General features: G+C 68.5%; 446 protein-coding genes, 1 tRNA gene, 3 rRNA genes, 8 pseudogenes and 2 riboswitches (2 of these 460 cut by a window edge). Of the genes and pseudogenes, 274 read left to right on the top strand and 184 right to left on the bottom strand.

The window, feature by feature from the left end; translation table 11 throughout:
- Positions 1-1,383, top strand: partial view of an ATP-binding protein gene (locus ACSHWB_RS03985; RefSeq protein WP_439660731.1) — the 3' portion only. Its footprint begins 159 nt before the window's first position; only the last 1,383 of its 1,542 coding nucleotides appear in the window; its start codon lies off the left edge, out of view; the stop codon is at positions 1,381-1,383.
- A complete protein-coding gene (locus ACSHWB_RS03980; protein ID WP_439660730.1) occupies positions 1,380-2,051 on the top strand; it encodes a response regulator in 672 nt (223 codons plus the stop codon). The genes ACSHWB_RS03985 and ACSHWB_RS03980 overlap by 4 nt, the downstream gene beginning before the upstream one ends.
- Here the strand turns inward: ACSHWB_RS03980 and ACSHWB_RS03975 are convergent.
- Together ACSHWB_RS03975 and ACSHWB_RS03970 are read right to left on the bottom strand one after the other, a co-directional pair.
- Positions 2,036-3,181 carry an FAD-dependent oxidoreductase gene (locus ACSHWB_RS03975; RefSeq protein ID WP_439660729.1) on the bottom strand — a complete coding sequence of 382 codons (1,146 nt, stop codon included), beginning with the start codon at positions 3,179-3,181 and terminating at the stop codon, positions 2,036-2,038. The two genes, ACSHWB_RS03980 and ACSHWB_RS03975, sit on opposite strands and share 16 nt — an antisense overlap.
- Positions 3,178-3,765 (bottom strand): PadR family transcriptional regulator, encoded by a 588-nt coding sequence (locus ACSHWB_RS03970; protein ID WP_330273438.1) that lies wholly within the window; start codon positions 3,763-3,765, stop codon positions 3,178-3,180. Before ACSHWB_RS03970 ends, ACSHWB_RS03975 begins: the two co-directional genes overlap by 4 nt.
- A gap of 579 nt (positions 3,766-4,344) precedes the next feature.
- Between ACSHWB_RS03970 and ACSHWB_RS03965 the strand changes: the two genes are divergently transcribed.
- The 7 genes and pseudogenes from ACSHWB_RS03965 (at position 4,345) to ACSHWB_RS03935 (ending at position 7,679) form a co-directional block, all read left to right on the top strand.
- Positions 4,345-4,800 (top strand): glycosyl hydrolase family 18 protein, encoded by a 456-nt coding sequence (locus tag ACSHWB_RS03965; protein ID WP_439660728.1) that lies wholly within the window; start codon positions 4,345-4,347, stop codon positions 4,798-4,800.
- 159 nt (positions 4,801-4,959) lie between these two features.
- Positions 4,960-5,058, top strand: a pseudogene (locus tag ACSHWB_RS03960) (hypothetical protein); the annotation flags it as partial.
- A 130-nt stretch (positions 5,059-5,188) separates the two neighbouring features.
- On the top strand, positions 5,189-5,287 hold the full coding sequence (locus ACSHWB_RS03955; RefSeq protein ID WP_439660727.1) for a carbohydrate-binding protein: 99 nt from the start codon (positions 5,189-5,191) through the stop codon (positions 5,285-5,287).
- A 90-nt stretch (positions 5,288-5,377) separates the two neighbouring features.
- Positions 5,378-5,905 carry a DUF4232 domain-containing protein gene (locus ACSHWB_RS03950; protein ID WP_439660726.1) on the top strand — a complete coding sequence of 176 codons (528 nt, stop codon included), beginning with the start codon at positions 5,378-5,380 and terminating at the stop codon, positions 5,903-5,905.
- The gene (locus tag ACSHWB_RS03945) at positions 5,902-6,375 is read left to right on the top strand and encodes a GNAT family N-acetyltransferase (RefSeq protein WP_439664509.1); all 474 of its coding nucleotides are present in this window, start codon (positions 5,902-5,904) and stop codon (positions 6,373-6,375) included. The genes ACSHWB_RS03950 and ACSHWB_RS03945 overlap by 4 nt, the downstream gene beginning before the upstream one ends.
- Positions 6,376-6,433: 58 nt before the next feature.
- Entirely contained in the window at positions 6,434-7,051 is a 618-nt protein-coding gene (locus tag ACSHWB_RS03940; protein ID WP_439660725.1) for a LysE family translocator, read from the top strand.
- A gap of 19 nt (positions 7,052-7,070) precedes the next feature.
- On the top strand, positions 7,071-7,679 hold the full coding sequence (locus ACSHWB_RS03935; RefSeq protein WP_439660724.1) for a LysE family translocator: 609 nt from the start codon (positions 7,071-7,073) through the stop codon (positions 7,677-7,679).
- Here the strand turns inward: ACSHWB_RS03935 and ACSHWB_RS03930 are convergent.
- From ACSHWB_RS03930 to ACSHWB_RS03915, 4 genes are all read right to left on the bottom strand, one after another.
- Entirely contained in the window at positions 7,676-9,841 is a 2,166-nt protein-coding gene (locus tag ACSHWB_RS03930; protein ID WP_439660723.1) for a helix-turn-helix transcriptional regulator, read from the bottom strand. The two genes, ACSHWB_RS03935 and ACSHWB_RS03930, sit on opposite strands and share 4 nt — an antisense overlap.
- Positions 9,842-9,905: 64 nt before the next feature.
- Positions 9,906-12,386, bottom strand: a complete 2,481-nt coding sequence (locus ACSHWB_RS03925; RefSeq protein ID WP_439660722.1) for a phosphatidylglycerol lysyltransferase domain-containing protein — start codon at positions 12,384-12,386, stop codon at positions 9,906-9,908.
- Positions 12,353-13,606 carry an alpha/beta hydrolase gene (locus ACSHWB_RS03920; RefSeq protein ID WP_439660721.1) on the bottom strand — a complete coding sequence of 418 codons (1,254 nt, stop codon included), beginning with the start codon at positions 13,604-13,606 and terminating at the stop codon, positions 12,353-12,355. Before ACSHWB_RS03920 ends, ACSHWB_RS03925 begins: the two co-directional genes overlap by 34 nt.
- 136 nt (positions 13,607-13,742) lie before the next feature.
- Complete coding sequence (locus ACSHWB_RS03915) at positions 13,743-14,681, bottom strand: maleylacetate reductase (protein ID WP_439660720.1); 939 nt, start codon at positions 14,679-14,681, stop codon at positions 13,743-13,745.
- Between the two features lie 101 nt (positions 14,682-14,782).
- Between ACSHWB_RS03915 and ACSHWB_RS03910 the strand changes: the two genes are divergently transcribed.
- The gene (locus ACSHWB_RS03910; protein WP_439660719.1) at positions 14,783-16,633 is read left to right on the top strand and encodes a Xaa-Pro dipeptidyl-peptidase; all 1,851 of its coding nucleotides are present in this window, start codon (positions 14,783-14,785) and stop codon (positions 16,631-16,633) included.
- 39 nt (positions 16,634-16,672) lie between these two features.
- Positions 16,673-18,658 carry a DNA helicase RecQ gene (recQ, locus tag ACSHWB_RS03905; protein ID WP_439660718.1) on the top strand — a complete coding sequence of 662 codons (1,986 nt, stop codon included), beginning with the start codon at positions 16,673-16,675 and terminating at the stop codon, positions 18,656-18,658.
- Between the two features lie 6 nt (positions 18,659-18,664).
- Here the strand turns inward: recQ and ACSHWB_RS03900 are convergent, their stop codons facing one another.
- The 5 genes from ACSHWB_RS03900 to ACSHWB_RS03880 all read right to left on the bottom strand — a co-directional run bounded on the left by ACSHWB_RS03900 (position 18,665) and on the right by ACSHWB_RS03880 (position 22,663).
- Positions 18,665-19,363, bottom strand: coding sequence for a hypothetical protein (locus ACSHWB_RS03900; protein ID WP_439660717.1), 699 nt, complete (start codon positions 19,361-19,363; stop codon positions 18,665-18,667).
- A gap of 52 nt (positions 19,364-19,415) precedes the next feature.
- Positions 19,416-21,467, bottom strand: coding sequence for an NACHT domain-containing protein (locus ACSHWB_RS03895; protein WP_439660716.1), 2,052 nt, complete (start codon positions 21,465-21,467; stop codon positions 19,416-19,418).
- 159 nt (positions 21,468-21,626) lie between these two features.
- Entirely contained in the window at positions 21,627-21,821 is a 195-nt protein-coding gene (locus tag ACSHWB_RS03890) for an antitoxin (RefSeq protein WP_439660715.1), read from the bottom strand.
- Between the two features lie 54 nt (positions 21,822-21,875).
- A complete protein-coding gene (locus tag ACSHWB_RS03885; RefSeq protein WP_439664508.1) occupies positions 21,876-22,088 on the bottom strand; it encodes a hypothetical protein in 213 nt (70 codons plus the stop codon).
- Complete coding sequence (locus ACSHWB_RS03880; protein ID WP_439664808.1) at positions 22,073-22,663, bottom strand: hypothetical protein; 591 nt, start codon at positions 22,661-22,663, stop codon at positions 22,073-22,075. The genes ACSHWB_RS03885 and ACSHWB_RS03880 overlap by 16 nt, the downstream gene beginning before the upstream one ends.
- Positions 22,664-22,834: 171 nt before the next feature.
- Here ACSHWB_RS03880 and ACSHWB_RS03875 point away from each other — a divergent pair.
- Together ACSHWB_RS03875 and ACSHWB_RS03870 are read left to right on the top strand one after the other, a co-directional pair.
- Positions 22,835-23,417, top strand: a pseudogene (locus ACSHWB_RS03875) (response regulator); the annotation flags it as partial.
- 464 nt (positions 23,418-23,881) lie between these two features.
- Complete coding sequence (locus tag ACSHWB_RS03870; protein ID WP_439660714.1) at positions 23,882-24,577, top strand: peptidylprolyl isomerase; 696 nt, start codon at positions 23,882-23,884, stop codon at positions 24,575-24,577.
- A 33-nt stretch (positions 24,578-24,610) separates the two neighbouring features.
- Here the strand turns inward: ACSHWB_RS03870 and ACSHWB_RS03865 are convergent, their stop codons facing one another.
- The 6 genes from ACSHWB_RS03865 to ACSHWB_RS03840 form a co-directional block, all read right to left on the bottom strand.
- Complete coding sequence (locus ACSHWB_RS03865) at positions 24,611-25,153, bottom strand: TetR/AcrR family transcriptional regulator (protein WP_439660713.1); 543 nt, start codon at positions 25,151-25,153, stop codon at positions 24,611-24,613.
- 103 nt (positions 25,154-25,256) lie between these two features.
- Complete coding sequence (locus tag ACSHWB_RS03860) at positions 25,257-26,417, bottom strand: acyl-CoA dehydrogenase family protein (protein WP_439660712.1); 1,161 nt, start codon at positions 26,415-26,417, stop codon at positions 25,257-25,259.
- 1 nt (position 26,418) lies between these two features.
- The gene (locus tag ACSHWB_RS03855) at positions 26,419-27,510 is read right to left on the bottom strand and encodes a CaiB/BaiF CoA transferase family protein (RefSeq protein WP_439660711.1); all 1,092 of its coding nucleotides are present in this window, start codon (positions 27,508-27,510) and stop codon (positions 26,419-26,421) included.
- Between the two features lie 148 nt (positions 27,511-27,658).
- Positions 27,659-28,777: a Glu/Leu/Phe/Val family dehydrogenase gene (locus ACSHWB_RS03850; protein WP_439660710.1), complete on the bottom strand. Its 1,119-nt coding sequence runs from the start codon at positions 28,775-28,777 to the stop codon at positions 27,659-27,661.
- An 8-nt stretch (positions 28,778-28,785) separates the two neighbouring features.
- Positions 28,786-29,883: an NAD(P)/FAD-dependent oxidoreductase gene (locus tag ACSHWB_RS03845; protein WP_439664507.1), complete on the bottom strand. Its 1,098-nt coding sequence runs from the start codon at positions 29,881-29,883 to the stop codon at positions 28,786-28,788.
- A 43-nt stretch (positions 29,884-29,926) separates the two neighbouring features.
- Positions 29,927-31,411 (bottom strand): aldehyde dehydrogenase family protein, encoded by a 1,485-nt coding sequence (locus tag ACSHWB_RS03840; protein WP_439660709.1) that lies wholly within the window; start codon positions 31,409-31,411, stop codon positions 29,927-29,929.
- 81 nt (positions 31,412-31,492) lie between these two features.
- Between ACSHWB_RS03840 and ACSHWB_RS03835 the strand changes: the two genes are divergently transcribed.
- Genes ACSHWB_RS03835 through ACSHWB_RS03825 form a run of 3 tightly spaced genes read left to right on the top strand, consistent with a single transcriptional unit; the run spans position 31,493 to position 33,816 of the window.
- On the top strand, positions 31,493-32,410 hold the full coding sequence (locus ACSHWB_RS03835; RefSeq protein ID WP_439660708.1) for a LysR family transcriptional regulator: 918 nt from the start codon (positions 31,493-31,495) through the stop codon (positions 32,408-32,410).
- A 7-nt stretch (positions 32,411-32,417) separates the two neighbouring features.
- Positions 32,418-33,146: a HEAT repeat domain-containing protein gene (locus tag ACSHWB_RS03830; RefSeq protein ID WP_439660707.1), complete on the top strand. Its 729-nt coding sequence runs from the start codon at positions 32,418-32,420 to the stop codon at positions 33,144-33,146.
- 34 nt (positions 33,147-33,180) lie between these two features.
- Entirely contained in the window at positions 33,181-33,816 is a 636-nt protein-coding gene (locus tag ACSHWB_RS03825) for a hypothetical protein (RefSeq protein WP_439660706.1), read from the top strand.
- A gap of 3 nt (positions 33,817-33,819) precedes the next feature.
- Here the strand turns inward: ACSHWB_RS03825 and ACSHWB_RS03820 are convergent, their stop codons facing one another.
- The 3 genes from ACSHWB_RS03820 to ACSHWB_RS03810 all read right to left on the bottom strand — a co-directional run bounded on the left by ACSHWB_RS03820 (position 33,820) and on the right by ACSHWB_RS03810 (position 37,317).
- Complete coding sequence (locus ACSHWB_RS03820) at positions 33,820-34,305, bottom strand: DinB family protein (protein ID WP_439660705.1); 486 nt, start codon at positions 34,303-34,305, stop codon at positions 33,820-33,822.
- An 82-nt stretch (positions 34,306-34,387) separates the two neighbouring features.
- The gene (locus ACSHWB_RS03815; RefSeq protein WP_439660704.1) at positions 34,388-35,701 is read right to left on the bottom strand and encodes an ArnT family glycosyltransferase; all 1,314 of its coding nucleotides are present in this window, start codon (positions 35,699-35,701) and stop codon (positions 34,388-34,390) included.
- 29 nt (positions 35,702-35,730) lie between these two features.
- Positions 35,731-37,317, bottom strand: coding sequence for a thiamine pyrophosphate-binding protein (locus ACSHWB_RS03810; RefSeq protein ID WP_439660703.1), 1,587 nt, complete (start codon positions 37,315-37,317; stop codon positions 35,731-35,733).
- 483 nt (positions 37,318-37,800) lie between these two features.
- Here ACSHWB_RS03810 and ACSHWB_RS03805 point away from each other — a divergent pair, with 483 nt between their 5' ends.
- The 4 genes from ACSHWB_RS03805 to ACSHWB_RS03790 all read left to right on the top strand — a co-directional run bounded on the left by ACSHWB_RS03805 (position 37,801) and on the right by ACSHWB_RS03790 (position 40,436).
- Positions 37,801-38,157 (top strand): PLDc N-terminal domain-containing protein, encoded by a 357-nt coding sequence (locus ACSHWB_RS03805; RefSeq protein ID WP_439660702.1) that lies wholly within the window; start codon positions 37,801-37,803, stop codon positions 38,155-38,157.
- 56 nt (positions 38,158-38,213) lie between these two features.
- Positions 38,214-38,756, top strand: a complete 543-nt coding sequence (locus ACSHWB_RS03800) for a hypothetical protein (RefSeq protein ID WP_439660701.1) — start codon at positions 38,214-38,216, stop codon at positions 38,754-38,756.
- Between the two features lie 204 nt (positions 38,757-38,960).
- The gene (locus ACSHWB_RS03795) at positions 38,961-39,782 is read left to right on the top strand and encodes a hypothetical protein (protein ID WP_439660700.1); all 822 of its coding nucleotides are present in this window, start codon (positions 38,961-38,963) and stop codon (positions 39,780-39,782) included.
- Positions 39,783-39,824: 42 nt separating this feature from the next.
- Complete coding sequence (locus ACSHWB_RS03790) at positions 39,825-40,436, top strand: ANTAR domain-containing response regulator (protein ID WP_402905211.1); 612 nt, start codon at positions 39,825-39,827, stop codon at positions 40,434-40,436.
- On the opposite strand, the gene ACSHWB_RS03785 is transcribed toward ACSHWB_RS03790, so the two are convergent.
- Positions 40,417-41,829, bottom strand: coding sequence for a hypothetical protein (locus ACSHWB_RS03785; protein ID WP_439660699.1), 1,413 nt, complete (start codon positions 41,827-41,829; stop codon positions 40,417-40,419). The genes ACSHWB_RS03790 and ACSHWB_RS03785 overlap by 20 nt on opposite strands.
- Positions 41,830-42,280: 451 nt before the next feature.
- Here ACSHWB_RS03785 and ACSHWB_RS03780 point away from each other — a divergent pair, with 451 nt between their 5' ends.
- From ACSHWB_RS03780 to ACSHWB_RS03760, 5 genes are all read left to right on the top strand, one after another.
- Positions 42,281-43,510: a branched-chain amino acid ABC transporter substrate-binding protein gene (locus ACSHWB_RS03780; protein WP_439660698.1), complete on the top strand. Its 1,230-nt coding sequence runs from the start codon at positions 42,281-42,283 to the stop codon at positions 43,508-43,510.
- 76 nt (positions 43,511-43,586) lie between these two features.
- Positions 43,587-44,501, top strand: a complete 915-nt coding sequence (locus ACSHWB_RS03775; RefSeq protein ID WP_093596910.1) for a branched-chain amino acid ABC transporter permease — start codon at positions 43,587-43,589, stop codon at positions 44,499-44,501.
- Complete coding sequence (locus ACSHWB_RS03770) at positions 44,498-46,210, top strand: branched-chain amino acid ABC transporter permease (RefSeq protein WP_439660697.1); 1,713 nt, start codon at positions 44,498-44,500, stop codon at positions 46,208-46,210. Before ACSHWB_RS03775 ends, ACSHWB_RS03770 begins: the two co-directional genes overlap by 4 nt.
- Positions 46,207-47,028 carry an ABC transporter ATP-binding protein gene (locus tag ACSHWB_RS03765; RefSeq protein WP_439660696.1) on the top strand — a complete coding sequence of 274 codons (822 nt, stop codon included), beginning with the start codon at positions 46,207-46,209 and terminating at the stop codon, positions 47,026-47,028. Before ACSHWB_RS03770 ends, ACSHWB_RS03765 begins: the two co-directional genes overlap by 4 nt.
- Positions 47,025-47,741 (top strand): ABC transporter ATP-binding protein, encoded by a 717-nt coding sequence (locus tag ACSHWB_RS03760; protein ID WP_439660695.1) that lies wholly within the window; start codon positions 47,025-47,027, stop codon positions 47,739-47,741. Before ACSHWB_RS03765 ends, ACSHWB_RS03760 begins: the two co-directional genes overlap by 4 nt.
- Positions 47,742-48,386: 645 nt before the next feature.
- On the opposite strand, the gene ACSHWB_RS03755 is transcribed toward ACSHWB_RS03760, so the two are convergent.
- A complete protein-coding gene (locus ACSHWB_RS03755) occupies positions 48,387-48,746 on the bottom strand; it encodes a PaaI family thioesterase (RefSeq protein ID WP_439664506.1) in 360 nt (119 codons plus the stop codon).
- A gap of 106 nt (positions 48,747-48,852) precedes the next feature.
- On the opposite strand from ACSHWB_RS03755, the gene polA reads away from it, so the two are divergent.
- From polA to ACSHWB_RS03740, 3 genes are all read left to right on the top strand, one after another.
- Complete coding sequence (gene polA / locus ACSHWB_RS03750) at positions 48,853-51,525, top strand: DNA polymerase I (protein ID WP_439660694.1); 2,673 nt, start codon at positions 48,853-48,855, stop codon at positions 51,523-51,525.
- A gap of 291 nt (positions 51,526-51,816) precedes the next feature.
- On the top strand, positions 51,817-52,710 hold the full coding sequence (locus tag ACSHWB_RS03745) for a glycosyltransferase (protein WP_439660693.1): 894 nt from the start codon (positions 51,817-51,819) through the stop codon (positions 52,708-52,710).
- A 41-nt stretch (positions 52,711-52,751) separates the two neighbouring features.
- Positions 52,752-53,816: an Hsp70 family protein gene (locus tag ACSHWB_RS03740; protein WP_439660692.1), complete on the top strand. Its 1,065-nt coding sequence runs from the start codon at positions 52,752-52,754 to the stop codon at positions 53,814-53,816.
- Here ACSHWB_RS03740 and ACSHWB_RS03735 read toward each other — a convergent pair.
- Positions 53,800-55,014, bottom strand: coding sequence for an aminotransferase class V-fold PLP-dependent enzyme (locus ACSHWB_RS03735; RefSeq protein ID WP_439660691.1), 1,215 nt, complete (start codon positions 55,012-55,014; stop codon positions 53,800-53,802). The genes ACSHWB_RS03740 and ACSHWB_RS03735 overlap by 17 nt on opposite strands.
- Positions 55,001-55,447: a DUF1453 domain-containing protein gene (locus ACSHWB_RS03730; RefSeq protein ID WP_439660690.1), complete on the bottom strand. Its 447-nt coding sequence runs from the start codon at positions 55,445-55,447 to the stop codon at positions 55,001-55,003. Before ACSHWB_RS03730 ends, ACSHWB_RS03735 begins: the two co-directional genes overlap by 14 nt.
- Positions 55,448-55,511: 64 nt before the next feature.
- Between ACSHWB_RS03730 and ACSHWB_RS03725 the strand changes: the two genes are divergently transcribed.
- On the top strand, positions 55,512-56,114 hold the full coding sequence (locus tag ACSHWB_RS03725; RefSeq protein ID WP_439660689.1) for a TetR/AcrR family transcriptional regulator: 603 nt from the start codon (positions 55,512-55,514) through the stop codon (positions 56,112-56,114).
- 3 nt (positions 56,115-56,117) lie between these two features.
- On the opposite strand, the gene ACSHWB_RS03720 is transcribed toward ACSHWB_RS03725, so the two are convergent.
- Together ACSHWB_RS03720 and ACSHWB_RS03715 are read right to left on the bottom strand one after the other, a co-directional pair.
- The gene (locus tag ACSHWB_RS03720) at positions 56,118-57,578 is read right to left on the bottom strand and encodes an alkaline phosphatase family protein (RefSeq protein WP_439660688.1); all 1,461 of its coding nucleotides are present in this window, start codon (positions 57,576-57,578) and stop codon (positions 56,118-56,120) included.
- An 86-nt stretch (positions 57,579-57,664) separates the two neighbouring features.
- Positions 57,665-58,111: a winged helix-turn-helix transcriptional regulator gene (locus ACSHWB_RS03715; protein ID WP_439660687.1), complete on the bottom strand. Its 447-nt coding sequence runs from the start codon at positions 58,109-58,111 to the stop codon at positions 57,665-57,667.
- Between the two features lie 77 nt (positions 58,112-58,188).
- Between ACSHWB_RS03715 and ACSHWB_RS03710 the strand changes: the two genes are divergently transcribed.
- From ACSHWB_RS03710 to ACSHWB_RS03700, 3 genes are read left to right on the top strand one after another with little or no spacing between them, the layout of a single operon-like run.
- Positions 58,189-58,701, top strand: a complete 513-nt coding sequence (locus ACSHWB_RS03710) for a GNAT family N-acetyltransferase (RefSeq protein WP_439660686.1) — start codon at positions 58,189-58,191, stop codon at positions 58,699-58,701.
- Positions 58,702-58,725: 24 nt separating this feature from the next.
- A complete protein-coding gene (locus tag ACSHWB_RS03705; RefSeq protein WP_439660685.1) occupies positions 58,726-59,283 on the top strand; it encodes a hypothetical protein in 558 nt (185 codons plus the stop codon).
- A gap of 5 nt (positions 59,284-59,288) precedes the next feature.
- Positions 59,289-60,758 (top strand): hypothetical protein, encoded by a 1,470-nt coding sequence (locus ACSHWB_RS03700; protein WP_439660684.1) that lies wholly within the window; start codon positions 59,289-59,291, stop codon positions 60,756-60,758.
- Here the strand turns inward: ACSHWB_RS03700 and ACSHWB_RS03695 are convergent.
- On the bottom strand, positions 60,751-61,656 hold the full coding sequence (locus ACSHWB_RS03695; protein WP_439660683.1) for a nucleoside hydrolase: 906 nt from the start codon (positions 61,654-61,656) through the stop codon (positions 60,751-60,753). The two genes, ACSHWB_RS03700 and ACSHWB_RS03695, sit on opposite strands and share 8 nt — an antisense overlap.
- Before the next feature lie 115 nt (positions 61,657-61,771).
- Here ACSHWB_RS03695 and ACSHWB_RS03690 point away from each other — a divergent pair, with 115 nt between their 5' ends.
- The 10 genes from ACSHWB_RS03690 (at position 61,772) to ACSHWB_RS03645 (ending at position 69,556) form a co-directional block, all read left to right on the top strand.
- The gene (locus ACSHWB_RS03690; RefSeq protein WP_439660682.1) at positions 61,772-63,037 is read left to right on the top strand and encodes a Gfo/Idh/MocA family protein; all 1,266 of its coding nucleotides are present in this window, start codon (positions 61,772-61,774) and stop codon (positions 63,035-63,037) included.
- A 9-nt stretch (positions 63,038-63,046) separates the two neighbouring features.
- On the top strand, positions 63,047-64,300 hold the full coding sequence (locus tag ACSHWB_RS03685) for an ABC transporter substrate-binding protein (protein ID WP_439660681.1): 1,254 nt from the start codon (positions 63,047-63,049) through the stop codon (positions 64,298-64,300).
- Complete coding sequence (locus tag ACSHWB_RS03680) at positions 64,300-65,115, top strand: carbohydrate ABC transporter permease (RefSeq protein ID WP_439660680.1); 816 nt, start codon at positions 64,300-64,302, stop codon at positions 65,113-65,115. Before ACSHWB_RS03685 ends, ACSHWB_RS03680 begins: the two co-directional genes overlap by 1 nt.
- Positions 65,112-65,939 (top strand): carbohydrate ABC transporter permease, encoded by an 828-nt coding sequence (locus tag ACSHWB_RS03675; protein ID WP_439660679.1) that lies wholly within the window; start codon positions 65,112-65,114, stop codon positions 65,937-65,939. Before ACSHWB_RS03680 ends, ACSHWB_RS03675 begins: the two co-directional genes overlap by 4 nt.
- Positions 65,936-66,406, top strand: a complete 471-nt coding sequence (locus ACSHWB_RS03670) for a hypothetical protein (protein WP_439660678.1) — start codon at positions 65,936-65,938, stop codon at positions 66,404-66,406. Before ACSHWB_RS03675 ends, ACSHWB_RS03670 begins: the two co-directional genes overlap by 4 nt.
- A gap of 5 nt (positions 66,407-66,411) precedes the next feature.
- Positions 66,412-67,461 (top strand): Gfo/Idh/MocA family protein, encoded by a 1,050-nt coding sequence (locus ACSHWB_RS03665; RefSeq protein WP_439660677.1) that lies wholly within the window; start codon positions 66,412-66,414, stop codon positions 67,459-67,461.
- A 37-nt stretch (positions 67,462-67,498) separates the two neighbouring features.
- A complete protein-coding gene (locus ACSHWB_RS03660) occupies positions 67,499-68,014 on the top strand; it encodes a hypothetical protein (protein ID WP_439660676.1) in 516 nt (171 codons plus the stop codon).
- A 170-nt stretch (positions 68,015-68,184) separates the two neighbouring features.
- Positions 68,185-68,388 (top strand): cold-shock protein, encoded by a 204-nt coding sequence (locus ACSHWB_RS03655; protein ID WP_030476842.1) that lies wholly within the window; start codon positions 68,185-68,187, stop codon positions 68,386-68,388.
- 86 nt (positions 68,389-68,474) lie between these two features.
- Entirely contained in the window at positions 68,475-69,047 is a 573-nt protein-coding gene (locus ACSHWB_RS03650) for an AAA family ATPase (protein WP_439660675.1), read from the top strand.
- Positions 69,044-69,556, top strand: coding sequence for a hypothetical protein (locus tag ACSHWB_RS03645; RefSeq protein ID WP_439660674.1), 513 nt, complete (start codon positions 69,044-69,046; stop codon positions 69,554-69,556). Before ACSHWB_RS03650 ends, ACSHWB_RS03645 begins: the two co-directional genes overlap by 4 nt.
- 4 nt (positions 69,557-69,560) lie before the next feature.
- Here the strand turns inward: ACSHWB_RS03645 and ACSHWB_RS03640 are convergent, their stop codons facing one another.
- Positions 69,561-70,022, bottom strand: a complete 462-nt coding sequence (locus ACSHWB_RS03640) for a hypothetical protein (RefSeq protein ID WP_439660673.1) — start codon at positions 70,020-70,022, stop codon at positions 69,561-69,563.
- Between the two features lie 119 nt (positions 70,023-70,141).
- Here ACSHWB_RS03640 and ACSHWB_RS03635 point away from each other — a divergent pair, with 119 nt between their 5' ends.
- The gene (locus tag ACSHWB_RS03635; RefSeq protein WP_439660672.1) at positions 70,142-70,645 is read left to right on the top strand and encodes a hypothetical protein; all 504 of its coding nucleotides are present in this window, start codon (positions 70,142-70,144) and stop codon (positions 70,643-70,645) included.
- Here ACSHWB_RS03635 and ACSHWB_RS03630 read toward each other — a convergent pair.
- From ACSHWB_RS03630 to ACSHWB_RS03610, 5 genes are all read right to left on the bottom strand, one after another.
- Positions 70,642-71,217 carry a TetR/AcrR family transcriptional regulator gene (locus tag ACSHWB_RS03630; protein ID WP_439660671.1) on the bottom strand — a complete coding sequence of 192 codons (576 nt, stop codon included), beginning with the start codon at positions 71,215-71,217 and terminating at the stop codon, positions 70,642-70,644. The genes ACSHWB_RS03635 and ACSHWB_RS03630 overlap by 4 nt on opposite strands.
- Positions 71,214-73,130, bottom strand: a complete 1,917-nt coding sequence (locus ACSHWB_RS03625; RefSeq protein WP_439660670.1) for a YhgE/Pip family protein — start codon at positions 73,128-73,130, stop codon at positions 71,214-71,216. The genes ACSHWB_RS03630 and ACSHWB_RS03625 overlap by 4 nt, the downstream gene beginning before the upstream one ends.
- Complete coding sequence (locus ACSHWB_RS03620; RefSeq protein WP_439660669.1) at positions 73,127-73,756, bottom strand: ATP-binding cassette domain-containing protein; 630 nt, start codon at positions 73,754-73,756, stop codon at positions 73,127-73,129. The genes ACSHWB_RS03625 and ACSHWB_RS03620 overlap by 4 nt, the downstream gene beginning before the upstream one ends.
- 78 nt (positions 73,757-73,834) lie before the next feature.
- Positions 73,835-74,755 (bottom strand): GNAT family N-acetyltransferase, encoded by a 921-nt coding sequence (locus tag ACSHWB_RS03615; RefSeq protein ID WP_439660668.1) that lies wholly within the window; start codon positions 74,753-74,755, stop codon positions 73,835-73,837.
- Positions 74,756-74,766: 11 nt separating this feature from the next.
- Positions 74,767-75,600, bottom strand: coding sequence for a class I SAM-dependent methyltransferase (locus ACSHWB_RS03610; protein ID WP_439660667.1), 834 nt, complete (start codon positions 75,598-75,600; stop codon positions 74,767-74,769).
- Between the two features lie 179 nt (positions 75,601-75,779).
- Between ACSHWB_RS03610 and rpsA the strand changes: the two genes are divergently transcribed.
- From rpsA to coaE, 4 genes are all read left to right on the top strand, one after another.
- Positions 75,780-77,270, top strand: coding sequence for a 30S ribosomal protein S1 (rpsA, locus tag ACSHWB_RS03605; RefSeq protein ID WP_319977070.1), 1,491 nt, complete (start codon positions 75,780-75,782; stop codon positions 77,268-77,270).
- A gap of 197 nt (positions 77,271-77,467) precedes the next feature.
- Positions 77,468-78,373 (top strand): endonuclease domain-containing protein, encoded by a 906-nt coding sequence (locus ACSHWB_RS03600; RefSeq protein WP_439660666.1) that lies wholly within the window; start codon positions 77,468-77,470, stop codon positions 78,371-78,373.
- Positions 78,374-78,491: 118 nt separating this feature from the next.
- Positions 78,492-79,112, top strand: a complete 621-nt coding sequence (locus ACSHWB_RS03595; protein ID WP_439660665.1) for a hypothetical protein — start codon at positions 78,492-78,494, stop codon at positions 79,110-79,112.
- 10 nt (positions 79,113-79,122) lie between these two features.
- Positions 79,123-80,271 (top strand): dephospho-CoA kinase, encoded by a 1,149-nt coding sequence (gene coaE / locus ACSHWB_RS03590; RefSeq protein WP_439660664.1) that lies wholly within the window; start codon positions 79,123-79,125, stop codon positions 80,269-80,271.
- Here the strand turns inward: coaE and ACSHWB_RS03585 are convergent.
- On the bottom strand, positions 80,247-80,711 hold the full coding sequence (locus tag ACSHWB_RS03585; protein WP_439660663.1) for a DUF402 domain-containing protein: 465 nt from the start codon (positions 80,709-80,711) through the stop codon (positions 80,247-80,249). The two genes, coaE and ACSHWB_RS03585, sit on opposite strands and share 25 nt — an antisense overlap.
- A gap of 142 nt (positions 80,712-80,853) precedes the next feature.
- Positions 80,854-81,363: a DUF402 domain-containing protein gene (locus tag ACSHWB_RS03580; protein WP_439660662.1), complete on the bottom strand. Its 510-nt coding sequence runs from the start codon at positions 81,361-81,363 to the stop codon at positions 80,854-80,856.
- 50 nt (positions 81,364-81,413) lie between these two features.
- On the opposite strand from ACSHWB_RS03580, the gene ACSHWB_RS03575 reads away from it, so the two are divergent.
- The 4 genes from ACSHWB_RS03575 (at position 81,414) to ACSHWB_RS03560 (ending at position 86,057) form a co-directional block, all read left to right on the top strand.
- Positions 81,414-82,529: a DUF5685 family protein gene (locus tag ACSHWB_RS03575; protein WP_439660661.1), complete on the top strand. Its 1,116-nt coding sequence runs from the start codon at positions 81,414-81,416 to the stop codon at positions 82,527-82,529.
- A gap of 55 nt (positions 82,530-82,584) precedes the next feature.
- Positions 82,585-84,747, top strand: coding sequence for an excinuclease ABC subunit UvrB (uvrB, locus tag ACSHWB_RS03570; protein ID WP_439660660.1), 2,163 nt, complete (start codon positions 82,585-82,587; stop codon positions 84,745-84,747).
- A 523-nt stretch (positions 84,748-85,270) separates the two neighbouring features.
- Positions 85,271-85,702 (top strand): MarR family winged helix-turn-helix transcriptional regulator, encoded by a 432-nt coding sequence (locus tag ACSHWB_RS03565; protein ID WP_439660659.1) that lies wholly within the window; start codon positions 85,271-85,273, stop codon positions 85,700-85,702.
- Between the two features lie 7 nt (positions 85,703-85,709).
- The gene (locus ACSHWB_RS03560; RefSeq protein WP_439660658.1) at positions 85,710-86,057 is read left to right on the top strand and encodes an MmcQ/YjbR family DNA-binding protein; all 348 of its coding nucleotides are present in this window, start codon (positions 85,710-85,712) and stop codon (positions 86,055-86,057) included.
- Here ACSHWB_RS03560 and ACSHWB_RS03555 read toward each other — a convergent pair.
- Complete coding sequence (locus ACSHWB_RS03555) at positions 86,054-86,434, bottom strand: VOC family protein (RefSeq protein ID WP_439660657.1); 381 nt, start codon at positions 86,432-86,434, stop codon at positions 86,054-86,056. The two genes, ACSHWB_RS03560 and ACSHWB_RS03555, sit on opposite strands and share 4 nt — an antisense overlap.
- Before the next feature lie 56 nt (positions 86,435-86,490).
- Between ACSHWB_RS03555 and ACSHWB_RS03550 the strand changes: the two genes are divergently transcribed.
- On the top strand, positions 86,491-86,883 hold the full coding sequence (locus ACSHWB_RS03550; RefSeq protein ID WP_439660656.1) for a VOC family protein: 393 nt from the start codon (positions 86,491-86,493) through the stop codon (positions 86,881-86,883).
- On the opposite strand, the gene ACSHWB_RS03545 is transcribed toward ACSHWB_RS03550, so the two are convergent.
- Genes ACSHWB_RS03545 through ACSHWB_RS03535 form a run of 3 tightly spaced genes read right to left on the bottom strand, consistent with a single transcriptional unit; the run spans position 86,880 to position 90,884 of the window.
- Positions 86,880-87,806 (bottom strand): ABC transporter permease, encoded by a 927-nt coding sequence (locus tag ACSHWB_RS03545; protein ID WP_439660655.1) that lies wholly within the window; start codon positions 87,804-87,806, stop codon positions 86,880-86,882. The genes ACSHWB_RS03550 and ACSHWB_RS03545 overlap by 4 nt on opposite strands.
- Positions 87,803-88,051 carry a hypothetical protein gene (locus ACSHWB_RS03540; protein ID WP_439660654.1) on the bottom strand — a complete coding sequence of 83 codons (249 nt, stop codon included), beginning with the start codon at positions 88,049-88,051 and terminating at the stop codon, positions 87,803-87,805. The genes ACSHWB_RS03545 and ACSHWB_RS03540 overlap by 4 nt, the downstream gene beginning before the upstream one ends.
- On the bottom strand, positions 88,044-90,884 hold the full coding sequence (locus ACSHWB_RS03535) for an alpha/beta fold hydrolase (RefSeq protein ID WP_439660653.1): 2,841 nt from the start codon (positions 90,882-90,884) through the stop codon (positions 88,044-88,046). The genes ACSHWB_RS03540 and ACSHWB_RS03535 overlap by 8 nt, the downstream gene beginning before the upstream one ends.
- Positions 90,885-91,242: 358 nt before the next feature.
- Here ACSHWB_RS03535 and ACSHWB_RS03530 point away from each other — a divergent pair, with 358 nt between their 5' ends.
- A complete protein-coding gene (locus tag ACSHWB_RS03530; RefSeq protein WP_439660652.1) occupies positions 91,243-92,247 on the top strand; it encodes a TerC family protein in 1,005 nt (334 codons plus the stop codon).
- A 163-nt stretch (positions 92,248-92,410) separates the two neighbouring features.
- Here the strand turns inward: ACSHWB_RS03530 and ACSHWB_RS03525 are convergent, their stop codons facing one another.
- On the bottom strand, positions 92,411-93,610 hold the full coding sequence (locus tag ACSHWB_RS03525) for an amidohydrolase family protein (RefSeq protein WP_439660651.1): 1,200 nt from the start codon (positions 93,608-93,610) through the stop codon (positions 92,411-92,413).
- A gap of 89 nt (positions 93,611-93,699) precedes the next feature.
- Between ACSHWB_RS03525 and ACSHWB_RS03520 the strand changes: the two genes are divergently transcribed.
- Entirely contained in the window at positions 93,700-95,559 is a 1,860-nt protein-coding gene (locus tag ACSHWB_RS03520) for a S9 family peptidase (protein WP_439660650.1), read from the top strand.
- Between the two features lie 42 nt (positions 95,560-95,601).
- Here ACSHWB_RS03520 and ACSHWB_RS03515 read toward each other — a convergent pair whose 3' ends face one another.
- The 3 genes from ACSHWB_RS03515 to ACSHWB_RS03505 all read right to left on the bottom strand — a co-directional run bounded on the left by ACSHWB_RS03515 (position 95,602) and on the right by ACSHWB_RS03505 (position 97,578).
- Entirely contained in the window at positions 95,602-96,051 is a 450-nt protein-coding gene (locus ACSHWB_RS03515) for a hypothetical protein (RefSeq protein WP_439660649.1), read from the bottom strand.
- A gap of 257 nt (positions 96,052-96,308) precedes the next feature.
- Complete coding sequence (locus ACSHWB_RS03510; RefSeq protein ID WP_030466547.1) at positions 96,309-96,965, bottom strand: RES family NAD+ phosphorylase; 657 nt, start codon at positions 96,963-96,965, stop codon at positions 96,309-96,311.
- Between the two features lie 28 nt (positions 96,966-96,993).
- Complete coding sequence (locus tag ACSHWB_RS03505; RefSeq protein ID WP_439660648.1) at positions 96,994-97,578, bottom strand: DNA-binding protein; 585 nt, start codon at positions 97,576-97,578, stop codon at positions 96,994-96,996.
- Between the two features lie 156 nt (positions 97,579-97,734).
- Here ACSHWB_RS03505 and ACSHWB_RS03500 point away from each other — a divergent pair, with 156 nt between their 5' ends.
- Positions 97,735-98,904, top strand: a complete 1,170-nt coding sequence (locus ACSHWB_RS03500; RefSeq protein ID WP_439660647.1) for a glycosyltransferase 87 family protein — start codon at positions 97,735-97,737, stop codon at positions 98,902-98,904.
- Here ACSHWB_RS03500 and ACSHWB_RS03495 read toward each other — a convergent pair.
- Entirely contained in the window at positions 98,846-99,391 is a 546-nt protein-coding gene (locus ACSHWB_RS03495) for an HdeD family acid-resistance protein (RefSeq protein ID WP_439660646.1), read from the bottom strand. The two genes, ACSHWB_RS03500 and ACSHWB_RS03495, sit on opposite strands and share 59 nt — an antisense overlap.
- A 54-nt stretch (positions 99,392-99,445) precedes the next feature.
- On the opposite strand from ACSHWB_RS03495, the gene ACSHWB_RS03490 reads away from it, so the two are divergent.
- A complete protein-coding gene (locus ACSHWB_RS03490; protein ID WP_439660645.1) occupies positions 99,446-99,976 on the top strand; it encodes a hypothetical protein in 531 nt (176 codons plus the stop codon).
- On the opposite strand, the gene ACSHWB_RS03485 is transcribed toward ACSHWB_RS03490, so the two are convergent.
- From ACSHWB_RS03485 to ACSHWB_RS03455, 7 genes are all read right to left on the bottom strand, one after another.
- Positions 99,960-100,853, bottom strand: coding sequence for a hypothetical protein (locus tag ACSHWB_RS03485; protein WP_439660644.1), 894 nt, complete (start codon positions 100,851-100,853; stop codon positions 99,960-99,962). The two genes, ACSHWB_RS03490 and ACSHWB_RS03485, sit on opposite strands and share 17 nt — an antisense overlap.
- Positions 100,854-100,991: 138 nt before the next feature.
- The gene (locus ACSHWB_RS03480; protein ID WP_439660643.1) at positions 100,992-101,357 is read right to left on the bottom strand and encodes a toxin-antitoxin system YwqK family antitoxin; all 366 of its coding nucleotides are present in this window, start codon (positions 101,355-101,357) and stop codon (positions 100,992-100,994) included.
- Entirely contained in the window at positions 101,341-101,676 is a 336-nt protein-coding gene (locus ACSHWB_RS03475; protein ID WP_439660642.1) for a toxin-antitoxin system YwqK family antitoxin, read from the bottom strand. Before ACSHWB_RS03475 ends, ACSHWB_RS03480 begins: the two co-directional genes overlap by 17 nt.
- A gap of 17 nt (positions 101,677-101,693) precedes the next feature.
- The gene (locus ACSHWB_RS03470) at positions 101,694-102,011 is read right to left on the bottom strand and encodes a toxin-antitoxin system YwqK family antitoxin (RefSeq protein WP_439660641.1); all 318 of its coding nucleotides are present in this window, start codon (positions 102,009-102,011) and stop codon (positions 101,694-101,696) included.
- A complete protein-coding gene (locus ACSHWB_RS03465; RefSeq protein WP_439660640.1) occupies positions 102,011-102,319 on the bottom strand; it encodes a type VII secretion target in 309 nt (102 codons plus the stop codon). The genes ACSHWB_RS03470 and ACSHWB_RS03465 overlap by 1 nt, the downstream gene beginning before the upstream one ends.
- Positions 102,320-102,350: 31 nt before the next feature.
- Positions 102,351-102,881, bottom strand: coding sequence for a YbaB/EbfC family nucleoid-associated protein (locus ACSHWB_RS03460; RefSeq protein ID WP_439660639.1), 531 nt, complete (start codon positions 102,879-102,881; stop codon positions 102,351-102,353).
- Between the two features lie 208 nt (positions 102,882-103,089).
- A complete protein-coding gene (locus ACSHWB_RS03455) occupies positions 103,090-103,464 on the bottom strand; it encodes an FKBP-type peptidyl-prolyl cis-trans isomerase (RefSeq protein ID WP_093596735.1) in 375 nt (124 codons plus the stop codon).
- Positions 103,465-103,634: 170 nt separating this feature from the next.
- On the opposite strand from ACSHWB_RS03455, the gene ACSHWB_RS03450 reads away from it, so the two are divergent.
- Together ACSHWB_RS03450 and ACSHWB_RS03445 are read left to right on the top strand one after the other, a co-directional pair.
- Complete coding sequence (locus ACSHWB_RS03450) at positions 103,635-104,441, top strand: S1 family peptidase (protein WP_439660638.1); 807 nt, start codon at positions 103,635-103,637, stop codon at positions 104,439-104,441.
- Between the two features lie 55 nt (positions 104,442-104,496).
- Positions 104,497-106,458, top strand: coding sequence for a beta-propeller domain-containing protein (locus tag ACSHWB_RS03445; protein ID WP_439660637.1), 1,962 nt, complete (start codon positions 104,497-104,499; stop codon positions 106,456-106,458).
- Here ACSHWB_RS03445 and ACSHWB_RS03440 read toward each other — a convergent pair.
- Positions 106,448-107,203 carry an EI24 domain-containing protein gene (locus ACSHWB_RS03440; protein WP_439660636.1) on the bottom strand — a complete coding sequence of 252 codons (756 nt, stop codon included), beginning with the start codon at positions 107,201-107,203 and terminating at the stop codon, positions 106,448-106,450. The two genes, ACSHWB_RS03445 and ACSHWB_RS03440, sit on opposite strands and share 11 nt — an antisense overlap.
- Positions 107,204-107,267: 64 nt before the next feature.
- On the opposite strand from ACSHWB_RS03440, the gene ACSHWB_RS03435 reads away from it, so the two are divergent.
- The 3 genes from ACSHWB_RS03435 to ACSHWB_RS03425 all read left to right on the top strand — a co-directional run bounded on the left by ACSHWB_RS03435 (position 107,268) and on the right by ACSHWB_RS03425 (position 109,021).
- Positions 107,268-108,560: a helix-turn-helix domain-containing protein gene (locus ACSHWB_RS03435; RefSeq protein ID WP_439660635.1), complete on the top strand. Its 1,293-nt coding sequence runs from the start codon at positions 107,268-107,270 to the stop codon at positions 108,558-108,560.
- 81 nt (positions 108,561-108,641) lie between these two features.
- Positions 108,642-108,800, top strand: coding sequence for a hypothetical protein (locus ACSHWB_RS03430; protein ID WP_439660634.1), 159 nt, complete (start codon positions 108,642-108,644; stop codon positions 108,798-108,800).
- Positions 108,797-109,021 (top strand): hypothetical protein, encoded by a 225-nt coding sequence (locus ACSHWB_RS03425; RefSeq protein WP_439660633.1) that lies wholly within the window; start codon positions 108,797-108,799, stop codon positions 109,019-109,021. The genes ACSHWB_RS03430 and ACSHWB_RS03425 overlap by 4 nt, the downstream gene beginning before the upstream one ends.
- Here the strand turns inward: ACSHWB_RS03425 and ACSHWB_RS03420 are convergent.
- Positions 109,018-109,689 (bottom strand): GNAT family N-acetyltransferase, encoded by a 672-nt coding sequence (locus ACSHWB_RS03420; protein ID WP_439660632.1) that lies wholly within the window; start codon positions 109,687-109,689, stop codon positions 109,018-109,020. The genes ACSHWB_RS03425 and ACSHWB_RS03420 overlap by 4 nt on opposite strands.
- Positions 109,690-109,825: 136 nt before the next feature.
- Here ACSHWB_RS03420 and ACSHWB_RS03415 point away from each other — a divergent pair, with 136 nt between their 5' ends.
- Positions 109,826-110,188 (top strand): hypothetical protein, encoded by a 363-nt coding sequence (locus ACSHWB_RS03415; protein ID WP_439660631.1) that lies wholly within the window; start codon positions 109,826-109,828, stop codon positions 110,186-110,188.
- Here the strand turns inward: ACSHWB_RS03415 and ACSHWB_RS03410 are convergent.
- Positions 110,159-111,079 (bottom strand): YihY/virulence factor BrkB family protein, encoded by a 921-nt coding sequence (locus tag ACSHWB_RS03410; RefSeq protein WP_439660630.1) that lies wholly within the window; start codon positions 111,077-111,079, stop codon positions 110,159-110,161. The two genes, ACSHWB_RS03415 and ACSHWB_RS03410, sit on opposite strands and share 30 nt — an antisense overlap.
- Positions 111,066-111,245 (bottom strand): hypothetical protein, encoded by a 180-nt coding sequence (locus tag ACSHWB_RS03405; protein WP_439660629.1) that lies wholly within the window; start codon positions 111,243-111,245, stop codon positions 111,066-111,068. The genes ACSHWB_RS03410 and ACSHWB_RS03405 overlap by 14 nt, the downstream gene beginning before the upstream one ends.
- Before the next feature lie 78 nt (positions 111,246-111,323).
- Here ACSHWB_RS03405 and ACSHWB_RS03400 point away from each other — a divergent pair, with 78 nt between their 5' ends.
- Positions 111,324-112,937, top strand: a complete 1,614-nt coding sequence (locus tag ACSHWB_RS03400; RefSeq protein WP_439660628.1) for a hypothetical protein — start codon at positions 111,324-111,326, stop codon at positions 112,935-112,937.
- On the opposite strand, the gene ACSHWB_RS03395 is transcribed toward ACSHWB_RS03400, so the two are convergent.
- Genes ACSHWB_RS03395 through ACSHWB_RS03380 form a run of 4 tightly spaced genes read right to left on the bottom strand, consistent with a single transcriptional unit; the run spans position 112,930 to position 116,508 of the window.
- Entirely contained in the window at positions 112,930-114,072 is a 1,143-nt protein-coding gene (locus ACSHWB_RS03395; protein ID WP_439660627.1) for a cysteine desulfurase-like protein, read from the bottom strand. The genes ACSHWB_RS03400 and ACSHWB_RS03395 overlap by 8 nt on opposite strands.
- Positions 114,073-114,076: 4 nt before the next feature.
- Positions 114,077-114,673: a TetR/AcrR family transcriptional regulator gene (locus ACSHWB_RS03390; protein ID WP_439660626.1), complete on the bottom strand. Its 597-nt coding sequence runs from the start codon at positions 114,671-114,673 to the stop codon at positions 114,077-114,079.
- Positions 114,661-115,326, bottom strand: a complete 666-nt coding sequence (locus ACSHWB_RS03385) for a YqeB family protein (RefSeq protein WP_439660625.1) — start codon at positions 115,324-115,326, stop codon at positions 114,661-114,663. The genes ACSHWB_RS03390 and ACSHWB_RS03385 overlap by 13 nt, the downstream gene beginning before the upstream one ends.
- A gap of 39 nt (positions 115,327-115,365) precedes the next feature.
- Positions 115,366-116,508, bottom strand: a complete 1,143-nt coding sequence (locus ACSHWB_RS03380) for a GNAT family N-acetyltransferase (RefSeq protein WP_439660624.1) — start codon at positions 116,506-116,508, stop codon at positions 115,366-115,368.
- Between the two features lie 54 nt (positions 116,509-116,562).
- Between ACSHWB_RS03380 and ACSHWB_RS03375 the strand changes: the two genes are divergently transcribed.
- The 3 genes from ACSHWB_RS03375 to ACSHWB_RS03365 all read left to right on the top strand — a co-directional run bounded on the left by ACSHWB_RS03375 (position 116,563) and on the right by ACSHWB_RS03365 (position 119,292).
- The gene (locus ACSHWB_RS03375; protein WP_439660623.1) at positions 116,563-117,063 is read left to right on the top strand and encodes a DinB family protein; all 501 of its coding nucleotides are present in this window, start codon (positions 116,563-116,565) and stop codon (positions 117,061-117,063) included.
- A gap of 79 nt (positions 117,064-117,142) precedes the next feature.
- Positions 117,143-118,048, top strand: a complete 906-nt coding sequence (locus ACSHWB_RS03370) for an NADP-dependent oxidoreductase (RefSeq protein ID WP_439660622.1) — start codon at positions 117,143-117,145, stop codon at positions 118,046-118,048.
- A gap of 167 nt (positions 118,049-118,215) precedes the next feature.
- A complete protein-coding gene (locus tag ACSHWB_RS03365) occupies positions 118,216-119,292 on the top strand; it encodes an endonuclease (protein WP_439660621.1) in 1,077 nt (358 codons plus the stop codon).
- Here ACSHWB_RS03365 and ACSHWB_RS03360 read toward each other — a convergent pair.
- On the bottom strand, positions 119,279-119,725 hold the full coding sequence (locus tag ACSHWB_RS03360) for an NUDIX domain-containing protein (RefSeq protein WP_439660620.1): 447 nt from the start codon (positions 119,723-119,725) through the stop codon (positions 119,279-119,281). The two genes, ACSHWB_RS03365 and ACSHWB_RS03360, sit on opposite strands and share 14 nt — an antisense overlap.
- Before the next feature lie 10 nt (positions 119,726-119,735).
- Between ACSHWB_RS03360 and ACSHWB_RS03355 the strand changes: the two genes are divergently transcribed.
- The 6 genes from ACSHWB_RS03355 to ACSHWB_RS03330 all read left to right on the top strand — a co-directional run bounded on the left by ACSHWB_RS03355 (position 119,736) and on the right by ACSHWB_RS03330 (position 125,239).
- Positions 119,736-120,797, top strand: coding sequence for a DNA polymerase IV (locus ACSHWB_RS03355; protein ID WP_439660619.1), 1,062 nt, complete (start codon positions 119,736-119,738; stop codon positions 120,795-120,797).
- A 28-nt stretch (positions 120,798-120,825) separates the two neighbouring features.
- The gene (locus ACSHWB_RS03350) at positions 120,826-121,038 is read left to right on the top strand and encodes a hypothetical protein (RefSeq protein ID WP_439660618.1); all 213 of its coding nucleotides are present in this window, start codon (positions 120,826-120,828) and stop codon (positions 121,036-121,038) included.
- Between the two features lie 175 nt (positions 121,039-121,213).
- Positions 121,214-122,041, top strand: a complete 828-nt coding sequence (locus ACSHWB_RS03345; RefSeq protein WP_439660617.1) for a hypothetical protein — start codon at positions 121,214-121,216, stop codon at positions 122,039-122,041.
- Positions 122,042-122,159: 118 nt separating this feature from the next.
- Positions 122,160-122,339 carry a DUF397 domain-containing protein gene (locus ACSHWB_RS03340; protein WP_439660616.1) on the top strand — a complete coding sequence of 60 codons (180 nt, stop codon included), beginning with the start codon at positions 122,160-122,162 and terminating at the stop codon, positions 122,337-122,339.
- A gap of 168 nt (positions 122,340-122,507) precedes the next feature.
- Positions 122,508-123,371, top strand: coding sequence for a helix-turn-helix domain-containing protein (locus tag ACSHWB_RS03335; RefSeq protein WP_439660615.1), 864 nt, complete (start codon positions 122,508-122,510; stop codon positions 123,369-123,371).
- Positions 123,372-123,655: 284 nt separating this feature from the next.
- Positions 123,656-125,239: a TIR domain-containing protein gene (locus tag ACSHWB_RS03330; protein ID WP_439660614.1), complete on the top strand. Its 1,584-nt coding sequence runs from the start codon at positions 123,656-123,658 to the stop codon at positions 125,237-125,239.
- Positions 125,240-125,284: 45 nt separating this feature from the next.
- Here the strand turns inward: ACSHWB_RS03330 and ACSHWB_RS03325 are convergent, their stop codons facing one another.
- The 3 genes from ACSHWB_RS03325 to ACSHWB_RS03315 are packed head-to-tail and all read right to left on the bottom strand — an operon-like array spanning position 125,285 to position 126,973.
- The gene (locus tag ACSHWB_RS03325; RefSeq protein ID WP_439660613.1) at positions 125,285-126,166 is read right to left on the bottom strand and encodes an SRPBCC domain-containing protein; all 882 of its coding nucleotides are present in this window, start codon (positions 126,164-126,166) and stop codon (positions 125,285-125,287) included.
- A 2-nt stretch (positions 126,167-126,168) separates the two neighbouring features.
- Positions 126,169-126,480 carry an ArsR/SmtB family transcription factor gene (locus ACSHWB_RS03320; RefSeq protein WP_439660612.1) on the bottom strand — a complete coding sequence of 104 codons (312 nt, stop codon included), beginning with the start codon at positions 126,478-126,480 and terminating at the stop codon, positions 126,169-126,171.
- 37 nt (positions 126,481-126,517) lie between these two features.
- Positions 126,518-126,973, bottom strand: a complete 456-nt coding sequence (locus ACSHWB_RS03315; RefSeq protein ID WP_439660611.1) for a GyrI-like domain-containing protein — start codon at positions 126,971-126,973, stop codon at positions 126,518-126,520.
- Between the two features lie 75 nt (positions 126,974-127,048).
- Here ACSHWB_RS03315 and ACSHWB_RS03310 point away from each other — a divergent pair, with 75 nt between their 5' ends.
- Positions 127,049-128,185 carry a PLP-dependent aminotransferase family protein gene (locus ACSHWB_RS03310; protein WP_439660610.1) on the top strand — a complete coding sequence of 379 codons (1,137 nt, stop codon included), beginning with the start codon at positions 127,049-127,051 and terminating at the stop codon, positions 128,183-128,185.
- Here ACSHWB_RS03310 and ACSHWB_RS03305 read toward each other — a convergent pair.
- The 4 genes and pseudogenes from ACSHWB_RS03305 to ACSHWB_RS03290 all read right to left on the bottom strand — a co-directional run bounded on the left by ACSHWB_RS03305 (position 128,182) and on the right by ACSHWB_RS03290 (position 130,305).
- Positions 128,182-128,595 (bottom strand): PPOX class F420-dependent oxidoreductase, encoded by a 414-nt coding sequence (locus tag ACSHWB_RS03305; protein WP_439660609.1) that lies wholly within the window; start codon positions 128,593-128,595, stop codon positions 128,182-128,184. The two genes, ACSHWB_RS03310 and ACSHWB_RS03305, sit on opposite strands and share 4 nt — an antisense overlap.
- Before the next feature lie 282 nt (positions 128,596-128,877).
- A pseudogene (rnhA, locus tag ACSHWB_RS03300) lies at positions 128,878-129,321 on the bottom strand (ribonuclease HI); the annotation flags it as partial.
- Between the two features lie 11 nt (positions 129,322-129,332).
- Positions 129,333-129,710: a DUF1801 domain-containing protein gene (locus ACSHWB_RS03295; protein WP_439660608.1), complete on the bottom strand. Its 378-nt coding sequence runs from the start codon at positions 129,708-129,710 to the stop codon at positions 129,333-129,335.
- A 4-nt stretch (positions 129,711-129,714) separates the two neighbouring features.
- Positions 129,715-130,305, bottom strand: coding sequence for a TetR/AcrR family transcriptional regulator (locus ACSHWB_RS03290; protein WP_439660607.1), 591 nt, complete (start codon positions 130,303-130,305; stop codon positions 129,715-129,717).
- Positions 130,306-130,367: 62 nt separating this feature from the next.
- Here ACSHWB_RS03290 and ACSHWB_RS03285 point away from each other — a divergent pair, with 62 nt between their 5' ends.
- Positions 130,368-130,910 carry an NADPH-dependent FMN reductase gene (locus ACSHWB_RS03285; RefSeq protein WP_439660606.1) on the top strand — a complete coding sequence of 181 codons (543 nt, stop codon included), beginning with the start codon at positions 130,368-130,370 and terminating at the stop codon, positions 130,908-130,910.
- On the opposite strand, the gene ACSHWB_RS03280 is transcribed toward ACSHWB_RS03285, so the two are convergent.
- Positions 130,907-131,551 carry a hypothetical protein gene (locus ACSHWB_RS03280; RefSeq protein ID WP_439660605.1) on the bottom strand — a complete coding sequence of 215 codons (645 nt, stop codon included), beginning with the start codon at positions 131,549-131,551 and terminating at the stop codon, positions 130,907-130,909. The two genes, ACSHWB_RS03285 and ACSHWB_RS03280, sit on opposite strands and share 4 nt — an antisense overlap.
- Before the next feature lie 61 nt (positions 131,552-131,612).
- Positions 131,613-132,554, bottom strand: coding sequence for an amidase family protein (locus ACSHWB_RS03275; protein ID WP_439660604.1), 942 nt, complete (start codon positions 132,552-132,554; stop codon positions 131,613-131,615).
- Positions 132,555-132,564: 10 nt separating this feature from the next.
- On the opposite strand from ACSHWB_RS03275, the gene ACSHWB_RS03270 reads away from it, so the two are divergent.
- The gene (locus ACSHWB_RS03270) at positions 132,565-133,146 is read left to right on the top strand and encodes a DUF7711 family protein (RefSeq protein WP_439660603.1); all 582 of its coding nucleotides are present in this window, start codon (positions 132,565-132,567) and stop codon (positions 133,144-133,146) included.
- Between the two features lie 37 nt (positions 133,147-133,183).
- Here the strand turns inward: ACSHWB_RS03270 and ACSHWB_RS03265 are convergent.
- Positions 133,184-133,375, bottom strand: a pseudogene (locus ACSHWB_RS03265) (MBL fold metallo-hydrolase); the annotation flags it as partial.
- 32 nt (positions 133,376-133,407) lie between these two features.
- On the opposite strand from ACSHWB_RS03265, the gene ACSHWB_RS03260 reads away from it, so the two are divergent.
- The gene (locus ACSHWB_RS03260) at positions 133,408-134,913 is read left to right on the top strand and encodes a recombinase family protein (RefSeq protein ID WP_439660602.1); all 1,506 of its coding nucleotides are present in this window, start codon (positions 133,408-133,410) and stop codon (positions 134,911-134,913) included.
- 36 nt (positions 134,914-134,949) lie between these two features.
- Here ACSHWB_RS03260 and ACSHWB_RS03255 read toward each other — a convergent pair whose 3' ends face one another.
- Positions 134,950-135,705 (bottom strand): hypothetical protein, encoded by a 756-nt coding sequence (locus tag ACSHWB_RS03255; protein WP_439660601.1) that lies wholly within the window; start codon positions 135,703-135,705, stop codon positions 134,950-134,952.
- Between ACSHWB_RS03255 and ACSHWB_RS03250 the strand changes: the two genes are divergently transcribed.
- From ACSHWB_RS03250 to ACSHWB_RS03240, 3 genes are all read left to right on the top strand, one after another.
- Positions 135,695-135,901, top strand: coding sequence for a helix-turn-helix domain-containing protein (locus ACSHWB_RS03250; protein ID WP_030476773.1), 207 nt, complete (start codon positions 135,695-135,697; stop codon positions 135,899-135,901). The genes ACSHWB_RS03255 and ACSHWB_RS03250 overlap by 11 nt on opposite strands.
- Before the next feature lie 391 nt (positions 135,902-136,292).
- Positions 136,293-136,649, top strand: coding sequence for a plasmid mobilization relaxosome protein MobC (gene mobC, locus ACSHWB_RS03245; protein ID WP_439660600.1), 357 nt, complete (start codon positions 136,293-136,295; stop codon positions 136,647-136,649).
- A complete protein-coding gene (locus ACSHWB_RS03240) occupies positions 136,646-138,214 on the top strand; it encodes a relaxase/mobilization nuclease domain-containing protein (RefSeq protein ID WP_439660599.1) in 1,569 nt (522 codons plus the stop codon). Before mobC ends, ACSHWB_RS03240 begins: the two co-directional genes overlap by 4 nt.
- A 73-nt stretch (positions 138,215-138,287) precedes the next feature.
- Here the strand turns inward: ACSHWB_RS03240 and ACSHWB_RS03235 are convergent, their stop codons facing one another.
- Positions 138,288-138,806 carry a hypothetical protein gene (locus ACSHWB_RS03235; RefSeq protein WP_439660598.1) on the bottom strand — a complete coding sequence of 173 codons (519 nt, stop codon included), beginning with the start codon at positions 138,804-138,806 and terminating at the stop codon, positions 138,288-138,290.
- A gap of 243 nt (positions 138,807-139,049) precedes the next feature.
- On the opposite strand from ACSHWB_RS03235, the gene ACSHWB_RS03230 reads away from it, so the two are divergent.
- From ACSHWB_RS03230 to ACSHWB_RS03215, 4 genes are all read left to right on the top strand, one after another.
- Entirely contained in the window at positions 139,050-139,226 is a 177-nt protein-coding gene (locus ACSHWB_RS03230) for a hypothetical protein (protein WP_439660597.1), read from the top strand.
- A 382-nt stretch (positions 139,227-139,608) separates the two neighbouring features.
- A complete protein-coding gene (locus tag ACSHWB_RS03225) occupies positions 139,609-140,253 on the top strand; it encodes a hypothetical protein (RefSeq protein WP_439660596.1) in 645 nt (214 codons plus the stop codon).
- Positions 140,254-140,453: 200 nt separating this feature from the next.
- The gene (locus tag ACSHWB_RS03220; protein ID WP_439660595.1) at positions 140,454-141,386 is read left to right on the top strand and encodes a hypothetical protein; all 933 of its coding nucleotides are present in this window, start codon (positions 140,454-140,456) and stop codon (positions 141,384-141,386) included.
- Positions 141,387-141,628: 242 nt separating this feature from the next.
- Positions 141,629-143,059, top strand: a complete 1,431-nt coding sequence (locus ACSHWB_RS03215) for a hypothetical protein (RefSeq protein WP_439660594.1) — start codon at positions 141,629-141,631, stop codon at positions 143,057-143,059.
- 302 nt (positions 143,060-143,361) lie between these two features.
- On the opposite strand, the gene fxlM is transcribed toward ACSHWB_RS03215, so the two are convergent.
- From fxlM to ACSHWB_RS03180, 7 genes are all read right to left on the bottom strand, one after another.
- Positions 143,362-145,785, bottom strand: a complete 2,424-nt coding sequence (gene fxlM, locus ACSHWB_RS03210) for a methyltransferase, FxLD system (RefSeq protein ID WP_439660593.1) — start codon at positions 145,783-145,785, stop codon at positions 143,362-143,364.
- Positions 145,782-148,850, bottom strand: coding sequence for a lantibiotic dehydratase (locus tag ACSHWB_RS03205; RefSeq protein WP_439660592.1), 3,069 nt, complete (start codon positions 148,848-148,850; stop codon positions 145,782-145,784). Before ACSHWB_RS03205 ends, fxlM begins: the two co-directional genes overlap by 4 nt.
- Before the next feature lie 85 nt (positions 148,851-148,935).
- Positions 148,936-149,103, bottom strand: a complete 168-nt coding sequence (locus tag ACSHWB_RS03200) for a hypothetical protein (RefSeq protein ID WP_439660591.1) — start codon at positions 149,101-149,103, stop codon at positions 148,936-148,938.
- 117 nt (positions 149,104-149,220) lie between these two features.
- The gene (locus ACSHWB_RS03195) at positions 149,221-149,529 is read right to left on the bottom strand and encodes a hypothetical protein (protein WP_439660590.1); all 309 of its coding nucleotides are present in this window, start codon (positions 149,527-149,529) and stop codon (positions 149,221-149,223) included.
- A 5-nt stretch (positions 149,530-149,534) separates the two neighbouring features.
- Positions 149,535-149,744 carry a hypothetical protein gene (locus ACSHWB_RS03190; RefSeq protein ID WP_439660589.1) on the bottom strand — a complete coding sequence of 70 codons (210 nt, stop codon included), beginning with the start codon at positions 149,742-149,744 and terminating at the stop codon, positions 149,535-149,537.
- The gene (locus ACSHWB_RS03185; protein WP_439660588.1) at positions 149,741-149,926 is read right to left on the bottom strand and encodes a hypothetical protein; all 186 of its coding nucleotides are present in this window, start codon (positions 149,924-149,926) and stop codon (positions 149,741-149,743) included. The genes ACSHWB_RS03190 and ACSHWB_RS03185 overlap by 4 nt, the downstream gene beginning before the upstream one ends.
- Positions 149,927-150,269: 343 nt before the next feature.
- A complete protein-coding gene (locus tag ACSHWB_RS03180) occupies positions 150,270-151,568 on the bottom strand; it encodes a helix-turn-helix domain-containing protein (RefSeq protein WP_439660587.1) in 1,299 nt (432 codons plus the stop codon).
- Between the two features lie 187 nt (positions 151,569-151,755).
- Between ACSHWB_RS03180 and ACSHWB_RS03175 the strand changes: the two are divergent.
- Positions 151,756-152,078 (top strand): annotated as a pseudogene (locus tag ACSHWB_RS03175) (transposase); the annotation flags it as partial.
- A gap of 697 nt (positions 152,079-152,775) precedes the next feature.
- On the opposite strand, the gene ACSHWB_RS03170 reads toward ACSHWB_RS03175, so the two are convergent.
- Both ACSHWB_RS03170 and ACSHWB_RS03165 read right to left on the bottom strand, forming a co-directional pair.
- Positions 152,776-152,979, bottom strand: a complete 204-nt coding sequence (locus ACSHWB_RS03170) for a hypothetical protein (protein ID WP_439660586.1) — start codon at positions 152,977-152,979, stop codon at positions 152,776-152,778.
- A gap of 67 nt (positions 152,980-153,046) precedes the next feature.
- A complete protein-coding gene (locus ACSHWB_RS03165) occupies positions 153,047-153,895 on the bottom strand; it encodes a GTPase family protein (protein WP_439660585.1) in 849 nt (282 codons plus the stop codon).
- Between the two features lie 293 nt (positions 153,896-154,188).
- On the opposite strand from ACSHWB_RS03165, the gene ACSHWB_RS03160 reads away from it, so the two are divergent.
- Positions 154,189-154,368, top strand: a complete 180-nt coding sequence (locus tag ACSHWB_RS03160; protein ID WP_439660584.1) for a hypothetical protein — start codon at positions 154,189-154,191, stop codon at positions 154,366-154,368.
- A 297-nt stretch (positions 154,369-154,665) separates the two neighbouring features.
- Entirely contained in the window at positions 154,666-155,724 is a 1,059-nt protein-coding gene (locus ACSHWB_RS03155) for a DUF3644 domain-containing protein (RefSeq protein WP_439660583.1), read from the top strand.
- Positions 155,725-156,102: 378 nt separating this feature from the next.
- Here ACSHWB_RS03155 and ACSHWB_RS03150 read toward each other — a convergent pair whose 3' ends face one another.
- The 3 genes from ACSHWB_RS03150 to ACSHWB_RS03140 form a co-directional block, all read right to left on the bottom strand.
- Positions 156,103-156,729: a DUF2637 domain-containing protein gene (locus tag ACSHWB_RS03150; protein ID WP_439660582.1), complete on the bottom strand. Its 627-nt coding sequence runs from the start codon at positions 156,727-156,729 to the stop codon at positions 156,103-156,105.
- 208 nt (positions 156,730-156,937) lie between these two features.
- Positions 156,938-157,525, bottom strand: a complete 588-nt coding sequence (locus ACSHWB_RS03145) for a helix-turn-helix domain-containing protein (RefSeq protein WP_439660581.1) — start codon at positions 157,523-157,525, stop codon at positions 156,938-156,940.
- 140 nt (positions 157,526-157,665) lie between these two features.
- On the bottom strand, positions 157,666-158,343 hold the full coding sequence (locus ACSHWB_RS03140; RefSeq protein WP_439660580.1) for an MBL fold metallo-hydrolase: 678 nt from the start codon (positions 158,341-158,343) through the stop codon (positions 157,666-157,668).
- Positions 158,344-158,482: 139 nt separating this feature from the next.
- Here ACSHWB_RS03140 and ACSHWB_RS03135 point away from each other — a divergent pair.
- Positions 158,483-159,442, top strand: a pseudogene (locus ACSHWB_RS03135) (acyltransferase family protein); the annotation flags it as partial.
- 47 nt (positions 159,443-159,489) lie between these two features.
- Here ACSHWB_RS03135 and ACSHWB_RS03130 read toward each other — a convergent pair.
- Entirely contained in the window at positions 159,490-160,242 is a 753-nt protein-coding gene (locus ACSHWB_RS03130) for a maleylpyruvate isomerase family mycothiol-dependent enzyme (RefSeq protein ID WP_439660579.1), read from the bottom strand.
- 224 nt (positions 160,243-160,466) lie between these two features.
- Here ACSHWB_RS03130 and uvrA point away from each other — a divergent pair, with 224 nt between their 5' ends.
- The 3 genes from uvrA (at position 160,467) to ACSHWB_RS03115 (ending at position 164,122) form a co-directional block, all read left to right on the top strand.
- Positions 160,467-163,346: an excinuclease ABC subunit UvrA gene (gene uvrA, locus ACSHWB_RS03125; protein WP_439660578.1), complete on the top strand. Its 2,880-nt coding sequence runs from the start codon at positions 160,467-160,469 to the stop codon at positions 163,344-163,346.
- On the top strand, positions 163,346-163,528 hold the full coding sequence (locus ACSHWB_RS03120; RefSeq protein WP_439660577.1) for a hypothetical protein: 183 nt from the start codon (positions 163,346-163,348) through the stop codon (positions 163,526-163,528). The genes uvrA and ACSHWB_RS03120 overlap by 1 nt, the downstream gene beginning before the upstream one ends.
- Positions 163,529-163,657: 129 nt before the next feature.
- On the top strand, positions 163,658-164,122 hold the full coding sequence (locus tag ACSHWB_RS03115) for an SRPBCC family protein (protein ID WP_439660576.1): 465 nt from the start codon (positions 163,658-163,660) through the stop codon (positions 164,120-164,122).
- A 3-nt stretch (positions 164,123-164,125) separates the two neighbouring features.
- Here the strand turns inward: ACSHWB_RS03115 and ACSHWB_RS03110 are convergent, their stop codons facing one another.
- Positions 164,126-164,722 (bottom strand): TetR/AcrR family transcriptional regulator, encoded by a 597-nt coding sequence (locus ACSHWB_RS03110; RefSeq protein WP_439660575.1) that lies wholly within the window; start codon positions 164,720-164,722, stop codon positions 164,126-164,128.
- Between the two features lie 75 nt (positions 164,723-164,797).
- Between ACSHWB_RS03110 and ACSHWB_RS03105 the strand changes: the two genes are divergently transcribed.
- On the top strand, positions 164,798-165,958 hold the full coding sequence (locus ACSHWB_RS03105; RefSeq protein WP_439660574.1) for an FAD-dependent oxidoreductase: 1,161 nt from the start codon (positions 164,798-164,800) through the stop codon (positions 165,956-165,958).
- A 71-nt stretch (positions 165,959-166,029) separates the two neighbouring features.
- The gene (locus ACSHWB_RS03100) at positions 166,030-167,193 is read left to right on the top strand and encodes a hypothetical protein (RefSeq protein WP_439660573.1); all 1,164 of its coding nucleotides are present in this window, start codon (positions 166,030-166,032) and stop codon (positions 167,191-167,193) included.
- Between the two features lie 47 nt (positions 167,194-167,240).
- Here ACSHWB_RS03100 and ACSHWB_RS03095 read toward each other — a convergent pair whose 3' ends face one another.
- From ACSHWB_RS03095 to ACSHWB_RS03075, 5 genes are all read right to left on the bottom strand, one after another.
- Positions 167,241-169,331 carry an alpha-galactosidase gene (locus ACSHWB_RS03095; RefSeq protein WP_439660572.1) on the bottom strand — a complete coding sequence of 697 codons (2,091 nt, stop codon included), beginning with the start codon at positions 169,329-169,331 and terminating at the stop codon, positions 167,241-167,243.
- A gap of 102 nt (positions 169,332-169,433) precedes the next feature.
- On the bottom strand, positions 169,434-169,964 hold the full coding sequence (locus ACSHWB_RS03090; protein WP_439660571.1) for a hypothetical protein: 531 nt from the start codon (positions 169,962-169,964) through the stop codon (positions 169,434-169,436).
- A gap of 4 nt (positions 169,965-169,968) precedes the next feature.
- Positions 169,969-171,372: a GntP family permease gene (locus ACSHWB_RS03085; RefSeq protein WP_439660570.1), complete on the bottom strand. Its 1,404-nt coding sequence runs from the start codon at positions 171,370-171,372 to the stop codon at positions 169,969-169,971.
- Positions 171,369-172,952, bottom strand: coding sequence for an N-acyl-D-amino-acid deacylase family protein (locus tag ACSHWB_RS03080; protein WP_439660569.1), 1,584 nt, complete (start codon positions 172,950-172,952; stop codon positions 171,369-171,371). Before ACSHWB_RS03080 ends, ACSHWB_RS03085 begins: the two co-directional genes overlap by 4 nt.
- A gap of 11 nt (positions 172,953-172,963) precedes the next feature.
- Positions 172,964-174,244, bottom strand: coding sequence for an amino acid deaminase (locus ACSHWB_RS03075; protein WP_439660568.1), 1,281 nt, complete (start codon positions 174,242-174,244; stop codon positions 172,964-172,966).
- A 97-nt stretch (positions 174,245-174,341) separates the two neighbouring features.
- On the opposite strand from ACSHWB_RS03075, the gene ACSHWB_RS03070 reads away from it, so the two are divergent.
- Genes ACSHWB_RS03070 through ACSHWB_RS03060 form a run of 3 tightly spaced genes read left to right on the top strand, consistent with a single transcriptional unit; the run spans position 174,342 to position 176,446 of the window.
- Positions 174,342-175,307, top strand: coding sequence for a sugar kinase (locus tag ACSHWB_RS03070; RefSeq protein ID WP_439660567.1), 966 nt, complete (start codon positions 174,342-174,344; stop codon positions 175,305-175,307).
- Positions 175,308-176,054 (top strand): IclR family transcriptional regulator, encoded by a 747-nt coding sequence (locus tag ACSHWB_RS03065; RefSeq protein ID WP_439660566.1) that lies wholly within the window; start codon positions 175,308-175,310, stop codon positions 176,052-176,054.
- Between the two features lie 11 nt (positions 176,055-176,065).
- Positions 176,066-176,446 (top strand): RidA family protein, encoded by a 381-nt coding sequence (locus ACSHWB_RS03060; RefSeq protein ID WP_030481733.1) that lies wholly within the window; start codon positions 176,066-176,068, stop codon positions 176,444-176,446.
- 58 nt (positions 176,447-176,504) lie between these two features.
- Here ACSHWB_RS03060 and ACSHWB_RS03055 read toward each other — a convergent pair whose 3' ends face one another.
- A complete protein-coding gene (locus tag ACSHWB_RS03055) occupies positions 176,505-176,651 on the bottom strand; it encodes a hypothetical protein (RefSeq protein ID WP_439660565.1) in 147 nt (48 codons plus the stop codon).
- 328 nt (positions 176,652-176,979) lie between these two features.
- On the opposite strand from ACSHWB_RS03055, the gene ACSHWB_RS03050 reads away from it, so the two are divergent.
- Positions 176,980-177,570 carry a hypothetical protein gene (locus ACSHWB_RS03050; protein ID WP_439660564.1) on the top strand — a complete coding sequence of 197 codons (591 nt, stop codon included), beginning with the start codon at positions 176,980-176,982 and terminating at the stop codon, positions 177,568-177,570.
- Positions 177,567-178,226 carry a hypothetical protein gene (locus ACSHWB_RS03045; protein ID WP_439660563.1) on the top strand — a complete coding sequence of 220 codons (660 nt, stop codon included), beginning with the start codon at positions 177,567-177,569 and terminating at the stop codon, positions 178,224-178,226. Before ACSHWB_RS03050 ends, ACSHWB_RS03045 begins: the two co-directional genes overlap by 4 nt.
- Here the strand turns inward: ACSHWB_RS03045 and ACSHWB_RS03040 are convergent.
- A complete protein-coding gene (locus ACSHWB_RS03040; protein WP_439660562.1) occupies positions 178,220-178,561 on the bottom strand; it encodes a DUF1844 domain-containing protein in 342 nt (113 codons plus the stop codon). The two genes, ACSHWB_RS03045 and ACSHWB_RS03040, sit on opposite strands and share 7 nt — an antisense overlap.
- 287 nt (positions 178,562-178,848) lie before the next feature.
- On the opposite strand from ACSHWB_RS03040, the gene infC reads away from it, so the two are divergent.
- From infC to ACSHWB_RS03015, 5 genes are all read left to right on the top strand, one after another.
- On the top strand, positions 178,849-179,460 hold the full coding sequence (gene infC / locus ACSHWB_RS03035) for a translation initiation factor IF-3 (protein WP_439660561.1): 612 nt from the start codon (positions 178,849-178,851) through the stop codon (positions 179,458-179,460).
- A 50-nt stretch (positions 179,461-179,510) separates the two neighbouring features.
- The gene (rpmI, locus tag ACSHWB_RS03030) at positions 179,511-179,705 is read left to right on the top strand and encodes a 50S ribosomal protein L35 (protein ID WP_258948200.1); all 195 of its coding nucleotides are present in this window, start codon (positions 179,511-179,513) and stop codon (positions 179,703-179,705) included.
- A 78-nt stretch (positions 179,706-179,783) separates the two neighbouring features.
- Positions 179,784-180,173 carry a 50S ribosomal protein L20 gene (gene rplT, locus ACSHWB_RS03025; protein ID WP_439660560.1) on the top strand — a complete coding sequence of 130 codons (390 nt, stop codon included), beginning with the start codon at positions 179,784-179,786 and terminating at the stop codon, positions 180,171-180,173.
- Positions 180,170-181,012: a TrmH family RNA methyltransferase gene (locus ACSHWB_RS03020; RefSeq protein ID WP_439664505.1), complete on the top strand. Its 843-nt coding sequence runs from the start codon at positions 180,170-180,172 to the stop codon at positions 181,010-181,012. Before rplT ends, ACSHWB_RS03020 begins: the two co-directional genes overlap by 4 nt.
- Positions 181,013-181,048: 36 nt before the next feature.
- On the top strand, positions 181,049-181,936 hold the full coding sequence (locus ACSHWB_RS03015) for a S41 family peptidase (protein ID WP_439660559.1): 888 nt from the start codon (positions 181,049-181,051) through the stop codon (positions 181,934-181,936).
- Here ACSHWB_RS03015 and ACSHWB_RS03010 read toward each other — a convergent pair.
- Together ACSHWB_RS03010 and ACSHWB_RS03005 are read right to left on the bottom strand one after the other, a co-directional pair.
- Positions 181,933-184,635 carry a hypothetical protein gene (locus ACSHWB_RS03010; RefSeq protein ID WP_439660558.1) on the bottom strand — a complete coding sequence of 901 codons (2,703 nt, stop codon included), beginning with the start codon at positions 184,633-184,635 and terminating at the stop codon, positions 181,933-181,935. The two genes, ACSHWB_RS03015 and ACSHWB_RS03010, sit on opposite strands and share 4 nt — an antisense overlap.
- 2 nt (positions 184,636-184,637) lie before the next feature.
- Positions 184,638-186,407 (bottom strand): HSP90 family protein, encoded by a 1,770-nt coding sequence (locus ACSHWB_RS03005; RefSeq protein WP_439660557.1) that lies wholly within the window; start codon positions 186,405-186,407, stop codon positions 184,638-184,640.
- Between the two features lie 148 nt (positions 186,408-186,555).
- On the opposite strand from ACSHWB_RS03005, the gene pheS reads away from it, so the two are divergent.
- The 7 genes from pheS (at position 186,556) to ACSHWB_RS02970 (ending at position 192,758) form a co-directional block, all read left to right on the top strand.
- Positions 186,556-187,623 (top strand): phenylalanine--tRNA ligase subunit alpha, encoded by a 1,068-nt coding sequence (gene pheS, locus ACSHWB_RS03000; protein ID WP_439660556.1) that lies wholly within the window; start codon positions 186,556-186,558, stop codon positions 187,621-187,623.
- Positions 187,624-187,628: 5 nt separating this feature from the next.
- Positions 187,629-190,106, top strand: a complete 2,478-nt coding sequence (pheT, locus tag ACSHWB_RS02995; protein WP_439660555.1) for a phenylalanine--tRNA ligase subunit beta — start codon at positions 187,629-187,631, stop codon at positions 190,104-190,106.
- 223 nt (positions 190,107-190,329) lie between these two features.
- Positions 190,330-190,770 carry a hypothetical protein gene (locus ACSHWB_RS02990; RefSeq protein ID WP_439660554.1) on the top strand — a complete coding sequence of 147 codons (441 nt, stop codon included), beginning with the start codon at positions 190,330-190,332 and terminating at the stop codon, positions 190,768-190,770.
- 3 nt (positions 190,771-190,773) lie between these two features.
- Positions 190,774-191,163: a hypothetical protein gene (locus tag ACSHWB_RS02985; protein ID WP_439660553.1), complete on the top strand. Its 390-nt coding sequence runs from the start codon at positions 190,774-190,776 to the stop codon at positions 191,161-191,163.
- Entirely contained in the window at positions 191,160-191,624 is a 465-nt protein-coding gene (locus ACSHWB_RS02980) for a hypothetical protein (RefSeq protein WP_439660552.1), read from the top strand. The genes ACSHWB_RS02985 and ACSHWB_RS02980 overlap by 4 nt, the downstream gene beginning before the upstream one ends.
- The gene (locus ACSHWB_RS02975; RefSeq protein WP_439660551.1) at positions 191,621-191,977 is read left to right on the top strand and encodes a hypothetical protein; all 357 of its coding nucleotides are present in this window, start codon (positions 191,621-191,623) and stop codon (positions 191,975-191,977) included. Before ACSHWB_RS02980 ends, ACSHWB_RS02975 begins: the two co-directional genes overlap by 4 nt.
- Positions 191,978-192,260: 283 nt before the next feature.
- Positions 192,261-192,758, top strand: a complete 498-nt coding sequence (locus ACSHWB_RS02970) for a hypothetical protein (RefSeq protein ID WP_439660550.1) — start codon at positions 192,261-192,263, stop codon at positions 192,756-192,758.
- Here the strand turns inward: ACSHWB_RS02970 and ACSHWB_RS02965 are convergent.
- Positions 192,727-193,026: a GNAT family N-acetyltransferase gene (locus ACSHWB_RS02965; protein ID WP_439664504.1), complete on the bottom strand. Its 300-nt coding sequence runs from the start codon at positions 193,024-193,026 to the stop codon at positions 192,727-192,729. The two genes, ACSHWB_RS02970 and ACSHWB_RS02965, sit on opposite strands and share 32 nt — an antisense overlap.
- A 25-nt stretch (positions 193,027-193,051) precedes the next feature.
- Positions 193,052-193,720 (bottom strand): DNA alkylation repair protein, encoded by a 669-nt coding sequence (locus ACSHWB_RS02960; RefSeq protein ID WP_439660549.1) that lies wholly within the window; start codon positions 193,718-193,720, stop codon positions 193,052-193,054.
- A gap of 146 nt (positions 193,721-193,866) precedes the next feature.
- On the opposite strand from ACSHWB_RS02960, the gene ACSHWB_RS02955 reads away from it, so the two are divergent.
- Complete coding sequence (locus ACSHWB_RS02955; protein WP_439660548.1) at positions 193,867-194,859, top strand: hypothetical protein; 993 nt, start codon at positions 193,867-193,869, stop codon at positions 194,857-194,859.
- A 93-nt stretch (positions 194,860-194,952) separates the two neighbouring features.
- Entirely contained in the window at positions 194,953-196,368 is a 1,416-nt protein-coding gene (gene sthA / locus ACSHWB_RS02950; protein ID WP_439660547.1) for a Si-specific NAD(P)(+) transhydrogenase, read from the top strand.
- Here the strand turns inward: sthA and ACSHWB_RS02945 are convergent, their stop codons facing one another.
- From ACSHWB_RS02945 to ACSHWB_RS02935, 3 genes are read right to left on the bottom strand one after another with little or no spacing between them, the layout of a single operon-like run.
- Positions 196,369-197,010 (bottom strand): response regulator, encoded by a 642-nt coding sequence (locus ACSHWB_RS02945; protein ID WP_439660546.1) that lies wholly within the window; start codon positions 197,008-197,010, stop codon positions 196,369-196,371.
- A 10-nt stretch (positions 197,011-197,020) separates the two neighbouring features.
- A complete protein-coding gene (locus ACSHWB_RS02940) occupies positions 197,021-198,493 on the bottom strand; it encodes a sensor histidine kinase (RefSeq protein WP_439660545.1) in 1,473 nt (490 codons plus the stop codon).
- The gene (locus ACSHWB_RS02935) at positions 198,490-199,986 is read right to left on the bottom strand and encodes a sensor histidine kinase (RefSeq protein WP_439660544.1); all 1,497 of its coding nucleotides are present in this window, start codon (positions 199,984-199,986) and stop codon (positions 198,490-198,492) included. Before ACSHWB_RS02935 ends, ACSHWB_RS02940 begins: the two co-directional genes overlap by 4 nt.
- A 116-nt stretch (positions 199,987-200,102) precedes the next feature.
- On the opposite strand from ACSHWB_RS02935, the gene argC reads away from it, so the two are divergent.
- Genes argC through ACSHWB_RS02885 form a run of 10 tightly spaced genes read left to right on the top strand, consistent with a single transcriptional unit; the run spans position 200,103 to position 209,264 of the window.
- The gene (gene argC, locus ACSHWB_RS02930) at positions 200,103-201,116 is read left to right on the top strand and encodes an N-acetyl-gamma-glutamyl-phosphate reductase (protein ID WP_439660543.1); all 1,014 of its coding nucleotides are present in this window, start codon (positions 200,103-200,105) and stop codon (positions 201,114-201,116) included.
- Entirely contained in the window at positions 201,113-202,285 is a 1,173-nt protein-coding gene (gene argJ, locus ACSHWB_RS02925) for a bifunctional glutamate N-acetyltransferase/amino-acid acetyltransferase ArgJ (protein WP_439660542.1), read from the top strand. The genes argC and argJ overlap by 4 nt, the downstream gene beginning before the upstream one ends.
- The gene (gene argB / locus ACSHWB_RS02920; RefSeq protein ID WP_439660541.1) at positions 202,282-203,151 is read left to right on the top strand and encodes an acetylglutamate kinase; all 870 of its coding nucleotides are present in this window, start codon (positions 202,282-202,284) and stop codon (positions 203,149-203,151) included. Before argJ ends, argB begins: the two co-directional genes overlap by 4 nt.
- A gap of 20 nt (positions 203,152-203,171) precedes the next feature.
- Complete coding sequence (locus ACSHWB_RS02915) at positions 203,172-204,305, top strand: acetylornithine transaminase (protein WP_439660540.1); 1,134 nt, start codon at positions 203,172-203,174, stop codon at positions 204,303-204,305.
- A complete protein-coding gene (gene argF / locus ACSHWB_RS02910; protein ID WP_439660539.1) occupies positions 204,302-205,234 on the top strand; it encodes an ornithine carbamoyltransferase in 933 nt (310 codons plus the stop codon). Before ACSHWB_RS02915 ends, argF begins: the two co-directional genes overlap by 4 nt.
- Positions 205,231-205,716: an arginine repressor gene (locus ACSHWB_RS02905; protein ID WP_439660538.1), complete on the top strand. Its 486-nt coding sequence runs from the start codon at positions 205,231-205,233 to the stop codon at positions 205,714-205,716. Before argF ends, ACSHWB_RS02905 begins: the two co-directional genes overlap by 4 nt.
- The gene (locus tag ACSHWB_RS02900; protein WP_439660537.1) at positions 205,709-205,975 is read left to right on the top strand and encodes an argininosuccinate synthase; all 267 of its coding nucleotides are present in this window, start codon (positions 205,709-205,711) and stop codon (positions 205,973-205,975) included. The genes ACSHWB_RS02905 and ACSHWB_RS02900 overlap by 8 nt, the downstream gene beginning before the upstream one ends.
- A 12-nt stretch (positions 205,976-205,987) precedes the next feature.
- On the top strand, positions 205,988-207,379 hold the full coding sequence (gene argH, locus ACSHWB_RS02895; protein WP_439660536.1) for an argininosuccinate lyase: 1,392 nt from the start codon (positions 205,988-205,990) through the stop codon (positions 207,377-207,379).
- On the top strand, positions 207,369-207,971 hold the full coding sequence (locus ACSHWB_RS02890; protein WP_439660535.1) for a DNA-3-methyladenine glycosylase: 603 nt from the start codon (positions 207,369-207,371) through the stop codon (positions 207,969-207,971). The genes argH and ACSHWB_RS02890 overlap by 11 nt, the downstream gene beginning before the upstream one ends.
- Positions 207,972-207,989: 18 nt before the next feature.
- Positions 207,990-209,264 (top strand): SMI1/KNR4 family protein, encoded by a 1,275-nt coding sequence (locus ACSHWB_RS02885; RefSeq protein WP_439660534.1) that lies wholly within the window; start codon positions 207,990-207,992, stop codon positions 209,262-209,264.
- On the opposite strand, the gene ACSHWB_RS02880 is transcribed toward ACSHWB_RS02885, so the two are convergent.
- The 3 genes from ACSHWB_RS02880 to ACSHWB_RS02870 are packed head-to-tail and all read right to left on the bottom strand — an operon-like array spanning position 209,256 to position 211,783.
- Entirely contained in the window at positions 209,256-210,338 is a 1,083-nt protein-coding gene (locus tag ACSHWB_RS02880) for a TIR domain-containing protein (RefSeq protein ID WP_439660533.1), read from the bottom strand. The genes ACSHWB_RS02885 and ACSHWB_RS02880 overlap by 9 nt on opposite strands.
- The gene (locus ACSHWB_RS02875; protein ID WP_439660532.1) at positions 210,335-211,375 is read right to left on the bottom strand and encodes a toll/interleukin-1 receptor domain-containing protein; all 1,041 of its coding nucleotides are present in this window, start codon (positions 211,373-211,375) and stop codon (positions 210,335-210,337) included. The genes ACSHWB_RS02880 and ACSHWB_RS02875 overlap by 4 nt, the downstream gene beginning before the upstream one ends.
- Positions 211,376-211,387: 12 nt before the next feature.
- Positions 211,388-211,783 carry a hypothetical protein gene (locus tag ACSHWB_RS02870; protein WP_439664503.1) on the bottom strand — a complete coding sequence of 132 codons (396 nt, stop codon included), beginning with the start codon at positions 211,781-211,783 and terminating at the stop codon, positions 211,388-211,390.
- A 159-nt stretch (positions 211,784-211,942) separates the two neighbouring features.
- Here ACSHWB_RS02870 and ACSHWB_RS02865 point away from each other — a divergent pair, with 159 nt between their 5' ends.
- The 18 genes from ACSHWB_RS02865 (at position 211,943) to ACSHWB_RS02780 (ending at position 234,963) form a co-directional block, all read left to right on the top strand.
- Positions 211,943-213,160 carry a calcium-binding protein gene (locus tag ACSHWB_RS02865; RefSeq protein ID WP_439660531.1) on the top strand — a complete coding sequence of 406 codons (1,218 nt, stop codon included), beginning with the start codon at positions 211,943-211,945 and terminating at the stop codon, positions 213,158-213,160.
- Between the two features lie 62 nt (positions 213,161-213,222).
- Positions 213,223-216,294: a tetratricopeptide repeat protein gene (locus ACSHWB_RS02860; RefSeq protein WP_439660530.1), complete on the top strand. Its 3,072-nt coding sequence runs from the start codon at positions 213,223-213,225 to the stop codon at positions 216,292-216,294.
- 42 nt (positions 216,295-216,336) lie between these two features.
- A complete protein-coding gene (gene tyrS / locus ACSHWB_RS02855; protein ID WP_439660529.1) occupies positions 216,337-217,611 on the top strand; it encodes a tyrosine--tRNA ligase in 1,275 nt (424 codons plus the stop codon).
- Positions 217,612-218,185: 574 nt separating this feature from the next.
- Positions 218,186-219,702: ribosomal RNA gene (locus tag ACSHWB_RS02850) — 16S ribosomal RNA — on the top strand.
- A 342-nt stretch (positions 219,703-220,044) separates the two neighbouring features.
- Positions 220,045-223,127 (top strand): 23S ribosomal RNA (locus ACSHWB_RS02845).
- 113 nt (positions 223,128-223,240) lie between these two features.
- A 5S ribosomal RNA gene (gene rrf, locus ACSHWB_RS02840) occupies positions 223,241-223,357 on the top strand.
- The 16S, 23S and 5S rRNA genes sit together here, the layout of an rRNA operon.
- Before the next feature lie 92 nt (positions 223,358-223,449).
- Positions 223,450-226,035 carry a hypothetical protein gene (locus ACSHWB_RS02835; RefSeq protein ID WP_439660528.1) on the top strand — a complete coding sequence of 862 codons (2,586 nt, stop codon included), beginning with the start codon at positions 223,450-223,452 and terminating at the stop codon, positions 226,033-226,035.
- A complete protein-coding gene (locus ACSHWB_RS02830) occupies positions 226,032-226,826 on the top strand; it encodes an HAD-IIA family hydrolase (RefSeq protein ID WP_439660527.1) in 795 nt (264 codons plus the stop codon). Before ACSHWB_RS02835 ends, ACSHWB_RS02830 begins: the two co-directional genes overlap by 4 nt.
- A gap of 4 nt (positions 226,827-226,830) precedes the next feature.
- On the top strand, positions 226,831-226,998 hold the full coding sequence (locus ACSHWB_RS02825; RefSeq protein WP_189159503.1) for a hypothetical protein: 168 nt from the start codon (positions 226,831-226,833) through the stop codon (positions 226,996-226,998).
- Between the two features lie 6 nt (positions 226,999-227,004).
- Positions 227,005-227,814, top strand: a complete 810-nt coding sequence (locus tag ACSHWB_RS02820; protein WP_439660526.1) for a TlyA family RNA methyltransferase — start codon at positions 227,005-227,007, stop codon at positions 227,812-227,814.
- On the top strand, positions 227,811-228,701 hold the full coding sequence (locus ACSHWB_RS02815; RefSeq protein WP_439660525.1) for an NAD kinase: 891 nt from the start codon (positions 227,811-227,813) through the stop codon (positions 228,699-228,701). Before ACSHWB_RS02820 ends, ACSHWB_RS02815 begins: the two co-directional genes overlap by 4 nt.
- Positions 228,702-228,781: 80 nt before the next feature.
- Positions 228,782-230,563 carry a DNA repair protein RecN gene (recN, locus tag ACSHWB_RS02810; protein WP_439660524.1) on the top strand — a complete coding sequence of 594 codons (1,782 nt, stop codon included), beginning with the start codon at positions 228,782-228,784 and terminating at the stop codon, positions 230,561-230,563.
- A gap of 146 nt (positions 230,564-230,709) precedes the next feature.
- Entirely contained in the window at positions 230,710-231,312 is a 603-nt protein-coding gene (locus ACSHWB_RS02805; RefSeq protein ID WP_439660523.1) for a hypothetical protein, read from the top strand.
- Positions 231,305-231,916, top strand: a complete 612-nt coding sequence (locus tag ACSHWB_RS02800) for a hypothetical protein (RefSeq protein WP_439660522.1) — start codon at positions 231,305-231,307, stop codon at positions 231,914-231,916. The genes ACSHWB_RS02805 and ACSHWB_RS02800 overlap by 8 nt, the downstream gene beginning before the upstream one ends.
- On the top strand, positions 231,913-232,344 hold the full coding sequence (locus tag ACSHWB_RS02795; protein WP_439660521.1) for a hypothetical protein: 432 nt from the start codon (positions 231,913-231,915) through the stop codon (positions 232,342-232,344). Before ACSHWB_RS02800 ends, ACSHWB_RS02795 begins: the two co-directional genes overlap by 4 nt.
- A complete protein-coding gene (locus tag ACSHWB_RS02790; protein WP_439660520.1) occupies positions 232,341-232,781 on the top strand; it encodes a hypothetical protein in 441 nt (146 codons plus the stop codon). Before ACSHWB_RS02795 ends, ACSHWB_RS02790 begins: the two co-directional genes overlap by 4 nt.
- A 62-nt stretch (positions 232,782-232,843) precedes the next feature.
- A complete protein-coding gene (gene steA, locus ACSHWB_RS02785; RefSeq protein WP_439660519.1) occupies positions 232,844-234,028 on the top strand; it encodes a putative cytokinetic ring protein SteA in 1,185 nt (394 codons plus the stop codon).
- On the top strand, positions 234,025-234,963 hold the full coding sequence (locus ACSHWB_RS02780) for a copper transporter (protein ID WP_439660518.1): 939 nt from the start codon (positions 234,025-234,027) through the stop codon (positions 234,961-234,963). Before steA ends, ACSHWB_RS02780 begins: the two co-directional genes overlap by 4 nt.
- Here the strand turns inward: ACSHWB_RS02780 and ACSHWB_RS02775 are convergent.
- Entirely contained in the window at positions 234,960-235,643 is a 684-nt protein-coding gene (locus ACSHWB_RS02775; RefSeq protein WP_439660517.1) for a hypothetical protein, read from the bottom strand. The two genes, ACSHWB_RS02780 and ACSHWB_RS02775, sit on opposite strands and share 4 nt — an antisense overlap.
- A gap of 177 nt (positions 235,644-235,820) precedes the next feature.
- Between ACSHWB_RS02775 and ACSHWB_RS02770 the strand changes: the two genes are divergently transcribed.
- From ACSHWB_RS02770 to ACSHWB_RS02760, 3 genes are read left to right on the top strand one after another with little or no spacing between them, the layout of a single operon-like run.
- A complete protein-coding gene (locus tag ACSHWB_RS02770) occupies positions 235,821-237,503 on the top strand; it encodes a CTP synthase (protein ID WP_439660516.1) in 1,683 nt (560 codons plus the stop codon).
- Positions 237,500-238,114 (top strand): NUDIX domain-containing protein, encoded by a 615-nt coding sequence (locus ACSHWB_RS02765; RefSeq protein ID WP_439660515.1) that lies wholly within the window; start codon positions 237,500-237,502, stop codon positions 238,112-238,114. The genes ACSHWB_RS02770 and ACSHWB_RS02765 overlap by 4 nt, the downstream gene beginning before the upstream one ends.
- 9 nt (positions 238,115-238,123) lie before the next feature.
- Entirely contained in the window at positions 238,124-238,519 is a 396-nt protein-coding gene (locus ACSHWB_RS02760; protein WP_439660514.1) for a DUF2752 domain-containing protein, read from the top strand.
- Here the strand turns inward: ACSHWB_RS02760 and ACSHWB_RS02755 are convergent.
- On the bottom strand, positions 238,516-239,121 hold the full coding sequence (locus tag ACSHWB_RS02755; protein WP_439660513.1) for an NINE protein: 606 nt from the start codon (positions 239,119-239,121) through the stop codon (positions 238,516-238,518). The genes ACSHWB_RS02760 and ACSHWB_RS02755 overlap by 4 nt on opposite strands.
- 53 nt (positions 239,122-239,174) lie before the next feature.
- Between ACSHWB_RS02755 and ald the strand changes: the two genes are divergently transcribed.
- From ald to ACSHWB_RS02685, 14 genes are all read left to right on the top strand, one after another.
- The gene (gene ald, locus ACSHWB_RS02750; RefSeq protein ID WP_439660512.1) at positions 239,175-240,245 is read left to right on the top strand and encodes an alanine dehydrogenase; all 1,071 of its coding nucleotides are present in this window, start codon (positions 239,175-239,177) and stop codon (positions 240,243-240,245) included.
- Positions 240,242-241,129 (top strand): site-specific tyrosine recombinase XerD, encoded by an 888-nt coding sequence (gene xerD / locus ACSHWB_RS02745; protein ID WP_439660511.1) that lies wholly within the window; start codon positions 240,242-240,244, stop codon positions 241,127-241,129. The genes ald and xerD overlap by 4 nt, the downstream gene beginning before the upstream one ends.
- Positions 241,130-241,153: 24 nt before the next feature.
- Complete coding sequence (locus ACSHWB_RS02740; protein ID WP_093604879.1) at positions 241,154-241,483, top strand: ArsR/SmtB family transcription factor; 330 nt, start codon at positions 241,154-241,156, stop codon at positions 241,481-241,483.
- Positions 241,484-241,584: 101 nt separating this feature from the next.
- Positions 241,585-242,508, top strand: coding sequence for a ParA family protein (locus ACSHWB_RS02735; protein ID WP_439660510.1), 924 nt, complete (start codon positions 241,585-241,587; stop codon positions 242,506-242,508).
- Entirely contained in the window at positions 242,505-242,828 is a 324-nt protein-coding gene (locus ACSHWB_RS02730) for a hypothetical protein (protein ID WP_439660509.1), read from the top strand. Before ACSHWB_RS02735 ends, ACSHWB_RS02730 begins: the two co-directional genes overlap by 4 nt.
- Positions 242,825-243,658: a segregation and condensation protein A gene (locus tag ACSHWB_RS02725; RefSeq protein WP_439660508.1), complete on the top strand. Its 834-nt coding sequence runs from the start codon at positions 242,825-242,827 to the stop codon at positions 243,656-243,658. The genes ACSHWB_RS02730 and ACSHWB_RS02725 overlap by 4 nt, the downstream gene beginning before the upstream one ends.
- Positions 243,655-244,563: an SMC-Scp complex subunit ScpB gene (scpB, locus tag ACSHWB_RS02720; RefSeq protein WP_439660507.1), complete on the top strand. Its 909-nt coding sequence runs from the start codon at positions 243,655-243,657 to the stop codon at positions 244,561-244,563. The genes ACSHWB_RS02725 and scpB overlap by 4 nt, the downstream gene beginning before the upstream one ends.
- Positions 244,556-245,290 carry a pseudouridine synthase gene (locus tag ACSHWB_RS02715; RefSeq protein WP_439660506.1) on the top strand — a complete coding sequence of 245 codons (735 nt, stop codon included), beginning with the start codon at positions 244,556-244,558 and terminating at the stop codon, positions 245,288-245,290. The genes scpB and ACSHWB_RS02715 overlap by 8 nt, the downstream gene beginning before the upstream one ends.
- Positions 245,291-245,457: 167 nt before the next feature.
- On the top strand, positions 245,458-248,199 hold the full coding sequence (locus tag ACSHWB_RS02710) for an nSTAND1 domain-containing NTPase (RefSeq protein WP_439660505.1): 2,742 nt from the start codon (positions 245,458-245,460) through the stop codon (positions 248,197-248,199).
- A 138-nt stretch (positions 248,200-248,337) separates the two neighbouring features.
- Entirely contained in the window at positions 248,338-251,085 is a 2,748-nt protein-coding gene (locus ACSHWB_RS02705) for an nSTAND1 domain-containing NTPase (protein WP_439660504.1), read from the top strand.
- Between the two features lie 115 nt (positions 251,086-251,200).
- The gene (locus ACSHWB_RS02700) at positions 251,201-253,933 is read left to right on the top strand and encodes an nSTAND1 domain-containing NTPase (RefSeq protein ID WP_439660503.1); all 2,733 of its coding nucleotides are present in this window, start codon (positions 251,201-251,203) and stop codon (positions 253,931-253,933) included.
- Positions 253,934-254,178: 245 nt separating this feature from the next.
- Positions 254,179-254,757, top strand: a complete 579-nt coding sequence (locus ACSHWB_RS02695; RefSeq protein WP_439660502.1) for an ABC transporter permease — start codon at positions 254,179-254,181, stop codon at positions 254,755-254,757.
- Positions 254,754-255,521, top strand: coding sequence for an ABC transporter permease (locus ACSHWB_RS02690; protein ID WP_439660501.1), 768 nt, complete (start codon positions 254,754-254,756; stop codon positions 255,519-255,521). Before ACSHWB_RS02695 ends, ACSHWB_RS02690 begins: the two co-directional genes overlap by 4 nt.
- Positions 255,505-256,314: an ABC transporter ATP-binding protein gene (locus ACSHWB_RS02685; protein WP_439660500.1), complete on the top strand. Its 810-nt coding sequence runs from the start codon at positions 255,505-255,507 to the stop codon at positions 256,312-256,314. The genes ACSHWB_RS02690 and ACSHWB_RS02685 overlap by 17 nt, the downstream gene beginning before the upstream one ends.
- A gap of 304 nt (positions 256,315-256,618) precedes the next feature.
- On the opposite strand, the gene ACSHWB_RS02680 is transcribed toward ACSHWB_RS02685, so the two are convergent.
- Both ACSHWB_RS02680 and ACSHWB_RS02675 read right to left on the bottom strand, forming a co-directional pair.
- Positions 256,619-257,326 carry an IniB N-terminal domain-containing protein gene (locus ACSHWB_RS02680; RefSeq protein ID WP_439660499.1) on the bottom strand — a complete coding sequence of 236 codons (708 nt, stop codon included), beginning with the start codon at positions 257,324-257,326 and terminating at the stop codon, positions 256,619-256,621.
- Between the two features lie 175 nt (positions 257,327-257,501).
- Entirely contained in the window at positions 257,502-258,671 is a 1,170-nt protein-coding gene (locus ACSHWB_RS02675; protein ID WP_439660498.1) for a 4-hydroxybenzoate 3-monooxygenase, read from the bottom strand.
- A gap of 198 nt (positions 258,672-258,869) precedes the next feature.
- On the opposite strand from ACSHWB_RS02675, the gene ACSHWB_RS02670 reads away from it, so the two are divergent.
- From ACSHWB_RS02670 to ACSHWB_RS02650, 5 genes are all read left to right on the top strand, one after another.
- Positions 258,870-259,865: an ABC transporter substrate-binding protein gene (locus ACSHWB_RS02670; RefSeq protein ID WP_439660497.1), complete on the top strand. Its 996-nt coding sequence runs from the start codon at positions 258,870-258,872 to the stop codon at positions 259,863-259,865.
- A 219-nt stretch (positions 259,866-260,084) separates the two neighbouring features.
- Positions 260,085-262,853 (top strand): sensor histidine kinase, encoded by a 2,769-nt coding sequence (locus ACSHWB_RS02665; protein ID WP_439660496.1) that lies wholly within the window; start codon positions 260,085-260,087, stop codon positions 262,851-262,853.
- Positions 262,850-263,272, top strand: coding sequence for a roadblock/LC7 domain-containing protein (locus ACSHWB_RS02660; protein ID WP_030468876.1), 423 nt, complete (start codon positions 262,850-262,852; stop codon positions 263,270-263,272). The genes ACSHWB_RS02665 and ACSHWB_RS02660 overlap by 4 nt, the downstream gene beginning before the upstream one ends.
- Positions 263,273-263,288: 16 nt before the next feature.
- On the top strand, positions 263,289-263,885 hold the full coding sequence (locus ACSHWB_RS02655) for a GTP-binding protein (protein WP_439660495.1): 597 nt from the start codon (positions 263,289-263,291) through the stop codon (positions 263,883-263,885).
- Positions 263,886-264,340: 455 nt separating this feature from the next.
- A complete protein-coding gene (locus tag ACSHWB_RS02650; RefSeq protein WP_439660494.1) occupies positions 264,341-264,859 on the top strand; it encodes a snapalysin family zinc-dependent metalloprotease in 519 nt (172 codons plus the stop codon).
- Positions 264,860-264,902: 43 nt separating this feature from the next.
- Here the strand turns inward: ACSHWB_RS02650 and ACSHWB_RS02645 are convergent, their stop codons facing one another.
- The 5 genes from ACSHWB_RS02645 to ACSHWB_RS02625 form a co-directional block, all read right to left on the bottom strand.
- Entirely contained in the window at positions 264,903-266,735 is a 1,833-nt protein-coding gene (locus ACSHWB_RS02645) for a diguanylate cyclase domain-containing protein (protein WP_439660493.1), read from the bottom strand.
- Positions 266,735-267,535, bottom strand: coding sequence for an SAM-dependent methyltransferase (locus ACSHWB_RS02640; protein WP_439660492.1), 801 nt, complete (start codon positions 267,533-267,535; stop codon positions 266,735-266,737). The genes ACSHWB_RS02645 and ACSHWB_RS02640 overlap by 1 nt, the downstream gene beginning before the upstream one ends.
- 99 nt (positions 267,536-267,634) lie before the next feature.
- Positions 267,635-268,078, bottom strand: coding sequence for a hypothetical protein (locus ACSHWB_RS02635; protein WP_439660491.1), 444 nt, complete (start codon positions 268,076-268,078; stop codon positions 267,635-267,637).
- Positions 268,056-268,673, bottom strand: coding sequence for an RNA polymerase sigma factor (locus ACSHWB_RS02630; protein ID WP_439660490.1), 618 nt, complete (start codon positions 268,671-268,673; stop codon positions 268,056-268,058). Before ACSHWB_RS02630 ends, ACSHWB_RS02635 begins: the two co-directional genes overlap by 23 nt.
- Positions 268,674-268,727: 54 nt before the next feature.
- Positions 268,728-269,624: a S8 family peptidase gene (locus ACSHWB_RS02625; RefSeq protein WP_439660489.1), complete on the bottom strand. Its 897-nt coding sequence runs from the start codon at positions 269,622-269,624 to the stop codon at positions 268,728-268,730.
- Between ACSHWB_RS02625 and ACSHWB_RS02620 the strand changes: the two genes are divergently transcribed.
- Together ACSHWB_RS02620 and ACSHWB_RS02615 are read left to right on the top strand one after the other, a co-directional pair.
- Positions 269,604-270,008, top strand: coding sequence for a hypothetical protein (locus ACSHWB_RS02620; RefSeq protein WP_439660488.1), 405 nt, complete (start codon positions 269,604-269,606; stop codon positions 270,006-270,008). The genes ACSHWB_RS02625 and ACSHWB_RS02620 overlap by 21 nt on opposite strands.
- Positions 270,005-272,593: a CHAT domain-containing protein gene (locus ACSHWB_RS02615; protein ID WP_439660487.1), complete on the top strand. Its 2,589-nt coding sequence runs from the start codon at positions 270,005-270,007 to the stop codon at positions 272,591-272,593. The genes ACSHWB_RS02620 and ACSHWB_RS02615 overlap by 4 nt, the downstream gene beginning before the upstream one ends.
- On the opposite strand, the gene ACSHWB_RS02610 is transcribed toward ACSHWB_RS02615, so the two are convergent.
- A complete protein-coding gene (locus tag ACSHWB_RS02610; protein WP_439660486.1) occupies positions 272,594-273,370 on the bottom strand; it encodes a hypothetical protein in 777 nt (258 codons plus the stop codon). It lies immediately after the preceding gene.
- A 70-nt stretch (positions 273,371-273,440) separates the two neighbouring features.
- Here ACSHWB_RS02610 and ACSHWB_RS02605 point away from each other — a divergent pair, with 70 nt between their 5' ends.
- Positions 273,441-274,976 (top strand): FAD-binding oxidoreductase, encoded by a 1,536-nt coding sequence (locus ACSHWB_RS02605; protein WP_439660485.1) that lies wholly within the window; start codon positions 273,441-273,443, stop codon positions 274,974-274,976.
- Here ACSHWB_RS02605 and ACSHWB_RS02600 read toward each other — a convergent pair.
- Positions 274,957-275,196 (bottom strand): YggT family protein, encoded by a 240-nt coding sequence (locus tag ACSHWB_RS02600; protein WP_439660484.1) that lies wholly within the window; start codon positions 275,194-275,196, stop codon positions 274,957-274,959. The genes ACSHWB_RS02605 and ACSHWB_RS02600 overlap by 20 nt on opposite strands.
- A gap of 118 nt (positions 275,197-275,314) precedes the next feature.
- Here ACSHWB_RS02600 and ACSHWB_RS02595 point away from each other — a divergent pair, with 118 nt between their 5' ends.
- The 4 genes from ACSHWB_RS02595 (at position 275,315) to ACSHWB_RS02580 (ending at position 278,983) form a co-directional block, all read left to right on the top strand.
- Positions 275,315-275,644: a TfoX/Sxy family protein gene (locus tag ACSHWB_RS02595; protein ID WP_439660483.1), complete on the top strand. Its 330-nt coding sequence runs from the start codon at positions 275,315-275,317 to the stop codon at positions 275,642-275,644.
- Between the two features lie 241 nt (positions 275,645-275,885).
- The gene (locus ACSHWB_RS02590) at positions 275,886-278,216 is read left to right on the top strand and encodes an immune inhibitor A domain-containing protein (RefSeq protein WP_439660482.1); all 2,331 of its coding nucleotides are present in this window, start codon (positions 275,886-275,888) and stop codon (positions 278,214-278,216) included.
- Positions 278,217-278,226: 10 nt separating this feature from the next.
- Entirely contained in the window at positions 278,227-278,673 is a 447-nt protein-coding gene (locus ACSHWB_RS02585; RefSeq protein WP_439660481.1) for a nucleoside deaminase, read from the top strand.
- Positions 278,674-278,683: 10 nt separating this feature from the next.
- Positions 278,684-278,983, top strand: a complete 300-nt coding sequence (locus tag ACSHWB_RS02580; RefSeq protein ID WP_439660480.1) for a hypothetical protein — start codon at positions 278,684-278,686, stop codon at positions 278,981-278,983.
- On the opposite strand, the gene ACSHWB_RS02575 is transcribed toward ACSHWB_RS02580, so the two are convergent.
- From ACSHWB_RS02575 to ACSHWB_RS02565, 3 genes are read right to left on the bottom strand one after another with little or no spacing between them, the layout of a single operon-like run.
- Positions 278,971-279,333 (bottom strand): STAS domain-containing protein, encoded by a 363-nt coding sequence (locus ACSHWB_RS02575; RefSeq protein ID WP_439660479.1) that lies wholly within the window; start codon positions 279,331-279,333, stop codon positions 278,971-278,973. The genes ACSHWB_RS02580 and ACSHWB_RS02575 overlap by 13 nt on opposite strands.
- 21 nt (positions 279,334-279,354) lie before the next feature.
- Positions 279,355-280,122 (bottom strand): iron-containing redox enzyme family protein, encoded by a 768-nt coding sequence (locus tag ACSHWB_RS02570; protein ID WP_439660478.1) that lies wholly within the window; start codon positions 280,120-280,122, stop codon positions 279,355-279,357.
- Positions 280,122-281,189, bottom strand: coding sequence for a carboxylate-amine ligase (locus ACSHWB_RS02565; protein WP_439660477.1), 1,068 nt, complete (start codon positions 281,187-281,189; stop codon positions 280,122-280,124). Before ACSHWB_RS02565 ends, ACSHWB_RS02570 begins: the two co-directional genes overlap by 1 nt.
- Positions 281,190-281,238: 49 nt before the next feature.
- Here ACSHWB_RS02565 and ACSHWB_RS02560 point away from each other — a divergent pair, with 49 nt between their 5' ends.
- A complete protein-coding gene (locus tag ACSHWB_RS02560; protein WP_439660476.1) occupies positions 281,239-282,150 on the top strand; it encodes a DNA topoisomerase IB in 912 nt (303 codons plus the stop codon).
- On the opposite strand, the gene ACSHWB_RS02555 is transcribed toward ACSHWB_RS02560, so the two are convergent.
- From ACSHWB_RS02555 to ACSHWB_RS02545, 3 genes are read right to left on the bottom strand one after another with little or no spacing between them, the layout of a single operon-like run.
- Positions 282,137-282,559: a DUF4383 domain-containing protein gene (locus ACSHWB_RS02555; protein ID WP_439660475.1), complete on the bottom strand. Its 423-nt coding sequence runs from the start codon at positions 282,557-282,559 to the stop codon at positions 282,137-282,139. The two genes, ACSHWB_RS02560 and ACSHWB_RS02555, sit on opposite strands and share 14 nt — an antisense overlap.
- A gap of 42 nt (positions 282,560-282,601) precedes the next feature.
- Positions 282,602-283,321 carry a SigB/SigF/SigG family RNA polymerase sigma factor gene (locus tag ACSHWB_RS02550; protein ID WP_439660474.1) on the bottom strand — a complete coding sequence of 240 codons (720 nt, stop codon included), beginning with the start codon at positions 283,319-283,321 and terminating at the stop codon, positions 282,602-282,604.
- A 12-nt stretch (positions 283,322-283,333) separates the two neighbouring features.
- Entirely contained in the window at positions 283,334-283,798 is a 465-nt protein-coding gene (locus tag ACSHWB_RS02545) for an SRPBCC family protein (RefSeq protein ID WP_439660473.1), read from the bottom strand.
- Between the two features lie 211 nt (positions 283,799-284,009).
- Here ACSHWB_RS02545 and ACSHWB_RS02540 point away from each other — a divergent pair, with 211 nt between their 5' ends.
- The 7 genes from ACSHWB_RS02540 to ACSHWB_RS02510 all read left to right on the top strand — a co-directional run bounded on the left by ACSHWB_RS02540 (position 284,010) and on the right by ACSHWB_RS02510 (position 291,100).
- Positions 284,010-284,786: an ABC transporter ATP-binding protein gene (locus ACSHWB_RS02540; RefSeq protein ID WP_439664502.1), complete on the top strand. Its 777-nt coding sequence runs from the start codon at positions 284,010-284,012 to the stop codon at positions 284,784-284,786.
- The gene (locus ACSHWB_RS02535; protein ID WP_439660472.1) at positions 284,783-285,562 is read left to right on the top strand and encodes an ABC transporter ATP-binding protein; all 780 of its coding nucleotides are present in this window, start codon (positions 284,783-284,785) and stop codon (positions 285,560-285,562) included. Before ACSHWB_RS02540 ends, ACSHWB_RS02535 begins: the two co-directional genes overlap by 4 nt.
- Positions 285,559-287,394: an AMP-dependent synthetase/ligase gene (locus ACSHWB_RS02530; RefSeq protein ID WP_439660471.1), complete on the top strand. Its 1,836-nt coding sequence runs from the start codon at positions 285,559-285,561 to the stop codon at positions 287,392-287,394. The genes ACSHWB_RS02535 and ACSHWB_RS02530 overlap by 4 nt, the downstream gene beginning before the upstream one ends.
- Entirely contained in the window at positions 287,387-288,274 is an 888-nt protein-coding gene (locus ACSHWB_RS02525) for a branched-chain amino acid ABC transporter permease (RefSeq protein WP_439660470.1), read from the top strand. The genes ACSHWB_RS02530 and ACSHWB_RS02525 overlap by 8 nt, the downstream gene beginning before the upstream one ends.
- Positions 288,271-289,389, top strand: coding sequence for a branched-chain amino acid ABC transporter permease (locus ACSHWB_RS02520; RefSeq protein WP_439660469.1), 1,119 nt, complete (start codon positions 288,271-288,273; stop codon positions 289,387-289,389). Before ACSHWB_RS02525 ends, ACSHWB_RS02520 begins: the two co-directional genes overlap by 4 nt.
- Positions 289,390-289,456: 67 nt before the next feature.
- The gene (locus tag ACSHWB_RS02515) at positions 289,457-290,710 is read left to right on the top strand and encodes an ABC transporter substrate-binding protein (protein WP_439660468.1); all 1,254 of its coding nucleotides are present in this window, start codon (positions 289,457-289,459) and stop codon (positions 290,708-290,710) included.
- A 126-nt stretch (positions 290,711-290,836) separates the two neighbouring features.
- On the top strand, positions 290,837-291,100 hold the full coding sequence (locus ACSHWB_RS02510; protein WP_439660467.1) for a hypothetical protein: 264 nt from the start codon (positions 290,837-290,839) through the stop codon (positions 291,098-291,100).
- Here ACSHWB_RS02510 and ACSHWB_RS02505 read toward each other — a convergent pair.
- From ACSHWB_RS02505 to ACSHWB_RS02485, 5 genes are all read right to left on the bottom strand, one after another.
- Entirely contained in the window at positions 291,097-291,996 is a 900-nt protein-coding gene (locus ACSHWB_RS02505) for an alpha/beta hydrolase (RefSeq protein ID WP_439660466.1), read from the bottom strand. The genes ACSHWB_RS02510 and ACSHWB_RS02505 overlap by 4 nt on opposite strands.
- Complete coding sequence (locus tag ACSHWB_RS02500; protein ID WP_439660465.1) at positions 291,996-292,301, bottom strand: putative quinol monooxygenase; 306 nt, start codon at positions 292,299-292,301, stop codon at positions 291,996-291,998. The genes ACSHWB_RS02505 and ACSHWB_RS02500 overlap by 1 nt, the downstream gene beginning before the upstream one ends.
- A 111-nt stretch (positions 292,302-292,412) precedes the next feature.
- On the bottom strand, positions 292,413-293,369 hold the full coding sequence (locus ACSHWB_RS02495; RefSeq protein WP_439660464.1) for a TolB family protein: 957 nt from the start codon (positions 293,367-293,369) through the stop codon (positions 292,413-292,415).
- On the bottom strand, positions 293,366-294,568 hold the full coding sequence (locus tag ACSHWB_RS02490; protein ID WP_439664501.1) for an MFS transporter: 1,203 nt from the start codon (positions 294,566-294,568) through the stop codon (positions 293,366-293,368). Before ACSHWB_RS02490 ends, ACSHWB_RS02495 begins: the two co-directional genes overlap by 4 nt.
- A gap of 20 nt (positions 294,569-294,588) precedes the next feature.
- The gene (locus ACSHWB_RS02485; RefSeq protein ID WP_439660463.1) at positions 294,589-295,947 is read right to left on the bottom strand and encodes a CBM96 family carbohydrate-binding protein; all 1,359 of its coding nucleotides are present in this window, start codon (positions 295,945-295,947) and stop codon (positions 294,589-294,591) included.
- Positions 295,948-296,116: 169 nt separating this feature from the next.
- On the opposite strand from ACSHWB_RS02485, the gene ACSHWB_RS02480 reads away from it, so the two are divergent.
- Complete coding sequence (locus ACSHWB_RS02480) at positions 296,117-296,695, top strand: hypothetical protein (RefSeq protein WP_439660462.1); 579 nt, start codon at positions 296,117-296,119, stop codon at positions 296,693-296,695.
- Here ACSHWB_RS02480 and ACSHWB_RS02475 read toward each other — a convergent pair.
- Positions 296,658-297,644, bottom strand: coding sequence for a PHP domain-containing protein (locus ACSHWB_RS02475; protein WP_439660461.1), 987 nt, complete (start codon positions 297,642-297,644; stop codon positions 296,658-296,660). The genes ACSHWB_RS02480 and ACSHWB_RS02475 overlap by 38 nt on opposite strands.
- A gap of 76 nt (positions 297,645-297,720) precedes the next feature.
- Here ACSHWB_RS02475 and ACSHWB_RS02470 point away from each other — a divergent pair, with 76 nt between their 5' ends.
- The 3 genes from ACSHWB_RS02470 (at position 297,721) to ACSHWB_RS02460 (ending at position 300,550) form a co-directional block, all read left to right on the top strand.
- Positions 297,721-298,374: a TetR/AcrR family transcriptional regulator gene (locus tag ACSHWB_RS02470; protein ID WP_439660460.1), complete on the top strand. Its 654-nt coding sequence runs from the start codon at positions 297,721-297,723 to the stop codon at positions 298,372-298,374.
- 108 nt (positions 298,375-298,482) lie between these two features.
- Positions 298,483-298,899, top strand: coding sequence for a DUF3237 domain-containing protein (locus tag ACSHWB_RS02465; RefSeq protein ID WP_439660459.1), 417 nt, complete (start codon positions 298,483-298,485; stop codon positions 298,897-298,899).
- An 85-nt stretch (positions 298,900-298,984) separates the two neighbouring features.
- Positions 298,985-300,550: an alpha/beta fold hydrolase gene (locus ACSHWB_RS02460; RefSeq protein WP_439660458.1), complete on the top strand. Its 1,566-nt coding sequence runs from the start codon at positions 298,985-298,987 to the stop codon at positions 300,548-300,550.
- Between the two features lie 74 nt (positions 300,551-300,624).
- Here ACSHWB_RS02460 and ACSHWB_RS02455 read toward each other — a convergent pair whose 3' ends face one another.
- The gene (locus ACSHWB_RS02455) at positions 300,625-303,453 is read right to left on the bottom strand and encodes an ATP-binding protein (protein WP_439660457.1); all 2,829 of its coding nucleotides are present in this window, start codon (positions 303,451-303,453) and stop codon (positions 300,625-300,627) included.
- Between the two features lie 104 nt (positions 303,454-303,557).
- Between ACSHWB_RS02455 and ACSHWB_RS02450 the strand changes: the two genes are divergently transcribed.
- On the top strand, positions 303,558-304,772 hold the full coding sequence (locus ACSHWB_RS02450) for a serine hydrolase domain-containing protein (RefSeq protein ID WP_439660456.1): 1,215 nt from the start codon (positions 303,558-303,560) through the stop codon (positions 304,770-304,772).
- Here ACSHWB_RS02450 and ACSHWB_RS02445 read toward each other — a convergent pair.
- Positions 304,769-305,677: an MASE1 domain-containing protein gene (locus ACSHWB_RS02445; protein WP_439660455.1), complete on the bottom strand. Its 909-nt coding sequence runs from the start codon at positions 305,675-305,677 to the stop codon at positions 304,769-304,771. The genes ACSHWB_RS02450 and ACSHWB_RS02445 overlap by 4 nt on opposite strands.
- Before the next feature lie 133 nt (positions 305,678-305,810).
- On the opposite strand from ACSHWB_RS02445, the gene ACSHWB_RS02440 reads away from it, so the two are divergent.
- Genes ACSHWB_RS02440 through ACSHWB_RS02425 form a run of 4 tightly spaced genes read left to right on the top strand, consistent with a single transcriptional unit; the run spans position 305,811 to position 311,463 of the window.
- A complete protein-coding gene (locus ACSHWB_RS02440; RefSeq protein WP_439660454.1) occupies positions 305,811-306,779 on the top strand; it encodes a polyprenyl synthetase family protein in 969 nt (322 codons plus the stop codon).
- Positions 306,780-306,832: 53 nt separating this feature from the next.
- Positions 306,833-307,480, top strand: a complete 648-nt coding sequence (locus ACSHWB_RS02435) for a zinc-binding dehydrogenase (protein WP_439660453.1) — start codon at positions 306,833-306,835, stop codon at positions 307,478-307,480.
- A 30-nt stretch (positions 307,481-307,510) separates the two neighbouring features.
- Positions 307,511-309,649 carry a molybdopterin oxidoreductase family protein gene (locus tag ACSHWB_RS02430; RefSeq protein ID WP_439660452.1) on the top strand — a complete coding sequence of 713 codons (2,139 nt, stop codon included), beginning with the start codon at positions 307,511-307,513 and terminating at the stop codon, positions 309,647-309,649.
- A gap of 32 nt (positions 309,650-309,681) precedes the next feature.
- On the top strand, positions 309,682-311,463 hold the full coding sequence (locus ACSHWB_RS02425; RefSeq protein ID WP_439660451.1) for an AMP-dependent synthetase/ligase: 1,782 nt from the start codon (positions 309,682-309,684) through the stop codon (positions 311,461-311,463).
- A 233-nt stretch (positions 311,464-311,696) separates the two neighbouring features.
- On the opposite strand, the gene ACSHWB_RS02420 is transcribed toward ACSHWB_RS02425, so the two are convergent.
- Genes ACSHWB_RS02420 through ACSHWB_RS02400 form a run of 5 tightly spaced genes read right to left on the bottom strand, consistent with a single transcriptional unit; the run spans position 311,697 to position 316,684 of the window.
- Positions 311,697-312,680, bottom strand: coding sequence for a LacI family DNA-binding transcriptional regulator (locus ACSHWB_RS02420; RefSeq protein ID WP_439660450.1), 984 nt, complete (start codon positions 312,678-312,680; stop codon positions 311,697-311,699).
- A 50-nt stretch (positions 312,681-312,730) separates the two neighbouring features.
- Positions 312,731-313,555 carry an ABC transporter permease gene (locus tag ACSHWB_RS02415; RefSeq protein ID WP_439660449.1) on the bottom strand — a complete coding sequence of 275 codons (825 nt, stop codon included), beginning with the start codon at positions 313,553-313,555 and terminating at the stop codon, positions 312,731-312,733.
- Positions 313,552-314,442, bottom strand: a complete 891-nt coding sequence (locus tag ACSHWB_RS02410) for an ABC transporter permease (protein ID WP_439660448.1) — start codon at positions 314,440-314,442, stop codon at positions 313,552-313,554. Before ACSHWB_RS02410 ends, ACSHWB_RS02415 begins: the two co-directional genes overlap by 4 nt.
- Positions 314,439-315,494, bottom strand: a complete 1,056-nt coding sequence (locus tag ACSHWB_RS02405; protein WP_439660447.1) for an ABC transporter ATP-binding protein — start codon at positions 315,492-315,494, stop codon at positions 314,439-314,441. Before ACSHWB_RS02405 ends, ACSHWB_RS02410 begins: the two co-directional genes overlap by 4 nt.
- A complete protein-coding gene (locus ACSHWB_RS02400; RefSeq protein WP_439660446.1) occupies positions 315,491-316,684 on the bottom strand; it encodes an extracellular solute-binding protein in 1,194 nt (397 codons plus the stop codon). Before ACSHWB_RS02400 ends, ACSHWB_RS02405 begins: the two co-directional genes overlap by 4 nt.
- 138 nt (positions 316,685-316,822) lie before the next feature.
- Here ACSHWB_RS02400 and ACSHWB_RS02395 point away from each other — a divergent pair, with 138 nt between their 5' ends.
- A complete protein-coding gene (locus tag ACSHWB_RS02395; protein WP_439660445.1) occupies positions 316,823-318,889 on the top strand; it encodes a PQQ-dependent sugar dehydrogenase in 2,067 nt (688 codons plus the stop codon).
- 47 nt (positions 318,890-318,936) lie between these two features.
- Here ACSHWB_RS02395 and ACSHWB_RS02390 read toward each other — a convergent pair whose 3' ends face one another.
- A complete protein-coding gene (locus ACSHWB_RS02390) occupies positions 318,937-319,260 on the bottom strand; it encodes a hypothetical protein (RefSeq protein ID WP_439660444.1) in 324 nt (107 codons plus the stop codon).
- A 194-nt stretch (positions 319,261-319,454) separates the two neighbouring features.
- On the opposite strand from ACSHWB_RS02390, the gene ACSHWB_RS02385 reads away from it, so the two are divergent.
- Positions 319,455-319,679, top strand: a complete 225-nt coding sequence (locus ACSHWB_RS02385; RefSeq protein ID WP_439660443.1) for a hypothetical protein — start codon at positions 319,455-319,457, stop codon at positions 319,677-319,679.
- Here the strand turns inward: ACSHWB_RS02385 and ACSHWB_RS02380 are convergent.
- Complete coding sequence (locus tag ACSHWB_RS02380; protein WP_439660442.1) at positions 319,666-320,229, bottom strand: TetR/AcrR family transcriptional regulator; 564 nt, start codon at positions 320,227-320,229, stop codon at positions 319,666-319,668. The two genes, ACSHWB_RS02385 and ACSHWB_RS02380, sit on opposite strands and share 14 nt — an antisense overlap.
- 99 nt (positions 320,230-320,328) lie before the next feature.
- On the opposite strand from ACSHWB_RS02380, the gene ACSHWB_RS02375 reads away from it, so the two are divergent.
- Positions 320,329-321,201, top strand: a complete 873-nt coding sequence (locus tag ACSHWB_RS02375; protein ID WP_439660441.1) for an alpha/beta hydrolase family protein — start codon at positions 320,329-320,331, stop codon at positions 321,199-321,201.
- Between the two features lie 3 nt (positions 321,202-321,204).
- On the opposite strand, the gene araD is transcribed toward ACSHWB_RS02375, so the two are convergent.
- The 3 genes from araD to ACSHWB_RS02360 are packed head-to-tail and all read right to left on the bottom strand — an operon-like array spanning position 321,205 to position 324,462.
- Positions 321,205-322,926 (bottom strand): L-arabinonate dehydratase, encoded by a 1,722-nt coding sequence (araD, locus tag ACSHWB_RS02370; RefSeq protein WP_439660440.1) that lies wholly within the window; start codon positions 322,924-322,926, stop codon positions 321,205-321,207.
- Positions 322,923-323,828 carry a dihydrodipicolinate synthase family protein gene (locus tag ACSHWB_RS02365; protein ID WP_439660439.1) on the bottom strand — a complete coding sequence of 302 codons (906 nt, stop codon included), beginning with the start codon at positions 323,826-323,828 and terminating at the stop codon, positions 322,923-322,925. Before ACSHWB_RS02365 ends, araD begins: the two co-directional genes overlap by 4 nt.
- Complete coding sequence (locus ACSHWB_RS02360; protein ID WP_439660438.1) at positions 323,815-324,462, bottom strand: GntR family transcriptional regulator; 648 nt, start codon at positions 324,460-324,462, stop codon at positions 323,815-323,817. Before ACSHWB_RS02360 ends, ACSHWB_RS02365 begins: the two co-directional genes overlap by 14 nt.
- A gap of 199 nt (positions 324,463-324,661) precedes the next feature.
- Between ACSHWB_RS02360 and ACSHWB_RS02355 the strand changes: the two genes are divergently transcribed.
- The 6 genes from ACSHWB_RS02355 (at position 324,662) to ACSHWB_RS02330 (ending at position 328,740) form a co-directional block, all read left to right on the top strand.
- The gene (locus tag ACSHWB_RS02355; RefSeq protein ID WP_439660437.1) at positions 324,662-325,216 is read left to right on the top strand and encodes an anti-sigma factor; all 555 of its coding nucleotides are present in this window, start codon (positions 324,662-324,664) and stop codon (positions 325,214-325,216) included.
- Positions 325,217-325,340: 124 nt separating this feature from the next.
- Positions 325,341-325,988 carry a GntR family transcriptional regulator gene (locus ACSHWB_RS02350; RefSeq protein ID WP_439660436.1) on the top strand — a complete coding sequence of 216 codons (648 nt, stop codon included), beginning with the start codon at positions 325,341-325,343 and terminating at the stop codon, positions 325,986-325,988.
- Positions 325,989-326,046: 58 nt separating this feature from the next.
- Complete coding sequence (locus ACSHWB_RS02345) at positions 326,047-326,982, top strand: DUF1996 domain-containing protein (RefSeq protein WP_439660435.1); 936 nt, start codon at positions 326,047-326,049, stop codon at positions 326,980-326,982.
- A 121-nt stretch (positions 326,983-327,103) separates the two neighbouring features.
- Positions 327,104-327,655, top strand: coding sequence for a sigma-70 family RNA polymerase sigma factor (locus ACSHWB_RS02340; protein WP_089953784.1), 552 nt, complete (start codon positions 327,104-327,106; stop codon positions 327,653-327,655).
- Positions 327,652-328,356 carry an anti-sigma factor family protein gene (locus tag ACSHWB_RS02335; RefSeq protein WP_439660434.1) on the top strand — a complete coding sequence of 235 codons (705 nt, stop codon included), beginning with the start codon at positions 327,652-327,654 and terminating at the stop codon, positions 328,354-328,356. Before ACSHWB_RS02340 ends, ACSHWB_RS02335 begins: the two co-directional genes overlap by 4 nt.
- Before the next feature lie 51 nt (positions 328,357-328,407).
- Positions 328,408-328,740 carry a hypothetical protein gene (locus ACSHWB_RS02330; RefSeq protein ID WP_439660433.1) on the top strand — a complete coding sequence of 111 codons (333 nt, stop codon included), beginning with the start codon at positions 328,408-328,410 and terminating at the stop codon, positions 328,738-328,740.
- On the opposite strand, the gene ACSHWB_RS02325 is transcribed toward ACSHWB_RS02330, so the two are convergent.
- Positions 328,737-329,681: a zinc-binding dehydrogenase gene (locus tag ACSHWB_RS02325; protein ID WP_439660432.1), complete on the bottom strand. Its 945-nt coding sequence runs from the start codon at positions 329,679-329,681 to the stop codon at positions 328,737-328,739. The two genes, ACSHWB_RS02330 and ACSHWB_RS02325, sit on opposite strands and share 4 nt — an antisense overlap.
- 140 nt (positions 329,682-329,821) lie before the next feature.
- Here ACSHWB_RS02325 and ACSHWB_RS02320 point away from each other — a divergent pair, with 140 nt between their 5' ends.
- Positions 329,822-330,622 carry an oxygenase MpaB family protein gene (locus ACSHWB_RS02320; RefSeq protein ID WP_439660431.1) on the top strand — a complete coding sequence of 267 codons (801 nt, stop codon included), beginning with the start codon at positions 329,822-329,824 and terminating at the stop codon, positions 330,620-330,622.
- Here the strand turns inward: ACSHWB_RS02320 and ACSHWB_RS02315 are convergent.
- From ACSHWB_RS02315 to ACSHWB_RS02300, 4 genes are read right to left on the bottom strand one after another with little or no spacing between them, the layout of a single operon-like run.
- Positions 330,597-331,985 carry an aminobutyraldehyde dehydrogenase gene (locus tag ACSHWB_RS02315; RefSeq protein WP_439660430.1) on the bottom strand — a complete coding sequence of 463 codons (1,389 nt, stop codon included), beginning with the start codon at positions 331,983-331,985 and terminating at the stop codon, positions 330,597-330,599. The genes ACSHWB_RS02320 and ACSHWB_RS02315 overlap by 26 nt on opposite strands.
- Positions 331,982-333,595, bottom strand: a complete 1,614-nt coding sequence (locus tag ACSHWB_RS02310) for a thiamine pyrophosphate-binding protein (protein WP_439660429.1) — start codon at positions 333,593-333,595, stop codon at positions 331,982-331,984. The genes ACSHWB_RS02315 and ACSHWB_RS02310 overlap by 4 nt, the downstream gene beginning before the upstream one ends.
- Positions 333,592-334,530 carry an agmatinase gene (speB, locus tag ACSHWB_RS02305; protein ID WP_439660428.1) on the bottom strand — a complete coding sequence of 313 codons (939 nt, stop codon included), beginning with the start codon at positions 334,528-334,530 and terminating at the stop codon, positions 333,592-333,594. Before speB ends, ACSHWB_RS02310 begins: the two co-directional genes overlap by 4 nt.
- Positions 334,527-335,969, bottom strand: coding sequence for a sodium:solute symporter (locus tag ACSHWB_RS02300; protein WP_439660427.1), 1,443 nt, complete (start codon positions 335,967-335,969; stop codon positions 334,527-334,529). Before ACSHWB_RS02300 ends, speB begins: the two co-directional genes overlap by 4 nt.
- An 88-nt stretch (positions 335,970-336,057) precedes the next feature.
- Between ACSHWB_RS02300 and ACSHWB_RS02295 the strand changes: the two genes are divergently transcribed.
- From ACSHWB_RS02295 to ACSHWB_RS02265, 7 genes are all read left to right on the top strand, one after another.
- Positions 336,058-337,419: a PucR family transcriptional regulator gene (locus tag ACSHWB_RS02295; protein WP_439660426.1), complete on the top strand. Its 1,362-nt coding sequence runs from the start codon at positions 336,058-336,060 to the stop codon at positions 337,417-337,419.
- A gap of 144 nt (positions 337,420-337,563) precedes the next feature.
- Positions 337,564-337,635, top strand: a tRNA-Glu gene (locus ACSHWB_RS02290).
- 119 nt (positions 337,636-337,754) lie between these two features.
- Positions 337,755-338,417 (top strand): SAM-dependent methyltransferase, encoded by a 663-nt coding sequence (locus ACSHWB_RS02285; RefSeq protein WP_439660425.1) that lies wholly within the window; start codon positions 337,755-337,757, stop codon positions 338,415-338,417.
- 71 nt (positions 338,418-338,488) lie between these two features.
- Positions 338,489-339,142 carry a DUF4383 domain-containing protein gene (locus ACSHWB_RS02280; protein ID WP_439660424.1) on the top strand — a complete coding sequence of 218 codons (654 nt, stop codon included), beginning with the start codon at positions 338,489-338,491 and terminating at the stop codon, positions 339,140-339,142.
- A gap of 91 nt (positions 339,143-339,233) precedes the next feature.
- Positions 339,234-339,929, top strand: a complete 696-nt coding sequence (locus tag ACSHWB_RS02275; protein WP_439660423.1) for a M50 family metallopeptidase — start codon at positions 339,234-339,236, stop codon at positions 339,927-339,929.
- 86 nt (positions 339,930-340,015) lie between these two features.
- On the top strand, positions 340,016-341,749 hold the full coding sequence (gene argS / locus ACSHWB_RS02270; protein WP_439660422.1) for an arginine--tRNA ligase: 1,734 nt from the start codon (positions 340,016-340,018) through the stop codon (positions 341,747-341,749).
- 71 nt (positions 341,750-341,820) lie between these two features.
- Positions 341,821-342,141 carry a WhiB family transcriptional regulator gene (locus tag ACSHWB_RS02265; RefSeq protein ID WP_439660421.1) on the top strand — a complete coding sequence of 107 codons (321 nt, stop codon included), beginning with the start codon at positions 341,821-341,823 and terminating at the stop codon, positions 342,139-342,141.
- Here the strand turns inward: ACSHWB_RS02265 and ACSHWB_RS02260 are convergent.
- On the bottom strand, positions 342,111-342,947 hold the full coding sequence (locus tag ACSHWB_RS02260) for a SigB/SigF/SigG family RNA polymerase sigma factor (RefSeq protein ID WP_439660420.1): 837 nt from the start codon (positions 342,945-342,947) through the stop codon (positions 342,111-342,113). The two genes, ACSHWB_RS02265 and ACSHWB_RS02260, sit on opposite strands and share 31 nt — an antisense overlap.
- Positions 342,944-343,312, bottom strand: coding sequence for an ATP-binding protein (locus ACSHWB_RS02255; protein WP_439660419.1), 369 nt, complete (start codon positions 343,310-343,312; stop codon positions 342,944-342,946). Before ACSHWB_RS02255 ends, ACSHWB_RS02260 begins: the two co-directional genes overlap by 4 nt.
- Positions 343,313-343,475: 163 nt before the next feature.
- On the opposite strand from ACSHWB_RS02255, the gene ACSHWB_RS02250 reads away from it, so the two are divergent.
- Positions 343,476-344,144, top strand: coding sequence for an ATP-binding protein (locus tag ACSHWB_RS02250; protein WP_439660418.1), 669 nt, complete (start codon positions 343,476-343,478; stop codon positions 344,142-344,144).
- Here ACSHWB_RS02250 and ACSHWB_RS02245 read toward each other — a convergent pair.
- Together ACSHWB_RS02245 and ACSHWB_RS02240 are read right to left on the bottom strand one after the other, a co-directional pair.
- Positions 344,141-344,500, bottom strand: a complete 360-nt coding sequence (locus tag ACSHWB_RS02245) for an STAS domain-containing protein (protein ID WP_439660417.1) — start codon at positions 344,498-344,500, stop codon at positions 344,141-344,143. The two genes, ACSHWB_RS02250 and ACSHWB_RS02245, sit on opposite strands and share 4 nt — an antisense overlap.
- A gap of 152 nt (positions 344,501-344,652) precedes the next feature.
- The gene (locus ACSHWB_RS02240; RefSeq protein ID WP_439660416.1) at positions 344,653-345,321 is read right to left on the bottom strand and encodes an ANTAR domain-containing protein; all 669 of its coding nucleotides are present in this window, start codon (positions 345,319-345,321) and stop codon (positions 344,653-344,655) included.
- A gap of 253 nt (positions 345,322-345,574) precedes the next feature.
- On the opposite strand from ACSHWB_RS02240, the gene ACSHWB_RS02235 reads away from it, so the two are divergent.
- The 9 genes from ACSHWB_RS02235 to gcvP all read left to right on the top strand — a co-directional run bounded on the left by ACSHWB_RS02235 (position 345,575) and on the right by gcvP (position 353,837).
- The gene (locus tag ACSHWB_RS02235; protein WP_439660415.1) at positions 345,575-345,790 is read left to right on the top strand and encodes a hypothetical protein; all 216 of its coding nucleotides are present in this window, start codon (positions 345,575-345,577) and stop codon (positions 345,788-345,790) included.
- Between the two features lie 121 nt (positions 345,791-345,911).
- The gene (locus ACSHWB_RS02230; protein ID WP_439660414.1) at positions 345,912-346,493 is read left to right on the top strand and encodes a CDP-alcohol phosphatidyltransferase family protein; all 582 of its coding nucleotides are present in this window, start codon (positions 345,912-345,914) and stop codon (positions 346,491-346,493) included.
- Positions 346,494-346,535: 42 nt separating this feature from the next.
- Positions 346,536-346,919 carry a glycine cleavage system protein GcvH gene (gene gcvH / locus ACSHWB_RS02225; RefSeq protein WP_439660413.1) on the top strand — a complete coding sequence of 128 codons (384 nt, stop codon included), beginning with the start codon at positions 346,536-346,538 and terminating at the stop codon, positions 346,917-346,919.
- Positions 346,920-347,032: 113 nt separating this feature from the next.
- The gene (garA, locus tag ACSHWB_RS02220) at positions 347,033-347,491 is read left to right on the top strand and encodes a glycogen accumulation regulator GarA (RefSeq protein ID WP_030476302.1); all 459 of its coding nucleotides are present in this window, start codon (positions 347,033-347,035) and stop codon (positions 347,489-347,491) included.
- A 33-nt stretch (positions 347,492-347,524) separates the two neighbouring features.
- Positions 347,525-348,079 (top strand): MerR family transcriptional regulator, encoded by a 555-nt coding sequence (locus ACSHWB_RS02215; protein WP_439660412.1) that lies wholly within the window; start codon positions 347,525-347,527, stop codon positions 348,077-348,079.
- 162 nt (positions 348,080-348,241) lie between these two features.
- Complete coding sequence (locus ACSHWB_RS02210) at positions 348,242-348,715, top strand: bifunctional nuclease family protein (RefSeq protein WP_439660411.1); 474 nt, start codon at positions 348,242-348,244, stop codon at positions 348,713-348,715.
- A gap of 304 nt (positions 348,716-349,019) precedes the next feature.
- Positions 349,020-349,586 carry a MerR family transcriptional regulator gene (locus ACSHWB_RS02205; RefSeq protein WP_030476305.1) on the top strand — a complete coding sequence of 189 codons (567 nt, stop codon included), beginning with the start codon at positions 349,020-349,022 and terminating at the stop codon, positions 349,584-349,586.
- Between the two features lie 87 nt (positions 349,587-349,673).
- A complete protein-coding gene (locus tag ACSHWB_RS02200) occupies positions 349,674-350,645 on the top strand; it encodes a Clp protease N-terminal domain-containing protein (RefSeq protein WP_439660410.1) in 972 nt (323 codons plus the stop codon).
- Between the two features lie 56 nt (positions 350,646-350,701).
- Positions 350,702-350,797, top strand: a riboswitch (glycine riboswitch).
- Positions 350,798-350,800: 3 nt separating this feature from the next.
- A riboswitch (glycine riboswitch) is annotated at positions 350,801-350,896 on the top strand.
- Positions 350,897-350,945: 49 nt separating this feature from the next.
- Positions 350,946-353,837 (top strand): aminomethyl-transferring glycine dehydrogenase, encoded by a 2,892-nt coding sequence (gcvP, locus tag ACSHWB_RS02195; RefSeq protein ID WP_439660409.1) that lies wholly within the window; start codon positions 350,946-350,948, stop codon positions 353,835-353,837.
- Positions 353,838-353,885: 48 nt separating this feature from the next.
- Here gcvP and ACSHWB_RS02190 read toward each other — a convergent pair whose 3' ends face one another.
- Genes ACSHWB_RS02190 through ACSHWB_RS02175 form a run of 4 tightly spaced genes read right to left on the bottom strand, consistent with a single transcriptional unit; the run spans position 353,886 to position 355,737 of the window.
- Positions 353,886-354,068 carry a hypothetical protein gene (locus ACSHWB_RS02190; RefSeq protein ID WP_439660408.1) on the bottom strand — a complete coding sequence of 61 codons (183 nt, stop codon included), beginning with the start codon at positions 354,066-354,068 and terminating at the stop codon, positions 353,886-353,888.
- 12 nt (positions 354,069-354,080) lie between these two features.
- Positions 354,081-354,686 (bottom strand): class I SAM-dependent methyltransferase, encoded by a 606-nt coding sequence (locus ACSHWB_RS02185; RefSeq protein ID WP_439660407.1) that lies wholly within the window; start codon positions 354,684-354,686, stop codon positions 354,081-354,083.
- 11 nt (positions 354,687-354,697) lie between these two features.
- The gene (locus tag ACSHWB_RS02180; protein WP_439660406.1) at positions 354,698-355,357 is read right to left on the bottom strand and encodes a maleylpyruvate isomerase family mycothiol-dependent enzyme; all 660 of its coding nucleotides are present in this window, start codon (positions 355,355-355,357) and stop codon (positions 354,698-354,700) included.
- A 2-nt stretch (positions 355,358-355,359) separates the two neighbouring features.
- Positions 355,360-355,737 (bottom strand): DUF3224 domain-containing protein, encoded by a 378-nt coding sequence (locus tag ACSHWB_RS02175; protein ID WP_439660405.1) that lies wholly within the window; start codon positions 355,735-355,737, stop codon positions 355,360-355,362.
- Between the two features lie 49 nt (positions 355,738-355,786).
- On the opposite strand from ACSHWB_RS02175, the gene ACSHWB_RS02170 reads away from it, so the two are divergent.
- Both ACSHWB_RS02170 and ACSHWB_RS02165 read left to right on the top strand, forming a co-directional pair.
- The gene (locus ACSHWB_RS02170) at positions 355,787-356,758 is read left to right on the top strand and encodes a helix-turn-helix transcriptional regulator (RefSeq protein WP_439660404.1); all 972 of its coding nucleotides are present in this window, start codon (positions 355,787-355,789) and stop codon (positions 356,756-356,758) included.
- Positions 356,746-357,561, top strand: coding sequence for an aldo/keto reductase (locus ACSHWB_RS02165; protein ID WP_439660403.1), 816 nt, complete (start codon positions 356,746-356,748; stop codon positions 357,559-357,561). Before ACSHWB_RS02170 ends, ACSHWB_RS02165 begins: the two co-directional genes overlap by 13 nt.
- 21 nt (positions 357,562-357,582) lie before the next feature.
- On the opposite strand, the gene ACSHWB_RS02160 is transcribed toward ACSHWB_RS02165, so the two are convergent.
- Together ACSHWB_RS02160 and ACSHWB_RS02155 are read right to left on the bottom strand one after the other, a co-directional pair.
- Positions 357,583-359,289: a substrate-binding domain-containing protein gene (locus ACSHWB_RS02160; protein ID WP_439660402.1), complete on the bottom strand. Its 1,707-nt coding sequence runs from the start codon at positions 359,287-359,289 to the stop codon at positions 357,583-357,585.
- Positions 359,290-359,352: 63 nt separating this feature from the next.
- Complete coding sequence (locus ACSHWB_RS02155; RefSeq protein WP_439660401.1) at positions 359,353-360,225, bottom strand: 3-methyladenine DNA glycosylase; 873 nt, start codon at positions 360,223-360,225, stop codon at positions 359,353-359,355.
- A 19-nt stretch (positions 360,226-360,244) separates the two neighbouring features.
- On the opposite strand from ACSHWB_RS02155, the gene ACSHWB_RS02150 reads away from it, so the two are divergent.
- Positions 360,245-360,703: a DUF1801 domain-containing protein gene (locus ACSHWB_RS02150; protein ID WP_439660400.1), complete on the top strand. Its 459-nt coding sequence runs from the start codon at positions 360,245-360,247 to the stop codon at positions 360,701-360,703.
- Here ACSHWB_RS02150 and ACSHWB_RS02145 read toward each other — a convergent pair.
- Complete coding sequence (locus ACSHWB_RS02145; protein WP_093604692.1) at positions 360,678-360,923, bottom strand: hypothetical protein; 246 nt, start codon at positions 360,921-360,923, stop codon at positions 360,678-360,680. The two genes, ACSHWB_RS02150 and ACSHWB_RS02145, sit on opposite strands and share 26 nt — an antisense overlap.
- Positions 360,924-360,933: 10 nt before the next feature.
- Positions 360,934-361,362 (bottom strand): winged helix-turn-helix transcriptional regulator, encoded by a 429-nt coding sequence (locus ACSHWB_RS02140; protein WP_439660399.1) that lies wholly within the window; start codon positions 361,360-361,362, stop codon positions 360,934-360,936.
- 79 nt (positions 361,363-361,441) lie between these two features.
- Here ACSHWB_RS02140 and ACSHWB_RS02135 point away from each other — a divergent pair, with 79 nt between their 5' ends.
- Positions 361,442-362,098, top strand: coding sequence for an SDR family oxidoreductase (locus ACSHWB_RS02135; RefSeq protein WP_439660398.1), 657 nt, complete (start codon positions 361,442-361,444; stop codon positions 362,096-362,098).
- Between the two features lie 140 nt (positions 362,099-362,238).
- The gene (locus ACSHWB_RS02130) at positions 362,239-363,705 is read left to right on the top strand and encodes a multicopper oxidase family protein (RefSeq protein ID WP_439660397.1); all 1,467 of its coding nucleotides are present in this window, start codon (positions 362,239-362,241) and stop codon (positions 363,703-363,705) included.
- Here the strand turns inward: ACSHWB_RS02130 and ACSHWB_RS02125 are convergent.
- Positions 363,702-364,205 carry a GNAT family N-acetyltransferase gene (locus ACSHWB_RS02125; RefSeq protein ID WP_439660396.1) on the bottom strand — a complete coding sequence of 168 codons (504 nt, stop codon included), beginning with the start codon at positions 364,203-364,205 and terminating at the stop codon, positions 363,702-363,704. The genes ACSHWB_RS02130 and ACSHWB_RS02125 overlap by 4 nt on opposite strands.
- 174 nt (positions 364,206-364,379) lie before the next feature.
- Positions 364,380-365,072: a DUF2848 domain-containing protein gene (locus ACSHWB_RS02120; protein WP_439660395.1), complete on the bottom strand. Its 693-nt coding sequence runs from the start codon at positions 365,070-365,072 to the stop codon at positions 364,380-364,382.
- Positions 365,073-365,118: 46 nt separating this feature from the next.
- Between ACSHWB_RS02120 and ACSHWB_RS02115 the strand changes: the two genes are divergently transcribed.
- A complete protein-coding gene (locus ACSHWB_RS02115) occupies positions 365,119-366,477 on the top strand; it encodes an MFS transporter (protein ID WP_439660394.1) in 1,359 nt (452 codons plus the stop codon).
- On the opposite strand, the gene ACSHWB_RS02110 is transcribed toward ACSHWB_RS02115, so the two are convergent.
- Complete coding sequence (locus ACSHWB_RS02110; protein ID WP_439660393.1) at positions 366,438-367,055, bottom strand: GntR family transcriptional regulator; 618 nt, start codon at positions 367,053-367,055, stop codon at positions 366,438-366,440. The two genes, ACSHWB_RS02115 and ACSHWB_RS02110, sit on opposite strands and share 40 nt — an antisense overlap.
- A 43-nt stretch (positions 367,056-367,098) precedes the next feature.
- On the opposite strand from ACSHWB_RS02110, the gene ACSHWB_RS02105 reads away from it, so the two are divergent.
- Positions 367,099-367,875 (top strand): carbon-nitrogen hydrolase family protein, encoded by a 777-nt coding sequence (locus tag ACSHWB_RS02105; RefSeq protein ID WP_439660392.1) that lies wholly within the window; start codon positions 367,099-367,101, stop codon positions 367,873-367,875.
- Positions 367,875-368,213 (top strand): cupin domain-containing protein, encoded by a 339-nt coding sequence (locus ACSHWB_RS02100; protein WP_439660391.1) that lies wholly within the window; start codon positions 367,875-367,877, stop codon positions 368,211-368,213. Before ACSHWB_RS02105 ends, ACSHWB_RS02100 begins: the two co-directional genes overlap by 1 nt.
- On the opposite strand, the gene ACSHWB_RS02095 is transcribed toward ACSHWB_RS02100, so the two are convergent.
- The 3 genes from ACSHWB_RS02095 to ACSHWB_RS02085 form a co-directional block, all read right to left on the bottom strand.
- Positions 368,210-369,235, bottom strand: coding sequence for a hemolysin family protein (locus tag ACSHWB_RS02095; RefSeq protein ID WP_439660390.1), 1,026 nt, complete (start codon positions 369,233-369,235; stop codon positions 368,210-368,212). The two genes, ACSHWB_RS02100 and ACSHWB_RS02095, sit on opposite strands and share 4 nt — an antisense overlap.
- On the bottom strand, positions 369,232-370,542 hold the full coding sequence (locus ACSHWB_RS02090; RefSeq protein ID WP_439660389.1) for a hemolysin family protein: 1,311 nt from the start codon (positions 370,540-370,542) through the stop codon (positions 369,232-369,234). Before ACSHWB_RS02090 ends, ACSHWB_RS02095 begins: the two co-directional genes overlap by 4 nt.
- A 108-nt stretch (positions 370,543-370,650) precedes the next feature.
- The gene (locus ACSHWB_RS02085) at positions 370,651-371,667 is read right to left on the bottom strand and encodes a LacI family DNA-binding transcriptional regulator (RefSeq protein WP_439660388.1); all 1,017 of its coding nucleotides are present in this window, start codon (positions 371,665-371,667) and stop codon (positions 370,651-370,653) included.
- A 122-nt stretch (positions 371,668-371,789) separates the two neighbouring features.
- Between ACSHWB_RS02085 and ACSHWB_RS02080 the strand changes: the two genes are divergently transcribed.
- From ACSHWB_RS02080 to ACSHWB_RS02070, 3 genes are read left to right on the top strand one after another with little or no spacing between them, the layout of a single operon-like run.
- Positions 371,790-372,932, top strand: a complete 1,143-nt coding sequence (locus ACSHWB_RS02080) for a Gfo/Idh/MocA family protein (RefSeq protein ID WP_439660387.1) — start codon at positions 371,790-371,792, stop codon at positions 372,930-372,932.
- On the top strand, positions 372,925-373,944 hold the full coding sequence (locus tag ACSHWB_RS02075; RefSeq protein ID WP_439660386.1) for a dihydrodipicolinate synthase family protein: 1,020 nt from the start codon (positions 372,925-372,927) through the stop codon (positions 373,942-373,944). The genes ACSHWB_RS02080 and ACSHWB_RS02075 overlap by 8 nt, the downstream gene beginning before the upstream one ends.
- The gene (locus tag ACSHWB_RS02070; RefSeq protein ID WP_439660385.1) at positions 373,926-374,732 is read left to right on the top strand and encodes a sugar phosphate isomerase/epimerase family protein; all 807 of its coding nucleotides are present in this window, start codon (positions 373,926-373,928) and stop codon (positions 374,730-374,732) included. The genes ACSHWB_RS02075 and ACSHWB_RS02070 overlap by 19 nt, the downstream gene beginning before the upstream one ends.
- Positions 374,733-374,846: 114 nt before the next feature.
- On the opposite strand, the gene ACSHWB_RS02065 is transcribed toward ACSHWB_RS02070, so the two are convergent.
- The gene (locus ACSHWB_RS02065) at positions 374,847-375,881 is read right to left on the bottom strand and encodes a serine hydrolase (protein WP_439660384.1); all 1,035 of its coding nucleotides are present in this window, start codon (positions 375,879-375,881) and stop codon (positions 374,847-374,849) included.
- 50 nt (positions 375,882-375,931) lie between these two features.
- Between ACSHWB_RS02065 and ACSHWB_RS02060 the strand changes: the two genes are divergently transcribed.
- The gene (locus ACSHWB_RS02060) at positions 375,932-376,615 is read left to right on the top strand and encodes an SDR family oxidoreductase (RefSeq protein ID WP_439664500.1); all 684 of its coding nucleotides are present in this window, start codon (positions 375,932-375,934) and stop codon (positions 376,613-376,615) included.
- 164 nt (positions 376,616-376,779) lie between these two features.
- Positions 376,780-377,226, top strand: a complete 447-nt coding sequence (locus ACSHWB_RS02055) for a hypothetical protein (protein ID WP_439660383.1) — start codon at positions 376,780-376,782, stop codon at positions 377,224-377,226.
- Here ACSHWB_RS02055 and ACSHWB_RS02050 read toward each other — a convergent pair.
- From ACSHWB_RS02050 to ACSHWB_RS02040, 3 genes are read right to left on the bottom strand one after another with little or no spacing between them, the layout of a single operon-like run.
- Positions 377,223-378,029, bottom strand: coding sequence for an alpha/beta fold hydrolase (locus ACSHWB_RS02050; RefSeq protein ID WP_439660382.1), 807 nt, complete (start codon positions 378,027-378,029; stop codon positions 377,223-377,225). The genes ACSHWB_RS02055 and ACSHWB_RS02050 overlap by 4 nt on opposite strands.
- An 18-nt stretch (positions 378,030-378,047) precedes the next feature.
- A complete protein-coding gene (locus tag ACSHWB_RS02045; RefSeq protein ID WP_439660381.1) occupies positions 378,048-378,479 on the bottom strand; it encodes a cupin domain-containing protein in 432 nt (143 codons plus the stop codon).
- Positions 378,476-379,960 (bottom strand): diguanylate cyclase domain-containing protein, encoded by a 1,485-nt coding sequence (locus ACSHWB_RS02040; RefSeq protein WP_439660380.1) that lies wholly within the window; start codon positions 379,958-379,960, stop codon positions 378,476-378,478. Before ACSHWB_RS02040 ends, ACSHWB_RS02045 begins: the two co-directional genes overlap by 4 nt.
- Before the next feature lie 146 nt (positions 379,961-380,106).
- Between ACSHWB_RS02040 and ruvC the strand changes: the two genes are divergently transcribed.
- The 7 genes from ruvC to ACSHWB_RS02005 all read left to right on the top strand — a co-directional run bounded on the left by ruvC (position 380,107) and on the right by ACSHWB_RS02005 (position 386,327).
- Entirely contained in the window at positions 380,107-380,673 is a 567-nt protein-coding gene (ruvC, locus tag ACSHWB_RS02035) for a crossover junction endodeoxyribonuclease RuvC (RefSeq protein WP_439660379.1), read from the top strand.
- 30 nt (positions 380,674-380,703) lie between these two features.
- On the top strand, positions 380,704-381,285 hold the full coding sequence (gene ruvA, locus ACSHWB_RS02030) for a Holliday junction branch migration protein RuvA (RefSeq protein WP_439660378.1): 582 nt from the start codon (positions 380,704-380,706) through the stop codon (positions 381,283-381,285).
- Entirely contained in the window at positions 381,282-382,295 is a 1,014-nt protein-coding gene (gene ruvB / locus ACSHWB_RS02025; protein ID WP_439660377.1) for a Holliday junction branch migration DNA helicase RuvB, read from the top strand. The genes ruvA and ruvB overlap by 4 nt, the downstream gene beginning before the upstream one ends.
- 93 nt (positions 382,296-382,388) lie before the next feature.
- Positions 382,389-382,742 (top strand): preprotein translocase subunit YajC, encoded by a 354-nt coding sequence (gene yajC, locus ACSHWB_RS02020; protein ID WP_439664499.1) that lies wholly within the window; start codon positions 382,389-382,391, stop codon positions 382,740-382,742.
- Positions 382,743-382,871: 129 nt separating this feature from the next.
- Positions 382,872-384,656 (top strand): protein translocase subunit SecD, encoded by a 1,785-nt coding sequence (gene secD, locus ACSHWB_RS02015; RefSeq protein WP_439660376.1) that lies wholly within the window; start codon positions 382,872-382,874, stop codon positions 384,654-384,656.
- A 1-nt stretch (position 384,657) separates the two neighbouring features.
- On the top strand, positions 384,658-385,812 hold the full coding sequence (gene secF, locus ACSHWB_RS02010; RefSeq protein WP_439660375.1) for a protein translocase subunit SecF: 1,155 nt from the start codon (positions 384,658-384,660) through the stop codon (positions 385,810-385,812).
- Positions 385,813-385,835: 23 nt separating this feature from the next.
- Entirely contained in the window at positions 385,836-386,327 is a 492-nt protein-coding gene (locus ACSHWB_RS02005; RefSeq protein WP_439660374.1) for an adenine phosphoribosyltransferase, read from the top strand.
- Here the strand turns inward: ACSHWB_RS02005 and ACSHWB_RS02000 are convergent.
- The 3 genes from ACSHWB_RS02000 to ACSHWB_RS01990 are packed head-to-tail and all read right to left on the bottom strand — an operon-like array spanning position 386,305 to position 387,578.
- Entirely contained in the window at positions 386,305-386,985 is a 681-nt protein-coding gene (locus ACSHWB_RS02000; protein WP_439660373.1) for a hypothetical protein, read from the bottom strand. The two genes, ACSHWB_RS02005 and ACSHWB_RS02000, sit on opposite strands and share 23 nt — an antisense overlap.
- 9 nt (positions 386,986-386,994) lie before the next feature.
- Complete coding sequence (locus ACSHWB_RS01995; protein WP_439660372.1) at positions 386,995-387,276, bottom strand: hypothetical protein; 282 nt, start codon at positions 387,274-387,276, stop codon at positions 386,995-386,997.
- A 26-nt stretch (positions 387,277-387,302) separates the two neighbouring features.
- Complete coding sequence (locus ACSHWB_RS01990; protein ID WP_439660371.1) at positions 387,303-387,578, bottom strand: hypothetical protein; 276 nt, start codon at positions 387,576-387,578, stop codon at positions 387,303-387,305.
- Between the two features lie 282 nt (positions 387,579-387,860).
- Here ACSHWB_RS01990 and ACSHWB_RS01985 point away from each other — a divergent pair, with 282 nt between their 5' ends.
- The 4 genes from ACSHWB_RS01985 to ACSHWB_RS01970 all read left to right on the top strand — a co-directional run bounded on the left by ACSHWB_RS01985 (position 387,861) and on the right by ACSHWB_RS01970 (position 392,561).
- Entirely contained in the window at positions 387,861-389,072 is a 1,212-nt protein-coding gene (locus tag ACSHWB_RS01985; protein ID WP_439660370.1) for a DUF222 domain-containing protein, read from the top strand.
- Positions 389,073-389,150: 78 nt separating this feature from the next.
- Positions 389,151-390,023, top strand: a complete 873-nt coding sequence (locus ACSHWB_RS01980; RefSeq protein ID WP_439660369.1) for a helix-turn-helix domain-containing protein — start codon at positions 389,151-389,153, stop codon at positions 390,021-390,023.
- The gene (locus ACSHWB_RS01975; RefSeq protein WP_439660368.1) at positions 389,917-390,153 is read left to right on the top strand and encodes a DUF397 domain-containing protein; all 237 of its coding nucleotides are present in this window, start codon (positions 389,917-389,919) and stop codon (positions 390,151-390,153) included. The genes ACSHWB_RS01980 and ACSHWB_RS01975 overlap by 107 nt, the downstream gene beginning before the upstream one ends.
- A 122-nt stretch (positions 390,154-390,275) precedes the next feature.
- Positions 390,276-392,561, top strand: coding sequence for a RelA/SpoT family protein (locus ACSHWB_RS01970; protein WP_439660367.1), 2,286 nt, complete (start codon positions 390,276-390,278; stop codon positions 392,559-392,561).
- 106 nt (positions 392,562-392,667) lie between these two features.
- Here the strand turns inward: ACSHWB_RS01970 and ACSHWB_RS01965 are convergent, their stop codons facing one another.
- Entirely contained in the window at positions 392,668-393,525 is an 858-nt protein-coding gene (locus ACSHWB_RS01965; protein WP_439660366.1) for a peptidylprolyl isomerase, read from the bottom strand.
- Between the two features lie 114 nt (positions 393,526-393,639).
- Between ACSHWB_RS01965 and ACSHWB_RS01960 the strand changes: the two genes are divergently transcribed.
- From ACSHWB_RS01960 to ACSHWB_RS01950, 3 genes are read left to right on the top strand one after another with little or no spacing between them, the layout of a single operon-like run.
- The gene (locus tag ACSHWB_RS01960) at positions 393,640-394,338 is read left to right on the top strand and encodes an MBL fold metallo-hydrolase (RefSeq protein ID WP_439660365.1); all 699 of its coding nucleotides are present in this window, start codon (positions 393,640-393,642) and stop codon (positions 394,336-394,338) included.
- Positions 394,335-395,591: a histidine--tRNA ligase gene (gene hisS / locus ACSHWB_RS01955; RefSeq protein WP_439664498.1), complete on the top strand. Its 1,257-nt coding sequence runs from the start codon at positions 394,335-394,337 to the stop codon at positions 395,589-395,591. Before ACSHWB_RS01960 ends, hisS begins: the two co-directional genes overlap by 4 nt.
- Complete coding sequence (locus ACSHWB_RS01950) at positions 395,588-396,214, top strand: hypothetical protein (protein WP_439660364.1); 627 nt, start codon at positions 395,588-395,590, stop codon at positions 396,212-396,214. The genes hisS and ACSHWB_RS01950 overlap by 4 nt, the downstream gene beginning before the upstream one ends.
- A 3-nt stretch (positions 396,215-396,217) precedes the next feature.
- Here ACSHWB_RS01950 and ACSHWB_RS01945 read toward each other — a convergent pair whose 3' ends face one another.
- Entirely contained in the window at positions 396,218-397,054 is an 837-nt protein-coding gene (locus tag ACSHWB_RS01945; protein ID WP_439660363.1) for a spermidine synthase, read from the bottom strand.
- Between the two features lie 45 nt (positions 397,055-397,099).
- On the opposite strand from ACSHWB_RS01945, the gene ACSHWB_RS01940 reads away from it, so the two are divergent.
- Positions 397,100-397,453, top strand: coding sequence for a DUF1304 domain-containing protein (locus ACSHWB_RS01940; RefSeq protein ID WP_319978865.1), 354 nt, complete (start codon positions 397,100-397,102; stop codon positions 397,451-397,453).
- On the opposite strand, the gene ACSHWB_RS01935 is transcribed toward ACSHWB_RS01940, so the two are convergent.
- Genes ACSHWB_RS01935 through pnuC form a run of 3 tightly spaced genes read right to left on the bottom strand, consistent with a single transcriptional unit; the run spans position 397,374 to position 400,364 of the window.
- Positions 397,374-398,711 carry a YibE/F family protein gene (locus ACSHWB_RS01935; protein ID WP_439660362.1) on the bottom strand — a complete coding sequence of 446 codons (1,338 nt, stop codon included), beginning with the start codon at positions 398,709-398,711 and terminating at the stop codon, positions 397,374-397,376. The genes ACSHWB_RS01940 and ACSHWB_RS01935 overlap by 80 nt on opposite strands.
- Before the next feature lie 34 nt (positions 398,712-398,745).
- Positions 398,746-399,807, bottom strand: coding sequence for an AAA family ATPase (locus ACSHWB_RS01930; protein WP_439660361.1), 1,062 nt, complete (start codon positions 399,805-399,807; stop codon positions 398,746-398,748).
- The gene (pnuC, locus tag ACSHWB_RS01925; protein ID WP_439660360.1) at positions 399,804-400,364 is read right to left on the bottom strand and encodes a nicotinamide riboside transporter PnuC; all 561 of its coding nucleotides are present in this window, start codon (positions 400,362-400,364) and stop codon (positions 399,804-399,806) included. The genes ACSHWB_RS01930 and pnuC overlap by 4 nt, the downstream gene beginning before the upstream one ends.
- Positions 400,365-400,409: 45 nt before the next feature.
- Between pnuC and ACSHWB_RS01920 the strand changes: the two genes are divergently transcribed.
- Positions 400,410-402,386, top strand: coding sequence for an intein-containing Rv2578c family radical SAM protein (locus ACSHWB_RS01920; RefSeq protein ID WP_439660359.1), 1,977 nt, complete (start codon positions 400,410-400,412; stop codon positions 402,384-402,386).
- Between the two features lie 45 nt (positions 402,387-402,431).
- Here ACSHWB_RS01920 and ACSHWB_RS01915 read toward each other — a convergent pair whose 3' ends face one another.
- Together ACSHWB_RS01915 and ACSHWB_RS01910 are read right to left on the bottom strand one after the other, a co-directional pair.
- A complete protein-coding gene (locus ACSHWB_RS01915; RefSeq protein WP_439660358.1) occupies positions 402,432-402,779 on the bottom strand; it encodes a nuclear transport factor 2 family protein in 348 nt (115 codons plus the stop codon).
- A gap of 19 nt (positions 402,780-402,798) precedes the next feature.
- The gene (locus ACSHWB_RS01910) at positions 402,799-403,530 is read right to left on the bottom strand and encodes a putative protein N(5)-glutamine methyltransferase (protein WP_439660357.1); all 732 of its coding nucleotides are present in this window, start codon (positions 403,528-403,530) and stop codon (positions 402,799-402,801) included.
- A 126-nt stretch (positions 403,531-403,656) separates the two neighbouring features.
- Here ACSHWB_RS01910 and ACSHWB_RS01905 point away from each other — a divergent pair, with 126 nt between their 5' ends.
- From ACSHWB_RS01905 to ACSHWB_RS01870, 8 genes and pseudogenes are all read left to right on the top strand, one after another.
- Positions 403,657-404,184, top strand: coding sequence for a TetR/AcrR family transcriptional regulator (locus tag ACSHWB_RS01905; RefSeq protein WP_439664497.1), 528 nt, complete (start codon positions 403,657-403,659; stop codon positions 404,182-404,184).
- The gene (locus ACSHWB_RS01900; protein WP_439660356.1) at positions 404,181-404,915 is read left to right on the top strand and encodes a TIGR03084 family metal-binding protein; all 735 of its coding nucleotides are present in this window, start codon (positions 404,181-404,183) and stop codon (positions 404,913-404,915) included. The genes ACSHWB_RS01905 and ACSHWB_RS01900 overlap by 4 nt, the downstream gene beginning before the upstream one ends.
- A 47-nt stretch (positions 404,916-404,962) precedes the next feature.
- Positions 404,963-406,470: pseudogene (locus ACSHWB_RS01895) on the top strand (acyclic terpene utilization AtuA family protein).
- Positions 406,467-407,579, top strand: a complete 1,113-nt coding sequence (locus ACSHWB_RS01890) for an acyl-CoA dehydrogenase family protein (RefSeq protein WP_439660355.1) — start codon at positions 406,467-406,469, stop codon at positions 407,577-407,579. Before ACSHWB_RS01895 ends, ACSHWB_RS01890 begins: the two are co-directional and overlap by 4 nt.
- Entirely contained in the window at positions 407,579-409,129 is a 1,551-nt protein-coding gene (locus tag ACSHWB_RS01885) for an acyl-CoA carboxylase subunit beta (RefSeq protein ID WP_439660354.1), read from the top strand. The genes ACSHWB_RS01890 and ACSHWB_RS01885 overlap by 1 nt, the downstream gene beginning before the upstream one ends.
- A 4-nt stretch (positions 409,130-409,133) precedes the next feature.
- Positions 409,134-410,966, top strand: a complete 1,833-nt coding sequence (locus ACSHWB_RS01880) for a biotin carboxylase N-terminal domain-containing protein (RefSeq protein ID WP_439660353.1) — start codon at positions 409,134-409,136, stop codon at positions 410,964-410,966.
- Positions 410,963-412,102, top strand: a complete 1,140-nt coding sequence (locus tag ACSHWB_RS01875) for an acyl-CoA dehydrogenase family protein (RefSeq protein WP_439660352.1) — start codon at positions 410,963-410,965, stop codon at positions 412,100-412,102. Before ACSHWB_RS01880 ends, ACSHWB_RS01875 begins: the two co-directional genes overlap by 4 nt.
- A 13-nt stretch (positions 412,103-412,115) precedes the next feature.
- Positions 412,116-412,919 carry an alpha/beta fold hydrolase gene (locus ACSHWB_RS01870; protein ID WP_439660351.1) on the top strand — a complete coding sequence of 268 codons (804 nt, stop codon included), beginning with the start codon at positions 412,116-412,118 and terminating at the stop codon, positions 412,917-412,919.
- On the opposite strand, the gene ACSHWB_RS01865 is transcribed toward ACSHWB_RS01870, so the two are convergent.
- Positions 412,859-413,764, bottom strand: coding sequence for a helix-turn-helix domain-containing protein (locus ACSHWB_RS01865; RefSeq protein WP_439660350.1), 906 nt, complete (start codon positions 413,762-413,764; stop codon positions 412,859-412,861). The genes ACSHWB_RS01870 and ACSHWB_RS01865 overlap by 61 nt on opposite strands.
- A 178-nt stretch (positions 413,765-413,942) precedes the next feature.
- On the opposite strand from ACSHWB_RS01865, the gene ACSHWB_RS01860 reads away from it, so the two are divergent.
- The 8 genes from ACSHWB_RS01860 (at position 413,943) to ACSHWB_RS01825 (ending at position 423,178) form a co-directional block, all read left to right on the top strand.
- The gene (locus ACSHWB_RS01860; protein ID WP_439660349.1) at positions 413,943-415,103 is read left to right on the top strand and encodes a S8 family peptidase; all 1,161 of its coding nucleotides are present in this window, start codon (positions 413,943-413,945) and stop codon (positions 415,101-415,103) included.
- 79 nt (positions 415,104-415,182) lie between these two features.
- Positions 415,183-416,256, top strand: coding sequence for a S8 family peptidase (locus ACSHWB_RS01855; protein ID WP_439660348.1), 1,074 nt, complete (start codon positions 415,183-415,185; stop codon positions 416,254-416,256).
- A gap of 119 nt (positions 416,257-416,375) precedes the next feature.
- Positions 416,376-417,545, top strand: coding sequence for a S8 family peptidase (locus ACSHWB_RS01850; protein WP_439660347.1), 1,170 nt, complete (start codon positions 416,376-416,378; stop codon positions 417,543-417,545).
- Between the two features lie 62 nt (positions 417,546-417,607).
- On the top strand, positions 417,608-418,639 hold the full coding sequence (locus tag ACSHWB_RS01845) for a hypothetical protein (protein WP_439660346.1): 1,032 nt from the start codon (positions 417,608-417,610) through the stop codon (positions 418,637-418,639).
- A complete protein-coding gene (locus ACSHWB_RS01840) occupies positions 418,636-419,013 on the top strand; it encodes a hypothetical protein (protein WP_439660345.1) in 378 nt (125 codons plus the stop codon). The genes ACSHWB_RS01845 and ACSHWB_RS01840 overlap by 4 nt, the downstream gene beginning before the upstream one ends.
- A gap of 66 nt (positions 419,014-419,079) precedes the next feature.
- Positions 419,080-420,891, top strand: a complete 1,812-nt coding sequence (gene aspS / locus ACSHWB_RS01835) for an aspartate--tRNA ligase (protein WP_439660344.1) — start codon at positions 419,080-419,082, stop codon at positions 420,889-420,891.
- A 284-nt stretch (positions 420,892-421,175) separates the two neighbouring features.
- Entirely contained in the window at positions 421,176-422,348 is a 1,173-nt protein-coding gene (locus ACSHWB_RS01830; RefSeq protein ID WP_439660343.1) for a hypothetical protein, read from the top strand.
- 53 nt (positions 422,349-422,401) lie between these two features.
- Positions 422,402-423,178 (top strand): SGNH/GDSL hydrolase family protein, encoded by a 777-nt coding sequence (locus tag ACSHWB_RS01825; RefSeq protein WP_439660342.1) that lies wholly within the window; start codon positions 422,402-422,404, stop codon positions 423,176-423,178.
- A 3-nt stretch (positions 423,179-423,181) separates the two neighbouring features.
- Here ACSHWB_RS01825 and ACSHWB_RS01820 read toward each other — a convergent pair whose 3' ends face one another.
- The 4 genes from ACSHWB_RS01820 to ACSHWB_RS01805 are packed head-to-tail and all read right to left on the bottom strand — an operon-like array spanning position 423,182 to position 428,833.
- Positions 423,182-424,999, bottom strand: coding sequence for an ArnT family glycosyltransferase (locus tag ACSHWB_RS01820; protein WP_439660341.1), 1,818 nt, complete (start codon positions 424,997-424,999; stop codon positions 423,182-423,184).
- A complete protein-coding gene (locus tag ACSHWB_RS01815) occupies positions 424,996-426,717 on the bottom strand; it encodes an ArnT family glycosyltransferase (protein ID WP_439660340.1) in 1,722 nt (573 codons plus the stop codon). Before ACSHWB_RS01815 ends, ACSHWB_RS01820 begins: the two co-directional genes overlap by 4 nt.
- 18 nt (positions 426,718-426,735) lie before the next feature.
- The gene (locus tag ACSHWB_RS01810; RefSeq protein WP_439660339.1) at positions 426,736-428,130 is read right to left on the bottom strand and encodes a sensor histidine kinase; all 1,395 of its coding nucleotides are present in this window, start codon (positions 428,128-428,130) and stop codon (positions 426,736-426,738) included.
- The gene (locus ACSHWB_RS01805; protein WP_439660338.1) at positions 428,108-428,833 is read right to left on the bottom strand and encodes a response regulator transcription factor; all 726 of its coding nucleotides are present in this window, start codon (positions 428,831-428,833) and stop codon (positions 428,108-428,110) included. The genes ACSHWB_RS01810 and ACSHWB_RS01805 overlap by 23 nt, the downstream gene beginning before the upstream one ends.
- 109 nt (positions 428,834-428,942) lie before the next feature.
- On the opposite strand from ACSHWB_RS01805, the gene ACSHWB_RS01800 reads away from it, so the two are divergent.
- The 4 genes from ACSHWB_RS01800 (at position 428,943) to ACSHWB_RS01785 (ending at position 432,040) form a co-directional block, all read left to right on the top strand.
- Positions 428,943-429,446, top strand: coding sequence for a hypothetical protein (locus tag ACSHWB_RS01800; RefSeq protein WP_439660337.1), 504 nt, complete (start codon positions 428,943-428,945; stop codon positions 429,444-429,446).
- Between the two features lie 65 nt (positions 429,447-429,511).
- The gene (locus tag ACSHWB_RS01795; protein ID WP_439660336.1) at positions 429,512-431,188 is read left to right on the top strand and encodes a bifunctional metallophosphatase/5'-nucleotidase; all 1,677 of its coding nucleotides are present in this window, start codon (positions 429,512-429,514) and stop codon (positions 431,186-431,188) included.
- A gap of 74 nt (positions 431,189-431,262) precedes the next feature.
- A complete protein-coding gene (locus ACSHWB_RS01790; RefSeq protein ID WP_439660335.1) occupies positions 431,263-431,718 on the top strand; it encodes a hypothetical protein in 456 nt (151 codons plus the stop codon).
- Between the two features lie 10 nt (positions 431,719-431,728).
- The gene (locus ACSHWB_RS01785; RefSeq protein WP_439660334.1) at positions 431,729-432,040 is read left to right on the top strand and encodes a sunset domain-containing protein; all 312 of its coding nucleotides are present in this window, start codon (positions 431,729-431,731) and stop codon (positions 432,038-432,040) included.
- Here the strand turns inward: ACSHWB_RS01785 and ACSHWB_RS01780 are convergent.
- Complete coding sequence (locus tag ACSHWB_RS01780) at positions 432,037-432,510, bottom strand: HAD domain-containing protein (RefSeq protein ID WP_439660333.1); 474 nt, start codon at positions 432,508-432,510, stop codon at positions 432,037-432,039. The two genes, ACSHWB_RS01785 and ACSHWB_RS01780, sit on opposite strands and share 4 nt — an antisense overlap.
- A 38-nt stretch (positions 432,511-432,548) precedes the next feature.
- On the opposite strand from ACSHWB_RS01780, the gene mug reads away from it, so the two are divergent.
- Positions 432,549-433,043: a G/U mismatch-specific DNA glycosylase gene (gene mug, locus ACSHWB_RS01775; RefSeq protein WP_439660332.1), complete on the top strand. Its 495-nt coding sequence runs from the start codon at positions 432,549-432,551 to the stop codon at positions 433,041-433,043.
- Between the two features lie 194 nt (positions 433,044-433,237).
- The gene (locus ACSHWB_RS01770) at positions 433,238-436,072 is read left to right on the top strand and encodes a BTAD domain-containing putative transcriptional regulator (RefSeq protein WP_439660331.1); all 2,835 of its coding nucleotides are present in this window, start codon (positions 433,238-433,240) and stop codon (positions 436,070-436,072) included.
- Here ACSHWB_RS01770 and ACSHWB_RS01765 read toward each other — a convergent pair.
- Positions 436,062-436,613 carry a hypothetical protein gene (locus tag ACSHWB_RS01765; protein ID WP_439660330.1) on the bottom strand — a complete coding sequence of 184 codons (552 nt, stop codon included), beginning with the start codon at positions 436,611-436,613 and terminating at the stop codon, positions 436,062-436,064. The genes ACSHWB_RS01770 and ACSHWB_RS01765 overlap by 11 nt on opposite strands.
- Positions 436,614-436,754: 141 nt before the next feature.
- Here ACSHWB_RS01765 and ACSHWB_RS01760 point away from each other — a divergent pair, with 141 nt between their 5' ends.
- The 7 genes and pseudogenes from ACSHWB_RS01760 (at position 436,755) to ACSHWB_RS01730 (ending at position 441,837) form a co-directional block, all read left to right on the top strand.
- A complete protein-coding gene (locus ACSHWB_RS01760; RefSeq protein ID WP_439660329.1) occupies positions 436,755-437,225 on the top strand; it encodes a hypothetical protein in 471 nt (156 codons plus the stop codon).
- Between the two features lie 32 nt (positions 437,226-437,257).
- Positions 437,258-438,016 carry an LLM class flavin-dependent oxidoreductase gene (locus tag ACSHWB_RS01755; protein ID WP_439660328.1) on the top strand — a complete coding sequence of 253 codons (759 nt, stop codon included), beginning with the start codon at positions 437,258-437,260 and terminating at the stop codon, positions 438,014-438,016.
- A gap of 42 nt (positions 438,017-438,058) precedes the next feature.
- Positions 438,059-438,727, top strand: coding sequence for a DUF4041 domain-containing protein (locus ACSHWB_RS01750; protein ID WP_439660327.1), 669 nt, complete (start codon positions 438,059-438,061; stop codon positions 438,725-438,727).
- 112 nt (positions 438,728-438,839) lie between these two features.
- A pseudogene (locus ACSHWB_RS01745) lies at positions 438,840-439,346 on the top strand (ATP-binding cassette domain-containing protein); the annotation flags it as partial.
- A 224-nt stretch (positions 439,347-439,570) separates the two neighbouring features.
- On the top strand, positions 439,571-440,539 hold the full coding sequence (locus tag ACSHWB_RS01740; RefSeq protein WP_439660326.1) for an ABC transporter permease: 969 nt from the start codon (positions 439,571-439,573) through the stop codon (positions 440,537-440,539).
- A gap of 31 nt (positions 440,540-440,570) precedes the next feature.
- Positions 440,571-440,948: a GntR family transcriptional regulator gene (locus ACSHWB_RS01735; RefSeq protein WP_439660325.1), complete on the top strand. Its 378-nt coding sequence runs from the start codon at positions 440,571-440,573 to the stop codon at positions 440,946-440,948.
- A 25-nt stretch (positions 440,949-440,973) separates the two neighbouring features.
- Positions 440,974-441,837, top strand: a complete 864-nt coding sequence (locus ACSHWB_RS01730) for an ABC transporter ATP-binding protein (RefSeq protein WP_439660324.1) — start codon at positions 440,974-440,976, stop codon at positions 441,835-441,837.
- Here ACSHWB_RS01730 and ACSHWB_RS01725 read toward each other — a convergent pair.
- Entirely contained in the window at positions 441,831-443,369 is a 1,539-nt protein-coding gene (locus ACSHWB_RS01725) for a phytoene desaturase family protein (protein WP_439660323.1), read from the bottom strand. The two genes, ACSHWB_RS01730 and ACSHWB_RS01725, sit on opposite strands and share 7 nt — an antisense overlap.
- A 266-nt stretch (positions 443,370-443,635) precedes the next feature.
- On the opposite strand from ACSHWB_RS01725, the gene ACSHWB_RS01720 reads away from it, so the two are divergent.
- On the top strand, positions 443,636-444,874 hold the full coding sequence (locus ACSHWB_RS01720) for an ABC transporter substrate-binding protein (protein ID WP_439660322.1): 1,239 nt from the start codon (positions 443,636-443,638) through the stop codon (positions 444,872-444,874).
- A 55-nt stretch (positions 444,875-444,929) separates the two neighbouring features.
- On the opposite strand, the gene ACSHWB_RS01715 is transcribed toward ACSHWB_RS01720, so the two are convergent.
- Positions 444,930-447,257, bottom strand: coding sequence for a Tex family protein (locus ACSHWB_RS01715; RefSeq protein ID WP_439660321.1), 2,328 nt, complete (start codon positions 447,255-447,257; stop codon positions 444,930-444,932).
- A 49-nt stretch (positions 447,258-447,306) separates the two neighbouring features.
- On the opposite strand from ACSHWB_RS01715, the gene ACSHWB_RS01710 reads away from it, so the two are divergent.
- The 3 genes from ACSHWB_RS01710 to ACSHWB_RS01700 form a co-directional block, all read left to right on the top strand.
- Entirely contained in the window at positions 447,307-448,398 is a 1,092-nt protein-coding gene (locus ACSHWB_RS01710; RefSeq protein WP_439660320.1) for an alkaline phosphatase family protein, read from the top strand.
- Positions 448,399-448,409: 11 nt separating this feature from the next.
- Complete coding sequence (locus ACSHWB_RS01705) at positions 448,410-449,270, top strand: patatin-like phospholipase family protein (RefSeq protein ID WP_439660319.1); 861 nt, start codon at positions 448,410-448,412, stop codon at positions 449,268-449,270.
- A 323-nt stretch (positions 449,271-449,593) separates the two neighbouring features.
- Positions 449,594-449,666 carry the start of a discoidin domain-containing protein gene (locus ACSHWB_RS01700; protein ID WP_439660318.1) on the top strand. Its footprint extends 1,622 nt past the window's final position, so only the first 73 of its 1,695 coding nucleotides appear in the window; the start codon lies at positions 449,594-449,596; its stop codon lies beyond the right edge, outside the window.

The raw sequence follows: 449,666 nt of genomic DNA, 5'->3' as shown, positions 1-449,666 counted from the left end.
TTCGACTCCGTTGACCCGTCCGCGACGATCCAGCCGCTGGCCGAGGTGATCCGCAAGGCGTCCAACGTGACGTACGTGGTGGTCACGGACCACAACGGCGTCCGCTACGCCCACCCCGACCCGAGGCGCATCGGCGAGCGCGTGTCGACCGACCCGAGCACGGCCCTGTCCGGTGAGGTCTTCGTCGGCACGGAGACGGGCACGCTCGGCACGTCGTTGCGCGCCAAGGTGCCGGTGCGGGCGGGCGACGGGCGGATCATCGGCATGGCCTCGGTCGGCATCCTGGAGAGCCAGCTGTCCGCCGACCTCGCCGAGGACCTGCCGGAGCTGATCGGCTGGCTCGCCGCGGCCGCACTGGTCGGCGTGCTGGGCGCCGCGTTGATCACGCAGCACGTGCGCCGGCGGACGTTCCGGCTCGAACCCGCCGAGATCGCGCAGCTGCTGGAGACCAGGGACGCGATGCTGCACGGCATCCGCGAGGGCGTGGTCGCCGTGGACGACCAGGAGAGGCTGGCGCTGGTCAACGACGAGGCCATGCGGTTGCTGGGCCTCGAGGAGAACCCGAGCGGGCAGCCCGCGTCGGAGGTCCTCGACGACGGTCTGCTGGACCTGGCGCGAGGGGACGACGACGTCGCGGACCGGTTGGTCCTCGCGGGGGAACGGGTGCTGGTCGCGAACCGCATGACGGCCAAGACCCAGGAACGCGCGGTCGGCGTCGTGCTGACGTTGCGCGACCGGACCGAGCTGCACGACGCGTTGCGCGAGCTCGACGGCCAGCGAACCGTCACCGAGGTGCTGCGCGCGCAGGCCCACGAGTTCTCGAACCACCTGCACGTCATCGGTGGTCTGCTCGATCTCGACCGCGGTCCCGACGCCGTCGCCTACATCGAACGGGTGGGCGGCGCCGGCTCGGTCACGGCCGACATCATCGACGGAGCGAACGCGGATCCTGCGCTGGCGGCGCTTTTGCTGGCAAAATCCTCCACCGCGCACGAACGAGGTGTGGAGCTCCGGCTCGATCCCGGCAGCTCCGTCGACATTCGTGCGGGCGACGACGCGTTGACCGTGCTGGGAAACCTGGTCGACAACGCGGTCGACGCCGTCGAGACCGGTGGAACCGTGCGGGTGCTGGTGCGCTCGTCGGTCAGCGGAGTGCGGGTGGTCGTGGACGACGACGGACCGGGTGTGGCGGAGTCGCAACGCGGCCGCATCTTCGACCTGGGCGTGAGTTCCAAGGACGTCCAGGGCGCGCACGGCAGAGGAATAGGTCTTGCATTGGTGTCGAGGGTGGTGACCCGGCGAAGCGGCCGGGTGGCGATCACCGAATCGGAGCTCGGCGGCGCGTCGTTCGACGTGTGGCTGCCGGAAACGGGGAACCGATGAGCGTGCGAACGCTCGTTGTCGATGACGACTTCGCCGTGGCGGCGATCCACCGCGGTTTCCTGGAGGCGATGCCAGAGTTCGAGGTGGTCGGCGAGGCGCATCGCGGTGGAGAGGCGTTGCGTGCCGTCGAGTCGTTGCGGCCGGACCTGGTGCTGCTCGACATCCACCTGCCGGACATGTCCGGGCTGGAAGTGCTGTCGCGGTTGCGTGCTCGTGGCGGGCCGCCGGTCGACGTGATCGCGGTGACGGCGGCGCGCGAACGCGAGACCGTGCGGCAGGCCATGTCCCGCGGGGTCGACAACTACCTGGTGAAGCCGTTCACGCGCACGGCGTTCCTCGACCGGATGCGGGAGTACCTCGCCCAGCGCATCGAGGTGCAGCGGCTGGGGCAGGTGCTGGACCAGGACGAGGTCGACTCGCTGATGCACCACCGGCCGCGCACCCTGGCCATGCCCAAGGGGTTGTCGGCGGTGACGCTGCGGCTGGTGACCGAGGCGTTGCGGGACAGCCAGAACGACCTCTCGGCCCAGGAGGTCGGGGATCGGGCGGGGCTGTCCCGCGTGAGCGCGCGCCGGTACCTGGAGCACCTGGTGACGATGGGCAAGGCGGAGGTGCAGCCGCGGTACGGCATGGCGAACCGCCCTGCGCACGGTTATCGGCTGACCTGAGCGTCCCAGTCGATGCGGTAGTCCTGGTCCTTCGTGAACGCCTTGGCGCCGAAGGTCTTCATCACGAGCGGCATGAGCAGCCGGGTGATCGGGCCGATGCCGCGCTTGTTGCTGTTGGTACGGGCCGCGCGTGCCGCGATCCGTTCGACCCTGGGACGCCGGAGTCGTTCGTAGGTCGCGAAGGCCTCGGTCAGGTCGGGGATGTCGCGCAGGCAGCGGGCGAGCTGGATCGCGGACTCGGCCGCCAGTGACGCGCCCTGACCGGAACTGGCGCTCGGCGCGTGGGCGGAGTCGCCGACCAGCACCATGCGGTCGCGGTGCCAGCGGGGCACGCTCGGCATGATCTCCAACGGACCCGCGCCGAGCACCTCCCGGCTGCCGGCCAGGAGCTGCTTCGCCGGCATGTCGTCGCCGTAGGCCTCGCGCAACCGGTCCAGCCAGCTGTCAGCGGGGATCGCGTCCATCTCGGCGGTGGTCAGCGGCTCGGGGACCGCGAGGTTGGTGAACCACGCGATGGTGCCGTCCGGCAGTTCCCAGTAGCCGAGGAACGAGCCGCCGAACACGAAGTACATCGTCTCCGGGTCGCCGTGCACGCCGGTGTTCTCCGCGTACGAGCCGAATCCCAGCAGGCCGACGTACTCGGGGTCCGGAGCGCCCGGATCGATGATCCTGCGGACCGCCGAGCGGATGCCGTCGGCGCCGACCAGCAGGTCACCCGACTCGCTGGAGCCGTCCGAGAACGTCGCGGTGACACCGTTCTCGTGGCTTTCGACCTCCACCAAACGCTTGCCGTACTCCACCTTGACCCGCTGGGCGACCGTCAGCTCGCGCAGCCGCTGGTACAGCTCGGCCCGCGGCACGACCCGGCTGGTGCCTCCGGTGATGCGCCCGAGCGTTCTGCCCTGGGCGTCGGCCATCACCATGTGGCGCAGGGGATCGCCGAAGTCCGAACCCAGGCCCGCGATCCTCAGCGCCGCCAGGCCGTTGGGTGCCACGGTCAGCATGCCGCCCACGCCGTCCGCGGTCGTGTCGTACGCCTCGAAGACCACCGCGTCGATACCGGCCTTCTGCAAGGCCAGCGCGGTGACCGGGCCCGCGATGCCGCCCCCGATGACCAAAGCCTTCATCATTCCCTCCCGAAGATTTCCCGCCACAAGTGCTGGTACTCGGCTTTCGCCAGTTCCCCCGTGAGCTTCTCGACCAGCCGCAGTTCGGCCTCCACCAACGACATCCGGTACTCCTCCTCGACGAGGAAGATCCACTGGACGCCGTCGGCCGTCGCCTTGCCGACCATCGCGCGCGTCTCGTCGAGGTCCTTGGTCAGCGCGTCCGCGCGGGCCTTCAGCAGCTCGACGGACTCCACCGGGTCCAGCACCGAGATGAGCGAGAGCGCCACGCCGAACTGCGGGTACTCGTGCGCCGGGTCGCGGACGAGCTCGCGCATCCAGTCGTGCAGCTCGTCGCGGCCGGTGTCGGTCAGCGCGTAGATGGTGCGTTCGGGCCGCTGGGTGTCCTTGACGGTCTCCTGCTCGGCGACGAACCCGGCCTTCCGCAGCTGCTCGACGACCATGTAGAGCGACCCGCGGTTGAACTTGATGTTGCGGTCCTTGCCGGTGTCCTTGAGCTGTTTGCCCAGCTCGTAGGGGTGCATGGGGCCCATCACGAGATGTGCCAGCACCGCCAGCGCCAGCGGGTTCGACACCTTGCGCCGCATGCGTCCTCCTTGGTTGATGTCGACTATCCGACTCTAACTAGTCGATGTCAACTATTTCATTGATTGGTCTGTACCACGTAGTGACCGGTCTGTTTCCCGGTCCCAGACTGGGTGAACAGACCGCCTCTCTGCACGGAGGTCCGGCATGCGCCTCTCCAGAAAGATCCTCCCGCTCGTCACGGTCGTGGTGACCCTCGCGGGTGTCGTCGTGAGCTGATGGGCGACAAGACGCGTCGCGTGATCGGGTACTTCACCAGCTGACGGACCGGGAAGAACGGCGCGCCCGCGTACCTGGCGAGCAACCTCCCGTGGAACAAGATCACTCACATCGACCACGCGTTCGCGGGGATCGGCACGGACAGCCGGATCTCGGTCGGGCCCGAGGGCGCGGCAACGCGTCGACCGGCGTGGAATGGCCTGGCGTTCCCGGCGCCGGGATGGATCCCGCGCTGTCCTGCAGGGGCCACTTCGACCTGCTGACCAAGTACAAGAAGCAGCACCCGAACGTGAAGACGCTTCTACAAGCTCGCCCGGTCACAGACGTCGGTCGACACGTTCGCCGACTCGGTCGTAACCTTCTTGCGCACCTGCGGTTTCAACGGCGCGGGAGCGTCCGACGGCAAGCACTACCTGCTCACCGCAGCGGTTCCGGCGTCCGGCTGGCTGTTGCGCGGCCAGGAGACCTACGGCGTCACGCGGTACCTCGATCACCTCAACATCATGAGCTACGACCTGCACAGCGCGTGGAACCACTTCGTCGGGCCGAACGCCGCGCTGTACGACGGGCAGGGCTATCTCAACACCGACTGGACCTGTCACTACTTCCGCAGCGCGATGCATGCAGACCGCATCAACATCGGCGCCGGGTTCTACGCACGCGGCTGGAGAGGCGTCACCGGTGGCACGAAAGGGATGTGGGGGCCGTGCCGCCTTCGTCCGCTGCGGCATCGACGACCTCTGGCACGACGAGCTCGACGGCATGATGGTGATGCCGTGGTTGTGGAACAGCACCAAGGGCGTCTTCCTGTCCACTGAGGACGACGTCTCATCGCCGCGAAAGCCGACTACGTCACCAGCAGGGCCTCGGCGGCATCATGATCTGGGAACTGGCCGGCGACTACGTCTACGACAGCGCCAAGTCCCGGTACCACATCGGCGACACGCTGATCTCGAAGATCGACGACGGCCTGCGCGGTGCCGCTCTCCCACGGAGCGTCGAAAGCCGGTCGCACCCTGCCTTCCTCCGTGCTGAACGTCAACGTGGGCGTGTCCGGTGTCGCGTTGGGCGACGCCAGCTACCCGATCAACCCGACCATGCGGATCACCAACAACTCCACCTCGACGATCCCCGCCGACGTCGACCACCACGACCACCGGTGGTGCCGCCTGGGCTCCGTACACCGCGTACGCGGCCGGAGCGCAGGTGACTTACAGCGGCGCGACCTACCGCTGCCGTCAGGGCCACACCTCGTTGCCCGGCTGGGAACCGCCGAACGTCCCGGCGCTCTGGGAACGCGTCTGACCCGATGGCGGCCGGAACCTTCACAAGTGGCCGAGTCCCCGCTTGTGAAGGTTCCGGCGGAAGATCCACGGCTGTGGCACGATCGACCACATGGGATCTGGGGGCAGAATTCTCGCCGCGGTTGCCGTGCTCGCCGGTGTGGTCGCGGGCACAACGGTGTCACAGGCGGACGAACCGCAGTGCGACACAGGCTTGCGGTTCACCACGAACAACACGAGCGCGGCGATGGGCCTGCGCCTGATGTCGGTCGAAATGACCAACTGCGGCAGCGAACCGTTGGAGCTCAACGGATATCCACAGGTGAAGCTGTTCGACGCGCAGCACGAGCAGCTGGACGTCGCGATCCTCGACGGTTCGGGCGGCATCGCGGCGCTCGAAGGCTTCGACGACGCGCCGCAGCCGATCACCGTGCCGCCGGGGGAGAGCGCGAAGAGCGCGTTCGTGTGGCGGAACACGCACGCGTCGGTCGACCCGCCGCAGGTCGGCAAGTTCGTGGACATGGCGGCCGCGCCGGGTGGCACGTGGCAGCCGTTGGTCGCGACGACGCCGGAGGGGCGCGTCCTCGTCGACCTGGGCAGCACCGGGCGTCTGGGCGTCCGCGCCTGGTACCGGCCGTGATCGAGCTCCGGCGCGCGACCTCGGACGACGCCGCCGCGGTGGCCCGGATCTGGTATCCGGGCTGGTGCGACGCGCACCTCGGCAACGTGCCGCAGCGGCTGGTCGACGCACGGCCGGAGGAGACCTTCGAGCCACGCGCGCGGGAGCACGCCGAACACACCACGGTCGCGATCATGAACGGCGAGGTCGCCGGGTTCGTGATGGTCATCGGGGACGAGGTCGAGCAGGTCTACGTCTCGGCCGATCATCGTGGATCCGGTGTCGCGCAGGCGCTTCTGGCCGCCGCGGAGAGCGAGGTGGCGGCGAACGGACACGCTCGCGCGTGGCTCGCCGTCGTCGCAGGGAACGCGCGGGCGCGCCGGTTCTACGAGCGGCAGGGCTGGACCGACGAAGGCCTGTTCGACCACCGGGCACCGCACCCGGACGGGCCGATCCCGGTTCCGGCGCACCGCTACACCAAGCCCGTGTGATCGTGTCCGGTGTGTTAAATCTTCTGGTGGCGCTGGTCTTCCGTGTTTTCATGACGTCATGTCGACCACCGCGCTCCTGAGCTTCACGTTCGTCGCGCTGCTGACGGTGATCACGCCCGGCCTGGAGACGCTCCTGGTGCTGCGGACGGCGTTGCTGGTCGGCCGCCGCACCGCGATGGGCGTCGTGGTGGGCAGCACGCTGGGCTGCCTGGCGTGGGCGGCCGCGGGCCTGGTCGGCCTGACGGCGTTGCTGCAGGCGTCCGCGCTGGCGTACGACGTCGTCCGCTGGCTCGGCGCCGCGTACCTGATCTATCTGGGTGGCAAGGCGCTGTGGCAGTCGTTCGCCAAGGCTGGGCGTGCTGAACTGGATGAACCGGAGCCGGTGCCGTCGGTGCGCGCGGCCGTCCGCGTCGGGCTGCTGACGAACCTGCTCAACCCGAAGCCGGGCGTCTTCTACATCTCGTTGCTGCCCCAGTTCCTGCCCGTCGGCCAGCCAGGGTGGGGTGCTGTGCTCGTGGCCATCCACCTCGGCATCGGGCTGGTGTGGTTCCCGATCCTGATCACGGCGGCCGGCCGGGCCCGCGCTTTCCTGCTGCGGCAACGGCTTCTGCTGGACCGGCTGTCCGCTTCAGCGCTGATCGCGTTCGGTTTGAAAACGGCGGCGGACGCGCGCTGACGTGTGATCTGATGGGCCCATGTCGACCGCCGCACTGCTGAGCTTCTCGCTCGTCGCGCTGCTCACCGTCCTCACGCCGGGCCTGGACACGGTGATGGTGTTGCGCACGGCGTTGCTGAGCGGCAAACGCGCGGCGCTGGGCGTTGTCCTCGGCATCACGCTCGGCTGCCTGGTCTGGGCGGTGGCGAGCCTGGCGGGCCTGACGGCGTTGCTGCAGGCGTCCGCGCTGGCGTACGACGTCGTGCGCTGGCTCGGTGCCGCGTACCTGATCTACCTGGGCGCCAAGGCTTTGTGGCACTCGCGCAAGGCGGCGTCGCTGGATGACTCACGTCCGGTGCCGGGCGCCGGGGCCTCGTTGCGCGTGGGGCTGCTGACGAACCTGCTGAACCCGAAGGTCGGCGTCTTCTACCTGTCGCTGCTGCCGCAGTTCATGCCCGCGGGCCAGCCCGCGTGGGGTGCCGTGCTCGTCGCCGTCCACCTCGGACTCGGCCTGGTGTGGCTGCCGATCCTGATCGCCGTGGCCGGTCGCGCCCGTGCTTTCCTGTTGCGCCAGCAGGTTCTGCTGGACCGGCTGACGGCGTCCGTGTTCGTCGCGCTGGGGCTGAAGCTGGCCTTCGAGGCGCGTTAACGCTCGCCGGTGACCGAACGGTGCCAGGTCGCGAGCGCGGTCCGGCTCGGCAGGCCCAGCTTCACCCGGATGTTGACCACGTGCCGGTCCGCGGTGCGCGGCGAGATGTACAGCCGTGACGCGATCTGCTTCGACGTGTACCCCTCGGAGACCAGCCCGGCGATGGTGAACTCCTGCCTGGTCAGGCCGCCCGGCAGCAGTGGTTTCACGGGCCGGCGCTCGGAGTCCGGCACCGGTTCGAGCGCGAACACCATCGCCTGCTCCGGCCGCAGGTCGGCGCCGAGCGTCGTGATCACCTGGTAGTCGTCGCCGAGCGAACGGCGCACGGTCCGCTCGGAGCGTTCCAGCACCCTGCGGAACGGGCTCATGCCGTTGAACGAGATCCGCGAGATCCGTTCCTGCGACCGCAGCGCGCCGAGCAGCCGTGCCGCCCGGTCGAGGGCCCCGAACTCGGCGCACGCGCAGGCGAGCAGCCACAGGCTGAACGGGGCGCCCCAGGTGTCGCCGAGCGTCAGCTGGATCCGCAACGCCTGGATCACCAGCGGATGCACCTGCGCCGGGTCGCCGTGCAGCAGTTCGTAGAGGCCGCGATGCCACAGTCCCCAGGCGTGCGCCCAGTCCACTCCGTTGCTCTCCGCCTGCCTCACCAACGCCGTCGTGGCCTTGTCCGCGGACTCGGCGTCCAGCAGGAAGCACGTGGCCATGGCGTGCATCAGTTCGGTGATGTACGTGTCGCCCGGTGAGGCGTACTGACGGCACAACTCGACGACGTGCGCGTACAGCGGCACGCAGTCCGGTGAGCCCTCCACGAAGAAGAGATGCGTGGCCTCGGCGAGAACCAGGTGCACGTCGGTGACCGGTAATCGCGGCAACGAGCGTGCCTCGTCCATCAACGGGAACGCCACCGCCGAGTCGCCCCGCACCTGGGCCATGTACGCGCTGTGCGCCAGCAGCGAGGTCCGCAGCGGTGCCTCGGTGATCACCTCGCGGGCGGAGGTGAGCAGGTCCCACGCCTGGCCGAGCATGCCCGCGAACGACGTGAAGCGCGCCCGCTGCACGTTCATCGCCACGGCTGCGCCGATCGGGGCCAGGTCGGGCGTGCGCAGCGCGTGGGTGACCGCCGCACGGATGTTCGGCCACTCCTCCCACAGCCTGCCCATCCACAGCGCCTCGCCGGGTGAGAACCACGAGTCGGCGGCCTCGTCCACGAACTTGTTGTAGTGCAACACATGGCGACGCAACGGCTCGTCCGCGTTCGTCAGCAGACGACCGCCGAACTCCGCCACGGTGTCCAGCAGCCGATAGCGGGTCTCACCCGTGACCGTGCTCGTCGTCGCCACCGCGATCGATCTGGACACCAACGCGGACAACGGTTTCAGCACGTCCGCGTCCGCCACTGACTCGGCGGCGGCGAGGTCGAAGTCCGCGGGGAACACCGTCAGCCGCGCCCACAGCCGCCGTTCCTCGTCCGTGCACTGCCGGGCCGACCACTCGAGCACCTGCTCCAGGGCGGCGGGCTCCGGCTGGTGCGGCACCTCGGAGAGCACCACGCCGGCGGGCAGCGCGGCCAGCAGTTCGATCGAGAGCGGCAACCCGTCGACCGCCCGGCACAACGCCGTGGCGTCGTCCAGACCGGGTGACTGCACTGCGCGGTCCAGGAACAGCTGCACCGCGTCGTCCACGCTCAGCGGCGGAACCCGCAGCGGTTGCTCGCCGTAAACACCGAGTGGCTCCCGCGAGGTCGCGAGGATCGTGAGCCCCTCGCAGTCGCGCAACAGGTGGTGCACGAGATGCCGGACCGCTTCCAGCAGGTGCTCGCAGCGGTCCAGGACGAGCAGCAAGTGCTTGTCGTACAACGACTCCACGAGCCGGCCGAGCCCCGCCTCCGGCGAGTTGTCGACGATCCCGAGCTCGGTCGCGACCGTGCGGGTCAGCGCCGCCGGTCCGGTGAGGTCGGCGAGCCGCACCCACCGGACGCCGTGCTGGAACGTCCCCGCCAGCGCCCGTCCGGTCTCCTCGGCGATCCGGCTCTTGCCGGCACCGCCCGCGCCTGCCAGCGTGACCAGCCGCGATCGGCGCAGGAGTGCCTCGGTCTCGGCGAGCACCGCCTGGCGGCCGATGAACCTCGTGGTCTGGGCAGGCAGATCGCCCCGCACGGTCATCGGCGCATCTTCGCCTAGTAGGGCGGGAGCGTGATGACGAGTATCACCTCACCACCCTTTCGGTCTAGCGAGTTCGACCATGCGTGGTCACGCGGTCGCGCGTCCGGATGATCATCTTGCTCGCGAGCCGAAGTCCCTGGCGCGCGTTGAGATGCGGCAGGTACGCGCGGCTCACCGCGTTCGCGATGCGCGGCAGTGCCGCCGAGTCCGGGTACGCCATGAACATCGGCTGGTACTTCGGCTGGAACTTCGCCTTGAACGCGAACAGCGAGCGGAATCCGTACACCGGCTCCAGCACCTGCCCGGTGAAGTCCAGGACGCGCTGCAACGCCCGCGGGCGCTCACCGCGGTCCAGCCGGGCGAGCGGCGCCCCGGACAGGCTCAGGAACCGTGCTCCCTCTGCCTGGAGTTGCAGTGCCGCCGAGGCGATCAGGAACTCCATCGAGCCGCGGAACCCGTGCGAGCGGCGGCGCATGAAGTCGAGCGTCCACCCGACGATCTCGCCGTCGGCGTACACCGGCAGCCAGCTCGTGATGCCGTGCACGGTCCGGTCGCCGTCCACCGCGAGCAGGCAGCGGACTCCGTCACCGGCCAGCTCCTCCAGGCCTCCCAGCGTGAAACCCATCTCCGGCAGGCCCTTGTCCGCCACCCACTCCGCCGAGATCGAGCGGATCTGGTCCGTGATCGCGAACGGCGCGTCGGCGTACGAGCACCACTCGGCGGTGATCCCTTCCTTGGCGGCCTTGTTCAACGCCGTGCGCACGTCCTGCCACTTCTTGCCGGTGAAGGCCAGCTTGTCCAGTTCGATCACCGTGTCCTCGGCGACCTGCACCGCGGACCACCCGAGCCCTTCCACCGCGGCTCGCGTCTCCGCGCCCACGCTGTAGAGACACGGCGTCCACCCGTTGCGCGCGCAGAACTCCGCGAACCCGCGCACGGCGTCCACCCGCGCGGGACCGATCGGATCGCCGACCGTCAGCGCGATGGTCGCCACCACGCGGTACGCGATGGCCGTCTCACCGTCCGGCGTGAACCAGTACTGGTTGCCGCGCCACGTCGTCATGTACGACAACGACGAGCCGCCGTAGCGCCGCATCAGCTCGCGAGCGTGCGCGGCCTCCTCCTCGCACGACGACGGCCACGTCCGCCACGACGCCATCAGCAGACCGGCCAGCACGATCAGCCAGAACACCACGCCCGTGTACTCGAACAGCAGCGTGCCGATGAACCCGTCGGCGGAGAACTGCAACGGCACCAGGTCCAGGTAACCGGGCGGCAGGAACCGCTTCGGCAGGTCCGCGAGCAGCGCGCCGAATCCCGGCTCCGGCGTGAACTGGTCGCGGACCAGGTACCCGCCGAAGACGTACAACGCCGACAACAACGCGACGCTGATGCCCGTGAACCGCCAGAACCTCACGACGGCATGCCGAGGTAGACGCACGTCGAAGTGCTTGCGCGTCAACAACAACACCACGGTGATCACGAGCGGTGCCAGCATCGGCACGCCGAACGAGACCGACATCTCCAGCACGGTGGCGCCTGGGAACTGCGCGACGTACACGACGTACGAACCGATGAACGCCGCGAACGCCACGTTGAACACCAGCGCGGTCCGCCACGCGAACCGCCGTCCGCGCCGCAGCCCTTCCGCCAGCACGAGCAGCAGCAACGCAGGCAGCAACGACATCACGAGCGCGGGGAACCGGCCGTACGACAGCTGGACCATCATCGTCCGGCACAGCTCGACCGCGTCCGAGGAGCACATCGCGTCGACATCGTCCTGCGACGGCTGGGTGACCGCCACGACGTCCGCGAACCACCACAGCGGCCCGTTCGGGTACGGCGACATCATCGACACCACCGGCCCGAGCGCCGACGCCGCGAGCAGCAACGCCACCAGCACTCGCGTCTCCTGCAGCGAACGCGCCTGGGAGACCGGTCCCGCCTTCAGGAACAACGCCCCGATCAGCAGTCCGGCCACGCCACCGGACAGTCGGAGCAGGTCTTCGAGCCAACCTGAGTACAGTGTGAGGACCAGCACCGACAAGATCATCATCAGGCGGACGCGCCGCCTCCACAGCGGTGGCATCCGGAACGTCAGCGCGAGCAGGAGCCCGACCCCGCCGATCGACGGCCCGGCGGCTGCCTCGCCCACGAGCGACTCGAGCCAGCCCCAGTTCAGGTCACGGCCGATCAGCACCAGGCCGAGGCCCAGGAACGAGCCGACCACGTGCGTGGCCACGAAGATCACCGAGGTCCGCGCCGCGCCGAACGTGCGCTCGGCCAGCACCCCGGTGGCGAGCAGCAGCACGGTCGTGGCGACGTAGCCCAGCAGGTCCATCGACCACAGCGCCGAGGTGAACACCGTCCACCAAGGACCCTCGGTGCCGAACCCGGTGCGCGCGAGCAACTCGTCGCTCGCCCCGCCGATGGCACCGGTCAGCGCACCGGCCGTCCAGAAGACGATGAGGAACGCGCTGGTCAGCGGCGCGGCGCGGAACAGCCGGGCGATCATCTGACCAGCCCTGACCGCTGTGCGAGCCACGGCACCGAGTCGAAGAGACCCGGCCGCCACACCGTCCAGTCGTGCCTTCCCGGCAGGTCCTTCCACTGCACGTCCATTCCGGCCTTGCGACAGGCTTCGAACACCTCGATACCCGCTGGTCGGTACAGGGCGTCCTCCGTGCCGGTCACGATGAGTCCCGCGGTGTGCGGGAACTGCTTCTTGGCGAGGATGTCCATGGGGTTCACGCGGGTGAACGCGGCTTCGTCGCCGTCGAACGCGGCCTTCACCGTGTCGGCGCGCGTGCCCAGCGTGGGTTCGCGCTGCCCCGTGAGGTCGACGAAGTTCCCGTACACGTCCGGCGCGCGCACTGCGAGCTGAAAGGAGCATGTACCGCCGTGGGAGAAGCCCGCGATCGCCCAGGCTTCACGGCGTTCGTCGACCGTGAGTCGTTCTTTGATCCACTTCGGCACGTCGCGGGCGAGGAAGGTCTCCGACTGGCCCAGCTTCGTGTCGAGGCACAGCGGGTTCGCCATCGGTTCGCCGATCTGGTCGACGGACACGACGATCGGCGCGAGCCCGTCGTGCCGGCGCGCGTAGTCGTCGAGCGCGTCCATGACCCGTCCGCCGTCGAACCAGTCACGAGGACCACCCGGCTGACCCGCCATCAGCACGATCACGGGCAACTTCGGCCGGGGCGTCGTGTTGTAGGCGGGCGGCAGGTAGACCCACGCCGGTCGTGACTTGAACGCGCTGGGGATCTGGGCCTCGGAGATGGTGCCCTTGTCCGGCAGGTTCGCCGGCCTCGTCCAGACGTCGGCGAGCTTCTTGCCGGCGGGCACGTCGACCACGCCGCTGGGCGGAGGAGCGGCGGCGTTGATGTCGACCCTGTCGTTCCTGAAGACGTCCAGGACGGCGCGCGTGGTGGGGTACTGCCCGAAGTGGGCGTTCGTCGCGACCACCGCGCTCGCGGTCACGCCCAGCGCCAGGAGCACGCCGAACACCCGGCCGTACCATCGGCCGGAGCGCAGCCTGATGGCCGCCAGCGTCAGCGCGACGAGTGCAGCGCCCACCCAGACCGACAGCACGACCGGCAACGGCTCTGGCCACGGTTTCCACACGTGGTCTATGACGAGCGTCAGCCCGGTCACCGCCAGGACGCAGGCAAGCAGGGCTATCGGCAGCACGCGGACCCACCAGGTCCGGTTCTTCCGAATCGCCAGGTACGTGAGGGCGAGCGCGGCCGCGACCGTGGCGGCCATAGGGATCGGTCCGTTTATCAGGGACAGATCCAACGGGCTGAGCATGCCCCCGATGCTTCAGGAAGTCTTCAGGAAGCGCATCGGAGATTCGTCTCGGTTCAGGGCTGTGAACATCAGCCTAAGGAATGACAACCCATCAGCCGGATGATGCGTCGCGCCACGCGTTCGTGAGCACCCTGAGGGCGTCGGGATGCCCGGCGATCTCCGCGGCACTGGACAAATCGGACTCCGCCATTCCCAGCTCCCGCAACGAGGTCGCCGCACCGAACCGCGTGGCCGTGTCGTGGATTCGCCTGGTCAGGTCCGCCGGCGCGGTGTGGGGGAGCAGCGCCGTGTGGGTGGCGGCGTGCGGCAATCCGAACGTACCGCCCAAAACGTGCGCGAGCTTGTGGTGCAGTCCCATGGGGACGGACGCGAGACACGTGCCGGCGAGCCACGCGGAGGACAGCAGCTCGGTCCGCGCATCCACTGTGGACGGGTTTCCGCCCAAAGCGTGCAGAACGCCCTCGATCGCCCTGGTCGCGATGGCGTCGATCAACGGGTTCTCGTCGCCTCGGGCGGCGACGGCGTGCGCGAGGGCGTTGAGCGCGCTCGTCACCGTGACGTCGAGCGGCAGGTCCAGCGTGAGGTCCACGTCGTAGATCACCGTGTTCGGCTGGATCGCCGCGTCGCGCCGTGTCCTCTTCCGCCCCGACGCCGTCTCGCCGAGCACCTGCGTGACCTCGGAGCCCGCGTAGGTCGTCGGGATGATGATCTGCGGCACGCCCGCGCGCACCGAGAGCGCCTTCGACAGCCCCGTGCTCGATCCGCCGCCGACCGACACGATGCAGTCCGCGCCGTGATCGCGCAACGACGCGAGCGCGCGCTCTGTGACCTCCACCGGCGTGTGCATCGCCGCGCCCGTGAACCGCGTGACGAGCAACGAGCCGAGTTCGGCCGCGACCCTGTCACCGCCGTGCCGGGCGATGAGCAGCACTCTCGCCGCCCCGAGCCGTTCGGCCTCGGCGCGCACGGTGGAGGCGGTGCCGCGGCCGAAGACGACGCGGGTGCGGCCGGGTTCGAAGGTGAAGCTCACGGAGGACGAATATTCGTGAGCGGAGTGCCGGGCGCAACAGCAGAGGGTCAAGCCTTTCGGCTCTGACGGGGCGACTTCTTCACTCCTTAGCGTGAATCTTCATGAAGCGTGTTCGTGTTGTAGTGGCGCTAGCAGGGGCCCTGACCCTGGCGCCAATCCCTGCCACAGCGGCGACACCAGCGTTCAGCCTGTCCGGTGGCGTGTCCGCGCCCATCCACTCGATGGCCGACGCGGTCCGCGAGACGGTCTACGTCGATTCCGGGCTCGATCTCGACGGCGACGGCACCCGTGACCGGGTCGCGGCCGACGTCATCAGGCCGGCCACGACCGGGCGCGTGCCCGTGATCATGGACGCCAGTCCCTACTACCAGAGCGCCGGGCGCGGCAACGAGAGCGAGGTCAAGAGCTACGACTCCGCCGGGGTGCCGGTCAAGTTCCCGCTCTTCTACGACAACTACTTCGTGCCACGCGGCTACGCCGTCGTGCTGGTCGACTTCCTCGGCACGAACCGGTCGCGCGGCTGCGTCGACGTCGGCGGCCAGTCGGAGATCGCCTCCGGCACGGCCGTGATCGACTGGCTGAACGGCCGGCGCACCGGCTACTCGTCCCTGACCGGCTCCACCACCAAGACCGCCTCCTGGTCGACCGGTGCCGTCGGCATGATCGGCAAGTCGTGGGACGGCTCGATCGCCAACGGCGTCGCGTCGACCGGCATCGACGGGCTGAAGACCATCGTGCCGATCGCTGCCATCAGCTCCTGGTACGACTGGTTCCGTTCGGACGGCGTCGCGTACCCCAGCTACAGCTCACCGACCGGTCTGGGCTCGCAGTTCGAGAACTCCAACGCGCGCTCACGGTGTGCTGCGGTGCGCTCGCAGATGACGAACGGCTCTCCCGCCAATGGCGACTACACGGCGATGTGGCAGACACGTGACTTCGTGCGCAACGCGTCGAACGTGAAGGCGTCCATCTTCGCGATCCACGGGCTGAACGACCTCAACGTCAAGACGTTGCAGTACGGGCAGTTCTGGGACGCGGTGCCCGCATCGGTGCCGAAGAAGCTCTGGTTCTCGCAGACCGCGCACGTCGACCCGTTCGACTTCCGGCGCAGCGAGTGGGTCCCGACGCTGCACCGGTGGTTCGACCGCTGGCTGCTGAACGTGCAGAACGGCATCGAGAACGAGCCCCAGGTGTCCTCTGAGCGCGCACCGGACCAGTGGGCGGACGACCAGACGTGGCCGCCCGCGGGCACCGTGAGCACCGTGTTGCGTCCTTCTTCTTCGGGACTCGGCACGGCACCGGGCACGGGCACGTCGGCGTTCACCGACAACGGCAGCGGCACGCCGACGAACTGGCTCTCCGGCTCGAACACCGGCAGGGCGATCTACTCCACGGCCCCGCTGACCTCCGACCTGCGCGTCGCCGGCACGTCGTCGATCACGGTGGGGGTGTCGTCGTCGACCCCGACCGCGCACCTCACCGCGTACCTCGTCGACTACGGCCCGGCTCGGGTGCGGACCGGTGAAGGCATCCGGACGCTGACCACGGAGTCGTGCTGGGGCGAGAGCCGTACGGGCGATGACGCCTGTTACCGCGACACGGAGGCCACGGCGGGCAACGTCGACGCGCAGATCATCGCGCGCGGCTGGGCGGATCTCGCGAACTACCAGTCCCTCTCGACCCCGCGCACGATCACGCCGGGAACCAAGTACCGCATGACGTTCCGACTGTCCACAACGGACCATCTGATCCCTGCGGGCCACCGGCTCGGCCTGGTGATCGGCGGCACCGACTCGACCGCGATCGTGCGGCCGTCCCAGCTGCCGAGGCTGACCGTCGACCTGGCGGACACGTCGGTGCGGATCCCGTTGAAGGGCTCGGTGCCGGCCGCGTCGGCGGCTCCGCTGACCGCTGCCAGCGTTTCCGCTGGTACTAAGAGCCAGTTGGGCTAGCTCTCCGGACTGTCGGTGCTGCTCGCTAGCATCGGCGGCATGGGTTCAACCGACCACGGGGACGCGCTGCAGGTTCTGCAGCGCGTCTTCGGGTACCCCGAGTTCCGCGGCGACCAGGCCGCCATCGTCGAGCACGTGGTCGCGGGTGGCGACGCGCTGGTGCTCATGCCGACCGGCGGCGGCAAGTCCCTGTGTTATCAGGTGCCCGCCCTGGTGCGGCCCGGTACGGGCGTGGTGATCTCCCCGCTCATCGCGCTGATGCAGGACCAGGTGGACGCGCTGCGTGCCCTGGGCGTGCGCGCGGGCTTCCTGAACTCCTCGCTGTCCTGGGACGAACGCCGGATGGTCGAGGCCGAGTTCGTGAACGGCGAGCTCGACCTGCTCTACCTGGCGCCGGAGCGCCTGACGTCCGAGGCCACCCTGCGCCTGCTGGAGCAGGGGGAGATCGCGCTGTTCGCGATCGACGAGGCGCACTGCGTCTCGCAGTGGGGCCACGACTTCCGGCCCGACTACCTCTCGCTCACGCACCTGCACGAGCGCTGGCCGAAGGTGCCGCGGATCGCGCTCACCGCCACGGCGACGGAGGCGACCCGCAAGGAGATCCTCACGCGCCTGGAGCTGGGTGAGGGGCGGCAGTTCGTCTCCAGCTTCGACCGGCCGAACATCCAGTACCGCATCGTCGGCAAGAAGGAGCCGAAGAAGCAGCTGCTGGACCTGCTGCGCGGCGAGCACCAGGGTGACGCGGGCATCGTCTACTGCCTGTCCCGCGCGTCGGTCGAGAAGACGGCGGAGTTCCTGGTGGCGAACGGAATTCCCGCGCTGCCCTACCACGCGGGTCTCGACGCGTCGGTCCGCCAGCGCAACCAGGCGCGGTTCCTGCGGGAGGACGGCCTGGTCATGGTCGCCACCATCGCGTTCGGCATGGGCATCGACAAGCCGGACGTCCGCTTCGTGGCCCACCTCGACCTGCCGAAGTCGGTCGAGGGCTACTACCAGGAGACGGGTCGCGCCGGCCGCGACGGTCTCCCGTCCACCGCGTGGCTCGCCTACGGCCTGCAGGACGTGGTGCAGCAGCGCAAGATGATCGAGTCGTCCGAGGGCGATCTGGCGTTCCGCCGCCGCTCGCAGGCGCACCTCGACGCGATGCTCGCCCTCTGCGAGACGGTGACGTGCCGCCGGGTCAGGCTCCTCGAGTACTTCAACGAGCCCGGTGGGTCCCCCTGCGGCAACTGCGACACGTGTCTGACGCCGCCGGAGGCGTGGGACGGCACGGTCGCCGCGCAGAAGGTCCTCTCCACGGTCTTCCGGCTGCGCAAGGAGCGCAACCAGAAGTTCGGTGCCGGTCAGGCCATCGACATCCTGCTGGGCCGCAAGACCGCCAAGGTCATCCAGTTCGACCACGACCAGCTCAGCACGTTCGGCATCGGCGAGGACCTGAACGAGGGCGAGTGGCGCGGCGTGGTCCGCCAGCTCCTCGCCCAGGGGCTGCTGGCGGTCGAGGGCGAGTACTCGACGCTGGTGCTCACCGAGGCGAGCACCGAGGTCCTGGGCCGCAAGCGCGAGGTCAGGATGCGCAAGGACCCGGCGCCCGCCCGCTCGACGACGCGCACGGCGTCCTCGTCCGGCGCGGCCAAGGTGAAGGTGGACCTCCCGGCCGAGGCGGGCCCGCTCTTCGAGGCGCTGCGCGAGTGGCGTGCCGGCCAGGCCCGCGAGCAGGGCGTCCCGGCCTACGTGATCTTCCACGACGCCACGCTGAAGTCCATCGCGGCGTCGCGCCCCGGCTCGATGACCGCGCTGGGCGCGGTGAGCGGTGTCGGCCAGGCGAAGCTCGCGAAGTACGGCGAGCAGATCCTGGAGGTGGTCGCGGGCAGTGGTCTCGCACCGGCCACGTCCGCACCCGCCGCCGCGCCGGCTCCCCGGTCCAAGCCGAAGACCACGAGCAGCGGCGGTGCCGCGTGGGGCTCCGGCGACGCCGTGGACGAGTGGCCGGAGCCGGAGGAGCCGGACGAGCCGATGGACTGGTGACCGGGGTCAGGTCACCGTCTCGATCTGGGTCCGCTTGATCACATTCTTGCCGGACTCACCGACCAGTGCGAAAGCCTCGCTGTTCAGCACGACGCACGACGCCCCGACGCCGATGATGCGGACGGTCGTCTGCTTTCCGTTGTCCAGGTTGGTGACCCGCACCGCGCTGCCGACCGGGAGCTGTGACGAGAATGCGCCAGGCGCCCCGCCGACGGGTGACAGCCCGACGGTCGCGCCGTCGCAGATGACCTGTCCGATGGTTCCGGAAGCCCGCACCCGTGCCGTGGAGGTGCGGGTGGTGGGTGTCGGCGCCGGTGCGTTTCCGACGATCTCCACCCGAATGCGCCGGAGAACGCTTTCCATTCCGCCATCACCGGTTTCGGCGGACCACAGTGAATCGAGTGCCGCGGTGTTCAGCACCGCACAACCGGTCGACGCCCCGATGACCGACACGGTGATCGCGCGGTCGTTGGTGGGATTCGTCAGTCTCAGCAACGTGCCGATCGGGAACTGGTCCGACAACACCCCCGCCGGACCCTTGGCGTTCACCGTCTTCACCTGCTGCCCACTGCACACCTCTTTGCCCGCCACCCCCGGCTGCGTGGAGGAGGCCCCGGAACCGGCAAGGGCGAAGGCCGTACCTCCGATGGCCGCGACGACCGAGAACACCCCGACGCTCGCGATCCAGCCCTTCGACCAGCGCATGCGCAACACCCGACCTTTCTGTCAGGCCGTACGGCCCGCAGATCGGGAAGGTTCAACGGCGCGTGGCGCGAACCAGCGCCGTCGGGTCGCACGAGGCCAGGTGATCGCGCAGGGCGACGTGGGCGAAGCGGTACTCGCCGTCGACCCGGGTGAGCAGCAGCCTGTCCTGTGCGAGGTGGAGCAAAGCCTTGCGGCGGAACGACAACTCGCCCAGTGAGAGGGGACGCGTGACACCCTCGGCGGCGACTTCGGCGAGCGCGTCGAACGGCCAGACGTAGTCGCGGGCGGCGGTCGGTGTGACCAGCAACCCCAGTGCGACTCCCAGTGCGCCACCCCAGGATCCCAGCGCGCCCGTCCCACCCAGCAGGAGCCCGCCCAGCAGACCGACCGTGCCGAGGACCGGGACAGCGGGCTGAACCCACCACGGTCGTCCCAGTCTCATGCGTTGCTGTTGCACCGGGCGCACCGTGCGCCACACACGTCCCACGGCGGCAGCGAAGATCCCGCCCGCCACGCCCGCGGAGAAACCGATTCCCATGCCGGACAACACCGCGTAAGGACCGGTCCAGATCATCGAGATGCCCGGTGCGGCGGCGATCAGCAACGCCCACGGCACGGGTGCGTCACCCGGTACGAAACCCAATGCCAAGAAGAATGACGCCACCACCACGAACACGTACGCCACGAAGTACGGCCACGGCGTACCGATTCCACCGAGCCACAAACCGACGAGCCCGACCAGCAATCCCGCGACCACACCGGCGATGAATCCCAGCGCGGCGGTCACAATGCCGTGCGCGCGTCCGGGCGGATGAAAGACGTGCGGCAGTTTGTTCACGAGCACGAGCAATGAAGAAGCCGCGACCACGAACACCAAAGCGGCCCACGCTCCGAGGCGCAGTCCTGTCATGAACGCCACGGCACACGCACCACCGGCATATGCCGAAGGCACCGCGCGCACGAACAGCAACCACAACGGGCGAGTCGGCAGCAGCGGGAGCCAGGCACGGCGGTGAGGCATGTGCACGGGCGCACCGAGGTCCGGCCGCCCCAACCGCGCGAGGAACTTCAACGCGCGAATGGTGGGGCCCGCGCCGCGTTGGCCGGAAAGCCTTTCCACGACGAAGGAACCCACGAAGTCGATGCCGATCGTGTCGACCTGCTTGTCCAGGTGGGTCAGCGCCAGCAGGTTCAACGCCAGCGGCGAGTCCAGCCGCTCCCAGATCTCCGGGGTGAGGGCTGCCTCCAGGCTGTCGAGCCGGGGGCTGACCGAGGCGATGTACTCCAGGACCTGACCGCGTGACAACGGCTCGACGTACACGGAGGGCAGGTTCTCGATCGGCTCCGTCGAGCTGACGACCGAGGCGAACGGCGCGAGCTCGGACTCGCAGTGCTCGCGGTCGACGCGCGGGACCTCGTCGAGGCCGTCGATCAGCACGGCCACCCGCTCGCGGCGCAGCCAGATCGTGCCGGCCGAGCGGCTGATGCCGTAGCGGCGGTTCATCTCGCGCAGCAGCCACGCGGTGAACTCCGTCGGCTTGCGCGTGCCGTACGCACGCCACGTCGCCAAGTCCACGACGACGGGAATCGGTGCTTCCGGGTCGTTGCGTGCCTTCTCGACCAGCAGCAGGCACAGTTCGCGCAGCAATGTCGACCGTCCGCTGCCCACCGGCCCCACCACGACCATGCTGTGCCCGAGGCGGTCATAGATGGCTTCGAGGTCCGTCGAGGCCATCTCCTCGCCCTCGACCCGCAGAAAGAGCTGGGGCTGCTTGAGCACCCCGAGTTTGATCTGCGTCTGGGCTGCCAATGAGGCGGCGAGCAGGGTTTTCACCCGCGACTCGACTCGCGCGAGGGCAGCGGTGCGATTGCTGGTCTCGTGACCGCGGACGCGTTCCCAGATCGCGAGACCGATCGCCACGAGCACCATCGCGCCGACCGCCGGCCACAACCACTGGCCGAACTCGCCGAACAGCCCCGGCACGGCCCCGCCGGTGCTCACGCTGATGGCCGCCGGCAGCAACACGACGACGGTGACCAGGCACAACGCGGCCAGCGCTGTCAGCCGTGCCGCCCTCGTCACCCCGCTCGGATCCACCTTCACCTCCGCGATCCCGGCGAACGACGGTAACCGTGTCGCCGGGATCGCGGAAGTGAATCCGATCAGGCTTAACTCACACGCGAACCAGTCGCCTGTGCAGCCTCAGGAACCCACCCAGGATGGAATCCACTCCGCGTAGGACCCACTCTGGGTAGGTCCCTGCTATTGCTGCTGCTGGCCGCCGAAGTTCCGGAGGCCTTCCTTGAGCTTGTCCTCGCCCTTGTCGATGTGCTCGCTGTGCTTGCCGCCGGTCTTCTCGTCGGCGAACTGCCCGGCGCGCTCGACCCCGTCGTCGACCTTGTCGCCGTGCTGGCCGATGAGGTCCTTGGCCTTGTTCTTCAACTCGTCGAATCCCATGACTGCATTACCTCCCTATGCAGTTCGGTTACCCCGTCTCGGATCCGGTACACGTCACTGGATCGAGTGAAGTGCCGCGACCGGGCTCACCCGAGCCGCGCGACGGGCGGACAGCAGCCCCGCCCCCGCCGTGAGCGCGGCCAGGACGAGCACCACCACGCCGACCGGGAGCACGGGCACCTGCAGGGGCCACTCGATGCCGAGCGGGATGATCGCGAGCCACGCGTAGGGGATGCCGATGGCGAGCCCGATCAGCGCGCCGACGATCCCGTACAGACCGGCCTCGGTCGTGACCAGGCGGCCGAGCTCCCTGCGGGGCAGGCCGAGGTGATCTCCAGATCGGCCGGGTAGGCGCTCGCCATCTCTGCCTTGCCCAGTCCCTGCAGGGTGTTCGCGCCTGTCAGCGTCGCGATGATGAGACTCACCCCCAGCGCCATCACTGCCGTGACCGATGCTGCCCGGCGAGGTGTGCCGCCGACACCGCTCACCGCCAGCGTCGCGATGGTGCTGCGCCGCAACGGAATGCTGATCAGCCGCAGCGCCGGGGAGATCAACGCGGGACCCAGCGTGATCAACGCACCGCTGATGGTGGTGAGCAGCAACAGTTCTTCGGTCATCCCGCTCGGTCGTTGTTTGGTGGCAGGGCCATCGATCGCGACGGTGACCATCAGCACGACCGCACCCGTGACCATCAGCATCCCGAGAACCCAGCGCGGCCAGCCGATCCGGCTCCTCGCGTTCTGCACGGCCGAGGTGCGCAACGCCTCCAGGGGCGAGACCTTGGCCGCGGACCACGCCGGTGCGAGCACGGCGCGCGTCGTCAGCACGAACGAGCCGGACACCACGATCAGCGGGGGTCTCCAACGACGGCAGGCCCGCGCGGCGGGGCAACGGTTTCGGGCTCGTCGGACTCACCGAACGCGTGCAGCCGCTCGGTGGCAGGATCAAGGCGGGCCGGGCATCGGCGGCGGACGGGTCGTCGACGCCGCGCTTCCGACAGGAAGGGCGACCGCGTGATCAGGGTTCTCGTCGCGGACGACCAGGCGATGGCGCGCACGGGGTTCGGCATGATTCCAGGTGCCGAGTCCGACATCGAGGCCGTGTCCGAGGCACGTCGCTCCAAACCGGACGTCGCGCTGATGGACATCCGCATGCCTCGCATGGACGGACTCGAAGCGCTCAAGCAGATCGCGAACGACGTCAACGTGGTGGTGTGCACGACGTTCGACCACGACGAGTACGTGCACACGGCGTTGAAGAACGGCGCGTGCGGGTTCTTGCTGAAGGACGACGGTCCGCACCTGTTGGTCGAAGCGGTCCGTGCGGCGGTCACGGGTGATGCGCTCATCAGTCCGTCGATCACCGTCAGGCTGTTGCAGCACATGAACTCGCCTGCGCCGCAACAGTCACACCCTGTCCGCGTGTGAGCTCGATGTCGTGAAACTGGCCGCCATCGGCCGTACGAACGCCGAGATCGCACAGGAGCTGTTCATCTCCATCGGCACGGTGAAGACGCATCTGGCGAGCGTTCAGACCAAACTGGACGCCCGCAACCGGGTCGAGATCGCCGCCTGGGCGTGGGAAGCCCGCCTGGTCGGCCAAAAGCAGGACCCACAACCGGTCTGCGGACAGAAGCCCCGCCGCTCTCCCGTCACCAGAATTCGAGCCATGAAGAAACTCCTGCTGCTGATCCCGGTGCTGGCGCTCGCGGCGTGCGGCCAGAAGAGCTACACCTACGAGGCGTTCTACGACATCGAGGGCACCGGCAAGGCCGAGATGACGCTCAGCGTCCCCGGTGGAGCGTCCCAGTCCGAAACCGTGGACCTGCGGGTGAAGAACCGAGCCATGCTCGCCAACGCACTCGGCAAGATCACTCTCACGGTGAAGCCGCGGACCGGCCAGGCGACGTGCAAACTCCGCGTGGAGAAGGAAAAGGAGATCACGAACGCCGGCGCGGAGGCGAAGTGCGAGTACGACATCACCGAGTCCACGGACAACTGAACGCACCGTGTGATCGGTCAAACCTTGCCCGTCACCGTCGGCTCCACTAGGAAACGCGCATGAGGCGAATCGCAACTGGACTGGCAGTGGCGGCGCTGGCCGTTGGTTTCATCACGACGGGCACCGCGTCCGCCGAGGTTCAGACGGCACGGCCCGACTGCGGCTACACCGCGACCCCGGAAGAGCCCGCGGCCCGGCCGGTGTCCATCCCGCACGACCCGTGGTTCACCAAGGGCAAGGTCCTGGTCAAGGTGAAGACCAACCAGGGCGACATCCCGCTGGTGCTCGACCGCGCCAAGGCCGCGTGCACCGCGCACAGCTTCATCCACCTGGCGCACCGCGGTTTCTACAACCAGACCGAGTGCCACCGCCTCACCGCGTACCCGACGCTGAAGGTGCTGCAGTGCGGCGACCCGTCCAACACGGGTGAGGGCGGCCCCGGTTACAAGTACAAGGACGAGCTGCCGACCGACCTGCAGCCCGCGCCGAACGACCCGACCGGCCAGCGCCGCATCTACCCGCGCGGCACGCTCGCGATGGCGAACGCCGGCCCGGACACCAACGGCTCGCAGTTCTTCCTCGTGCAGTCGGACTCGATCCTGCGCCCGAACTACACCGTGTTCGGCCAGATCCTGCCCGAGGGTCTGAAGACCCTGGACAAGATCGCGGCCGGCGGCATCGCGGGGGAGGACCCGCTCGACGGGCGCCCGAACGTCAAGTCCGAGCTGAAGTGGGTGCTCCCGCTCGGGATCTAGTGCTGCGACCCGGCAACGTTCTGGGACGCACCACTAGCTCGAGGCCCAGCCCTGCAGCGCGCCGTAGAACGCGTCGGAGAGCCGCCGGACCACCTGCTCGTCAGGTAGTCCGGCGGTTTTCGTCAGGTCGAGGATCTCCCGCGGGTCGAACAACGCGTTGTGCAGAAACCGTGCCACGTTCAACAAAGCGTCCGGCAGCGCCAGGTCGATCAGCACGCCGCGCAGCGCCTGGTCCCACGCGCTGCACGTGAGCGCCGCCATCTCCTCGGTGTTGCGCAGGCGTTCGAGAATCCCGTGCTGCGACGAGAACCGCACTATCACCGGGCCGTGCACGTTCTGCAGCTTCACCCAGCGCGTGACCTGATGCTCGAACAGTTGTTTACCGGTCTTGCGAGACCGTTCGCCGTGTTCGACCAACGACGCCATTACGTCTTCGTGGTAAGCCACCACGAGCGCTTCCACGGACGGGAAGTGCCGATACGCCGTCGCTTGCGAAAGCGCCGCCTTGCGCGCGATCGACTGCATCGTCGCCGTTGCTGGTTCAGCCCGCAGGACGTGCGTCGCGGCATCCAGCAATCGCTTGCGGTTGCGACGCGCGTCACTGCGGCTGTTTGTCTCCTCCGGCAGAGCGTCCTCCCACCCGCGAACCCCGTTGCGGAGTGCAGGATAGGGCGAACGATCAACGGAATGCGGCGATTCCGGTCAACGCGTGGCCGATGGATAGCAGGTGGATGTCGGAAGTGCCCTCGTAAGTAAGTACGGATTCCAGGTTGTTGGCGTGACGCAAAGGCGAGTACTCGAGCGAGATGCCGTTCGCGCCGAGGATGGTCCGGCTTTCCCGCGCGATCGCGATGGCCGACTCGACGTTGTTGTACTTGCCGACGCTGATCTGTTCGGGCTTCAGCGTGCCCGCCTCCTTGAGCCTCGCGAGGTGCAACGCAAGCAGCATCGAGTTGCTGACCTGCACGGTCATGCTCGCGAGCTTGCGCTGCGTGAGCTGGAACCCGGCGATCGGCTGGTCGAACTGGATGCGCGTGCCGGCGTAGCGCAACGCCGCCTGCAACGAATCCCGCGCGGCACCGACAGCGCCGAACACGATCCCGAACCGCGCCTCGTTCAGACATGTGAGCGGCGCGCGCAAGGAAGTCGCGAGCGGCAGTCGCGCACTTTCCGGCAGCCGAACGCCCTCCAGGACCAACTCGGAAGTGACGGATGCTCGCATTGACAGCTTCTGCTTGATGTCCCGCGTCGAGAATCCCGGCGTGCCGCGAGGAACGAGGAATCCTCGAATTCCTTCCTCGGTCCGCGCCCACACGGTCGCCACGTCCGCGAGACCACCGTTGGTGATCCACATCTTGGTGCCGTCGAGCACCCAGTCCGCCCCGTCGCGCACGGCCCGCGTGCGCATGCCGGACGGGTTCGAGCCGAAGTCGGGCTCGGTCAGCCCGAAGCACCCGATCGCCTCACCCGCGGCCAGGCGCGGCAGCCACTCCTGCTTCTGCTCCTCCGACCCGTACTTCCAGATCGAGTACATCGACAGCGAACCCTGCACGGACACGAAGCTGCGAATACCGCTGTCCACGGCCTCCAGCTCCAGGCACGCGAGCCCGTACGCCAACGCCGACGTCCCCGCACACCCGTACCCCTCCAGGTGCATGCCCAGCACACCGAGCTTGCCGAGCTCCTGCGCGAGCTCGCGCGGCAGGATGCCCTCCTCGAACCACGAGGCGACGTGCGGCCGCACGTGATCGGCCAGGTACGCCGCGACGGTGGCCTGGATGTCGCGTTCCTCGTCGCTCAGCAACGACGGGATGTCCAGCAACTGCAACGGGTCCTGCACGTCACTGCTCCAGCTTCGGCGGGCGCAGCCGGTAGGACACCGGCGTGCGCGACAGGCGGATGGGGTTCGCGACGAGCGTCATGTCGTCGATCGTCGCGGTCGGGTTGAGGTCGAGCGACTCCGCCAGCGCGAACGCCCGCGCGACATCGTTGACGGGTCCACACGGAACACCCAGCGGCGTCAGCGTCTCGAACCAGTGCTGCGCCGGCCGCGTCCGCAACCGAGCCGCGAGCGCCTCGAACAACTCGTCCACGTTCTCCACCCGATCGGAGTTCGTGACGAACCGCGCGTCCGTGGCCAGCTCCGGCACGTCCAGCACCGAACACAACCGGCGGAACTGCCGGTCGTTGCCCACCGCGAGCACGATCGGCTGGTCGACCGTCGGGAACACCTCGTACGGCGCGATCGACGGATGCCGGTTGCCCATCGGCTTCGGCACCGATCCGGCCAGCGTGAAACCCGCGCTCTGGTTGACCATGCTCGACAACAGCACCGTCAACAGGTCCAGCTCCACGAGCTGCCCCAGCCCCGTGGCCTCCCGATGCCGCAACGCCGCCAGGATGCCGACGCACGCGTGCAACCCGGTCAGCACGTCGACCAGCGCCACCCCGGTCTTCACCGGCTCGTACGGCCCGGGCCCGGTCACGCTCATCAACCCGCCCACGGCCTGCACGAGCAGGTCGTAGCCGGGCAGATCCGCGCCCTTGCCGGAACCGAACCCCGAGATCGAGCAGTAGACGAGGTCGTCACGCCCCAGCGACTCGTAGTCCAGCCCGAACTTCTTCATCGTGCCGGGCTTGAAGTTCTCGACCACGACGTCCGCCCGGGCAATCAGCTCGCGCGCCTTCTCCCGGCCCGCCTGAGTGGACAGGTCGATCTGCACCGACGTCTTGTTCCTGTTGACGGACAGGAAGTACGTCGCCTCGTCCTCGTAATGCGGCGGACCCCACGTGCGGGTCTCGTCCCCCCTGCCCGGCTGCTCGACCTTGACGACCTCGGCACCGAGGTCGCCCAGCATCATCGTCGCGTACGGCGCCGCCAGCACCCGGCTGAAGTCCGCGATCACCACGCCTTCGAGCGAGCTCATGCGCATCGCCTCCGCTGCTCGGTCAAGTGCGTTGCCACCAGCGCATGCCTTTGCGCCGGCACGTGTCTGGTGCCGCCGCGCCACATCTCAGTCATCCCGCGCGCCTCCGCAACGACATGGCCGAGCCGCGCGGCCGCCGCACGTTCGAGCGGCCTCATGCGACCCGCCCCCGCAGCTTCATCGCGGCCAGCACCCGTTCCTGCGCCAGCTCCCGTGCCGCCACATGTGTTGTGGTGCCACGGCTTCGCGCCTCGACGATGATGTTCGCCGCGTTCGCCCTCAGCTTCGAGGACACGGCCTCCAGCACCGTCGCGGGATTCACCGGGAACGGCGAGTACCGCGCGTCCATCGCGAACGCCGCCGCGACCACGCCGCCGGCGTTCGCGATGAAGTCCGGCACGACCGTGATCCCACGCCGCGCGAGAACCTCCTGCGCCGCAACGGAGGTCGGCAGGTTCGCACCCTCCACCACCAGCGTGGTGTCGAGCTCGCCTGCGAGGTCCGCGTCGATCACGTCCTGCAGAGCGGCCGGCACCAGCACGTCGCACGGCACCCGGAGTTCGGCACCGAGCGTGCGGACGTCGCCGTACTCCGAGACCGCGCGATCACCGAACTCGCCGCGCAGCTTCAGCAGTCGGGTGACGTCCAGGCCGCCGGCGTCCACCAGCGCACCGTGCACCGAGGACACGGCGACGACGACAGCGCCGAGTTCGGCGAATCGCCGAGCCGCCGCGGCGCCGACCGCGCCGAAACCTTGTACAGCCACGCGTTTGCCGCGCAGGTCCATCAGTTCGTCCGCCACCTCGGCCACGCCGTACCCGGTGACGCCCAGCTCGTCGTACGGAAGACCGCCGAGTTGAGCCGGTGCGCCCATCATAGCGCCGCGGTCCGACAGTTCGTCCTGGACGATCGCGGCGTCCCGTTCGGTGAGACCCATGTCGAGCCCGAGCACGTACTCGCGCGGCACCTCGTTGGAGAGCTTGCGCGCGAACGCCCGCAGCGCCGCTTCCTTGTCAGGGGAAGCGGGATCGAACACGATCCCCGCCTTCGCGCCGCCGAAGAACAGGTCGACCCCGGCCCACTTCCACGTCATCACGCGCGCGAGACGAGCGATCTCCGCGACCGTCACGTGCGGGGTCATCCGCGTGCCGCCCTTGCCCATGCCGCGCGCGGTGTTGTCGATGACCAGCACACCTTTCATGCCGGTGCGCCGGTCGGACACGCAGACGACCTTCTCCGGCCCCCACTCGTCCATGAGCTCGAGAACGTCCATCACATTCCTCACACGCAGTTGAGTTCCGGCCGTGCCTGGTCGGCGGCGAACCTGGAAGCGTCCAAACTGGACACGTCGACGAAGGGCTCGCGGCCGAGCACGAGGTCCCGCACGACCTCGCCGACGGCGGGGCCCTGCAGGAACCCGTGCCCGGAAAAGCCCGTGGCGTAGAAGAAGCGGCCCGCGGAGCCGATCAGCGCGTTGTGGTCGGGCGTCACCTCGTACAGCCCGGCCCACCCGTCGCGCACGCCCACGTCCAGCAGCCTCGGCGCTCGTCTCCCGATCGCCTCGGTGAGCCTGGGCAGCCACGCGTCGGACATGTCCAGCTTGAACCCCGGTGTCTCGTCGGGGTCGGACATGCCGAACAGCAGCCCCTGGCCCTCGCGGTGGAAGTAGAAGGTGCTGCCGAAGTCGATCGTGAACGGTGTCACCCGGTCGTGTAGTTCCGGCATGGCCTCGGTGAACATGATCTGCCGTCGCAACGGGGAAACCGGCAGGTCAACGCCCACCATCGCGCCGATCTCCCGCGACCAGGCCCCGGCCGCGCAGACCAGGTTCGGCGTCGAAACCGCGCCTCGGCCGGTTTCCACGCGAAAAGTGTCAGACCCCGTTCGTACGATCGATCTCACGGTGGTTCTGGTGTGCAGACGGGCACCGAATCGGCGGGCCGCGGTGGCATAACCGAGGACGACGGACTCAGGCGTGCAGTGTCCATCGTCCGGGGAGAAGGTCGCCGCGAGCAGACCGTCCGTCTCGATCAGCGGCGACATTCGCCGGGCTTCCTCGACAGTCAGCATTCGACTGTGCACGCCGAGGGAGTTCTGCAGGTCGACGTTGCGCTCGAACGCCGTCACGTCGTCGTCGGAAGAGAGGAGGAACAGATAGCCGACCTGGTGCAGGTCGATCTCCTGCCCGGGGCGCTGCGGAAAGCGCTGGAACAGTTCGATGGATCGAGCTCCGAGCCTGATGTTCAGTTCGTCGGAGAACTGGGCGCGCACTCCACCCGCTGCCTTGCAGGTGGAGCCGGACCCCAGGTCATCCCGCTCCACGAGCACCACATCACGGACTCCTGCCTCGGCGAGGTGAAAAGCGATGGATGTGCCCATCACCCCGCCGCCGATGACGACGACCTCTGCCTGAGCGGGCAGCTCAGGTGAGACGGAAGTCAAGGTTCGCCTCGATCGCGAGAGTGTCCATCTGCGCCTTCTGCAGCTTCCCTGAGTAGTCCCAGTTCATGGACTGCCAGCGGGTGAACTGATCGAGCACCCACACGCCCGACTGCCGGGAGCCGTTGCCGCTCTTGCCGTTGCCGCCGAAAGGCAGGTGCGCCTCGGCCCCGGACGTCGAGTTGTTGACGCTCACCATTCCGGCGGAGATGCCGGCGCGGAACCGGAAGGCCTTGTTCGGGTCCGTGGTGTAGATCGAGCACGAGAGGCCGTAGCCCGGCTTGTTGCCGAGCTCGATCGCCTCGTCCAGGTCCGAGTACTTCATGACGCCGACGAGCGGCCCGAACGTCTCCTGGAGGAACAGTTCGTCGTCGTCGCGCACACCGGAAACGATTGCGGGGTGGTAGAAGAAGCCGTTCTCGCCAGTGAAACCGTTGCGGGGGCTGGCAGCCGAGATGCGGCCGGTCGGGCCGTGCACCGTGTGGTGCTCGCCGATCCAGCCGAGGTACTTCTCGTACGCCAGTGCGAACTTCTCGTCCAGCAACGGTCCATAGAGGACATCACCGGCCGGGTCGCCCACGGCGGCGCCGGAGACGGCCTCGACGAACCGGGTCAGGAACTCGTCGTACACGGACTCGTGCACGATCGCCGTGCCGAGCGAGGTGCAGCGCTGACCCGCGGAACCGAAGCCGGCGAACAGCGCGCCCTGCACGGCCAGGTCGAGGTCCGCGTCCTCGGTGACGACCATCGGGTTCTTGCCGCCCAGTTCCAGGCACGGTGTCTGGAGGTGGCGTCCGCACAGCTCGCCGATGCGCACACCGACCTCGCTGGACCCGGTGAAACCGACCTTGTCGACGAGTCCCTGCCGCAGCGACTGCTCCAGTCCGTCGAACGTCTCCGAGCCCTCGGCGAAGACGATCTCGAACACGCCGGCCGGAATGCCGGCGGCCTGGAACACGTCGTAGAAGGCCTGGGCCGAGGCGGCGGAGTACTCGGCGGGCTTCCACACGACCGAGTTGCCGCACAGCAGCGCCGGGATGATGTACCAGGACGGCACGGCGACCGGGAAGTTGCCGGCGGTGATGATCGCCGCGACGCCGACCGGGTTGCGGAAGGTGAAGAGCTGCTTGTCTGGCATCTCCGAGGGCACCGTCTGCCCGTAGAGGCGCCTGCCTTCGCCGACGAAGAAGTTGGCGGTGTCGACGATCTCCTGGACCTCGCCGCGGGCCTCCGCGATCGGCTTGCCGATCTCGCGGGTCACGAGCTGGGCGAGGGGCTCGAAGTTCGCCTCGACGAGGCGGCCGATGTTGCCGATGACCTGGCCGCGCACGGGGGCGGGCACGCGCGCCCACGCGCGTTGTGCGGCTTTGGCCCGCTGGGCGGCGCCGACGAAGGTCTGGCTGGTCCCGAGCTCGATCTCGGCGACCACGTCGGAGGTGTTCGACGGGTTCGTGGAGATGTAGGGCATGCATCCACCCTGGTAGGTGCACGGCGGATGCGCCAGGTGTCGCAGAATGAAACCTCGCGAGGTTGAGCATAAGCTCGTCTGGTGCTCAACCCGGTTCATCTCCGCACGCTCGTCGAGGTCGTGAAGACGGGTTCCTTCGCCGAGGCCGCCCGTCGTCTCGGCTACACGTCGTCGGCCGTGTCGCAGCAGATCTCGGCGTTCGAGCGGGCGGTCGGCGTGACGCTCTTCGAACGCGAGGCGCACTCGATCAGGCCGGCCAGCGCCGCTCTGCTGATCGCCGACCGCGGTGGCGAGCTGCTCGCCGCGTTCGACGGGTTCGAGCACGAGGTGAAGGCGATGGTGCAGGGCCTGCGCGGGCGGCTGCGGATCGGCACGTTCCCCACGGCGAGCTCGCGGATCATGCCGAAGGTGCTCGCGCGGCTGCAGGCGGAGCTGCCGGGTGCCGAGTTCCGTCTCGACGAGGCGGAGCCGGACGACGTGCTGCCGCTCGTGCTCACCGGCGAGCTCGACCTCGCGCTGGTCTACGCGTACGACCTCGTGCCGCGCACGTGGCCCGAGGAGCTGACCGTGGTGCCGTTGCTGGACGAGTCGCTGCTGGTGATGGTGTCGAGCGGGCATCCGGCCGCGAAGAACAACGTCAGGCTCGAGGATCTCCGGGACGAGCGCTGGATCGCCTCTCGCGACGGGACCTCCGGCGCGACCTGTCTCACGCGGTTGTGCGCGGCGGCGGGGTTCGCCCCCAAGATCGCTTTCCGAAGCAACGACTACGAGGTCGTGCAGTCGCTCGTGGCGGCCGGCGTCGGTGTCGCACTCGTGCCCGCGCTCGGGTACAAGGAGCTGGCGGGCACGTACGCGATGCCGTTGCGCCACAAGCCTTTGCGCAGGCACGTGCACGTGGTCCACCGCACCGCGAACACCAACCCGCTGTTGCGCGACGCCGTGACCGCCCTTCGGGAGGTCTGCCAAAACACCGTGGGCGGCTACATGAATCAGCCATGATGGAGAAATGGGGGAACTCAGCGGCGATGGGGCGCTGGCTGGGATCCGGGGTTGGAACTCGCCGGATCTGAGTGCGCACGCCCGACATCTGATCGACAGCACGGAGCGGGGCCTCGAGGACGTGATCCTCGGCAACCTGGACGAGGCGGGCCCGGTGCGTCCGCTGCTCTGCCGGGTGCTCGCGGAGCGTGATCCGCACCGCGATCCGCACTATGCGCTGCGGCACTTCTACGCCGAGACCGACGGACCGGTCCGCAAGTGGCTCGGCCACGAGGTCTACCGCAGCCCGTGGGCCTGGCTCTACGGCATCACGAGGCTGCGCAACGCCAAGCCGGTGGAACGCATCACGCCGGACGCGACGAGCTGGTTCGCCACCCGGCGCCAGATCGCGGTCATGGCCCTCGGCGACACCGCCGACCCGGCCGCGCTGCCACCGGTCGTCGGCTGCCTGCGTGACCAGAGGTGGTGGGTCAGGGCCCAGGCGGCGGCCGCGATCCGCCGTCTCGCGAAGTCGGGTGTGCCGATCGGCGGTGCCTCCGACGGTCTGCTCCGCTGCCTGCACCACGAACGCAGGGAGGTGATCGAACAGGCCGCCGCGGCGCTCGCCCACCGGTCCCTGCGCGACCGCCTGGTCTGGTCCCGTGCGACGCTCATGCCGCTCGCCGGCGCCGTCGTCGACAACGCGCTCGACGGTGTGGTGGCACCGCTGGTCCCGTTGTGGCCGGGCGAGGTCTGATGGAGCAGGAAGGGCTGGGTCGTTGCTGCCGAGGATGACGGTGCTGCGGGTGCTCGTTCTCGCGGCCTTCGTGGTCGCCTGCGTGCTGGCCTACGAGGCGTTGCCGGCGCCGGAACGGTCGCTGACCGTGTTCGTCGTGATGTTCGCCGGGCCGCTCCTGTTGCGGTACTGGGCGAGCAAGGATCCGGTGGTGCAGAAGCCTGTTGACGACTCGCGGTCAGAGGTGCCCGGTGTGCAGCGGCAGGTCTGGCGCGTTCGGCTGTGGGTCCGCATCGCCGCCGTGGTGGTGCCGCTGGCGGGGTTGCCGTTCGTGTTCCAGCCGCAACTGCTCAACCCGGAGTGGACCGGCGGTATGCCGGTGGGGGACCTGGTCGTCGCGGTGCTCTTCTACGCGGTCCTCGGGCTCGCGGCGTGGGCGGCGTTCCGTTCTCGCCTCGACGTCGACGAGAGCTGGGTCCGCGTCACCAATCCCTGGGCGAGCCGGATGTTCCCGCGGTCGGCGGTGAGAAGTGCGCGGCAGGGTTCGTACGGCATGGAGTTCGTGCTCGACGACGGCAGCGTGGTCACGGTGTTCGCACTGCAGTGCGTGGGGTCGCCGCACGCTGATCCGCCGCCTCGGTGGGTCGCGGCCGCCAAGGCCGTCACCGGGCGGGACCCGGTGACGGGGTAGGCGTCATTCGCCGGTCTGGCCGTCCGCGAGCTCGCGGAGCAGGTCCAGGTGCCCCACGTGGCGTGCGGTCTCCTGTGCCACGTGGGCGAGGATCCACCGCACGGTGCGCTCGCCGTCCGCGGCCGTCGCGTCGGGGGCCAGCTTCTTCAGCGCCTCTGCGTTGGCCCATTCCTCGCGGTAGGCCTGGATGAGCGCCGCCGGGGTGTCGTCGTCGGCGAGGTTCCAGGACGGGTCGGGGCTGCCCTTCCACAACGACGGCAGGTCGAGGCCCGCGCCCGCGATGCACAGCCAGTACCGCTCCACCGCGACGAGGTGCTTGAGCACGCCCAGTGCCGTCAGCTTCGGGGACGTCGGGATCGGGGCCGCCGCGGCCTGCTCGCGGGTCAGGCCGTCGACCTTCAGCACCGCGGTCTTGCGGAGGAAGTCCAGGAACTCCCAGGCGAGCACACCCTCGTCGGTGGCGAGGTTCTCCGGCCATGTTCGGGTCACCGGGCGAGTCTGTCAGCTCAGTAGTAGTGGCGGAGCTTCGGCCAGAAGGTCTCCCATGACTCCGTCGGTGCCGCGCACAGCTTTATCTCCACACCGTCTTCCTCGTTCTCCACGGGGTTGTGGTGCTGGGCGACGACCTTGCAGTCGTTGAACGGCGGCGCGGCGAACCCGACGAGCAGCACCTTCCTGTTGTCGAGCGGGGAGGTCCCCAGTCGTAGAAGGACATGTGCCCGGACCAGACGTGGATCTCGGTGTACGCCTCGATCGCCCCCGCCTGGCCGTAGTTGCGGGTGATGAGGATCGGGCGGTCGTTCTCGAACCACGCGTCCTGGACGGTGAGGGCCAGTTCGCGCCAGCCGACCTGTTCGCCCTGTTCGGGATTGATGGCGACGACCGGGCCCAGTGCGCTGGGCGGCAGGATCGGCAACGAGCCGACCACGGCCACCACGACGCTCACAGCCACCAGCACGCCGCCGATCACCCTGCGGCGCAACAACCATTCCTGGGCCTGGCGTGCGCCTGCCGCCATCAGCACGAGCAGCAGCGGGACCGCGTAGTAGGGCTTGCCGCCGGTCACGAGGCACAGGACGCAGAGGATCGGGTAGGCGAGCGCGATCGAGCGGAAGGTCCTGTCGCGCCACAGGTTCCGGAACCCGACGAGCCACACCGGCACCAGGAAGGGTGACAGCATCAGGATCTGCATCGGGATGAACATGATGCGGTTCTCGGCGCCGTCGTCCTCGCTGATGCCGCGCGCGACGGTGAGCAACGGGAAGCCGTGCAACGCCTGCCACACCAGGACCGGAGCGGCGATCACCGCGCACACGGCCACACCGGCGGCCAGCCACCAGCTGCGCAGGACGGTGCGCGGGCCCACGGCCAGCAGCGCGATCGCCAGGGATGCCAGCAGCAACAGCAGCAACCACTTGTTGGCCAGGCCCACGCCGGCGGTCGCGCCCAGGGCGAGCCACCAGCGGCCGTCGCCGGTTTTCAGGAGCCTGACGGCGAAGTAGCCGATGAGCACCCAGATCAGCAGGTCGATGGTGGCGGTGGAGAGCATGTGGCTCACGGCCAGGACGAACGTCGACGTCGCCGAGGCGGCGGCCGCGAACGTGGAGCCGCCGCCCAGCTCCTTCGCGATGAGGGCGACCACGACCGTGATGGCCAGTGCCAGCAGGGTGGCGGTCACGCGGAGGCCGACGGGCGTCTCGCCGAACACCTCCGTCGTCAGGCGGGCGAGGATCGGGGTGATCGGGGGCTGGTCCACGTAGCCCCAGTCCGGGCGCTTGCCCGCCGCGATGAAGTAGAGCTCGTCGCGGTGGAAGCCGTAGCGGCCCGACAACGCGGTCAGCACCACCGCCTGCACTGCGAGCACGATCCCCAGCCCACGTCCCATGGGCGGGAAGGTACCCAGGAAGAACCTGATCAGGTGGCGTTTTTCCGGTACCAGCGGGGAGACGTGGTGACGGGCGGCGTCAAGCTCGCGTCGACCACGATCATGGTGGGGCCGGATGCCCGCTCCAGCGCGTCCGAGAGGCCGGTGAAGCCGTCGAGGGTGACCGCGGGGATGCCGAAGCTCTCGGCGAGCTTGGCGAAGTCCGGGCGGGTCAGGTCGACGCCGCTGATGGTGTGGTCCGCGATCTGCTGGTCGTAGCGGAGCATGCCGTAGCCGCCGTCGTCGACGAGCACGACGGTGAGCGGCAGGCCTTCCTGCCTGAGCGTGGCCAGGTCGCCGCACGCGAAGAGGAAGCCGCCGTCGCCGACCACCGCGATCGTGCGGTTCTCCACGGCCGCGCCGATGGCCGCGGGGAAGCCGAAGCCGAGCGTGCCCCAGCCGACCGGGTAGGCGAGGCCGCGGGGTTTCGTGACGTGGTGGAAGCCGCCGATCCAGTAGCCGGGGATGCACATGTCGGCGACGATCGTGGCGTCCGTGCCTTCCAACGCCCGCAACAGTTGCACGGCTTCGGGGGAGTCGGCTTCTGCCAGTGCGCGCACCTCGGCGTTGACCGCGGCCACGTCGACGGAGGCCGGCTTGGCGGTCACCTCGGCCGCGAGTGCGGTGGTGATGGTGGCCGCGTCGCCTTCGAGCGTGACGTCCGCCGGGTAGTTCTTGCTCGCCTCCGCCTTGTCGATGTTGATGGCCAGCAGCGTGCGAGGTCTGGGCTGCAGCCAGTTCTGCGTCATCATGCCGTCGAAGTCGGTGCCGATCGCGATCACGAGGTCGGCGTCGTCCCACAACTTGCCCACGGGCGGTGCGTGCACTGGGCCACGCACGACGTGAGGGCTGTCCGTCAGGCCGCGTGCGCCGTACGTCGTGATGATCGGCGCCTGCAGTTTGGCGGCCAACGCGCTGATCGCGGGGCCTGCGCCGGACCGTGCCGCGCCGCCGCCCGCCCAGATCAGGGGTCGCTCGGAACCGGCGATGAGCTGCTCGGCCTCGGAGAGGTCGGCGACCGTGTGGGTGGGCGCGACCTTCGTGGCGGTGTGGTGCGGGACCTCGTCGGACAGGAAGTCCGTTGGGACGCCCAGATAAACCGGGCCGTGCGGGCCTTGGAGGGCCTGCTGGACAGCCTTGTCCGTGTAGGAGCCCACCTCCACAGCGGACGGCACGTCGAACGTCGCCTTGGTGACCGCGGTGAACATGGACTTCTGGTCACGGGTCTCGTGCAGCACGCCGCGGTAGACACCGGGTTGCCGCAACGTCGACGGGATGTCCGTGGCGATCACGAGCACCGGGCTGCCGGACGCCCACGCCTCGCCGGTGGCGCCCAGGGTGTTCGCCGCGCCGGGGCCGGTGGTCACGATCGCGACGCCGAGCTTGCCCGTGGTGCGTGCGTAGCCGTCTGCCGCGTAGACCGCTGTCTGTTCGTGGCGCACGCCGATCATGCGGATGCCGGGACGCTTCGCCAGCGCCTCCCAGATGGCGAGGTTGTGCACCCCGGGAAGCCCGAACACCACCTCGACGTCGTGCGCGGCCAGTACTTCCAGCAAGCTCTCGGCACCCTTGGGCATGCGCCCGACGCTAAGGCCCGCTTACGGCACGGGCAACGGGTGCGCAGCAGGTCTGGTGCTCAGCGTCAGGCGCCGGACGGCTCGGACTCGGGTTCCGTCACAGCGTCCAGTCCAACTGGGACGGTGTGAACGTTCCGGTCCGCGAAACCGAGTTCGAATCCGGCGAAACGCAATTCGGGCCGGTGTGGCGCCGCGTCGAATTCGACCCGTCCGTTACCTCTTTTCGTCTCGCGGGAGGAATTGGTTGCGCGGGTCGGCCGACAGCGGCGGTGGACCTGACGGCCGAGCGGGAGGTGCTGCGCCCGAGGTTCGGTCTGGTACGGACCCCGCGCCGGGCGGCGGCATTTCCGGTCTCCGTGTGGCTTTGTTTCGGCGGATTCACGGCTTCGTGAATTGGCCCGGAGATGATTGACATGTGAACTGTGTTCAGGGGGTGGCCCTTTGTGCCACCATGTGCGGCGACCGCACGACCTGGGGGTGGAGATGCTGTACTTCGGTGGGCTGTTCGGAGTGCTGATGCTAGGACTGACGATCTTCGCCGTCGTGGACGTGATCACGACCGACGAGGGCTCGGTTCGCAACCTGCCGAAGATGATGTGGCTTCTCCTGGTCCTGCTGTTCCCGTTGGTGGGCTCGATCGCGTGGCTCCTCGCGGGCCGTCCGGTGGTGGGGACCGGACATGCGCGATTCGGGGCGTACGAACGCGGTGCTCCTGCTTATCCCGAGTACGACCGGCCGGGACGGTTCGCGGCCACCGATTCTGACGACGATCAGGAGTTCCTGCGCCGCTGCCGTGAGCGCGCGGAGGAACAACGACGCAAGGGACGCGAGAACCAGTGAGGATTGTCCTGCTGTTCTTGGTTGTTCTGCTCGCCGGTTGCGGCGGAAACGCGCAAATGGCGGCACAACCCCCCACATCTCAATCGTCCACTTCGGACAAGCTGGCGCCGGCTGATTTCCAGGCGCGCTGGTGGACGTGGGCCTCCCAGCCCGCGAACACCAATCCCGTGTCGGACACCTCCGGCCGCTACTGCATGCGCGACCAGCCCGTCGAGGTCTGGCTGCTCGCCGGGTCGCTCGGCGAGGGTCCTGTCGAGCGGCAGTGCCGCGTCCCGGCCTCCAAGCCGTTGCTCGCGCCCGTCGTGAACCTCTCGAGCGACGTCGCCTCCTGCGAGACGTTCATGAAGCGCGCGCAGGGCGAGGTGCTGCTGGACGGCTCCACGCAGACGCTCACGAAGGTGTCCGCCACGCCGTTCACCTACGAAGCGCGCGCGGGCAACCCGTACGGGACCGACGCGGGCCGGGTCAACTCGGTCGGCTGCGGCCTCTACGCCTGGATCCCCGCACCCGCGTCGGGCGAGCACGAGCTCGTGATCCGCGGGTCGGCGGACGGCAAGGAGGTCGACGTGAAGTACAAGCTGATCGTGGGCGCCGACTAACGCGGAAAACAGGGTGCTCTGGTCCGGTAACGTGGTGGATGGCGTCCGAGCAGACGTGAGGCTGGAGCCGCTCCCCGGCAGTGAGCGGCACTCTCCGCCGCAGTGTTCAGCAACTCCTGCTCAGCGAAGCGAACTGACCGCGTAGACGCGTGACACATGCGTCCTTGTCGGCCGAGCCGGGCGGCGGAAACGAGGACTGCTGTCATGGCACGTCTGTCCACCACGGACCAGCTCGCCGATCTGCGGCGCACCTACACGGGCGAGAACCTGTCCCAGGCGGTCCCGGCCGTCCGCGACGGCGATTCAGGTCTGCCCGACGCCACCACCGAGGCCCAGCGTCAGCTCGAGGCCAAGGTCCTGCTCGCGGGCTGTGCCGCCGCGAGCATGCTCCAGCTGATGCCGCCCGCGAGCATCATCAGGCCCGCCCACGCGTTCCGGACCGTGGAACCGGGGGAGACCCTGAGGCTGCACCTGAGCGACAGGGCACTCGGCCCGCTGCTGTTCGAACTGCTGCCGCGCACCGAGGGCGGTTTCGGCATGGGCGTCGCCGGTCTCGGGCACCGGCAGTACCGGCGGTCGGCCGAGCTGACCACCGGAGACGCCGGTGTCGTGCTGGCCGGGGTCGACGACCAGGCGTGGGCGCTCGGCATGCGCTACGTGCGCTGGATGCACGAGCACCGCGGCGTCGAGTACGTCGACGGCGGCGGCAACGACGAGGAAGTCGCGGAAGCGGCCACTGGGAGCGCTCTCCTGCGCCGGGTACACCTGTGGCATGACGCGAGCTGGTTGCGAGCACTCCCCATGGGCGGGGCCTGGTTCGTCGAGTGGGCCGGTGGGCCGGCCGAGGACGAGATCAGGCAGAAGCTCGGTCACCCGGACTTCGGGACCACCCGCGAGATCGCGGTGCGCCGCCTCGACACGCCCGCCCAGGACGTCGAGGAGGGCATGCGGACCTATCCGTGGCCTGAGGAGTTCGTGTCTGCCGTCACGGCTGGTGACCCTGATCAGCGGCCTGACCGCCGGTAGACTGCGCTTTCGCCCGCAGGAACGATCGTCAGGAGGACCCCGGTGACCCAGCAGGCTGCCGAGGCCCAAGCCGAAGCCACGCGCAAGGCCCCTCGCGTACTCGTCGCCGAAGACGAGGCGTTGATCCGTCTCGACCTCGTGGAGATGCTGCGCGAAGAAGGCTACGACGTGGCGGGCGAGGCCGCAGATGGTGAAGAGGCCATCAAGCTCGCGACCGAGCTCAATCCCGATCTGGTGATCCTGGACGTCAAGATGCCCAAGGTCGACGGGATCGAGGCGGCGCAGCACATCGCGGGCAACAGGATCGCGCCGGTCGTGATCCTCACCGCGTTCAGCCAGCGCGACCTGGTCGAGCGCGCCCGCGACGCGGGTGCGATGGCCTACCTGGTCAAGCCGTTCGCCAAGCGGGACCTCGTGCCCGCGATCGAGCTGGCGATGAGCCGGTTCAGCGAACTGGCCGCGCTGGAGCAGGAGGTCGCCGGGCTCACCGAGCGCCTGGAGACCCGCAAGGTCGTGGAGCGGGCCAAGGGCATTCTCATGACCAAGCAGGGTCTGAGCGAGCCGGAGGCGTTCAGGTGGGTGCAGCGCACCGCCATGGACCGCCGCACGACGATGAAGGCCGTCGCAGAGGCCGTCATCGAGAACTTCGGCTGAGTTCGAGCCACACGGAGTCCGTCTGCCGCCCCGGATCCTCGGGGCGCAGGCGGACTTCGACGTTGTGGCTGCCTTTCAGCGAGATCAGCAGCTCGTGCCGGCCACCCACGCCGCCGGGCATCGGCACGGTCGCCGCGTGCGAGCCGTCCACGTACACCTCGAAGCCCGCTATCGGCGCCACTGACCGTGCGTGGGCCGCGTCGAGGGTGATCACCAGCGTGGCGTCGTTCGGGCCCTTAGCGGTGAACTCAGCGGTCATGACGGGCAAAACGGGCGGTGGCTCGCCCGGAGCGTTCTCCAGCTTCACCGTCGACTGCCCCGGCACCTCCAGGTAGCTCTCCACCACCTGGGCCTGCGACGCGCCGGGCATCCGCAGCACGAACGGCGTCAGCGCGTCCGGCCCGTCCGCGCCGAGCAGCTCGGCCGGCACGTCCCCGACCAGCGTCAACTCGCTGTCCTCCGCCGCGGACCAGCCGCTCACCGTCGGCCGCATCGGCACTCTGGCGGTTCCGAGCTGCGCGACCATGCCGTTCGGGTCGCCGCCGTCGCCGAGCCGCACCGTCGTCCGCAACCGCGCTGACGACGCCGCACGCAACGGTGCGCGCGCCGTGCCGATGTTCGGTGCCTCCTCCTCGGGTTCGAGCACGCGCAGCGTCCCCGCCACGATCAGCGTCTCGACCACCTCGTCCACGGACTGAAGGCCGCCGGTGATGCCCACGGCGTCGATCTCGACGCGTCCGGGATAGCTGGGCGGCGGGGTCACGCTGATCAGCACGCTCGCCTCGCGCCACTTCGGCACCACCGGCAACGTGGCGATCTGGGCGCCATCTTGCATAACGCGCACATCGTTATCTGTCAGCACCGCTTCGAATCGATGCAGAACACCCGCGCCGCGCGTTCCGGGGGCCACGGAGTCGTCCACCACCACGCGGATCGCATCAGCCGGAGGTATGGGTCCGAGGCGATCGGGCGTTCCGGGGACCAGGTCGAGCACGAGCTTTCCGCGCGGCCCGGCCGCATCGGTCACCACGGCCACCCTGCCCAGTTCGCTCGACTCGTTGAGCTGCAGCAGCGTCCGTGCGCGCAGCACGGCCGTGTCGTTTCCACACGGCATGTCGATCACCAGACGGCCGCCGGAGCCCGAAAAGGGGTTCACGCACCCGCGCCGGCCGCTCAGGTGGTAGCGGCGGTCCAGGTACGTGTCGTCGAAGTCGTCCAGCCAGCCGTCGACCTTCCGCCGCCAGCTGTCGTCGCTCGGGCGTTCCTCGGCCCTGGCCGGTGAAGATCGCTGGCCGAAGGCGTCCACCGCCCGCACGTCCGGCCGCCCGGAGCCCGTGACCTCCGGCGACGCGACCAGCTTTCCGAAGACCTCGTAGCCGGCCGCGCCGGGCACGGGAGCCCATTGGACTCGGCCGTCGCTGCTCCATACGGAGGACGGCGGCTCCGGCCTGGCCGGTTGAGACGGGAACTTGACGAAATCCGCCGTGTACTTAGTTAGGCGAACGGCCTCTGAACTGGGCTTCTGGGAGGCATCATCGGTGGCACGCAGAACCAGCACCGCCGCGACGAGGACCGCGACGGCACCAACTGTGGTGATCACTCGGCGACGCGGAGTCATACGTCCACGTTATGGCAGCCGTCCAAAGAGTGAACGAAGGTTACGGTCTGTGAAATTGCTTAAGTCAAACATAACGCCGCGTTGCGTTATGGTCACGAGCCCATTGGCTTTGATGACTGCGGTCACAGTCATCGCCTAGGTTCCGGCCATCCCTCAGGAGAGGGTGATGGAGCGGCGCGCGGAGATCTCGCGTGGCCGGGAGCAAGGGATAGAGGAGGGACATCACGTGCGTAAGCACTCAGTGAAGTCCGCAGCGATTGTCGGCGCCTCGCTGCTTGTTCTTGCAGCCTGTGGCTCGAACAAGACCGAGGGCGGCGGCAACACCGGGGGCAGCTGCGACACGTCGAAGGGCACTCTGACCGTCGGTGTTGTCGCCCCGTTGTCCGGGAACCTGTCCGCTCTCGGCGTCGGCATCAAGCAGTCCGCCGAGCTCGCCGTGGACGAGGCGAACAAGAAGTGCACGGTTCCGGGCTTCAAGCTGACCGTGTCCGCCCAGGACGACGAGGCCAACCCCGCCAAGGGTGCCCAGGCCGCCACGAAGCTGTCGACCGACCCGAACGTCGTGGGTGTCGTCGGCACGCTGAACTCGTCGGTCGCCCAGACGGTGCAGCCGATCCTGCGGGACAAGAAGATCCCCCAGGTGTCGCCCGCGAACACGAACCCGTCGCTGACCAGGGGCAATGACTTCCTGACGGCCCCGAAGCGTCAGTTCGACAACTACTTCCGCGTCTGCACCACCGACGACCTGCAGGGCCCGTACGCGGCCAACTACCTCGTCGAGAAGGCCGGCAAGAAGAAGATCGCCATCATCACCGACGGCAAGACCTACGGTGAGGGCCTGGCCGCCGAGCTGTCGAAGCAGGTCACCAAGAAGGGTGGCACGATCGTCGGCTCCGAGAAGGTCGGCGAGAAGGACACCGACTTCTCCGGCGTCATCGCCAAGATCAAGGCCCTCGGCCCGGAGGCCGTCTACTACGGCGGTGAGTACCCGGTCGCCGGCCCGCTGTCCAAGCAGATGAAGGACGCCGGTCTCGACGTTCCGCTGATGGGCGGCGACGGCATCTTCGACGGCAAGTACATCGAGCTCGGCGGCAAGGAGGGCGACCTCGCCACCTCCGTCGGTGCCCCGACCGAGTCCCTGGCCACGGCCAAGGCCTTCGTCGACGCGTACAAGGCGAAGTTCGGCAAGGAGGACTACGCCGCCTACGGTGCGTTCTCCTACGACGCCGCGAACGCGATCATCGGTGGTCTCGCCAAGACCCTCGAGGGCGGCTCCGCGTGGGACGACTCGAAGCGTGACGCCATGCTGACCAACGTCGGTGGCTACACCGGCTCCGGCGCGACCGGTGAGGTCAAGTTCGACCAGTACGGCGACAGCACGAACAAGGTGCTCACGGTCTACTCGGTCACCTCTGGCAAGTGGAAGGACGTTCAGACCGGCACCTTCACCGGCTGACGACTACCGAACAACTGATTGAGCCACGGCGGGGGCGGGCGTTGTTTGCTCGCCCCCGCCGTCTACGGAGGTAGTCGTGTCAGTCCTGCTCCAACAGCTGGCCAACGGGGTCATTCAGGGTGCGTTGATCGCCCTGATCGCCCTGGGGTACACGATGGTGTACGGCATCATCCAGCTGATCAACTTCGCCCACGGCGAGGTTTTCATGGTGGCCTCGTACGGAGGCCTCGCCACGTTCACGCTTCTTCCTGACGACCTCAAGAAGTCGCCTGCCGTGGCCCTGCCGCTCATGTTCGTCGGCGGCATCGTGGTGGCGGTGGTCGTCGCCGTGATCATGGAACGGTTCGCCTACCGGCCGCTGCGCAACGCGCCCCGGCTGGCACCGCTCATCACAGCGCTCGGCGTGTCCGTGTTCCTGCAGGAGGCCGTCCGCGTCTTCTACCCGAACGCGAAGTCCAACCTGCCTTACCCGAAGGTCTTCCCCGAGGGCAACCTGACGATCGGCTCGGTCAACATCTCCTGGACCGGTGTCCTGCTCGTCGTGCTCTCGGTGGGTCTCGCGATCATCCTGCAGACCTACATCAACCGCTCGCGCATGGGCCGCGCGATGCGCGCGACCGCTCAGGACCCCGACACCGCGAAGCTCATGGGTGTCAACCCCGACCGCGTGATCGTGCTGACGTTCATCATCGGCGCGGTGCTCGCCGGTGTCGCCGGCATCATGTTCGGCGGGTACCTGAACAACATCAACATCGACATGGGCTTCCAGAACGGCATCTTCGCCTTCACGGCGGCCGTCCTGGGCGGCGTCGGCAGCATCCGCGGCGCGGTCATCGGCGCGTTCATCATCGGTCTGATCAAGACCGTTGCCGGTCAGTACATGCCGGGCGGCACCCAGTACGACTACGTGTGGATCTTCGTCGTGCTGATCCTCGTGCTCGTCTTCCGCCCGCAGGGTCTGTTCGGTGAGCCGGAAAGGGTGCGCGCATGAGTACGGTCGACACTTCTGCGAAGCGTTCCGCGCTCGCACCCCTCGGCAAGCCGTTCGCGGCCGTCGGCGGCGTCCTCGGCATCGTCGCGGCACTGCTGCCGTGGGTCACGTTCGGTCTCAACGACGGCAACTGGCCGGACAAGTCGACGCTGCAGTTCTTCGACGCGCCGTTCCTGGTCACCGGGTTCCGCTGGCACATGCTGGTCCTCGGCGTCCTCGTCCTGGTCGCGGCGTTCGCGCCGGTCCCGTCCAAGGGCCGCGTCGTCCGCGCGCTCGGCTGGGGCCTCACCCTCGTGTCCTTCATCAACGCCGCGTACATCACGGTCAAGGGCGGTGGCCTCGGTGCCATCACGGCCCTCGACGGTGCCAGCGCGTTCGGTGGTGTCGTGGGCCTGGTCGCCGGTGTGCTGGTGATCCTGGCCGGATACGGCATCGGCATCGGGCCGGTGGGCGAGTGGAAGTTCAAGGTCTCCACCCCGGTCGCGTACCTGGTGCTCGTGGTGTCGTTCGGCGCGGTGCTCTACGCCGTCGCCGCGATGCTGACCACCGGTGGCGTCGGCTCCGCCAACCCGTACGCGGGCGCGATCTTCCTGTCGTTCCTCGGTTTCGCCGGCGGTCTGCTCGGCGCGCTGAGCGGCGTCGGGTTCGTGCGCTGGATCTCGGCACTGTCCGAGCAGCACCGCGTGTTCAGCGTGATCGTGCTGGCGGCGTGCGCGCTGCTGCTGCCGTTCACCGAGGCGGGCAACGAGTACTGGATGACGGTCGCGGCGAACATCGGCATCTACGCCGCCACCGCGATCGGCCTGAACATCGTCGTCGGCCTCGCGGGCCTGCTCGACCTCGGGTACGTGGCGTTCATGGGCATCGGTGCCCTCGTGGCAGCGAACTTCTCCGGTGCCGCCACCGCGTACTTCGGCTTCGAGCTGCCGTTCCCCGTCGCCGCCGTGATCGCGGCGGTCGTGGCCGGCATCTTCGGCGCCATCGTCGGTTCGCCGACGCTGCGCGTCCGCGGTGACTACCTGGCGATCGTGACGCTGGCGTTCGGTGAGATCTTCACCCGCTCCGCGCAGAACGACATCGGTGGCTTCACCAACGGTTCCAACGCCATCCCGGGCATCCCGGCGCTGTCGTTGTTCGGGGCCGAGTTCAACAAGTCGTTCACGATCGGCGCGGTGAAGCTGCCCGCCGGTGTCCTCTACTACGTCCTCATCGTGCTGCTCGTCGCGGCGACGATGGCGGTGTTCGCGAACCTCAAGTTCAGCCGCATCGGCCGTGCGTGGATCGCGATCCGCGAGGACGAGGACGCAGCCCGCGCGATGGGCATCCGCACCGGCAAGATGAAGATCCTCGCGTTCCTCATCGGTGCCATGCTCGCGGGTCTCGCGGGCGCGGTGTTCGCGCACAAGAACGGCACCGTGTCCTACGAGTCGTTCAAGTTCCTCGAGTCGGTCACGCTGCTCGCGGCGGTCATCCTCGGCGGCATGGGCTCGATCCCCGGCGCCGTTCTCGGTGCCGCGCTGCTGTTCGTGCTGCCCGAGAAGCTCCGCGACTTCGAGGACTACCGCCTCATGATCTTCGGCCTCGCGCTGATCCTGATCATGCGGTTCCGGCCGGTCGGCCTGATCCCCGATGCGCACAGGCGCGCTGAGATGATCGAGCGCGCCGATGAGAACGCCGATGAGGCGCACGTGGAGGCGAAGAAGGCATGAGCACGCCTGTGTTGGAAGCGCGTGACGTCTCGATGGTCTTCGGTGGCCTCAAGGCGCTGAAGGGCGTCACACTCACGCTCGAAGAAGGCAAGATCGTCGGCCTGATCGGCCCGAACGGCGCGGGGAAGACCACGTTCTTCAACTGCCTGACGGGCCTGTACACGCCGACCACCGGCGAGGTGTTGCTCAAGGGCAACGTCCTGCCGGGCGACCCGGCGAAGGTGACGGACGCGGGCGTGGCCCGCACGTTCCAGAACATCCGCCTGTTCCCCAGCATGACCGTGCTGGAGAACGTCATGGTCGGCCGCCACGTCCGGATGAAGCAGGGCCCGCTGGCCTCGCTGTTCCACGGCCCCGCCTACCAGCGCGGCGAGAGGGCGGCTCGCGAGCGGTCGCGGGAGCTGCTCGCGTTCGTCGGCCTGAACAACCTGGACGACGAGCTCTCGCGCAACCTCCCGTACGGCGACCAGCGCCGTCTGGAGATCGCGCGCGCGTTGGCCACGGACCCGGCGGTGCTGCTGCTGGACGAGCCCACCGCGGGTATGAACCCGCAGGAGACGGAAGCGACGCAGCAGCTGATCTTCCGCATCCGCGAGACGGGTGTGTCCGTCGTGGTCATCGAGCACGACATCAAGTTCATCTTCGGGCTGTGCGACTCGGTCTCCGTGCTCGTGCAGGGCGAACTGCTCGTCGAGGGCAGCCCCGAGGTCGTGCGGGCGGACCCGCGGGTCGTCGAGGCCTACCTCGGCAAGCCGCCGGAGGAAGTCGAGCACGAGATCGAGGCCGCCGCTGCTTCTGCTGAGGAGGAGCAGGCATGACCGCGCTGCTCGAAGTCCGCAACCTCTCGGTCGCCTACGGCGCCATCGAGGCCGTCCGCGACATCTCGTTCACCGTCGAGGCCGGCCAGATCGTGTCGCTGATCGGCTCCAACGGTGCGGGCAAGACCACGACCCTGCGCACCATCTCGGGTCTGTTGCGGCCGACGTCCGGTTCGATCAAGTTCCAGGGCAAGGAAATCCACAACGACCCGGCGCACGCGATCCTCGGTGAGGGCATCGCGCACTGCCCCGAGGGCCGCCGGCTCTTCCCGCGGATGACCGTGGAGGAGAACCTGCAGCTCGGCGCCTACGTCCGCAAGGACGACGGGGTCGAGGCCGACATCCAGCGCGTGTACGACCTCTTCCCCGTGCTGGGGGAGCGGCGGCACAACAAGGCCGGTCTCTTCTCCGGTGGTGAGCAGCAGATGCTCGCCATCGGCCGCGCGATGATGTCGAAGCCCCGCCTGCTGATGCTCGACGAGCCCTCGATGGGTCTCTCGCCGATCATGACGCAGAAGATCTTCGACACCATCAAGGAGCTGCAGTCGCTGGGCACCACCATCCTTCTGGTGGAGCAGAACGCCCTGGCGGCGCTGGCGTTGTCGGACCACGGGTACGTGATCGACCTCGGCAAGACCACTTTGGACGGTCCGGGGCGTTCGCTCCTGGTCGACCCTCAGGTGCGCGACGCGTACCTGGGCGAGGCTCACTGAGGTTTTGTTCTGCGGGGCGGGGCGGAGGGTTTCCTCCGCCCCGCTTTCGTTTGCCCGCTGGATGTTCGGTGGGTTCGGTGGCTGGGGCTGGGCGTGCCGTGGCAGGGACGGGTCGGGCTGTGTGCAGGCGCTGCGGACCGGCTTTGTGCGGGATGCGCCGAGTCTGCGGCCAGGCTTGAACGGCGGGCCTTGCTGTCCTGCCGTGGTGGGGCTGAGGCAGGCGGGACTGGGCATGGTCGAGCTGTCGGTGGCGATGGCGATGACGTCGTGCTTGAACGGCGCTGCGCTGCCGTCCATCGCTGTCAGCGCAGCGGCTGGTGGGACCAGGGCGCGGCAGAGATGTCGGTGCCTCCGACTGGAGGCGGGGCGCGGTTCGGGCTCGCTTTCGTTCCCGGGGTGGGGAATCGGGCTTGAGCGGGCGGCGCGGTCGAAGTCGGCCAGGATGCGGACACCGGGACGACGTCGAGGAGGCTGCCGCGAGCCGTGCGGGCGGACGCGGTGGCCGGGACCGAGGCCGCGGCCAGCGCACCGCACAGGACTGCTGCTGTCAGTCGAGTCGTGAAGGTCATGCGGTCCACGATGTCGGGCTGATCTTGGTCGCACACTGGGGTTTGCCGCAGAGCTGGGGTGTGGTTCACCCCAGTGTCAGGCGCCCGGCGGCTTCGGGCGGATGAGGCACGTGAGGCGGGCGGTGCAGGTGCGCTTGCCGTCCTCGTCGGTCACGACGATCTCGTACGTCGCCGTGCTGCGGCCGAGGTGGATCGGCCGTGCCACGCCGGTGACGATGCCCTCGCGCGCCGCTCGATGATGGGTGCAGGACAGCTCGAGCCCGACGGTGATGCTGTCGAACTGGGACGCGTGGATCGCGGACCCGAGAGAGCCCAGCTGTTCGGCGAGCACCGCGTTCGCACCGCCGTGGAGCAGTCCGAACGGCTGGCGGTTGCCCTTGACCGGCATCGTGCCGATCATCTCCTGAACATCCCATTGGGTGATTTCGATGCCCATCCGGACGTGCAACTGCTCGTCGGCGAACTCGATAGGCAGGTCGGGGGTCACGCGGGCTCCAAGGGCTCAAGCAGAACTGTCAGACCCCCACCCTAGACTCGGGCCCGTGACTACCTCAGACGTGAAGCGCCTCCTGCTCATCGACGGTCACTCGATGGCCTACCGAGCGTTCTACGCCCTGCCCGCCGACAACTTCGTGACGAAGACGGGCCAGGTCACGAACGCCGTGTACGGCTTCACGTCCATGTTGATCAACATCCTGCGGGACGAGAAGCCCACGCACGTCGCCGTGGCGTTCGACGTCTCGCGCAAGACCTTCCGCTCCGAGCAGTACCCCGAGTACAAGGCCGGCCGCTCCAAGACGCCGGACGAGTTCCGCAGCCAGATCTCCCTCATCAAGGACGTGCTGGCCACGCTGGCCATCCCGACCATGGAGAAGGAGAACTACGAGGCGGACGACATCATCGCGACGCTGACCACGCAGGCCGTGGCGCAGGGCGTCGAGGTGGAGATCGTCACCGGCGACCGCGACGCGTTCCAGCTGGTCAACGACAAGGTCACGGTGCTGTACCCGGTCAAGGGCGTCTCGGAGATGGGCCGCTTCACCCCGGCGTACGTCGAGGAGAAGCACGGCGTGCGTCCCGAGCAGTACGCGGACTACGCGGCGGTGCGCGGCGACTCGTCGGACAACCTGCCGAACACGCCCGGCGTCGGCCCGAAGACGATCATCAAGCTGCTCAACCAGTTCGGCGGGCTCAACGAGCTGGTCGACCGCGTCGACGAGGTGCCGGGCAAGGTCGGCGAGGCGCTGCGCGGCAACCTGGCGAACATCATCATGAACCGCCAGCTCACCGAGCTGATCAAGGACGTAGAGCTGCCGTACACGATCGACGGCCTCGAGGTGCAGCAGTGGGACCGCGACGCGGTGCACCGCCTGTTCGACGAGCTGGAGTTCCGCGTCCTGCGCGACCGTCTCTTCCAGACGCTCACGACGGCGGAGCCCGAGGCCGAGGAGGGCTTCGAGGTCTCCGGCGGCGCGATCGAGGCGGGCACGCTGAAGAAGTGGCTCGCCGAGAACGCGAGCAAGACGCGGGTCGGCGTCGCGCTGCGCATCACCACCGACCTGGAGGGCGTCGCGCTCTGCACCGCCACCGGTGAGGGCGGGTACGTCGACGTCACGCAGCTCGACGAGGCCGACGAGCAGGCGCTCGCCGCGTGGCTGGCCGACGAGAAGATCTCGAAGGCGGGCCACGACCTGAAGCTGCCGCTGCGCCGCGTGCGCGCCCGCGGCTGGAAGCTGCGCGGCCTGTCCTCCGACACGGCGCTGGCCGCCTACCTGGTGCGGCCGGGCCAGCGGTCGTTCGCCCTCGACGACCTGGCGCTGCGCTACCTCAAGCGCGAACTGCGCGCCGAGGAGTCGGGCGACGGCCAGCTGTCGTTGCTCTCCGACGAGTCCGAGGAAGCCCAGAAGGTCGCCACCAGCACGATCCTGCGCGCGCGTGCCGTCGCCGAGCTCGCGGACCGCCTCGACGAGGAACTGGTGACGATCGGCGGCGCCGACCTGCTCGCGAACCTCGAACTGCCGCTGATGAACGTGCTCGACGAGGTCGAGGCCGTCGGCATCGCGATCGACGTCGACCACCTCTCCGAGCTGGAGTCGCACTTCGCCGCAGGCGTGAAGAACGCCGCGCAGGAGGCGTACGCCGTCATCGGCAAGGAGATCAACCTCGGCAGCCCGAAGCAGCTGCAGACGGTCCTCTTCGACGAGCTGAACATGCCGAAGACGAAGAAGACCAAGACCGGCTACACCACGGACGCCGACGCGCTGCAGAACCTGTTCGAGCAGACCGAGCACCCGTTCCTGCAGCACCTGCTCGCGCACCGCGACGTCACGCGCCTGAAGTCCACTGTGGACGGCCTGCTGAAGTCGGTGGCCGACGACGGCCGCATCCACACGACGTTCCACCAGACGATCGCCGCCACCGGCCGGCTGTCCTCGACGGACCCGAACCTGCAGAACATCCCGATCCGCACGGACGAGGGCCGCCGCATCCGCCAGGCGTTCGTCGTGGGCGAGGGTTACGCGGAGCTGATGACTGCGGACTACAGCCAGATCGAGATGCGGATCATGGCCACGCTGTCCGGCGACGAAGGCCTGATCGCGGCGTTCAACAGCGGCGAGGACCTGCACACCTACGTGGCGTCGCAGGCGTTCTCGATCCCCACCGCCGAGGTGACGGGCGAGATGCGCCGCCGCATCAAGGCGATGTCGTACGGCCTCGCGTACGGCCTGTCGGTGTTCGGTCTGTCGCAGCAGCTGCGCATCCCGACCGAAGAGGCCCGCGAGCAGATGGAGGCGTACTTCGCCCGCTTCGGCGGCGTGCGCGACTACCTCAACGAGATCGTGAAGAAGGCCGGCAAGGACGGCTACACCGAGACCGTTCTCGGCCGCCGCCGCTACCTGCCGGACCTCACGTCGGACAACCGCCAGCGCCGCGAGATGGCCGAGCGCATGGCCCTCAACGCGCCGATCCAGGGCAGTGCCGCGGACATCATCAAGGTGGCCATGCTCGGCGTCTACCGCGCGCTGGAGTCGTCAGACCTGCGTTCCCGGATGCTCCTGCAGGTCCACGACGAACTGGTGCTGGAGGTCGCCGAGGGCGAGCGCGAGGCGGTCGAGGCCCTCGTGCGCGACCAGATGGGCAACGCCTACCAGCTGCTCGTGCCGCTGGAGGTCTCGGTCGGCGTGGGTCGTTCCTGGGACGACGCCGCCCACTAGGGCCCAGAACGCGAATCAGCCCGTCCGAGCCGAGTGCTCGGGCGGGCTGTGTGCTGGAAAGCCGAAAATCATTTCCCCCATTGGAACTCACAACGCACCGGGGGACTTGCCGCAAGACCTGGGGCCACTCGCACAATTCGTGGCCTGAACAGGGGATTGAGGGGTTTTCGCCATGCGATTTCTGGTGTCCACCATCGGCTCACGGGGCGAAGCACAACCGGTCACCGCACCGAGGAGTCGGTCAGGGAACAGTTCCGCGTCGTCACGAAGGCAGCAGGCCAGGCCGACGTCATGGTGGCGGGCGGCGCGTTGCAGCACGCGACGCGTTCCGTGGCGGAAAGCATTGGCGCGCACTACGTGTACGCGAGCTTCTGCGCGAACACGCTGCCCTCGCCGCATCACGCGCCGCCCGCGATGCTGGGCCGTGTTCCGGTGAACGGAACACCCGAGGAGAACCTCGCGCAGTGGGACCAGCAACGCCACTACTTCACGAGCTCGCGCGACACCCTCAACGCCGAGCGCGCCAAGCTTGGCCTGGACCCGGTCGAGGACGTCCGCGACCACATCTTCGGCGACGCCCCGTGGCTCGCCGCCGACCCGGTGCTCGGCCCGTGGCCAGGCCCCGGCGAACTCGTCCAGACCGGTGCCTGGCTGACTGACGACCGCCGCCCGCTCAGCCGGGAGCTCGAAGCGTTCCTGGACGACGGCACACCGCCGGTCTACTTCGGGCTGGGCAGCATGCGCGGCGCCCCGGACGCCGCGCGGGAAGCCGTCGAAGCCGCCCGCCGGATCGGCAAACGCGTTGTCCTGCAACGGGGCTGGGCAGGCCTGGAGCTCGCGGACGACGCCCTTGACTGCATCGCGATCGGGGAGGTGAACCAGCAGGCGCTGTTCCGTCGCACGGCGGCGATCGTGCACCGCGGCGGCGCCGGCACCACCACGACGGCCGCGGCGGCGGGCAGGCCGCAGATCGTGTTGCCGCACATGTACGACCAGCACTACTGGGGAAGCCAGGTCGAGCGGCTGGGCATCGGCCGCTCGGCGAAGGCGGTGACGGCGGAGGTTCTCGACGAGGCACTGCACCTCTCCGAACAGGCGGAAGAAGTGGCCGCGAAGGTGCGCACGGACGGTGCGAGGGTCGCGGCGGAACGACTGATGACGCTGGGAGTGAACCGACCCAACTGAGACGACGTGTTGTGGGTGTCCGCAGTGAGGGGTGACCCGCAATGTCGTACCAGGTTGGGCTCGATCTCGGATCCGCAGGCACCACCGTCGCCACCGCCGGTGGCGTCACGACCAACGCCCGGCGCCAGCACTCGGCGGCCAGGGAGATCACGAACGTCCTCGACGACCTCGCGCAACGGCATGGTGAGCCGCCGAGCCGGGTCGCCATGACGCACCCGTTGCTGTGGCCGCACGAACATCTGGAGCAACTGCGCCAGGACCTCATCAACGAAGGCCGCGCGGACGTGTTGTTCGTGCCCGCGCCGCACGCCGCCGCTATCGCGTTCGACGCCGACGTGCAGATGCCCGAGCACAGCACGGTCGCGGTGTTCGACTTCGGCGCCACCGGATGCGACATCACGTTGCTGCGCAAGCAGGGCGTGCTGTTGCTGGCCGGGCAGCCGGAACGCGTCGAGGTCGGCGGTTTCTGGCTGGACGAGCTGGTGGCGGAGCACGTGATCGCGAAGGTCGGCACGCACAGCCGTGAGCTCGTGCGGAGCTGCGTGGAGGCGAAGGAACTGCTCGGCAGCTATCCGGAGGTGCGGATTCCGTACGTCGCGACGAACGGCGAGGTGCGCGAGGTCAGGCTGAGCAGTCTGGAGTTCGAGGCGATCATCCGGCCGTCGGTCGAGCTGGCGGTCGACGCGCTGGAACGAGTGGCCGGCAGCGCGGGGTTGTGCCTGCCCGACGCGGTCCTGCTCGTGGGCGGGTCGTCGCGGATTCCCTTGGTGGCAAGGGAGATCACCGAACGGCTGGGCATCCCGGTGATGCGGGCTCCTGAAGGCGCAGCCGCGACGGGCGCCTACCTCGAAGCCAAGCAGCTGGAACCCGAACCCGCGGAGCAGGCCACCTACGAGATCCCGAAACCGCGCGAGCCGGAAGAGTCGAAGCGGCGGATCCCGACCACACCGTTCATCGCAGCGGGCATGCTCGTGCTCGTTCTAGGTGGTGGGTGGTTCGCGCACGACGCGATGAACCGGCCGGAGACGAAGATGGAGAACACCAGCGTGCAGCTCGAACCACCGGGAACGGCCGAGCTGCCCCGGCTCGTCAAGCCAGTGCGCTGATCTCGCGCAGCGTCCTGTCGATCTCCTCCGGTGTGTTGAGGATCGACGTGCCCACGCGCGCGTACGGGATCCGGTAGGCCGCCGTGGTGATCTGGATCTGCTTGCGCCCCAGCAGTTCCACGACCTCGGGGCCGGTGTGGCCGGCGACGTCGAAGCACACCATGCCCGCGGACGTCGCCGGGTCGCGCGGCGTGTGGACGACGACGCCGGGGATCTCGGCGAGCCCGTCGGAGAACCGGCCGGCCAGCTCGGTGATCCGGGACGCCACGCGGTCGCGGCCGAGGCGCTGGTGGAACCGCACCGCCGCCTGCACCCCGAAGTACTGCTCGAACGCGTGGAAGCCGCCGGGCCCGAGCAACGCCGTCTCGCTCCGGCTGCTCAGGCTCGGCAGCATCGGCACGATCTCGCCGCGCACCTCGGGGTTCACCCACACCATGCCGGTCCCGCGCGGCCCGAACAGCCATTTGTGCGTGCCGGCGACGAACACGTCCGCACCCATGCGTGCCGCGTCGTCGTCCACGGCCGCCAGTCCGTGCACGCCGTCTACGACGAGGAGGCAGCGGTCTTGCTGTGCACGGCCCTTGTTGGCCTCGGCGACGACGGAAGCGCACGCCCGCACCGGCATCCGCAGCCCCGTGCTCGACTGCACCCACGTGATGCCGACGGCACGGGTCTGCGGCGTGATCGAGTTCCGCAGCCGGGTCGCGATCTCGTCCTCGGTGGCCTTCGCCGGGTTCTCGTAGAGCGTGCCGGCCCTGACCTTCGCGCCCACCCTCGATGCCGCGAGCCTGGCCGCCTGCTGGTGCCACGCGTGGTCCTGGTCGCTGAGCAGCACCTCCTGGTCCGCGCGCAGTTTCAGGCCGCCGTAGACGATCGAGAGCCCCATGGTCGTGTTCGGCACGAACGCGATGTCGTCCGCCGCGCCCCCGATGTACTGCCCGAGCGCGACGGCGACCTCCTGCGCCTGCTCGGGCATCAGGTCGTGCGAGTTGGCGTCGAGCCGGACCTTGAACCCCTCGACGGCTTCGCGTACCTCGCGTGGGTTCGACGCGAGGTAGAACAGCCCCAGGTTGGTCAGCGCCGGGTCGAGCCGGAACTCGCGGCGCACGGCGCCCCAGTCCACTCCCTGCGCGGCCGAGGACGCGGTCGGTGCGATGGCGAGCAGCCCGGCCCCCACGAGGAAGTCACGACGATCCATGCCGTCCATTGGACAGCTTCTCCGGTGCGAACGGCAGCCCGGTGTTCAACGCCTTCGCCCCCACGGTGCACAGCTCGCCCAGCATGCTCACCCCGATGGACAGCTGCGTCGGCGCGTGGTGGTCGAACAGCAGCGCGAACCCGAAACTCGCGCCGATCGACGTCACCCACACGAGCAAGGTCCACGGCGTGTACCGCTGCCACAGGTGGCCGTCGCGCTCGAACAGCTTGATCGTCATCCCCCGGAAGGCCCCGAACGCGAACCCGGCGGCGAGTGGGAGCAGATAGCCCAGGTGGAACTCGTCGACCGCCCGGATGCCGAAGAACAGCAGGAACGCTGGCGGCGCCAGCAGGTCCCTCGCGTTGAGCGGTTCCCCCATGAACCGCCTCACGAGCACGTACAGCACACCGGCCGCGATCAGCAGGTATGTCATGACAAACCCCCTAAGTAGCATGACCCTGCTACTTAAACTAGCAGGGTCATGCTACAAAAGGGAGGTGTCACCGAGAGTCGTGGATCCCGCCGCCCGTCGCCAAGCAGTCGCCGAGGCGGTGTTCCGCGTGGTCGTCCGTGACGGCGTCGAGCAGGCCTCGCTGCGCAACGTGGCGGTGGAGGCCGGTCTCGCGATCGGCTCGATCCGCCACTACTTCGACAGTCACGACGACATGATCATCTTCGCCGTCGAGGCCCTCATCCGCTCCATAGACCAGCGCGTGATGGCCCACGTGGGGTCGCTCCAAGATCGCAGCGACCCCCGCAGGCCCGCTGAACGCGTGCTCTCCGAGGTGCTCCCGCTCGACGACCGCCGGCGCGACGAAGCCGTGCTGTGGCTGGCCTTCGTCACCGCCGCGCGCACCCGCCCGTCGCTCGTGCCGCACGCCGAACGGCTCTACGACGGCCTGCGGATGCTCTGCCACCGCGCGCTGACCGTCATGAGCGAGGCCGGCACCGTGGCAGCGACGCTCGACCTCGCCCTGGAGTCGGAGAGGCTGGCGTCGCTGCTCAACGGCCTGACCGTCGACGGGGTGCTGCACCCGGACCGGATGACCGATGAGCTCACCGTGTCCTTGCTGCGCAGGCACCTCGACTCGCTGCGGTAGGGACTACGACAGGCGAGGCGCGTCGACGGCCCAGTACCAGTTGTTGCCCGCGTCGAAGAGCCGCCAGGAGACGCGCGCGGTGCGGGCGCCCGCAGGGACCGTCACGTTCAGCGAGACCTGCTGGGCGAGGCCGTCGGCGCTGTGCGTGCGGACGACCTGCTCCGGACCGCCGTCGAACGACACGCTGACCGTGCCGCGCTGCGTGCCCTCCTGCAGGTAGTGCGAGAAGTAGTCGAGACGGGCACTCGCTTTGCCGGCCACGTCGTAGGCGGGCGAGGTCAGCGTCGAGTCGAACTTGCCGCGCGAGGACGGCGACCCCTTGTCGTCCCACTCGTCCGGGTCGGCGACGGCGAAGACGCCACGGGCGCGCACGTTGGCCTCACGCGACTGCGAGGGCGCGGTGCGGGTCCAGAACTCGTCGGTGGTGAACGACCAGCCCTGCCACTCCGCGACGCCCTGCGGCATCGACGACGCCGTGGTCACCGACCAGCCCGCCGGACCCTGGTGCGTCCAGCCCAGCGTTGAAGCAGGCACACCGGTCTCGTCCTGGCGCGGCTTGAGCGTCGCCGAGTCGAACGCGTCCACCGGCGCGGTGCCGAGCGCGTACCCGTCGAGCGACGCGGACACGTCGAGGTGCTTCAACGCGGACGCAGCCACGTCCACCAGCTTTGGCGCCACGGCAGGGCGCGCCGACCCGGTGGAGATCACGAACGTCATCCGCTCCTCCTGCGAGTCACCGCCGTGACCACCCGACGCCGTGTGGCCGTGGTCGGTGGTGATCATGATCAGCCAGTCCTCCGACGCGTACGACGGCCGCGACTCGATCGCGCGCACCAGCCGGCCGACCTGAGCGTCGTTCGTGCGCATGGCCGCGGCGTACTGGGAGGAGTCGGCGCCGCTGTTGTGGCCCGCGATGTCGATCTGGCCGAGGTAGACGAACGACGCGTCGGCGGCATTGGTCTTCAGGTGCTGCTCGGCGTCGACGGTGATCTTCTCGTCGGACCCGGTGTAGCCCGCCGCGTCACCGTCGAGCACGTACTTGCGGTCCTGGCCAGTGCGCAGGATCTGGTCGCTGATCGGCTTCCAGTCCACGGCCGCGTACGTCGACAGGGCCGGGTTCGCGGTGTTCGCGCGCTCCAGCCAGCTCGGGTACGACGTGAGGGCGTTGCCGGAGAAGGAGTTGTCCTTCACCTTGTGCTTGTCCGGCCACACGCCCGTGAGGATCGTCGACCACCCGGGGCCGCTGGAGGTCTGGGCCATGCCCGACCCGTACAACGCGCTGCGGGCGCCGTACCCGCGGTTCAGCAGCGCCTTGATGTTGGGGGTGTCGGCGCTGAGGAGCTTGTCGTACCGGGCGCCGTCGAGCCCGATCACGAGCACCTTGGGCGTCTTCGCCGGTGCCGCGACGGCAGCCGGGGTCACCAGCAGGAGTGGCAGCAGCAACGCCAGAGCAGATCTTGTCATGACAGGCACACTTGCTGCCTGCAACCGTCTTCAGCAATGGAATGAGTCTTGAATTCACCCGGGCTTCGGCGGTTGTCAGTACAAGTTCACTGCCTGGCCGTCACCTGCACGTCGCGCGCGGTCAGCTCGGCTGCGCACTCGGTGCACTCGACCTTCGCCCGCACGCCGCCGCCGCAGTCGCGGTGGTGCAGGTGGAACGACTCCTCTTCCTCAGGGGCCATCCACTTCTCGCCCCACGTGCGCAGCGCCATCAGCACGGGGTAGAGGTCGCGACCCTTCTCCGTGAGGCGGTACTCGTGCCGTGTACGGCCGTCCTCGTGGTAGGGCACGCGCTTGAGGACGTTCTCCTGCAACAGCACGTTCAGGCGGTCGGTCAGGACGCTTCGCGAGATGTCCATCGTGGCCTGGAAGTCTTCGAAACGACGGGTGCCCAGGAAGATCTGGCGGAGCAGCAACAGCGTCCAGCGCTCGCCCAGCAGCGCCGCGGGGCGGCTCAGCGTGCAGGGCATGCTCGCGAAGTTCGAGTACGGCATGACTCCAGGATATCCCTTGCGTTCGATTTTCGAACTCAGCTACAGTTCGGATTCCGAACTCAGAGGGGTAGATCCTCATGCGCGTCACCGAGCTCAATCGCGACACCGCGCCGGAAGCTGTCGACGCGGTGTTCGAAGGACTGTCCGCGCGAAGCCGCTACCTGCGCTTCCATTCGCCGACGCCCCGGCTGACGGCGTCCGCGCGCCGGGTGCTGGTGGACGTGGACGGCGAACGGCACTCGGCCGTGTGCGCACGGGTCGGCGGTGACCCGATCGGTATCGCCAGGGTGATCAAGACCGGCGAGTGCGGTGCCGAGATCGCGGTCGCCGTGGTGGACCTGTGGCAACGCCGCGGGGTGGGCCGACTCCTGCTGGAGGAGCTGACCTCGATCGCGGCCAGGATGGAGGTCGCCGAACTGCACGGCAACGTCCTGCCCGACAACCACGCGATGCTCGCCCTGGTGCGCAAGGTGCTGCCCGGCGTGCGGCTGACCAGGGAGATCGACACGATCGAGCTGAGCTACCCGCTGGCCTGGGTCAGCGCCGAGATCAGCGACGCCGATCTTGTAGAAAGCTTGCAGGAGTTTTAGAGACAGCGCCCCGACCATGGCCGCGTGTCCACCGCACATGCCGCCGGCCGCCTGATCCACCGCTCCGAGATCGTGGAGCGCGCGTGTTCGTGGCTGCGCGACTCGGTTCTGTACGGCCAGACGAGGTTCCATCAGAACGAACACGGTGTCTACCGCGCCGACTGTTCGGGGTTCGTGTCGATGGCGTGGGGCCTGCCGGGCAGACCGGAGGACCGGCACGGCGGCCTGGACACCCCGGGTCTCGCCGCGGTGAGCGACCTGATCCCCGCGCAGGAGCTGCGGGCGGGCGACGTGATCATCCGCGCGGACGGCACCAACCTGACCCGGCACGTCGTGATCTTCGCGGCGTGGGCGGAGGAGCCGGGACGGTACTGGGCCTACGAACAGGCGGGCGGCCACCGCACGCGGTTGCACGTCCTCGACTACCCCTGCAAGACCGGTCCGGAGCTGTACGTACCGCGCCGGTACCTGAGCGTGCAGGACCACCGGCGAAGATCGTCCGAGTCGCGTCGGAAAACTGTCAACGGGCGGAACATAGGACGTTCGACCGGACCAAAACTTCACATCCCCTTGCTACGGTGACCGGCATGAGATCGTGGGGGATGTTGGCGGTCGCCGCAGCGGCCATCACGTTCGGCTCGACGCTGGCCATGCCGGACGTCGCGGTCGCCGCTGCCGAGGGCGGGGTGGTCTGCGGGACGTACGAGACCAACTCCAAGATCACTCGCAGCGAGGTCCTGGCGCGCTCGCGGACGTGGATCAGCGCCCGTGTGCCCTACAGCCAGAGCGACTGCTTCGGCAACAAGTACGGCGCCTACCGCACCGACTGCTCCGGCTTCGTCTCGATGGCCTGGGGCCTGCGCATCTCCTACACCACGCACATCCTCGAGCAGGTCGCGCACCGCATCGACTGGGAGGACCTCCGTCCCGGCGACGCGCTCAACGACCGCGAGAACCACGTCGCGCTGTTCATCGGCTGGGCGGACGCGGCCAAGACGCGGCCCATCGTGCGCGAGCAGGCGGGCCCGGACGGCAGCAGGCCCGTCCAGCGCGTGTGGAGCGCCGCCACGGCCAGCAGGTACGTGCCGCTGCGCTACAACAACATCCTCGAGGCGGGCAGCGCCGGTTCCGGCAGCCAGACGCCGGTGACGGACAAGCTCGTAGTCAACGCCGGCCCGCAGATCTCGAACACCGGCCAGCAGCAGCTCGAGATCTTCGCGCGCGCGGCCGACGGCACGATCATCACGAACTTCCACAAGACGAGCCGCTGGAACGGCTGGCAGCAGCTCGGCCCCGAGCTCTTCGCCGGTGACCCGGTCGCGCTGATGAACCCGCAGACGAAGATCGTCGAGGTGTTCGCGCGCGGCACGGACGACAAGATCTACCGCCGCGTCGACGGCAAGTGGCTCGCGCTGGGCGAGACGGCCGTCGCGGGCGACCCGACGCTGTTCTGGAACAAGAAGACCAACGCCGTCGAGGTGCTCGCCCGCGGCGCGGACGGCCTGCTGCTCCGCTTCACGGACAAGTGGGCGCCGGTCGGCGACCGCAAGATCGAGGGCAACCCGGCCGTCGCCGACAAGGACCTCTACGCCCGTTCCGCCGACGGCAAGCTCGTCAAGTGGGACGGCACCACCTGGGCCGACCAGGGCGACAAGAAGATCGTCAGCGACCCGAGCGTCGCCGTCGACCAGGTCTTCGCCCGCACCGACACCGGCAGCGTCGAGCAGTACGCGGCGGGCGTCTGGAAGTCGCTGGGCGGCAAGGGCACCGGCGCGCCGTCGGCGGTCTTCAACTCCACGACCGGCTCGATCGACGTCGTGCAGCTCGGTGAGGGCGGCATCGTCGAGCACTCCCGCGCGACCGACAACGGCTGGACCGCGTGGGCGAAGCTCGGCACGACGAAGGTCTCCGAGGCGCCGGCCGCGATGTACCACGCGCAGACGAAGACCGTCGAGGTCTTCGCCCGCACCGACGACGGCAAGCTGGTCCGCCGCTTCTACAAGGAGAAGGCCGGCTGGAGCCAGTGGGCCGTGCTGAGCGACCGCGGCATCAGCTGAGGGTTCGCACCGCGTCGATCACGACCTCGAAGAACCGCTCGACGTCCAGGCCGACGGCCACACGGGCGTTGGGCGGTTCTTTCGTTCGGCCGTGCAGATCCACGACGGTCGCGCCGCGCGTGAACGTCCCCGTGGTCTCGATGCCCACGAACGCCTCGACGCACGTCACCAGCGTCGGGTCGATCACCTGGGCTACCGCCACCGGGTCGTGCAACGGCGGTGCGGCGAACCCGAACACCTCGCGGTACGTCGCCGCGAAGAACGTCATCAGGTCCCCGCAGATCCGCCCGAGCGGGCCCAGTGCGTTCAACTGAGCCACGATCTCCGGCGTCACCAACGCCTGGTGCGTCACGTTCAGCCCGATCATCGTGATCGGCACACCGCTCGTGAACACGACCTGGGCCGCCTCGGGGTCGACGTAGATGTTGAACTCCGCGTACGGCGTGGTGTTGCCGCGCTCGGTCGAGCCGCCCATGAGCACGATCTCGCGCACCGCGGCAGGTCCGTACCGCTGCAGGTAGAGGGCCACGTTCGTCAACGCCCCGGTCGCCACCAGGGTCGCGGGCATGTGCGCGTGCATCAGGTCGATCGCGTGTTCCTCCACCACGCCGACGGTCACCGGACCGAACGCTGGACCGTCCATTCCGGACTCGCCGTGGATGTCCTCCGCGATGTGGAGGGGGCGCACCAACGGCTGTGCGCAGCCGCGGGCGATCGGCACCGAAATTCCGGCGGCCGAGCAGATCCGTTGTGCGTTCGAAGTGACCTTGTCCAGCGTCTGGTTCGCGGCCACAGTGGTGATCGCACGCAGGTCGATCTCGGGTGAGCCGGCCGCGAGCAGGATCGCGATCGCGTCGTCGTGGCCGGGGTCGCAGTCGAGCACCACAGGAGTCGGCATGACCCCATCCTGCCGTTCACGTCCAGGAACTGCTGAAAACGTTTCCGGTAGGCCTTGACGAGGTCAGGGCTGGTGGGGTTAGCGTGGAGAAAACGTTTTCAGGGGGAGGTCGGGGATGGCACGTAGGCGATACGCGGTGGTCGGGACGGGATCGCGGGCGGAGCGGCACATCCACGCCATCGCGGTCGAACACCCCGACACCTGCGAGCTCGTCGCGTTCGCCGACGTGAACCGCACCAGGATGAACGTCCACAACGACCGGCTCGCGGAACTGGGGGTCGAGCCGGTTCCCACGTACGACGCCGCGGACTTCCTGAAGATGCTCGACGAGCAACGGGTCGACGTGGTGGTGGTGACCACCATCGACCGCTTCCACGACACGTACATCGTCGAGGCCTTGGACGCCGGTCGTGACGTCCTGACGGAGAAGCCGATGACGACGGACGTCCCGTCGGCGGGCAAGATCCTGGATGCGGTGCAGCGCAACGACGGCAACGTCACCGTCACGTTCAACTACCGCTACAACCCGATCCACGAGAAGGTGCGCGCGCTGCTGGCCGACGGTGCTGTCGGCGAGATCGGGTCCGTGCACTTCGAGTGGCTGCTCGACACCCGGCACGGCGCCGACTACTTCCGCCGCTGGCACCGCGACAAGGCCAACTCCGGTGGTCTCATGGTGCACAAGGCCACCCACCACTTCGACCTGCTCAACTGGTGGGTCGGTTCGGTGCCCGAGACCGTGTACGCGCAAGGCAGGTTGTTCTTCTACGGCGACGAGAACGGCAAGCGGCACGGCTACGCCCAGGACGAGCGGTTCGACATCGAGCTGGAGCAGAACGACTGGCTCAAGAAGCTCTACCTGGACGCGAGGCACGAGGACGGCTACCGGCGCGACCAGAACCCGTTCGAACCCGGTGTGTCCATTGAGGACGACATGTCCGTGCTCGTCCGCTACGCCAGCGGCGCGAACCTCACCTACCACCTCACGGCCTACTCGCCGTGGGAGGGCTATCGGCTGATGGTCAACGGCAGCAGGGGCCGGCTGGAGCTGGAGGTCGTCGAGAACTCCTGGGTGTCGAGCCAGAACCCGGCCGTGCACGGCGTCAACGCCAACCCGGAGCAGGGCTGGGCGAAGCTGTCCGTGCAGCGGCACTTCGAGGAACGCGAGGACATCCCGCTGGAGTACGACCGGGACGGTCACGGTGGCGCCGACCAGCGCATGGTCGACGCGCTGTACGGGCCGGCCGGGCAGGAAGACCCGTTGGGACGCAAGGCAACGCACTACGACGGCACGCTCTCGCTGCTGACTGGTTTCGCCGCCAACCGCAGCTTCGAGACCGGGGAACCGGTCCACGTCGTCGACGTCATCGACCTTCGATAAGGAGCAAACGTGCGCAAGGCCATGGCCTTGGTGCTCGGCGGCGCGCTGGCGGCGGCCGGGTGTGGCGGCGGTTCCGGTAGCGGCGGGCAGGCCGAGATCCGGTTCACCTGGTGGGGCAACGACGACCGGGCGAAGATCACGAACGAGGCGGTGCGGCTGTTCGAGAGCCGCAACCCGGACGTGAAGGTCTCGACCTCGTTCCAGAACTTCCAGAACTACTTCGAGAAGCTCTCCACCGAGATCGCCGGAGGTAACGCGCCCGACGTGATCCAGATGGACTACCGCTACCTCAACGAGTACGCGGGCAGAGGTGTCCTGCTGGACCTCACCCCGTTCGCGGGCAACGAGATCCGCACCACCGACTGGAACTCCGGGTTCGCGGGCAGCGGCAAGCTGAACGGCAAGCAGGTCGCGATGCCGTTGGCGCAGAACGCCACCACGATCGTCTACGACCCCAAGCTGTTCGCCGCGGCGGGTGTGCCGGAACCGGCGATCGGCTGGACCTGGTCCGACTACAGGCAGGGCGCAGGGAAGATCCAGGCGAGCACCGGGATCGCGGGCTCCACGGACTTCGGCGGCACCGAGGACGTCTTCGAGACCTGGCTGCGGCAACGCGGCAAAGCGCTCTACGTGGACGGCAAACTGGGGTACGGCAAAGAGGACCTGAAAGCGTTCTGGCAGCTTTCCAAGGACTTCCGCGACGGCAACGCGACCACACCCGCCGACCTGGTGACCACGCTGAACGCCGGCGCCGAGCAGACCCCGATGGGCAAGAAGCTGTCCGCGTCCGAACACAGCTACGACAGCCTCTACAGCGGCTACAACACCGTGCGCCCGGACGAGCTCAAACTCGGTCCGTATCCCAGTGACAGCCCGGAAAACCTCGGCTCGTACCGCAAACCGTCGCAGCTCATCAGCGCGTCCGCCCGCACCAAGCACAGGGACGCGGCGGTCAAGCTCATCGACTTCCTGCTGAACGACCCGGACGCGGGCAGGATCCTCGGCGCCAACCGCGGCCTGCCCGTCAACCTCAAGATCCGCGAGGCCGTGGCGCAGAACCTCAGCGGTGCCGACAAGGTCGTGTTCGAGTACGAGAAGTCGGTCGACGCGAGACTCGGTGACGCGCCACCCGCCCCGCCCAAGGGCGACGGCACGATCTACAAGCTGATGCAGCGCAAACACGAAGAGGTCGTGTTCGGCAAGAAGACGATCGACCAGGCGCTGGACGAGTTCTGGCGTGACGCGGAAGACGCGCTGAAGTAGTGCCGTACCTGTTCCTGGCGCCGTGGCTGCTCGGCGCCATCGGTCTCACCGTCGCGCCCATGATCGTGTCGCTGTACCTGTCGTTCACCGACTACGACCTGTTCAACGAACCGCGCTGGGTCGGCCTCGCCAACTACGCCAAGCTCTTCGGCGACGACCCGCGCTACCTGGACTCGGTCGGCGTGACCCTGACGTACGTCGCGTGGTCGGTGCCGGCCAAGCTGCTCCTGGCGCTCGCCGTCGCGTTGCTGCTGAACTCGTTGCGGGGCAAAGGACAGGCGTTCTTCCGCTCCGCCTTCTACGCACCCTCGCTGCTGGGCGCGTCGGTCGGGCTGGCGCTGGCGTGGCGGGCGATCTTCGACACCTGGACCGACACGCCGGACACCGCGCTGCTCACCATCGTGCTGCTGTCCGCGTGGCAGTTCGGCGCCCCGATGGTGATCTTCCTGGCCGGCCTGCAGCAGATCCCGCGCGAGCTGTTCGACGCGGCCGCGGTGGACGGTGCCGGGTGGTGGCGCAGGCTGGCGTCGATCACGCTGCCGATGCTGTCGCCGGTGGTGTTCTTCAACCTGGTGCTGGAGACGATCCACGCGTTCCAGGCGTTCACGCAGGCGTTCGTGGTGAGCGGCGGGCGCGGGGGACCGGCCGACTCGACGCTGTTCTACACGCTCTACCTGTACGAGCGCGGGTTCACGGAGTTCCGCATGGGCTATGCGTCGGCGATGGCGTGGGTGTTGCTGGTGGCGATCGCGCTGATCACCGCGGTGCTGTTCCGGACTTCGCGGTACTGGGTGTTCTACGGGGACGAACGATGAGGCGGGCCGCGATCTTCCTGCTGTGCCTGGCGGCACTGGCGTTGGTGCTCTATCCGGTCGTGTGGCTGGTCTCGGCGTCACTGACCCCGGTCGAGGACCTGATGCCGAACCTGCGCGCGCTGTTCCCCGGCCGCCTGACGACGGACGGCTACGCGGGCGCGCTGGAAGGTGCGGGCGGCGAGTCGTTCTGGACGTTCCTCGGCAACTCCACGATCGTCGCCTCCGGTGCCGTGGCCGGCAACGTCGTGTCGTGCTCGCTCGCGGCCTACGCGTTCGCCCGGCTGCGGTTCCGGCTGTCCGGCCCGCTGTTCGCGTTCGCGCTGGTGACGATCATGCTGCCGGCGCACGTCACGCTGATCCCGCAGTACGTGGTGTTCCAGCGGCTGGAGATGATCGACACGTTCGTGCCGCTGATCCTGCCGAAGCTCCTCGCGACCGACGCGTTCTTCGTGTTCCTGATGGTGCAGTTCATGCGCGGCGTCCCGCGCGAGCTGGAGGACGCCGCGAGGATCGACGGCTGCGGGCCGGTCCGCACCTACCGGTACGTGGTGCTGCCGCTGTCGAGGCCGGCGCTGGTGACGACCGCGATCTTCACGTTCATCTGGACCTGGAACGACTTCTTCTCGCAGCTGATCTACCTGTCGTCCACGGAGAACTACACGATCCCGATGGGCCTGCGGCTGTTCATCGACCAGACGTCGTCGTCCTCGTACGGGCCCATGTTCGCGATGTCGGTGCTGTCGCTGGTGCCGATCGGACTGTTCTTCCTGGCGTTCCAGCGGTTCCTGGTCGCCGGTGTGGCCACGACGGGACTCAAGGGATGAGACGCCTGGAACTGCTGGCGGACACCCTGCTGCTCGGGGTGTTCGTGTTCGCCGCCTCGCTGCCGGTCGTGACGGCCTCCTCCGCGTTCGGCGCGGCCCGCGAGGTGCTGCGGTCGGACCTCCCGGTCGGGCGGTTCTGGTCGCTGCTGCGCGTGCGGTGGGTGCCGGGAGTGATCTTCGGGCTGGTGTGGGCCGTGCTCGTGCTCGACGTCCTCTTAGTGGTCACCGTGCTCCCGGCGCCATTGCCCGTTCGGGTGGCTGTGTTGACGGCTTCGGCGGCCGTTGGTGCCTCGATGCTGTCGCAAACGTGTCTTGGTTGGCGCGGCGCATTGAAATTCGCCCCACCTCGGCTGATGCTGATGGCCGCGTTGGTGGTCGCCGGTGTGCTGGTGTGGGCACTGCCGCCGTTGGTGCTGGTGATCGGCGGACCCCTGGCGCTCGCGGCGGAGTCCGCCCGGGAAGGGTGAGAGTCATGCGTGTTGCGCTGGTCGGCGCTCGGGGGCACGGGGCGCGGCACGTGGCTAACCTGGTCCGGCTCGGCCACGACGGCCTCGCCACGTTCGTAGGTGTGGTCGACGTGGTGGACGTCGAGGACCTCCCGGTGCCGTCCTATCCGGACCTGCCGTCGCTGGCCGCCGAGCTGCACCCGGAGATCGTCGTGATCTCCTCGCCGCCCGCGACGCACCGCGACCTCGTGCTGTCGGCGTTCGAACTGGGCTGCGACGTCCTGGTCGAGAAGCCCGCGGTGCTGTCGCTGACCGACTTCGACGACATCTCCGCCGAGGCGCTCGAACGCGGGCTGGTGGGCCAGGTCGGGTTCCAGACGCAGGGGACGGGCTCGTACCGCCGGCTCTGCTCGCTGATCGGATCCGGCGCGCTGGGCGACATCACCGGCATCGGCGCCGCCGGACGCTGGGTGCGCACGGACTCCTACTACGAACGCTCCGACTGGGCCGGGCGCCAGGGCGACGACGGGACGCTCGTGAACCCGTTCGCGCACGCCCTGCAGAACGCGCTGCTGCTCGCCGATGTCGAGGAACGCGCCGACATCGCTGTCGAACTGGAGCTGTTCCGCTGCCGGGACAACATCACCGCGGACGACACGGCCTGCGTACGGGTCACGGCAGAGGGCGCACCGCCGGTCGTGGTCGCCACCACGCTCTGTGCGACGACATCGTTGCCACCCGTCGTCCTCGTGCACGGAACGCTCGGACAAGCCGTGTGGTGGTACGACGACGACAGGCTGACGGTCAACGACCACCGCATGGCCGTGGCGCCGTCCGTCGACCTCCTGGAGAACCTCATCCGGCACCGGCAGACCGGCGAGCCACTGGTCGCGCCGCTGGCCGCCGCACGGGCGTTCACGGCGATCGCGGAGCAGTGCGGCAAGGCGGACGTGCCGCTGCTGCCCGCCCGCCGCGTGGGGGACCGGGTGGTGCTCGACGGCATCGACGAGGTCGTCGTGCGGGCCGCGGAGAAGATGGCGACGTTCTCGGAACTCGGCAGCGGATTCGGGCGGTAGTCTGCCGCGCAGTTCGCCGCGTTCGGGGAGAGTTGCGTTGGACACCTACATCGACCTGAAGGACGTCCGGGTCACCGGTTACGTCGCCATGGGTCTGATCGCTCTGGTCGCCGCCGAGTCCGTCTGGGGCACCGTCAACGACTGGCAGGGCGGCTCCTCGTCGTGGAGCTTCCTGGCCATCATGATGGTCATACCCGCGGGTGTGGCGTTCATCATCTGGTTCCGCAGCGCCACCCACAACGCCGAGGCGATCGCGCTGCACGGCGTGCGGATGGTGTCGCAGGTGTGGAAGGCGAGCGACCCGGCGCAGCGCGAGGTGCCGTTCGACCAGCGCGTCGCGAGCCCGTTGATCAGGCCCTGGCAGTACGCGTTCCTCGCCATGGTGCTGGGCGACGTGCTGGAGTCGCTGCTGCTCGACACGCCTCTCTACGTGGTGTTCTCCACGCTCTCGACGCTCTGCGCGATCGGGGCGGCGGGCCTCGCGTGCTTCGTGATCCTGCGGATCTCGCTCATGCAGCAGAGGTTCGCGGTACCCCAGCGCAAACGCGGCTGATCTGAGGTAGACTTCTTCGTTGGTTGCAGTTTTGTGTTCGTGTACTACACGCTCGCCAAACTTCAGTTGCGAGTGCTTCTCCTTCTTCACGGTTGGGGCAAGGCTCATGACCAACCACGGAGTGGCCGCACAGTGCGGCTCGCTCTTCAGTAATCAAGGAGAAGCAGTACATGGCAAACGGCACCGTCAAGTGGTTCAACGCTGAAAAGGGCTTCGGCTTCATCGCCCCCGAGGACGGCGGCGCTGACGTCTTCGTCCACTACTCGGCCCTCAACGGCGGCGGCTACCGCAGCCTCGAGGAGAACCAGAAGGTCTCGTTCGACATCACGCAGGGCCAGAAGGGCCCGCAGGCGACGAACGTCACCGCTCTCTGACGTTGTTTCACCCCGAAGGGCCTCCGGACTCGTCCGGAGGCCCTTCGGGCGTTTCGGGGTCCTGCCGGTTCCCCTAGCCTGGCTCGATGCCGTTGCTCGGACCTTCTGATCCGCTGCCGCACATACCCCGCCGCGTCCTCGTCGCCGGCAACGCCGGATCCGGCAAGTCGACGCTCTGCCTGCGCATCGCCGAGCAGCACGAACTGCGGCACGTCGAGCTGGACAGTCTCTACTGGGGTCCGCAGTGGACACCCCGCGAGGAGTTCCTGGCCGAGGTGGCCGCGTTCGTGCGCGAGGACCACTGGGTCACCGAGTACCAGTACAAGGCGGCGCGGCCCGCGTTGCTGGCCCGCGCGGACACCGTGGTGTGGCTCGACCACCAGTTCGCCGTCGTGATGGGACGGCTGGTGCGTCGCACGATCAGACGTCGCGCGGCAGGGGTGGAGTTGTGGAACGGTAACCAGGAGCCGTCGCTGTGGTCGGCGTTCACCGACTCCGGGCACATCCTGCGATGGGGCTGGAAGAGCTACCGGCGCAACCGGGCCAGGGTGCTCGCCCTGGTCGACGACGTCGTGGTCGTGCGGCTGCGCGGGCAGGGGCAGGTGGAGCGGTGGCTCTCGGGGCCGCTCGCCTCGGTCGGGGAGGAGCGTGCTCGGTGAGAACGGCGCTGGTGCTCGGTGGGACCGGAATGCTGGCCGGCTGTGCGGGACAACTCGTGGCACGCGGATGGCGGGTGGTGCTGCCCTCGCGCACGCAGCCGCTGATGGCCGACGACGGACCCGGACGGGCGGCGCGGGCGTCGCTCTCGCGGGGACACCGGCCGACGTGGGTCCGCGCGGACTGGGCCGATCCCTCCAAGCTCGCGGCGGAGGTCGAGTACGAGCTCGGCGGCCACCTGGTGAACCTGCTCGTGGCGTGGGTGCACAGCAGCTACCGCGTGGGCGTGCTCAACGCCGTGCGGCACCTTCTCGCAGAGGACGCGCCGGTGGTGGAGGTGTACACGTGCGCCCCGGTGCCCGACCCGGCACTGCCGAACCCGACCCAGCAGGTGTTGCTCGGCCAGTTCGCGCACGACGCCGTGCTGCGCACGAACCGCGCGGTGCTGGAGGCCGTCGAACGCGGGCTGGAGGGACGGGCGCCCTCGCTGCATCACGAGGACGCCCGCTGAGGCTTTACCTGACCTCGGTCTTCACGACCTTCGCCCGGCCGATCTCCGCCTGCACCTTGATGCCCGCCGCCACGTTCACGAGCTGGCGGACCACCACGTCCTCGTTGCGGATGTCCGCGATCTTCTGCTTGGTCTTCGTGACGAACTCGAACGCCGTGACCTCCGACGCCTCGATCTCGGCGACCTTCTGGAAGTCCTTGCTGAAGTCCAGGACCACCTCCGCGTTGTCGAGGACCACCAGCTGGTAGTCCGACGGCAGGTCGGAGGCGAAGCCCTTCTTGAACTCGCCGGCGACCTTGATGCCTTCGGCTGTCTCCTCGAGGTCGAGCACTCCGGCGACAGGGGTGAACAGCGCCTCCTGGAAGTCGGCGGTGGCCTTCACCGGGTCGGGCGCGGCCAGTGCCGGGGAAGCCGTGAGGGCGATGGTCGCGAGCAGGACGGTGGCGATGCTCAGCAGTTTCGGCATGTCTTCGTTCGTACCTGCGGGCATGTGGCCCTGCTCGGTCAAACGCATCGCTCGATCGGGCGTTGACGTCGTACGCTCGGTACCGACGTCGGGGGACGTGTGCTTTCTGGGGGAACCGAATGAGCGCTCACATCGAACTGAGAGATGTCCGCATCACCGGGTACGTGGCCCAGGGCCTGATCGTGCTGGTCGCCGTGGCGAGCGTGATCGGCACAGCACTCGACCTGAGCACGGGTGACGCGAGGCGGGACGTGCTCGCGTCGCTGCTGTTGCTGCCCGCCGCGGTCGCGTTCGTGATCTGGGTCCGGCACGCCTCGGTCAACGCCACGGCGATCGGGCTGCGTGAGGCGAAGCAGATGGCGGACGTGTGGCGGGCGTCCGACGTGGCGCAGCACGACAGGCCGTTCGAGGAACGGGTGCCGAGCCCGTGGATCAAGCCCTGGCAGTACGCGTTCCTCGCGATGATGCTCGCCAACGTGACCGAGACGTTCGTCGGCGGGCCCGTCTACCGCGCGGTGGCGGTGCTGTCCGCGGTGCTCACCGTCGTGGCCGCCGCACTGGCCGTCGTCGTGATCGCCCAGGTCTCCGCTCTGCAACGGCCGGAGCGGATCGGTCAGCTCTAACGTGCCGAGCGCATGCCCCGCACCAGGAGCATGACGGAGTCGCGCACCTCGGCTCGTGACCGCTCCGGCTGGAACACCTGCCAGTCCAGCGCGATCACGAGCAACGTGCCGAACAACGCTGCCGACGCGGTGCCGACCTCAACCCCGTCTGGCAGGCGGCCCGCGTCGGACAGGCGCTTCATCTGACCGCGCACGATCGACACGATGTCGTCGCGCAGCAACGAGAGAGTGCCGTGCCATTGGCCCGGCGTGCGCCACAGCTCCGAGACGAGCAGCTGACCGAACGCCGGGTACTCGGCCCAGAAGCCGAGCATCTCGTCGACCAGCGCCTCCAGCGAGTCCTCGGACCCCTCCGCGGACCGCAGCCGGCCCGCGAGGATCTCCACGCCGTGGTGCAGCAGCGCTTCGACGAGGGCGTCCTTCGAGGCGAAGTTGTAGTAGATCGTGCCCTTGGCGACACCGGCCTCCGCGGCTATCTCGTCGACGGTGACCGAGGCCGCGCCCCGTTCGCCGACCAGCTTCAACGCCGCGTCGAAGAGCTTCTGCTTGGTCGCTGTCGTTCGCGCGCTCACAGCACGAGCTCCGGCTTCAGCTTGGACGCTGTCCACACCCGCTGCTTGTAGGCCGCCACGGACGACAAGGCTAGGGCTCCGAGCAGCCAGGCGAGAAGGATCAGCGCGTCCTTTCCGACGCTGCCGAGGTCACCGCCGTACATCAGGTGGCGCAGACCGTCGACCGCGTAGCCCATCGGCAGGCCGTAGTGCAGCGGGTACAGCGGAACGGGGATCGTCTGCCACGGGAACGTGCCACCCGCGCTGACCAGCTGGAGGATCAGCAGGATCAGGCCCAGGAACTTGCCGACGGCGCCGAACGCCGCGTTCAGCGCGTGCAGGATCGCCACGAAGGTCAGCGACATCAGCACGAGGAACCCGAACGTGCCGAACGGGTTCGACGGCTCGATGTCCACCACGAACCGCACGACCGTGAACATCACGAGCACCTGCACGATGCCGAGCAACGCACCCGGCAGCCAACCGCCCACGGCGACCCTCAACGCGGACTGACCGGCGGCGAGCGCACGGCGTGAGAGCGGGCGCAGCAGCAGGAACAGCACGAACGCGCCGATCCACGTCGCCAGGCCCAGGAAGAACGGGGCGAGGCCGGCGCCGTACGTGGCGGCCTTCGTCTGGGACAGGCCGCGCACCGCCACCGGGTCGCCGATCGCCTGCGCGATGGCCGCCCTGGTCGGGTCGTCCTGGTTCGGGATCTTGTCCACGCCACCGGCCAGGCCGTCGCGCAGCTGGGCCGACCCGTCGGCGAGCTTCGCGGCACCGTCCCTGAGCTGCGGGGTGCCGGTCGCCGCCTTCTGCAGGCCGTCGCGGAGCTGGGCGTTGCCGTCGGCGAGCTTCGTGGCGCCGTCGTCGAGCTTGACGACCCCCGCGACCAGGCCGGGCATCTTCGACGAGAGCTGCTCGGCGCCGTCGGCCACCTGGTCCGCGCCGGTCGCGAGCTTGCGGAGGTCCCCTGCGGCGCCCTGGACCTTGCCGTTGGCGTCGTCCACCGGCTTGCGGACCTGACCGATCGTGCCCAGGACGTTCTGCACCTGTTCCTCGGTGAAACCCAAGGCTCGCAGGCGGGCCGCGATGTCGCCGTTGGCCTGGTCGAGCACACCGACGAGCGCCTGGGCCTTCTTCGCGTACTCCTCCGCCTGGGTCGCGGCGGTCTCGTTGCCGTTCGCCACCTGGCGCGCGCCGTCGGCGATCTTCTTCGCGCCGTCGGGCAGGGCTGCGGTCTGTGAACGGAGCTCGTGCGTGCCGTCACGCAGCTGCGCGGCGCCGTTGGCCGCCGTCACCGCACCCGTGGAGAGCTGCTGGACGCCGTTGTCGAGCTCGCCGACCTTGTCGCGCAGCGTCGCGCTGCCGTCCGCGAGCTGCTTGGCGCCGTCGACGGCCTTGGTGGTCTCCTGGCGGATCGTGGAGAAGCCGAGCAGCAGCTTGTCGGCGGCCTCGGTGGAGACCTTCGCCGTGACCGCGCGGCGCACCTCGGAGACGACCTGGTTCGCGATCGTGCTGCCCAGGTAGTTGTTGGCGTCGTTGGTCGTCAGGGTCAGCACGCCCTGGCGCGGCTTGTTCTGCTCCGCGGACGTGAGCGCCTCGGAGAAGTCCTCCGGCAGCGTCAGCGCGAAGATGTACGTGCCCTTGCGCACGCCCTCGTCGGCGTCGTCGACGACCTTCCAGTTGAACTTCTTGCCGTTGAGCAGCTCGTCCGCGACGTCCTTGCCGGCGTTGAGGTCCTTGGCACCCTTGTCCTTCACGACCAGCGCGGCCGGGACGTTGTTGAGGTTCGCGTACGGGTCCTTGTTGGCGTACAGGTAGAGCGACGCGTACAGCAGCGGCACGAGCGCCAGAGCCAGGACGGCGAGCTTGGGGAGCTTGCCGGAGGTGATCCGGCGGAGCTCGTTGAAGGCCATGCGAAGGGCGCTCATGCGGTGATCTCCATCTTGGTGTCGTTGTCCTCACCAAGGCGCGCGTGCGGGATGTCGAGGATGTGAGCCGAGGAGTTCGAGCACAGGACGACGACGGACCGTTCGGGGGTCACGTGGCCGTGGGCCAGTGCGAACCACTCGCGCGGGTTCGGGTGGTAGCGGTCAGGGCAGTCGAGGATCAGCGACGTGACGCCAGGGCGTGCGACGGCCAGGTCGAGCATCACGGCACAGCGTGTGTGTGCCGGGACGTGCTCGAAGCGCTTGTCCGCGTGCTCGTCGGCGGCGTGCTCGACCAACCAGTCGTGCACCGCCTTCTTGCCGGAGGGCATGCCGTTCATCGCGAGCTCCTCGCCGACGACGGCGGAGAGGCTGAGCGCCTCCTCCGGTTCGTTCACCTCGGGGGCGTCGACCAGCACGACGCGCTTGCGCAGCGTCTTCGCGTCCGGCGACACCGTGCCCGTTGACGGCTTCATGCGGCCGGACAGCAGGAGCGCGAGGGCCGTGTGACCGGTGCCTGGCTCGCCCGCGACCAGCGTGAGCTCGCCGGGCTTCACGGTCAGCGAAGTCGGGCGGAGCAGGGGACCATGGCCCCCGTTGACGCCGGCGCGACTTGCGTGGATCTCCACGTCTTTACCTTCCGTTTAAACTGACCGGTCAGTACAAATTCTCGCGCAGCCTTCGGCTCTCTGCAACTCGGACATAGGTCACCTAAGGGCGGAGGCGGGGCGTACTTCCCAGACGGTCCACAGCGGCCGGTAGCCCTGACGCGGCCAGAACACGCTGCTCAGCGGGTTCGGCGGGTTGTAGTAGAGGTAGGTGCCGACCGTGCCCATCCGGTGAAGCTCCTGGTGGGCGTGGGCGAGGAGCTGCTGGCCGATGCCGCTGCCGCGGGCGCCGGGCAGCACGGAGACGCAGTTCACGTAACCCCAGCGGCCGCGGGGCAGCCGGGCTGCCGCCATCGTGCCGGGCTCGGACGACACGATCGCGCACTCGGCCAGCGCCACCGCGATGCCGTCGCGTTCGGCGAGCCAGATGGGGCTCGCGTTCTCCAGGCGTTCGACCAGGGCGCGGCGTTTCACCTGGGCGGCCTCCGGGCGCACGATCGTCGAGCCGACGTAGGAGGAGTACTCGAGCTCCGCGAGCGACAGCTCCAGCACGGTCTCCAGGTCGTGCGGGGTCGCACGGCGGATCGTGAGCGTGCGCGAGACGTGGTGGGCCGGCGTCTTCAGGCGCACGGCGAGCACGGACAGCGGCACGAGGCCGTGGTCGAGGAACGCCCGCGCGGCCTTGGTGTCGCGGCTCGGCCAGTGCACCACGCACGCCGTGTCCTCGTGCACGTCCTGCGTGTCGAGGTGGCGGCGGAACCGGGTGAGCAGCGCGTCCATGCCCTGGGAGGTGCCGACGAGCGGCAGCATCTCCCAGACCTCCGCCGTCGACCACAGCCGCGTGGTCGAGTGCGGCGCGAAGCTCTGGTGGCTGATGACCCCGGCCACGCGCGTGCCGTCCGCCAGCGCCGCCGTGATGACGTGGCCGTCCGTCGGCGGTTCGGTGGCGGGCGGGAGCAGCGGGTCCAGCGACGCGAAACGTGCTGACTGGGCCGCCACGAGTCCGCGTGCCGAGGTCATGGCCGATGAGATTACGACGTCAGGCGGGTCCGGAAGATCGCGGTGCCGGGGAAGAGCTTGCCGCGCAGGGGGCTCCACTGGCCCCAGTTGCGGGTGTGGCCGGCCGGCCACTCGGGTTCGAGCAGGTCCTCGACCACGAAACCGGTGTTCGTGAGTGCCCGGACGTAGTCGCCGAGCGTGCGGTGGTGCTCCACGTAGGTGGCCTTGCCGTCGTCGTCCACCTCTACATAGGGCGTGCGGTCGAAGTACGACTGCGTGACCGTGAGGCCGAGCGGGCCGGGGTCGTCCGGGAAGATCCACCGCATCGGGTGGTTCACCGCGAACACCCAGGGCGAGCCGGGGCGGAGCACGCGGGAGAGTTCGCTGAAGACCTCCTGGACGTCCGCGACGAACGGCACCGCACCGAACGCGCTGCAGGCGGCGTCGAAGGAGTCGTCCCTGAAGGGCAGCTGATCAGCGCTGGCCTGCACGAGCGGGACGTCGATGCCGGTCCTGGCGTTGTTCGCGCGGGCGTGCCGGAGCATGCCCTCTGAGATGTCGAAAGCGGTGGCGTAGGCCTTGTTGTCCTGCAGCCAACGGGCGCACGGGGCACTGCCGCAGCCGACCTCCAGGACCCGCTGACCAGCGATTTCACCCAGGAACCGCGCCTCTTCCTCGCGCACGCCCTCCGGGCACCAGACGAAGTCCGCCGCGCCCAGGAAATCACCGTGCGTCTCGTGGTAGTCGTCGGCGTCCGCGTCCCACCAGATTCGGTTCGCCACGCGCGACTCGGCGGCGTCCGCCCCTCGCTTGACGATGCCGGTGGTGCCGAGCGCTTGTTCCGCGCTCGCGTGCTGGTTGGACACACTGCTCCTTCACATGGGGGCTGGTTTGCTTGCGCGTCTCGCGGCCGCGTACGATATCGCGTGCGTAGTGGGTTAGTGCTGCCCATGATCCAGAACCGCGGGATTCCAGGTCGCTGTGTCGCTGCGCGCGCACCACTACCAGCCAATCAATGCCAATCCGTACCGGAGCCACCTACCTAATGTCCACCGACACCACCACCGCCCCCGTTGCCGCTGCTCCCAAGCAGGTCGCGATCAACGACATCGGGACGGAGGAGGACTTCCTCGCAGCTATCGACAAGACGATCAAGTACTTCAACGATGGCGACATCGTTGAGGGCACCATCGTCAAGGTCGATCGGGACGAGGTCCTGCTCGACATCGGCTACAAGACCGAGGGCGTCATCCCCTCGCGCGAACTGTCGATCAAGCACGACGTCGACCCCAACGAGGTCGTCAAGGTCGGTGACGAGGTCGAGGCGCTTGTTCTCCAGAAGGAGGACAAGGAAGGCCGCCTGATCCTCTCCAAGAAGCGCGCCCAGTACGAGCGCGCGTGGGGCACCATCGAGGCCCTCAAGGAGAAGGACGAGCCCGTCAAGGGCACGGTCATCGAGGTCGTCAAGGGTGGTCTCATCCTCGACATCGGTCTCCGCGGCTTCCTCCCCGCCTCGCTCGTCGAGATGCGTCGCGTCCGCGACCTCCAGCCGTACGTCGGCCGTGAGCTCGAGGCGAAGATCATCGAGCTGGACAAGAACCGCAACAACGTGGTCCTGTCCCGTCGCGCGTGGCTCGAGCAGACCCAGTCCGAGGTCCGCAGCGAGTTCCTCAACCAGCTGCAGAAGGGCCAGGTCCGCAAGGGCGTCGTGTCCTCGATCGTCAACTTCGGTGCCTTCGTGGACCTGGGTGGCGTCGACGGTCTCGTCCACGTCTCGGAGCTGTCCTGGAAGCACATCGACCACCCGTCCGAGGTTGTCGAGGTCGGCCAGGAAGTCACCGTCGAGGTCCTCGACGTCGACATGGAGCGCGAGCGCGTGTCGCTGTCGCTCAAGGCGACGCAGGAAGACCCGTGGCGCCAGTTCGCCCGCACCCACGCGATCGGTCAGATCGTGCCGGGCAAGGTCACGAAGCTGGTTCCGTTCGGTGCGTTCGTCCGCGTGGACGAGGGCATCGAGGGCCTGGTCCACATCTCCGAGCTGGCCGAGCGCCACGTCGAGATCCCGGAGCAGGTCGTGCAGGTCGGCGACGACGTCATGGTCAAGGTCATCGACATCGACCTCGACCGTCGCCGCATCTCGCTGTCGCTCAAGCAGGCCAACGAGGGCTTCACGGTCGACACCGAGTTCGACCCGACCCAGTACGGCATGGCCGCCGAGTACGACGACCAGGGCAACTACATCTACCCCGAGGGCTTCGACCCGGAGTCGCAGGAGTGGGGCGAGGGCTTCGACAAGCAGCGTGAGGAGTGGGAGCGCCAGTACGCCGAGGCGCACACTCGTTACGAGGCCCACATGAAGCAGATCCGCAAGGCCGCCGAGGCCGAGGAAGAGGCTTCGGCCGAGGGTGCGGGCAACTACACCTCCGGTGGCGACGCTCCTTCCGCGTCCGTGGGTGCGCCGGCTCAGTCCGGTGGCACGCTCGCTTCGGACGAGCAGCTCGCGGCGCTTCGCGAGAAGCTGTCGGGCGGTATGTGATCGTTCCAGCTACCTCGTAGCTGACTGACGAAGGCCCCTGCACCCTCTGGGAGCAGGGGCCTTCGTTGTTCTGTCGGCGTCTGCAAGTACCACCAACTCAAGATCAAGTAGCTGCTTTCTACAACCATCTGCCCGAGTTATCCACAGGTCGAGAAGTACGCCCCTAGTAGCCGACAGTGTTGGCCCACCCTGAGTGCATGGACGAGTGGATTGACGAAGTCATCGAGTACGACGGATTGATCCTTCGCGATCGTGCGCTGTGTGAGGGAGTGGATCCCGACCAGATCATGAAGGCGCTGCGGACCGGGCGAATCCGCCGTGTGCAGCGCTGCGTGTACGTGCGACGCGGATCGGAACCCGCCCCGCTTGCCCTGGCGAGGGCTGCCGTGCTGAGTTCCGGAGTGGCGGATGCGGTTGCCAGTCATCAGACCGCCGCACTTGTGCATGACGTGGTCGTACCGGGCGGTCTGCGGCCTGAGCACATAACGGTCGCCCGCGACATGCGGCGTATCCGGAGACGCGAGTTGGTCTGCCACGGCCGTGCTCTCGCGCAGGGTGATGTCGAACTTCGTGGCGGAGTGCCCATCACCACGGCAGTGCGTTCGCTGCTCGACATGGTCGCCGAGGTGCCGCGACTCGACGCGGTCTGGGCGATCGACGACGCTGTTCGTCGTGAGATCGTTTCTGCAGCTCAGATCGCAGCGTCGTTGGTGACTCGCCCTGGCGGAAGAGGTGACGGCGTGATCAAGCTGCGCGTAGCCGAGGCAGACGGACGAGCAGAGTCCATTTTGGAGACCGCCGGCAGGCTTGCGCTGAGGGACGCGGGCCTCATGCTGCCGATCGCTCAACATGAGGTCTTCGACGGCGGCGACCTCGTGGCGCGACTCGATGCGGCCTATCCAGAGCGCAGATTGGGCATCGAGTTCGACGGCGCCGTACACAACGCGCCACGTGCGCTGTACCGGGACCGGCAACGTCAGAACCGCTTGCTGCAGCTTGGCTGGTCGTTGCTTCGATTCACGTGGTGGGACGTCGTGCACGATCCGGCCGGGTACGTGGCTGTTGTGCGACGTGAGCTTGAGCGCCAGCAGAGTTGGGTGTAGCTCGAGGTGATTCGATCATGAGTTGGCGGTACTTGCAGACGCCTTGACCGCAGCACCAATGCGACACCCATTCACTCTGTGGTGGAGGCCTGACCTCGTTGTGTAGGTTGGCAAACCTATGCGTGGGAACAAGTTCGTCGTGGCGCTGGGTGCGGGTCTGCTGCTGGTGGTCTGTGCGGCCTGCTCGACCGCCGTGCCGCAGACTCAGGCGCCGCCGCCTCAGATTCCGAAGATCACTCCGCCCACCACGCCTTCTCGGGTGCCGTTGATGGTGGATCGGGCTCTGCCGGACGACTGTGAGCTCGTGGTGCCCGTCGAGGTCATGAACGCGACGCTCGGGCAGGAGTTGCCGGGGGAGCCGCGGATCATCATCGGCATCAAGGAACCCGGGATCGGGCGGACCGGGAAGATCGACTGTTACTACGGGATTCCCGAGAAGAAGAACCTGCCTGAGGCCAAGATCGTCATCGGGCTGTCCACGTACACCGATGACCTGACGGCCCGTACCCGTGTCGCTGAGAGCGTCGAGGCTGAGCGGGGTGAAGGGGCGAAGATCACCGAGGTCGACGTCGGCAAGCAGAAGGGGACGTTGGTCGAGGGCAAGGACGAGCAGCTGTTGATCGGGTCGCTCGGCAAGTCGACTTTCGTCGTGCGCAACCGGAACAACTTCATCCCCAAGGAGAAGTTGGTCGCGGTTCTGCCGGTACTCGCGCAGCAGTCGATGACGCCGCCGGTCTAACCTGAGCCGCATGCTCAGGGTGGGGTTGACCGGGGGAATCGGGTCCGGCAAGTCGACGGTCGCGAGGTTGCTCGCGGCTCGCGGTGCCGTGGTCATCGATGCGGACAAGCTGGCGCGTGAGGTCCTCGAGCCTGGTACTGAAGGGCTTGCCGAGGTCGTCAAGGCGTTCGGCGAGGACGTGCTCAACGCTGACGGCACGCTGGATCGGGCTGCGTTGGCGGCCAAGGCGTTCGCCACCGAGGAGGCTCGGCAGACGCTCAACGGGATCACGCATCCGCGTATCGGGGCGTTGACCGGGCAGCGGATGTCGGAGGCTGCTGAGGACGCCATCGTGGTGCACGACATCCCGTTGTTGGTGGAGCGGGACATGGCGGCCGTGTACCACCTGGTGATCGTTGTGTTCGCGGACTCGGAGACGCGGCTGGAGCGGCTGGTCGGCAGCCGTGGGATGGATCGGCGGGATGCCGAGAACCGGATTGCCGCGCAAGCCAGCGATGAGCAGCGGCGGGCCGTTGCGGACGTGTGGCTGGACAACAGCGGTGAGGTCCCTGACGTCACGGCGTTGTGGGATCGGCTGGTGGGGTTCGAGAAGAACGTTCGCACGCAGTCGTACGCGTCCGGGTCGCCGCTGGTGGTGCCCTACGACGAGACGTGGCCGGCGCAGGCTCGGCGGATCGCCCGGCGGATCAGCTTGGCGGCCGGTGGGCGGCACGTCGAGCACATCGGGTCGACCTCGGTGCCAGGGCTTGCGGCCAAGGACGTGCTCGATTTTCAGCTCGCCGTTGAGGACATGGAGACCGCGGACGGGCTGCGGGAGGCGTTGGCGCAGGCCGGGTTTCCGTACGTGGGAACGTACGAGGACACGCCTCGTGGTGAGGGTGGCTGGGAGAAGCGGCTGCACGCCGGGGCTGACCCCGGGCGGCGGGTGAACCTGCACCTGCGGGTCGAGGGCGCCGCCAACTGGCGGTGGGCCGTCGACTTCCGCGACTGGTTGCGGCACGACGCGCAGGCTCGTGAGGAGTACGCGAACATCAAGATCGAGCTGTCACAGCGGTTCGCGGCCGACGCCAACGGGTTCGCCTACGGTGAGGCGAAGGGGCCCTGGATGGAGGCGGCCGTGCGGCGCGTCGAGGCCTACAGGGGTGGCCAGGAGTCGTAGATGCCGTGCCACGTCAGCCACGACGTCAGGTTGTGGTTGACGTTGCTCAGCTCTTCGAGGGTGCGGTGGACCGTGCGCAGCGCCTGGTCGGCGTCACCCGGTCGCAGCACGCGGCCCGCAACGGCGGCGGCGAACTCCTCGCTGCGCACGATGCGGGCCGTGGTGCCGCCCGGAACGGCCAGGCCCAGCAGCAGGTCCGTCGTCTGCCAGTGGCGGTGGTCGCGCTCGACCCGCACGGCGGACAGCACGCTCGGGGTGCTGCGCGCGTGCCGGGAACGCGGGCGGTGAGTGGTCAGGCGCACGCCCAGTTCGGGCATCAGCCAGGTGACCTCGGAGTCCGAGAACGGGTCTTCCGGAGTGGGATGCTCGATTCGCAGACCCCACCGTTCGACGTTGCACGAACTGAGCGTTCGGGACCCACCGGACGAATATGCGCGCACGCCCGAAATGGTGTCGACGACATCGACCAACTGAGGTGTAGTGACCGCTCCCACGCCGCCGAGCGTAGTCAAATAAGTGCTCGCAGTTACACGCCGGGTCGATTTGTTACGTCACGGTCAGGTGACGAACACGCTCTGTGTACTAACGCCAGGACGTAGGACAACCCGAAGAGGTGAGCCACCTGACCACATCGTGACCGTGCGCTGAAATGCCGGACACCGCCGAGTAGGTGGTTTCCAAGGCCCTTTGCGCGCGTTGCGGAGAGAGCAGGTTGTGCTGAACTGCGGTGATCAACTCGTCGGTGTCCAGAACGGTGACGCTGTGACCCGTTCGGACTATCAGGTCGAGGTACAGATCGGTTGTTTTCCAGACGCTCCCGATCGCGTTGATCTCCACGACGTCGACGTAGAAGTCGAAGTCGAGCTGATGACCGGGATGCCACGACTGGCGGGTCACGCGGAGGCTGAACTTGGGCAGGAACCAGCTCTCGAAGTGGCTGATCTTGGGGTGGCCCGCGAGCGGGCGGAACATGTAGAGGCCGGTCGGCGTGAGCCGGAACTCGTCGACGCTGCGCAGCTGTCCCTTGGGATCTGTGTTGCTCTTGGCGTCCAGGTCGAAGTACTCGATCTTCGGCGGATGGATGTGTGCCACGTCCGCGATACTGCCATCGTTGCGGCCTCCGGCCACTTAGGATGCCGCGCATGTTCGGGATCATCCGCCCCTGCCGCAACAGAATGGGCGCTGAGCTGCGGTCCGCGTGGCTCTCTCACCTCTGTGGAATGTGCCTGTCGTTGCGCGACGAGCACGGTCATCTCTCACGCCTCGTCACGAACTACGACGGGCTGATGATCTCGGCCGCCGTGGAGGCGCAGTCCGGTGTGTCGCGACGGACCGCCGGGCCGTGTGCGTTGCGCGGCATGAAGTCCGCCGACGTGGCCATCGGCGACGGAGCGCGGCTCGCGGCCTCGGTGTCGCTGGTGCTGGCTTCGTTGAAGATCCAGGACCACGTGGACGACGGCGACGGCCTCGCGGGCAAGGTGCCGTGGGCGGGGCGCGTGATGGCGCGGCGCTGGGCCGCCAAGGGCCTGGAAACGGCGTCCGGTCTCGGGTTCGACGCGTCGGTGATGGTGGACGCGGTCCGGCGGCAGCCCGAGGTGGAGGCCGGAGCCGGGCTGGGCAGTTCCGTGCTCGTGGTCACCGAGCCGACGGAGACCGCGACGGGGTTCGCCTTCGCGCAGACCGCCGTGATCGCCGGGAGGCCGCAGAACGCCGAGCCGCTGCGCGAGGTGGGACGGCTGTTCGGGCGGGTCGCGCACCTCATCGACGCCGCAGAGGACCTGGAGGAGGACCAGGCTTCGGGAGCGTGGAACCCGCTGGTCTCCACCGGGACGTCCGTCGCCGAGGCGCACCGGCTGTGCCTGGACGCCGTGGCTGGGATCAGGCTGGCGCTCGGCGACGTGGAGTTCACCGATGCGCGCCTCGTGCACAAACTGATGGTGCACGAGCTGGAGGAGTCGGTCATCCGGGTCTTCGGCAAGCGCAAGCGGCACGAGTACCCGCCGGGCAAACCCCGCTGGTCCGAGCCGGGCAGCGGGCTGTGGGCGTACCCGAGGCTGAACTGGCAGCGGCAGCCGCGCGGGTGCTTCGAGGGATGCGGGGCGTTCCTCTACATGTGCGGCACGTGTCAGTTCTGCTGCCGCGACCCGTTCCCCGGCCCATGGAGCGACAAGCGGCGTGACGGGTGCGACGGTGGCGACTGCGGCCCGAACTGCGACTGCAACTGCAACTGCGACTGTTGCTGCTGCCCCTGCGATTAGGTCTCTGACCAGGTCTAATCGGAAATTGTCAGACCTCCGGCGTAACGTGCTTCCCGTGGCTTTCGCAACCGAGCTCCCGCCAGAGGAAAGCACCGTCAAGGCGCACTCCGAACACCGTCCCGTCGGCGACATCGTCCGCACCGACGGGCAGTTCCGCGTGGTCAGCGAGTACCAGCCGGCTGGCGACCAGCCGGCTGCCATCGCCGACCTCGAACGCCGCGTCCGTGCCGGCGAGCGCGACGTGGTGCTGCTCGGTGCCACGGGTACCGGCAAGTCGGCGACGACGGCGTGGCTGGTGGAGAAGCTGCAACGCCCGACGCTGGTGATGGCGCCGAACAAGACGCTGGCCGCCCAGCTGGCGAACGAGCTGAAGGAGCTCTTCCCGCACAACGCGGTGGAGTACTTCGTCAGCTACTACGACTACTACCAGCCAGAGGCGTACATCCCGCAGACGGACACGTACATCGAGAAGGACTCCTCGATCAACGACGACGTCGAGCGCCTGCGCCACTCGGCCACGATGTCGTTGCTGACCCGGCGCGACGTCATCGTGGTCGCGTCCGTGTCGTGCATCTACGGCCTGGGCACGCCCCAGTCGTACCTCGACCGCTCGATCCCGCTGGAGACCGGTGTGGAGGTCGACCGCGACGCGTTCCTGCGCCTGCTGGTCGACGTCCAGTACACGCGCAACGACATGTCGTTCACCCGCGGCTCGTTCCGCGTGCGCGGCGACACGGTCGAGATCATCCCGTCCTACGAGGAGCTCGCCATCCGCGTCGAGTTCTTCGGCGACGAGATCGACAAGCTGTTCTACCTCCACCCGCTCACCGGTGACGTGGTGAAGGAGGTCTCCGAGCTCCGGATCTTCCCTGCGACGCACTACGTGGCGGGCCCGGAGCGCATGGAGCGCGCGATCCGCGACATCGAGGCCGAGCTGGAGACGACGCTCGCGCAGATGGAGCGCCAGGGCAAGCTGCTGGAGGCCCAGCGCCTGCGCATGCGCACCCAGTACGACCTGGAGATGATGAAGCAGGTCGGCTTCTGCAACGGCATCGAGAACTACTCGCGCCACATCGACGGCCGCGGCGCCGGCACCGCACCGGCGACGCTGATCGACTACTTCCCCGACGACTTCCTGATGGTCATCGACGAGTCGCACGTGACGGTGCCGCAGATCGGCGGCATGTACGAGGGCGACGCCTCCCGCAAGCGCAACCTCGTCGAGCACGGCTTCCGGCTGCCCTCCGCGCTGGACAACCGCCCGCTCACCTGGGAGGAGTTCGCCGACCGCATCGGCCAGGTCGTGTACCTGTCCGCCACCCCCGGCCCGTACGAGATGGGCCAGGCAGGCGGCGAGTTCGTCGAGCAGGTCATCCGTCCCACCGGCCTCATCGACCCCGAGGTCGTCGTGAAGCCGACCGAGGGCCAGATCGACGACCTGGTGCACTCGATCCGCGAACGGGCGGAGCGCGACGAGCGCGTCCTGGTCACGACGCTGACCAAGAAGATGGCCGAGGACCTGACGGACTACCTGCTGGAGCTGGGCATCCGGGTCCGCTACCTGCACTCCGAGGTCGACACCCTGCGCCGCGTCGAACTGCTGCGGCAGCTGCGCCTGGGCGACTTCGACGTGCTGATCGGCATCAACCTCCTGCGGGAGGGCCTCGACCTGCCAGAGGTGTCGCTCGTGGCGATCCTCGACGCGGACAAGGAAGGCTTCCTGCGGTCCGGCACGTCGCTGGTGCAGACGATCGGCCGCGCGGCCCGCAACGTGTCCGGTGAGGTCCACATGTACGCGGACCGGATCACCGACTCGATGCGGCACGCGATCGACGAGACCAACCGCCGCCGCGAGAAGCAGGTCGCCTACAACCTCGAACGCGGCCTCGACCCGCAGCCGCTGCGCAAGAAGATCACCGACATCCTGGAGGCCGTGTACTCCGAGGTGGAGGACGAGGTCCCGGTCGGCGGGTCCGGGCGCAACCAGTCGCGCGGCAAGCGGGCCACCGGCGAGGGCGGCCGCTCCTCCGGCGTCGTCGCGTCGCACGAGCGGGCAGGGATGGCCCGGTCGGAGCTTGCCGACCTGGTGCAGTCGCTGACCGATCAGATGATGAACGCGGCCAGGGATCTGCAGTTCGAGCTGGCGGCCCGGCTGCGGGACGAGATCCAGGACCTGAAGAAGGAACTGCGGGGCATGGACGCGGCCGGGGTGAAGTGAGGCCCGCCGCGCGCCTTTCGTAAGTCCGGCAGGGCGTCGCCACGCCAGGAGGTGGTCGACGCCGGGTCCGGCGGAGGCCGCTGGATCTGCTGTGACCTGGCCGGCGGCGCCACCACACAGGAGCTTGGCCCGCCGGCGCGTCACCGGGCCGTTCGCGCCGGGGCAGTTGTGGATGCCTGTGCTGAACGCAAGGTACTCATGCGCGTTGCGACCGCGCCGGGTCGGACTGCAGCGGGTCGGCGAAGCCGCTCGGGTCGAGGTTCGCGTGCGGCTGGCATCGGCATCCCGGTATGGCGTTCCGTCCAGCCGACATCACTCTCCGGCATGCGCCCGGCCGATCGCCCGTACGTCACCGGACCACTGCTAGTTCGTCCACTATGGACGTCGCTCACGGTGAGATCGGCGAACGCAGCGCGTAATCCTGCTCGCTCATAACGATTCGCGCGGAGCGCGTAAATCGCCCTCTGGGGTGAGATGTGCGCGGACTGCTTTCGTCAGGGCGCTGGGCGGCCATGATCTCGGGGTGGATGTGGACTCCCACCTCGCCGCGGTGGAGCAGGCGCTGATCGCTGTGCGGCGCAGTCAGTCACGTAGGGCGCTGGCCGAGTTGGCTGTTCCGGCCTTTGACGTGCTCGACGTTGTGGAGACGGCGGAACGGACAGGGGCTCAGGCCACGGTTTCCAGTGTTGCCTTGGCTTTGCACGTTGATCAACCTCGGGCGAGCAAGCTCGTGACCAGTGCGGTCGACGCCGGGCTGGTGGCGCGGATCGCGGACAAGGCAGACGGCCGGCGGGTGCTGCTCGTGCGCACGCCGCGGGGGCGCGCCACGTCCGCTGAGCTGCACCGGGCCCGGCAGAGTGCTTGTGCCGGCGCGATGGCGGACTGGAGCGAGGAGGAACGGGTGATGTTCGCTCGGCTGCTCACTCGTTTCGTCGCGGTGTTCGGCGCGCGATAATCCTGTTGTGACACTGGATGAGTTGATCGTCTACTGCGCCGGCAAGCCCGGCGCGGAGGAGACGTATCCGTGGGGCGAGGCCGAACTCGTGTGCAAGGTCGGCGGGAAGGCGTTCGCCTTCATCGGGCTCGACGTGCACACCGTCGGGTTGAAGTGCGGTGCCGACGCCGAGGCCGCCGCGGTGTGGCGAGAGCGCTTTCCCGGTGACGTCACGGTGAGCGGGTACGTCGGGCGGTACGGGTGGAACACCATCGCGCTCAAGGGAGCCGTGCCGGACGACGACCTGCTGGAGCTGGTCGACGGCTCCTACGACGCCGTCGTCGCGCGGCTGCCCAAGGGCAAGCGGCCCGCCTAGCTGTCCTCTGGCTGCAGGATGCCGAAGATGTTGTTCTCGGTGTCCTTGTAGTAGGCGAGCAGGCCCACGCCGGGCATCTTGTCCTTGGGCAGCGCGACTGTGCCGCCGTTGACCTCGATCGCGGCGATGGTGGCGTCGATGTCGATCACGCTGATCGTCATGACGTACCCGTGGACCGGTGCGTCCGGCTCGGGGTCCGGGCCGCGACGGGGGAGCAGGCCGCCGTTCACGCCGGGCTGGTCGTCGTCGCCGGTGGTGATGACCCAGTAGGGGATGTCGCCCCACTGCTCGATCTTCCAGCCGAAGACGGAGGTGTAGAAGGTCCGCGCCCGCTCGGGATCTGCGGCGTGGATCTCGAAGTGCACTGGACGTGACATGAGACGGCAGGCTACTCCGGACAGTGGGTGTCCGCATTGGCTTCTACGGTGGCCGCATGGCTACGGAAATCCAGATCTCGTTCGACGCCGACGACCCGCCCAAGCTCGCCGACTTCTGGGCGCAGGCGCTCGGTTACGTGCAGCAGCCGCCGCCTCCCGGGTTCGCGACGTGGGAGGAGTTCGCCGTCAAGAACAACATCCCGTTCGACTCCGCGGACGACTACGCGGCGATCATCGACCCCGAGGGCAAGGGGCCGCGGTTCCTCTTCCAGCGCGTGCCGGAAGGCAAGACCGCGAAGAACCGCGTCCACCTCGACATCCGTCCCGGTCTCGACGCAGTGGCCCGCCTGGTGTCGCTGGGTGCCACGCGGGTGCGCGAGCACGACGACCAGACGGGCCACTGGGTCGTCATGCTCGACCCGGAGGGCAACGAGTTCTGCGTGAGCTAGCTCGTGATGTCCTTCGTCTTGAACTGACGTGCCGCGAGCAGCGTGAAGATGCCGCCGTAGGCGAGTGCGGAGAACGTGCCGCGGGCCATCTCCGACCAGTCGATGTCGGTCGAGAGCAGGTCGGCCCACGCCATCGCGTAGTGCGTCGGCAGGTAGTTGCGCAGGTCCCCGAGCGGCTCGATCTGGTCGAGGATCTGCGACACGATCGAGACGAGCACCGTGCCGCCGACCGCGCCGAGAGGCGCGTCGGTGGACACGGACAGGAACATCGCGAGGCCCGCGACCCAGAACAGGTTGATCGAGATGTAGACGACGGCGAACGCCATGGCGAGCACGCCGTCGCCGAACGGGGCCGCCTCGCCGGTCGGGCTCACGACCTCGCCCGTGCCGTACCAGGCCACGCCGACGCCCAGTGCCACTGCGGGCAGCAGGGCGAGGGCGAAGACGCTGAGCAGGCCGCTGCTGATGGCCTTCTGGCGCAGCAGGCGGTGCCGCGGGATCGGTGCGGCGAGCAGGTACTTGAGGCTCGACCACGACGCCTCGGACGCGATCGTGTCGCCGAAGAACAGCGCCACGATCATCGGCAGCAGGAAGCTGCTGCTCACGAACAGTGTGAGTACCACGAAGTTGATGCCGCTGGCGGTCGCGAGGTCCACGAAGCCGCCGGAGCGGCGGTTCGGGTCGGACTGACCGATCTCGAAGCTCAGCGCGAGGATGAACGGCAGCAGCACCAGGAAGCCCAGCACGAGCTGGGTCCTGCGGCGGCGGAGCTGCCGTTGCAGCTCCACGTGGATGCGGAGCGTGCGGCGCGCCTTGTACCCGACCGACGAGCCGTCCGGCGCCACCTTGGTGTGCTGCTGGGCAGCCGCGTCGGTGAGGTCGTTGAGCGCGCCGGGATCGGTGTGGACGCCGTTGTCGTTCACTGGTCCACCTCCTGCCGGATCGGTGCCTTGGTGCGGTTCGGGTTCGCGGTGAGAACGGTTTTCACCACGGCCGAAACGGCCTCTGGCGACTGCTCGGCGCCGAAACTGTCGGTGCCGGCTGGGATAATTGAGTCCAGGGGTCCCCCCGGGCCGGCGGGCGACGTGCGCTCGCTCGACGAGGGGACCTCTGCCTCGGCCTGGGCGTCCGACGTGGCGGACGCCGCTGCCATCAGGAAGTCATTCACCGACCAGCTCCAAGAACGCGTCTTCCAGCCTGCGTCGCGGGCCCGCCTGGTCCACCGCCACGCCGGCCGCCACGAGGGCGGTCAGTGCGACGGAGCGCGGGACACCGTTCATCGACGCGTGCACGGCGTCCTCGTCCTCGTGCACGTCGTGCACGCCTTCGAGGCCCCGCAGGACATCGGCTGCCTTCGAGGGGGAGTCGACGCGGAACGTCGCCTCGCCGCCTCCCGCCGCGATGTCGGACACCTCGCCGGCGGCGACGAGCTGGCCCTTGTGCATCACGACCACGTGCGAACAGGTCTGCTCCACCTCGGCCAGCAGGTGCGACGAGACGACGACCGTGCGGCCCGCGGCGGCGTAGCGGCGCAGGACCTCGCGCATCTGGTGGATCTGGGGCGGGTCGAGACCGTTGGCGGGCTCGTCCAGGATCAGCAGGTCCGGGAGGCCGAGCATCGCCTGCGCGATCGCCAGCCGCTGGCGCATGCCCTGGCTGTACGTGCGCACGCGGCGGTGCACCGCCTTGCCGAGGCCCGCGATCTCCAATGCGGCCTCGAAGTGCGCCTCGTCCGCGGGCCTGCCCGTGGCGGCCCAGTACAGGTGCAGGTTCTCGGAACCGGAGAGGTGCGGCAGGAAGCCGGAACCCTCGACGAACGACCCGATGCGCGAGAGCACCGGGGCGCCGGGCGAGACCTTGTGGCCGAAGACCCGGATGTGGCCCTCGGACGGGTGGATCAGGCCCATCACCATGCGCAGCGTCGTGGTCTTGCCGGCGCCGTTGGGGCCGAGCAGGCCGAGCACCATGCCGTGCTCCACGCGGAAGGACAGGTCCTTCACCGCGGTCACGCCGCCGGGGTAGGCCTTCGTGAGGTTCGAGATGACCAGCGGGACCTCGGCGAGCTCCGGGTCCGAGTCGTGCTCCATGCGGCGGCGGAACATCGCGATGACGCCGGCGCCGATCAGCACGAGCAGCGAGATCCCGATGCCCCACAGTGCCACCGTCGGGAAGCCCTCGGTGACGTTGCGACCGGGCACCACCGGCACCGAGATCTCGTCGGAGGCCAGCGAGACGCGGTACGCGGCGGGCTGCTCGGCGTTCGCGAACGCCTGGTCCGTCGTCGACACCACGAGAGCCAGCTTGTGCTCGCTCTCGACCGGACGCACCGCACCGGGCAGCGTCACCGTCACCTCGGCGGCGGAACCGTCCGGCGGCAGCGCCACGCGGAACGGCGCGACGATCGAGCCGGGCAGCGTGCGGGTGCCGTCTGCGGAGACGTCGTAGAGCTTCGCGAACAGGATCGCCTCGCCGGAGGTCTGGTCACCGCGCGCCACGCGCAGCTTGACCGTCGACGACCCGGTCAGCAGCACCTGCGAGGTCAGTTCCTCCGAGGTGAACACCGCGGCCTGACCCGGCATGTCGAGCGACAGCCGTGACGAGATCGCCGACGACCGCGACAGCGCCGAACCGAGGCCCGGCAGGTTGCTGATCGACGCCGGGTTGCCGCCCGCCGGGTTCACCACGACCTGCTCGCGTCCGCTGAGCTTCAGCGTCTTGCGCTCGGTCGAGGAGCCCTGGGCGAGACCGGGGTACGACGGCGCGACGACCGTGCGCAGCGACGGCTGGCCGGACGAGCGGAACGCGCCCTGCACCGTGTACTCGAAGCCGGTGCCGGGGTCGGTTCCCGTGCCGCGCAGGTGGAACTCCATCCAGTCGGCGATCTCGCCGCGCAGCGCGGTGCCGGGGTTGCCGCCGTCGTGGCCGCCCGCGTACCAGACCATCTTGACCTGGCCGCCGGCCGCGGCGATCTGACGCGCGGTGGCGTCGGACTGGTCGAGGCCGAACAGGGTGTCCTGCTCGCCCTGCACCAGCATCGTCGGCTGCTTGATCTGGTCGGTCACGGCGACGGGGGACGACTTGCGCAGCAGTTCGAGCGTCTGCTGGGAGGCGCTGCCCGTCGTGGCGACCTCGGTGTAGGCGGTGCAGACCTCGGGCGTGAAGCGTCCGCACGCGCCGAGGGACGGCGTGGGCGGCTGCATGCCCTGGGCGCCCGAGTTGCCGCCCTGCTGCTGCGGCACGGTCGCCTGCTGGTTCGACTCCCGCTGGCCCTGCTCGGGCGCGTCGCCCGTGGGGGACGAGAGGTCGATCGACGTCATGCCCGCGGAGAAGAAGATGCCCGCCCACGAACGCTTGAAGACGCCGTTCTCACCGAACGCCGTGGCGGACGGGGTGGCGTCCGCGCGCGGTGTCGCCAGCGCCGAGTTCGGCAGCAGCGCCTGCGCGAGGTCGTTGTAGGTGATGACGGGGACGAGCGTGTCGACGCGCTTGTCGACGCCCGCGAGCAGCAGGGACAACGCACCGCCGTACGACGCGCCTGTCACGCCCACGCGGGGGTCGCCGCCGCTGTCCTTCTGCACCTCGTCACGTGTGCCGAGGAAGTCGAGGAGCTTCTGCGCGTCGCGGACCTCGCGGTCGAGGGAGTTCAGCGCGATCTGGCCCGTGCTGCGGCCGAAACCGCGGGCGGACCACGTCAGCACGACGAAACCGCGTCGTGCGAACTCCTCGGCCTGCGTGTGCACGCTGCGCAGACTGCCGCCGAAACCGTGCGCGAGCATGATCGCGGGCGCGGGCGTCTGCTGGGGGAGGTAGAGGCGTGTCTCGATCGTCACCGTCTGAGCGCTGTCAGGGCTCTCAGGTGCGTCGATGTTCGCTTCTTTGAAGGAAACGGCTACGGGGTCGTCTCCGGATCGAGTGAAGTACACGCCACCTGCGACGAGGGCGAGGACCACGATCAATGCGGGGATCGTCCACCTGCCGCGAAGGCGGGATAGGCGGGACACGTCGATGACGATATGCGAGTTTTGCTGAGAACGACCTGTCGGGATCCGCTGGCGGTCTCAGCATCAGTGGATCTTCAGCGCGGCTTCAGGTATCGGGTGGTTCCGGCCCCAACGACACGGACCGTATTCCCGTTGCACCTGGTTACGTGGGTCTGCTCACCCTGTGTGGCGCTAACCGCACTTGGTAGAGCACAATATTGACGCAGCATGGAGGGGAGTACTCCCTAAGCGGCGGTGTCGTCAATACGGAGCTCGGCGTAGAGCTCCCGGTGCCGTCGGTCGTTCGAGGATCGTTCTCGGCGGCGGAGGAGACCTCCGGGTGAATTTGGCGTGCGCTGAGAATCCCGGAGGTTGAGTTGTGAACGTCCCCGCATGGATGTGGATCGCGACGATCGTTGGTCTGCTCGTTCTGCTCGCTGTGGATCTCGTGATCGTCGATCGAAAGCCCCATGAGGTGACGATCGGTGAAGCCGCCCGCTGGGTGATCTTCTACGTGGCGATGGCCGCTCTGTTCGGCGTCGGGATCTGGTACTTCTCCGGTGGGCAGTACGCCACCGAGTTCTTCGCCGGGTACATCACGGAGTACTCGCTCAGCGTTGACAACCTCTTCATCTTCTTGATCATCATGACGACGTTCAAGGTGCCCGCGATCCACCAGCACAAGGTGCTGCTGATCGGCATCCTGATCGCCCTCGTCATGCGTGGCATCTTCATCGCGGCCGGCGCGGCGCTCATCAGCCAGTTCAGCTGGGTGTTCTTCATCTTCGGCGCGTTCCTGATCTACACCGGCTGGCAGCTGGCGCGGGAGAACCACGACGAGGAAGAGGAGTACAAGGAGAACCTGATGCTGCGCATGGTGCGCAAGGTTTTCCCGGTGACCAACGACTTCCACGGCTCGAACTCGTTCATCAAGATCGACGGCAAGCGCTACGTGACCCCGATGTTCATCGTGATGGTCGCGATCGGCTCCACCGACCTGCTCTTCGCGCTCGACTCGATCCCCGCGATCTTCGGCCTCACCAAGGAGCCGTTCCTGGTGTTCACGGCCAACGCGTTCGCGCTGATGGGCCTGCGCCAGCTGTACTTCCTGCTCGGTGGCCTGCTGGAGAAGCTGGTCTACCTCTCGATCGGCCTGGCGGTGATCCTCGGCTTCATCGGCGTGAAGCTGATCCTCGAGGCGTTGCACACCAACAACCTGCCGTTCCTCAACGGCGGCGAGCCGTTCCACGTGCCGACCATCGGCATCGAGGTCTCGCTGTCGGTGATCATCGGCGTGCTGGCGATCACGACGATCGCCAGCCTCCTCAAGGTGCGCCGCGACCCGGATTCCGTGAAGCACATCGGTGCCGACGCCAACCACTAGTGGCGCGTCACGCAACGTCGGCGGCGTAATTCACGCTCAGCAGGGCACCTCGCGGCACCGCCCCCACGCCCCCATACGTCCAGTATGAGGACGTGGGGGCGGCACCACGATGCACCCGTCTGACCGCGAATTCCACCGGCGACGTTGCGAGCCACACCACTAGCTAGACGGAGACGCCGTTCTGGTAGACGGCGCGGACGGCCTGCTTCAGCGTTCCGGCCTTCACGTGCTGCTCGGCGTCACCCTCCACGAGAACGAGATCGGCGAGCTTGCCCTGGGCGAGCTCGCCGAGTTCGTTTCCGAGGCGCATCAGGTTGGCGGCGGACGTGGTCGTTGCGTAGAGCGCTTCCGCCGGGGACATGCCGTACTCGACCATCAGCGTCAGCTCGTTGAGGTTGTCGCCGTGCGGGCCGACACCGGAGTCGGTGCCCATCGCGATCTTCACGCCCGCCTGGTGCGCCTTCTGGAACGCCTGGAAGTGTTGCGAGACAACGGCGTTGGCCTTGTCGAGGATGACGTCCGAGATCGCCATGCCTGCCGCGGCCTGGTCGAGCACCATGCGCGGGGCCATCAGCGTCGGCACCAGCCACGTGCCGTTCTTGATCATCTCTTCGACGCCCTCGTCGGTGAGGAACACGCCGTGCTCGATGGAGCGCACGCCGTTGCGCACGGCCGTGAGGATGCCGTCGCCGCTCATCGCGTGCGACATGACCGCGATGCCGGCGGCGTTGGCCTCCTGCACGATCATCGCGATCTCCTCGTCGCGGAAGTGCGCGTGGCGGGGGTTGCTGCGCGGGGACATCACGCCGCCGCTCGACGCGATCTTGATGATGTCGGCGCCGTGGCGAACCAGCGTGCGGATGACCTTGCGCAGCTCTTCGGGACCGTCGGCGACGGTGTCGGGCAGGCCGGGGTGCAGCGGCGGCGAGATGTGCGCACCGCACTGCATCCAGTCGTCGTTGTGGCCGCCGGTCTGCGAGACCATGTTGACCGCGATCTGCATGCGCGGCCCCTTGATCAGCCCGCGCCGCACCGCCTCCGCGACACCGAGGTCGGCGCCGAGAGCGTCGCGGACCGTGGTGATTCCGCAGCGCAGCGTGGCTTCCATGTTCCCGATCGCCTCGTAGAACGGCAGCGAGAACGGCGTGTTCAGCGACCGCACCAGATCGGCGCCGCTGAACATGAAGTGCACGTGGCAGTCGAACAGTCCCGGAAGGATGGTGTGGCCGGTCGCGTCGACCTTGGTATCACCGTCCAGTCCGATGCCGACGTCGACGATGCGGTCACCCTCGACCACCACGTCGCCCGGCTCGGTTGTCGAGCCGGTGAAGACCCGGCCCCCAGAGAACACGATGCGCGTCATACGCGGGAATCTATGCGCTGAGTCAATTTTTGTGATCGGTCAACAAATAACTCTGAGCTTTGCTAACAAGTTCTGTTAGCGTCCACGCCGTGCGCCCTGAAGACCTGCAGCTGCTCACCACGCCCGGCACCGTCGCCGTGTCCGGAGACCTGGTGCTGGTCAGCATCACCACTCCCGATCTCGACAAGAACACCTACCGGGGCGGTCTGCACCGGGTGTTCCCGGACGGCACGACAACACCGTGGACGCACGGTGATCGTGACAACGCGCAGCGCATTTCTCCCGACGGCAGGCAGGTCGCGTTCCTGCGCGTCAGCGGAAAGTCGAAGCCGCAGCTCTACGTCGCCCCGGTGGACGGCGGCGAGCCCCGCAGGCTGACCGACCTGCCGCTCGGCGCCGGTGCCCCGGTGTGGTCGCCGGACTCGACCCGGCTCGCGTTCGTGGCCCGCGTGCCCGAACCCGGCCGCTACGGCACGACCGACGACGGCCCGGAAGCCGAGGCACCGCGCCGCATCACGCGCCTGGACTACCGCGTCGACGACGTCGGCTTCCTCGCCGACCGCCGCCCGCGCCTGCACGTGGTCTCCCTCGACGGCACGGTTTCCGAGGTCACCGACGGTTCGTTCGACGTCTCCGACCCGGCGTGGCTCGACGACTCGACGCTGGTGTTCGTGGCACCGCGCGACCTCGGCGAGACCGAGACGCTGCACTCCGACCTGTACGAGGTTTCTGTCTCGGGCGGCTCGCCGTCGCTGCTGGTGCGCGCCGCCGGCGAGGCCTCGATGCCGTTCGTGGCCAACGGGTCGTTGTTCTGGCTGGGCACCGAGTTCTCCGGCGTCGAGGTCGTCGCGCGCAACCACGGCCTGTGGAAGTCACCGGTCGACGGGTCTGCTCCTGTCCGGCTCACCGACGCCGAAACCGTTGACATCGAAAGGCTTTCGGGCCCGCCGGTGGCCGACTCCAACGGCGTGTTGCTCGTCGTGCGCAACCGCGGCGCTCTGGAGCTGCGGCGGATCCCGTTCGACGGCGGGTCGGGCGAGGTGCTGGCGGGCACGGCCGCCGCCGTCCGCTCGTTCGCCTCCGACGGGTCCACTGTGGTCGCCGTTGTGTCCACTCCGGACAGCCCGGGTCAGGTCGAGTTCGTCGGAACCGGTGTGCGCACGGCGTTCTCGTCGGTCGAGGCCCGCCGCGTCGTGGAGCTCTCCGGGTCCGCCTCCGACGGCTACCCGGTGCACGGCTGGCTGGTGCTGCCCGAAGGCGAAGGACCGCACCCGGTCGTCATGGCGGTGCACGGCGGCCCGTTCATGTACCACAGCTGGGGTTTCTTCGACGAAGCCCAGGTCTACGCCACCGCAGGCTACGCCGTCGTGCTCCCGAACCCGCGCGGCTCGGCGGGCTACGGCCAGTCCCACGGCCAGGCGGTGATCGGCAAGTTCGGCTCCGTCGACGTGGACGACGTGCTGTCCCTTTTGGACGTTGCGCTCGCCCGTGAGGACTGCGACGCCGACCGCGCGGGCGTGATGGGCGGCTCGTACGGCGGCTTCATGACCTCGTGGCTGTCCGCGCACCACGGCGAACGCTTCAAGGCGGCCTGGAGCGAGCGCGCCGTGAACGCCTGGGACTCGTTCTCCGGCTCGTCCGACATCGGCTACTTCTTCGCCGACGCCTACTGCGGCACCGATCCCGAGGCACAGCGCGCGATGTCGCCGCTGACCTACGCCGAGAAGATCAACCTGCCGTTCGCCGTCGTGCACTCGGAGCAGGACTGGCGTTGCCCGCTGGAGCAGGCGCAGCGCATGTTCGTGGCGCTGAAGCGGCGTGGCGTCGAGGCAGAGATGCTGATCTTCCCCGGCGAGGGGCACGAGCTCACGCGGACCGGCCAGCCGCGGCACCGGCGTCAGCGCTTCGACGCGGTGCTGGAGTGGTGGGGCCGCTACCTCAAGGCCTGATCGCCGGTGAGGCTGCTCCTGTCCGGAGCAGCCTCACCCAGGTCAGCTGATCTCGACGCAGGTGGCGCGGTTCTGCCAGTTGATCGAACCCAGCCGGAGGTCGGCGCTCTCGTCGATCCAGGTCGACCGGACCCCGCCGCTGGGGCAGTCACGGGCGTCGTAGAGCCTCAGGTCGCACTTGTTGTACGTGTCCACCGAGTTCGCGCGGTTGTCCCAGCTCCAGCCTGCGAGGTTCCACGCCCCTTCGATGTCGGACGTGGACGCCGAGCACGCGCCGAACTTCCAGAACGTGATGCACGCGCCGGTCTTGTTGTTGCCGTCGTACAGCGTGAACGCGCTGACCGTGCCGGACACGTGGCCGACCTGCGTGCACGCCACTGCCGGCGCGGCCGGTGCCGCCTGGGCTCCCGCCGTTCCCGTGACCAGGGCCCCCGACACGAACGCCGCCGCGACGGCCAGCCTGGCCACCGATCCCAGCTCTCTCTTGAACATCCTCGGTCCCCTCTCCCGCCGCGCCGTGGTCGGCGGCGGCTGAGCAGGATCGTGCGAGGCGGACCCTGCGGACTCCTTGCAGGTTTTCTGCAATGCGCAGGTCAGGCCAGACCCGTTCGGCCGCTGGATCACCGGGCTGCCCGGGGTGATGGCGGTCGGGTGGACAAGCGCGCAGCAGGCACTCGAGTTGCACCGCCATCTCGCCAACCGGCAGGGAACGGACGAAGCGACGTCGATCCAGGCGGCCTTGAACGGTGTCAGCCCAGCAGCGTGTAGTTGAGCTCCTCGCACACCCGCGCCAACGGCAGATCCAGCCCCGGATGATCCAGCGGCAGCAACACGTCCGGCGCCGCAGGCAATCCGGAAGCCCCAGGCGGGTCCCACAGGCAGATGGCCGGATCCCCGGAGTCCATCGAAGACCGGTACCAAAGCCCGTCCAACTCCGGATAGGCCGCCCGAATGGCCCGCGACCAGGCCTGCGTCACCAGCTTCGGCCCAGTGGAGATCTCCTGCGACGCCCCGACGCGCGTGGGCCACAACCCGCCGAGATCCAGCAGCCGCAACGTGCGGCGGGGCCGCAGCACGACCAGGAACGGCGAGCGGGTGCGGCGGTCCACGATCGACGTCGCCTGGAAGACCTCGGCGATCGACGTGCGGACGGACAGGCCGAAGTACAGGACGCCGTTCTCGTGGTCCTGGACCGGGCTGCCGTCGTCGGCCGGTTGTTGCGCGTCGAAGCGGGCGTGCGGGAGGGGGCCCGTGTAGCGGAACGTGTTCCAGCGCTGGGGGTGGGAGCCCTTCGCCGTGAACACGCGCACGAGGCGGGTGGCCCGGTGCACCGCCACCACGTCCTCGGTGCGGCGCAGGTGCGCTTGGAGCACGGCAGGGGCAGGCGGCTGCGGAAGCCGTGACATTCGGGTCCTGTCGGGTGTTCGGGAACGCTCAGGCAGGTGTGCCGAGCGTGGAGGCCAGGGTCGCGACCCGGCGGGGGTCGCCTCCTGCCAGCAGCCAGTCGCGTGGGGTCGCGGGCTCGCCGTCCACCGGCAGGTCCTCCTGGAGGGTGGTCATGAACGCGGCGACGACCAGTGCCGGCTGGTCCTGCGGGATGTCCGCGAGGACGGTCTCGAGGCCCGGCAGCACGCCGGTGCCCGCGAACTGCCACGCGGGCAGGCGCCAGCTGCCCCTGTCCTTCCAGCCCACGAGCCTGCCGACGCCGAGGCGGTGCCGGATGCGGCTCGTGTCGACCTGGAGCTGGCGTGCGGCCTCGTTCACGGTCAGCGCCGAGTCGCGCAGCACCGCGTGGGCCACGACCGTGCGGGTGCGCGGCTTCGCGTCGGACGGACGCGCCGGCGAGAGGTCCAGGCCCACGTCGGTCAGCGCCGCCTGCTGGTCCGGCGTGAAGTACGTGGCCGGTTCCGGGTGTGGCGGGGCGAGCCTTCGTGCCGCGTCGGTCACGAGGGCCAGGAACTCGTCGGGGCTCACCTGCAGGCCGGCCTTGGCCAGCACCGTCTCCAGGGCAGGACTCATGCGCACAGAATAGCCCGTGCGTGCGCATCTGTGCGCCCTACGAACGGCTCAACCAGGAACGTTCCACGTTGCGCGCTCACGCGACGACGCTACGTGAGATTTCCCGGTCCGCACCGGTGACGTGGGCCTCATCTGGCACATCGATACCATTCGCGGATGCAGCTCGACCGCACCGCCAAGCGGGTCGTGGTGGCGTGGGCCGCCGTCATGGTCGCCACGCTCACCTACGTTCTGCTCCGTCCACAGGGGTGGTCGCTCGACCTGCGCGTTTATCGCAACGGCGGCGCGGCGTTCCTCAAGGACCTCCCGCTCTACGTCGAGGGCTTCGCGAAGCCCCTCGGCGGGCCCGACCTGCCGTTCACCTACCCGCCGATCGCCGCCGTGCTGTTCAGCCTGCTCGCGCTGGTTCCGCTCGGGGTCGCGATCTTCGCGGTGGCGGCGGTGAACCTCGCGATGCTCACGGGGCTGTGCCTGATCGCGGCGCAGCGCGTGCTCGGCTGGGGTCCGGACGCGGTGAAGTGGGGGCTGGGCGCGGCGGCGGTGTCGTCGATCTTCGACCCGCTGCGCGAGACGTTGTGGTTCGGCCAGATCAACCTGCTGCTGGGTCTGCTGGTGATGGCCGACTGCCTGCTGGAACGTACTCGCTGGTGGCCGCGCGGCGCCCTGATCGGGCTGGCGGCGGCGATTAAGCTGACGCCGGCGTTCTTCGCGTTGTACTTCGTGGCGCGGCGGCAGTGGAAGCCCGTGTTCGTGTCCATCGGGTCGTTCTTCTTCTTCGGACTGCTGGGGTTCCTCATCTCGTTCGCCGACGCGAAGGAGTACTGGACGCACGCGCTGCTCGACCCGGGCCGCGTCGGGCGCCTCACCTACGCGTCGAACCAGGCCATCCGCGGCACGCTCGCGCGCTTCGGCCTGGAGAACGGTGCCCAGGTCGGCGTGTGGGTCGCGCTGGCGCTGCTGGTCGTGGCGACGGTGTGGTGGCTGGCGTCGCGGCTCGGTGACGTCGAGGCGTTCTTCGTGGTCGCGATCGGCGGCCTGCTGATCTCACCCGTGTCGTGGGGGCACCACTGGGTGTGGATCGCGCCCGCGCTCGTGCTGCTCTCGCGGCCTGAGCTGCGCCGCCACTGGGCGTCGTGGGCGATCGTGGCGGTGTTCGCGATCGGTCCGCACTGGCTGTTCCCGCGCGACAACGACGTCGAGCGCGACTGGAGCTGGTGGCAGCAGGTGATCGGCAACCTCTACGTGTTCGTCGGGGTCGCCGTGCTGGTCACGCTCGCGGTGCGGGCTGTGCGAGAGCGCCGCCGAGCTGCTTCAACCGCAGGCTGAACAGCACCAGCACCACGCCCCACAGGATCGCGAACACGCCGATGGTGATCACGAACGCCAGCGCGCCCGCGGCCGGGTTCAGGACCAGGACGATGCCCAGCAGCACCGTGAGCGCGCCGGTGACGACGTAGAACCACTCGTTCGTCATCACCTTGCGCAGGCGGATGGCGTCGACGATCTGCAGCACGCCGGTGACGAGCGCCCACACCGCGATGAGGAGCAGCAGCGCCGTCGCCGTGATGCCCGGCCAGAACAACGCGATCAGGCCCGTGACCAGGCCGAGCACGCCGATGAGGCCGAGTGCCCAGCGCGCGGGCCACTCCTTGTGGGTGAGGGTCAGGTACAGCATCATCGCGCCGTCGAAGAGCGCGTAGGCGCCCCAGAGGATGATCAGCGCCAGCAGTGTGAGGCCCGGCCAGACCAGAGCGGCCAGGCCGAACAGGACAGCGAACACCCCGCGCACCGTGAAGAGCCACCAGCGTTGCATGGTCCCAGATCGTCTCGGCTGTCGCGGGGGTCGGCAACCTGAGACCCTCGTTCGGTGCTGATCCGAGTGGCTGACTGGGAACGGATCCGGTCCGGCGAGATCACCCTGCAGTTCCGGCGGTGGAAGCGGCCGACCGTGCGCGCCGGCGGGACGTTGCGGACGTCGCAGGGCGTCCTGGCGATCGACGCCGTCGACGTGGTGAAGCGGGTGACCCGGGCCGAGGCGGTCGCGGCCGGGTTCCCTACCGTCGTCGCCCTGATGTCCTCAGTGGACGGACGTGAGGGCTCGCTTTACCGCATCCGCCTGCGTTTCGCGGGCGAGGATCCGCGCATCGAGCTGCGATCGTCGTCCGATGTGGACGGACTGGTGCTGAAGGATGACGCGCTGGCGTTGCTGCGGCTGATCGCTGCGAACCCCGGTGTGCGCGCCGCGGACCTGGCCGCCTCGGTGGGCCGAGAGAAGCTGCCCTTCAAGGCCGATGTCCGCAAGCTCAAAGCCAAGGGGCTCACCGAGTCCCTGGAGGTCGGGTACCGCCTCTCCCCGAGAGGAGAGGCGTACCTGAGAACCCTCAGCCCTGGCCCGTGATGATCGAGACGGCCTTGTCCTGCGTCTGCGCGTTCACTTCGCCGATCTGGAAGCCGCGCGCCACCGCGTGCGCCACCAGCTCCGGCTCCGGCGGCAGACCGTACTTGCGCAGGTAGTGCGGCACGGCGCCGGCCCAGATCCACGTGCCGTCGGTGCGGAAGTTGAGCGGCACGTCCTGCTCGCCGTTCTGCGAGAACTCGTCGAGGTCGTAGCTGCGCGCGGCCAGCACGACCGGCGCCGACTCGAGGTACGTGAGCAGGCCGTCGAGCAGCTGCGGGTCGACCGGCTGACGGTTCACGATGATGCGGCCGTCGTCGTTCTTGCCGTCGTACACGCGAGCCGTGCGCAGCTCGTCGCTGCCCGGCTGGCTCGGCTGCGCCGCCGGAACCTGGTACTCCTGCTGCGGCTGCTGGGGTTCCGGCTCGGGAGCCGGCAGCGGCGGCAGGCCGACGCGCTGGCGCCACCAGTCCGGGATCATCCGGTCCGGCCGCGGGAACGTCTGCAGCTCGTCGCGGAAACCGATGGGCGGCGGCGCGTTGCGCCAGCGCGGTTCGTCCTCGGCGTTGAAGTCCACCGTGAACGCCGCGGGCGCCTCGATCTCGTACGTCGCGCTCAGCCACGTGCCGCGCTCGGGGTGGTACATGCCCCCGCGCAGGTGCCCGAACATCTGCACGACGTCCATCGGCGGCCGAACCGGTCGCAGCTGGCCATCGGGCCCGGCGAACGCCAGGTCGACCTCGATGTGCCGGCCGGCGGCGCGGTACTCGGCCCGGATGCGCTGCCAGCCCTGCGGTACGGCCGGCAGCATGGCACGGCCGATCTGCCGCACCAACTGCTGCTGGTCCTGCTCGCTCAGCGGTGTAGCCGGCTGGCTCATGTGGTCCTCGCCCCTCTCCCCGTGAAAGCCCGCTGATCTTATCGGGCTACCGCGACGCGCGCGGGCCGGTCATGCACCCCGCGCCGTTCACAACACTCTGAGTGGGTGCCGGGCGCGGTGGTTCCCGTCGAAGTTCCCTCAGGTGAAGGTCTTGTCCTCGGTCAGGTTGCCATGGGCGTCCCACCGTTTGCGGGTGAGTGGCCGGCCCTGCTCGTCGAACGTTCGCCGCTGCGCAAGCCGCCCGCCGGTGTGCCAGCTTCGCCACTCGCCGACGGCCTTGCCCGCGTTGTTCACGCCTTCGTGACGCTTCTGACCGTCCGGGTACCAGCTGAGCTGGGGGCCGTGGGGAATTCCTTGCCAGTAGGTGATCAGGCTGGTGACAGCGCCGTTCGTGTCTCTGGTCTCGACTTCACCGTCGAAGAGCTCGCCGTTGTGGTGAAGGCGTGCGGTCTCGTCGATGTATGACTCCGCGCTGTCGATGCGCATTTCAGGCGACGTGCTCATAGGTCAGCACGCCGTTCGGATCCCATTCCCGGCGGTACAGCTGGCGACCCTTGTCGTCGTACTCGGTCTCCATCGCGAGCTGTCCGTTCGGGTGCCACTTCCGGTTGACGCCGATGAGGAGGCCGAAGTTGATCGTCCCCTGCTTGTAGGGGCGGCCGGGCCCGAACCACTCGGCGTAGGGGCCGTCCGCGACGCCGCCGTCGTAGTTGTAGCTGGAGATGAGATGGCCCTCGCTGCCGTGCTCCACCACTTCGCCGGTGTACGGGACGCCCTCGTACAGGAGGCCGTTGTAGTCCTCGTCTGTGTCAGCGAGGTTCACGCGCATGGCCCTGGAGATCAGAGCCCTCGTGTGACGCCCGAGTGCCTGTCCTCGACGAGGACGCCGTCCTCGTCCCATCGCTGCAACTGGATCAGCTCGCCGAACTTGTTGAACAGGCTGTACTCGGCGAGCTTCCCGTTCCGGTGCCACTCACGCCATTCGCCGACCGCGGAACCCTGCTCGCACTGCCCCTCGACGTACTTCTCGCCGGTCGGGTACCACTCGGCCTGAGGACCGTGCTCGATGCCGCCCGAGTACGAGGTGAGCCCGATGACCCTGCCTTCCGCGTCGGTGTCCTCGAGTTCGCCGGTGAACGGCGGAATCGGTGAGGACATCAGACCCCGCCCTTGAGCGTGCGGGTGATCTGGTCCTCCACCTCCTGGTAGTGCTTGGCGGTCTCGGTGACCTTCTTGGAGGTGGCGTCCATCGCTTCCGCCGCCCCCTTCAGGGCGTCCATGCCCCACTGCTCAACGGGGTCGAGCATCATCCGGAACGGCTGGCAGATGATCCCGTACGCGTCGGTCGGCATCGACACGGTGTTCGCCGCGTCCACCGCACCCTGCAGGCGCCCGTGCAGGCCCTCCAAGGCTTTCGCGTGCGCTTCCAGCACGTCCGAGGTGACGTTGAATCCACCGGCGGTCATCGAACCCCCTCAAGTTCGGGCAACGGAAAGATCAGCTGAGCACGGACTCGCCGCCGAAGTCGTCGTCATCGTCCGACGGCGGGCGGCGGCGCGGGGGAGGCGGCGGTGTCGGGCGGGGCGGCGGCGGTGCGTCGTCCTCCACCCGGAAGTTGATCTCGTTGCGGTCGTACGGCGTGCGCACCGGCTCTTCCGCGGGCGGCGCGGGGAAGTTCTTCTTGGCCTCGTTGAACAACACGTTGGCCGTCTCGTCCTGCGTGCCGATGGTCTCGGCCATGGCTTCCTGCAGCAGCTCGGGAATCCGGGACTGCGCGCGCTGCAGCAGCTTCATGATCTCGCCGCTGATCTCGGCCATGCGCTTGCCGGAGGCGGACTCGTTGATCACGAGGTTCTGCAGGATCCCGTTGGACCCGACCAGGATCTCGATGGAACCGTCCTGCGACCGCTCGGAGATCGTCATCCCCTGCACGCGCGTCGCCATCTCCTGGTAACGCGCGGCGCGTTCCTGGATCTTCTGGTCCCAGTTCGCGAGCATCTGCTCGGATCCGGCGATGTCCTCGGGCACCGGTGGTTCCCTCCCAAAGCGGCGGCAGACTCAAGAATGACGCAGCCGGATCCGATCTCGTTCCAGCATCGGGTCAAATCGGCTGTAAGGACCAGTGGCGTCCCACTGATCGGACCAGTGGGACGCCGCAACGTCAATCACACAAGCTGGGGTCCGGTAGGGCGAGTCGACGAAAAGCGCGTCGACTCGCCCTGCCGAAGTCGACGAACTAGTTCACACCCAGCAGGTCGACGACGAAGATCAGCGTCTCGTTGGGCTTGATCACGCCGCCGGCACCGCGCGCGCCGTAGCCCAGGTGCGGAGGGATGACCAGCTTGCGGCGGCCACCGACCTTCATGCCCTGAACGCCCTGGTCCCAGCCCTGGATGACACGGCCGCCACCGAGCGGGAACTGGAACGCCTCGCCGCGGTCCCAGGACGCGTCGAACTGCTCGCCGGACGAGTGCGAGACACCGACGTAGTGCACGGACACGAACTGTCCTGCCGTGGCCTCCGCACCGTCGCCAACGGTGATGTCCTCGATCAGCAGGTCGGCGGGCGCCGGGCCGTCGTGCGGGTCGACCTCAGGCTTCGTGGGGGCCATCACAACTTCCTCTCGGAACGGGGTTGTTCGCGCTCGATCCAATCACGCGCGGGCGCGCGGGGCCGAATGGCCTACGCGGACCAGCTCTACCCGGGCTCCCCGGACTCATGTCTTTCTTTAGTCACCACCGGCTTCGCGGCCGGGGGACACAACAGAAGAAGGAGATGATCATGGCGGCAACCCTGCACCGCCTCCGGTCTCTGCTCGGTGCGGCACTGGCGGCGGCAACGCTGTCCATGGCCTGCGTCAGCGTGGCCGAAGCAGCTCCGACCCCGACCGCCGACGGCGAGTTCGGCACCCAGATCGTCGGTGGCACGCGCGCGAGCACGTCCACCTACCCCTGGGTCGTCTACCTGGCCACGAGCAGCGGTTTCCAGTACTGCGGCGGCACTCTCGTCGCTCCCAACAAGGTCGTCACCGCCGCGCACTGCACCGAGGGCGACTCGGCGTCCGCGGTCCGGGTCGTGGCAGGCCGCGACGACAAGAACTCCACCGCGGGCACCGTCGCCCGTGTCACCCGCATCTGGATCCACCCGAGCTACCGCGACGTGACCCTCGGCTACGACGTCTCGGTGCTCACGCTCGACCGCAACCTGTCGCAGACCCCGATCCCGTTCGCCACGTCTGCGGACAGCGCGCTGTACAGCGCGGGCACCAGCTCGACGATCCTCGGCTGGGGCACCACGTCCTCCGGCGGCTCGGCCTCGCGCTACCTGTTGCGCGCCACCGTGCCGCTGACCAGCAACTCCAGCTGCACCAGCTCGTACGGCAGCGACTTCAAGTCCACTCACATGGTGTGCGCCGGGTACTCCCAGGGCGGCACCGACACCTGCCAGGGCGACTCCGGTGGCCCGCTCGTGGCCGGTGGCAAGCTGATCGGCATCACGTCCTGGGGCGAGGGGTGCGCGGCCGCGGGCTACCCCGGCGTCTACTCCCGCGTCTCCACCTACGCGGCGCAGATCCAGGCACAGCTGTAAAAAGTGCGGGCCGGGAAGGGGCAACCCTTCCCGGCCTCGTTTACGTCCTCACACCATGAACGGCAAGAAGCTGTTGGCCAGCGCCGCCGTGCTGGCCGTCGCCGGAGTGTGTGTGAGCTCCGCGGTGCGAGACGAGGCTCTCGCGCCACCGATCGTGGACTACGGGCCCGTGCGTCTCGTCGCGTTCGACTCGTGCGACAACGCGCTGACCGAACTGCGCCGCGCCATGGCCCCGTACGTGAGTGCGTACGGCATCGGCGGCGGCCCCATCATGTTCGCCGAAGGCATGGCGACGGACAGCGCCGGTGTCGCGCAGAAGAGCGTGCCCGACGCGAGGAACAGCGCGACCCCGCCCACGCAGCAGCAGGAACACTCGACGACGAACGTCCACGAGCAGGGCGTCGACGAGCCGGACATCGTGAAGACGGACGGAAAACGCGTCGTCTCCATCGCGGACGGCAAGCTGCGCGTCATCGACGTGGCCGGCAAGTCGGTCACGGGCACCGTCGACCTCGGCGAGCGCCACGCGAGCCAGCTGCTGGTCTCCGGCGACCGCGCGCTGGTGGTCACCGACAGCCCAGTGCCGATGATGAAGCCGACGGTGCCGCCGGACCGCCCGGAGTTCGCCCCGCAGTCCGGCACCGAGCTCGTTCTCGTGGACCTCAAGGGCCTCAAGGAGATCAGCAGCCTCAAGACCGACGGCTTCTACCTCGACGCCCGCCAGATCGGCGGCGCCGCCCGCGTCGTCGTCCGCTCGCAGCCGCGCCTGCCGTGGGTGTACCCGGACCAGTCGACCAACGAAGCGGGATCGTTGCGGCGCAACAAGGAGATCCTGCAGAGCGAGCCCATCACGTCGTGGCTGCCGCGCTACGAGCTCAACGAGAACGGCGCCCGGTCGAGCGGGACCCTCGTCGACTGCGCGAACGTCAGCCACCCCGCCTCGCACTCGGGCACGTCGATGCTGACCGTGCTGACGTTCGAGCTCTCCGGTCAGCTCGGCACCGGCCAGCCGGTCTCGATCGTGGCCGACGGCGACACCGTCTACGGCACCGACCGCAGCCTCTACATCGCCGACGACCACCGCCTGCTGCCAGAACTTCCCACCAAGCCACCGGTTCAGCGCCCGATCACCACGGCGATCCACCAGTTCGACATCGGCAGCCCCGGCCCGCCCAAGCACGTCGCGTCCGGTGACGTGAACGGCACGCTGCTCAACCAGTACTCGCTGTCCGAGCACGAAGGCGTTCTCCGCGTCGCCACGACCACGGGCACCGAGACCCGGTGCTGCTGGCGGATGCCGTCGGACGTGAGGACGCAGCCGAACATCGCCCCGGCGCCGTCGGAGAGCTTCGTCACGACGCTGCGCCGCGAGGGCAACGAGCTCGCCAAGGTCGGCCAGGTCGGCGGTCTGGGCAAGGGCGAGCGGATCTACAGCGTCCGGTTCATCGGCAGGATGGGCTACGTCGTCACGTTCCGCCAGACCGACCCGCTCTACACGCTCGACCTCAGCGATCCCAAGCAGCCCAAGGTGATGGGCGAGCTGAAGATCACCGGCTTCTCCGCCTACCTGCACCCGGCGGGCGACGGGAAGCTGATCGGCGTCGGCCAGGAGGCGACCGAGCAGGGCAGGACGACCGGCACGCAGGTGTCGCTGTTCGACGTGGCCAACCCCGCGTCACCGCAACGACTTGCGCAGTACCACCTGCCGGACTCCAACTCAGAGGCCCAGTTCGACCCGCACGCGTTCCTGTTCTGGCCGCAGGACGGCACTCTGGTGATCCCCGTGGCGTCGTACAAGTCGAACTACGAGGTCTCCTCGCTGGTGCTGCGCGTCGACGGCAACCAGCTGCGCGAGGGCGGCAGGATCGTCGAGCCGTCGAGCCAGAACCACTACGGCGGCGGGCAGCGGCGCACGATCGTGATCGGCGACCAGCTGTGGTCGATCTCCGGCGCGGGCGTGCAGGTCAACGCGCGCAACGGCCTGGCACAGCAGGCCTGGCTGCCGTTCACGCGGTAGCGCGGTCCCCGTTGAGCAGGCGGTGCGACAACACCGTGCCGCCTGCCATCGCCGCCGGGATCACGACCAGCGCGGCCAGCGGGATCAGGCACAGCAGGTAGGTCGGCACGGCGAGCCCGAGCACCAGGCCGCGGCGCGTCGCGAGGATCTGCCTGCGCTGCTTGAACGTCCGGCCGCGGCGCGTGAACGGGATGCCGGTCAGCTCGATGCCGAGCAGGTAGCCGTTGATGAGCACGGCCAGCACCGGCACGACCGTCTGCCCGATGACCGGGATGAACCCGCACAGGAACAGCGGGATCGCGAACAGGATCGACGTGCCGACCAGCAGGAGCGTGCCGCGCAGCCCCACCAGGAACCCGCGCCACCAGCCGATCTGCTCCGCGTCCGGCACACCGCCGAGCTCGTCCTCGACCTCTTCCGCGATGTACTCGTAGAACGGGCCGCCGATCATGAGCGTGATCGCGGTGAACAGCAGCACGCTCAGGCCGAGCCCCGCCGCGATCACCGAAATTCCGACGGCGACCTCGACGATGCTCTTCCAGGTGTCGCTCCACGAGTCCGCGAAGCCGGTGAGCCACCCGGCGATCGAGTCGATGTTGGTGAACAGCACCACCCAGCCGACGATCATGAGCACGGCCGTGATGACCGCGGGCAACGCACCCATCAGCACGCGCTTGGGTGAGCTGAACACCAGGCTGAACCCACGCAGCAGCAGACCGACACCGGCACCGAAGTCCTTGATCACGCGCGCAGGATAGTCGGTTCCGGGCCCTGTTGAGACGAGGTAGTGGGAAAACGCGGCGCGCGGCATGATGGGCGACCCGAGTGCGGAGGCGTTGAGGGTGAGCAACCCGGCCAGGAACACCGTCGTCGTCCCGGACGGACCGCTGCCGGCGCTGCCGCCGTCCATCTGGGAGTCGAAGGACGTGCGGGACGCGGTCGCCGCGGAGTCGCCCGGCGCCGTGGTCGCGATCGCGCGCAGAGCCCACGGCCTGCGGCAGGACGAGCTGGGCGCGCTGGCGGGGTTCTCCCAGTCCGCGATCTCCCGGCTGGAGTCCGGCAGCAACATCGCCTACGACATGCGCGTCCTGCGCACGTTGCAACGGCTGCTCGGCATTCCCGCGCACCTGCTCGGGCTGACCGACCGCACGGTGCCGGTGCCGTCGGGCGACCTGGTCGTCGGGATGGAGGGCAAGGCGCTCATGGCGTTGTGCGCCTCCGCGGTCTTCAACGCGAACAGCGACGACGACGCGGTCAGCCAGTTGCTCGTGCTGCGCCGGATCATCAACGACGCGCACAACTGGCGTGCGACCGGTGCCCTCATGCCCGCCGTCCGCAGCATGTACGACGTCATCGACGCCTTGCGCCGCAACGCGCGTGGCGAGGTCCGCCGGCGGTTGCTCGGCACCAGCGCGATGTACGCGGAGTTCCACGGCTGGCTGTACGAGGAGATCGGCGACCTGCGCAACGCCGGCGCGTGGACGTCCAGGGCGCTGGAGCAGGGCCAGGCCGCGGACGACAGGGACGTGGTCGCGTACTGCTACGTGCGGATGAGCCAGCTCGCCGAGGTCGACGGCGACGACGACCGCGTCATCGGCCTGGCGCGTGCCGCTCAGCGCGAGACGGGGGTGAGCCCGGTCGTACGCGCGATGGCGGTGCGGCAGGAGGCACGCGGTCTTGCGCGCGCGGGTCAGAACGCGTGCATGCAGCGGTTCGACCTCGCGCATTCGTTGGTGCTGACCGTGGAACGGCCGATGAGCGACGAGTACTCGATCGGCTACTGCTTCACCGACCTGCACGTCCAGATGCAACGCGCCGCGAGCCTGGTCGCTCTCTCGGACCACCGCCGCGCCATCGACGCGTACACGGAACTCATGCCGCGGTGGGGCACCGTCTGCCAGTGGGAGCAGGGCGTGCACACGGCCACCCTCGCCTACGCGCACGCTGCCAGCGGTGACGTCGACCGGGCCGTCGAGCTGGGGTTCGCGGCGCTGGACCTGGCCCGCGTCACGGGGTCGCAGCTCATCGTGAACGAGCTGGCGAGGCTCGGACCGTGGGCGGCGACACCGGCGATCGCCGAGCTCACGGCCCAGCTGCGCTAGTCGTATGCGAGTTCCGCATACGGCACCCGCAAATCGTATAGAACCCTCCCCAATTCGGCGGGGAGACCGCACGATCCAGGGGTGATCGACCTAGCCGAACGAACGCCGCGCTCGGACGAGGTCACCGAGGGGTTCTGCGCGGCAGTGGCAGAGCAGAACTCGGGCCCTTACCGGCTCAAGTTCTACGCCACCACGCACGCCGTCGTGTGTGTGGTGGACGACGCTGAGGTGAAGGCATGAACATGCCTGTGTTGCTGGTCCGCAAGCGTGCGGGTGTCGTAGGCGAGACACAACGCACGTGCCACCTCGTACCCATGCCCGACGACGACACGCTGCTCGCGTTGACCGCGTACTGCGGTGAGCTCATCCACCAGGGCGAGGCCGAGCTGCTCGCCCAGCCCTCCGGCATGCCGTGCGTCGGCTGTCTGTTCCGCGTGCCCTTGCCGCGCGACGAGACCTAGGCAGGTGAGGCGATGCAGGCCGTGCCGAACCTGCGGAACCCGACGCGTTCGTAGACCCGCGCGATCTCCAGGCTCCCGGCCGACAGGAACACCAGCTCCGCGCCCCGTTCCAGGGCGTCGCGCGCCAGTTCCGCCGTGACCGCACCACCGAGACCACGCCGCCGTGCCGCCGGCAACGTGCCGATGCCCACGATCTCCACGACGTCACCCGCCCGTTGCGCTGTTCCCACCGCCAGCACGCCCTCGCCTGGCAGGTCGGCCACCGCGTGACGGTGCCGGGTGCTCATCGGGACGGCACCGTCCAGGGCCGCGTCCCGTTCCGCCACACCGGCTTCGCCCGCGGCCGTGCCCGGCGACGAGAACGCCAGCTCCGCCACCACGGACACCTCGACGGGCCGCGTGCCGAGCACGCGCACGTGCGGATGCGGTTCCGGTAGCTTCTCGGGATCGAGCACCAGCAACGGCGCCTGGAGCACCTCCAGGCCGGCCTCGACCGCGACGTCGAGCAGGCCCGGCGTCGTCTCGTGCACCCACTCGAACGCCTCGGGCACCCCGAGCTCGCGCTGCCGTTCCCGCACCCTCAGCACGTCGGCGACCGTCGGCTGCCCGCCGGGGAACCGCGGCCGCGCGTAGTACGGGTAGCCGTCGCCCGCCTGGACGAACAGCACCAGTTCGCCGTGTTCCTCAACACGAGATCCCGGTCGGGGCACAGAGTCGTAAAACTCTTCCAGAACACTCCGCATAGAAGATCACGCTAGCTACCTTTGGCGGTATGACGTACGGCAATTCCCGCAACGAGCGGTCATGAGGGTCGTGGCGGCACTGGCCGCCCTCCTGCTCCTGACCGGCTGCGGAGGCGACGCCGAGGACCGGTTCGCCCGCCCCGGCGCACCCAAGCAGTCGCCGAGCGGCAAGTTCGTCGCGCACGCCGAGAGCGCGAGCGAGGTGCGGGTGACCGACCGCAACGGCGGTGACGTGTTCCGCAAGTCCTACGAGTACGCCACGAGCTCGCGGGCGGACGGCATCGGCGTGGTGTGGCTGTCCAAGAAGGACCAGCTGTGGGTGCTCGTTCCCGGTGACACGAGCGAACGCATCGAGGCAGGGCCCGACGGCGTGTGGACGGCGGTCGAGGCGGACCTACCCGGCGAGATCACGCGGCTCGGGTGAGGGGTCCGGCTCGCCCTCGGTGATCCGCCTGCCGCGCTCCAGCTCCGCGTCGAACTCGGCGCCGAGCAGCACGGCGATGTTCGAGATCCACAGCCACACCAGGAAGACGATCACGCCGCCCAGCGAGCCGTAGGTCTTGTTGTAGGACGCGAAGTTCGCCACATAGACGGCGAAGCCGACGGTCGCGAGCGACCACAGCACGATCGCGAGGAGACTGCCGGGGCTGACCCAGCGGAAGCCGTGCTGCCGGGCGTTCGGCGCGGCCCAGTACAGGACCGCGAGCGCCAGGCTCACGAGCAGCAGGATGACCGGCCACTTCGCGATGTCCCACACGGTGACCACGGTGTCGCCGAGCCCGATGGCGTTGCCGACCGTGTCCGCGATCCCGCCGGTCAGCACGAGCGCGCCGAGCGTGAGCGACACCAGCACCACCGCGCCGAGCGTGAGCCCGAGCCGCAACGGCACCGTCTTCCAGAACGGCCGACCTTCCTCGACGTCGTACATGGCGTTGCACGCGCGCATGAACGCACCGAGATAACCGGACGCGGTCCAGAGCGCAGTCAGCAGACCGATGATGCCCAGCAGGCTCGCGGCGTTCTGACTCTTCTGCAGCTCTTCGATGGACGACTTCACCAGGGTGCCGGCCTCACCGGGGGCGACCTGGTCGACGTACTTCAGGAGCTCCTGCGTCGTCGTGTCGCCCATCAGGGCGAGCGCCGACGTCAGCACGATGATCCCGGGGAACAGCGACAGCACCGCGTAATAGGTGAGCGCGGCCGCCCAGTCCGTCAGGTTGTCGTCGCCGAACTCCTTGACCGTCCGTTTGAGAACGCCCCACCAAGCGGCCTTGGGCAGCTCGGTGGGGCGTTCAACGGTCCTACCTGCGGGCACGGCGCCAGTTGACCGAGCGCGAGCCGATACCGGCCATGTGCAATGCGAGCAGCAACAGTCCGAGCACGACCAGCGTGTTGACGGTGATCACGTCACCGAGTGCGGCCTTCGCCAGGTCCAGGATCAGGGCGAGGCCGAACGAGACCGCCGCGATGATGGCCAGCATGTCCACCTCCTACTAGGTGAGCTGCGGATACCCACTTGTTCAACCGGGAATCGCGCCGTTCGGAGCAATGAACGTGTCATGATCGGTCCCGTGGACGTCCAGCGCTGGCAAGCAGCCGCGGTTCCGTGGTGGGTGACCAAGGTCGGGCTCGTCGGTGGGTGGATCGTCGCCTTCTACTTCGCCGTGAGCGCGAACGAGGCGCCGTGCACGGCCGCCCAGCCGTGTCTGCCGGATCCGCTGTTCTCCCTCGCGGTGGTGCCGCTGCTGGCGACGCCGTTGCTGCTGCTGTTCAACCGCGTGCTCACGGGCTGTGCGATGGGCATCCTGTTCGGTGCGATGGACATCGCGCTCGACGGCAGCGCGACGGCCAACGTGGCGTTCGGGCTGCACGCCGCCGCGTGTGCGTTGGTGGGGGCGTGGACGCTCAGGTCGCGTGCGGACCAGCACGAGGCGGCGGGCGCCGGCCTCGTCTCGTTGCCGGACATGCCACCGCAGCGCGGGGTTCTGCGCATCATCGCGGTGCTGCTGGTCGTCTTCGGGTTCCTGACGTTCGTGCAGTACAGCCTCACCAACGACGCGATCGAGCAGCACATCGCGAACGCCAGCCGCGTCCAGGCCGAGGTCGTCGAGATCAAGGACACCTACGAGGTGTGGGTGGAGCTGCCGGACAGGCAGCGCGCCGCGTTCCAGCCGCTCGCGCCCGAGTCCTACCGGGTCGGTGACGACGTGCCGGTGCTCGCGGACGGCACGTGGGTGCAGATGGAGAACGAGCCCGAGGACGTCACGTGGTGGCTGACCATCGGTGGCGCCGCCGTGTTCTTCGCGCTCATGCTGGCCGCGCGGGAACGCCGCCGCCGTGCGTTGTGGACGGGGCCGGTGAAGGCGATCCGGGTGCAGGCGCACATGGTCGGACCGCGGCGGATCCTGTTGCGGTACGGCAAGAAGGACATCGCGACGGTGGCCACGCTCGCCGACCTGGGGCTGGAGGAGCCGCTCTACCACGACACCGAGGAGTTCGGCCGGGTGTGGCGCGGCGAGGAGGACCAGCCGCTGCAGCTCGACCCGGCCGAGGTGCTCGTCGCGGGCGAGTGGCACCACGGCGGGCAGGTGGCGCTGCTGGTCGAGGGTGAGGTCGTGGCGACCGCGACGCTGAGCAGGGTGCGCCCGCGCCACACCGTCCACAGTGCACACCTGCCGGGCGAGCCGGTCACGGCGGGCACGCCCGTCGAGCTTCCGCACGCGATCTGGCCGGGGGACCGCCGCCGGGTCGAGGGCGTGGCGCTGCTGCTCGGCGCCGCCGGTGCGTTGATCGCGCTGAAGTACTACCCGGACCTCATCGTGCTCGGGCTGCTCGGCGTGCAGTGCGTGTTGTCGGCGGTGACGCGGTTCCAGCCGATGCTGCGCCTCGACCACGGCTCGGTCGTGCTCTACACCGGCATCTTCACCTATCGCGTGCCGTGGGCGCAGCTGCACGGCGTGCGCCGGTCCGGGCCGCAGCTCATGCTCGCGTTCGGACCGCACGGCGACGTTCTCACCACACCGCACCTGCCGGACAAGGAGGCGGGCGAGAAGCTGATGTGGGCGCGCGCCCGGTCGTTGATCTCCGAACACCCCGGCGAACGCGTGACGCGCAGGCTCAACATCAGCGTGCTGGTCGGCGCGGTCTACGCCGCGCTGGTCCTGTTCATCTGAGCCTGGCCACGGCCTGGAGCAGACGGTCCACATCGGACTCGTCGGTGTACGGCCCGATGCCCGCCCGCACGGCACCCTTGTCGCCCAGGCCGAGCCACCGCGAGCACTCGAGCGCGTAGAAGTGGCCGGCGGGCGCGTTCACGCCCTCGGCCCCGAGCCGCCGGTACACCTCGGCCGGGTCCAGCCCGTCGACGGAGAACAGCACGGTCGGCGTGCGCGACGAGGCCTTGCTGTAGATGCGCACGCCGAGCTCCTTCAGCCCGGTCTCCAGCTGCTCGCGCAGGCCGAGCTCGTGCTCCTCCAGCCCTTCGAGCCCCCGCATGAACTCGACCGCCGCGGTCGTCCCCGCCAGCAGCTCGTACGGCAGCGTGCCCAGCTCGAACCGCTCCGGCACGGCGTTGGTCGACGGCAGCAGCTTGTCCGGCCGCAACGTCTCCAGCAGCTCCGGCGCCGCCGCCAGCACGCCGAGGTGCGGGCCGAGGAACTTGTACGGCGAGCACACGAAGAAGTCGGCGTCCAACGCCTCGACGTCGACCGGCACGTGCGGTGTGTAGTGCACGCCGTCGACGTAGACGAACGCCGCCATCTCGTGCGCCGCCCGCGCGATCTCCGCGACGTCCGGACGCGTGCCGAGCAGGTTCGACGCCGCCGTGATCGCGACGACGCGGGTGCGGTCGGACAGCAGCTTCGTGACCGACTCGACGGGCAGCTCACCGGTCGTGCGGTCGAACGGCGCCCAGCGCACCGTGGCCCGTGCGGCCTCGGCGGCCTGCACCCACGGCCTGATGTTCGCGTCGTGGTCGATCCTGGTCACGATGATCTCGTCGCCCGGCCGCCAGTTCTTCGACAGCGTGCGGGCGAAGTCGTAGGTCAGCTGGGTCATGCTGCGCCCGAACACGATGCTGCCGGCGTTGAGGAACTCCGCCATCGTGCGCCGTGCGGTCTGGACGATCTCCTCTGACCGGCGTTCGGCGGCCGTGACGCTGCCCCGGTTCGAGATCGCCGAGGTCAGCGTGTTCCTGACCGCCTCGCCCACGACGTCGGGCACCTGCGCGCCGCCGGGCCCGTCGAAGTGCGCGGCGCCCTCGCGCAGAGCGGGGAAGTGAGCGCGGACCGCTGCGACGTCGTAGGCCATGCCCTCATGGTGCTTCAGCACCCACGAATCGGGAAAGGATCAACCGGAGGGTGCTCACCTGTTCGTTCGCGTCGAAGTCAGGGTCGATCAGCCTGCCGAACAGGCCGTCGACCAGTCCCTGCGCCCAGCTCGCGGCCGTCCGCGCGCTCACCGGGAGGGTGATCTGGCCGGCGTCGTGCGCCTGTTGCAGCAGGTCCGCCAGCTCGTCGCGGACGGTCTGCTCGTTGCGGCCGACCAGTTCCCACAGCTCAGGGTCGCGGCTGGCCTGCGCCACGACCTCCAGCACCAGCCCGGCCACGGACCTGTCGAGCGCGGGTACGCACAGATGATCGACCATCAGCCGGACGCCGTCCCACGGGCTGAGCTCGCGCGCTCTGGCGAACATGGCCGCGTTGTCCTCGGCGTCCTGCACGAAGATCTCGCGGAAGATCGCCCGTTTGGTGGGGAAGTAGTGGAAGAGGCTGCCGGTGCTGATGTCCGCGGCCCTGCAGATGTCCGCGACGGTCGTGCGTTCGAAGCCCTTCTGCGCGAACAACCCCGCCGCGGTGTCGGTGATGTGCCGCTTCTTCTCCGCGTGCTTGACCGGGTCTACCGTTCGCACCTGTAGTACTGCCTCTTCTTCTCGTCCCGCACGGAGACGCCGCGTTTGCGGATCTCCCGCGCCAATTCTGCGGCCTCCGCGTTCTCGTACTTCGCGATGGCCTTCCGGCGGGCCGTGAACAGCGCGTTCACGTCCGCCGGCAGTTCGGGCGCGTGCTCGACCCACATCCGGAACTCCTTCGCGAACGGGTCCGCGTCGCGCCACCGGTAGCCCTGTTCGGTGAAGGCCCTGGCGAGCTCGGCCCTGCTCAGGTCGGAGGTCTCGCGGGCCAGCTCGGTGCCGTTCGGCGCCAGCAGCACGAGCTGCTTGCCGTCCGCGAACGCCGACTCGACCTCGCCCCGCCCGAAGTCGAACGTCTTGTCGCCCTTGCACAGCGTGATCCGGCTCTGCGAGACCTCGACCGACATCATCTCGCTCGCCCAGAACAACGCGAACACGAAGCCCGCGACCGCGCCGACGGCCAGCGCGGCGAGCGTCGCCCAGGGCTCCGGGATGTCCGTGACCAGCTCGAACACGCCTTGGAACGGGAACCACTCGAGCGTTGTGATCCATCCGGCCGCCAGTTTGAGACCCCAGCCCGCGGCCGCGCCGACGGCCGGGCACGCGACCCAGATGCCGTACCGGACCGCCGCGGTCTCCTGCACAGTCGTCATGAGCGCCAATACTAGACCGAGCGCTCGGTTTATTCTGGGTTACGGCAGGTAGAAGGTCAGCAGATCGCTCGTGACCGGCGGAAACAGCGCGTACATGAGCTCTGCCTTCGGGCCCGGGTAGACGTCGGCGCACAGCCGTTGCAGGCCGTCCATCCCGTGCGGGCCGAACAGCAGCGACGCGAGATGGTCCGGGGCGATTCCCGCGCCACCTTGCGCACCGGGGGCCAGCAGCGTGCCGCCCCACTCGTACGGACCGATGTCCTTGCCGTCCCAGTGGAAGCGGACGTGCGTGCGGAAGAACCCGAGCAGCACGTCGGCGGGTTCCTGGCCCTGCAGGCGTTGCGCGAAGACCGGCCGCAGGTGTTCCAGCAGTGCCGGCACGTCCGGGAGACGCACCAGGTACTGCTCCAGGTTCGGGGCGCGCGGGGCCAGGAACTCCTCCAGCACGGGCAGCCGTTCCACGACCTCGGCCGGGTCCACCAGCGCCACCACGGCTTTCACGGCGTCGTCGTCGATGCCGGCGATCTCGCCGAGTACGACGTCACCCTCGTCCTCGGGAGTGCTGCGACCGGTGGCGACGGGGGTGCCGTCCCGCTCGACGATCCACGTGCGGGAGCCGGTGCGGTGGAGCAGCCAGCGCCAGCACGGCGTGCCGTGGGCCATGCGCAGTCCGATGCCCTGCTGCGCGTGCTCCTGGAAGCGGTCGAGCGCCGGGATGTCCGCCTCGGTCGCGAGCCGGATGGTGTGTCCCGCAACGGGTTCGGGCTTCGTCGCGAGTGCCCTGGTCTGCTTGAGCGGGATCGCGTAGGTGTAGCCGAACTGACGGTAGAAGTACGGGATGCCCATCATGACCTGGAGCAGGTGGCCCTGACGTGCAGACCTGTCGTGCGCCCAGCCCATCAGCTGCCGCACCAGGCCTCGGCCCTCGTACTCGACGTCGGTGGCGACCTGTTCGATCTGTCCCGCCGGGATGTCGACGCCGGCGAGCGTCACCGTCTCGTCCATCAGCGTGACGGTGGAGACGATCCGGCCGTCGTCGTCGGCCACCCCGACCCAGTCGCACCCCGCGTCCGGGTCGGTCATCAGCAGCCGGGCGTCGACGCCGTCGCTGGGATCCATGCGCGAGACCACGAGATTCTCGACCTGGGGGAGGTCTTCCGGGCGTGAGGTGCGGATTTCCACCGGCCGAGTGTTTCCAGGGCGGTGGTTGTCCGCAAACGGATTTACGGTCGGGGCATGGACTGGAACAAGCAGTTGACGGACCAGCTCGAGTTCCACTGGAACGTGCAGGCGCGGCCGCGGCTCGAGGGCCTGACGGACGCCGAGTACTTCTGGGAGCCAGTGCCGGACGCGTGGACAGTCCGGGAGGGCTCGATCGACTGGGAGTACCCGCCGCCCGAGCCGACGCCGGTCACCACGATCGCGTGGCGGATGACGCACGTCATCGTGGGCGTGTTCGCGCAACGGTCCGCGTCGCACTTCGGCGGCCCGCCGGCCGACTACGCGACCTGGCCGTTCGCGCGCAGTGCCGACGAGGCGCTGAAGCAGCTGGACGACGCCTACGAGACGTGGATGGCCGGCGCGCGCAAGGCCGATCTGTCGAAGGCAGTCGGTCCGGCGGAGGGACCGTTCGCGGCGGAACCGATGGCGACCCTCGTGCTGCACATCAACCGCGAGGTGATCCACCACCTCGCGGAGGTCGCCCTGCTTCGCGATCTTTATCTCCGGGAGAGTTAGTCACCTGTTAGTGCCTACTTTCTAGAAGTTGGCGCTAACTGCAAGATGGTGCCCATCGAGAGCTTCGAAGGGGATCATCATGCGAGTCATCACGCAGAAGACCGTGGGCGACGCGTCCGTGCTGGAGGTCGCGGAGGTGGCGACGCCCGTGCCCGGACCGGGCCAGGTGCTGGTCAAGGTGCGTGCGGCGGCCGTGAACCCGGTCGACACCTACATCCGTTCCGGCGGGTTCCCCGCGCTCGGGCAGCCGCCGTTCACGCTGGGCTGGGACGTCGCGGGCACCGTCGAGCAGGACGGCGAGGGGTTCACGGCCGGTGAGGAGGTCTACGGCCTCCTGACCTTCCCCGGCACCGGCGGTGGTTACGCCGAGTACGCCGTGGTGAACGCCGCCGACCTGGTGCGACGGCCGTCGTGGCTGACCGTCGAGCAGGCGGGCGCGACGCCGATGGTGGCGCTGACCGCCTGGCAGACGCTCATCGGGCGGGCCGGTGTGTCGGCCGGCCAGCGCGTGCTGGTCCACGCCGCCGCCGGTGGGGTCGGGCACGTCGCGGTGCAGATCGCCAAGGCCCAGGGGGCGTACGTGATCGGCACGGCGTCGGCGGCCAAGCACGACTTCCTGCGCTCGCTCGGCGTGGACGAGGTGATCGACTACCGCAACCAGGACTTCACCGAGATCGAGCCGGTCGACGTCGTGCTGGACACCGTCGGCGGCGAGTACGCCGAGCGGTCCGCCCGCGTGCTGAAGCCCGGTGGCGTGCTCGTGTCGATCATCCCGGGCAACCCGGGTTTTGACGTTGACCGAGCTTCGGAGCTCGGCATCCGGTTCGAGTTGTTCATGGGCGTCGTCGCCTCCGGTGCCGATCTGGCCGCGTTGCCGCAGCTCAAGGTGCAGCTCGACCACGTGGTGCCGCTGGCGGACGTCGTGAAGGCGCACGAGCTCGTCGAGTCCGGCCGCACCACCGGCAAGGTGGTCCTGGTGCCGTGACCCCTCGTTAACCATCCGTTGACCATGTACACCGATCGTGTGCAAAACACCCACACGATCGGGGAGTGCTCATGGCGCGGTGGAGTCCACTTGCCTTAGTCGTAGCTTTGCTTGCGGCGGTCGGCCTCTACGGGTCGACCGCCGCTGTCGCAGCAGCTCCGCTCACCGTGGCGCAGGCCATCGCGACCCAGAACGGGTCGTCGGCGACTGTCCGCGGCTATGTCGTAGGCCAACCCACGGCCACGACGACCGTCATCCGTTCGGGTTATCCCAACGACTACGCGCTGGCGCTGGCCGACTCGGCGTCCACGACCAGCACGTCGAACATGGTCTACGTGCAGATCCCCTCGGCGTTCCGCGCCTCGTGGGGCATGAAGACGAACCCGTCGCTGCTGGGCAGGCAGATCGACGTCACGGGCTCGTTGAGCGCGTACTTCTCGCACCCCGGTCTGACCTCGTCGACGGCGTTCGCGTTCGCCGGCACGACGCCGCCGACCAGCACCACGACTCCACCGACCACGACCACGACCACGACCACCAGCGCACCGCCCGCGAACTGCCTCGCGTACTACGCGACGGCCTGCGACAAGACGGGCGCGGCGTTGAAGTCGGCGCTGAACTCGATCATTCGCAACCAGACCAAGCTGGACTACACGCAGGTCTGGGAGGCGCTGAAGGTCACCGACCAGGATCCGAACAACTCGGCGAACGTCGTTCTGCTGTACAGCGGCGTCTCCCGCGCGAAGTCCGCGAACGGCGGTGACCAGGACGACTGGAACCGCGAGCACGTCTGGCCCCAGTCGCACGGCGGTTTCGGCACCGGCGCGGGTGCCGGCACCGACCTGCACCACCTGCGGCCGGAGGACGTCACGGTCAACGGGGCCCGCGGCAACCTGGACTTCGACAACGGCGGCACCCAGACGCACCCCGAAGCGCCCGGCAACCGCTACGACACCGACTCCTGGGAGCCGCGGGCAGCCGTGAAGGGTGACGTCGCGCGGATGCTCTTCTACATGGCCGTGCGTTACGAGAGCGATGACCAGCTGAACCTGGAGCTCAACAACTCGACGTCCAACGGCTCGCAGCCGTTGATGGGCAAGCTGTCCGTGCTGAAGCAGTGGAACCTGCAGGATCCGCCGGACGCGGCCGAGCAGCGCCGCAACCAGGTGATCTACGACAGCTACCAGCGCAACCGGAACCCGTTCATCGACAACTACCGGTGGGCCGACTCTATTTGGCCGTGAGTCGTTCGAGGAAGGGGCGTTGCGCGGAGACGATCTTCGCGCTCGCCTCTTCCACGCTGAACCACTGCACGCGGTCGACCTCGGGGAAGCTCTTCTTCTGACCCGACTTCGGCGGCCACTCCATCTCGAACGTGCCCGGCGTGACGGTCTCCGGATCCAGGTCGCCCTCGAGCGCCCAGACCGTGATGACCTTGCCGGAGCCCTTGGCCTCGCCGAGCTCGATCAGCTCGCCGTCCGGCACCGGCAGCCCGAGCTCCTCCTGGAACTCCCTGCGCGCGGCCTGTTCGGGCGTCTCGTCCTCGGTGTACTCGCCCTTGGGCACGGACCACGCGCCGGCGTCCTTGCGGGCCCAGAACGGGCCGCCCATGTGCCCGAGAAGCACCTCCAGCTGCTCGCGTCGTCTGAAGAGCAGGATTCCGGCCGACCGTTTCATACTGTCCAGCATGGCGGACTGGGTCCTGCACGTGGACCTCGACCAGTTCATCGCGGCGGTCGAGGTGCTGCGCGACCCGTCGTTGCGCGGCAGGCCCGTGGTGGTCGGCGGCAACGGCGACCCGACCGAACGCGCGGTCGTGGCCACCGCGTCCTACGAGGCGCGCGAGTTCGGCGTGCGTTCGGGCCTGCCGTTGCGGACCGCGTTCAAGAAGCTGCCGGACGCCGTCTACCTGCCGGTGGACCACGCGCTGTACGAGGCCGCGTCGGCGGACGTGATGGCCGTGCTGCGCTCGTTCCCCGTGGTCGTCGAGGTGATGGGCTGGGACGAGGCGTTCGTCGGGGTCGACGTGGACGATCCGGTCGAGTTCGCGCGGTCGGTGCAGGCGGCGGTGCTGGCGGCGACGGGCCTGCACTGCTCGGTCGGCATCGGCGACAACAAGCTGCGGGCCAAGATCGCGACCGAGTTCGGCAAGCCCGCCGGCGTCTTCCAGCTGACGCGGGACAACTGGGTCGAGGTGATGGGCCACCGGCCGACGTCCGCGCTGTGGGGGATCGGCGCGAAGACCGAGCGCAAGCTGGCCGAGCTCGGCCTCGTGACCGTGACGGACCTGGCCACGGCGTCCGCCGACGAGCTGGCGGCGCGGTTCGGCCCGAGGATGGGGCCGTACTTCCGCGGGGTCGCCCAGGGCGCCGGTGACACGGTCGTGAGCGCGACGCCGTGGGTCGTGAAGTCCCGGTCGCACGAGAAGACCTTCCAGCAGGACCTCTCCTCGCTGGAGGACATCCGCCGCGAGGTCGTGGCGCTGGCACATCAGGTGGCGCTCGACGTGGTCGCCGAGGGCCGCCCGGCAGTGCGCGTGGGCGTGAAGGTGCGGTTCGTGCCGTTCTTCACGAAGGTGAGGCTGATGAAGCTGCCATCGCCGACCTCCTCCGCCGACGAGCTGGCGGCGGCCGCGCTGGTGGTGCTGGACCGCTTCGAACACGGCCGGGCGGTACGTCTTCTCGGGGTGCGCGCGGAATTCTCTGCCGATGATGTCGAACCGAAAGCTTCTTCTTCGACGTATCAGTAAGTAGAGGTTTAAGCGCTAGGAGAAGAAGATGACCGACTCATCGCTCACCCACCGCGACCGCGCCGTTCTCAGAGCAGTGGCGGACGGCCGTTGCGAGATCGCCGGAAGCTCCCTGCTCGTCGACGGCCTGTGCTGCGCCGACCAGTTCGCCGGACTCCGCCTGAGGACTGCGGGCCTGATCAGCACCGGTCCCGGTCCCGCGGCACTGACCAGCGCGGGCTACCAGGTGCTCGCGGCCTGATCGTCATTTCGCCGCGTTTTCGCGGTTCGAGAACCGATAGGCGCCGTCTGGGGTTCAGAACGGTTCAACGGCAGCCCGGATTTCTTCACGACTTTTTCTCGCACTCGCTCTGCTGTTGCGCTGGATGCTGCCCGCTCGCGGAAATCCGCTGGCTTGGCTGCGGATCATGGTTTGCATGGGTGTCTTGGCGCGGGTGCTGCGTTCGGTGGGTGGCGAGGACGTGCTCGACCGTCTCGCGAGCCTGTCCGGCAGCGACCTGACGAGTTTCCTGCTGGCGTTGACGCGGCGTCGTGCCGGCGCGCTGTCCGGCGCGGACGTGTTGCGGCAGTACCGGTCCGACCGGTTCGTGGCGCCGTCCGAGGTGCCGTTCCCCTTGCTGCGCAAGGCGGAGGACAGACTGCTGGCCGCGCTGCCGCCATCGTTCTCCGTGCTGGGACTGGCTCCCGTGGCGCCTTTGGGGACGTGCTCCGCCGTGGCCGAGATGGACCAGAACAACATCCTGTCGACCGTGCGCGGCACCGAGGTCGCCGCCGACCCGACGAACGCGCTGGCGCTGGAAGCCGCACTGCTGCGCCAGTCCGGCCCGGCCGACGTGCGCCTCGCCGCGGTGCAGCGGGTGGTGCGGGCGCAGTTGTTCAGTGGCGCAGGGAGGTTCGCGCACTTCACGTTGTTCGCCGCGGTGTCGGCCGGCCGCGACCGCGGCTCGCTCGCCTTCGAGCGCGAGCACTTCGCCGAGCACGTCACGTTCCTGCGCGAGGCGTGCGGTGACGTCGAGTTCCGCGTGACGGTGCTGGATCCGCGGTTCGAGGTGGTGCGCGGCGACCTGCCTGCCGACCCGTCGCGGCACACCGGCTACTACAAAGGCCTGTGCTTCAAGGTCTTCCGCGACGGCGTGGAGATCGGCGACGGCGGGTTCGTCGACTGGACCGCCCGGCTCACCGGCAACCGCAAGGAACGCCTGCTCATCAGCGGCGTTGGTGTAGACCGGTTCGCCACGCTCTGATTCCACGTGACGGCAACAAGTTCCACAAGGCGACCTCTGGCGGTAGATCGATCAACTTGGTGGATCTACGCTCAGGTGTGGCCTTGTCGGGTCGGGGACCTTGCCGGGAGGGCGACCAATGGCGGCGGAGCTCACGTGGAAACGCAGTACCTACAGCGCTAGCGGCGACGGCAATTGCGTCGAGTGCGCGGGTGACGGCCATGTGGTGTTGATCAGAGACTCGAAGTGCCGCGACGGTCAGCGGCTCGAGGTCTCGTCGGCGAGTTGGCGCGCGTTCGTCCTCCTCGCTCGTTCGTGAGCACGCCGAACGGGTGACGCCCTCCACTCTGATGGAGTCCGCGATTTGATCTGCGTGGCTGCTTTCTGCGATCTTTCTCTCTGAAAGTGGTCAATTGGTGGCCAACCATTGTGGAGTCCCTCCAATTGAGGGCTACCATTCTGCTACCTAGCAGATTGAGGAGTGGCGTTGCCCCGCAAGGAAAGTCCCGTCGTACTGCAGAAGCGCCTGCTCGGCGAACTGAAGCAGACGCGGGACGAGCTCGGTCTCAGTCAGCAGGCCGTTGCCGACGCGATGGACTGGTCCGTTTCGAAACTGATCAGGATTGAAAAGGGGGAGAACAAGATCTCTGTCACCGACGTGCAGGCGCTCCTCTTCCACTACGGGGTGCGCGACGACGACCGGGTCGCCGAACTGGTGGGCATGACCAGGGCGATCCGGCAGTCGAAGTCGGCGTGGATGGAGAAGTACCGAGGTTCGTTCAGCGAGCAGTTCGCGAAGTACGTCGAGCTGGAGACCGCTGCCGTCCGCATTCGGCAGAGTCAGCTCAACGTGGTGTCCGGGTTGCTGCAGACGCCGGACTACGCGCACGCGTTGGTCAAGAGCTATGGGAACCCGGACGCTGCCGTCGAGCGCGGTGTGGAGATCCGGATGCACCGCCAGTCGGTGCTGGATCCGGACGGTCCCGAGATCTCGATCATCCTCGACGAGTCGGTCCTGCACAGGGTGATCGGCAACGAGGGTGTGCTTCGCCGGCAGTTGGTGCGGATCAGGGAGGTCGCGGCCCTGGACCACGTGACGGTGCAGATCCTGCCCTTCTCCGCCGGCATCCACCCGGCGATGAAGGGCTCGTTCTCGATCCTCGAGTTCTCCGAGGGGGAGGAGGACTTCGCTCTGCTGCTCGAACATCCCGGCCGCGACGAGCTGATGACGGCGGGGCCGGAGCTCAAGGAGTTCCTGAACTACTTCATCCAGCTGGAGGGCTTCGCGCTGCCGGCTGAGGAGACGCCGAAGGTGATCGAACGACGACTGAAAGAGCTAGGAGGGGCCTGAATCGCTGAGGCCGGGCGGGTGGCTGCGCCAACAGCCACCCGTCCGATGGCAGATCACAACCCGAACCCCAGTCCAATGAGGCGAGGCAATGTCGCCGTAGGCAAGCCTATGACGTTCGATCCCAGATGAGTGCCGCCATCCAGGTTCCGCTCGGGTGATTGCTCCTCGCCGCACCGGTCCTCGCTGACCGGCGAGCGACCACGGCCGCAGGAGGCGCACCATGTGCAACGACACCAGATTTCGCACGTACCCCCTCGTAGCTCAGCACGGGAGAGGTCGCTGCGATGGCCATATTCGTTAGCTACAGCAGTAGCGATGGAGGTGCGGCCGCCTCGGCGCTGGTGGGGGCGTTGCGGTCCCGCGGGCTCGACGTGCTCTGGGACGGCGATCTCACGGTCATCCATCCGCTGTCCATTCCGGCCTGGATGGAGACCGCCGTCCGGGACAACACAGTGCTCGTCGTCGTGTCCGACGACTATCTGAAAGCGTTGCAGTCCAACGACTTCATGGAGCGCAGGGGAGTGCGCTACGAAGCGGGGCTGGTGCGGCACAAGATCTACCACCACGGTGGCGCGGACGGATGTGCCGTGGTGCCGGTGGTACCGCCGGACTTCGACGCGAACACGCTGCCGTCCGTGCTGCAGCAGCTGGTGATCCACCGGTTCGATCCCGGCACGCTGCACGGCGTTGAGGAACTGGTGCGCAGTCTCGGCACGCTCGAGGCGGGGAACGGGGGTGAAGTGATGCAGGTGGAACAAGGGGTGGACCGGAGCAGGGTGATGCTGGCCGCGCTGGAGGCGCATCCGCCGTCGTCCGTGCTGGCGTACCGGCTCGCGCGCGACCTGGTGGAGCAGGGCGAAGGCGATCTCGAACTCGCCAGGTCGTTCGACTCGGTCGTCGGTGTCGCCAAGGCGCACGGCGACGTGCAGCTCGTCAGCCGGCTGTCGCAGGTGTGCCTGAAGACGCTCACGTCAACGTTGCCGTTGAAGGGCGAAGGTGCCCTGATGGCGAAGGTGCTCGTCTCGGGGAAGGCGTGGCATCTGTTGCGGGAGCACCGTTTCAGTCAGGCGGCCTCGGTGGCCGAGGAGGGGACGCAGATCGCGAAGAAGTACCGCGACCTGTCCACGGCCGCGCGCGGACAGCGTGCCCATGCGCGGGTCTTCCTGCACATGGCGATGGAGGCGCTGCCGTACGACCGCGAGTTCTACCTGCGCAACTGCGAGCATCTGCTGATCCTCGCGACGACGTCGTTCCGTTCCATCTGCGGGCCGACCAGCGAGGAGGTCGGGGTGTGCGCCTCGCTGCACGCGGAGAAGCAGTTGCTGCGGTACGAGATGACGGGTGAACGAGACCTGCTGGTGGCCGCGGGGGAGAGCGCGGCGGTGGCCGAGGGCCTGCTGACGCCGGGCACCGAGCCGTACCACTGGCTCACCGTCCTGCAGGCACGGCTGTGCTTCGCGGCGCGGAAGTACAACGAGGGCAAGGAACTCGTCTCGAACGTCATCACCACCGCGGAGTATCCCGAGGTGGTCGCCAGGTCGTTGCAGGTGCGTGCCGACCTGCTGCTCGCCACCCGCGAGAAGCCGGAGGCGGTGCGCGACCTCCTCGACGCCGAGGACCAGTTCCGGACGCTGGGCTGCGACTACGCGGCGGCGTCCTGCTGGTGGGCGATCGCGAAGGTCGACTCGACCAAGCTCGTCAGCTTCCGCCTGAGCGCGGACGACGTGCAGCGGCTGGAGGACCTCGCGCCCGACCCGCGCGACCGGCGGCTCGCCGTGATGGCGCACGAACTGCGGACGGCGAAACGGCTCGGGCGGCGGTGTGTGCCGGACTGGGCCTGTCTCGTCGACCGCGTGCAGCACGCTTGACCCGGTGGCGCGGCCGTTGCGCGACGGCCGCGCCCGGGGTCCTGGTCAGCGCTCGGCGTAGCGCCGGGTCAGTTCCTCCTCCCGGTCCGCCGGCCACGGGCAGCGGATCTCGCCCTGCGTGGCCGCGAAGAACAGCTCCAGGTGCACGTGCCAGGCCGCGAGCGCCTCGGGGCCGTGGGCGTTCTCCTGGACGAGCGTGACCGTGGTGCCCTGCAACGGCACGTGCTCGAACTCCCAGCGCACCTTGCCCTTCGGCTCGCCGTCCTGGAGCCACTCGTACTCCAGCAGGTGCGGTGCCTCGGACCTCGTGACCCTGCCCGGTGTGAGGCCGGGGTGGGCGGCGCGGGCCGGCACGGTGTTCTCGGTGCCTTCGGTGAGGACCTGCCAGACGTCGTCGAGCGGTGTCCAGACCAGGTCGCGGGTGAAGCGCACGCCGCCGGGTTCGTCGGTGCCCTCGTCGAGGCCGAAGAGCCGGACGTAGTGCTCGATGCGCGACAGCCACTCCGTCGGCGGTTCGAACGGCGTGCCGTCGGCGTGGGCCACCAGCGCGTCCAGGCAGGTGGTCCAGCCCGGCGCGTCGCGGCCGACCGACAGCCTGTTCGTGACGACCGCGGTGAAGACGAGCAGGCAGCCGTCCTCGCGCGGCAGGATCTCGAAGCGCAGCACGTCGTTCAGCCAGCGGAAGGCGAAGACCTTCGGCGGGTCGGACTCGAGCAGTTCGCCCTCGCCCCCGTCGGCGTCGACCGGTGCCGCCTCGGGGAACGTGAAGCGCATCTTCTCGCCGTCGATGTCGACCTCGGCGGGGAACCAGTGCTTCATCTCGGCGGGATCGGTGACGACCCGCCAGACCTTCTCCGGCGAGTGCCGCAGGACGCGCTCGAAGCGCAGCACGGGTTTGCCCTCGATCATCCGCAGTTCGGCGTCCACGGTCAGTCCCCTTCGATCTCGTCGAGCCGGCGTTCCAGTGCGTCGAGGCTCTTCTCCCACATCCGGCGGTACGGCGCGAGCCAGGCGTCGATCTCCGCCAACGGCTCTGGCGACACGCGGTACCAGCGCTTCTGGGCGTCGGTGCGCACCTCGACCAGACCGGCCTCCCGCAACACCTTGAGGTGCTTCGAGACGGTCGGCTGGGCGAGTGTCAGCCGGTCGACCAGGTCGCCGACCGGCCGCTCGCGTTCACGCAGCAGGTCGAGGATCTCCCGGCGACTCGGATCCGCCAGCACAGCGAATGTAGATGCCATGCCAGCAATATAGCTGTATCGGCATATAGCCGCCACCTCAGCCCGCGATGCGGATGGCCACCTCCGTCTTCCACTTGCTCAGGTCGTGCTCCACGGCCGGGTCGGTGAAGTACGTCTCGAGGCGCGCACCCCACCTGTCACCGTCGCGGTCGAACTGGACGGTGTGGGCGAGCAGCCGATCGGTGACGGCGGCCAGCCCGTCCGGACTGCCTTCGTGCAGCGCGACCACGTACTGACCGGCGGGCAGCGTGGCCGTGAACACCTCGCCGTCAGCGGGCACCTCCGCGACGGTGGGGATCCCGGCCTCGACCTCGAACTCCTCGGCGGTGACGCGTAAGTACCGCAGGAACGGCGCTCCGGTGACCGGTAACTCGCGATCGGCCAGCCACTGCATGACCTCGGGGAAACGGTCCGCGATCTTGCCGAACGTCTCCAGCGTCACCGTGTCCTTCACGGCGGCGTAGGGCTGCTCTCCACGTGTCTCGATGTCCATGTCCACCACGCTAGCGACGAGCACCGACAGAAAATCGGGGTCCGGCGGCGGAGGGTGCCGGTTAACGTGAAGTTCATGCACCGCACCCTCTCCGTGGCCAGTTCCCCGGTGCGCGACCTGCTCGCGCTGACCTCCCGCCCCGAGGTCATCTCGTTCGCCGGCGGGCTTCCCGCCTCCGAACTGTTCGACCTGGACGGTGTACGCGCCGCGTACGACCTCGCCCTGCGAGACCGCGCCGTCCTGCAATACGCGCCCACAGAAGGAAACCCGGCCCTGCGCGAGCTGGTCTCCGCACGCCTGACCGGCCTGGGACTGCCCACTTCGGACGTCCTGATCACCACGGGTTCGCAGCAGGCGCTGGCCCTCGTGGCCACCGCGATGCTGGGACCCGGTGCGGTCGTGGCGGTCGAGGAACCGACGTACTTGGCTGCGTTGCAGTGCTTCCGGATGACCGGCGCCCGAATCGTGCCCGTTGCCAGTGATGAGGACGGCCTGATCCCCTCGTCGTTGCGCTCGGTGGTGGCACAGGAGAAGCCCGGACTGCTCTACCTGGTGCCGACGTTCGCGAACCCGACGGGCCGCACCCTGTCCGCCTCACGCCGTGCGGAGATCGCGGACATCGCCGCGGCCAACGAGCTCTGGATCGTCGAGGACGACCCGTACGGCGAGCTGCGCTACCGGGGTTCGGCCGTGCCGCTGCTCGCCTCCATCAGCGACAGAACCATTTATCTGGGCAGCTTCTCGAAGGTCGGCGCCCCGGGCATGCGCCTGGGCTGGCTGCGCGCCCCCGCCGAACTGCTGCGCACCCTGACGATCGTGAAGCAGGCCGCCGACCTCCACACGTCCACAGTGGACCAAGCTGCTGCCGCGGCCTACCTGGCGCACAACGACCTCGACGCGCACATCGCCCGCCTGTGCGTGGAGTACGGCGCCCGCCGCGACGCGATGATCGCCGCGCTGCCCGCCACCATGCCGCCCGGCACGACGTGGAGCGACCCGGACGGCGGCATGTTCGTGTGGCTGCGGCTGCCCGGCGAGATGGACAGCGCCGAGCTGCTCAAGGAAGTGTTGCGGCACGACGTCGCGTTCGTGCCCGGCTCGGCCTTCTTCGCGACCACGCCGGATCACGCGACGTTGCGGATGTCGTTCACCGCCAACGCGGTGGAGGACATCGGCGAGGGCATGGCGCGTCTGGCGAAGGTGCTGCGCTAGGACGCCCAGGGACCGACGCCCGCGAGGCGGTCGACCTTGATGCGCGTGATGAACCCGGCCGGCGGGTTGTCCATCGGCGGGAACTTCACCTCAGGCCCGAGATAGACGTGCGCGAGGCGCTGGAGCAGTTCCGGCGCCCCGCCCTCGGTGATGCGCGCAGTGCCGTAGACGACGAGGTACTCCTGCAGGCCGTGGTCGTTGACGTTGGGCGTCTCGACGGACAGCACCACCCGCCCGTCGTTGCGGATGTTGCGGACCTTCTGGTGTGACGCCAGGTGGCCGGAAACGATCTCGTCGCCGTCGAGCCCCACCCAGACGATGGTGACCTGCGGGGAGCCGTCCTGGCCGAGCGTCACGAGATGGCCGAGTGCCTTGGACTCCAGCACCTGCCGGGCGGATTCGGGAAGCATGCCGGCGACGCTACGCCGGTTCGCGGGCCGCTACGAGAACAGTTCCAGCGCGTCCTGGTGGTACTCGCACCGGCCGCCACCGGTCGCGACGGCACACGGCGCGCCCTTCTTGGTGAGAGCGCCGCACTGCAACGCCGGGTCGTGCACGTGGCACAGCCCGTTCGCACCCGCCGTGATCGGGCAGGGCGTGCCCTTCTTCGTGGGCGCGCCACACGGTTCGCTGCTCAGTTCGCGCGCCTGCTTGGGTTTCGCGACCTTCTTCTGCTTTGCCTGGGGCTGCTTGACCTCGCGCCCCGTCACCTCTTCGACGCCACGTACGGCGAGGCGGTCGGCGCGCTCGTTCTCCGGGTGACCCGCGTGGCCCTTGACCCAGTGCCACTCCACCTCGTGCCGGTTGGCGGCTTCTTCGAGGCGGCGCCACAGGTCGGAGTTCTTGACCGGCTCGCGGGCCTTCGTGAGCCAGCCGTTCGCCTTCCAGCCGTGCACCCACGAGGTGATGCCGTTGCGGACGTACGTGCTGTCCGTGTACAGGTCCACGGTGGACGGGCGAGTCAAGCTCTCCAACGCCATGATGGGCGCCATCAGTTCCATGCGGTTGTTCGTCGTCGGACCGATGTCACCGCCGTACATGTCCTTCTCGTGCTCGCCGTAGCGCAGCACAGCACCCCAGCCGCCCGGACCGGGATTGGGACTGCACGCACCGTCGGTGTAGATCTCGACCGCCATGCGTCAGGAGGCTACCGACGGGCTCCGGCACCCCTGCGACGGCGGTTGTTGGCGATGATGTGGCGGAACATCTCGACGAGCGCCGGCGCGTTGATCGGCTGATCGCGGTACACGGAGATCATGCGCGCGGTCTTGTTCCCGTGACCGCTCGTGATGATGTTGTGCGGGTCCGGCACCATCGCCTTGTCGTAGAGCATCACGTTCACGTGGTCCTTGGTGCCGAGCAACGCGCACACGTTGCCTTCCAGCACGAAGTACGGCCGGTTCGTGAACTTGATCATCTCCTCGACGCCGGGATCGGCCTCGTGAACGAGCCTGCGCACCTCGCGGCAGATGTCCTGCTGCCACTCCGGCAGCCCGGCGATGTAGTCGTCGACGCGTGTGTCCATGACCCTATGTCGCAGCCCCTTGCCGTTTCTCGACATCGTGCCCGTGCAGAAAGACTCTGACACCGGCCGCGATGTCGTCGTCGTCCGGACGCGTCCCCCTGATGCTGGGATCGCCGGTCATCGTGAGCAGCATCAGGTGCACGGCCGCACGTCCTGGATCCTGGAAACCGAGCTTGCCCAGCTCGTCGGCGAGCGCCCGCACCACCTTGCGCGGTCCCGTCTCCTGCCACGCCTCGATCGCCTCGGCGGGGATGTGCGTGAGCTCGGCGTTGATCTGCCGCACGAGGGCGAAGTGCGTGGCGTTGCCGAGCTCGGCGCACATGGCCTTCCCGAACGCCACCAGGTCTTTCTCGAGGTCCGTGACCTTGTGGAAGTGCCGTTCGATGATCGCGATCTGGTCGCGCGCCGCCGCACCGGCACTCGCCTGGATGACGTTGCGGAAGAGGTCGGCCTTGTCCGCGAAGTGGTTGTAGAGCGTGCGCGTCGACACCTCCGACTCCTTCGCGATGGCGTCGATGCTCGCCCGCGTGTAGCCGTCGCGCGCGAACACGCCCAACGCCCCGTGCAGGATCGCCTGCCGCTTGTCAGGTCGCATGCCCCCGAGCTTAGTACAACGACCGTTGCACTAAGTACCACGGCCGTTGTACTTTGGCGGACATGCGCATCGCAGTGATCTTGGGAAGCACGCGTCCCGGCCGCCGTTCCGAGGGGGTGGCGCGGTGGGTCGTGGACGTGGCCGGCACCCGCACCGACGCGTCGTTCGAGCTCATCGACCTGAAGGAGGTGAACCTGCCGTTGCTGGACGAACCGGTGCCCGCGATCTTCGGCGAATACACACACGCACACACGCGAGAGTGGGCGTCACGCATCGCGTCGTACGACGGCTTCGTGTTCGTCACGCCCGAGTACAACCACTCGTTCCCGGCCGTGCTGAAGAACGCGCTCGACTACCTGTACGCGGAGTGGAACGACAAGGCCGCCGGTTTCGTGTCGCTGGGAGGCCACGGCGGTCTGCGCGCCGTCGAACAGCTCCGGCTGGTGCTGGCCGAGCTGAAGGTGGCGACCGTGCGCACTCAGGTCGCGTTCGGGCGCGGCGACCTGCAGGGGGAGTTGCAGCAGCACGAGGAGCTCAGCGGGATGCTCGACGAACTGGTGGCGTGGGCGTCGGCGTTGAGGTCGGTACGCGCGGTGGCGGCCTAACGCGGCAGCCAGCTCGCGATGTCGGCGAGGGCGTCGAGCGTCTCGCCGCTCACGTTGCCGGACGCGGACTCCGTCTCGGCGATCACCACCGTGCTGCTGTCCGGACGTGACTGGTAGTGCAGCCCGGTGAAGCGGATGTCCGCTAAGTCGAGCAGCGGGGTCGCGAGTGGCGTGATGTCGCCGGTGCCGTGCACGTCGATCAGCTTCTTGAACTCGCCCGCGTCACGACGGTTCCGAAAGCCGACCCACGCCACGGACACGACCGCGACGTTGCCCCGATCGTCGCCGACGGCGAAGAGGGTGCGGTCGAGCGACTTGCACGGGTTGCGCAGGAAGTGGTCCCGAACCTGGCCGAAGGAGTGGGACACGCATTCCAGCGCCGGTTTGGCCGTGCGCTTGAGCGTGCGCATGTTCATCTGACGCCACGCGCCGTCCGCGTCGCCGTTGCGAGCGGACTTCTTGCCCTCGGACCTGGCCTTGCCGAGGTTCACCCCGGCCGAGTCGACGGCGACCGTCGAGGCCCCGCCGCCGGACAGTCCGCCGGCGACCGACATCGCCAGCACCCCTGCGGCCACCACGGCGCCCGCCCTGCCCGCTCCGGGGTCGGACCCGCCTCCAGCACCGCCGATGCGTCTCGCCATGTTTGTCCTCCTTGAGCGAGGAGGACACCGCACGGGACGGGTCCGGCGGTGTTGATTGGGATCAAATCACCCGATCGGCTCCCCCGAAGACCGCGCGGGCGGCGGCGACCAGGTCCGCCTCCCTCCCGTGCCGCGCCACGGCCTGCAACCCCACCGGCAGACCTTCGGAGTCGAACCCGGCGGGGATGCTGATCGCGGGGTGCCCGCTCAAGTTGAACGCCCAGGTCAGCGACGTGTTGACGCGTGCGCCAGGCCCGTCGTGGCCGTGCGGCGGACCGGGCGTGGTCGGGGTGAGCAGCACGTCGGCGGTCTCGAACAGCAAGTCGAGCACCGGGTTGGGGCCGCAGCGACCGGCGAACCAGTCGGCGGCGGGGTCCGCGAGCTTCAGCGGGACGGGGCGCGGGCGTAGTGGGGCGGCCGCCTGCCAGGCGATCGACGCCTGCTCGTCGTCCACCACGGCGAACCCCAGGTCGGTGGACCAGACGGCGTTGGGTGTGCTGACCTCCGTGACGCCGAGGTAGGTGGCGAGCAGGGCGGGGTCGCGGGCGAAGACGCCTACGGCGGCCCGTTCGGAGGAGGTCGTCTTCAGGCCGAGCACGTTGCACCACGCGGCCGGGATGCGGATCGAGCCCGCGCCGTCCACGCCCGTGGCCAGCGGCACGACCCCCACCGCCACCGCGACCGCCGAGCCCGCTGACGAACCGCCTGGTGTGCGGTCCAGGTTCCACGGGTTGCGTGTGAGGCCGCGAGAGTTGCGGCCCCACGTCTGCCACGGGGTACTGCCATCGGGCGTGGTGGTCAGTCCGATCGGTACGCACCCCATGGCCATCAACGCCTCGCGGTGGCTGCGGCGTTCGCCCCGCTTCACCGCGATGGGCATGCCCGCGAACGGCAGCGAGGGGTCCGCCTCGGGCACGGGCGTGCGGAAGACCTCGTGGAACGCACACAGCGCGGGCTCGACGAGATCCAGCCGCGCCAAAGCCTCCGCCACCAGGTCAGGCATGATCCACCTCGTGAAATGGACGCGTGCAGTGCACCACCTGACCGAACTCGCTGAGAAGTGCGGCGACCTGCCGACCTCGTTCTTCCGGTTCCAGGTGATCGAGCTGTGGGTCTTCGGCGACCTGCTCGACGTGCCGCGCGACGTCGACGTCATCGAGGTGGCCCTGGTCACCGACCTGCCGGTGGACGAGGTGCCGTGGCGCAGCGAGCCGGTCGGCGCCGAGCACTGGGCGAACTCGACAAGGCTGTCGCGCAACCCGTTCGAGGCACGGTGGCGGTCGAAGGACGCCCCGGTGTGGAACCACCGCATCGAACGGCCCGCGCTGGTCTGGAGCGCCGCGGACGGCATCAACGAGGAAACGCTCGTGGCGGTCAGCGACGGCACCGGTGAGCTGGTCCGGATCCCTGCCCCATCGCCCGAGGAGCTCAGGAAGCGCATCGAGGACGAGCTCGCGGTGAGCCTGCGGGCGTTGCGGCGCGAGAACCAGGCGTACACCGACCAGCGGTGGAATCCCGGCAAGCTCACCCCGTACTCGGACGCGCTGTGGCGCACGACCACCGGGTACCTGGACTTGCTCGACGAGGTCGGCTGACGCCGGGAGCACGAGTCGTGCGTCCCGGCGTCGCGCGTCACCAGCCTCGGGCGCGCCACTCCGCCAGTGAGGGCCGTTCCTTGCCGAGCGTCGAGTCGTCGCCGTGGCCGGGGTAGAACCACGTGTCGTCCGGCAGCACCGCGAACAGCCGGTCCTCGACGTCGTTGATCAGCGACGCGAAGTTGTCGGCGGACGTGGTCTTCCCCACACCCCCCGGAAAGAGTAAATCACACTAGCGGTGAACATCGGTAGCCTCTTCTCATGACCGAGGTCGTGGGGATCTACGCGCGCATCAGCGAAGACCCGATGTTGCAGGAGAAGGGCGTCACCCGCCAGCTTGAGGACGGTCGCGCACTCGCGCAGTCCCGCGGGTGGACCGTTCTCGACGAGTGGGTCGACAACGACCTGAGCGCACTGCGTGGGGGACCGCGACCTGCATACGAGGCGCTGATGAAAGCGGCTTCGCGGGGCGAGATCACCCGTATCGTCGCCTACGGCATGGCGAGGCTGTGGCGCAATCGCAAGGAACGCGTGGACGCGATCGAGCTGTTGGCAGCAGCCCGCGTGTCCATCTCGCTGGTGAAGGGCTCCGACATCGACCTCACGAGCGCAGCCGGCCGCATGGTCGCGGGCATCCTCGGCGAAGCCGACACGTTGGAGTCCGAGCTCAAGGGTGAGCGCGTTGCCCGTGCCGCACTCCAACGTGCGGAGGAGGGTCGTGCCAACGGTGCCGTGGCATACGGATGGCGGCGGGTCTACGAGCAGGACAAGAACGGCCGTGTCTTGAGCTTCACCGACGAGGTGGACGAGGCCGAGGCGGCCATCGTGCGCGAGATCGTCGATCGGCTGCTCGCACGCGAGTCCTTGAACGTGATCACCGCGGACTTGAACGCCCGCGAGGTGCCCACGCCGTACGGCGGCGACCGATCGTGGGGCACCAGCTCAGTCCGGAAGCTGGCGCTTCGGCTGTCCAACATCGCTCGCCGTAAGCGCGGAGGAGAGGACTTCGGGCCAGCAGCGTGGCCGCCGATCGTGGATCAGGACAAGCACGATCAGGTCGTCGCTCTTCTCACCGACCCCTCGCGAGTGCAGACGCGTGGCGGTGCCCGACAGCACCTCCTGACGTTCGGAATCGGCTGTTGTGGCAAGTGCGGTTCAGCTCTTCGAGTCTCCAACAGGTGGGTGAACCAGCGCCGCAAAGAGCTCGGCAAGACACCGCTCTACGTCTGTGATGCGGCGTCCTCGTGCGTCGGGCGGCGTCAGGAGTGGGTGGACGACCTGGTGGAGCGCGTGGTCGTGCGACGGCTTCAGGAACCCGATGCCCGCGACCTGCTGACTCGGGACGACGTCGCCGCGCAAGCCGCGCGAGAGCATGCCGCTGGCATCCGCGCCCGGCTCCAGGCCGCAGCCGACGACTACGCGGACGACCTGCTTGATCGCGAGCAGTTCCACAGGATCAACGCGAAGCTCCGGCCGGCTCTTGAAGAGGCTGACCGAGAAGCCATGCGTCTGGTCGTCGGTGTTCCCAGCGACATGGTCACCGAGATGGTTGGGCCTCAAGCGCAGGAGCGTTGGAAGCAACTGACCGTGCTTCAGCGCCGGGCACTCCTCACGGCGATGGGTGTCACGGTCACGATCATGCCGTCCCGAGGCGGCCCGGGCTTCAAACCCGAGTCGGTCAGAATCCAGTTCGAACGGGACGACGATCAAGCCACGCCCGAAGCGACTCGCAATCTGCCCACGGATTTCTTGGAAGCTCGTTCCTGAGCTGTCTACTGTGGTCACATGAGTACTCGGGGGAGCTCAGAAGCGCGGCGGGACGCAGTGGTGCGTCATGTGACCGCGCCAGCAGCCCGTGCCGAGTGCTACTCCGCTCGAGAGATCCATCGACGAGTGCATCTCGTTCGCGAGCTGCGTAAGTCCCTTCCACCGGAAGAGATGCAGGTCATCGAGTCGGCATTGCCTCGCGGTCTGCTCGGTGGATTCGAGGCCTTCGCCGACCGCATCGACGCGGCGAACAAGAGGGTTGCCGCGAGTCATCCGAAGCGACTCAGGTTGATCGCGAAGGCGATGGATCTTCCGTTCACGGTCCACCAAGAGCTGATGATCCTCAGCGAACACGACCCGTTCAAGCGGTCCGTCAGCCGCGACTTCGGCCGTGCGTTTGGCCTGGGCGTGAAGCCTGCGGATCGACCAACGATCGCGCTTGAGGTCGACGCGGCAATGCGACTCATCCGGCTCTTGGTGTTGCTGTCCAGGGCTGCCGAACAGAAGTTTCCTGTGTCGGTCCTGCTGTGGCTGCTTGACCTCTTCGCCGGTGAGTTCGTCGCGCCGCCGGCCACCGAGCCGTTGCAGAACGCGCCACCCGCGCGTCGAGCGCGTCCACCAGGTCGACTTGTCGTCACTGGTCCGCGCGTTGCCCGTGCTCCAGGACGCCGCGTCCCTCGCAGCTCGTTGCAGCGAGGGCCGGGATGGGCTGTGCGCGTTCGGGGGAACGCTGTAGGCGCATAGCGCGTCGCTGGCCTTCCTGTTCAGGAAGGGCCACACCGTGGCAGACAAGACTCCACCTGCTTACCTCCCTGTGTCGGAGGCGGCCGCACATCTGTCCGTCTCCGAGGTCACAATCCGCCGGGCGATCAGGGCCGGAAAGCTCCCGCACATCCGTCTTGGACGGCTCGTGCGGGTCGCCGTCGACGACCTCGACGCGTTCGCGGCGGCCCATCGGGTAGCGGGGGTGACCCGTGACCCGCAGTAGAAGGACACGCGAAAAACCCGCTCGTCACATCGACGACTACGTCGAGGAGATCGTGCGTAGCGCGCCGCCGTTCAGCGCGCGGCAGCGGCTGAGGATTGCCGCGATCTTGTCGACCGGCGACGACTCAAGTCCGCGCGGCGGATGTCGTTGACCGGCTTGATTTTCGGGGTGCCGGTGCGCGTTGTGACACCGGCACCCCGCCGCTCCCAGCAGGAGTGGCGACAGGAGCAAGGTAGACAAAAAGCAGCCTTTGGCCTTGCTGGCCGGCGGCCGCCAAGCTTGGCTCATCCGGGGGGATGGCATGGCGCGTAACGGAAGTACCGGGGGATACCGACCGCACGCTCTGCAGAAGCGTGGCATCGCGAAGACAGCACGGTTCAACGAGCCCGAGATGAGTGCAGTCGTTTCGGCCGCAGCGCGAGCACAGCTCCGAGTCGGTGCGTGGATCGCAAAGGCAGCCGTTGAAGCGGCACTCGCTGACAACAACCCGCGGCGAGTAGCCGCGAAGGAGATCGGGCAGCAGCTGATGCAGGTGCAGACGGAGCTTCAGCAGCTGCGTCGCGCGAGCGTCCTGCACGGCAACAACCTGAACCAGTTGGCGGCTGTGGCGAACACGACCGGCGAGGTCGGCCTCGCTTCGTCTCGCGTCATCGCGAACATCGATCGAATCGTCGCTCAACTGGATGAGCGCCTGTCCGCAGTCGATGCACTCCTGGCACGCATCGTCGACCGCTTCGAGTCGACATGATCGGAAAGGTGACGCGCGGCTGGAACGTCTACGGCCTCATCCGCTACTTGATGGGACCAGGAAGCACCGAGCAGTCAGCACACACGGATCAGCACGTCTTCGCGACATGGGACGGTCGTCCCGAGGTGCACCAGCCCGAGCAACTCGGAACCGACCGGTTCGACGTCGGTGCCTTGGTCGCAGCTCTTCGGGCACCTGCAGCGCTCGCCGGGGTGCCCAAGCGCCGTCCGCGTGAGGATGACTGGTCAGGCACTGTGAGCCGGGTCCCGAAAGGCCCCGTGTGGCAGTGCTCGTTGCGCAACCATCCTGACGACCCGCTGCTGACGGACGAGCAGTGGGCAGACGTGGTGGCGGACGTACTGCACCGCACTGGGATCGCCGAGCGCGATGATCCTGGCGGCTGCCGATGGGTCGCGATCCGTCACGCGCCTGACCACGTGCACATCGCCGCAGTGCTGGTTCGACAAGACACCGGCGAGCTCGTGCACCCGCACCGCAACTACGACTTCCGGCGTGTGAAGGAGGCGTGCAACGCGGCCGAGGAGCGGTACGGCCTTACAAGCACAGGTGCCGCGGATCGGACGGCGACACCTCGTCCCACTCGTGCTGAGAACGAGAAGGCTTCCAGGCTCCACGCCACTGGCCAGAGGCAGACGGACGTCGCGGTTCGCAACAAGCTGCGTCGTCAGGTTTCCAGCGCCGCTGCTGCCGCGCGGAACTGGGACGAGTTCGTGGAGTACCTGGAGTTGGCGAATGCGACGGTACGCGTCCGTCAAGGTCATCACGGCCGGATTCTCGGCTACTCGGTCACGGACGCCTCCGACCCGGCGTGCCGCACCGCCTCGGGTGATTCGCTGTACTTCGCCGGAGGAAAGCTCGGTCCGGATCTCACCTACTCGAAGCTCATGAGCCGGTGGGAATCGGTGGAGACGACCGTGCCCGCCTCGGTGCAAGGGATCGTCGATGAGGTTGTTCTGCCTGCATGTGAGCGGATGCGGCACCGCGGACCATTGAACAAGACCGAGTTCGGACAGCAGGCGATGCAGGGCATCGCTCATGCGGCAGGCGACATGCTGTTGGCTCTCGTCGTTGTCGCCGATGCGGATCGAGTGCCACTGCTGATCGACGCATGGGAGACATACGCGCGTGCCGGCCGCGTACCCGAGCAGATCCTGCCGCGGCGGTGGGCAGCGGTGTCGCGCGATCTGCGTACGGCTGCCAACCAACTGATCAGAGCAGGTATGCGTAATCCAGCACGCCAACGGGCCACACCCGGACAGTTCATCGCGCTCTTGATAGCGGTGGCAGCGCTCGTTGCCGAGATCGCGGCGTGGCACGTGGCGCACCAGCGCCACGTCGCGGCTCGGCATGCTCGGGCTACCCGCGCGGTGCTGGATCAGATGGTGGCAGGGCAAACGAACCGCGTGCCACCGCAAGGTCTCACGCCGCCAGTGGCTGCGACCTCGAGATTGCATCGAGAACTTGCCACGAGACCGCCGTTCGGATCGCTCCCAAACCATCGATCGGCTTCTGTGAGGAGCGATCGCACCCACAGGCGAGCTTAAGATCAAGTTTGTTGTCTGCAAACCGGAACGCTGAGACCTTCGTCCGCTTGGTCAAGGTCGGCTGTCCAGGCAGTCAGAATGGTGGTTCGTCGGCGAACCCACCGCTTCCCGCTGAGGGTGCTTGCCCCCATGGGTCATCAGCCATGATCCGTCGCTGGGCGCGTTCCTGTTCTGCTGCTTGCTGCCGGGCTTTCTCGTCCCGCGTCCTGGGGAGATCGTGCACCGCTCCGTATCTGGCCAAGCGGTAGCACTGGCGGAGTCGGTCTCGATGAGTCGGCGACTGATCAAACCGATCGAAGAAGTCGCTGTCGCCATCGTCCTCGTCGTCCGCGTCCACGTTGGCGATCTGACACAGCGCCAGGAAGATCACCTCGACGGTCTGCCACTCCGGGAGGTGCAATGCCTTCAAGGTCCGACGGACCGTCTCGTGGTTGGCCGTACCGTCGCGTTGGTCGTCGTCCTGCGTGGCGATGATGCGCGCGATCTCGCGTGTCGATGGGCCGTTCGCCGCGACGTAGAACCGCCACAGCATGTCGATCAATGGCTGGTGGTCGTTGGGGACATCCGTTGGCTGGGACAGGCGCGCGGGCATAGGGATCTCCTCTCAACGACCAGGTAAAGACTAGCGATGCCACTCGTTGTCTACCGACATCCAGGCTATGACTGGCTTCGTCAACCGGTTGTCTCGATCATGATCGCGCGTCGACTTCCTTTGAACAGCACTCAAAACCGCAGTTCAGCATTGTTGTGTGGCGTCAAAGGACGTCATTCGCGTCCCGTAGACGGCGCGGTCAGGTCCTGCCCGGCCAGAACCGGGGACTGCGGAAGGTTGCCTGTGAACGAGAACATCGATCGGCAGTGGCATGACGTGCTCTCCGAGAGGAACAAGTTGCGTGTTGATCTGGAGGCACTTGCGGATGCGGTGCGTCGATACCACGACGATCACCACGACGGGGCGGCCCGGTGGTGCGATGCCTTGCCGTGCCGGCTGTTGTTCCAACCACGCCTTTGATGGTCCTGAGTCGTACGTGAGGACGGAGTGCGTTCCGCATCCTTGGCAGTGGAACGGCTGACCGGGTGCCGACTGAGGATTACGCGACCTCTGCCGATCGCCTCGCCGCCGACGACATCACTGGCAGGGCGCTAGACCCGCATCACCTGGGCCCAGCGCGATGCCCGCCGCTGCAGGTTGGTCTTTAGACGGGAGACATCCAGCTGCCGGCCACAGACAGAACACGGTCGCCGATCGCACGTCCTGACAGCGAAGCGCTGGCGCAGATCCGTGCTCTCGAAAGCGTGGCAAACGGCTACAAATCGAGACTGTGTTGGGGGTTCGTGGTAGACCGAGTTCTCCGGCAAGAGTCGACACGCCTAGGCAGAAGGACCAAGCCCTCGTGACGAATACCGCTGAAGTCGCCTCGCGCGAGCACCGACCCGAGCCGCAGCCGGCGAAGGTGGTTCGCTGGAGAAACGGGAAGATGCACATCAGCGAAGACGGCCTCACCACCGTATGCGGATCGGCCATCAGGCCGGATCGCGCCCGTGTCCTGCACGAAACCGCGAACTGGGCCGAGCGCGTCAACTGCTACAACTGCGCATACCGGCACACACCACCGGGTTACGTGTCGCCCCGCTCAAGCAAGGACTTCCCTCTCAAGCGAGAGTGCCAGAACCATCCTGGCCGCGGACTTGCCGTCGACTCCTGCTACATGTGCGATCCCTCAACGCTGCGCCCGCAGAACTGGCCATGCCCCATCGGCTGCTCCAACCCGCTCGATCACAACCCCATGCACAGGTACACGAAGTGCACGGTCTTCCCTGATCCCCGCGAACCCGGAAACACCGGCCGGTGCATCGAGGCCTGCGAATCCAAAGAGCTGGCGATGACGCGCGCGAACCCGAAGTTGTGGTTCGACCTTGCTGACAGCGCGGTGACTACCTGTTACCACTGCGGCGAATCGGTCTGCGTCATCTGCCAACGAGCGGCGGTCGAACGCGACCTCACCTGCTGCAGCCGGTGCAGCGACGAGGCGCTCTAGATCGTGGATCACCACATGTGCGCGAGACTGCGGACATCCGTGCAGCCGACTCCGAACATCGTCACCCACCTTGAAGACAAGATTGAATACGCACGGTTGCTGAACCAGCAGGGCAATAGCCTCGGCCAAGTCGTCGCCAAGACCGGAATTTCTACGATATTCTTGCATTGCTACCTGGACACGATGGGACGGACGTCGTCATGACCGACATTCGCCCGGTAGAGTTGCCAGAGATCCGGGCTTCGATCATCGCTTGGCTGGACAGCCCCGCCGCTGCTCAGCTGTGGTACAAAGCGACCGCTACTGGCAGCTATGACTGGCTTCCCGGCAAAGCCAGCACTGAGCCCTCGGAGGCAGGAAGCTTCCTTCGGGGCGCTGAAATCTTGCGTTTGCGGGATTCTGTGCTGTTCTATGTTGCCGCCGACATGGTCGAATTGGTCGACGCAGCAGCGCGATCCGTCCCGGATTTCCAGCTCGCACCGGAAGACCTTCCCGCTGACGCGGGATTGATGGTATTCCAGCGGCCGATCGCGCCGAGTTCGCTGGGCGAGACGCAACTCGGCATCACCGCCGTGTGTTGGGCCCGAGTACCTGGACGCGATGACGTGCTACTGGGTTCCACCTACCTCGATCGAGATGAGGCGGCCCCTGTCTTCGACCGCATCGCGCCGAATCGGCAGATGGCCACCACCGAGCCACGGCTTGTGTACGCGCACGGCGGCGAATTTGCCTGGCCGTTCGGCGATAACGCCGAAACAATGCTGGACTCGACGAACTTCAAGGTCAACCTGCTGCCCAAGCTACGGGCCGCGTGGTTGCTGATGCAGCAGAAGCCTTTGGTAGATATCAGCGACGTACAGCTTCCTCGTCCGGCACGTAGACGCCTTCTTCGAGGTGGATACGAACCGCGACCGGTCCGTCTGCTTGAACTCCGCCGCCCCAAGGTCACCGATAGTGCAGACGAATCTGCAGTCCGTGAGCATCACCACCGATGGATCGTTCGGGGGCATTGGCGGCAGCAGTGGTACCCGTCTCGCCAGGTGCACCGGCCAGTATGGATAGCGCCACACCTCAAAGGGCCTGATGACGCTCCTCTAGTAGGCGGAGAAAAGGTCAATGTGTGGAAGCGTTGAGTCTCCGTCGACCGTGGTGAGGGAAGTGAACGGCTGCCCGACCAGTGCTGAGCACGTCATTCAGTGCCGTAGTCTTCCCACCGTCAAGGCTTGAAGGCGAAACACTGTTGACGCCGTCATCGTTGACGCGGACCTCATGAAAGGGCTCCAGCACGCGCGGGCTTCCCTGCCGACTCGGTTGAATCAGCCAGCTAGCAGCCCGTATCGTTGTACGCCGCCTATGGAATCAAGAGGAACGCAAGATGAGCCGGAAGACCGCACTCAGGCTTAAGTTCGAGCCGGACGACTACCTGGTCGTCTGGCAGCTGCCGTCTACGAAGGGTGGGACTTTTGCGGCTCACGGGGCCCTGACCGTTGAGGCAGGAAAATCACCAACTGGTATGGCCCACGGTGAATTCGGTGACGCGCTCAAGGAGATGACAAAAGGAGTTGTCGGATTTCCGCAGTACGTCGATGTTCCGACGCTTATCGGAAGCCTTTCTAGTGGAGCGAACGTCCTGCTCATTGACGCTCGTGTGACATTTTGGCACCCGAATCAAGCGAGGATAAATGCGGGCGCTGCCGTTATTACGCTCGCGGACGTCAGTGTCGCGGACGAAGTGCTCTTCGAATCTTTCGAGATCCAGATCGGTGGTCTCGACGCCATCGCTGGTGTCTCGCCCATCAAGAGCACTACCTTCCCGGAGAAGGGTGCCTCGGGGGTGTGGTCGGCTGAACTGCATTCAGACTCCACGCAGGAGTGGAGCGGCGCTGGCGCGACCATGAAACTCTCGTACTATGGATCTTTTCGCTCGTTCGATCCCTATGTCTTCAGCATGAGCTTTAGTCCGGTTTTGAATTGCGAGCTAGCAAAGGCGTTGCCGCTCCGTCAGTTGCTCGACGAGTGGATTACTCCGCTCCGTCGCGTCGTCTCGATCGCAACAGGCCGACCTGAAGAGATCACCTATCTGAGTGTCCGTCCGGTTGTCGGTGGTGACGGGAAGAGGAGTGGGCAACTATTCGGGTCGGGTATTACCCAGGACCCGTATAACTCCACAAGTAAAGATATTGATGGCGTTAAGTCACCACTGAGGCTTAAGGCTGACGAAGTATCTCTTCTTGAGTTGCTGCAGATCTGGCAGAAACTTACGGTGGCGCATCACCCTCTGATAGAGACCTACGGGTCAATGTTGCACGCGCGTGACCAGCACCCGCGATCCCGGTTCCTCTTGCTTCTGCAAGCGATCGAAGGTACGCACGGATACGAGACCAGGGAGTCTTTTGCGAAGCGGCAGAAGGTACATACTGACGCCCGCGATACCGTTGTTGGGTTGGTAAAAGATTGCTTGGACGGTAAGCAACTCAAATTTTTGGAGCGGAACCTCGGCAGGCGGCCGCCGGGAGGTCTGGAACCTGCGATCAACTGGTTGGCTAGGAAGCTTCCCGGGGACGTGAAGAAAATTCTGGACGCGACGGAATTGATCGCCGCGATTAAGGCGAATCCTGTAAACGCCAAGAACGCCCCCGATGCTCTGAGGATCGTTCGCAACGACTTGGCGCACGGTACCAAGGGGTACGACGCGTACGAACTGTATGAGGTCGTCAAGGTGCTGGAACAGATGGTGCGTGCCCATGCGCTGGAACTACTCGGATGTCCGGATGGTGTGATTGGCCGTGTATTCGAGGAGACCTGATCCATTACTCGTTCACGTTTCCTGTCGGCCACCGCTCGCGCGGCGACCGACAGGACGCAAGCCGTGAGGGAGCAACGCCAATTGCGCTGATAGGCAGCAGAGAAGTAGGAGCGATTTCGTTGAGCATCGTCGGCTCCGACCTGCTGGTGCGCCGCGCCGCCGTCAAGCAGGAGAAAGCGGCTGAACCTTTGCGGCATCTGCAACGGCATGACGTGCGAGAAGATCGAGCTCGTGGAGCGGCCCGTCTCCTGCGGGGACGTGTCCAGCAGGAGACGGGGCCGTATGGATGCGTCCGAGGGTGATCAGCGTGAGACGACCAGCCGGATGAACTGCTTGTCGATGACCTGGCCGCCGGCGAGCGCGGTGTCCGGTGTCCCTGCGCGGTAGGCGGCGATGGTCGGCTGGGCGGCGCGATCCTCGCCCCAGGAACGGATCGCGGCGCAGAGCCGTTCGGCGAGTTGCTCCCCAGCAAGGCCGTGACCGATCGCACCGAGCTCCCAGCGCTTGTCCTGCATGTCGGGCTCGGGGTTCTTCAACGTCATGTACGCCAACGACGATCCGTCGACGAGAGCGACGCTGCTGTACCGAAAGGCGGGCTTGGCCAGTCCGGCCTCGACAGCATCGTTTCCGGCGCAGAAGCGCACCGTCCCCGACTCAACGGCGGTGACCAGTGGCCAAATGAGGTCGGTGGACTCCATGGTCACGATCGACGTGCCGGACCATGCGGTGCTCGCAGGGGTGTCCAGAACCCCTTGCAGGGCATCGAGATCCACGGACTGGTCAGGGTCCCAGTACAGCAGGACGTCGTCGGCGATCTCGCCCTTCTGCTCGCCGTCCTGGCCGTCGCCGATCATCGGGATGAAACCGCACAGCTGGCTGTCGGTGGCGCGCAGAACCCCGTTGTCGTTGACGAACGCGACGCTGCGGGTTTGACCACGCCAGGTCAACGGGACAACGAGCCGCCCACCGGGGGCGAGCTGGTCGAACCAGGCCGGGGGTAGGTCCCAAGGACCGACTGTGACGATGATGCGGTCGAACGGGCTGTTCTCGGAGTCGCCGAGCGCGCCGTCTCCGGTGATCACGTGCACGCGGCCGTAACCGGTGGCGGAGAGTGCCCGTTGGGCGTGCTCGGTGACGTCGGGGTGGATGTCGATGGTGCTGACGTGGCCGGTCTCGCCGACGAGTTCGGCGAGCAGGGCGGCGTTCCAGCCGGTGCCAGCGCCGATCTCCAGGACGCGCTGGCCGGGGCGGGCGTCGAGCTGGTTGAGCATCATCGCGACGACGGTGGGTACTGAGATGCAGCTGGCGGGCCTGCCCCCGGGAGGGCCGGGCTTGATGGTGATGGCACGGTTGGCGTAGGCGTCCTCGATACTCGCGTCCGGCACGAACGGGTGGCGGGGAACCTTGCGAAGGACCCGCTCGACCTCGGCCGACAGCGCTTGGCTGTTCTCCACGATGTGGTCGACCATCCGGTTGCGCAGGTCTTCGGGCTGGGTTTCCGTGGTGGTCATCCCGTTCCTTTCAAGTTCGGTACTGCGGTCAGGTGTGGCGAGGAGCAGGCACGCATCCCAGTGGAACGCGGGCTCGGTCGCCGAGTACAGGGCCAGCGCGACTCCGGTCGCGCCCTCCAGCAGGCCGTCCCCGGCCGGTGGCCGGTGATCGCGCAGGTGCTGTTGGAAGTCTTTGTGCAGCCGCGGCAGGAGCGTGGCGAGTTCGCTTCCGGGTCCGGCGTCGTCCGCGGCGCGGCGGACAGTCTGGACCAGTCCGGCCCAGCCGTGGCACAGCGACGCGCCGTCGAGCTGATCGAGCTGTTGTGGGTCGGTGATGCACGACGCGAGCGCGTTCTCGGCGGCGCGCTGCCGCTGTTGGTCGCCGAGGGCGATTCCCGCGAGCTGCTGTGCGCGGGTGATGCCGGGCGTGCCGTAGCACCACGACGGCCTCTGCGGACCAACCTGACTGGTGGTGCCTGTGCGCCACTCGTGCAGGCTGATGGTGCCCGGCCACCACGGTGTGGTGCGGGTGCCGAGTTGCCAGCGGTCGAGCACCCCGCAGATGTTCTCGATCGCCTCGGCGTGTGCTGGCACGGCGATGCCGTTGATCTTGGCGGTCGCCAGCAAGGCCAGCGGCCCGGTGACACCGTGGGCGATCGAAAGGTTCGCATGTCCGCCGGGCCACTGCGGGCAAGGACGGTCGGCAGGTTCGTTGCCGGTCCACCAGGCGGGCAACTGCTCACCGTCGAACGTGATCGGCTCGCACACCAGCCGCACGAGGTAGGACAGCACGTCACGCAGCAGCGCATCGTGGCCGGTGTGCATCAGGTAGGTCCCGATACCGGTCAGTCCATTGATCAGATCGAACTCGCGCAGACGGGCGAGGAGTCCGTCGTCGATGCGCTGGTGTGCTGCGTCGAGGCGACGCCGCGTCAGGCGTGAGATGTGCGCGTCGAGGGTGTGCAGCGGGCGGGCATAGACAGGGTTTCCTGTGGTGCGCAGCACGAACGCGACGGCGGGCGCGCCGTTGAACAGGCACGCGTCGGGGTGGGCGACGAGCGGGCTGCGGGTCATCGCCGTGATCCGCTGACGTGCGGCTGGCCAGTCGACGAGGCCGGCGTGGGCCTGGCCGACGTGCAGCAGCGCGATCCCGGCCGCGCCGTAGGACAGTGACTGCCCCCAGGCGGGAGTGGGGTCGTGCTGTGGCGGCGTGGCGGGTGAAATTGTTGGCGTCATTGGGAATCGCCGCCTTGGTGCAGTGCCCGCCAGGCCAACGCGGCGTGTCTGGTGAGGCGCTTGCATAGGCGCTCGTGGTCAGGGTCGATACCGATGGCCCGGTTGTGGTGCATGTGCAGCAACGACTCCAGCACGGAGTTGGCGTCGATGCTGGTGCCTGGGTGCAGGTGTCCACGGTAGGTGGCCAGCGCCTCGGCGCGAACCTGCCAGGCCTGCTCGACCGGTTCTGTCCAGCCGGGCAGCTTCCGCAGCGCCGTGAGGTCGATCGAGAGCCGCATCGCCTCATCGAGGATGTCCCGTGCGATGGTGACGGCGGGCGCGGCGCGGTTGATCAACCAGTCGGCTGAGGAGCCAGGCGCGCCGAGAAGTCCGCGGACGATGCCGACCATGTTCGCAGTGGCCAGAGCTGTGGGGTTGACCGACTTGGCGGGCAGAGCACGGAGCATGACGGCGACCAACCGTGAGTCGGCGGCGAAGACTTCCTCGGCCGCTTCCAGCGCCGCGCCGTGCCCATATCGGCCGATCTCGGGCTGGTAAGAAGCGAACCGCACGTCCGTGATCAAGCCTGCCTGCCGTATCCGCTGCGCCCATTCCCCGACTGCGATCGTGCACGCAGAGTAGTGCTCGGGTGTGGGGCGTAGACGCAGCCGGAGGTGATCGGTCTCGTGCTGGCTGTGGTATCGCACGAACCACCATGCGGTGCCCTCGGGAAGGGCGTTGACCAGCTGCGGCAGGCGTGTAGCGAGGATGCCGTCCAGACGCTCCGGGTGAGTGTGGATCTTCGCGGTGAGCCAGGTGGCACCGGGGTCGCAGGGGAGTTGACCGTGCTGCTTGGTGACCTCGGGTAGCGGACCGCGCAACGGGGCGGGAGCAGCTGGACGGGTGGTGACCAGTGGCAGCGCGATCTCGTGAGCGTGGCCATCAATCCAGCCGTGGGCGGCCACGTCGGCGGCTTCGTAGAGGATGGCCTGGCCGTGCTTGACGAGGTGGTTGTGCAGGAGCGAGGCATGGACGGGCTCGTCGAGACTCAGCCGCAGTGTGCGATCGGCGTCGCGCATTTCCACCACGTCCGGGCAGTTCCAACGTGTCCGCCAGGCGGCGAGCAGCTCGCGCCATCCCTGCGGGCCGGCGCCCTCTGACGGCAAGTCGGTAGTGGACAGACGCCACTGCGCAGGGGACAGCACTGTGCGGCCGTAGCGCACCCGAGGCAGCGCTGGCAGGGTCACATGCGGACCCCAGTCGAACTGGTACCAGGAGGCGCTGAACGCGCGCGGCAGTTCGGCCAGGAACCGCGCCAGCGGATGCGGCTGCTTGTCCAGGGCGAGGGCGTGGAACACCTGCGGTTCGACCACCCGGCGCCGTGACCGGCTGACCAGGTAGAGCCGTTCGCGGGTCGCGCAGACGGCCAGGTCCTCCAGCGGAATCAACGTCGAGGGGTCATCGTGGCCGCGGTGCTCGCCCAGCGGAATCACATGATCGAGGTAGGCGGGCACCCGGCAGACATTCTCGGCGGGCACGAACTTCGGGCCGAAGCTCAGCTGCGCACGCAGCGCGCCCTCAGTCGCGGCTGGAAGCGCCCGGTAGGCCCCGGCGAGACCGGACCCGGTGGCCATCGGTGTGAACCGGCTGGTGAGGGTTCCGGCGGAGCGAGCCGGTGCGACGGTGAGCGTGAACTCGCCCCGGTTCAGCGCATCCACACTGGCGCAGTGCACGCGCGCGGCCAGTTCGACGTGCGGCGGGATGTAGCGCTCGTCAAAGTCCGGGGAGGTGAGCACAGCGAGGTCTTTGTCGGACAAGACAATCTCGCGGCTGCCGTTGGCCATCGCCTGCCATGCCAGTGCCAGAAGTCGTTCGTCGCGTGGCCCGAGCGCGACGGCGGGAGCGGAGCGCAGGCTGCCATTGAAGCGTGCCGGATACCCGAGGCCGGCGTCGGGCGAAACGACCTCGAGTAGCGGCACCAGCGTGCCAACGCCGTAGCGATCGGTGAACTCGGCCTGATACTCGCGCCAGGCTGGGTCACCGGCGGGGTGGCGGGTGGTGCGCAGTAGTGCGCTCGCGGCGGCGGCCATCTCCTGTGCGACCTTGAACGGCAGTTCGATTGTGTTGTCCAGCAAAAGATCCGCGGCGATGGGGGTTCGTCCTGCCGAGGACAGCGTGCGCATCTGGCTGATCAGTGCTGCGCGGGCCTCATGCTGTTCGGTACCCGAGGTCGCGGGGGCGTTGTGGTGGCGGAGTTTGGCGTGCACTGCGTCAAGTTCGCGCAGCAAGTCTGCGATCTCGGGCAGTTCGACGGCGTCCGCGTCGTGCAAGACGGTCAGCACGTAGGTGAACGGGTCGGTGACGGTGAACGGAGCGCGGAGGCTGGTCAGTAGGAACCCCGGCCGCACAAGTAGCGCGGTAATGCTGTCGCGGACCTTGAGGCGGTCGGTGGTGAAGTCGTTGGCCAGCTTGTCGATGAGGTCGCCGAACCGCATTGGAGTCGCGGCGGCCTGCCACGCGGCGAGGATCGCGGAGGTGCACAGCACCCTTGCCCGGTCCGTTCCTTGCGGGAGCTCCAGCCGGTCACCTCGGCGCACCGCGAGGTCGTTGACCGTGACGTGCAGTCGTTCCAGCAGCTGTGGGCAGGACTCGGCCCGCGTGATGATGTCAGCCAGCCACTGCGCGTCGGCCCGCGCTGCGGCCCGGTGCTCCGTTCGCAGTTCGACCCGCCCGGCCGCGGCAAGTGTCACGGGAGCAACGCCGGCGAACAGCCCGAAGGGCGTGGGCCGTCCGATGCTGCGCAGCACGTAGCGCACGGCGGACACGGTGGCGCTGCGAACCTGTTTGTCGGACATGGCGTGCCCGACGCGGATGTCGTCGACGCGGTCGGCCAGCGACGGGCTGGCCTGCCGCACAGCCGCGGCCAAACCGTCGCGTGCCCACATCTGGTCAAGCCATGTCCGGCAGGAAGCGATGTCGGTCAGGTCGGGCCACTGGTCGGGAGCGCTGCTCAGCGGTGCAGCCGAGGCTCGCAGCAGCGCGACTCCAGTGTGCCGATAAAGCGGCTTGCGGTCAGCGTGACGCATCCGTTCCTCCAGACCTGGCAACGAGAATGAGTGCCTCGGGGACCAGAGCCGCCTGATCCCCGAGGTGCATCGGGAACTGCTGGGGTCACACCCCTCCGGTGACGCACGCTGATGCGCAGGTCGGGTCGCAGCCGTCGTCGGTTCCGTTGGTGCACGGGTTCATCGCGGCGTCAGCCGGGACATCTGTGATGAACTCCAAGTGCTCCAAGGCGAACAGATCGTCTGCGGCGATGGGCTCGTCGAGCATGATCAATGACATGGCATCCCCTGTTTGTTCGTCGGTTCAACATCAACCTGGCTGGAAAGCGTTGTGGAGCAACGACATTCGAGTCAGGGCTTACCGGGCGACTCATGGGTGAGCACCCGGAAGTCATCGCGGCCCCGCTGGGCCGGTGAACCACCAGCTCTGGTCGACCTGCAGGACGTCGGTCGCGGTGGCCAGTTCATCGGTGTCGGTGTCCGTGTCGGGCACCGGTTCTGGCGTTGTGGCCGCGAGCATTTCGGGGGTGATGACAGGCATCTCGATGGTGTCGAAGTTGTTGCCAGGCCAGTCCCACGTGGTGCCGTCCTCGCTCCACTCCAGGTGTAGCGGTCGTCCTTCGGCGACGGCGTTCTCCAGTAGCTCGGGAACCGTCATGCCCCATTGGTTGCCCTCGCGGTAGGCGTGCTGAGCTGCCACGGCGCTCACCGCCAGCGGCTGCTGTCGTCCACTTTCGACCCAACCTTCTGCAGGCAGTCGTCGCAGAAACTGCCACTCGGCGACTTGCCCGCCTTCGCGATGTCGAGCACTCGGCCGCACTCGGTATCCACCGTGCCGTCGCCAGGGCCGGCGCTGTCCCCGATCGCGTGGGTCAGGTTGTCCAGCGGCGAGGTCCACCAGACGTGGCCGCTCACCGGTTCTCCTGGCGCGCAGCAACGCGAAGGCGAGCCTGCCCGCCGTAGGTCGGCAGGCTGGTTGCGCGGATCGACGCGGCGAGCCGGTCACGGGCGGCCAGCCAGCTCGGATCGGTGGCGAGCGACTCGAGTGCCCCGCTGCCACCGGGCGATCGAGCGGGATCGGCGTTGGGCAAGGACATGTTCGGCGTCTCCGTTCACGTACGGCGCGACCCGCATACCCGAGGAAGAGAGATGCAGGTCGCTGCTCGTAGGGCCCTGCGCCGCAATGGCCGACCAGATCAGCATGGTGTCGGTATTGAGAAGGGCGCAGGATGCGGTGGACGCGGCGTCACGGCCGGTGCGTCGGGGAGCAGCCAGCCGTGACACCGCAGCATGCGAACGGAAGGTGAGGACCTGCGCGACCTGCTGCCGCAACCTCGTCAACAGCGAAGATCCCACCTGGTGTCACCTCCCGTATCTGGAAAGTGACGCTAGGTGGGACCCTGGATCGCTATTTCACAACTTGTGAACGGGCGGCGTGGATCACCCGGATGGGGCTACACCGACCCTGTAGGCCAGGCCGCGAAGGTCACGGCCGCCGGCCTCGCGCCTGGCCTGGGCGAGCAGGCCAGCCACGGACTCGCGGACGAAGACGTTGTTGCGAACCTTCTGCGGAGCCAGTTTCTCCGCCTCCAGGATTGCTGCGAGTCCCTGATCGCGGTGCTTGCGCTCGGTCAGCAGGCCGCGGCCGACGTCGATCCAGAACTGGGCCTGACGCGACTTGGACACACCGGCCGGCCGCACGGTGGAGGCGATCTCGCGGACCTTTGCGCCCGCGCCGAGCTCCAGGCCGATGGACACCTTCCAAATCCCGACGTTGGTGCGGCCGAAGTTGGTCTGCATCCAAGGGCTGACGTCCGGCTCGATCCGATCCGCGAGCGCGGTGGCCTCGGTCAGGTGGGTCTGGGCGGCGTCGGCGTCTCCCCGCGACGCGCACGCCAGGGCCGCGGTGAGGTGCGCGAGGCCGTGAACTTCCACCCGCGCACCGGGAACCTGCGCGGTCTGCACGGCGAGGTCGTACTGGCGAGATCGGTTGGTGCCACTGATCAGCTGCGCGCGCTGGTAGGCGGCATACGACAGCCAGACCGGGTCGTCGAGCTCCTCGGCGGCCTCACGCATCCGTTCCACCGCCAGTACGGGCAGCCCGGCCACGCCGAGGTCGTGGGCGAAGTAGGCCACCGCCTTGTAGGTCGCGATGAGCCCCACCAGGGCAGCCGTACGCCGCTTCGGGTCGTTCACTGCGACGAGGAGGTCCCGGATCAGCGAAGGCAGCAACGCGCCTTGAGCTGCGTAGTCGGCGTTCGGCCGCAGCGTGAGGTTGAGCAGGTTCAGTTCGGCGCTCACCTGTTGCCACGGCCGCGCCGGTGCGTCGGGCACCTCACCGATCCTCCACGCGGTCATGGCGTCTTCGACCTCGAAGATGTGGCCGTGGGCCTCTTCGGAGGCCGCATCGGTTGGCGCATAGGGCTTGCCAGTCAGCTCGGCCGGCGATACGCGCAGAGCGCTGGCTAGAGCCTCTCGCGCTGGTTCACCGGCGATACGCGTCTTCGACCTCGAAGATGTGGCCGTGGGCCTCTTCGGAGGCCGCATCGCGCATAGGGCTTGCCAGCTCGGCCGGCGATCGAGCGTCGCCCGCTGGTTCACCGGCCGTAGTCCCCGCTCGATCATGCTCAGGTAGCTCGGAGCCATCCCCGCGAGCTGTGCTGTCGCGGTCAGACTCATTCCCCGGAACGAGCGGATCTCACGTACTCGTCGACCGACGTGCGTCTCGTCCACCGCCACCTGCCCCTCGTGGGAGAGTTCTTCTCAGCAGAGGTACCCCTTGCTGGCAGCTAGGAACAGCACCTCCCCGCCACATCAGGCTAGCTGTGCCTCGCTAATTGTCAGTCACAGCCAGTGCTCTGACCGCCCCCGTTTTGATCATCACGTTGTTGTCGCAGGACATCAGGGTAGGCAACACCACTATGCAGTGACCTGGGTCTCTCGCGTAGTGGTGTCGCGGGCGGGTGCGATGTTGCTGGGTCGAGACCGTGCACAAGACCGGCCTGGACCGGGCGCTGTTCGCAGCGCTGGTTCGGTGGCGCAAGCCGGCCGCAGATCATGATTCCGGCAAGGTCGAGTGCGATCTGGCGATCGCGCTGGCCCTGAGCGATGACTGTCTGGCAGACCTCGCGACCCCTGCAGGCCAATCCGGGCTTGGTCGGCCCGGTCGCCTCGGACCCGACGGTGTCACGCCTCATCGACTCCCTGGCCACGAACGAGGACACAGCCTTGGCTGCCCTGGGCAGCGCCGATGCGTAAGTGCTGGTCACGACCTTGTGTGACGCATGTTGTTCTAAGCGGCTCGTTCAAGGACCTTGACCTGGTAATCGATCTTTGTGCTCGCACGGCACCTTGATGTGGTCAGAGAGGGTCAAGTACTTGGGGGTTATCCATGCTTCAACTACCAGACCGTAGACCGTCAAGCATAGCCTTCATCGACCCGGATTTCAGGTCCAGGGCACACTGCATCCGAGTCCCACAGGACCACCTGCGCGACGACATTGGCATTTGTTTGGCATGCTGAAAACTGACTTACTTTGCTGCTAAACGAGTTTTCCGAGGAGTTTTCCGATGACAAATCCGGCTGCCTTGCCGAGGCCATGTAGAACACTGGTCACGAACCCTCTGAAGCTCTCGCTGGTTCGGTCGTTGAAGGCGGAATGCGCGTTAGTGCTTGCCTCAAGAATATCCACTAACCGCTGGCAGGTAAGTACCAGCGTTTCGATCGCCTCAGAGACATCGCGTGCGTGGAAGCAGTGTCCGCACGTGCAATAAAAAGTGGATGCCATAACGTTCCATCCGTCATGGCATCGATCGCATCGGACTGATCGCGAACTCGGATCGACCTCGATCTCTCCGCCGCAGTTCCGATGCTTGCAGGTCTCCCATGACGAGTCGCACGACGGGCAAATCGGAAATGGGAGCGGCAGGTAGAGGCGTCGTTCCATCATGATCGCAGCCGCTTCACCTGGGCGCGCTCGATTCCTTGTTGCCACCCAGATTTCAGGGCCCATCCCATGTCGCGTACGAATTCATCGATGTTCTTGAGTGTGAACCCGAGAAAGTTCGCTATGTGCTGCATGGCATGCGCACAAAAGCGGCGGAACGAAATTTCGTCGGCGGCAATACGACGCTTATCGCTCGCGGTCATGCTTTCCATGAAGTTCGCGAGTCTCGACGCTACCTCGTCCCACTCTGCGTCGCCTGGCGCGATATCTCTAGGCATCTCTGTTTGCTCCCCTGATATCTCCATGCTGCTTCTGCTGGATCCAGGCGAGGAGTCGCGGATCGACCAGTTCCTTAAAATCGGCGACGTCCGCTACTTTGCCGAGCAGCCACGCACGATCGTCCGGCGCATGTGCGCCTACCTGCTCCATGAGAACCTCAAGGTTGTACCGGCGCGTCGCCGAGTAGCACACGATGCTGTCCTTAGGGCGAGAAACCTCCGATCCCAAGGACTCGAAGAGAAAGTTGGAATACAGCTCGGTCGTCTCTTTCTGCTCGAGGCTTGGCATGTTCGCCTGCTTGATCCAGGCTGATTCGCCTGGGTGAATCCGATCGATCTTGTTGGCGGCGAATACGATCTTGTCGACGACTTCGGGTCCGCAGTGCCGGCGAAGGCGGCGCAACGCCACTTCAATGGGTGAGATCGTTCGGCTCGGAGCCTCGATCACCCAGATCGCGACGTCAACGTTCGGCAATGTCTGGCAGTAGGTGGCGTAGTGGCGCTCGTCGGCCGCCAGATTCTCGCCGAGTCCCGGCATGTCGTATACGACAATGGTGCCTCGTCGACTGGTGTACTCGTATAGGTCGCCTTCAATCGCCTGCGCCGTCTGGGTGCAGGGTCGATGGTGGCTGACATTGACGCCGGAGTTGAAGAGTGCGTTGATGGTGCTGGACTTACCGACCCCGGTGAGGCCGATCAGAGCTATCGTCGGCGGCGATGCTTCCTCGGCTTTCTTGGCGAGCATTTCCTCAGTTTTGGCCCATTGCTCCTCTGTGACGTGTGGATTATTGGACCGGAGCCAGCTGATTGCCTTGGTGAGATAGCTTCTCGAATCGTTCACTGGAACCACTTTCGGGAGATGGGCAAGGTGTTTGTGCTCCTAATATCACGGTGGTCGTGCTATCGATGGACTTGGACTTGTTGTTACGCCGGGGTCACCTGTTGCGCCGATTGGGTGATGAAAGCGTGCGGCTGGGATATCTGCAGTAACGGCTCTAGAGCGCCTCGCGATACAAGTCAGCTAAAATCGAGGAGGTAAAATTCTATACGGACTCGAATAGTGAACCTGTTGTCGGATCTGCCTGGTCGGACTTCGTTAAGTGATGCAGACGCTGTGTCGCTGGAAGCTAACTTTTGCTGACCGAAGTCAAGGTGAACGCCTGGCCCGCTGGAAATCGGCACCACGACCTCGTGGTGGAGCTTGATCAGGCTGAGCGCGACCCGCTGATCCCGCGCAGCTTCCGACAGCCCTCCGTCGACAACGGCAGGATGAACATTTCTGGACAGGCCGAAGGACTGCCCCGCTCGACGTGAGGGACGAGCCTGCCGGCAGCGCGGAAGATCGATTGCGAGGTCGACGTTCTGAGGCGAACCGCTGGTAGGCAAGATGCGTCAATCGGAGGTCACGAACGGCGAGGACAGGGACATAACTTCGCGAAGCGGACCCGGTTTGTTACACCCGTTCAGCCGAACGGGTGTTGTCTGACGTTGCGTGAAACGTCGATTAGGACCCGGTCGAAAGGTTCGGTATCGGCGACGATGACCGGCGCGTCGCGAGAAAGCACCGGGTGGATGCAGCCGGTGGACGGCGGCCGGCGTGCGGAGGCGGACATGAAGAAGGAAGCTCGCCTGCTCAAGGAGAAGTCACTCAGCTCGCTCACGCTGAGCGTTGAACACTTCAACCGTCCCTGGGACACCGGGCGCACCGATGCCGTTCTGATGCTGCTTGACCACTCGTTCGAGATGTTGTTGAAGGCGGCGATTCTCCATCGCGGCGGGCGGATCCGGGACCCCGGTGAGAAGAACACCATCGGGTTCGACCAATGTGTACGCCGAGCACTCTCGACTGATGTAATTCAGTTCCTCACCGAGGAACAGGCTCTGACACTACAATCGATCAACGGTTTGCGAGATGCGGCGCAGCATCACCTGGTAGACATTAGTGAGGGACACCTGTATCTGCAGGCGCAGTCAGGGATCACGCTGTATCGCGACCTGCTCAAGCTCGTATTCCAGGAAGAACTGCGTGACGTGCTGCCTGATCGCGTACTTCCTATAGCCACTATTGCGCCGTTAGATCCCATAGCGCTGTTCACGGAGGAAATACAGGAAGTCGCGCGTCTTCTGCAACCAGGAAAACGTCGTCGCGCAGAAGCGGCCGCCAGGTTGAGGGCCTTGTCCATCGTGGACGGTGCAATGCAAGGCGAGAAGCTCCAGCCAAGCGAAGCGGCGCTGCGGAGACTCGGCGTTCAGATTGGTAGTGGCACTACCAGTCTCGATGCACTCTTTCCTGGAATCGCAGCCGTCAGGTTCACAACGGAAGGAGTCGGGCCGCGCATCAATCTTCGGATCGTCAAGAAAGAAGGTATCCCGGTTGCGCTGGTTCCGGAGGGATCGGCCGACTCCAGTGTTGTCGCGGTTAGAAGAGTTGCTGAGCTGGATTACTACAATCTTCGGTTTAACTCTCTCGTCAGCAAGCTCGGGATAACGACAAATCAGGCGACGGCTCTAATAACACTGCTTGGAATCAAAGATGACGAAGACTGTGCCAAGTTGTTCTTCAATACGTGGTGCTACTCGCAGAAGACGCTGGAGCGGATGAAGAAGGCGCTTGAAGAGAAGTCAGTTGAGGCTTGGTGGATCGAATATCGGAGTCGTCAGGCAGGCTGACGGCGGTAGTCACCGAGTTGCTACAGGTGCGGCGGCTGTTCGGAGTGGACGTGCCGACTTCCCGTCGTGTGGGCTGGGAAGCAGATTATCAAACGATAATTCTCTAATTTCCTTGGGCTCTCTCTGTTCTCTTTGTTGTGCGTCGCCCACCTTTTGTCTGGACGGATACGTTTTCTTAGGAATCCGCTGGCGCAAGCCGCAGCACTTGTGACGCGAGGCGGTGAAGTTCGTTGTCGCGGGGGCTGTCGTCCTCCATCGGGCACGCGGACTTCACGGTGACAAGCCCGCTAGCGTTGTTACTCCTCGTTCGTGCCCACCTCGGCGTCTAGGACGTGCTCGGTACGGAGACACGACCACATCGCTGCTCGACCTGGGCCATCACTGCATCCCCGCCTTGAGCGTTGCCGCGATCTTCGGCGACAAACCGCGGGAGCAGTTGGTGACTTCGCGGACCCACGCCGGGGTGACCTTCACGTCCGGACTCAGGTGTTCACGAGCCTCGTTGACGTAGTCCTGCAGCAGCTTCCGTGAGCGCTTAGGCGGAGCCTCAGTGAGGGGAGCGAGGTGTTCATGAACGGTCGGGGCAACCTCGACGACCTGCTGGTCAGCGGGTTCGTGAACGCTTGCCGTCTCGCGGATCAAAGTCAGCAGGAGTTCGTAGGAGAGGCCGAGTGCCACAGGCGGCCAGGCTGCCACGAGGCGGCCGATCAGCGTCGGCTCAGCGGCTGCGACGTTCGCGGCGAGCGACACCAGCAGTCCGAGGACGAGACCGCTCCAAGCGAGAGCGCCGACCGGTTGGCTGGCACGCTTGCGGGTGAGCATCACCAAGGACGCCGAGACAAGCATGCCGTCGACCGAGATCGGCAGGATCCAGGCCTTCCAGCCTTCACCGGCATCCGAAGCGAGCGCCCGCATGTGGTCGAACGAGACGACGGCGGCCACTGCTGCGACCGCAGCGACGGCGACGACGCACGTTCGCTTGATCCAGATCGTGGGTTCGTTCACGACAGCCACCGATCCTGCCGAGGCTCTGAGCAGGTGCACGCGGTGAAGTTCCAGGTGCGGCGTCGAGCTGCGTCCGGGCCGGACAGGAAGTTGGTTGCATCGCGCAGTTTCTCAGCCGCAGCGCGGGACTCGTAGCAGCGCGCCGGTGACGTCCAGCCGCGTGGATGAATCCGTGAGACCGGCTCGGAGTAGGACAGGTGAACGCGGCTCATCGCGACATCACCGCAGGGTGGCAGCGCGGGCACAGGGATGATCGGGTTCGGTCCTCGTCGAGCCAGATGACCCGAGCCGACACCGGATCGGAGTCGCGGGCGTCGCACTCGCCGCAGACCGCTGAGCGCCCGTTGGGCGCGCTCGGCGCGGGACGGTTCCTCGGACGGTTAAGGGAAGGATCGGGTGCAGTGCTTGCACCCCGTCGCGTCGTGGATTGCACCTCGTGGCGCGTGGATTGCACCCCGTCCTGCTCAGCGAGGTGCAAGACGTGCACCTCGTCACACATGACGAGGTCCCAGCCCTGAGGACGGCGGTCGGCGCGCTTGATGTGCGCGGCCAGGATGTCCGGGTCCGACGGCTTGATCAGGCGCAACGCGTGAAGGCGATCAAGGGTCGTGCGCACGGTTCGCTCGGACAGGCGGGTGTAGCGGGTCAGCGTCGCGACCGAGGGGAACGAATTTCGCCCGAACGGGTCAGCGTGGTTGGCGAGGCCGATGAGGACTACTGCGAGTGAGCTTGAGTCCTTGCGGTTGGTCGGGATCCGGGCGCTGTTGAGCGCCCACGCGATCGCTTCGATGCTCACGGCGTCACCGCCGTGATGAGGGTCATGCGGCACGATGTGCGCACGGTCGGACCTCCACGTCCGATCGAGGCCCCGTCCCGCTGCTGGAACAGCGAACGGGGCCGCCTACGTCGTCGGTAGGCGGCCCCGTTCGGCCAAGATCACCAGCCTCGCTCGCGCCATTCGGCGAGCTTCGGACGCTCGACGCCCAGGGTCGAGTCGTCGCCGTGACCTGGGTAGAACCACGTTTCGTCCGGCAGCTTGCCGAAGATGCGCTCTTCCAGGTCGGCCATCAGGCTTGCGAAGTTGTCTGGACTTGTTGTCCGCCCAGGACCACCCGGAAAGAGTGAATCTCCGGTGAAGAGGTGCGGGTGGCCGGTCGGGTCGTCGTAGACGACGGCGATCGAGCCCGGCGTGTGGCCGCGCAGGTGGATGATCGAGAGCGGGACTTCTCCCACGTTGATGGTGTCGCCGTGGTCCACGAGGACGTCCGGCGGGACGGGGAGGACGGCGGCGTCCAGTTCGTGCGCGACGGTGTTCGCGCCGTGGGCTCCGGCCAGGGCTCCGAGTGCCTGCCAGTGATCGGCGTGCTGGTGCGTCGTCACGATCGTGCGCAGGCGCGGGCGGTTCGGAATGTGGCCGAACAGGTCGGACAGGCGCTCGTAGTCGTTGGCCGCGTCGATGAGCAACGCCTCGTTCGTGGACCGGCATACGAGCAGGTAGGCGTTGTTGTCCATCGGTCCGACGGAGATCTTCGTGATGGTCAGCGCGTCCAGGGTGCGGCGGGCAGCGGGGCCCTCTGGATCGACGTGACCGGTGTAGTTCTCTAGTACGTCCACGGTGGCAGACGGTAGTCGCTCGATGCGGCGAGACGCACACCTTCAGGTTGCATACAGGTCTCACTCATAGGGTAAGTAAGGATCAAGCCTCGAAGCCCGGTTACTCCGAAAGCACCAAACGAACAGGTCCCCGCCTCTCGTGATTCCAGAGCAACGACAGAAGCCCCGGACGGCCCGCAGGGTCAGCTGGGACGTCCTCCGCGTCGTCGCCATCGGGTGCGTGTTGCTCCACCACGCCACGCTCACGAGCGTCAGCAGCCACCCTGATCTCGGGCCGTTGCCGTTCACCTTCCCGATGTCGATGGGCGCCAGCACGCTGATGGTCGTCTCGGCTTTCTTCGCCTGTGCCTCGCTCAACAGCGGCAAGCCAGGGCAGTTCCTGTGGAGAAGACTCGCCAGACTGCTGCCCGCGTACATGGCGGCGGTGCTGCTCACCTACGCGGTGCAGAGATGGATCGCGCCGGAGGGGTGGAGTCAGCTCGACGGCAGAGACGTCGTCTACAACCTGCTGCTGATCAACCAGTGGATGCCGGACGTCGACATCGTCGACTTCGCCTACTGGACGGTGCCGGTGCAGATCGCGGCGTTCATCGCCGGCGCGCTGCTGGTCAAGCGCATGAGAGGCACGAAGCTCCGCGTCTTCCTGTGGGCGCTCATCGTCACGCCGCTGCTGCTCCGGCCGTTGCTGGACCACTCGCACACGTTGTTCACCATCTACAACGGCTTCGCGCTGCACAGGGCGCAGTTGTTCGCCGCCGGAATCGCGATCTGGCTGTGGCACAAGGACAGGCTGAAGACGCCGCACCTCGCCGCGCTCCTCGTGGCCACGCTGATCGCGCAGGCGGTTCACACGACCGAGTACGGATCGACGCTCGGCTTCGCCGTGTTGCTGCTGATGGTGTGCGCGGCGGCAGCCGGCCCCGACTGGGTGTTCTTCAACCCGATCGCCAAGCCGGTCACGTGGCTCGCGGGCATCTCGTACGGGGTCTACCTCGTGCACCAGCAGATCGGCACCGTGGTGATGGACCGCATGCACGCCGTTGGGCTGCGGTCCTGGTGGCTCCTCGCCGGGTTCGTCACCTCGGCGCTGGTGCTCGGCTGGGCGATGACGAAGTTCGTCGAACGCCCCGCCTACAAGCTGCTCACTCAGATCCAGTCGGGCAGGTCCGGCAGTTCCCCGCGCAGGTCGGAGCCGTCGGTCCTGCCCGTCAGCCACCCGAGGACCGCGCTGGCCGACCCGCTGACCGAACTGCGGCTCGCCGGTCCGTTGACGTCCCAGCTGCGTTGAGTCCCGTCGGGCAGGGTCACCTCGACGCTGAACGGGTCGACCCTGCCCGCGAACTGCTCGACGGCGTCGTCGAGGAACTCCTCGACGAAGTCGGCGGGCAGGTTCTCGAACCCGACGCCCGCGTCGAGGTCGATCAGGTGGATCCAGATCTCGCGCAGCCGCAGCAACGGCACCGCGGACGCCGGGATCGTCTGTCCCTTGGGCGCGGTCACCTCCGAACGCCACGCGTGCGCGGGGAACTCGCGGCACGCGGTGTCGAACCGCTGGGACGCGGAGTCGAGGTCGGCCTTGATCACCTGCAGCAGCCGGTGCGACCCCTCCTCGATGTCCGCGTCGCGGTCCGTGCGCGACGCGTAGGCCTGGTGCTCGACCCCTGTCTTGGCCCAGGTGAGCAGGTTCACCAGCGCGTCGGCGTTGCGCGCGAGGTGGGTGATGACGTGTCCGCGGGTCCATCCGGGGAGCAGGCTCTGGCCGCGCACCGCGGCCTCGTCCAGCTCCTCGACGACCTCGTACAGCACGTCCGTCGCCTCGCGCACGGCGGTGAGGTGCCGGTCAGGCACCCCTCGCGGCGCGGGTACCGACGTGTGCTGCGTGGACGGCGTGTAGGTCATGTGCTGCCTCTCCCCGACGTTGAGGCTCTGATCGAAGTGACCAGACTATGAGTAAAGCCTGCTCAGGGGAATGCGGTAGCGGCCCGAACCGTTTTTGTCAGGGGTGCGCCCTAGCATGGTCGGCGGGTCGGTCGCAGCCTCCAGAACGATGCTAGTACTCTTCGAACGCTTGTTCGGGAGAGTGTGGCGTGAGTGACCCGCCAATCGCAGCCGAAGGGACCCCAGTGGCAGACCGTCTTGTTGTTCGCGGCGCCCGCGAGCACAACCTGCGCGGCGTGGATATCGACCTGCCGCGGGACAGCCTGATCGTCTTCACGGGGCTGTCCGGCTCCGGCAAGTCGAGCCTGGCTTTCGACACGATCTTCGCCGAGGGCCAGCGCCGCTACGTCGAGTCGCTCTCGGCCTACGCGCGCCAGTTCCTCGGGCAGATGGACAAGCCCGACGTCGACTTCATCGAGGGCCTCTCGCCCGCGGTCTCGATCGACCAGAAGTCCACGAGCCGCAACCCGCGCTCGACCGTCGGCACGATCACCGAGGTCTACGACTACCTGCGCCTGCTCTACGCCCGCGCCGGCAAGCCGCACTGCCCGCAGTGCGGCGAGGCGATCGGCAAGCAGACGCCGCAGGAGATCGTCGACCAGGTGCTCGCGATGGAGCAGGGCACCAAGTTCCAGGTGCTCGCGCCGGTCATCCGCGGCCGCAAGGGCGAGTACGTCGACCTGTTCCAGAACCTGCAGACGCAGGGCTACTCGCGCGCGAAGGTCGACGGTGTCGTCTACGCGCTCGCCGAGGTGCCCAAGCTCAAGAAGCAGGAGAAGCACCACATCGCGGTCGTCATCGACCGCCTGAGCGTCAAGGCCTCGTCCAAGCAGCGCCTCACCGACTCGGTCGAGACGGCGCTGCGGCTCGCGGACGGCCTGGTCGAGCTCGAGTTCGTCGACCTCCCGGAGACCGACCCGAAGCGGATCAGGGGCTTCTCGGAGAACCTGGCGTGCCCCAACGGCCACCCGCTCGCGATCGAGGACCTGGAGCCGCGGTCGTTCTCCTTCAACTCGCCGTACGGCGCGTGCACCGTCTGCACGGGCATCGGCGTGCGCAAGGAGGTCGACCCGGAGCTCGTGGTCCCGGACGACGAGCTGAGCCTCGAGGACGGCGCCATCGCGCCGTGGGCCGGCGGGCAGACCGCCGAGTACTTCATCCGGCTGCTGCAGTCGCTCGGTGAGACCATCGGCTTCCGCATGGACCAGCAGTGGCGGCTGCTGCCCGCCAAGGCGCAGAAGGCGATCCTGCACGGCATCGACGAGCAGGTGCACGTCCGCTACAAGAACCGCTACGGCCGTGAGCGCTCCTACTACGCCAACTACGAGGGCGTGATCCCGTTCCTCGAACGGCGTCAGGAGCAGACCGAGTCCGACTACATGCGGGAGAAGTACGAGGGCTACATGCGCGAGGTCCCGTGCCCCGCGTGTGCGGGTACGCGACTGAAGCCCGAGATCCTCGCCGTCACGCTGCACCACGGCAAGAAGGGCGACAGGTCCATCGCCGAGGTCTGCGCGATGAGCGTCTCGGAGTGCTCCGACTTCCTCGACGGCCTCAAGCTCGGCAAGCGCGAGTCGATGATCGCGGGCGCGGTCCTCAAGGAGATCCAGGCCCGCCTGCACTTCCTGCTCGACGTCGGCCTCGACTACCTCTCGCTCGACCGCGCGTCCGGCACCCTGTCCGGCGGCGAGGCGCAGCGCATCCGGCTCGCCACGCAGATCGGCTCCGGCCTGGTCGGCGTGCTGTACGTGCTGGACGAGCCGTCGATCGGGCTGCACCAGCGCGACAACCACCGGTTGATCGAGACGCTGACGAGGCTGCGCAACCTCGGCAACACGCTGATCGTCGTCGAGCACGACGAGGACACGATCCGAGCCTCGGACTGGGTGGTCGACATCGGCCCCGGCGCCGGCGAGCACGGCGGCAAGGTCGTGCACAGCGGCCCGTACAAGAAGCTGCTCACGAACAAGGAGTCGATCACCGGCGCCTACCTGTCGGGCCGCAAGTCGATCCCGATGCCCGCGAAGCGCCGCAAGATCGACAAGAAGCGCCAGCTCACGGTCGTCGGCGCGCGCGAGCACAACCTGCGCGGCATCGACGTGTCGTTCCCGCTCGGCACGCTCACGTCGGTCACCGGCGTGTCCGGTTCTGGCAAGTCGACGCTGGTCAACGACATCCTGGCCACGGTGCTCGCGAACAAGCTCAACGGCGCGCGCCAGGTGCCGGGCCGCCACACCCGCATCAACGGCCTGAACGAGGTCGACAAGCTGGTGCGGGTCGACCAGTCGCCGATCGGCCGCACCCCGCGGTCGAACCCGGCCACCTACACCGGCGTGTTCGACCACGTCCGCAAGCTGTTCGCGGCGACCACCGAGGCGAAGGTCCGCGGCTACCAGCCGGGCCGCTTCTCGTTCAACGTCAAGGGCGGCCGCTGCGAAGCGTGCGCGGGCGACGGCACGATCAAGATCGAGATGAACTTCCTCCCGGACGTCTACGTCCCCTGCGAGGTCTGCAAGGGCGCGCGGTACAACCGCGAGACGCTGGAAGTGCACTACAAGGGCAAGACGATCTCCGAAGTCCTCGACATGCCGATCGAGGAGGCCGCGACGTTCTTCGAGCCGATCAACGCCATCCACCGCCACCTGAAGACGCTGGTCGAGGTGGGTCTGGGCTACGTGCGGCTGGGCCAGCCGGCGCCGACGCTGTCCGGTGGTGAGGCGCAGCGCGTGAAGCTCGCCTCGGAGCTGCAGAAGCGCTCGACGGGCAAGACGGTCTACATCCTCGACGAGCCCACGACGGGCCTGCACTTCGAGGACATCCGCAAGCTGCTGGGCGTGATCAACGGCCTGGTGGACAAGGGGAACAGCGTCATCGTCATCGAGCACAACCTCGACGTCATCAAGACGTCCGACTGGATCGTCGACATGGGTCCCGAAGGGGGCTCCGGCGGCGGTATGGTCGTAGCAGAGGGCACGCCCGAGCAGGTCTCGCAGGTCGAGAAGAGCTACACGGGGCAGTTCTTGCTGCAGGTGCTCGAAAACGAGGAGGTGTCAGCAACAGGGTGATGATTCCACTCGATGCGCTGGCCCACCGCGAGCGCGCCCTTCAGGCGTCGCGCGGAGAGCCCGTCATGTACCCGTTCAGCCTCATCGAGGCGCTCGACTCGTCGGAGCAGGCACTCCGGCGCGTCGCGGCTGTCAGCTGGTTGCGGACCCTGGAACGGCTTCCTCATCTAGTCGACAAGTGAACTCGGACGGCCTAGTGGGACGCTTGAGTCCCGCTAGAGCCGTAGTACACCCGGTGAGGAATTGCCGGTCCGGTGTGAGTTTGGTCGAGGATCTGTCACTCGGACGAGGTATCCGGGATGATGGCGGCCGTGTCACTCAACCGCTATCGCTTCCGCAGCGTGTGGCACGTCGACGCGTCTCCGGCTGATGTGTACGAGGTGCTGTCCGACATCGCGAACTACCCGCTGTGGTGGACCGAGATCCGCAAGGCCACGAAGATCGACGACGAGACCGGCGAGCTCAGGTGTCGCTCGTTCCTCCCGTTCGACCTGGTCGTGCAGGTCAAGCACAGCATCCGCAACCAGCAGGCAGGGCTGCTCCGTGCGACCTTGTCCGGTGATCTCGAAGGCTATGCGAGCTGGGAGATCACCGGTCGTGACGGCGGCACCGACCTCATGTTCGACCAGGAAGTAGTGGTCAACAAGGCGCTGTTGCGGCGTCTCGTGCTGATCGCCAAGCCGTTCTTCCGCGGCAACCACGACATGATGATGCGCGGCGGCTTCAAGGGTCTGAAGCAGGTTCTCGAAGCGAAGGCCGCCACCCGCGAGTCCTGACGTTCAGGCGCGGCCGGACAGGTGCCGGACCAGCAACCCCAGCTGCTGCGCGTACTTCGCGGCGAACTCGGGCGTCGCCGGGTCCTCGCCGGTGATCTGGCCGGCGCTCTGCCGCAGCGTCAACGGCGCCGAGGCCGCCGCCATCAGGGCCAGCAGCAGGAACGCGGGGTCGATCCCCTCCGGCAGTTCGCCCGCGGCCTGACGGGCGCGCATCTGGTCCACCTGGCCGCGGAAGAACTCCTCGTCGGTCGGCGGGCTGTCGCCTGCGAGGTTCGCCCACGCCCACATGCGGCCGTGGTCGCTGAGCGTGGTCATCACGAACCCCGCCACCACCTCGTCCAGTGACTGGCTCTGGCCCGCGAGCTCGGCGGCGGAGCTGTGCCAGCTCGTCGCGAGCTCCTTGTACAGGCCTTCTTTTCCGCCGAAGTAGTACGAGATCAGCTGCTTGTTCACGCCCGCCCGCGCCGCGATGTCCGTCGTGCGCGTGGCCGCGTAGCCCTTCGCGCCGAACTCCGCCGCGGCCGCCTCGAGGAGCAGGGCCCGCGTGCGTTCCGGGTCGCGCTTGCGTTCCGAGGCGCTGGGAGAGCGGCGTTGATCCACGGCGACACGGTAGCCGACGGCCCGTTTTCAACCAACTGGTTGACTTAATCAACCAATCGGTTGAAACTCGCTGACATGCGAATCGCAGTGATCGGTGGGGGAATCGGCGGGCTGTGCCTGGCGCACGGGTTGCGCAGGGCCGGCGTGGACGTGGCGGTGTACGAGCGCGACCTCTCGCGCACGGACCGCCTGCAGGGGTACCGGGTGCACATCAACCCGGACGGTGCCGCTGCGTTGAGGGAGTGCTTGCCCGCGGCGAACTGGCAGCGGTTCGAGGAGAGCGCGGGGTCCAGCGAGAACGGGTTCGGCTTCCTGACCGAACAGCTCAAGCCGCTGCTCGTGCTCGACCCCGACGAGGAGAAGCACTACTCGGCCAGCCGGATCACGCTCCGGCAGGTGCTGCTCGACGGGCTGGACGTCCAGTTCGGCAAGAGGTTCGAGCGCTACGAGCAGGGTGACGACGTCAAGCTCTACTTCGAGGACGGCAGCACCGCGAGCTGCGACCTGCTGGTCGGCGCGGACGGGATCCGGTCGCGGGTGCGCGAGCAGTACCTCCCGCACGCGGGCACGGAGAAGATCGGCGTCACGGCGATCGCGGGGAAGCTGTTCCTCGACGACAACGACTGGGTGCCGCGGGAGCTCGTCATCAGGGCCAACACGGTCGTCCCGACGAGCCGGGCGGGTATGTTCCTGGCCGCGCACGACGGGCTGGGTGTGTCCGACGGCGAGGACGACCCGTTGTTCGACAACGTGCGTCCCTACCTGATGTGGGCCTACGCGGCCGCCGACCTGACCGTCCACGATGGACAGGACCTGCGCCGGGAGGTGCTCGCCAGGATCGCGCGGTGGAGCCCCGAGCTGACCAGGATCGTCGAGCGGTCGCCGGCGGAGACGGTCAGTGAATGGCGCATCCGGTCGTCCAGGCCGATCGAGCGCTGGCGGCCGACGAACGTCACGTTGCTCGGCGACGCCATCCACGCGATGACGCCGATGAGGGGCGTTGGGGCGAACATCGCGCTCAAGGACGCGCAGCTGCTCGCGCGGTGCATCGCCGAGGGTGGTGACGCCGTCGCCAGGTACGAGAAGGAGATGTACGACTACGGCTTCGCGGCCGTGCGCGACTCGCTCAAGGCAGCCCGCCAGTTCGCCGACGGCGGCCCGGTCGCGCGGACGATCTTCAAGACCGTGCTCAGAACCGCGAGCGCCGTGCCCGCGCTGAAACGCGCGATGTTCTGAAAATCAGTTTGAACCGTTCTGGCCCGCCCTGCGTGTGATGGGCGTTGGTGGCACTAGCCAGGAGGTTCAAGATGATCCGCAAGACCGTTGCGGTCGTCGCGTTGGGGTTGATCTCGCTGACCGCCTGCGCGGGCACGCCGGAGAGCACGCCGGTGGCGCAGCAGCAGCAAGAGGGCGCGGTGGCGCTGAAGGTCGCCGAGATCGTGGACCTGGGGCCGGTCGTCACCGACATCGAGGACTTCACGCTCTACCGGTTCGACGGCGACAAGCCCGGTGAGTCCACTTGCGACGGTGAGTGCGCCGCGACCTGGCCTCCCGCCACGGTCACCGAGGAGAACTTCGCGGTGAACGGTGTCGACAGGAACCTCGTCGGCAGCATCGTCCGCAAGGACGGCAGCCGCCAGATCACCGTCGACGGCATGCCGCAGTACCGGTTCGCCAAGGACACCAAGCCCGGCGAGACCAAGGGCCAGGGCCTGCAGGGCAAGTGGTTCGCCACCGGCAAGGACGGCGCCCGCACCCAGCTCGCGGCACGAACCGGCGTCATCGCAGGACTCGGCGCGGTGCTGACCAACAACGCGGGTCTCACGCTCTACCGGTTCGACGGCGACACAGCTCAGCCGTCAGTGTCCAATTGCGACGGTGGCTGCGCCGAGACCTGGCCGCCGGTCGTGGTGGAGGGCGACACACCACGGGTGAAGGGCGTCGACCCGGCGCTGCTCGGCACGATCACCCGCAAGGACGGCAAGAAGCAGCTCACGGTCGCGAACTGGCCGCAGTACACCTTCAAGAACGACAGCAAGCCCGGTGAGGCCAAGGGTGTCGCGGTGCCGAAGTGGTTCGCCACCGCCACCGACGGCAAGAAGGCCCAGCAGAACCAGGCGATCGCGCTGACCAGCGCGACCGTCGCGGACCTCGGCGTCGTCGCCACCGACAGGGACGGCATGACGCTCTACCGGTTCGACGACGACTCCGCGGACCCGTCGAAGAGCAACTGCTCCGGCGGGTGCGCGGAGCAATGGCCGCCCGCCTTCGTCAGCGAGGGCTTCCAGGTGCAGGGCGTGGACGCCGCACTCGTGGGGACGATCGAGCGGGACGGGAAGAAACAGCTCACCATCGCGGGGTGGCCGCAGTACTTGTTCGCAGGGGACAAGATCTGTGGTGATGCCAACGGGCAGGGCGTTGGCGGAAAGTGGTGGGCGACCAAGGCCGACGGAAGTCGCGCCGGCCGGTAAAGGGGAGAGGAGGAGCCCCGGCGGGATGCATCCCGCCGGGGCTCTTCTCACTGGAGACGCAACAGAAGTGCCTGCTCCGGTTCGAGCACCGGCAGCTGGATCCCGACCTCCGAGAGCACGGAACCGGGCAGCTCCACGGACTTCCAGTCCGCGGGCAGCCGCTGGATCAGCTTGGGCCGTCCCGCCGGGGCGTCGAACGACACCCGGTACGTGCGCGCCGGGTCGAGGCCGGGCAGCCGCACCCGGCGAGGCTTGTTCTGCACCGAGGTCGCGAGCTGCACGTACCCGAACAGGGCCTCGGACTGGTCCGCCGCAACGATTCCGTGCACCCAGGCCGAGGAGTCCGGGTGGTCGGAGTGCACGGTGACACCGCTGTGCACCAACGCCCGCACGTCCTTGTAGTACTCGATCGCGGCCTGCAGCCCTGCCCGTTCCTCGTCGGTGGCCGAGTTGATGTCCCACTCGATCCCGAAGTGCCCGAACATCGCCGTGACCACCCGGAACGACAGGTCGTGCACGCGTCCGGTGGTGTGCGACTTGGTGGGGCCGACGTGCGCGCCCATCAGCTCCGGCGGCAGGAACACGCCGGTCCACCGCTGGATCAGCTGGCGTTCCAGGGCGTCGTTGCAGTCCGATGTCCACACGCGGTCGGTGTGGGCGAGCACGCCGAGGTCGATCCGCCCGCCGCCGGACGAGCAGCTCTCGATCTCCACGTGCGGGTGCCGCAGCCGCAGTTCTTCGAGCAGCCGGTAGAACGCCGCAGTCTGCTCGTGCACGCGCGAGCCGATCAGGTCGCGGTTGTGGTCCCACTTCACGAACGCGATGTCGTTGTCCGCCAGCACGGACGAGACGCGGTCGAGGATGTACGCGTACGCCTCGGGGTGCGCGATGTTCAGCACCTGCTGGTTGCGCGACGGCGGCGGCAGCACGCCGGGACGCGGCCCGAGCACCCAGTCCGGGTGGGCGCGGTAGAGGTCGGAGTCCGTGTTGACCATCTCGGGCTCGAACCACAGCCCGAACTCCATGCCGAGCGCGCGGACGTGCTTGATCAACGGCGTCAGCCCGTCCGGCCACACCGTCTCGTCGACGTACCAGTCACCGAGGCCCGCGGAGTCGTCGCGGCGGTGCCGGAACCAGCCGTCGTCCAGCACGAACCGCTCCACACCGATCGCGGCGGCGGTGTCGGCCAGCGAGGTCAGCCGCGCGAGGTCGTGGTCGAAGTAGACGGCCTCCCACGTGTTGAGCACGACCGGGCGCGGCCGCAGCGAACGCTCGCGCAGCTGCCGGTGGAACGCGGCGCTGATGCCGTCGATGCCCGCGCTCGAATACGCGGCGTAGATCCACGGCGACTCGTACTCCTGGCCCGGCGCCAGCGTGATCTCGCCCGGCAGCAGCAGTTCGCCGCCACCCAGGACGGGCAGGCCGTCGACCAGGTTCTCCGCGTACGTCACGTGGTTGCCGCTCCACGCCACGTGCAGCGCCCACACCTCGCCGTCGCGGAACGAGAACCCCGGCGTGCCGGCCAGCAACCCGATGGTCGCGTCGTGCCCGGTGCGGCCGCGGCGGTTCTCCCGCACCCACGAGCCGTGGTTGAACGCCTGCCGCTGCGGCGCGCGCTCACGTGCCCAGCGCCCGGTGAAGTCGAGCAGTTCGGTGGCGTGCGAGGGGACGGGGAGCGCGGTTTCCAGGCCCTCCAACGAATACGGCGTCGTACCGTCGTTGCGCACGACGTGCCGGAGGCGGAGCATGCCGGACGGCAGCAGCTCCAGCGTGCCGGTCACGGTCAGTCCGGCGGCCCCGTCCGTCGCGACGTAGCGGAAGATCGAGTCGTCCTCGCCGGAGAACGACGTCACCGCCAGCGCGGGCGCGAAGTGCTCGCCGCCGCGGTGGCCGCGCAGTCCGGGACGGCCGACATAGCCGGCACCGGCGTCGGGCAGCAGCGCGAGCGGGACCGGGTCGTCCGGCGCGTTGTTCGGGTTGGTCCACGAGACGGCGTCGACCAGGCCGCGCAACGCGTCCTCGCCGACGTCTCCGAGCGTTCGCCCCCAGTGCGCCACGACCGGCAGGCTCGCGCCCGAGAGGGTGATGACGACGCTGGAGGTGTCGTCGTGCAGGTGCACGACCTCCGTGTTGCTCATGCGGGCCCCGTCCACATCAAACACAAATGAACATTGTGCCGATCCTCAGATGCGGACGGGGGGTTGTCAAGCGTTGGGGAATGTTGAGTTGTGTCTGATCTGCTAGCAGTTGGGGGCCTGGTCGTACACCTCGGCCAGGACGGGCTGCGCCTTGATCAGGTCGGGCAGCTTCGGGCCGCTCGGATTCCAGAACACGACGTCCTTGGTCACGAACTCCGCAGGCCCGGTGAGCTGTTCGGCGGGGAGCCTTCGCGCGTTCTCGAGCGTTTCGTCGATCTTGGCGATGAACGCGCCCAGGTCGCGCCGGTTCGCCGCGACCAGGTCGTCGCCCTGTGCGACAGGGGCCGGGCCGATGGCGTCGAAGACGCTCTTCGACTTGGCGAACATCTCCCGCAACTCGGTCAGGGCGGTCACCACGGCTGCCCGGTCCGCTTCGACCGGCGGCCGGTCCACGGTGAACTTCGGCGCCTTGGAGACCGCTGTGCCGCGGGTGTACACGGCCTTCTCCCCTGAGCACACCTGGTCGAGCCAGGCCGTGGTGGCGGCCTTGTCGGGCGGGGAAGGCGCGGGCGGTGGCGAGGAGCACCCCGCCACCGCCGCGATCACGAGCAGGCCGATCAGGTTCCGGAGCACACGGCTAGACAACCAGACTGAGCAGCGCCGCGACCACGAAACCGACCACCGAGAGGATGGTCTCCAGGACCGTCCACGACTGCAGCGTCTCCTTCACCGACAGCCCGAAGTACCGCGACACGATCCAGAACCCGCCGTCGTTCACGTGCGAGGCGATGATCGAACCGGACGCGATGGCCATGACGACCAGGGCGAGCTGCGGCTGCGAGTAGCCCAGATCCGCCACCACCGGTGCGACGATGCCCGCGGTCGTCACGATCGCGACCGTCGCCGAACCCTGCGCGATGCGGATGACGCAGCTGATCACGTACGCCAGCGCGATCACCGGCAGGCCGATGCCCGACAGCTCGTTCGCCAGCGTCTTGCCGATGCCCGTCGCGGCCAGCACGGCGCCGAAGAAGCCACCGGCACCGACCACGAGCAGGATCATCGCGACCGGCTTGAGGGACGCGGCGGACAGCTCCGCGACCTTCTCCCGGGTCATGCCGCGCCGGAAGCCCAGCAGCCAGAACGCGAGCAACACTGAGATCGTCAACGCCACCGCGGGTGTGCCGAAGAACGTCGCCACCGAGTACAGGCGCGATCCCTTGGTCAGCAGGATCGAGCCGAACGTGCCGGCGAGGATCAGCACCAGTGGCAGGCCGATGATCGACAGCACCAGCCCGAGCGACGGCGGGTCGCGATCGTCCTCGCCGTTCTCCGCCCGCGCCAGCTCGGCCGCGGCCAGCATCTCCTCCGGCACCGGCACGTTGAGGCGCTTGCCGATCCAGTACGAGTACAGGACACCGCCGACGAACCAGGACGGGATCGCCACCGCGAGTCCCATGATGATGATCCAGCCGAGCGACACCTTCAGCAGACCGGCCGCCGCCACCGGTCCGGGGTGAGGTGGCATGAACGCGTGCATGACCGAAAGCCCTGCCAGCAACGGCATGGCGAACAGCACGATCGACTTGCCGCTGCGCTTGGCCGCCACGTAGACGAGCGGCGCGAGCACGAAGATGCCGATGTCGAAGAAGACCGGCACGCCGAAGATCAGGCCCGCGAGACCGATGGCGACGGGCGCCTTCTTCTCGCCGAACGCGTTCATCAGCTTGTCCATCAGCACCTGCGCGCCGCCGGACGCCTCGAGGATCGCGCCGAGCAGCGTGCCGAGACCGATGATCGCCGCGATGTGCCCGAGGATCGAGCCGAAGCCCTTCTCCAGCAACGAGTCGGAGGCCTTCTGCGCTGACCCGACCAGCGCCTCGACCGGCACGCCGGCCAGCAGGGCGACCAGCAGCGCAACGACGATCAGCGCGATGAACGGCTCGACCTTGAACTTGATGATGAGCAGCAGCAACACCGCGATGCTGACCACCGCGAGGGTGAGCAGACCGGGTGTCGAGTGTTGCAGCCAGTTGATCACGGGCGGCTCCTGAGTGAATGGCCTGGCAATGAGCCGGTGGCGGTTCCGTCGTCGATCACCGTCACCCCGTTGCAGAACACGTACGGGATGCCGGCGGCCTGCTGCCGAGGCTCGTCGAACGTCGCCGTGTCGGCGATCGTCGCGGGATCGAACAGCACGAGGTCGGCCGCGTAGCCCTCGCGGACCAGACCCCGGTCGGTGAGCCGCAAACGTTGGGCGGCACGGCCGGTGAGGTGCTCCACGCACTCCTCCAGGCTCAGCACGCCCAGTTCGCGGACATAGCGCGCGAAATAGCGGGGGAAGGTGCCCCACGCGCGCGGGTGCGGCCGGTCGCCCACGAGCAGCCCGTCGCTGCCGCCGGTGTGCGCCGGATGCTTCATGATCGCCTGCACGTTCTCCTCGTGGCCCACGTGCATGAGGCACGACGTACCCATCCGCTCGTCGACCAACACGTCGAAGTACAGGTCGGCGGGCGCACGTCCGAGCCGCAGCGCGGAGGCGTGGACGCTGGCGCCGACGAGGTGCGCGTTGCGGTCGTTGCGGACCCCGTTGATCTCGATGGAGTCCCAGTCGACCGGCACGCCGTGGCAGCCGTCCGAGCCGGTCTCCTCGATCTCCTCGCGGATGCGCTCGCGGGTGTCCACATCGGACAACCTTGCCAGCGCGCTGTCCGGTCCGCCTTCCGTGGCCCACGACGGCAGCAGCGCGGAAAGATAGGTCGCGCCCGGCAGGTACGGGTAGGTGTCGAGCGAGATGTCGGCGCCACCGGCGATCGCGTCGTCCAGCAGTGCCAGCAGTTCGGGCGCTTTGCCCTTGTTCACCGGGAAGTTCATCGTGGCGTGCGCGAGGTGCAACGGGCAGCCGGACCGCTTCGAGACGTCCACCATCTCGGCGTACGCCTCCAGCGCGCCGGCGCCGTAGCTGCGGTGGTGCGGGCTGTAGAAACCGCCGTAGTTCCCGACGACCTCGCACAGCTGCACCAGTTCGGACGTGTCCGCGTACATGCCGGGCGTGTAGGTGAGCCCCGACGACATGCCGAAAGCGCCCTCCACCAACGACTTCGCGAGCTTGTTCTTCATGACGAGCATCTCGGCGTCGGTCGCGGGCCGGTCGTCCCAGCCCACGGCGAGCATCCGCAACGTCCCCTGCGGCACCAGGTACGCGGCGTTCACCGCGATGCCCTGGTCGAGCCGGTCGAGGTACTGGCCGACCGAGCGCCAGTTCCAGTCGAAGCCCGGCGGGTCGTCGTTCCACCCGGCGAGCTGGCCCCGCAGCGTCGCCAGCACCTCGTCGTTGACCGGCGCGTACGACAGCCCGTCCTGGCCGAGCACCTCGGTCGTGACGCCCTGCGAGACCTTCGCCAGGTGGTCCGGCTCGGCGAGGATCCGCAGGTCCGAGTGCGAGTGCATGTCGATGAACCCCGGCGCGAGCACCAGCCCGGCGGCGTCGATCGACCTGGTGGCCGAGACCGGCTCACCGATGGACGTGATGACGCCGTCCTTGATCCCCACATCCGCCTGGTAGGCGGGTGCGCCCGTGCCGTCGGCGATCAGCGGTCCGCGCAGAACGACGTCGTCCATCCCGGCACTCCTCAGAAGTAGGTACGGATCAGGTCGACCACGGTCGTGCCCTGCACGACCGGGATGAGCTGCCACTTGTCGAACACCGTGCAGGGGTGCGAGAGACCGAGCCCGATCCAGTCGCCGACCCTGACCGTGGCCTCGGCGCCGAGCTGGAGGAACGCGTGCTGGTCGTTGAGCGCGGTGATCGTCGCCCCGGCCAGGGGAGCGATCGCACCGTCGGGGCGGCGCACGAGCTGCGGTTCCGGCAGGCCCTCGTCGAACGACGCGTCGCGCTTGCCGATCGTCAGCAACGCCAGGTCGCGCTGCGGCCGTGACGTCACCTGGGCCCACGCCCGCAGCGCCGACCGGAACGGCTCCACGCCGTCGATCCGCGCGAACGGGGAGATCCCGCGGTAGAAGCCGTCGTCGTGCGTGATGTACGCACCGCTGCGCAGCACCGGCGTCACCGGCATCGGCCACGGCTGCGACAACGTCGCCGCCACCTGGTCGAAGTACGCGCTGCCGCCCGCCGTGACGATCACCGAGTCCAGCTCGTCGAGCAGTCCGGCGTCGGCCAGGCGCAGCACGAGCGTGCGCAGGTCGTTCAGATATCCGTCCACAACGGACTGCGACGACTCGGACGCGTCGTGCGCCAGCGCGCCCTCGTAGCCACCCGCGCCGACCAGCCGCAGCACCGGGCTCTGGTCGACCGCCCGTGCGACGGCCAGCGCCGTCTCCAGGTCACGCGCGCCCGTTCGCCCTCCCGGTGCGCCCAGCTCGACGATCACGTCGACCGGCCGTGAGGGTGTGAGCTCCTGCAGCGTCTCGCTCATCAGCGCGACGCCCGCCTCGGAGTCGGCCCAGCAGCTGAACTCGAAGCCGGGATCGCCGTCGAGCTCGCGGACCAGCCAGCGCAGCGCCGCCGGGTCCAGCAGCTGGTTCGCCAGCAGGATCCGGGACACGCCGAACGCCCGGTAGACCCGCAGCTGCGACGCGTTGGCGGCGGTGAGGCCCCAGACGCCGTGCTCGATCTGCCGCTGGAAGAGCTGCGGTGACATCGTCGTCTTGCCGTGCGGTGCCAGCTTGACGCCGTGGTTGTCACACCACTTGGCCATCGTTGTCAGGTTGTGCGTCAACGCGTCCGCGTCCAGCACGACGAGCGGCCCGACGAACTCGTCGGCGAAGAGGTCGAGACGCTGCCCGGCCACCTCGCCGATCGTCGAGCCGAACGTGGTCGACGGCAGGCCCTTGAAGCGCCAGCTGACCCGTTCCGACCTGATGTCCGCGACGGCCGTGAGGTCCATCTCCATCAGATGTTGCATATTTTGCAACTCCCATTGCGCGATGTGATGCTGAGTTGTGTAGCATTCGGTCTCGCCGCCGTCAACGAACACCTCTGGAGCGCGCATGCGGTTCGATCACGTCGGCGGTGTCGTGTGTCTCGGCGAGACCATGGTGATGATGGTTCCGGCTGAACCCGGTCCCGTGCACTTGGTGCGAACCTGGCACAGGGCCGTCGGTGGCGCCGAGTCCAACGTCGCGGCGCATCTGACGCGCCTCGGCGTCCGGACGTCGTGGGTCAGTGCGGTCGGTGACGACTCGTTCGGGCTGGCGGTGCTCGACACGGTGGGCGGTTACGGCGTCGACGTGTCCGGGGTGCGGGTCGACCCGACCCGTCCGACCGGCCTGTACGTCAAGGAGGCCTCGCCGCACGGCAGCCCGGTGCGCTACTACCGGCGTGGTTCGGCGGCGTCGGGCATGGGCCTCGAGATGATCGACCGGCTCGGCCTCGGCGAGGTCAAGCTCGTGCACGTCAGCGGCATCACGCCCGCGCTGTCCGACTCGTGCCTCGCGATGATGCGGGAGCTGCTGCGGCGGTCGCGGCACGGGTTCCGGATCTCGTTCGACCTGAACTGGCGGCCCGCGCTGTGGGCCGACCGCGACCCGCGCGTGCTGCGGGAGCTCGCGGACATGGCGGACATCGTGCTCGCGGGCTCCGACGAGGCCGAACTGGTCTGGGGCACCGGCGATCCGGCACGGTTGCGGCAGCTGCTGCCCGGACCCGCCGCACTGGTGGTGAAGCAGGGAGCCGAGGGCGCGACGCTGCTGGAAGGCGGGTCGTCGTACTTCGAGCCGGCGCTGAAGGTCGAGGTCGTGGAACCGGTCGGCGCCGGTGACGCGTTCGCGGCGGGCTTCCTCGCGGCGACCCTGGCGGGGGAGACTCCGTCGGTGCGGTTGCGCGCGGGGCACCTGCAGGCGGCCTCCGCTTTGCTCACCGCGGAGGACGTCGGAGATCCTTTGCCGGACGACGTGACAGATCCGCTGCTGCACGCCGACCCGCAGACCTGGGCGTCCGCCCGCCTGGAGGTGTGAATGAGCCAGAGTCTCGACAGAGCGCTCACCCTGGTGAGCCAGCTCGCGACGGGCCCGAAGACGCTGGACGAGCTGTCCGGCGTGATCGGCGTCCACAAGTCGACGACGCTGCGACTGCTGCGCACGCTGGAGTCGCACCGCTTCGTGCAGCGCGACGGCGTGCACCACTACCGGCTGGGCACCGCGTTGTTCGACCTCGCCAACCGGGCCCTGGAGGAACGCGACGTCCGCCGCGCCGCCGAGCCCGCGTTGCGCGACCTCAACTCCCGCCTGGGCCACACCGTCCACCTCGCGTCCTACGAGGACGGTGAGGTGATCTACATCGACAAGTACGAGTCACGGCACCAGATGCGCATGTACTCGCGCATCGGCCGCCGCGCCCCGTTGCACTGCACGGCCGTGGCGAAGATCCTGCTGGCCGACCTGCCCGCGCCCGCGTTGCAGAAGGTGTTGTCCGGCATGGAGTTCCCGCGCCTGACCGAGAACACCATCCTCGGCCCGGCCGCATATCTGGCCGAGCTGGACCGCGTGCGCGCCAACGGGTACGCCGTCGACAACTCCGAGCACGAGGACTTCATCCACTGCATCGCCGCCCCGATCAAGGGTGCGCGGGGCGAGGTGCTCGCGGCCGTGTCGATGTCGGTGCCGAAGGTGCTGCTCGACTACGAGGGCCTGCTGTCCCACCTGCCGGACCTGCTCGCCACCGCTGAAGCCGCATCGGTCGAATGTGGTTATGTTCCAAGATAAGGGGAAGTCAGTTGTCCAAGGTTGAGATCAAGACCGCCGACGCGCCGCAGCCGGTGGCCCGTTTCTCGCAGGGTGTGCGCAAGGGCAACATCCTGCAGGTGGCAGGCCAGGTCGCGTTCGACCCGAAGTCGGGCGAGATCGTCGGCACCACCGTCGCCGAGCAGACGCGCCAGACGTTCGCGAACCTGCACGCCGTGCTCGCCGCCGGTGGCGCGTCCATCGACGATGTGGTGATGATCCGCGTCTACCTGACCGACACCGCGCACTTCGCGGAGCTGAACGAGGTCTACGGCGAGTTCGTGACGGACCCGGCGCCCGCCCGCACGACCGTCTACGTCGGACTTCCGGCCGGTCTGCTGGTGGAGATCGACGCGCTCGCCGTCGTCGACTGATCCCAGAGCCGAAACGGGCACCCTCCTGCCGGAGAGTGCCCGTTTATCGTTGGTGCGCTTACCGGGAGACCTTGCCGCCCTCGTACCGCACGCCTGTCTCGGCGTTGCGGGCCAGGGCGACACCGAACGACCCGCGGTACGCGTAGACCTCGCCCATCGGGTCGCGCCACGCCAGCAGGACCCCGCCGTCCCGCAGGGTGATCATCGTGGAGGGGCACACGGCGACATTCGTGAACAACCTCGGTAACCGGGTGGCGGTCGACCTGGACTCCGAGCCGTTCCGCGGGTGACTCGCTCCGCTGACCGGAATTCGGCGAGCAGGCCGCGATCGTCAGGTGCTTCGTTGATGGCGTGCTTCCATGCGGAGGCACGGGGCCGCGCTACACGCGATCAGGCCCGATGACGTGACCTGAGCAATACACCTGGTTGGGCTCCGTGACTCGGTTTTCGGCTGTGACAAGAGGCGCTGACCGGCTGACGCATGGGGTGAGCCGTTGCACCGCGGCGGCTCGCTCCATGGCAGCATCCGCCACATGAAGTGGTACGCGGACAGACCGGCAAGGTTCACGCGCCAACTGATCGCCGACCTCCTGGCCGTGGCCTGGGTGGCCCTCTGGATCTGGGTGGCCACCACCGCCCACGACTGGGTCCTCCAACTGCGAGCCCCGGGAGACGGCCTGGTCAACGCGGGCGGCAACATCCGTGACGTCTTCACCAACGCGGCCGCCAAGGCCAAGGGCGTGCCCTTCGTGGGCGAGGACCTGGCCGGCGCGCTCGGCAACGGCACGCAGGCAGGCCAGACCCTCACCGACGCCGGCAACGCGCAGATCGGCGTGGTCCAGGACTCCGCGTTCTGGCTCGCCGCCGCACTGATCGTCATCCCGGTCCTGTTCCTGCTCATCACCTGGCTGCCGATCCGGCTCAGGTACGCGCGCAAGGCCGCCAACACCGCGCGCCTGAGGGACAAACCCGATCTGCTGGCCCTGAGAGCGCTCACATCGTTGTCGCCGCGGGAGCTCGGCAAGTTCGACGGCGATCCCGCCGTGGCATGGCGGACCGGGGACACCGACGTCATCGACGAGCTGGCACGACGTCAGCTCGCGTCGGTGGGGGTGCGGGCATGATCGTGTTGTCGGTGATCGCCGCGGTGGTGGCCATGTGCGCTGTCGCCATCGCGTTGTGGCAGGCCCGCGAGGCGAAGAACGCCCAGGCGGCCGCGAAGATCGCGCAGGAGGCCGCGGCGAGGGCGCAGGAGGAGGCGCAGGCCGCGCGCAAGGCCGTTGAGCAGGCCACGGCCAGTGCGTTGCAGGCGAAGACCGCTGCGGAGGAAGGCAAGAAGGCGGCGCAGAAGGCCGAGGAGGCCGTGGGGAAGGCGGCTGAGGCTGCCACGGCGTCGCGGATGCTCGCGGACGAGGCTCAGCTCACGGCGCAGCAGGCGACGGTGCAGATCAACGAGATCACGGAGCTGCTCGCCGCCGACCGCAGCAGGAAGGGCATGCCGACGTTCGCGATCACGCCCGGCGCGCCGGACGAGTTCCGGCTCAGCTACTTCGGCGGGCCCGCGGTCATCGAGCAGCTCACCGTGTCGGTGGTGCCGGGGTCACGGGTGCTCGGGCTGTCCCAGTACGACGACGAGCCGCCGGTCGAGCACCTCGCGGTCGGGCCGCTCTACAACGGCTCCGCCATCACCTTCAGGGCCGCCACCGGGCAACGGGCCAGCGCGGTCTTCCAGGTCAGGGCGGAGCCGTGGGAACCGGTCGTGGTCAGAGCCGATCAGTAGACGGGGCCGGTGAACTTCTCGCCGGGGCCCTTGCCCGGCTCGTCGGGCACGGCGGAGGCCTCGCGGAACGCGCGCTGCACCGACTGCAGGCCGTCCTTCAGCGGGGCGGCGTGCGGGCCGAGGTACTCGGAGGTCGCCGTGACCAGGCCGGCCAGGCCGGTGATGAGGCGGCGGGCCTCGTCGAGGTCGCGGCGCGGGGAGTTGTCGGGGTCCGGGTCGGCGAGGCCCAGGCGCTCCGCGGAGGCGGACAGCAGCATCACCGCCGCCCGGCTGATCACCTCGATGCTGGGGACATCGCCCAGGTCACGGATGCTGTCTTCAAGCGGATCGGTCACGCCTACATTCAAGCAAGCCGACGTCACGGGGCCGCGATTCGGGGGTTGACAAGAGCGTCTGCTAGTATTTCGGACGCGACCAGCTCTCGTTAGTGCGAGAGCGGCAAGTGGAGCCCCGCTCCCACCCGCGTTCACCGCTTCTTTGAGGTGGCCGGGTCCGGTCCACCAGACTGCGGACACACGGGTGTCAGCGGATCTGGTGTGAGATCGGTCGGAAGCGGGCCCCTTCACCGGGAGACGGTGACGGGGCTCTTGTTTTTGGCGCAAACGAGTCTCAAAGGACGTGAATGACAAGTCCCTCGAACCGCGGTGCACCCGTCAGCACCGAGCCGCGCATCAACGACCGCATTCGGGTGCCGGAAGTTCGTCTGGTCGGGCCGAATGGTGAGCAGGTCGGGATCGTTCGCATCGAGGACGCGCTCCGACTCGCGCAGGAAGCGGATCTCGACCTCGTCGAGGTCGCCGCTCAGGCTCGCCCGCCGGTCTGCAAGCTCATGGACTACGGCAAGTTCAAGTACGAGACGGCGCAGAAGGCTCGCGAATCTCGTCGGAACCAGCAGCTGACGGTCATCAAGGAGCAGAAGCTCCGCCCGAAGATCGACCCGCACGACTACCAGACGAAGAAGGGCCACGTGGCCCGCTTCCTCTCGCACGGGAACAAGGTCAAGGTGACCATCATGTTCCGCGGTCGCGAGCAGTCGCGCCCCGAACTTGGTTACAGGCTTCTGCAGAAGCTGGCGGAGGACGTCGCGGAGCTGGGCTTCGTGGAGTCGAACCCGAAGCAGGACGGCCGCAACATGATCATGGTGTTGGCGCCGCACAAGAACATCAAGCCGCGTGTGGTCAAGCAGGACGACGACGCGCCCGAGGCGGACGACACCGCTTCGGAAGAGGCGTAGGACGCACGCCCGCCCCCGGACCCGGTGGGTAGCACGAGACGAGGACGGAAATGCCGAAGAACAAGACGCACAGCGGGACCTCGAAGCGCTTCAAGGTCACCGGCAGCGGCAAGATCCTCCGGGAGAAGGCCGGCAAGCGCCACATCCTGGAGAAGAAGTCCAGCAAGGTGACGCGTCGCATGAGCGGCACCGCGGTCGTTTCCGACCACGACGCCCCGCGCATCAAGAAGCTGCTCGGTCTCTGACCCGCTTCGAACCCCCTAGCTAATTCGGGAAACCGGCCCCCGACGCCGGTTTCCCCATGAGATCGACAGGATGGACCCGTGGCACGCGTCAAGCGGGCTGTAAACGCCCAGAAGAAGCGCCGTACCACCCTTGAGCTGGCGAGCGGTTACCGCGGCCAGCGCTCGAGGCTGTACCGCAAGGCCAAGGAGCAGGTGCTCCACTCGCTCAACTACGCGTACCGCGACCGCCGTGCGCGCAAGGGCGACTTCCGCAAGCTGTGGATCCAGCGCATCAACGCTGCGTCCCGTGCGAACGGCATGACCTACAACCGCCTGATCCAGGGTCTTCGCCTGGGCGGCGTCGAGGTCGACCGCAAGATCCTCGCTGACCTGGCCGTGCACGACGCCACCGCCTTCAGCGCACTCGTCGAGATCGCCCGCAAGGCGCTCCCGGCCGACGTGAACGCTCCGGCCGGGGACCAGGCCTGAGCCAGCACGCAAGCGGACACAACCGACCCGAGGCAGATCCGTTCACCGAACGGACGCCTCGGGTCGTTGCTGCTCGCCACCTGACCCGCCGCCAGGGCCGCGACAAGGCAGGCCGCTTCCTCGTCGAGGGCGCCCAGGCCGTGCGGGAAGCGCTCGCCTGGCGCAAGGGCGAGGTGCACGAACTGTTCGTCACGGCGACGGCGGCGGAACGCAACACCGAACTGCTCCACAGCGCCTCCGAGCGAGGCATCCGGATCAGCGAGGTCACCGACAAGGCCGCCGAGTCGCTGTCGGAAACCGTGACGCCCCAAGGCATCGTGGCCGTGTGCGACGCCGTCCCGCAGCCTCTCGACCAGGCGCTGCAGGGCACCCCGCGTCTCGTCGCCGTGCTCTACGGCGTCTCCGACCCCGGCAACGCGGGCACCGTCACGCGCGTGGCGGACGCGGCCGGAGCCGACGCGGTGATCTTCGCGGGCGACACGGTCGACCCGCACAACGGCAAGTGCGTGCGCGCCTCCACCGGCTCGCTGTTCCACCTGCCGATCGCCCGTTCCCGGGACGCGGACGAGGTCTTCGCCGCCTGCCGCCAGGCGGGGCTGCGGCTCGTGGCCGCCGACGGGTACGCGAAGCAGGACCTCGTGGAGGCCTCCGCGAAGGGTGAGCTGGAGCAGCCGACCGCGTGGGTGTTCGGCAGCGAGGCGCACGGCCTGCCCGACGACGTGGTCGCGAAACTGGACACGTCGCTGAAGGTGCCGCTGTACGGCGCCGCCGAGAGCCTGAACCTCGCGACGGCCGCCGCGGTGTGTATCTACGCCTCCGCGCGGGACCAGCGGAATTGAGCTGACTGACGCCGGGCGCGCCGTTACTGTGCGCCCGTGCGCGAACCAGAGATCGAACTCCTGTGCTCCCAGCTCGCTTCCTACTACGTCTTCCCGGACACCGCGAACGAGATCGCGAAGGTCCTCCGCGCTCGCCTCGAAGAGGGCGCTTACTCCGATGTGGACGATGACGAGGCCTTCGCGGCCAAGGTGACCGCGGACCTGCAGTCCGTCAACGGCGACAAGCACCTCCGGCTCCTCTACAGCGCCGAAGAGGTCCCCGAGACCGGCCAGGAGTCGGCGTGGGATCCGGTGGCCTACAAGAAGGAAGCCGAGCTCGACGCGTTCGGCATCCACAAGGTCGAGCGGCTCGAAGGCAACGTCGGCCTGCTCGAGATCCGCCTGCTGCACGACGCCGAGATCGCCACCCCGGCCTACGTCGCCGCGATGAACCTCCTCGCGCACACCGACGCGTTGATCATCGACCTGCGCGAGAACCGCGGCGGCGACCCGCACACGGTCGCGTTGGTCTGCAGCTACCTCTTCGACGAACCCGTGCACCTCAACGACATCTACAACCGCCCGGAAGACACGACCTACCAGTTCCGGACGCTCGCGCACGTGCCCGGCCCGAAGTTCGGCGGCACGAAGCCGGTCTACGTCCTCACCAGCGCCCGCACCTTCTCCGGTGGCGAGGAGCTGAGCTACGACCTCCAGCAGAACGAGCGCGCCACCCTCATCGGCGAGACCACCAGGGGCGGCGCCCACCCCGGCGACCGCTACCGGGTCGGCCCGCACCTCAAGTCGTCCATCCCCAACGGCCGCGCCATCAACCCGATCTCCGGCACCAACTGGGAGGGCGTCGGCGTCGTCCCGCACATCAGCGTGCCCGCGGAAGAGGCGTTCGAGGTCGCCTACAAGAAGGCGACCTCGAAGCCGAGCTAGTCCAACCGAGCCGTCAGCTCGCGCACCAGCGGATCGGTGCCGGAAGGCTTGTTCTGACGACGCAACGCCTCCGACAACATCGAGAGCACGTTCCCGACCTGGCTGTCGTCGGGCAGCAGCGATGCCGCCCGGCGGGCCTCGGCCTCCGCGCCCTCCGCGTCGTCGGCGACCAGCAGCACGTGCGCCGCCTTCAGCACGACGAACACCCGCCAGCCCTCGTCGCCCAGCGACACCACCAGCGCCTCGGCGTCGCGGTACTGCTTCATCGACTGCGCGAACTCGCCGACCTGGCCGTGCACCCACGCGCGGATCGCGGCGATCTCCGCCTGCCGCCGGGTGACCTCGGTCGGGTCGTCCAGCAACGGCAGCAACGCCTCCGCCTCGTCCACCGCCGCACGCGTCTCGGTGATCTCGTCGTCGGGCAGGCTCGACGCCAGTTCGACCAGCGAGCCGATCGCCTCCGTCAGGTTGCCCTCCTGCTGCCACAACGCGGCACCGGCACGCCAGGACGCGATCGCCTCGTCGTGCTTGTCCAGCCGGCCCTGCACCGAGGCGAGCGCGTCGAGCAGGAACGCCCTGCGCCCGTTCTCCTCCGCGGGCAGCAGGTCGGCCGCCTCACGCAGGTGCCGCTCGGCCGCCGGGAGCTCGCCCAGCTTGCGGCACACCTGCCCGAGGCGGAACACCACCTGCAACCGCAGGTCCTCCTGGCCGTCCTGCAGCAGCCGCAACGACTCCTCGAGCACCTCGGCTGCCTCGACGAACCGGTCCGTCTGCACGTAGCCGCCGCTCAGCGCGAAGCAGAAGTGCGCGGTGTGGCCGGGGGAGAGGTGCACGCGCGAGATCGCCACGGCCTCTCGCAGATCACCCAGGCACGCGCCCTCCTGGTCCAGCTCCTGGATCGTCGCGACCTGGTACCAGCGCGCCTCCGCGGACTCCGGCAGCGGGAACGCCGACACGAACGCCCGCGCCGTCGCCACCGCCTCGGAGACCTTCTGCAGCAACGTCTCCAGCCGCAGCCTCAGCCGGTAGCCCTCGAACCGGGCGCTCAGCGGCAGCTCGCCCGCCATGATCGCCAGGATGTCCGCGTACGCGCCTTCGAGGTCCTGCCGCCGCGCCTTGTGCTCCGCGGTCTCGATCGCGACCCTGCCGCGCAGCTCCGGAACGTCCAAAGAGGACGCCAGCGCGAGCATCTCCTCGGACCGCTCGTGCGCGTGCGCGTCGTCGTACAGCTCGGCCAGCGTCAGCGCCGCGACCGTCCGCGTGTAGTCCGTCGTCGCCTCGGCGAGGCACCGTTCGGCGAGCTCCTTGCCGTCCTCCAGGCCCATCGCGAGCCGTGCCTGGTACCGCAGCGCGAGGTCGGTGGGCAGTGCCGTCAGCAGCGCGTCGAACGCCTCGGGGTCGAACGGCACGAGCCCGGTCGTCATCCGCCGGATGCCCGCGTGCGCCGCGAGATCGGGCGGCAGCAACGAGTCCATGTCCGCGGGCAGCGAGTCGAGCATCCGCCGCGCCTTCACGAAGTCGCCCTGCTCGTACAGCGTCACCATCGACTCGGCGATCTCCACCGGGTCGCCGAACACGACGGACTCCTCGGCCGGAGCAGCCACCGGTGCGGCCGGCACCGCGAGCTCGACCACCGGGTAGTCCTTCTGCTCCAGCGACTGCGTGATCCGGTCCAGCCACGCAGGGGTGCCGTTGCGCTCGTCGAACTGCTTGGCGAGCTGGACAGCCCGCTTCGACAACCGGTCGAGCAGCTCGGCGGCCGTCCGCGAACCGACCGCGGGGACCTCGAACACCGTGTCGGCCGGAAGGCGTTGCAGCAGAACGGAAGCGCACTCCGCGAACGACATCTCGTCGGCCGGCAGCTGCACGCCCGTCACCTTGTGCAGCGTCCGCCGCAGGATCTCCTCGCCGCGCGACAGGTTGCCCGTCAGCGCGCAGAAGCGGATGTGCTCGTGCACGTACGAGGTGATCTCGTCGTCCTTGATCAACCGGTACGCCGTCGTGTGCGCGTGCGCGGCCTTCTCGAACTCGCCGATCTCCAGCAACGGCCACAGCAGCGCGGTCAGGATGCCCTGCGGCTGCGTGGCGCAGCCGGAGTTGCCCGACAGGCCCTCCCAGCCGTGCGCGGCGGCCTCCTGGTGGCGGCCGAGGCGCGCCAGCATCCAGACCTGCTCCTCGACCACGCAGGCCTCGCAGTCCGCCATCGGTCCGCGTTCCGTTGCGAGATAACGCCCGAGCTGCTCGGCGAGGCCCGCCATGTCCCCGATGTGGTAGGCGTACTCGGCGCGGGCGCCGTGCACCGGCTGCACCGAGAAGCCGAGCCGCCCGTAGCGGTCCGCGAGCTGCCCAATCACGGCCTGCAGCTGCTCCAGCGAGAACTTCGGGTCCCGGCGCAGTCCCGTCGCGATCCACTTGTGCGCCCAGTTCAGCGAGTGGACCTCGTACTCGTTGAACGCCTCCGGGTCCTTCTCCTCGGCGGCCCGCACCCACGCGAACGGCGCCAGCATCAGGTCGTAGCGCGACAGGTAGTAGGCGGAGTCGATCAGCGCGGTCCGGCACGAGACCCCGAGCGGCAGGTGCCCGAGCGCGTCGGACATCCGCGCGGCCCGTTCCAGCGCCTCGTGCTTCGGCATGCCCGTGGGCATGTTGTAGGCCTCCAGGAACGCCCTCTCCGCGTCCTCAGCGGTGAAGTCGGCCATGTTCACTTACCCCCAACGGCGCGGTCCAGCAGTTCCAGGAACGAGCGGTTCAGCGCCGCCGTGTCCTTCGGTCGCATCGCTCGCCGAGCCTGCAGAACGGCGTGCACGTAAAGAGATTCGAGCGTCAGCTCCACCAGCGCGGGATCCGTCAGCCGCGCCAGCCGCTGCACCAGCGGGTTGCGGCAGTTGAGCACCAGCTGCTCGGGACGCGAGGAACTGGACCCTGCGGTCAGCTGGCCCAGCAGCTCCGCCCACAGCGGGTCCGTCACCTCCTCCGCGGTCTGCTCGGTGTCGAGCTTGCGCTGCTGCTCGGCGTTGCTGATCAGCAACGCGGGCAGCGACACCGGGTCGAAGTCGCGGATCACCGCGTCGCAGTCGTGCCGGTCCAGCGCCGCCGCGCCCTCCGACAACCGCAGCCGCAACGCCGTCTCGATGGCCGGTTCCGGATCGGCCAGCGCCGCCAGCAGCTCGGACGGCGCGACCCTGCGCGCGACGGCGGGACCGTCCAGCGCGCTGAGCCGGTTCAGCAGCTCCATGTCGTAGGCGTAACCGGCGTTGACGAGACCCAGCCCCTGCGCGGCCGCGACCGGCGCCAGCTGGTGGAACTCGTCGACGTCCGGGATGTAGAGGATCGCGCCGTGCTTGCGCTTGAACTGCCGCAACGGGATCGCGCCCTCGGTGGTCTCGAACGGCAGCCAGCGCTCGACCAGCCGCAGCATCTCGTCGTCCGAGCGCGCCAGCGACTTGATGCCCAGGTGGTGCGCGGCCAGCAGCTCGCCCGCCCGGCGCGGTTCGATCGCGTCCAGCCTGATCAGCCAGTCGCGGATCTGCTCGCCGAGCTCCTCGCGCACCGCCAGCAGCATCTCGTCCTGGTACAGCGACTCGCGCGACGCCGTCGGCCGGATCGCGGACGCGTCGACCACGCACCGCACGAAGTACGCCCAGTCCGGCAGTAGGCCCTCGACGTTGTCGCCGACCAGCATCCGCTTCAGGTACACCCGGTGCGTCTGGCGCGTGCCGGGATGCACCCCGGACGGCAGCACGAACGCGACACCGGTGAGCCCCGCCGCCTCGACCTCGATCGGGATCGCCTCGAAGGGCTTGAACCCGAAGACCTGCTCGCAGTACTCGGTGAGGTCCGCGTCCTCTCCGTCATCGATGCTGTCCCACGGGCGCACGCCGCGGGTCACGACAGCGCCGTCCAGCGTCACGACGGCCGGCAGCAGATCGCCGTAGTCGCTCACCAACGGCCGCACGACGTCGGCTTCGAGCCAGTGGTCGTTGCCGCGTGAAGCAGTCAGCGTCACGCTGGTCCCGACCGGCACACCGTCCGCAGTGTCTACTTCGGACACCGTGTAGTTGCCGGACGAGTCCGCCTCCCACCGCACGGCCTTGCCGCCGCGGGCGGATCGCGTGACGACCGTCACGGACGAGGCGACGAGGAAGCACGACAGCATGCCGACGCCGAACTGGCCGAGGAACCCCTCACGGGCGAACCCCAGGTCGTCGCGCTTCGACGTGCGGCCGAGCGTGGACAGCAGCTCGTGGACCTCGTCCTCGGTGAGCCCCACGCCGGTGTCGGTGATCGTCAGCGTCGGTCCGCAGGTGATCGTGACGTCGGCGGGGCAGCCGGGGTCGAGCTCCCGCCGCGCCGTGATCGCGTCGACGGCGTTCTGCAGCAGTTCACGCACGTAGACGCGCGGGCTGCTGTAGAGGTGATGGCTGAGCAGGTCGATGATGCCGCGCAGGTCGACGCGGAAGGTGTGCGACATGATGCCGCCCATCCTAGGGACGCCCACAGGGTGATGCCGCCCTTTAATGGAACGTCCCGGAGAGGTCAACAGCGCACCGACTAGGATCGGCCTGTTGTTTATCGAGTAGTCCCCCGTGTGCGTCAAAACTGGGAGCTGTCCACAAACCATGTCCGGAGCCAACGACCCGTACGACCCGAAGCAGGTCGCGGCGCTGTCGGCCGAGAACCTCGACGCGGCCGTGCAGAAGGCGCGCGAGGCGTTCGCCGGTGCTGCCGACCTCGAGGCGCTGGCCGCGGTCAAGCCCGGCCACCTCGGTGACCGGTCGCCCGTGCTGCTGGCCCGCCGCGAGATCGGTGCCCTGCCCCCCAAGGCCAAGGCCGAGGCCGGCAAGAGGGTGAACGAGGCGCAGTCCGCGATCAAGACCGCGTTCGACGAGCGCTTCGCCGTGCTCCAGGTCGAGCGCGACGAGCGGGTGCTGCGCGAGGAGTCCGTCGACGTCACGCTGCCCTGGGACCGCTTCCCGCGCGGCGCGCGCCACCCGATCACGACGCTCGCAGAGCGCATCGGCGACGTCTTCGTGGCCATGGGCTACGAGATCGCCGAAGGCCCCGAGCTCGAGACCGAGTGGTTCAACTTCGACGCGCTGAACTTCGGCAAGGACCACCCGGCCCGTTCGATGCAGGACACGTTCTACATCGCGCCGGGTGACTCGCAGCTGGTCCTGCGCACGCACACCTCGCCCGTTCAGGCCCGCACGCTGCTGGAGCGCGAACTGCCGGTGTACGTCGTGTGCCCCGGCCGCACGTTCCGCACCGACGAGCTCGACGCGACGCACACCCCGGTGTTCCACCAGGTCGAAGGCCTCGCGATCGACAAGGGCCTGACCATGGGCCACCTCAAGGGCACGCTCGACGCGTTCGCGCGCTCGATGTTCGGCGAGGACTCGAAGACCCGCCTGCGCCCGAGCTTCTTCCCCTTCACCGAGCCGTCGGCCGAGGTCGACGTGTGGTTCCCGGAGAAGAAGGGCGGCGCGGGCTGGGTCGAGTGGGGCGGCTGCGGCATGGTCAACCCCAACGTCCTGCGCGCCACCGGCGTCGACCCGGACGTCTACTCGGGCTTCGCGTTCGGCATGGGCCTGGAGCGCACGCTGCAGTTCCGCAACGGCCTGCCCGACATGCGCGACATGGTCGAGGGCGACGTCCGCTTCACCCAGCCATTCGGAACGGAGGCCTGATCCGGATGCGCATCCCGGTCAGCTGGCTGGTCGAACACCTCGGTTTCGACGAAGTCCCCACGCCCGACGAGCTCGCCGACGCGTTCACCCGCATCGGCATCGAGGTCGAGGAGGTGAGCCCGCTCGGTCCCGTGACCGGCCCGATCGTCGCCGGTCGCGTCGTCGCCATCGAGGAGCTCACCGAGTTCAAGAAGCCGATCCGCTACTGCCAGGTCGAGGTCGGCCCCGAGCAGGTCAACAACATCATCTGCGGCGCCACGAACTTCGTCGAGGGCGACTCGGTCGTCGTCGCGCTGCCCGGCGCCGTGCTGCCGGGCGGGTTCGCGATCGCCGAGCGCAAGACGTACGGCCGCGTGTCGCAGGGCATGATCTGCGCCTCCGACGAGCTCGGCATCGGCGACGACCACTCCGGCATCCTCGTGCTGCCCACCGGCACCGCGCAGCCCGGCGACGACGCGCTGGAGCTGCTCGGCCTGAACGACACGGTCATCGAGCTCGCGCCGACCCCGGACCGCGGCTACGCGTTCTCGGTCCGCGGCCTCGCCCGTGAGATCGCCTGCGCGCTGGACGTGCCGTTCGGCGACCCCGGTGTGGTCGAGATCCCCGAGCCCGAGGGCGAGGCGTGGCCCGTCCACATCGAGGACCGCACCGGCTGTTCGCGGTTCGTCGCGCGCCGGGTCACCGGTGTCGACCCGACCGCGCCGACGCCGTGGTGGATGCGCCGCCGCCTGATGCTCGCGGGCATGCGGTCGATCTCGCTGCCGGTCGACGTCACGAACTACGTGATGCTCGAACTGGGCCAGCCGCTGCACGCGTTCGACGCCGCGTCCCTGTCGGGTGCGCTGACCGTCCGGCGCGCACACGCGGGGGAGAAGCTCACGACGCTGGACGACTCGGTCCGCGCGCTGGACGTCGACGACATCGTGATCTCTGACGACTCGGGCGTGATCTCGCTGGCCGGTGTCATGGGTGGTGCGTCGACCGAGGTCGGTGACAACTCCTCGGACATCCTGCTCGAGGCCGCGAACTGGGACCCGGCGTCCATCGCGCGCACGGTCCGCCGCCACAAGCTGCCGTCCGAGGCCGCGAAGCGCTTCGAGCGCACCGTCGACCCGGCGCTGGCACCCGTGGCGCTGGAGCGGGCCGCGAAGCTGCTCAACCACTACGCCGAGGGCCAGATCAAGCCCGGCCGCACCGACGTGGGCGCGCCCGCGCTGCCCGCGCCGGTGTCGATGCCGATCGACCTGCCGGACCGCATCGCCGGCGTCCGCTACGCGCGTGGCGTGACGGCGCGTCGTCTCGGCCAGATCGGCTGCCAGGTCTCCGTGACCACCTCGGAGGAGGGCCAGACGATCGTCACGGCCGTGCCGCCGACGTGGCGCTCCGACCTCGTGCAGCCCGCCGACCTGGTGGAGGAGGTGCTGCGGCTCGAGGGCTACGACACGATCCCCTCGGTGCTGCCGCCCGCCCCCGCCGGTCGTGGCCTGACCGAGCAGCAGCGCCGCCGCCGCACGGTGTGGCGCACGCTGGCCGAGGACGGTTTCGTCGAGGTCAAGCCGTTCCCGTTCATCGACCCGTCGGTGTTCGACGCGTTCGGCCTCGCCGCGGACGACATCCGCCGCAACGCGGTCGGTGTGCTGAACCCGTTGGAGGCGGACAAGAACGTCCTGGCGACGACACTGCTGCCGGGCCTCCTGGAGACCCTCCAGCGCAACCTCGCCCGCGGTGCGAAGGACGTCTCGCTCTACAACATCGCCCAGGTGACGCTGCCCCGCGCGCAGCAGGTGCCCGTGCCCGCGCTCGGCGTGGACCGCAGGCCGACCGAGGCCGAGGTGGCCTCGCTGCTCGCGTCGCTGCCGCACCAGCCGCTGCACGTCGCCGGTGTGCTCACGGGCCACCGCGAACTGGCCGGCTGGTGGGGCAAGGGCCGCATCGCCGAGTGGTCGGACGCCGTCGAGGCCGCTCGCCGCGCCGGTGCCGCGTACGGCGTCACGCTCCGCGTCGTCGCGTCGGACCTGCTGCCCTGGCACCCCGGCCGCTGCGCCGAGCTGCGCGTCGGCGACTGGCCCGTGGGCCACGCCGGTGAGCTGCACCCGAAGGTGATCGAGGCGCTCGGCCTGCCCAAGCGGACCGTGGCGTTCGAGCTCGACCTGGACGCGCTGCCGCTGGAGGACCACCGCCCGGCCCCGATGGTGTCGGCGTACCCGCCGGTGCTGCTGGACGTCGCGCTGGTCGTCGACGCCTCCGTGCCGGTGCAGTCGGTGTCCGAGGTGCTGGGCGCGTCCGCGGGCGAGCTGCTCGAGGACATCCGCCTGTTCGACGTCTACACGGGTGAGCAGCTGGGCGAGGGCAAGAAGTCGCTCGCGTACTCCTTGCGCTTCCGTGCGCCGGACCGCACGCTGACCGTGGAGGAGGCGACGTCGGCCCGCGATGCCGCCGTTGCCGCCGCCGGCGAGCGTTTGGGTGCGGCTCTGCGCACCTGATCAGTCACACTGCGTGAGGCCCGGGATTCGTCCAGAATCCCGGGCCTTTTCGCGTAAGGAAGCCGCTGACCTCTAGTCCGCGTGCGCGTGTAACCGATCGATGTTCGATGACAACAGTGCCGCCAGGGTCCCAATTCTGGTGTCTTGTGCACGCTGTGTAGTGGTTGAGCGTTCTCCAAACTGGGTGCCGTCCCACCGAGCACCACCCCTTCAGGAGAACGAAATGCGCAAGCGCACCGCGGTCATCGCAGCAGTCGCAGTCCTCGCAGTCGGCGGCGGCGTCGCCTACGCGGCGTGGTCGAGCACCGGTTCCGGCTCCGGCTCGGTCGCCTCCACCACGAGCGTCAACTCGGTCATCAGCCCGGTCAGCGGTGCCGGCGGCCTGTACCCCGGTGCCACCGTCGACTTCCAGGTGACGATCACCAACCCGAACCCGTACAGGGTCGCGGTCACCTCGATCAGCGCGGGCGCCTCGGCGCTGACCGAGGGCGGGTGCGCCGGGGGCACCGTCACCAGCCCGGCCGTGAGCAACCCCGGCCTGATCGAGGCCAACAGCACCGCGACCTACACGCTGCGGGCGACCATGAACGCCGACGCCGCCGACAACTGCAAGTCCCAGACGTTCTCGCTGCCGCTGACCGCGGCGCTCGTCTCGGCCGCCTGAGTCATGCGCCGCGCCCTGATCGTGCTCGCCGTGCTGGTGCTGCTGTCGCCGGTCTCCAGCGCGGCGGACAGCCCCGGCAAGGCGTTCACGATCGCGGACGCAGGCGTGGCGGCGGGGTTGGTCCCCGGTGGGACGGTGATCCGCAAGGTGCGGATCACCAACCCCAACAACCAGGACATCAAGGTCACTCGGCTGGAAGCCACTGCCGGGCGCCCGTCCCCGAACTGCCCGGCGAACGCCGTGGCCGTCGACGCCCTCGCGGCACCGGTCCTCGTCGCCAAGAACAGCCACGCCGACGTGCCGCTGACCGCCCGGATGGCCGCGTCCGCACCCAACGCCTGCAAGAACCTCACCTTCCCCCTCACCTACTCGGGAACGGCCATCAAGCCATGATCAGCTTCAGGGAACTCGTCGGCAGGCGGTACGTCCGCCGGGGCCTCATCGTCTTCGTCGTCATGACGGCCGCACTCGGTTCGGGTGTCGCGTACGCGGCCTGGACGAGCTCCGGTACCGGCAGTGCCACCACGAAGGCGGGCACCGCACTGGCTCCGGTGGTGGCCGGCGGCGCGGTCACCACCGGGTTGCTCTACCCCGGGCTCAGCGGGGATGCGGTCGTGACCGTGTCGAACCCCAACCCGTACCCGGTGACGGTCACCTCGATCGCGTCGACCGGCACGGGCACGTGCGGCGTCACGTTCGCCGAACGTTTCCCCGGCACGCAGCTCGCCGCGCACAGCGCCCCGGTGGCCATCACGTTCAGCGTGACGATGGCGCAGAACGCACCGAACAACTGCCAGGGCGTGGCCATCGACGTGCCGGTGCTCGTGACGATCGCGAGCGGGACCGGGGCATGAAGCGCCCGGTGATCGCGGCGGCGGTGCTGTGCCTGCTCGCGGCGCAGCCCGCCTCGGCAGCCTGGCAGACGTCCTCGGCGGGGACGGCCAAGGCCAAGGCCGGCACCATCAGCGTCCCGACGGGGCTCGCGTGTTCCCCGACCACTAGGGTCATCAGCTGGACCGGGAACATGCCGGGGTACGAGGTGTCGTGGAGCGCCAAGAGCAACGGAAACGGTGCCAAGGACTTCTCCGACTGGGTCGCCGTGGCGGCCTCCCCGTACACCGTGCCCTCCGGGCCTGTGCTCCGAGCCAGGGTCCGCGCGGCCGCCGGAACGTGGATCAGCGAGTACACGCAGACAAATTGCCCATGAAAATTCGCTCGATCGGCTGAATGCCCGTACGCGGGATTTGGGATCAAATCAGCAGGTGGTAGCCCTGCGTAGCTGTCAAGGTGCCAAAAGTCCTTCATTACAAGGGGAAATCGGCGCCCGTCGGACGCTTGCGCAGTACGTGAAGCTTCTCCAAGATTGGCGACGCGGCCCGCCAGGGCCGAGGGGCGAAGCGATGAACCACCGGGCGAGTCTGGTCGCCGGTCCGGTGGGGAGCTAGAGGCGAACCCACCGCCTGGGAGCAACAACTCTGGAGAGTTGCGCCATGCGTAGTCTGGGTCCGCGCCTTGAGATCGCCGTGTCCTTGACGATCCTCATGGTCGGCGCGGCGGTCGTGGCGGCCATGCACCTCACCTGGCCAGAGGCCAAACTGCCCGCGATGGCGTACTCGGTGAGCAGCGGCGAGTCCGGCATGCCACAGCTCAAGCCGTTCGAGATCAACGACATCTCCGGCGCCCCCGTGGAGCTCAAGCCCGGTGCCGTGGGCGAGCGCAAGGTGCGGCTGTCCAACCCCAACCCGGTCGGCATCATCGTCGAGAGCCTGTCGGCGGTGCCCGGTCAGCCGCTCGACGCCACCCAGCAGCGCGTAGCCGGGTGCCCGGCGGGTGTGCTGTCGGTCGTCCCGCTCACCGACATCGTGGACATCCCCGCCGGGGGCGCGGTCGAGGTGGTCATGAAGGTCGAGGTCGCCGCGGACGTCCCGGCGGCGTGCGCCGAGCTCGTCTTCCCGCTCACCTACTCGGGTCGCGCGAAGCACGGCTAGTCAGCCGCTCGCGCGCCGCGGGCCATTCCGCCGGCACCATCGAGTAGACGACCGTGTCCCGCTGCGTCCCGTCCGGCCGCGTCACGTTCGCCCGCAGCACCCCGTGCCGCGCGGCACCGAGCTTCTCGATCGCTCGCTGCGACCGCACGTTCGCCGCGTCGGTGTACCAGCCGACGCGCAACGCGCCGCGCTCCTCGAAGGCCTCGGTCAGCAACAGCAGCTCGGCCTCGGGGTTGATCGCCGTGCCGTGCCACTCGCTGCCGACGATCGTGTTCCCCCCATGTGCACCGACCCTAGAGATGTTTCAGGGCCTCGCGCCGTGACAACGGCGACAGCCCAGGCCGTGCCTCGACGAACGCGCGCACCCAGCCGGGCTCGGTCTTCGCGAACTCCCGCAGCGCCCAGCCGATCCCCTTGCGCAGGAAGAAGTCGGGGTCGTCCGCGTTCGCGTCGACGCACGCCGTCAGCAGGTCCACGTCGGTCGCGCCCTTGAACCCGAGCTGGCAGATGACCGACGTCCGCCGCCGCCACCTGTCCGCGTCGACGGACCACTTGAGCATCAACGGCCGCACGACGTCCGGCGTCGAGCGCAGCAGCGGGCCGACGCGCTTCGACGCGATCTCGTCCACGTAGTCCCACCACGCGCCGGTCACGATCATCTCGTCGAACCACGGCAGCAGGTCGACCGACTGGAACCGGCGGTCCCCGCTCAGCGCCAGCGCGACGTAGCGCTCCTCGCGGTAGGTCGCCTCGCGCCACAACGTCTGGACGGCGCCGAGCCACTCGTCCCGGTCGTGCAACCGAGGCAGCGACCTGAGCAGCGCCACGCGTCCCGGTTTCTGCACTCCGAGGAACGGCATGTCGGACTTCATGTAGGCCTGCATCTCCGGCGCCTTCACCGGATCCGCGAGGTCGTGGAGTCCCGTTCGAACCGCCTCGATCAAGGAAACCTCAAGCGTCACACCCAAACGGTATAGGCATAAGGAGTAGCCCTGTTGAGATTTATGGCCCCATCGGTACCGAAAGTGCTAACGAACTCGCAAAACATCACTTGACCGGGGGCTTCTGTGAACAGAAAGGGTGCTTGATCCCGATACAGTTCGCGTTCATGCGCGTGCTCATGGTCGTGGCGGCGCTCGTGCTCGGCAGCATGGGTGCTACCAAAGCGGACACGGTGGATTACCTGGATCTGCCGCTGGTGAACGGAAACGGCGAACAGCGGGGTGGAGTGCACCCCGATCTGCCGTCGGACCGTGCCGCGCTCGAGCACGCGCTGACCGGGTACCGGGCCAAGGGCATCGCGCCGGCGAGGTTCAAGGCGTTGCTGTGGCACTACTGGATCGTCCGCGCCGCCGAGGACGCGGGCGTGAACCTGTCCGCCTGGGACCCCCAGAACTCCGCCGCCTCCAACCGCGCGGTGATCTTCGCCGTCTACGACTTCTACGCGCGGCTCTACCTGACGCACCCGGACACGTTGCGGTGGATGGGTTTCGCGAACATCGGCGCGCCCGCGTTCGCCGCCGGCATGCTCGACCTCGGCACGGTCCCCGAGCTGCGCTGGTTCTCGTCGATGCTGATGTCCATGCAGAAGCACATTTTCATGGACCTCGGCGCCATGCACGCCGCCTACCTGCACGGTGGGATCAAGGCCGTGGAGGAGCTGCGCGACGCGGGCGTCATCGACCCGGACACCACGGCGGCGTGGGCGGATCCGGCGCAGGCGGTGCTGGAGTTCTCGTCACGCGAGCAGAACCTGGTGATCGCCGACCAGTTCGACCGGATGCGGTCCCGGTTCTTACCGCCGGGCGAGATGGTCACGTACGCGATCACGGTGGCCGGTCCGATGCCGGTGCCGGGCGGGAAGACGCCGGCGCAGTACCGGCCGTTGTTCGGCGGCCCGTTGCCCGCGTTCAACTACGCGGACCGGGTGGCGCGCTGGGACTTCCTGAGCAACGACACGGTTCCCGCCTATGAGCGCCTGAGCAAGGAGGCCGTGCACAGGATCGTGCAACGGCCGTTCGCGGACCGCGTCGCGGAGTACCGCGCGACTGGCCGATTGCTCGACCTGTTGCCGTTCCGGAGCAACTCCGGAGTTCGCTGAGTGCGATCAATCCGTGACTTCCCGTGAATTCGGACGCGGAGTTCATTTTTCGTTCGGGAGTGGAATCGCATTCCTGTCAGTAGGCTGCTGACCATGACGCCGTACGACTACGACCTGATCGTCATCGGCTCCGGCCCTGGTGGGCAGAAGGCGGCGATCGCGGGTGCGAAACTGGGCAAACGCGTGGCCGTCATCGACAAGCAGGAGATGGTCGGCGGCGTCTGCGCGAACACGGGCACGATCCCGTCGAAGACGCTGCGGGAAGCCGTCATGTTCCTGACGGGCATGAGCCAGCGCGAGCTGTACGGCGCCAGCTACCGCGTCAAGCAGGACATCACGATCAACGACCTGATGGCCCGCACGCAGCACGTGATCGGCCGCGAGGTCCAGGTCGTGCGCGCGCAGCTGCACCGCAACGGCATCGACCTGCTCAACGGTTTCGGCCGGTTCGTCGACGAGCACACCGTGACGGTCGACGGGGCCCACCGCGGCGACCACACCACGATCACCGGCGAGTTCATCGTGATCGCGACGGGCACGACCCCGGCGCGTCCGTCGGTCGTGGACTTCGACGAGGAGCGCATCCTCGACTCCGACGAGGTCTTCGCGCTCACCGAGATCCCGTCGTCGCTGGTCGTGGTCGGCGCCGGCGTGATCGGCATCGAGTACGCCTCGATGTTCGCCGCGCTCGGCACCCGCGTGACGGTCGTGGAGCAGCGCGAGAAGATGCTGGACTTCTGCGACCCCGAGATCGTCGAGTCGCTGAAGTTCCACCTGCGCGACCAGGCCGTGACGTTCCGCTTCGGCGAGAAGGTCGTGAACGTCGAGGTGTCGCAGGGCGGCACCATCACGACGCTGGCGTCCGGCAAGCGCATCCCCGCCTCCGCCGTCATGTACTCCGCCGGCCGGCAGGGCACCACGGAGAAGCTGGACCTCGCCGCCGCCGGGCTGGAGGCGGACAACCGCGGCCGGCTGAGCGTCGACGAGCACTACCGCACGCCCGTCGAGCACATCTACGCCGTCGGCGACGTGATCGGCTTCCCTGCGCTGGCCGCGACGTCGATGGACCAGGGCCGCCTGGCCGCGTACCACGCGTTCGGCGAGCCGGTGCACGACCTGACCGCGTTGCAGCCCATCGGCATCTACACGATCCCGGAGATCTCGTACTGCGGTGCGACGGAGACCGAGCTCACGACGTCCGCCGTGCCGTACGAGGTGGGCATCTCCCGGTACCGCGAGCTCGCGCGCGGCCAGATCATCGGCGACGCGTACGGCATGCTGAAGCTGCTGGTGTCCACTGTGGATCGCAAGATCCTCGGTGTGCACGTGTTCGGCACCGGTGCCACGGACCTCGTGCACATCGGCCAGGCCGTGATGGGCTGCGGCGGCACGGTCGACTACCTGGTCGACACGGTCTTCAACTACCCGACGCTGTCCGAGGCCTACAAGATCGCGGCACTGGACGCCACGAACAAGATCCGCGCACTGGACCGCTTCTCGGCCCAGTGATCAGGACCGGGTGAGGCCGGCGTCGTGCGCCACGATGGCGGCCTGCACGCGGTTGGAGCACTCCAGCTTGGGCAGGATCCGGCTGATGTGGGCCTTCACCGTGCCGGTCGCCATGAAGAGCTGCTCGCCGATCTCGGTGTTGGACAGCCCCTCGCCCACGAGCTTGAGCACGCCCCGTTCGGTCTCGGTCAGCGCGTCGATCTTGCGGCGCGCGTCCGACCCGTCGTTCGGCGCGGTGAGGTGCTTCTCGATCAGGCGCCGGGTGATCTGCGGGGCCAGGATCGGTTCGCCCTGCGCGGCCTTGCGGACGGCGTTGATCAGCTCCTGCGGCGGGGTGTCCTTGAGCAGGAACCCGGTCGCGCCGACCTTCAGCGCCTGCGCCACGTAGGCGTCCTCGCCGAACGTCGTGAGCATGACGACGTTGGCCCTCGACGCGATCTGCTCTGCGGCCTTGAGGCCGTCACCACCCGGCATGCGGATGTCGAGCAACGCGACGTCGATCGTGTGCTTGAGGGTCAGCTCGACGGCCTGCCTGCCGTCGCTCGCCTCGGCGACCACGGTGATCTCGGGGTCGTTCTCCAGGATCAGCCGGATGCCGGCCCGCATGAGCGTTTCGTCGTCGGCGATGAGAACTCGGATCACGCCCCAGAGCCTACGGGCGCTCCTGGACCTTCGAGGCCAACTTGCCGTCGCGGAAGCACAGCTTGTACTGCAGGTCCGGGTTGTGCGAGGTCCGGAACCGCGAGCACCCGTCCACCCCGAGCTGCCCGACGCCGAACTGGTCGTACACCTCGCCCTCGTCCGTGACGCCGACCTTCAACGAGTCGAAGTACGGCGCGTTCATCTGCGTCGGGTTGAGCAACGCGAACAGCAGCAACACCAGCAGCGCGCCCGCGATCGGCAGCAGCGCCAGCAGCCCGAGACAACCGCCGCCCAGCACCCGCGGCACGGTCAGGATCTCGGCGGCGAGCAGCGGCGGCACCTCGGTGACCTCGGCGTTGGCCTGGTCGGCCTGGGCCGGCGGGTGCAGTGGAACGTCCGCCGCCACCCGGAAACCGCCCTCGACCGGCGGGCCCGCGCTGAACGAGCCGCCGAGCAGCCCGACCCGTTCCTCCAGGCCGATCAGGCCGCGCCGGGTGCCCTTGCCCTGCACCGCCGCGGTCGGTCCGTTGAGCACCTGGATGCGGGCACGGCCTCCCTGGACCGCGACCTGCACCCGCGTGCGGGCGGCAGGGGCGTGCTTGGCGACGTTGGTCAGGGCCTCGCGGACCACCCTGTGCACCGCGCGGCGGGTGCGGGAGTCGGCGCCGTGCAGGTCCTCGCCGGACCAGTCCAGGGACGCGTCCAGCCCGGAGCCCTCGACCAGCGCGGCGATGTCGGAGCGGGTGCCGGTGTCCTCGTCGAGCGACTCGGGTTCGGGGTTCGTCCGCAGCACGCCGAGGATCTCGCGCAGCTCGGCCATCGCGAGCGACGACGTGGTGCGGATCAGCTCGGCCTGCTCGTGCAGCTGCGGGGCCTTGCGGGCCGTGGTCAGCTCCAGTGCCCCGGCGTGGATCGAGATCAGGCTGAGCCGGTGCCCGAGCATGTCGTGCATCTCGCCGGCGATGTGCGCGCGTTCCTCGGAACGGGCCGACGCGGCGGTCAGTGCACGGGCGCGTTCGAGGTACTCGTTGCGTTCCTGCAGCAACCGGACCATCGGCCTGCGACGGCCGAGCAGCATGCCCGACACCGCGGGGAACAGCGCGAAGAACACCGAACCGACGACCGCTCCTGCCAGTGCCTCCCAGAGAGGCATGGTCCGGTAGCTCTCCTGGAACTGGCTGAAGACGGTCTGCAGCACAGTCATGATCCCGAGCAACGCCCACAACCGGCCGTACCGCGTGATGCGGCGGCACGCGGCGAAGACCACGAACGTCGTGATGGCCTGCGCCCACAGGTTGTTGACCGCGAAGAGCGGTGCGGTGAGCAGCAGCGCCCACTCGGGTTTGCGCGGAGCGAGCCACACGAGTGCCGCGATCCACAGCGCCGTGGCGACGGTGAGCGCCGGGTGGGGGACCGGTGCCAGCGGCGCGATCAGCGGCACCAGGCCGACGAGGAACGCGAGGGACGGCCAGACGAACCTCATCGGGCCAGCTCCTTCTTCGAGGTCAGCAGACCCGACTGCCGGTCGAAGCACAGTTCGAAGTCGCGGTCGGGGGAGTCCTTCACGTGGTAGCGGAAGCAGCCGCCGTGGTCAGAGAGCACACCGAAGCCGTAGGTCTCGGTGATCTCCTGCTCGTGCGTGACCGACGGCTGGAACGCGTCGAACTCCTGCTGGGTGATCTCGCCGCGGCCGAAGATCGCGACGACGAGCAGCACGAACGCCGTGCCGAGCGCCGGGACGAGCGAGAGCGTGGCCAGGCACCCGCTGCCGACCACGCGCGGCACGGTCAGGATCTCGGCGGTGATCGGCGGCGGCGCCTCCGCGACGGCACCGGCCGCACCCGTCTCCTCCTGCACGACCGGGTGCAACGGCAGGTTGGCGGTCACCCGGAACCCGGCGCCCGTGGGCACCTCGGCGAGGAACGACCCGCCGATCAGCCCGACGCGTTCCTCCAGGCCGATGAGCCCGCGGCGCGTGCCGGCACCCCGGGGTTCGCCGCTGGGGCCGTTGACGACCTCGACCCGCACCCGGTCGGCGACGTCCACGGACACGAGCGTGCGGGCTGACGGCGCGTGCTTGTGCACGTTCGTGAGTGCTTCACGCACGACCCGGTGTACCGCTCTGCGCAGCCGTGCGTCGGCATCGGCCAGATCAGCGCCTGACCAGTCGAGGTGAACGGAGAGGCCCGCCGCAGCGGACGCGGCCACGAGCCGTTCGACGTCCGCGCGCGTGCCGGCGTCCTCGGCGTGTTCGGTGGACGTGCCGAGGACGCCGAGGATCTCCCGCAGTTCCTCCATCGCGACCGCGGACGTCTTCCGGATCAGCTCGACCTGTTCGCGCAGTTCCGGGGCTTGTTCGGCGGCGGACTGCTCCAGCGCGCCCGCGTGCGCGGTCAGCTGCCGGAGCCGATGGCTGAGCATGTCGTGCATCTCGCTCGCGATGTGTGCGCGCGTGGCCGACCTGGCGGTGCTCGCGGTCAACGCGCGCGCGTGCTCCAGGTAGTCGTTGCGCTCCATCAGCACCTGCGTCAGCGGCTTGCGCCGCCCGATGAGCGCCCCGGACACCGCCGGGAAGATCAGCAGGAACACCACCGAGAACAGCGTGCCGAGCAGGTACTCGGTGAAGCTGTCCCCTGCCAGCCACGCGTGCAGGCCGCCGAACGCCGCCTGCAGCACCGTGGTGACACCGACCAGCGACCACAGCTGCCCCTGCGAACGGACGGACCGGGCCGCGCGGAAGACCACGAGCGACGTCGGGGCGATGGCGAGCAGGTTGTTGACGCCGTTGAGGGGAGCGGTGAGCACGATCGCCCACCGCGGCCAGCGCGCGCTGATCGGCACCAGCGCCGCCGCCCACAGCGCGGACGCCACGATCAGCCACCAGTGGACGGGCCTGCCGAGCGGCGCGAAGAGCGTCACCAGCGCCAACAGGAAGACACCTGCCGCCCACAGCCCGTCGCGCACCTTCACGTTCACGCGGATCATCATGGTCGACCGCGTTCAACGCCTCACAGCGCCAGGTGGCCCCGAACGGGTGGCCAGGTGGCCATTGTCGGTTGAGTGAGTTTGCATGACCGTGCATAATCATGCGCATGACAGTGAGGATCGCGGTCGCGGGCGCCAGCGGGTACGCGGGTGGCGAGCTGCTCCGCCTGCTACTGGGCCATCCGGACATCGAGATCGGCGCGCTGACGGCCAACAGCAGCGCCGGCGACAGGCTGCTCAAGCACCAGCCGCACCTCCTGCCGCTCGCGGACCGACAGCTACAAGACACCACAGTCGAGACCCTCCAGGGCCACGACGTGGTGTTCCTCGCACTTCCCCACGGTCACTCAGCCGCGCTGGCCGAGCAACTCGGCGACGACACCGTCGTGATCGACTGCGGCGCCGACCACCGGCTGACCAGCGCCGACGACTGGAAGCGGTGGTACGGCGGCGAGCACGCGGGCACCTGGCCGTACGGGCTGCCCGAGCTTCCCAACGGGCGGGACGCGCTTGTCGGCGCCCGCCGCGTGGCCGTTCCCGGCTGCTACCCGACGGTCTCTTCTCTGGCGCTCGCACCGGCCGTGGACCTCATCGAGGACGAGGTCGTCATCGTCGCCGTGTCCGGCACGTCCGGCGCAGGCAAGTCGTTGAAGACGAACCTGCTCGGCTCCGAGGTCATGGGTTCCGCCAGTGCCTACGGCGTCGGTGGCGCCCATCGGCACACGCCCGAGATCACCCAGAACCTCTCCGCGGCGGCGGGCCGGCCGATCAAGGTCAGCTTCACGCCGGTGCTCGCGCCGATGTCGCGCGGCATCCTCGCCACCTGTTCCGCGCAGCTCAAGGACACCGCAAACGTTCGCGAGGTCTACGAGAAGGCCTACGCGGACGAGCCGTTCGTGCACCTGCTGCCCGAAGGTCTCTGGCCGACGACGAACGCGGTTCTCGGTTCGAACGCCGTCCAGCTGCAAGTCACCGTCGACGAGGACCTCGGCAGGCTCGTGGTCGTGGCCGCCGTCGACAACCTGGCCAAGGGCACCGCGGGTGCCGCTGTCCAGTGCATGAACCTCGCTCTCGGACTGCCGGAAACGACCGGCCTCTCGACCGTTGGAGTCGCTCCGTGAACCGCAACAAGGGCGTCACCGGACCCCAGGGCTTCCGTGCCGCCGGGATCGCCGCCGGAATCAAGGAATCCGGTGCTCTCGACCTCACGCTCGTCGTGAACGACGGGCCCTCCGACACCGCCGCCGGCGTCTTCACCACGAACAAGGTGAAGGCCGCACCGGTGTTGTGGTCGCAGCAGGTGATCCAGTCCCGCCGCCTCACCGCGGTCGTGCTCAACTCCGGCGGCGCCAACGCGTGCACCGGCCCCGAGGGCTTCCAGGACACCCACGCCACCGCGGAGAAGGTCGCCGAGGTGCTCGGCACCGGCGCCGTCGACGTCGCGGTCTGCTCGACCGGCCTGATCGGCGAGCGCCTCCCGATGGACAAGGTCCTGGCCGGCGTCGAGAACGTCGCGAAGGAGCTGGACTCCACGGTGGAGGCCGGGCTCAACGCCGCCACCGGCGTCATGACCACGGACAGCCGCCCCAAGCAGTCGTGGAAGGCCTCGGACGCCGGTTGGTCGGTCGGCGGGTTCGTGAAGGGCGCGGGCATGCTCGCCCCGAACATGGCCACGATGCTGTCGGTCATCACCACCGACGCCAAGATCTCCGGTGACTCGCTGGACAGGGCGCTGCGCCTGGCCACCTCGCGGACGTTCGACCGCCTCGACGTCGACGGCGGCACGTCCACCAACGACACCGTGCTGGTGCTGGCCTCCGGCGCCTCGGGTGTCGAGCCGACGTTCGAGGACTTCACCGCGTTGCTGACCGAGGTCGCGGGTGACCTGGTCAAGCAGCTGCAGGGCGACGCCGAGGGCGTGACGAAGGAAATCAGCATCACCGTCAGGCAGGCGGCCACCGAGGCCGACGCCGTCCACATCGGACGGACCGTCGCCGAGGACAACCTGGTGAAGACGGCGCTGTTCGGCAGCGACCCGAACTGGGGCCGCATCGCGATGGCGCTGGGCCGCGCGGACGCCGTGATCGACCCGGACGTGCTGCAGATCCTGATCAACGGCGTGTCGCTGTACCGCAACGGGACCCGCGACCGCGACCGCAGCGAGGCCGACCTGTCCGGCCGCGACATCGAGATCGTCATCGACCTCAACGTCGGTGACGCCGAGGCCACCGTGCTGACCACGGACCTGTCCCACGACTACGTCGAAGAGAACAGCGCCTACTCCTCATGAACGCACACGAAAAAGCGGCAGTCCTCGTTGAAGCGCTGCCGTGGCTGGAGCGTTTCCGCGGCGCGCTCGTCGTCGTCAAGTACGGCGGCAACGCCATGGTCGACGACGAGCTGAAGAAGGCCTTCGCCGAGGACATGGTGTTCCTGCGGCTGTGCGGCCTGCGCCCGGTCGTCGTGCACGGCGGCGGTCCGCAGATCAAGTCGATGCTGGACCGGCTCGGCATCCACAGCGAGTTCCGCGGCGGCCTGCGCGTGACGACGCCGGAGGCCATGGACGTCGTGCGGATGGTCCTGGTCGGCCAGGTCGGGCGTGAGCTCGTCGGCCTGATCAACCAGCACGGTCCCTACGCCGTGGGCATCTCCGGCGAGGACGCGCACCTGTTCACGGCCACGCGTCGTGGCGCGATCGTGGACGGCGAGGAGGTCGACATCGGCCTCGTCGGTGACATCACCGAGGTCAACCCGGACGCGGTGCTCGACATCGTACGCGCGGGCCGCATCCCGGTCGTGTCGTCGGTCGCGCCGGACATCCACGGCGTGCCGCACAACGTGAACGCGGACACGGCAGCAGGCGCTCTCGCGGTGGCGTTGGGCGCGGAGAAGCTCGTCGTGCTGACCGACGTCGAGGGCCTGTACGCGAACTGGCCGGACCGCTCGTCGCTGCTGAACCAGATCCGGGCCTCCGAACTGGAGAAGATCCTGCCGGACCTGGAGAGCGGCATGGTGCCGAAGATGGAGGCCTGCCTGCGCGCGGTGCGCGGCGGTGTCCCGCAGGCGCACGTGATCGACGGCAGGCTGGCCCACAGCGTCCTGCTGGAAGTCTTCACCACAGAAGGTGTCGGAACGATGGTCTTGGGGGACAAGTGACCACGCGGTGGCAACAGTCCATGATGGACAACTACGGCACACCTTCGTTGCAGCTGGAACGCGGTGAGGGTGCGCATGTCTGGGACGCGGACGGAAACCGTTACGTGGACCTGCTGACCGGCCTCGCCGTCAACGCACTGGGCCACGCGCACCCGGCGATCGTCGAAGCCGTGTCCACGCAGATCGCGAAGCTCGGCCACACCGGCAACCTGTACGTCAACGAGCCCGCCTTGAAGCTCGCCGAACGCCTGCTGGACATCGCGGGCGAGCCGGGCAAGGTCTTCTTCTGCAACTCCGGTGCCGAGGCCAACGAGGCCGCGCTCAAGATGGCGCGTCTCACCGGCCGCACCAAGATCGTCTCCACGCTCGGCGGGTTCCACGGCCGCACGATGGGCGCGCTGACGCTCACCGGCCAGGAGCCCAAGCGCGCGCCGTTCGAACCGCTCGTGCCCGGCGTCTCGCACGTCCCGTTCGGCGACGTGGCGGCGTTGGAAGCGGCGATCGACGACGACACGGCGGCGTTCATCGTCGAACCGATCCAGGGTGAGCAGGGCGTGATGGTGCCGCCCGCCGGGTACCTGCAGGAGGTCCGCCGGATCACCGCCGAGCACGGGGCGCTGTTCATCCTCGACGAGGTGCAGACCGGCATCGGCCGCCTCGGCACGTGGTTCGCCTTCCAGCAGGCCGGCATCGTGCCGGACGTCATGACGCTGGCCAAGGGCATCGGCGGCGGCCTGCCGCTGGGCGCCACGATCGGTTTCGGCGCGGCGGCGGAGCTGTTCAAGCCCGGCCACCACGGCACGACCTACGGCGGCAACCCGGTGTGCTGCGCCGCCGGACTCGCGGTGCTCGACACGATCGCCTCGGAGGGCCTGCTGGAGCACGTCTCGTCCGTGGGCAAGGAGATCGCCGCCGGGGTGGAGGCGTTGCACCACCCCGCGATCTCCGGAGTGCGGGGAGCCGGCCTGCTGCTCGGCATCACGCTGCGCGAGGCGGTCTCGGCGAAGGCCGCGGCGGCCGCGCAGAAGGCCGGTTACCTGATCAACCCGATCCAGCCCGACGTGCTGCGCCTCGCACCGCCCCTGGTTCTGGAAGAGTCCGACGCGCAGGCCTTCGTCGCCGCGCTTCCCACCTTCTTCGAGGAGCAGCAGTGACTTTGCGGCACTTCCTTCGCGACGACGACCTGTCCACCTCCGAGCAGGCGGCGGTCCTCGACCTCGCGGACACCTACAAGGCGGACAGGTTCACCGCGAAACCGCTGGCGGGCCCCAAGTCCGTCGCGGTGATCTTCGAGAAGAACTCCACGCGCACCCGGCTCTCGTTCGAGGTCGGCATCGCGCAGCTCGGCGGCAACCCGGTGATCATCGACGGCCGGTCGATGCAGCTGGGCCGCGAGGAGACCATCGAGGACACCTCGCGGATCCTGTCCGGGTACGTCGACGCCGTGGTGTGGCGGACGTTCGCCCAGGCGCGCATGGAGGCCATGGCGTCCGTGTCGCGCATTCCCGTGGTGAACGCGCTGACCGACGAGTTCCACCCGTGCCAGGTGCTCGCGGACCTGCAGACGATCCGCCGCCGGTACGGCAAGCTGGCCGGTCTGACGCTGACGTACCTGGGCGACGGTGCCAACAACATGGCGCACTCGCTGATGCTCGGCGGTGCCACGGCCGGTATGCACGTCCGCATCGGCGCGCCAGCGGGCTTCGTGCCGAACCCGCAGTTCCTGGAGGACGCCAAGAAGCGCGCCGCCGAGACCGGCGGTTCGGTGGCGTTGATCAGCGACCCGCGCGAGTCGGTCGACGGCTCCGACGTGCTGGTCACCGACACCTGGACGTCGATGGGGCAGGAGAACGACGGCAAGGACCGCGTCGGCCCGTTCCGCCCGTACCAGGTGAACGCGGACCTGCTGGCCGCCACCGGGAAACCGGATTCGACGGTGCTGCACTGCCTGCCGGCGCACCGCGGCTGGGAGATCACCGACGAGGTGCTCGACGGCCCGCAGTCGCTGGTGTGGCAGGAGGCCGAGAACCGGCTGCACGCGCAGAAGGCGTTGCTCGTGTGGTTGCTGGAGCAGTCGTCATGACCCGCACCGCCCGTCAGGGCCGCATCGTCGAGATGGTGTCGCAACGAGCCGTGCGCAGCCAGTCCGAGCTCGCGAAACTGCTGGCGTCGGAAGGCATCGACGTCACGCAGGCCACGTTGTCGCGCGACCTCGACGAACTGGGCGCGGTCAAGCTGCGCGGCCCTGACGGCGGTGCGCCGGTCTACGTGATCCCCGAGGACGGCAGCCCCGTGCGCGGCGTCCAGGGCGGGACCACGCGCCTGGTCCGCGTGCTGGGCGAGCTGCTGGTGTCGACGGACTTCTCCGGCAACCTCGCGGTGCTGCGGACCCCTCCCGGTGCCGCGCAGTTCCTGGCGTCCGCGCTGGACCGGGCGGCGTTGCACGAGGTCGTCGGCACGATCGCGGGGGACGACACGATCCTGGTCGTGGCCCGCGAACCGATGACCGGCGCCGAGCTCGCCGACCGGATCACGGCGCTGGCCTCGGGTTCCGTCGATGAATGAGCCAGTGCACGCCGTGCTGACGTTCGATGCGGGTGTCGTGGTGGCGGTGGACGGCGAGACCGTCTCCGTCGCCGAGGCCGTCCGCGAGCTCAACTTCCGCGGCGGCGTCGTGCGGTCCAGTCTGGGATCGGTCGCGGTGCGCGTCGCGCGGATGGCTTTGCCGTCGGGTTTCGGCGAGGTCGACGTCGCGCTGTACGAGGGGCGCGTGGTCGGGCTGGTGGCCCGTTCGGAAGAATCGCTTTACGACTTCGCTAGCTGAAAGTTGCGTGTGATGAGTTCTTTGTGGGGTGGCCGGTTCGAGTCGGGACCGGCCGAGGCGATGGCACGGCTGTCGCTGTCGACGCACTTCGACTGGCGGCTCGCGCCGTACGACATCGCCGGTTCGCGCGCGCACGCCCGTGTGCTGCACGCGGCCGGGCTCTTGTCGGACGACGAACTCGCCGGCATGCAGAAGGCGCTCGACGAGCTGCTCGCCGACGTCGAGTCCGGCGCCTTCACCCCGGTGCTGGAGGACGAGGACGTCCACACGGCGCTCGAGCGAGGCCTGATCGACCGCGCCGGCACCGAGCTGGGCGGCAAGCTGCGCGCCGGCCGTTCCCGCAACGACCAGGTCGCCACGCTGTTCCGCATGTGGCTGCGCGACGCGGCCCGCCGTGTCGCCGCCGGTGTGCTGGACGTGGTGGACGCGCTGGCCGCTCAGTCCGAGACGCACTTCGGTGCCGTCATGCCGGGCCGCACGCACCTGCAGTCCGCCCAGCCCGTGCTGCTCTCGCACCACCTGCTGGCACACGCGCACTCGCTGCTGCGCGACGTCGACCGCCTGCACGACTGGGACAAGCGCGCCGCGTTCTCCCCGTACGGCTCTGGCGCTCTCGCGGGTTCCTCGCTCGGTCTCGACCCCGCCAAGGTCGCCGCCGACCTGGGCTTCTACGCCCCGGTCGAGAACTCCATCGACGGCACCGCCTCCCGCGACTTCGCCGCCGAGATCGCGTTCGTGCTGGCCATGATCAGCGTGAACCTCTCCCGCGTGGCCGAGGAGATCATCATCTGGACCACCGCCGAGTTCCGCTTCGCGGTGCTCGACGACGCGTGGTCCACCGGCAGCTCGATCATGCCGCAGAAGAAGAACCCGGACGTCGCCGAGCTCGCGCGCGGCAAGTCGGGCCGCCTGATCGGCAACCTGGCCGGGCTCCTCGCGACGCTGAAGGCCCAGCCGCTGGCGTACAACCGCGACCTGCAGGAGGACAAGGAGCCGCTGTTCGACTCGGTCGAGCAGCTGGAACTCCTGCTGCCGGCGTTCGCGGGCATGGTGGCGACGTTGAAGTTCGACGTCGAGCGGATGGCCTCGCTCGCCCCGGCCGGCTTCACGCTCGCCACCGACATCGCGGAATGGCTTGTGCGCCAAGGCGTTCCGTTCCGCGTGGCCCACGAGGCCGCCGGTGCGTGCGTCCGCGCGGCCGAGTCCCGCGGCGTCGGCCTGGAGGACCTGACCGACGAGGAGTTCCTCGCCATCTCGCCCGCGCTGACCTCCGAGGTGCGTTCGGTGCTGACCGTCGAGGGCTCGATCGCCTCGCGTGACGCCCACGGCGGCACCGCGCCCGTCCGCGTCCGCGAACAGCTCGACGCACTCGTGGCGAAGGCTGCCTCAGCGCGTGAGTTCTAGGCTGCTGACCAGGGAGGAGCTGGCCATCGACCCGGTCGATGCGTCCCGGCTCCTCCTCGGTTCGTTCCTGGAGGCAGGCGGTGTGCGCGTGCGCATCGTCGAGGTGGAGGCCTATCGGGGCGGCGACGACCCGGCGTCCCACTGCTACCGAGGCATGACCCCGCGCAACGAGGTCATGTTCGGCCCGGCCGGTTTCCTGTACGTCTACTTCGTCTACGGCATGCACTTCTGCGCCAACGTCGTGACGCTGATCGACGGCGTTCCCGGTGCGGTTCTGTTGCGCGCGGGCGAAGTCGTAGATGGTGAGGACATCGCGTTCTCTCGTCGCCCGGCCTCGCGTTCCGCCGCCGAACTGGCCAAGGGACCCGCACGGCTGTGCAAGGTCCTCGGGCTGGACCGCTCGCAGAACGGCGTCGACCTGACGTCCGCTGACTCACCCGTGCGCCTGTACGCGGGCGAACCGGCCACCGAGGTGTTCGCCGGCCCGCGCGTCGGTGTCGCCGTGGCGATGGACGTGCCGTGGCGGTTCTGGATCGACTCTCCGGCCGTGTCGACCTACAAACGCGGCGGAAAGCGGCGAACTAAGATCTGACCACTTTCTGGGCGAGCTTTGGGGGACCACGTGCAGGCCGAGCTCACCGAGGTCGCCCAGGAGATCGTCACCGTCGTCGAGCCGGGGTTCGACCACCTCACGCTCAGGGCGTCCTGCAGCGGGGGCGGCGGCACCTACCGGCTCACGTCCGGACCGTCCGAACAGGACGAGTACCTCTTCGGGCACCTGGAGAAGCTGTTCGCGGTAGGCCTGGACCGTCCCGTCGTGTTCGAGATGCGGGTGCGCGCGGACGGCACCTTCGACGCCCTCGTCACCGAACACATCCTCCAGGCCACGTCCACGCTCCCGCCGACGTACACCGTGGTGAGGAAGCGGCCGAAACGCCCCGACGTGCCCCCGGCGGCGACGTTGGCCGACGTGGAAGCCGTGATCGGCGCACCACTGCCCGCGGAGGTGCACGAGCTGTACGCGCGCGGCGCGGAGATAGACGACGACATCGTGCTGTACCCGCCAGACGAGATCGTCCTGACGTGGAGCCTCTACACGAGGATGGCGGACGAAGACCCGCACGACTGGGCAAAGCCCGTCCTGTACGTAGGGCCTCCTGGCGCCGTGCGGATGGTGAGCTTCCATCCGCTGTGGGTGCCCATCGCGTCCAACAGCTGGGGCGACAACCTGTGCGTGGACCTGGCCCCCGGCCCCAACGGCCGCGTGGGACAGATGATCCAGCTCGCGGGCGAAGCGCCGCTGTCGTACCTGGCGGACTCCGCGACGGCCTGGGCGCAGTCACCGGAAAGCCCCGACTACGAAGGACTGGAACACCACTTCAACGCGGCCGACCTCGGACCCGCCGGAGTGGCCGCGCTGCCGCCGACCAGCCAGAACCTCACCGTCCGCAATCCGGGTGACCTCGACTTCGGCCTGCTCGCCCACCTGACCTCACTGCGCGAGCTCACCGTTCTGGGCGGCGACTCCGTGCACCTCGGCGCCCTGGCGCACCTGCCGCTGGAACGCCTTGAGGTGGCCGCCGACGAGATCGAGCTGCCGGCGTGCGAAACCCTGACCTCTCTCGTGCTCCGCGGTGCGCGCGTCGAACTGCCCTCGCTGCCGAACCTGCGCGTGCTCGACGTGTCCGGCGCAGACGTGGACATCGAGTCGTTGCCCCAGGTCGACTTCCTCGTGCTGAACGCCGAACAGTGGCGGCGCTGCACGCTGGCTCCCGCTGCTGTCTCGCTCACCGGGGAGTCCTCGCTGGCCCGCGCGCTCGTGTGGGCGGCGGAGCGGGGTGTGGAGCTGTCGCGTCAGGTGATCAGCGGGCGCGTGTCAGTGTGAGAGCTTGTCCAGCGCTGCCAGGTACGCCGTGGCGAGCTCCGGAGGGATGTTGAACCCCAGCGGGGACTCCATGCTCGTCTCCATCGCTCTCATGTCGAGGCTGGTGTCGATCTCCTCGCCGGTGGTGACCCGCTCGACCAACGTGTTGGACAAGGCGCGCAGTTCGTGGACGGAGGCGTGCATCGCCTGCAGTTGGGTGTCTGCGAAGCGCGCTTGGAGGCGAGAGGCCTCGCGCGTCGCCTCCTTGGCGTAGCTCGTGCCGTGGATGGCCCGGGCCCACTCCAGGAAGTCGTTGAAGATCCGTACGAACGTCTCCCCGAAGTTGATGATGTTGTTGGGGTCGTCCTGCTCGGTGTTGAAGACGCCTTTGCGCTCGGCGTCGCTGAAGGTCTCTCGCGTGGTCGTGATGAGCTCGGTCAGGATGACGTTGCGGTTGTCGATCGCGTCCCGGCCGTTGCCGTGCTCGACGATGTTGTTGACCGGTGCGTACGGGCGGAAGTGGTCCCGGTACTTGCTTTCCAGCCCGAGCCATCCCTGCCAGACCACGGCGGTGTAGAGCAAGTACTTCCAGCCCTGGGGCTTCTCCCTCAGCAGCGCGGACAAGCTGTCCGAGTTGACCGGCGTCATGTGCGTGAACGCCGAACGGTGCTGGGCCAGCTTCTGCGCGACGGCCTGGCAGATCTTGTCCACCCCGTGCACGTGCAGGTCGAGGTGCTGCACGACCGGCAGGAGCCCGGGCAGCTGCGTGCCGTCGAGCCTGATCGGCAGCAGGAACTCGCCGTCCAGTTCGGTCGCCCGTGACTGCGCCGCCTGGCGCTCCACCTTGGCCAGCAGGTCGTTGAGGTAGTTCTCCGAGATGAACAGGAGTCCGTGCCGCACACGTTTCTGGTAGATCCGCGGAAGGTGTTCGACCAGGTTCCTGCCCCAGTTCTCGACCACCCGGTCCTCGCGGTCGTACACCCGCACGTTGAGTTCGCCGAGCTTGTGCAGGATCGGCAGGACGACGTCCCGATCCGCGCTGGCGTAGGAAGCCGCCACGTCGAAGTCGTACTCCGGCTCCTCCTCGCGGCTCATCGCGACAGCCTGTCCAGCGCCGCCTTGAACTCCAGTTCCAGCGCCGGCTCGATCTCGAACACCAAGGGCACGGTCAGGTTGATCGGCTCACCGGCGGCCAGCCGTTCGACCAGGGTGTCCGCCACGTCGCGCAGCTCCTCGGCAACCGTGTACATCGCCTTCAGCTGCTGGTCGGCGAACTGCGCCTGCACGAACGCGGCGGCGCGGGCGTGCTCGTTGGCATAGCTGGTCCCGCGGATCTCCCGCGCCCACTCCAGGATCTCGTCGAACGTCCGCACGAACAGCCCACCGAGGTGCACGATCCGGTCCGCGTGCCCCGGCGTTCCCGGCCGTCCGAACGCGGCCTCCTGCGTCTCGGCGGTGAACACCGCCTCGACCGCGACCTTGATGATCTCGCTCAGCACCACGTTGCGGTCGCGGATCAACGCGATGCCGCTGCCCTGCTCGACGGTCCCGTTGCGCGGCGCGTACCCGAGGAAGTGCTCCCAGTACTTGGGTTCCAGCTCGGTGAGTCCCTGCGCCACAACGGTCACGTAGAGCAGGTACTCCCACCCCTGCGGTTTCTCCCGTGCGAGCGCGCTCACCGTTTTGGGCGTGAGCGGTGCTTGGACGGTGAACTCCGCACGGTGCTGCGCCAGCTTCTGCACGACGGCGTTCGCGACAGTCTCGGCGTCGTGCACGCGCAGGTCCAGATAGCCGACGTTCTGCGAGAGGCCGGGGATCTCGGTGTCATCGATGCGGATCGGCAGCACGTACTCGGTGTGCTGCTCCAGCGCGCGCCCGAGCGCCGTTCGGTACTGCAGCCGGGCCCACTTGTGGTTGTAGTGCGTCGAACCGAAGAGCAGCACGTACCTTGCGCGCTTGCTGAAGGCCTCGGAGAAGTACTCGACCAGGTCGAGGCCCCACTGCTCGGCCTCGTGGTCCCTGTCGTGGAAGACCTCGACCCCGGCGGCCTTCAGCCGCTCGAAGACGGGGAGGACCAGGTCCTGGTCCTCCCCCGCATAGGACAGGGCGACGTCGAACTCGTACTCGTCCACCCCGCCATTCTTCTAGGAGCGCACGGTCCTGCGATACCAGGCGCGCCGATGTCCTACCGGAAGCGCGACACGGGTGATCAGCGCGGTCAGCAGACCGCCGATGACCAGCCACAAGATAGCGGCCAGGCCCTCGTTGAGCAGGGTGGCCACGGACGCGTTGTCCGGCGTGAACAGACCGTCCAGGCCCAGGGTGATCCCGTCCGCCCAGCCCGCGACGAACTGGAAGAACCCGTTGCTGGCGTTCGCACCCGCGATCACGAGGAAGATGTGCACCAACAGCACGATGGCGAACGTCCAGCACACGACATCGATGACCGCACAGACGGTCCGCACCGTCCGTACCCTGCGGTAGTCGTCGTCCCGCTCGACGACGTGCTCCTCAACAACTGGTTCGTTCACGCGCGGCATGTGCTCGGTAGGCCGGCGTAACTCCGCATCACGTGGGTCCGTCATGCCGATGGCCTACCCGCGCGGGTAGCAGTTCGAAACCCGTTCTCCCAGCGGATGCCCAGAAGTTGCCCATCCCGCTGAGGCAACGTCCGCCCCACGACAAGGGGAGGAACATTGATGCGAAGGACATTCCTGGTCGCCGCGGGGCTCGTCGGCGCGCTGCTGATCCCGGCTGTGCCCGCCCACGCGGCGGTGACCTGCAACGGGCTGCCCGTGACCAGATCCGGCGACGACGGCAACAACTCGATCATCGGCACCGCGGGCAACGACGTCATCTTCGCCGGTGGGGGCAACGACGTCGTCGTGGGGCAGGGTGGCAACGACACCGTGTGCCTCGGCGCTGGGGACGACCTGTTCGTCGGCGGCGACGGCGACGACACGATGGTCTCCGAGGCCACCGCGGACGGCGCGGACACGTTCATCGGGAGCTCCGGCAATCCGTTCAACGGGATCGACACCGTCCTCTACAGCGGCAGGACGACGCCGGTCACGGTCACGCTCGACGACAACGCCAACGACGGCGCGGCGGGAGAGGGCGACAACATCTCCTCCGACACCACGCGGATCGTGGGTGGCTCGGGCGACGACGTGATCGACCTGAGCGCGGGCCCAGGCCAGACGAACGTGGACGGCGGTCCCGGCAACGACACGCTCACCGCGAAGACCAACCTCGCGGGCGGTGCCGGTGACGACTTCCTCAGACTGGTCGTCGGTGGCAGCGGGGCGTTGTTCGGCGGCGACGGCGACGACACGCTCTTCGGTGGCCCGTTCAGCGACCACCTCAGCGGCGACAACGGCAACGACCGGTTGTCCGGTGGCAGCGGTGACGACACGTTGTTCGGCGGTGGTGGCGACGACCTCATCACCGGTGAGGCGGGCGTCGACTTCCTGTTCGGCGAGGCGGGCAACGACGAGCTGATCGGCGGTCTCGGCAACGACGCCGCGATCGGTGGCGACGGCAACGACAGCTCCGGCTCACTGGTGTCGCTGGACGGCGCGGACACCTTCGACGGTGGCGCGGGCATCGACACCGCGAACTACAGCGCCCGCCAGTTCGGCGCCGGCCGGACGTTGACGGTGAGCCTGGACAGCGTCGCCAACGACGGCGAACAAGGCGAGGGCGACAACAACCGGATCGACGTCGAGAACGTCAACGGTGCTGTCGGCGCCAACATCATCATCGGCAACAACAGCGCGAACGTGCTGCGAGGCGGGCAGTCGGCGGACATCATCCGCGCCGTCGACGGGATCTCCGGCAACGACACCGTCATCGGTGGGCTCGGCGGTGACCTCTGCACCGTAGACCCCGGTGACGCCGAGGATTGCGAGTTCTGACGTATCGCGACTGAGCGCGGCGGGTCTACACAGGGTGTTCTCCAACCCCGTGGAGGTCCGCCGTGCCCGTCGAGTTCAGGATCCTCGGACCGCTGGAGGTGCTGGCCGGCGGCCGGCCTGTCGCGCTCGGCGGGCCACAGCAACGGGGACTGCTCGCGTTGCTGCTGGTCGAGGCGAATCAGGTGGTGTCACGGGACCAGCTGGTGACGGACCTGTGGAGAGACGCGCCGGCCAGCGCGAGGAGCCTGTTGCACGGCTGCGTCGCGGGGTTGCGGCGGGTGTTGCCCGCCGACCGGCTGGTGACCCGGCCGCCCGGCTACCTGCTGCGGGTCGGCGCTGGTGAGCTGGACGCCGATCGCTTCGAGGAGCTCACCGCCACCGGCTCGCTGCGGGAGGCACTCGACCTGTGGCGTGGACCCGCCTTGCACGACATCGCACTCGACGCCTGCCGGCCTGCCGCGGCCAGGCTCGACGAACGGCGGCTCGCGGTGCTGGAGCGCCGGATCGACCTCGATCTGCGGCTGGGGAGGTTCGCCGATCTCGCCGCCGAGCTGGCCGTGCTGGTGCGGGAACATCCACTGCGCGAACGGTTGTGGGCCCAGCTGATGCTGTCGCTGTACGGCGCGGGCAGGCAGAGCGACGCGCTCGCCGCGTTCCGGCGGCTGCGGGCCACGCTGGTCGAGGAGCTCGGGATCGAACCGAGCTCGGTGCCGAGGAAGGTGGAACAGGCCGTGCTCGCCGGCGGCGACGCCCTCGGCGCGTACTGGGGTCGCTCCGCCGAGCCCGTGCCGCGGGCCGCAGTTCCCGCGCAGCTGCCCGCGGCGATCTCGGCCTTCACCGGACGTGCCGGCGATCTGGACCGGCTCGACGCACTTCTCAGCGGCACTTCGACGGCCATCGCGGTGATCGCCGGAGCGGCAGGGGTCGGCAAGACCGCGCTCGCCGTGCACTGGGCGCACCGCGTGCGTGACCGGTTCGGAGGCGGCCAACTGTACGTGAACCTGCGTGGACACGCGCCCACCTCACCGATGCCGCCGATCGAGGCGTTGTCCGGGTTCCTGGCGGCGCTGGGAGTCCCGGCCGCGCAGATTCCACCGGACGTCGACCGTGCCGCCGACCTCTACCGGACGTTGCTCGCCGACCGACGGATGCTGGTGCTGCTCGACGACGCGCGCGACGTCGAGCAGGTACGTCCGTTGCTGCCCGGCAGTCCCGCCTCCGCGGTGGTCGTGACCAGCAGACACGGCCTCGGTGGTCTGGTCGCCCGTGACGGAGCGGCCCACTTCGCCCTCGGTGTGCTCACTCCTGCGGAGGCGCACGCGCTGCTCGCCAGGACACTGGACACCGCACGCGTCGAGGCCGGCCCCGAAGCGACGGCGGAACTCGCCCGGCTGTGCGGGTTCCTGCCGCTCGCACTGCGGATCGCGGCCGCCAACCTGACCCTGCGTCCCGAACGGACCGTCCAGGACCACGTCACCGAACTTGCGGCGGACGACCGGCTCGATCGCCTCTCGGTCGTCGGCGACGACGAGACGGCCGTGCGGGTCGCGTTCGGCCACTCCTACGCGGCCCTGCCACCGGCACCCGCCAGGTTGTTCCGGCTGCTCGGCCTCGTCCCGGGACCTGACTGCGGAGTCTCCGCCGCCACCGCGCTGATCGGCGCCGACGCCGGACCGATGCTGGCACTGCTCGCCGACGCGCACCTGCTCCTCCGACCGGCGCCGGGCCGTTACGCCTTCCACGACCTGCTCCGGCTGTACGCGGCCGAGCGGGAGGAGAACGACGCCGAACGGGAGGAGGCCACCGGCCGGCTGCTCGACTGGTACCTCCGCGGTGTCGACGCAGGCGCCCGCACGCTCTTCCCCCAGCAGGTCCGATTGCCGGTTTCCTCTGCGGCACAGGCCTTCGGCACACCGGCAGAGGCACTGGCGTGGCTTGACGCCGAGCTCCCCAACCTCGTCGCCGCCGCACGGCTGGCGGCCGAACAGGGGCCGGCACCGGTCGTCTGGCTGCTCGCCGACTCGCTGCGCGGCTACTGCTGGCTGCGGATGTGCACGGTCGAATGGCTGGCCATCGCCACGGCGGCGCTGACGGCCGCCACCTCGGCCGGTGAGGAGGCCGGCCTGGCCGCCGCGGAGCTCAGCCTCGCCGACCTCCACCGGCTGCACGGCCGCTACCGGGTCGCGATCGAGCACTACACCAGGGCCGCCGCGCTGGCACGGTCCGGCGGATGGCTCGACGGCGCGAACGCCGCGCTCAGCAACCTGGGCACCGCGTACTTCTGGCTTGGCGAGCTGCCCGCGGCCGCCGAGCACTACCGGCAGAGCCTCGAAGTGGCGATCCGGACCGGACGCCTGGCGGGGGAGGCGAACACACTCGGCAACCTCGGCCTCGTCTGCCAGCTGCAGGGCGACCTCGACCGTGCCGCCGAGCACCACACACGCGCGCTCGAACTGCACCGCCGGCTCGGATCCCGCGGCAAGGAGGCGGTGAACCTCGCGAACCTCGGCGAGACCTACCACCTGCTCGGCCGGTTGGACGCCGCGTCCGACCACGTCAGCCGAGCACTGGCCCTGCACCGCGAGATCGGTGACCGCGGCGCCGAGGCGGAGTCGTTGCGCGTTCTTGCCGAGATCCGGCTGGACCAGGGCGAACACGGCCGTGCTCTGGCCGGCGCCATCGAGGCGGTGGAGCTGGCAACCGTCACCGGTCACCTCCCGGTGCAGACCAACGCGCTCAACACCCTCGGCCGGATCCGCCTGCGCCTCGGTCGAGCAGAGGAGGCTCGCGCCGACCACGACCGCGCACTGCGGCTCGCACGCGACGCGAACACCGGTTATGCCGAAGTCGTCGCCCTGTCCGGTCTGGCCGCCTGTCACCTGCGGCTGGGCGAGCACGACCACGCGCGGATCCTGGCCGAACACGCGCTCGCCGAGGCCGACCGGGTCGGGTTCCGCATCGCCGCGGCGGAGGTACTCAGCGTCCTGCTCGACGTCCACCTCACCAATGGCGACCTGTCCCAGGCGCTCGCATGTGGCGAACGCGCGCTCGCGTTGCACCAGGCCACCGGCCACCGCCATGGCGAAGCGCGCACCGCGCTGCTGCTCGGTCACGTCCTCCAAGCGCTCAGGTAGGCACCTCGAATTCGTTTTGGCAGGTAGGGGAGAATCAGCGTCGTGAGCGAGCACATCCTTGACGAACTGTCCTGGCGCGGCCTGATCGCGACGTCCACCGACCTCGACGCACTCCGGAAGGACCTGGACGCCGGCCCGCTCACGCTCTATTGCGGTTTCGACCCGACGGCGCCGTCGCTGCACGCCGGCAACCTGGTCCCGCTGCTCATGCTCAAGCGCTTCCAGATGGCGGGGCACCGGCCGATCGTGCTGGCCGGCGGGGCGACGGGCATGATCGGCGACCCGCGCGACACCGGTGAGCGCACGATGAACTCGCTGGACACGGTCGCCGAGTGGTCCGACCGCATCCGCGGCCAGCTGGAGAGGTTCGTGCACTTCGACGACTCGCCCACGGGCGCGATCGTCGAGAACAACCTCAGCTGGACCGGCCAGGTCAGCGCGCTGGAGTTCCTGCGCGACGTCGGCAAGCACTTCTCGGTCAACGTGATGCTGTCGCGGGAGACCGTGAAGCGGCGCCTTGAGTCCGACGGCATGTCGTACACGGAGTTCAGCTACGTGTTGCTGCAGTCGAACGACTACCTGGAACTGCACCGCAAGCACGGCACCGCGCTGCAGATCGGCGGCTCCGACCAGTGGGGCAACATCGTCAGCGGTGTCGACCTGGTGCGCAGGGTCGAGGGCAAGCAGGTGCACGCGCTGACGGCGCCGCTCGTCACCGACGCCGAGGGCCGCAAGTTCGGGAAGTCCACCGGTGGCGGGCGCGTGTGGCTCGACCCGGAGATGACGTCGCCGTACGCCTGGTACCAGTACTTCGTGAACGTCGACGACGTCACGGTCCTGAACTACCTGCGCCTGTTCACGTTCCTCACGCGTGAGGAGCTGGACGAGCTCGAGAAGCAGACCGCGGAGGCGCCGCACCAGCGCGCCGCGCAGAAGCGTCTCGCGCAGGAGTTCACCGACCTGGTCCACGGCGAGCGCGCGACGCAGCAGGTCATCCTCGCGTCGTCGGCGCTGTTCGGCCGGGGCGAGCTCCGCGACCTCGACGCGTCGGTGCTGGAAGCGGCGCTGTCCGAGGCTCCCAAGGGGCAGGTGCGGCTGGCGGACGAACCCACGATCGTCGACCTGCTGATCGCGTCGGGCTTGGCGGACAGCCGGGGTGCCGCGCGCAGGACGGTCAACGAGGGCGGTGCCTACGTGAACAACGCGAAGGTGACCGACGAGGAGTGGAAGCCGGCGTCGTCGGACCTGCTCCACGGCAAGTGGCTGGTGCTCCGTCGCGGCAAGAGGAACAACGCGAGCGTGCACGTAGAGCTCTGACCTGCACGTTCAGATCGCTGAAGGCCGTCGGTCCCGTCTGGGGCCGGCGGCCTTCGGTGTTTCTGTGTGTGATCGCGGTCACAGTGTGTACGGGATTGGGCTGCGATAGCTTGTTCGTGGGTCCTGTACGGGGCTGTTGACCTGCGGTTTCTAAACCGCGGGTGACCGCGATGCCCCCGATTTGACCCTGCGTTGGCGTGCGTGTAACTTTCTCCATGTCAGCGAGGAACGGGCCGGGAACACCGGAACGGAGCGCGACACGGATCACGAACCAAGCTTCCACGGACTGTGGTAGAGTGGGTGATCTAGAAACGACGAAGACCCAGCCGGTAGCTCTTCTGAGCTCAGAGGCCAAGGGCGTCGGAAGTTTCATACACAAGCTTATGTACGACACAGCCCCGGAAGCGACTCTCCTCGGAGACTAGCTGCGGTGAGCGCGTGTTCTTTGAGAACTCAACAGCGTGCCGAAACACAGCCAGTAATATATGAATTACCTCCTCGTCGAGGTAGTTCCTTTGAGGCAAGACTAGATTGATGCCAGACATATTCCGTCTGGAGCGATCAAACACAATCCTTATTGGAGAGTTTGATCCTGGCTCAGGACGAACGCTGGCGGCGTGCTTAACACATGCAAGTCGAGCGGTAAGGCCCTTCGGGGTACACGAGCGGCGAACGGGTGAGTAACACGTGGGTAACCTGCCCTGTACTCTGGGATAAGCCTTGGAAACGAGGTCTAATACCGGATACGACACTGAACCGCATGGTTTGGTGTGGAAAGTTCCGGCGGTATGGGATGGACCCGCGGCCTATCAGCTTGTTGGTGGGGTAATGGCCTACCAAGGCGACGACGGGTAGCCGGCCTGAGAGGGTGACCGGCCACACTGGGACTGAGACACGGCCCAGACTCCTACGGGAGGCAGCAGTGGGGAATATTGCACAATGGGCGAAAGCCTGATGCAGCGACGCCGCGTGAGGGATGACGGCCTTCGGGTTGTAAACCTCTTTCAGCAGGGACGAAGCGCAAGTGACGGTACCTGCAGAAGAAGCACCGGCTAACTACGTGCCAGCAGCCGCGGTAATACGTAGGGTGCGAGCGTTGTCCGGAATTATTGGGCGTAAAGAGCTCGTAGGCGGTTTGTCGCGTCGGCCGTGAAAACTTGGGGCTTAACTCCAAGCTTGCGGTCGATACGGGCAGACTTGAGTTCGGCAGGGGAGACTGGAATTCCTGGTGTAGCGGTGAAATGCGCAGATATCAGGAGGAACACCGGTGGCGAAGGCGGGTCTCTGGGCCGACACTGACGCTGAGGAGCGAAAGCGTGGGGAGCGAACAGGATTAGATACCCTGGTAGTCCACGCCGTAAACGGTGGGTGCTAGGTGTGGGGGGCTTCCACGCCCTCTGTGCCGCAGCTAACGCATTAAGCACCCCGCCTGGGGAGTACGGCCGCAAGGCTAAAACTCAAAGGAATTGACGGGGGCCCGCACAAGCGGCGGAGCATGTGGATTAATTCGATGCAACGCGAAGAACCTTACCTGGGCTTGACATGGACTAGAAAGCTCTAGAGATAGAGCCTCCCTTGTGGCTGGTTCACAGGTGGTGCATGGCTGTCGTCAGCTCGTGTCGTGAGATGTTGGGTTAAGTCCCGCAACGAGCGCAACCCTCGTTCCATGTTGCCAGCACGTAATGGTGGGGACTCATGGGAGACTGCCGGGGTCAACTCGGAGGAAGGTGGGGATGACGTCAAGTCATCATGCCCCTTATGTCCAGGGCTTCACACATGCTACAATGGCCGGTACAAAGGGCTGCTAAGCCGTGAGGTGGAGCGAATCCCATAAAGCCGGTCTCAGTTCGGATCGGGGTCTGCAACTCGACCCCGTGAAGTCGGAGTCGCTAGTAATCGCAGATCAGCAACGCTGCGGTGAATACGTTCCCGGGCCTTGTACACACCGCCCGTCACGTCACGAAAGTCGGTAACACCCGAAGCCCGTGGCTCAACCCGCAAGGGGGAGAGCGGTCGAAGGTGGGACTGGCGATTGGGACGAAGTCGTAACAAGGTAGCCGTACCGGAAGGTGCGGCTGGATCACCTCCTTTCTAAGGAGCATCTACCAGTGTTCGGAGCAAACGTCTCCGCACTGGTCAGAACCTGCACCCGTTCAGCGGGGTAGGGCTCATTAGTGGATGCTGGCTGGCTAGACGTCCGGTTGCCGGGTGAGTGAGTACTGCAGGTTCGCCTGCGTGGAAAGGTCATCAGGGGGCTGGGTGAACAGATCGGTACGCTGTTGGGTCCTGAGAGAACACGCTTTTGTGTCTTTCAGTGATCGGCTCTCTGCCGCGGATGAACCACCAGGTCATTGTGACTTGGCCGGCGTTCGCAGTAGTGCGGAGGGATCTGATTGTTCTTTGAGAACTGCACAGTGGATGCGAGCATCTTTGTAGCAAGTTAGTAAGGGCATACGGTGGATGTCTTGGCACCAGGAGCCGATGAAGGACGTAGGAGACTGCGAAAAGTCTAGGGGAGCTGTCAACCGAGCTGAGATCCTAGAATTTCCGAATGGGGAAACCCGGACCCAGTCATGTGGGTTCACCCATACCTGAACACATAGGGTATGTGGAGGGAACGCGGGGAAGTGAAACATCTCAGTACCCGCAGGAAGAGAAAACAACCGTGATTCCGTGAGTAGTGGCGAGCGAAAGCGGAAGAGGCTAAACCGCGTCTGTGTGATACCCGGCAGGGGTTGCATTCGCGGGGTCGTGGGACCTCTTGGCTAGTTCTGCCGAGCTAGCGAACAGTCAGAAAACGCATCGTTAGAGGAACGTGTCTGGAAAGCACGAGCGTAGAGGGTGAAACTCCCGTACTCGAAAACGTAGCGTCTGTTTAGAGTGTTCCCAAGTAGCAGCGTACTCGTGAAATTCGCTGTGAATCTGGCGGGACCACCCGCTAAGCCTAAATACTCCCTGGTGACCGATAGCGGACTAGTACCGTGAGGGAAAGATGAAAAGTACCCCGGGAGGGGAGTGAAATAGTACCTGAAACCGTGTGCCTACAATCCGTCGGAGCCTTTAGGGGTGACGGCGTGCCTTTTGAAGAATGAGCCTGCGAGTTAGTGCTACGTGGCGAGGTTAACCCGTGTGGGGTAGCCGTAGCGAAAGCGAGTCTGAATAGGGCGCTTGAGTCGCGTGGTCTAGACCCGAAGCGGTGTGATCTAGCCATGGCCAGGGTGAAGCGCGGGTAAGACCGCGTGGAGGCCCGAACCCACCAGGGTTGAAAACCTGGGGGATGAGCTGTGGTTAGGGGTGAAAGGCCAATCAAACACCGTGATAGCTGGTTCTCCCCGAAATGCATTTAGGTGCAGCGTCGTGTGTTTCACCTCGGGGGTAGAGCACTGGATGGTCTAGGGGGCCCACAAGCTTACCGAAATCAACCAAACTCCGAATACCGAGGTGTGAGAGCGCGGCAGTGAGACTGCGGGGGATAAGCTTCGTAGTCGAGAGGGAAACAGCCCAGAACGCCAGCTAAGGTCCCTAAGTGTGTGCTAAGTGGGAAAGGATGTGGGGTCGCACAGACAGCCAGGAGGTTGGCTTAGAAGCAGCCACCCTTTAAAGAGTGCGTAATAGCTCACTGGTCAAGTGGTCCTGCGCCGACAATGTAGCGGGGCTTAAGCACACCACCGAAGCTGTGTCATTTCGAGTTTACTCGGGATGGGTAGGGGAGCGTCGTGTAGCGGTTGAAGCGGCGGAGTAATCCAGCCGTGGACGCTATGCGAGTGAGAATGCAGGCATGAGTAGCGAAAGACGAGTGAGAAACTCGTCCGCCGGATGACCAAGGGTTCCTGGGCCAGGCTAATCCGCCCAGGGTAAGTCGGGACCTAAGGCGAGGCCGACAGGCGTAGTCGATGGACAACGGGTTGATATTCCCGTACCCGTGTGAACGCGCCCATGATGAACCTTGTGATACTAACCGCCCAAAGCACCTGTCGAAACCCTTCGGGGCTAGATGGATTGTGGAGCGCGGGACCTGAACTTGTAGTAGTCAAGCGATGGGGTGACGCAGGAGGGTAGCTCCGCCAGTGAGTGGTAGTACTGGTGCAAGCGTGTAGGGAGAGGCATAGGCAAATCCGTGCCTCACATATCCTGAGACGTGATGCGTAGCCGATTGAGGCGAAGTAGAGTGATCCCATGCTGCCGAGAAAAGCCTCTAGCGAGCTTTCACGCGGCCCGTACCCCAAACCGACACAGGTGGTCAGGTAGAGAATACCAAGGCGATCGGGCGAACTGTGGTTAAGGAACTCGGCAAAATGCCCCCGTAACTTCGGGAGAAGGGGGGCCGTAGCGCTTGAAGCCTCTTGCAGGCTAGGGCGAGACGGCCGCAGAGACCAGCGAGAAGCGACTGTTTACTAAAAACACAGGTCCATGCGAAGTCGCAAGACGATGTATATGGACTGACGCCTGCCCGGTGCTGGAACGTTAAGGGGACCGGTTAGTCCGCAAGGGCGAAGCTGAGAACTTAAGCGCCAGTAAACGGCGGTGGTAACTATAACCATCCTAAGGTAGCGAAATTCCTTGTCGGGTAAGTTCCGACCTGCACGAATGGCGTAACGACTTCTCGACTGTCTCAACCGCAGGCCCGGCGAAATTGCATTACGAGTAAAGATGCTCGTTACGCGCGGCAGGACGGAAAGACCCCGGGACCTTTACTATAGCTTGGTATTGGTGTTCGATTCGGCTTGTGTAGGATAGGTGGGAGACTGTGAAGCGGCCACGCCAGTGGTTGTGGAGTCATCGTTGAAATACCACTCTGGTCGTATTGGATGTCTAACCTCGGTCCGTGATCCGGATCAGGGACAGTGCCTGGTGGGTAGTTTAACTGGGGCGGTTGCCTCCCAAAGAGTAACGGAGGCGCTCAAAGGTTCCCTCAGCCTGGTTGGCAATCAGGTGTTGAGTGCAAGTGCACAAGGGAGCTTGACTGTGAGACTGACGGGTCGAGCAGGGACGAAAGTCGGAACTAGTGATCCGGCCATGGCTTGTGGAAGCGTGGTCGCTCAACGGATAAAAGGTACCCCGGGGATAACAGGCTGATCTTCCCCAAGAGTCCATATCGACGGGATGGTTTGGCACCTCGATGTCGGCTCGTCGCATCCTGGGGCTGGAGTAGGTCCCAAGGGTTGGGCTGTTCGCCCATTAAAGCGGTACGCGAGCTGGGTTTAGAACGTCGTGAGACAGTTCGGTCCCTATCCGCCGCGCGCGTAGGATACTTGAGGAAGGCTGTCCCTAGTACGAGAGGACCGGGACGGACGGACCGCTGGTGTGCCAGTTGTTCTGCCAAGAGCATTGCTGGTTGGCTACGTTCGGAAGGGATAACCGCTGAAGGCATCTAAGCGGGAAGCTCGTTCCAAGATGAGGTATCCCACTCTTCGTGAGTTAAGGCCCCCAGCTAGACCACTGGGTTGATAGGCCAGAGGTGGAAGACCGGTAACGGTTGGAGCTGACTGGTACTAATAGGCCGAGGACTTGTTACAAAGACGCTACGCATCCACTGTGCGGTTCTGGAAGAACAACCAGAACCGATCGAAACCCCCGGCAGGGTCACATCCTGTTGGTTCGGGGTTTCTGGTTGATATCTCCATAGTGTTTCGGTGGTCATAGCGTTGGGGAAACACCCGGTCCCATTCCGAACCCGGTAGTTAAGCCCTTCTGCGCCGATGGTACTGCACTGGTTACGGTGTGGGAGAGTAGGTCGCCGCCGAACTTTACTTCCCTGAAGGGGCTTGTGATCGCGGGGCACAATTACAGTGCTTCGCTCACAGGCCCCTTTCAGCGTGTCCATAGTAGGAGGATTTGGTGTCCAGGTTCGGGGATCGTCCCGGCGACCGTCAGCGTGGCCAGGGAGACCGACCGCGCCAGTCCGACGGTGGCCGTCCAGCAGGCGATCGCAAGTTCAGCAGCAGCAACAGCAACAAGCCTCCGCGCGGTGAAGGCTCCGGCGACCGCTCCAAGAGCGGCGACCGTCGAGACAACCGCGCCGGCTCCAGTGACCGCGGCGGATACCGCGGCCAGGGTTCCAGCGAGCGCAGCAGCTACCGCAAGGACGACTCCGGCGACCGCGGTGGTTACCGCGGTGACCGTTCGAGCGACCGCGGCAGTTCCAGTGAACGTGGTGGCTACCGCAAGACCGACTCGAGCGATCGGGGTGGTTACCGCGGTCAGGGTTCCGGTGAGCGCAGCGGTTTCCGCAGCGACCGTCCCGGTTTCCGCAAGGACGATTCAGGCGACCGTGGCGGCTACCGGGGCCAGGGCTCCAGTGACCGCGGTGGTTACCGCAAGAGCGAGTCGAGCGACCGTGGTGGTTACCGCGGCGGTCAGAGCTCCAGCGACCGTCCCGGCTACCGCAAGGACGACTCGGGCGATCGTGGTGGTTACCGCGGTCAGGGTTCGAGCGATCGCGGCGGCTACCGCAAGAGCGATTCCGGTGACCGTCCCAGCTTCCGCAGGGACGACTCCGGTGACCGTGGCGGCTATCGCAAGAGTGAGTCGAGTGACCGTGGTGGTTACCGCGGCGGTGAGCGCTCGGGTTCGAGCGACCGTGGTGGCTACAAGGGCTCCAGTGACCGCGGTGGTTACCGCAAGAGCGACTCTGGTGACCGTCCCGGCTTCCGCCGTGACGACTCCGGCGATCGCGGCGGGTACCGCAAGAGCGAGTCGAGCGACCGTCCCGGCTTCCGCAAGAGCGATTCCGGGGACCGTCCCAGCTACCGCAAGACGGACTCGGGCGATCGCGGTGGTTACCGCGGCCAGGGTTCGAGCGACCGCGGCGGCTACCGCAAGGACGACTCCGGTGACCGCGGCGGCTACCGGGGCGAGCGCTCCGGCGACCGTCCTGGTTTCCGCAAGGACGATTCAGGCGACCGTGGCGGCTACCGCGGCCAGGGCTCCAGTGACCGCGGCGGATACCGCAAGAGCGACTCTGGTGACCGTCCCGGCTTCCGCCGTGACGAGTCCGGTGACCGTGGCGGCTTCCGCTCCGGTGAGCGTTCCGGCTCGGGCGATCGTGGCGGGTTCCGCAAGAGCGACTCCGGCGATCGTGGTGGCTACAAGGGTTCCAGCGACCGTGGCGGCTCCCGTTCGGGCGACCGTCCCGGCTACCGCAAGGACGACGCCGGCGATCGCGGTGGTTACCGCAAGAGCGAGTCGAGCGACCGTGGCGCCTCCCGTGGCTCCAGCGACCGTCCCGGCTACCGCAAGAGCGATTCCGGTGACCGTGGCGGTTACAAGGGTTCGAGTGACCGTGGTGGGTACCGCAAGGACGACTCGAAGGACCGCGGCGGCTACCGGAAGAGCGATTCCGGCGCCCCGCGCAACGACGAGCGTTCCGCCCCGCCGCGCGACGATCGTCGTGACGAGCGCAGCCGTGAGCGTGCGGCGCGGTTCCAGGAGCGTCAGGCCGACCAGGACACCACGGCCGAGACCGGCAGCGATGTCGCGGGCTCCGCTGAGGTGACCCCGGCCGCCGAGCGTTCCGGCTACCGCCTGGGCGACGGCGCCGCGGCCACCCGTGCCGCGGCAGGTCGTGAGCCGGCCGCCGACTCCGAGGTCGTCGCCGCAGACGACGCGGACGAGGCTACCGAGACCGAGACCGAGACGAAGGCCGACACCGAGGTCGAGGCCGGCGACGAGCCCCAGGCCGAGGGCGACAAGGTCGCCGACGAGGCGGACGGCGATCGTGACGAGGCGCCCGCGCCGCGTGGCGGACGTCCCCCGCTGCCGGACGAGGCCGACCTGTCGATGCTCGACCCGGAGATCAAGCTCGAGCTCCGCAGCCTGCCCAAGGGCCTCGCGGAGATCATCGGCAAGCACCTGGCCGCGGCCGGGCTGCTGATCGACGAGGACCCCGAGCTGGCTCTGGAGCACGCACGGTACGCGCGGAGCAAGGCTGCCCGTGTCGGTGTCGTGCGCGAGGCGGCCGGTCTGACCGCGTACTTCGCGGACGAGTGGGCAGAGGCGCTCAGCGAGCTGCGGGCCGCCCGCCGGATGATGCCCGGTCCGGGCCACCTGGCGATCATGGCGGACTGCGAGCGGGCACTGGGCCGTCCGGAGCGGGCGATCGACCTCGCCAAGGACCCTGCGGCCAAGGACCTCAGCCAGGAGGACGAGATCGAGCTGCGCATCGTCGCGGCCGGCGCTCGTCGCGACATGGGTCAGCTCGACGCTGCCGTGATCGCACTGCAGGGTCCTGACCTCGATCCGGGGCAGCGCAATCCCTACTCCGCGCGGCTCTTCTACGCTTACGCGGACAACCTGGCCGCGGCCGGTCGCATCGAGGAAGCCGTCAAGTGGTTCCTCAACGCCGCCGAGGCTGACGACGAAGGGGAGACGGACGCCGCCGAGCGCGCGTTCGAGCTGACCCAGGAGGAGACCCCGGAGCAGTGAGCGAGACGTTGGTCGACAGGTACGACGCGTTGCTGATCGATCTCGACGGCACCGTCTACCGGGGGTCCGAGGCCGTGCCCGGCGCCGCGGAGGCGATTGCCGCGGCCAGGAGCAAGGGCGTCGGGATCCGGTACGTCACCAACAACGCCTCCCGCTCACCGCAGATGGTGGCCGATCACCTCGTCGAGATCGGGTTCGAGACGACCGTCGACGAGGTGAGCACCTCCTCGCAGGCGGGCGCGGCCATGCTGGCCGAACGCCTGCCCAAGCGATCCACTGTGCTCGTGCTCGGCACCAAGGCCCTCGAGGCCGAGGTGCTCAAGCGCGGACTCATCCCGACCGACACCGCAGAAGGCGCGGTGGCGGTCCTGCAGGGGCTGTCCATGGACCTCGGCTGGCGCGAGCTGGCCGAGGCCGCGGTGGCCATCCGCAACGGCGCGCTGTGGGTGGCGTGCAACGTCGATGCCACCCTGCCCACCGAACGCGGCCTGCTGCCCGGCAACGGCAGCCTCGTCGCGGCGCTCAAGACCGCGACGGACCAGGAGCCGCTCGTCGCCGGCAAGCCCGCCACCCCGCTGCTGCAGCAGGCGGCGAAAGATCTCGGCGCGCACCGTCCACTGGTGATCGGCGACAGGCTCGACACGGACGTTCTGGGCGCGGTCAACGCCGGAATGGACTCGCTGCTCGTGCTCACGGGTGTATCGACGGAGCAGGAGGCGCAAGCGCTTCCGGAAGAGCTCAGGCCCACGTATGTCGGCGCGGACCTGTCGGTACTGCATCGGCTACCGTAAGACCGTGAGCTACCCCCTGCCCGGACCGCCGCCCAACCCGGCTGACGCCATCGAAGGCGCGCTGGAGAGGCTCGACGGGCTCGAGAACGTCCCCCTCGACGAGCACGTGGCCCGGTTCGACGCCGTGCACGCGACGCTCACCGACGCACTGTCGAGCATCGACAAGGTGTGATGCACAGTGCCTCGCAGGGTGCGGCTCGACGCCGAACTCGTGCGCAGGGGACTCGCCAGGTCTCGTGAGCACGCCAGCCAACTCGTCGCGGACGGTCGCGTGAAGGTCCGCGGCACGGTCGCGACCAAACCGGCGACCGCCGTGGAGACCTCCGACGCGGTCGTCGTCAAGGACATCGACAACGACCCGAACTGGGCGTCCCGGGGCGCGCACAAGCTCATCGGCGCGCTCGACGGCTTCAAGATCGACCCGACCGGCAGGCGTTGCCTCGATGCCGGCGCGTCCACTGGCGGTTTCACCGACGTGCTGCTGCGCAAAGGCGCACGGCAGGTCGTCGCGGCCGACGTCGGCAGGGGTCTGCTCGACTGGAAGCTGCAGACCGACGACCGGGTCGTGGTGAAGGACAAGACCAACGTCCGCACCCTCACGCCCGAGGACATCGGCGGCAAAGTTGAACTCGTGGTGGCCGATCTTTCGTTTATCTCGTTGAGGCTTGTGCTTCCCGCACTGGCCGCGTGCCTCGACGAGGAGGGCGACCTGCTGCCCATGGTCAAGCCGCAGTTCGAGGTGGGCAAAGAACGCCTCGGCTCCGGTGGTGTCGTGCGCGACCCCGAGCTTCGTGCCGAGGCCGTGCTCGCCGTGACCAAGGCGGCCGCAGAACTCGGTCTGGCCGTGCACGGGGTCGTCGCGAGCCCGTTGCCCGGTCCGTCCGGGAACGTCGAGTTCTTCCTCTGGCTTCGCAAGGCGGGATCCGTTCCCCTGGAACAGAACGCCGCGGAGATGGTGCGCACCGCCGTCGAAGAAGGGCCCCAATGAGGGAAGTCCTGCTGGTCGTCCACACGGGCCACCAGAGCAACATCGATCTCGCCCGTCAGGTCGCCGGCCGTCTCGCGGTCGGAGGCGTCACGACGAGGGTGCTCGACGACGAGGCGCGTGACCTCGGCCCGTCGTGCTGCACCAAGGTCGTGCCCGCCGACGACCACGCGGCCGAGGGCACCGAGCTGGTGCTCGTCCTGGGCGGTGACGGCACGCTGCTGCGCGGCGCCGAGCTCGCCCGCCCGGCGCGGGTGCCGGTGCTGGGCGTCAACCTGGGCAGGGTCGGGTTCCTCGCGGAGGCCGACTCGGACGCGTTGCACGAGGCCGTCGGGCACGTGCTGGAACGCGACTACTTCGTGGAAGAGCGCATGACGCTCGACATCATCGCGAAGGTCAACGACGAGATCGTCGTGCGGACCTGGGCGCTCAACGAGGTCAGCGTCGAGAAGCTGATCCGCGAACGCATCCTCGAGGTCGTCGTCGAGGTCGACGGACGGCCGGTGTCGGCGTTCGGCTGCGACGGCGTGCTGTGCGCGACGCCGACGGGTTCGACCGCGTACGCGTTCTCGGCCGGCGGCCCCGTCGTGTGGCCGGACGTGCAGGCGATCCTGGTGGTGCCGAGCAACGCGCACGCGCTGTTCGCGCGGCCATTGGTCGTGTCGCCGAAGTCGCACGTGGCGTTCGAGATCGAGGCGACCGGGCATCCGGCGGCGCTGTCCGCGGACGGGCGGCGCACGTTCGAGCTGCCCGCGGGCGCCAGGATCGAGATCGTGGAGGGCGCGGTGCCGCTCAAGGTCGTGCGGCTGCGCCAGGCACCGTTCACGGATCGGCTGGTCGAGAAGTTCGACCTGCCGGTCAAGGGATGGCGGGGACCATCGGCAGGCTGATCGCACCGCTCGGTGCGTCGGCACTCGCTCGTTATGGTGCCCGCGAGGAAATGTCGGACTCGACAAGTAAGGTTCGCCCTGTGCTGGCCGAGATGCGCATCAATGGCCTTGGCGTGATCGACGAGGCCACCCTTGAACTAGACCCCGGATTCACCGTAGTGACTGGTGAGACGGGCGCGGGCAAGACCATGGTCGTGACCGGGTTGCACCTGCTCGGCGGTGGCCGTGCGGAGGCGTCGCGGGTGCGGACCGGTGCCGACAAAGCGGTGGTAGAAGGCCGCTTCCAGGCTCCGGCGGGCAGCCCTGCCGCGAAGGTGGCGGAGGAGGTCGGCGGTGAGGCGGACGAGGACGGTTCGCTGATCGCCATCCGCACCGTCGGAGCCGACGGCCGTTCGCGGGCCCACGTCGGTGGTCGTTCCGTGCCGGTCGGCGTCCTGTCCGAACTGGCGGAGCAGCTCATCGCCGTCCACGGGCAGAACGACCAGCTGCGGCTCATGCGGCCGACCGAGCAGCGCGCCGTGCTGGACCGCTTCGCCGGCGACGACGTGAGCGAGCCCTTGCGTGCCTATCAGGCCGTTCGCGAGGAGTGGCTGCGCGTCTCCACTGAACTGAAGGAACGCACCGAACGGTCGCGTGAGCTCGCCCGCGAGGCAGATCTGCTGCGGCACGGGCTGGGGGAGATCGACGCCGTCGATCCGAAGCCCGGTGAGGACGTGGAGCTTCACGACGAGGCTCGGCGGCTCGCCGATGCCGATCAGCTCCGTGAGGCCGCGCAGGGTGCGCAGTTCGCCGTGTCGGGGTCGCTGGAAGGTGATCCGGACAATCCTGGTGCTCTCGGGCTGATCTCCGAGGCTGCTCGGCGGTTGTCTGCTTCCGAGGATCCGAAGCTGCGGGAGATGGAGCCTCGGCTTGTCGAAGCGGCCACGTTGCTGGCCGACGTCGGGGCTGAGATCTCCGGGTACCTGGATCATCTCGAGGCTGACCCCGGGCGGCTCGAGTCGGTGTTGCAGCGGCAGGCCGAGTTGAAGGCGTTGACTCGGAAGTACGCGGCCGACATCGACGGTGTGATCGCTTGGGCGGCTGACGCTCGGGCTCGGTTGGGTGGGCTGGACACCTCTGAGGAGGCGTTGAGCTCGCTGGCCACTCGGCGGGATGAGCTGGCTGTTGAACTGGGCGGGCTGGCTGGCCGGGTTACGGCTGCTCGGGTTGAGGCTGCCTTGGAGCTTGGCAAGGCTGTCACCGAAGAGCTTGACGGGCTTGCCATGCCGCATGCCTCTGTGGAGTTGGCTGTTCGGCCTCGGCATGCCGAGACCGGGGATGCTCAGGCGTTGTCCGTTGGGCGGTCGGTTCTGCATGCCGGTGCGTCCGGGGTCGACGATGTCGAGCTTCGGTTGATCTCTCACCCTGGGGCGCCGGCTCTGCCCGTGCACAAGGGGGCGTCCGGTGGTGAGCTGTCGCGGGTGATGTTGGCGCTTGAGGTTGTGCTGTCTCATTCCGATCCGGTGCCGACCCTTGTTTTTGACGAGGTCGATGCCGGGGTTGGTGGGCGGGCCGCTGTCGAGGTCGGGCGGCGGTTGGCTCGGTTGGCTCGGTCTCATCAGGTGATCGTGGTGACCCACCTGCCTCAGGTTGCCGCGTTCGCTGATCGGCATCTTGTGGTCGACAAGTCTGCTGATGGGACTTTCACGCGGTCTGCTGTTCGGAAGTTGGACGAGACTCAGCGGGTTGTCGAGTTGGCTCGGATGTTGGCCGGCATGGACTCGACTGATACCGGTCGGGCCCATGCTGAGGAGTTGCTGGCTGCGGCCAAGGCTGACAAGTCTTCTGCTCCTGTGGTTCGGCGGAGGAAGAAGAAGGGCTGAGGGGCGCACGAGTTTTGTGGTGCGTTCCCCTGTTGTGTCGGCGGCTGCCTGTTGCGAGTTCGTAGGTGGTCGCCTTGCGTGCTGCTGGGCTGCTGCCGCTGGTCGCGGGTCCCACTGAACCTGGTCTTCTTCGGCATGATGAGGGTGTGACCGGATCTGTTACCACTCGCCGGGTCTTTGGGGCGGTGCTGGTGTTCGTCGCGGCTTGGTTGGCTGTGGCGGCTACGTTCTTGTCCTCCTACTCGGTCCGGGTTGTGCTCAACGGTCGTGAGTTTCGGTACGACGCCACCTCGTGGGCGGTTGAGCGGGACGACTTCGGCGAAGCGTTGATGTTGGAGCCCCTTGAGTTCGGGGAGCCTGCTGTGGGGGCCGCGCTCGTCATGGCGTTGGCGGCTGTGGTGGCGTTTCGGGTTCCTGCTTTGCGAGTGGCCTCGTTGCTCGGGGCCGGGCTGTTGGCCGGGGTGGCCTGGTCTGCTGTCGTTCGGATGCAGGGGCTGGTGAAGAGGCTCGGGGAGCTTGAGGCTCGGGTGACCTTCGAGGTCGAGCAGGGGGACGGGGTCACCCTGTTGATCGTGGCCGCTGGGGTGGCTGTGGTCGCTGCCGTGTTGCACCAGGAGTTGCCTCGGCGGGTGGCTGGGGGCGGTGCTGGTGATGATGGGGTCGTGGTTCATGCGATTGAGGACGACGCGGATGACACCGACACGCCGCCTTACGGGTATCCGGTGATCGTGGAGCCCAAGAGTGATTGACCGGCGGAAGGTCTCGTGGGTTCTGCTGGTGCTGGGAGCCTTGCTGGCGGTGATCGGGTCCTTGCAGGCGGTCTTCAGCACCGTTTACAAGGGGTTCGGGACAGATCTGATTTCTACGCACACCTTGTGGGTCACCACGTCCAACCCGCAGGACAAGGCTGTTGACCAGCCCGCGCTGTTCGCCGCCGGGTGGCCTGTGGTGATGACGGCTGTCGCCATGGGGGTTGCCGTGGTGTTGCTGGCCAGGGACGAGACCGCGTTCGTCGGACGGCCGTTGGCCATGGGGGCCGCTGGGGCTCTGCTCGGGGTCGTGTTCCTCTACGTGGGGCAGGTGTGGGGGCTGGAGGAGCTCATCACCTCCCAGCCGCAGACCAGGGGCGGCCAGGACGAGTTGCGGTACCACCAAGGCTTCTACCTGTTGCTGGTTGCTGCTGTGGCCGGGCTTGCCGGGGCTGTGCTCGCGCAGCGGCGTGAGGTGGTGGCTGCGGTGGACGACGATGGTGATGAGGACGGGGTGGTCGTGCATCAGCTCGACGGGGATGACGACACGCCTCCGTTCGGGATTGCCATGCCTGGCGAGGACGAGGAGCGGGAGACTCGGTGATCGGTAGAGCTACGGCTGTCTCGTTGATCGCGGCCGGGGTGGTGCTGACGGCTACGGCGATGGTGTTGCCGTGGTACTCGACGGCTTATGCGGGTGGCGTCGAGGTCGTTGTGCGGGCTTGGGGGACCGAGATCGTCAACAAGCCGGGGGACTGGCCCGCCGGGGAGCTTTCGCCCTGGTACGGGGTGCCTGTTGTGGTCACCTTGCTGTTGCTGGTGGTCGGGGTGTGGGTGGGGCGTGCGGCGCTTGCCGGGGCGGCTGGGCAGGTTGGGGCGGTCGGGGTGATCGCTGCGCTCGTCGTGTCCGAGCGAGGGCATGCGCTGGAGCAGCAAGGGGACTTCGCCGTCGGGTTCGGGCTGGTGTTCCTCGTGTTGGGCACGTTGGCCGGGCTGGTCGGGGCCGTTGCCGTTCAGCGGGAGGCGGCGTGAGGAAGATCGTTGGCCTGGTGCTGGTCGTGGCGGCGGCTGGGGTTGCTGTCTGGGCCACGTTGCTGCCGTTCTCGGAGTTGTTGATCCGGCTTGCTCCCGGGCAGCCGCAGACTGCGTACGTGACCACCGGGTGGAGCACTCGCTTCGGTGGCACTGAGGACGCGCACGGGCCGTTGTTCGGCGTGCCGATCGTGGTGATGGCCGCTGTGCTGCTGGCAGGCGTGCGGTGGCGGAAAGTCGCTTTTGCCGGGGCTGCCGGGCTGGCAGGGGTCACCGGAATGTTGTTCGTGTATTTGCTGAACGCGATCAGCTTTCACAAGGAGGGCAACATCGCCATCGATCCGGCCCTGGAAGCCGGGTTCGGCAACGGTATTTGGGTGCTCATAACTGCGGTGGTTCTCGCGTTTGGAGCCGTAGTAGTTCACCCCGACGACTGACCAGCGAGGAATGCCCGGCGTGCCTCACCTGTCGCGTGCGCACCGTGAGCCACTATCGGCTCATGAAGCTTTCCGGGCTGCTGAGCCGCACCAACCACGAACTTCCCGGTGTCACGGGCGTCGCGCGGGTTGATCGGCGCGCGAGCGACCTGGTTCGGCGCATCAGTGCCGGTGACGTCGCTGTCATGGACCTCGTCGACCTCGATCGGCGTACCGCGGAGGCGCTCGTCTCGGCCGAGGTCGTCGGTGTCGTGAACGCGTCGCCGTCCATTTCCGGGCGGTTTCCCAACCTCGGGCCGGAACTGCTCATCGAGGCCGGCATTCCCCTGATCGACAACGTCGGCGCCGTCGCGCTGCGCGAGATCAAGGAAGGCGTCAAGATCCGGCTGCACGAAGGTGTCGTCTACGCCGGGGAACGCGAGCTCGCCAAGGGGATCGAGCAGAACGCCGAAAGCATCGCCGACGCGATGATCGAGGCGAAGGCCGGCATGTCGGCACAGCTGGAGGCGTTCTCCGCCAACACCATCGAGTTTCTCCGCCGCGAACGCGCGCTGGTGCTCGACGGCGTCGGGGTGCCCGAGGTGTACGTGCCGATGCGCGACAGGCAGGTGCTCGTCGTCGCCGGTGGGCCCTCGCACGCCGAGGAGCTGCGCAAGCTCCGCAAGTACATCCGCGAGTACCGGCCGGTGCTGATCGGCGTCGACACGGGCGCGGACACGCTGATCGACGCCGGGCTCAAGCCGGACATCATCGTCGGCGACCCCGACGGCATCGGCACCGCGTCACTGCGCGCGGCCGCCGAGGTGGTCGTGCCCGCGCAGACCGACGGCCACGCGCCCGGTCTGCAGCGGATCCAGGACCTCGGCATCGGCGCGGTGACGTTCCCCGCGTCGGGCAACGCGGAGGACCTCGCGTTGCTGCTCGCCGAAGCACACGGGGCGTCCCTGGTCGTCACGGTGGGGCTGCGCGCGACGCTGCGCGAGTTCCTCGACCGCGGGCACTCCGGTTCGAACCCCTCCACGTTCCTCACCCGGCTGAAGCTCGGCAGCAAGCTCGTCGACGGGGAGGCCGTCGCGACCCTGCACCGCAGCCGGGTATCGCTGGGCGTGATCGTCCTGCTGGTGACCGCCGCGATCGTCGCCATGGCGGCGGCCCTCGCGGTGTCCGGCGTCGGTCACGTCTACGTCGACATCGTGGTCGACGGCTGGCAATCCGTCGTCAACTGGTTCAAGGGGTTCTTCTCGTGATCACGCTGCGCTACCACATAGTTTCGATCACCGCGGTGTTCCTCGCGCTGGCGGTCGGTGTCGTGCTGGGGTCGACCGCGATCAGCGGAAGGCTGCTCTCCGGGTTGAGCGACGAGAGGAACTCGTTGGCACAGCAGGTGAACGACCTGCAGAACGACCGCAACGCGTTGAACGCCAAGCTGACGGAGGCCGACAAGTTCGCCGCGTCCGTCGGGCCGCTCGCGGTCAAGGACCGGCTCACCGAACGCACGGTCGTCATCGTGACCACGTCGGACGCCCGTCCGTCCGACCGGGACGCCCTCACCGGGCTGCTGAAGTCCGCGAGCGCCACCGTCACCGGCGAGATCCAGCTGACCGACGCGTTCGCCGACCCGTCGCGCGGTGACCAGCTGCGCGATCTCGTGGCACGGCTGCAGCCCGCCGGCTCGCAGCTGCCCACGGCCGCGGACCCCGGCACCCGCGCCGGTGGCCTGTTCGGGGCGTTGCTGCTGCTCAACTCGGCCAACAACGAGCCGCAGGCCACGGCCGACGAGACGGCGGCCGCGCTCTCCGGGCTGACCAACGCGGGGTTCGTGAAGGCGACCTCGGGGGTGAAGCCCGCGCAGCTCGCGATCGTGCTGACCGGGGGTGCCGCGATCGGTGACTCGGCCGCGGACAGGGCGTCGACCATCGCGCGCTTCGCCACCCAGCTCGACCGGGCCGGCGCGGGGGTCGTGCTGGCCGGTGCGAACGGCTCCGCGAACGGCACGGGTGCGATCGGCGTGGTCCGCGCGGACACCGCCGCGACGTCGATCCTGTCCACGGTGGACAACTCCGACACCCCGGCGGGCCAGGTCGTCGTCGTGATGGCGTTGCGCGAGCAGCTGGAGGGCCGCTCCGGGCGTTACGGCGTGGCGGGCAACGCGGAGGCGTCCTCGCCGGGCACGGCCAGCTAGTACTCCGTCGTCCACTCGCCGGGCAGGACCTTCTGCAGCTGGTCCAGCGCGTGCGGAGTGCGGGCGCGGGCCCACAGCCACTGGCGGTCGTCCTCGCGGACGACCAGGTCGTCCGCTACGAACCAGCGGGTGCCGGGACTGTGCAGCGGCAGCAGTGCGAAGTGTTCTTCGAGCAGGGAGACGTCCGCCTCGGACGTCTCCCTGTCCGCTGTCTCGGCCCCGTCGCGGAACAGCGACTCGGACAGCACCATCTCGACGCACGCCAGCGAGAACCGGGGCAGCCACGCGTCCCAGCGCTCCTCGGTCCTGTCCACGAGGTCGAGCTTGATCCGGACCTCGGGGTCGTCGCCGTCCAGCACGGCTCCCCAGGCGGCGACCCACTGGTTCTCGTCGCGGAACACCAGCACGTCGTCGATCACGCGCAGTTCGGACGGCGTCAGCAGGCGGTCCTGGTTGCTGGTCAGGTCGGGGCGTTTGCCGAACAACGACAGCGCCTCCTTCACCGCCTCCGGCAGCCGGACGAGCAGCTGTTCCTCGGCGACGGCGAGGTCCGCGCGGTTCCAGCCGTCCTGCGCCTCCAGCGGTTCGGCCCACGCGGCCGCGAAACCCTCGATGAAACGCCACGCCGCCGAGCGGTCGTGCATGGCTCGTGCGGCGCTCCCTGCCACGTCGAAGGTCACGTGACAACGATTCCTGATCCCGGCCCGTGCCGTGGGAGTTCGGCGAAACACCGCACTGCGCCGATCGGGTGATGTGATCTGCCGGGTCGTGGTGCGCTGAGTGACCGGCGGCGTGTTAGCGTTATGGCCCGTGGATAGGGGGATTCGGCCCCCACGATTTTCACGGGAGCCCCGTTGGTGCAGCAGGCACGTACGACCAAGCACGTCTTCGTCACGGGAGGCGTCGCGTCTTCCCTGGGCAAGGGGCTCACCGCCTCCAGCCTCGGCCAGTTGCTCACCTCGCGCGGCCTGCGGGTAACGATGCAGAAGCTCGACCCGTACCTGAACGTGGACCCCGGCACGATGAACCCGTTCCAGCACGGCGAGGTCTTCGTGACCGACGACGGCGCGGAGACGGACCTCGACATCGGCCACTACGAGCGGTTCCTCGCGCGAGACCTGAGCGGCGAAGCCAACGTGACCACCGGCCAGGTGTACTCCGAGGTGATCGCCAAGGAGCGCCGCGGTGAGTACTTGGGCGACACGGTCCAGGTGATCCCGCACATCACGGACGAGATCAAGCGCCGCATCAGGGCGATGGCCGAGCCGGACGCCGACGGCGTCACCCCGGACGTGGTCATCACCGAGGTCGGCGGCACGGTCGGTGACATCGAGTCGCTGCCGTTCCTCGAGGCGGCCCGCCAGGTCCGCCACGACGTCGGCCGCGACAACGTCTTCTTCCTGCACGTCAGCCTGGTGCCGTACCTGGCGCCCAGCGGCGAGCTGAAGACCAAGCCGACGCAGCACTCCGTCGCGGCGCTGCGGAACATCGGTATCCAGCCCGACGCGATCGTGTGCCGCGCGGACCGGGAGATCCCGGACGCGCTCAAGCGCAAGATCGGCCTGATGTGCGACGTCGACACCGACGCCGTCGTCGCGGCCGTCGACGCGCCGTCGATCTACGACATCCCCAAGGTGCTGCACTCCGAGGGCCTCGACGCCTACGTCGTGCGCCGCCTCGGCCTGCCGTTCCGCGACGTCGACTGGACGGTGTGGGGCGATCTGCTGGACCGTGTGCACAACCCGTCGGAGACGGTGAAGATCGCGCTCGTCGGCAAGTACGTCGACCTGCCGGACGCGTACCTCTCGGTCACCGAGGCGCTGCGCGCGGGCGGGTTCGCGCACCGGGCCAAGGTCGAGATCAAGTGGGTGCCGTCGGACGAGTGCCAGACGCCGGAAGGCGCGGCCCGTGCGTTGTCCGGCATGGACGCGGTGCTGATCCCCGGCGGGTTCGGCGTGCGCGGCATCGAGGGCAAGGTCGGCGCGCTGAAGTACACCCGCACGCGCGGTGTGCCGACGCTGGGCCTGTGCCTCGGCCTGCAGTGCATGGTCATCGAGGCCGCGCGGAACCTCGCGGGCATCGAGGACGCGAACTCCAGCGAGTTCGAGGAGAACGGCACCCCCGTCATCTCCACGATGGCCGACCAGCAGGACGTCGTGGCGGGTCAGCGCGACATGGGCGGCACGATGCGGCTGGGTGCGTACATCGCGAAGCTCACGCCGGGTTCGGTGGTCGCTCAGGCGTACGGCGCGACCGAGGTCTCCGAGCGGCACCGCCACCGTTACGAGGTCAACAACGCGTACCGGGGCAAGCTCACCGAGGCCGGCCTGGTGTTCTCCGGCGTCTCGCCGGACGGCCGCCTGGTCGAGTTCGTCGAGCTGCCTGCGGACGTGCACCCGTTCTACGCGGCCACGCAGGCGCACCCGGAGCTCAAGTCGCGTCCCACGAAGCCGCACCCGCTGTTCGCGGCGTTCGTGAAGGCCGCGATCGACTACCGGGTCGCCGACCGCCTGCCGCTGACGGCCGGGGCGAAGAAGTGAGGCACGACTTCCGGACGGTCTCCAGCGAGGACGTGCACGTCGGACGTGTCGTCGCGCTGCGGATCGACGAGGTCGAGATGCCCGGTGGCGGCACGGCCAAGCGCGAGATCGTCGAGCACATGGGCGCCGTCGCGGTCGTGGCCGTGGACGACGCCGGTGAGGTCGTGCTGATCCACCAGTACCGGCACGCGCTGGGCAGGCACCTCTGGGAGCTGCCGGCCGGGCTGCTCGACCACCACGGCGAGGAGCCGGTCATCGGTGCGCGCCGTGAGCTGGCCGAGGAGGTCGGGCTCGACGCGGCGCGCTGGGAGACGCTGGTCGACGTGGCCGCGTCTCCTGGTTTCACCGACGAGGTCGTGCGCGTGTACCTGGCGCGCGAGCTGTCCGAAGTGGAGCGTGAGGTGCAGGGCGAGGAGGAGGCGGATCTGGAGATCCACCGCTTCCCGCTCGACGAGGCCGTGCGGATGGCGATCGCGGGCGAGATCGTGAACGCCTCCGCCATCTCCGGGCTGATCGCGGCCCGTGAGGTGCTGGCGGGACGGGCGGAACCGCGTCCGGCCGACGCACCTTTCCGCGACAGGCCGACCCGGTTCGCCGCGCGCAGGAAGTAAGTTGGGCTCATGCAGACGGTGAAGGGCGCCTTCGGACGGTTGAAGGCGCCCCTCGGCGTTCTCGCCCTGGGTGGCGCGGGTGTGGTGCTGCTGCAGTTCGTCGATCCGAACAAGCCCGGCAACCTGTTGCCGAAGTGCCCGTTCAACTGGCTGACGGGGCTGAACTGCCCTGCGTGCGGTGCCACGCGCATGGTTCACGCGCTGCTGCACGGGGATGTCGTCAGCGCGTTCCACTTCAACGCCGTGTTGCTCGCGTTGGGTGTGCCTCTGGCCGTGTGGCTGTTCGCGCGGTGGACGCGAGATCGGTGGACTGGCGAACGGCGGTCCGTGCCGAAGTCGGTCGGTGTCGCCGTTCTCGTCGTTGCCGCCGTGTGGGGCGTGGGACGGAATCTCGCGGGGATCTAGTCGCGGAGCTTGCGGCCCTGCGCGTCCGTGCCGCCGTTGACCAGGATGATGATCCCGTCGATCAACGACCAGATGCCGCAGCCACCGCACGTGAGCAGCTGTGCGACGGCGATGCCGACGTGGCCGGTGTAGAAGCGGCCGATGCCCAGGTTGCCCAGGAACAGCTGCAGCACGCCCGCGGCGATCTTCGACTTGTCCGACAGGGGCACACCGGTGATCGGGTCGAAGCCGTACGGGGCGGCCGGGTTGCCGTAGCCGGGCGGGACCATGCCGGGAGGCGGCGGGACCGCGTACTGCGGCTGCGGGCCGGTGGGCGGCGGGTAGTACGGCTGGGTGGGTTGCGGCTGGTAGCCGGGCGGGGGCGCGGGCACGGCGAAGGGCACCGAGGGCGGCGCGAGGAACGGCGGGTGGGGCTGCGGCAGGTCCCGGAACAGCTCCGCGAGCTCGAAGTAGCTCTGCGCGACGGACGCGCGGTTCACGCGTTCCTGGTACTCGCCGATGTCGAGCCGCGCCATGGCGAAGTGGTCGTTGAGCGCGGTGATCGCCTCTTCGCGCTGCTGGTTGCCGATGCGCTGCTGTTCAGGCCCGAATGCTTCTGACACGGCTGGCCACGTTATCCGATGCAGGAGATCGATATCGGGAATACGCTGCGACGATGCTGGTCGGTGTCCCAAAGGAGATCAAGAACCACGAGTACCGCGTCGCGATCACACCCGCCGGAGTGGTCGAGCTGGTGCGCCGCGGGCACTCCGTCGTCGTCGAGCACGACGCCGGTGCCGGCTCGTCGTTCCCCGACCACGAGTACACGGCGGCGGGGGCGCGGATCGCCGCGGACGCGGACGAGGTGTGGGGGCTCGCGGACCTGGTCCTGAAGGTCAAGGAGCCGATCGAGCCCGAGTACCACCGCATGCGCCGTGGCCAGGTGCTGTTCACCTACCTCCACCTCGCGGCGTCGCCGTCGTGCACCCAGGCGATCGCGGCGTCCGGGATCACGGCCATCGCGTACGAGACCGTGCAGCTGGCGGACGGGTCGTTGCCTTTGCTGGCGCCGATGAGCGAGATCGCCGGGCGGATGGCCGCTCAGGTGGGCGCGCATTGCCTGGAACGCGCGCAGGGTGGGCGTGGCGTGCTGCTGGGCGGTGCTCCCGGTGTCGCGGCGGGCAAGGTCGCGGTGATCGGCGCGGGTGTGGCGGGGATGAACGCGGCGACGATGGCTGTGGGCATGCAGGCCGAGGTCGTCGTGCTGGACAACAACGTCAACCGGTTGCGGCAGATCGACTTCACCTACCGCGGGCACCTGCAGACGATCGCGTCGAACGTCTACGAGGTCGAGAAGGCCTGCCAGTGGGCGGATCTGGTGGTCGGCGCGGTGCTGGTGCCCGGTGCGAAGGCGCCGAAGCTCGTCAGCAACGACCTGGTGTCGCGGATGCGGCCCGGCAGCGTCCTGGTGGACATCGCGGTCGACCAGGGCGGCTGTTTCGAGGACACGCGGCCGACCACTCACGACGCGCCGACGTACCGCGTGCACGACTCCGTGTTCTACTGCGTCGCGAACATGCCCGGTGCCGTGCCGAACACGTCGACGTACGCGCTCACGAACGTGACGCTTCCGTACGTCATCGCGTTGGCGGACAAGGGCTTTGAGACTGCGGTGGCGTCCGATCCGGCTTTGGCCAAGGGCGTCAACGCCCGTGACGGGGAGATCGTGTTGGAAGGGCTCGCGTGATAACCGAGTTGGTGGCGACCTATCTCGACCACCTCGCCGTGGAACGCGGCACCGCCCGAAACACGCTCGACTCCTACACCCGCGATCTGCGCCGCTACTCCGAACACCTGGAGTCGCTCGGCGTCACGGATCTGGGTGCTGTGACGGAGTTGCAGGTGAGTGAGTTCCTCGCCGTGCTGCGGGAGAGCGGGCTCGCGGCGTCTTCTGCCGCACGGACTTTGGTCGCCGTGCGCGGATTGCACCGTTTTGCGCACCGTGAAGGCGTTGTGCCGCATGACGCCGCACGGGCCGTGCATCCGCCATCGCCACCGAAGAGGCTGCCAAAAGCATTACCCATCAATGAGGTTCTCACCCTGTTGGAAACTGTGGGAAACCTCAGGGACAAAGCGCTGCTGGAGCTGTTGTACTCGACGGGAGCGCGAATTTCCGAGGTGGTCGGGCTGGACGTGGACGACATCGACGCATCCGAGAGGACGGTGTTGCTGGACGGGAAAGGCGGGAAACAAAGGCTGGTCCCCGTCGGGCGCCCGGCGTTGGCCGCGGTCGACGCCTACCTGGTCCGGGCACGTCCCGCGCTGGCGGCCAAGGGGCGTGGCACGCCCGCGTTGTTCTTGAACTCGCGGGGCGGAAGGCTCTCGCGGCAGAGCGCGTGGACCGTTCTGAAGACCGCGGCGGAGCAGGCTGGAATCACCTCGGTGGTGTCCCCGCACACGTTGCGGCATTCGTTCGCCACCCATCTGCTCGAAGGGGGTGCTGACGTTCGGGTGGTGCAAGAACTCCTCGGGCACGCATCCGTTACGACCACTCAGGTGTACACACTGGTAACCGTTACGACTTTGAGGGAGGTCTACGCAACTGCACACCCTCGAGCCACTGGAACATGAGGCTTCCACGGGTACGGTGGGCAGGTGCCGAACTTGGACGAGCCGTCCCCGCAGGCCATTGATCTAGCCGCTGTGCTGCACGCGCTGAGTGACCCGACAAGACTCGCGGTCGTTCGCCAGATCCAGTTGAGCGGTGAGAGGCTGTGCGGGGCTTTCGAGGTCGACGTTGCGAAGTCGACCCTTTCCCAGCACCTGCGCGTGTTACGCGAAGCGGGTATCACACGGACACGATGCCGCGGCAATCAACGGTGGGTGTCATTGCGCCGCGATGACCTGGACCATCTCTTCCCCGGACTGCTGGACGTGGTGCTCTCCGCCGCCGACAGGCGAACACGAACGGATGTCGCGGTCTAAGTCAGTCTTGACAAACACCGGCGAGGCGCGTTGCCGCTCGCACGGGTGCGGCCTAGGCTGCGCCCCGAGAGACGACTACGACCAGTGAGGGAACGCCAGCCATGTCGACACCGGAGCACGCTTTCGCGCCCCGTGCCGATCTGAGCCTGGCTCCGCACGCCGCGCCGGTGGACGACGTTGCCACGGAGCAGGTCGACGGCATCGGCCCGACAGGCAGACCGCGTCGTCACATCCCGGACCCACCACCGCTGCTGCACCACGGCCCGGCGAAGATCCTGGCCATCTGCAACCAGAAAGGTGGCGTCGGCAAGACGACGACGACCATCAACCTGGGCGCGGCGCTCGCCGAGTACGGCCGCCGCGTGCTGCTCGTCGACTTCGACCCGCAGGGCGCGCTCTCGGTGGGCCTCGGCGTGCACCCGCACCAGCTGGAAACCACGATCTACAACGTCATCATGGAGAACGACACCGCCGTTCCCGACGTGATCCGCAAGACCATGGTCGAGGACATGGACCTGCTGCCGAGCAACATCGACCTGTCGGCGGCCGAGATCCAGCTCGTGTCGGAGGTGGGCCGCGAGCACACGCTCGTGCGCACCCTCCGTCCCGTGATCGACCACTACGACTACGTGCTGGTCGACTGCCAGCCCTCGCTCGGCCTGCTCACGGTGAACGCCCTCGCGGCCGCGGACGGTGTGCTGATCCCGCTGGAGTGCGAGTTCTTCTCGCTGCGCGGGGTGGCGCTGCTCATCGACACCATCGAGAAGGTCAAGGAACGCTTGAACCCGAAGCTCAACATCACCGGCATCCTCGCCACGATGTACGACCCGCGCACGCTGCACTCGCGCGAGGTCATGGCCCGCGTCGTGGAGGCGTTCGGCGAGATCGTGTTCGACGCGGTCATCAACCGCACGGTCCGCTTCCCGGAGACCACCGTGGCCGGCGAGCCGATCACCCGCTGGGCGCCGCGCTCGGCGGGTGCCAACGCGTACCGCACGCTGGCACGCGAGGTGATCGCTCGGTGAACCGTCGCCCAACGCTTCCCGGGGCCGCGGAACTGTTCAGGCTGACCGCTGCCGCGCCCGCACCCGAGGTCTCCTCGGACGAGTCGGCCCCGCAGCAGCGCCGGGGTTCCGGCCGCACCAAGCACACCACGAAGATCACGGTCTACGTGTCGGACGAGGAACTCCTCGCCCTGGAACAGGCACGCCTCGAGCTGCGCGGTTCGCACGGGCTGGGCGTCGACCGCGGCCGCGTGGTGCGCGAGGCGATCGCCATCGTGCTGGACGACCTCGAAACGCACGGTGACGCGTCGTTGCTGGTACGCAGGTTGCGCGAGCAGTGACCGAGGAAGCCCCTGCTGAGGTTGCTGCTCCGGACGATGGCAAGTTCAAGGTCAGGCTCACGAACTTCGAAGGTCCGTTCGACCTGCTGCTGCAGCTGATCTCGCAGCACACGCTCGACGTGACCGAGGTGGCCCTGCACACGGTCACCGACGACTTCATCGCACACCTGCGCGGCATGGGCGAGAAGTGGGACCTCGACGAGACCACGGAGTTCCTGGTCATCGCGGCCACCCTGCTCGACCTGAAGGCCGCCCGCCTGCTGCCCACCGGTGACGTCGAGGACGAGGACGACCTCGCCCTGCTGGAAGCACGCGACCTGCTCTTCGCACGACTGCTGCAGTACCGCGCCTACAAGCAGGTAGCGGCACTGTTCGCCGAGCTCGAACAGGGCGCGTTCCGCCGCTACCCGCGCTCGGTGTCGCTGGAACCGCGCTTCGAGGGCCTGCTGCCCGAGGTGATGCTCGGCGTCACACCCGACAAGTTCGCGTACATCGCAGCCGCGGCCTTCCGCCCGAAGCAGAAGCGCACGCTGTCGGTCGCGCACATCCACCAGCACCGCGTGTCGATCCGCGAGACCGCCGACGTGCTGCGCGCGATGCTGATCGAGAAGGGCACCGCGTCGTTCTCCGAGATCGTCGCCGAGTGCACCGAGACCATGGAGATCGTGGCGAGGTTCCTGGCACTGCTGGAGCTGTACCGCGAGAAGTCGCTGGCCTTCGAGCAGGAGGACCCGCTCGGGCCGCTGCAGGTGACGTGGGTCGGCGGGACGTTGGAGGCCGCGCAGGCGCAGGTGCACGCCGGCGACGAGGATGAGGACTACGGCGGATGAGCGAGCCACTGGTCGGGCCGGACGCGGCGGAGATCGAGAAGCCCGGGGCGGCGTTCGACGGGGGCGGGGCGGAGGCCGCGGAGGCTGAGGTCGCTGCCGAACCCGAGCGTGAGCCCGACGCCGCTCTCGACGACGCCGCTCCCGCCGCCGTCGTCCTGGAGGAGCCCACAGCCGGACCCGAGGCGCCCGAATCCGCCGCCGGCCCCGAACCCGACGCCGCCCTCGACGACGCCGCCCCAGCCGCAGTCGTGCTGGAGGAGCCCGAGCCCGAGCCGGCCGACACCACCGACGCCGCCGACCTGGAGACCCAGCTCCTCGCCGCCACCCCGGAAGAGGCCATCGAGGACAGCGGCCTCCCCGACCTGACCGACGACGCCGTCTTCGAGGCCGCCCTCGAGTCGGTCCTGCTCGTGGTGGACAGCCCGATCGCCGAAGACGCCCTCAGCAGTGCCCTTGAGCAGCCGGTTAAGCGAATCAAGCAGGCACTCCGTAGACTGGCCACCCGGTACACCGAGTCCGGTAGCGGCATCGACCTGCGCAGGGCGGGGGACGGCTGGCGGTTCTACACGCGGGACCGGTACGCCCCGTTCGTGGAGAAGCTGCTGCTCGACGGCCAGCGCGCGAAACTCACCCGCGCGGCCCTGGAGACGCTTGCGGTGATCGCCTATCGGCAGCCCGTGACGAGGGCGCGGATCGCGGCGGTTCGTGGCGTCAACGTGGACGGCGTGATCCGGACCCTGGTCGCGCGGGGGCTCATCGAGGAGACGGGCACCGACAGCGACACGGGTGGGATCCTGTACCGCACGACCGAACTGTTCCTGGAGCGGTTGGGGCTTTCGTCGCTTGCCGACCTGCCCGCAATCGCCCCGCTGCTGCCCGAAGTGGATGCGATCGACGATGTCTGAGAACGAGGGCGTGCGCCTGCAGAAGGTGCTCGCGCAGGCCGGTGTCGCCTCGCGCCGCGCTTCCGAAGAGCTGATCGAGCAGGGGCGGGTGCAGGTCGACGGCCAGGTCGTGCGCGAGCAGGGCCGCAGGATCGACCCCGAGACGGCCGTGGTGCACGTCGACGGACTGCGGGTGCAGATCCGCGAGGACGTCGTCACCATCGCGCTGAACAAGCCGTACGGCATGCTCTCGACGATGGAGGACGACCTGGGTCGTCCGTGCGTCGGTGACCTGGTGCGCAGCCGCAAGGAGCGGTTGTTCCACATCGGTCGTCTCGACGCCGAGACCGAGGGCCTGCTGCTGCTCACGAACGACGGCGAGCTCGCGCACCGGCTGATGCACCCGAGCTACAACGTCAAGAAGACCTACCTCGCCGAGGTCCCCGGACCTCTCGAGAAGGGCCTCAACAAGAAGCTCAAAGAGGGCATCGAGCTGGAGGACGGGCCGGTCAAGGTCGACTCCTTCAAGCTCATCAGCTCCGTGCCCGGCAAGGCGCTGGTCGAGATCGTGCTGCACGAGGGTCGCAAGCACATCGTCCGCCGCCTGATGGAGGCCGCCGGTTTCCCGGTGCAGTCGCTGGTCCGCGTCGCGGTCGGCGGCGTGTCCCTCGGCAACCAGCGTCCCGGCTCGATGCGGGTGCTGAACCGCCAGGAAGTCGGCGGGCTGTACAAGCTCGTCGGTCTCTGAGAAGAATCTGAACCCCGCTCGCCCCTCCGGCCTCGAACCGGAGGGGCGATCTGCGGTGAATCCCCATTCACCTTGCGACGAGAACGCTACGGCGACGACGTTGTAAGGGGTCGGAAGTGCGCAGTGAACAACGAGGTGTGGACAATCGGTCTCCGGGGGAGATCGACATGCCACGTACCGAACGCCCGCTGGACAGCGCGGACACCGAGCTCGGCCGGTTCGCGGCCGACCTGAGGAAGCTCCGCGAGAAGGCGGGCGGACCGTCCTATCGCGCGCTGGCTTCACGCGCGCATTACTCGGCGGCGACGCTCTCCGACGCCGCCGGGGGCAAGAAACTCCCGAGCCTCGCGGTCACGCTCGCCTACGTCGAAGCGTGCGGTGGCGACGTACAGGAGTGGGAACAGCGGTGGCGTGACATCGCCGCGCCACCGGAACCGACTGCGGAAGCTCCCTACGTGGGGCTGAAGGCGTTCCAGAAAGAGGACGCCGACCGTTTCCACGGCCGCGAGAAACTCACCGCGAAGCTGCTCGAACTCACGCAGAGGCGCCCTTTCGTCGGCGTCTTCGGCGCGAGCGGCTCCGGCAAGTCGTCACTGCTGCGCGCCGGCCTGCTGCCGAGGCTGAAGCAGGCGCTGATCTTCACGCCCGGTGTGCACCCGCTCGACGAGTGCGCCGTCCGCCTCGCCCAGCTCACCGGGCACTCCGCGGTGGCCCTGCACAGCGAGCTCACCGACCCCGCGGCACTGGGCCTGGTCATCAGGCAGCACGACGAGGACCTCGTCCTGGTGATCGACCAGTTCGAAGAGGTCTTCACCCTGGCGAGCCCGGAGCAACGCGACTGTTTCGTCCAGGCCCTGATGGGCGCCCCGCACGTGGTCATCGGCGTCCGCGCGGACTTCTACGGCCACGTGGGCCGCCACCCCGAACTGGTCGAGGCCCTCGACAACGCCCAGGTCCTCGTCGGCCCGCTGACCACCGACGAACTGCGCCGAGCCATCATCGAACCTGCCCAGCACGTCGGCGCCACCGTCGAGTCCGCCCTGGTCACCCGCCTGGTCGCGGACGTCGCGGGCCAGGCAGCCGCCCTACCGCTCGTCCAGCACGCCCTCGTCGAGACCTGGCACCGCCGCCGCGGCATGACGCTCTCGCTCGTCGGCTACGAGGAGGCCGGCGGCGTCGAGCACGCCATCGCCCGCACCGCCGAGGCCGTGTACTCCCAGCTCGACCCAGACCAGCAGCAGACCGCCCGCCGCACGTTCCTGCGTCTGATCGCGCTCGGCGAGGGCACCGAGGACACCAAACGCCGCGCGGACCGCGAGGACCTCGACGCCGAGGTCCTCGACCGCCTCGCCAACGCCCGCCTGGTCACCCTCACCGAGCAGCACGCCGAACTCACCCACGAGGCGTTGATCCGCTCCTGGCCGAGGCTGCGCGACTGGATCGCGGAGGACCGCGAGCAGCTGCGCGTCCACCACCAGCTCACCGAGTCCGCGAAGGGGTGGGACGGCGACCGCGACCTCCTCTACCAGGGCGCGCGCCTGGCACAGGCCGCCGACCTCGACCCGGCCGAGCTGACCGGACCCGAACGCGCCTTCCTCACCGCGAGCCAGGCCGCCGGTCGCCGCCGCACCCGGCGGGCCCGCGCGGTCATCGCCGTCCTCTCGGTCCTGGTGCTGCTGCTGGCCGGCACGGTCGTGTTCGCGGCCACCCAGGCTCGGGAAGCGACACAGCAACGCAACGACGCACTGGCCGGCCGGGCCGCGACGGAGGTCATGCGGCTGATCCCGGCCGACCCGCTGCAGGCCTCGCGTCTCGCTCTTGCCGCGTATGCGGTGACGCCAGGCCAGGTGACGCGTGATGCGCTGCTCGACGCCGACGCCGCCAGGCAGACGAGGACCGTGTCGCCCAGGCCCGGCCTCGACGACGCGTTCCTGACGATGCAGACGCACGGCGAGTTGCTCGTGTCGACCGGTGCACGGGGTCCCGCCGCGATCGTGGCCAGGTACGACACGAGGACGGAGGGGACGGCGATCGGGACGGACGTCGTCCAGGTCGTGCTCAGCGCGGACGATCGCCGGATCTTCGCGTTCGAGAGGTCTGGCGGGGTGGGCGTCTGGGACGTCACCGACCCCGGCCGGCCGAAGCAGCTCGGGACGCTGCCGCTCCCCGCCGAGACGATGGGGTTCAGCGTGAACCACGACGGCACCACGGCGGTCGGGGTGAAGCTGATGGACGGCGGCCCGCGTGCGCGTGCGGTCGCCTGGGACCTGCGGGACCCCGCCCGGCCACGGAGGGTCGAGCTGCCTTCCGACCAGGTCCGTGATGCCGACGTGGCCCTGTTCGGCCGGAAGGTCGTGGTCCTGCTGCGGGACGACTCCGTCGAGAGCATGAAGGCGCAGATCTGGGACATCGGCAACGGCGAACCGCGTCTGGAGCGGACGGTGCAGACTCCCGCGAACGCCCTCGAAGCCGCGCTCAGCGGCGACGAGCGGCGGCTGGCGGTGCGGTTCCCTGACGAGATCGTCATCTGGGAGCTGTCCGCGCCGGAACCCGAGGTGTGGGCGACGGTGCCGCGGGTGCCGGGTTACCTCATCGCCTCGTTCGCCTTCAGCCCGGACGACCGGCAGGTCGCCGTGCTGGGCAACTCCGTGGTCGAGATCTGGGACGTCGCCGCGCGGGGTGAGGCGGTCAACGCGGGATCGTTCAGCGGCTTCCGGGAGCCGCAGGGACTGCGGTACCGGGCACGGGAGAAGGCCTTCTCCGTGTTCGACGCCAGGAAGTCCACCTCGGTGCTGACCACTGATCTGGAGAAGGTCCGTCACGGGCTCTGCCGGGAGCGGGCGATCGCGCTGAGCGACGACGAGTGGCGGCGCTACTTCCCTGACGTGGCAAGGGTCCCCGTGTGCTGAGTGTGTGAGCCGTGGGCGGCACGTGCGCGGGCCACCCACGGCCACTCCGGCGCCGGTTCGGGGCGCGAGCACCGGGTCTTCCCCGTGGTGTTGCGTTCCCGTCGACGTTAGGGCGAACGGGTTGTTCACGGTGAGGTGTTGGCCGCTGAACAAAGTTCTCTGAACAATGACGGGATGCCGAGACGGGAACGCCCTCTCGACGAGGGCGAGAGCGGTCTCCTGCGGTTCGCGGCGGATCTGCGCCGGCTGCGGGAGCGTGCGGGCAGCCCCACCTACCGGGAGCTGAGCCGGCGGGCGCACTACTCGGCGGCGGCGTTGTCGGAGGCGGCCGGCGGGCGGAAGCTGCCGAGTCTCGCGGTGACCAAGGCGTACGCGAAGGCCTGCGACGCCGATCCGGAGGAGTGGGCGCGGCGGTGGCGGGCCGTGGTCGAGTCCGAACCGCATGCGGCGCAGGACAGTCCGTACGTCGGGCTCGCGATGTTCCAGCCCGATGACGCACCGAGGTTCTTCGGGCGCGAGCGGTTGACGGCCGAGCTGCTCACCACGACGAACCGGTTCACCGGCGTGTTCGGACCGTCCGGTGCGGGCAAGTCTTCGTTGCTGCGGGCCGGTCTCATCGCCCGCACCCGCGAGCCGGTGCTGCTGTTCACGCCCGGCGCGAACCCGGTGGAGGAGTGCGCGATCGCGCTCGCCCGGCTGACCGGCGGGGAGGCGGCCGAGCTCGCCGGCGCACTGGCGGATCCGCTGGAACTCCAGCAGCGGCACGGGCACCTCGTGGTCGTCGACCAGTTCGAGGAGCTGTTCACGTTGTGCCGCGACGAGGAGCTCCGGCGGTGGCTGGTCGCGGCGCTCGTCGGCTGCCGGAGGGTCGTCATCGGCGTCCGCGCCGACTACTACGGCCACTGCGCGCGCTATCCCGAGCTGGTCGAGGCGCTCGAAGGCGCCCAGCTCCTGCTCGGGCCCATGACGCCGGACGAGCTCCGGCTCGCGATCACCGAACCCGCCGCGGTCGCCGGGGCCAAGGTCGAGACCGCGTTGCTGGCGAGGCTCATGGCCGACGCGGTGGGGCAGGCGGCCGTGTTGCCGTTGCTGTCGCACGCGCTCGCGCAGACCTGGCAGCACCGCCGCGGCATGACGCTGACGCTCGCCGGTTACGAGGAGATCGGCGGTCTCGAGGACGCCGTCGCCCGCACCGCGCAGGAGGCCTTGGACGCGTTGTCCCCGGCAGGGCAGGAGCAGGCGAAGCGGATCCTGCTGCGGCTCGTCACCGCCGACGACACGAAACGCCGTGCGCACCAGGCCGAGCTCGAAGCCGACGACGAGGTGCTGTTCGCGCTGGCGGCGGCACGGCTCGTGGTGATCGACCGCGACGGCATCGAGCTGGCGCACGAGGCGTTGATCCGCGGCTGGCCCACGTTGCAGCGCTGGGTCGAGGAGGACCGCGAGAACATCAAGGCGCAGCGCGAGCTCACGCACGCGACGCAGACCTGGGAGTCGCTCGACCGCGACGCCGGCGCGCTGCTGCGGGGACGACGCCTGGCGAACGTTCCCGAGGGACTTTCACTGAACGCGGGCGAACGCGCCTTCCTCGCCGCGAGCAGGGCCGCGGAGGAAGAGGTCTCGGCGAGCGCACGAAGACGCACCCGCAGACAACGCCAGCTGCTCGCCGTTCTCGTGGCACTCGTGGTCGTCGCCGCCAGCTCGACCGTCTTCGCCCTCAGAGCCAGCATCGCCGCCGACGAACAACGCGCCAACGCCGCCGTGCTGAGGGCCGTGGGCGAGGCCGCCGCACTGCGTTCCACGAACCCCGCTCTGGCCCAGCAGGTCGCGCTCGCCGCCTACCAGCTCGTGCCATTACCTCAGGCGCGCAACGGTTTGCGGCAGGAGGACGTGCCCTCCCAGGTGTTGCGCGAAGCCCAGTCCGAGGTCACCGCTCTCGTGGTCGGCCCGACCCAGCAGCAGGTCGCCACCGGGCACCGCGACGGCACGGTCGTGCTGACGGCGCTGGACGACCTGCCGTCCCCGCGCACCTCCCACGACGCCACGAGGCACGCCGGCGCCGTCACCGCGCTCGCGATGGACTCGACCGGTGGCCTGGTCGCGTCCGCCGCCGACGACGGGAGCGTCCACGTCGTCGACGTCTCCCTCGGCAGACCACGCGAACTGGCCGTGCTCCCCGTGCGCGCCACCGCGATCGCCTGGCAGGGCACCACTCTTGTCACCACCGGCTCGGACGGCGCGCTGAGCTTCTGGACGGACCTGCGCCGCGAGCGCCCGAGGCTCCTCACCACCGCACAGCTCGGCCTGGGACCGCTGGCGGGCATGTCGTTCCGCCAGGACGGCCAGGTCCTCGCCGCCGTCACCACCGGCCACGCCGTGCACCTGGTCGACGTCACCGATCCGCGTGACGTCAAGCTGCTGTCCCTGACCAGGGAGTTCGCCGGCGCCGCCCAGTTCGCGGGCGCGAGCGACCTCATCACCACCGCCGGCACGGCCGTGCACCTCTGGGACGCCTCCGACCCGCGTGCCCCGGTACTGCGCGCCGAGATCCGGTCCGGCGGGGGAGAGGTCACGTCGGCCTGGCTCGGCGGCGGCCGGGTCGCGATCGCCACCGACGACGGGCTGGTGCGGCTCTGGCAGCTCGGTGACGGCGAACCGGTGGAGCAGGCCCTGCTGCGCGGGCACGCCGGACCGGTCACCGCGGTCGGCCTGACGCCCAAGGGTGACGAGGTCGTCACGGGCGGCACCGACCGGGCGGTGCGGCTGTGGAACGCCGACCCGCGCGACCCGGCGGTCAGGATCTGCGAGCAGGCAATGCCGCGGATGAGCCGTGAGGAGTGGGAGCAGTACTTCGACGGACTCGACTTCACCCCGCCCTGCCGCTGAAGTCGCAGCGTCCGAGCGGTGGAACGATCACGAAGCGCACGTCGGGGTGGTGACGGATTAGCGGGCTGTTAGACGGCGGGCGAACCTCTGGTGGACAATCCGGCCAGGAGGCGGCATGCCAAGAGGGGAACGTCCGCTGGGTCCGGAGGACACCGCGCTGCTGCGGTTCGCCGGTGACCTGCGCAGACTGCGTGACCAGGCAGGCAAACCGAGCTACCGCGAGCTGGCTCGGCGCGCGAACTACTCGCCGACCGCGTTGTCCGACGCGGCCGGTGGGCGCAAGCTGCCCTCACTCGCGCTGACGCTCGCCTTCGTGCGGGCCTGCGAGGCCGACCCCGGCTCGTGGACGAAGCGATGGCGCGAGCTCGCCGCCGAGCACACGCAGCCGTTGCACCCGAACACGCCGTACCCCGGCAACGCGCCCTTCACCGAGGACGACGAGAAGCGGTTCTTCGGGCGTGAGTGCCTCGTGGAGCAGATCGTCGAGTCGGTCAAGGCCAAGCCCCTCACCGTCGTCCTCGGCGCCTCCGGGTCGGGCCGGACGTCGCTGCTGCGAGCCGGCCTGCTGCCCGCCCTGGAAGACGCCGTGGTGGTCACGCCCGCGAGCGACCCGATCGGCGACCTGGCCGCTGCCCTCGCCGAGGTCTTCGAGAACACCACCGTCGACCGGCTGGCCGCGGAGTTCCGGGAGGACCCCGACCACCTCCGGCTGCGGATCCGCCAGCACCGCCCTGGCCTCGTGCTGCTCGTCGACGACGTCGAGAAGGTGCTGGACGCGGACGACTTCCTCGCCGCAGTCACCCGTTGTCCCCACGTCGTGCTCTTCCTGCGTGCCGACGAGCAGCAGCGCTGGCGGGCCAAGGGCATCGAGGGCACCGAGATCACCATCGAGCCGATGAGCGCGGACCAGCTGCGCCGCGCGATCACCGAACCCGCCGCCAAGATCGGCGCCACCGTCGAGACCGCGGTGATCGCACAGCTGGTCGCCGACGCCGCGAACCAGCACGCGCTGCCGTTGGTGCAGCAGGCGCTGGTCGAGACGTGGCGGCGCAAGCGCGGCATGACGTTGTCGCTCGCGGGCTTCGAGGAGTCCGGCGGCCTCGAACACGTCGTCGTGCAGGCCGCCGAGAGCTTCTTCGCGGACCTGCCGGAGGCCGAGCAGGACACGGCCAGGAAGATCTTCCTGCGCCTCGTCTCGGTGCAGCGCAACGGGAACCCGCAACGCCGCACCCGCCCGTTGGACGTCGACAGCCGCCTGCTGGACCTCCTCGTGCGGGCCAGGCTGGTGACGCTCACCGAGGACGGCGCCGAGCTGACCCACGACGCCGTGCTGCGCTGGCCGAGGCTCGCCGGGTGGATCGCCGAGGAACGCGAGAACCTCAGGACGCACCAGCAGCTCGTCACCGCGATCGAGCTGTGGGAGGCGAGCGACCGCGACCCGCTGGCGCTCTACCGGGGAGTACGGCTGCGCAAGGCCAAGGAACTCGGCGAGTTCTTGACGGTGCAGGAACGCCGGTTCGTCGACATCAGCACCAGGCGCGAGACGCGCCGTTCGACGGCGTTGATCGCGGTCATGGCGGTGCTGATCGCGTTGGTGCCCGGCACGGTCGTCTACGCGCTCTCCAACGAACGCAAGATCACCGAGATGCACGACCGCGAGCTCGGCGGCAAGGCGCTGTCCCAGTCCGAGGCGTTGCTGGAGCAGCGGCGGCCGTACGCGGACAAGTTCGCGCTGGTCGGTTACGAGGTCAGCCCCTCGCCCGAGGCGGAGAAGGTGCTGCGGCTCGCCAGCGCGGTCGCGCGCGCCATGCCGTTCACCGGCACGCCCAAGGAGGACGCGGACGTGGTGGTCGCCCCGCGCGGCGAGATGGCGGCGGTGACGGACCAGGACGGCACCGACCGGATGTGGAGCCTCGACGACGACAAGGCGGTGCCCGGCAAGAAGTTCGCCGACCGCCACCGGGTCGTCAAGCTCGCCGAACGCCGTGCCGTCACCAAGGACTACAACGGCCAGGAACACCTGTGGGCCGTCAACGACGCGGGTGACATCACCTACCTCACGGAGCTGCCGAGCCGGTTCCGCACGCTCGACCTCAGCCCGGACGGCTCGCGGCTCGTCGGCAAGGTCGGCAAGGCGGTCGAGGTCGGGCTCCCGACACCGGACGAGTCGGAGTACGCGGAGCTCTACGACCTGAGCGACCCGCGCAACCCCCGCAAGCTGCCGATGCCGGTGCGCAACCCCGAGACCGTCGCGCTGAGCCAGGACGGCCGCGAGCTCGCGACCAGCGTTTGGGACCCCGCCGCCGGCAACACGAACATCGAGTTCTGGAGCATCGGCGGCACCGTCGAGTCCGCAGGGCCGGCGTTGTCCGAGCACGCCTACGTGCGCGGCATCACCTACAGCGCCGACGGACGATGGCTCGCCGTCGAGCACTCCGCGCCGGAGTCGATCGTCGAGGTGTGGCAACGGGTGCCGAGCGGAACGCCCGTTCTGCGCGCACGGCTCGACACCGCGTTGCGTGCCGGAGCACGTGTCACGTTCTCCGACGACGGCCGTGTGGCAGTGGTCCGTGACAACGTTTTCGAGGTGCACCAGCTCTACACGGACGACCGTCCCGCGGACCGGCTCGTGTACGTCGTCGGGCACGGCAACTCGTCGCGCGCGGTGTACCGCCCGCAGAACCGAGACTTCCTCGTCCGCAGCGGGGGCCAGGACCCGGAACTGCTGCCGTACGACCTCGACACCGGGCGGATCATCAAGCGGATGTGCGAAAAGACCGGCGCACGGCTCACGGACTCCGAATGGGTGAAGAGCTTCGGCGAAGTGGAGCGCGTGGAAGTCTGCTGACCGCCGCGATGTGTGGGAAACAACCCGGAGTTGAGCGGGCACGCATTGTGAACTGGAGATCCACTCTCTAGGGTGACCGAGTGCGTGCGTTCACACGGGGACTCATCGGCATTGCCGGGTTCCTCGCGCTCTGGGAGCTCTTAGGACGCTCTCCCCTTCTACCTGCTGACTCGCTTCCGCCACCGTCCGTCGTGTTCGGTGAGCTCGTCACGCAGTTGACCTCTCCCGCCTTCATGAGTCATGTGGTGGCAACAGTCCTGGCGGTGCTGATCGCCATCTCGATCGCCATCGCCATCGCGGTGCCGAGTGGACTGGTGCTCGGCAGCGTTCCCGCCGTGCGCCACGCGACCCGCGCGGTCATCGAGTTCCTGCGCCCGATCCCTTCTGTGGCACTGATTCCGCTCGCTCTGGTGATGCTGGGGTTCGGCCCGGAAACGAAGATCACGCTCGCGGTCTACGCCGCGCTGTGGCCGATCTTGTTCAACACCATCTACGCGCTCGACGAACTGGACCCCCTGCTCGTCGAGACGTCACGGGTCTTCGGCACCGGGCGCGTGGGTGTGCTGTTCCGCGTGGCCCTGCCGAGCGCGTTGCCGTTCGTCCTCACCGGAATCAGGCTCGCGGCGACGACCGCGCTGATCGTGATGGTGAGCGTCGAGCTCATGGCCGGCAGCCAGATCGGGCTCGGTTTCTTCATCATGGAGGCCCGCAGCGGGCCCGGACGTATGGACCAGGTGCTCGTCGGCACCGTGGTCGCGGGCGCGATCGGCGTCCTGCTGAACAGCGGTCTCGAGCGCGTCCGCCGGCGTTGGGTGGCCTGGTGAACAAGTTTCTTCAACGGTGGACCGTGTTCGCCGGTCTCGTCGTCGTGTGGCAGTTGCTCGGCATGCTGGCCGAGGACCCGTTCTTCCCGCCGCCGTCCGACATCCTGGTCGCGGCCTGGGAGTGGTGGGTCCTGGAGCCGGAGAACGTCACCGAGCACATCCTGCCGTCGATCGGCAGGTTGCTGTCGGGCTGGGCGATCGCGTCGGTGATCGGCGTGGCGCTGGGCCTGCTGCTCGGCCGCTCGGACCGGGCGATGGAGTACGCGGGACCGCTGCTGGTGTTCCTGCGTTCGATCCCGCCGCCCGCACTGGTGCCCGTGTTTCTGTTGCTGTTCAAGACGGGCACGTCGATGCAGCTCGCGACGATCGTCTTCGGCGTGATCTGGCCGGTTCTGCTCAACAGCGTGGACGGTGCCCGTTCCGTCGACGTGACCAAAGTGGACACTTCCGCCGTCTTCCGGATCCCGCGCTACCAGTGGGTTCTCGGCGTGGTGCTGCCCGCGGCCTCCCCGAAGATCTTCGCGGGACTGCGGGTGTCGCTCTCTCTGTCGCTGGTGCTGATGGTCATCTCCGAGCTCGTGGGCACGGACAACGGCATCGGTTCTCAACTCATTCAGGCACAGCGCGAGTTCGACTACACGCGCATGTGGGCGGGCATCGTCCTGTTGGGCGTGCTCGGCTACGGACTCAACACCGTGCTTCTGGCGGTGGAACGCAGGGCTTTGGCTTGGCAACCGAGGAGCAGGGATGAGCAACATGCTTGAGGTGGCCGACCTGGGCCACACCTACGGTGACTACGAGGCCATCGGCGGCCTCACGTTCAACGTCCGCGCCGGCGAGCTGGTGTGCGTGGTCGGACCCTCCGGGTGCGGCAAGTCCACACTGCTGCGCACCATCTCGGGACTCATCGCGCCCTCCCGCGGTGGCGTGTCCCTCAACGGTTCCCACCTCGCGGTGGTGTTCCAGGACTACCAGCGTTCCCTGTTCCCGTGGCTCACGGTGCAGGGCAACGTGGAGTTCCCGCTGCGGTCCCTGCCGCGCGCCGAGCGCCGCGCTCGTGCCGCCGAAGCCCTGGAGTGGGTGGGTCTCGGCGCGGCGGCCAAGAAGCGGCCGTGGCAGCTTTCCGGTGGTATGCAACAACGTGTGGCGATCGCGCGCGCTCTGGCGTACCGGCCGGCGTTGTTGCTGATGGACGAGCCGTTCGCCTCGGTGGACGCGCAGACCCGGTTCGAGTTGGAGGACCTGTTGCTTCGCGTGCGTCGTGAGCACGACACGACCGTTCTCGTTGTCACGCACGACATCGACGAGTCCGTGTACCTGGGTGACCGCATCCTGGTGCTCTCCGGCTCGCCCGCCCGCCTGGTGGCGGACCTGGACGTCCCGCTGCCCGCCGAGCGCGACCAGGTGACCACGCGCACGGACGAGGCCTTCGTGGCGCTGCGGTCCAAGGTGGCGCGGTTGCTCAACGTCGGTGGCAAGCAGACGCTGGACGTGGACAAGTGGGCTGCGGCGGAACGGGAATCGTTGAGCGAGACTGTGTCTTCCGCGAGTAGCTAGTTCGTGCAGGGCGTTGCCCAAGCAAGCGCCGGGGCGCCAACTAAGGCGCCACGAAGGCTGAGCCCCCCGGACCGCAGCGGTCCAGGGGGCTCAGCTGTGTTCTGGGCACGCCAGGCTCAGAGGAGGGGGCAAAGCCTGGCGTGCCTGAGGAGGGCGCTCAGATGCCTTGTGGGGCATGACAAGGCGTGAGCCCGGGTTGGCGCCCCGGCGCTCGCTTGGGCAGCGCCCTGCCTGTGCTGCCTACTCGTTCAAAACACAGCGCTCGCTTGGGCAACTCCCTGCCTGTACTGGTTACTCGTTCACATCACAGGTGGATGTCCAGGTCGGCGCCGTTCCCGATGCCGCCGTCGAGCACGTCGATGTTGCCCAGCTTCACGTCGCCGATGACCTGGCCGAGGTCGTTGTGGACGTCGCCGATCTGAGCGACGTCCTGCACCACGTTGCCGGTGACGTTGTCGGTCACGTCGAGGACGTCCTTGACGTCGACGTCCACCGAGCCCACGACGTCCTTGACCAGCACGTCGGTGTCCACGACGTCCTTCACCAGAACGTCGGTGCCGAGGTCCTTCACGACCACGTCGGCCACGCCGGTCACGTCGTGCACGGCCGCGACGTCGGTGACCTCGGTGACGATCTCGTTGGCGTTGACCAGGTCCAGCGTGCCGGTCACGTCGCTGACGCCGCCGAAGTCCGTGACCAGCGCGGTGATGGAGGCGGGGGCCGCGACACCGGCGATGCCCGTGACGCCGTCGAGGTTGCCGGTGACCAGCTTGAGGCTGTCCGCGGCGGTCAGGTCGCCGGCCTCGGCCAGGACCTCGTCGATGGCGTCGATCTTCACGACGGACGCGCTGTCGAGCACCAGCGGCAGGATCTCGTGCACGTCCACCGGCGAGATGTCGCCCAGACCCGCGGCTTCGAGGGTGCCCTCCGGGTCGAGCTGGAAGGCCTCACGGGCGTCCAGGTCGCCGAGGAGGTTGAGGGTGAAGTCGTGCAGCGTGGTCTGGGTGGCCATGGAACTCGAGCTCCCTGTGGATGGTTCGGGGGATGTCGTGTTGAACCGTATGGACGAACGACATCCCCCGGCATCGGGAGTTGGCCCCAGATTGTGACGTATCGAGAACCCTAGGGGGAGTCCGTCACCCGTTAGGGGGACGGGGAATTCACCCTTGAGGGTCGTCTTTTCGCCATCAGGGGCCGACGTAGTTCTCCGCGAACGTGGCTCGGTAGGCGGGGGACTCGGCCAGGTGCTCCAGCCTCGCCTGGGCCAACCGTCCGAAGAACGGGGAGCTGACGTCGGTGTGGATCATGTTGACCATCCACTGTGAAAATTCCTGTGCCCGCCAGACGCGGTGCAGGCAGTCGTCCGAGTAGGTCTTGAGACCCGTCTCGGACCCGGTGGCGTAGAAGTCGATAAGTGCACGTCCGAGCGTTGCGGCGTCGTTCATCGCGAGGTTCATGCCCTTGGCACCGACCGGGGTGATGATGTGGGCTGCGTCACCCAGCAGGTAGAGCCGGCCGTAGGACATCGGCTCGACCACGTGGCTGCGCATGTCGAGAACGCGCTTCTCGATGATCTTTCCCTCGGTCAGTCCCCATGACGAATCGTGCAGTGCGAAGCGTTTGTGCAGCGCTTCCCAGACCTGTTCGTCGGACCAATCCTCGGCCTTTGTTCCGACCGGCACCTGCAAATAAAAGCGGGACACCGTCGGCGACCGCAACATATGCCCCGCGAATCCATCCTCGTGCAGGGCGTAAATGATGGCTTTAGTCGACGGAGGAGCCTCCGCGAGAATGGCCAGCCACTCGATCCCGTGCTGGTGCGTGAATTCGGACAGGACGCCCTCGGGAATGGACGGCCGGCTCACGCCGTGGAACCCGTCGCACCCTGCCACGAAGTCGCTCGTGATGGTTTCGCGGGTGCCGTCTTCGCTGGTGAAGGCCACCGTGGGGCAGGACGACGTCAGGTCGTCCAGCTCCACGTCGCTGACCGAGAACCGGATGTCACCTCCGCTGTCCAGAAATCCCCCGATGAGGTCCTTGACGACTTCCTGCTGCGGGTAGACGTAGTGTTCGCGACCGCCGTAGAGGTCGCTGTAGGACACCTGGAACGCCTGGCCGCTCACGCGGAATTCACACGTACCGTGACGGTCTGCTTCCATCAGCAAACGATCTGCCAGTCCGAGTGACTCCAGCATGGTTACGGAGCGGTGCTCCAGGACTCCTGCCCGTGCACGTGTTTCCACATGGGTACGACTAGCTTTTTCGAGCACAACGCAGTCGATACCTGACTGCTGGATCAAGTTTGCCAAGGTCAGACCGGCCGGCCCTGCGCCGACAACGGTCACGGAGCGCTTCAACTGGGGTTCTCCTAGCCCTAGACCTGCTGTGCTTAGATGCTCACCGCAGGTAGTTGACTGGAACCTGCTCGTGTCGGTCAACTGGGGTCTTTTGGAGCAGCGTCATTACTCTGAGTGGTTGACCGTCGCGATCCTTCCCCGCAACGACGACACCGCTCCGACAGGAGAGTGCTCCCGATGACTCGAAGAGTCCGCCGTATGGCCATCCGTGGCATCGCCCTTGCCACGCTGCTCGCCACCGTGGCGAGCTGTGGTGCGCTCGGCGGCACAGAGCAGGCACCCCAGACTGGCCAGAACACCAGTGGTCCGGTCGAGAAGGCCAAGATCACTCTGGGGGTCCTTCCCATCCTCGACGTGGCGTCCGTCCACGTCGCGATCAAGAAGGGTTACTTCGCGGCCGAGGGCCTCGAGGTCAACCTCAAGGTCATCGAGGGTGGAGCCAAAGCAATCCCCGGCTTGATCAACAAGGAACTGGACTTCACCTTCGGCAACTGGGTCTCGTTCTTCGCCGCCCAGTCGAAGGACGTCGCGAAGGCAGTCGACGGAATCAAGCTCATCTCCGACGGCTACCAGGCAAAACCCGACATGTTCCTGATCTTGGCCGGCGGTGACTCCGCCATCAAGAGCCCCGCTGACCTCGCGGGCAAGACCATCGCGATCAACACGTTCAAGAACATCGCGGAGCTGACCGCGAAGGCGACTCTCGAGGCCGCGAACGTGGACGTGAGCACGGTCAAGTTCAAGGAGATGGCGTTCCCGGACATGCAGGCCGCTGTCCAGAACAAGTCCGTCGACGCCGCCTTCATGGTCGAGCCGTTCATCACCCGCGCCCAGCGCGCCGCCGGTCAGATCAAGGTGCTGGACGCCGCGACCGGCCCGACGGACAACATCCCGATCGCCGGCTACGCCACCAGCGGTGAGTTCGCCAAGAACAACCCCAAGACCGTCGCGGCGTTCCAGCGCGCGATGGCCAAGGGCCAGGCCGACGCCACCGACCGTCCCACGGTCGAGCCGCTGCTCGTGGAGTACGCCAAGGTCGACAAGGAAACCGCGGGTCTCGTCCACTTCGGTGCCTTCCCGACCACGCTCGACGCGACGCGCCTGCAGCGCGTTGTCCAGCTGATGCAGCGCTACCAGATGCTGGACAAGGAGCTCGACGTCAAGCCGATGCTCATCCAGCCTTCCGGTAGTTGACGAACCGCGCGGGCGGCTGTGATCAAGCCGTGATCAAAGCCGTCCGCGCGAACGTTTCGTCCAGATGAATTATCGCGTGAGGGCCGTTTAGCGGCCTGTTCGTATGTTGTTGATTCTCGAACCACTGTTTTGTCGTCCGAACGGCGGTATGAGAACAGCGCGTTTTACTCCAAGATCCACCAGGTTTGCTGCTATTAAACGGGGCGGGGAGTGTTGACGGTGCGCGGTCGTGAGGACCAGCGAGGCATCGACCGGTTCCGCCTACGCAACTGGCGGCTGCGGAGCAAGCTCGCGGTGGTGTTGCTAGTTCCAGCCCTGACTACCGCGACTCTCGCGGGTCTGAGGCTGAACACCCAGCTCGACGACGTCGAACTCTTCGGCAACGTCCAGCGCGAGCTCGCCGTGAGCCACCAGGCCGCGAAGGTGGAAAACGCTCTACAGGTCGAACGTGACTGGGCAGTGCAATGTGTGGCCGCAGGCAGGCAGAACGCGTGTCCCGAACACGCCGCCCGCACGGGTCTCACGGACACTGAACTGGGCAAGTACAGGGAATCGGGCGCGACGGCCACGGCCTTGAGCGCGCCCCTGCAGGAGTCGTTCACGAAGTCGCTCCAGTCGCTCGACGGACTGGCGAGCTTGCGCGTGACGCTGCTGAGCACGAAGTACCCCGACGTCGCTGTGATCAGCGCGTACAACCAGATCATCGCGTCGCTGAGCACGGTGCACCGAGCCGCGGTGTCCAGCCTCAGCGAGCCGGAGATCGTTCCACTGGTCACCGCCGCGCAGGCGCTCTACACCGCGCAGGAGCAGCTCGGCCAGCAGAACTCGATCCTGACGTCCACCGCGCTGCGCAAGGGTTTCGCACCCGGCGCCGCGGACGAGCTGCGGTCCGCGCAGTCCCGGCTGGACGCGGCGTTCACCGAGTTCAACGACGTGGCGTCGTCGGGCAACCAGCAGAAGTTCCAGGACGTCGTGTCCGGTTCGGCCGTGGACGGTCGCAACCGGCTCGTGCGGCTGGCGCTCGCGCAGGACGCGGAGCGCAAGCCCGTGTCCATCACGGACGCCGAGGTGCTCAAGATCGGTCAGGACACCGCGAACCTGGTTCGCGAGGTCGCGACCGAGCTCGAGGCCCAGGCCGACGCGACGACCACGCGCCTCGCCGACACGGCCCGTTCGGACGCGTGGCGCGACGCCGGACTGGTCGCGATCTCACTGCTGATCGCGTTCGGTCTCATGGCGATGGTCGCGCAGTCCATGCTGCGGCCGCTGCGAGTGCTGCGTCGCAGCGCGCTCGACGTGGCCCGCAACCAGCTGCCGGACGCCATTCGGCGAATTCGTTCGCACCGCGATCCCGAACGGGCCGCGGAAGAGGCGATCGTCCCGGTGCCGCTCAACACGACCGAAGAGGTCGGCCAGGTGGCGCGGGCGTTCGACCTCGTGCAACGCGAGGCCGTCCGCCTCGCCGTCGAGCAGGTGGCACTGCGCGCGAACGTCAACGACATGTTCATCAACCTGTCGCGGCGCTCGCAGGCGTTGGTGGAACGCCAGATCAGCGTGATCGACCGGCTCGAGCAGGACGAGCAGGACCCGGACCACCTGGCGTCGCTGTTCGAGCTCGACCACCTCGCCACGCAGATGCGGCGCAACAGCGAGAACCTGCTCGTGCTCTCCGGTACGACGGTCAACCGCCGCGTCACCCGCCCGGTGGCGATCGCCGAGGTTCTCGGCGCCGCGGTGTCCGAAGTGGAGAAGTACGCGCGCGTCCAGATCGCACCGACGCCGGAACTGATGGTGCAGGGCCGCGTGGTCAACGACCTCGCGCACCTCGTCGCCGAGCTGCTCGACAACGCGACGGCGTTCTCCAAGCCCAGCACCAAGGTGACGGTGCGGACGATAGAGACCCGCAAGGGCGAGGTCGCGATCCGCATCCACGACCGCGGCGTCGGCATGCAGGAGAACGACGTCGTCGAGTTCAACGCGAAGCTCGCCGAGCCGCCGGAGGTCGACGTCTCGGTGGCCCGCGAGATGGGCCTGTACGTGGTCGGCCAGCTCGCGAAGCGCCACGAGATCCGCGTGACGCTCGCGAACAACGACGACATCGAGGGCGGTGTCACCGCTCAGGTGATCCTGCCGATCTCGTTGCTGCACAAGGGAGCCGCGCCCGCGCTGCCCCTGCCGGCCGCGCCGGTCCAGGCCGCGATCGAGTCCAGCAGCACCGGCGAGGGCCTGTCCGGTGTGCCGAAGTGGACGCCGGAGCACCCGCTCGTCGTGTCGGCGCCCGCCACCGCGGACGAGAACTCCGGGCGGCACCGCATCGAGCAGACGTCCGCGGACGGCCTGTTCACCGCGCGGATCGAAGCGGCGGAGGTGGCCGCGGAGGAGGGTTACTCCTACGAGCCGCCGGTCGAGCGACCGGTCGAGGCCGCCACGGAGATCTTCCCCGCGATCGTCGACGAACCGCTGATCTCGCACGACGACCTGTCGAAGTGGTTCAAGACCCCCTCGGCGCCAGAACCGTCCACGAGGGCCGTTCCGTCAGCGGAGCCGGAACGTGCCGAGCACGACGAGTCCGACGACCTCGCCACCGTGAACGGCCTGCCCAAGCGGCAGCGTTCGGCGGACACCGTGAAGATCGAGGCACCGACCGCGGTGCCGCGCGCGGTCGCCGACTACGCCGAGTCCGAGTGGGGAGCGGCGGACGAAGGCTGGAAGGCCGCAGGCGCCCTGGACAAGGGCTCGCCCGCGGCGACGACGGAGAACGGTCTGCCCAAGCGCGTCCCGAAGGCGCGCCTGGTTCCCGGTTCGCTGCCGAAGCCGTCGTCGCCGGCACCTCAGCTGACGACCACCTCGGCCATGCCCGGCCGGTCCGCCGACCGGTTGCGCCAGCGGTTCGCCACGTACCAGAAGGGTGTTCAGATGGGCCGCGAGTCGCTCTTCGACTCCGCCGTCGGAGGCATCCCCGTGATCGCAGAAAGGGAACGCCAGTGACCACCGCGACTGAGGAACTGGACAACTTCAGCTGGCTGGTCGAGGACTTCGTCAGCAGGGTTGCCGGTGTCGCACACGCGATCGTCGTCTCCGCCGACGGTCTGTTGCTCGCTTCGTCCGACCGTCTGCCGCACGACCGCGCGGAGCAGCTCGCCGCCGTCTCGTCCGGCCTGGTCTCGCTGAACCTCGGCGCAGCGCGTTGCTTCGAGGCCGGTGAGGTCAAACAGACCGTCGTCGAGATGGAGCGGGGCTATCTTTTCCTGATGTCCATCAGCGACGGGTCCTGTCTCGCCGTGCTCGCCGCACCCAACTGCGACATCGGGCTCATCGGTTACGCGATGACCCGGCTGGTGGAGCGGGTCGGCCTCCAGCTCACGCCGGAGATCCGCGCCCAGCTGCACGTTTCCATGCGAGCCTGAGTAGAGAGAAGTTCCCATGAGCAACGGTGCTCCGGGTCGTCCGGGGTCACCTGGGGCCGACCTGAACGTGATGTCGTCGAAGATCGTCATCGCGGGTGGGTTCGGTGTCGGCAAGACGACGTTCGTCGGGTCGGTCTCCGAGATCACCCCGCTGACGACCGAGGCCGTGATGACCCAGGCCTCGGTCGGAGTCGACGACCTGTCGATGGTGCCGGACAAGGTGACCACCACGGTGGCCATGGACTTCGGCCGGGTGTCGCTGGACAAGGACCTGATCCTGTACCTGTTCGGCACGCCCGGTCAGCACCGGTTCTGGTTCATGTGGGACGACCTCGTCCGCGGTGCCATCGGTGCGGTGGTCATGGTCGACACCCGCAGGATCGACGAGGCGTTCGCGCCCATCGACTTCTTCGAGGACCGCGATCTGCCTTACGTGATCGCGGTGAACTGCTTCGACGGGCTGATGCACCACCGTGCGGAAGAGGTTCGGGACGCGCTGACGATTCCGTCGTCGGTGCCGATAATCCCGTGCGACGCCCGCAACCGGCAGTCCACGAAGCAGATCCTGATCACGCTGGTGGAGCACGCGTTGCGCCAGCCTTCGTTCGCGTAGAACGCAAGACCCGCTCCCGCGGTAACGGGGCCGGTGCCGTGAGGCGCCGGCCCCGTTCGCGTTGTGCGGTAACCCTTTCGGTGAAATGGCCGATGACCCTCCAGTCCCGGACTCGGAAGGGCGGAACGCGCCCGCCCGCCGACATGCGCGTCGTCACTGCGTGCTTCGCGCTTCCCCGTGACCTGTCGTTCCGCCTTCTGGTCCATCAGAACCGGAAGGGTGTGAACAGTTATTCGCCCGTTCGGCGGCGTCCTGTCCGGCACAGGAGTCCGCGCGAAGTCCGGTAGTAGGGCGTGTTTTCCCTTGCCGCACGGCGTTTCGGCGCGCAAGGTGTTGCGATCACCTACGAACGCTCTTGACCGTGCCAGCGCTGCTTCACACTTGACTCTTCTTGTGCGCCAACGGTGCGGCGATACAGTCGGGGTGCAATTACCCTGCATTGCGAGGAGATTCCTGTGTCCCTGCGCAAAACAATTGCTGTGGTCGCCAGTGCTGCCGCCCTCTCGGTCGGTCTCATCGGCACCGCGGAAGCCGCGCCCCGCACGCTGACCTACAACTCGTCCGGCGCCGCTGAGTTCGTGGCGGCCGTCGACGCGGGCGCGAACGTGTGGAACACGCAGCTCCCGAACACCATCAAGCTGGTGAAGGTCGCCGGGTCCGCGAACATCACGATCGTCGCGGACAACGGCTGGCCCCGTGCCCAGACGACGAGTCTGGGGCGCGGCAAGATCTGGATGGGCCGTCAGGCGGTGACCGAGGGCCACAACAAGACCCGGATCGCCGCGCACGAGCTCGGCCACATCCTGGGTCTGCCGGACCGTCGCACGGGCCTGTGCACCGACCTGATGTCCGGTGCGAGCGCCGGCACGTCGTGCACGAACCCCAACCCGAACTCCGCGGAGAAGGCCGAGGTCGTGCGGAACTTCGGTGGCACCGTGACGGTTCAGGCGACGACGTTCGAGGACGCTGCCTAAGACGCTCGTGGGTGGTTGTGGTCTCCCTGACGGCCACAACCACTCACCGCGAGACCACCAGGTCCACTCCGAGCGCCTGGAGCTCGTCCGGGTCGCCTGGACCGCCGATCACGTGCACGCCGGCCGACCGCAGCAGCGGGACCATGAGCGCGAGCCCTTGCCGCGCCAGCCTTTCCGACGGCGGCCGTGCCAGCCGGACACCCCACACCGGACTGCGGTCCACAGTGGACAGCCCGCCGAACCCGCCGCCGAACTCGTGCAGCAGCACGCGCACGCCCATGTCGTGCAGCACCTCGAGGTTCTCCTCGCCGTCCGGCATCGACCGGACGTCCAGCGCCAGGAACAGCGACGACGCCGGGAAAGACGCCGCGCGCAACGTGGACCGCACGTGCGCCGCCAGGTCCGGGTCGCGCGACTGGTCCCGCGACAACCGGATGAGCACCGGTTCCCCGCGCGAGCAGGCGTCCTGCAGCACCAGTTGCCCGACTCGTGACGCCAGGCCGAGAGCGTCCGCGTAGGCGACCACGTCGTCGTGCCGGGTGGCACCCCAGCGCAGGGACGCCTCCACGAAGGCGAGGGATCCCGAGGCCCACGACACCGGCGCGTACTCCACGGAGATCTCGCCGTTCTCGAAGGCGCCGGGCATCGCGGCGATCCGCGCGAACCGGGCGCGGTCAGCGGCGTCGGCCTCGTGGTCGTAGATCGCCCACTGCCTCTTGCCGCCGGTCTCGGCTCTTCGCAACGTCGAGTGCGCGCGCCGCAGCACCGCCATGGGGTCCGTACCGGGGCCGGAGGTGTGCACGAAACCGATCGACGTCGACACCGCGACGCCGGCGCCCTCCAGGTACACCGGCTCGGACAGCTCCTCGTCGATCGTCGCCGCCAGCGCCGCCACGTCGGGCGAGCCGTGGATCAGCACCACGAACTCGTCACCGCCTACCCGCGCGACCACGGCGTCGGGTAGCACGACCCGCAGCCGCCGCGCCACCTCGACCAGCACGGCGTCGCCGGCCACGTAACCGAGGCCGTCGTTGACGATCGTCAGGCTGTCGACGTCCAGGTATCCCAGCGTGTACGGCTCACCGGTCGCGAGCGCGGACTCCAGCTTGTCGGTGAACGACGCCCGGTTCGGCAGGCCCGTCAGCAGGTCGGTCAGCGACTGGTGTCGCAGCCAGTCCTGGAGCATGCGCTGTTCGGTCACGTCCTCGATCAGCGCGACGTGGAACTTGGGCAGCCCGTCCGACCCGCGCAGCACGGACAGGACGATGTTCGCCCACACCGTGTCCCCGTTGTCGCGGGCGAGCTCCCACTCGCGCCGCGAAGTGTCCACAGAGGACGCGATCATCCGTCGGCAGGCGTCGGCCAGTGCGACCGCGTCCCGTTCGGCGAAGAGCTCCTTGGGCATCTCCTCGTAGCCGAGGATGGCGGCCAGCGCCTCGTTCGCCTCCACGACGGTGCCGTGCAGGTCGAAGATCGCGATGCCCACCGCCGTCGTCGCGAAGACCTGGGCGAACCGCGCCTCGCTGTCGTGCAGGTCGCGCTGCGCGTCCTCGACGGCCTTCAGCAGCGCGTTCTTGACCTTCTCCTGCTCGGCGAACAACTGGTCGCGCGTGGCCCGCACGTAGCCGGACGCCAGCGCGCCGAGCACCTCGGGGGAGAACTCCGGGCCGAGCACCTCCAGCGTGCGCCGCAGCGAGTCCGGTCCGGTGAAACGCTTGCGCACCAGCCATTCCCCGATGGCCACCGCGGCGCGCCCAGCACGAAGCCGGGCGGCGTGCTCGTCGAGGTGCTGCGTCAGCCTTCGCCGCGACATCGGCGAGTACGCGCTCTCGATCAGAACAGCCGCCCAGCGCTGTGCGAGGGGCGAGGAGGCCATCAGGGCTTGCGGCCCACCGCGGCGTAGAGGTTCGCCTTCGTCGGCTCGTCGCCGACGTCCTCGGGGGTCTCCGGCCGCCACTGCGGCGTGAACACGATGCCGGGCTCCACGATCTCCGTGCCCGCCAGCATGTCCGCGACCTGAGCCTTGGTGCGAGGCGTGATGGGCTCCGCGGTCTTCGCGAAGATCTCCTTACCTGCCGCCATGGCCGCCGGCATGCTGTCCGCGGTGAAGTGCGACAGCGCCACGTACGAGCCGGACGAGAGGGACTCCACGTAGCGGGCCAGCACGCCCCACGGGTCGTCCGAGTCGGGGATGAACTGCAGGACACCCACGACCAGCAGCCCGACCGGCTGGGAGAAGTCCAGGTGCTGCCTGGCCTGCGCCACGACCTTCTCCGGTTCGCGCAGATCCGCCAGCAGCGCCGTCACGTTCGGCTCGTCCGCCAGCATCAGCTCGGCGTGCGTGATCGCGACCGGCTCGAAGTCGACGTACACGATCTTCGACTCGGGGGCGACCTCGTGCGCCACCTCGTGCACGTTGCCGACCGTGGGGATGCCCGAACCGAGGTCGAGGAACTGCCGGATGCCGAGTTCCGCCAGTTCGAGGACGGCACGGCGCAGGTAGGCGCGGTTGAGCCGCGCCATGCCCCGCACCGGAAGCACCTTGATCAGTGCCTCGGCAGTCGCGCGGTCCGCCTCGAAGTTGTGACCGCCGCCGAGCAGGTAGTCGTAGATCCGGGCGGAACTCGGAACGTCGACGTTGACACCTTCCGGAACCCAGCTGACTCGATCGACCACAGCTGCACACCTCTCGCGATGCGAATTCTGAGCGTCGACAACCCTACTGGCCGTGCAGGTAGGCCGAACGAGCGAATTACCCCATCACACGAATGTATGTCAGAGGATAAACCAATCGGTGCAACCGCTTGCGAAACGGAACTTCACCGGTCCCCGCGGTGCGACCCCCATGACGAACATCCCCAGTTCATCGGCCACCGCCGTCTCGTGGTCGCCGTTCGGTGTCACCAGCGTGACGGATCCGGTCGCCGGCATCAGCTGGCCGGTGATCCCCGCCGCCGACACCTCCACCTGCAGCGTCACGCCGTCCGCGTCGAACACCAGCTGCCGCGCCGTCGACGTCGACCGCGCACGGGCGAACAGCGTGTCGTCCAGCACCGAGTCGTACGACGTGATGAGCAGCAGCTCCTCGTCGATGTTGCGCCAGGTGAACGCGGCCTTCGCGGCCTCCACGAACTCCGGCGGCACGTCGTCGGAAGGTGTGCTCAACGCGTCGCGCAAGGCGTCGAGCAGTACGTCGTCACTGTCCCAGTCGTGCCGCACCCAGCACACCTCCTCTCTTCACCGGTGATCCCAGGAACGCCGAGAGCGCCGGGGTCTTCCTCAACTTCTCCAGGCAACGTATCCGCGTCGGTCCGATGCTGCCGACCGGCATCGCGAGCTCTTCGCTCACGACCTGGTAGCTCGGCGGCGGGTCGGTCATCAGCTTCGTCAGCAACCGCTTGCACTGCTCCGTGAGCTCGGCGAACCCATCGCGCAACGCCTGCCGCCGCTCCACGGCCAGCAGGTCCGCCTCGACGTCCGCGTCCACCTGCTCCGACTCCAGCGCGTCGGACTCGGACAACGGGTCGTAGAGGTGCGTCCGCTGCTGCACCCGCAGCACGCGCAGGCACTCGTTGCGGGTGGTCGTCATGATCCAGCCCGGCAGTGCCTCCGGCTCGCGCAGTCGTCCGATCTGCTCCACGAGCCGGAGCCACAGCGTCTGGTTCACGTCGGCCGCATCCGTCGGGCGCAGCCGGTGCTTGTAGATCACCGACACCACCAGCGGCGTGTAACGGTCCACGATCTCGTTCCACGCCGACTGATCGCCCTCGGCCGCCGCGCGCACGAGCGCGGCGATCGGGGATGCAGAACTCACGTCGACTCCTTGCGGTCACAACTGGCGGAGGGCGAGGTTGCCTCGCAGATACAACTATTTGACGAAAATTCCGTAGCCGGGGTGGAAGTCCGGCCCGGTGAGCAGCTTGTCACGCGCCTGACGTGCGTCGATGCCGTCCGCGACCATCGTGGCGGCGATCCGCCCTGTGACCAGGGGAGCGGCGAAGGACGTGCCGTACCAGTACGCCCACAGTGCGAACGGAGTAGCGGAGGCCTCGCCCGGCAGCTGCCACTCGCCCTTGAGGTAGGTCGAGGCGCGGTTGCCGATCGCGCACGCGTCGACCCAGTGGCCCCAGTTCGAGTAGAAGGCGGGGACGATCGAGCCGTCGCGCTCCTGCTGGGCGGCGGCGACGGCGGTGACCCCGCACAGCGCCGCGGGCCAGCTCGGCCGCTGGGTGCCCTGGTTGCCGGCGGAGGCGACCACGACGATGTCGTCCGGCAGCGCCTCGATGGTGCGGCGCAGCGGTTCGGAGGCCACGTCGTCCTCGGTGAAGCAGCCGAGCGACAGGTTCAGCACGTTGACCTTCTTGCGGCCCAGCTCGGTGATCTTGCGGCAGATCCGTTCCTCGTCGCCGAACCCGTTCGGGTCGAGGCCGATCTCCGGGTCGAACGTGACGCCGGGCGCCGCGTTCTGGATGACGCCCGCGACGAACGTGCCGTGCCCGCCCTGCAGCGCGAAGTTGTCGCCACTGCTGTAGGCGGCGTCGACGTCGTCGGCCTCCTTGGCGTAGCGGCCGCCGAACCAGTCGGAGTGCTCGCTGTCGGCGCCCTGCGAGATGCCCGTGTCGATCACGCCGACGCGGACGTCCTTGAGGCGCTCGTCGAACTTCGGCGCGGACACCGGGTCGGCCGGGTAGGGCCGGTCGCCGGGGTTGCCCATCACGAGGCCGCCGTGGCCGACGATCACGTGGTGCGGCTGCACGAGCGGCACGCGCTCGTTCGGCCAGTTCCGCTGGTCGCGCAGCAGGCGAACAATGCGAGGAATGTCCTCCGCGTTGTTCGGCAACGTCAATCGCGCCAATCCGGCGAATCCTTCGCCCGGCCGGGCGACGATGTCGTTTTCGCGCAGCTTTTCGATCACGCGTTGTTGATCCTCGGCTGCGACGAGCAACTGCCCCGGCCGATAAAGGAATTCACGCCCGCGTTCGGCGTGGAAGCTGATGGTCTTGTCCTCGGCGATGAGCTGCAGGAAAGCTCTTTGATAAAGCTCCGCGCTTTCTGGCGTTTTCGACACCACGGCCTCACTAAAGCAGCGTTGACGGGCACCCCGACCGAGCTTGATCAAGCTACCACAGCGGATAAAGTGTTGCCGTGACCGACTTTTGTGCGGAGGACGCGCTGGAGGCCAGGCAGCGCAACCCGCGCGCGGCCGTGGAGATGGCCCGCGCTGTCCTTCGCGCGACGGAGGATCGTTCGGAATGGTCGATCGCCGAGCGCGCGATCGGCCTCGCGCTGCGGGAGATGCACGACTTCCCCGGCGCGGCCCGGCATCTGCGTCGCTCGATCAGGATCGCCTCGGACGCGGGCCTGCCCCGGCTGGCCGCGCTGGCCCAGATGAGCCTCGCGTGGGTGCTCGCCTACACGGGCAAGCAGAAGGCCGCGCTGACGTTGCTGGACGACGCCATGCCGGAGCTGACGGGCGCGGACTCGGTGGCCGCCCTGATGCAACGCGGTGTCGTCTTCCACTACCTGACCCGCTACGACGACGCGCAACGCGACTACACCGCGGCCATCGCCGGCGCACGCCGCGTGGGGGACCAGCTGGTCGAGGCGCGCGCTCTCAACAACCGCGGCCTCGTGCGCGCGTACGTGGGGAACATGCGTGAGGCGTCGGCGGACTTCTCGCTGGCGGCTTCTCTGCTGGGTGAGCTCGGGCAGGAGCTCGGCGTCGCCGACGTGCACTGGAACGCGGGCATCATGGCGACGCGTGGCGGTGACGTCCCCGCCGCGCTGACGTTGTTCGACAAGGCGGAAGAGGTGCACCGCCGGCTCGACGTGATGCGGCCGGTGCTGCTGGTGAACCGGCTGGAGCTGCTCGTCTCGGTGCCGTTGCTGGACGAGGCGCGGGCCGCGGCCGACCGCGCGATCACCGAGCTGAAGGCGTTGAAGAACCCGCTGGGCGTCTCGGAGGCCCTGTACTTCCGCGCTCGGATCGCCCTGCTGGACGACGATCCCGACGCGGCCAACGGGTTCGCCGCCGAGGCGCGCCGTCGTTTCCGCCGCGAGCAACGCCTGCTGTGGGCGGCCGGTGCGCGGTACCTGGAACTGCACGCGGCGGTGCTGCGCGGGGACCGCACGCGTCCGCTGCGTCTGGCATTGTCTCGCGTCGCGTCGGAGCTGGACGCGATGGACTGGCGGTTGCCCGCATTGGAGGCCCGCATCGACGCCGGTCTGGTCGCCGCCGATCTTGGGCACCGGGCGCGTGCTGTCGCGGAGCTGACGGTGGCGGCCGGTGCGCGGCTGCGCGGCCCGGCCGGTCTGCGCGTGCGCGGCTGGTACGCGGAAGCGTTGCGCCGCAAGCTCTCCGGTGACGTGCGGGGCACCTCCTCCGCGTTGCGCCGGGGGATCGGGCTGCTGGACGAGTACCGGGTCTCGCTGGGCGCGGCCGAGCTGCGGGCGTCGGCGGGCGTGCAGGGCCAGGCGCTGGCCCTGGAAGGTCTGCGGCTCGCCCTGGCTTCCGGCAACGCAGCGCGCGTGCTGTCGTGGACCGAGAGCTGGCGGGCAGGGGCGTTGCGGATGAAGTCCGTGTCGCCGCCGGACGACCCGCGTCTCGAGGACGCGCTGGCGTCACTGCGCGCGGTGGCGGCCGACGTGGAATCCGCTGTGCTGGCCGGGAAACCCGCCGGTGCCCTGCGCGCCAAGCTGGTCCGCGCCGAGCAACGCGTCCGCGACCTCACCCGCCAGATGTCGGGCGAGGTGTCCGTCTTCAAGCCGCCGTCGGTCGGGGCGCTGGTGTCGACCCTGGGCTCGTCGGCGTTGATCGAGTTCGTCGAGTACGACGGCGTGCTGATGGCCGTGGTCCTGGCCGGCGGACGTGCCTCGCTGCACTCCCTGGGCGCGGTGGAGGGCGTGGTCCGCGAGATCCGCCTGCTCCGCTTCGCCCTGCACCGCCTGGTGACCCTGCCGCCGAACCTGCCGAACCTGGCCGTGGCGCGTTCGTCCGCAGCCCACGCCGCCGCCCTGCTGGCACGCCGCCTGCTCGACCCGCTGTCGTCGCGGATCGACGGCCGGCCCCTGGTCGTCGTCCCGACCGGAGCCCTGAACGGCCTGCCGTGGGCGGTGCTGAACCGCCAGGTGACCGTTGCCCCGTCGGCTTCAGTCTGGCTGCGCGCGTGTTCTGTCGCGGACGCCTCCGGCGAGGCGGTGCTGGCCGCCGGGCCGCGGATGGCCGCCGCTCCCGCCGAGATCAAGGCCATCAGCGCCCACGTGCCGGGCCGCGTCCTGGTGGACGCCGAGGCGACGGTGAGCGCCGTCGCGTCCGCAATGGACGGTGCCGCGCTCGCCCACATCGCCGCCCACGGCTCGTTCCGCGTCGACAACCCGCTGTTCTCGGCCCTGGAGCTGGCCGACGGGCCGTTGACCGTCTACGACATCGAACGCCTGCGCCGGCCGCCGACCCGCGTGGTGCTGTCGGCGTGCGACACGGGCCAGTCCGCGGTGCGTCCCGGTGATGAGCTGATGGGCTTCACGGCCGCCCTGCTGGGGCTGGGCACCCGGACGCTGATCGCGCCCGTGGTGCCGGTGCCGACCGACGGCACGGCTCCGGTGATGGTGGAACTGCACCAGAAACTCGCTGCCGGGATGGCGCCGGCCGAGGCACTTGCCGCCGTGCAACGGGCTGCCACCGAGGACGCTGCTTATGCGGCGGCCGTCGGCTTCGTCTGCTTCGGCGCCGGCTGATCACTTCGGCGGGCGCTGGGAGTGGACCGCGCCTTTGGCGGTGCACCCGAGCGTAGCGTTCGGTGTGTTCGAGGGGCCCTGGACCTGGACGGCGGTGGTGCCGTCCGCGAACCGTGCGCCCACAAGACATCTGCCGTGGCCACCGTCGGCGCTGATGCCGACGTCGCCGTCCTCGACGAACGCGTCGAGGGTGGGTCCCAGCCACGACAGCCTGGTCTTCTCGTCGATCGACAACGGCGGGAGCTGTGCGCGCAACGCCGTGAGCACCTCGTCGCGAGAGGGTGCGGGCGGGAGTGCGACGAGGACCTGCCGGAAGGCGTCCGCGTAGTTCTCCGGCACGCCGCCACGCCGGACACCCGGCGGGTACAGCGCCTCGGCGCCGGGTGGGCAGTCGACCCGGGAAGGGCCGCCGGCCTGGCCGTAGTAGTTGAACTCCATGCGGTAGCAGGCGGTGATGGCGGCCTGCTGGAACCACATGCCGCTGAACGCGCCGTGGTGGATGCGGAGGACCAGTCGCGCGCTGGGTTCCTCCAGGTCGACGAGGCGGTTGCCGATGTCGGTGAACTCGATGACCTCCCAGCCGCGGCACTCGCTGTCGGCGTCGAGCGCGCGGCGGGCGAACGCGGCCGCGCTGTCCGGCACCGGGTACCTGGCGAGGCATTCCGCGGCTCTCTCTGCGCTGTCGTCGGTCGTCGAGTCGCCTTCCGGTCGCGCCGCGAACCAGGCGAGCGCGGCGAGCACGGCCGCCACCAAAGCCACGATCCCCCAGCGCCTCATGGCCTCGACGCTAGTGCTTCGCGGTCACGGGCATTCCAGAACTTGACCGTTTCGCTTATGGTTGCGCGTCATGACAACGAGGTCGTGGTGGGGCTGGGGCAACGTCGAGGACGCCGTCACCCCGGAAGAACGTCGTGCGCTGGTCGAACGGGTCCGGGCCGTGCTGCCGGACTCGGACCTGACCTTCCACGAGCCACCGGAGCCGTCGTCGCTGGACCTGCCCGGCCCCCGTGTGGTGCCGCCGGGTGACCTCTACTCGACCGATCCCGTCGACCGGCTCGCGCACGCCCGCGGCCAGGCCTATCGCGACGTCACCCGCAACCTCGCCGGCGACATCGGCACGCTGCCCGACGCCGTCGCCCGGCCGCGCACCGAACAGGACGTCGTCGACGTGCTCGACTGGTGCGGGTCGAACGGCGTCGCGCTGATCCCGTTCGGTGGCGGCACTTCCGTCGTCGGCGGGGTCGAGCCGCGTGACCTGGACCGGGTCGTGACGCTGGACCTCGGTGGGCTGGACCGGGTGCTGGAGGTCGATCCGACCAGCCGTGCCGCCCGGATCCAGGCGGGCGTGCTGGGGCCGTCGCTGGAGACCCAGCTGAAGCAGCACGGCCTGACGCTGCGGCACTTCCCGCAGTCGTTCGAGTTCTCGACGCTCGGCGGCTGGCTCGCGACCCGCGCCGGCGGCCACTACGCCACGCTCCACACGCATGTCGACGACCTGACCGAGTCGCTCAGGGTCGTGACGCCGCAAGGGATCTCCGAGTCGCGCCGGCTGCCGGGATCGGGTGCGGGGCCGTCGCCGGACCGGCTCTTCCTGGGTTCGGAGGGCGCTCTGGGCGTGATCACCGAGGCGTGGATGCGGCTGCAGGAACCGCCGGTCCACCGTGCGGGTGCCTCGGTGCGGTTCGCGTCGTGGGAACGGGCCGTCGAGGCGACGCGGCTGATCGCGCAGTCCGGGCTCCACCCGGCCAACTGCCGGCTGCTGGACCCGGCGGAGGCGTTCCTCAACGCCGGGTCGCCGTCCGCCGTGCTGGTGCTGGCCTTCGAGTCCGCGGACCACCCGGTCGACGCGCTGCTCGCCCGCGCGCTGGAGCTCTGCGGCGACGGCGAGGTCGTCGAAGGTGCGGCTGGACGGTGGCGGAAGTCGTTCCTGCGCATGCCCTACCAGCGCGACGCGATGGCCCAGCACGCGATGATCACCGAGACGTTCGAGACGGCCTGCACCTGGGACCGCTTCCCCGAACTGCACGCGGCGGTGACGGAAGCGGCGACCGAGGCGCTGCGCAAGGTGTGCGGCATCGGCATCGTCACGTGCCGCTTCACCCACGTCTACCCGGACGGCCCCGCGCCCTACTACGGCATCTACGCGCCGGGCCGCTGGGGCAGCCTCACCGCGCAGTGGGACGAGATCAAGGCCGCGGTCTCCGAGGCGTTGCTGGGCGCGGGCGGCACGATCACGCACCACCACTCCGTCGGCCGCGACCACATGCCCTGGTACACGCGCCAACGGCCGGACGTCTTCGGCGCGGCCCTGTCCGGTGCCAAGGCCGCGCTGGACCCTCAGGGCGTGCTCAACCCAGGCGTCCTCACCACACGATCGACCTGAGGATCAGCGCCGCGATGAACACCACCGTGAACGCGAGGTCCAGCCCGAACCCGCCGAACCGCACCGGCGGCAACACCTTGCGCACCGGCGCCAGCACGGGCTCGGTCACGCCGTGCGTCACCCGGCGCACCTTCCACACCCAGTCACCGCGCGCCTGCAGCGTGACTGCCCAGTCCACGATCATCCGGCCGATCATCACGATGATGAACAGCGTCAACACCCAACCGACGATCCACCCGACCAAGCCGAACAAGATGGGCCTCCCTTTGTCCTGTATGTCCATGAAGCCACACGAAACTGAGAGGCGCCTGGCAACTCGCTGAGACAGTATTCAGCGCATGGCGTACGACGAGGGCCTGGCTCACCGCCTGGGCGAGTCGCTGGGCGACCTTCCCGACCTGGACACCCGGAAGATGTTCGGCAGCCTGGTGTTCCTCTGGCGGGGAAACATGCTGGTCGGAGCACTGGGGCCGGACCTGATCGCCCGTGTCGGGCCGGAGGCGCAGGCCGACGCGCTGGCCCAGCCGGGTGCCCGCGTCTTCGACTTCACCGGGCGGCCGATGAACGGCTGGGTGGTCGTGGACGGGGAGGCCGTGGCGGAGGACGAGGCGCTGGAGGAGTGGGTCGGGCGGTGCCGGGAGTTCGTGGAGGGGTTGCCGCCGAAGTGAGCCTGGTGGAACGGGTCCTCGACGTGACCCGTGGTGCCGACCGCCGTCGTGCCGTGGTTGCGGGAGTTGCTCGGCGATCCAGAACTCGGCGGCAGAGCCGAAGACGCGCTGGGAGACATCGAGGACTTCGTCGGCCGCACCGCGCGGTAGCCGCTTGTCCCTTTAGTCCCGACCTTCGGACGTGTCGATCCCCAGCACCCGTACGTAGCGTCCCCCCGTGATTGCGAGAGGGGAACGACAAGTGCGAAGAGTTCTGGCGGGAGCAGCGGCGCTCGCGCTCATCACCGCGGGCATGGTCACACCGGCCACCGCGACGCCGTCCGCGCAGCCCGAGTTGCAGGAGACGCGGCAGTCCGACGAGCAGCCGCACGAGCTGGAGGTCAAGCGCCGCGCGTTGAAGCAGCAGGCGCTCGCCGACGTGCTGACCGGTCAGAAGGCGACGGAGAAGCGGGGGACCAGCACCGTCGCGAAGGTCGGCAAGAGCAAGAAGCAGAACAAGGACCAGTACGTCGAGCTCAAGCGGGAGAAGACCGACAAGATCTTCGTGATCCTCACGGAGTTCGGCAACGAGCGGCATCCCGACTACCCCGACCGCGACACGAACCCCGCGACGCCGGGACCGCAGCGGTTCGACGGGCCGGCGCACAACCAGATCCCCGAGCCGAACCGGGCCGTGGACAACACGACCATCTGGCGCAAGGACTTCAGCCAGAAGTACTTCCAGGACCTGTACTTCAGCCGCAAGAAGGACGCCAACTCCGTCGCGAACTTCTACGACAAGCAGTCCAGTGGCCGGTACACCGTCAACGGCCTCGTCACGGACTGGGTGAAGGTCAAGTACAACGAGGCGCGCTACGGCCGCAGCAACGGCTACCCGTGCAACGACAACATCTGCAACAACTCGCGTGAGCTCATCAAGGACGCCGTCACGCAGTGGGTCGCGGACCAGAAGGCCGCCGGCAAGACCGACGCGCAGATCAAGGCGTCGCTGGCCGAGTACGACGTGTGGGACCGCTACGACTACGACTCCGACGGCGACTTCAACGAGGCCGACGGCTACATCGACCACTTCCAGATCGTGCACGCCGGTGGTGACCAGGCCGACGGCGACCCGTTGCAGGGTGAGGACGCGCTCTGGAGCCACCGCGGTTACGCGTACAAGAACTACACGACCGGTCCTGGCAGCAACAAGCTCGGTGGTGCGCAGATCGGTGACACCGGCCTGTGGGTCGGCGACTACACCGTGCAGCCCGAGAACGGCGGCGTGAGCGTCTTCGCGCACGAGTTCGGCCACGACCTCGGCCTGCCGGACCACTACGACACCAACGGCGGCACGAACGGCGTCAACTGGTGGTCGATCATGGCCCAGAACCGGGTGAACGCGCCGGGCGAGGCTCCCGGTGAGCGCGCCAACGAGTTCTCCGCGTGGGACAAGCTGCAGCTCGGCTGGCTCGACTACGAGGTCGCGGTCGCCGGTCAGGAACGCGTCTTCGACCTCGGCCCGCACGAGTACAACAGCGCCAAGGCCCAGGGACTCGTCGTCGTCCTGCCGGACATCTCGAAGAACTTCGACTACGGCGCACCCTTCGCGGGCAGCAAGATGTGGTGGAGCGAGAAGGGCAACGACCTCGACCACTCCATGACCACCCCGCTGGACCTGCGCGGCAAGACGTCGGCGTCGCTCACCCTCAAGGCCCGCTTCGACATCGAGGCCGACTACGACTACCTCTACGTCGAAGCGTCCAATGAGGACGGCAGCTGGACGCAGCTCGACGGCACCGCCGGTGGCCAGCCGTTCGCCCGCGACTCCGGCAACTCGCCCGCGATCAGCAGCTCGTCGGACAACCAGTGGGTCGACGTGAACGTGTCGCTCGACGCGTACGCCGGCAAGAACACCAAGCTGCGCTTCGCCTACCGCACCGACGGCGCCCTCGCGTTGCAGGGCTTCTTCGCCGACCAGATCACGGTGACCGCGGACGGCGCCCCGGTGCTGACCGACGGCGGCGAGACCGCCGGTGTGTGGACCACGCGCGGTTTCCGCACGACCGAGGGCAAGGAAACGAAGACGTTCGACCAGTTCTACATCGCGTCGAACCGCACCTACGAGTCGTACGGCAAGTACAACCAGACCGGCCCGTACCGCTACAGCTTCCCGGACAAGCCCGACTTCGTGGAGCACTTCCCGTACCAGGACGGCCTGCTGGTGTCGTTGTGGAACACGAGCTTCCTCGACAACAACGTGAGCGAGCACCCCGGTGAGGGCCTGATCCTGCCGATCGACGCCAACCCGGCCCCGCTCTACAACCTGGAGGGTCAGCGCTGGTCGCCGACCGTCAGCGGCTACGACGCGCCGTTCTCACTGCAGAAGTCGGACTCCTTCACGTTGCACGTCAACGGCAAGGCGTCCTACGTCCGCGGTGCGGCGGCCCAGCCGACGTTCGACGACACGAAGCAGTTCTGGTTCGCCGAGCAGCCGAACGCGGGCGTGAAGCTGCCCGCCGTCGGTGTCGGCCTGAAGGTTCTGCGCCAGAGCGGCACGTCGATGACGGTGAAGTTGTACAAGACGAAGTAGCGTCGAATGCATGACCGCTGCTGAAGACATGCTGGCCGTCGCCGTCGAAGAGGCGCGGATGGGACTCGCCGAGGGCGGGATCCCCATCGGCGCGGCGCTCTTCGACGGCGACGGCCGTCTGCTGGGCCGGGGCCACAACCGCCGCGTGCAGGACGGCGACGCCTCGATGCACGCGGAGACCTCGGCCTTCCGCAACGCGGGCCGCCAGCGCAGCTACCGCGGCACGACCATGGTCACGACCCTGTCGCCGTGCTGGTACTGCAGCGGCCTGGTCCGGCAGTTCGGCATCTCGAACGTCCTGATCGGCGAGGCCACGACGTTCCACGGCGGCCACGACTGGCTGGCCGAGCACGGTGTCGGCATCACCGTCGTCGAGGACGCCGCGCTGATCGACCTGATGACCACGTTCATCGCCGAGCGCCCCGAGCTCTGGTACGAGGACATCGGCCAGGATTAACGTGGGAAGCATGGCTTCTGTGCTGATCACCTCGACCGCGACGCTGGACTCGCTCGACGTGCTGGTCAACAAGGGCGGAGCCGCGGAGGTGACCTTCGAGGGCGCACTCGAAGGGGCCACCCGCGTTCTGGAGGCCTTCCTGCCGCTGCTGGAACGGTCCGCGTCGCCGGTCGTGGTGAACGTCAGCGGGCCTCAGGGCTCGCCGTCGGCGGCGGCGATCAACATCGTCACAGTGGAGTACGCGAAGGCGTACCCCCGGATGCGGATCGACGCCGTCGAGGAGGACACCGGCCTCGCTCAGGCCGAGTAGCGCTCCACGGCCTCGTCCATCGAGCCCAGGATCGTGAACACCGTGTCCAGCCCGGTCGCCTCGATCGGCCGCAGCGCCGCCCTGGTGGACGCCACCACCACGAACTCGACACCACCGCGCGAAGCGCGCTGCTGCCCGAGGACGAGAGCCTCCAGCCCGGCGGATCCCAGGAACTTCACGCCGCCGAGGTCCACGACGACGGCGCGCTGGCCCTCCGCCACGTGGTCCTCCAGCGGCCCGGTCAGTTCGCCGCTCGAGGTGGTGTCCAGCTCACCGGACACGTGCAGCACGACGACGTCGGGCGCGATCCGATCTGCGACCACGGTGGCCAGTGCGGCGGGGTCAGGCACGCGATCTCCTTCGGTCAGCTGTCAGCACCCCACGTTAACCCTGCTCGAAACCGGCGCTCGACGGCCCCTCAACGAGGTGCGGCCCGCCAGCAGGGAGGCGTGGACGTGCTGGGTCAGGCGGGCGTGCAGTTCGTGGCAGGCGGTGAAGCCGAGGCGGACGTCCTCCGGCGGGCACTGGACGGGCAGCAGCTGCGCGAACGGGTCACCGCCGATGGTGTCGACGGCGGTCAGGAACCCGACCAGCGCGCCCACCAGGCGGCGGTGCAGGCCGAACAACGACAGGGCGTTCGCCAGGGCGAGGGTCGGCGCGGGCATCTCGTCGACGCCGACGAACGAGTCGAGCTCGCGCAACGTCACGGTGAACAGCACCGAGTGCGTCCGCTCGGAACGGGTGCCGTACGCGTCGCCCTGGATGTCGCGCAGCACCGAACGCATCTCGCGGCGCGGCCGCCAGAACGCGTGGTGGCGGCGGAGCTCCGCCAGGCCCTCCTCCGGCAGCGCCACGGGGGAGGTGACCTCGGTCAGCGACCGCAGCGCCTGCTCCCAGCGCGCTTCGAGGGCTCCGTGGAACTGGGCCAGGGCCGGGTGGTCCTCCCAGCCGGCGGCGACGTCGTCGAAACCGCGCATCCGCAGCTCGTAGCAGATCCACAGCGACAGCTGCAGGTCGTCGTCGAGCCACGCGTCTCTGGTGCCGCCGCTGACGAGCAGTGCCGGCCGCGGCAGGGGCGGCAGGCGCAGCGCTGCGACCAGGGCGGAGCTCATGTGGCCGCGGGGAGCGGGGAGGCGCATCAGGTTTCCTCACGCGTTCGGGCGATCAGCATGTCCACAAGGGACTCGGGGTCCGGGCAGCGTCGTTGCCGAGCGGCACCGCAGCCGTTGTGGCGCAACCAGTCCAACTGGTGCTCCACAGTAGACAGAGTGCCACGATCGCGCAGCGCGACCGCGACGTGCTCAACGAGCGAAACTGCCCGGTCGAACGCGGGGGAGAGTTTTCCGGTGTGTGGATCGGCGGCCAGTCCGTCGACCCCGTCGCGCGACGCCCGCCAATATGCCGCCCGCAGCACGGAATCGTCCACCCGCTGTTCGGAGGGTTCCGTCACGACGAGGGCCCTGATCAACTCGGCGAGCACCGAGACTTCCGTTGCCAGCTGGGGAATGTCCGCCACCCGGACCTCAACCGTCGGATGATCGGCCGACGGGCGGACGTCCCAGTACACCATCGCCCTGTCCATCAACGCTTCCGAGCTGATCAGCGCCTCGACGGTCCGGTCGTAGTCCTCGGTCCCGCGCCAGTGCTGCGGCGGTCCGCTCACCGGCCAGCGCGACCACACCATCGACCGCCAGCTCGCGTAGCCGGTGTCCTCTCCCTGGTAGTACGGGGAGTTCGCGCTCAGCGCCAGCAACGTCGGCAGCCACACCCGCAGCTTGTTCGACGCCGCCAATGCTTCGGCCTTCGATGAAACACCCACGTGCACATGCAATCCGCACGCGCCGGTGCCTGTCACGAGTCTCCGGTGGGAGTACTCGATCCGGTGATAGCGGGGGTCATCCGATCCGGGAGGGGGTCCGGCCTCACCGATGGGCGGCATACCGGTCGCCACGAGCCGGCACCCGGCCTCGTCGGCGGCGTCCACGAGCACCCGCCGTCCCCGGCGCACCTGCTCGTCCAGTTCCTCGAAGGAAGACGTGACCCCGGTCGCCACCTCGATCTGGAACGGCGTCAGCTCGCCCTGCACGTCGAGGTCCCCGGGCGCGCGCGAGATCTCCCCGACTCGGGGCGCCAGCGCCACCGGCCGCCGCGAATCGGGGTCTACCAGCAGGAACTCCTGTTCCACGCCGACCGTGTAGTGATTCATCGCCGGGCGGGTACCCGCGTTCCATGGTGATCAATCTCGGAGGGACCAGATGAGACTGCGGCGCAGCGACCCGTCCGGGAAGGGGTGGACCCGGCGCAGGCACGGCCGGGGGTTCCGCTACCTGGACGCGGCGGGCGAGCCACTGTCCGCTGAGGACGTGAACCGGGTGAAAGCCCTGGTCATCCCGCCGGCGTGGCAGGACGTGTGGATCTCGCCGCACCCCAGCGGCCACATCCAGGCGGTGGGCGTGGACGACGCCGGCCGCCGTCAGTACCTCTACCACGAGCAATGGCGGACCGATCGGGACGCGGAGAAGTTCGTCCGGGTGCTGAAGCTCGCCCCGAAGCTCGGCGGGTTCCGCGAGCAGATCGAGAAGGACATGAGGGCGCGCGGCCCCAAGCGGTTGCTCGCGATCGCGTTGCGAATGCTCGATCTGGGCATCTTCCGCGTCGGCCACGAGGCGTACGTGGAGGAGAACGGCACCCACGGCGTCTCGACCCTGCTGTGCGACCACCTCTCGGTGACCGGCGATCGGGTCCGGTTCCGGTTCCCGGCCAAGTCCGGGGTGCAGGTCGACGAGGAGGTCACCGACCCGAAGCTCGCGAGGGCCGTCCGCGCGCTGGTCAAGGGCAAGACACCGGACTGCCGGGTCTTCGACCTCACCGCCGACGACGTCAACGAACGCTTCCGCGAGCTGGTCGGCGACGAGTTCAGCGTGAAGGACCTGCGCACCTGGCACGCCACGGTGTTCGCCGCCCAGGCCTTCGCGGCGCAGCCGGAGCCGTCGGCGCGGGCGGTCAGCCGGGTCATGAAGGAGGTCGCGGAGAACCTGGGCAACACGCCGTCGGTGGCGAGGAAGTCCTACGTCGACCCACGCCTGGTCGACGCGTTCGAGAAAGGCGAGGTCATCGGCGGAGGCGACCCGGAACGGGCGGTCCGCAGGCTGCTCAGGAGGCCTTGAGCGCGGCGCGGTCGCACTGCCGGCACCACGCGGCACCCTGCGCCGCGGCCAGCGCCGCGAACCCGGCGATGAAGTGCAGCGCGTTCGAGCCGGGGTTCACGTTCAGGAAGTTGACGACCTCGTCGTCGTAGCGGGCGAGGCCCAGCCCGAACATCACCAGGAACAGCACCGCCACCAGCAGCGCGGTTCCGCTCAGCGCCTTCAACCGGGGAACGGACAGCAGCAGTGCGGCGCCGAAGACCAGGTGGATGACGTTCTGCAGCGGGTTGACGCGCAGGCCGAGGATCCACGTCTCGGACTCACCGGCGAAGGACGAGAGGCCGGTCACGAAGAACCCGGCCACTCCCCACAGCACGAGCACGGCGCCAGTGCCGAGCGCCAGCTTCTGAGGCCACCGCAACCGGTTCATGGGGCCAGTATCGCCAGAAACGGACATTCCTGCTCGCTCATTTCACTCTTCGGCCAGGAGATCGTGCCGCAGCTGCTCCAGGGACTTCGTGAGCAGGCGTGACACGTGCATCTGGGAGATGCCGACACGGCGGGCGATCTCGGTCTGGGTCAGGCGGCCGAAGAAGCGCAGCACCACGATGGTCCGTTCCCGTCGAGGGAGGCCCCGCAGCATCGGCTGCAGGGCCTCGTGGATCTCGACGCCTTCCAGTGCCGGGTCGTCGACGGTCGAGCCCTCGAGCGAGTCGAGCGGCGCGAACGCCACGTTCTTCTCGATCCGCAGGCCCTCGTAGACGTCGTTGACCGGCATCCCCAGGTGCCGGGCGATCTCGGAGGGAGTGGGAGATCGCCCGGTTCGGTGCGACAGTTCGGCGGTGGCTCCGTCGATCGAGTCGCACAACTCCTTCAGCCTGCGGGGAACGCGCACCGCCCAGCACTGGTCGCGGAAGTGGCGCCGCACCTCGCCGGTGATCGTGGGCACGGCGTAGGACAGGAAGTCCGTCTGCCGGCCCACGTCGAACCGGTCGATGGCGTTGATCAAGCCGACCGCTGCCACTTGCGCCAGGTCTTCCATCGGCTCGCCGCGTTCGCTGAAGCGGCGGGCGATGTGCCGGGCGAGCGGGAGGTACTCGCGCACCAGCCTGTCCCGCAGCGCGTAGTAGCACTGCGAATCACGGGCGGTGCGGCCGAGTTCCTCGAACGCCGCGTGCTGATCTGGGGTCAACGCGCACCACGATCAGACCTGGGGCGGCGGCGTGACGTCGCCACGCCAGGCGCCTGTCTCGACACCGCGGTTCTCGATGAACTCCTTGAACCGCTTCAGGTCGCCCTCGATCCGGTGGCCGACCACGCCGAGCGCGGCTCCTGCCTTCTCGGTGAGGGTCTCGGGCTCGTACTCCATCTGGAGGTGCACCCGGGTCGTCTCGTTGTCGATGCGGTGGAACGTCACGACGCCGCCCTGCGGCGGGCCCTCGACGGAAGTCCACGCGACGCGCTCGTCGGCGTGCTGTTCGGTGATCTCCGCGTCGAACTCGCGGACGACCCCGCCGATCTTCGTCGTCCAGTGGGTCCTGGTCGGCGTGACCTGGTCGATCTTCTCCACGCCGTCCATGAACGCCGGGAAGGACTCGAACTGGGTCCACTGGTTGTACGCCGTGCTCACGGGCACCAGGACGTCCACCGACTTCTCAATGGTGGTCACAAAACCTCCTCGATCGGTTGTCGTCATCAGGTGAGTACCCGCGTCACGCCCCGTTACACATCCGCTACTTGTCCATTGTGGATAGTCACGCTGAGTGCTGGTCCAATCGCGATCTGCGCATCACGAATTCGCCCACAGTGGTCAAATCGCTATGTGATCCATGTAACAAGAGCGGCATACTGCGCGGTATGTAAACGCCCCCTAGGAGGCGCTGGTGCTCGAGGCGAACAACCTTGAGGTTGTCTACGACGACGTGATGCTGGTGCTCCGAGGCGTGAGCCTGCAGGTGCCCCAGGGCAAGGTCGTGGCACTGCTCGGAGCCAACGGAGCAGGCAAAACGACGTTGATGAGGGCCTTCAGCGGCCTGCTCGACGTGCACGACGGCAAGGTCACCAAGGGCTCGATCACGCTCGACGGTGAACCGATCCACCGCCTCTCACCGGCGAAGATCGCGGACCGGGGCATCAAACAGGCGCTGGAGGGACGCAGGATCCTGGCCGAGCTGACCGTCGAGGAGAACCTCAAGGTCGGCGGCCACGCGAGACCCAAGCGGCTCAAGCAGAACCTCGACCGCTGCTACGAGCTGTTTCCACGGCTGCTGGAAAGGCGAAGACAGAGCGCCGGTTACCTGTCCGGCGGCGAGCAGCAGATGCTCTCGATCGGCAGGGCGCTCATGTCGGAACCGTCCTACCTCCTGCTGGACGAACCCAGCCTCGGCCTCGCGCCGTTGCTCGTGCAGCAGATCCGCGACCTCGTCGTGAAGATCAACGAGCAGGGCACCACGGTCCTGCTGGTCGAGCAGAACGCCAGCATGGCGCTCTCCATCGCCGACCACGGCTACGTGCTGGAGACCGGCAAGGTCGTCATGGACAAGCCGGCGCAGGCACTGCTGGCCGACGACGACATCCGCGAGTTCTACCTAGGCCTCGGCACCTCCTCGTTCCGTGCGGTCAAGCACTACAAGCGCAGGAAGAGGTGGCTGTCGTGAGCGTTCTGGAGGTCACCGACGTCCGGCTCGCGTTCAACGGCGTCGTCGCCGTCGACGGGGTGTCGTTCCAGGTCGACGAGGGTGAGCTGTTCGCCGTCATCGGCCCCAACGGCGCCGGCAAGACGTCCATCTTCAACGTCCTGAGCGGCGTCTACCGGCCGCAGCAGGGCACCGTGCGGTTCCACGGCGACGACCTGATCGGCATGCGGCCGCACCGCATCGCCGCGCGGGGCATGGCCCGCACGTTCCAGAACATCGAGCTGTTCTCCCACCTCACCGTCGTCGACAACCTCATGCTGGGCCGCCACAACCACATGCGGTACGGCGCGTTGTCGGCGTTCTTCTGGCTCGGCAAGGCGCGCAGCGAGGAGCTGAAGAACAGGGCGGCGGTCGAGGAAGTGATCGACTTCCTGGAACTGGAGCAGTGGCGCCGGTTCCCGGTCGGCCTGCTGCCCTACGGCGTGCAGAAGCGCGTCGAACTGGGCAGGGCGCTCGCGATGGAGCCCAAGCTCCTGCTGCTCGACGAGCCGGTGGCCGGCATGAACGTCGAGGAGACCGAGGACATGGCCCGGTTCATCCTCGACGTCCGCGAGGAGCTGAACATCCCGATGATCATGGTGGAGCACGACATGGGCCTCGTGATGGACCTCGCCGACCGGGTGATGGTCATGGACTTCGGCCGCCCCATCCGCACCGGCACGCCCGCGGAGGTGCAGCAGGACCCCGACGTCATCCGCGCGTACCTCGGCGAGCAGCACAAGAGCGTGACCCAATGACCCACACCAAAACGATCACGACAGTGGTCACGCGCGTCAAGAACAGGGCTGAGAGCACGCCCGAGCAGATCGCTCTGCGTGCCAAGGACTTCGGGATCTGGCAGGAGGTCACCTGGTCCGGCTACTGGGCGAACGTCGAGCTGGTCGGGCACGCGCTGCTCGCACTGGGGCTGCAACCGGGCGACCGGGTCGCGATCCACTCCGAGAACCGGCGCGAATGGCTCTACGCCGACCTCGGCATCGTCGCGGCCCAGGGCATCACGGTCGGGCTCTACCCGACGAACCCCGCGTCCGAGGTCGCCTACCTGCTGTCGCACTCGGGCACGCGGATCCTGATCGCGGAAGACCAGGAACAGGTCGACAAGGCGTTGCTCGTGCTGGAGGACACCCCCGACCTGGAGTGGATCGTCTACGTCGAACCACGCGGGATCAAAGGCCGCTACGACAACCCGAAACTGCTGTCCTGGGCCGACTTCCTGGCGCTGGGCGCGCAGCACCGGGACTCGTTCCCCGACGAGCTCGCGGAACGCATGGCGGCCACCCGGCCCGACGACGTCATGACGTTGATCTACACGTCCGGCACCACCGGGCCGCCCAAGGGCGCGATGCTCACCGTCGCCAACGTCGAGTTCGCGGTCCACGTGCTGGTGGAGGGCGGCGGTTTCACTTCGCCACCGCCGTCCTCCGCCGACGTCACGCTGTCCTACCTGCCGTTGTGCCACGTCGCCGAGCGGATCTTCACGACGTGGTTCAGCGCGGCCAGCGGTGTGCAGGTCCACTTCGCCGAGTCGATCGAGACGGTGCAGGCGAACTTGCGCGAGGTGCAGCCGACGATCCTGTTCGGCGTCCCGCGCATCTGGGAGAAGGTGCTGGCGGGCGTCACGATCAGTGTGTCGTCAGCGTCCTGGATCAAGCGCACCACCACGAGGTTCTGGCTCAAGCGCGCCGAGGAGCTCGGCGAGACGCTGGTGCACAACGGTGGCAGGCACACCGGCAAGAGCCGGTTGATCTACGCGCTGGGCTGGTTGTTCTGCTTCCGCGCGCTGAAGGCCCGCATCGGCATGAGGTACGTCCGGTACGCGGCCTCGGGTGCCGCGCCGATCGCACCGGACGTGCTGAAGTTCTTCATGGGCATCGGGGTGCCGATGCACGAGGTCTACGGCATGACCGAGAACACCGCCGTGGCAACGGGAAACCGGCCGGGACGCGTCAAGCTCGGCACGGTCGGCGAACCGCAGCCCGGCACCGAACTGCGGATCGACGAGGAGACCGGCGAGATCCTCACGAAGCACGGCGGCACGTTCGCCGGCTACTGGCAGGATCCCGAGTCCACCCAACGGGTTCTCAGCGACGGCTGGCTGCACACCGGTGACGTCGGCGAGTGGGTCGACGGCACGCACGTGAAGATCACCGACCGGATGAAGGACATCATCATCACCGCCGGTGGCAAGAACATCTCGCCGTCTGAGCTGGAGAACGCGCTCAAGACCTCCCCGTACATCAAGGAAGCCGTCGTGATCGGCGACCAGCGCAAGTACCTGGTCGCGCTGATCGGCATCGAGTACGAGACGGTCGGCCACTGGGCGCAACAGCGCAAGATCACCTACACCACCTACCGGGACCTGTCGGAGAAGGCCGAGGTGCTGGAACTGGTGCAGAAGATCGTCACCGAGGTGAACGGGAAGTTCGCCGCGGTCGAGCAGATCAAGAAGTTCCGCATGTTCCCCAAGGAGCTCGACCACGAGGACGGCGAGCTGACCGCGACCCAGAAGGTGAAGAGATCCGCGCTGGGCAAGATGTTCGACGACCTCGTGGAGAGCATGTATGGATGAGTTTCTCCAGTCGTTGATCCGGGGTCTCGGCACCGGGTCCATTTACTCGCTGCTCGCACTCGGCTTCGTGATCATCTACAAGTCGACGCAGGTGATCAGCTTCGCGCAGCCGGCGTTCATGCTGGCGGGCGCGGTGCTGGTCTCGTACCTCTCGCCCGCGGTGACGTTCGTGGGTGCGGTCCTCGTCGCCGCCGTGGTGATCGCGGTGCTGGCGCTGGGGGTCGAACGCACGGTGCTGCGGCCGATGGTCGGCAAGCCGGTGTTCGTGGTCGCGATCATCACCATCGGCGTGGACGTCGTGGTCAGGGTGGTGACGAACGCGTTCATCGGCCTCGACGTCCGGCAGGTCGGCGACCCGTGGGGCCTGAACACGGTGGAGTTCCTCGGCGCAGAGGTGCAGCAGCGGTACCTCGTGATGATCGCGACGACCGCCGTCGTGACGGCCGCGTTGTTCGTCTTCTTCCGCTACTCGCGCATCGGGCTCGCGATGCGGGCCGTCGCCTACGACCAGGAGGTCGCGCTGGCGCAGGGGATCTCGGTCGGCTCGGTGTTCGCGCTGTCGTGGGCACTGGCCGGCGGGCTCGCCGCACTGGCCGGTGTGTTCGTCGCGACGGGCGCCGGTGTCGACCAGCAGCTCTGGATCGTGGCGCTGAAGGCGTTGCCCGCGATCATCATCGGCGGCCTGGAGTCGCTGGGCGGCGCCGTGGTCGGCGGGGTCACGGTCGGGGTCGTCGAGTCGCTCTTCGGCACCTACCAGAACGACTTCGCCCCGTGGCTCGGCCCGAACTTCGGGCTGGTCGCGCCGTACGCGTTGATGCTGCTCGTTCTGCTCGTCAGACCGTACGGACTGTTCGGCAAACGGGAGGTGGAACGTCTGTGAAGAGGCCGGCGAGCATCAAGGGCAGGCCAGAGCTCTACACCTCCTACAAGCAGGACATGGGTTTCCTGAACACGCGTCCCAAACGCGCGTGGACGGGTGGCCTCGTCGTGGTCGCGCTGTTCCTGCCGTTCATGATCACCGACGACCTGTTGCAGCTGCTCGCCACCGGGTTCGTGGCGGCGATCGGCGCGATCGGGCTGAACATCGTCACGGGGTACGCGGGCCAGGTCTCCCTGGGGCACGCGTTCTTCCTCGCGATCGGTGCGTACACGGGTGCGGCGCTTTCGGGTTCCGAGACCGGGCGGGTGATCGGCTTCGGCATCACGTCGCTGCCGATCTGGCTGCTGGCCTCGGGACTGGTGGCCGCGCTCTTCGGCGTCCTGGTGGCGCCGGTGGCGGTGCGGTTGCGGGGGCTCTACCTCGCGATCGTGACGCTGGGACTGGTCTTCCTGGGAGAGCACGTGTTCCGGGAGTGGACGTCGCTGACCGGCGGGCCGGGAGTCGGCCGGCCGGCGGCCGTGCCCGAGCTGTTCGGGGTGCGGCTGGATCAGGACAACGGGATGTTCACGGCGGCACAGCAGCTGTACCTGCTGATGTTCGTGCTGCTGGTGATCTTCGGTGTGCTGGCGCGGAACCTCGTGCGCTCGCGGGTCGGGCGCGCGTTCGCGGCGGTGCGGGACCGGGACCTGGCCGCGTCGGTGATCGGTGTCGACCTGACGAGGTACAAGGTCCTGGCGTTCGCGGTGTCCTCGTTCTACGCGGGTGTCGCGGGCGCGTTGTTGTTCGTGGTGAACGGGTTCTTCGATCCTGGCTCGTTCAGCCTGCTGTTGTCAGTGCAGTACATCGCGATGGTGCTCATCGGCGGCGCGGGCACCATCTCCGGAGCGATCATGGGCGCGCTCTTCATCACCCTGCTGCCACGCATCACCAGGGAGCTCCCCGCGGTGCTGCCGTTCATCAGTGGTGACGCGACCGGCGTGATCACGGTCTTCCAGCTGGAAGCCGTGCTCTACGGCGTGCTCATCATCGTGTTCCTCATCGTCGAGCCACGCGGGTTGTTCGGCATCTGGGTCCGCGTCCGCAACTACTGGCGCACCTGGCCGTTCTCGTACTGAGGAGAGAATCCCCATGTCCGGTAAGAGACTTGCAAGTCCCAATAAATTGACGCTGTACGTTGGGGCGTTGTTGCTTTTTGTTGCCTCCTGTCGAGGAGGGGATGGCGCCGCACCTCAGGAGGGCGCGGGCGGGATCAAGGTCGACGCCGGTGTGACGAAGGAGGCGTGCCCGGAGGCCGTCGACAAGTCCAAGGGCTGCATCTACCTCGGCACCATCTCGGACCTCACCGAGGGGCCGTTCAAGACCCTGGCCGTGCCGATCACGGACTCGCAGAAGGCGTTCTGGAAGCGTGTGAACGACAAGGGCGGCATCGGCGGCTACGAGGTCGACGTCACGAAGTACGTCAAGGACAACAAGTACAACCCGCAGATCCACAACCAGGTCTACCAGGAGATCAAGAACAGCGTCCTGGCGCTGACCCAGACGCTGGGCTCTCCCACGACCGTCGCGATCCTGCCGGACCTCGAGAAGACCCCCATGGTCTCGGTGCCGGCGTCGTGGACCTCCTTGTGGGGCCACGAGGAGGTCGTGCTGGAGTCCGGCGCGAACTACTGCGTCGAGTCCATGAACGCCGTCGACTACGCCACCGAGAAGATGGGCGTGAAGTCCGTCATGGCGGTGCACAACGCCGGTGACTACGGCGACGACGCGGCGGCCGGGACGAAGATCGCGGCCGAGAAGCGCGGGCTGACGTTCGAGAACGTGACCACCACGGCCGGCCAGGACAACCAGGGCGGTGCGATCGACGCCGTGGTGTCGAAGAAGCCGGACCTGGTGATCCTCACGACCGGACCGACCGACGCCGCCGTGATCATCGGTCAGGCCGCGGCCCGTGGTTTCAAGGGCAAGTTCATCGGCACCTCGCCGACGTGGAACCCCGGTCTGCTGAAGTCGCCGGCCGCGCCCGCGATCAAGGCGCTGTACATGCAGTCGGCGCCGTGGAAGTCGTGGGGCACCGAGTCCGTCGGCCACACCGCGATGCGTGCCGCACTGCCCGGCGTGACGCCGAACGACGGCTACACCGCCGGTTGGGTGTGGGCGTACCCGTTGAAGGCCGCGCTGGAGAAGGCCGCCTCGAACAAGGACCTGACGCGCGCCGGAGTGCTCGCCGCTGTGCGTCAGCTCACCTCGGTGGACTACGAGGGCATGCTTCCTTCGGGTGCAGGTAATTTCTCCGCTTCGCCCCAGGACGCACTGTTCCGCCAGTCGACCCTCTACAAGCCCGACGACGCCGCTCCGACCGGAGTGACGCTGGTAGAGGACTTCTTCACCGGTTCCACGGCAAAAGATTTCAAGTTCGAGAAGCCCTGCTACCAATGAACCGAACGGGTGACACCCGACGCTGAAAACGGACATCGCTGACTAGGCTCCTCTGTGGGCTTTTGTAGGAGGTAGTGAGCGGTGTTGTCGTGCGTCGAGGTTCGCCGATCCGCTGGTGGGCTCCGGTTGTTCGTTCGTCCCCTGGCCGCGTCGTGCTGGAGCGCGCGGCTGGGGTACGAACGGGTGGCGGAGCTGCTGACCGCGATTCGTCAGGCGGAGTCGTGCACCGTGCCGGACGTGGAGCTGCGGTACGTGCCCGACCAGCGCACCGGTGAGGCGGTGCTGGCGTGCGAGACGGGGACCGTGCTGCTGGGCGCCGACGAAGTGTCGGCGTTGCACGACACGTTGCGGGCGCACATGCCGGACCGGATGAGGCCCCTGCCCGTCTAGCCGAGCCGGCGCGCGAGCCATTCGGTGCGCGTGCGCCTCGCCCGTACGGAGAGCTGCGCGTCGGGGAAGATCGCGTCGAAGCCGTGGAACCCTCCTGCCCACGTGTGCAGTTCGGCCTCTCCTCCCGCCGCCCAGATGCGGGTGGCGTAGTCGACGTCCTCGTCCCGGAACACCTCCGCGGTCCCGGTGTCGACGTACGTGGCCGGCAGCCCGGACAGGTCGTCGGCCAAAGCCGGTGACACGTGATGAGGAACCTCCACGAGATCACCGAGCACCGACTGCCAGCCGAACTCGTTCATCTCCCGCGTCCACACACCGGGTCCGCCGGAGTACTGCGTGCTGGACGTCGTGTTGTTGCGGTGGTCGAGCATCGGGCAGATCAGCACCTGGGCCGCGATCTCCGGACCCTTCCGGTCGCGGGCCATCAGCGTGACTCCCGCGGCCAGTCCGCCGCCGGCGCTGATGCCCGCCACGACGATCTTGCCGATACCGAGGGACTCCGCGTTCTCGGCTGTCCACAGGAGACCCCGGTAGCAGTCCTCGACGAGCGTCGTCCCGTTCGCCTCCGGGGCGCGGCGGTGTTCCACCGTGACCACGACGACACCGAGTTCTTCCAGCCACTGCAGGGGAATGTCGATCTGCGAGAAGCGGTCGCCCATCACCATGCCGCCGCCGTGGATCCAGTAGACGCACGGCGCCGGTTCGGTGAGTCCTCCGGGGCTGAAGACGGTCAGGGTGATCTCGCCGACGGTCACGTCGCGGCGTTCGGCGTCGGTCTTGAACGGCGGCGAGGGCATCTGGCGGATCTGCTGGAGCAGTTCGTGGGTGAGCTCGGTCCCCAGCGGCATCCCGGCGAGCAGCGCGCCCAGTTCGGGGTCGAGTGCGGGGCGCGACATCAGAACGCCGCCTTGCCGCCGACGGGCAGCTCGTCGGAGTACGTGGACTCGCCGTCGAGCAGCGTCTCGAGCTTCGCGACGAGGGCCTGCGCCGCCTCGGTGGCGAAGAACGCGCTGTGCGCCTCGGCCGTCGTCCAGCCCTCGGTCACGTGGACGACGTCGGGGTTGCCGGTGGAGCGGCCGACCAGGAAGACCACGCAGTCGTCGTTGGTCATCGAGGGCGCGTCGAGGAGGAACTCGATCACCTCGTCGCGCTTGCCGGGCCGTGCGGTCAGGGTGGCGTGGAAACCGTGCTCGACGCTCATCTGTTCCTACCTTCCGTTCGTTCTGCTGTTCTGGCGATGGACTCATCAGATCAGCTTGAACAGGTGTGACAGGAGATCGATGCTGTCGTGCTCTTGCCCAATCCTCGCGATCTAGCCGATCGGCGCCGGTGAGCTGGCCTCCGGCACCAGGACCGCCGGCGTGCCGGTGCCGTCCGCGGGCACGGCCCACACGTCGTTCAGCCCGTCGTCGCGCTGGATGCCGTACGCGACGGTCCTGTCGTCCACCCAGGCCGGCTGGTCGTCGACGCTGCGGGTCTCGGCGAGCTCGGTGATCCGGCGCGTCCCGAGGTCGAGCACGGACACTCGCCAGCCCTTCTGCGGGTCGCCGCCGACGGCCTTCTTGTAGGCGATGCGGGTGCCGTCCGGGGACAGCGACGGGCACTCGACGTCGTCCGTGTCGGTCAGCGGGCGGACCTTGCGCGCCGCGAAGTCGCCTTCGAGCAGGTAGCGGTGGCCGCCGGTGGACATGGTGGCGTAGAAGCGGTTGTCGTCGGCGGTGAACGTGACGCCCCAGTAGTTCGTGTCGACCGGTCGCTGCGGCACGCCCTCGACGGCGAACTCCTCCAGCGAGGTGACCAGCGCGCCCGTCTTCGTGTCGAGGATGCCCGTGCTGGTGGAGAACCCGTTGGCGGCGTAGGAATGCCCGTCGACGAACAGCGTCCACGCCACCATCCGGCCGCTCGCCGAGACGCGGGTGCGGTTCGGGAAACCGGTCAGCGGCACGGTTCTGAGCTCCTGCAGGTCGCTGTTGAGCACGGCCAGCTCGCTGGCCTTCAACGCCTCGGCCGGACGCAGGCAGGAGATCGTGCCCGCCGCCGAGTACGCGCGGTCGCACCGTTGTTCGGTGACCTCCCGCGAGCCCGCGGGATCGGTGCGCGAGACCGTGGAGAGCTTGCCGTTGCTCAGCACCATCAACCGCGGCCCGGCGCCCGTCGGTACGGACCGCGCGGCGTTCTCGGGGGCGGCACCGGACAGCGCGGTGTAGCCGACGGCGACGCCTCCGAGCAGGACGGCGGCGGTCAGGGTGATCAGCAGGCGGCTGTTCATGAGCGGCGTCCCAGCAGTGCGGCGGTGGCGATCAGGGCGCAGACCACCGCGACGGCGGCGATCCTGGTGGCGGTCTCGGGACTCCAGAACTGCCAGGCGAGACCGAACAGCACGGACGAGCCGAGGTAGGCGAGCGCCTGTCCACTTTGGATCAGTGCGATCCCGGTGGTGCGCAGGCGTTCCGGCAGCACCGGGCCGGCGAGGGCCATCAGCACGCCGTCCGTGCACGCGTAGAAGACGCCGTAGAGCAGCACGACCAGCACGAGCAACGGCCAGCCGCCCAGCGGTCCGAAGAGCAGCAGGTAGACGACGGTCAGCGCGCCGTAACCGGCCAGCATGACCTTGAGCCGGCCGACTCGGTCGGCGAGAGCGCCCAGCGGTGCGGCGAGCAGCAGGTAGACCATGCTCGTGCCCACGGCGAGCAACGGGAACCAGCCGAACGCCAGCCCTTCGCGCTTCTGCAACAACAGATACACGAACCCGTCGCCGATGGTGACGAGGCCGAGCAGCGACGCGGCCAGCACGATCCTGCGCACTGCCGGGTCCTTGAGCAGGGAGAGCTTGAGAGGTTCCTTGCGCTGCAGGGGTTCCGGCCGGTCCCGCACGTAGAGCACGAGGACCAGCACGCCGAACGCGGCGATGCAGGAGCTGGTGACGAACACGGCGTCGAACGACTGCGCGGAGGCCGCGAGCACGGCCATCGCGACGAGCGGCCCGGCGAACGCGCCGATGCCGTCCATCGCCCGGTGCACGCCGAACGCGCGCCCCAGGTCGCCGCTGGGGGTGGAGAGGGTGATCAACGCGTCCCGCGGGGCCGTCCGCAGGCCTTTGCCCGCGCGGTCGGCCGTGATCACGAAACCCAGTGCGGTCAGGGAGTTCCCGGCGGCGAGGAGGCCGAGCTTGGCCACGGCGGACAGGCCGTACCCGAAGCCCGCCACGGCCTTGCGCTTGTTCGTGCGGTCGGCGAGGTAGCCGCCGGCGAGTCTGAGCAGGGTGGTGGCGCCGGTGTAGACGCCGTCGATCAGCCCGTACGCGGCCGGGCTGAGCTGGAGGCCGATGACCAGGTACAGCGGCAGGACCGCGGCCACCATCTCCGACGAGACGTCGGTGATGAGACTGACCGTGCCGAGCGCGAAGACGTTGCCGCTCAGCCCTTTCCAGTTCGCCGACTTGGGTTTGTCGATCGTGGACAGGTACATCATCGGCCTCCAGCGGTCCGTCAGTGGCAGTTGGTGGTGCCGCTGTCGGTGTAGGTCTTGCCCGCGACCGGGACGAACTGCCAGTCGAAGCTGTTGTTGTGCAGCGTCAGCTTCAGCACGCCCTGGGTGCCGGTGTTGCGGGCCTCGCTGTTCGGCCTGATCGTGCCGAAGCCGTAGGCACCGGCGCCGCCCATGCCCGCGACGAACGTCCTGATGCCACGCGAGTTGTCCAGCCCGCCCGTGGGGTTCTGCGGGGCGAACCGCTCGTACTGGTGGTTGTGGCCGGTGACCACGACATCCGCGTTGAAGTCGTACAGCGCCTGGAACAACGGCCGGGTCGCCGTCGAGGGCGCGTGGTTGGCGCCGCTCGTGAACAGCGGGTGGTGCCAGTACGCCGCGGTGCACGGCTTCGTGCTCGCCGCCAGGTCCTGGCGCAGCCACTGCTCCTGCGCGCTGCCGGCCGACATGCTGATGTTGGAGTTCAGCGACACGATGTGCCAGTTGCCGAGGTCGTAGGAGTAGTAGCCCCGGCCAGACGGCCCGGCCAGCGCGCCGAAGTAGTTGTAGTACCCGGTGGCGCCACTGGTGTTGTAGTCGTGGTTGCCGGGTGAAGGCTTGGTGCGCGCCTTGTGCCGGCCCCACGTGGGCTCGTAGTAGTTGGCGAACTCCGAGGCAGTGCCGTTGGTGTAGACGTTGTCGCCCGTGGTCCAGACGGTGCCCTCGATGTTGTCCAGCAGCGCGGCCGTGGCCGTGTCTCCGGAGCCGGAGTCGGCGATGTCGCCCGCGCCGACCCACACCGGGTCGCCGGGAGGCGGGATCGTGCCGTCCGTGACGACGAGCTGAGGTGCGGTCGAACCGCTCTCCCGCGAGTCGTAGTCGGCGCCGTCCGTGCTGGTGGACGTGATGCCGATGCTGTAGGTGCCGTTGCCGGTGACGTAGCTGGTGACGTCTACCTCGTACCAGGCGTTGCGCACGACGGAGCCGAGAGAACCGAGCGTGGCGCCGTCGACAGCGGGCTGGTTGTTCCAGGTCACCGCGGTCTCGGTCCAGCTGACGTCGGACATCGCCCGGAACGTGCCGCCGTTCGGGCTGTCCGAGCCGGAGACGTCGTCGGTGTGGATGCGCAGCTTGGCGTTGCTGACGCTGCCGCTGATCCCGGAGACCGTGAACTTCAGGAACGTGCGCTTGACCGGCGAGTTGTCCGTGCCGAGCTGGCCGGACGTGCCGTAGTTCGTGCCGGTCGAGCCGTTGTCGACGTAGGTGTCGGCGGTGGGGGTGAACGTGGTCGAGGCGGCGTGTGCCGCGGTGGAGGCGGTGAGTGTGGCCGCCGTGACGATGATGCTGGAGAGCACGGCTAGGGGAGCCCTGCGACGTGACATGCCTGTCCTTGTGGTGGTGGGCGGACATGGGCCGTCGCGAAGGGTAGGGCTCAAATGAGCCGCGCACGGTGATCGTTTGGCGGCCAATGGATGAACGGCCGGAAAATCCCCCTCAGGGGTGGCTTTCGCGCGGAGGTATTTCCGTGCCGGGCGGGTGCTCCGTACGGGTATGGGAGTCGAGGTCCACGACCCTTGCTGGCTCGCCGACGTACCGGGAGCCGAGCTCGTGGTCGCGCTGGACGAGGTGGGGGAGCACGCCGCCGACGGTCATCGCGTGACGGTGCTGATCGATCTGGTGCCGGACAACGTGTCGATGTTGCGCGCACTGGCCACCGAGGCCGTCGGGGAGGGCGCCCGCAAGGTGCGCGTTCGGCCGTACGGGGTCGATCGGGTCGACCTGGTCTACGCGGCCGTGGAGCTGAACCGGGTCGCCGAGGACTCCACGGTCGAGGTGCAGTTCGACGTCACGTCCGCCGCGCTGCTGCGAGCTGACCCCGCGGCGTTCGTGCGGGTCGATCCCCTGGTGGTCAAGGCGGACGGGACGGTCGTGCCGATCTGCGCAGGGCTGGAGCGGTACGCGCTCGGCTCACTGGGGTCGTTCGACGACCTGGTGGCGGCGTGGGACCCCGAACCGGTCCGGGACCTCTGCCGGCTGGCGCTGGATCGCGCGCTGGCCGACACCGGGCCGCTCGTGTCCTGGTACGAGCACCTCACCCGGACAGCAGCCGGGATGCCGGCCGGGTGTTGATCACGCTGTCCGGCTCGACACCGCACTCCTCCGCCCGCGCGCAGCCGTAGTTCAGCCAGTCCAGCTGACCGGGCGCGTGCGCGTCGCTGTCGATGGAGAACGTGCACCCGGCGTCGACGGCCAGGCTGAGGAGCCTGCGCGGGGGATCGAGCCGCTCCGGCCGTGCGTTGATCTCGACCGCCGTGCCGTGTTCGGCGCAGGCCTCGAAGACCTTCTCCGCGTCGAACTGGGACTCCGGGCGGCCCTTGCCGACGACCAGCCTGCCCGTGCAGTGGCCGAGGATGTCGACGTGCGGGTTCTTGACCGCGTTGACCATCCTTCTGGTCATCTCGGGCTTCGGCATCTTCAGTTTCGAGTGGACGCTCGCGACCACGACGTCGAGCCGTGCCAGCAGGTCCTCGTCCTGGTCGAGCGAACCGTCGTCGAGGATGTCGACCTCGATGCCGGTGAGGACCACGAACGGCGCCAGCTCGGCGTTCAGCTCGGCGATCACTTCGAGCTGCTTCTCGAGCCGGTCGCGGGTGAGTCCATTTGCGACGGTCAGGCGCGGGGAGTGGTCCGTCAGCACCATGAACTCGTGGCCGAGATCGCGGGCCGCCTCCGCCATGTCCCTGATCGGGCTGCCGCCGTCGGACCAGTCGGAGTGGACGTGGCAGTCGCCCTTGAGCCTCGCGCGCATCTCCTCGCCGCCGGTGATGTCGACGTGCCGGAGCTTCGCGAGGTAGGACGGCTCGCGGTTCGCCAGCGCGTCCACGACGACACCGGCCGTCGACTTGCCGACGCCCTTGAGGTCGGTGAGCGTGCCGAGCTTCGCCCGTTTCTCGACGTCCGCGGGGTCCAGCCCGGCGAGGACGACGGCCGCGTTGCGGAAGGCCTGGACGCGGTACGTCGGCTCGCCGGCCCGTTCCAGGTGGAAGGCCACCTGCTTCAACGCCTTGACCGGATCCATACCTCTTCCTACCTCATCCGGAACGGTTGCGCGGTTCTTGTTGTTGGTGGCGGACCAATCAACAATGATGTCCGCCATGTCCCCACGTCCGGCCGGCGCGCCACCGGCGAACGGAGCCGGTTCACGCCGGAAGCGGAGCAAGGGCGACCTGACGTCCCAGGCGATCCTCGACACCGCCGAGCAGCTGCTCGGGACGCGGTCGCTCGACGCCATCGCCGTCGACGAGCTCACCGCCGGAGCGGGAATCTCCCGTTCCACCTTCTACTTCCACTTCGAGTCGCGCGAGGCCGTGCTCTACGCGTTGTCGGAACGGGTCGCGGAAGGCCTCCACGACTCGGCGGCGCTGTGGCTGCGGCGCGGCAGCGAGCCGCCGGAGGACTCGATCCGGCGGGCGATCGCGGCCACCGTCGCGTTGTGGCGGGCGCACGGCCCGGTGCTGCGCGCGGCGGTGCGGGCGCGGGACACGAGCGAGCTGGTGCGCGGGTTCTGGTCCGGGGTGGCGCGGCGGTTCGTGGACTCGGCGGCGCAGCAGATCGAGATCGAGCGGGAGGCCGGGATCGCGGTGCCGGGGCCGCCGACCGCGCGTGCTCTCGCCACCGTGCTGGTCACGATGAACGAGTCCATGTGTTACAGCCTCTCGCTCGCGCGGAAGTCGGCCGCACGCGACCGTGAGGTCGTCGAGACGCTGACCGCCGTGTGGCTGCGCTCGGTGTACGGGGTTTCACTCTAGATAAGCCGGTTTCGTTGTTTCTCGACACCGTGTCGAATAATTTCGCCGCCATGTCGAGCAATCTGTTTTCGCTGGTAGGGCATGTCGCCCGGACGGAGGTGCGGTCGCATGATGGAGCTGGTACCGCTCGGCGTGATGACCGCGCAGTTGCGAAAGCCTTTGAGGTTCCCGAAAACGCCCGCAGGTGACCGTCTCGTCTACGAGGTGGAGTCCGGGACGTTCTCCGGTGACCGCCTGTCCGGCGTCCTGCACGGCTCGTCCAGTGCGGACTGGCTGACCATCGGCCCGGACGGCACCGCGACCCTCGACGTGCGCTCGGTGCTGCGCACGCACGACGACGCACTCGTGTATTTGCACTACTCAGGACGGGTTGACGTCTCGAATGGCTTCGGCGCGCCGCTGTACGCGGCCCCGTTGTTCGAGACGGGAGACGACCGCTACCGCTGGTTGAACCGCGTGCAGGCCGTCGCGAAGGGCGTCATGGACGGTCTCGTGCTGACCTACGAGGTGTGCGAGGTGCGGTGAATTTCACCCGACCTTCGGGGGTGTCGATCGGGACGGCGACTGCGGAAGCGTTCTGTCGCTGGCCGACGATCGTGAGGGGTACGCGGTGAGGAAGCGTTGGGGTGCGGCGGCTTTGGTCGCTCCGCTGTTCATGTCACTGGTGGGAACGGCCCAGGCGGGGCCGTTGGACGAGTACTACAGCCAGACGATCGCCTGGGCCGAGTGCCCGGCCGGCTGGGTCACGCCGTCGACGGGCGTCGAGTGCGCCACGGCGATCGTGCCGATGGACTACAAGAACCCGGGCAACGGCAACCTGGAGATCGCGCTCTCGCGCAAGAAGGCCACAGATCCCGCGCGCCGCAGAGGCGTGCTGATGACGAACCCGGGCGGCCCCGGCGGCTCGGGCCTGGGCGCCGTGCACTGGTTCAACGCCCAGACCGACGTCCTGAAGATCTACGACGTCATCGGCATGGACCCGCGCGGCGTGGGCAGGTCGACGCAGATCCGGTGCATCTCGACCCCGTCCGACGACGAGTTCCCCTCGCGCCCAACGGACTCGCAGCTCGCGAACTGGTCGGACTACGCCCGCGCCGTCGAGGAGAACTGCCAGCGCGGCGGCGGTGAGATGCGCCGGTACATCTCGACCATGAACACCGCGCGCGACATGGACGTCATCCGCGGCGCCATGGGGGAGAAGAAGATCTCCTACGTCGGCTACTCCTACGGCACGCAGCTGGGCGCCGTCTACGGCTCGATGTTCCCGAAGTTCCTGGACCGCAGCGTGCTCGACTCCGCCCTGGACCCGCTGAAGACGTGGCACGAGCAGGACGTCGACGTGGTGGACGCGATCACCGACAACCTTCGCAAGTGGACGGAGTGGACCGCCGCGCGCAACGGCACCTACGGCCTGGGCACCACGCCCGCCGCGGTGCGCGCCGAGCTGGACAAGATCGCGGAGAAGCTGAAGTCGGCCCCGCACGGCGGCTACGCGGACGTGACCTCGTTCGACTACGCCGTGGGCGCCACCCGCTACCGCCGTTCGTGGGCGGCGTTCTCCCGGCACATCGCCTCGATCAAGGCTGGCGTGGCCGACCCAGCGGAGGCGTCCGCGATCGTGGCGGCGCTGAAGAAGGGCGACATCGAACCGACCTCGGCCGGCACCTTCCAGGCCGTGGTGTGCGAGTGGGACTGGTTCAGCGACGTCAACACCTACTACAACGACATGAAGCGGTGGCGCGACACCAACCCTTACGGCGGCACCGTCGACTACATGGCGCCGACCAACTGCACGTTCCGGGCTTTTGTACGGCCTGAGAAGATTCCGGCGATCACCCGGAAGTACCCGGCTGGGCTCGTGGTGAACTCGGATGGCGACACCCAGACCCCGCTGGCCAACGGGCGGGTCATGGCTGAGCACCTGAGCCAGCCGTTGATCAGCGTGTCGAACGATGGGCAGCATGGGCACTACGCGTTGCGCCGCAATGGTTGTGTTGACGCATTGGTGAACAAGTACCTGGTGTCGGGGATTCTACCGGCTTCTCGGGTCACCTGTGCCGGGACGGACATCGCGGAGACGGTGCCTCCGGGTGCGGCTGCTTCGCTGGGTGCGCAGTCGGCTCGGCCGTTGAGCGACATCCTGGGGGAGATCGCGGCGGAGACGAAGCCGTTCTGATCGTGTGAACGATCTTGTCGGACCTGCTGGGTAAGTTATGACGCAGGGGTTCCCGATTCAGGGGGACCCCTGCGTCAGCGTTGCTGCATGGTGTCCAACACCCGTGCCAGCTCCAGCCGCGACGACACGTGCAGCTTCGCGTAGATCCGAGACAGGTAAACCTCGATAGTGCGCGGACTGTAGTGCAGCGCAGCCGCGATGTCCCGGTTCCGCATCCCCTGCTGCACCAGCCGAGCCACGTTCTCCTCGGCCTCGGTCAGCAGCCCCGGAGCCTTCGACCGGGCGCGAGGCACCTTGGCCCCCAACGCCCGCAGCCGGCCACCGGCCTGACGCCGCAACCCATGTGCGCCAAGCCGTTGGAACGCAACATAAGCCTCCATCAGCGCCGGCACCTCGTCATCGCAAACCGAGCCCAACGCGAGCTGCGCGCGCGCCTTCTCGAACTCCAACCCGCCCAAAGCGGCCTCGGACACCGCCTCCCGCAACAGCGAGGCATCCCGCCGGACCACACCGGAGACACGGCGGAGGGTGGTGCGCGACCACGGCGAGACCCGCGTAGAAGACACCTCGGACAACCGGGTCAACGACTTCTCCGCCGAGGAGGCACGCCCGCGGTCCAGGTCCAGCTCGATCATCCGCGCCACCAGCACGCACGAGTAGGCGGCTTCCAACCGCGAGCCGACGTTGTTGTCCAGCAACGCGTACGCCTCGTCGGCCTCGCCCCGCGCGATCAGGTACTCGGCGAGCGACACCGCGTGCAGGCGCGAGATGTTCACGGACTGCGGCGCGGGCAACGACGCCAGCCTGGCGGCCACGTCGAGCTCGCCGCGCCACGTCCTGATCGACAGCTCGATCGCCTGCAGCACGCCGAGGGCCTGGTCGGCCTGCGCTGCCTCGACGTCGGGCAGCCAGCGGCCGATGCCGTCGAGGGCCGCGTCCCAGCGGCCGCCCAGCCAGTCCAGTGCGACGCGGGAGGCTGCTCGTTCCGCACGGAAGCCGTGGGATCCGAACTGAGCAGCCAGGTCCTCGGCTCGACGCAGGCGCCACGACGCGTCGTGCACGAGGCCCGCCAGCGCGGTGATCGAGGCGCAGACGGAGAGCGCCTGCAGCTCGAGCATCGGCTGGCCGTCGCTGCACGCCAGCGCGCGGTTCGCGTACTCGACGGTGCGGTCGTGCTGGAACAGCAGGGACGTCAGCATCGCCAGGTGTTCGAAGACGATCACGCCCTCGGCCGGGGAGGTGATCGGCAGGGCCTCGACGCGGACCACTTCGGAGACGGCGTCGTCGTGGCGGTTGTTGTAGACGAGGAGCACGGCGCGTTGGGCTTCCAAAGACGCCGGCACGACACCGCCCGAGACTTCGAGGTCTGCCAACGACAGTGCTTCCGAGGTGCGGCCCACCGAGAAGAGCGACGCGATCACGGCAGTGGCGACGCGGGTGCGTTCGTGGCCCGGTGGGAGCGACTCCAGGGCGGCCAGTCCCGGGTCGATCGCCAGCGCTGGACGGGAGGCGCGCGCGAGCACCCGGCATTGCAGGGCCAGCAGCTCGGCGCGTTCAGGGGCGTTGCGCGGCAACAACTGCAGGGCGCGAGAGCACAGGGCAGCCGCGGTCTCGGGTGCGGAGGCACGGGCGGAAGCGGCGGCCTCGGCGAGCACGCCGACGGCCACGCGGTCGCCGGGGGCAGCGGACTCGGCCAGGTGCCAGGCCAGCTGGAGGAGGTCCACCGGCAGGCCCTGCGCGCGGTCGTCCAGCAGCCGCGCCGAGATCAGCGAGTGCAGGTGACGGCGTTGTGCAGGGCCGACCTCGTGGTAGAGCGCCTCGCCGACGAGCGCGTGCGAGAAGCGGTAGCCGGTCTCGTCGTGCACCACGATGTGCGCGCTCAGCAACGAGTCGAACGCCGAGACGACCACGGACTCCGGTAGCGATGCGACGCGTGCGAGCAACGGGATCTGGTCGAGCCGCACTCGCCGGAACACCGACACGGCCCGTGCGACGAGCCGCGTGTCGTTCTCCAACGGCGCTACCCGGCGCAACAAAGCCTCGCGCCGCGTCAGCCGGATGGCGTCCGGAGAGACGGCGAGCCGCGCACGGTTGCCGTCCACCGTCACCAGGTCGAGCTCCCGCAACGACCGCGCGATCTCGGTGACGAAGAACGGGTTGCCGTCGGAGCGCTGCCGCACCTCGCGGGCGAGCGCGTCGTCCACGGTGGTCTGCAGGAACTCCGAGACCATTCGTGCGACGTCGGCGCCCGACAACGGGGCCAGGTCGACGCGCGTGACCTCGGCGTACTGCTCGACCCGGTCCAGCAGCGCAGCACCGGCGCTGTGCGAACGGCTCGCGGTGACCAGCACGAGCGGTGCGGCGGACACCCGGCGCAGCACGAGCGTCAGCAAGGCCAGCGAGTCGTCGTCCACGTGGTCGAGGTCGTCGATCAGCAACGCCGCGGGCCGCGTCGCGGTGAGCTCGGTGAGCAGCCGCACCACCCGGTCGCACGCGCGCCCGAACCACGCCCCGGAGTCGTCGCGGACTTCCAAAGCGGCCAACGCCTCCGCACGGGCCTTGTCCGGCGGCAGCGATCGGATCAACGCCGCCACCGCGCCGTACGGGATGCGCTTGCCCAGCACGTCCGACGCCGACGCCAGCACCCCGCACTGCCGCTCGCGCAGCCGCCGCGCGACCTCCGCGAGCAACGACGTCTTGCCGATTCCCGGCTCACCACCGACCTGGACCACGGCGAGCCCGGTCGCGGGCGCCTGGTCGACGCGGCTGAGCACGGCGCGCAGTTCCGGTTCGCGGCCCACGAGCGGCATGGCGCGCGGCGGAGTGTCGGCGATGACGGCCTCCTGGCGGGAATTCGGCTGCTCCGGAGTGTTCCACGCCGCCCTGGGTACCGGATCACTCACTCTCGGTGCGCGTGACAGGGACGAACGTGTTAGACGTTGAGGGTTCCCTACTGACCCGTGGTTCCTCTGAGTGATGCCCTTGAAGCAACCGCCGAGGAGGGTCAATGACGATCCAGGGAACGTGCGCCCCGAAGTTCGCCGAGGTGCGCACCGAGTTCGAACGCAACTTCGCCGAACGCGGCGAGGTCGGGGCCTCCGTGCACGTGACGCTCGAAGGCGAACCCGTCGTGGACCTGTGGGGTGGCGAAGCCGCCGCTGGACGCCCCTGGTCCGAGGAGACCATCGTCCACGTCTGGTCGTGCACCAAGGCCGCCACCGCGCTCACCGCGCACATCCTCGCCTCACGCGGAGAACTGGACCTGAACGCACCAGTGGTCGAGTACTGGCCCGAGTACGGCGCGAACGGCAAGGACGCCACCCTCGTGCGGCACGTCCTGGCGCACCAGGCCGGCCTGCCCGTCGTCACGACACCACTGCCCGCCGGCGCCTTCTACGACTGGGAACTGATCACCTCGACGCTCGCCGCGCAGCAGCCGTTGTGGGAACCGGGCACGCGGCACGGCTACCACGGCCTGACGTTCGGCTTCCTCGTCGGCGAGATCGTCCGCCGCGTCACGGGCCGCACGCTCGGCCGGTTCTTCGAGAAGGAGGTCTCCGGCCCGCTCGGCCTCGACTTCTGGATGGGCCTGCCGGAGGACCTCGAACCCCACGTCGCCCCCACGATCCCGGTCGACCCGACCCAGCCGGGGATCCTGCTGCCGTCGCTGTTCATCACCGCGCTGACCCAGCCCGAGTCGCTGCCGGGCCTGATGCTGCTCAACAACGGTGGCTACATGGCGCCCGGCGAGTCCGACTCGCGCGCGGCCCACGCCGCCGAGATGGGCGCGATCGGCGGCATCTCGAACGCCCGCGGCCTAGCAGGCATGTACCGGCCGCTGGCGCTGGGCGGTGCCTACAACGGCGTGCGCCTGGTCCAGGAGTCCCAGCTCCCGCAGATGTCGAACGTGGCCGTCGCCGGGCTGGACGCCGTGGTCATGGTGCCGTCGCGGTTCGCGCTCGGCTTCCAGAAGGCCACCGACAACACCCACCTGGCACCGAACGACCGCGAAGGCCTGCTGATGTCGGAGGAGGCCTTCGGGCACAACGGGATGGGCGGCTCGCTCGGGTTCGCCGACCCGAAAGCGCGCCTCTCGTTCGGGTACACGATGAACCGGCAGGGTCCGGGCCTGGGCGTGAACGAACGCGGTCAGTCCCTTGTGGACGCCGTCTACCGCGCGCTCGGTCATCGGCAGACCGGTGGCGGCACCTGGTTCGCCTAACCGGGCGGCACGACGCGGCCGAGCCGTTTGCGCGCACCGTCCTCCTGGTACCGCGCAACGGTCTCGGCCAGCTGCACACATGCCCGCTCGATCGACTGCTTGGCCTCGTTGCGCTCACTGGTGACCGCACTCAGGATCAGCCCGGTCAGCGCCACCGAGCCGTTGAACGCCTGCAGCACGATCATCGTGGTCAGCAGGCCGGCCTGGGAGAACTGCCCGGAGGCCGCGGACATCACGGCGGCCACCGAGATGATCGCGGCGCACGGTGCGGCGATCGCGTGCTGGAACCGCAGCGCCGCCCAGATCAGCATCGGGAACACCAGGAACAGCAGCCGCAGCTCGGACGTCGTCACGTAGGCCGCGAGGACCGCCGTGGCCACGAGCAGCGCCCCTGCCTCCGCGAGCCGGCGGGGAGTGACGTTCCAGCGGCCGGGCAGACTGATCAGCAACGGCGTGAAGATCAGCACTCCCATCGCGTCGCCGGTCCACCACACGGCCAGCACCGCGGGCACCTCGCTCCACGGCACGGCACCGTCGATCTTCAACGCCGCCGCGCCGACCAGCGCGCTGACGAGCATCGCCCCCAGCGCGCCCGCGAACACGAGCAGCACCGCGTCCTTCAGGCGGTTCAGCGTCGGCTGGAACCCGAAGCGCGTCAGCAGGTACCAGGCGGTCAGCGGCGCGAGCGTGTTGCCGACGGTGATCATCGCGATGGCGAGCGGACCGGCGCCGAGCGCGAGGTTGGCGCTCAGCGCGCCGAGCGCGATACCGGGCCAGATCCTGCGGCCGGACAGCAGCAGCGCCGCCACGGAGATCCCCGTCGGCAGCCACAAGGGGGTGACCTGTCCCTTGACCAGAGCCAGGACGAGGCCCACCTTCGCCGTCGCGTAGTAAGCGATCGCCACCACGGCGATTGTGACTGCGGTGCGGAGAGCGGCGTTCACCGCCACATGCTGCACCTGTGCACACACGATGGCCATACTTCGCGACAGGGCGTACCCACCTGGACTCACACCGTCGATGACGGAGACTGGCGCGGTGAAGATCGAACTTCTCGACCGGGCACGCCGTGCGGCCGAGCCCGTGCTGAGGCGCCGCGTCGCCACCCTGCCCACCACGATGCGGCAGCGCGCCGAGCACCACTTCGGCTGGGACGTTCCGGGAAGCGGCACCGGCAAGGCGGTTCGTCCCGCGCTCGTCCTCGCGACCGCACGGGCACTGGGCGGCGACGAGGACACCGCGCTCACCGTGGCCGCCGCCGTCGAGCTGGTGCACAACTTCACGCTGATCCACGACGACGTGCACGACCAGGACGTCGAACGCCACGGCCGGCCCGCGCTGTGGACCGTTTGCGGCACAACGGAAGCCCTGCTGACCGGCAACGCCCTGTGCGCTCTCGGCCTCGGCACGATCGCCGGGCTGCGGGGTGTCGACCGGCTGGCCCGGTGCGTGGCGGAGCTGTGCGAGGGCCAGAGCAGGGACGTCGAGTTCGAACGGCGTGACGACGTCAGCCTCGGCGAGTGCCTGGAGATGTCCGCGGGCAAGACCGGCGTCCTGCTCGGCTGCGCGTGCGCGCTCACGGCGCTCAACGCGGGCGCGGACGACGACGTGGTGCGGGAGTTCGACGCGTTCGGCATCGAGATCGGCATCGCCTTCCAGTTCGCGAACGACCTGCTCGGCATCTGGGGCGACGAACGCGCGACCGGCAAGCCCACCGGCTCCGACCTGGCCAGGCTGAAGAAGACCCTGCCGGTCGTCCAAGCCCTCGAGTCGGAGGCCGAGCTCGCCGAGCTGTACGCGCGGGGCGTCCCGCTCGACGAGGAGCAGACCCGCCGGGCGACGGCCCTGGTCGAACGGTCCGGGGCACGGGAGTGGGCGGAGGCCGAGATCCACCGCCGCGTCGACCTCGCGCTGTCGTACGTCGAACGGCACGAAGCGCCCGAACTGACCGCCCTCGCCAAGCTCGCCATCGTCTACTACAGGGCTCTGAGCAGCACCGATTCTTAGCTGTTGTGGAAGCCGCACTACAGCCAGGCTGCTCACGGCAGTGAGATGGGCCCATGCGCACAGCCGAGGTGGCCGACGAGGTCCGCGTGGAGGACGGCGGACGTCGCGTGGTGGTCGTCGCCGGCCGCCTGCACCTGCCGATCTCCGCGGGCGTGACCGACGACCAGGCGCTGACCCTGGCCAGAGCGGGCACGACCGCATGGCACCTCCTCCGCACGTGCGCGCACCTCAGGCCCGACGAGTCGATCGTGGTGCACGACGCCGCGAGCGAGATCGGTGCGATCGCGGTCCAGCTCGCCCGCAGTTTCGCGGCCGGCCGGGTCATCGCGACGGAGACGAGCCAGGCCCGCCGGCGCCGGGCCGTCAAGCTCGGCGCGGACGTCGCCGTCGACTCCGATCGAGACGGTCTGGCACAGCGCGTGATCGGGGCGAACGAGGGCAAACAGGTCGACGTCGTGCTCGATCCAGGCGGCGCGCTGGAGGCTTCGCTGGACGCGCTGGCGCCGTTCGGCAGGATCGTCTGCTATGGCGCTGACCAGGACGAATCCATCAAACTGACCGGGCTGCTCGGCGGTTCGCGGGCGGTCATCGGGTTCCGCTTCGAGCACACCCTAGACCGGCCAGACATGATCGCCAGGGCTGTCAGTGAGCTGTTCGGGTTGACCTCGGCTGGGCGATTGCGTCCGATGGCAGCCAGCTAGTACCCGTTAGTAACAAGCCGAAGGGGACCCATGAGGACCGTGTTCACGACCTGCCCGCTCTGCGAAGCGACGTGCGGGCTGGAGCTGACGGTCGAGGGCGACCGCATCACGAAGGTGCGCGGCGACCGCGAGGACGAGTTCAGCCGGGGTTTCATCTGCCCCAAGGGCGCCTCGCTCGGCACGCTCGACGCCGACCCCGACCGGCTGAGCACCCCGCTGATCAAGCGCGACGGCGAGTTCCAGGAGGCCACCTGGGAGGAGGCGTTCGGCTACATCGACGAACGCCTGAAGGACTTCCCCGACCGCAACACCGTCGCGATGTACCTCGGCAACCCCGTCGTCCACTCGCTCGCCGGCGGCCTCTACGCCGGACCGCTGCGCAAGGCGCTGGGCAGCCGCAACGTCTTCACCGCCAGCACCGTCGACCAGATGCCCAAGCACGTCCAGGTCGGCCACATGTTCGGCGGCATCTTCTCGATCCCGGTGCCCGACATCGACCGCACCGACTTCATGCTGGTCCTGGGCGCGGACCCGTTCTCGTCCAACGGCAGCCTGTGGACGGTCCCGGACGCGCCGGGCCGCTTCAAGGACCTGCAGAAGCGCGGCGGCCGGTTCGTCGTGGTGGACCCGCGCCGCAGCCGCACCGCCCAGGCCGCCGACCAGCACGTCGTGATCAGGCCGGGCACGGACGTGTTCCTGCTGCTGGCGTTGATCCACGAGCTGTTCGCGCAGGACCTGGTCGACCTCAAGGACCTCGCCGGGCACGTCACCGACCACACGGTGATCCGGGAGCACGTCGAGCAGTTCGGTCCCGAGGCCGTCGAGGAACGCACCGGCGTCGACGCGGCCACGATCCGTGCGCTCGCACAGCAGCTGGCGGCAGCCGAACGCGCCGCGGTCTACGGCCGGATCGGCACGACGACGGTCGAGTTCGGCACGGTCGCGTCATGGGCCGTCGACACCCTCAACGTCCTGACCGGCAACCTCGACCGGCCGGGCGGCGTGATGTGGCCGCTGCCCGCGCACAGCAGGCGCGGCACGGGCAGCGGCAAGGGGTTCGGCATCGGCCGCTGGCACAGCCGGGTCAAGGGCCACCCCGAGGTGATGGGGGAGTACCCGGCCGTCACGATGGTCGACGAGATCGAGACGCCCGGCGACGGCCAGGTGCGGGCGCTGTTCACGATCGGCGGCAACCCCGCGCTGTCGCTGCCGAACTCGGCGCGCGTGAACGACGCTCTGTCCTCGTTGGACTTCATGGTCAGTGTCGACCCGTACCTCAACGAGACCACGCGGCACGCGGACGTCATCCTGCCGACGCCGCCACCGTCCCGCCGCGACCACTACGACATCGCGTTCCTCAACAACTCCGTGCGCAACGTCGCGAAGTACTCGCGGGCCGCGATCCCGCTGGAGGAGGGCAGGGTCGACGAGACGGACATCTTCTTCCGGCTCGCCACGATCTTCAGCGGCCTGGGCCCGTCCGCCGACCTCGACGCCATCGCGGCGTTCCAGCTGGCCGACCTGGTGAAGAAGTCCGGTGTGGACTTCGAGCCGGAGGGCGAGACGCGCGAGGAACGCCTGCTGGACCTGAAGCTCCGCACCGGCGCGTACGGGGTGTCGCTGCGGCAGCTGCTCGACCACCCGCACGGCATCGACCTCGGCCCGCTCACCTCGCGTCTGCCGGAGATCCTCCGCACCCCGTCCGGCAAGATCGAGCTGACCCCGCAGCCCATTGTGGACGACCTGCCACGCGTGCTCGCCGCGCTGGGGACACCCGAGACCGACATGGTCCTCGTCGGCCGCAGGCACCTGCGCACCAACAACTCCTGGATGCACAACGTGCCCGCCCTGGTGAAGGGCAAGCCGTTGTGCACGCTGCTGGTGAACCCCGGCGACGCGGACCGGCTCGGGATAGAGGACGGCAAGTCCGCCCAGGTCACCTCCCGTGTCGGCAAGATCGAGGTGCTGGTCGAGGTCACCGCCGACATCGCGCCCGGTGTCGTCTCGATGCCGCACGGCTGGGGCCACGACCAGCCGGGCACGCAGCTCACCGTCGCCCGTGAGCACGCCGGCGTGAACGTCAACCTCCTCACCGACGACCTCCGCATCGACCCGCTCTCGGGCACCGCCGTGCTGAACGGCACCCGCGTGCAGGTCGTGCCCGCCTGAAGGTTCTCCCCCCAGAGCGTCTAGGAGCCGCCATGACCGCCGGTGTCACCATCCCGAACGCGGTGCAAGCCGTCCGCCGGATAGCCGACCTGCCGTTCCTCGCGGAGCAGGCGTACGGCGACGCGGTGGCGTGGCGGTTCAAGCAGGACGGACAGTGGCGCGAGCAGACCTACGCCGAGATCTCGGAGCTGGTGCTGGACCTCGCGTCCGGGTTCGTCCACGCCGGACTGAAGGCGGGTGACCGGGTCTGCGTGCTCGCGAACACCCGTCCTGAGTGGACGGCGGTCGAGCTCGCGGTGCTCGCGGCGGGCGGCATCGTCGTGCCGATCTACCCGTCCAGCACGTCCGAGGAGATCGCCTGGGTGGTCGGGGACTCCGGCGCGTCGATCGTGGTGGCGGAGAACGAGGAGCAGTGCGTCAAGGTCGAGCTCGTCGGCCCTGAGCTGCCCGAACTCCGCACGGTCTTCTCGATCGACCCCGCTGGAGACCGCCCGCGGATCGCCGACCTGCAGGACACCGGCCGCACCTCGCCGCTGGCCGACGTGCTGGACGCCCGCCGCGCCGCGATCAGGCCGGAGGACCCGAGCCTGATCATCTACACCTCGGGCACCACCGGCCCGCCCAAGGGCTGCATCCTCACCAGCGCGAACTGGGTCGCACTGTGCCGTGTCGCGGAAGAGGCCCGCATCGACGCGATGACCGGCACCGTCTACCTGTTCCTGCCGCTCGCGCACGTCTTCGCCCAGATCGTCATGTTCGGCACGATGTACCGGGGCGGGGCGCTGGCCTACTTCGGCGGCGACATGAAGGCGATCGTGCCGGAGCTGGCCGAGGTCCGGCCGACGTTCCTGCCGTCGGTGCCGCGCATCTTCGAGAAGATCTACACGTTCGTCACGTCGAGCGTGCCCGCGGAACAGCTCGCGCAGGCCGTGACGCTCGGCCTGGAGGTGCGGCGCAGGCGCGCGGCGGGCGAGTCCGTGCCGCCGGAGATGGCGGCGGCGTTCGAACAGGTCGACGCGTTGTTCGCGAACGTGCGCGCGGTGTTCGGCGGTCGGCTCGTGCAGGCGTTGTCCGGTGCCGCGCCCATCTCGCGTGAGGTGCTGCAGTTCTTCCACGCGGCCGGGGTGCCGGTGCTGGAGGGCTACGGCATGACCGAGTCCACCGCGGTGGGCACCATCAACACGCTGGGCCGCTTCAAGCTCGGCTCCGTCGGCGCGTCCGGCGTGGCGGGCCTGGAGATGTCACTGGGCGAGGACGGCGAACTGCTGATGCGCGGCCCGCACGTCTTCGCGGGCTACTGGCGCAACGACGAGGCCACGGCCGAGACGCTGCGGGACGGCTGGCTGCACACCGGCGACCTGGGCGAGATCGACGCGGACGGTTTCGTGACGATCACGGGGCGCAAGAAGGACATCATCATCACCGCGGGCGGCAAGAACATCGCGCCGGCGAACGTGGAGAACGTGCTGCGCCAGTCCCGCTGGATCTCGCACGCGGTGCTGTTCGGCGACCGCAAGCCGTACTGTGTGGCCCTGCTCACACTGGACGCGGACGAGATCGTGCCGTGGGCGACGGCGCGCGGATTGCCGTCAGACCTCGAATCTTTGGTGGGTCACCCAGAAGTGCGAACCCTCGTGCAGGGAGTTGTTGACGAAGCGAACTCGCACTTCGCCAGTGTTTCCCAAGTGAAGAAGTTCGTGCTGCTCACCCGTGACCTGTCCCAGGAGGAAGGCGAGCTCACCCCGACGTTGAAGGTCAAGCGCACAGTGGTGCACCGCCTTCACTCTGGGTTGTACGAAGGGCTCTACGAGTAACCCGTACGTACGAGAAATCCAAAAACAGGTACATCCACCCTGGCGGATTCCTTCCACTCAGGGCAGAGTGGGACACCAAGCGGCGCTAGGCCCCCTCCCCCCCTCGGGCCCAGCCGCTTCGCGGCCCCGGCTCAAGGCGTACTCCCCCCAGACGCCCAGCCGGGGCCGCCTTGCATCTTGATGAGGGGAGCTTTGACAAACCTCAGGTTTGTGAAAGCTCCCCCTCATCAAGGTCACCTGCGAGGCGGCGTGGTCGTACCGCGCACGATGAGTTGCGTCTCCGCCACGATCTGCGGCACCTCGGTGTTGTCCGAGTCGAGCCAGTCGAGCAGGAGGTTCACGGCGGTGCGTCCCGCCTGCGCCACCGGCATTGCCACCGTTGTCAACGCGGGCGAGCACAACGCGGCGTACGTGAGGTCGTCGAACCCGGTCACCGACACGTCACCCGGCACCGAGATGCCGCGGTCGCGCAGCCGCGCCAGCACGCCCAGCGCCATGATGTCGTTGTAGGCGACGATCGCCGTCGTGTCCGCCGCCACGGCCAGGTCCGCCGCCTGCAGGCCGCCCTCGTAGCGCGGCGCGAACGGCCCGAGGTCGACCAGGTCGACCTTGTGCTGTGCCACCGCCTTCATCAGCCCGCGGCGACGCTCCTGGTTGGACCATGACGTGCGAGGCCCGTTGAGGTAAGCGATCCGGTGGTGTCCCAATGCGACGAGATGGTCGATGATCGCGTGCATCCCGCCCGCCGAGTCCATCAACGCGGCGGGCACGCCGGGCAGGCGCCGGTTCAGCAGCACCAGCGACGTCGCGCTCGCGACCTCGTAGACCTGCGAGTCCTCCAGGCCCGGCGCGCACAGCACGACGCCGTCGACCTGCTTGGCCATCGCGTGCACGAGCTTCGCCTCGGCGACCGGGTCCTCGTCGCTGTCCGCCACGAACACCGCGTAGTCGGCCTGCATCGCCCGCGCCTGCACGGCCTTGAGCACGCCCGTGAAGAACGGGTTGTCGAGGTCGGGCACGACGATGCCGATGTTGCCCGTCTTGCCCGTGATCAGCCCGCGAGCCGCCCTGTTGGGCTGGTAGCCGAGCTCGGTCGCGGCAGCCAGCACGCGTGATCTGGTCTCCGGGCGCACTAGCTCGGGAGACGTCAGCGCACGCGAAACGGTGGCTACCGATACGTGTGCCCTGCGAGCCACGTCGCGGATGGTGACTGCCACAGATACCTCACCCTCAACTGCCGGTTGAAACAATCATGACGGGTCAGGTGTCAAGCCGGGTCTTTGAGTCTCGTGACGAGCTGGGTCGGGTTCACAAACCTAAGCGCGATCACCAGCAGAACCAACATCGACCCCGTGTAGATCACCGCCATCGAGTCGACCATCTGCTGCGGCCTGATGCCCGCCGACGACATCGCCTCGTACAGCGACACGACCAGCGTCTGGCTGGTGGGGCCCGCCGTGAGGAACGTCAGCTCGAACATCCCCACGGTCCGCACCAGCACCAGGATCGACGCCGCGAGGACGCCCGGCACCAGCAGCGGAGCCAGCACGCGGGTGAAGATCGCGAACGTGGACGCGCCGCACATCCGCGCCGCCGACTCGATCTTCGTGTCGATCTGCTCGATGAACGGCGTCATCGTCAGCACGACGAACGGCACGGCCGGCACGAGGTTCGCCGCGATCACCCCGAACATGCTGCCTGCCAGCTGGAACTTGTACAGCACCGTCGCGAGCGGGATGCCGTACGTCATGGGCGGCATCAGGATCGGCAGCAGGAACAGCACGTTGAGCAGCTTCTTGCCGGGGAAGTTGCGTCGCGCCAGCGCGTAGGCCGTAGGAACTCCTATGAGGACGGAGACGGCCACGACCGACAATGCGACCTGGAACGTCACGACCAGCACGTCCAGCAGCCGGTAGTCGCGCCAGGCCTCGCCGTACCACTTGGTCGTGTAGCCGTCGGGCAGCCAGGTGCCGAACCACGTCTCGGCGAACGAGTTCGTGACGACCGCGCCGACGACTCCGGTCACGTTGAGCATGAAAAACGCCAGAGCGCCCCACGTCAGCCATACGACCGGGCGTGCGGTGAGCCTCATCCCTTGCCTCCCGTCGCGCCGCGGTACAGGGTCGTGCGCCAGATCAGCACCACGCCGATCACGATCAGCATCACCAGCGCCATCAGCATCGCGATCGCCGAGCCGAGCGCGAAGTCGTTGTCCCGCAACGCCGTCTCGTACGCGGCGATCGACATCACGTGCGTCTCGCCCACCGGGTCGCCGACCATCACCGCGCTGGGGAACACGCTGAACGCGAGCACGAACGACAGACAGAACGTGACCGCGAGCCCCGGTGCCAGCAACGGCATGGTGATCGTCCGGAACCGCTGCCGGCGCGAGGCACCGAGTGTCGCCGCAGCCTGTTCCAGCGTCGGGTCGATGCCGGAGAGGTACGACAGCGTCAGCAGGAACGCGAACGGGAACCCGGTGATGATCAGGCTGAACAGCACGCCCCAGTAGTTGTGCGTCAGCCTGGCAGGCTCGTCCGCGCCCAGGGCCAGCCAGATCCGGTTGAACCACCCGGCAGGCCCGAAGAACGCGAGCAGTCCCTCCGCCGTCAGCACGGTGCCGAGGGTGATCGGGACGACCAGCGCCGTCGTCAGCGCCCGCTTGCCGCGGAACCGCCCGCGCATCCGGAACGCGATCGGGACGGACGCCAGCACGTTGACCAGCGCCGCGGGCAGCCCGAGCCGCAGCGTGATCCAGACGGTCTCGGCGAGGTAGGGGTCGGAGAAGAAGGTGATGTAGTTCTGGAACGGGTTGCCGCCGCCCTTGGGCTGGAACGACAGCTGCAACCCGTACAGGAACGGGTAGACGAACAGCAGCACCACGAAGACCGCGCCCGGCACCAGCAGCCACAGCACGCGGTCGACGCCCTTCTCGGCCAGCCGGTGCCGCAGCGAGGCCCGTTGCAAGGTGTCCGTCATGAGAACACCAGCACGCGTTCGACCGGCACGTTCACCATGATCGTGTCGCCGGGCGCCAGCCGTGAGTCGGTGCGGACGTGCAACGGCGAACCGTTGCGCAGCCGTGCCTCCACCGCCTGCTCGCGCCCGTGGTACTCGACGATCTCGACCACGGCTTCGAGCGCGTTCACGCCCGATTCGCCGACGACGAGATCCTCTGGCCGCACCGCGGCCACGGCCTGAGGCCCGAGCTCTTCTCGCTTGACGCCAACGAGTTTCACACCGTCTCCGGTGTGGACGGTCGCGTGTTCGCCGTCCTGGGAGGCGACGGTCACCGGGATCATGTTGCGGTAGCCCATGAACCCGGCCACGTACCGGTTCACCGGATGTGCGTAGACCTCCTCCGGTGAGCCGATCTGCTGCACCTCGCCCAGCCGCAGTACCACGAGACGGTCGGCGAGGGCCAGAGCCTCCTCCTGGTCGTGCGTGACGTAGACGGTGGTGAGCCCGAGCGACTGGTGCAGCCGCCGGATCTCCGTGCGCATCTCCAGCCGGAGTGCGGCGTCCAGGTTGGACAGTGGTTCGTCCATCAGCACCAGCGGTGGTTCCAGCACGATCGCGCGGGCGATCGCCACCCGTTGCTGCTGGCCGCCGGAGAGCTGCGCCGGGAACTTGTGTTGGTGCTCTTGCAACTGCACGAGCCGCACGGCCTCGTCCACGCGCCGGTTCAGCTCGGCTTTCGGCGTTCCCCGCATGGACAGCCCGAACGCGATGTTGCGCCGCACCGACATGTGCGGGAACAGCGCGTAGTTCTGGAACACCATCCCGAACCCGCGCTTCTCCGGCGGCAGGTCGTCGATCCGCCTGCCGTCCAGCGTGATCCGCCCGCCGGTGAGCGGCAGCAGGCCCGCGAGACAGTTCAACGCCGTCGACTTCCCGCACCCGGAGGGCCCGAGCAGGGCGACGAACTCGCCACCCTTGATCGTCAGGTCCATGCCGTGCAACGCGACGGTGTCCCCGAACGCCCGCCGCACGTGGTCGAGGTGCAGCTCCGCGAACCGCTGCCCGGTCACTTCTTGCCGATCTCTCGGTCCCACCGCTGGAACGCCTTCACCTGCTGCGCGGCGGGCAGCGACTGCTCCTTCGGGTTCTGCTCGATCAGCCGGTCGTACTCGGCGCGGCCGAACTTCGCGATGGCCTCCTGCGACTCCTTCGGCGCCATGTCCAGCGTGACGCCCTTGACCGCGGGGCCGGGGTAGAAGTAGCCCTTGTCGTAGGCCTTGGCCTGCTGCTGCGGCTCCAGCATGAACTTGATCAGCGCGAGGTTCGCCGACAGCACGTCCGCGGAGACGCCCTTGGGGATCACGGCGTAGTGCGCGTCGGTGACCCAGTGGAAGTCCTTGAACGTCGCGATCTTCATGCCCTCGGGCACCGAACCGAGCACGCGCGGGTTGATGTCCCAGCCGGTGGTCGAGGCGACCATCCACGACGTGCCGTTCGCGAGGTTCTTCATGACGTCGGTCGTGCCGCCGGGGTAGTTGTCGACGTACTGGCCGAGGTCTTTCAGGTACGCCCAGGTCTTGTCCCAGCCGTTCTCCGGGTCCTTGGGGTCCTTGTCTCCCAACAGGTACGGCAGTCCCATGAGGAACGTCCTGCCCGGACCGGAGTTCGCGGGCCGCGCGTACTGGAACTTGCCGGGGTGCGCCTTCGCCCACTCCAGCAGCTCGGCGGGAGACGACGGGGGAGCCGGCACCTTCGCCGGGTCGTACTCGAGCAGCGGGCCCGCCGGGTAATAGGTGATCGCGACGCCCTGGTTCTGCGCGAGCTTCTGCATCTCGTTGGCCGCGGGAAGATACACGTCCTCCAGCTTCGGGAGCTTCGCCGAATATTCGGGGAGCACCGTGTAGACGAGTTTCTGTTCGATCACACTCGCCAGTCCGTCGGTTCCCGTGAGCACCAGATGGGTCTGCGAGGTGCCCGAGTTCTGCTCGGCCTTGAGCTTGCCCGGCATGTCCGGCGCGGTCGCCTTGGTGGCGTTCACCCTGGACACGAAATCGGGGTGCTGCTTGACGAAATCGTCGATCATGCCCTGCGTGAGCTGCAGGTTGCCGGCGACGTCGAGCACGTTCAGCTCGACCGGTTTCGACGGCCTGCCGGGGACGGACGAGGGCGCGTCCTGTGCCTGCGGGGCCTCCGGCGCACCACACGCCGTGACGAGTAAGAGGGCGGGGATGACGAGCCGCAACTTCATTGTCCAGCGCATCTCATGGCTCCCTAACTGACTCTGGACCTGGCGCGCGAAAACGTTTACGGTTTTTCTGTAACACTCGTACACCCGCCGCCGGGTCGAACGCAATGCCGCCGCCGCACAACCCGTTCCCAACGAAAGTGGGAGGCTTCTGTGGCACCCCGTTCACGGCGGTTGCCGGCGAGAACCGGCATCCTGGCCACCGCGCTCGCAGTGGCGGTGAGCTCGCTCGTCTCCGCCGCGCCACCAGCCGCCGCCGCGGATGTCCTGCTGTCCCAAGGCAAACCGGCGACGGAGTCGGCGTCCGGCGGCGCGAACTACGCGCCTCGCAACGCGGTCGACGGAGACTCGTCGACGCGCTGGGCCAGCAAGTCGAACACCGACCCGGCCTGGATCCGCGTCGACCTCGGCACGTCCGCCACCATCAGCCGCGTCCGGCTGCAGTGGGACCTCTCGTGCGCCAAGGCGTACCGGGTCGAGACCTCGGAGAACGACGCCGCGTGGACGCCGATCCACACGACCTCCGACGGCAAGGGCGGTGTCGAGGACCTGACGGTCACGGGCCGCGGCCGGTACGTCCGCGTCTACGGCACCACGCGCTGCCGCACCGGCACGTCGTACGGCTATTCGTTGCAGGAGCTCCAGGTCTTCGGCAACACGGGCCCGGCAGACGCCGAACCGCCGTCCGCGCCCGCGAACCTCGTCGCGTCGGACGTCAAGCCCGACTCGGCGAAGCTGACGTGGGAGCCGTCGACGGACAACGTCGCGGTGACGTCGTACGAGATCTACAACCTGGGTCAGTTCGTGAAGTCCGTGCCCGGCACGTCCACCACCATGACGGGCCTGAAGCCGAACACCACGTACGGCTTCTACGTCAACGCGAAGGACGCGGCCGGCAACATCTCGCAGGCCTCCAACACCGCGGAGTTCAAGACCCCGCCCGCCCAGGACGACCCGATCCCGCCGACCGCGCCGAAGAACCTGCGTTCCACCGGCGTCACGGCGAACTCCGTGTCACTGGCGTGGGACCCGTCGACCGACAACGTGGGCGTGACCCGCTACGAGATCTACAGCGGCGGCACGAAGGCCGGTGACGCGACCGGCACGTCCGCCACGATCGGCGGCCGCAGCGCGAACACCGAGTACACCTTCACCGTCAAGGCCTTCGACGCGGTGGGCAACGCCTCGCCCACGTCGAACGCGCTGACCGTGAAGACCCGCTCCGGCGGCGACCAGGTCGGCGCCGTCACGCAGATCGCGACCGACAACGACGTGCCGTGGGGCCTCGCGTTCCTGCCCAACGGCGACGGCGTCTACTCGCGCCGCGACGCGCAGGACATCGTGCGCATCACCCCGTCCGGCACGAAGACCACGCTGGGCAAGGTCCCCGGCGTCTCCGGCACCAACGGCGAAGGAGGCCTGCTCGGCATCGAGCTCTCGCCGACGTTCGCCTCGGACGGCCTGATCTACGTCTACCACACGGCTTCCGGCGACAACCGGATCGTGCGGGCGAAGATCGAGGGCAACTCGCTCACCGGCTGGACGACCCTGCTGACCGGCATCCCGCGCAACAAGTTCCACAACGGCGGCCGTCTGCGCTTCGGTGCCGACGGCAAGCTCTACGCGGGCACCGGCGACGGCCAGAACGGCGCCAACGCCCAGAACAAGCAGAACCTGGGCGGCAAGGTCCTGCGCCTGAACCCGGACGGCTCCGCGCCGTCGGACAACCCGTTCTTCGGCGAGGGTGGCAACGCCCGCTACGTCTGGACCTTCGGCCACCGCAACGTCCAGGGCCTCGCCGTGGACTCGCAGGGCCGCATGTGGCAGGCCGAGCTCGGCAACTCGAACATGGACGAGGTCAACCTGCTGCAGAAGGGCGGCAACTACGGCTGGCCTTCCTGCGAGGGGACGTCGGGCTCCTGTGGTGGTTACGTGGCGCCGAAGAAGACCTTCTCGGTCGGCTCGGCTTCACCCTCGGGTCTGGCGATCGTGAACGACGTGCTGTTCTTGGCGGCGTTGCGCGGTGAACGGTTGTACCGCATGCAGATCAGCGGTTCTTCGGTTGGTGCGACTACTTCGCACTTCCAGGGCACGTACGGCCGGCTTCGCACTCCGGAACCCGCGCCGGACGGGTCGCTGTGGGTCACGACCTCCAACGGGGACAAGGACTCCACGGCGGGCAACAGCTCCACCAAGTTGCTGAAGGTGGCGCTGAACTGACGGTTCAACGCCTTGAGGGGCACTCCGCGCGGAGTGCCCCTCATTCGTCAGGCGGACCGGGTCCGCCGTCGGCGCACGAAGATCGTCGTGACCACGTACGCCAGGAACACCAGCTGCGCGCCGACCACGGCCCCCGTCGCCCATACCGGCGTTCCGTCGGGAAGTGCTCCCAGCGCCAGTGTCGGCCCGGCCGTGCCACCGATGGTGGCGACGGTCAGCGACATCGAGTCGGTCAGCTCGTGCAACCGGCCCGACGGTCCTCTCACGTCCACGGCATTGTCGTCGAACTCGATGCGCAGCTGTGCCGTGTCGCCAGGCTCGTCGTTCGGCTCCGGCTCGCCCAGGTCCGGAGTCACAACACCTGTGTTCACAAGTGTCTCCCTCTACCCGGCACAACCGTTGCGCTCGCCCTGAACGCGGCGACCGGGGGACCGTGTCGCGACGTCGCGCGCCCCCCGCTGCGCGGCACCGCCTCACGATCCGTCCTCAGGATAGCGCCACACCACCCGCCTTCAGCAACCGATTCGCCACATTTTCTGTGTCAAAAGTGTGCAAGTATGGGTGCATGGGAACCGAGAAGCCGGCCGTCGTCGAACGCGTCAACGTCGCGTTGATCGCGGACTCGGCCGCCGCGCTGGGCAAGCTCCAGGCGCGCACCGGCATGAAGAAGGTCGACATCGTCAACCGGGCCGTGCAGCTCTACGAGTTCCTCGAGGCGCAGATGCGCGAGGGCAGGGAGCTCGTGGTGCGCGACGAGAACGGCATCGACCGCATCGTCAAGATCTTCTGACCGTCAACCCGTTCAGCAGCAGCGCGATCAGCCGCCGCGGGTCGTAGCGCGGATCGTCGTCCCGCCCGATGCACAGGTTCCCGATCCCGCGCATCAGCTCGAACGGCCGCACGTCGTCCCGGATCTCCCCGGCCTCGGCCGCCGCAGCGAGCAACGACTCGCACACCGGACCCAGCCGGTCCAGGAAGTAGGCGTGCAACGACTGGAACCCGCTGCTGTCCGACTGCATCGCGCCGGCGAGTCCGTGCTTGGTCACCAGGAAGTCCACGAACAGGTCGATCCACGCCCGCAGGGCTGCCAGCGCCGAGTCCGAAGTGGACAGCAGGACCGGGCCGGCCTCCGCGCACGCCTCGACCTGGTGCCGGTAGACGGCCACGACGAGGTCCGCGCGGGTGGGGAAGTGGCGGTAGATCGTGCCCATGCCGACGCCTGCCTCGGCGGCGATCTCGCGGATCGGCGCGTCGACGCCCGACCTGACGAACACCTCGGCCGCGGCCGCGAGCAGCGTCTGCTCGTTGCGCACGGCGTCTGCCCGCTTGCGTGGTGGCACGGCACCTCCCGGACTCGCACGGTTGACAAAGCGGAACAGTGCTCCGTATCGTTCCGGAACGTCGCTCCGCTTGAGTGGACTGTACTCGAAGGGAAACCCATGACCGTCTTCACGGTGAGCCCTGTCGTTCTCGACGTTCCCGGCAGGCCCGTTGACCTGCAGGTGAAGGTGTCCGCGCCGACCGAGGGCGCCGGCCTGCCGATCCTGCTGCTCTCGCACGGGCAGGGCTACTCGAACCACCTCTCCTCGCTGAACGGCTACGCGCCGCTCGCGAACCACTGGGCAGAGCAGGGCTTCGTCGTCCTGCAGCCGACCCACCTCAGCTCCCGCAGCCTGGACCTGCCCGCCACCACCCCCGGCGCGCCGATGTTCTGGCGGGAACGCGCCGAGGACATGTCGCACCTCGTCGACCGCCTCGACGAGATCGAGAAGGCCGTGCCGCAGCTGCAGGGCCGCCTCGACCGCACCAGGATCGCGGTCGTGGGGCACTCGATGGGCGGCCACACCGCGAGCCTGCTGCTGGGCATGAAGACCGAGGGCGTGAGCCTGCGGGACGACCGGATCAAGGCGGGCGTGCTGCTCGGCTCGACCGGCCGGGGCGACGCCGTCACCGACGTGGTGAAGGAGAACTACTCCTTCATGCAGACCGCGGACTTCAGCGAGATGACCGCGCCCGCGCTCGTGGTCGCCGGGGACGCGGACGCCTCCGCGCACCTGACCACGATGGGACCGGACTGGCACGCCGACCCGTACCACCTCGCGCCCGGCCCGAAGGTCCTGCTCACGCTGTTCGGCGCGGAGCACGGGTTCGGTGGCGTCTCCGGTTACGACGTCGCCGAGACCACGGACGAGAGCCCGGAACGGGTCGCGGCCGTGCAGCGGCTCACCACGGCCTACCTGCGCAGCCAGTTGCTCGGGACCGCGGACTGGCAGGACGTTGTCGTCGACCAGGGTCGCGTCGAGTCCAAGTAGGACTCAGAGCGCGTTGGGCTCCGGGTTCGTCCCGGGGCGTGACAGGAACTCGAAGTCGCAGCCCTCGTCGGCCTGCGTGATGTGCTCGTAGTACAAGGCGCCGTACCCGCGTTCGAACTTCGGCGGGGGCGCCGTCCACGCCTCACGGCGGCGCGTCATCTCCTCGTCGGAGATCTCCACGCGCAACACCCGCGCCTCGACGTCCAGCGTCACGAGGTCGCCGTCCCGCACCAGCGCCAGCGGCCCGCCGACGTGCGCCTCCGGCGCCACGTGCAGAACGCATGCGCCGTAAGAAGTTCCGCTCATCCGCGCGTCCGACACGCGCACCATGTCCCGGACACCCTCGCGCAGCAGCTTGTCCGGGATCGGCAGCATCCCGTATTCCGGCATGCCGGGCCCGCCCTTCGGGCCGCCACCGGCCAGCACGATCACCGAGTCCTTCGTCACTTCCAGCGAAGGTGAGTTGATCCGTGCCTGCAGATCTTTGTAGCCGTGGAAGACCACGGCGGGCCCGGTGTGCCTCCACAACGCGGGATCAGCCGCCACGTACTTGATCACCGCGCCGTCAGGAGCCAGATTGCCCCGCAGCACAGCCAGTCCACCCTCCGGCGAGATCGGGTCGTCCGTGGTCCGGATCACCGACGCGTCGAACACCTCCGCGCCTTCGAGGTCCTCGCCGAACGTCCGCCCGGTCACCGTGATCCGCTCGAGGTGCAACGACTTCCGCAACCGAGACAGCAGCCCGCGCAGCCCGCCCGCGTAGTGGAAGTCCTCCATCAGGTGCTCACCGGCGGGCTGAACGGAAGCCAGCACCGGCACCTCGCGCGACAACCGGTCGAAGTCGTCCAGCGACAACGAGATCCCGGACCGCCCGGCCATCGCGATCAGGTGGATGTAGGAGTTCGTGGACCCGCCCAGCGCCAGCACGGTCCGGATCGCGTCCTCGTAGGCCTCCGTCGACACCACGTCGGCGATCGTCAGCCCCTCGCGCACCATCTCGACCACGCGCATGCCCGACGCGGCCGCCATCCGGTAGTGCGCCGAGTCGACGGCCGGAATCGACGACGCGCCGGGCAGAGTCAGCCCCAGCGCCTCCGCGGCGGCCGTCATCGTCGAGGCCGTGCCCATCGTCATGCACGTGCCGGGGGAGCGGGCCAGCCCGGACTGGATCTCTGCCCAGTCCGAGGACGAGATCGTGCCCGCCCGCTTCTCGTCCCAGAACCGCCACATGTCCGTGCCGGACGCGAGCTTCTCGCCCCGCCAGTTGCCCCGCAGCATCGGCCCGGCGGGCACGAAGACCGTGGGCAGACCGGCGGAAGCAGCGCCCATCAGCAACGCGGGAGTGGTCTTGTCGCAGCCGCCCATCAGCACACAGCCGTCGACGGGGTAGGACCGGAGGATCTCCTCGGTCTCCATCGACAGCATGTTCCGGTACATCATCGGAGTCGGCTTCTGGTACGTCTCCGACAACGTGGAAACAGGAAACTCCAACGGATAACCGCCCGCCTCCCAGACTCCGCGCTCGACCTGCTGCGCCCGTTCGCGCAAGTGCATGTGGCACGGGTTGATGCCGCTCCACGTGTTCAGGATCGCGATGACCGGCTTCCCGAGGTGCTCACCCGGATTCATGCCGAGCTGCCGCATGCGGGCGTTGTGCGAGAACGCCCGCAACCCCTCACCCTCGAACCACGCCGCGCTCCGAAGCTTTTTCTGGGCGAAGGTCACAGCAGGCTCCACGAGTTCAGCAGCACACCCACGGCAGAACGATCAGCCTCGGACAGAACCGAAGCTGGCGGCCGCACGTCCCGGCGGCACAAACCGAGCTGCGCCAACGCCTCCTTCACCACGGACACGTTGTTCGCCGACTCCGATGCCGCCCGCAGCTCCTCGAACTTCCGGATGAACTCCCAGAACTCCATCGCCGCACCGAACTCACCAGCTTGCAGACAACGGAACATCTGCACCGACAGCTGCGGCGCGACGTTCGCCAGCCCCGAGGTGAACCCGGAGGCCCCGACCGCGAAGTAGCCCGGCGCCGACAGCTCGGCCAGCCCCGCGACCCACGTCAGCCGCTCCAGCCCGGCGTCCCGCGCGACCGACGCGAACCGCACCGGGTCCGGCACCGCGTACTTCACGCCCACGACGTTCGGGCACGCGTCCGCCAGTGCGGCGATCTGCGCGCCACCGATCCGCGGGTTCCGCACGTACAGGACCACGCTCAGCTCGGGCACCGACGAGGCGATCGCCCGGTGGTAGTCGACCCATCCGTCCAGCGACACGTACGGGTGCACCGGCTGGTGGATCATGATCCCCTGCGCGCCTGCCCGGTCCGCGAACCGGGCCGCGGTCACGGCGGACGTGAGGTCGTGCCCGACGCCGGCGACGATCGAGGCGCGGTCCCCGACGGTGTCCACGGTGATCCGCAGCGCGCGCTCGGTCTCCGCGGCGGACAACGTGTAGAACTCGCTCGTGTTCCCGTTCGGCGTCACGACCGAGACACCGCCCTCGACCATCCGGTCCACGATCGCGGCGTAGTTCTTCTCGTCGATCGCCCCGTCCGCGTCGAACGGCGTGACGGTGATCGCCACCACGGACGCCAGCTGTTCGGTGAGGTCATCGAACGCCATCGGGAAGCTCCTCGACTACTCGGTCGGCGAAGGTCTGGACGTGACGGCGGAGCAGGTCGGCCGCGACGTCGCCGTGCCCCTCCTCGGCGGCGACGAGGATCGCCCGGTGCTCGGCGTCCTCCGCCTCCCAGGTGGGGCTGATGCCCCAGCCCGCCACCGTGATCAACGCGGCCTGGTCGCGCAGCCCGTCGAGGATCTCGACCATCAACGGGTTGCCGCACCCCGCGTAGAGCGCGCGGTGGAAACGACGGTTCGCCAGGCTGCGTCGGGCCAGGTCAGAGGTGTCGTCCAACACCGAACGGGCCTCGGTGAAGTCGGCCCCGAGCGCGACGGCACGGCGCAGCGCCTCCGGCTCCAGCAACATCCGCACGTCGTAGACGGACGCCGCCATCTCCGCGTCGACCACCCGCACCGAGGCGCCCTTGTACGGGCTCATCACGACGAGTCCCGACCCCGCGAGCGTCTTGAGCGCCTCGCGCACGGGCGTCTTCGAGACGTTGAGCGACGCGGCGAGATCGGTTTCGACGAGCGCCTGCCCCGGTTTCAGCTTTCCGTAAAGAATCGCTTCTTTGATCGATTCCAGAACGAAGTCCGTCCGGGACGCCGGAAGTGCTCCAGGCCGGTCATACATCATATATGAGAGCGTAGGAGCTGCTGGAGGCCCAGGTCAACCGTCTCGTGTGGGCTGCGCAACGTCCTTGTATCTGCGTTGAACCAACTTCCTCATCGGCTCGTTTTGAAGGTGTTGGTCACCGCTGCCCGCGGGACTGGAGAGGGAGAAATTTGAGTGAATCGTTCCGCGTAACCGTGTCCATTGCCGCGTCCGCCAGCGCATGGCACCGAACGTCCTGGGCACCAACGAGTTGAACGAGAACGACATGCTGATGGAAGAACTGCCACCGGAGGCCATGCTCGACGGACCTCCACCGAACGCGGACCACCTGCTTCAGCGCACGCTGGGCACGGTTCGCGATGAGAGACATCAGGCCGTGCGCCGCCGAGGCCGCATCACGGCCCTGTCATCGACCCTCGCGGTCGCCGGCGTGCTCGCTGGGGGCGTCTGGATGGGCCAGGGATTGGGGGTCGGTGGCACCGAGAACGTCGACGCGCTCATGCAGGGGACGTCCTCGACGGGTGCGCACATGGCCGTGCAGGTCACCGACACCGAGGGTGGCCTGAAGCTCGTCGCCACGGTCGACGGGATGCAGGACGGGGAAGCCTGCTGGCTCGTCGTGCACACGAAGGACGGACGAACGTTCACCGCGGGCTCGTGGAGGGCGCACAGCGGTGAGGTGACCTTGGCCGGGTCCGCGATGGTGCGGGCTGGGGACGTGGCCGGGGTCAGTGTGGTGAACCACGATCGCCAGCCGCTGGTGACCGCGCAGTAGAGCAGGTGGCGAAGACCTGTGAGTCGTCGGCGAACGCCCTCACCTCGATGGCGTTCCCCGACGGGTCTCCGGGGCTCGGCCGGCGAAGTTGACCCCTCGTCCAGCACGCTGTCAACATTCGGACATGCCTCTCCCCGCTGTCCGGCCAGTTGCGCGCAAAGGCGTCGCAGGAGAGGCCGCGGACCGGATCAGAGACGCGATCCTGAGTGGTGAGCTGCCTGCGGGCGCCGCGCTCAAGGAGATCGAACTCGCAGGTCAGCTCGGTGTCAGCCGGGGTTCGGTGCGCGAGGGGCTCGTGCTGCTGGAGGGCGAGGGCCTCGTCGTCTCCGAGTGGCATCGCGGCACGTGGGTGCGCGAGCTCACGCCGGAGGACGTCGACGAGCTCTTCACGCTGCGGACGGCGCTGGACGTCCTCGCGATGCGGACGGCGGCGGTCAGGGCGCGGAATTTCGACGCGCTCGACGAGGTTGTCGGGGCAATGAAACTTGCCCGTACGGACGCCGAACGGGTCGCGCTCGACATGAAGTTCCACGACGCCGTGTACGCGGCGACGGGGCATCGGCGGCTCATCGAGGCGTGGCAGGCGATCCGCAGCCAGGTCCATCTGTTCCTGCTCGCGCGGATCGTCGGCGACCCCGCCTACCAGGGCGTGGTCGTTCCCGGGCACGCCGGTCTGGCCGAGGTTCTGAGGTCCGGTGACGCGGAGCGGGCGGGGTGTGCGGCGGAGGAACACCTACGTGGCTCCTACGCGAAACTGGTGGGGCAGAGGTGACCGGCCCTGTTGAGACAGGCCACTTCAGTTTGCCCGAACGGGTTGGCAGGCTGTGCCCGTGACCCGGAACAAACCGGCGACCTTCGCGGTCGCGGCGGTCGCGCTCCTCGTCATCACGGGCTCCGCGGTCCTGCTGCGCGGCACGTCCAACGGCGCGCCGTCCGCCGACCAGTACGTCAGCGAGCTCGACCAGGTGCTCGGCGAACCGAAGACGCCGGCCGTCGTCATCCAGTGCGGCACGAACGAGGACCGTCACCTCAACGCGGACAACCCCGTTGTCTCACCGGGCATCCCGTTCGGCGCCCACCACACACACGAGTACGTCGGCAACAAGTCGGCTGACGCGAAGTCGACCGACGACTCCCTCGCGGCCGCGACCACCACGTGTGAGAAGAACGACCTCTCGACCTATTACTGGCCCGTGCTGCGCATGACCGACAGCGCCGGTCACGACGCGCACGCGGACGGCGGCGGCCTGCACGGAAACACCGGCGAGGTGCTCAAGCCCAAGAGCGTGGAGATCCGTTACGAGGGCAACCCGGTCAGCGCTGTCCTGCCGATGCCGCGGTTCCTGCGCCTGATCACCGGCGATCCGTCGGCGTTCACCAACGACTACGGCCCGAACACGCGCGCCCGGTGGGGCTGCTCGGACCAGCCGGGCCGCTACACGACGAAGTACCCGTTGTGTGGAAACGCGACCACTTTGCGCAGTTACGACTTCGGCAGCTGCTGGGACGGCAACAACACCGACAGCGCCTCGCACCGCACCCACGCGGTGTTCCCCCTGTCCGGTGGGATGTGCCCGGCCAAGACGTTCCCCATCCCGCGGTTGCGGGTCATCGTGGGCTACGACATCCCCGCAGGTCGCCCGTTCGCGATCGACAGCTTCGAAGAGGAGTTGCGCGACCCGGCGACCGACCACGGGATGTACATCAACGTCATGCCGGAGGCGCAGATGGCGGAACTGGTCGGGGTCCTCAACCGATCCCGCTAACATCCGGCGATCTCATTTAGTTGAAACCCGTTGAACCGAAGCTCTCTGCCGCTCGTGTGTCGGCTGAGGTCTTGAACAGGACGCCCGCAAGAGGTGTTCGCGGGCGGGGAGGAGTGGGTGGATGGCGGCTTTGTTCTCCCGCAAACGGGAGACCGCGGCCGACGAGGCACTGATCCGATCGCTCTACGAGGAGCACGGTCGGGCGCTGCTGGCGTACGCGACGCGGTTGACCGGCGATCGGGCGGCTGCCGAGGACGTGGTCCAGGAGACCCTGGTCCGTGCGTGGCGCCATCCCGACGCCCTCGTGAACGGCAAGGGATCGGTGCGAGGCTGGTTGCTGACGGTGGCGCGCAACATCGTCACCGACAGGGTGCGTGCGAAGGCGGCGCGTCCCCAGGAGGTGGCGGAGTCTCCGGCGACGCCACCGATCGAACGCGACCACGCCGACCAGGTCGTCGACTCGGTGGTGGTGCTCGAAGCGCTCGACAGGCTGTCCTCCGACCACCGCGACGTGCTGATGGAGATCTATTTCCGCGGCCGGAGCGTGACGGAGGCGGCGGAAGCGCTGGGGGTACCACCTGGCACGGTTAAATCAAGATCGTATTACGCGTTGCGAGCCTTGAGGGAGACCTTCGGAGGTCAGAAGGTCGCACTGAAGGGGGTGGCTGGATGACCACGCAGCACGACCCGCAACTGCTCGGTGCCTACGTTCTAGGGGCACTGGACGAGCAGGAGGTGCGGGAGATGGACGAGCACCTGGCGTCCTGCCCTGAATGCACGCGTGAACTCGGAGAGCTCCGCGACATGGAGGCCTTCCTCGGCGAGGTGCCGCCGGAGGCCATGCTGGACGGGCCGCCCGAGGGCGGCGATCTGTTGTTGCAGCGCACCTTGCGCCAGGTGCGTTCGGAACGAGGCGGCGTCGCAAGGCGTCGTCAGTACACTCTTGGTGCCGCGGCGGCCGTTGTGGCCGCGTTGGTCCTGGGCGCCGGAGTCTTCGTCGGCAAGGCCACGTCACCCGATGTGACGGCCTCTCCCACTCCGACGGTGGCACCGGACCCGGCGGGCACCAGGCTCGCCACGTTCACAGACCCGGTGACGAAGGCGTCGATGACCGTCAAGGTCGTTCCCGCCGCCGGATGGGTCCGCACGAACATGGCGATCAACGGCATCCCCGAAGGCGAGAAGTGCCGGATCTTCGTCGTGTCGAAGGACGGCAGCCGCCAGGAGGCAGGCTCCTGGGTGGTGTCCAAGAAGGGCGCCGCCGAGGGCACGAACCTGGACGGTTCCGCGCTGGTCGACCCCAAGGACGTGCAGTCGGTGGTCGTCGAGAACTTCGCGGGCAAGAAGTTCGTCGAGGTGCCGGTACAGGCGTGATCCAGGGATAATGGGGTCGTCCTTTCGGGACGGCCCCATTATCTTTTCCTGGTGTCATCACACCTGTTCATCGGCGAAGACTGCTGGAACCAGTCGAGCGGCAGCGTCGGCTGGGCGCTCGACGTGATCGCCGGCCACGTGACGAACGAGGCGGTCGCCGCCGAGCTGCGAGCGTTCTCCAGCGGGCTCGTCTTCGTGGAGGACTTCGGGCGGACCTACGGCGCCGAGGCCTCCGAGGAGATCGTGCACGTGATCCGCACGAAGCTCCGCGCGGCGGCGCTGGCCGAGCCCGAAGGCGAGGCCCGCGAGTACACGGTGGAGATCGTCGACGAGCTCGTGGCGATGGCCGAACGCTGGCGCGGCTTCGAGGTCGAGGCCGGCTAGGGCTTGAGCACGACCTTGCCCGCCGTGGCCCGCGACTCCAGCTCCTCGTGCGCCTGCCACGCGTCCTTCAGCGCGAACGGCGGGTGGACCAGCGGCACGAACCGCCCGCTCGCGAGCCCGGCCATCGACTCCTCCTCCAGCACCCGCAGCCCGCGCCGCATCATCCCCGGCCCGAGCGCGACCGTCGCGGTGAGACTGTTCGCGAACAGCGCCTCCGTGCTGATCGGCGTCATGACCCCGGACGACCAGCCGTGGATGATCTGCCGCCCGCCCGGCCCCAGTGTCCTCAACGCCAGGGTCCCCGCCTCGCCGCCGACACCGTCGAGCACGACGGTCATGTCCTTGAGGCCGTCCGCCCAACCGGGCCGGGTGTAGTCGATGGCGGCGTCCGCGCCGTTGTCCATGACCAGGTCCAGCTTCTCGGTGCTCGCGAGGCCGATGACCTGCGCGCCGACGTTGCGCGCCTCCTGCACGAACAACGCGCCCATGCCGCCTGCCGCCGACGTCACGAGCACCACGTCGTCCTTCGTGAGCTTCGCGGCGTCGAGCACCGCGACCACCGTGCGGCCGGTACCGATCATGGCGACCGCCGACTCGAACGACACGTCGTCGGGCAGCGCGTGCAGGGAGCCGGCGCCGGCGACCGCGAGCTCGGCGTAACCGCCACTGGCCTGGCCGAGGTGCGCGACGACCCGGCGGCCGAGCCAGTCGCCCGGCACGTCCTCGCCGAGCGCGGTGACCACGCCGGCGACCTCACGTCCCGGCGTCATCGGGAAGGTGACGGGGCCGAAGCCGCCCTTGCGGATCGTGGTGTCGACGAGGTGGACGCCGGCGGCGGCCACGGTGATCCGGACCTGGCCGGTCGCCGGCTCCGGGTCGGGGACCTCCACGAACCGCAGGTTCTCCGCCGGGCCGAACTCGTACTGCCGAATCGCGAACATGCCGCTGACGCTACGAACTCCACCTAACTGGAGGTCAACGGTCTGGCTACCCCCTGGTGTGCGAGAAGTACGTGATGAAGCGGCCCTGTGCCGGTAACCCTTTCGAGTGTTGATCTTCGGCGGGTGGCCGGAAGCGCGGAATGATCATGGTTGTGACGCTGGGACCGGAGTCGGTGACGTGGCGGCTCGGCTGGTACACCCGGTTCGAGCTGGTGGTGCTGGGCCGTGCCGTGCTGATGCAGGTCGCGCACCCGGTCATCGCCGCGGCGGTGCGCGACGGCTACCGCGCCGACCCGTTCGCGCGGCTGACGAGGACGATCACGTCGTCCCAGCTGCGGTTGTTCGGTGGCGAGCTGGCCGCGGGGGAGGCCGGGCGGCTGGTGCGGTCGCACGCGTTGATCCCCGGCGCGGACGAGGAGCTGTTCCGCTGGGTGCACGCCACCAGCTTCGACTCGCTGCTCACCGCGTACCGGTTGCTGCGGCCCAGGATGCCCGTGATCCACGAGGAGCGGCTGTACCGGGAGTGGCGCGAAACGGGGGAGACGCTCGGCATCAGGACGATGCCGGGCGATCTCACGGCGTTGCGCGCCTACCTCGACGACGTGGTCGCCACGCAGCTGGAGTGCACCGACGGCGTGCAGGGGCTGCTGGAGGCGTTCGAGCTGCGGTCCGGCAAGGCACCGGGCACCGAACACCTGCCGAGCGCCCTGTGGCCGTTGGTGCGGCCCGTCGCGGCGCGCGTGCTGCCGGACTTCGCCGTCGGCACGCTGCCGGAGGCGTTGCGGGACAAGCTCGGTCTGGAGTGGACGGACCGGGACGCGCGCAGGCTGCGCCGGTGGATCCGGATGATCCGGGTGGTCTCCGCGTTCGTCCCGGCGAGCCTGCTGCACTACCCGATGCCGTACCGGGCGATGCTCAGTGCGCGATCATCACGTGCTTGACGCGCGTGTAGTCCTCCAGGCCGTGCATCGACAGGTCCTTGCCGTACCCCGAGGCGCCGAAACCGCCGTGCGGCATCTCGGACGCGACCAGGCCGTGCGTGTTGACCCAGACGATGCCGAAGTCGAGCCGTGCCGTCAGTGACGCCGCCCGGCCGGTGTCGCGGGTCCAGACCGAGGACGCGAGTCCCTGCGGCACACCGTTGGCGAGCGCGATGGCCTCGTCGTCGTCCGCGAACCGCTGCACGGTGATCAGCGGGGCGAACGCCTCCTCCTGGACCAGCTCGTCGTCCTGTGCGAGGCCCGAGATCACTGTGGGCTCCAGGAAGAAGCCGTCGGAGCCGTGCCGCTTTCCTCCACAGTGGACGGTGGCGGACGAGCGGGACAGCAGGCCGAGCACGCGGTCCAGCTGGGCCTGGCTGTTCAACGGACCGAAGTCGGTGCCGGGGACCTGGGCAGAGGCCGCCTTGGTCAGCGCCGCGACGAACTCGTCGTGCACGGCGGAATGGACCAGCACTCGGCTCGCGGCCGTGCAGTCCTGGCCCGCGTTGTAGAAGGCGGCGCCGACGATGCCCTCTGCCGCCGCAGTCACGTCCACGTCGTCGAACACCAGGACCGGCGCGTTGCCACCGAGTTCGAGGTGCGTGCGCTTCACCGTCGCGGCGGCGCTGCGGGCCACCTCGACACCGGCGCGAGTCGAGCCGGTCAGCGACACCATCGCGGGCACCGGGTGCTCGACCAGCAGCCGGCCGGTGTCGCGGTCGCCCAGCACGACGTTGAACACGCCCGCCGGCAGCACCTCGGCGGCGAGGGTGGCGAGCAGCACCGTGGACGACGGCGTGGTGTCGGCGGGCTTGAGCACCACCGTGTTGCCCGCGGCCAGCGCCGGGGCGATCTTCCACACGGCCATCATCAGCGGGTAGTTCCACGGCGTGATCTGCGCGATCACCCCGACCGCCTCACGGCGCTGGTACGAGGTGTGGCCGGGGATGTACTCGCCCGCGGCGGCCGTGCCCAGGGCGCGGGCGGCACCGGCGAAGAACCGGATCTGGTCCGCGCACTGCGGGATCTCCTCGTCCAGCAGTACCGAACGGACCTTGCCGGTCTCGCGGACCTCGGCGTCGGCAACTGCCTCGGCGTTGGCTTCGAGGAGGTCGGCGAGCTTGAGGAGCGCGTGCTGACGTTCGCCGGGCGTGGTGCGCGACCAGGCGGGGAACGCTGCTGCGGCGGCCTGGACGGCGGCGTCGACCTCGGCGGCACGCGAGACCACCGCGCGGCCGAACTCCTCGCCGGTCGCGGGATCGATGAGAGGCGAGGTCTCCTGTGCGTCGGCCGAGGTGCCGTTGACGAAGTTCGCGACGATCACGTGTGCTCCAGGTGCGTGGGGGCGAACATGCGCAAGACCGCGGGCAGCACGACGACGTGCGGGCCGTCCCCGGCGAACGCCTTGGCGAGATCCTCGCGCAGCGACTCCGGCGTGCTGCGGGTGGCGGGCACCCCGAACGCCTCGGCGAGCGCCACGAAGTCAGGACGGGCCAGCTCGGTGGCGGTGGCCTGGCCGAACGCGTCGGTCATGTACTCGCGCAGGATGCCGTAGCCGCCGTCGTCGACGATCAGCCACACGACCCGCGACCCGTGCTGCGCGGCCGTGGCGAGCTCCGAGATCCCGTACATCGCGCCGCCGTCACCGGACACCGCGAGCACCGGCCCGTCGACGGCCGCGGCCACGCCGAGCGCGGCGGGGAAGCCGTACCCGAGCCCGCCCGCGCCCTGGGCGGAGAACTGCGCGCCACCACGGGGATCCCACGCCGACCAGGCCCAGTACGCGAGGATCGTCATGTCCCAGCACGTCGGCGTGCCGTCCGGGACCGCGGCCCGCAGCGCGGCGAGAACCTGCCACTCCAGGTCGAGCTCCTGCTCTGCGAACCGTTGCCGCACGTTGGCGAGCAGCCCCAGCACCCGTTCCTCGGCGACACCGTCCACGGCTCGTGTCTTCACGCCGGAAGCCAAGGCGCGCAACGCATGCCGGGCGTCGGCGTGGATGCCGAGCGCGGGGTAGTTCGACTCCAGCTTGCCGAGGTCGGCCTCGATCTGAACCACCGCGCCGCGCGGCCGGAACGTCCGGTAGTTGCTCGACAGCTCACCCAGCCCCGACCCGACGACGAGCAGCACGTCCGCGTCGGCCAGGAACTCCGTGGTGTGCCGGTCCTCCAGCCACGACTGCGCGGAAAGCGGGTGCTCCCAGGGGAAGTTGCCCTTGCCGCCGAACGTCGACACGACCGGCGCCCGCAGCTTCTCCGCCAGCTCCAGCAGCGCGTCACGGGCGTGCAGCGCGCCACCACCGGCCAGGATCACCGGCCGGGCAGCGCCGTCCAGCAACCGCACGGCCTCCTCGACCAGCTCCACTCGCGGGTGCAGCTCACGCGGCGACCACGACACCGACGTCACCGGCGGCACTGAAGCGGGCCCGAGCAGCACGTCCTGCGGGATCTCCACCCACACCGGCCCGAACGGCGCGGTGAGCGCGATCTCCCACGCCTCGGCCAGCGCCGACGGGATCTGCGAGACGTGCCGGACGACCCGCGCGTGCTTGACCACGTCCCGGAACGACGCCAGCTGGTCGGTCAGCTCGTGCAGGTACCCGCCACGCACGCCACCAAGTCCGGCGGAGGGGATCTGCGACGAGATGCCCAGCACCGGAGCCGAGCCCGCGGCCGACTCCTGCAGCCCGGCCAGGGTCTGCAGCGCGCCGGGCCCGGTCGACACCAGCAGCGGCGTCACCGAACCGGTCGCGCGGGCGTGCCCGTCGGCGGCGAAGGCGGCGTTGACCTCGGTCCGCGAACCGACGTAGCGCAGGTCGGAGCGGCGCAGCGCGTCGAAGAGCCCGAGCGCGTGCTGGCCGGGGATGCCGAAGACGGTGTGCGCGCCGAGTGCCTCCAGGGTCTCGACGACGACATCGCCACCGTTGCGGGTCACAGGCCCTCCTTCAGCGCCAGCAGACTCACCAGGTCGTACGCCACGTGCGAGGCCGCCACCGACGTGATGTCCGCGTGGTCGTACGCCGGCGCCACCTCCACCACGTCCGCCCCCACCAGGTTCAGCCCCCGCAACCCGCGCACGATCTCCAGCAGTTCCCGCGAGGTCATCCCGCCGGCCTCGGGCGTCCCGGTCCCAGGCGCGTGCGCCGGATCCAGCACGTCGATGTCGATCGACACGTACAACGGCCGCGACCCGATCCGTTGCCGCAACGCGTCCACGGTCTCGTCCACACCCCGCCGCATGACGTCCGACGACGTCACGATGCCGAACCCGAGCCGGCGGTCGTCCTCCAGGTCCTTCTTGCCGTACAACGGTCCCCGCGTGCCGACGTGCGAGATCGCCTCGGTGTCGAGGATCCCGTCCTCCACCGCGCGCCGGAACGGCGTCCCGTGCGTGTACGGCTCACCGAAGTAGGTGTCCCACGTGTCGAGGTGCGCGTCGAAGTGCAGCAGCGCCACCGGCCCGTGGATCCGCGAAACGGCGCGCAGCAACGGAAGCGCGATCGTGTGGTCACCACCGATGGTGACCAGCTTCGTGCCGTCGCGCTGCAGATCCGTGGCAGCGCCCTCGATCGTCTCGATGGCCTCGCCGATGTGGAACGGGTTGACCGCGATGTCGCCGCCGTCGACGACCTGCACGCGTTCGAACGGCGACACGTCCAGGCCGGGGTTGTACGGGCGCAGCAGCCGGGACGCCTCCCGCACGGCCGAGGGCGCGAACCGTGCACCCGGCCGGTACGAGACGCCGGTGTCGAACGGGACTCCCACCACCGCGACGTCCGCGTGCGCCACCTGGTCGAGGCGTGGCAGCCGGGCGAAGGTCGCCGGACCCGCGTAGCGCGGGACCTGCGAGGAGTCGACGGGGCCGATCATGCTGTCACCAGTTCCTCTTCGGTTGCGTCACCGGCCACCCGGCGGTCCCAGTTCGCGAGCACCTCGGGCGAGGTGGGCGGGGTGGCCAGGCTGACCACGACGTACGTCACGAAGGACGCGCCGAGGCTGTAGTAGATGGCTTCGTTGGCGTAGACGTCCACGAACACCATGAACCCGATCGCCGTCAGCGACCCGACCGCCATCGACGTCATCGCGCCCAGCCGGGTGCCGCGCTTCCACACCAGACCGCCGATGATCGCGACCAGCAGCCCGCCGACGAGGATGTTGTAGGCGACGGTCAGCGCGGCCACGACGTCGTTCAGCGCCACCGCGATGGCGATCGCGACGACACCGATCACGAGCGTGAACATCCGGTTGTCGTGGACGTCCGAAGCAGAGTTGCGGCCGGCCTTGGCTTTGCGCCGCCAGATGTCGTTCGACGCCACCGTGGCGCAGGCGATGAGGGCGCCGGACGAGGTGGACATCATCGCGGCCAGCGCGGCGGCGAGCACGAGTCCGCGCACGCCGGTCGGCAGCAGGTTCTCCACGATCGTCGCGAACGCCTCGTCCTTGTTCGCGATGTCCGGGTACAGGGCCTTGCCCGCGAGGCCGATCAACGCGCCCGCGACGGCGTAGACGAGGCAGTAGAGGCCGGAGGTGATGCCGCCCCAGGCCGCGACCTTCGGCGACTTGGCGGTGAACACGCGCTGCCAGATGTCCTGGCCGATCAGCAGACCGAACACGTAGATCAGCAGGTAGGTGATGATCGTGCTGACGCCGATGTTGCCGACCTCGAACATCGCCGGGTCGTTGAGCCGCGCCTGGATGCCGTCGAAGCCGCCGGCGGTGACGAGGCTGATCGGCAGCAGCAGGAACAGGATGCCGACCGTCTTCACGACGAACTGCACGATGTCGGTCAGCGTGATCGACCACATGCCGCCCAGAACGCTGTACAGCACCACGATGCCGCCGCCGATGATCACGCCGAGCGACTTGGGCAGTCCGAAGAGGACGTTGAAGATCGTGGAGTACGCGATCGTGGACGTGACGGTGAGCATCAACGTGTAGGCCGCCATCACCAGACCGGAGACCGTGCTGGAGTTGCCGCCGTACCGCAGGTCGAGCATCTGCGAAACGGTGTAGACCTTCAACCTGACGATCCGGCGCGCGAAGAGCGCGCTGAGCAACAGGATGCCGAGGCCGATGGCGAAGACCATCCAGGCGCCGGAGATGCCGAACTTGTAGCCGAGCCCGACGCCGCCGATGGTCGACGCGCCGCCGAGCACGACGGCCGACATGGTGCCGGAGTACATCGTGAAGCCGAGCCTGCGTCCGGCGACCAGGTACTCGCTCTTGCTGGTGGCGCGGCGCATGCCCCACCAGCCCATGCCGATCATGCCGAGCACGTAGGCGGCGATCACCGCGTAGTCGAGAGCCACTGTTGGACCTCCTTGGGTTGCAGGTCACAGTAGGAACGCGTGCTGGCGCTGGTAAGTGGTCGTTGTGCACAATCAGCGGACCATGGTTGTGCAAACCGTCCCACTGAAGGACCTCGTCGCGCGAGTCGACCTCGGGTTGACCGTCCTGTGTGGAGCCGACGCGCTGGACCGGCCGGTCCGCTGGGCGCACGTGTCCGAGTTGGAGGACCCGACGCCGTACCTGGTCGGTGAGGAGCTGCTGCTCACGGCCGGCGTGCGGTTCCCGTCCGACGTGCCCGCGTACGTCGCCGGGCTGGTCACCTCCGGTGTCTCGGCGATCGGGTTCGGTGTGGAGCCGGAGTTCCCGACGGTGCCGTCGTCGCTGGTGGAGGCCTGTGCGGCGCAGGGGATGCCGCTGCTGGAGGTGCCGCCGTCGACGCCGTTCCTGGCGGTCTCGCAGGCGCTCGGCGCGGTGCTCGCGGAGATCGCCGTGCGGGAGCAGCGGATGCTGGCGGACAGCCAGCGCGCCCTGACCCGTGCCGCCACCCGCGTGCGTCCCGTCGAGTCGGTGCTGACGACGCTGGCGGTGGTGCTGAACTGCCGGGCCGATCTCGTGGACGCCTCGGACGCGCCGCAGGACGTGGCCTCGCTCGTCGGGCGGGTCGCGACGGGGTCCGGCCCCCGTTCGGCCTCGACCCAGGTGGGTGAAGACCACGTCACCCTCGACCCGGTCGAGTCCGCGGTGCTCGTGGTGCGCCGGCCCGCCCCTCTTTCCCCCGCCGAACGGGCCGTCGTCGCGGTCGCGCTGGCGTTGCTCGGACTGTTGCGGCGGGACCTGGAGAGCGAGCGCGGGCAGATCGCGCGGCTCGCCGGGTCCGCGTTGCTGCGGCCGGAGGTGTCCGGAGTGGAGAAGGTGCTGGGGGCCGGTCCCTACCGGGTCGTGGCGGGGGAGTCCAAGGCCGACTACGACGTGCTGGCGCAGCGGTACGGGCCGCTGGTGTCGAAGGACGGTGGCGGGTTTCTGGCGCTGGTGGCCGCGGGGGTCGAGGTGTCCGGTCCGGTGGGGGTGTCTGGCCTGGTGGGCGGGCCGCCGGACTCCACTTCGGCCGCTGTGTCCCGGTCCGCGATCGACTCCGCGGCGGCCGAGGCCTCGTCGTTGCTGGCCCGCGCCAAGGCCACCGGCGAACCCGCTTTCCCGGCCTCCGACCTGTCCTCCCTCGTGGACCCGGTGGCGGCGCGGGAGTTCGCCTCCCGCGAGCTCGCGGGCCTCCTCGGACGCCCCGAACTGATCGACACGCTGAGGGTCTGGCTCGGTCAGCACGGCAGCTGGGACCGCGCCGCGACGGTGCTCGGCGTGCACCGCAACAGCGTCCGGCACCGGATCTCCCACGTCGAACGGCTGCTCGGTCGCGATCTTGGGACGGCCGACGCGCGTGCCTCGCTGTGGCTCGCGCTGCGGTGGCTCGATTAATTCCTTTGCGGTGCGTGTGTGCTCTCGGTCATCATTGTTCACATGATCCGAGCAGATGAATGGGCCGGAGCGCCCTCCAAGCTGTGACCTGCTAGTTCACTTTCTTCTATTTCTGCGAGCATTTTTGTATCAGTGCTCGTTTCTGGCGTGTTCGTCTAGTGGTCAGGACGTCGGATTCTCAATCCGGAAACACGGGTTCGATCCCCGTACGCGCTACGTGGCCCGGTCTTCGTGGGGTGGGCCGGGCCCTCCTCCGAGAGGGTTCATGTCAGACGGACCCAAAGAATCTTCGAAAACTTCGCCCGAATGGTCTAGGCGCCAGTTACGCTCTGCGAATGGCTGCGGTCCCCGCCTTCGCACGCTACGAGGTCGACGTACGTCGGCCGAACGCCGCGCGCATCCATGACTTCTACCTCGGTGGCGCGCACAACTACGCCGCCGACCGCGCGTTCGCCAAGCAGGCAGTCCGGATCGACCCGGAGCTGCCGCTCGTGACCCGGGCTCAGCGGACGTTCCTCCGCCACGCCGTCCGCCACTGCTGGGCGGCGGGCGTGCGTCAGTTCCTCGACCTCGGCTCGGGCATCCCGACGTGCGGTGCCACGCACCAGACGCTGCCCGACGCGCGTGTCGTCTACGTGGACTCGGACGCGGTGACGGTCGCGTTCTCACGTGGACTGTTGCGCGGCGAACCGCGCGCGTGCGCGATCGAGGCGGACCTGCGCCGTCCCGACCAGGTGCTCCGGCATCCGGGCGTGATGTCCCATCTCGACCTGCGCGAGCCGTACGCGGTGCTGATGGTCGACGTCCTGAGGTACGTCGACGACGCCACCGGACCCGGCCGCGTCGTGCGCCGCTACCGGCACGCGCTGCCCGCCGGCGGGTTCCTGGTGGTCTCGCACCCCACGCCGGTCGAGCAGCTCATGGAAGGACTGTCGATCGAGGCACCCGCCGTGGTGCCGGGCGCGTACGCGGGGATCGGGCGCAAGGGCCGCGGCTAGCGCCGAGCGTTTGGTCCCTGTGAAGGCGGGGTAGTCCGGCAGGCGACAAGACACGGAGCCTGGAGGGCGCTATGACCCACCGCATCAAGGTCGCCGGTCTCCAGCCGGTGCAGGTGCTGGCTGGACTGGCCGGCATCGCGTTCATCGTGTTCGGCGTCGTGGGCTTCACCCGCACAGGGGTGGGCGACTGGGCCGCCCAGTCGTTCGTGCTCGGGTTCTCGGTGAACCCGCTGCACAACACGGTGATGGTGGCCGTCGGCGTGCTGGGCCTGCTCATGGCACTCGGCTCGGGCCTGGCCCGGCTGTACGGCTGGCTGCTGTTCGCCGGCTTCGCCGCGCTCTTCGTGTGGGACCTGATGATCACCGGAGTCCTCGCGCAGAACCCGGCAGAGCAGTACGGCAACCCGCTGGCGATCAACGCGAACGACAACTGGCTGCACCTCGGCCTCGCCCTGTTCGGCCTGCTGCTCGCGGTGATGCCCGCGCGCCGCAAGCTGGTCGAGGAGTACGAGGAGGAGCCGGTCGTGCCGGAACCGCGCTCGGAGGCTTTCCGGGACGAGCGGGACGGCACGCCCCGGATCGAGCAGACGGACCGGGCTGTGAGCACCGGAGCGGTCACCACGCCGCTTCCCACCGGTGCCGGGCGCAAGGAGCCGATCACCCAGGAGCAGGCGGTGGTCGACCCCAAGACCGAGCGGGTCAGCAAGGACAAGATCAAGCACTAGTACCGAAACTCCCGGACGAACATCTGTCCGGTTCAGACGCGTCGTGCGAGCCCACATACGGCTCACACGGCGCGTCTGTTTCTATGTCGCGATGCCTTCCGAGTTGCTGCCGTCCGAGTTGCTGACCGACGAAGTGCTGATCACGTGGGGTACTGCGCTGGCAGCGTTCCTCGCCGTTGCGCTGCACGGGATCTGGCGGGTCACCCGCAACGTCATCACCATCGCTCACGAGGGTGGGCACGCGTTGCTGGCTGTGTTGACCGGGCGGCGGTTGAGCGGGATCAAGCTGCACTCGGACACTTCCGGGCTGACCGTGTCCCGGGGGAAACCGCGTGGGCCTGGGATGGTTCTGACTGCGTTGGCCGGGTACGTGGCGCCTTCGCTGCTCGGGTTCGGTGCGGCTGTGTTGATCACCAACGAGCAGATCCAGTTGATGTTGTGGATCAGCATCGGGTTCCTGGCGGCCATGCTGATCATGATTCGGAACGTGTTCGGTGTGGTGTCGATCATCGTCACCGGTGGGGTGTTCTTGTTCGTGTCCTTCTACGCCTCTGTCGAGGTTCGGGATGCGGCTGCGTACGTGTTCGCCTGGTTCTTGTTGCTGGGTGGGGTTCGGCCTGTCTGGGAGTTGCAGGTCAAGCGGTGGAGGCGGCAGGCGCCTCGGTCCGATGCCGATCAGCTGGCCTGGTTGACCGGGGTTCCTGCGCTGGGGTGGGTCTCGGTGTTCGGGGTGGTCAGTCTGGCCGCGCTCGTCGGGGGTGGGGCGTTGTTGCTCGGGCGGTGGTGAGGCCGCCTGCGGCGGGCTGTGTGCCGGGGGGCCGGGGTGGGTGAAATACTCGTGGGAAAGCCGGTGGTGGGTGAGAGGTGGGGTCAGTGCTGCGTGGGGATGTCGGGCTTGAGCTGGGCCAGCGGGTCGCGCTTGCGTTGCGCGCTGCCCTGGACGTGGACATCACCGCCGCTGACGCGCTGATTCGACCGTCCAACCGGGACGGTGCCGACTACCAGTGCAACGTCGCGATGAGTCTCGCCAAGAAGATCGGGAAGAATCCTCGTGAGGTCGCCTCGCTGATCGTCGAGCACCTGGACGCAGCCGATGCGGTCGAGGTCGCGGAGATCGCCGGGCCCGGGTTCATCAACCTGAGGCTTCGCCGGGAGTGGCTCGAGGCGCAGGCGGCGAACCTGTTGGCCGACGATCGTCTCGGGGTGCCGAAGACCGAGGAGCCCCGGCGGATCGCCATCGACTACAGCAGTCCCAACGTGGCCAAGGAGATGCACGTCGGGCATCTGCGGTCGACGATCATCGGGGACGCGTTCTGCCGGCTCCTGACCTTCGCTGGACACGAGGTCATCCCGCACAACCATCTCGGGGACTGGGGGACTCCGTTCGGCATGCTCATCGAGCACCTGACGGACGAGGGGCAGGGGGCCGAGCACGAGATCAGCGACCTCAACGCCTTTTACCAGCAGGCTCGGCAGAAGTTCGACAACGAGCCCGGCTTCGCGGACCGCGCTCGGCGGCGGGTCGTGTTGTTGCAAGGCGGCGACGAGGCGACGCTCAAGTTGTGGCACGAGCTGGTCGGGGAGTCGCAGCGGCACTTCAACCAGGTGTACGAGCTGCTCGGGATCGGGTTGTCGGCGGACGACAACTACGGGGAGAGCTTCTACAACCCGTACCTCGCGGACACGATCACCGAGCTGCAGCAGAAGGGTCTCATCGAGACCAGCGACGGCGCGCTGTGCGTGTTCCCGCCGGGGTTCAAGAACCGTGAGGGCGAGCGGCTGCCGCTGATCGTGCGCAAGAGCGATGGCGGGTACGGGTACGCCACCACCGACTTCGCGACGGTGCGGTACTGGGTTCGGGAGCGGAAGGTCGACGAGCTGATCTACGTCGTCGGCACGCCGCAGTCGCAGCACTTCCAGATGATCTTCGCGACCTCCAAGCAGGCCGGGTGGCTGGACGACGCGCACACCGCTGTGCACACCGGGTTCGGCACGATCCTCGGGAGTGACGGGAAGACGATCCGGACGCGGGCCGGCGGGACGATCAAGTTGATCGACCTGCTCACCGAGGCCGTGGAGAACTCCTACCAGGTGATGCCCGAGACGTCCGAAGTGGAGGGTGCGGAGAAGGACGCGCTCGCCCGCACGCTCGGACTCGGTGCGGTCAAGTACGCGGACCTCTCCAACGACCGGGAGAAGGACTACGTCTTCACCTGGGAGAAGATGCTCGCCAAGACCGGTGACACGTCGGTCTACATCCAGTACGCGAACGCCCGGATCCTGTCGATCGGGCGCAAGGTCGGGCGTGAGGCTCCGCTGGACGCGCCGCTGGTGTTGCAGGAGCAGGCAGAGCGGGACCTGGCGTTGAAGCTGTTGCAGCTGCCCACGGCGATCCAGGCGGCCATCGACGAGCTCGCGCCGCACAAGCTCACGACCTACCTGTTCGAGACCGCCACGGCGTTCTCCACCTTCTACAACGACTGCCCCGTGGCCACAGCGGAGACGCAGGAGTTGCAGGACTCGCGGCTGCATCTGCTGACGTTGACGTCGCGGGTGCTGACGCTCGGGCTGTCGCTGCTGGGTATTGGGGCACCCGAAAGGCTGTAACAGGTTTATCCCTGGTCAACGCACGGGTACGCAGTGATCGCAACTCTTCCCCCCAGTTCTAGGGAGTCGCGATGACCTGCACCACCCGTCTGCCCAAGCCGGTCACCGACGTGTGGGACTGGCAGATGGACGGCCTGTGCCGAGGGCAGAACAGCGCCGTCTTCTTCCACCCCGACAACGAGCGCGGGTACGCGCGGGCGGCGCGGGAGGAGAAGGCCAAGGCGATCTGCGAGACGTGCCCCGTGTTGGCACAATGCCGCGCCCACGCGCTGGAGGCTCAGGAGCCGTACGGCGTGTGGGGCGGCATGGGTGAGGACGAACGGCGCCAGATCGTCGGTGCGGCCCGGCGCCGTGTTCGTGCCTATTCCTCTTCGAGCACGTCCCTGAGCTGACGCAACGTCTTCGCGAGCAAACGCGAGACGTGCATCTGGGAGATGCCGACCTTCTGCGCGATCTGCGTCTGGGTCATGTTGCCGAAGAAGCGCATGATCACGATCTTGCGTTCGCGCTCCGGCAGCTTCTCCAGCAACGGGTGCAGTGCCTCGCGTTGCTCGATCATCGCGATCTCGGGATCTTCCTCGCCGATCGTGCTGCCGAGCGAGATCGACGAGTCCTCCGACATCAGCATGTCGTCCAGAGACGCGCTCTGGTAAGCGTTTCCGGCCGCGAGTCCTTCGTGGATCTCCTCGCGGGACAGGCCGAGGTGCTCGGCCAGTTCGGACGGCGTGGGCGCGCGGCCCAGCGACTGCGAGAGTCTCGACGTCCCCGCGTTGATCGCCAGGTGCAGCTCCTTGAGCCGCCTCGGCATCCGCACCGACCAGCTGGAGTCGCGGAAGTACTTCCGGACCTCACCCATGATCGTCGGCACCGCGAACGACAGGAAGTCGCTGCCGCGGTCAGGGTCGAAGCGGTCGACCGCGTTGATCAGACCCACCGTCGCGACCTGCACCAGGTCCTCGTGCGGCTCGCCGCGGTGACCGAACCTGCGGGCGATGTGCTGGGCGACCGGGAGGTGCTCGGTGACGAGCCTGTCCCGCATCGTCTCCCGCGCAGGGCCCGCCGGGGTGACCGCGAGCTCGGCGAAGAGCGGTGCCAGGTGGTCGTAGTCACCCGAGCGGGACTTGCCCTCCCGCTTGGTCTCCTCCGCCGCCTCCGGCTTGGTCTCGGCCGTCTTGGTGGCCTCTTCCGCCCCGGTCACGCATCCACCGCCCCTGCCGTGGACTTCACGAGGTCGATGTGCACCACGAACCCTTCGGTCTCCTCGACCCCGGTCTGCACCGAGTCGACGAGCGCGGTCAGCACCCGCCAGCCGAAGCTGGCCTCGTCGGGGCCCGCCGCCGACTTCGCGGAGACCTTCGCCGACACGTGGACGGCACCCTTGTCGTCCACCGCGAAGTGGCAGCTGAGCACCGCGTCCTGGGCCGCCAGCGTGATCAGGGTCGAACACGTCTCGTCCACGGCGAGCTTCAGGTCCTCGATCGAGTCGAGGTCGAAGTCCTGCCGCATCGCGATGTCCGCCGCGACCGCGCGCACGATGGACAGCTGCGTGGGATCCGCCGCCATCCGAAGCTCGACGCCTGACAATTGAGTCACAGCCACCTCGTAGTCCGTTCTGCTGAAGGCAGGCATGGTGTCTGCCGTACCCGAATCGATCTCATCTCACACGTGTAGTACTGCCGTGGCCTGGGAAATCACCAGGCAGAAGCAACCAACGGGAGGGAGCACTGTGCTTGTGCACGAGGACTTCCTCGCCCTCCGCTTCCCCGCGGACGCGCACGAGGTGGCGCCGGTGCGGCACCGGCTTCGTCAGTGGCTGCGGGGCAGCGGTTTCGGCGAGGACGAGGCCTGCGACCTCGTTCTCGCCGTCAGTGAAGCGATCAACAACTCCGTGGAACATGCCTATCCGGGCTCTGCGGGCGGCACCGTCGAGGTGCGTGCCCGCGTCGATCCCGACGGCTCGGCCCGTGTCGACGTGGCCGACAGGGGCCAGTGGCGCGTACCGCCTCCCGCGCTGACCACACGGGGGCGTGGACTGCTGCTCATGCGGGAGAGCGTGGACGAGGTCGAGATAGACCGCAGGGCGAGCGGCACGACCGTGCGCCTGCGTCGAGCCCGTTCGCCCGCGGTGCCCGTGGCCACGGCCGCGCCGGAATGCGACGTCCAGGTCCACGAGACCTCCTCCGGCGTAGTAGCGGTCGTGCGCGGGAACGTGCCGGCCGAAGCCGGTCCGTCGTTGCGCCGCACGCTCACCACCGCGGCGCGGGGCGGCACCGTCCCGCTGACCGTCGACGTCGCCGGGCTCGGCGTGGAGCGCGGCGGTGTGGAACCGGCACTCCGCGACGTCGCCGAGGCACTCGCGGCCGCGGGGAACCGCCTCACCGTGTGGACGCGCTAGCCGAGGGCCGAGTCGACGGAGTCGTACAGGCTGAAGACCTCGCCCAGGCCGGTGGCCTCCAGCGGGCGCGTCACGGCCCGTGCCTTCGCCACCACCTTGAGCGCGGCGCTCTCCTGCTGCGCCAGCCGGGCTGCTTCCACGAGCACGGCCAGACCGGCCGAGCCGAGGAACGTCACCCCGGTCATGTCCACCACGAAGGTGCCGCCGTCACGGAGGCCGTTGACGAGGGCGTCGCGCAACGCGGGCGCGGACACCATGTCGACCTCGCCGGACACGGCGAGGACCGTGGCACCGGGCGCCGGCTGCCTCACCGACAGCGCGATGGTCTGCTCCGCTCGCGGGTCCTGCACAGTCACCGATGTACTCCCTCTCGCGTTACAGGAACAAGGGGAGCCGCCAATGCAGCGGCTCCTGTGCGGCTGCTGGCTCAACCGCTGCGGACACCACCGTACGGGAGTGGCCGCTCGACAGGACAGATCGAGCTATCCGTACCCGGACAATGGTCGGTTCAAACGCGCAGAGCTTCCCAAAGTCTTCGCGCGACCTCGAACGCGGCCGCCGGCGGGTCGGTCACCTCGTCCTGGCTGTCCTCCAGCGTGCCGCCCACGACCAGGACGAGAGCGGTGGCCACGTCCCGCAGCTTCACGTTGGCGTGCTGGCTGGCCCGCACCAGCAGTTCGAAGGCCTCGCCGGGCGCACTCGGCCGCACTCCCATGACCAGACCTTTCGCCTGCTCGATGTAGCGGCGGTGCTGGACCATCCGCACCATCTGGTCGGCGCGCATCACCTCGCCCGCGCAGAACTCGACGACCGCGGCGGCGGTCGCGATGAGAGGTTCGATCTCCTCGATGGCCTTGAGATCCGCGACCTGGGGCGCGTGCGAGAGGTACACGGTGAGCACCACCGGACCGCTGTCGCCCCAGCTGCCCGGCACCGCGACCACGTGCATGCCGCCGATCTCGCCGGACACCTGCCGTTCGTCGCGTGAGGACTCGACGAGCGGTCCCGCGCCGCTGGTCAGCTGCTCGGCGTCGAGCTCCACGGCGATCCCGTGGGCGGTCAGGAGCTTGCCGTCCGGCCACACGCTCAGGCCTACGCCCTCGCAGCCGTCCAGCTGCGAGCACAAGTGGTCCATCACCCGCGAAATGAGTTCCGCTCCGAACTTCACCTGGTTCACGCGCTGAGGTTAGGCCCGGCCGATGAACTGGACGAGCCGTGCGGTCATCGTCGTACGACGAACGGTTGCACAGGCAAGGACCTGTTCTTCCGCTGCGCTTCGGGCCCGAACAGCTCGGCGCGTCGTTTGATCCAGTTAACGCTTAGGACCCAAACAGGACACGTGTTCTGAACCACAGTCGGTCAGAATTCGTTCTCAGGGATAACGCCGGAGCCCCGGTGCGCGACATCCCTGATGTCACGGAGGGACTGAAATGAGAACCGCCATGGAGACCCAGCCGAAGCAGGACGCGGAGTGCGACTCAGCGCTGCCGACCACGCCGTGCAGCGTGGTCTGGAGCCGGGGCCACGCCTACGTGCTCGAGGGTTTCCGCGCTCGCTGGGTGGGTCGCGACGACCGGGGCCGCCCGCACGCCATCACCGGTGCCGAGATGCAGCGCCGGGGCTGGACGCTCACCCGCACAGCCTGAGAGTTCACCTGTAGGAAACGAACTCAAAAATCGAACACCGCGTACCACCCGCAACCAGTCGCACAGCGTGCCGTGACGCCATCCGGCAGCCCTTGCGCAGTCACTCGTTTAGAGTGCGGGTGTGCGTGATCCGGCTGATCGCCTGCTGACGATTCCGAACCTGCTCAGCGTGCTGCGGCTGGCCGGTGTTCCGCTCTTCCTCTACCTGTTGCTCGGACCCCGCGCGGACGGCTGGGCGCTGCTCGTCCTCGTCCTCGCGGGGCTGTCCGACTGGCTCGACGGCAAGCTCGCTCGCTGGCTCAACCAGATGAGCAACCTGGGCGCGCTGCTCGACCCCGCGGCCGACCGCCTCTACGTGTTCTGCACGCTGCTGGCCTTCGTGATCAGGGACATCGTCCCGCTCTGGGTCGCGCTCGTGCTCGTGGGACGAGAGGTCGTCGTCGGCATCTGCCTGCTCGTCCTGCGGCAACGCGGCTGGGGCACCTTCGAGGTGACCTACCTCGGCAAGGCCGCGACCTTCAACCTGCTCTACGCCTTCCCCCTGCTGCTGCTCGCGCAGGGAGACTCGGGGTGGGCCCAGGTCGCCGCGCCGATCGCCTACGCGTTCACGGCCTGGGGCGGAGCGCTCTACCTGTGGTCGGCGCTGCTGTACGTCTACCAGTTCTTCCTGGCCCTGCGGGGCACACCTCGCACGGTCGCGTGAAAAGATCACCCCATACAGGTTCAGCACGAGGAGCGCAGTCAGTTGATTCCCGAGGAGCTTCGTTACACCGAGGAGCACGAGTGGATCGCCACCAGCGGCGAGAACACAGTGCGCGTCGGCATCACCGACTACGCCCAGGAACAGCTCGGTGACGTCGTCTTCGTCCAGCTGCCCGAGGTCGGTCACACCGTGGCGGCGGGTGACACGTTCGGCGAGGTCGAGTCCACGAAGAGCGTCTCCGACCTCTACTCACCGCTCGACGGCGAGGTCGTCGCCATCAACGACGCGTTGGTCCAGACGCCCGACTCGGTCAACTCCGACCCGTACGGCGAGGGCTGGATGGTCGAGATCAGGCTGAACGACCCCGAGGCGCTCGAAGGCCTGCTGGACGCGGACGGGTACAAGGCCCTGGTGGAGAAGGAGTGACGTCGATCTTTCGCCGGATCTTCGGCCGGAAGGGGAGCCGCGCTGAAGGTGGCGACCCCAACGCGATAGGTTTTACCGGAAGTGACGGATCCAGCAGCAGGAGGAGAGCTCAGGTGAGCACGAACGACGGCCCAGGCGTTCCGCCGGAGCAGTCCCCGGAGCGGACCTCCGTCTTCCGGGCGGACTTCCTCCAGGAGATGGAAGGCGGCGCAGAGGCGCCCGCACAGGAGCCGGCCGTTGCCGGTGTTGACGCCCTTCCCGCCGGTTCCGCGCTGCTCGTTGTCAAGCGCGGACCGAACGCCGGTTCCCGGTTCCTGCTGGACCGAGACACGACGAGCGCAGGGCGCCACCCCGACAGCGACATCTTCCTGGACGACGTGACGGTCTCGCGCCGGCACGCCGAGTTCCGCCGGGAGAGCGGCGAGTTCGTCGTCATCGACGTCGGCAGCCTCAACGGCACCTACGTGAACCGAGAGCCGGTCGACCAGGCCGTCCTCGCGAACGGTGACGAGGTCCAGATCGGCAAGTTCCGCCTCGTCTTCCTGACGGGTCCCGGCTCCGCGGGAGCCTGACGCGTGACGGCCGGGCGGCCACAACGCGGGGTCTTGAGCATCGGGGCGGTGCTCGCGCAGCTTCGTCCCGACTTCCCCGACGTCACCATCTCCAAGATCCGCTTCCTGGAAGCGGAGGGGCTGGTCCGCCCGGCACGCACCGCCTCCGGCTACCGCCAGTTCAGCGTGGCGGACGTCGAGAGGCTGCGGTTCGTGCTGTCCGCACAACGCGACAGGTACCTGCCGCTCAAGGTGATCCGCGAGCAGCTCGACACGGTCCCCGAGGACTCGACGTCGCTCTCGCGGATGGATCTGCTCTCCCAGACCGGTTTCAGCGCCGAACAGCTGTCCCAGCTGGAGCGCGACGGTCTGCTGCGTCCCGGCCCCGCGGGCCGTTTCACCGCGGAGGACATCACCGCGCTCCGCACGATCCGGACCATGACCGGACTCGGCGTCGAGCGCGAGCACCTGCGCGCGGTCCGCGCGGCAGCGGACCACGAGGTCGTTCTGCTGAAGTCTTTCTCAGATCCCGAGACGGTTCGGGAATTGGCTGACCTGTTCACCTCGTTGCACACGTTGTTGGTGAGAGCGGGCCTGCGGCAGTCCTGAGACGGCCGTGGCGGATCTTCAGGCGGGTGCAGTCTTGATCACGATCTGCCCGCAACGATTGAGCACACGGCCCGCTTGGCGGGTAGCGTCGGACATGTACGCCGGGGGATGCTCGGGTGTGAACCGGGTCGTCCCCGAACGAACAGAGGGAGGCGAGGCCCGATGAGCGAAATGCGCGTCGTCGGCGTGCGGGTGGAGCTGCCCCAGAACCAGCCGATCCTTCTTCTTCGCGAAACCGAGGGCGAGCGGTACCTGCCGATCTGGATCGGCAGTGTCGAGGCCACGGCGATCGCACTGGAGCAGCAGGGCGTGCGCCCGGCTCGTCCGCTCACCCATGATCTCCTCAAGGACATCATCGGGGCGCTGGGACGCAACCTCGAACAGGTTCGGATCACCGACCTGCAGGAGGGCACCTTCTTCGCGGAGCTCGTGTTCGACGGCGACGTGCGGGTCTCCGCGCGGCCTTCTGACTCGGTGGCGCTGGCGTTGCGGGTGGGCGTGCCGATCCACGCGGAGGAGTCCGTGCTGGCCGAGGCGGGCCTCATCATCCCGGACGAGCAGGAGGACGAGGTGGAGAAGTTCCGCGAGTTCCTCGACTCGATCTCCCCCGAAGACTTCAGGGGCGCCGACACCTAGATTTCAGGTGTGTCGCACTCCGTCTTGTATGGACCGTGAGGCAGTTCGTTTGGACGTCCCTCGATCGGACTACTTACGGTCGTTATGACCGCTAAACGATCACTAAACGTCACCTGAACGTCCCAGTTCGGGTGACGGTATGACTCTCCACTTGAGGTTGAGGGTCGCAACTCCCCGCGCGTCGCGTTGACCTGCCCTCGGACCGGTCTTACCGTCGAACTCGAGTGGACGTCGCTGCTTCACGAGAGTGGACGCAGCGGCTTGACGGTCATGAGTTTCGTGGCCGTTCCGAGGGGAGGCAGGCGTGGTCGAGGAAGCGCCCTTGAGGGCCGAATCCGGGCTGCAGGGTGAACTGTTCCCGGACTCCTCGCTGCCGGACGAGCTGGTCGGTTACCGAGGGCCCGCGGCGTGCCAGATCGCGGGCATCACGTACCGGCAGCTCGACTACTGGGCAAGGACCGGGCTGGTCGCGCCGACGATAAGGATGGCGCACGGCTCCGGGAGCCAGCGGTTGTACTCCTTCAAGGACATCCTGGTGCTCAAGGTCGTGAAGCGGCTGCTGGACACCGGTGTCTCGTTGCAGAACATCCGCGTGGCGGTCGACCACCTGCGCCGCCGCGGCGTGCAGGACCTGGCGCGCATCACGCTCTTCTCCGACGGCACGACGGTCTACGAGTGCACCTCGCCCGAAGAGGTCGTCGATCTGCTGCAGGGCGGTCAGGGCGTGTTCGGCATCGCGGTGAGCGGTGCGATGCGGGAGATCTCCGGCACGATCCACGAGTTCCCCGCAGAACGCGCGGACGGTGTCGAGATCGCGCCGATGACCGAGGACGAGCTGACCCGCCGGCGTCGCGAGCGCGCCACCGGCTGACCGGCCCGATGATCGTGGCCGACCGGCGGTCCTCCATGGCCGGTCGGCAGCAGCGCAGGCAGCCCGCTGCTCCCTAGCGTTGCCGGTATGACGCACACCGCCTCCTATCAGGTCGTGAAGGTGCTGGAAGCGGCGACGCAGCGCGCTCTCCGGCTGGAGTTCGGCTTCCTCGGCACCGAGAACCTGCTGATCTCGCTGATCGACACCATCGGACCCGGCCGCAAGCTCGGCGTGAAGTCGCTGCGGGCACAGGCGATGGCGCGGGGGCCGGAGCACTGGGCCGACGACGACGGTGGCGTCGTTCCCGAGGCTCATCCGGACGTCACGGCGTTGGTGAACATCGCCTGCGACCGCTTGGTCCTCGAGACCGTGCCACCCGTCAGCCGCGCGCTGGAGGAGTGTCTGCTCGCGGCGATCGCCCTGGCCGGCGACGGCGTGCTGACCACGACCCACCTCTCCCTCGCGTTGCTGGGGCAGCGATCCGGGCGTGCCGCCGACCTGTTCCTGTTGCGCGGCGTGGACGTCGAGGCGACGGCCGCCGCGGTGCGCGCCGATGCCGCGCGGCCCCACGCGGAGGTCGAGGAGGCGCCCGCCGTGCGGTTGCTGCGCAAGGCGGGGGCGTTGGAGGGGGAGTCCGGCGGCGGGTACGTGCGCTGGCTGGTGCGCTGGGTCGCGCGCGGTCAGGGGCTGGGCGGGCCAGTGCTGACCGTCGTGCGCAACGAGGCAGGACGACTGGCCGCGGCCGCGCGGCGGGACGTCTCGTCGCGGGACCTGGTGGCGGCGGTGCTGACGGTCGACCACCAGCTGACGGCGGCGGGCCGGAGGCTGAAGCCGGAGTTCGAGTCGGGTGGCGCGGCGGCGTTGCGCGCGGCGGGGGTGGACCCGGCCGCGTTGCCCGTCAGCGGTGGCGCGGTGGAGCGTGCGATGGAACGGGCGAAGCTCGTCGCGGCACGGCGCGGAGACGCCGTCGTGGGCACCACGCACCTGCTCGTGGCGGTGCGCGACGACCCGGCGGACCCCGTCGCGGGGGCGTTGAGCGGTCTCGGTGCTGAGATGTAGGTCGCGTCCCTAGGGACTAGGTGGGCTGCCTGCGGGTATTCTTCTCGGGTAGTCGCTGAACTCAGGCGGGAGAGACCGGGTTTCGAGCCCGGCGCCGAAGGAGCAAGTCCCTCCCCGGGAACCTCTCAGGCAACCAGGACCGCTGAGCGAGACGCCTCTGGAAAGTGGATCCCCCGGGATCCCGCCGACGGTGAAAGCCCACTCTGTTGTGGGTGAACCTCTCAGGCGCCCGACATCGGGTACGGACAGAGCGGGGAGGGCACAGGACCCGTGTGCCCGCAGCCACCCCGGAGGCGTTTGATGACGCAGGACCGCATTCCGCTCGCCGCTCTCGAGCACGGCACCCCGTTCGCCGACCGCCACGTCGGTCCGCGCCCCGCCGAACTCGCGCGCATCCTCGACGTCATCGGCGTCGGGTCGCTCGAGGAGCTGGCTCAGCACGCGGTGCCTTCGTCCATTCACGAGCGCGACCTCGTGCTGGACCTGCCCGCCCCGGCCACCGAGACCGAGGCGCTCGCGGAGCTGCGCGAGCTCGCGTCCCAGAACCGCCCGATGACGCAGATGATCGGCCTGGGCTACTACGACACCGTGACGCCGGGCGTGATCCTGCGCAACGTGCTGGAGTCGCCCGCCTGGTACACCGCGTACACGCCGTACCAGCCGGAGATCTCGCAGGGCCGTCTTGAAGCGCTGCTGAACTTCCAGACGATGGTCGGCGACCTGACGGGCCTGCCGGTCGCGAACGCGTCCATGCTGGACGAGTCGACCGCCGCCGCCGAGGCGATGACGCTGGTGCGCCGCGCGGGCAAGTCCAAGTCGAACAAGTTCGTCATCGACTCCGACACGCTGCCGCAGACGCTGGCCGTCATCGAGACGCGCGCCGAGCCGCTGGGCATCGAGATCGTCGTCGCCGACCTGTCGCAGGGCATCGAGGGTCTCGGCCTCGGCGGTGACTTCTTCGGCGTGCTGCTGTCCTACCCCGGCGCCTCCGGTGTCGTGCGCGACCAGGCCGCGTTGATCGAGGAGATCCACGCCGCCGGTGCACAGGCCGTCGTCGTCGCCGATCTTCTTTCTCTGACGCTGCTGCGCGCTCCCGGTGAGATCGGCGCGGACGTCGTCGTCGGCACCACGCAGCGCTTCGGCGTGCCGATCGGCTTCGGTGGCCCGCACGCCGGGTACATGGCCGTCCGGTCCGGTCTGGAGCGTCAGCTGCCCGGCCGTCTCGTCGGTGTCTCCGTCGACTCCGACGGCTCGCTGGCCTACCGCCTCGCGCTGCAGACGCGCGAGCAGCACATCCGCCGCGAGAAGGCCACGTCGAACATCTGCACCGCGCAGGTGCTGCTGGCCGTGATCGCGTCCATGTACGCCGTCTACCACGGTCCCGAGGGCCTGCGGTCGATCGCGACCCGCGTGCACCGCCTGGCCACCGTGCTCGCCACGGGCCTGTGCGAGGCCGGTCTCGAGGTCGTGCACGGCGAGTTCTTCGACACCGTCCAGGTGCGGGTCGAGGGGCAGGCCGCCGCTGTCGTCGCGAAGGCGCGCGAGGCCGGCATCAACCTCCGCAAGGTCGACGACGACGTCGTCGCAATCGCTTGCGACGAGAAGACCACGCGCGCGCACATCGTCGCGGTGTGGGAGGCGTTCGGCGTCACCGGGTCCGATGTGGACGCGATCGACGGCGACACCGCCGACGCCATCCCGGCCGACCTGCGCCGCACCTCGGACTACCTGACCCACCCGGTCTTCCACGCGCACCGCTCCGAGACCGCGCTGCTGCGCTACCTGCGCGCATTGTCGGACAAGGACGTCGCGCTGGACCGCAGCATGATCCCGCTCGGCTCCTGCACGATGAAGCTGAACGCCACCGCGGAGATGGAGTCCATCACGTGGCCGGAGTTCTCGACGCTGCACCCGTTCGCGCCCGTCGAGGACGCCGCCGGTCTGCTGAAGATCGTCTCGGACCTGGAGGCCTGGCTCGCCGAGGTCACCGGCTACGACGCGGTGTCGTTGCAGCCCAACGCCGGTTCGCAGGGTGAGTTCGCCGGCCTGCTGGCGATCCGCGCCTACCACCGCGCGAACGGCAACGCCGACCGCGACGTCTGCCTGATCCCGTCGTCCGCGCACGGCACCAACGCCGCGTCCGCCGTCATGGCCGGCATGCGCGTCGTCGTCGTGAAGTGCGACGACAAGGGCAACATCGACATGGGCCACCTGCGTTCCACGGTCGCCGAGCACGCCGACGACCTCGCCGCGATCATGATCACCTACCCGTCGACCCACGGCGTGTACGAGGACACCGTCCGCGAGGTCTGCGGCCTGGTCCACGACGCTGGCGGCCAGGTGTACGTCGACGGCGCGAACCTCAACGCGCTCATTGGCCTGGCCCGCTACGGCAAGTTCGGCTCGGACGTCTCGCACCTGAACCTGCACAAGACGTTCTGCATCCCGCACGGCGGCGGTGGCCCCGGCGTCGGCCCGATCGGCGTGAAGTCCCACCTCGCCCCGTTCCTGCCGAACCACCCGCTGCAGCCGACCGCCGGCCCCGCCACGGGCGTCGGCCCGATCAGCGCTGCCCCGTGGGGTTCCGCGTCGATCCTGCCGATCTCGTGGGCGTACGTGCGCATGATGGGCGGCGACGGCCTGCGCCGCGCGACCCTGACCGCCGTGGCCGCCGCGAACTACGTGGCCCGCCGCCTGGACGAGCACTACCCGGTCCTCTACACCGGCGAGGGCGGCTTCGTGGCCCACGAGTGCATCCTCGACCTGCGCCCGATCACCAAGGCCACCGGCGTGACGGTGGACGACGTGGCCAAGCGCCTCGCGGACTACGGCCTGCACGCCCCGACGATGTCGTTCCCTGTCGCCGGCACCCTGATGGTCGAGCCGACCGAGTCCGAGGACCTGGCCGAGATCGACAGGTTCATCGACGCGATGATCGCCATCAAGGGCGAGATCGACAAGGTCGGCGCCGGCGAGTGGTCCGTCGAGGACAACCCGCTGCGCAACGCCCCGCACACCGCGGCCTGCGTGACCGTGGGCGAGTGGAACCACCCGTACACCCGCGAGGAGGCCGTGTTCCCGGCCGGTACAGGTGCTCCGAAGATCTGGCCGCCGGTCCGCCGCATCGACGGCGCGAAGGGCGACCGCAACCTGGTCTGCTCTTGCCCGCCGCTCTCGGCGTACAGCAGCTGATCTGAGGTCGTGAGGGGAAACGGGCGCACTCGGGGGTGCGCCCGTTTTTCATGCCCCGACGGGACAGGCGTCGTCGCCGCAGTTCTCGTCGGCGCTGATGCCCGGCTTGTTCAGGTCGTGCTCGAACGCGAAGTGGAAGCAGTCGGGGTGCATCCGCTCGAACAGCTCGAAGTCTTCCTTCTCCAGCTCCACCGGCTCGCCACAACGCTGGCACGTCTGTTCATCTGACACGGCCGAATGGTCTCACCCGCGCCGTGCGAACACGACCGCACCGTCCTCGCCGAGCAGCCACTGCGCCTCGACGGTGAACCCGGCCTCCCGCAGCCACGCCGCGACCCGCTCGGGCTTTCGCAGGTGGACGTGCACGCGCATCGGATGCCCGCCGTAGCCCTGCGTCTTCAACCGCGACTCGTCGCCGACGTGGAAACCGAGCTGCAGCAACCCGTCCGGCCGCAGCGCATCCCGGAAGTGCCCGAACACCACGGGCACCAGCTCGTCCGGCACGTGGATCAACGACCACCAGGCGATGATCCCGCCGACCTGGTCTGGGAGCGGTTCGGTCATCGACCCCACCTCGAACCGCAGCCCTGGGTGGTTCCGCCGGGCCAGCGCGATCATCGCGGGGGAGAGGTCGATCCCGAACGCGTCCACGCCGAGCCCGTCCAGCAGCGCCGTGATGGCGCCGGGTCCGCAGCCGACGTCCGCGACGGGACCGCGCACCTCCTCCGCGAACAGCCGCAGCGCCGCCCGCAGGTGCGGCAGGCCGTCCAGGAGGTCGCGCGTCTGCTCGGCATAGCTGATCGCGACCGTGTCGTAGGAGTCGCGGGTGTCGGTGAGCCAGTCGTCCACGCCGAGGGAAGTTACTCCTCGAACGGCTCCGGCCGGTGCCGTCCGAACAAGGCCAGCGAGGAGATCCAGACGTCCGGGTCGCCGTCCCAGTCCAGCGCCTTGATCTGGTCGGCAGAGCGCCGCCCGCCGATGGCCCGCAGCAGCTCGAACGACGTCGTCCGCAGCGTCCCGGCCGGCTCGCCGTGCCCGAGCACGCGGTCCCCGTGCTCCAGCGTGATCCGCAACGCCGGCACGTCGTTCTCCCGCATCCGCTGGTCGAGCTGCTGCAACGGCCGCACCAGTGCCGAGCGCACCTCGGCGCCGTCCCGATCGCCCGCGATCCCCAGTGCCGCGCGGAGATCGTGCTCGTGCGCGATCACCTCGGACACGAGGATCGGCCCCATCGGCGTGTCGAACAACGGCTGGGCCAGCGCGAGGTTCGCGTCCCACTCGGCGAACGCGTCCGCCAGGGAGTTGTCGCGGCGGTCGCGCACCTGCCGTTCGCCCCACTCGCCCGACTCGACGCCGTCGAACCGGCGGTCCACGAAGTCCCGCAGACCGCCGGCGAGGTGCGCCACCACGTCCTTGACCGACCAGCCGGGCGTCGCCGCCACCGGTGTCTGCGGATCACGTCCCTCGACGAGCGTGGTGATCCGGTGCTTGGCCGCGTCGTAGACGGGGGCGTTGGTCATGGTCAGACCTCGTACTCCAGGGTGTATGTGCCGCTGCCATCCTCCGCCCAGTCCACCGTCACCGCACCTCGCGCGTCGAGGTACTTCCCGGTGCCGTCGACGACCTCGATGACGGCCTCCACAGAGGACCGGTACGCGCCGACGTGCCGCAGCACCAGCGTGCCTTCGTCGGCCACGATCTCCTCCAGCGCGGTAGTCCACGCCACGTCGTCGCCGTAGTACATGAGGTACCGGCAGTTCCCGACGCCGCTGACGTCGCCCGCGTACGCGAACTGGACGTGCGCCTCGGTGAGCTTGCGTCCTTCGACGTCCTTGTACGACCGGCCGTCCCAGGTCTTCTCGTCCCAGCTCTTCACTTCGATGGTTCCGGTTGCCTTCATGGGGACCACTCTGCTGGCAATTCCTGACAGATCGTGTCAGGTTTGGCAGATGAAATCCGGCAGACTCCTCCAGGTCCTCCTGCTCCTGCAGTCCAGGGGCCGGATGACGGCGGACGAGCTGGCGTCCGAGCTGGAGGTCTCGCCGCGCACGATCTACCGCGACGTCGAGGCGCTGTCCGCGTCCGGCATCCCGATCTACGCCGACCGCGGCCCGGCGGGCGGTTACCAGCTCGTCGACGGCTACCGCACCCGGCTGACCGGCCTCACCACCGACGAGGCGCAGTCGTTGTTCCTCGCCGGCCTCCCCGGACCCGCCGAAGCGCTGGGGCTGGGGGAGTTCGCGGCCGCGGCCCAGCTCAAGCTCCTCGCCGCGCTCCCGACCGAGCTGCGCAGCAAGGCCGAGCAGATCCGCCAGCGCTTCCACCTCGACACCCCGACGTGGTTCCGCGGCGACGAACCCACCGAGCACCTCGCCACGATCGCCGACGCCGTGTGGGAGCAGCGCCGCGTGCGGATGACCTACCAGCGCTGGGGCGACCAGACCGTCGAGCGCGAGGTCGACCCGTACGGGCTCGTGCTGAAGGCGGGCACCTGGTACTTCGTCGGCAGCGGCCGCACCTACCGGGTCTCCCGCGTGCTCGCGCTCCAGGTCACGCCCGAGTCGTTCGACCGTCCCGGCGACTTCGACCTCGCGCGGTTCTGGGCCGAGTGGTCGCTGGAGTTCGAGGCCCGCATGTACGGCGAGCGGGTGATGGTCCGCATGACGCGTGCCGGACTGGACAAGACCCAGTACCTGCTCAGCGGCTACCAGGCGCGCGTCGTTCGAGACGCCGCACCCGAGCCGGGCCAGGAGTTCGGCTTCCCCACGGAGTCGAACCGGCACGCTGTGGCTGACCTGCTCAAATTCGGCGCGGACGTGGAAGTGCTGGCACCAAACGAGGTCAGACACGAACTCGTCGAGACAATCAAGGCGATGCACGACGTCTACAACGATGCGAAGCTACCCGCATGGTTCCGCTGATCTCGTTGAACAACGGAGTACGGATCCCGCAACTCGGCTTCGGCGTCTACCAGGTGCCGGAGCAGCAGGTGGCCGGTGCGGTCACGACCGCCATCGAGGCCGGCTACCGCAGCATCGACACCGCTGCCGCCTACGGAAACGAGTCGGGCGTCGGCGACGCGATCGCCGACGTCCCCGACCTGTTCATCACGACCAAGCTGTGGAACGCCGACCAGGGCCACGACTCCACGCTGCGCGCCTTCGACGAGAGCATGCGCCGCCTGCGCCGCGACGTGCTCGACCTCTACCTCATCCACTGGCCCACCCCGAAACGCGACCTTTATGCGGACACGTGGCGCGCGTTGGAACGGCTCTACGCCGACGGCCGCGTGCGCGCGATCGGCGTCTCGAACTTCCACACGCGACACCTGCAGCGCCTGTTCGACGAGTTCCCGACCACGCCGGCGGTGAACCAGATCGAGCTGCATCCGTTGCTGCAACAGGAAGAGATGCGCAAGGTGCACGTGACGCACCGCATCGTCACCGAGGCGTGGTCACCGCTCGCGCAGGGCGGCGCGTTGCTGCGCGAACCCGACATCGCGGGCCTAGCCGAGAAGTACGACAAGACGCCGGCCCAGATCGTGCTGCGCTGGCACGTCCAGCTGGGCAACGTCGTGATCCCGAAGTCCGTCACGCCCTACCGGATCAAGGAGAACATCGACATCTTCGACTTCGAGCTGGCCCAGGACGACATGCTCGTGATCACCGAACTGGACAACGGCACGCGCACCGGCCCGGACCCGGACCGCTTCAACGCCGCCTGACCGACGAGCCGCGCGCCTCGGTCAGGCCTTCGTCGACAGCACCTGACCGAGCGCCGCCTCCACCCCGTCCACGCTCTCCACCACCGACACCGACCCACCGGTCGTCTGCGCGATGTCCGTCAGCGCCGCCTTGTCCACGTCACCGCCGATCGCGATGAAGCTGACCGGCAGATCCGTCCCGTGCAGCTGCGACTTCAGCGCCGCCAGGTCGATCCCGCCGTCGGAGGTGCCGTCGGTGATCACCACGACCCGGTTGACCCGCCCGGCCACGAACCCGTCGTGTGCCGTCTCGTAGCAGGCCGCCAGCGCGCTGTAGAGCTGCGAACCCTCCGCGGTCTTGAGCCCGTCGATCGACCTGCGCAACGCGTCGCGCTTCTCCGCGACCGGACCGGTCGAGACCAGCAGCTTGTGCGGCTTCGAGCCGTCGAGGTCGCGGGCGAACTCCCACAGCCCGAACGAACCGGACACCGACCTGTCGACCTGGCCGCGCAGGGCCGCCTTCACCTTGTCCAGCTTGGACTTCATCGACGTGGAGACGTCGGTCAGCACCGTGACGACCTGGCCGCCGCGGTCCGCGGACGCCCAGGCCGAGGAGATCTGCTGCGTGGTCGTCGCGTCGGCGGCCACCAGGTTCTCCGTGACGGGGGACCAGGACACGCCGGGCGAGGGCGTCGGACGGTCCTGAGTGGACTCGACGCGCAGCCCGCCGCGCGCCAGGATGGCCTGCTGCTCGGGCTCGGTCATGAAGTCGCGGAACGCCTGTGCGGCACGGACTTCGGCCTCGCCGACCTCGGTGCCGCCGAGTGCGACGTACGGGAAGTCCGCCACCGGGGCCGGTCCGGCGGGCAGCACGCCCACCAGCGGCTTCGACGGGGCCTCCTTGCCCGTGTTGTGCTTGAACAGGTCCACTTCGGACACCGGCGTCGCCGAGAAGCCCGCCGCGTTGACCGTCGCGCTGTCTCCCAGGCGCCGCAACGCGTCGCGCGTCGTCGGCGGGACCTCCGGGGGCACGGTGGCCGCGAGCTTGGTCAGCGCGGACTTCGAGGCGTCCGAGCCGAGCGACTCCGGCGTGACGGGACCCACGCCGCCGGCGAGCGCCGACTGGATGGCGAGTGCGGAGGCGGTGTTCGCGGCCGGGTCGGGCATGGCGACGCTGAACCGGCCCCAGGACTGGCCGAACTTGGACCAGTCCGTCACCGCGGGCATGTCCGACCAGCGGAACGCCTTCAGCACCGGTGCGGCGGCCTCGGGCACGGCGAGCAGCACCGGCGACGTGCCGATGGACTTCGGTGCCGAGCCGACCAGCTTCGCGTTCAGCGCGGTCAGGCGGTTGGCCCAGAGCGTCGAGTCGGGAAGCCACGCGTGGGGGCGCTTGCCGAGCTTCGACTCGTCCCAGGTCGTCGTCAGGCCTTCCAGCACCGCGGAGGAGTCCGCGGAAGTTACTTCGATGGCGATGCAGTGGTCGTACACCACGGGCCGTGTCGCGCTGTACGCGCGCGCAACGTCCCTCACGGCCTCCGCGACGCTGGGCGTCACGGCCACACGCAGCACCGAATCACCCTCGCTGCAGTCCTGCGCCAATGCCTGAGAGCGCTTGTCGAGCACTCCGCCGGCCCACGACAGTGCGAGCCAGCTGAGACCAAGCAGCACCACGAGCACGACGATGAGCACGGGCCACTTGGCGATTCCGCGCTTCACCTTCGCCCGCAGAGCGCGGTGTCGAGACATCGATCCCTCACAACTACTCAGCGGCCCCCGACGACCGCCAATCACGCTAACAGGTGAACTTCGTCAGCGAAGTGAAGTCACTCCATGTATCGACTGGCAAACGAAGATGAGCCGTTCTCGCAACGGTCGTGCCCGCTCAGCGAACTCGGACTGCCGCCGTACGTACTCCGCACGCCCCTCCGGCGTCTCGATCCGCACCGGCCCGTACCCGAGTCCCGCCAGGTCGTACGGCGAGGCCTGCATGTCGAGTTCGCGCACGTCAGCGGCCAGTTCGAAGCAGTCGGCCACGAGATCCGAAGGTGTTGCGGGCTCCATTTTATAGGCCCACTTGAACAAATCCATGTTCGCGTGCAGACACCCCGGTTGTTCGTTCAGCAACTGTTCGTCGCGAGTGGGCTGCAGAGCGTTACGCGGCCGAGCGGGTTGCGTGAAGAACCGGAACGCGTCGAAGTGCCCGCACTGGATCCGGCTCGCCTCGACCACCTGGTCCGTGCCGTCACTGCCCAGGCGCAACGGCCACGCGTTGTGCCGGACCTCCTCCGGCTGCTGCCGGTAGACCATCGCCCACTCGTGCAGCCCGAAGCAGCCGAGCCGCGCGGGCCTGGAGAGCGTCGCCGTGAGCAACGCCTCCACGAACTCCAGCGTCTTCGCCCGCTGCCCGACGAAACTCCCGACGTCGAGCGTGACGCCGTCCTCGACCTGCTTGTAGTGCGGAAACTCCAGGTACTCCGCCGCGTCCTCGAGAACGACGCCGGGCCCGGGATGCCACCGTTCGAGCCGCACGGGCCGATGGCTGTAGTACGTGAAGAGGAAGTCCATGACGGGGTGCTTCTCTTTGCGAAGCTTCCGCTCCTGATGCGGCCCGGTGAACCGGCGGATGCGGGCGACGTGCGAATCGCGCAGTTCGTGCCATCGGGCTCGGGACAGGACCTCCACGAGCGATTACCGTACGCGAATGGTGAAGAGCCAGGCCTCCACGGTCGCCCAGTACCTCGCAGAACTGCCTGATGAGCAGCGTGCCGAGATCGAGATCGTGCGCGACGTCGTCCTCGCGAACCTCCCCGGCGGCTACGTCGAGGAGATGGCCTGGGGAATGATCACGTACGCGGTGCCGCTGGAGGTCAGCGGCCCTACCTACAACAAGCAGCCGCTCCTCTACGCCGCCCTGGCCGCCCAGAAGCGCTACTACGCCGTCTACCTGACCACGGTGATGGACAAGTTCGAGGAGTCCTTCCGCGCCCGGTGGGCGGAGACCGGCAAGAAGCTCGACATGGGCAAGGCCTGCGTGCGCTTCAAGCGGACCTCTGATCTGGCCCTGGACGTCATCGCCGACGAGATCGCGCGCCTCTCGGTACCCGAGTTCCTCGACTGGCACGCCGAGAACAGGGCTAAAGGGGCGGCACGAGCCCGGTGAACGTCCGCGCGCCGGCGCAGTGCGGGCACTCCCGCCCGTTGTCCACGGTCCGCGGCGCGCCACCGATGATCGCGAGCGTCGGCGCGGCGATGTAGCTCGCGCCCCCGCACAGGTGACAGACCGTGCGCGGCTCCGGCGTGACGGCGAAGAGGTCGTCCGGGTCTTCCTCGTCCTCGAAGTCGTCGTCCTCGGCGAACTCGTCCTCGTCGTCCTCACTCATGCCGCCCAACTTAGTGGGTCAGCTCCGCCGCACGAGTCAACGACTCCGGTGTGGCTTCCTCGCCGCACGCCGCGCACACCACACGTGGCTCCAGCACAGCGCCGCACGAGTGCTCGTACACGAGCGGGAGGGGCCCCTGCGTCACGTAGGTGTCGCCCCACTCCTTGAGGGTCAGAAACACGTTGTGCAGCGCTCGCCCCGTGTCCGTCAGGTGGTACTCGTGCCGTGGCGGGTGGTCCGAGTACTGGTGCTTCTCCAGCAGACCTGTCGCGACCAGCTTCTTCAGCCGCACGGTCAGCACGTCGCGGGACGCGCCGGTGTTCGCCGCGATCTGGTCGAACCGCGTGTTGCCGAAGAAGACCTCGCGCAACGCCAGCAGTGACCAGCGCTCGCCCACGACCTCCAGTGCGTTCGCCACGGAGCAGCTTCGAGGTGCCATGTGACCATCCTATCAGTGAGTTGGCAAATCCAACTTACCTCGCTAACGTGAGTTGGGAAAGCCAACTTAGGAGGTAGTGATGGACTTCAACGGTGCAGCGGTGCTGGTGACCGGGGCGAACCGCGGGCTCGGCAGGGCGTTCGCGCAGGAGTTCGCCAAGCGCGGGGTGAAGGTCTACGGCGGTGCGCGCAACCCGGCGTCCGTGGTGGACGAGGGCGTCGTCCCGGTCCAGCTGGACGTGACCGACGACGCGTCCGTCGCGGCCGCAGCCAAGGAGCTCGGAGACGTCTCGATCCTCATCAACAACGCCGGCGTGCTCGTCGCGGGCGAGGACGTTGACAGCATCAAGGCAGAATTCGAGGTCAACTTCTACGGGCTCGTCCGGACGACGGACGCCTTCGCGCCCATTCTGAAAGCCAATGGCGGCGGCGCGCTCGTCAACGTGCTGAGCATCGCGTCGTGGATCGGCCGCCCGGCCTGGCGCGGCTACGCGGCGTCGAAGGCCGCGGGCTGGTCGCTCACCAGGTCGACCCGGGAAGCGTTGCGGGAGCAGGGAACCAACGTCATCGGTGTGCACGTCGGCTTCATCGACACCGACATGGCCGCGGACCAGACCGGACCGAAGACCAGCCCGGAGGATGTCGTTTCGCAAGTGCTGCAAGCGATTCAGAACGGTGATGAGGAAGTGCTCGCCGACGAGCGCACCCGTGCGGTGAAGGCCTCACTGGCCTCTTGAGACGGTCGGCCCTGCACACGCGGGACCATCGGAGAACTAGGTGTTACCCCTGAGCGCCCGGCGTAGGTTTCCGCCGCAATCCAACCGCTGCGGGAGCGTTCTCCTGATCGCATCCGCCTGGGGCGCTTAGGGGAACAGCGATGCTCAACAGACGAGGTGTGCTCGCCGCGGGCGGAATCGCGGCGGGCGTGTTCGGCGTGCCGAAGCTGCTCGCGCCGGCCGAGGGGCACGAGAGCGCGACGCACACCGAGCACGTGCCGGTGGCGTTCCAGGAGTCGAAGACGTTCTCCGGCGCCAGACCCGAGATAGTCCCGTGGACACGGCCGATGCCCGTGCCACCCGTGCTCAAACCACTGGTGTCGACCTCCAAGCAGGAGGTCTACCAGCTCTCGATCGAACGCACGACAGCCGAGGTCCTGCCCGGCCTGCAGTCGCCGGTCATGGGCTTCGGCGGTCAGTTCGTCGGCCCGACGATCAAGGCCAAGACGGGCCGCAAGACCCTGATCATGTTCCAGAACAAGATGGACGAGGCCGCGAACGTCCACCTGCACGGCGGCCACGTGCCACCGGAGCACGACGGTCATCCGAGGGACCTGATCGAGCCGGGCCGCACCCGCCTCTACCTCTACCCGAACTCCCAGCAGGGCACGACCCTCTGGTACCACGACCACAGCCACGGCACCGAGGCCGCGCACGTCTACTTGGGACTGCACGGCGCCTACGTGATCGAGGACGACTCCGAACGCGGCCTGAACCTCCCGTCCGGCGCCTACGACGTCCCGATCATGCTGCGCGACATCCAGTTCGACGACAGCGGCAACATCGTGGTCTTCGACGACCCGTCCAAGCGCACCACTGTCCTCGCCAACGGCGTGCCGCAGCCCTACTTCGAGGTCGCCGCCCGCAAGTACCGCTTCCGCCTGATCAACACGGCCAACCAGCGGATCTTCCACCTCCGGCTGACCGGCGACAAGTTCACCCGCATCGGCTCCGACGGCGGCCTGTACGCCAACTCCGTGGAGACGGAGGAAATCCTTCTCTCATCAGCGGAACGCGCCGACGTCGTCGTCGACTTCTCGAAGTACCCGGTCGGCTCGAAGGTCACGCTCACCGACTCCGTGGGCGGCGAGATCCTCCGCTTCGACGTGGTCCGCCGCGCCTCCGACTCGAGCCGCGTCCCGGCCGTCCTGCGCCCGCTGCCCTCGATGCCGCTGTCCACAGTGGACCGCGAGGTCGACCTGTTCTACGTCTTCAAGCCCAACGACCGGCCGGACGGCGTGATCAACGGCAAGGTCTTCGACATGGACCGCGTCGACTTCACCATCAAACGCGGCGCCACCGAGACCTGGCTCATCAAGAGTTCCGACCCGACCGGCGTCAAGCACAACTTCCACCTGCACCTGGTGCAGTTCCGCGTGCTGGAGCGCAACGGTGGCCCGCCCCACCCGAGCGACGCGGGCCTCAAGGACACCATCCCGATCACGGCGGGGGAGACGGTGAAGGTGCAGGCGACGTTCACCGGCTACACCGGCCGCTACGTCTACCACTGCCACTTCCTGGAGCACTCGTGGATCGGGATGATGGCGCAGTTGGAGATCGTTCCCTAGCGGCGCAGCTCCCACACCACGTCCACCCCGACGCGGTTGCCGATCGCGGGTTCGCGCGGCGGTGTGCGACGGTCGATCTCGGTGAACCCGAGGCGCCGCGGCACACCGCTGCTCGCGACGTTGGCCTCGTCGTGCCAGATCTGGATCCTGCGCACGCCTTCCAGCGCGAACGCGAACTCGACCAGTTCGGCGGTCGCCGCCGTGGCGTGGCCCTGTCCGGTGTGTGCGGGGTGGAGCCAGTAGCCGATCTCCACGAGATCGTCCCCGTGGTTCCGGTTCGCGGTCACCAGACCGACGATCGCGTCGTCGACGGTGATGGCATGGGGGAACAGCGTCCCGTTGTCCCAGCCCGTCGCGGCTCCGTCGAGGAACTCCGCGAGCATCGCCGCGTCGTAGCCGTTGGCTGCCCACGGCATCCACAGGCTCAGATGCGCGAGCGACTCCGTGACGGCCTGGAACAGCTCCGCCGCGTCAGCGTCACCCAGTCTCCGGAGCTTCATACTTCACTTTGTAGCGCAGGTGCGTGACGGAGTCGCTCTCAATTACCGAGAGCGGGCCCTCCAGCGAGCGGTGTAGACCTTGCCCATCTTGTGCCTCCCTGTGTCGTGTCCTTCACAGGTGCGTCGAACGCGGCGACCGCCGGATCGACGCGGGTCCGCCGGTCGCACACCGGCTCAGCCGATGGGGTCGGGCAGCCTGGTGACCTCGTAGTCGCAGTCGATGACGTCGCCGGTGGCCGGGTCGCGCAGTTCGACTCGCCACTTCGACGCGAACTGGTCGACGCCGTGGTGCATCGGGATCGTGCCGGACAGCAGCACCGTGCCCGGCTTGAGCTGACCGAGCTCGCGCAGCCGGTCCACCCAGTACTGCGGGGTCAGCAGCTCGGCGAGGGTGCCGCGCTGGATCTCCACGCCGTCCGCCCACGCGGTGAGCTCGATCGTGTCGATCCGGTCCGCCACCTCGGACAGCCGCCACGCCTTGCGGCCCAGCACGTCCGGGCCGGCGTTCTTGCTCCACGCGACGCCGTGCACCTCCAGCGCGCGGTCCGTGTGGTCGCATGCGACGGTCAGCAGGACATCTGAGTCAGTGACCACGAGCGCCCACTCGGCTTCGCCGGACGTCTTGCCGTGCTGCGCGGGAACCGTCGAGGTCTGCTGCGCGAGGTACGGCGACACGGGGTAGAGGCTCGGCGTCACGGACGGCGCCGGCACGCCCAGTTCGGCCAGTTCGCGCACGTGAGCGGCTACGTCGTCCTGGCTGCGACCTGCGTATCCGCCGTTGAGCAAGGTCGTGACGGCGACCTCGGCGGTGCTGCCGTCTGGAAGGTCGAAGACCAGCGTGGCGAGCTGTGTACGAGCAGTAGACATCCGGTACTCCTTGCGCATACGAGTTGTATACAGGCAGTATTACCGCATGCCGCCCCACACAGCAACGACACCGACGCCACAGGACGTACCTCGCTCCGCCCTGGTACGGGCGTTCGTGGCCTCGCTCTCCGGTACCGCCCTGGAGTGGTACGACTTCGCGATCTACAACGTCGCCGCGGCCGTCGTGCTCGGCCCGTTGTTCTTCCCCAGCGAAGAGCCGCTGACCGCGACGCTGCTCGCGTTCTCGACGTACGCCGTCGGGTACCTGTCCCGGCCGCTCGGCGGGTTCCTGTTCGGCCGGCTCGGCGACAAGATCGGCCGCAAACGCGTGCTCGTCACGACGTTGCTGATCACCGGCATCGCGACGCTGCTGATCGGTCTGCTGCCGACGCACGCCGCGATCGGTCCCGCGGCCGGTGTCCTGCTCGTGGTGCTCCGGTTCGCGCAGGGCGTCGGGCTCGGCGGTGAGTGGGGCGGCGCGGTGCTGCTGTCCAGCGAGTACGGCAAGCCGGAGCAACGCGGTTTCTGGGCGAGCGCCGCCCAGATCGGCCCGCCCGCCGGCAACCTGATGGCGAACGGCGTGCTCGCGCTCCTCGGCGTCGCGCTGTCGGACGCCGCGTTCATGTCGTGGGGCTGGCGCGTGGCGTTCCTGCTGTCCGCGGTGCTCGTGATCTTCGGCCTGTGGATCCGGGTCAAGCTGGAGGAGACGCCGGTCTTCAAGGCGATCGAGGCACGCGGCGACCGCCCGACCGCGCCGATCAGCGAGGTGTTCCGCACGCAGACCCGGCCGCTCATCGCCGCCGTGCTGTGCCGCGTCGGCCCGGACGTGCTGTACGCGCTGCACACCGTGTTCGTGCTGACCTACCTCACGACCCAGCTGAAGCTGCCGCGCAACGTCGGTCTCGTCGCCGTGCTGATCGCCTCGGGCTTCCAGCTGTTCCTGATGCCGCTGGCCGGCTGGCTGTCCGACAAGGTCAACCGCCGCGGCCTCTATGCGGTGGCCGCGGTCCTCGGCGCGGTGTGGCCGTTCGTGCTGTTCCCGCTCATCGACACGAAGTCGTGGCCGCTGATCGTGCTCGGCGTCGTGGTGGGACTCGGGTTCCACGCGTTCATGTACGGACCGCAGGCCGCGTTCATCTCCGAGCAGTTCAGCGAACGCCTGCGCTACACGGGAAGCTCGCTCGCCTACACCCTGGCCGGTGTGATCGGCGGCGCCATCGCCCCGTTGCTCTTCACCGCGCTGCTGGCCGGGTTCGGCACGTGGGTGGTCGTCGGCCTGTACGTCACGGTGGCGTGCGTGGTGACGCTGGTCGGGCTCTGGCTCGGCCGCGACCCTCGGCCGGAAGACGAGATCCGGCCTGACGTTCAGCCGTTGAGCAGCACCTTCAACGTGGTGTCCAAGTGAGCGGTGATCGCCGCGGTGGCCGCGCCGACGTCTCCGGACTCGAGCGCGGCCACGATCTCGTCGTGCTCGTGGATGACGGCCTGCTGCCTGCCGTGCGCCCGGTACAACGCGACCACACCCGCGCGCACCTGCCGTGCGCGCAACCCCTCGTAGGTCTTCGTCAGCAGCTCGTTGCCCGTCGCCGCCACCAGAAGCGCGTGGAACTGCCTGTCGACGTCGATGAACTGCCGAGGGTCCTCGACCAGGAACCGCTGCTGCTCGATGAGCTCCTGCATCTTCCGCAACGGAACGGTGCCCTCGGTCATCGTGCGCTCGGCCGCGTACCGCTCGACGACGCCGCGCAGCTCCATCAGCTCGCTGATCTGCCGCGAGGACAACGGCGCGACGTAAGCACCCTTCTTCGGCACGAGTTGCACGAGGTCTTCGGCCGCGAGCAGCAGCAGGGCCTCGCGGATCGGCGTGCGGGAGACGCCGATCTGGTTGGCGACGTCCTGCTCGCTGATGAACCGCCCCTGCATCTCAGGGGCGGCGAGAATCGTGTCCTTGAGGAACTCGTAGGCCTTTTCTCTGCCAGACAAGCTGTCTGCACCCTGCATACAACATGTATACCAGAGGAGGATCATGCGCTTCGCGTTGTGCCAGATCAGCTCCACGGCTGATCCGCAGGAGAACCTTGCCACCGTCCGCGCCGAAGTGGCGACTGCTGCTGCAAACGGCGCACGCGTGGTGCACTTCCCGGAAGCCACTCAGTGCCGCTTCGGCGTGCCGCTGAAGCCGATCGCCGAACCGCTCGACGGCCCGTGGGCCACTGCGGTCCGCGACATCGCCGACGAGCACGACGTCGTCGTGGTCGCCGGCATGTTCACGCCGGGCGAGGGCGACAGGGTCACCAACACGACCCTCGTCACCGGCGCCGGCCTGCACCTCGGCTACGACAAGATCCACCTGTTCGACGCGTTCGGCTTCCGCGAGTCCGACGCCGTCACGCCCGGCGAGAAGCCGGTGACGTTCGAGGTCGACGGCACCACGATCGGCCTCGCGACCTGCTACGACGTCAGGTTCCCCGAACTCTTCCGCGCCCTGGCCACCACGGCGCCCGTCATCCTGCTCGGCGCCTCCTGGGGAGCGGGCCCCGGCAAGGCCGCCCAGTGGGACCTGCTGGTCCAGGCCCGTGCGCTGGACGCGACGTCGTGGGTCCTCGCCTGCGACCAGGCAGACCCGAACGCCGACCACGGTTCCGCCCCCACGGGAATCGGCCACAGCGCCGTCGTCGACCCGATCGGCTCCGTGCGCGAGCGACTCGGCGGCGCCCCCGGCACGATCGTGTCCGATGTGGACGTCCACCTGGTCGACGAGGTCCGCGCGAAGCTGCCCGTGCTCGCGAACCGGAGGTTGTGATGCGCGAGGAACACGAGTTCTTCCCGGTCGCGGCGATCGACTGGCGCCCGGCCGATCCGGGCGTCACCGAACGGGTCCTGAGCCGCGACCCGGACACCTCGACCCTCACCAGGATCGCGCGCTGGGAACCAGGTCTGGAGACCCGGGGCGTGATCCGTCACGACTACCACGAAGAGGTCTACCTGCTGGAAGGCGAGCTCACCGACCTGACGCTCGGCAGGACGTTCCGGGCAGGCGACTTCGCGAGCCGCCGACCCGGCATGCCCCACGGCCCGTACCGGACGGACGAGGGCTGCACGATGCTCGAGATCCGCACAGCCCCCGGCGAAAGCCGCTAGACCCAGCGCACGTGGGTGCCGTCACGAACGGTGCCCACGTACTCCTCCACCAGGTCCTCCAACGCCACGACACCGATCACGGTGCCGTCTGCCCCCACTGCGCGCGCGAGGTGCGACTGGGCCCGGCGCAACGCGGCCAAGGCCTCGTCCAGCCGAGCACTCACGGGCACGTCGGGCAGGCCGCGCACCCGGTCCCGCGGCACCGACGTCTCCGCGCCCTCCAGGTCCAGCACGTCCTTGACGTGCAGGTACCCGATCAGCCCCGCCTCGGCGAGCACCGGGAAACGCGAGAACCCGGTCGTGGCGACCACGTTCTCGATCTCACCGACGGTCGGCGTGGCCGACACCGTCGTCAGCTTCTCCAGCGGCACCAGGACGTCGGCCACCGTGCGTGCGGCGGACGACAACGTCTGCGTCAGCCGCCGGTGTTCCGAGTCCTCCAGCAGCCCCTCCGAGCGGGACTGGCCGATCAGCAACGCCAGCTCGTCCGGCGTGTAGGCCGACTCCAGCTCGTCGACCGGCTCCACGCCGAACCGGCGCAGCACCCACCGGCCCACGGCGTTGAACAGCGCCAGCACCGGCGCGATCATCCGCGAGAACCCGTAGTGCACGGGGACCAGCCACACCGCGGCCCGTTCGGGACCGGCGATGGCGAGGTTCTTCGGCACCATCTCGCCGAGGATCGTGTGCAGGGCGACAACGATGACCAACGCCACCGCGAACGCCACACCGTGCACCACGGCCAACGGCAACCCGACGGCGCCGAGGGGCCCCTCCAGCACAGAAGCCAGAGCAGGTTCGGCGATGGCACCGAGGCCCAGCGAGCACAGCGTGATGCCCAGCTGCGCGCCCGCGATCAGCAACGGCAGCTCCTGCGACGCCTTGATCGCGGTACGGGCCCTGGCGGACCCCTTGTCCGCCAACGCCTCCAGCCGGTCCCGGCGCGCGGTGATCACCGCGAACTCGGCACCGACGAAGAACGCGTTGCCCGCCAGCAGGAAGAGGATGATGAGGAAGTTCATGAGGACGACACCACCCGCAGCTCGGCCACGCGGTGCTTGTCCATCCTCATGACGGTCACCCTCCACCCGTCGACGCGGATCTCGTCGCCGACGTCCGGGATCCGCCCGAGCCGCGCCAGCACCAGGCCGGCCAGCGTCTCGTAGTCACCCTCGGGCATCAGGAACCCGGTCGCCTCGGCCACCTCGTCGTCGCGCAGCAGCCCGGACACGATCCAGCTGTCCGCTCCCAGCGAGCGCACCGGCGCGGCCTCACCGCGGTCGTGCTCGTCACGGACGTCGCCGACGATCTCCTCGACCACGTCCTCCAGCGTCACCATGCCGGCCGTGCCGCCGTACTCGTCCACGACGAGCGCGGTCTGCAGCCCGGACGCCCGCAGGCGGTCCAGCAGGGCGTCACCCTCGAGCGTCTCCGGCACCGAGTACACGGGCCGGGTCAGCGCCGACAGGGGAGTGGACACGCGCAGTGCGGACGGCACGGCGAACGCCTGCTTGACGTGCACGATGCCGCTCACCTCGTCCAGCGACCCGTTGTGCACCGGGAACCGCGAGAAACCGGTCTGCCGCGCCTTCATCACGAGGTCCGCCACGGTCGCGTCGGCGCGCAACGCCTCGATCTGCACGCGCGGCGTCATCAGCTCGCCCGCGGTCCGGTCGCCGAAGCGCAGCGACCGGTCCAGCAGCACCGCGGTGCCCTGGTCCAGCGTGCCGTGCTCCGCCGACGTGCGCACCAGCGCGCCGAGCTCCTCCGGTGACCGCGCGGACGCCAGCTCCTCGACCGGTTCGACGCCGAGGCGCCGCACCAGCCAGTTCGCGGAGTTGTTCATCCAGTTGATCAGCCAGCGGAAGACCGTCGAGAACCCCGCCTGGATGCTGACCACGCCTCGCGCGGTCTCCAGGGGCTTCGCGATCGCCAGGTTCTTGGGCACGAGCTCGCCGAACACCATCGACAACGCCGTGGCGATCGCCAGCGCCAGCGCCAGCGACAACCAGTCGGCCACCGGCTCGGACACGCCGACGGCGGTGAGCCCGGGCTCGATCAGGTTCGCGATCGCGGGCTCCGCGATGTAACCGGTGATCAGCGTGGTCAGGGTGATGGCGAGCTGTGCGCCGGAGAGCTGGAACGAGAGAGTGCGATGAGCACGGTCGATGGTCCGCGCTTTCGCGTCGCCGACCTCGGCGACGTGGCGTTCGACGGTGCTCCGTTCCAGCGCGGTCAGCGAGAACTCCGCCGCCACCGCGATGAAGGTGCCCGCGGTCAGCGCCACGACGGCGAGCAGACCGAGCACGCTCAGAAGTATTCCGGTCACCTACGCGCTCCAAGCGAGCGGATGACCGGGTTGGTATGCCAGCCAGGGCCAGACCCCATGGGGACGGCTCAACTCCTCATGACTAAGTACGTGAATAGCCAGACGAGTCTAATTGTGGGCAGTCGACGCCCTGAGCACCACCTCACCCGCCACCCGGACGGTGCGGGCCTCGTCACCCCCGGCGTCCAGCACGAGACCTGCGGCGATCTCGCCCATCTCCTCCAGCGGCAGCCGCACGGTGGACAACGCCGGCACCGTGTCGCGCAGCGTCGGGATGTCGTCGAACCCGGCGATCGAGATGTCCTCCGGCACGCGTACACCTCGTTCGCGCAGCGCCGCCATCGCACCCATCGCCATCACGTCCGTCACGGCGAACACGCAGGTAGCACGCGATTTCGACCCCAGCAGCTCCATCGCGGCGGCATACCCGCCGTCACGGGTGAAGGCGCCGTTGACCACCACCGGCGGCGCGATCCCGGCGTCCGCGAGACCGGCCTTGAACCCGGCGAGCCGGTCGCGGGCCACCACGAGCTCGGAAGGTCCACCCAATACGGCGAACTTCTTGTGCCCTAGCCCGGTCAGCGCACGGGCGAGCGCGCGACCACCCGCGCGGTTGCCAGGAACGACCGTGTCGGTGCGGAGCTTCGCCTGCGACACGCACGCGACACGCCCACCCTGCTCGGTGAACGCGTCGATCTCCGCCGCGAGCCGGGCCTGCGCGGCGCGGTCCGTGGTCCGGGACCCGGCCAGCACCACCGCACGAGCCCGATGCGCACGCAGAGTGGAAAGCAGCTCCGCCTCACGCTCTGGACGGCGCCCCGTCGTGCCGAGGACGACCGAGAGTCCGGCGGCCTCGGCCACCCGCGTCACCCCGGCCGCGATGCACGAGAAGTACGGGTCCGTGATGTCGTGCACCACCAGCCCGACCAGCGAGCTGGAGTTTCGAGCGAGCGCCTGTGCGGACGCGTTCGGCACGTAGCCGAGCTCCTCAGCGGTGCGCAGGACCCGTTCGCTCAGGTCCTCGCTCACCTGCCGCGTGCTGCCGTTGAGCACGCGAGAAGCGGTCGCCAGCGACACACCCGCCTGCTTCGCCACCTCGGCGAGCGTCACCTGTCGGGCGGACACGACCACCTCCGTCAACGTGCATGTGAGCGCTGAGACTAACTCGCGAGGAGGTTGACGGCCGTGAAGCACCGCGATTAGCGTGGCGGGAAAGCGCTTTCCAGCGCTGCTACCAGGGAGGTGCGATGGCAGTCAGGACCATTGGCGTGGCGGTCAACGGCGTCACGGGGCGGATGGGATACCGCCAGCACCTGGTCCGTTCACTGCTGCCGTTGCGCGACGAGGGCGTGCGGTTGCAGGACGGGACCGTGCTGAAGGTGGAACCGGTCCTCGTGGGCCGCAACGCGGACAAGCTCAAGGAGATCGCCGAGCGGCACGACCTCGCGCGCTGGACGACGGACCTCGACGCGGCGCTCGCGGACCCGTCCGTGGAGGTCTACTTCGACTCGCAGGTCACGTCGAGGCACGTCGAGTCGATCACGAAGGCGCTCGAGGCCGGCAAGCACGTGTACACCGAGAAGCCCGTCTCCGACACGGTCGAGCAGGCGCTGGAGCTCGCGCGCCTGGCCGACGCGCGCGGCCTGCGGCACGGCGTGGTGGCGGACAAGCTGTACCTGCCGGGCATCCGCAAGCTCAAGCGCCTGATCGACGGCGGCTTCTTCGGCCGGATCCTCAGCGTGCGCGGCGAGTTCGGCTACTGGGTCTTCGAGGGCGACTGGCAGCCCGCGCAGCGCCCGAGCTGGAACTACCGGGCAGACGACGGCGGCGGCATCGTCTCGGACATGTTCTGCCACTGGAGCTACCTGCTGCACGACCTGTTCGGCCGGGTCGAGGCCGTCACCGCGAAGGCCGTGACGCACATTCCAACCCGGTGGGACGAGCAGAGCAACGCCTACGAGGCCACCGCGGACGACGCCGCGTACGGGATCTTCGAGATCGCGAACGGGGTGATCGCCCAGATCAACTCGTCCTGGTGCGTGCGGGTGCGCCGCGACGAGCTGGTGGAGTTCCAAGTGGACGGCACCGAGGGGAGTGCGGTCGCGGGGCTGCGGGAGTGCTTCGTGCAGCCTCGCGCCGTCACGCCGAAGCCCGTGTGGAACCCGGACCTGCCGGTCACGCACCCGTTCCGCGACCAGTGGCAGCAGGTGCCGGACAACGAGGAGTTCGACAACGGCTTCAAGGTGCAGTGGGCGGAGTTCCTGCGGCACGTCTACGACGGCACGCCGTTCCCGCACGACTTCCGCGCCGGGGCACGGGGTGTCGCGCTCGCGGCGGCCGGTCTGCAGTCCTCTTCGGAGGGTCGCCGAGTGGAGATCGCCGATGTCTAGCCGGATCGTGTTCGCCGCGGCACACGTAGTGGCGAAGGACGAGAGCACGGTGGACTGGGACGCGACTCTCGCGTTCCGGCACCACCTGTGGTCGCACGGCCTGGGTGTCGCGGAGGCCATGGACACCGCGCAACGCGGCATGGGCCTGGACTGGCCGACGGCCGCCGAGCTCATCCGCCGCAGCGCCGCCGAGAAGACCGGCCGGATCTGCGCGGGCGTCGCCACCGATCACCTCACCGGTGAGCCGAGCCTCGACGACGTGCTCAACGCCTACCTGGAACAGCTCGACGTCGTCCAGGAGGCCGGCGCGCAGCCCGTGCTGATGTGCTCTCGGCAGCTCGCGGCGGCGGCCCGTGGTCCCGAGGACTACGAGAAGGTCTACGGCACGTTGCTCGACCGCGTCAGCGAACCGGTGATCCTGCACTGGCTCGGCACGGCGTTCGATCCGAAGCTGGAGGGGTACTGGGGTTCCGCCGAGATCCCCCAGGCCACCAGGAACTTCCTGGAGATCATCCACTCGCGGCCGGACAAGGTCGACGGCGTGAAGGTCTCGCTGCTCGACGCCGACCACGAGATCGGGCTGCGGCGCGCGTTGCCGGACGGCGTCCGCTGCTACACCGGCGACGACTTCAACTACCCGGACCTGATCGCGGGCGACGAGCAGGGCCACAGTCACGCGCTGCTCGGCATCTTCGACCCGATCGCGCCGGTGGCGGCCCGTGCCCTGGCGGAACTGGCCAAGGGCGACACCGCCGAGTTCCACCGGATCATGGCGCCGACGGTCCCGTTGTCCCGCCATCTGTTCAGCGCCCCGACTTACTACTACAAAACGGGCGTGGTGTTCTTGGCGTGGCTGGCAGGGCATCAGGAACGGTTCGAACTCCTCGGCGGCCTGGAATCGGCGCGCAGCGTCGAGCACCTGGCCGAGGCGAAACGGCTCGCGGAGATCGCCGGAGTGATCGAACCGGAGTTCGCGGAACGGCGGTGGCGCCAATGGCTCGCCTCTCGCTGAACCAGGCCACCATCAAACGCGCGACGGTCGCGGAGGCCGTCGACGGGTGTGCGCGGCACGGCATCGAGTCGATCGGCCTGTGGCGTGAACCGGTGGCGGACCACGGCTTGGAGCGCACCGCCAAACTCGTCGCGGACGCCGGGCTGCGGGTGTCCTCGTTGTGCCGCGGCGGGTTCCTCACGGCGGTGGACAACCGGAGCGCGCTGGACGACAACCGCCGCGCGATCGACGAGGCGGCGGCGTTGCGCACCGACACGCTGGTCATGGTGGTCGGGGGAGTGGCGGCCGACAAGGACCTCGTCGGCGCACGTCAGCGCGTTGCCGACGCCATCGCGGAACTGTCGGTGTACGCGGCGCAGGCGGGCGTGGTCCTGGCGCTCGAACCGATGCACCCGGTGTTCTGCGCGGACCGCGGCGTGCTGTCGACGTTGGCGCAGGCGCTGGACATCGCCGAACGGCACGAGTCGGTCGGCGTCGTCGTGGACGCGCTGCACGTGTGGTGGGACCCCGATCTGGACGCGCAGATCGTGCGCGCGGGACCGCACATCGCGTCGTACCAGGTGTGTGACTGGCTCACGCCGGTGCCCGCGGACGTCCTGCTGGGACGCGGTTATCCCGGCGACGGCGACATCGACCTGGACCGCCTGACCCGGCACGTCGCGGCGACTGGGTACTCGGGGGACGTCGAGGTGGAGATCTTCAACGCGGCCATCTGGGCGGCGGACTTCGACGAGGTGATCGAACAGGTGACGCGCAGGTACCACGACGTTGTGGAACCGGCGCTCTGACACCGACGCGGGGAAGCCGGTCGTCGACGGCGGCGACGACCGACCCCGGCGTTGGTACCTATATATCTGAAAACCGGTGGTGTTTGGTGCGAGTTCCCGATAATTCTCGGGAAATCAGCCGCCGTTGACGAACCTGTAAACCTTTGCGCGGTGCCTGGGGCGCGTGGTCGTGATCTTGATGACCGCGTCGAACATGGACCGTCCGAGCTCCGCGCGGGCCGCGACGGCCGGGTGCGTGGTGCTGAAGTCCTCGTCGTTCACGGCCTTGTCACCGGAGAAGGTGCCTGAGGCGAACATCGAGTAGATCAGGATCGCCCGGTTGTCCGCGCTGAACATGATCCCGGCCTCGTTGCGGCCGTCCTCGAACCAACCGGCCTTCGTGGCGACGCGCAGACGCTCGTTCGTCGTGAGGTTGAGCCGCACGCCGTCGGTGAAGCTCGCCGTCGCGCGCAGGATGTTCAGCAGGTACGCGGTGGACTCGGCGGACAGCAGCTGACCGTCGACCAGCTTCTGCAGCAACGTGTGCGTCTCGCGTGCCGTCGTCGTGCCGAGGAAGAACCGGTTCGGGTTCGCCACCGGGACGACCTGGGTGTGCACGAAACCCTTGGACCGCAGAATCTCGTTGATCTCCAGCGCCGGCGCGACCAGGCCGCACAGGCGGACCGCGGTGTTGTCCGAGACGGTCAGCAGGTTCGCCAGCGCGTGGCCGACGGTGACCTCGCTCGGGTATGCGCCGTCGAGCGCGAAGATGCCGTCGGTGTCCTGGATGACGATCGCGGCCGACACGGTGACCGTCTGGTCGAGCCTGATCAGCCCGCGGTCCACCTTGTCCAGCACGGCGACGGCGACGGCGATCTTGTTGACGCTGTAGGCCTCGACGACCTTGTCCGCGTCCTCGTCGACGGCGGACTTCGTCGCTCCGTCGAGGTCGGCGACCGTGATCAGCGACGACCAGCTGCCCTTCGCCTTGCGGGCCTGCCGCTTGTAGACCTGGGCCACGCGCTTGCGCGACCGGTCGGCCGTCGCCGGGGAGCGTTCGATCTCTACCTCCGCGTCTTCCTGCGCTTGTGCTGCACCGTTGGAGCCGAGCACGGCCGTCGCGGCCGCGACGGTTCCCAGCCCGAACACGGACCTGCGGTTCAAAGTCATGGGCGACATCAAAACAGGCGGCACTGACAGATCCCTGACTAGGGTTCCGGATCATGGAAAACGTCTTCGTGGTGACCGGCGCCTCCCGCGGAATCGGGGCGGCGACCGCCTCCCTGGCAGCCCAGGCGGGGTATCGCGTCGTCAGGGCCTCGCGCTCGGCCGAAGAATCTGTCGGTGATCGCGGCTGGGACGCCCGATGCGACGTTTCTTCCTGGGATTCCGTGCAGGATCTCATGACGCGCGTGGAGGCCCGCTGGGGCCGGATCGACGTCGTCTTCGCCAACGCGGGCGTTTCGGTGGACACCTCGTTCGTCTCTTCGGCGGGTGCGAAGCCTTCCGAATGGACGGACATGGTGGTCACGAACGTCTGCGGACCGGCCTTCACGGCCCGTGCCGCGATGCCGGCACTGATCCGTTCCGGCGGCCACCTCGTGCTGACCGGCTCCGCCGCCGGCCGGGGCGTCCGTCCCGGCAACCTGTACTCGGCGACGAAGTGGGCGATCACCGGCCTCGCGCAGGCGATCCGCGCCGAGGCGGTGTCCACCGGGGTCAGGGTGACGGTGGTGCAGCCGGGACTGGTCGACACCGACGCCATCCCGGCGTCGCGTGTGGATGACCCGAAGCTCGCGCCGGAAGACGTTGGCAGGGCGGTGCTCTACGCCGTGTCCCAACCGTCCACTGTGGACGTGAACGAGATCCTGCTGCGGCCCACCGGACAGGCCGCGCATCGCTGACGGGGTTGCTCCATGATCGTGCTCTTCGCGGCGGGAGGTGGCGGCGATCCCGAACGCCACCGCCCGTTGCTCGACCACTTCGCCGCCCGTGGGCGGGGCTCTGCCTCGCGGGCGCGACGCCGTGGAGCAAGGAGCGCGAACCCCACGCCTACGTCACCGGCACTTTGGGGGACACGATCTGGAAGGTCGGCCGCGACGGCACCGTGACGCCGTTCGCGCGCGACCCGCGGCTGGGCGGCGCGTCGTTCGGCAACAACGGGATCGTCTGGGACCCCAGGGGATTCCTCGTCACCGGCCACTACACGAACGGCACGCTGTTCAAGGTCACGCAGGATCGCGTCGAGGAGCTGCCCGCGCCCTCGCTGCCGGGCGCGGACGGGCTCACGCTGACGCCGCAGGGGCTGGTCGTCGTGACCAACAGCCTGGCGGCGCCGGGCAGGAACGCGGTCACGGTCCTCGACACCCGCACCTGGCAGGTGAAGACCCAGCGCGAGTGGGGGACCGCACCGACCACGGCTGCGCGCACGCCGTGGGGGACCTACGTGCTCAGCGGCCGAGTCGACCTGCTGGTGAAGGGGGAGACGACGGACGAGTTCAGCCTCGACCGCTAGGCGGTTTCACCCAGGAACTCCACCAGCAGCCGGTTCACCTCGTCCGGCCGCTCCAGATACCCGACGTGCCCGCACCCGGCGACCTCGGCGTACCGCGCGCCGGGGATCGCCTCGGCCACCTCGCGCGACAACCGCGGCGGCAGCACGATGTCGTCGGCGAACCCGATCACCAGCGACCGCACGGTGATCGCGCGGTAGGCGTCCAGGCGCGTGTCGTACTCGCCCAGGCCGAGCTGGATGCGTTCACCCGCGCTGAGCGACGAGCCGGCGAACTCGTACATCTGCAGCCAGTCGCGGGCGATCATCGGGTCGGTCAGCGTCGTCTGCGACAGGTTCCGCACCGCCGACGCCACCGAGTAGAACTGCGGCGGGATCTCGACGCCCTTGTCGTGCAGGTCGCACAGCGCCTTCGACCACGCCTGCTGCACCGGTTCGGGGCGGCCCGCCGTCGCCATCATCACCGCCGACCGCACCAGCGACGGACGCGTCAGCGCGAGTTCCTGGGTGATGCGGCCGCCCAGCGACGTGCCGATCACGTGCGCCGGTGCGCCCAGGTGCTCGATCACGGCGGCGGTGTCGGCGACCATGTCGTCGAGCGTGAAGCCGCCCGCGCACTCCGAGGACGGCTTGATGCCGCGGTTGTCGAAGTACGCGACGCGATAGCCGGCCTTGACCAGCGCGGGCACCTGGTAGGTGCGCCAGACCCTGCCGGGACTGCCGGTGCCCATGACGAGCACGACGAGGTCGCCGGAACCCTCGGTCTGGACGTTCAGGTCGATGCCGTTGAGCTGGACGAGCGCCATGCGCGAGATCCTAGAGAGCTAGAACCGGCACAGGGGGCGGATTGCCGCAGCGTGTGAGGGATAGCGCGCGCACAGGTCGTCCGCGTGCCCGAACGACACGATGTCGTCGGTGTACGGGGGCACGACGACCGTGCCGACCAACGACCAGTCGCCGGCCGGGGTGCTGCCCTGCCACACGCCCGCGGGCACCACGACCTGCGGGTTCGACGCGCTGAGCACAGGTTCGGTCACCGTGCCGTCGGGGTGCAGCAGCAGCATCCGCAGCGGCGACCCGGCGTGGAAGTGGTAGATCTCCAGGTGCTTCAGCACGTGCATGCCGGAGAAGTCCGGGCTGCGCAACAGGTACGCGATCGCGGACACCTCGTCGGAACGGTGCGTCTGCGCGAAGTACCCGCCCTCGACGGGAAGCTCCTGCATGTCCAACGCGGTGATCAGCTGCTCTGGGGTCACGTCATCTCCGGAAGCGGGGAACCGTGCACGACGACCATGCCCTTGCCGAGCCGCTTCGCCGTGTACATCGCGGCGTCCGCGGCCCCGAGCACGTCGTCGGCGGTGATCTTGGGATCGTACGAGAACCGTTGCGCCACACCGATGCTGGCGTGCACCCGGTGCACCCGGCCGTGCACCTCGTGCGGATGTCCCAGGGCGTCGAGCAGTCGTGCGCCGATCTCGTCCGCGTCGCCGCCGTCGATCAGCACACCGAACTCGTCACCGCCGAGCCGCGCCACGGTGTCTTCTGGCCGGACGTTGTTCTCAAGCCGTGCGGCGACGTTGCGCAGGACGATGTCGCCCTCGGCGTGCCCGTTGTTGTCGTTGACGGCCTTGAACCCGTCCACGTCGATGAACAGCAGGATCAACGGCTTCGCGCGGTCACGAACCGCGAGCGCGCGCTCCAGCCGTTCGCGGAAGAGCGAGCGGTTCGCGACGCCGGTCAACGGGTCGTGCGTCGCCTCGTGCCGTAGCTCCTCGCGAGAGACACGGAGCTGGTCCATCAGCCGGACGTTGTCCATCATCGTGAGCAGCTGACGCACGATCACGAGACACACGACCATAAGTCCGACGTAGATCTCGACCGGGTTGAGGCGGCCGCCCGTCGCGGTGTTCCAGATGACGAACAGGCCGGTGATCGCGAGCGGCAGGTACGGCACGAGCAGGTGCAGCAGGTCGGCCGTGCGCATGCGGCCCGAGGTGGGTTCGAGGTTGCGGGCCGGTGCCAGCGCGCTCAGCAGGAAGAACGCCGGGCACAGCATGAACCCGATGTCTGCCGCCGCCGGGATCGCCGTGTTGCCCTTGGAGATGTAGAACGCGAACACCCAGCCCGACGACGACTGCGCGATACCGGCCAGTGCCACGAAGAGCATCGGCCACTGACGCACGGCCTGATGCGTCCACGACATCACCACGATCGCCACGAGCAGCACGAGGTACGCGGCGGGATGCGCGACGACCGTCGCGAATCCGGGGCCTTCGGTGGCCCACGCGCGGGTCAGCGACTCCAGCGCAGACACCCACGTCAGCACGAACAGCGACCCGATCACGATCAGCCCGTCGAGCACGAGCACCGTGCGGCTGCGGTAGTTCGGCAGCAGGTCGTCGGACCGGCGCTTCTGCGCCTTCGCGATCACGGCGGCCAGGCAGAGCACCGGCACCATCGTGAAACCGATCGGCGCGATCGTCGACGACGGCAGTTGCACGCCCATGATCTGCTGGCCCCAGATCCACGCGGACAACCCGACGCTGAGGCTGATCATCGCCGCCGTCATCCACCGGTCGCGCGACCGCGCGTAGACGACCAGAGCCGCGACGGCGAACACCAGCTGGACGACCTTGTCGATTGCGATACCGATATCGCGCGGGGCCGAGAGGGCGGAGAGGATGGCGATCGCGATGAACGTGCCGACGCACCCCGCGATGATCCAGAACCGCTTCACCGTGACTCCCGTGATCGAAACCCGACCACCGTAGTAACGGCGGCGTGGACTTGTCGAACCGCGTCAGCCCGTGTCGGTGCAAGTCCCCTATCGGTGCACCGGATATGGTTCGAACTGTTGTTCGTTCAGCGATCCGGGGAGCTGTTGTGCGGGTGTTCGGGGTCGACCCCGGTCTGACCAGGTGCGGCTTCGGCGTCGTCGACGGCGGACCCGGCAGGGTCGTGCGCGCCGTGGCCGTCGATGTCCTGCGCACGCCCGTGGACGCTCCGCTGTCCGTGCGTCTTCATGAGCTGTACGACGGCGTCTGCGTGTGGCTGGACCGTTACGAACCACAGGTCGTGGCCATCGAACGCGTCTTCGCACAACACAACGTCCGCACCGCGATGGGGGTTGCGCAGGCATCGGGCGTCGTCGCTTTGGCTGCCGCGCAACGAAACCTGCCCGTCGAGTTCCACACGCCGTCCGAGGTGAAGGCCGCCGTCACGGGGTCGGGCCGCGCGGACAAGGCGCAGGTGACCGCCATGGTGACCAAGCTGCTCGGCCTGAAGGTCGCGCCGAAACCGGCCGACGCGGCGGACGCGCTGGCCCTCGCGATCTGCCACCACTGGCGCGCGCCGATGCGCAACCGGCTGGAGGAGGCGCAGGCCAGGGCCGCGGAACTGGCGCGGGTGCACAAGGCGAAGCTGGCCGAAGCGGCCAAGCGAACCAACTAACGTCCAGCACGTGAAGTCCGGAGGAACCAGGTGATCTCGTCACTGCGCGGCCAGGTGCAGCACGTCGGCCTCGACCACGCCGTCGTCGAGGTGGGCGGCGTCGGGTTCGCCGTCCAGATGACCCCGACCACGCTCGCCACCCTGCATCGCGGCGAGGAGGCGAGCCTCGCCACCACGCTGATCGTCCGCGAGGACAGCCTCACCCTGTTCGGGTTCGCCGACGCTGAGGCCCGCGAGCTGTTCGGCCTGCTCCAGACCGTCAGCGGCATCGGCCCGCGGATCGCGCTGGCCACCCTCGCGGTGCTGGAGCCGGACAAGCTGCGCCACGCCCTCGCCGAAGGCAACATCACCGTGCTCACGCAGGTCCCCGGCATCGGCAAGAAGGGCGCGGAACGCCTCATCATCGAGCTGCGCGACAAGGTCGGCCAGCTCGCCGCGCCCACCACGCCCGCGCACAGCCAGACGCGCGACCACGTCGTGGAGGCCCTCCTCGGGCTCGGCTTCCCGGCCAAGGCCGCGGAGACCACGGTCGACAGCGTCCTCGCGGCGAACCCCGACCAGTCCACGTCCGCCGTCCTGCGCCGTTCGCTCGCGACGCTGGGGCGCAAGTGACCGAGGACGAGCTCAGCCCTTACGTCGCGCCCGCCGAGCGCGACCTCGAGACCAGCCTGCGGCCGGCCGACCTGCACGAGTTCGTCGGCCAGCAGCGGGTGCGCGAACAGCTCGAACTGGTCCTGCACGGCGCGATGCGGCGCGGCACCGCCCCGGACCACGTCCTGCTCAGCGGCCCTCCCGGCCTGGGCAAGACCTCGCTGGCCATGATCATCGCGAAGGAGCTCAACTCCGCGATCCGCATCACCAGCGGCCCGGCCCTGGAACGCGCCGGCGACCTCGCCGCGATGCTGTCCAACCTGGTCGAGGGCGACGTCCTGTTCATCGACGAGATCCACCGCATGGCCCGCCCTGCCGAGGAGATGCTCTACCTCGCGATGGAGGACTTCCGCGTCGACGTCGTGGTCGGCAAGGGCCCCGGCGCGACCAGCATCCCGCTCGACATCGCGCCGTTCACGCTGGTCGGAGCCACCACGAGGTCAGGAGCGCTGACCGGTCCGCTCAGGGACCGCTTCGGCTTCACCGGCCACATGGAGTTCTACAGCGCCGACGAGCTGGACCTCATCGTGAAGCGCAGCGCCAAGATCCTCGGCGTCGACATCGCGGAGGACGCGGCCATCGAGATCGCGGGCCGCAGCAGGGGCACGCCCCGCATCGCGAACAGGCTGCTGCGCCGCGTCCGCGACTTCGCCGAGGTCAGGGCCGACGGCAAGGTGACGGAGGACATCGCCAAGCAGGCGCTGGAGGTCTACGACGTCGACCAGCTGGGCCTCGACCGGCTCGACCGCGCGGTGCTGAACGCGCTGGTCAAGAGCTTCAACGGCGGTCCTGTCGGCGTCTCCACCCTCGCGGTCGCCGTCGGTGAGGAACCGACCACCGTCGAAGAGGTGTGCGAACCGTATTTGGTGCGGGCTGGCATGCTGGCCAGGACACCGCGCGGACGGGTGGCGACACCAGCCGCGTGGTACCACCTGGGGCTGGAACCGCCCGCCGGTGATCAACTGTGGTGACCTGGCACAATCGGGGAAAGCACCTGGACATATCGGACGTGCGTCGAGGCATGTCCACTTGATCGGAGAATGATGGGCAACCTTGGCTCTTTGATGTTCCCGTTGCTGCTGGTTCTGCTGGCGGTGCCGCTGTTCCTCAGCGCGCGCAAGCAGAAGAGGGCAATGGCCGAGCAGCAGTCTCTGCAGAACTCGCTCGCTCCCGGCGACAAGGTGATGACGACTTCGGGCCTGTACGGCACCGTCGCCGACGCGAGCCACGACACCACCATCGACATCGAGATCTCCGAGGGTGTCGTCACGCGCTGGCTGCGTGCCGCCATCCGCGAGAAGGTCGCCGAGACCGACGAGGCCGTGGTGGAGGACAAGACCGACGACGACGCGGTAGAAGAGGTGCCCGCGGCCACCGCACAGGTCGCAGAGCCCCTGGACCACAGCGCCAAGAAGTAACCAACTGGCCCGTGACACCTGGAGTTGGCAACTGTGAACACCGCCAACTCCAGGTAGTGACGCGCAGCTCACGCGGCGCGCGTTACGCTGCGCGCTCGGAAACCATAGCTACTAGGAGACGGACGGATCGTGGCACCTCCGGCCGGGCAAATTCGCCCTGCGAAGTATTTGGCGAGTTTTGTCCTCATCGTGGTCGCGCTCTACGCCCTGGTGTTCCTCACCGGGAACGGTTCGGCCAAACCCAAGCTCGGAATCGACCTCCAGGGCGGCACCCTCGTCACCCTGACGGCTCGGCAGGAAGACGGCGCACAGCCGAGCGAGGAAGCGCTCAACCGGGCACGTGACCTCATCGAGGTCCGCGTGAACGGTCTCGGCGTCTCCGGTGCCGAGGTCGTGCGAGACGGCAACAACCTGGTGATCACGGTCCCGGGCGCGGACAGCGAAGGCGCGAAGGGCCTCGGCCAGACCGCTCGCCTCGCGTTCCGCAAGGTCATCGGCCAGCCGGTGCCCGCGGGCGCCGTGCCGCAGACCCAGACGAGCACGCCGCCGTCCGGCAGCGCGAGCACGCCGCCGTCGACGCCGCCGAGCCAGAGCGCCGGCAGCCCGCCACCGTCGAGCGGTGCCCCGCAGGGCCGTCCCGCGCCGAACCTGGCCGCGCAGCCCTCGAGCACGCCGCCGTCGAGCAGCACCGCGCCGTCGAGCACCGCGCCGAGCACGCCGTCCGCCCCCTCCAACGTCGACCCGAAGGTCGCGAAGGAGATCCAGGAGGCGAAGGCGCTCCGCCAGGCGACCGACCCGCAGATCCTGCAGCAGGCCGCGCTCATGCTCGACTGCTCGCAGCCCGACCCGCTGCGCGGCAACGACGACCTCGACAAGCCGCTCGTCACCTGTGACGAGAAGGGTGAGTTCAAGTACACGCTGGCCCCGGTCAACCCTCCCAAGGAGGACACCCAGACCAAGGCCGACGACTACACGAACTACTCCCGCCTGACCGGTGAGGACATCAGCAACGCCGCCGCGAACAACAACCCGAACGGCACCGGCTACGTCGTCAACCTGGACTTCAAGTCCGAGGGCGGCACCAAATGGGGCGCCTTCACCGCGGCCAACGTCCAGCAGGCCGTCGCGGTCGTGCTCGACGGCGAGGTCATGTCCGCGCCGACCATCCAGTCGGCCATCTCCGGCGGCTCGACCGAGATCAGCGGCAAGTTCACGCTGAAGGAGGCCCAGAGCCTCGCGAACACGCTGAAGTACGGCGCGCTGCCGCTGTCCTTCGACGCGTCCGAGGCGCAGACGGTCTCCCCGACGCTCGGCCTGCAGTCGCTCAAGGCGGGTCTCATCGCCGGCGGCATCGGCCTCGCGCTGGTCTTCGTCTACTGCATGTTCTACTACCGCCTGCTCGGCATCCTGACGATCCTGTCGCTGGTCCTGTCCGGCGTCGTCATCTACGCCGTGCTGGTCCTGCTGGGCCGCCTGATCGGCTTCACGCTCGACCTCGCCGGCATCGCCGGGTTCATCGTCGCCATCGGTATCACCGCGGACTCGTTCATCGTCTTCTTCGAACGACTGAAGGACGAGGTGCGTGAGGGCCGCACGTTCCGTTCGGCCGTGCCGCGCGCGTGGGTCCGTTCGCGCCGCACGATCCTCTCCGCCGACGCGGTCAGCTTCATCGCGGCCGCCGTGCTCTACATCATCGCGGTCGGCCAGGTGAAGGGCTTCGCGTTCACCCTGGGCATGTCGACGGTCCTCGACCTCGTGGTCGTGTTCCTCGTGACGCACCCGCTGGTCGCGCTCGCGTCGAAGTCCAAGTTCCTGTCCAACTCGAGCCTGTCCGGTCTGGGTGGTGCCGCCCGAGAGGGTGCCGCGCACCGCTCGACCACGACCGGCAAGACCACCGCCGTGAAGGAGGCCTGACGTGAGCAGCGTGTTCTCGCGCCTCTACGTGGGCAACGGCGCCTTCGACATCGTCGGCAAGCGCGTTCGCTGGTACATCGTGTCGGCCATCATCCTGCTGGTCTGCATCGGCTCGATGGTGTTCAACGGCTTCAACCTGGGCATCGACTTCAAGGGTGGCACCAAGATCTCGATGCCGTCCGTGTCGGCGAGTGGCCAGGCCATCTCGACGGGCGCCGTCGAGGACGCGTACGCCAAGGCGCTGCCCGGCAAGCGGCCGACCGCCGTGCAGGCCGTCGGTTCCGGCGCCAGCGCGTCCATCCAGCTCAAGTCGCCGGCCCTGAACATCGCGGAGGTCGCGACCCTCAAGGCGGGCCTCGCGGCGGACACCCAGCCGCAGGGCGGTGCCGGTGCGATCTCCGACAGCGCCGTCTCAGCGTCCTGGGGCGGTGAGATCAGCGGCAAGGCCCTGTGGGCCCTGTTCTGGTTCTTCGTCGCGGTGACGATCTTCCTGGTGTTCTACTTCGAGTGGCAGATGGCGGTCGGCGCGCTCGTCGCCGTGTTCCACGACGTCATCATCACCGCGGGCGTGTACTCGCTCCTGGGCTTCGAGGTGACGCCCGCGACGGTGATCGGTCTGCTCACCATCCTCGGCTTCTCCCTGTACGACACGGTCGTCGTGTTCGACAAGGTCAAGGAGAACACCCGAGGCCTGCTGGGCCTGACCCGCCGCACCTACGCCGAGGCGTCGAACCTGGCGCTGAACCAGACCCTGATGCGCTCGATCAACACGTCGCTGATCGCGTTGCTCCCGGTCATCGGCCTGCTGGTCGTCGGCGTCGGCGTCCTGGGCGTCGGCACCCTGCAGGACCTGGCGCTCGTGCAGCTCGTCGGCATGTTCATCGGTGCCCTGTCCTCGATCTTCCTCGCCACCCCGGTGCTGGTGGACCTGAAGATGCGCGACCCGAAGTTCATCGCGCAGGCCAAGCGCGTGGCCACCCGCCGCGCCAAGGCCACGGGCCCGCAGGTCGCCGAGGGCATCGAGTCGGTCGACGACGAGGCCCTCAACGCCGACCTGCGCAAGGAAGAGGCGTACGCCGCGGCTGCCTCGGTGCCTCACCGCACCGCCAAGGCAGGCGACGCCCGCCGCCGTCCGACCGGAAAGCGTCAGCGTTGAAATTGGATCGTGCTCTGGGACTGATGCGTGAGGTCCCGGACTTCCCCAAGCCAGGGGTCGTCTTCCGGGACTTCACGCCGGTTCTCACCGACCCGGACGCCCTGCGCGCCGTGGTCGACGCTCTCCAGGACAAGATCGACGACAGCACCCAGGTGATCGCCGCCATCGAGTCGCGCGGCTTCCTCCTGGGTGCTGCCCTGGGTTACGGCTGGCGCTACGGCGTCGTGCCGCTGCGCAAGCCGGGCAAGCTCCCGGTAGTCGCCGACTCGCAGTCCTACGCGCTGGAGTACGGCACGGCGTCGCTGGAACTGCCCGCCGGCGCCATCGAGCCGGGCCAGCACGTGGTGGTCGTGGACGACGTGCTCGCCACGGGAGGCACCGCGGAAGCCGCGTGCGCGCTCGTGGAACGGGCAGGCGGCATCGTGACGGGTGTGTCGGTGGTCCTGGAGATCACCGCGCTGGGCGGCCGCTCACGGCTCGCCGGCCGAGAGGTCAACGCCCTGCTGGCGGTCTAGTCGTCTCCCGGTACTCGCTGTGCAGCCACTCCGTCCTGCTGACCACGGCGGGCACCGGGACCAGCACCCGCGCACCTTCCAGCGCGACCTCCTCCGCGCCGATCAGCCGTCCGGTGTCCGGGCAGAACGCGAGCGTGGCGCGCCGATGACGTTCACCGTCGAGGTGCGTCACCGCGGCGGTCTGCCTGCCGGCGAACTCCAGCGTCTCCGCTGAGAGGCCCGCGCACTTCGCCAGGTGCAGCAGCAGGAGGCGCTGCAACGCCGGCGTCACCACCTGCAGGTTCCAGAACTGCCGGAACGCCTTGAGGACCCCGGCCGTCTTCTCGCCGAACCTGCCGAGTTCGGCCACGAGGGACGCCTCGTCCGTGATGAAGTGAGCCGGGAGCTGACCGGGCCCGTAGTCGTTGCTGGGAGGCACCAGCACCTCGCCGTCGCGCGTCACCAGCAGGCGCCCCGACCCGTCGTCGGCGATCCACTGCTCGCGGTCCGACGGCTCCACGGCGGCCGTGATCGTGCTCTCCCCGGTGCGGCTCAGGAAGCGCCTGGTGTTCAGGGACAAGCTGGACGTGCGCACGTAGTGGTACGGGCCCGTGCCACCCGGCTCCGGCGCCCTGGCCGCCTTCTCCGCCAGGTCGCGCAGCAGTTCGGCAGCGTTCACGGGTTCCCCTCAGCCCGTGGCCGGCACGACGAACCGGTAGGCGACGACCACGGTGATCGCCCACAGGAAGTAGAAGATCGGCAACCCCAGCAGGACCAGCCGCCAGGCCTTCATGTCGCCGTGCCCGAACCGCATCAACGCGGCGGACGCACCGAGCCACGGCACCACCCCGATCAGTGCCGCACGGGCCGCCTCGCTGCCACCGTTGGTGACGAGGTTGAGCAGGACGATCGCGGCGTACCAGATGCCCGCGAACGCCAGGCAGTGCCAGATCGGCCGGTGAGAGTGCACGAGCTCAGTTTCCCAGCCGGAAGATCTCAGGCGATCGGCGGCGGTGCCACGAAGGCGGCGCCGATGCTGACGAAGACCAGTGTGACGAGCGATGCGGGTGCCGTGACGACCGCGATCTCCCACAGCTTCGGGGCTTTCGCGCGGCGCAGCACCAGCCAGCTCAGTGCCGTCGCGACCACCCAGCCGACCGTCGAGCCGATGATCGACCGCTGATCGACGTAGCTCGGGTCGTCGAGGGCGAGGTACGCCATCGTTCCCAGCCACACGAACGTCATCGCGGCGCACCAGATCAGAGTCCTCACCGTGTCGAGTGTTCCAGGAGGGCACGGCTGCGCCGAACCGCACGTGGACTCCTTCGCCGGGTGTGTGCCGGACTGCATTTCTGTGGTCCGTTCTCATTGGTGCTTGTGGGGTGTGGTTGTTGTGCGTCTCTCGTGTTTTTGTGCGTGCGTGGTTGCTAGTAGTTGCGTTGCGTCTAGAGAGATGTGCACTAACGGAATCTATGGCCATCGGCCAGGGCATTCACCCGAACGTGTATCCGCTGACGTGCTTTTATGTCGCGATCTTGCGGTAGCGTCGAACGCATGAGCGAACCGGACTTCCGCCTCCTGTCCACCGACGAACTGCTTGCCGCAGTCGTCGGAGACGTGGTGGAAATTCGCGTTCTCGAGAATGCGATGATGCAGAAGATCGCCGAGCTGGAGCAGCGTGGAGCGGCATCCGAACTGGGATACAGGAATGTGGCGCACGTGTTGCGTCATGCCGTGCGGTGGGACCTGAAGACCGCGCGTCAGTGGGTCGCCCGCGCCGAGTCGCTGACCCGTCGGCTCACGCCGACGGGCTCGCTCCTGGAACCGGAGCTGCCGGTCACCGCCGCCGTGGTGGCGGAGGGCGCGCTCTCGGGTGAGCACATCTCGGCGGTGGCCGAGGTGATGGAGGGCCTGCCGCCCGAGGCCGAACAGCCCGTGGTGGAGTTCGCCCGGGCCCACGAACCCAGCGCGGTGCGCGCGTTCGGCAAGGAGCTGGCGTACCGGCTCTACCAGCAGGACGCGGAGCCGAGCGAGGCTGTGCCGCCTCCGCCCGTCAACCGGCTGCGGATGGAGTGGAAGGGAGATCAGCTGGAGGTGTCGGCGAAGCTCGACAGGATCGCCGGTGCCAAGTTCGAAGCGATGATCGACCCGCTGGCCAAGCCCCGCCCGGCCACTCCGGAAGAAGGCCCGGATCCCCGCACGCGCGCCGAACGCGAAGGCGACGCCTTCGCCGACCTGATCGACCTCGTGCTGCGCGCCGACCGCCTCCCCGAACACGGCGGCGAGCCGGTCACGCTGACCCTGACGATGGCCTACCGCGACCTGGCCGAGCAGACCGGCTTCGCCACCCTGGACAGCCGCGAGCGCATGCCCGCGACGCTGGTCCGCCGCCTGGCCTGCAATGCCGGCGTCATCCCGGTGGTCCTGAGCGGCCGGTCCGAGCAGGTCGACATCGGCCGCAAGACCCGCACCTTCCCTGCCTCGATCCGCCGCCTCCTGGTCGCCAGGGACCAGGGCTGCTCCTTCCCCGGATGCGACCGGCCGCCCAAGCACTGCGACGCCCACCACATCAGATTCTGGTCAGAGGGCGGCGGGACATCGGTCGAGAACGCGGCACTGCTGTGCCGCCACCACCACACCCTGATCCACCAAAGCGAATGGGAGGTAAGGCTTCTCGATGGCACCCCGACGTTCACCCCACCCGCATGGCTCGACCCCACCCGCACTCCCAGAACCAACACCCGTCTCTGCCGCCACGCCGCCTAGTGCCACCAGGGCGCAATCAACCGTTTTCACCCGAATGAGCAGGTTCGTGGAGGAGGGTCAATGCCTACCGTCGGACGAATGACTGCGATCACCTCCACCGCCTACAGCCGCGACCTGGGCGACGAGTTGCGCCGTCTCCGCGAGAAGTTCACCGGGCTGACCGGTCACGCCTTCGCGGAGGAACTCGGCTGGGATCCGAGCAAGGTCTCGAACATCGAGAAGGGCAAGGCGCGCGCGAGCGAGATCGACCTCGTCCAGTACCTGATGATGTGCGGGCGCGACAGCAACCACTTCGAGGCGTTCCGCGAGCGCTACCGCTACGCCTTCGACCCGTACGTGGTGACGGTTCCGGACAACCTGAGGACGCTCGCGCTGGCGGAGGCGCAGGCACAGAAGATCACTTGCTATGACGTCGTGAACGTGCCCGGCCTCATCCAGACGCCGGAGTACGCCAGGGCTCTCCTCGTCGCTTTCGGGAACAAGCCCGAAGACGTGGAGAGGTTCCTCCGATGGCGAATGGAGCGGCAGGCGATCCTGAAACGGCAGAACCGGCCGGAGTGCCTGTTCTACGTGCACGAGCTCGCGTTGCGGCTCCGTGTCGGCGACGACAAGGTCATGGAGGAGCAGTACTTGCGCCTGCTGTTCCACACGCACATCCTGAGAATCGTGCCGATGTCGGCCGGCCCGGCACCTGCCATGAAGTCAGCGCGAATGCTGTTCAGCTTCGAGAAGATGGTGCCGGTCGCCTACAGCGAGACCGATCTGGCCAAGGTCTTCGCGCACGACGGGCGGGCCATCGCTCGCAGCCGGGAACATTTCACGTGGTTGGATGCCGTCGCGTTGGATGAGGGACAATCGCGGAGCTTGCTGGCGAACTACGTCAGCGGACTCCGAAAGGACCTCGATGAGCCACGAACGGAGCTGGCGCAAGTCCACCCGCAGCAGCGGTGAGGGGGACAGCGCCTGCGTGGAGGTGTCACTCTCCGTGGATGCTCTCGTGCGTGATTCCAAGGCCGCCGGGGGTGACGTCCTCGCGTTCTCCGTTTCCGCCTGGCGGGCGTTCGTGGTGAGCGTCGCCTGATCGGCTCAACGGAAGTTTGCGCTGCGCTCACCGTGTGAGCTGTGCCGCTCAGCGCGCCATCGGAAGTTTCCGCATCGTAAACGCGTTATCCTCGGTACTCGCGAGACCCGAGGAGCGTGGGGTTGAGTCAAGACACCGAACCCGCTGCGACGGTTGTTCAACCGTCGGCGACCCGGCGTGTGCGCGCCCGCCTTGCGCGGCGCATCACCGCCCAACGTGCGGCCCCGGTGAAGCAGGTCCTCGAACCTCTCGCCGCCGTGCACCGTGACCTCCATCCCAAGGCCGATCTGGCGCTTCTGCAGCACGCGTACGACGTTGCCGAGGAGAAGCACCGCCCGCAGCGCCGCAAGTCCGGCGACCCGTACATCACCCACCCGCTCGCCGTGGCGACGATCCTCGCCGAGTTGGGCATGGACACCACGACGCTGGTGGCCGCGCTGCTGCACGACACCGTGGAAGACACCGACTACTCGCTCAACCAGCTCAAGGAGGACTTCGGCGAGGAAGTCGCCCGGCTGGTCGACGGCGTCACGAAGCTCGACAAGGTCAAGCTGGGGGCAGCGGCCGAGGCAGAGACCATCCGCAAGATGGTCATCGCGATGGCGAAGGACCCGCGGGTCCTGGTCATCAAGCTCGCCGACCGGCTGCACAACATGCGCACCATGCGGTTCCTGCCGCCGGAGAAGCAGGCCCGCAAGGCCAGGGAAACCCTCGAAGTGCTCGCGCCGCTCGCTCACCGGCTGGGCATGGCGACGGTCAAGTGGGAGCTGGAGGACCTCGCGTTCGCGATCCTGCAGCCCAAGAAGTACGACGAGATCGTCCGCCTGGTCGCGAAGCGCGCGCCCAGTCGCGACACGTACCTGAGGTCCGTCGTCTCCGAGCTGAACACGCAGCTGGAGAGCGCGCGGATCGTCGCGAAGGTCGAGGGCAGGCCGAAGCACTACTACTCGATCAACCAGAAGATGATCGTTCGCGGCCGGGACTTCGACGACATCCACGACCTCGTGGGCGTCCGGATCCTCGTGGACGAGGTGCGCGACTGCTACGCCGCCATGGGTGTCGTGCACGCCGCCTGGCAGCCGATGCCAGGCCGGTTCAAGGACTACATCGCGCAGCCTCGGTTCGGCGTATACCAGTCGCTGCACACGACCGTGATCGGTCCCGACGGCAAGCCGCTGGAGGTGCAGATCCGCACCTCGGAGATGCACCAGCGGGCCGAGTACGGCATCGCGGCGCACTGGCGCTACAAGGAGACCAAGGGCACGCACAACGGCAAGTCCGTCGAGATCGACGAGATGGCGTGGATGCGTCAGCTCCTCGACTGGCAGCGGGAGGCCGCGGACCCCGGTGAGTTCCTGGAGGGCCTGCGCTGGGACCTCGCCGCGCGCGAGATCTTCGTGTTCACGCCCAAGGGCGACGTGGAGACGCTGCCGACGGGGTCCACGCCCGTCGACTTCGCCTACTCCGTGCACACCGAGGTGGGTCACCGCTGCATCGGCGCCCGCGTGAACGGTCGTCTCGTCGCTCTGGAGCGCAAGCTCGAGAACGGTGAGGTCGTCGAGATCTTCACCTCCAAGGCGGAGGGCGCGGGGCCGTCCCGCGACTGGCTGAGCTTCGTGGCGTCACCGCGCGCCAAGGCGAAGATCAAGCAGTGGTTCGCCAAGGAGCGCAAGGAAGAGGCGATCGAGCAGGGCAAGGACGCGATCACCAAGGAGGTCCGGCGCGTCGGGCTTCCCATCCAGCGGCTGGTCAGCGTCGACTCGATGCAGGCCCTCGCCAAGGAACTGCACCACTCGGACATGAGCGCGCTGTACGCGGCGGTCGGCGAGGGTCACACCTCGGCCCGGCACGTCGTGCAACGGCTCGTCGCGCAGCTCGGCGGTGTCGACCACGCCGAGGAGGAGCTGGCCGACCGCGCCACCCCGTCCACGGTCACCCGGCGCCGCCCCACCGGCGACGCGGGCGTGATCGTCAAGGACGCGGGGGACGTGTGGGTGAAGCTCGCCCGCTGCTGCACCCCGGTGCCGGGCGACGACATCCTCGGGTTCGTGACGCGCGGCGGCGGCGTGTCGGTGCACCGCACCGACTGCACGAACGCGGACGAACTGCTGAAGTCGCCGGAACGCCTGCTCGACGTCGAATGGGCGCCGTCGGCCTCCAGCGTCTTCCTGGTCGCCATCCAGGTGGAGGCGCTCGACCGGCACCGGCTGCTCTCGGACGTCACGAAGGTGCTGGCCGACGAGCGCGTGAACATCCTGTCGGCGTCGGTGACGACGTCACGCGACAGGGTGGCCGTCAGCCGGTTCTCGTTCGAGATGGGCGATCCGAAGCACCTGGGTCACGTGCTGAAGGCCGTGCGCAGCGTTGAGGGCGTCTACGACGTGTACCGCGTGACGTCAGCCTCGTAATTCTTGACGTCTGCAAGTACTACCAACTCGCAGTTGGTAGTACTTGCAGACGTCAACAGCCCCCAGGGCAGGTGTCCCGGGGGCTGTTTCCTATGAGCGGTGAGGGTTAGTTCGCGACCAGCGCCGACTTGATGTCGACCGGGGTCTTCGGCTTGCCGTCGCCCTGGCCGGGCTGCTGGGAGATCGTGCCGGTCTTCGCGACCTCGTCGATCTTCTTCAGCGACTCCTCGTCGACCGTGCCGAAGATCGAGTACTTCGGCTGCAGGTTCGCGCCGTCGCCGTAGACGATGAAGAACTGCGAACCGTTCGTGTCCGGGCCCGAGTTCGCCATGGCGAGCACGCCGCGGCCGTAGGTGAGCTCCGGGTAGACCTCGTCCTTGAACGAGTAGCCGGGGCCGCCCATGCCGTTGCCGCCGGGGTCGCCGCACTGCAGGACCTGGATGCCGGTCACCACGAGGCGGTGGCACGTCGTGTTGTCGAAGTACTTCTGCTTGGCGAGGTTCACGAAGTTGTTCACCGTGCACGGCGCGAGCGAGCGGTCCAGGTTGAACTTCAGGTCGCCGATCGAGGTGCCGAGCGTGACGCCGACCGTGCCGGTGGCGGGCTGCTCGCCGTTCGCGGGCGGCGTGTTCTCCTTGGCCGCCGGCTCCTGGCCCTTCGTGTATTCACAGTTCACCTTTTCCGGAAGCGCGGCAGGGCGCTTCGGGATCTGGTGCAGCGCGGTGGGAATGTTCTCCGCCTTGTCCACCGACTCCTGGGTAGGAGTCTCCGACGCGGCGGCGTCACCATTGCCGAAGACGTCGTTAGTCGCGAGGAACCACACGCCACCTCCGACGAGCGCAACAACGACGACCGTCGAGACGACGGCGATGATACGACGCTTCTTGGCCCGCTCCTGGCGGTAGACCATCTGACGCTCAAGCTTGCGCTTGGCTGCCGCGCGTCGCTGCTCGTTGGTGGGCACGTGCTCCCTCCCCAGGGACTCATGCGAATAGGGCGGTCGGCTCGGCAGTCTAGGGCCTGGGCATATGAGCTTTGTGTGGTGGTTAGGCTGTCGTTGAACAGGGAGGTCATTTTCGTGCTCGTGATCGGGTTCCCCACTGGTGCGCTCCAGGCGAACTGCTTCGTCCTGGCGGCCGGCGCGGGCGAGCCCTGCGTGATCATCGACCCCGGTCAGGACGCGGTCGAGCCGATCGAACAGGCCCTGCGCGAGCACCGTCTCGCGCCTGTCGCCGTGCTGCTCACGCACGGGCACTTCGACCACACCTTCTCCGTCACCCCCGTCTGCGACGGCAACGACATCCCCGCGTACATCCACCCGGATGACGTAGCGATGCTGTCGGACCCGCTCAAGGGCATCAGCCGTGAGTCGGCCGCGTTCTTCGGCGGCAACCTGGAGATGCGGGAGCCGTCCGAGGTCCGCGAGCTGACCGACGGCACCGACCTGGACCTCGCCGGTCTGAAGATCACCGTCGACCACACGCCGGGCCATACCGGCGGGTCGGTGATGTTCCGATCCGGTGTGCAGGAAGGCGGTCGCCTGGTGATCTCGGGTGACACGCTCTTCGCCGGTTCCATCGGACGCACCGACCTGCCAGGCGGTGACCACTCTCGAATGCTGTCGTCTCTGCAGAACAAGGTCATGACCTTGCCCGATGACACAGTGGTGCTGCCCGGCCACGGCCCGACGACGACCATAGGCCGCGAGCGTGCGACGAACCCCTACCTGCTCCAGCTGCAGGACGACGCTCCGGCCGCCCCGCACCGAGGACTCTGAGAAACGTGTTTTCCGCACCCAAAGGCGTTCCCGACTACATCCCGCCGACGTCCGCCGCGTTCGCGCACGTCCGGTCGACGCTGACCCGTGCCGCCGAGCTCGCGGGCTACGGCTACATCGAGCTGCCGGTCTTCGAGGACACGGCGTTGTTCTCGCGCGGTGTCGGCGAGTCGACCGACGTCGTGACGAAGGAGATGTACACCTTCCTCGACCGGGGTGACCGCTCCATCACGCTGCGCCCCGAGGGCACCGCGGGCGTGATGCGGGCCGTGATCGAGCACAGCCTCGACCGCGGCTCGTTGCCGGCGAAGCTCTACTACGCGGGCCAGTTCTTCCGCGCGGAGGCGCCGCAGGCCGGCCGGTACCGGCAGTTCCACCAGGTCGGCATCGAGGCGATCGGCATCGACGACCCGGCGCTGGACGCCGAGGTCATCGCCGTCGGTGACGCCGGGTTCCGCGCGATCGGCCTGACCGGGTACCGCCTGGAGCTCACGTCGCTGGGTGACGCTAACTGCCGCCCGGCGTACCGCGAGCTGCTGCAGGCGTTCCTCGCGAAGCTGCCGCTGGACGAGGCGACCAAGCAGCGCGCCGAGCTGAACCCGTTGCGCGTGCTGGACGACAAGCGCCCCGAGGTGCGCGCGCTGGTCGCCGAGGCGCCGCTGATGGTGGACCACCTGTGCGACGCGTGCCGTGAGCACTACGAGCTCGTCAAGGGGTACTTGACCGAGCTGGGCGTGAAGTTCGTCGAGAATCCGCGCATGGTCCGCGGTCTCGACTACTACACGAAGACGACGTTCGAGTTCGTCCACGACGGTCTCGGCGCCCAGTCGGGCATCGGCGGCGGCGGTCGTTATGACGGCCTGATGGCGCAGCTCGGCGGCCAGGAGCTCTCCGGTGTCGGCTTCGGTCTCGGTGTCGACCGCGCGTTGCTCGCGGCGCAGGCCGAGGGCGTGCTGCCGGAGTTCAGCCGGGTCGACGTGATCGGCGTGCCGCTGGGCGAGGCCGCGCGGGCCCGTCTGGTCGCGATCGCCGGCGAGCTGAGGGCCGCGGGCGTCCGGACCGACCTGGTCTACGGCGGCCGGTCGATGAAGGCGGGCTTCAAGGCCGCGGACAAGTCGGGCGCGAAGCTGGCGCTCGTGCTGGGCGAGCGCGACCTGGAGGCCGGCAACATCGGCGTGAAGACCCTCGCGACCGGCGAGCAGGTCACGGTGCCGCTGGCCGACGTGGTCGAAGAGGTGCGGAAGGCGCTGTGAGCGACGACAAGCTCGTTCTCGACCTGCTGGACAAGGCGACGGTCCGCAAGCGTGCGCGCATGGTGGCGATCGGCGGCCTCATGGTCGCCCTCGCCTTCGGCGCGATCGTGGGGTTCATCGGTGGCCGCTGGTCCGGCGTCATCGCCGGGCTGATCGTGTCGGTGCCGGTGATCCTGCTGGCGATGTCCGAGGCCCGCCGCACGGTGTGGCTGGAGGGCACCACCGTGTACGTGCGGGCGTTCGGCACGCGCAAGGTCGACCTGGCGGTGGCCGACGGCCTCGACCTGCTGGTCACCGACCTGCGTGGCGCGCGGACGGTCGGCCTGTTCGTGCGCGGCGGCAAGAAGGCGATCAACATCGCCCTGTCGATGTACTCGGGAATGGGCGGCCGCGAGCTGGGTGTCTACCAGCTCCGCCGGCTCGCTGACGCGCTGGCCGCACGCGGCGACACGCCTGGCCTGGTGTTCTCCGAGCTGCTCGTCGCTCAGCTGCGCGCCGAGGCGCGCGGAGTGGCGGCGCCGGAACGGCCGCTGTACCGGCTCGGGTCGCTGGCTCCGGCCGGGCGGATGGCGCAGAAGCTCCATCCTGACGCCGTCTCGAAGTTCGTGACCTCGCTGGACTGAGGGTCAGGTACCCCACAAGCCTGAGGGCGGCGCGGGGGACAGGGTCGCGGTCGCATCGGTGGTGACAGGCGCGCCACCGATGAACTTCGTCAGCCCCGTGCCGTGCTCGACCCGCCCCTGGAACGGGTCACCGGCCGTCGCGCGGGTCAGCTGCTGCATCGGCAGGCCGTTGTTCGACGCCATGATCACGAAGTTGCCGAAGCGGCGCCCGCGGAACACGCCCGGTTCGGCCATCACGCAGACGTGTTCGAACACCGCGCGCACGGTCGCGCACTGGGCGCGGGCGAACTGCAGGCCGTTGCCGTCGCCGATGTTCGCCGCGTAGATGCCGTCGCTCGCCAGCGCGGCCGCGGCCTGCTGCACGAACTCGACCGACGTCAGGTGCGCTGGCGTGCGGGCGCCGGCGAAGCAGTCGCTCACGATCAGGTCGAACGAGCCGGGGCGCGCCTTGACGAGCACGGCGCGGGCGTCACCCGTGGTGATCTTCACCCGCGGGGGTGGCGGTAGCTCGCGGCGGATGAACGCGATCAGGCCCGCGTCGATCTCGGCCACCTGCTGAGACGCCCGAGGAAGTAGATCGGCCACGTACCGCGCTAGCGTGAGAGCGCCACCACCGAGGTGGAGCACACGCGAGGGCGCGGTGAGATCGACGATGTGACCCAGCCGGCGGACGTACTCGAACTCCAGATAGGTCGGGTCGTCGAGGTCCACATGCGACTGTGGGGTTCCGTTGACCCGCAACGTCCATGAGTTCCGTCCACCGAGATCGGGGACCAGTTCGGCGACACCGGAGTCGATCGACTCGGTGATCGCCTCGGTGTCGGGCCGCTGTCTTCCCACTGCTCTATTGTCTCACCGGGTGTGTCAGTCCAGAGGAGGACCCAAGTGCAGGTTGTCGCGAACGTTCTGATCGCCCTCGTGGCGGTGATCCATCTCTACATCGTGGTGCTGGAGATGTTCCTCTGGACGACCCCGCGCGGACAGAAGGCGTTCGGCCTCACTCCCGAGTTCGCGCAGGAGTCCAAGGCCCTCGCGGCGAACCAGGGCCTCTACAACGGCTTCCTCGCGGCCGGTCTCATCTACGCGCTGATCCGCCAGGACTTCGGTGCGTCCGTGCTGTTCACGGTGTTCGTGATCGTCGCGGGCATCTACGGCACGTTCACGGCGAGCCGGAAGATCTTCTTCGTGCAGGTGGTGCCGGGCGTGCTGACGCTGCTCTTCGTGCTCTTGGCTCACTAGGACGTTCCCACGGCCCCTTGTCGGGGTCGTAGCCGGTGAAGAGGTCGCCCTCGATGCGCGCGGGCCGTGGCTTCTCGGGCTTCACGGCCTTCGCCGCGCGTTTCACGGTCTTCGGCTCGGGTTCCGGCTCGGGTTCGGGCTCGGAGACCGCGATCGGGGCGACCTCCTGGCGCACCGCGACCAGGGCGGCCAGCGCCGTGGTCACCGGGATCGCCGCCACCAGGCCGATGCTGCCGACCAGGGTCCGCACGATCTCCTGCGCGATCTGCTGCGACGTCAGGATCTCGCCCATCGACCGCCCGGCCAGCGAGATCGCCAGCAGCAACGGCAGCGCGGCGCCCGCGTAGGCCATCACGAGCGTGTTCACGACGGACGACATGTGGTCGCGGCCGATCCGCGAGCCCGCGGCGAACAGCTCGCGCCACGTCAGCTTGTCGTTGGCCCGCCGGAGCTCCCACACCGCGCTGGTCTGCGTGACCGTCACGTCGTCCAGCACGCCCAGCGCGCCGATCAGCGTGCCGGCGAGCAGCAGCCCGCGCGTGTCGATGTTGGTGCCGAGCAGCGTGACGAGGTTCGTGGTGTCCTCGTCCAGGCCGGTGAGCTTCGACAGCGCCGAGAACAACGCGCCCAGCACGCCGATCAACGCGAGGCTGACCAGCGTTCCCAGCACCGCCGTCGACGTGCGCGCCGATATGCCGTGTGTCAGGTAGAGCACCACGAACATGATCAGTCCGGCGCCGACCACCGCGACCATCAACGGGTTCTGTCCCGCCAGGATCGACGGCATCACGAACAGCACCAGCACCACGAAGCTCAGCAGCAACGCACCCAGGGCAGCGAGCCCCTGCCAGCGCCCGAGCAGCAGCACGGCGGCCGCGAACAGCAGGGCCAGCACGGCGAGCGACCACCCGCGCTGGAAGTCGACGATCTGGTACGACTCGGCGGCCTGCGGCTGACTGCCCGCGTAGGACAGCACCACCTCGTCACCGAGCTGGAAACTCGGCGCGCCGGGGCCCTTCACGTTCGGGATCGTGACGCTCTGCCCGCTCGCGGCGCCGTCGGTCATCCGCACGGTCACCGCGACGCATCTCTCGCCGCAGTTCTCGGCCACGCCGGTGACGACGGCCGCGACCGGCGTCTGGTGCAGGCCGATCGCCGCGCCCGTCTTCTGCTCGTGCCCGAACGGGTACAGCAGCGCCGCGCCGACGATCGTGGCCAGCGCCAAGGGCACCAGCAGCCACATCAGCAACGTGCGCACGCGCTGTGACGCCGGTTCCTCGTTCAGCGCATGGTTATGCCCGTGACCGTGACCCACGCGCGACATCCTGCCGCATGAGATGTTCGACGGCGGTTATGGCCGTCGTGAACCTGTCCTCGGTGAGCTTCAGCCACGGCACGCCGCGCCGGTACAGCTCGCGTTCGAACAGGCCCGTCATCCACTCGCGGAGGTGTTCGCCGTCGCGCCAGCCGTCCTGTTCGAACGGAACGCCGACGTGGTCGGTCAGCAGGTAGAGGTCCGGTTCGGTGCCGGGGAAGAGGTCCGGCCGGAACCCGAGGTAGCGCTCGCCCCAGACGGTCGCGGCGAACGCGTCGTTGTCCGCGACGACGAGCGGCGCGGTCTCGGCCTGGATGCGGCGTTCCTGTTCGCGGGCAACGTCTTCGAAGTCGCCCAGGGTCCACACGAGACCGTCCACGGTGGCCGACGGGTCGAACGCGCGCGCTGCCGTGAGCTTGTGCTCGGTGTGCTCGCGGCCGTACTCGGGGATCCACGGCGCTCCGAAGTGGTCCGCGAGCTGCCGCGACAGCGTCGTCGTGCCGGTGCTCTCCGCGCCGACGACCACGACCTTCCAGCCCAGGCCGCGCTGGGTCGCGGGCGCCAGGTGGTGCCAGTTCGCGAGGGGATCGGTGCGCATCGCCGTGCCGGAGACGGGGTGCGTCAGGCGGTCGATGTCGACGAGCACGTGCCGCGCGCCGAGCCGTTCGGCCAGTTCGTCGCCGTACTTCTCGCTGGAGAACACGACGTCCACGCGTGCCTTGTCCGGTTCGCCGTCCGCGATCGCCCGCCTGGCCAGCACCGCGCGGGTCAGTTCGACGTGCAGGTTCCAGATCTCGTCGGAGTCGAAGTCCATCGGGTGGTCGTCGAGGTCGCCGATGACGCGCACACCCGGCGTGTGGCGGTGGGTCTCGGTGAGCCAGCGCACGCGGCGGTCGAGCGGGATGGTCTCGTCCGAGGCCGCGAGCACCGTGACGGTCGTGCGCACGCTGCGGGAGGCCGCCGTCTCGATGAGGTGGTGGTGCCCGTTGTGCGGCGGGTAGAACTTGCCGAGCACCAGGGCGTGGTCGAACTCCTTCACACGCGCACCTCGTCCTTCATCCAGTTCCGCAACCCGATCACGCACAGCACCATGAACCCCACGTACAACACTGCCGTCAAGTACAGCTCCTTGTACGCGTACAGCGGCACGTAGATCACGTCCGCGGCGATCCACAGCCACCAGCACTCGATCTTCTTGCGCGCCTGTCCCCAGGTCGCGAGCAGCGACAACACCGTCGTGACGGCGTCCCAGAACGGCACGGTCGACTCGGTGAAGGTCGTCAGGACCCAGTGCAGCAGGCCGGTCCCGAGCACGCCGGCGACCGCGAGCCAGACCCACTGCGGCGTCGTCGTGCGGCTGACGTGCAGCGTCGAGTGCTGTTCGCCGCCGCGCACCCACGCCCACCAGCCGTAGAGCGCGAGTGCCATGTAGACGACCTGCAGGCCGGAGTCCGCGAACAGGCCGCTGGTCCAGAACAGCACGAGGAACGCGATGTTGTTCGCGATCCCGATGGGCCAGTTCCAGGGGTTCTGCACGGCGACGAGCCACACGCACAGTGCGCCCGTGATGAAGCCTGCAACCTCAATGAGTGACACGAGCGCTCCTTGACCGCTGTTCGAACATGTGTTCGAATCGGGGTTGTGCGATGGGACGGACAGAAACTCGAGGCAGAGCCGCAGCAGGCGCTACCGGGGCTACCGGGACTGGTGCGCAGCGTACGAACTCCTGAGTTCGCGGACGTGGTGTTCCACGAGGTCCGCGCCAAATCCGTGCTCAACGGAGTGCCGGGTTCGTCGCTGCCCTTCTCGTGGACGGTCAACCCGTATCGCGGCTGCTCACACGCCTGCACCTACTGCATGGCGGGCGACACGCCGATCCTCATGGGCAACGGCCGCACCAAGCCGTTGTCCGAGCTCAGGGAGGGCGATGAGATCTACGGCACCGAACTGGTCGGCAACTACCGGCGCTACAAGCTCACGACCGTTCTCGCGCACTGGGAGACGCGCAAGACCGCGTACCGGCTGACGCTGGAGGACGGCACGTCCGTGGTCGCGTCCGGTGACCACCGGTTCCTGACCGACCGCGGCTGGAAGCACGTGACGGGCGAGACGGCGGGCATGGGCCGCCGCCCGCACCTCACGACCGGCAACAAGCTGATGGGCACGGGGGCGTTCGTCGAGCAACCCGCCGTGACCGACGACTACCGCCGCGGCTACCTGCGCGGCATGGTCGACGACGAGACCGAGTTCCACATCCCCCTGGCCGACATCGAGGCCATGGACCGCACCCAGGAGTATCTCGACTACTTCGGTGTGCGAGAAGGGAGGGGATTTCTGCCCCAGGTGCGCGAGCTCGCGCACTGGCAGATAGCCCCGAACCCCGACTGGCTCAAGGGATTCCTGGCCGGCGCGTTCGACTACCTCGGGACCTGCTCGCGCAGCATCCTGCGGCTCTCGACGCGCAACGCCACCGTGCTGGAAGCGATCTGCTTGGCGCTCAAGCACTTCGACTTCGACTTCGCGATCGAGGAACTGCGCCGCCGTCGTGGCGTGCGGGTCGTGCGGCTGCGCGGCGGGCTGCGGGAGAACCTGCGGTTCTTCCACACCGTCGACCCGGCGATCACGCGCAAACGCGACATCGACGGCGTGGCGATCAAGTCGCAGCAGCCGCTGGGTGTCGTGTCCGTGGAACCGCTGGGGGAGATGACGCTCTACGACATCTCGACCGGCACCGCGGACTTCATCGCGAACGGAGTGGTGTCCCACAACTGCTTCGCCCGCAAGACGCACTCCTATCTGGACCTCGACACCGGAAAGGACTTCGACAACCAGCTGATCGTCAAGGTCAACGCGGGGGAGGTGCTGTCGCGTCAGCTGCGTTCCTCGAAGTGGAGGCAGGAGCACGTGGCGCTGGGCACCAACACCGATCCGTACCAGCGGGCGGAGGGGCGGTACGCCTTGATGCCAGGGATCATCGAGGCGCTGACCGCCTCCCGCACGCCCTTCTCGATCCTGACGAAGGGCACGCTGCTGGCACGTGACCTGCCGCTGCTGACCGCGGCCGCGCAGGTCGTGCCGGTCGGGATCGCGGTGTCGCTCGCGTTGATGGACCGGGACCTGCACAAGTCGCTGGAACCCGGCACGCCGACGCCCGCTGCCCGGCTGGAGCTGGTGCGGAAGGTGCGCGAGGCCGGTCTGCCGTGCGGGGTGTTCGTGGCCCCGGTGCTGCCCGAGCTGACGGATTCCGTTGAGCAGCTGGACTTCCTGCTGGAGCAGATCGCGGCCGCCGGTGCCACCGGTGTCACCGTGCTGCCGCTGCACCTGCGTCCTGGTGCCAAGGAGTGGTTCGCCGCCTGGCTCCGGCGCGAGCACCCGGACCTGGTCGAGACGTACCGGTACCTCTACGGGCGTGGGTCCTATGTGGACAAGCGGTACCGCGCCCGGCTGGCAGCGCGGCTGGTGCCGTTGATCGAGAAGCACGGACTGACACCGCGCGGGCGTCCCACCGAGGCCGTCACCGGTGTGCCCGGTGACGACGACGGCGTGTGGCCCGACGGCAGCCTGCCGGTGGGTGTGCCGGCACCGCGCGTGGACCAGGAACAGCTCACCCTGCTGTGATCTTCAGAGTGCGGAGCACCCTCTTCCCCAGGGTGTCCTTCGCGGCTACTCGGCCCAGCCGCCCTGGGCCATCGTCTGGAACTTCCACTCGCCGCCGACCTTCGTGAGCAGGTCGCCGTAGCGCACCGTGATCCCGTTGATCGTGCCGTCCGTGATCACGAAGACCAGGTTGTCGTTGATGAAGTGCGGTGTCCTGGTGGACTCCATCTGCACCTCGCCGCCGAGCTGGGCCCCCATCTCCTTCAGGAACGTCTCGCGGTCCCAGGACGTGGCCGCACCGTCGGTGACCGTGTTGACCGGGAACAGGGCCATGTCGGCCATCGCCTCGACGTCGCCCTCGACCGCGAGCTCGTCCCACTTCGCAAACCACTGCATGACCTCGTCGTACGCCATACCGTACATTGTACGGAACCTAGGCGGATCCGACCACTGCCGTGGTGTCCTCGCTGGTCACGAGCTTGGCGTCGAGTCCTGCGGCGGTGAAGGCCTGCAGCGCGGCCGGTGCCTGGCGTGCGCTGGTCTCGCTCATCAGGTGGCCACCGGGGCGGAGCCAGGTCGCCGCCTGGGCCGCCACGCGGCGCATCACCTCGAGGCCGTCGCTGCCGCCGTCGAGCGCCACCCGTGCCTCGTGGTCGCGGGCTTCGACGGGCATGAACTCGATGTCGTCGGTCGGCACGTACGGGACGTTGGCGACCACCACGTCGATGTGGCCCTTGAGGTGTGCGGGGAGGGCGTCGAACAGGTCGCCCTCGAAGACGTTCGCGAGGTTCTGGCGTGCGCACGCCACTGCCGCGGGGTCGATGTCGGCGGCGTAGATCGTGGCGTTGGGCAGCCTGTGGTGCAGGACCGCGCCCACCGCGCCGGATCCGCAGCACAGGTCGACGGCCAGGGCGGGCTTCAGTTCGGTGGCGAGGTCGACCAGGAGTTCGGTGCGGTGGCGCGGGACGAACACGCCCCTGGTGACCACGATCCGTTGCCCGCAGAACATCGCCCAGCCGACCGCGTGCTCCAGCGGTAGTCCGTCGACCCGTTGCCTGACCAGTTCTTCGAGGTGCCGGTCGTCCCTGGCGGCTTCCCGCAGCAGTGCGGCCTCTTCCTCGGCGAAGACACAGCCGGCGGCCCGCAGTCGTTCCACGATGCTCATCGCTGCCGGACGCTAGCAGCGGTATTTACAAGCAGGCTTGACTGTTTGTTTGTTCGGCGGAACACTCGGGGCGTGGAGACGAGGCAGCGCCAGGCCGACCGCAGTCGCGAGACCAAGCGGAAGCTGATGGAGGCGACCGTCGAGTGTCTGGTGGAACGCGGCTGGTCAGGCACTACGACGACCGAGGTGGCCGAACGTGCCGGGGTGTCGCGCGGCGCGCAGCTGCACCACTTCCGCACGCGCGGTGAGCTGGTCGCGGCGGCGGTGGAGCACGTGGGCGCGGAGAGCGTCGAGGTGCTCAAGCAGCGCGCGGAGATCGCCGAGAAGAGCACGCACGCCGTCGTGGAGCTGATCGCGGACTTCCACGCCAGCGACCTGTTCACCGCCGCCCTGGAGCTGTGGGTGGCCGCGCGCACCGACCCGGAGCTGCGCGAGCAGGTGCTCGAACTGCAGGCACGCCTGGGGCGCGAGGTGTACGGGCTGGCGCTGGAGCTGCTCGAGGTGGACGACACCAAGCCGGGTGTGAAGGACGCGGTGCAGGCAACCCTGGATCTCGTGCGCGGGCTGGCGCTCGCCAACCAGCTCGCCGATGACGCCAAGCGCCGGGCGCACGTGGTGCGCTACTGGGCGCGGATGCTGGAGGAACAGCTGTGATCACCGAACTGCTGGCCGATCTCGACGCCGAGTCGCGCTCGCTGGACGAGATCGTCTCGGGGGCGGACGACTGGTCGGTGCCCACACCCGCGGAAGGCTGGACGGTCGCACACCAGATCGCCCATCTCATGTGGACGGACAAGGCGTCGATCCTCGCCATCGCCGATCCCGAGGCGTTCCAGGCGCAGCCGCTGACCGCCGACATCGTGGACCGGACGGCCGCGGAGGGCGCGGTGCTGCCGGACCTGCTGGAACTGTGGCGGGACAGCAGGAAGGCGTTGCTGGAGCACCTCGCGCAGGCCTCCGGGAAGATCCTCTGGTTCGGGCCGCCGATGAGCCCGGCGTCGATGGCCACCGCGCGGATCATGGAGACCTGGGCGCACGGGCAGGACGTCGCGGACGCGCTCGGCGTCGTGCGGGAACCCACCGCGCGGATCAGGCACGTGTGCCACATCGGCGTGCGGACCATGGGGTTCGCGTTCCTGCTCAACGGGCTGGCGCCGCCGGAGGCCGAGGTGCGGGTCGAGCTGACCGGGCCGGGCGGGGAGTCGTGGACCTGGGGGCCCGAGGACGCGGAGAACCGGGTTTCCGGGCCGGCGCTGGACTTCGCGTGGCTGGTGACGCAGCGGCGCAACCGCAAGGAGCTCGCGATCGAGGCCTCCGGTCCGGTGGCGGAGGAGTGGGTGCCGATCGCGCAGGCCTTCGCGGGACCGCCCGGGGGTGGCCGGTGATCAGGATCGGCAACGCGTCCGGCTTCTACGGCGATCGCCTGTCCGCCATGCGCGAGCAGCTGGAAGGTGGTCACCTCGACGTCCTGACCGGCGACTACCTCGCCGAGCTGACCATGCTCATCCTCGGCCGCGACCGCATGAAGGACTCGTCGCTGGGCTACGCCAAGACGTTCCTGCGGCAGATGGAGGACTGTCTGGCGCTGGCGCTCGACCAGGGCGTCAAGATCGTGGTGAACGCCGGCGGGTTGAACCCCGAGGGGCTCGCGCGCAGACTCAGCGACCTCGTTCCCGAGGAGCTGGGGGCCAGGCTCGGCGTCAAGGTCGGGTGTGTCACCGGCGACGACCTCCAGGGCCGGTTCCCCGAAGCGTTGACCGCCAACGCCTACCTGGGCGCGTGGGAGATCGCGGAGTGCCTCGACCAGGGCGCGCAGGTCGTCGTCACCGGGCGGGTCACGGACGCGAGTCTCGTGGTCGGGCCCGCCGCGGCGCACTTCGGATGGGCGCGCGACGACTGGGACCGGCTCGCGGGGGCCACGGTCGCCGGGCACGTGCTGGAGTGCGGCACGCAGGCCACGGGCGGGAACTACTCGTTCTTCACCGAGATCGACGTGACCCGGCCGGGGTTCCCGATCGCGGAGATCGACGAGGACGGGTCGTGCCTGATCACCAAGCACGACGGCACGGGCGGCGCGGTCACCACGGACACCGTTACGGCGCAACTGCTCTACGAGATCGGGGCGCCGCAGTACCTGGGGCCGGACGTCACCACGCACTTCGACACGATCGAGCTCGCCGCGCACGAGCGCGGGGTCAGGATCAGCGGTGTCAAGGGCTCTCCGCCGCCGGACACGCTGAAGGTCTGCCTGAACACGTTGGGCGGGTTCAGGAACTCCACGACGTTCGTCCTCACCGGACTCGACGTCGACGCCAAGGCCGACCTCGTACGGCGGCAGCTGCACGCCGCCATCGGCGACGACGACCTGACGTGGACGCTGGCCAGGACCGACCGGGCGGACGCGGCGACCGAGGAGCAGGCGAGCGCGTTGCTGCACGTCACGATCAAGACGGCGGATCCCAAGCGGGCCAAGGGGTTCAGCAGGGCGGCGATCGAGCTGGCGCTCGCGAGTTATCCCGGGTTCCACGTGACGGCACCGCCCGGTGACGGGACGCCGTTCGGGGTCTACCGGGCGGCGTACGTGGCCCGCGACGAGGTCAGTGCCAAGGCGGTGCTGCTGTGAAGAGGCCGTTGGGAACGATCGTCGGCGCGCGCAGCGGCGACAAGGGCGGGGACGCGAACCTCGGCGTGTGGGTCCGCACCGACGAGGCCTTCGAATGGCTCAACGGGTTCCTCACCACCGAGAAGCTCAAGGAGCTGCTGCCGGAAGCCCAGAACGTCAGCAGGTACGAGCTGCCGAACCTCAAGGCGCTCAACTTCGTGCTGCACGGCCTGCTCGGCGACGGTGTGGCGAGCAGCACCCGGTTCGACCCGCAGGCCAAGGCACTGGGCGAGTGGCTGCGCGGCAGGGTTGTCGAGATCCCCGAGGAGCTCCTGTGATCACGAAGGATCTGTACGAGCGCAAGGAGCTCAGGCAGCTCGTCCGCGACTTCACCCGCAAGGAGATCGCGCCGCACCTCGGTCAGTGGGAACGCGACGGCGAGGTTCCGCGTGAGCTGCACAAGAAGGCGGCGGAACTGGACCTGCTCGGCATCGGGTTCGAGCACGGCGACCTGCTCGACTCGGTCGCGCTGACCGAGGAGATCATCCAGAACGGCGGGTCGTCCGGCGTGATGGCGGCGCTGTTCACGCTCGGCATCGCGATCCCGCACATCTGGCAGAGCGGGAACGACGACCTGATCGAGAGGTTCGCGAAGCCCGCGATCCGCGGCGAGAAGATCGGCAGCCTGGCCGTCACCGAGCCCGGCGCAGGCTCCGACGTCGCCGCCATCAGGACCAAGGCGGTCAGGGACGGCGACCACTACGTCGTCACCGGCGAGAAGACCTTCATCACCTCGGGCTGCCGGGCCGACTTCGTCACGACCGCGGTGCGCACCGGTGGCGAGGGTTACCAGGGCATCTCGCTGCTCGTCATCGAGGACGGGTTCACGCGGCGCAAGCTCGACAAGATGGGCTGGCACTGCAGCGACACCGCCGAACTGCACTTCGACGGCGTGCGCGTGCCGGTGAAGAACCTGGTGGGCGAGGAGAACCAGGGCTTCGCGCAGATCATGCGGCAGTTCCAGGTCGAGCGCGTGACGATGGCGGTCGAGGCTTATGCGACGGCACAACGGGCTTTGGACCTGACCGTCGAGTGGGTGCGCAACCGCGAGACGTTCGGCAAGCCGCTGATCAAGAACCAGGTGGTGCGGCACAAGCTCGCGCACATGGCGCAGAAGATCGACCTGGCCCGGACGTACACGCGCGAGGTCGCGGCACGGATCGACCGCGGCGACGACTGCGTCACGGAGGTCTGCTTCGCGAAGAACGCCGCCGTGGACGCCTGCTCCGAGGTGGTCGACGAGGCGGTGCAGCTGCACGGCGGCATGGGCTACATGCGGGAGTCCGAAGTGGAGCGTCATTACCGGGACGCCCGCATCCTCGGCATCGGGGGCGGGGCGAGTGAAGTGATGACCGAGCTCGCGGCACGACGATTGGGGTTCGCCTGATGGGCAACAGGGAGGCGCTGCTCGCGAAGATCGCGGGACTGGACGCCGAACACGCGAAAGCGCTCGCGGGAGGTGGGCCGAAGTACGTCGAACGGCACCACAAGCGCGGCAAGCTCCTCGCCCGCGAACGGGTCGAGCTGCTCATCGACGAGGACAGCCCGTTCCTGGAGCTGTCCCCGCTCGCCGCGTGGGGCACCGACTTCCCGGTCGGGGCCAGCGTGGTCACCGGCATCGGCCGCATCGAAGGCGTCGAGTGCGTGATCGTCGCGAACGACCCGACCGTGCGCGGTGGTTCGTCGAACCCGTACACGCTGCGCAAGTCGTTGCGGGCCAACGACATCGCGCTGCAGAACCGGCTTCCGCTGGTCAGCCTGGTCGAGTCGGGTGGCGCTGATCTGCCGACGCAGAGCGAGATCTTCATCCCCGGCGGCCGGGCGTTCCGCGACCTCACGCGGTTGTCGGCAGCGGGCATCCCGACGATCACGGCCGTGTTCGGCAACGCGACGGCCGGCGGCGCGTACGTGCCGGGCATGTCCGACTACGTGATCATGATCAAGGACCGCTCCAAGGTGTTCCTGGGCGGCCCACCACTGGTCAAGATGGCGACCGGCGAGGACTCCGACGACGAGTCACTGGGCGGCGCGACCATGCACGGCGCCACGTCCGGGCTCGCGGACTTCGTGGCAGAGGACGAGACCGACGCGATCAGGCTCGCCCGCCGGGTCGTCGCGCGGCTGAACTGGCGCAAGCTCGGACCGGCGCCGGCCGCTGTCGAGGAGCCGGTGTTCGACGCCGAGAGCATCCTGGACGTCGTCTCCGAGGACCAGCGCGTGCCGTTCGACCCGCGGGACGTCATCGCGCGGCTCGTCGACGGGTCGCACTTCGACGAGTTCAAACCGTTGTACGGCAACAGCCTCGTCACCGGCTGGGCCCGCATCCACGGCTACCCGGTCGGCATCCTCGCCAACGCGCGCGGCGTGCTGTTCAGCGAGGAGTCGCAGAAGGCGACGCAGTTCATCCAGCTCGCCAACCAGAGCGACACGCCCCTGGTCTTCCTGCAGAACACCACCGGCTACATGGTCGGAGCCCAGTACGAACAGGGCGGCATCGTCAAGCACGGCTCGATGATGATCAACGCCGTCTCCAACAGCCGGGTCCCGCACCTGACGATCACGATGGGTGCCTCGTACGGCGCCGGCAACTACGGCATGTGCGGCAGGGCGTACGACCCCCGCTTCCTGTTCACCTGGCCCAACGCCAAGTCGGCCGTGATGGGTCCCGCGCAGCTCGCGGGTGTGCTGTCGATCGTCGGACGGCAGGCGGCCATGGCGAAGGGGCAGGAGTACAACGAGGAGCACGACGCCGCCATGCGCAAGATGGTGGAGGCGCAGATCGAGGAGCAGTCGCTCGCGCCGTTCCTGTCCGGGAAGCTCTACGACGACGGCGTGATCGACCCGCGCGACACCAGGACCGTGCTCGCCCTCTGCCTCTCCGCTGTCCACAGCGGACCGATCAAGGGCGCCGACGGCTTCGGCGTCTTCCGGATGTGACCCCGTGATCAAAACTCTGCTGATCGCCAACCGCGGCGAGATCGCCCGCCGGATCATCCGCACCTGTCAGGACAACGGGATCCGCACGGTCGCGGTCTTCTCCGACCCGGATGCCGGCGCGCCACACGTCCGCGAGGCCGACTTCGCGGTGCGGTTGCCCGGTGCATCGCCGACCGAGACCTACCTGCGTGCCGATCTCCTCGTCGAGGCTGCGGTCAAGGCGGGTGCGGACGCCGTCCACCCCGGTTACGGGTTCCTCAGTGAGAACGCCGACTTCGCGCGCAAGGTCCAGGCGGCGGGACTGACCTGGGTCGGCCCGGAACCGGACTCCATCGAGTCGATGGGCTCCAAGGTCGCCGCGAAGAAGCGGATGACCGCCGCGGGTGTGCCGACGTTGCCGGAACTGGATCCGGAGACCGTCACCGAATTTCCGGTGCTCATCAAGGCGTCCGCCGGCGGTGGTGGCCGCGGCATGCGGATCGTGCGCGAGAAGGCCGAGTTCGTGGACGCCTTGGCGAGCGCACGGCGCGAGGCCGAGTCGGCGTTCGGCGACCCCACGGTGTTCTGCGAGCCGTTGCTGGAGCACGCGCGGCACGTCGAGGTGCAGATCCTCGCCGACACGCACGGCACGGTCTGGGCGCTCGGCGAACGCGAGTGCTCGATCCAGCGCCGGCACCAGAAGATCGTCGAGGAGTCGCCCAGCCCGGCGGTGACCGACGACGTCCGCAAGCGCTTGTTCGCGGCGGCCACGGCGGCGGCCGAGTCGATCGGGTACGTCGGCGCGGGCACCGTCGAGTTCATGCTGAAGGGCGAGGACTTCCACTTCCTGGAGGTCAACACGCGCCTGCAGGTCGAGCACCCGGTCACCGAGCTGGTCCACGGCGTGGACCTGGTCGAGTGGCAGCTGCGGATCGCCGAGGGCGCTCGGCTTCCGGTGGAGGTGCCGCAACCGCGCGGGCACGCCATCGAGGTCCGGCTCTACGCCGAGGACCCGGCGAACGACTGGCGCCCGGCGAGCGGCACGCTGCACCGGTTCCACGTGCCCGGTGACGTCCGGCTCGACAGCGGTGTCGAGGACGGGTCCGTGGTCTCGGTGCACTACGACCCCATGCTGGCCAAGGTGATCGCGTACGCGCCCACACGCCGTGCCGCCGCTCGCAAGCTCGCGACGGCGTTGGAGAGCGCCCAGATCCACGGTCTCGTCACGAACCGCGCGCTGCTCGTGGACATCCTCGGACACGACGCTTTCCTCAGCGGCGACACGCACACCGGGTTCCTGAGCGAGCACGACCTCACCCGGACCGTTGACCCGCAACCGTTTGCGCTCGCTGCGGCTCTCGCTTCCGCCGCCTCGCGCAAGATTCCGCACCTGCCGCTCGGCTGGCGCAACGTGCGTTCGCAGCAGCCGAAGGCGAAGTTCCTGTTCGGCGAGGAGCTCGTGGAGGTCGAGTACGACCCCGTGCAGGCCACTCCCGGCGTGGTCGCGCTGGACCTGGACGGCGTGCGCGTTCCGTTCCACGTGGCCAGGTACGGCGATCTGGTCGAGGTCGACTCGCCGCGCGGGTCGGTGTCGCTGAAGGTCGTGCCGCGCTTCCCGGAACCGGAGACCAAGCTCGCGCCGGGCGCCACCATCGCCCCGATGCCCGGCACGGTCGTGCGGGTCTCGGTGAAGCAGGGCGATCACGTCGAAGCCGGTGCCGAACTCCTGGTGCTGGAGGCCATGAAGATGGAACACCGCGTGCTCGCGAACAACGCGGGCACCGTCACCGAACTCCTTGTCGAGCAAGCACAGCAGGTCAACGCCGGAGATGTCCTGGCCGTAGTGGAGGAATCGTGAGCTTCGTCGAGTCCGAAGAGCGGATCGCACTGCGCAAGGCCGTCTCCGAGTTCGGTGCCAAGTACGGGCACGACTACTTCATCGCCAAGGCCAGGGCGGGGGAGAAGACCACCGAGCTGTGGGAGGAGGCCGGCAAGCTCGGCTACCTCGGGGTGGCCGTGCCCGAGGAGTACGGCGGCGGTGGCGGCGGCATCGGCGACCTCGCGGCGGTCTGCGAGGAGCTGGCGGCGGCGGGATGCCCGTTGCTGCTCATGGTCGTCTCACCGGCGATCTGCGCCACGGTGATCGCCCGGTTCGGCACGGACGAGCAGAAGTCCAAGTGGCTGCCCGGTTTCGCGGACGGCACGCTGAAGATGGCGTTCGCGATCACCGAGCCGGACGCGGGTTCGAACTCGCACCAGCTCAAGACGAACGTCCGCCGCGACGGGGACGACTGGATCCTCAAGGGCACCAAGACCTACATCTCCGGCATCGACGAGGTCGATGCCGTGCTCGTGGTCGCGATCCAGGCGACCGGGCCGGTGCTCGTGGTCGTGCCGACGAACTCCGAGGGCTTCACCCACCACCAGATCGAGATGGACCTGGTGGCGCCGGAGAAGCAGTTCACGCTGTTCTTCGACGACGTCAGGCTGCCGTCCGACGCCGTGGTGGGTTCGCCGGACCAGGGCCTGCTGCAGGTCTTCGCCGGCCTCAACCCCGAACGGATCATGGGCGCGAGCATGGCGACGGGCTCTGCCCGTCTCGCGATCAGCAAGGCCGTCGCGTACGCCCAGCAACGTCAGGTCTGGGACCGCCCGATCGGCGCGCACCAGGGCCTCTCGCACCCGCTGGCGAAGATCCACGTCGAGATCGAACTGGCCCGGCTGATGACGCAGAAGGCGGCCGCGCTCTACGACTCCGGCCGCGACAAGGAGTCAGGCGAGGCCGCGAACATGGCCAAGTACGCGGCGGGCGAGGCCATCGCGGCCGCCGTCGACCAGGCCATCCAGACCCACGGCGGCAACGGGCTGAGCTCCGAGTACGGGCTGGCGTCGATGCTGGGCATGTCCCGCCTGTCGCGGATCGCGCCGGTCTCGCGGGAGATGGTCCTCAACTTCGTCGCGCAGAACTCGCTGAAGTTGCCCCGCTCGTACTGACACACTGCGGGCCATGGGGACTTTCAGCACTTCAGACGGTGTCGGCCTCGTCTACCACGGCGAGGCCGACGACCCGTTGATCTGCCTGCCTGGTGGGCCGATGCAGGCGTCGTCGTACCTGGGCGGACTGCCGCTGGACGACGTGATCCGGCTGGACCTGCGCGGCACCGGCGACTCGGAGAAGGCCGACCAGTACCGCGTCGACCACCAGGTCGGCGACGTGGAGGCGCTGCGGCAGCACCTCGGGCTCGACAAGATCAGGCTGTTCGGCCACTCCGCGGGCGGCACGCTCGCGATCCTGTACGCCACGCGTTTTCCGCAGCACGTCAAGAAACTCCTGCTCGTCGCTCCCAGTCCGCGCGTGGTCGGCATCGACGTGACCGACGACGACCGCAGGGCCGTCGCCGAACTGCGCTCGGCCGAACCCTGGTACGCCGAGGCGATCAAGGGCTTCGAGGAGATCTGGGCGGGCAACTTCACGCCCGAGGCGTTCGCGAAGATCGCCCCGTTCCACTACGGCCGCTGGAACGACGCCGCGAGGGCACTGGAAGACCACCCGTCCAACGACGAGGCCGCGCGCGAGTACTACGCCGAGGGCGCCTTCGACCCCGAGCAGGTGCGCGCCGGCCTCGAGAAGCTCGACGTGCCAACGCTTTTCGTCGCCGGCGGGTACGACGTCGGACTCCCGCCGAACCGTGCGCGCGAGTACGCGGACCTGTTCCCGGCCGCCGAGTTCGTGCTGCAGCCCGGCGCCGGTCACTTCCCCTGGGTGGACGACCCGGAGGCGTTCGCGGCCGCGGTCCAGCGCATGCCGTAGAGACCGGGGCCGAAGTCGAGCGCGGCGGCGTGCGCGTAGCCCCCTTCGTCCACGGGGGCGGGGCGGGCGCCGCCGAACATTTCCGCACCGGCAGGGCCGGACGAGAATTGCTCGCACGAGACGGGCGGGGACTCCGGCGGGAATTTGATCTCCAGCACGTAGTCGTGCACGCGTTCGCCGAACCGCCGGAAATGCGTGTGCTCGACGGTCGGATGTGGATAGATCAATTCGTACTCGATCGCGATCGACTCACCGGTGGAGATCGGTTCGTCGAAGAGGATCTCCGCGACGAGGACGCCGTTCGTGCGTTCCCTGGCGATCCGGCCGACCCGGCAGGAACGGACGGCGGTGAGCGCGGGCTGCGCGGAACCCGTTTCCTGACAAAGGATCCAGCGGTCCACATTGGCGGAGTTCGCCCGCATGACCTGCCGTGACCGGACACCGCGCACACCGCCGCAGGACGCGACCTCGACCCGGTCGTGCTGGGCGGTCAGCACCAGCCCCGACCCGTCCCACGGCGCCCGCGCCGACTGCTCCCGCCTGCGTGAACGGCCCCGCGGCCGCGGCGGGCCCAGCAGGCGGCTCAGTGCGCTCGCGGGTAGTCCGAGCACGTCCTCCAGGTGGGCGAGCGCCATCAGCGACTCCGGCCGCTCGGGTCTGCGCCGGCCGGACTGCCAGTAGCTCAGCGCCGTCACGCTGATCGGGGCGCCCCGCGTCTTCAGGCGGTGCTGCAACCGTTCCAGGCTGAGCCCTCGCACCTGGATCGCGACCCGCAGCGCGTCCGCGAACGGACCCGTCACGAGAAGGTCGGCGAGCTCCTCGCGCGGTGGGTAAATCGTGAGCATCACTCCTCCGTTTCACGGAGTCAAGATCGGAAGGCTATCGGCAGCAAAGGGAACGCGGTACAGCCGATCGGCGGTTTTGTCCTGGTTCGAAACTCGGCAGGTTCAGATCTCGGGACTATTACGCCGCCTATAGCCCCGTTTGGTTCTTGAGCATCCCTGCGACGAACAGGACTGCACAATGCGCAAGACTGCAACTCTGCTGGGCTCGGCGGTCATGATCGCCGCCTTCGCGGCTCCCGCCACCGCCGCGGTGGGCGAGATCCGCGTCTCGCCCGGTGAGAACATCGCCGGAAGCTTCATCGTGAAGCTGAAGGACGGCGGGGTCACCGCGAGCGCGCAGACCCTCGGTTCCCGGTTCGGCGGCCAGGTCGGGTACGTCTACGACGCCGTCTTCCAGGGCTTCTCGGTCAAGATGAGCGACGCGCAGGCGCGCAGACTCGCGGCTGACCCCTCGGTCGAGTACGTCGAACGCGACCAGGTCGTCAGCATCCAGGCCACGCAGGTCAACCCGCCGTCGTGGGGCCTCGACCGGATCGACCAGCGCAACCTGCCGCTCGACCAGCGCTACACCTACAACAGCACCGGCTCCGGCGTGAACGCCTACATCATCGACACCGGCGTCCGCATCACGCACCGCGACTTCGGCGGCCGCGCCCGCAACGGCTACGACTTCGTGGACAACGACTCCGTCGCGCAGGACGGCAACGGCCACGGCACGCACGTCGCCGGCACGGTCGCGGGCACGGTGCACGGTGTCGCGAAGCAGGCGAACATCATCGGCGTGCGCGTGCTGAACAACTCGGGATCGGGCACGATCGCCGGTGTCGTAGCCGGCGTGAACTGGGTGGCGTCGAACCACGTCAAGCCCGCGGTCGCCAACATGTCGCTCGGCGGCGGCGCCAACACCTCGCTCGACAACGCCGTGTCCGGCGCGATCACGCGTGGCGTGACGTTCGCCGTCGCGGCGGGCAACTCCAACACGAACGCGGCGAACACCTCGCCCGCGCGAGTGGCCGCGGCGCTGACGGTCGGCTCCACCGAGCGCACCGACGCCCGTTCCTCTTTCTCCAACTACGGTCCCGTGGTGGACGTCTTCGCGCCCGGTGGCGGCATCACGTCCACGTGGAACACCAGTGACACGGCCACGAACACCATCTCCGGCACCTCGATGGCGTCGCCTCACGTCGCCGGCGTGGTGGCCCGCTACCTGCAGGGCAACGCGAACGTGACGCCCGCCCAGGTGGCGACCGCGATCACCTCCAACGCCACCAACGGCAAGGTGACCAACCCCGGCGCGAACACGACCACGAGGCTTCTGTACTGGGCCCCGACCAGCTGATCGCAGCCCTGAGAGATGTGCGGCCCCGGTTCCCTGCGAGCCGGGGCCGTTCTCCCTGCAAATGAAAGGAAGTCTGCCCGTGAGAGCCCTGCTGGCAGTCGCCGCCCTCGCGGCAACGGTCGTGGTCGCCCCGGCGTCCGCTGCCACGTCGTCGTACATCGTCGTGCTGAAGGACGGCGCCGTGTCGACCTTCAGCGGTGCCGTCGAGCACCGCTACACCTCTGTGCTGAACGGGTTCAGCGCCCGGCTGACGCCGGCGCAGCTCCGTGCGCTCAAGGCCGACCCGAACGTGTCCTCTGTGGAGCGTGACGGGATCGTGCACGCCAACAGCGTCCAGCTCAACCCGCCCTGGGGGCTGGACCGGATCGACCAGCGCGCGTTACCGCTCGACCAGCGCTACGAGTACACGACCACCGGCCGTGGCGTGAACATCTACGTGATCGACACCGGTCTTCGCGTGACGCACGCGGAGTTCGGCGGGCGTGCGCGCAACGGCTGGGACACCGTCGACAACGACGCGATCGCCCAGGACGACAACGGCCACGGCACTCATGTCGCGGGCATCGCGGCGGGCAAGACGTACGGCGTCGCGAAGCAGGCGACGGTGTGGGGCGTGCGGGTGCTCAACGGGTCCGGTTCCGGCACGATCTCCGGTGTCATCGCGGGGGTCGACTGGGTGACGAACAACGCCGTGAAGCCCGCGGTGGCCAACATGTCGTTGGGCGGCAGCGCTTCCGCGGCGCTGGACGCGGCGGTGAAGAAGTCGATCGACTCGGGCGTCTCGTACACGGTCGCGGCCGGCGGCAGCAACACCGACCCGGGGAACTCGTCGCCGCAACGGGTCTCGCAGGCGATCTGCGTGGGTGCGTTGACGCAGAACGACACCAAGTCCTCGTCGTCGAACTACGGGCCCCTGGTGGACATCTGGGCGGCCGGCGTGAGCATTCCCTCTGCCTGGAACACCTCCGACACCGCGACCAACGTGCTGAGCGGTTCGTCCATGGCCGCACCGCACGCGGCCGGTGTCGCGGCACGGTTCCTGGAACGCAACCGCGCTGCCACGCCCGCGCAGGTCGAGCGCGCGCTGGTTACCACGGGCACCCCCGGCACGCCACCCGTCACTCGTATCCTTTACTGGCCGCCATCCCTGTGAAAGGTGAATTGTCCGGCAATGCAGGACCGTCTTAAATCTTAAGACACCCTTGGCAGGAACCGGATCTCTCCATAACGTCGAAAGCGCTTCGTTCCCCTGCAAAGAACGGAATGCGAATCATGACGCGAAAGATCCGGTTCCTGGCCGGCGCCGGCGTGGCCTCCCTCGCCATGTCGGTTCTGATGGTTCCCAACGCCTCTGCCGCGGAAGGCGAGGTGCTGTCGCTCAACGCACCGGAGAAGATCGCCGGCAGCTTCATCGTGAAGCTGAAGGAGGGCAAGGCGAACGGGCACGCCCTCGCTTCGCGTTTCGGCGGCACCGTCGAGCGCGAGTACAAGACCTTCGGCGGCTTCAACGTGAAGCTGACCGAGAAGCAGGCCAAGCGCCTGGCCGCCGACCCGTCGGTGGACTTCGTGGAGGCCGACCAGGTCGTCCACACCCAGGCCACGCAGACGAACCCGCCGTCCTGGGGTCTCGACCGCATCGACCAGCGCAACCTGCCGCTCAACAGCTCCTACAGCTACACCTCCACCGGCGCCGGCGTGACGGCGTACGTCATCGACACCGGTGTCCGCATCAGCCACTCGACGTTCGGGGGCCGCGCCTCGAACGGCCGCGACTTCGTGGACAACGACAACGTCGCGCAGGACGGCAACGGCCACGGCACGCACGTCGCCGGCACCATCGCGGGCTCGCAGTACGGCGTCGCGAAGGCCGCGAAGATCGTCGCCGTCCGCGTGCTCGACAACAACGGCTCCGGCACCCTCGCGGGCGTCGCGGCCGGCATCGACTGGGTGGGCGCCAACGCCGTCAAGCCGGCCGTCGCCAACCTGTCGCTGGGTGGTGGCGCCAACGCCACGCTCGACACGGCCGTGCGCAACGCCATCGCCAAGGGCGTCACGTTCGCCGTGGCGGCGGGCAACTCCAACGCCAACGCCAGCACGTTCTCCCCGGCCCGTGTGACCGAGGCGATCACCGTGGGCGCCACCGAGCGCACCGACGCCCGCGCGTCGTACTCGAACTTCGGCGCGGTGCTCGACATCTTCGCGCCGGGCTCGGCCATCACGTCGGCGTGGAACACGTCCGACAGCGCCACCAACTCCATCTCCGGTACGTCGATGGCCACCCCGCACGTCGCGGGTGCGGCCGCTCGCTACCTCTCGACGAACGCGTCGGCCACGCCGGCCCAGGTCGCCTCGTACCTGATCGCGCAGTCGACGCCGTCGAAGGTGACGAACCCGGGCTCCGGTTCGCCGAACCGCCTGCTGTACCTCGCGCCGACCGCGTGAGCTGAGCACTGAGTGAAAGGCCGCGACCGTCCTGGTCGCGGCCTTTTCCTATTGTTGGGTCCATGGTGGAGGGTCTGAAGGGCATCGACTGGTACCGGTTGCGCAGTCACGACGGGTACGCCGACGACCTTCCCAGGTTGCTGAGGCAGGCCAGGACCTCCGTCGAGCCGCACGAGGAGCTGGTGCGGCACCTGACCGGGGAGGAGTCCGAGGTCAGCGAGGCGACGGCGGCGGCGTGGCCGTTCCTGCTCGACCTGGTCGCGCACGACAGCACGCCCAGCCGCGAGTGGCTGCTGGAGAACCTGTGCGGCGCGATCGCGGTCGCCGGGGGCAGCGGCTCCAACGGGGTGCACCCGAGCTGGCCGGCCGCGTGGGAGGCCTCGAAACCGGCGTTGCTGGCTCTGCTCGACCACAGTTCGGCGGCGGTGCGGCGGGGCGTGTTGTTCATGCTGGGGAAAGGGCGCGGGGACAGCGCGCTCGTGCTGCCAGCCCTGTCCCGGCGGTGGGAGGAGGAGCTCGATCCGGCCACGCGGCTGTGCCTGGTGATCGTCGCCACGGAGTTCGCCGGGCGCGGCGACGAGGCGGCGGTGGAGTGGTTGCGGGACCTGACGGTCTCCGGTGACGAACCGCTGGCGCGGCTGCTCGTGTCGGCGGCGACCAGGCCGGACGCCGACGTGATCCTGCGCGGGCTGACAGGGGACCTGGAGCTGTTCCTCGCGACCGGGTCGTTCGAGATGGGCTACGACGAGGTGCTGGAGCACGTGCTCTGGCTGGTGGGGCCCAAGGACTTCGACGGCATCGACCTCGTGCTGGCTCTGGTGGACGTGCTGCCGTGGCGGACGGAAGCGCTCGACTACCTGCGCCGGCTGTTCGAACGCGACACCACCGACGTGGGCCTGGTCGTGCCCTTCGTGCCGGTGTGGATCGCCGATCCGGACGTGCGGCTCCGCGCCTTCGCGGTGTGGCTGACCGGCGTCGCGCAGGCTCGCGAGTACCGGGACCTCGTCGCCGAGAGGGTGCACGACCACGGTGTGACGTCGCTGGGGCAGAAGGTCTCGACGCTGGCCACGTCGGTGCTGCTGGAGCTCGGATGACGCTGGAGGGGCTGGACGACGTCGCGTGGCACTCGATCGACCACGCGTACGGGCCCGCGCTGGACACGCCCGGTCACGTGCGGGCGCTGCTGTCCTCGGATCCCGAGGTGGTCGAGAGGGCCATCACCGACCTGGACCGGACGGTGCACGAGGAGGGCGGGTTCGTGTGCGGTGCCGCCACGGCGGTGCTGCCGTTCCTCGTCGAGGTGCTGCCGTCGCTCGCGCCGGCGCCGCGGGCGCGGCTGCTCGACCTGCTCCACCGGATCGCGGAGTGGGGCGACGCCGAGCAGGTCGACCCCGGCTGGCACGCGGCGTGGGCGAAGGCGAAGCCGCTGCTGGAGAGATCATCTCCGGAGCGGGAAAGCCCTGCCTGAAAATCTGTCGGTGCCTCCGGCTAGCCTTGACGGCAAAGCTGACTTCGTCTACAAGGAGCCACCACCGTGTTGCGCACGCACGAGGCCGGATCACTCCGGGCCGAGCACGCCGGGCAGTCCGTCACCCTCACCGGGTGGGTCGCTCGCCGGCGGGATCACGGCGGTGTCATCTTCATCGACCTCCGCGACGCGAGCGGCGTCGCCCAGGTCGTCTTCCGCGAGGGCGAGATGGCGGAGCGCGCGCACCGGCTGCGCAGCGAGTACGTCGTCAAGGTCACCGGTGAGGTCAGCAAGCGTCCCGAGGGCAGCGAGAACCCCGAGCTCCCCACCGGCGCCATCGAGGTCTACGTGAGCGACCTCGAGGTCCTCAACGAGGCCGCGCCGCTGCCGTTCCAGGTCGAGAGCGACGTGGAGCCCGGCGAGGAGGCCCGTCTCAAGCACCGCTACCTCGACCTGCGCCGGTCCGCCCCGGCCAAGGCCATCCGGCTGCGCAGCGAGGTCAGCCGCATCGCCCGCGAGGTGCTGCACGGCGAGCAGTTCGTCGAGATCGAGACGCCGACGCTGACCCGGTCCACCCCTGAGGGCGCGCGTGACTTCCTGGTGCCGGCGCGGCTGCGTCCGGGTTCCTGGTACGCGCTGCCGCAGTCGCCGCAGCTGTTCAAGCAGCTGCTGATGGTCGGCGGCATGGAGCGGTACTACCAGATCGCCCGCTGCTACCGCGACGAGGACTTCCGCGCCGACCGCCAGCCGGAGTTCACCCAGCTCGACGTCGAGATGAGCTTCGTCGAGCAGGACGACGTCATCGCGCTCACCGAGAAGCTGCTGGCCGCGATCTGGAAGGAGACCAAGGGCGTCGAGCTGCCGCTGCCGTTCCGCCGGGTCTCCTACGCCGACGCGATGGCGAAGTACGGCTCGGACAAGCCGGACCTGCGCTTCGAGCTGGAGCTCACCGAGCTGACCGAGTACTTCAAGGACACGACGTTCCGCGTGTTCCAGGCGCCGTACGTCGGTGCCGTGGTCATGCCGGGTGGTGCCTCGCAGCCGCGGCGCACGCTCGACGCGTGGCAGGAGTTCGCCAAGCAGCGCGGCCACAAGGGTCTCGCGTACGTGCTGGTCCAGGAGGACGGCACGCTGGGCGGCCCGGTCGCGAAGAACCTCACCGACACCGAGCGCGAGGGTCTCGCGAAGGCCGTCGGCGCCAACGCGGGCGACTGCATCTTCTTCGGCGCGGGCGAGGCCCGTGACGCGCGGGCCCTGCTGGGTGCCGCTCGTGTGGAGATCGCGCACCGCGTCGGCCTGATCGACGAGAACGCCTGGGCGTTCGCGTGGGTCGTCGACTTCCCGATGTTCGAGTCGGTCGACAAGCTCGAGGCCGGCGACGTCGCGGTCGGCGGCGGCAACTGGACGGCGCTGCACCACGCGTTCACCTCGCCGACCCCGGAGTGGATCGACAACTTCGAGACCGACCCTGGCAACGCGCTGGCCTACGCCTACGACGTGATCCTCAACGGCAACGAGCTCGGCGGTGGCTCGATCCGTATCCACCGCGCGGACGTGCAGCAGCGCGCGTTCAACGTCATGGGCATCGGTGCCGAGGAGGCGCAGGAGAAGTTCGGCTTCCTGCTCGACGCGTTCAAGTACGGCGCCCCGCCCCACGGCGGCATCGCGCTCGGCTGGGACCGCCTCTGCATGCTGCTCGCGGGCGCAGACTCGATCCGCGAGGTCATCGCGTTCCCGAAGTCGGGTGGCGGCTACGACCCGCTGACGGCCGCTCCGGCGCCCATCACGGCGCAGCAGCGCAAGGAGGCCGGTGTGGACGCGAAGCCCCAGGAGAAGGCCGCCGAGAAGGCCTCCGAGAAGGCCGAGCCGAAGGCTTAACGATCTTTTCGCGCACGGAGGCAACCCACCAGGTGCCTCCGTGCGTCCCAGAACATGAGACCCGTTCGCCCGATCGAGCAGCTACTTGATCGGTATTGACGTCCTGGCGCCGATCGTTCGGGTTGATCGGCACGTAGTGGGCAACGGAAGGTGTTTCCACACGTCCACACGTCGGAGGGGGATCCGGAAACAGCGCGAGCCGTTATCAACGAGTAGTGGTGGTCGAAGCCTGGCCGGATTAGCGTCGGTCCGGCTCACGGACTTGGGGAGTAGGGTCGGAGGGGATGAGCGTGGAGATCACCGCGGGCCCTCCCGACACGACTTCACCTGAGATCGCAGACGCTGTCGGGGCGGCTGAGCGAGTACTGACCAAACGACTGGGCGCACAGGTGCGCCTCGCGGACCCCGAGGCTCTCGGGGGTACCGGTCGTTCCGTCGTCATTCGTGTGCGAGTCGCGTCCTCACCGTTCTCGATGCCCCGCACCCTGGTCGTGAAGCGCTATCCCGCCGGGACCGGCGACCGCGACCCGTGGGCGCACGAGGCCGTCAGCCATCAGCTGCTGACCGCGCTGCCGGCCGAAGAGCGCGCCACACCGGAACTCTTCGCCCACGACGCGGCGTCGCGTCTGGTCGTGCTGGAAGACCTGGGCCGTGCGCCGAGGTTGTCCGAGAAGCTGCACGCCAAGGACGCACGAGCGGCCGAACGAGGCCTGCTCTCGTGGGCACACGCCATGGGCCGCCTGCACGCCACGACGGCGGGCCGTGACGCGGACTTCGACGCGTTGATGCGCAGGGCGGGCGCGCAGTGCTGCCAGGACCCGATCGCGGTCGACGTGCACGCGGCGATCGCCGGCTTACCGGGGCTGCTCGAGACCACCCTGGGCGTCGGCACGTCCACGCAGGCCGTCGAGTTCGCCGCGGCGTCGGCTCGGGCGTTCAGCACCTCACGGCGGCGCGCGTTCAGCCCGTCGACGTCGTGCCCGGACAACCACCTGGTCACCTCGCGCGGGGTCCGGTTCGTCGACTTCGAGGGCGGCTGCGTCCGCGACATCGTGTTCGACGCCGCCGCGCTGCGCGTGCCGTTCCCGTCCTGCTGGTGCGGATGGGGCCTGCCGCCGGGGATGTCCGAGGCCATGGTCGCCGCCTGGCGCGCCGAGGTCGGCTCGGTGTGGCCGGAGATGGACGACGACGCGGTGTTCTTACCGCGGCTGCTGGAGGCCCAGCTGCTGTGGGTCTGGCTCGCGACGTGGCGGGCGCTCTCGAAGCCGATGCCCAACGTTGTCAACGCCCCGCCGCGCAGCGTCGTGCTGACGGGCCGGTGGATGCGGTTGCGGTCCGACGCGCTGCTGCTGGGCGAGAAGACGGTCGCCTCGCACGCCGACGCGGTGATCGGGGCACTGGCCGATCGCTACGGCCCTGAGGTGCTCGAACTCCCGCTTTACCCAGCATTTCGCTGAACCGTTCCCGCACGGTCATTCCCGGATCACCGGGCCAGCTGATCCTGAACCGCGTGCTGGTGTTACTCGGTGACTCGACAGCGGTCGGGATCGGCGACCTCGTGCCCGGCGGCTGGCGCGGCTTCGGCCCGATCCTCTCGTCCGCCTACTCGGACAACGGCTATCGCAACTACGCCGTCTCCGGTGCGCGCCTGGCCGACGTCAGACGCACTCAGCTGCCGCAGGCGTTGCGGGACAGGCCCAGCGCGGCCGTCGTCATCGCCGGCGTGAACGACACGCTCCGGTCCGACTTCTCCGTGCGGCGGATGCACGAGGACCTCGACCACGTCTGTCGTGAGCTGACCGCGGCCGGGGTCTCGGTCGTCACCGTGCGGTTCCACGACCAGGGCCGAGTGTTCAAGCTGCCCGGCCGGTTGCGGCGGGTGCTCAAGGACCGCATCGACGAGTACAACCGCGTGGTCGACGTCGTCGTGGCGCGGCACGGGATCCGCTGCGTCGACCTGCACACCATGCCCGGCGCGTACGAGCTGGAGACGTGGGCGGTCGACCGGCTGCACCCGTCCGAACGCGGCCACCGCATGCTGGCGCGGGCGTTCGCGGCCGAGCTGACCGCGCTCGGGCACCGGTTCGACGAGGTCAGCCTGGAGTGTTCCGGCGGCCGCGAGCTGACGGTCTGGCACCACATGGCGTGGCTGATGCTCAAGGGGATTCCGTGGCTGTTCAAGCGCGGAGCCGACCTGATCCCGCTGCTGTGGGCCGACGACGAGTCGGCGGACACGATCGGGCCGGTGCCGGGCGAGGTGCTCCCCGCCGACACCGGCCGGATCTGAGGCTCAGCCGGCGGTCAGGTCGTAGATCGTCTGGCCGCCCGCGGTCATGGCCTGGAAGTTCGCGGCGACCCACTCGGCGATCTCGCTGTCGCCACCACGGCCTCCGCCGCCACCACCCTCGACGTAGTACCCCACCTTGTCCTGGGCGACGAGAGCCTTGAACTCGTCGAGCGTGGGCGCGGGATCGCTGCCGTTCCAGCCGCCGATCGCGATCACCGACCGGCCGGACGCCAGCTGCAGCGACGCCGCGCTCTGGGCGCCGACCGTCGCGGCGGCCCACTCGGTGCCCGCGGCCTTCAGCAGCTGCACGACCTCCGTGGACGACGTGCCCTCCCGCATGCCCATGCCGCCGCCCTGCTGGGAACGCGGCCCTGACAACGGGATCGACCCGCTGTGCGTCGTCGCGGCGGTCGCGAACGCGTACCCGGACGTGCCGAGCAACGCCGCCACCACCAGCACGGCCGCCAGCCAGCGGCGGCCGTTCAGCCCGAACACCAGCGCGAACACGGCGGCCGCGGTGACGGCCAGCAGCACCCAGCGCAGCCACGGCGTCCAGTCCGGCGTGCGGTCGAGCAGGATGAAGCCCCACACGCCGGTCGCCGCGACCATCGCCGTCAGCGCCATCCGCGCCGGGAAGTGGCCGCGGCCGCGCCACAGCTCACGTCCGGCGATGCCCACCACCGCGGCGATCGCGGGCGCCAGGGCGACCGTGTAGTAGGGGTGCGTGATGCCGCTCATGAAGCTGAACACCGCACCGCTCACGAGCACCCAGCCACCCCACACGATCAACGCCGCACGGGTGCGGTCAGTGCGTGGCGCGCGACGCAGGAACCACAGCCCGGCGCCCAGTCCGATCACCGCGGCGGGCAGCAGCCAGGAGATCTCCGGGCCCATGCTGGCGCCGAACAAACGGCCGATCCCCGTTTCCCCGCCGAATCCGATGTTCCCGTTGCCGCCCATTCCGCCACCGCCGGGACCACCGCCGGAACTGCCGAAGATGCGGCCGAGCCCGTTGTAGCCGATGGCCAGTTCCCACAACGAGTCGTTGGTCGACCCGCCGATGTACGGGCGGCTGTCCGCCGGCCAGAGCGCGACCAGCGCGATGAACCACCCGGCCGACACGACGACCGCGACACCGGCGCCGAGCAGGTGCAGCAGCCGCTTGAGGGGCGAGGTGGGTGCCGCGACCAGGTAGGCCAGCGCGAGTGCGGGCAGCACCAGGAACGCCTGCAGCATCTTGGTGAGGAACGCGAACCCGATCGCCGAGCCCGCGAGCGCCAGCCACAACGGGTTCGCCTTCTCCAGTGCCCGCACGGTGCAGTACGCGGCCGCGACCATCAGCAGCACCAGCAACGCGTCCGGCAGGTTGAACCGGAACATCAGCACCGCGACCGGCGTGAGCGCGAAGGCCGCGCCGGCGAACAGGGCCGCGACCGGGCCGGACGTGCGCTTCACCGTCGCGTACAGCAGTCCCACCGCCGCAACGCCTTCCAGTGCCTGCGGCGCGAGCACGGTCCAGCTGGAGAAGCCGAACGCCTTCGCGAACAGGCCGCTCACCCACAGGAACGCGGGCGGCTTGTCGACCGTGATCGTGTTGCCGGGGTCGAGCGAGCCGAACAGCAACGCCTTCCAGCTCTGCGACGCGGCCTGCGTCGCCGCCGCGTAGAACTCGTTGCCGTACCCGGAAGCCGTGAGGTTCCACAGGTACAGCACGGCGGTCGCCGCGAGCAGGCCGAGGAAGGCGCTGCGGTGCACCGTCTTCGTGTCGCGGGGCTGCTGCTGGGGCACTGTGACGGGGGCGGGGGCGAGTGTGGCGGTCACGAGGCGTCCAGTCGGTAGAGGGTGGCACCGGCGACGGTGGTCGCGGTGTAGTTCTCGGCGACCCACGCGGCGATGTCGTGGGCGGCGTCGCTGCCGCTCTCGCCCTGCATCATCCGGCCGGCCGCGACGTAGTAGTGGATCTGTCCATTCCGGACCATCTCCTGGAACTGCTCCAGGGTCGGCGCGGGATCGGTGCCGTTGAAGCCGCCGAGCGCCATCACCGGCTGCCCGCTCGCGAGCTGGAGTCCGGCCGCGTTGTTGGAGCCGATCGTCGCCGCGGCCCACCTGTAGCTGCCCGCGTTGTCCTGCAACAGGGTCACGACCTCGGCGTCCGGTGTCGTGGCGTCGAGCAGGCCGCCGCCCATGCCGCCCATCCGGCCGCTGGACGGGCCCGCGACGGGCAGCGCGCCGGTGTGCGGGGTGGTGACGGTCGCGAAGGAGTACGTGGTGGGGCCGAGCAACGCGGCGATGAGCGCGACCGGGATGGCCCAGCGCATCGACAGCACCAGCCCGACCGCGGCGATCAGCCCCGACATCAGCACGAGCACGGCGACGGGCGTGGAGAAGCCGTTGATCAGCACGTAGCACTGCAGTGCGCTCAGCGCGACGGAACCTGAAAGCACCGCTGCCGCAACGGGTTCGCTCCGGCGTTCCCAGAGCTCGGTGGCCGCGATGCCGACGATGGCGGCGATCGCGGGCGCCAGCGCCACGGTGTAGTAGGAGTGGATGATCCCGTTCATGAAGCTGAACACCCCGGCGGTGACGACGAGCCAGCCGCCCCACAGCGCGAGCGCGGTGCGGGCACGGCCCTTCGTCAGCCACAGCCCGGCGACCAGCAGCACCACCGCGGCCGGCAGCAGCCACGCGATCTGACTGCCCATCTCCGCGCCCAGCAGGCGGCTCCAGCCCGCGGAACCCCACCCGCGGCCGCCGCCGACGCTGCCGACCTCGTCACCGGTGAGGCGGCCGAAACCGTTGTAGCCCAGCGTCAGTTCGAGCACGCTGTTCGTCTGCGACCCGCCGATGTAGGGCCGGTCCGGCGTCAGTTCGACGGCGACGATCCACCAGCCGCCCGCGACGACCATGGCGCCGAACGCACCGGCCAGGTGCAGGATCTTCCTGCCCGCGGACGTGGGCGCGGCGATCAGGTACGCCAGCGCGAACGCGGGCAGCACCAGGAACGCCTGCAGCATCTTGGTGAGGAAGCCGAACCCGACCGCGACACCGGCGAGCGCGAGCCAGTAGGGGCTGGCCTTCTCCGCGGCCCGCGTCACGCAGTAGGCGCCCGCGACCATCAGCAGGACCAGCAGCGCGTCCGGGTTGTTGAACCGGAACATCAGCACCGCGACCGGGGTGAGCGCGAGCACCGCCCCGGAGATCAGCGCGGCCGCGGGGGAGAACCAGCGGCGCACCGTCGCGTACAGCAGCCAGACGCTGCCCACGCCCATCAACGCCTGCGGCACCAGGATGCTCCACGCGTTGACGCCGAACAGCCGCGCGGACAGGCCCATCACCCACAGCGAGGCGGGCGTCTTGTCGACGGTGATCGCGTTCGAGGCGTCCGACGAGCCGAAGAACCACGCCTTCCAGCTCGTCGCACCGGCCTGCGCGGCGGCGGAGTAGTAGGCGTTGGCCCAGCCCGAGTCCCCCAGCCGCCACAGGTACAGCGCGCCGGTCGCGATCAGCAGGACCGCCAGCGCCAGGCGTTCTCGTCTCATGGGGACGAGAGTCGCGGCCTAGCCTGGGTCGGTCGTGTGCTCCCGCTGTGAACGACCTGTGTGCAGCGAGACCGTGAACGTGGTCCGGCCGGGCTTGCTCGTGACCGACACGTCGCCGTCGTGCGCGCCGACCACGGCCGCCACGATCGACAGTCCCAGGCCCGTGCTTCCCGCCGCCCGGGAACGCGAGGAGTCGCCGCGCGCGAACCGTTCGAAGACCTCGAGACCCTGCGGAATGCCGGGACCGTCGTCGGTCACGGTGAGGTCGGCCTGTCCGTTGTGGACGGACAAGCCGGTCGTGACGGTGGTGCCCGGCGGGGTGTGCGCGCGGGCGTTGGACAGCAGGTTGCCGATGACCTGGTGCAACCGTTGCACGTCACCGGGAACGACCACGGGGTCCTCCGGCAGCGCGATCTTCCAGCTGTGGTCGGGGCCCGCGATCCTGGCGTCGCCGACCACGTCCAGCACCAGCCGGGACAGGTCGACGTCCTTGCTCTCCAACGGCCTGCCCGCGTCGAGGCGGGCGAGCAGCAGCAGGTCCTCGACCAGCGACGTCATCCGCACCGCCTCGGACTCGACGCGGCCCATCGCGTGCGTGACCTCGGGCGGCAGGTCCGCGTCGGTCCTGCGGGTCAGCTCGGCGTAGCCCCTGATCGCGGCCAGCGGCGTGCGCAGCTCGTGCGAGGCGTCGGCGACGAACTGCCGGACCCTGGTCTCGCTGTCGTGCCTGGCTTTCAGCGCCTCGTCGACGTGGCCGAGCATCCTGTTCAGCGCGAGGCCGACCTTGCCGACCTCGGTGGCCGGGTCGGTGTCCTCCTCCGGCACGCGTTCGGCGAGCGCGACCTCGCCCTCGTGCAACGGGAGCTCGGAGACGCGGGTGGCGGTGTCGGCGACCCTTTCCAGGGGCACCAACGCGCGTCGCACGATCACCCTGCCCGCCAGCGCCACCGCCGCCACGCCCGCGACGAGGAGCCCGGTGAGGATCCAGACCATCTGCCACACGATGTCCGTGACGGTGGTCAGGGACAGCCCCTTGATCCCGAACCTGTCGGAGACCACCCGGAACTCGCCCGCGTCGCCCAGGTCGACCGTGTGCGGGCCGGACGGCGTCGCCTCCAGCACCGCGATCTCGGCGTCCGTGAGCATGCGTGCCTGCTGGGTGCCCGGCAGCTCGATCGTGCCGCTGATGGTGCCGTCGCGCTCGACCCGCGCGTTGATGCCGGGGGTCGTGTACGGGGAACCCGGCGGTGGCGGCCGGAGAGTGGTGATCTGGCGGTCGAGGTTGTTCATCAGGAACGCGTGCAGTGCGAGCACCGAGACGCCGCCGATCACCAGGCACAGCGCCGTGAGCAGGACGATCTGACCGGAGACGAGCTGGGCCCGCAGCGTTCTAGGACGCAGGCTTGAGGACATAACCGGCGCCTCGCATCGTGTGGATCATCGGGGTGCGCCCGGCGTCGATCTTCTTGCGCAGGTACGAGATGTAGAGCTCGACGATGTTCGCCTGGCCGCCGAAGTCGTAGCTCCACACGCGGTCCAGGATCTGGGCCTTGCTCAGCACGCGCTTCGGGTTGCGCATCAGGTAGCGCAGCAGCTCGAACTCCGTCGCGGTCAGGTCGATCGACGTGCCGGCGCGTTCGACCTCGCGCGTCTCCTCGTTCAGCGACAGGTCGCCGACGACCAGTCGGGTGCCCGCGTCCGCGTCGGTCACGCCGGTGCGCCGCAGCAGTGCGCGCAGCCGCAGCACGACCTCCTCCAGCGAGAACGGCTTGGTGACGTAGTCGTCGCCGCCCGCGGTGAGCCCGGCGATGCGGTCCTCGACCGCGTCCTTCGCCGTCAGGAACAGCACCGGCAGGATCGGGGCCTCGGCGCGCATCTTGCGCAGCACCTCGAAGCCGTCGAAGTCCGGCAGCATCACGTCGAGCACCACCACGTCCGGACGGAACTCGCGCGCGGTCCGCACCGCCGTCGTCCCGTCGAGAGCCGTGCGCACGTCCCACTTCTCCATGCGCAGCGCCATCGACATCAGCTCGGCCAGAGTGGACTCGTCGTCGACGACGAGCACCCGCACCGGCTGTCCGTCCGGCCTGCGGAGTTCCGTCTTCATCGCGCGCATGGCTCCCATCGTGGACGCCGATCCTGTGTACCAGCTGTGAGCGCGGCCCACAGCTCAGGCCTACGGCGCACACAGGTCCGGCACAGGCGGCACCACCACCGTGGCTCTCATGACCGAACAACAGCCCCCGGAGTGGGGCGCACCCCAGCCCGCAGCCGAGCCCGCGGCGCGCCCGGCGTGGACCGCGAAGAAGACGGTGGCGGCCGTGGCCATCGCCGTCGCGATCGCCGGTGCCGGAGGCGTCGCGATCTACGCGGCCAGTGGCACGAACCAGCAGACCGGAGCCGGAGGCATGGGACCGGGCGGCATGGGCGGAGCACCGCCGGACGGGGGCGGCGGCATGCGCGGCGGCCTCGGGTTCGGCACGACGACCCACGGCGAGTTCCAGACCGGTGAGGTCACCGCGATCAGCGACACGTCCGTCGAGGTGAAGTCCACCGACGGGTACACGAAGACCTACGTGATCGACGCCGACACCGTGGCCGAAGGTGTCGAGAAAGGCGACAGCGTGACCGTGATCGCCACCACAGAGGACGGCAAGTCCGTCGCGTCCAGCGTGGTCGAACCTGGTCAGCGCGGTCAGCGGGACGGGCAGACCCCACCCACGAGGTGATTTGGGGTCAAGTGTGAGCGGTTATGGTCGGGTGATCAGCCCGACCACAACCGGAGGTGAGCGGCGTGCGCACGTTCACACTGACTGTGATGGGCTCGACTGACCTGCACGGCAACCTCTTCAACTGGGACTACTACCTCAACCGCGAGTTCGACGACTTCGCGCACAACGACGTCGGGCTCGCGAAGATCTCGACGCTGGTGAACGACGTGCGTTCCGCCGTGGGACGCCATCGGACGTTGCTGCTCGATGCCGGCGACACCATCCAGGGCACACCGCTCGCGTACTACTACGCGAAGGTCGAGCCGATCACGCGTGGCGCGCACACGCACCCGATGGCCGCCGCGATGAACGCCATCGGCTACACCGCCGCCGCGTTGGGCAACCACGAGTTCAACTACGGGCTCTCCGTGCTGCGGACCTTCGAGCGGCAGCTGGAGTTCCCGCTGCTGGCGGCCAACGCGCTGGACGTGGCGACCGGCCTGCCCGCGTTCCAGCCGTACGTGGTGAAGACGGTGTGGCGCACGGGCGGGCCGCCGTTGAGGGTCGGGATCCTCGGGCTGACGAACCCCGGCATCGCGGTGTGGGACCGCGCCCACGTCGACGGCGTGCTGACGTTCCCCGGGCTGGTGGAGCAGGCGCTGCACTGGGTGCCGGAGATCCGGCGCAAGTCCGACCTGGTGATCGTGGTGGCGCACTCCGGGGCCGACCTGTCGTCGTCGCTGGGCGACCAGGTGCCGTTCCCGGAGAACTGCTCCGAGCTGCTGGCCGAGACCGTGCCGGGGATCGACGCGGTGCTGGTCGGGCACGCGCACGTGGAGATCCCGTCGCGGTTCGTGACGAACAAGGTGACCGGGCGGCAGGTGCTGCTGACCGAGCCGCTGTTCTCGGGCAAGCGGTTGTCGGTGATGGAGTTCGACCTGGAGCACGACGGGCACTGGGAGCTGGCCGGGTCGCGGTCGACGGTGCTGTCGTCGGCGTCGGTGGAGGAGGACCCGCGGATCGTGCGGCTGCTGCGGCACGACCACGAGCGGGTCGTCGCGTACGTCAACGGGCGGGTCGGGACCTGTGCCGCGGCGATGACGGTCGAGCGGTCCCGGTTCGAGGACACGCCCGCGTTGCGGTTCATCAACCACGTGCAGGCGCTGGAGGTCTCGAAGTCCACATCGCTGCCGGTGCTGTCGCTGTGCGCGCCCTTCAACCGGGCGGCGGCGATCCCGGCGGGGGAGGTGTCCCTGCGCGACGTCGCCGGGCTCTACATCTTCGACAACACGCTGGTCGGCGTGCGGATGACCGGCGGGCAGGTGCGCGACTTCCTGGAGGAGTCGGCGCGGTACTTCCTGCAGGTCACCGGCCCCGGACCGTTCACGGCCGCCGAGCTCTCCGCCGACGTGCCGGACTACAACTTCGACATCGCCTACGGCCTGACCGCGCCGCTGACCTACGCCGTCGACATCGCGCAGCCGGTCGGGTCGCGGATCGTCGACCTGCGGTTCGGCGGGGTGGCGGTGTCGGACTCGTTCGAGTTCGCGGTCGCCGTGAACAACTACCGGCAGGCCGGTGGCGGCGACTTCCCGCACATCGCCGCCGCGCCCGTGCTGCACAACCAGCAGCAGGAGATCCGGCAGCTGCTGATCGACTGGGTCAAGGCCGCGGGCGTGCTGGACCCCGCCTCGTTCACCGGCTCCGACTGGCGACTGGTGGCCTCCGGTGAACCCGTCGTGGTCACCACGAACGAGTGAATTCGGGCGTGTTGTCCTGCGTGTTCGGCTCTGGCCGGTGGCAGCCGGTCGTCCCGATGAGATAGGTCAGGCGCGTGCAGTTGCCGCTACGCGTCCTCGTCGGTGCTCTCGTCGTGCCGGCGTTGCTCGCCGCGGTGGGTCTCGCCGCGCACCCCGCACCCGCCGTGGCGCCCGGCCACCTGGTGCTCGCGGTGCGGTCGTCGGAGATCGTGCTGGCGGGCACCGCCGTGTCCGCGCAGGAACGCCAGGAGGTCGTGGACGCCGTGCGCGCCCTGACCGCTCACCGGATCACCGACGTGATCACCCCCGACGCAGGCGTTCGCCTGCCGGTGTCCGCGGAGGTGGCCGCCGCGCTGCTCGAAGCCGCACTGGACAGGGACGTCACCGACTTCACCTGCGTGGTCCACAAAGGACACGTGACCGCGTCGGCACACGTGGCGGACCCGGAGCGCGCGGGCTCGCTGAGCGACGCCCTGCGCTCGGCCGCCCCCGGGCTGCGCGTCGACGAGGACTTCACGACTACGGGCTAGGAGCTGTGCGTTGTTCGGGTTCTTCTTCCAGATGTTCCTGCTGTGCGCGGGCGCGTTCCTCGCCGGCGTCCTGCTGACCTGGCTCACCATGCGCACGCGCTCGTCCGCGGTGGTGGAGGTGCAGCCGCTGTCCCTCATGGAGGAGCCTGTGGTCGCCGCGCCCGCGATCAAGGCGAACTCGCGGACGATGATGTTCCACACGCCCGATTCGCCTTACTACAAGCGGATGAAGGGTGACGCGTTCTTCCACTCGCCGGAGGACGCGCGCCGGGCCGGGTACACGATGTGGACGCCGCGGCCTCGGGTGCCCGCCGGCGCCTAGTTCTCGCGCAGCCAGGTGTCGAGTTCCAGGTAGTCGGCGTCGGTGAGGCCGTGGCGCGGGTCGACCTTGTGCAGCAGGGCCCGGCCGTGGTGCTGGGCGACCCAGTCGCGGTCCTTCTCGCCGATCTCGTCGTCCACCCAGGCGAACGGTCTGGTGCCTGCTAGCGCTGCCAGCCCGCGGGTCTTCCAGTGCAGGCCCTGGCGTGCGTCGACGGCCTCGGTGTCCGGGTCGTCCGGCCAGGTGGCCACCGGAAGTTGTGGCAGGCCCAGCAGGGGTGCGATGTGCTCGTTCGCGTCGTCCATCCAGGTCGTGGCCCAGATGAGTTCGCACGGCAGGGCTTTGAGCCACGGGCCGTGCGTCGGGTCCAGCCGGGCGAGACCGGGTGTGCCGGGGACGCCCTCGCCGAACGGGAGCAGCGGGCCGTCCACGTCGAGGAACAGGATCGGCAGCGTCGTGAGGTGGTCGGCCACGGCGGGCACGCTACGGCGTACCTCGTAGGCTTGGCCACGTGATTGCCGACGTGATCAAGCCCGGACTCCGCGTGCTCTTCTGCGGTATCAACCCAGGCCTCGTGTCGGAGGCGACCGGGCACCACTTCGCGCGGCCGGGAAACCGGTTCTGGCCCGCTCTTCATTTGTCCGGTTTCACGCCGTCTCAGTTCGCGCCCGCCGAGCAGGAGAAGCTCCTCGAACTGGGGCTCGGCATCACGAACGTCGTCGCGCGGCCCAGCGCCAAAGCCGACGAATTAACAATTGACGAAATGCGGCAAGGCGCGATCGAGCTCACTGAAAAGGTGGAGCAGTATTCACCGCAGGTTCTCGCGGTCCTGGGCGTGACGGTCTATCGTGCCGCCTTCGGTCGCAAGAAGGCGCAGGTCGGGGCGCAGCAGGACACCGTCGGCGGTGTTCGGGTGTGGATCCTGCCGAATCCGAGCGGGCTGAACGCGCACTGGCAGTTGCCGGCGTTGGCCGAGGAGTTCGGGCGACTCAAAGCGAGTCTCTAAGAAGCCAAGACAAAAGTTCACATTCATGCCCACTGAAAGTGGGCTGGACGGAGTGGGCTCTGGTCTGGTTGCATCCAGATCTGCGTCCGTTCGAGTGCATTCACTCGGAAGTGGAACCCCCGCGAGCCGGATTGCGTCAAAATTTGGCAATGCCGTGCAGAACTTGGTGAATGTTCAACACTGGTGGGGGCGCAGTGGAGATCAGGATTCTCGGCCCGGTCGAACCGTCCGTGCCGCCGAAACCCGCGCAGATCCTAGCCGTCCTGGCGGTCGAGTGCGGCAAGATCGTGCCCGTCGAGCGGCTCATCGACCTCATCTGGGGCGAGGAGCCGCCACCGCAGGCGCGCAAGTCGCTCCAGGTGCACATCTCCAGCCTGCGCCGGGCGGGGCTGCCGGTCGAGCACCGCGCGGCCGGGTACGTGCTCAACGCCGACCCCGGCGGTGTCGACCTGCACGCGTTCCGCAGGCTCGTGGCCACGGCGGGGGACGAGACCGACCTCAAGGCCAAGGCCGAGCTCCTCGACGAGGCGCTGCAGCTCTGGCGCGGCACGCCGGTGGCGTTCGCGCAGACGCTCGACGTGCAACGGCTCGCGGCCGCCGAGACGTGGGTCGACGCCGAGCTGGCGCTGGGGCGGCACGCCGGGCTCATCGACCGGCTCGGGGCGTTCGTCACCGAGTACCCCCTGGCCGAACGGCTGCGCGGGCAGCTCATGACGGCGCTCGCGCGGGCCGGGCGCCGGGCGGACGCCATGCGGGTGTTCCGCGAGACGCGCAAGGTGCTCGTCGACGAGCTCGGGGTCGAGCCAGGCGAGCAGCTCCAGCAGCTCTACCGCGACGTGCTGGAGGGCACGCGGGACAGCCGCCGCAACTACCTGCCGCGCGACGCGGGCGACTTCACCGGGCGCGACCGGGAGCTGAGCCGGCTGCTCGACAGCGACGGCGGCGTCTGGTGGATCGAGGGGCCGGCGGGCGTCGGCAAGTCGGCGCTCGCGGTGCACGCGGCCCATCGCCTCGCCGACCGCTATCCGGACGGGCAGCTGTTCGTGGACCTGCACTCGCCGTCGGGGGCGCTGGACGCGTTGCTGCGCGCGATGGACGTGCCGAGCGAACGCATCCCGGAGTCCGCGGAGGAACGCGCGGCGCTCTGGCGCGCGACGGTGGGCGGGCGGCGCGTGGTGATCGTGCTGGACGGCGTCACGAGCGTCTCGCAGGTCCGGCCGCTGCTGCCGGGCAGTCCCGGCTGCCTGACGCTGATCACCAGCCGCAGCAGGCTGTGCGGGCTCGAGGGCGTGCGGCGCATCCCGCTGGACGTGCTCAGCAGCGACGAGGCCGTCACCCTGCTCAAGCGCATCCTCGGCGACGACCGGGTGGCCACCGAGCCCGACCAGGCGCAGGAGGTCGCGCGGCTGTGCGGGTACCTGCCGCTCGCCGTGCGGATCACCGGCGCGCGGCTGGCAGGGCGGGCGCACTGGCCGGTGTCGAAGCTGGTCAGAAGGCTCTCCGACGAACGCAGCAGGCTCGACGAGCTGGTCGCGGACGACCTCGCGGTGCGGTCCAGCCTGGAGCTGACCTACCGGGCGCTCGACGAGAACGTCCGCCGCGCGTACCGGATCTTCGGGTTCCTCGGGCTGCCCGAGGTGCCGAGCTTCGTGTGGGCGCACCTGCTCGACGAGGACGTGCTGGACCAGCTCGTCGACGCGCGGCTGCTCGACGTCATCGGCAGCGCGCGGTACCGGATGCACGAGCTGGTGCGGTTGCACGCCCGTGAGCTCGCCGAGGCGGAAGACCAGCTGCACGAACGCGAGGACGTCGTCCGGCGGGCCGTGGTCGCCGCTCTGTCCACTGTGGATGGACTGACCGAGCAGCTGTTCCTCGCGGTGCCACGGATGCAGGACTCGCTGGGCGTCGTCGCGGCGGCAGCGCGTCCGACGGACAAGGACGCCTGGTTCGCACGCGAGGAGTCGTTGCTGACGAGGCTCGTCGAACGGGCGGCGGAGCTCGGGCTCGCGGAGATCGCGTCCCAGCTGGCCGAGGTGCTGGTGTTCGCCTGGTTCGGGCTCAGGAACCGTTACGAGGCATGGGAACGAACGCACACGGCGGCGCTGGAGGCCGTGTGGAGGACCGGGGACCTGCGGCTGGAGGCGGTGCTGCGGTGCAGCCTCGGGCAGATGCACTACAAGCGCGACAACCTGGTCGAGTCGCGTTCGTGGTTCGAGACCGCGCAGACGTTGTTCGTGAACCTGGGCGACCTGCGCGGCGAGGCCGTCGCGATGAACGGCATCGGCATGGTGTGCCGGGACCTGGGCCAGTACCCGTGTGCGCTGGAGGCGCTCGGCCGGGCCCGTGAGCTGCTGGAGTCCAACGACCTCGAAGGCGAAGCGCACGCGCTGTACGGAATCGGCTCTGTCAAACGGGAACTCGGCGACGACGAGGGCGCGTTCGGCACGCTTCGCCTGGCAGAGTCCCTTTACCGTCAGGCGCAGAGTCGCCGGGGTGAGGCACTGGCAGCCCGCGGCATCGGGCTCGTCCACCGCGCTCGTGGCGAGCTCGACCTCGCGGAGGACCACATCCGGCGCGCGCACGAGATGGTCGCGGGCACCGGTGACGAGCTGCTCGGCTGCTACACCGCCCAGGCGTGGGCGAAGGTGTTGCTGCGCAAGGGTTCTCTCGATCCCGCCGAGGAGCTGATCCAGCAGGCGCTGGACGGCTGCCGCGACGTGGGCGACCGGTTCGGCGAGGCGCTCGTCCGCCGCACGCTGGGGGAGTGGCGGCTCGCGGCGGGGGACCACGCCGGGGCGCGGATCGTGCTGACCGAGTTGTTGCCGGTGTGGAACGACCTGAGCCTGCCGTTGTGGCGGGCCAGGACACTTCGTGACCTGGGAGCGGTCCACGCCTGTCTGGGGGACGTCGACGGCGCGGACCGCTCCTGGGACGAGGCCGCCGGCCTGTTCACGCGACTGGGCACCAGGGAGAGGGAAGAGGTGCCTCAGTGGCGGGCTCGGTGGGCCTCACGGGCACTCAGCCGGTGATCTTCTTGTACTTCCAGGGCAGGTAGCCACCGCTCTTGAGCGACGAGATCGTCACGGTCTCGTGGTCCATGTCCGTCGCGGTGCTGCCCTCTTCGTAGATCCACGCGGACGTCTTCGCGGTGTTCGCCCACTTCTCGAACAGCTTCACGTGGCCGTTGCGCAGGATCATGTCGCCCGGCTTGAGGTTCGCCCAGGAGATCTTCGTGGCGACCTCGTCCAAAGTGGACGTGTTGCGGCTCGTCGTCAGCTTCCACGTCATGGACACGAAGCCCGAGCAGTCCGTGCGGTACTTCTTGCCCTTGCCGATGTCCCAGGCGTAGGCGGACTGGCTGTACGGAACCTTGCGGTCCCACCAGTCCTTGGCGCGCTTGATGACCTCGGTACGGCTGATCGAGCCGCCGTACCCGGCTGCCGCCTGGACCTGCGAGAGGGACGTCTCCTGCTCGGCAGGACCCTCCGGCGCGGCCTGGGCGATGCCGCTCATGCCGCCCAGCAGCCCGAGCGAGATCGCGGTCGCCGCTACAGCGTGGCGAATGCGCATGGTGTTGCTCCGATCGACTTGCTGATGGTGATGACCGGAACTGTCCACCGCGGCGCCAAAGAACGGCCTAAGGCCGATTTAGGCCTTCCTTTACCGCTCCTTCCTAGCTTTCGCGGCACCTTGGGCATAAGGAGAGAGCACATGTTCGTTCGCACGATCGCAGCCGTGGTCGCGATGTTCGCCGCTCTGATCATGGGCGCGTCCGTCGCGTCGGCGGCCCCGGCCAAGTACACCCACTCGCAGGCGACCGCGCAGCTGAGCGCGGCCGGCATCAGCTGGACGTCCAGCGGTGGCTGCAGCAACCGCAACCAGTCGAACTGCACCTCGTTCGAGCAGATCAACCAGACCACCATCGCGGGCGCCAAGACGTTCAAGAGCGCGTCGGGCTGTGCGCTGACCATCACCGGTGGCACGGAGACCGGCCACGCGTCGGGCACGTACTCGCACTGGAACGGCTACAAGGTGGACTACCGGCTGACCAGCTGCGTCACGAACTACATCAAGGGCAGCTTCTCTTCCATCGGTGGCAACAAGTGGAAGTCGAACGCGGGCAACATCTACTACCTCGAGTCGAACCACTGGGACGTCACGTACTACAACTGCGGTTGCTGATCTGGTGCTGCGGCCGGTAGTAGGTTGGTCGGGTGACCACACTCGGCGCCGTCTACCGGCCTCAGCTCCCGCCCGAGAACCTGCGTTCCGTCGTCCTCGCCGCCGAGGAGTCCGGTGTGGACTCGTTGTGGCTGTGGGAGGACTGCTTCCTGGAGAGCGGCATCGCCTGCGCCTCCGCCGCCCTGGCCTGGACCTCGCGGCTGAAGGTCGGCGTGGGCCTGCTGCCCGTGCCGCTGCGCAACGTCGCCCTGACCGCGATGGAGGCCGCGACGCTGGACCGGCTGTTCCCCGGCCGCGTCACGATCGGCGTCGGCCACGGCGTGCAGGACTGGATGGGCCAGGTCGGCGCGCGGGTGTCGTCGCCCCTGACGTTGCTGCGCGAGTACACCGAGGCCTTGCAGCGTTTGCTGGCAGGTGAACGCGTCACCGTGGAAGGCCGGTACGTGAAGCTGTCCGGCGTCGCGCTGGACTGGCCGCCGGCCGCCCCGATGCCGATCTACGTGGGCGGCCTCGGAATGAAGACCCTGGACCTCGCGGGCGAGACCGGCGACGGCACGATCCTCGACGCGTCGGCGGACCTGGACCGCGTCAGGGCCATCCGCGCGACCCGCGAGCACCCGCTGGTCGTCTACGTGGAGACGGACTCCCGCGACCGCGCGTTCGTGACGGACCTGGTCTCCCAGGTGGCCGCGGCGGGCGCTACCAGCGTGATCTTGCAGCAGTCCGCCACGAGCGAGGACCCCGAAGGGTTCGTCCGTTTCGTGGGATCACTCGATGGTGTGAGTGCATAGCGTCGTAGATAACGACGGATACCTCCGTGCGATGGAACGGTCATGGGCCTTTCGTCGCTGTTCGGGTTCGAGGAGGTAGGCATGCTCGGGCGCAAGAACCGCCGGATCGCAGAGCTGCAGCGCGCCGTGGAGGGCCTGCAGGAACTCCTCTCCCGAATCGGTGACGCCCGGTCAGCGCAGACCGACGCGCTGGAAGAGGTCGACAGAGCCGGTGCCGAACTAGTAGCGCTGCGGCACCGGATCTCCACCGCTCGCGCCGAACTCCAGCCGTTGAAGGAAGAACTCACCCTCCAACGAGCCGGCGTGGTCCGCACGGACGCCGCCGCGGACCACCAGGCGCAGCTGGACCTCATCCACGACGAGATGAAGACCCTGATCAAGACCGGCGCGGCGATCGAAGGTGGCGGGCAGGTCACCTACAACGGATCGGACGCGACCGGCCGCAGGCTCGTCGAGGACTGGTCGGCGCTGATGCTCCGCTCGTACAACTGCGAGGCGGAGAACTGCCTGCGCATGCTGCGGGCAGGTGGCCTGGACGCGGCGAGAAGGCGGCTCGATCGCTCGGCGTCGGCGATCGAACGTCTCAGCGGGACGTTCGCGCTCCGCGTCTCGCCGCGTTACCAGGCTTTGCGGGTGTACGAGCTGGAGTTGACGGCTGATCATCTGCAGCGGAGGGCGGAGAGCCGGCGGACTCGGCGGATCGCGTCGTGAACCACCGTTAGACGGTCCGCTTCGGGCTGTCCCACCTGCTTGTTCTTCGCGACCGGGCACTTCCACCACCCTTTCACTAGCTAACTAGTGAAAGGGTGCTACGGTGGCTCCCATGGGACAGAGGGAGCATCCGCCGGTCCTGACGGCGGATCTGGGGAAGAAGTACTCACGGGGCTGGGCGTTGCGCGACTGCACGCTGGAGATCCCGGCGGGCCGCACCATCGCACTGGTCGGGCCGAACGGCGCCGGCAAGAGCACCCTGATGGGCATGATCACCGGACTGCTGCGCCCGACCACGGGCAGCATCTCGGTGTTCGGCGACGTGCCGAACGGCCGGGGCATGCACCCGTCGGTGGCGTTCCTGACGCAGGCCAAGCCGCTGTACCCGCAGTTCACGGTCACCGAGACGCTCAAGTACGGCCGGAACGCCAACCCGAACTGGGACCAGGCATACGCGGAAAGCCTGGTGGAGAACGCACAGGTACCGTTCGCGGCCAAGATCGGCACCCTCTCCGGCGGCCAGCGGACGAGGGTCGCGCTGGCACTGGCACTGGGCAAGCGCCCGCGGCTGCTGATGCTGGACGAGCCACTGGCGGATCTGGACCCGCTGGCACGCGAGACGGTGCTCCAGACGCTCACACAGGAATGCCGGACACAAAACATCACGGTGCTGCTGTCATCGCACGTGCTGGCAGAACTGGAAGACGTGTGCGACCACCTGGTGCTGCTGGCAGAGGGCCGCGTCAGGCTCGCCGGTGACGTGAAAACCCTGCTGGAGAAGCACGAACAACACGACAAGCTCAGCCAGCTCGCGCTCGCCTACATGCGCATGGAGGTGGCGGCATGACGTGGATCGTGTGGCGTCAGCAGCGGCCCGTGTTCATCACGCTCGTCGCCGGGCTGGTCGTGGCGGTGGCGGCCATCCTGCTGCTGCGGGCGGGAATGGTCGCGGACCTGACCGCGCGCAACCTCCTCGACTGCGTCGACAAGGGGGTGGAGGCGTGCCGGAACGCGGCGGCCGGCGAGTTCCAGACGACCTGGTTCGACAGGATGCACGCCGCTGAGGCGACAGTGCTCGTGGCGCCCGTGTTGATCGGGATCTTCGTCGGTGCGCCGTTGTTCGCGCGGGAGTTCGAGCAGGGGACGCACGCGCTGGCGTTCACGCAGTCGGTCAGCAGGACGCGGTGGATGGCGACCAAGTTCGTCGTCGCCGCGCTGCCCGCGCTCGTGGTGGTGGTCGCCTACCAGCTGGTCGTGCACAGCTGGCTGGACGCGGCCGGGAATCTCGGGCCGTTGAGCACGGGGCCGTTCTACTTCACGACCTTCGACGCCCAAGGGGTTTCACCGGTCGCGTACACGCTCTTCGCCTACACGCTCGGCATGTTCGCGGGCGCGGTGTTCAAGAGGACGCTCGTGGCGATGACGTTGACGCTCGGGTTGTTCATCGCGGTGCGGACGGTGCTCGGCGGGGTGCGCGAGTCCCTCGTCACGCCGACCAGGGTGCTCTCCGACGACCTGGACGGCCGCACGGTCGAGCGCGGTCCGCTGGTGGTGGAGTCGGGCTTCCTGGACGCCAAGGGTGCGGTGGTGGCGGATCCGACGCCGATGATGAACTGCGCCGGCAAGGGAGACGCGCAGGGAGCCGTCGACTTCGCGGCCTGCTACCGGGAGAACGGCCTCGCGCAGAGGTACGCCGACGTCATCCCGGTCGACCAGGCGACCACGCTGCACCTGCTGGAGGCGTCGATCTTCACGGGCGCCGCGGTGCTGTTCGTGCTGGGCTCGGTGTGGGCCGTGCGCAGGCAGACGTGACCCGGACGGGTGGACACCTATGCTGAGCGGCGTGATCGAGTTTCGCATCGATCGGCACTCCGGGGTGTCCACCTATCTCCAGATCGCCGCACAGGTCAAGCAGGCCATGAGGATGGGGCTGCTCGGTCCCGGCGACAAGCTGCCGACGGCACGGGAGGTCGTGGAGGCCACCAGGGTCAACCCCAACACCGTGCTGAAGGCGTACCGCGAGCTCGAGCACGAGGGGCTCGCCGAGGGCCGCCGGGGCATGGGCACGTTCATCACGGCCTCGCTCGCCACCGACGCGACGAAGGCGGACGCGCCGCTGCGGCAGGACCTCGACCAGTGGATGGACCGCGCGGTGGACGAAGGGCTGTCGGCCGACGAGGTCGACGCGATCTACACCGACGTGCGGGGCGCGCACTACTGATGTCCACTGTGGACTTGGGAGCACGATGAACGCCAGTCCGGTGCAGGCGCGGAACGTCGTGAAGCACTTCGGGCGCACCACCGCGCTCGACGAGTGCTCGTTCGAGCTGCCGGAGGGCAGCGTGACCGCGCTCGTCGGGCCGAACGGCGCGGGCAAGAGCACGTTGCTGTCGCTGATCGCCGGGCTCGCGAAGCCCACCAGCGGCGAGATCACCGTGCACGGCACGGCAGTGCGCGGCCGCATGCACCCCGACGTGTCGCTGCTGACCCAGAAAAGGCCGCTCTACGACCAGTTCACCGTCCGCGAGATGATGCGGGCGGGCGGGGCGATGAACGACCGCTGGTCGCCCGCCAAGGCGAACGAGGTGCTGGATCTCCTGGCGGGCGTGGACAAGGACGCCAAGGTGCGCACGTTGTCCGCCGGCGCCCGCACGCAGGTCTCGATCGCGCTGGCGCTCGGCAGGCTGCCGAAGGTGCTGCTGCTGGACGAACCGCTGTCCGACCTGGACCCGCTGGCGCGCGACGAGACGCTGCGGATCGTCATGACCGACGTCGCCGAACGGGGTACGACGGTCCTGCTGTCGTCGCACCTGCTCACCGACCTCGGCGACGTCTGCGACCACCTGCTGCTGCTGGACGAGGGCCGCGTGCAGGTGACGGGCGAGATCGAGGAGATCCTCGGCGAGCACCACGTCGTCGTCGGGCCCGTCGAGCTCGAACTAAAGATGGACGGCGTGGTCGACACCTCGCACACGTCCCGCCAGACGACGGCCCTGGTGCGCGGCGGCACCGTGCCCGACGGCTTCCAGACCACGCACCCCGACCTGGAAGCGCTGGTCATGGGGTATCTGCGGGCCTCACGCACCCGCAAGCTCGCCCGCACTCAGTAGAGCGCCTTGTGCACGCCCTGGATCAACGTCTTGTAGAGACCGCCCGCCGCACCCCACCGAGCCAGCGCCGCCCGTGCCGCGTTCGCTCCCGCCGCCCCGTGCACGCCCCCGCCCGGCCACGCCGACGAGCCCGCCAGGTAGAGCCGGTCGAACGGCGTGTCCGCGCGCCCGAGCCCCGGCACCGGCCGGAAGACCAGCTGCTGGTGGATCGCGCCGGTACCGCCGTTGACCGACCCGATCTCGGCCGGCCCGAGCACGGAACGCCCGAGGATGCGGGACCGGAAGCCGGGCGCGCGTTCCTCGATCATCACCTCCAGGCGGTCCGCACGGCGCTTCAGCCTGTCCGGCGTCCAGTTCCCGCCCAGCGGCACGTGTGTGTACGCCCATGCGGCCTCGGTGCCGGCGGGGGAGCGTGACGGGTCCGTCGTCGTCATCTGCCCCATGACCAGGAACGGGTTGCGCGGCACCTTCCCGCAGGCCAGTTCGTGCGCCACCCCGGCCAGGCCGTTGACGTCGCCGCCGAGGTGGATCGTGCCCGCCTGCGACGCCTCCGGGTTGGTCCACGGGATCGGGCTCGACAACGCCCAGTCGACCTTGATCGTGTCGCTGTCCCACTGGAACCGCCGGAGGTCCTCGGCGAGCCGCCCCGGCAACGCGTCGGCGCCGATCAGGTCCAGGTAGAGCGACGGCGCGGGCACATCGGCCAGGACCGCACGGCGTGCGCGCACGACCGAGCCATCGGCCAGACGCACCCCAACGGCCACACCGCGCGCGTGCAGCACGCCCGTCACCTGGGCGTTCGTCTCGATGCGGCCGCCGAACCGCCGCACCAGCGACGCCGTCAGCTCACCCGCCCCACCGCGGGGGACCGGGTTGCCGACCTCCTGCGCGAGCATCGCCAGCAGCCAGCCGAACCCGGCACCGCCGGACTGGTCGGGGCCGAGGTCCGTGTGCATCGTGTTGCCCGCCAGCAGCACGCGAGCGCCCTCGCCCTCGAACAGCTCCTCGCCCAGCCGCCGCACCGGCAAGGTCAACAGGCGGGCCAGCCGCAGCGCGTCGCCGACCCCGGCCGAAAGCAGCAGGGAAAGACCACCGCGCACGGGTGGAAACGGTTGCAACAGAGAGTGAAGTACCGCGTCGCGCATCTGGAGCCACTTCGAGTACTCCGTTTGCCAGCGCTCGGCGTCCGAGTGGGCAAAAGAACCGACGGATTTGGCCGTTTCCGCGACATCTCGCGAGAGCAGAGCCACTCGGTCATCCGGCAGAACGTGCGCTAGTACGGCCGGAGCGTGCTGCCACCGCACGTCCAGGTTCAGCGCGCCGAGCACCGGCGAGCCCAGACCGAGGGGGTAGAAGGCGCTGTAGACGTCGTTCGAGAAGCCCGGCGCGGTCATCTCCGCCGACGTCACAGCGCCGCCGGGCCTGTCTCGCTGCTCCAGCACGAGGACGTCCCAGCCCGCGTCCGCGAGCAACGTCGCGGCCACCAGACCGTTCGGTCCGGACCCGATGACGACCGCGTCGACCTCGTTCACGCACGCCTCCCCATACCCGTGTCCGCGCCACGATTCCAGATCTTCGTGCGTTCGGATGCGTCCGTACGGAGGTGTGAAATTCGGCCGGAGCCGCCGTATCTCATTTCGTTCGGCACCGAAGAGCTAGCACACTCCGTAGTCGAGCGGTAGTCACATGAACCTTACGTATCTGTGTTCCGTACCACATAGAGAGGCATTATGTGACGACGAAATCAATACTGAGCTACCGCTTAGTATGCCGAGATCATTTGGACAAGGACTGCTGCATGCCCCTCCGCCGTGTACTGCCCACCGCCGCCTTGGCGCTCGCCGTCCTCGTGGCCGGCTGTGGCGCCAAGACAGACGAGAAGGTCCAGGTGAAGACCGGGCCGGGCGTTACCGACGACACGATCTCGCTCGGCATCCTCACGGACATGACAGGTCCGTTCAAAGCCTCCGCGATGACCCGCATGAAGGGCTACGAGCTCTACTTGAAGCAGGTCAACGACCGTGGAGGCATCTGCGGCCGCAAGGTCGAGCTCAAGCTGAAGGACCACGCGTACGACGTGCAGAAGGCGCTCGACGCGTACTTCGACCTGGAGCCCCAGGTCCTCGGTCTGCTGGAGCTCGCGGGTACGCCGATGACCGCCGCGATCGAGCCCGACATCATGCAGACCCGCACGCTGACGGCGCCCGCCTCGTGGGCCGCGTCGCTGCTCGGCAACCCGCACATGATGATCGTGGGCACCACGTACGACCTCGACGTCATCAACGGACTTGATCACTACAAGCGCAAGGGCGTGATCAAGGAGGGCGACACCGTCGGCCACGTCTACGTGCGAGGCAGCTACGGCGACAACGCCGTGGAGGGCAGCCGGTTCGTCGGGACGCAGTGGAACATGAAGATCGCCGAGCAGCCGATCGGCGAGACCACGGCCGACCTCGTGCAGCAGATCGGCGCGCTCAAGGCCGCGGGCGCCAAGGCCGTCGTGCTCAGCACCACCCCCGCCCAGACCGCCGCTGCCGTGGGTGTCGCCGCGGCGATGAAGTGGGAGGTGCCGTTCATGGTGAACGTGGTCGGCTTCGACACCGCCATCCTCGAGTCGCCGGTCGGCCCTGCCGTGGAGAAGCAGGTGTCCGTGGTGACGTCGGTGGCGCCGTTCACCGGCACCCAGGCCGGCCCGCGCGAGGTCGCGGCGGCGTTCACCAAGTACTACCCGAACGACAAGCCCGCGATCTACGTCGACCACGGCTACACCGTCGCGAAGGTGTTCCTCTCGGTCATCGAGAAGGCGTGCCAGAACGGCGACCTCTCGCGCGACGGCGTGCTGGACGCGTTCCACAGCACCAACGGCCTGGACACCCAGGGCCTGACCAGCGCGCTGCACTACTCGCTGGTCGGGCGGCCGTCCGCCACGCAGTCCTACATCACCAAGGTCGACTCGAAGGTGCCCGGCGGTCTCACGACCGTCGAGGAGCTGTTCGAGTCGGACCTGGTGAAGATGAAGGGCACCCGCGCCAAGTAACGCCCGAATGAGAAAGGGCCCCTCCCACGCCGGGAGGGGCCCTTTCTCGTACGGCCTACTTGCCGAAACCGGCCTTGCGGAGCGCGTCCGCCATCGAACCGCTCGCGGCCGGCGGCGCACTGCGCTGCTGGCCACCGCGCTGGGGCTGCCCGCCGCGCTGCTGCGGACGACGGTCACGACCGCCGCCACCGCCGCCCTGCTGCTTCGGAGCGGGCTTGCCCGGCTCGTCGGTCAGGCGCAGCGTCAGCCCGATGCGCTTGCGGGCCTCGTCGACCTCCAGCACCTTCACCCGCACCACGTCACCGGACTTCACGACGTCGCGCGGGTCCTTCACGTAGGTGTTGGACAGGGCCGAGATGTGCACGAGACCGTCCTGGTGCACGCCGATGTCCACGAACGCGCCGAACGCGGCCACGTTCGTCACGACGCCCTCCAGCACCATGCCGGGCTTGAGGTCGGCGATCTTCTCGACGCCGTCCGCGAAGGTCGCCGTCTTGAACGCCGGTCGCGGGTCGCGGCCTGGCTTCTCGAGCTCGCGCAGGATGTCCGTGACCGTCGGCAGACCGAACTGCTCGTCCACGAACTTCTCCGGCCGCAGCTTCGTCAGCACGGCCGTGTTGCCGATCAGCTCGGTGCCCGCCTCGATCTGCATCTTCCGCACGACCGGGTACGCCTCGGGGTGCACCGAGGAGGCGTCCAGAGGCTCTTCGCCGCCACGGATCTTGAGGAAGCCCGCGCACTGCTCGAACGCCTTCGGGCCGAGCCGCGCCACGTCCTTCAACGCCTTGCGCGACTTGAACGGGCCGTTGGCGTCGCGGTGCAGCACGATGTTCTCCGCGAGACCGGCGGTGATGCCGGAGACGCGCGAGAGCAGCGGCACCGAGGCGGTGTTGAGGTCCACGCCGACCGCGTTCACGCAGTCCTCGACCACCGCGTCCAGCGAACGCGACAGCTTCGACTCCGCGAGGTCGTGCTGGTACTGGCCGACGCCGATCGACTTCGGGTCGATCTTCACCAGCTCGGCCAGCGGGTCCTGCAGACGCCGCGCGATCGACACCGCGCCGCGGATCGACACGTCGAGGCCCGGCAGCTCGGACGACGCGTAGGCCGACGCCGAGTACACCGACGCGCCCGCCTCGGACACCACGATCTTGGTGAGGCCCAGGTCGGGGTGGCGCTTGATCAGGTCGGCGGCGAGCTTGTCGGTCTCGCGCGAGGCCGTGCCGTTGCCGATCGCGATCAGGTCGACGTTGTGCTGCTTGGCCCACGCGGCGAGCTTCGCGATCGACTCGTCCCAGCGGTTCGCGGGCACGTGCGGCTGGATGACGCCGTGCGCGACGACCTTGCCGGTGGCGTCGACGATCGCGACCTTCACACCCGTGCGGTAGCCGGGGTCGAGGCCCATCGTGGCGCGCGTGCCGGCCGGGGCGGCCAGCAGCAGGTCGCGCAGGTTCGAGGCGAACACCTTGACGGCCTCGTCCTCGGCGAACTGGCGCAGCCGGCCGCGCAGGTCGATGCCCAGGTGCACGAGGATCCGGGTCCGCCACGCCCAGCGGACGGTGTCGGTGAGCCACTTGTCACCGGGACGGCCCCGGTCGTCGATGCCGAAGCGCGAGGCGATGCGCACCTCGAACGTCGAGGGACCCTCCTCACGCGGCTCCTCCGGCTCCAGGACGAGGTCGAGGACCTCCTCCTTCTCGCCGCGGAACAGCGCCAGGATGCGGTGCGACGGCAGCTTGGCGAACGGCTCGTCGAACTCGAAGTAGTCGGAGAACTTGGCGCCGTCGGTCTCCTTGCCCTCGCGGACCTTGGAGACGACGCGGCCGCGCGTCCACATCTGCTCGCGCAGGTCGCCGATCAGGTCGCCGTCCTCGCCGAACCGCTCGACCAGGATGGCCCGCGCGCCCTGCAGGGCGGCCGCGGCGTCCGCGACCTCCTTCGCGGGGTCGACGAACTTCGCGGCTTCCTCCTGGGGGTTCAGCCCAGGATCACCCAGAAGTGCGTCGGCCAGCGGTTCGAGACCGGCCTCCTTCGCGATCTGGGCCTTCGTGCGGCGCTTCTGCTTGTAGGGCAGGTACAGGTCCTCCAGCCGCGCCTTGGACTCGGCGGCGAGGATCTGCGCCTCGAGGGCGTCGTTGAGCTTGCCCTGCTCGCGGATGGAGTTGAGGACGGCCGCCCGGCGCTCTTCCAGTTCGCGCAGGTAGCCGAGGCGTTCCTCGAGCGTGCGCAGCTGGGTGTCGTCGAGACCGCCGGTCGCCTCCTTGCGGTAGCGGGCGACGAACGGGACGGTCGCGCCACCGTCGAGGAGTTCGACAGCAGAGCCGACCTGGCCTGCGGCCACTCCGAGCTCGTCAGCGATCTTCTGGTGGATGAGCGTTGTCACAGCGCGCCATTCTGCCCGTTGTCCGATTCGACGTGGCACGGTGTCCTTCATGACCATCGCCGAGGTCGTCCCATCACTGCTGTCGGGCCTGGACGTGCCGGGTGCCGACAACACGCTCGGGTTGCCCGCCGCCCGGCGTGTCGTGCTCCTGCTCGTCGACGGTCTGGGCCACGAGCTGCTGCGATCGCACGCCGAGCACGCCCCGTTCCTGTCGTCGATGGCCGGCCAGGAGATCTCCGCGGGCTTCCCGTCGTCGACCGCGACCAGCCTCGCCTCGATCGGCACCGGGCTGCTCTCGGGCGAGCACGGCATCGTCGGCTACACGTTCGAGGTCGGCGACGAGGTGCTCAACTCGCTGACCTGGGCGCGGGCCGACGACCGCCACCACGACCTGCGCAAGACGCTCGTGCCCGAGGTCGTGCAGCCGCACCCGACCCTGTTCGAACGCGCGTCGGCGGCCGGTGTCGCGGTCAGCGCGGTCGCCCCGCTGTTCCACCGCGGCAGCGGCCTGACCAGGGCGGTGCTGCGCGGCTCGTGGTTCCGCGGCGCGGCGGGGTTCGGCGACCTCGCCCTCGGTGCCCTCGCGGCCGTCGGGGAGGACCGGTCGTTCTGCTACGCCTACCACGCGGACCTCGACACGATCGGGCACTTCTACGGGCCCGGTTCCGAGGAGTGGTTGCTGCAGCTGGAGTTCATCGACGCGCTGGCGTCGCGGATCGCCGCCAGGATGCCACCGGACTCGATGCTCGTCGTCACGGCGGACCACGGCATGATCACCGCGGGGGAACGGATCGACTTCGACACCGAACCCCTGCTGTGGCAAGGAGTTCGCGTGATCGCCGGCGAGCCCCGGGTGCGGTATCTGCACACCGAGAGCGACGAGGTGCTGTCCGTGTGGCGCGAGTACCTCGGCGACCGCGCGGACGTGCTGACGCGCGAGGAGGCGGTGGACGCCGGGTGGTTCGGCCCGATCAGCCCGCTGGCGGTGGACCGCATCGGTGACCTCGTGGTGGCGATGAAGGGCTCCGCGGTGGTCGTGCGCACCCAGGCGGAGCCCAGCTGGACCGGCATGAGCGGGTTCCACGGGTCGCGCACGCACGCGGAGATGGCAATTCCGGTGCTCTTCCAGGTCTCGTCCTAGGATCACCGGACGTGACGATCGAACTGCCAGGACCAGTCGGTTTCGTGCTCGGAGGAGGCGGAAGCCTCGGTGCCGCGCAGGTCGGCATGCTGCGCGCGTTGCGGGAGCACGGCGTGCGGCCGGACCTCGTCGTCGGCACCTCGGTGGGGTCGGTCAACGGCTCGCTGCTCGCGCTGGACCCGGACAAGGCCGCCGAACGGCTGGCGGTGCTGTGGGAGGGCATGACACGGCAGCGGGTGTTCCCCGGCGGGCCGATCGCGCAGCTGAGGTCGTTGCGCACCAACAAGACCTACCTCTTCCCCAACACCGGTCTCGCGCACGTGCTGACCGAGGGGCTCGGCGGGTGTTCGTCCTTCGAGGAACTGGCGCTGCCGTTCGGCGCGGTGTCGGTGAACGGCGTGACCGGCGAGGCCGTGAACATCACCGAGGGCGAGCTGATCCCCGCGATCCTCGCCAGCGCGGCGATTCCCGGCGTGTACCCGCCGGTGCGCATCGGCGACCAGGTGCTCTACGACGGTGGTGTGCTCGCGAACGTGCCGATCCGGCAGGCGCTCGCGATGGGCGCGAAGTCGCTGGTGGTGCTGGACTGCGCGTTCCCCGGCCACCTGCCGACGGTGCCGGAGACGCTCGCCGAGACGTTGCTCTTCTGGGCGACTTTGGGGATGCGCAACCAGGCCGTGCTGGAGGTGGAGCTCGCCTCCCAGATCGCGCCGGTGCTGTACCTGCCCGGTCCGCCCGTGCAGGCCGTGACGCCGCTGGACTTCTCGCACACCGCGGAACTGGTCGAGGCCTCCTACCTGGCCTCGACCACGTTCCTCACCTCGCTGGAGTTCGCCGGCGTGGGGCTCTACGGGCACCCATCACACGGGTAGTGCGCTGAACTGATCGGAGGTCGGCGCGGCGGCGCGTGCTGAGCACGGAGGCCTGGGACATGTCACCGATGCTGACATCCGCCCGATGTCGCGGCCAAGGCCGCCCACGTGGTGGGCCGGCACGAAACGTCGGCTCATTTGGAGCCTTTATCGATTCGATCGCGATGTAACACGCTCAGACCTCCGATGACCTCTTGAAGACGGGCCGCCGGGTGGCGTAGACCTTTGCGCGGTAACCACCGAGCACGTCTTCCTACCGCCGCAGGGAGCGTCCACCAGGAGGCTGGCTCGTGCGGAAAACGTTGCGTCGTCTAGGCGTGTTGATGACCGCCGTTCTACTCGTTGCAGGCGTGAGCACCCCGGCGCACGCCGAGGTGCTGCATCCGCGGCAGGACT

The organism is Lentzea sp. HUAS TT2 (assembly GCF_051853195.1).
GTDB lineage: Bacteria > Actinomycetota > Actinomycetes > Mycobacteriales > Pseudonocardiaceae > Lentzea.
This window is presented reverse-complemented; position numbering and strand designations above follow the sequence as displayed.

Excerpts from the sequence above, each read along its gene's own strand:
- ACSHWB_RS03295 (WP_439660608.1), bottom strand. The coding sequence starts at position 129,710 with ATGGACACACGCGTCGACGACTACATCGCCGGGCTGCCGGAGTGGCAG.
- ACSHWB_RS02735 (WP_439660510.1), top strand. The coding sequence starts at position 241,585 with ATGTCGACACCGGAGCACGCTTTCGCGCCCCGTGCCGATCTGAGCCTG.
- ACSHWB_RS02095 (WP_439660390.1), bottom strand. The coding sequence starts at position 369,235 with ATGAACTTCCTCATCATCCTCTTCCTGCTGGCGGGCAACGCGTTCTTC.
- ACSHWB_RS03395 (WP_439660627.1), bottom strand. The coding sequence starts at position 114,072 with ATGGCCTACGACGTCGCAGCGGTCCGCGCTCACTTCCCCGCTCTGCGC.
- ACSHWB_RS03635 (WP_439660672.1), top strand. The coding sequence starts at position 70,142 with ATGAGCGCTCACATCGAACTGAGAGATGTCCGCATCACCGGGTACGTG.
- ACSHWB_RS03505 (WP_439660648.1), bottom strand. The coding sequence starts at position 97,578 with ATGAGTCCTGCCCTGGAGACGGTGCTGGCCAAGGCCGGCCTGCAGGTG.
- ACSHWB_RS02285 (WP_439660425.1), top strand. The coding sequence starts at position 337,755 with ATGGCTGCGGTCCCCGCCTTCGCACGCTACGAGGTCGACGTACGTCGG.
- ACSHWB_RS03185 (WP_439660588.1), bottom strand. The coding sequence starts at position 149,926 with ATGTCCTTGCCCAACGCCGATCCCGCTCGATCGCCCGGTGGCAGCGGG.
- ACSHWB_RS03370 (WP_439660622.1), top strand. The coding sequence starts at position 117,143 with ATGCGAGTCATCACGCAGAAGACCGTGGGCGACGCGTCCGTGCTGGAG.
- ACSHWB_RS03075 (WP_439660568.1), bottom strand. The coding sequence starts at position 174,244 with ATGGAGATGGACCTCACGGCCGTCGCGGACATCAGGTCGGAACGGGTC.
- ACSHWB_RS03155 (WP_439660583.1), top strand. The coding sequence starts at position 154,666 with ATGAAGAAGGAAGCTCGCCTGCTCAAGGAGAAGTCACTCAGCTCGCTC.
- ACSHWB_RS03340 (WP_439660616.1), top strand. The coding sequence starts at position 122,160 with ATGGCGGCGGAGCTCACGTGGAAACGCAGTACCTACAGCGCTAGCGGC.
- ACSHWB_RS03275 (WP_439660604.1), bottom strand. The coding sequence starts at position 132,554 with ATGCCTGACCTGGTGGCGGAGGCTTTGGCGCGGCTGGATCTCGTCGAG.
- ACSHWB_RS02815 (WP_439660525.1), top strand. The coding sequence starts at position 227,811 with ATGAGGGAAGTCCTGCTGGTCGTCCACACGGGCCACCAGAGCAACATC.
- ACSHWB_RS02140 (WP_439660399.1), bottom strand. The coding sequence starts at position 361,362 with ATGGCACCTCGAAGCTGCTCCGTGGCGAACGCACTGGAGGTCGTGGGC.
- ACSHWB_RS02580 (WP_439660480.1), top strand. The coding sequence starts at position 278,684 with ATGGCTTCTGTGCTGATCACCTCGACCGCGACGCTGGACTCGCTCGAC.
- ACSHWB_RS03315 (WP_439660611.1), bottom strand. The coding sequence starts at position 126,973 with ATGGACATCGAGACACGTGGAGAGCAGCCCTACGCCGCCGTGAAGGAC.
- ACSHWB_RS02415 (WP_439660449.1), bottom strand. The coding sequence starts at position 313,555 with ATGAGGCTCACCGCACGCCCGGTCGTATGGCTGACGTGGGGCGCTCTG.
- ACSHWB_RS02760 (WP_439660514.1), top strand. The coding sequence starts at position 238,124 with ATGCAGACGGTGAAGGGCGCCTTCGGACGGTTGAAGGCGCCCCTCGGC.
- ACSHWB_RS02710 (WP_439660505.1), top strand. The coding sequence starts at position 245,458 with ATGCCACGTACCGAACGCCCGCTGGACAGCGCGGACACCGAGCTCGGC.
- ACSHWB_RS02100 (WP_439660391.1), top strand. The coding sequence starts at position 367,875 with ATGCGCGAGGAACACGAGTTCTTCCCGGTCGCGGCGATCGACTGGCGC.
- ACSHWB_RS03760 (WP_439660695.1), top strand. The coding sequence starts at position 47,025 with ATGACCGCGCTGCTCGAAGTCCGCAACCTCTCGGTCGCCTACGGCGCC.
- yajC (WP_439664499.1), top strand. The coding sequence starts at position 382,389 with ATGTTCCCGTTGCTGCTGGTTCTGCTGGCGGTGCCGCTGTTCCTCAGC.
- ACSHWB_RS02530 (WP_439660471.1), top strand. The coding sequence starts at position 285,559 with ATGACCCACACCAAAACGATCACGACAGTGGTCACGCGCGTCAAGAAC.
- scpB (WP_439660507.1), top strand. The coding sequence starts at position 243,655 with ATGAGCGAGCCACTGGTCGGGCCGGACGCGGCGGAGATCGAGAAGCCC.
- ald (WP_439660512.1), top strand. The coding sequence starts at position 239,175 with ATGCTGGTCGGTGTCCCAAAGGAGATCAAGAACCACGAGTACCGCGTC.
- ACSHWB_RS02565 (WP_439660477.1), bottom strand. The coding sequence starts at position 281,189 with ATGAATCACTACACGGTCGGCGTGGAACAGGAGTTCCTGCTGGTAGAC.
- ACSHWB_RS03345 (WP_439660617.1), top strand. The coding sequence starts at position 121,214 with ATGGGTGTCTTGGCGCGGGTGCTGCGTTCGGTGGGTGGCGAGGACGTG.
- ACSHWB_RS03120 (WP_439660577.1), top strand. The coding sequence starts at position 163,346 with ATGATTCCACTCGATGCGCTGGCCCACCGCGAGCGCGCCCTTCAGGCG.
- ACSHWB_RS01765 (WP_439660330.1), bottom strand. The coding sequence starts at position 436,613 with ATGCGCATTCGCCACGCTGTAGCGGCGACCGCGATCTCGCTCGGGCTG.
- ACSHWB_RS03810 (WP_439660703.1), bottom strand. The coding sequence starts at position 37,317 with ATGCCCAAGGGTGCCGAGAGCTTGCTGGAAGTACTGGCCGCGCACGAC.
- ACSHWB_RS03010 (WP_439660558.1), bottom strand. The coding sequence starts at position 184,635 with ATGGCCGACTTCACCGCTGAGGACGCGGAGAGGGCGTTCCTGGAGGCC.
- ACSHWB_RS02655 (WP_439660495.1), top strand. The coding sequence starts at position 263,289 with ATGAGCAACGGTGCTCCGGGTCGTCCGGGGTCACCTGGGGCCGACCTG.
- ACSHWB_RS02985 (WP_439660553.1), top strand. The coding sequence starts at position 190,774 with ATGCGCCGCGCCCTGATCGTGCTCGCCGTGCTGGTGCTGCTGTCGCCG.
- ACSHWB_RS03600 (WP_439660666.1), top strand. The coding sequence starts at position 77,468 with ATGGACGAGTGGATTGACGAAGTCATCGAGTACGACGGATTGATCCTT.
- ACSHWB_RS03800 (WP_439660701.1), top strand. The coding sequence starts at position 38,214 with ATGGCGGCACAACCCCCCACATCTCAATCGTCCACTTCGGACAAGCTG.
- argH (WP_439660536.1), top strand. The coding sequence starts at position 205,988 with ATGAGTTCTTTGTGGGGTGGCCGGTTCGAGTCGGGACCGGCCGAGGCG.
- ACSHWB_RS03745 (WP_439660693.1), top strand. The coding sequence starts at position 51,817 with ATGGTGGCGGGCGGCGCGTTGCAGCACGCGACGCGTTCCGTGGCGGAA.
- ACSHWB_RS03970 (WP_330273438.1), bottom strand. The coding sequence starts at position 3,765 with ATGCGGCGCAAGGTGTCGAACCCGCTGGCGCTGGCGGTGCTGGCACAT.
- ACSHWB_RS03665 (WP_439660677.1), top strand. The coding sequence starts at position 66,412 with ATGCGTGTTGCGCTGGTCGGCGCTCGGGGGCACGGGGCGCGGCACGTG.
- ACSHWB_RS03235 (WP_439660598.1), bottom strand. The coding sequence starts at position 138,806 with ATGCCCGCGCGCCTGTCCCAGCCAACGGATGTCCCCAACGACCACCAG.
- ACSHWB_RS02170 (WP_439660404.1), top strand. The coding sequence starts at position 355,787 with ATGAAATCCGGCAGACTCCTCCAGGTCCTCCTGCTCCTGCAGTCCAGG.
- ACSHWB_RS02700 (WP_439660503.1), top strand. The coding sequence starts at position 251,201 with ATGCCAAGAGGGGAACGTCCGCTGGGTCCGGAGGACACCGCGCTGCTG.
- ACSHWB_RS01800 (WP_439660337.1), top strand. The coding sequence starts at position 428,943 with ATGACCGAACAACAGCCCCCGGAGTGGGGCGCACCCCAGCCCGCAGCC.
- ACSHWB_RS02915 (WP_439660540.1), top strand. The coding sequence starts at position 203,172 with ATGATGGACAACTACGGCACACCTTCGTTGCAGCTGGAACGCGGTGAG.
- ACSHWB_RS03795 (WP_439660700.1), top strand. The coding sequence starts at position 38,961 with ATGGCACGTCTGTCCACCACGGACCAGCTCGCCGATCTGCGGCGCACC.
- ACSHWB_RS03930 (WP_439660723.1), bottom strand. The coding sequence starts at position 9,841 with ATGACCGTGCGGGGCGATCTGCCTGCCCAGACCACGAGGTTCATCGGC.
- ACSHWB_RS03700 (WP_439660684.1), top strand. The coding sequence starts at position 59,289 with ATGAGATCGTGGGGGATGTTGGCGGTCGCCGCAGCGGCCATCACGTTC.
- ACSHWB_RS01980 (WP_439660369.1), top strand. The coding sequence starts at position 389,151 with ATGACTGCGATCACCTCCACCGCCTACAGCCGCGACCTGGGCGACGAG.
- ACSHWB_RS02905 (WP_439660538.1), top strand. The coding sequence starts at position 205,231 with ATGACCCGCACCGCCCGTCAGGGCCGCATCGTCGAGATGGTGTCGCAA.
- ACSHWB_RS03320 (WP_439660612.1), bottom strand. The coding sequence starts at position 126,480 with ATGGCATCTACATTCGCTGTGCTGGCGGATCCGAGTCGCCGGGAGATC.
- ACSHWB_RS02355 (WP_439660437.1), top strand. The coding sequence starts at position 324,662 with ATGGCACCGAACGTCCTGGGCACCAACGAGTTGAACGAGAACGACATG.
- ACSHWB_RS03920 (WP_439660721.1), bottom strand. The coding sequence starts at position 13,606 with ATGGCCGCCACGGTCGCGGCCGCGCTCGCCCTCACGTACCTGGCGATT.
- ACSHWB_RS03615 (WP_439660668.1), bottom strand. The coding sequence starts at position 74,755 with ATGACCTCGGCACGCGGACTCGTGGCGGCCCAGTCAGCACGTTTCGCG.
- ACSHWB_RS02595 (WP_439660483.1), top strand. The coding sequence starts at position 275,315 with ATGGCGTACGACGAGGGCCTGGCTCACCGCCTGGGCGAGTCGCTGGGC.
- ACSHWB_RS02435 (WP_439660453.1), top strand. The coding sequence starts at position 306,833 with ATGCGCACAGCCGAGGTGGCCGACGAGGTCCGCGTGGAGGACGGCGGA.
- ACSHWB_RS03935 (WP_439660724.1), top strand. The coding sequence starts at position 7,071 with ATGTCGACCGCCGCACTGCTGAGCTTCTCGCTCGTCGCGCTGCTCACC.
- ACSHWB_RS02150 (WP_439660400.1), top strand. The coding sequence starts at position 360,245 with ATGGTGAAGAGCCAGGCCTCCACGGTCGCCCAGTACCTCGCAGAACTG.
- ACSHWB_RS02970 (WP_439660550.1), top strand. The coding sequence starts at position 192,261 with ATGCGTAGTCTGGGTCCGCGCCTTGAGATCGCCGTGTCCTTGACGATC.
- ACSHWB_RS02210 (WP_439660411.1), top strand. The coding sequence starts at position 348,242 with ATGAGCGAAATGCGCGTCGTCGGCGTGCGGGTGGAGCTGCCCCAGAAC.
- ACSHWB_RS02160 (WP_439660402.1), bottom strand. The coding sequence starts at position 359,289 with ATGTCTCGACACCGCGCTCTGCGGGCGAAGGTGAAGCGCGGAATCGCC.
- ACSHWB_RS01710 (WP_439660320.1), top strand. The coding sequence starts at position 447,307 with ATGACCATCGCCGAGGTCGTCCCATCACTGCTGTCGGGCCTGGACGTG.
- ACSHWB_RS01720 (WP_439660322.1), top strand. The coding sequence starts at position 443,636 with ATGCCCCTCCGCCGTGTACTGCCCACCGCCGCCTTGGCGCTCGCCGTC.
- ACSHWB_RS03285 (WP_439660606.1), top strand. The coding sequence starts at position 130,368 with ATGCGCATCGCAGTGATCTTGGGAAGCACGCGTCCCGGCCGCCGTTCC.
- ACSHWB_RS02525 (WP_439660470.1), top strand. The coding sequence starts at position 287,387 with ATGGATGAGTTTCTCCAGTCGTTGATCCGGGGTCTCGGCACCGGGTCC.
- ACSHWB_RS03170 (WP_439660586.1), bottom strand. The coding sequence starts at position 152,979 with ATGACCGCGAGCGATAAGCGTCGTATTGCCGCCGACGAAATTTCGTTC.
- ACSHWB_RS02145 (WP_093604692.1), bottom strand. The coding sequence starts at position 360,923 with ATGAGTGAGGACGACGAGGACGAGTTCGCCGAGGACGACGACTTCGAG.
- ACSHWB_RS03715 (WP_439660687.1), bottom strand. The coding sequence starts at position 58,111 with ATGCCGTACTCGAACTTCGCGAGCATGCCCTGCACGCTGAGCCGCCCC.
- ACSHWB_RS01975 (WP_439660368.1), top strand. The coding sequence starts at position 389,917 with ATGAGGGACAATCGCGGAGCTTGCTGGCGAACTACGTCAGCGGACTCC.
- ACSHWB_RS01805 (WP_439660338.1), bottom strand. The coding sequence starts at position 428,833 with ATGCGCGCGATGAAGACGGAACTCCGCAGGCCGGACGGACAGCCGGTG.
- ACSHWB_RS03720 (WP_439660688.1), bottom strand. The coding sequence starts at position 57,578 with ATGACAAGATCTGCTCTGGCGTTGCTGCTGCCACTCCTGCTGGTGACC.
- ACSHWB_RS03205 (WP_439660592.1), bottom strand. The coding sequence starts at position 148,850 with ATGCGTCACGCTGACCGCAAGCCGCTTTATCGGCACACTGGAGTCGCG.
- ACSHWB_RS03405 (WP_439660629.1), bottom strand. The coding sequence starts at position 111,245 with ATGCTGGCCATCATCGCGGCGGTCTCGTTCGGCCTCGCCCTGATCCTG.
- ACSHWB_RS03740 (WP_439660692.1), top strand. The coding sequence starts at position 52,752 with ATGTCGTACCAGGTTGGGCTCGATCTCGGATCCGCAGGCACCACCGTC.
- ACSHWB_RS03050 (WP_439660564.1), top strand. The coding sequence starts at position 176,980 with ATGAAGTGGTACGCGGACAGACCGGCAAGGTTCACGCGCCAACTGATC.
- ACSHWB_RS03305 (WP_439660609.1), bottom strand. The coding sequence starts at position 128,595 with ATGCTTCCCGAATCCGCCCGGCAGGTGCTGGAGTCCAAGGCACTCGGC.
- ACSHWB_RS03220 (WP_439660595.1), top strand. The coding sequence starts at position 140,454 with ATGACCGACATTCGCCCGGTAGAGTTGCCAGAGATCCGGGCTTCGATC.
- ACSHWB_RS01760 (WP_439660329.1), top strand. The coding sequence starts at position 436,755 with ATGTTCGTTCGCACGATCGCAGCCGTGGTCGCGATGTTCGCCGCTCTG.
- ACSHWB_RS02120 (WP_439660395.1), bottom strand. The coding sequence starts at position 365,072 with ATGTCTACTGCTCGTACACAGCTCGCCACGCTGGTCTTCGACCTTCCA.
- ACSHWB_RS03070 (WP_439660567.1), top strand. The coding sequence starts at position 174,342 with ATGCGGTTCGATCACGTCGGCGGTGTCGTGTGTCTCGGCGAGACCATG.
- ACSHWB_RS02485 (WP_439660463.1), bottom strand. The coding sequence starts at position 295,947 with ATGTCACGTCGCAGGGCTCCCCTAGCCGTGCTCTCCAGCATCATCGTC.
- ACSHWB_RS03805 (WP_439660702.1), top strand. The coding sequence starts at position 37,801 with ATGCTGTACTTCGGTGGGCTGTTCGGAGTGCTGATGCTAGGACTGACG.
- ACSHWB_RS03525 (WP_439660651.1), bottom strand. The coding sequence starts at position 93,610 with ATGACGCGCATCGTGTTCTCTGGGGGCCGGGTCTTCACCGGCTCGACA.
- sthA (WP_439660547.1), top strand. The coding sequence starts at position 194,953 with ATGACGCCGTACGACTACGACCTGATCGTCATCGGCTCCGGCCCTGGT.
- ACSHWB_RS02585 (WP_439660481.1), top strand. The coding sequence starts at position 278,227 with ATGACCGCTGCTGAAGACATGCTGGCCGTCGCCGTCGAAGAGGCGCGG.
- ACSHWB_RS02365 (WP_439660439.1), bottom strand. The coding sequence starts at position 323,828 with ATGGCGTTCGATGACCTCACCGAACAGCTGGCGTCCGTGGTGGCGATC.
- ACSHWB_RS02670 (WP_439660497.1), top strand. The coding sequence starts at position 258,870 with ATGGCCATCCGTGGCATCGCCCTTGCCACGCTGCTCGCCACCGTGGCG.
- ACSHWB_RS02990 (WP_439660554.1), top strand. The coding sequence starts at position 190,330 with ATGCGCAAGCGCACCGCGGTCATCGCAGCAGTCGCAGTCCTCGCAGTC.
- ACSHWB_RS02430 (WP_439660452.1), top strand. The coding sequence starts at position 307,511 with ATGAGGACCGTGTTCACGACCTGCCCGCTCTGCGAAGCGACGTGCGGG.
- ACSHWB_RS01810 (WP_439660339.1), bottom strand. The coding sequence starts at position 428,130 with ATGTCCTCAAGCCTGCGTCCTAGAACGCTGCGGGCCCAGCTCGTCTCC.
- ACSHWB_RS03485 (WP_439660644.1), bottom strand. The coding sequence starts at position 100,853 with ATGAGCCAGCCGGCTACACCGCTGAGCGAGCAGGACCAGCAGCAGTTG.
- coaE (WP_439660664.1), top strand. The coding sequence starts at position 79,123 with ATGCTCAGGGTGGGGTTGACCGGGGGAATCGGGTCCGGCAAGTCGACG.
- ACSHWB_RS02505 (WP_439660466.1), bottom strand. The coding sequence starts at position 291,996 with ATGTCGCGCCCCGCACTCGACCCCGAACTGGGCGCGCTGCTCGCCGGG.
- ACSHWB_RS03755 (WP_439664506.1), bottom strand. The coding sequence starts at position 48,746 with ATGGGCATCGAAATCACCCAATGGGATGTTCAGGAGATGATCGGCACG.
- ACSHWB_RS02065 (WP_439660384.1), bottom strand. The coding sequence starts at position 375,881 with ATGACTTTGAACCGCAGGTCCGTGTTCGGGCTGGGAACCGTCGCGGCC.
- ACSHWB_RS02280 (WP_439660424.1), top strand. The coding sequence starts at position 338,489 with ATGACCCACCGCATCAAGGTCGCCGGTCTCCAGCCGGTGCAGGTGCTG.
- ACSHWB_RS02500 (WP_439660465.1), bottom strand. The coding sequence starts at position 292,301 with ATGAGCGTCGAGCACGGTTTCCACGCCACCCTGACCGCACGGCCCGGC.
- ACSHWB_RS01860 (WP_439660349.1), top strand. The coding sequence starts at position 413,943 with ATGCGCAAGACTGCAACTCTGCTGGGCTCGGCGGTCATGATCGCCGCC.
- ACSHWB_RS03730 (WP_439660690.1), bottom strand. The coding sequence starts at position 55,447 with ATGACATACCTGCTGATCGCGGCCGGTGTGCTGTACGTGCTCGTGAGG.
- ACSHWB_RS03640 (WP_439660673.1), bottom strand. The coding sequence starts at position 70,022 with ATGCCGAAACTGCTGAGCATCGCCACCGTCCTGCTCGCGACCATCGCC.
- ACSHWB_RS03670 (WP_439660678.1), top strand. The coding sequence starts at position 65,936 with ATGAGACGCCTGGAACTGCTGGCGGACACCCTGCTGCTCGGGGTGTTC.
- ACSHWB_RS02125 (WP_439660396.1), bottom strand. The coding sequence starts at position 364,205 with ATGAAGCTCCGGAGACTGGGTGACGCTGACGCGGCGGAGCTGTTCCAG.
- fxlM (WP_439660593.1), bottom strand. The coding sequence starts at position 145,785 with ATGACGCCAACAATTTCACCCGCCACGCCGCCACAGCACGACCCCACT.
- ACSHWB_RS03455 (WP_093596735.1), bottom strand. The coding sequence starts at position 103,464 with ATGGCCCCCACGAAGCCTGAGGTCGACCCGCACGACGGCCCGGCGCCC.
- infC (WP_439660561.1), top strand. The coding sequence starts at position 178,849 with ATGACAAGTCCCTCGAACCGCGGTGCACCCGTCAGCACCGAGCCGCGC.
- ACSHWB_RS03900 (WP_439660717.1), bottom strand. The coding sequence starts at position 19,363 with ATGCGCTGGTCGAAGGGCTGGATCGCGAGCGTCGGGGTGTTCTCGGTC.
- ACSHWB_RS03375 (WP_439660623.1), top strand. The coding sequence starts at position 116,563 with ATGGACTGGAACAAGCAGTTGACGGACCAGCTCGAGTTCCACTGGAAC.
- ACSHWB_RS03100 (WP_439660573.1), top strand. The coding sequence starts at position 166,030 with ATGATCCGCAAGACCGTTGCGGTCGTCGCGTTGGGGTTGATCTCGCTG.
- ACSHWB_RS02495 (WP_439660464.1), bottom strand. The coding sequence starts at position 293,369 with ATGAACAGCCGCCTGCTGATCACCCTGACCGCCGCCGTCCTGCTCGGA.
- ACSHWB_RS02555 (WP_439660475.1), bottom strand. The coding sequence starts at position 282,559 with ATGAACCGGTTGCGGTGGCCTCAGAAGCTGGCGCTCGGCACTGGCGCC.
- pheS (WP_439660556.1), top strand. The coding sequence starts at position 186,556 with ATGTCCGGAGCCAACGACCCGTACGACCCGAAGCAGGTCGCGGCGCTG.
- steA (WP_439660519.1), top strand. The coding sequence starts at position 232,844 with ATGAAGCTTTCCGGGCTGCTGAGCCGCACCAACCACGAACTTCCCGGT.
- ACSHWB_RS03950 (WP_439660726.1), top strand. The coding sequence starts at position 5,378 with ATGGGATCTGGGGGCAGAATTCTCGCCGCGGTTGCCGTGCTCGCCGGT.
- ACSHWB_RS03055 (WP_439660565.1), bottom strand. The coding sequence starts at position 176,651 with ATGATCACCCTGCGGGACGGCGGGGTCCTGCTGGCGTGGCGCGACCCG.
- ACSHWB_RS03595 (WP_439660665.1), top strand. The coding sequence starts at position 78,492 with ATGCGTGGGAACAAGTTCGTCGTGGCGCTGGGTGCGGGTCTGCTGCTG.
- ACSHWB_RS02560 (WP_439660476.1), top strand. The coding sequence starts at position 281,239 with ATGAGACTGCGGCGCAGCGACCCGTCCGGGAAGGGGTGGACCCGGCGC.
- ACSHWB_RS03215 (WP_439660594.1), top strand. The coding sequence starts at position 141,629 with ATGAGCCGGAAGACCGCACTCAGGCTTAAGTTCGAGCCGGACGACTAC.
- ACSHWB_RS02115 (WP_439660394.1), top strand. The coding sequence starts at position 365,119 with ATGCCGCCCCACACAGCAACGACACCGACGCCACAGGACGTACCTCGC.
- ACSHWB_RS03400 (WP_439660628.1), top strand. The coding sequence starts at position 111,324 with ATGATCGGTCCCGTGGACGTCCAGCGCTGGCAAGCAGCCGCGGTTCCG.
- ACSHWB_RS02340 (WP_089953784.1), top strand. The coding sequence starts at position 327,104 with ATGGCGGCTTTGTTCTCCCGCAAACGGGAGACCGCGGCCGACGAGGCA.
- ACSHWB_RS03360 (WP_439660620.1), bottom strand. The coding sequence starts at position 119,725 with ATGAAACGGTCGGCCGGAATCCTGCTCTTCAGACGACGCGAGCAGCTG.
- ACSHWB_RS01830 (WP_439660343.1), top strand. The coding sequence starts at position 421,176 with ATGAGCGTGGAGATCACCGCGGGCCCTCCCGACACGACTTCACCTGAG.
- ACSHWB_RS01905 (WP_439664497.1), top strand. The coding sequence starts at position 403,657 with ATGGAGGCGACCGTCGAGTGTCTGGTGGAACGCGGCTGGTCAGGCACT.
- ACSHWB_RS03385 (WP_439660625.1), bottom strand. The coding sequence starts at position 115,326 with ATGACGACTGTGCAGGAGACCGCGGCGGTCCGGTACGGCATCTGGGTC.
- ACSHWB_RS02165 (WP_439660403.1), top strand. The coding sequence starts at position 356,746 with ATGGTTCCGCTGATCTCGTTGAACAACGGAGTACGGATCCCGCAACTC.
- ACSHWB_RS02080 (WP_439660387.1), top strand. The coding sequence starts at position 371,790 with ATGGCAGTCAGGACCATTGGCGTGGCGGTCAACGGCGTCACGGGGCGG.
- ACSHWB_RS03260 (WP_439660602.1), top strand. The coding sequence starts at position 133,408 with ATGACCGAGGTCGTGGGGATCTACGCGCGCATCAGCGAAGACCCGATG.
- ACSHWB_RS03710 (WP_439660686.1), top strand. The coding sequence starts at position 58,189 with ATGCGCGTCACCGAGCTCAATCGCGACACCGCGCCGGAAGCTGTCGAC.
- ACSHWB_RS02425 (WP_439660451.1), top strand. The coding sequence starts at position 309,682 with ATGACCGCCGGTGTCACCATCCCGAACGCGGTGCAAGCCGTCCGCCGG.
- ACSHWB_RS02320 (WP_439660431.1), top strand. The coding sequence starts at position 329,822 with ATGATCATGGTTGTGACGCTGGGACCGGAGTCGGTGACGTGGCGGCTC.
- rpmI (WP_258948200.1), top strand. The coding sequence starts at position 179,511 with ATGCCGAAGAACAAGACGCACAGCGGGACCTCGAAGCGCTTCAAGGTC.
- ACSHWB_RS02685 (WP_439660500.1), top strand. The coding sequence starts at position 255,505 with ATGAGCAACATGCTTGAGGTGGCCGACCTGGGCCACACCTACGGTGAC.
- ACSHWB_RS02680 (WP_439660499.1), bottom strand. The coding sequence starts at position 257,326 with ATGGCCACCCAGACCACGCTGCACGACTTCACCCTCAACCTCCTCGGC.
- ACSHWB_RS03355 (WP_439660619.1), top strand. The coding sequence starts at position 119,736 with ATGGCGGACTGGGTCCTGCACGTGGACCTCGACCAGTTCATCGCGGCG.
- ACSHWB_RS02075 (WP_439660386.1), top strand. The coding sequence starts at position 372,925 with ATGTCTAGCCGGATCGTGTTCGCCGCGGCACACGTAGTGGCGAAGGAC.
- ACSHWB_RS03515 (WP_439660649.1), bottom strand. The coding sequence starts at position 96,051 with ATGTTCAAGAGAGAGCTGGGATCGGTGGCCAGGCTGGCCGTCGCGGCG.
- ACSHWB_RS02335 (WP_439660434.1), top strand. The coding sequence starts at position 327,652 with ATGACCACGCAGCACGACCCGCAACTGCTCGGTGCCTACGTTCTAGGG.
- ACSHWB_RS03980 (WP_439660730.1), top strand. The coding sequence starts at position 1,380 with ATGAGCGTGCGAACGCTCGTTGTCGATGACGACTTCGCCGTGGCGGCG.
- ACSHWB_RS03695 (WP_439660683.1), bottom strand. The coding sequence starts at position 61,656 with ATGCCGACTCCTGTGGTGCTCGACTGCGACCCCGGCCACGACGACGCG.
- ACSHWB_RS01915 (WP_439660358.1), bottom strand. The coding sequence starts at position 402,779 with ATGGCGTACGACGAGGTCATGCAGTGGTTTGCGAAGTGGGACGAGCTC.
- ACSHWB_RS02900 (WP_439660537.1), top strand. The coding sequence starts at position 205,709 with ATGAATGAGCCAGTGCACGCCGTGCTGACGTTCGATGCGGGTGTCGTG.
- ACSHWB_RS03550 (WP_439660656.1), top strand. The coding sequence starts at position 86,491 with ATGGCTACGGAAATCCAGATCTCGTTCGACGCCGACGACCCGCCCAAG.
- ACSHWB_RS03675 (WP_439660679.1), top strand. The coding sequence starts at position 65,112 with ATGAGGCGGGCCGCGATCTTCCTGCTGTGCCTGGCGGCACTGGCGTTG.
- ACSHWB_RS01985 (WP_439660370.1), top strand. The coding sequence starts at position 387,861 with ATGAGCGAACCGGACTTCCGCCTCCTGTCCACCGACGAACTGCTTGCC.
- ACSHWB_RS03045 (WP_439660563.1), top strand. The coding sequence starts at position 177,567 with ATGATCGTGTTGTCGGTGATCGCCGCGGTGGTGGCCATGTGCGCTGTC.
- ACSHWB_RS02005 (WP_439660374.1), top strand. The coding sequence starts at position 385,836 with ATGCGTGAGGTCCCGGACTTCCCCAAGCCAGGGGTCGTCTTCCGGGAC.
- ACSHWB_RS03940 (WP_439660725.1), top strand. The coding sequence starts at position 6,434 with ATGTCGACCACCGCGCTCCTGAGCTTCACGTTCGTCGCGCTGCTGACG.
- ACSHWB_RS02130 (WP_439660397.1), top strand. The coding sequence starts at position 362,239 with ATGCTCAACAGACGAGGTGTGCTCGCCGCGGGCGGAATCGCGGCGGGC.
- ACSHWB_RS02955 (WP_439660548.1), top strand. The coding sequence starts at position 193,867 with ATGCGCGTGCTCATGGTCGTGGCGGCGCTCGTGCTCGGCAGCATGGGT.
- ACSHWB_RS03450 (WP_439660638.1), top strand. The coding sequence starts at position 103,635 with ATGGCGGCAACCCTGCACCGCCTCCGGTCTCTGCTCGGTGCGGCACTG.
- ACSHWB_RS03130 (WP_439660579.1), bottom strand. The coding sequence starts at position 160,242 with ATGACCTACACGCCGTCCACGCAGCACACGTCGGTACCCGCGCCGCGA.
- ACSHWB_RS02325 (WP_439660432.1), bottom strand. The coding sequence starts at position 329,681 with ATGTTCGCGATTCGGCAGTACGAGTTCGGCCCGGCGGAGAACCTGCGG.
- ACSHWB_RS03555 (WP_439660657.1), bottom strand. The coding sequence starts at position 86,434 with ATGTCACGTCCAGTGCACTTCGAGATCCACGCCGCAGATCCCGAGCGG.
- ACSHWB_RS02880 (WP_439660533.1), bottom strand. The coding sequence starts at position 210,338 with ATGAGCCGCGAGGAGGAGCCGGAGTACGACTTCGACGTGGCGGCTTCC.
- ACSHWB_RS02865 (WP_439660531.1), top strand. The coding sequence starts at position 211,943 with ATGCGAAGGACATTCCTGGTCGCCGCGGGGCTCGTCGGCGCGCTGCTG.
- ACSHWB_RS02410 (WP_439660448.1), bottom strand. The coding sequence starts at position 314,442 with ATGACGGACACCTTGCAACGGGCCTCGCTGCGGCACCGGCTGGCCGAG.
- ACSHWB_RS02610 (WP_439660486.1), bottom strand. The coding sequence starts at position 273,370 with ATGAGGCGCTGGGGGATCGTGGCTTTGGTGGCGGCCGTGCTCGCCGCG.
- ACSHWB_RS02200 (WP_439660410.1), top strand. The coding sequence starts at position 349,674 with ATGACGCACACCGCCTCCTATCAGGTCGTGAAGGTGCTGGAAGCGGCG.
- ACSHWB_RS03290 (WP_439660607.1), bottom strand. The coding sequence starts at position 130,305 with ATGCGACCTGACAAGCGGCAGGCGATCCTGCACGGGGCGTTGGGCGTG.
- ACSHWB_RS02255 (WP_439660419.1), bottom strand. The coding sequence starts at position 343,312 with ATGGCGGCGGATCCCACGCAGCTGTCCATCGTGCGCGCGGTCGCGGCG.
- ACSHWB_RS02475 (WP_439660461.1), bottom strand. The coding sequence starts at position 297,644 with ATGGATCCGGTCAAGGCGTTGAAGCAGGTGGCCTTCCACCTGGAACGG.
- ACSHWB_RS03330 (WP_439660614.1), top strand. The coding sequence starts at position 123,656 with ATGGCCATATTCGTTAGCTACAGCAGTAGCGATGGAGGTGCGGCCGCC.
- ACSHWB_RS02135 (WP_439660398.1), top strand. The coding sequence starts at position 361,442 with ATGGACTTCAACGGTGCAGCGGTGCTGGTGACCGGGGCGAACCGCGGG.
- ACSHWB_RS03445 (WP_439660637.1), top strand. The coding sequence starts at position 104,497 with ATGAACGGCAAGAAGCTGTTGGCCAGCGCCGCCGTGCTGGCCGTCGCC.
- ACSHWB_RS03435 (WP_439660635.1), top strand. The coding sequence starts at position 107,268 with ATGATGGGCGACCCGAGTGCGGAGGCGTTGAGGGTGAGCAACCCGGCC.
- ACSHWB_RS01740 (WP_439660326.1), top strand. The coding sequence starts at position 439,571 with ATGACGTGGATCGTGTGGCGTCAGCAGCGGCCCGTGTTCATCACGCTC.
- ACSHWB_RS02180 (WP_439660406.1), bottom strand. The coding sequence starts at position 355,357 with ATGACCAACGCCCCCGTCTACGACGCGGCCAAGCACCGGATCACCACG.
- ACSHWB_RS03105 (WP_439660574.1), top strand. The coding sequence starts at position 164,798 with ATGCGAATCGCAGTGATCGGTGGGGGAATCGGCGGGCTGTGCCTGGCG.
- ACSHWB_RS03825 (WP_439660706.1), top strand. The coding sequence starts at position 33,181 with ATGACGGTGCTGCGGGTGCTCGTTCTCGCGGCCTTCGTGGTCGCCTGC.
- ACSHWB_RS03975 (WP_439660729.1), bottom strand. The coding sequence starts at position 3,181 with ATGATGAAGGCTTTGGTCATCGGGGGCGGCATCGCGGGCCCGGTCACC.
- ACSHWB_RS03005 (WP_439660557.1), bottom strand. The coding sequence starts at position 186,407 with ATGTCGCACACCTTCCGCGTCGACCTGCGCGGCATCATCGACCTGCTC.
- ACSHWB_RS03625 (WP_439660670.1), bottom strand. The coding sequence starts at position 73,130 with ATGAGCGCCCTTCGCATGGCCTTCAACGAGCTCCGCCGGATCACCTCC.
- ACSHWB_RS03510 (WP_030466547.1), bottom strand. The coding sequence starts at position 96,965 with ATGTCACGGCTTCCGCAGCCGCCTGCCCCTGCCGTGCTCCAAGCGCAC.
- ACSHWB_RS03845 (WP_439664507.1), bottom strand. The coding sequence starts at position 29,883 with ATGGGCACATCCATCGCTTTTCACCTCGCCGAGGCAGGAGTCCGTGAT.
- ACSHWB_RS02360 (WP_439660438.1), bottom strand. The coding sequence starts at position 324,462 with ATGATGTATGACCGGCCTGGAGCACTTCCGGCGTCCCGGACGGACTTC.
- speB (WP_439660428.1), bottom strand. The coding sequence starts at position 334,530 with ATGATCGGCCCCGTCGACTCCTCGCAGGTCCCGCGCTACGCGGGTCCG.
- ACSHWB_RS03575 (WP_439660661.1), top strand. The coding sequence starts at position 81,414 with ATGTTCGGGATCATCCGCCCCTGCCGCAACAGAATGGGCGCTGAGCTG.
- rpsA (WP_319977070.1), top strand. The coding sequence starts at position 75,780 with ATGTCCACCGACACCACCACCGCCCCCGTTGCCGCTGCTCCCAAGCAG.
- ACSHWB_RS03655 (WP_030476842.1), top strand. The coding sequence starts at position 68,185 with ATGGCAAACGGCACCGTCAAGTGGTTCAACGCTGAAAAGGGCTTCGGC.
- ACSHWB_RS02975 (WP_439660551.1), top strand. The coding sequence starts at position 191,621 with ATGAAGCGCCCGGTGATCGCGGCGGCGGTGCTGTGCCTGCTCGCGGCG.
- ACSHWB_RS02400 (WP_439660446.1), bottom strand. The coding sequence starts at position 316,684 with ATGCGCTGGACAATGAAGTTGCGGCTCGTCATCCCCGCCCTCTTACTC.
- ACSHWB_RS03095 (WP_439660572.1), bottom strand. The coding sequence starts at position 169,331 with ATGAGCAACACGGAGGTCGTGCACCTGCACGACGACACCTCCAGCGTC.
- ACSHWB_RS02480 (WP_439660462.1), top strand. The coding sequence starts at position 296,117 with ATGGGAGTCGAGGTCCACGACCCTTGCTGGCTCGCCGACGTACCGGGA.
- ACSHWB_RS03080 (WP_439660569.1), bottom strand. The coding sequence starts at position 172,952 with ATGGACGACGTCGTTCTGCGCGGACCGCTGATCGCCGACGGCACGGGC.
- pheT (WP_439660555.1), top strand. The coding sequence starts at position 187,629 with ATGCGCATCCCGGTCAGCTGGCTGGTCGAACACCTCGGTTTCGACGAA.
- ACSHWB_RS02385 (WP_439660443.1), top strand. The coding sequence starts at position 319,455 with ATGGGAACCGAGAAGCCGGCCGTCGTCGAACGCGTCAACGTCGCGTTG.
- ACSHWB_RS03495 (WP_439660646.1), bottom strand. The coding sequence starts at position 99,391 with ATGCAACGCTGGTGGCTCTTCACGGTGCGCGGGGTGTTCGCTGTCCTG.
- ACSHWB_RS03840 (WP_439660709.1), bottom strand. The coding sequence starts at position 31,411 with ATGCCCTACATCTCCACGAACCCGTCGAACACCTCCGACGTGGTCGCC.
- ACSHWB_RS02715 (WP_439660506.1), top strand. The coding sequence starts at position 244,556 with ATGTCTGAGAACGAGGGCGTGCGCCTGCAGAAGGTGCTCGCGCAGGCC.
- ACSHWB_RS02375 (WP_439660441.1), top strand. The coding sequence starts at position 320,329 with ATGACCGTCTTCACGGTGAGCCCTGTCGTTCTCGACGTTCCCGGCAGG.
- ACSHWB_RS01815 (WP_439660340.1), bottom strand. The coding sequence starts at position 426,717 with ATGAGACGAGAACGCCTGGCGCTGGCGGTCCTGCTGATCGCGACCGGC.
- ACSHWB_RS03815 (WP_439660704.1), bottom strand. The coding sequence starts at position 35,701 with ATGGGACGTGGGCTGGGGATCGTGCTCGCAGTGCAGGCGGTGGTGCTG.
- argC (WP_439660543.1), top strand. The coding sequence starts at position 200,103 with ATGACAGTGAGGATCGCGGTCGCGGGCGCCAGCGGGTACGCGGGTGGC.
- ACSHWB_RS02350 (WP_439660436.1), top strand. The coding sequence starts at position 325,341 with ATGCCTCTCCCCGCTGTCCGGCCAGTTGCGCGCAAAGGCGTCGCAGGA.
- ACSHWB_RS03850 (WP_439660710.1), bottom strand. The coding sequence starts at position 28,777 with ATGGACGTTCTCGAGCTCATGGACGAGTGGGGGCCGGAGAAGGTCGTC.
- ACSHWB_RS02605 (WP_439660485.1), top strand. The coding sequence starts at position 273,441 with ATGACAACGAGGTCGTGGTGGGGCTGGGGCAACGTCGAGGACGCCGTC.
- ACSHWB_RS02450 (WP_439660456.1), top strand. The coding sequence starts at position 303,558 with ATGACGATCCAGGGAACGTGCGCCCCGAAGTTCGCCGAGGTGCGCACC.
- ACSHWB_RS03870 (WP_439660714.1), top strand. The coding sequence starts at position 23,882 with ATGAGGCGAATCGCAACTGGACTGGCAGTGGCGGCGCTGGCCGTTGGT.
- ACSHWB_RS03690 (WP_439660682.1), top strand. The coding sequence starts at position 61,772 with ATGGCACGTAGGCGATACGCGGTGGTCGGGACGGGATCGCGGGCGGAG.
- ACSHWB_RS01845 (WP_439660346.1), top strand. The coding sequence starts at position 417,608 with ATGGTGGAGGGTCTGAAGGGCATCGACTGGTACCGGTTGCGCAGTCAC.
- ACSHWB_RS02940 (WP_439660545.1), bottom strand. The coding sequence starts at position 198,493 with ATGAGGTTCGTCTGGCCGTCCCTCGCGTTCCTCGTCGGCCTGGTGCCG.
- ACSHWB_RS02050 (WP_439660382.1), bottom strand. The coding sequence starts at position 378,029 with ATGGCGCTCGTCCAGCTCAACGGCATCGACCTGAACGTCCAGACCGAG.
- ACSHWB_RS03280 (WP_439660605.1), bottom strand. The coding sequence starts at position 131,551 with ATGGCGAGACGCATCGGCGGTGCTGGAGGCGGGTCCGACCCCGGAGCG.
- ACSHWB_RS03470 (WP_439660641.1), bottom strand. The coding sequence starts at position 102,011 with ATGTCCTCACCGATTCCGCCGTTCACCGGCGAACTCGAGGACACCGAC.
- ACSHWB_RS02235 (WP_439660415.1), top strand. The coding sequence starts at position 345,575 with ATGAGAACCGCCATGGAGACCCAGCCGAAGCAGGACGCGGAGTGCGAC.
- ACSHWB_RS01885 (WP_439660354.1), top strand. The coding sequence starts at position 407,579 with ATGGGCAACAGGGAGGCGCTGCTCGCGAAGATCGCGGGACTGGACGCC.
- ACSHWB_RS03415 (WP_439660631.1), top strand. The coding sequence starts at position 109,826 with ATGAGGGTCGTGGCGGCACTGGCCGCCCTCCTGCTCCTGACCGGCTGC.
- ACSHWB_RS03650 (WP_439660675.1), top strand. The coding sequence starts at position 68,475 with ATGCCGTTGCTCGGACCTTCTGATCCGCTGCCGCACATACCCCGCCGC.
- ACSHWB_RS03465 (WP_439660640.1), bottom strand. The coding sequence starts at position 102,319 with ATGACCGCCGGTGGATTCAACGTCACCTCGGACGTGCTGGAAGCGCAC.
- ACSHWB_RS03770 (WP_439660697.1), top strand. The coding sequence starts at position 44,498 with ATGAGTACGGTCGACACTTCTGCGAAGCGTTCCGCGCTCGCACCCCTC.
- ACSHWB_RS01730 (WP_439660324.1), top strand. The coding sequence starts at position 440,974 with ATGAACGCCAGTCCGGTGCAGGCGCGGAACGTCGTGAAGCACTTCGGG.
- ACSHWB_RS03240 (WP_439660599.1), top strand. The coding sequence starts at position 136,646 with ATGATCGGAAAGGTGACGCGCGGCTGGAACGTCTACGGCCTCATCCGC.
- ACSHWB_RS02980 (WP_439660552.1), top strand. The coding sequence starts at position 191,160 with ATGATCAGCTTCAGGGAACTCGTCGGCAGGCGGTACGTCCGCCGGGGC.
- ACSHWB_RS03890 (WP_439660715.1), bottom strand. The coding sequence starts at position 21,821 with ATGGGATTCGACGAGTTGAAGAACAAGGCCAAGGACCTCATCGGCCAG.
- gcvP (WP_439660409.1), top strand. The coding sequence starts at position 350,946 with ATGACGCAGGACCGCATTCCGCTCGCCGCTCTCGAGCACGGCACCCCG.
- ACSHWB_RS02465 (WP_439660459.1), top strand. The coding sequence starts at position 298,483 with ATGATGGAGCTGGTACCGCTCGGCGTGATGACCGCGCAGTTGCGAAAG.
- ACSHWB_RS01750 (WP_439660327.1), top strand. The coding sequence starts at position 438,059 with ATGGGCCTTTCGTCGCTGTTCGGGTTCGAGGAGGTAGGCATGCTCGGG.
- ACSHWB_RS01840 (WP_439660345.1), top strand. The coding sequence starts at position 418,636 with ATGACGCTGGAGGGGCTGGACGACGTCGCGTGGCACTCGATCGACCAC.
- ACSHWB_RS03830 (WP_439660707.1), top strand. The coding sequence starts at position 32,418 with ATGGGGGAACTCAGCGGCGATGGGGCGCTGGCTGGGATCCGGGGTTGG.
- ACSHWB_RS02070 (WP_439660385.1), top strand. The coding sequence starts at position 373,926 with ATGGCTCGCCTCTCGCTGAACCAGGCCACCATCAAACGCGCGACGGTC.
- ACSHWB_RS02275 (WP_439660423.1), top strand. The coding sequence starts at position 339,234 with ATGCCTTCCGAGTTGCTGCCGTCCGAGTTGCTGACCGACGAAGTGCTG.
- recQ (WP_439660718.1), top strand. The coding sequence starts at position 16,673 with ATGGGTTCAACCGACCACGGGGACGCGCTGCAGGTTCTGCAGCGCGTC.
- ACSHWB_RS02175 (WP_439660405.1), bottom strand. The coding sequence starts at position 355,737 with ATGAAGGCAACCGGAACCATCGAAGTGAAGAGCTGGGACGAGAAGACC.
- ACSHWB_RS01870 (WP_439660351.1), top strand. The coding sequence starts at position 412,116 with ATGGGGACTTTCAGCACTTCAGACGGTGTCGGCCTCGTCTACCACGGC.
- ACSHWB_RS02570 (WP_439660478.1), bottom strand. The coding sequence starts at position 280,122 with ATGCGCCTCCCCGCTCCCCGCGGCCACATGAGCTCCGCCCTGGTCGCA.
- ACSHWB_RS03910 (WP_439660719.1), top strand. The coding sequence starts at position 14,783 with ATGAAGCGTGTTCGTGTTGTAGTGGCGCTAGCAGGGGCCCTGACCCTG.
- ACSHWB_RS02105 (WP_439660392.1), top strand. The coding sequence starts at position 367,099 with ATGCGCTTCGCGTTGTGCCAGATCAGCTCCACGGCTGATCCGCAGGAG.
- argB (WP_439660541.1), top strand. The coding sequence starts at position 202,282 with ATGAACGCACACGAAAAAGCGGCAGTCCTCGTTGAAGCGCTGCCGTGG.
- ACSHWB_RS01910 (WP_439660357.1), bottom strand. The coding sequence starts at position 403,530 with ATGAGCATCGTGGAACGACTGCGGGCCGCCGGCTGTGTCTTCGCCGAG.
- ACSHWB_RS01850 (WP_439660347.1), top strand. The coding sequence starts at position 416,376 with ATGACGCGAAAGATCCGGTTCCTGGCCGGCGCCGGCGTGGCCTCCCTC.
- ACSHWB_RS02470 (WP_439660460.1), top strand. The coding sequence starts at position 297,721 with ATGTCCCCACGTCCGGCCGGCGCGCCACCGGCGAACGGAGCCGGTTCA.
- ACSHWB_RS01865 (WP_439660350.1), bottom strand. The coding sequence starts at position 413,764 with ATGCTCACGATTTACCCACCGCGCGAGGAGCTCGCCGACCTTCTCGTG.
- ACSHWB_RS03065 (WP_439660566.1), top strand. The coding sequence starts at position 175,308 with ATGAGCCAGAGTCTCGACAGAGCGCTCACCCTGGTGAGCCAGCTCGCG.
- ACSHWB_RS02490 (WP_439664501.1), bottom strand. The coding sequence starts at position 294,568 with ATGTACCTGTCCACGATCGACAAACCCAAGTCGGCGAACTGGAAAGGG.
- ACSHWB_RS03855 (WP_439660711.1), bottom strand. The coding sequence starts at position 27,510 with ATGCGCATGAGCTCGCTCGAAGGCGTGGTGATCGCGGACTTCAGCCGG.
- ACSHWB_RS03735 (WP_439660691.1), bottom strand. The coding sequence starts at position 55,014 with ATGGATCGTCGTGACTTCCTCGTGGGGGCCGGGCTGCTCGCCATCGCA.
- ACSHWB_RS03425 (WP_439660633.1), top strand. The coding sequence starts at position 108,797 with ATGAACATGCCTGTGTTGCTGGTCCGCAAGCGTGCGGGTGTCGTAGGC.
- ACSHWB_RS03500 (WP_439660647.1), top strand. The coding sequence starts at position 97,735 with ATGCAGCTCGACCGCACCGCCAAGCGGGTCGTGGTGGCGTGGGCCGCC.
- ACSHWB_RS02870 (WP_439664503.1), bottom strand. The coding sequence starts at position 211,783 with ATGCCGCGCGTGAACGAACCAGTTGTTGAGGAGCACGTCGTCGAGCGG.
- ACSHWB_RS03765 (WP_439660696.1), top strand. The coding sequence starts at position 46,207 with ATGAGCACGCCTGTGTTGGAAGCGCGTGACGTCTCGATGGTCTTCGGT.
- ACSHWB_RS02645 (WP_439660493.1), bottom strand. The coding sequence starts at position 266,735 with ATGGCCTCCTCGCCCCTCGCACAGCGCTGGGCGGCTGTTCTGATCGAG.
- ACSHWB_RS03350 (WP_439660618.1), top strand. The coding sequence starts at position 120,826 with ATGACCGACTCATCGCTCACCCACCGCGACCGCGCCGTTCTCAGAGCA.
- mobC (WP_439660600.1), top strand. The coding sequence starts at position 136,293 with ATGAGTGCAGTCGTTTCGGCCGCAGCGCGAGCACAGCTCCGAGTCGGT.
- ACSHWB_RS03480 (WP_439660643.1), bottom strand. The coding sequence starts at position 101,357 with ATGAGCACGTCGCCTGAAATGCGCATCGACAGCGCGGAGTCATACATC.
- ACSHWB_RS03310 (WP_439660610.1), top strand. The coding sequence starts at position 127,049 with ATGCACCGCACCCTCTCCGTGGCCAGTTCCCCGGTGCGCGACCTGCTC.
- ACSHWB_RS02265 (WP_439660421.1), top strand. The coding sequence starts at position 341,821 with ATGACCTGCACCACCCGTCTGCCCAAGCCGGTCACCGACGTGTGGGAC.